The sequence below is a fragment of the Leifsonia sp. NPDC080035 genome (assembly GCF_040050925.1).
Lineage (GTDB): Bacteria > Actinomycetota > Actinomycetes > Actinomycetales > Microbacteriaceae > Leifsonia.
In genome coordinates this window covers 2,352,122-2,808,415 of record NZ_CP157390.1, presented here as the reverse complement: position 1 = coordinate 2,808,415, position 456,294 = coordinate 2,352,122, and the positions used below count along the sequence as shown (strand labels likewise).

General features: G+C 70.9%; 409 protein-coding genes, 4 tRNA genes, 1 other RNA gene, 2 pseudogenes and 1 riboswitch. Of the genes and pseudogenes, 170 read left to right on the top strand and 246 right to left on the bottom strand.

The window, feature by feature from the left end; all coding sequences use genetic code 11:
• Window positions 1-22 precede the first annotated feature (22 nt).
• On the bottom strand, window positions 23-535 hold the full coding sequence (locus tag AAME72_RS13580; RefSeq protein WP_348787086.1) for a hypothetical protein: 513 nt from the start codon (window positions 533-535) through the stop codon (window positions 23-25).
• 160 nt (window positions 536-695) lie between these two features.
• Between AAME72_RS13580 and AAME72_RS13575 the strand changes: the two genes are divergently transcribed.
• The 15 genes from AAME72_RS13575 (at window position 696) to AAME72_RS13505 (ending at window position 16,586) form a co-directional block, all read left to right on the top strand.
• Window positions 696-1,658 carry a helix-turn-helix domain-containing protein gene (locus tag AAME72_RS13575; RefSeq protein ID WP_348790135.1) on the top strand — a complete coding sequence of 321 codons (963 nt, stop codon included), beginning with the start codon at window positions 696-698 and terminating at the stop codon, window positions 1,656-1,658.
• 232 nt (window positions 1,659-1,890) lie between these two features.
• Window positions 1,891-3,057 (top strand): alcohol dehydrogenase catalytic domain-containing protein, encoded by a 1,167-nt coding sequence (locus AAME72_RS13570; protein ID WP_348787085.1) that lies wholly within the window; start codon window positions 1,891-1,893, stop codon window positions 3,055-3,057.
• A complete protein-coding gene (locus AAME72_RS13565; protein WP_348787084.1) occupies window positions 3,054-3,779 on the top strand; it encodes an SDR family oxidoreductase in 726 nt (241 codons plus the stop codon). The genes AAME72_RS13570 and AAME72_RS13565 overlap by 4 nt, the downstream gene beginning before the upstream one ends.
• A 27-nt stretch (window positions 3,780-3,806) precedes the next feature.
• Entirely contained in the window at window positions 3,807-4,595 is a 789-nt protein-coding gene (locus AAME72_RS13560) for a MoaF C-terminal domain-containing protein (RefSeq protein WP_348787083.1), read from the top strand.
• Between the two features lie 13 nt (window positions 4,596-4,608).
• Window positions 4,609-4,998 carry a nuclear transport factor 2 family protein gene (locus AAME72_RS13555; RefSeq protein WP_348787082.1) on the top strand — a complete coding sequence of 130 codons (390 nt, stop codon included), beginning with the start codon at window positions 4,609-4,611 and terminating at the stop codon, window positions 4,996-4,998.
• Between the two features lie 133 nt (window positions 4,999-5,131).
• The gene (locus AAME72_RS13550; RefSeq protein ID WP_348787081.1) at window positions 5,132-6,319 is read left to right on the top strand and encodes an ABC transporter substrate-binding protein; all 1,188 of its coding nucleotides are present in this window, start codon (window positions 5,132-5,134) and stop codon (window positions 6,317-6,319) included.
• 91 nt (window positions 6,320-6,410) lie between these two features.
• Window positions 6,411-7,271, top strand: a complete 861-nt coding sequence (locus tag AAME72_RS13545; protein ID WP_348787080.1) for a branched-chain amino acid ABC transporter permease — start codon at window positions 6,411-6,413, stop codon at window positions 7,269-7,271.
• A complete protein-coding gene (locus AAME72_RS13540; protein ID WP_348787079.1) occupies window positions 7,258-9,018 on the top strand; it encodes an ATP-binding cassette domain-containing protein in 1,761 nt (586 codons plus the stop codon). Before AAME72_RS13545 ends, AAME72_RS13540 begins: the two co-directional genes overlap by 14 nt.
• On the top strand, window positions 9,015-9,707 hold the full coding sequence (locus AAME72_RS13535) for an ATP-binding cassette domain-containing protein (RefSeq protein WP_348787078.1): 693 nt from the start codon (window positions 9,015-9,017) through the stop codon (window positions 9,705-9,707). The genes AAME72_RS13540 and AAME72_RS13535 overlap by 4 nt, the downstream gene beginning before the upstream one ends.
• A gap of 33 nt (window positions 9,708-9,740) precedes the next feature.
• A complete protein-coding gene (locus AAME72_RS13530) occupies window positions 9,741-10,466 on the top strand; it encodes an SDR family oxidoreductase (RefSeq protein WP_348787077.1) in 726 nt (241 codons plus the stop codon).
• Between the two features lie 25 nt (window positions 10,467-10,491).
• On the top strand, window positions 10,492-11,271 hold the full coding sequence (locus AAME72_RS13525; RefSeq protein WP_348787076.1) for an SDR family oxidoreductase: 780 nt from the start codon (window positions 10,492-10,494) through the stop codon (window positions 11,269-11,271).
• Window positions 11,272-11,404: 133 nt separating this feature from the next.
• Window positions 11,405-13,384, top strand: coding sequence for a primary-amine oxidase (locus tag AAME72_RS13520; protein WP_348787075.1), 1,980 nt, complete (start codon window positions 11,405-11,407; stop codon window positions 13,382-13,384).
• A gap of 49 nt (window positions 13,385-13,433) precedes the next feature.
• Entirely contained in the window at window positions 13,434-14,258 is an 825-nt protein-coding gene (locus tag AAME72_RS13515) for a molybdenum cofactor biosynthesis F family protein (RefSeq protein WP_348787074.1), read from the top strand.
• Window positions 14,259-14,260: 2 nt separating this feature from the next.
• On the top strand, window positions 14,261-15,913 hold the full coding sequence (locus tag AAME72_RS13510; protein WP_348787073.1) for an amidohydrolase: 1,653 nt from the start codon (window positions 14,261-14,263) through the stop codon (window positions 15,911-15,913).
• Between the two features lie 79 nt (window positions 15,914-15,992).
• Window positions 15,993-16,586, top strand: a complete 594-nt coding sequence (locus tag AAME72_RS13505) for a TetR/AcrR family transcriptional regulator (RefSeq protein ID WP_348787072.1) — start codon at window positions 15,993-15,995, stop codon at window positions 16,584-16,586.
• Window positions 16,587-16,686: 100 nt separating this feature from the next.
• On the opposite strand, the gene AAME72_RS13500 is transcribed toward AAME72_RS13505, so the two are convergent.
• On the bottom strand, window positions 16,687-17,586 hold the full coding sequence (locus AAME72_RS13500; RefSeq protein WP_348787071.1) for an MBL fold metallo-hydrolase: 900 nt from the start codon (window positions 17,584-17,586) through the stop codon (window positions 16,687-16,689).
• 72 nt (window positions 17,587-17,658) lie between these two features.
• Entirely contained in the window at window positions 17,659-18,657 is a 999-nt protein-coding gene (locus AAME72_RS13495) for a methyltransferase dimerization domain-containing protein (protein WP_348787070.1), read from the bottom strand.
• A 150-nt stretch (window positions 18,658-18,807) separates the two neighbouring features.
• Between AAME72_RS13495 and AAME72_RS13490 the strand changes: the two genes are divergently transcribed.
• A complete protein-coding gene (locus tag AAME72_RS13490; protein ID WP_348787069.1) occupies window positions 18,808-19,563 on the top strand; it encodes an alpha/beta fold hydrolase in 756 nt (251 codons plus the stop codon).
• Window positions 19,564-19,659: 96 nt separating this feature from the next.
• Here the strand turns inward: AAME72_RS13490 and AAME72_RS13485 are convergent, their stop codons facing one another.
• Window positions 19,660-20,628, bottom strand: a complete 969-nt coding sequence (locus AAME72_RS13485) for an aldo/keto reductase (protein ID WP_348787068.1) — start codon at window positions 20,626-20,628, stop codon at window positions 19,660-19,662.
• 96 nt (window positions 20,629-20,724) lie between these two features.
• On the opposite strand from AAME72_RS13485, the gene AAME72_RS13480 reads away from it, so the two are divergent.
• Window positions 20,725-21,516, top strand: coding sequence for an SDR family oxidoreductase (locus tag AAME72_RS13480; RefSeq protein WP_348787067.1), 792 nt, complete (start codon window positions 20,725-20,727; stop codon window positions 21,514-21,516).
• Between the two features lie 138 nt (window positions 21,517-21,654).
• On the opposite strand, the gene AAME72_RS13475 is transcribed toward AAME72_RS13480, so the two are convergent.
• Window positions 21,655-23,118, bottom strand: a complete 1,464-nt coding sequence (locus AAME72_RS13475; RefSeq protein WP_348787066.1) for an amidohydrolase family protein — start codon at window positions 23,116-23,118, stop codon at window positions 21,655-21,657.
• A 109-nt stretch (window positions 23,119-23,227) separates the two neighbouring features.
• Here AAME72_RS13475 and AAME72_RS13470 point away from each other — a divergent pair, with 109 nt between their 5' ends.
• Genes AAME72_RS13470 through AAME72_RS13450 form a run of 5 tightly spaced genes read left to right on the top strand, consistent with a single transcriptional unit; the run spans window position 23,228 to window position 28,574 of the window.
• Entirely contained in the window at window positions 23,228-24,349 is a 1,122-nt protein-coding gene (locus tag AAME72_RS13470; protein WP_348787065.1) for a zinc-binding dehydrogenase, read from the top strand.
• 29 nt (window positions 24,350-24,378) lie between these two features.
• Complete coding sequence (locus AAME72_RS13465; protein WP_348787064.1) at window positions 24,379-25,341, top strand: aldo/keto reductase; 963 nt, start codon at window positions 24,379-24,381, stop codon at window positions 25,339-25,341.
• A gap of 28 nt (window positions 25,342-25,369) precedes the next feature.
• The gene (locus AAME72_RS13460; RefSeq protein WP_348787063.1) at window positions 25,370-26,350 is read left to right on the top strand and encodes an alpha/beta hydrolase; all 981 of its coding nucleotides are present in this window, start codon (window positions 25,370-25,372) and stop codon (window positions 26,348-26,350) included.
• Window positions 26,347-27,363 (top strand): alpha/beta hydrolase, encoded by a 1,017-nt coding sequence (locus AAME72_RS13455; RefSeq protein ID WP_348787062.1) that lies wholly within the window; start codon window positions 26,347-26,349, stop codon window positions 27,361-27,363. Before AAME72_RS13460 ends, AAME72_RS13455 begins: the two co-directional genes overlap by 4 nt.
• Window positions 27,360-28,574, top strand: coding sequence for a multidrug effflux MFS transporter (locus AAME72_RS13450; protein WP_348787061.1), 1,215 nt, complete (start codon window positions 27,360-27,362; stop codon window positions 28,572-28,574). Before AAME72_RS13455 ends, AAME72_RS13450 begins: the two co-directional genes overlap by 4 nt.
• A 75-nt stretch (window positions 28,575-28,649) precedes the next feature.
• Here AAME72_RS13450 and gap read toward each other — a convergent pair whose 3' ends face one another.
• The 3 genes from gap to AAME72_RS13435 form a co-directional block, all read right to left on the bottom strand.
• Window positions 28,650-29,645 (bottom strand): type I glyceraldehyde-3-phosphate dehydrogenase, encoded by a 996-nt coding sequence (gene gap / locus AAME72_RS13445; RefSeq protein ID WP_348787060.1) that lies wholly within the window; start codon window positions 29,643-29,645, stop codon window positions 28,650-28,652.
• A gap of 105 nt (window positions 29,646-29,750) precedes the next feature.
• Entirely contained in the window at window positions 29,751-30,707 is a 957-nt protein-coding gene (locus tag AAME72_RS13440; RefSeq protein WP_348787059.1) for a helix-turn-helix domain-containing protein, read from the bottom strand.
• A gap of 55 nt (window positions 30,708-30,762) precedes the next feature.
• Window positions 30,763-32,235: an FAD-dependent oxidoreductase gene (locus AAME72_RS13435; RefSeq protein ID WP_348787058.1), complete on the bottom strand. Its 1,473-nt coding sequence runs from the start codon at window positions 32,233-32,235 to the stop codon at window positions 30,763-30,765.
• A gap of 201 nt (window positions 32,236-32,436) precedes the next feature.
• On the opposite strand from AAME72_RS13435, the gene AAME72_RS13430 reads away from it, so the two are divergent.
• Window positions 32,437-33,876, top strand: a complete 1,440-nt coding sequence (locus AAME72_RS13430; RefSeq protein ID WP_348787057.1) for an aldehyde dehydrogenase family protein — start codon at window positions 32,437-32,439, stop codon at window positions 33,874-33,876.
• A gap of 112 nt (window positions 33,877-33,988) precedes the next feature.
• Here AAME72_RS13430 and AAME72_RS13425 read toward each other — a convergent pair whose 3' ends face one another.
• The 5 genes from AAME72_RS13425 to AAME72_RS13405 form a co-directional block, all read right to left on the bottom strand.
• Window positions 33,989-36,313 (bottom strand): arylsulfatase, encoded by a 2,325-nt coding sequence (locus tag AAME72_RS13425; protein WP_348787056.1) that lies wholly within the window; start codon window positions 36,311-36,313, stop codon window positions 33,989-33,991.
• Window positions 36,283-37,113, bottom strand: coding sequence for an ATP-binding cassette domain-containing protein (locus tag AAME72_RS13420; RefSeq protein ID WP_348787055.1), 831 nt, complete (start codon window positions 37,111-37,113; stop codon window positions 36,283-36,285). The genes AAME72_RS13425 and AAME72_RS13420 overlap by 31 nt, the downstream gene beginning before the upstream one ends.
• Complete coding sequence (locus AAME72_RS13415) at window positions 37,110-38,933, bottom strand: dipeptide/oligopeptide/nickel ABC transporter permease/ATP-binding protein (RefSeq protein ID WP_348787054.1); 1,824 nt, start codon at window positions 38,931-38,933, stop codon at window positions 37,110-37,112. The genes AAME72_RS13420 and AAME72_RS13415 overlap by 4 nt, the downstream gene beginning before the upstream one ends.
• Window positions 38,930-39,871, bottom strand: coding sequence for an ABC transporter permease (locus tag AAME72_RS13410; RefSeq protein WP_348787053.1), 942 nt, complete (start codon window positions 39,869-39,871; stop codon window positions 38,930-38,932). Before AAME72_RS13410 ends, AAME72_RS13415 begins: the two co-directional genes overlap by 4 nt.
• Window positions 39,872-39,958: 87 nt before the next feature.
• Window positions 39,959-41,479, bottom strand: coding sequence for an ABC transporter substrate-binding protein (locus tag AAME72_RS13405; protein WP_348787052.1), 1,521 nt, complete (start codon window positions 41,477-41,479; stop codon window positions 39,959-39,961).
• A gap of 311 nt (window positions 41,480-41,790) precedes the next feature.
• Here AAME72_RS13405 and hpaH point away from each other — a divergent pair, with 311 nt between their 5' ends.
• From hpaH to AAME72_RS13370, 7 genes are all read left to right on the top strand, one after another.
• Window positions 41,791-42,576: a 2-oxo-hept-4-ene-1,7-dioate hydratase gene (gene hpaH, locus AAME72_RS13400; protein ID WP_348787051.1), complete on the top strand. Its 786-nt coding sequence runs from the start codon at window positions 41,791-41,793 to the stop codon at window positions 42,574-42,576.
• Window positions 42,561-43,373 carry an aldolase/citrate lyase family protein gene (locus tag AAME72_RS13395; protein WP_348787050.1) on the top strand — a complete coding sequence of 271 codons (813 nt, stop codon included), beginning with the start codon at window positions 42,561-42,563 and terminating at the stop codon, window positions 43,371-43,373. The genes hpaH and AAME72_RS13395 overlap by 16 nt, the downstream gene beginning before the upstream one ends.
• Before the next feature lie 331 nt (window positions 43,374-43,704).
• Complete coding sequence (locus tag AAME72_RS13390) at window positions 43,705-45,138, top strand: fumarylacetoacetate hydrolase family protein (RefSeq protein ID WP_348787049.1); 1,434 nt, start codon at window positions 43,705-43,707, stop codon at window positions 45,136-45,138.
• Entirely contained in the window at window positions 45,120-45,812 is a 693-nt protein-coding gene (locus AAME72_RS13385) for a GntR family transcriptional regulator (RefSeq protein WP_348787048.1), read from the top strand. The genes AAME72_RS13390 and AAME72_RS13385 overlap by 19 nt, the downstream gene beginning before the upstream one ends.
• A gap of 26 nt (window positions 45,813-45,838) precedes the next feature.
• Window positions 45,839-47,386, top strand: coding sequence for a 5-carboxymethyl-2-hydroxymuconate semialdehyde dehydrogenase (hpaE, locus tag AAME72_RS13380; protein ID WP_348787047.1), 1,548 nt, complete (start codon window positions 45,839-45,841; stop codon window positions 47,384-47,386).
• A gap of 64 nt (window positions 47,387-47,450) precedes the next feature.
• Entirely contained in the window at window positions 47,451-48,584 is a 1,134-nt protein-coding gene (gene hpaD, locus AAME72_RS13375) for a 3,4-dihydroxyphenylacetate 2,3-dioxygenase (protein WP_348787046.1), read from the top strand.
• A 96-nt stretch (window positions 48,585-48,680) separates the two neighbouring features.
• Window positions 48,681-49,811, top strand: coding sequence for a hypothetical protein (locus tag AAME72_RS13370; protein WP_348787045.1), 1,131 nt, complete (start codon window positions 48,681-48,683; stop codon window positions 49,809-49,811).
• Between the two features lie 89 nt (window positions 49,812-49,900).
• On the opposite strand, the gene AAME72_RS13365 is transcribed toward AAME72_RS13370, so the two are convergent.
• Both AAME72_RS13365 and AAME72_RS13360 read right to left on the bottom strand, forming a co-directional pair.
• Window positions 49,901-50,443 (bottom strand): cysteine hydrolase family protein, encoded by a 543-nt coding sequence (locus tag AAME72_RS13365; RefSeq protein WP_348787044.1) that lies wholly within the window; start codon window positions 50,441-50,443, stop codon window positions 49,901-49,903.
• Between the two features lie 58 nt (window positions 50,444-50,501).
• Window positions 50,502-51,755 (bottom strand): APC family permease, encoded by a 1,254-nt coding sequence (locus AAME72_RS13360; protein ID WP_348787043.1) that lies wholly within the window; start codon window positions 51,753-51,755, stop codon window positions 50,502-50,504.
• A gap of 58 nt (window positions 51,756-51,813) precedes the next feature.
• Here AAME72_RS13360 and AAME72_RS13355 point away from each other — a divergent pair, with 58 nt between their 5' ends.
• The 9 genes from AAME72_RS13355 (at window position 51,814) to AAME72_RS13315 (ending at window position 61,912) form a co-directional block, all read left to right on the top strand.
• Window positions 51,814-52,191, top strand: a complete 378-nt coding sequence (locus AAME72_RS13355; RefSeq protein ID WP_348787042.1) for a (deoxy)nucleoside triphosphate pyrophosphohydrolase — start codon at window positions 51,814-51,816, stop codon at window positions 52,189-52,191.
• A gap of 130 nt (window positions 52,192-52,321) precedes the next feature.
• The gene (locus AAME72_RS13350; RefSeq protein ID WP_348787041.1) at window positions 52,322-53,716 is read left to right on the top strand and encodes a cytosine permease; all 1,395 of its coding nucleotides are present in this window, start codon (window positions 52,322-52,324) and stop codon (window positions 53,714-53,716) included.
• 48 nt (window positions 53,717-53,764) lie between these two features.
• Window positions 53,765-55,318 (top strand): hydantoinase/oxoprolinase family protein, encoded by a 1,554-nt coding sequence (locus AAME72_RS13345; RefSeq protein ID WP_348787040.1) that lies wholly within the window; start codon window positions 53,765-53,767, stop codon window positions 55,316-55,318.
• Window positions 55,315-56,409: a DUF917 domain-containing protein gene (locus AAME72_RS13340; RefSeq protein WP_348787039.1), complete on the top strand. Its 1,095-nt coding sequence runs from the start codon at window positions 55,315-55,317 to the stop codon at window positions 56,407-56,409. Before AAME72_RS13345 ends, AAME72_RS13340 begins: the two co-directional genes overlap by 4 nt.
• Window positions 56,406-57,524, top strand: coding sequence for a DUF917 domain-containing protein (locus AAME72_RS13335; protein WP_348787038.1), 1,119 nt, complete (start codon window positions 56,406-56,408; stop codon window positions 57,522-57,524). The genes AAME72_RS13340 and AAME72_RS13335 overlap by 4 nt, the downstream gene beginning before the upstream one ends.
• A gap of 18 nt (window positions 57,525-57,542) precedes the next feature.
• On the top strand, window positions 57,543-58,571 hold the full coding sequence (locus AAME72_RS13330; RefSeq protein ID WP_348787037.1) for a DUF917 family protein: 1,029 nt from the start codon (window positions 57,543-57,545) through the stop codon (window positions 58,569-58,571).
• Window positions 58,568-60,097, top strand: a complete 1,530-nt coding sequence (locus AAME72_RS13325; RefSeq protein WP_348787036.1) for a helix-turn-helix domain-containing protein — start codon at window positions 58,568-58,570, stop codon at window positions 60,095-60,097. Before AAME72_RS13330 ends, AAME72_RS13325 begins: the two co-directional genes overlap by 4 nt.
• Window positions 60,097-61,125 carry an alcohol dehydrogenase catalytic domain-containing protein gene (locus tag AAME72_RS13320; RefSeq protein WP_348787035.1) on the top strand — a complete coding sequence of 343 codons (1,029 nt, stop codon included), beginning with the start codon at window positions 60,097-60,099 and terminating at the stop codon, window positions 61,123-61,125. The genes AAME72_RS13325 and AAME72_RS13320 overlap by 1 nt, the downstream gene beginning before the upstream one ends.
• Before the next feature lie 184 nt (window positions 61,126-61,309).
• Entirely contained in the window at window positions 61,310-61,912 is a 603-nt protein-coding gene (locus tag AAME72_RS13315; protein ID WP_348787034.1) for a cyanamide hydratase, read from the top strand.
• Window positions 61,913-61,931: 19 nt separating this feature from the next.
• On the opposite strand, the gene AAME72_RS13310 is transcribed toward AAME72_RS13315, so the two are convergent.
• Window positions 61,932-64,421 carry a tetratricopeptide repeat protein gene (locus tag AAME72_RS13310; protein WP_348787033.1) on the bottom strand — a complete coding sequence of 830 codons (2,490 nt, stop codon included), beginning with the start codon at window positions 64,419-64,421 and terminating at the stop codon, window positions 61,932-61,934.
• 79 nt (window positions 64,422-64,500) lie between these two features.
• Between AAME72_RS13310 and AAME72_RS13305 the strand changes: the two genes are divergently transcribed.
• Window positions 64,501-65,370: a 3-methyladenine DNA glycosylase gene (locus AAME72_RS13305; RefSeq protein WP_348787032.1), complete on the top strand. Its 870-nt coding sequence runs from the start codon at window positions 64,501-64,503 to the stop codon at window positions 65,368-65,370.
• Here the strand turns inward: AAME72_RS13305 and AAME72_RS13300 are convergent.
• On the bottom strand, window positions 65,367-67,928 hold the full coding sequence (locus AAME72_RS13300; protein ID WP_348787031.1) for a transglycosylase domain-containing protein: 2,562 nt from the start codon (window positions 67,926-67,928) through the stop codon (window positions 65,367-65,369). The genes AAME72_RS13305 and AAME72_RS13300 overlap by 4 nt on opposite strands.
• Before the next feature lie 256 nt (window positions 67,929-68,184).
• Here AAME72_RS13300 and AAME72_RS13295 point away from each other — a divergent pair, with 256 nt between their 5' ends.
• Window positions 68,185-69,276, top strand: a complete 1,092-nt coding sequence (locus AAME72_RS13295; protein ID WP_348787030.1) for a type I restriction endonuclease — start codon at window positions 68,185-68,187, stop codon at window positions 69,274-69,276.
• 67 nt (window positions 69,277-69,343) lie between these two features.
• Here the strand turns inward: AAME72_RS13295 and AAME72_RS13290 are convergent, their stop codons facing one another.
• Window positions 69,344-71,884, bottom strand: a complete 2,541-nt coding sequence (locus AAME72_RS13290; RefSeq protein WP_348787029.1) for an ATP-dependent Clp protease ATP-binding subunit — start codon at window positions 71,882-71,884, stop codon at window positions 69,344-69,346.
• Window positions 71,885-72,097: 213 nt separating this feature from the next.
• On the opposite strand from AAME72_RS13290, the gene AAME72_RS13285 reads away from it, so the two are divergent.
• Together AAME72_RS13285 and AAME72_RS13280 are read left to right on the top strand one after the other, a co-directional pair.
• Window positions 72,098-72,928 carry an SDR family oxidoreductase gene (locus AAME72_RS13285; RefSeq protein ID WP_348787028.1) on the top strand — a complete coding sequence of 277 codons (831 nt, stop codon included), beginning with the start codon at window positions 72,098-72,100 and terminating at the stop codon, window positions 72,926-72,928.
• Window positions 72,925-74,628, top strand: coding sequence for an AMP-binding protein (locus tag AAME72_RS13280; RefSeq protein ID WP_348787027.1), 1,704 nt, complete (start codon window positions 72,925-72,927; stop codon window positions 74,626-74,628). Before AAME72_RS13285 ends, AAME72_RS13280 begins: the two co-directional genes overlap by 4 nt.
• A 58-nt stretch (window positions 74,629-74,686) precedes the next feature.
• Here the strand turns inward: AAME72_RS13280 and AAME72_RS13275 are convergent, their stop codons facing one another.
• Genes AAME72_RS13275 through AAME72_RS13265 form a run of 3 tightly spaced genes read right to left on the bottom strand, consistent with a single transcriptional unit; the run spans window position 74,687 to window position 80,684 of the window.
• Entirely contained in the window at window positions 74,687-76,387 is a 1,701-nt protein-coding gene (locus AAME72_RS13275) for an MDR family MFS transporter (protein WP_348787026.1), read from the bottom strand.
• Window positions 76,388-76,444: 57 nt separating this feature from the next.
• Complete coding sequence (locus AAME72_RS13270) at window positions 76,445-77,047, bottom strand: helix-turn-helix domain-containing protein (RefSeq protein WP_348787025.1); 603 nt, start codon at window positions 77,045-77,047, stop codon at window positions 76,445-76,447.
• 52 nt (window positions 77,048-77,099) lie between these two features.
• Entirely contained in the window at window positions 77,100-80,684 is a 3,585-nt protein-coding gene (locus AAME72_RS13265; protein ID WP_348787024.1) for an LPXTG cell wall anchor domain-containing protein, read from the bottom strand.
• Window positions 80,685-80,797: 113 nt separating this feature from the next.
• On the opposite strand from AAME72_RS13265, the gene AAME72_RS13260 reads away from it, so the two are divergent.
• Genes AAME72_RS13260 through AAME72_RS13245 form a run of 4 tightly spaced genes read left to right on the top strand, consistent with a single transcriptional unit; the run spans window position 80,798 to window position 84,351 of the window.
• The gene (locus AAME72_RS13260; protein WP_348787023.1) at window positions 80,798-81,478 is read left to right on the top strand and encodes an alpha/beta hydrolase; all 681 of its coding nucleotides are present in this window, start codon (window positions 80,798-80,800) and stop codon (window positions 81,476-81,478) included.
• Window positions 81,475-82,548, top strand: coding sequence for an FAD-dependent oxidoreductase (locus AAME72_RS13255; RefSeq protein ID WP_348787022.1), 1,074 nt, complete (start codon window positions 81,475-81,477; stop codon window positions 82,546-82,548). Before AAME72_RS13260 ends, AAME72_RS13255 begins: the two co-directional genes overlap by 4 nt.
• A gap of 8 nt (window positions 82,549-82,556) precedes the next feature.
• The gene (locus tag AAME72_RS13250; protein WP_348787021.1) at window positions 82,557-83,318 is read left to right on the top strand and encodes a VTT domain-containing protein; all 762 of its coding nucleotides are present in this window, start codon (window positions 82,557-82,559) and stop codon (window positions 83,316-83,318) included.
• Window positions 83,251-84,351 carry a crosslink repair DNA glycosylase YcaQ family protein gene (locus tag AAME72_RS13245; protein WP_348787020.1) on the top strand — a complete coding sequence of 367 codons (1,101 nt, stop codon included), beginning with the start codon at window positions 83,251-83,253 and terminating at the stop codon, window positions 84,349-84,351. Before AAME72_RS13250 ends, AAME72_RS13245 begins: the two co-directional genes overlap by 68 nt.
• 11 nt (window positions 84,352-84,362) lie before the next feature.
• On the opposite strand, the gene AAME72_RS13240 is transcribed toward AAME72_RS13245, so the two are convergent.
• The gene (locus AAME72_RS13240; protein WP_348787019.1) at window positions 84,363-85,133 is read right to left on the bottom strand and encodes an SDR family NAD(P)-dependent oxidoreductase; all 771 of its coding nucleotides are present in this window, start codon (window positions 85,131-85,133) and stop codon (window positions 84,363-84,365) included.
• Between the two features lie 101 nt (window positions 85,134-85,234).
• Here AAME72_RS13240 and AAME72_RS13235 point away from each other — a divergent pair, with 101 nt between their 5' ends.
• Together AAME72_RS13235 and AAME72_RS13230 are read left to right on the top strand one after the other, a co-directional pair.
• Complete coding sequence (locus AAME72_RS13235) at window positions 85,235-86,074, top strand: helix-turn-helix transcriptional regulator (protein ID WP_348787018.1); 840 nt, start codon at window positions 85,235-85,237, stop codon at window positions 86,072-86,074.
• 12 nt (window positions 86,075-86,086) lie between these two features.
• Window positions 86,087-86,983, top strand: a complete 897-nt coding sequence (locus AAME72_RS13230) for a hypothetical protein (protein WP_348787017.1) — start codon at window positions 86,087-86,089, stop codon at window positions 86,981-86,983.
• Window positions 86,984-87,001: 18 nt separating this feature from the next.
• Here the strand turns inward: AAME72_RS13230 and AAME72_RS13225 are convergent, their stop codons facing one another.
• Window positions 87,002-88,603: a SulP family inorganic anion transporter gene (locus AAME72_RS13225; protein ID WP_348787016.1), complete on the bottom strand. Its 1,602-nt coding sequence runs from the start codon at window positions 88,601-88,603 to the stop codon at window positions 87,002-87,004.
• Window positions 88,604-88,606: 3 nt separating this feature from the next.
• Window positions 88,607-90,946 carry an arylsulfatase gene (locus tag AAME72_RS13220; protein ID WP_348787015.1) on the bottom strand — a complete coding sequence of 780 codons (2,340 nt, stop codon included), beginning with the start codon at window positions 90,944-90,946 and terminating at the stop codon, window positions 88,607-88,609.
• Window positions 90,947-91,146: 200 nt separating this feature from the next.
• On the opposite strand from AAME72_RS13220, the pseudogene AAME72_RS13215 reads away from it, so the two are divergent.
• The 4 genes and pseudogenes from AAME72_RS13215 to AAME72_RS13200 form a co-directional block, all read left to right on the top strand.
• Window positions 91,147-91,524 (top strand): annotated as a pseudogene (locus tag AAME72_RS13215) (SHOCT domain-containing protein); the annotation flags it as partial.
• Window positions 91,525-91,645: 121 nt separating this feature from the next.
• Window positions 91,646-93,370, top strand: a complete 1,725-nt coding sequence (locus AAME72_RS13210) for a SulP family inorganic anion transporter (RefSeq protein ID WP_348787014.1) — start codon at window positions 91,646-91,648, stop codon at window positions 93,368-93,370.
• Complete coding sequence (locus AAME72_RS13205; protein WP_348787013.1) at window positions 93,363-94,568, top strand: AI-2E family transporter; 1,206 nt, start codon at window positions 93,363-93,365, stop codon at window positions 94,566-94,568. The genes AAME72_RS13210 and AAME72_RS13205 overlap by 8 nt, the downstream gene beginning before the upstream one ends.
• A 6-nt stretch (window positions 94,569-94,574) precedes the next feature.
• The gene (locus tag AAME72_RS13200; RefSeq protein ID WP_348787012.1) at window positions 94,575-95,246 is read left to right on the top strand and encodes a GAP family protein; all 672 of its coding nucleotides are present in this window, start codon (window positions 94,575-94,577) and stop codon (window positions 95,244-95,246) included.
• A 144-nt stretch (window positions 95,247-95,390) separates the two neighbouring features.
• On the opposite strand, the gene AAME72_RS13195 is transcribed toward AAME72_RS13200, so the two are convergent.
• The 4 genes from AAME72_RS13195 to AAME72_RS13180 all read right to left on the bottom strand — a co-directional run bounded on the left by AAME72_RS13195 (window position 95,391) and on the right by AAME72_RS13180 (window position 99,393).
• Window positions 95,391-95,930: a hypothetical protein gene (locus AAME72_RS13195; protein WP_348787011.1), complete on the bottom strand. Its 540-nt coding sequence runs from the start codon at window positions 95,928-95,930 to the stop codon at window positions 95,391-95,393.
• A complete protein-coding gene (locus tag AAME72_RS13190; RefSeq protein WP_348787010.1) occupies window positions 95,927-97,012 on the bottom strand; it encodes an ATP-binding protein in 1,086 nt (361 codons plus the stop codon). Before AAME72_RS13190 ends, AAME72_RS13195 begins: the two co-directional genes overlap by 4 nt.
• Window positions 97,009-98,829 (bottom strand): glycoside hydrolase family 15 protein, encoded by a 1,821-nt coding sequence (locus tag AAME72_RS13185; protein WP_348787009.1) that lies wholly within the window; start codon window positions 98,827-98,829, stop codon window positions 97,009-97,011. Before AAME72_RS13185 ends, AAME72_RS13190 begins: the two co-directional genes overlap by 4 nt.
• Window positions 98,830-99,051: 222 nt before the next feature.
• A complete protein-coding gene (locus tag AAME72_RS13180; protein WP_348787008.1) occupies window positions 99,052-99,393 on the bottom strand; it encodes a hypothetical protein in 342 nt (113 codons plus the stop codon).
• A 62-nt stretch (window positions 99,394-99,455) separates the two neighbouring features.
• On the opposite strand from AAME72_RS13180, the gene AAME72_RS13175 reads away from it, so the two are divergent.
• A complete protein-coding gene (locus tag AAME72_RS13175) occupies window positions 99,456-100,817 on the top strand; it encodes a DUF2252 domain-containing protein (protein ID WP_348787007.1) in 1,362 nt (453 codons plus the stop codon).
• A 41-nt stretch (window positions 100,818-100,858) separates the two neighbouring features.
• Here AAME72_RS13175 and AAME72_RS13170 read toward each other — a convergent pair whose 3' ends face one another.
• From AAME72_RS13170 to AAME72_RS13160, 3 genes are all read right to left on the bottom strand, one after another.
• Window positions 100,859-102,238 carry an FAD-binding oxidoreductase gene (locus AAME72_RS13170; RefSeq protein ID WP_348787006.1) on the bottom strand — a complete coding sequence of 460 codons (1,380 nt, stop codon included), beginning with the start codon at window positions 102,236-102,238 and terminating at the stop codon, window positions 100,859-100,861.
• Between the two features lie 116 nt (window positions 102,239-102,354).
• Complete coding sequence (locus AAME72_RS13165) at window positions 102,355-103,146, bottom strand: alpha/beta fold hydrolase (RefSeq protein WP_348787005.1); 792 nt, start codon at window positions 103,144-103,146, stop codon at window positions 102,355-102,357.
• Window positions 103,143-103,766, bottom strand: a complete 624-nt coding sequence (locus AAME72_RS13160; protein WP_348787004.1) for an XRE family transcriptional regulator — start codon at window positions 103,764-103,766, stop codon at window positions 103,143-103,145. Before AAME72_RS13160 ends, AAME72_RS13165 begins: the two co-directional genes overlap by 4 nt.
• 66 nt (window positions 103,767-103,832) lie before the next feature.
• Between AAME72_RS13160 and AAME72_RS13155 the strand changes: the two genes are divergently transcribed.
• Window positions 103,833-104,741: an NAD(P)/FAD-dependent oxidoreductase gene (locus tag AAME72_RS13155; RefSeq protein WP_348787003.1), complete on the top strand. Its 909-nt coding sequence runs from the start codon at window positions 103,833-103,835 to the stop codon at window positions 104,739-104,741.
• A gap of 16 nt (window positions 104,742-104,757) precedes the next feature.
• Here AAME72_RS13155 and AAME72_RS13150 read toward each other — a convergent pair whose 3' ends face one another.
• Window positions 104,758-105,564: an ATP-binding cassette domain-containing protein gene (locus tag AAME72_RS13150; RefSeq protein ID WP_348787002.1), complete on the bottom strand. Its 807-nt coding sequence runs from the start codon at window positions 105,562-105,564 to the stop codon at window positions 104,758-104,760.
• Between the two features lie 7 nt (window positions 105,565-105,571).
• A complete protein-coding gene (locus AAME72_RS13145) occupies window positions 105,572-106,246 on the bottom strand; it encodes an FCD domain-containing protein (RefSeq protein WP_348787001.1) in 675 nt (224 codons plus the stop codon).
• Between the two features lie 182 nt (window positions 106,247-106,428).
• Between AAME72_RS13145 and AAME72_RS13140 the strand changes: the two genes are divergently transcribed.
• The 4 genes and pseudogenes from AAME72_RS13140 to AAME72_RS13125 all read left to right on the top strand — a co-directional run bounded on the left by AAME72_RS13140 (window position 106,429) and on the right by AAME72_RS13125 (window position 112,679).
• Window positions 106,429-107,868, top strand: a complete 1,440-nt coding sequence (locus tag AAME72_RS13140) for a 2-isopropylmalate synthase (RefSeq protein WP_348787000.1) — start codon at window positions 106,429-106,431, stop codon at window positions 107,866-107,868.
• Between the two features lie 85 nt (window positions 107,869-107,953).
• Window positions 107,954-109,249 carry an AAA family ATPase gene (locus AAME72_RS13135; protein ID WP_348786999.1) on the top strand — a complete coding sequence of 432 codons (1,296 nt, stop codon included), beginning with the start codon at window positions 107,954-107,956 and terminating at the stop codon, window positions 109,247-109,249.
• A 42-nt stretch (window positions 109,250-109,291) separates the two neighbouring features.
• A pseudogene (locus tag AAME72_RS13130) lies at window positions 109,292-110,026 on the top strand (NAD(P)-binding domain-containing protein); the annotation flags it as partial.
• Window positions 110,027-110,102: 76 nt separating this feature from the next.
• Entirely contained in the window at window positions 110,103-112,679 is a 2,577-nt protein-coding gene (locus AAME72_RS13125; RefSeq protein ID WP_348786998.1) for a DUF4062 domain-containing protein, read from the top strand.
• Here AAME72_RS13125 and AAME72_RS13120 read toward each other — a convergent pair.
• The 4 genes from AAME72_RS13120 to AAME72_RS13105 all read right to left on the bottom strand — a co-directional run bounded on the left by AAME72_RS13120 (window position 112,676) and on the right by AAME72_RS13105 (window position 116,181).
• Window positions 112,676-112,873 carry a hypothetical protein gene (locus AAME72_RS13120; protein WP_348786997.1) on the bottom strand — a complete coding sequence of 66 codons (198 nt, stop codon included), beginning with the start codon at window positions 112,871-112,873 and terminating at the stop codon, window positions 112,676-112,678. The genes AAME72_RS13125 and AAME72_RS13120 overlap by 4 nt on opposite strands.
• Window positions 112,874-112,986: 113 nt before the next feature.
• Window positions 112,987-114,858, bottom strand: coding sequence for an alkyl sulfatase dimerization domain-containing protein (locus AAME72_RS13115; protein ID WP_348786996.1), 1,872 nt, complete (start codon window positions 114,856-114,858; stop codon window positions 112,987-112,989).
• A 98-nt stretch (window positions 114,859-114,956) separates the two neighbouring features.
• Window positions 114,957-115,568 (bottom strand): GNAT family N-acetyltransferase, encoded by a 612-nt coding sequence (locus AAME72_RS13110; protein ID WP_348786995.1) that lies wholly within the window; start codon window positions 115,566-115,568, stop codon window positions 114,957-114,959.
• Window positions 115,569-115,599: 31 nt separating this feature from the next.
• Window positions 115,600-116,181: a YdeI/OmpD-associated family protein gene (locus tag AAME72_RS13105; RefSeq protein WP_348786994.1), complete on the bottom strand. Its 582-nt coding sequence runs from the start codon at window positions 116,179-116,181 to the stop codon at window positions 115,600-115,602.
• Between the two features lie 153 nt (window positions 116,182-116,334).
• Between AAME72_RS13105 and AAME72_RS13100 the strand changes: the two genes are divergently transcribed.
• Entirely contained in the window at window positions 116,335-117,024 is a 690-nt protein-coding gene (locus AAME72_RS13100; protein ID WP_348786993.1) for an SDR family oxidoreductase, read from the top strand.
• A gap of 44 nt (window positions 117,025-117,068) precedes the next feature.
• Complete coding sequence (locus AAME72_RS13095) at window positions 117,069-117,923, top strand: SDR family NAD(P)-dependent oxidoreductase (protein WP_348786992.1); 855 nt, start codon at window positions 117,069-117,071, stop codon at window positions 117,921-117,923.
• Between the two features lie 9 nt (window positions 117,924-117,932).
• Here the strand turns inward: AAME72_RS13095 and AAME72_RS13090 are convergent, their stop codons facing one another.
• From AAME72_RS13090 to AAME72_RS13055, 8 genes are all read right to left on the bottom strand, one after another.
• Window positions 117,933-120,683, bottom strand: a complete 2,751-nt coding sequence (locus tag AAME72_RS13090; RefSeq protein WP_348786991.1) for an FAD-binding and (Fe-S)-binding domain-containing protein — start codon at window positions 120,681-120,683, stop codon at window positions 117,933-117,935.
• Entirely contained in the window at window positions 120,680-121,366 is a 687-nt protein-coding gene (locus AAME72_RS13085; protein ID WP_348786990.1) for a PIG-L deacetylase family protein, read from the bottom strand. The genes AAME72_RS13090 and AAME72_RS13085 overlap by 4 nt, the downstream gene beginning before the upstream one ends.
• A gap of 42 nt (window positions 121,367-121,408) precedes the next feature.
• Window positions 121,409-122,341 carry a carbohydrate ABC transporter permease gene (locus tag AAME72_RS13080; RefSeq protein WP_348786989.1) on the bottom strand — a complete coding sequence of 311 codons (933 nt, stop codon included), beginning with the start codon at window positions 122,339-122,341 and terminating at the stop codon, window positions 121,409-121,411.
• A complete protein-coding gene (locus AAME72_RS13075) occupies window positions 122,341-123,303 on the bottom strand; it encodes a sugar ABC transporter permease (RefSeq protein ID WP_348786988.1) in 963 nt (320 codons plus the stop codon). The genes AAME72_RS13080 and AAME72_RS13075 overlap by 1 nt, the downstream gene beginning before the upstream one ends.
• An 80-nt stretch (window positions 123,304-123,383) precedes the next feature.
• Window positions 123,384-124,685, bottom strand: a complete 1,302-nt coding sequence (locus tag AAME72_RS13070) for an extracellular solute-binding protein (RefSeq protein WP_348786987.1) — start codon at window positions 124,683-124,685, stop codon at window positions 123,384-123,386.
• A 31-nt stretch (window positions 124,686-124,716) separates the two neighbouring features.
• A complete protein-coding gene (locus tag AAME72_RS13065) occupies window positions 124,717-125,691 on the bottom strand; it encodes a GNAT family N-acetyltransferase (RefSeq protein ID WP_348786986.1) in 975 nt (324 codons plus the stop codon).
• A 125-nt stretch (window positions 125,692-125,816) separates the two neighbouring features.
• Window positions 125,817-127,013, bottom strand: coding sequence for a DUF1343 domain-containing protein (locus AAME72_RS13060; protein ID WP_348786985.1), 1,197 nt, complete (start codon window positions 127,011-127,013; stop codon window positions 125,817-125,819).
• 59 nt (window positions 127,014-127,072) lie between these two features.
• A complete protein-coding gene (locus tag AAME72_RS13055) occupies window positions 127,073-127,942 on the bottom strand; it encodes a MurR/RpiR family transcriptional regulator (protein WP_348786984.1) in 870 nt (289 codons plus the stop codon).
• Between the two features lie 156 nt (window positions 127,943-128,098).
• Between AAME72_RS13055 and AAME72_RS13050 the strand changes: the two genes are divergently transcribed.
• Genes AAME72_RS13050 through AAME72_RS13040 form a run of 3 tightly spaced genes read left to right on the top strand, consistent with a single transcriptional unit; the run spans window position 128,099 to window position 130,587 of the window.
• Complete coding sequence (locus AAME72_RS13050; RefSeq protein WP_348786983.1) at window positions 128,099-129,013, top strand: BadF/BadG/BcrA/BcrD ATPase family protein; 915 nt, start codon at window positions 128,099-128,101, stop codon at window positions 129,011-129,013.
• Window positions 129,006-129,947 carry an N-acetylmuramic acid 6-phosphate etherase gene (gene murQ / locus AAME72_RS13045; protein WP_348786982.1) on the top strand — a complete coding sequence of 314 codons (942 nt, stop codon included), beginning with the start codon at window positions 129,006-129,008 and terminating at the stop codon, window positions 129,945-129,947. Before AAME72_RS13050 ends, murQ begins: the two co-directional genes overlap by 8 nt.
• Window positions 129,948-129,951: 4 nt before the next feature.
• Window positions 129,952-130,587: a GNAT family N-acetyltransferase gene (locus AAME72_RS13040; RefSeq protein ID WP_348786981.1), complete on the top strand. Its 636-nt coding sequence runs from the start codon at window positions 129,952-129,954 to the stop codon at window positions 130,585-130,587.
• Between the two features lie 13 nt (window positions 130,588-130,600).
• Here AAME72_RS13040 and AAME72_RS13035 read toward each other — a convergent pair whose 3' ends face one another.
• Complete coding sequence (locus tag AAME72_RS13035) at window positions 130,601-132,283, bottom strand: AarF/UbiB family protein (protein WP_348786980.1); 1,683 nt, start codon at window positions 132,281-132,283, stop codon at window positions 130,601-130,603.
• Window positions 132,284-132,288: 5 nt separating this feature from the next.
• Complete coding sequence (locus AAME72_RS13030) at window positions 132,289-132,834, bottom strand: PadR family transcriptional regulator (protein WP_348786979.1); 546 nt, start codon at window positions 132,832-132,834, stop codon at window positions 132,289-132,291.
• Between the two features lie 262 nt (window positions 132,835-133,096).
• On the opposite strand from AAME72_RS13030, the gene AAME72_RS13025 reads away from it, so the two are divergent.
• Window positions 133,097-135,982: an alkaline phosphatase family protein gene (locus AAME72_RS13025; RefSeq protein ID WP_348786978.1), complete on the top strand. Its 2,886-nt coding sequence runs from the start codon at window positions 133,097-133,099 to the stop codon at window positions 135,980-135,982.
• A 61-nt stretch (window positions 135,983-136,043) separates the two neighbouring features.
• Here the strand turns inward: AAME72_RS13025 and AAME72_RS13020 are convergent, their stop codons facing one another.
• The 8 genes from AAME72_RS13020 to AAME72_RS12985 all read right to left on the bottom strand — a co-directional run bounded on the left by AAME72_RS13020 (window position 136,044) and on the right by AAME72_RS12985 (window position 145,914).
• A complete protein-coding gene (locus tag AAME72_RS13020) occupies window positions 136,044-137,957 on the bottom strand; it encodes an arabinofuranosidase catalytic domain-containing protein (protein WP_348786977.1) in 1,914 nt (637 codons plus the stop codon).
• A 167-nt stretch (window positions 137,958-138,124) separates the two neighbouring features.
• A complete protein-coding gene (locus AAME72_RS13015; protein ID WP_348786976.1) occupies window positions 138,125-139,204 on the bottom strand; it encodes a LacI family DNA-binding transcriptional regulator in 1,080 nt (359 codons plus the stop codon).
• Between the two features lie 58 nt (window positions 139,205-139,262).
• Window positions 139,263-141,104 carry a sugar-binding domain-containing protein gene (locus tag AAME72_RS13010; protein WP_348786975.1) on the bottom strand — a complete coding sequence of 614 codons (1,842 nt, stop codon included), beginning with the start codon at window positions 141,102-141,104 and terminating at the stop codon, window positions 139,263-139,265.
• Entirely contained in the window at window positions 141,105-142,442 is a 1,338-nt protein-coding gene (locus AAME72_RS13005; protein WP_348786974.1) for a family 1 glycosylhydrolase, read from the bottom strand.
• Window positions 142,439-143,311, bottom strand: a complete 873-nt coding sequence (locus AAME72_RS13000; RefSeq protein ID WP_348786973.1) for a carbohydrate ABC transporter permease — start codon at window positions 143,309-143,311, stop codon at window positions 142,439-142,441. The genes AAME72_RS13005 and AAME72_RS13000 overlap by 4 nt, the downstream gene beginning before the upstream one ends.
• On the bottom strand, window positions 143,301-144,245 hold the full coding sequence (locus AAME72_RS12995; protein ID WP_348786972.1) for a sugar ABC transporter permease: 945 nt from the start codon (window positions 144,243-144,245) through the stop codon (window positions 143,301-143,303). The genes AAME72_RS13000 and AAME72_RS12995 overlap by 11 nt, the downstream gene beginning before the upstream one ends.
• Window positions 144,242-145,498 carry an ABC transporter substrate-binding protein gene (locus AAME72_RS12990; RefSeq protein ID WP_348786971.1) on the bottom strand — a complete coding sequence of 419 codons (1,257 nt, stop codon included), beginning with the start codon at window positions 145,496-145,498 and terminating at the stop codon, window positions 144,242-144,244. Before AAME72_RS12990 ends, AAME72_RS12995 begins: the two co-directional genes overlap by 4 nt.
• A gap of 134 nt (window positions 145,499-145,632) precedes the next feature.
• Window positions 145,633-145,914, bottom strand: a complete 282-nt coding sequence (locus AAME72_RS12985; protein WP_348786970.1) for a MerR family transcriptional regulator — start codon at window positions 145,912-145,914, stop codon at window positions 145,633-145,635.
• Window positions 145,915-146,038: 124 nt separating this feature from the next.
• On the opposite strand from AAME72_RS12985, the gene AAME72_RS12980 reads away from it, so the two are divergent.
• The 3 genes from AAME72_RS12980 (at window position 146,039) to AAME72_RS12970 (ending at window position 147,203) form a co-directional block, all read left to right on the top strand.
• On the top strand, window positions 146,039-146,509 hold the full coding sequence (locus tag AAME72_RS12980; RefSeq protein WP_348786969.1) for an Hsp20/alpha crystallin family protein: 471 nt from the start codon (window positions 146,039-146,041) through the stop codon (window positions 146,507-146,509).
• Window positions 146,510-146,654: 145 nt separating this feature from the next.
• Window positions 146,655-146,873: a hypothetical protein gene (locus AAME72_RS12975; protein WP_348786968.1), complete on the top strand. Its 219-nt coding sequence runs from the start codon at window positions 146,655-146,657 to the stop codon at window positions 146,871-146,873.
• Between the two features lie 60 nt (window positions 146,874-146,933).
• Window positions 146,934-147,203, top strand: a complete 270-nt coding sequence (locus tag AAME72_RS12970; RefSeq protein ID WP_348786967.1) for a hypothetical protein — start codon at window positions 146,934-146,936, stop codon at window positions 147,201-147,203.
• 13 nt (window positions 147,204-147,216) lie between these two features.
• On the opposite strand, the gene AAME72_RS12965 is transcribed toward AAME72_RS12970, so the two are convergent.
• The gene (locus tag AAME72_RS12965) at window positions 147,217-147,711 is read right to left on the bottom strand and encodes a peptidoglycan-binding protein (RefSeq protein WP_348786966.1); all 495 of its coding nucleotides are present in this window, start codon (window positions 147,709-147,711) and stop codon (window positions 147,217-147,219) included.
• A gap of 134 nt (window positions 147,712-147,845) precedes the next feature.
• The gene (locus tag AAME72_RS12960; protein ID WP_348786965.1) at window positions 147,846-148,550 is read right to left on the bottom strand and encodes a TetR/AcrR family transcriptional regulator; all 705 of its coding nucleotides are present in this window, start codon (window positions 148,548-148,550) and stop codon (window positions 147,846-147,848) included.
• A 112-nt stretch (window positions 148,551-148,662) separates the two neighbouring features.
• Here AAME72_RS12960 and AAME72_RS12955 point away from each other — a divergent pair, with 112 nt between their 5' ends.
• The 4 genes from AAME72_RS12955 (at window position 148,663) to AAME72_RS12940 (ending at window position 151,861) form a co-directional block, all read left to right on the top strand.
• A complete protein-coding gene (locus AAME72_RS12955) occupies window positions 148,663-149,382 on the top strand; it encodes a DUF4386 domain-containing protein (protein WP_348786964.1) in 720 nt (239 codons plus the stop codon).
• Window positions 149,383-149,611: 229 nt separating this feature from the next.
• Entirely contained in the window at window positions 149,612-150,334 is a 723-nt protein-coding gene (locus AAME72_RS12950; RefSeq protein WP_348786963.1) for a hypothetical protein, read from the top strand.
• Between the two features lie 10 nt (window positions 150,335-150,344).
• On the top strand, window positions 150,345-151,049 hold the full coding sequence (locus tag AAME72_RS12945; RefSeq protein WP_348786962.1) for a hypothetical protein: 705 nt from the start codon (window positions 150,345-150,347) through the stop codon (window positions 151,047-151,049).
• A gap of 341 nt (window positions 151,050-151,390) precedes the next feature.
• Window positions 151,391-151,861, top strand: coding sequence for a hypothetical protein (locus AAME72_RS12940; protein ID WP_348786961.1), 471 nt, complete (start codon window positions 151,391-151,393; stop codon window positions 151,859-151,861).
• Window positions 151,862-152,445: 584 nt separating this feature from the next.
• On the opposite strand, the gene AAME72_RS12935 is transcribed toward AAME72_RS12940, so the two are convergent.
• The 3 genes from AAME72_RS12935 to AAME72_RS12925 all read right to left on the bottom strand — a co-directional run bounded on the left by AAME72_RS12935 (window position 152,446) and on the right by AAME72_RS12925 (window position 156,690).
• A tRNA-Pro gene (locus AAME72_RS12935) sits at window positions 152,446-152,519 on the bottom strand.
• Window positions 152,520-152,758: 239 nt separating this feature from the next.
• On the bottom strand, window positions 152,759-154,351 hold the full coding sequence (locus AAME72_RS12930; RefSeq protein ID WP_348786960.1) for a chitinase: 1,593 nt from the start codon (window positions 154,349-154,351) through the stop codon (window positions 152,759-152,761).
• Window positions 154,351-156,690, bottom strand: a complete 2,340-nt coding sequence (locus AAME72_RS12925) for a glycosyltransferase family 2 protein (RefSeq protein WP_348786959.1) — start codon at window positions 156,688-156,690, stop codon at window positions 154,351-154,353. Before AAME72_RS12925 ends, AAME72_RS12930 begins: the two co-directional genes overlap by 1 nt.
• Window positions 156,691-157,161: 471 nt before the next feature.
• Between AAME72_RS12925 and AAME72_RS12920 the strand changes: the two genes are divergently transcribed.
• Window positions 157,162-158,340: an adenosylhomocysteinase gene (locus tag AAME72_RS12920; RefSeq protein WP_348786958.1), complete on the top strand. Its 1,179-nt coding sequence runs from the start codon at window positions 157,162-157,164 to the stop codon at window positions 158,338-158,340.
• A 123-nt stretch (window positions 158,341-158,463) separates the two neighbouring features.
• On the opposite strand, the gene der is transcribed toward AAME72_RS12920, so the two are convergent.
• From der to AAME72_RS12885, 7 genes are all read right to left on the bottom strand, one after another.
• Window positions 158,464-159,969, bottom strand: a complete 1,506-nt coding sequence (der, locus tag AAME72_RS12915; protein ID WP_348786957.1) for a ribosome biogenesis GTPase Der — start codon at window positions 159,967-159,969, stop codon at window positions 158,464-158,466.
• A complete protein-coding gene (cmk, locus tag AAME72_RS12910) occupies window positions 159,962-160,630 on the bottom strand; it encodes a (d)CMP kinase (RefSeq protein ID WP_348786956.1) in 669 nt (222 codons plus the stop codon). The genes der and cmk overlap by 8 nt, the downstream gene beginning before the upstream one ends.
• On the bottom strand, window positions 160,627-161,715 hold the full coding sequence (locus AAME72_RS12905; RefSeq protein WP_348786955.1) for a prephenate dehydrogenase: 1,089 nt from the start codon (window positions 161,713-161,715) through the stop codon (window positions 160,627-160,629). Before AAME72_RS12905 ends, cmk begins: the two co-directional genes overlap by 4 nt.
• A 186-nt stretch (window positions 161,716-161,901) precedes the next feature.
• Window positions 161,902-162,768, bottom strand: a complete 867-nt coding sequence (locus AAME72_RS12900; protein WP_348786954.1) for a pseudouridine synthase — start codon at window positions 162,766-162,768, stop codon at window positions 161,902-161,904.
• The gene (locus AAME72_RS12895) at window positions 162,758-163,390 is read right to left on the bottom strand and encodes an SMC-Scp complex subunit ScpB (RefSeq protein WP_348786953.1); all 633 of its coding nucleotides are present in this window, start codon (window positions 163,388-163,390) and stop codon (window positions 162,758-162,760) included. The genes AAME72_RS12900 and AAME72_RS12895 overlap by 11 nt, the downstream gene beginning before the upstream one ends.
• Complete coding sequence (locus AAME72_RS12890; RefSeq protein ID WP_348786952.1) at window positions 163,380-164,213, bottom strand: ScpA family protein; 834 nt, start codon at window positions 164,211-164,213, stop codon at window positions 163,380-163,382. Before AAME72_RS12890 ends, AAME72_RS12895 begins: the two co-directional genes overlap by 11 nt.
• A 70-nt stretch (window positions 164,214-164,283) precedes the next feature.
• Window positions 164,284-165,183, bottom strand: a complete 900-nt coding sequence (locus tag AAME72_RS12885) for a ParA family protein (protein ID WP_348786951.1) — start codon at window positions 165,181-165,183, stop codon at window positions 164,284-164,286.
• A gap of 125 nt (window positions 165,184-165,308) precedes the next feature.
• Here AAME72_RS12885 and AAME72_RS12880 point away from each other — a divergent pair, with 125 nt between their 5' ends.
• Window positions 165,309-165,824 (top strand): GNAT family N-acetyltransferase, encoded by a 516-nt coding sequence (locus AAME72_RS12880; RefSeq protein WP_348786950.1) that lies wholly within the window; start codon window positions 165,309-165,311, stop codon window positions 165,822-165,824.
• 65 nt (window positions 165,825-165,889) lie between these two features.
• On the opposite strand, the gene xerD is transcribed toward AAME72_RS12880, so the two are convergent.
• The 8 genes from xerD to tyrS form a co-directional block, all read right to left on the bottom strand.
• Window positions 165,890-166,795, bottom strand: coding sequence for a site-specific tyrosine recombinase XerD (gene xerD / locus AAME72_RS12875; RefSeq protein ID WP_348786949.1), 906 nt, complete (start codon window positions 166,793-166,795; stop codon window positions 165,890-165,892).
• The gene (locus AAME72_RS12870; RefSeq protein ID WP_348786948.1) at window positions 166,792-167,433 is read right to left on the bottom strand and encodes an NUDIX hydrolase; all 642 of its coding nucleotides are present in this window, start codon (window positions 167,431-167,433) and stop codon (window positions 166,792-166,794) included. The genes xerD and AAME72_RS12870 overlap by 4 nt, the downstream gene beginning before the upstream one ends.
• A 3-nt stretch (window positions 167,434-167,436) precedes the next feature.
• The gene (locus AAME72_RS12865; protein ID WP_348790134.1) at window positions 167,437-169,140 is read right to left on the bottom strand and encodes a CTP synthase; all 1,704 of its coding nucleotides are present in this window, start codon (window positions 169,138-169,140) and stop codon (window positions 167,437-167,439) included.
• 78 nt (window positions 169,141-169,218) lie between these two features.
• Entirely contained in the window at window positions 169,219-170,943 is a 1,725-nt protein-coding gene (gene recN / locus AAME72_RS12860; protein ID WP_348786947.1) for a DNA repair protein RecN, read from the bottom strand.
• On the bottom strand, window positions 170,936-171,862 hold the full coding sequence (locus tag AAME72_RS12855) for an NAD kinase (protein WP_348786946.1): 927 nt from the start codon (window positions 171,860-171,862) through the stop codon (window positions 170,936-170,938). The genes recN and AAME72_RS12855 overlap by 8 nt, the downstream gene beginning before the upstream one ends.
• Window positions 171,863-171,971: 109 nt before the next feature.
• A complete protein-coding gene (locus tag AAME72_RS12850; protein ID WP_348786945.1) occupies window positions 171,972-172,763 on the bottom strand; it encodes a TlyA family RNA methyltransferase in 792 nt (263 codons plus the stop codon).
• Entirely contained in the window at window positions 172,756-172,953 is a 198-nt protein-coding gene (locus tag AAME72_RS12845) for a hypothetical protein (RefSeq protein WP_348786944.1), read from the bottom strand. The genes AAME72_RS12850 and AAME72_RS12845 overlap by 8 nt, the downstream gene beginning before the upstream one ends.
• 10 nt (window positions 172,954-172,963) lie before the next feature.
• Complete coding sequence (tyrS, locus tag AAME72_RS12840) at window positions 172,964-174,280, bottom strand: tyrosine--tRNA ligase (RefSeq protein ID WP_348786943.1); 1,317 nt, start codon at window positions 174,278-174,280, stop codon at window positions 172,964-172,966.
• A 138-nt stretch (window positions 174,281-174,418) separates the two neighbouring features.
• Here tyrS and AAME72_RS12835 point away from each other — a divergent pair, with 138 nt between their 5' ends.
• Together AAME72_RS12835 and AAME72_RS12830 are read left to right on the top strand one after the other, a co-directional pair.
• On the top strand, window positions 174,419-175,060 hold the full coding sequence (locus tag AAME72_RS12835) for a DNA-binding protein (protein ID WP_348786942.1): 642 nt from the start codon (window positions 174,419-174,421) through the stop codon (window positions 175,058-175,060).
• Window positions 175,057-175,656: a hypothetical protein gene (locus tag AAME72_RS12830; RefSeq protein WP_348786941.1), complete on the top strand. Its 600-nt coding sequence runs from the start codon at window positions 175,057-175,059 to the stop codon at window positions 175,654-175,656. The genes AAME72_RS12835 and AAME72_RS12830 overlap by 4 nt, the downstream gene beginning before the upstream one ends.
• Before the next feature lie 51 nt (window positions 175,657-175,707).
• On the opposite strand, the gene AAME72_RS12825 is transcribed toward AAME72_RS12830, so the two are convergent.
• From AAME72_RS12825 to infC, 16 genes are all read right to left on the bottom strand, one after another.
• A complete protein-coding gene (locus AAME72_RS12825) occupies window positions 175,708-176,235 on the bottom strand; it encodes an A24 family peptidase (protein WP_348786940.1) in 528 nt (175 codons plus the stop codon).
• Window positions 176,236-176,447: 212 nt separating this feature from the next.
• Window positions 176,448-177,077: a DNA-3-methyladenine glycosylase gene (locus AAME72_RS12820; RefSeq protein ID WP_348786939.1), complete on the bottom strand. Its 630-nt coding sequence runs from the start codon at window positions 177,075-177,077 to the stop codon at window positions 176,448-176,450.
• A 16-nt stretch (window positions 177,078-177,093) separates the two neighbouring features.
• Entirely contained in the window at window positions 177,094-178,545 is a 1,452-nt protein-coding gene (gene argH / locus AAME72_RS12815; protein ID WP_348786938.1) for an argininosuccinate lyase, read from the bottom strand.
• Complete coding sequence (gene argF / locus AAME72_RS12810; RefSeq protein ID WP_348786937.1) at window positions 178,542-179,495, bottom strand: ornithine carbamoyltransferase; 954 nt, start codon at window positions 179,493-179,495, stop codon at window positions 178,542-178,544. Before argF ends, argH begins: the two co-directional genes overlap by 4 nt.
• A 27-nt stretch (window positions 179,496-179,522) precedes the next feature.
• Window positions 179,523-180,743 (bottom strand): acetylornithine transaminase, encoded by a 1,221-nt coding sequence (locus tag AAME72_RS12805; RefSeq protein ID WP_348786936.1) that lies wholly within the window; start codon window positions 180,741-180,743, stop codon window positions 179,523-179,525.
• Window positions 180,740-181,690: an acetylglutamate kinase gene (gene argB, locus AAME72_RS12800; protein WP_348790133.1), complete on the bottom strand. Its 951-nt coding sequence runs from the start codon at window positions 181,688-181,690 to the stop codon at window positions 180,740-180,742. Before argB ends, AAME72_RS12805 begins: the two co-directional genes overlap by 4 nt.
• Before the next feature lie 13 nt (window positions 181,691-181,703).
• Window positions 181,704-182,858 (bottom strand): bifunctional glutamate N-acetyltransferase/amino-acid acetyltransferase ArgJ, encoded by a 1,155-nt coding sequence (gene argJ, locus AAME72_RS12795; protein ID WP_348786935.1) that lies wholly within the window; start codon window positions 182,856-182,858, stop codon window positions 181,704-181,706.
• Window positions 182,855-183,898 carry an N-acetyl-gamma-glutamyl-phosphate reductase gene (argC, locus tag AAME72_RS12790; protein WP_348786934.1) on the bottom strand — a complete coding sequence of 348 codons (1,044 nt, stop codon included), beginning with the start codon at window positions 183,896-183,898 and terminating at the stop codon, window positions 182,855-182,857. The genes argJ and argC overlap by 4 nt, the downstream gene beginning before the upstream one ends.
• 285 nt (window positions 183,899-184,183) lie before the next feature.
• Window positions 184,184-186,727, bottom strand: a complete 2,544-nt coding sequence (gene pheT, locus AAME72_RS12785) for a phenylalanine--tRNA ligase subunit beta (RefSeq protein WP_348786933.1) — start codon at window positions 186,725-186,727, stop codon at window positions 184,184-184,186.
• On the bottom strand, window positions 186,727-187,767 hold the full coding sequence (gene pheS / locus AAME72_RS12780; RefSeq protein WP_348786932.1) for a phenylalanine--tRNA ligase subunit alpha: 1,041 nt from the start codon (window positions 187,765-187,767) through the stop codon (window positions 186,727-186,729). The genes pheT and pheS overlap by 1 nt, the downstream gene beginning before the upstream one ends.
• An 11-nt stretch (window positions 187,768-187,778) precedes the next feature.
• Window positions 187,779-188,840, bottom strand: coding sequence for an SRPBCC domain-containing protein (locus AAME72_RS12775; RefSeq protein WP_348786931.1), 1,062 nt, complete (start codon window positions 188,838-188,840; stop codon window positions 187,779-187,781).
• A complete protein-coding gene (locus tag AAME72_RS12770) occupies window positions 188,837-189,196 on the bottom strand; it encodes a metalloregulator ArsR/SmtB family transcription factor (protein ID WP_348786930.1) in 360 nt (119 codons plus the stop codon). Before AAME72_RS12770 ends, AAME72_RS12775 begins: the two co-directional genes overlap by 4 nt.
• Before the next feature lie 40 nt (window positions 189,197-189,236).
• The gene (locus tag AAME72_RS12765; RefSeq protein WP_348786929.1) at window positions 189,237-190,055 is read right to left on the bottom strand and encodes an RNA methyltransferase; all 819 of its coding nucleotides are present in this window, start codon (window positions 190,053-190,055) and stop codon (window positions 189,237-189,239) included.
• 627 nt (window positions 190,056-190,682) lie between these two features.
• Window positions 190,683-191,072 carry a 50S ribosomal protein L20 gene (gene rplT, locus AAME72_RS12760; protein ID WP_348786928.1) on the bottom strand — a complete coding sequence of 130 codons (390 nt, stop codon included), beginning with the start codon at window positions 191,070-191,072 and terminating at the stop codon, window positions 190,683-190,685.
• Window positions 191,073-191,101: 29 nt separating this feature from the next.
• A complete protein-coding gene (gene rpmI / locus AAME72_RS12755) occupies window positions 191,102-191,296 on the bottom strand; it encodes a 50S ribosomal protein L35 (protein WP_314147165.1) in 195 nt (64 codons plus the stop codon).
• Window positions 191,296-191,976 carry a translation initiation factor IF-3 gene (gene infC / locus AAME72_RS12750; protein ID WP_348790132.1) on the bottom strand — a complete coding sequence of 227 codons (681 nt, stop codon included), beginning with the start codon at window positions 191,974-191,976 and terminating at the stop codon, window positions 191,296-191,298. Before infC ends, rpmI begins: the two co-directional genes overlap by 1 nt.
• 262 nt (window positions 191,977-192,238) lie before the next feature.
• Here infC and AAME72_RS12745 point away from each other — a divergent pair, with 262 nt between their 5' ends.
• Genes AAME72_RS12745 through AAME72_RS12735 form a run of 3 tightly spaced genes read left to right on the top strand, consistent with a single transcriptional unit; the run spans window position 192,239 to window position 194,784 of the window.
• Window positions 192,239-192,592 carry a DUF1844 domain-containing protein gene (locus AAME72_RS12745; protein ID WP_348786927.1) on the top strand — a complete coding sequence of 118 codons (354 nt, stop codon included), beginning with the start codon at window positions 192,239-192,241 and terminating at the stop codon, window positions 192,590-192,592.
• Complete coding sequence (locus tag AAME72_RS12740) at window positions 192,592-192,924, top strand: MmcQ/YjbR family DNA-binding protein (protein ID WP_348786926.1); 333 nt, start codon at window positions 192,592-192,594, stop codon at window positions 192,922-192,924. Before AAME72_RS12745 ends, AAME72_RS12740 begins: the two co-directional genes overlap by 1 nt.
• A 36-nt stretch (window positions 192,925-192,960) precedes the next feature.
• Entirely contained in the window at window positions 192,961-194,784 is a 1,824-nt protein-coding gene (locus tag AAME72_RS12735; protein WP_348786925.1) for a gamma-glutamyltransferase, read from the top strand.
• A 9-nt stretch (window positions 194,785-194,793) separates the two neighbouring features.
• On the opposite strand, the gene AAME72_RS12730 is transcribed toward AAME72_RS12735, so the two are convergent.
• Window positions 194,794-196,173 (bottom strand): aminotransferase class V-fold PLP-dependent enzyme, encoded by a 1,380-nt coding sequence (locus AAME72_RS12730; protein ID WP_348786924.1) that lies wholly within the window; start codon window positions 196,171-196,173, stop codon window positions 194,794-194,796.
• Window positions 196,174-196,219: 46 nt separating this feature from the next.
• On the bottom strand, window positions 196,220-197,647 hold the full coding sequence (locus tag AAME72_RS12725) for an amidase (RefSeq protein WP_348786923.1): 1,428 nt from the start codon (window positions 197,645-197,647) through the stop codon (window positions 196,220-196,222).
• Between the two features lie 121 nt (window positions 197,648-197,768).
• Between AAME72_RS12725 and AAME72_RS12720 the strand changes: the two genes are divergently transcribed.
• The 3 genes from AAME72_RS12720 to AAME72_RS12710 are packed head-to-tail and all read left to right on the top strand — an operon-like array spanning window position 197,769 to window position 199,809.
• Complete coding sequence (locus tag AAME72_RS12720; protein ID WP_348786922.1) at window positions 197,769-198,131, top strand: GntR family transcriptional regulator; 363 nt, start codon at window positions 197,769-197,771, stop codon at window positions 198,129-198,131.
• Window positions 198,128-199,045, top strand: a complete 918-nt coding sequence (locus AAME72_RS12715; protein WP_348786921.1) for an ABC transporter ATP-binding protein — start codon at window positions 198,128-198,130, stop codon at window positions 199,043-199,045. The genes AAME72_RS12720 and AAME72_RS12715 overlap by 4 nt, the downstream gene beginning before the upstream one ends.
• Window positions 199,042-199,809 carry a hypothetical protein gene (locus tag AAME72_RS12710; RefSeq protein ID WP_348786920.1) on the top strand — a complete coding sequence of 256 codons (768 nt, stop codon included), beginning with the start codon at window positions 199,042-199,044 and terminating at the stop codon, window positions 199,807-199,809. Before AAME72_RS12715 ends, AAME72_RS12710 begins: the two co-directional genes overlap by 4 nt.
• A gap of 165 nt (window positions 199,810-199,974) precedes the next feature.
• Here the strand turns inward: AAME72_RS12710 and AAME72_RS12705 are convergent, their stop codons facing one another.
• Complete coding sequence (locus AAME72_RS12705) at window positions 199,975-200,391, bottom strand: VOC family protein (protein WP_348786919.1); 417 nt, start codon at window positions 200,389-200,391, stop codon at window positions 199,975-199,977.
• Window positions 200,392-200,424: 33 nt separating this feature from the next.
• Here AAME72_RS12705 and AAME72_RS12700 point away from each other — a divergent pair, with 33 nt between their 5' ends.
• Complete coding sequence (locus AAME72_RS12700; protein WP_348786918.1) at window positions 200,425-200,760, top strand: multidrug efflux SMR transporter; 336 nt, start codon at window positions 200,425-200,427, stop codon at window positions 200,758-200,760.
• A 48-nt stretch (window positions 200,761-200,808) separates the two neighbouring features.
• On the opposite strand, the gene AAME72_RS12695 is transcribed toward AAME72_RS12700, so the two are convergent.
• From AAME72_RS12695 to AAME72_RS12675, 5 genes are read right to left on the bottom strand one after another with little or no spacing between them, the layout of a single operon-like run.
• Window positions 200,809-201,027: a hypothetical protein gene (locus tag AAME72_RS12695; RefSeq protein ID WP_348786917.1), complete on the bottom strand. Its 219-nt coding sequence runs from the start codon at window positions 201,025-201,027 to the stop codon at window positions 200,809-200,811.
• Between the two features lies 1 nt (window position 201,028).
• A complete protein-coding gene (locus AAME72_RS12690) occupies window positions 201,029-201,583 on the bottom strand; it encodes a DUF2781 domain-containing protein (RefSeq protein ID WP_348786916.1) in 555 nt (184 codons plus the stop codon).
• A gap of 44 nt (window positions 201,584-201,627) precedes the next feature.
• Window positions 201,628-202,206 (bottom strand): N-acetyltransferase family protein, encoded by a 579-nt coding sequence (locus AAME72_RS12685; RefSeq protein ID WP_348786915.1) that lies wholly within the window; start codon window positions 202,204-202,206, stop codon window positions 201,628-201,630.
• Window positions 202,207-202,240: 34 nt separating this feature from the next.
• A complete protein-coding gene (locus AAME72_RS12680) occupies window positions 202,241-202,933 on the bottom strand; it encodes a uracil-DNA glycosylase (protein WP_348786914.1) in 693 nt (230 codons plus the stop codon).
• A 5-nt stretch (window positions 202,934-202,938) separates the two neighbouring features.
• Window positions 202,939-203,460 carry a phosphoribosyltransferase gene (locus AAME72_RS12675; RefSeq protein WP_348786913.1) on the bottom strand — a complete coding sequence of 174 codons (522 nt, stop codon included), beginning with the start codon at window positions 203,458-203,460 and terminating at the stop codon, window positions 202,939-202,941.
• Window positions 203,461-203,502: 42 nt separating this feature from the next.
• Here AAME72_RS12675 and AAME72_RS12670 point away from each other — a divergent pair, with 42 nt between their 5' ends.
• The gene (locus tag AAME72_RS12670; protein ID WP_348786912.1) at window positions 203,503-204,963 is read left to right on the top strand and encodes an MFS transporter; all 1,461 of its coding nucleotides are present in this window, start codon (window positions 203,503-203,505) and stop codon (window positions 204,961-204,963) included.
• Between the two features lie 14 nt (window positions 204,964-204,977).
• A complete protein-coding gene (locus tag AAME72_RS12665) occupies window positions 204,978-205,769 on the top strand; it encodes a nucleotidyltransferase domain-containing protein (RefSeq protein WP_348786911.1) in 792 nt (263 codons plus the stop codon).
• A gap of 93 nt (window positions 205,770-205,862) precedes the next feature.
• On the opposite strand, the gene AAME72_RS12660 is transcribed toward AAME72_RS12665, so the two are convergent.
• Both AAME72_RS12660 and AAME72_RS12655 read right to left on the bottom strand, forming a co-directional pair.
• Window positions 205,863-206,339, bottom strand: coding sequence for a hypothetical protein (locus tag AAME72_RS12660; protein WP_348786910.1), 477 nt, complete (start codon window positions 206,337-206,339; stop codon window positions 205,863-205,865).
• A 159-nt stretch (window positions 206,340-206,498) separates the two neighbouring features.
• Entirely contained in the window at window positions 206,499-207,821 is a 1,323-nt protein-coding gene (locus AAME72_RS12655) for a bifunctional o-acetylhomoserine/o-acetylserine sulfhydrylase (protein ID WP_348786909.1), read from the bottom strand.
• Between the two features lie 100 nt (window positions 207,822-207,921).
• On the opposite strand from AAME72_RS12655, the gene AAME72_RS12650 reads away from it, so the two are divergent.
• The 7 genes from AAME72_RS12650 (at window position 207,922) to AAME72_RS12620 (ending at window position 215,077) form a co-directional block, all read left to right on the top strand.
• Window positions 207,922-208,698 (top strand): SDR family oxidoreductase, encoded by a 777-nt coding sequence (locus AAME72_RS12650; RefSeq protein ID WP_348786908.1) that lies wholly within the window; start codon window positions 207,922-207,924, stop codon window positions 208,696-208,698.
• A gap of 3 nt (window positions 208,699-208,701) precedes the next feature.
• Window positions 208,702-209,394 (top strand): ion channel, encoded by a 693-nt coding sequence (locus AAME72_RS12645; protein WP_348786907.1) that lies wholly within the window; start codon window positions 208,702-208,704, stop codon window positions 209,392-209,394.
• 57 nt (window positions 209,395-209,451) lie between these two features.
• Entirely contained in the window at window positions 209,452-210,657 is a 1,206-nt protein-coding gene (locus AAME72_RS12640; RefSeq protein WP_348786906.1) for a homoserine O-acetyltransferase, read from the top strand.
• A 14-nt stretch (window positions 210,658-210,671) separates the two neighbouring features.
• Window positions 210,672-211,838, top strand: coding sequence for an ATP-binding protein (locus AAME72_RS12635; RefSeq protein ID WP_348786905.1), 1,167 nt, complete (start codon window positions 210,672-210,674; stop codon window positions 211,836-211,838).
• The gene (locus AAME72_RS12630) at window positions 211,835-213,031 is read left to right on the top strand and encodes a hypothetical protein (protein WP_348786904.1); all 1,197 of its coding nucleotides are present in this window, start codon (window positions 211,835-211,837) and stop codon (window positions 213,029-213,031) included. Before AAME72_RS12635 ends, AAME72_RS12630 begins: the two co-directional genes overlap by 4 nt.
• Before the next feature lie 34 nt (window positions 213,032-213,065).
• The gene (locus tag AAME72_RS12625; protein WP_314149100.1) at window positions 213,066-213,719 is read left to right on the top strand and encodes a response regulator transcription factor; all 654 of its coding nucleotides are present in this window, start codon (window positions 213,066-213,068) and stop codon (window positions 213,717-213,719) included.
• Window positions 213,720-213,796: 77 nt separating this feature from the next.
• Window positions 213,797-215,077 carry an MFS transporter gene (locus AAME72_RS12620; protein WP_348786903.1) on the top strand — a complete coding sequence of 427 codons (1,281 nt, stop codon included), beginning with the start codon at window positions 213,797-213,799 and terminating at the stop codon, window positions 215,075-215,077.
• Between the two features lie 10 nt (window positions 215,078-215,087).
• Here the strand turns inward: AAME72_RS12620 and AAME72_RS12615 are convergent, their stop codons facing one another.
• Entirely contained in the window at window positions 215,088-215,657 is a 570-nt protein-coding gene (locus AAME72_RS12615) for a TetR family transcriptional regulator (protein WP_348786902.1), read from the bottom strand.
• A gap of 115 nt (window positions 215,658-215,772) precedes the next feature.
• Here AAME72_RS12615 and AAME72_RS12610 point away from each other — a divergent pair, with 115 nt between their 5' ends.
• Entirely contained in the window at window positions 215,773-217,020 is a 1,248-nt protein-coding gene (locus tag AAME72_RS12610) for an amidohydrolase family protein (protein ID WP_348786901.1), read from the top strand.
• A 45-nt stretch (window positions 217,021-217,065) separates the two neighbouring features.
• Here the strand turns inward: AAME72_RS12610 and AAME72_RS12605 are convergent, their stop codons facing one another.
• The 4 genes from AAME72_RS12605 to AAME72_RS12590 are packed head-to-tail and all read right to left on the bottom strand — an operon-like array spanning window position 217,066 to window position 219,866.
• Window positions 217,066-217,263 (bottom strand): hypothetical protein, encoded by a 198-nt coding sequence (locus AAME72_RS12605; RefSeq protein WP_348786900.1) that lies wholly within the window; start codon window positions 217,261-217,263, stop codon window positions 217,066-217,068.
• Between the two features lie 2 nt (window positions 217,264-217,265).
• The gene (locus AAME72_RS12600) at window positions 217,266-217,574 is read right to left on the bottom strand and encodes a thiamine-binding protein (protein ID WP_348786899.1); all 309 of its coding nucleotides are present in this window, start codon (window positions 217,572-217,574) and stop codon (window positions 217,266-217,268) included.
• Between the two features lie 54 nt (window positions 217,575-217,628).
• Window positions 217,629-218,972, bottom strand: coding sequence for a hypothetical protein (locus AAME72_RS12595; RefSeq protein ID WP_348786898.1), 1,344 nt, complete (start codon window positions 218,970-218,972; stop codon window positions 217,629-217,631).
• Window positions 218,973-219,014: 42 nt separating this feature from the next.
• Window positions 219,015-219,866 (bottom strand): ADP/ATP-dependent (S)-NAD(P)H-hydrate dehydratase, encoded by an 852-nt coding sequence (locus tag AAME72_RS12590; RefSeq protein ID WP_348786897.1) that lies wholly within the window; start codon window positions 219,864-219,866, stop codon window positions 219,015-219,017.
• 33 nt (window positions 219,867-219,899) lie between these two features.
• Here AAME72_RS12590 and AAME72_RS12585 point away from each other — a divergent pair, with 33 nt between their 5' ends.
• Window positions 219,900-220,517, top strand: a complete 618-nt coding sequence (locus AAME72_RS12585) for an HAD family phosphatase (RefSeq protein WP_348786896.1) — start codon at window positions 219,900-219,902, stop codon at window positions 220,515-220,517.
• 8 nt (window positions 220,518-220,525) lie between these two features.
• Window positions 220,526-221,608 carry an NADH:flavin oxidoreductase/NADH oxidase gene (locus AAME72_RS12580; RefSeq protein WP_348786895.1) on the top strand — a complete coding sequence of 361 codons (1,083 nt, stop codon included), beginning with the start codon at window positions 220,526-220,528 and terminating at the stop codon, window positions 221,606-221,608.
• Between the two features lie 17 nt (window positions 221,609-221,625).
• Here the strand turns inward: AAME72_RS12580 and AAME72_RS12575 are convergent, their stop codons facing one another.
• From AAME72_RS12575 to AAME72_RS12550, 6 genes are all read right to left on the bottom strand, one after another.
• On the bottom strand, window positions 221,626-222,003 hold the full coding sequence (locus AAME72_RS12575; RefSeq protein WP_348786894.1) for a VOC family protein: 378 nt from the start codon (window positions 222,001-222,003) through the stop codon (window positions 221,626-221,628).
• A gap of 112 nt (window positions 222,004-222,115) precedes the next feature.
• A complete protein-coding gene (locus AAME72_RS12570) occupies window positions 222,116-223,153 on the bottom strand; it encodes a hemolysin family protein (RefSeq protein ID WP_348786893.1) in 1,038 nt (345 codons plus the stop codon).
• The gene (locus tag AAME72_RS12565) at window positions 223,146-224,441 is read right to left on the bottom strand and encodes a hemolysin family protein (protein ID WP_348790131.1); all 1,296 of its coding nucleotides are present in this window, start codon (window positions 224,439-224,441) and stop codon (window positions 223,146-223,148) included. The genes AAME72_RS12570 and AAME72_RS12565 overlap by 8 nt, the downstream gene beginning before the upstream one ends.
• 216 nt (window positions 224,442-224,657) lie before the next feature.
• Window positions 224,658-225,323 carry a DUF305 domain-containing protein gene (locus AAME72_RS12560; protein ID WP_348786892.1) on the bottom strand — a complete coding sequence of 222 codons (666 nt, stop codon included), beginning with the start codon at window positions 225,321-225,323 and terminating at the stop codon, window positions 224,658-224,660.
• A gap of 2 nt (window positions 225,324-225,325) precedes the next feature.
• Window positions 225,326-225,958, bottom strand: a complete 633-nt coding sequence (locus AAME72_RS12555) for a DUF3105 domain-containing protein (protein WP_348786891.1) — start codon at window positions 225,956-225,958, stop codon at window positions 225,326-225,328.
• Window positions 225,959-226,064: 106 nt separating this feature from the next.
• The gene (locus tag AAME72_RS12550) at window positions 226,065-227,504 is read right to left on the bottom strand and encodes a GuaB1 family IMP dehydrogenase-related protein (protein WP_348786890.1); all 1,440 of its coding nucleotides are present in this window, start codon (window positions 227,502-227,504) and stop codon (window positions 226,065-226,067) included.
• A gap of 134 nt (window positions 227,505-227,638) precedes the next feature.
• On the opposite strand from AAME72_RS12550, the gene AAME72_RS12545 reads away from it, so the two are divergent.
• Window positions 227,639-231,514 carry a multifunctional oxoglutarate decarboxylase/oxoglutarate dehydrogenase thiamine pyrophosphate-binding subunit/dihydrolipoyllysine-residue succinyltransferase subunit gene (locus tag AAME72_RS12545; protein WP_348786889.1) on the top strand — a complete coding sequence of 1,292 codons (3,876 nt, stop codon included), beginning with the start codon at window positions 227,639-227,641 and terminating at the stop codon, window positions 231,512-231,514.
• 68 nt (window positions 231,515-231,582) lie between these two features.
• Here AAME72_RS12545 and AAME72_RS12540 read toward each other — a convergent pair whose 3' ends face one another.
• Window positions 231,583-232,683, bottom strand: coding sequence for an epoxide hydrolase family protein (locus tag AAME72_RS12540; protein ID WP_348786888.1), 1,101 nt, complete (start codon window positions 232,681-232,683; stop codon window positions 231,583-231,585).
• A 67-nt stretch (window positions 232,684-232,750) separates the two neighbouring features.
• Between AAME72_RS12540 and AAME72_RS12535 the strand changes: the two genes are divergently transcribed.
• The gene (locus AAME72_RS12535) at window positions 232,751-233,533 is read left to right on the top strand and encodes a VOC family protein (protein ID WP_348786887.1); all 783 of its coding nucleotides are present in this window, start codon (window positions 232,751-232,753) and stop codon (window positions 233,531-233,533) included.
• Between the two features lie 32 nt (window positions 233,534-233,565).
• Here the strand turns inward: AAME72_RS12535 and AAME72_RS12530 are convergent, their stop codons facing one another.
• Window positions 233,566-233,811, bottom strand: coding sequence for a zf-HC2 domain-containing protein (locus tag AAME72_RS12530; protein WP_348786886.1), 246 nt, complete (start codon window positions 233,809-233,811; stop codon window positions 233,566-233,568).
• Window positions 233,808-234,419 carry a sigma-70 family RNA polymerase sigma factor gene (locus AAME72_RS12525; RefSeq protein WP_348790130.1) on the bottom strand — a complete coding sequence of 204 codons (612 nt, stop codon included), beginning with the start codon at window positions 234,417-234,419 and terminating at the stop codon, window positions 233,808-233,810. The genes AAME72_RS12530 and AAME72_RS12525 overlap by 4 nt, the downstream gene beginning before the upstream one ends.
• 139 nt (window positions 234,420-234,558) lie before the next feature.
• On the opposite strand from AAME72_RS12525, the gene aroA reads away from it, so the two are divergent.
• From aroA to bcp, 3 genes are read left to right on the top strand one after another with little or no spacing between them, the layout of a single operon-like run.
• Window positions 234,559-235,926 (top strand): 3-phosphoshikimate 1-carboxyvinyltransferase, encoded by a 1,368-nt coding sequence (aroA, locus tag AAME72_RS12520; protein WP_348786885.1) that lies wholly within the window; start codon window positions 234,559-234,561, stop codon window positions 235,924-235,926.
• The gene (rsgA, locus tag AAME72_RS12515) at window positions 235,923-236,981 is read left to right on the top strand and encodes a ribosome small subunit-dependent GTPase A (RefSeq protein ID WP_348786884.1); all 1,059 of its coding nucleotides are present in this window, start codon (window positions 235,923-235,925) and stop codon (window positions 236,979-236,981) included. Before aroA ends, rsgA begins: the two co-directional genes overlap by 4 nt.
• A 34-nt stretch (window positions 236,982-237,015) precedes the next feature.
• Window positions 237,016-237,489 carry a thioredoxin-dependent thiol peroxidase gene (gene bcp / locus AAME72_RS12510; protein WP_348786883.1) on the top strand — a complete coding sequence of 158 codons (474 nt, stop codon included), beginning with the start codon at window positions 237,016-237,018 and terminating at the stop codon, window positions 237,487-237,489.
• 85 nt (window positions 237,490-237,574) lie between these two features.
• Here the strand turns inward: bcp and AAME72_RS12505 are convergent, their stop codons facing one another.
• The 7 genes from AAME72_RS12505 to AAME72_RS12475 form a co-directional block, all read right to left on the bottom strand.
• Window positions 237,575-238,339 (bottom strand): ABC transporter ATP-binding protein, encoded by a 765-nt coding sequence (locus tag AAME72_RS12505; protein WP_348786882.1) that lies wholly within the window; start codon window positions 238,337-238,339, stop codon window positions 237,575-237,577.
• On the bottom strand, window positions 238,336-239,124 hold the full coding sequence (locus AAME72_RS12500; protein ID WP_348786881.1) for an ABC transporter ATP-binding protein: 789 nt from the start codon (window positions 239,122-239,124) through the stop codon (window positions 238,336-238,338). The genes AAME72_RS12505 and AAME72_RS12500 overlap by 4 nt, the downstream gene beginning before the upstream one ends.
• Window positions 239,121-239,993, bottom strand: a complete 873-nt coding sequence (locus AAME72_RS12495; protein ID WP_348786880.1) for an ABC transporter permease — start codon at window positions 239,991-239,993, stop codon at window positions 239,121-239,123. The genes AAME72_RS12500 and AAME72_RS12495 overlap by 4 nt, the downstream gene beginning before the upstream one ends.
• Before the next feature lie 8 nt (window positions 239,994-240,001).
• Window positions 240,002-240,964, bottom strand: a complete 963-nt coding sequence (locus AAME72_RS12490; RefSeq protein ID WP_348786879.1) for an ABC transporter permease — start codon at window positions 240,962-240,964, stop codon at window positions 240,002-240,004.
• Between the two features lie 93 nt (window positions 240,965-241,057).
• On the bottom strand, window positions 241,058-242,557 hold the full coding sequence (locus AAME72_RS12485) for an ABC transporter substrate-binding protein (protein WP_348786878.1): 1,500 nt from the start codon (window positions 242,555-242,557) through the stop codon (window positions 241,058-241,060).
• 86 nt (window positions 242,558-242,643) lie between these two features.
• Window positions 242,644-243,399, bottom strand: a complete 756-nt coding sequence (locus AAME72_RS12480) for a DUF1684 domain-containing protein (RefSeq protein WP_348786877.1) — start codon at window positions 243,397-243,399, stop codon at window positions 242,644-242,646.
• Between the two features lie 30 nt (window positions 243,400-243,429).
• Window positions 243,430-243,861 (bottom strand): hypothetical protein, encoded by a 432-nt coding sequence (locus tag AAME72_RS12475; RefSeq protein ID WP_348786876.1) that lies wholly within the window; start codon window positions 243,859-243,861, stop codon window positions 243,430-243,432.
• Window positions 243,862-244,086: 225 nt separating this feature from the next.
• Between AAME72_RS12475 and AAME72_RS12470 the strand changes: the two genes are divergently transcribed.
• Window positions 244,087-244,335 carry a WhiB family transcriptional regulator gene (locus AAME72_RS12470; protein WP_018190103.1) on the top strand — a complete coding sequence of 83 codons (249 nt, stop codon included), beginning with the start codon at window positions 244,087-244,089 and terminating at the stop codon, window positions 244,333-244,335.
• A 137-nt stretch (window positions 244,336-244,472) separates the two neighbouring features.
• Here AAME72_RS12470 and AAME72_RS12465 read toward each other — a convergent pair whose 3' ends face one another.
• From AAME72_RS12465 to AAME72_RS12445, 5 genes are read right to left on the bottom strand one after another with little or no spacing between them, the layout of a single operon-like run.
• Window positions 244,473-245,249 carry an ATP-binding cassette domain-containing protein gene (locus AAME72_RS12465; RefSeq protein WP_348786875.1) on the bottom strand — a complete coding sequence of 259 codons (777 nt, stop codon included), beginning with the start codon at window positions 245,247-245,249 and terminating at the stop codon, window positions 244,473-244,475.
• Window positions 245,246-246,040 (bottom strand): ABC transporter ATP-binding protein, encoded by a 795-nt coding sequence (locus tag AAME72_RS12460; RefSeq protein WP_348786874.1) that lies wholly within the window; start codon window positions 246,038-246,040, stop codon window positions 245,246-245,248. Before AAME72_RS12460 ends, AAME72_RS12465 begins: the two co-directional genes overlap by 4 nt.
• Window positions 246,037-246,927, bottom strand: coding sequence for an ABC transporter permease (locus AAME72_RS12455; RefSeq protein ID WP_348786873.1), 891 nt, complete (start codon window positions 246,925-246,927; stop codon window positions 246,037-246,039). Before AAME72_RS12455 ends, AAME72_RS12460 begins: the two co-directional genes overlap by 4 nt.
• Window positions 246,924-248,000: an ABC transporter permease gene (locus tag AAME72_RS12450; RefSeq protein WP_348786872.1), complete on the bottom strand. Its 1,077-nt coding sequence runs from the start codon at window positions 247,998-248,000 to the stop codon at window positions 246,924-246,926. The genes AAME72_RS12455 and AAME72_RS12450 overlap by 4 nt, the downstream gene beginning before the upstream one ends.
• Window positions 247,984-249,549: an ABC transporter substrate-binding protein gene (locus AAME72_RS12445; RefSeq protein ID WP_348786871.1), complete on the bottom strand. Its 1,566-nt coding sequence runs from the start codon at window positions 249,547-249,549 to the stop codon at window positions 247,984-247,986. The genes AAME72_RS12450 and AAME72_RS12445 overlap by 17 nt, the downstream gene beginning before the upstream one ends.
• Before the next feature lie 176 nt (window positions 249,550-249,725).
• Between AAME72_RS12445 and AAME72_RS12440 the strand changes: the two genes are divergently transcribed.
• Window positions 249,726-250,289 (top strand): Lrp/AsnC family transcriptional regulator, encoded by a 564-nt coding sequence (locus AAME72_RS12440; RefSeq protein WP_348786870.1) that lies wholly within the window; start codon window positions 249,726-249,728, stop codon window positions 250,287-250,289.
• Window positions 250,290-250,338: 49 nt separating this feature from the next.
• Here AAME72_RS12440 and AAME72_RS12435 read toward each other — a convergent pair whose 3' ends face one another.
• Together AAME72_RS12435 and AAME72_RS12430 are read right to left on the bottom strand one after the other, a co-directional pair.
• Window positions 250,339-250,716: a hypothetical protein gene (locus AAME72_RS12435; protein ID WP_348786869.1), complete on the bottom strand. Its 378-nt coding sequence runs from the start codon at window positions 250,714-250,716 to the stop codon at window positions 250,339-250,341.
• A 116-nt stretch (window positions 250,717-250,832) separates the two neighbouring features.
• Window positions 250,833-252,326 (bottom strand): histidine kinase N-terminal domain-containing protein, encoded by a 1,494-nt coding sequence (locus AAME72_RS12430; protein ID WP_348786868.1) that lies wholly within the window; start codon window positions 252,324-252,326, stop codon window positions 250,833-250,835.
• Between the two features lie 119 nt (window positions 252,327-252,445).
• On the opposite strand from AAME72_RS12430, the gene AAME72_RS12425 reads away from it, so the two are divergent.
• Complete coding sequence (locus AAME72_RS12425; RefSeq protein WP_348786867.1) at window positions 252,446-252,913, top strand: Rv3235 family protein; 468 nt, start codon at window positions 252,446-252,448, stop codon at window positions 252,911-252,913.
• On the opposite strand, the gene AAME72_RS12420 is transcribed toward AAME72_RS12425, so the two are convergent.
• The 7 genes from AAME72_RS12420 to mtrA all read right to left on the bottom strand — a co-directional run bounded on the left by AAME72_RS12420 (window position 252,900) and on the right by mtrA (window position 262,379).
• Window positions 252,900-253,343, bottom strand: coding sequence for a DUF2871 domain-containing protein (locus AAME72_RS12420; RefSeq protein ID WP_348786866.1), 444 nt, complete (start codon window positions 253,341-253,343; stop codon window positions 252,900-252,902). The genes AAME72_RS12425 and AAME72_RS12420 overlap by 14 nt on opposite strands.
• 113 nt (window positions 253,344-253,456) lie before the next feature.
• Window positions 253,457-256,258: a preprotein translocase subunit SecA gene (gene secA / locus AAME72_RS12415; RefSeq protein ID WP_348786865.1), complete on the bottom strand. Its 2,802-nt coding sequence runs from the start codon at window positions 256,256-256,258 to the stop codon at window positions 253,457-253,459.
• A 239-nt stretch (window positions 256,259-256,497) separates the two neighbouring features.
• Window positions 256,498-257,199 carry a ribosome-associated translation inhibitor RaiA gene (gene raiA, locus AAME72_RS12410; RefSeq protein ID WP_348786864.1) on the bottom strand — a complete coding sequence of 234 codons (702 nt, stop codon included), beginning with the start codon at window positions 257,197-257,199 and terminating at the stop codon, window positions 256,498-256,500.
• 149 nt (window positions 257,200-257,348) lie between these two features.
• The gene (locus tag AAME72_RS12405; protein WP_348786863.1) at window positions 257,349-258,080 is read right to left on the bottom strand and encodes a phosphoribosyltransferase family protein; all 732 of its coding nucleotides are present in this window, start codon (window positions 258,078-258,080) and stop codon (window positions 257,349-257,351) included.
• A gap of 219 nt (window positions 258,081-258,299) precedes the next feature.
• The gene (locus tag AAME72_RS12400) at window positions 258,300-260,009 is read right to left on the bottom strand and encodes an LpqB family beta-propeller domain-containing protein (protein WP_348786862.1); all 1,710 of its coding nucleotides are present in this window, start codon (window positions 260,007-260,009) and stop codon (window positions 258,300-258,302) included.
• Entirely contained in the window at window positions 260,006-261,679 is a 1,674-nt protein-coding gene (gene mtrB, locus AAME72_RS12395; protein ID WP_348786861.1) for an MtrAB system histidine kinase MtrB, read from the bottom strand. Before mtrB ends, AAME72_RS12400 begins: the two co-directional genes overlap by 4 nt.
• 16 nt (window positions 261,680-261,695) lie before the next feature.
• Entirely contained in the window at window positions 261,696-262,379 is a 684-nt protein-coding gene (mtrA, locus tag AAME72_RS12390; protein ID WP_348786860.1) for an MtrAB system response regulator MtrA, read from the bottom strand.
• Window positions 262,380-262,563: 184 nt separating this feature from the next.
• Between mtrA and AAME72_RS12385 the strand changes: the two genes are divergently transcribed.
• The 5 genes from AAME72_RS12385 to AAME72_RS12365 are packed head-to-tail and all read left to right on the top strand — an operon-like array spanning window position 262,564 to window position 268,170.
• On the top strand, window positions 262,564-263,925 hold the full coding sequence (locus AAME72_RS12385; RefSeq protein WP_348786859.1) for a hypothetical protein: 1,362 nt from the start codon (window positions 262,564-262,566) through the stop codon (window positions 263,923-263,925).
• Window positions 263,926-263,930: 5 nt separating this feature from the next.
• Window positions 263,931-264,569, top strand: a complete 639-nt coding sequence (locus AAME72_RS12380) for a DUF4129 domain-containing protein (RefSeq protein WP_348786858.1) — start codon at window positions 263,931-263,933, stop codon at window positions 264,567-264,569.
• Window positions 264,566-265,828 carry a DUF4350 domain-containing protein gene (locus AAME72_RS12375; protein ID WP_348786857.1) on the top strand — a complete coding sequence of 421 codons (1,263 nt, stop codon included), beginning with the start codon at window positions 264,566-264,568 and terminating at the stop codon, window positions 265,826-265,828. Before AAME72_RS12380 ends, AAME72_RS12375 begins: the two co-directional genes overlap by 4 nt.
• Window positions 265,825-266,829, top strand: coding sequence for a MoxR family ATPase (locus AAME72_RS12370; RefSeq protein WP_348786856.1), 1,005 nt, complete (start codon window positions 265,825-265,827; stop codon window positions 266,827-266,829). The genes AAME72_RS12375 and AAME72_RS12370 overlap by 4 nt, the downstream gene beginning before the upstream one ends.
• A gap of 9 nt (window positions 266,830-266,838) precedes the next feature.
• Window positions 266,839-268,170, top strand: coding sequence for a DUF58 domain-containing protein (locus tag AAME72_RS12365; protein WP_348786855.1), 1,332 nt, complete (start codon window positions 266,839-266,841; stop codon window positions 268,168-268,170).
• 111 nt (window positions 268,171-268,281) lie between these two features.
• On the opposite strand, the gene AAME72_RS12360 is transcribed toward AAME72_RS12365, so the two are convergent.
• Window positions 268,282-269,277 carry a stage II sporulation protein M gene (locus AAME72_RS12360; RefSeq protein WP_348786854.1) on the bottom strand — a complete coding sequence of 332 codons (996 nt, stop codon included), beginning with the start codon at window positions 269,275-269,277 and terminating at the stop codon, window positions 268,282-268,284.
• Between the two features lie 17 nt (window positions 269,278-269,294).
• Here AAME72_RS12360 and AAME72_RS12355 point away from each other — a divergent pair, with 17 nt between their 5' ends.
• The gene (locus tag AAME72_RS12355) at window positions 269,295-270,152 is read left to right on the top strand and encodes an RDD family protein (protein WP_348786853.1); all 858 of its coding nucleotides are present in this window, start codon (window positions 269,295-269,297) and stop codon (window positions 270,150-270,152) included.
• Between the two features lie 41 nt (window positions 270,153-270,193).
• Window positions 270,194-271,105 carry a cyclase family protein gene (locus AAME72_RS12350; protein WP_348786852.1) on the top strand — a complete coding sequence of 304 codons (912 nt, stop codon included), beginning with the start codon at window positions 270,194-270,196 and terminating at the stop codon, window positions 271,103-271,105.
• Window positions 271,106-271,219: 114 nt separating this feature from the next.
• Here the strand turns inward: AAME72_RS12350 and AAME72_RS12345 are convergent, their stop codons facing one another.
• From AAME72_RS12345 to AAME72_RS12330, 4 genes are read right to left on the bottom strand one after another with little or no spacing between them, the layout of a single operon-like run.
• Window positions 271,220-271,771, bottom strand: coding sequence for a GNAT family N-acetyltransferase (locus tag AAME72_RS12345; protein WP_348786851.1), 552 nt, complete (start codon window positions 271,769-271,771; stop codon window positions 271,220-271,222).
• Entirely contained in the window at window positions 271,771-273,252 is a 1,482-nt protein-coding gene (gene ahcY, locus AAME72_RS12340) for an adenosylhomocysteinase (RefSeq protein ID WP_348786850.1), read from the bottom strand. The genes AAME72_RS12345 and ahcY overlap by 1 nt, the downstream gene beginning before the upstream one ends.
• Window positions 273,253-273,288: 36 nt before the next feature.
• Entirely contained in the window at window positions 273,289-274,728 is a 1,440-nt protein-coding gene (locus tag AAME72_RS12335) for a phosphomannomutase/phosphoglucomutase (RefSeq protein ID WP_348786849.1), read from the bottom strand.
• A gap of 11 nt (window positions 274,729-274,739) precedes the next feature.
• Entirely contained in the window at window positions 274,740-274,952 is a 213-nt protein-coding gene (locus tag AAME72_RS12330) for a DUF3499 family protein (protein WP_348786848.1), read from the bottom strand.
• A 44-nt stretch (window positions 274,953-274,996) separates the two neighbouring features.
• Here AAME72_RS12330 and AAME72_RS12325 point away from each other — a divergent pair, with 44 nt between their 5' ends.
• A complete protein-coding gene (locus tag AAME72_RS12325; RefSeq protein ID WP_348786847.1) occupies window positions 274,997-275,440 on the top strand; it encodes a metallopeptidase family protein in 444 nt (147 codons plus the stop codon).
• A gap of 30 nt (window positions 275,441-275,470) precedes the next feature.
• Here the strand turns inward: AAME72_RS12325 and AAME72_RS12320 are convergent, their stop codons facing one another.
• The 5 genes from AAME72_RS12320 to AAME72_RS12300 form a co-directional block, all read right to left on the bottom strand.
• A complete protein-coding gene (locus tag AAME72_RS12320) occupies window positions 275,471-276,901 on the bottom strand; it encodes a DUF5719 family protein (protein ID WP_348786846.1) in 1,431 nt (476 codons plus the stop codon).
• Window positions 276,894-280,175, bottom strand: a complete 3,282-nt coding sequence (locus tag AAME72_RS12315; protein ID WP_348786845.1) for a glycosyltransferase — start codon at window positions 280,173-280,175, stop codon at window positions 276,894-276,896. The genes AAME72_RS12320 and AAME72_RS12315 overlap by 8 nt, the downstream gene beginning before the upstream one ends.
• Before the next feature lie 71 nt (window positions 280,176-280,246).
• Entirely contained in the window at window positions 280,247-280,576 is a 330-nt protein-coding gene (locus tag AAME72_RS12310) for a WhiB family transcriptional regulator (protein ID WP_348786844.1), read from the bottom strand.
• Between the two features lie 184 nt (window positions 280,577-280,760).
• Window positions 280,761-281,723 (bottom strand): UDP-glucose 4-epimerase GalE, encoded by a 963-nt coding sequence (gene galE, locus AAME72_RS12305; protein WP_348786843.1) that lies wholly within the window; start codon window positions 281,721-281,723, stop codon window positions 280,761-280,763.
• Between the two features lie 75 nt (window positions 281,724-281,798).
• Entirely contained in the window at window positions 281,799-282,977 is a 1,179-nt protein-coding gene (locus AAME72_RS12300; RefSeq protein WP_348786842.1) for an acyl-CoA dehydrogenase family protein, read from the bottom strand.
• 113 nt (window positions 282,978-283,090) lie between these two features.
• Here AAME72_RS12300 and manA point away from each other — a divergent pair, with 113 nt between their 5' ends.
• Genes manA through AAME72_RS12285 form a run of 3 tightly spaced genes read left to right on the top strand, consistent with a single transcriptional unit; the run spans window position 283,091 to window position 286,886 of the window.
• A complete protein-coding gene (gene manA / locus AAME72_RS12295) occupies window positions 283,091-284,242 on the top strand; it encodes a mannose-6-phosphate isomerase, class I (protein WP_348786841.1) in 1,152 nt (383 codons plus the stop codon).
• 15 nt (window positions 284,243-284,257) lie between these two features.
• Window positions 284,258-285,586, top strand: a complete 1,329-nt coding sequence (locus tag AAME72_RS12290; RefSeq protein ID WP_348786840.1) for an O-antigen ligase family protein — start codon at window positions 284,258-284,260, stop codon at window positions 285,584-285,586.
• Between the two features lie 10 nt (window positions 285,587-285,596).
• On the top strand, window positions 285,597-286,886 hold the full coding sequence (locus AAME72_RS12285) for an exopolysaccharide production protein (RefSeq protein ID WP_348786839.1): 1,290 nt from the start codon (window positions 285,597-285,599) through the stop codon (window positions 286,884-286,886).
• Here AAME72_RS12285 and AAME72_RS12280 read toward each other — a convergent pair.
• Window positions 286,828-288,024: a hypothetical protein gene (locus AAME72_RS12280; protein WP_348786838.1), complete on the bottom strand. Its 1,197-nt coding sequence runs from the start codon at window positions 288,022-288,024 to the stop codon at window positions 286,828-286,830. The genes AAME72_RS12285 and AAME72_RS12280 overlap by 59 nt on opposite strands.
• A gap of 209 nt (window positions 288,025-288,233) precedes the next feature.
• On the opposite strand from AAME72_RS12280, the gene AAME72_RS12275 reads away from it, so the two are divergent.
• Window positions 288,234-289,118: a glycosyltransferase gene (locus AAME72_RS12275; RefSeq protein ID WP_348786837.1), complete on the top strand. Its 885-nt coding sequence runs from the start codon at window positions 288,234-288,236 to the stop codon at window positions 289,116-289,118.
• Between the two features lie 18 nt (window positions 289,119-289,136).
• Here the strand turns inward: AAME72_RS12275 and AAME72_RS12270 are convergent, their stop codons facing one another.
• From AAME72_RS12270 to AAME72_RS12255, 4 genes are read right to left on the bottom strand one after another with little or no spacing between them, the layout of a single operon-like run.
• Window positions 289,137-290,108 (bottom strand): glycosyltransferase family 2 protein, encoded by a 972-nt coding sequence (locus tag AAME72_RS12270; RefSeq protein WP_348786836.1) that lies wholly within the window; start codon window positions 290,106-290,108, stop codon window positions 289,137-289,139.
• A complete protein-coding gene (galE, locus tag AAME72_RS12265) occupies window positions 290,101-291,081 on the bottom strand; it encodes a UDP-glucose 4-epimerase GalE (RefSeq protein ID WP_348786835.1) in 981 nt (326 codons plus the stop codon). The genes AAME72_RS12270 and galE (AAME72_RS12265) overlap by 8 nt, the downstream gene beginning before the upstream one ends.
• 46 nt (window positions 291,082-291,127) lie before the next feature.
• On the bottom strand, window positions 291,128-291,541 hold the full coding sequence (locus AAME72_RS12260; RefSeq protein ID WP_348786834.1) for a DUF2304 domain-containing protein: 414 nt from the start codon (window positions 291,539-291,541) through the stop codon (window positions 291,128-291,130).
• Window positions 291,542-291,552: 11 nt separating this feature from the next.
• Window positions 291,553-292,197 carry a glycosyltransferase family 2 protein gene (locus tag AAME72_RS12255; RefSeq protein ID WP_348786833.1) on the bottom strand — a complete coding sequence of 215 codons (645 nt, stop codon included), beginning with the start codon at window positions 292,195-292,197 and terminating at the stop codon, window positions 291,553-291,555.
• Between the two features lie 268 nt (window positions 292,198-292,465).
• Here AAME72_RS12255 and AAME72_RS12250 point away from each other — a divergent pair, with 268 nt between their 5' ends.
• From AAME72_RS12250 to AAME72_RS12230, 5 genes are read left to right on the top strand one after another with little or no spacing between them, the layout of a single operon-like run.
• The gene (locus AAME72_RS12250) at window positions 292,466-293,029 is read left to right on the top strand and encodes an acyltransferase (RefSeq protein ID WP_348786832.1); all 564 of its coding nucleotides are present in this window, start codon (window positions 292,466-292,468) and stop codon (window positions 293,027-293,029) included.
• The gene (locus AAME72_RS12245) at window positions 293,026-294,123 is read left to right on the top strand and encodes a DegT/DnrJ/EryC1/StrS family aminotransferase (RefSeq protein ID WP_348786831.1); all 1,098 of its coding nucleotides are present in this window, start codon (window positions 293,026-293,028) and stop codon (window positions 294,121-294,123) included. The genes AAME72_RS12250 and AAME72_RS12245 overlap by 4 nt, the downstream gene beginning before the upstream one ends.
• On the top strand, window positions 294,123-295,115 hold the full coding sequence (locus tag AAME72_RS12240; protein WP_348786830.1) for a Gfo/Idh/MocA family oxidoreductase: 993 nt from the start codon (window positions 294,123-294,125) through the stop codon (window positions 295,113-295,115). Before AAME72_RS12245 ends, AAME72_RS12240 begins: the two co-directional genes overlap by 1 nt.
• Window positions 295,112-296,287: a glycosyltransferase family 4 protein gene (locus AAME72_RS12235; RefSeq protein WP_348786829.1), complete on the top strand. Its 1,176-nt coding sequence runs from the start codon at window positions 295,112-295,114 to the stop codon at window positions 296,285-296,287. The genes AAME72_RS12240 and AAME72_RS12235 overlap by 4 nt, the downstream gene beginning before the upstream one ends.
• 57 nt (window positions 296,288-296,344) lie before the next feature.
• Entirely contained in the window at window positions 296,345-297,001 is a 657-nt protein-coding gene (locus tag AAME72_RS12230) for a hypothetical protein (protein ID WP_348786828.1), read from the top strand.
• On the opposite strand, the gene wecB is transcribed toward AAME72_RS12230, so the two are convergent.
• Window positions 296,998-298,056 carry a UDP-N-acetylglucosamine 2-epimerase (non-hydrolyzing) gene (gene wecB, locus AAME72_RS12225; RefSeq protein WP_348786827.1) on the bottom strand — a complete coding sequence of 353 codons (1,059 nt, stop codon included), beginning with the start codon at window positions 298,054-298,056 and terminating at the stop codon, window positions 296,998-297,000. The two genes, AAME72_RS12230 and wecB, sit on opposite strands and share 4 nt — an antisense overlap.
• Before the next feature lie 81 nt (window positions 298,057-298,137).
• On the opposite strand from wecB, the gene AAME72_RS12220 reads away from it, so the two are divergent.
• Window positions 298,138-299,430 carry a nucleotide sugar dehydrogenase gene (locus tag AAME72_RS12220; protein ID WP_348786826.1) on the top strand — a complete coding sequence of 431 codons (1,293 nt, stop codon included), beginning with the start codon at window positions 298,138-298,140 and terminating at the stop codon, window positions 299,428-299,430.
• Here the strand turns inward: AAME72_RS12220 and AAME72_RS12215 are convergent.
• The gene (locus AAME72_RS12215; RefSeq protein WP_348786825.1) at window positions 299,403-301,055 is read right to left on the bottom strand and encodes a DUF2142 domain-containing protein; all 1,653 of its coding nucleotides are present in this window, start codon (window positions 301,053-301,055) and stop codon (window positions 299,403-299,405) included. The two genes, AAME72_RS12220 and AAME72_RS12215, sit on opposite strands and share 28 nt — an antisense overlap.
• A 74-nt stretch (window positions 301,056-301,129) precedes the next feature.
• On the opposite strand from AAME72_RS12215, the gene AAME72_RS12210 reads away from it, so the two are divergent.
• Window positions 301,130-302,227: a glycosyltransferase family 4 protein gene (locus AAME72_RS12210; protein ID WP_348786824.1), complete on the top strand. Its 1,098-nt coding sequence runs from the start codon at window positions 301,130-301,132 to the stop codon at window positions 302,225-302,227.
• 3 nt (window positions 302,228-302,230) lie between these two features.
• Here the strand turns inward: AAME72_RS12210 and AAME72_RS12205 are convergent, their stop codons facing one another.
• On the bottom strand, window positions 302,231-303,628 hold the full coding sequence (locus AAME72_RS12205; RefSeq protein ID WP_348786823.1) for a hypothetical protein: 1,398 nt from the start codon (window positions 303,626-303,628) through the stop codon (window positions 302,231-302,233).
• Window positions 303,629-303,633: 5 nt separating this feature from the next.
• Complete coding sequence (locus tag AAME72_RS12200) at window positions 303,634-306,120, bottom strand: glycosyltransferase (protein WP_348786822.1); 2,487 nt, start codon at window positions 306,118-306,120, stop codon at window positions 303,634-303,636.
• Window positions 306,121-306,240: 120 nt separating this feature from the next.
• On the opposite strand from AAME72_RS12200, the gene AAME72_RS12195 reads away from it, so the two are divergent.
• Window positions 306,241-307,641 (top strand): glycosyltransferase, encoded by a 1,401-nt coding sequence (locus AAME72_RS12195; RefSeq protein ID WP_348786821.1) that lies wholly within the window; start codon window positions 306,241-306,243, stop codon window positions 307,639-307,641.
• Here the strand turns inward: AAME72_RS12195 and AAME72_RS12190 are convergent.
• On the bottom strand, window positions 307,638-308,558 hold the full coding sequence (locus AAME72_RS12190) for a glycosyltransferase family 2 protein (RefSeq protein WP_348790129.1): 921 nt from the start codon (window positions 308,556-308,558) through the stop codon (window positions 307,638-307,640). The two genes, AAME72_RS12195 and AAME72_RS12190, sit on opposite strands and share 4 nt — an antisense overlap.
• A gap of 28 nt (window positions 308,559-308,586) precedes the next feature.
• Here AAME72_RS12190 and AAME72_RS12185 point away from each other — a divergent pair, with 28 nt between their 5' ends.
• Window positions 308,587-309,423, top strand: coding sequence for an ABC transporter permease (locus AAME72_RS12185; RefSeq protein ID WP_348786820.1), 837 nt, complete (start codon window positions 308,587-308,589; stop codon window positions 309,421-309,423).
• Complete coding sequence (locus AAME72_RS12180; RefSeq protein ID WP_348786819.1) at window positions 309,420-310,151, top strand: ABC transporter ATP-binding protein; 732 nt, start codon at window positions 309,420-309,422, stop codon at window positions 310,149-310,151. Before AAME72_RS12185 ends, AAME72_RS12180 begins: the two co-directional genes overlap by 4 nt.
• A 25-nt stretch (window positions 310,152-310,176) precedes the next feature.
• Here AAME72_RS12180 and AAME72_RS12175 read toward each other — a convergent pair whose 3' ends face one another.
• The 5 genes from AAME72_RS12175 to AAME72_RS12155 all read right to left on the bottom strand — a co-directional run bounded on the left by AAME72_RS12175 (window position 310,177) and on the right by AAME72_RS12155 (window position 315,887).
• Window positions 310,177-311,532 carry a phospholipid carrier-dependent glycosyltransferase gene (locus AAME72_RS12175; protein WP_348786818.1) on the bottom strand — a complete coding sequence of 452 codons (1,356 nt, stop codon included), beginning with the start codon at window positions 311,530-311,532 and terminating at the stop codon, window positions 310,177-310,179.
• Window positions 311,529-312,392, bottom strand: a complete 864-nt coding sequence (gene rfbA, locus AAME72_RS12170; RefSeq protein ID WP_348786817.1) for a glucose-1-phosphate thymidylyltransferase RfbA — start codon at window positions 312,390-312,392, stop codon at window positions 311,529-311,531. The genes AAME72_RS12175 and rfbA overlap by 4 nt, the downstream gene beginning before the upstream one ends.
• Before the next feature lie 15 nt (window positions 312,393-312,407).
• Entirely contained in the window at window positions 312,408-313,013 is a 606-nt protein-coding gene (gene rfbC / locus AAME72_RS12165; protein ID WP_348786816.1) for a dTDP-4-dehydrorhamnose 3,5-epimerase, read from the bottom strand.
• A 38-nt stretch (window positions 313,014-313,051) separates the two neighbouring features.
• Window positions 313,052-313,960 (bottom strand): class I SAM-dependent methyltransferase, encoded by a 909-nt coding sequence (locus tag AAME72_RS12160; RefSeq protein WP_348786815.1) that lies wholly within the window; start codon window positions 313,958-313,960, stop codon window positions 313,052-313,054.
• A gap of 67 nt (window positions 313,961-314,027) precedes the next feature.
• Window positions 314,028-315,887 carry a cell wall-binding repeat-containing protein gene (locus tag AAME72_RS12155; RefSeq protein WP_348786814.1) on the bottom strand — a complete coding sequence of 620 codons (1,860 nt, stop codon included), beginning with the start codon at window positions 315,885-315,887 and terminating at the stop codon, window positions 314,028-314,030.
• A gap of 94 nt (window positions 315,888-315,981) precedes the next feature.
• Here AAME72_RS12155 and rfbB point away from each other — a divergent pair, with 94 nt between their 5' ends.
• From rfbB to AAME72_RS12140, 3 genes are read left to right on the top strand one after another with little or no spacing between them, the layout of a single operon-like run.
• Window positions 315,982-316,971: a dTDP-glucose 4,6-dehydratase gene (gene rfbB / locus AAME72_RS12150; RefSeq protein WP_348786813.1), complete on the top strand. Its 990-nt coding sequence runs from the start codon at window positions 315,982-315,984 to the stop codon at window positions 316,969-316,971.
• A 13-nt stretch (window positions 316,972-316,984) separates the two neighbouring features.
• A complete protein-coding gene (gene rfbD, locus AAME72_RS12145; protein ID WP_348790128.1) occupies window positions 316,985-317,866 on the top strand; it encodes a dTDP-4-dehydrorhamnose reductase in 882 nt (293 codons plus the stop codon).
• On the top strand, window positions 317,838-318,983 hold the full coding sequence (locus tag AAME72_RS12140; protein ID WP_348786812.1) for a glycosyltransferase family 1 protein: 1,146 nt from the start codon (window positions 317,838-317,840) through the stop codon (window positions 318,981-318,983). Before rfbD ends, AAME72_RS12140 begins: the two co-directional genes overlap by 29 nt.
• Before the next feature lie 18 nt (window positions 318,984-319,001).
• On the opposite strand, the gene AAME72_RS12135 is transcribed toward AAME72_RS12140, so the two are convergent.
• The 4 genes from AAME72_RS12135 to AAME72_RS12120 form a co-directional block, all read right to left on the bottom strand.
• Complete coding sequence (locus AAME72_RS12135) at window positions 319,002-320,222, bottom strand: acyltransferase (protein WP_348786811.1); 1,221 nt, start codon at window positions 320,220-320,222, stop codon at window positions 319,002-319,004.
• 110 nt (window positions 320,223-320,332) lie between these two features.
• The gene (locus tag AAME72_RS12130) at window positions 320,333-321,682 is read right to left on the bottom strand and encodes an LCP family protein (protein ID WP_348786810.1); all 1,350 of its coding nucleotides are present in this window, start codon (window positions 321,680-321,682) and stop codon (window positions 320,333-320,335) included.
• Complete coding sequence (purE, locus tag AAME72_RS12125; RefSeq protein WP_348786809.1) at window positions 321,679-322,182, bottom strand: 5-(carboxyamino)imidazole ribonucleotide mutase; 504 nt, start codon at window positions 322,180-322,182, stop codon at window positions 321,679-321,681. The genes AAME72_RS12130 and purE overlap by 4 nt, the downstream gene beginning before the upstream one ends.
• Before the next feature lie 70 nt (window positions 322,183-322,252).
• A complete protein-coding gene (locus tag AAME72_RS12120) occupies window positions 322,253-323,392 on the bottom strand; it encodes a 5-(carboxyamino)imidazole ribonucleotide synthase (protein ID WP_348786808.1) in 1,140 nt (379 codons plus the stop codon).
• Between the two features lie 124 nt (window positions 323,393-323,516).
• Between AAME72_RS12120 and AAME72_RS12115 the strand changes: the two genes are divergently transcribed.
• Complete coding sequence (locus AAME72_RS12115) at window positions 323,517-324,059, top strand: GtrA family protein (protein ID WP_348786807.1); 543 nt, start codon at window positions 323,517-323,519, stop codon at window positions 324,057-324,059.
• Here the strand turns inward: AAME72_RS12115 and AAME72_RS12110 are convergent.
• Together AAME72_RS12110 and AAME72_RS12105 are read right to left on the bottom strand one after the other, a co-directional pair.
• On the bottom strand, window positions 324,021-324,569 hold the full coding sequence (locus tag AAME72_RS12110) for a PH domain-containing protein (protein ID WP_348786806.1): 549 nt from the start codon (window positions 324,567-324,569) through the stop codon (window positions 324,021-324,023). The genes AAME72_RS12115 and AAME72_RS12110 overlap by 39 nt on opposite strands.
• A gap of 8 nt (window positions 324,570-324,577) precedes the next feature.
• The gene (locus AAME72_RS12105; RefSeq protein WP_348786805.1) at window positions 324,578-325,339 is read right to left on the bottom strand and encodes a biotin--[acetyl-CoA-carboxylase] ligase; all 762 of its coding nucleotides are present in this window, start codon (window positions 325,337-325,339) and stop codon (window positions 324,578-324,580) included.
• A 103-nt stretch (window positions 325,340-325,442) separates the two neighbouring features.
• Between AAME72_RS12105 and AAME72_RS12100 the strand changes: the two genes are divergently transcribed.
• From AAME72_RS12100 to AAME72_RS12090, 3 genes are all read left to right on the top strand, one after another.
• Entirely contained in the window at window positions 325,443-327,047 is a 1,605-nt protein-coding gene (locus AAME72_RS12100) for an acyl-CoA carboxylase subunit beta (RefSeq protein ID WP_348790127.1), read from the top strand.
• Entirely contained in the window at window positions 327,044-327,271 is a 228-nt protein-coding gene (locus AAME72_RS12095; protein WP_348786804.1) for an acyl-CoA carboxylase epsilon subunit, read from the top strand. Before AAME72_RS12100 ends, AAME72_RS12095 begins: the two co-directional genes overlap by 4 nt.
• Before the next feature lie 500 nt (window positions 327,272-327,771).
• On the top strand, window positions 327,772-328,482 hold the full coding sequence (locus tag AAME72_RS12090; protein ID WP_348786803.1) for a hypothetical protein: 711 nt from the start codon (window positions 327,772-327,774) through the stop codon (window positions 328,480-328,482).
• Between the two features lie 135 nt (window positions 328,483-328,617).
• On the opposite strand, the gene AAME72_RS12085 is transcribed toward AAME72_RS12090, so the two are convergent.
• Genes AAME72_RS12085 through AAME72_RS12070 form a run of 4 tightly spaced genes read right to left on the bottom strand, consistent with a single transcriptional unit; the run spans window position 328,618 to window position 332,876 of the window.
• Window positions 328,618-329,640 carry a hypothetical protein gene (locus tag AAME72_RS12085; protein ID WP_348786802.1) on the bottom strand — a complete coding sequence of 341 codons (1,023 nt, stop codon included), beginning with the start codon at window positions 329,638-329,640 and terminating at the stop codon, window positions 328,618-328,620.
• Window positions 329,637-330,911, bottom strand: coding sequence for an ATP-binding protein (locus AAME72_RS12080; protein ID WP_348786801.1), 1,275 nt, complete (start codon window positions 330,909-330,911; stop codon window positions 329,637-329,639). Before AAME72_RS12080 ends, AAME72_RS12085 begins: the two co-directional genes overlap by 4 nt.
• Entirely contained in the window at window positions 330,898-331,557 is a 660-nt protein-coding gene (locus AAME72_RS12075) for a response regulator transcription factor (RefSeq protein WP_348790126.1), read from the bottom strand. Before AAME72_RS12075 ends, AAME72_RS12080 begins: the two co-directional genes overlap by 14 nt.
• A gap of 38 nt (window positions 331,558-331,595) precedes the next feature.
• Window positions 331,596-332,876 carry a TRAM domain-containing protein gene (locus AAME72_RS12070; RefSeq protein WP_348786800.1) on the bottom strand — a complete coding sequence of 427 codons (1,281 nt, stop codon included), beginning with the start codon at window positions 332,874-332,876 and terminating at the stop codon, window positions 331,596-331,598.
• A 24-nt stretch (window positions 332,877-332,900) separates the two neighbouring features.
• On the opposite strand from AAME72_RS12070, the gene AAME72_RS12065 reads away from it, so the two are divergent.
• Both AAME72_RS12065 and AAME72_RS12060 read left to right on the top strand, forming a co-directional pair.
• A complete protein-coding gene (locus AAME72_RS12065) occupies window positions 332,901-333,536 on the top strand; it encodes a Maf family nucleotide pyrophosphatase (protein ID WP_348790125.1) in 636 nt (211 codons plus the stop codon).
• 79 nt (window positions 333,537-333,615) lie between these two features.
• Window positions 333,616-335,376 (top strand): biotin carboxylase N-terminal domain-containing protein, encoded by a 1,761-nt coding sequence (locus AAME72_RS12060; protein WP_348786799.1) that lies wholly within the window; start codon window positions 333,616-333,618, stop codon window positions 335,374-335,376.
• A 71-nt stretch (window positions 335,377-335,447) separates the two neighbouring features.
• Here the strand turns inward: AAME72_RS12060 and AAME72_RS12055 are convergent, their stop codons facing one another.
• The 3 genes from AAME72_RS12055 to AAME72_RS12045 all read right to left on the bottom strand — a co-directional run bounded on the left by AAME72_RS12055 (window position 335,448) and on the right by AAME72_RS12045 (window position 339,778).
• A complete protein-coding gene (locus AAME72_RS12055; RefSeq protein WP_348786798.1) occupies window positions 335,448-336,287 on the bottom strand; it encodes a hypothetical protein in 840 nt (279 codons plus the stop codon).
• Between the two features lie 171 nt (window positions 336,288-336,458).
• Window positions 336,459-338,327, bottom strand: a complete 1,869-nt coding sequence (locus AAME72_RS12050; protein ID WP_348786797.1) for a cation:proton antiporter — start codon at window positions 338,325-338,327, stop codon at window positions 336,459-336,461.
• A 14-nt stretch (window positions 338,328-338,341) separates the two neighbouring features.
• Window positions 338,342-339,778 carry an NAD(P)H-quinone dehydrogenase gene (locus tag AAME72_RS12045; RefSeq protein WP_348786796.1) on the bottom strand — a complete coding sequence of 479 codons (1,437 nt, stop codon included), beginning with the start codon at window positions 339,776-339,778 and terminating at the stop codon, window positions 338,342-338,344.
• 83 nt (window positions 339,779-339,861) lie between these two features.
• Here AAME72_RS12045 and AAME72_RS12040 point away from each other — a divergent pair, with 83 nt between their 5' ends.
• Complete coding sequence (locus tag AAME72_RS12040) at window positions 339,862-340,695, top strand: purine-nucleoside phosphorylase (protein WP_348786795.1); 834 nt, start codon at window positions 339,862-339,864, stop codon at window positions 340,693-340,695.
• Window positions 340,692-342,389 carry a phospho-sugar mutase gene (locus tag AAME72_RS12035; protein ID WP_348786794.1) on the top strand — a complete coding sequence of 566 codons (1,698 nt, stop codon included), beginning with the start codon at window positions 340,692-340,694 and terminating at the stop codon, window positions 342,387-342,389. Before AAME72_RS12040 ends, AAME72_RS12035 begins: the two co-directional genes overlap by 4 nt.
• 26 nt (window positions 342,390-342,415) lie before the next feature.
• Here AAME72_RS12035 and AAME72_RS12030 read toward each other — a convergent pair whose 3' ends face one another.
• Window positions 342,416-343,618 carry an MFS transporter gene (locus AAME72_RS12030; RefSeq protein WP_348786793.1) on the bottom strand — a complete coding sequence of 401 codons (1,203 nt, stop codon included), beginning with the start codon at window positions 343,616-343,618 and terminating at the stop codon, window positions 342,416-342,418.
• Window positions 343,619-343,705: 87 nt separating this feature from the next.
• Between AAME72_RS12030 and AAME72_RS12025 the strand changes: the two genes are divergently transcribed.
• Window positions 343,706-344,020, top strand: a complete 315-nt coding sequence (locus AAME72_RS12025) for a helix-turn-helix transcriptional regulator (RefSeq protein WP_348786792.1) — start codon at window positions 343,706-343,708, stop codon at window positions 344,018-344,020.
• 29 nt (window positions 344,021-344,049) lie between these two features.
• Here AAME72_RS12025 and AAME72_RS12020 read toward each other — a convergent pair whose 3' ends face one another.
• From AAME72_RS12020 to AAME72_RS11970, 11 genes are all read right to left on the bottom strand, one after another.
• The gene (locus AAME72_RS12020; RefSeq protein WP_314146945.1) at window positions 344,050-344,322 is read right to left on the bottom strand and encodes a PTS sugar transporter subunit IIB; all 273 of its coding nucleotides are present in this window, start codon (window positions 344,320-344,322) and stop codon (window positions 344,050-344,052) included.
• Complete coding sequence (locus AAME72_RS12015; RefSeq protein ID WP_348786791.1) at window positions 344,319-344,780, bottom strand: PTS sugar transporter subunit IIA; 462 nt, start codon at window positions 344,778-344,780, stop codon at window positions 344,319-344,321. Before AAME72_RS12015 ends, AAME72_RS12020 begins: the two co-directional genes overlap by 4 nt.
• Window positions 344,781-344,804: 24 nt before the next feature.
• Window positions 344,805-345,926, bottom strand: a complete 1,122-nt coding sequence (locus AAME72_RS12010) for an adenosine deaminase (protein ID WP_348786790.1) — start codon at window positions 345,924-345,926, stop codon at window positions 344,805-344,807.
• Between the two features lie 55 nt (window positions 345,927-345,981).
• Window positions 345,982-347,286 carry a thymidine phosphorylase gene (locus tag AAME72_RS12005; protein ID WP_348786789.1) on the bottom strand — a complete coding sequence of 435 codons (1,305 nt, stop codon included), beginning with the start codon at window positions 347,284-347,286 and terminating at the stop codon, window positions 345,982-345,984.
• Window positions 347,287-347,300: 14 nt separating this feature from the next.
• Complete coding sequence (locus tag AAME72_RS12000) at window positions 347,301-347,738, bottom strand: cytidine deaminase (RefSeq protein ID WP_348786788.1); 438 nt, start codon at window positions 347,736-347,738, stop codon at window positions 347,301-347,303.
• Entirely contained in the window at window positions 347,735-349,024 is a 1,290-nt protein-coding gene (locus AAME72_RS11995; protein ID WP_348786787.1) for an ABC transporter permease, read from the bottom strand. Before AAME72_RS11995 ends, AAME72_RS12000 begins: the two co-directional genes overlap by 4 nt.
• Window positions 349,021-350,313, bottom strand: coding sequence for an ABC transporter permease (locus tag AAME72_RS11990; protein WP_348786786.1), 1,293 nt, complete (start codon window positions 350,311-350,313; stop codon window positions 349,021-349,023). Before AAME72_RS11990 ends, AAME72_RS11995 begins: the two co-directional genes overlap by 4 nt.
• Window positions 350,310-351,830, bottom strand: coding sequence for an ABC transporter ATP-binding protein (locus AAME72_RS11985; protein ID WP_348786785.1), 1,521 nt, complete (start codon window positions 351,828-351,830; stop codon window positions 350,310-350,312). The genes AAME72_RS11990 and AAME72_RS11985 overlap by 4 nt, the downstream gene beginning before the upstream one ends.
• Window positions 351,831-352,039: 209 nt before the next feature.
• Window positions 352,040-353,122 carry a BMP family ABC transporter substrate-binding protein gene (locus AAME72_RS11980; protein ID WP_348786784.1) on the bottom strand — a complete coding sequence of 361 codons (1,083 nt, stop codon included), beginning with the start codon at window positions 353,120-353,122 and terminating at the stop codon, window positions 352,040-352,042.
• 199 nt (window positions 353,123-353,321) lie between these two features.
• Window positions 353,322-354,452, bottom strand: a complete 1,131-nt coding sequence (locus AAME72_RS11975) for a magnesium and cobalt transport protein CorA (protein ID WP_348786783.1) — start codon at window positions 354,450-354,452, stop codon at window positions 353,322-353,324.
• Window positions 354,453-354,499: 47 nt separating this feature from the next.
• A complete protein-coding gene (locus AAME72_RS11970) occupies window positions 354,500-355,654 on the bottom strand; it encodes a glycosyltransferase family 1 protein (RefSeq protein WP_348786782.1) in 1,155 nt (384 codons plus the stop codon).
• Between the two features lie 74 nt (window positions 355,655-355,728).
• On the opposite strand from AAME72_RS11970, the gene AAME72_RS11965 reads away from it, so the two are divergent.
• A complete protein-coding gene (locus AAME72_RS11965; RefSeq protein ID WP_348786781.1) occupies window positions 355,729-356,853 on the top strand; it encodes a sugar phosphate nucleotidyltransferase in 1,125 nt (374 codons plus the stop codon).
• A gap of 8 nt (window positions 356,854-356,861) precedes the next feature.
• Here the strand turns inward: AAME72_RS11965 and AAME72_RS11960 are convergent, their stop codons facing one another.
• Complete coding sequence (locus AAME72_RS11960) at window positions 356,862-357,086, bottom strand: hypothetical protein (RefSeq protein WP_348786780.1); 225 nt, start codon at window positions 357,084-357,086, stop codon at window positions 356,862-356,864.
• Window positions 357,087-357,257: 171 nt separating this feature from the next.
• Between AAME72_RS11960 and sdhC the strand changes: the two genes are divergently transcribed.
• Genes sdhC through AAME72_RS11940 form a run of 4 tightly spaced genes read left to right on the top strand, consistent with a single transcriptional unit; the run spans window position 357,258 to window position 360,711 of the window.
• Window positions 357,258-357,674: a succinate dehydrogenase, cytochrome b556 subunit gene (gene sdhC, locus AAME72_RS11955; protein WP_348786779.1), complete on the top strand. Its 417-nt coding sequence runs from the start codon at window positions 357,258-357,260 to the stop codon at window positions 357,672-357,674.
• Window position 357,675: 1 nt separating this feature from the next.
• Entirely contained in the window at window positions 357,676-358,119 is a 444-nt protein-coding gene (locus AAME72_RS11950; protein WP_348786778.1) for a succinate dehydrogenase hydrophobic membrane anchor subunit, read from the top strand.
• A gap of 25 nt (window positions 358,120-358,144) precedes the next feature.
• The gene (gene sdhA, locus AAME72_RS11945) at window positions 358,145-359,950 is read left to right on the top strand and encodes a succinate dehydrogenase flavoprotein subunit (RefSeq protein WP_348786777.1); all 1,806 of its coding nucleotides are present in this window, start codon (window positions 358,145-358,147) and stop codon (window positions 359,948-359,950) included.
• Window positions 359,950-360,711, top strand: a complete 762-nt coding sequence (locus AAME72_RS11940; RefSeq protein ID WP_314146929.1) for a succinate dehydrogenase iron-sulfur subunit — start codon at window positions 359,950-359,952, stop codon at window positions 360,709-360,711. The genes sdhA and AAME72_RS11940 overlap by 1 nt, the downstream gene beginning before the upstream one ends.
• Window positions 360,712-360,780: 69 nt before the next feature.
• Here the strand turns inward: AAME72_RS11940 and AAME72_RS11935 are convergent, their stop codons facing one another.
• Window positions 360,781-361,785 (bottom strand): NAD-dependent epimerase/dehydratase family protein, encoded by a 1,005-nt coding sequence (locus tag AAME72_RS11935; protein ID WP_348786776.1) that lies wholly within the window; start codon window positions 361,783-361,785, stop codon window positions 360,781-360,783.
• A gap of 268 nt (window positions 361,786-362,053) precedes the next feature.
• On the opposite strand from AAME72_RS11935, the gene AAME72_RS11930 reads away from it, so the two are divergent.
• The 8 genes from AAME72_RS11930 to AAME72_RS11895 all read left to right on the top strand — a co-directional run bounded on the left by AAME72_RS11930 (window position 362,054) and on the right by AAME72_RS11895 (window position 369,514).
• Entirely contained in the window at window positions 362,054-364,102 is a 2,049-nt protein-coding gene (locus tag AAME72_RS11930) for a hypothetical protein (RefSeq protein WP_348786775.1), read from the top strand.
• Window positions 364,103-364,222: 120 nt separating this feature from the next.
• A complete protein-coding gene (locus tag AAME72_RS11925) occupies window positions 364,223-364,606 on the top strand; it encodes a hypothetical protein (RefSeq protein WP_348786774.1) in 384 nt (127 codons plus the stop codon).
• A 35-nt stretch (window positions 364,607-364,641) separates the two neighbouring features.
• Window positions 364,642-364,959 (top strand): DUF4190 domain-containing protein, encoded by a 318-nt coding sequence (locus AAME72_RS11920; RefSeq protein ID WP_348786773.1) that lies wholly within the window; start codon window positions 364,642-364,644, stop codon window positions 364,957-364,959.
• Window positions 364,960-365,043: 84 nt separating this feature from the next.
• Window positions 365,044-366,279, top strand: a complete 1,236-nt coding sequence (locus tag AAME72_RS11915; protein WP_348786772.1) for a YihY/virulence factor BrkB family protein — start codon at window positions 365,044-365,046, stop codon at window positions 366,277-366,279.
• Window positions 366,280-366,288: 9 nt separating this feature from the next.
• On the top strand, window positions 366,289-367,125 hold the full coding sequence (locus tag AAME72_RS11910; RefSeq protein ID WP_348786771.1) for an exodeoxyribonuclease III: 837 nt from the start codon (window positions 366,289-366,291) through the stop codon (window positions 367,123-367,125).
• A gap of 39 nt (window positions 367,126-367,164) precedes the next feature.
• Window positions 367,165-368,175, top strand: coding sequence for a tryptophan--tRNA ligase (trpS, locus tag AAME72_RS11905; RefSeq protein WP_348786770.1), 1,011 nt, complete (start codon window positions 367,165-367,167; stop codon window positions 368,173-368,175).
• A complete protein-coding gene (locus tag AAME72_RS11900) occupies window positions 368,175-368,783 on the top strand; it encodes a GNAT family protein (protein WP_348786769.1) in 609 nt (202 codons plus the stop codon). Before trpS ends, AAME72_RS11900 begins: the two co-directional genes overlap by 1 nt.
• On the top strand, window positions 368,780-369,514 hold the full coding sequence (locus AAME72_RS11895) for an HAD family hydrolase (protein ID WP_348786768.1): 735 nt from the start codon (window positions 368,780-368,782) through the stop codon (window positions 369,512-369,514). The genes AAME72_RS11900 and AAME72_RS11895 overlap by 4 nt, the downstream gene beginning before the upstream one ends.
• Before the next feature lie 10 nt (window positions 369,515-369,524).
• On the opposite strand, the gene AAME72_RS11890 is transcribed toward AAME72_RS11895, so the two are convergent.
• The 4 genes from AAME72_RS11890 to AAME72_RS11875 all read right to left on the bottom strand — a co-directional run bounded on the left by AAME72_RS11890 (window position 369,525) and on the right by AAME72_RS11875 (window position 375,177).
• Window positions 369,525-370,802 carry an LCP family protein gene (locus AAME72_RS11890; protein ID WP_348786767.1) on the bottom strand — a complete coding sequence of 426 codons (1,278 nt, stop codon included), beginning with the start codon at window positions 370,800-370,802 and terminating at the stop codon, window positions 369,525-369,527.
• Window positions 370,803-370,935: 133 nt separating this feature from the next.
• Complete coding sequence (gene glpK / locus AAME72_RS11885) at window positions 370,936-372,456, bottom strand: glycerol kinase GlpK (RefSeq protein ID WP_348786766.1); 1,521 nt, start codon at window positions 372,454-372,456, stop codon at window positions 370,936-370,938.
• A 72-nt stretch (window positions 372,457-372,528) separates the two neighbouring features.
• A complete protein-coding gene (locus AAME72_RS11880; protein WP_348786765.1) occupies window positions 372,529-373,305 on the bottom strand; it encodes an MIP/aquaporin family protein in 777 nt (258 codons plus the stop codon).
• Between the two features lie 132 nt (window positions 373,306-373,437).
• Window positions 373,438-375,177: a glycerol-3-phosphate dehydrogenase/oxidase gene (locus tag AAME72_RS11875; RefSeq protein WP_348786764.1), complete on the bottom strand. Its 1,740-nt coding sequence runs from the start codon at window positions 375,175-375,177 to the stop codon at window positions 373,438-373,440.
• Between the two features lie 142 nt (window positions 375,178-375,319).
• Between AAME72_RS11875 and AAME72_RS11870 the strand changes: the two genes are divergently transcribed.
• The 5 genes from AAME72_RS11870 (at window position 375,320) to ribH (ending at window position 380,106) form a co-directional block, all read left to right on the top strand.
• On the top strand, window positions 375,320-376,315 hold the full coding sequence (locus AAME72_RS11870; RefSeq protein WP_348786763.1) for a sugar-binding domain-containing protein: 996 nt from the start codon (window positions 375,320-375,322) through the stop codon (window positions 376,313-376,315).
• 92 nt (window positions 376,316-376,407) lie between these two features.
• Window positions 376,408-376,560, top strand: a riboswitch (FMN riboswitch).
• An 83-nt stretch (window positions 376,561-376,643) separates the two neighbouring features.
• A complete protein-coding gene (ribD, locus tag AAME72_RS11865) occupies window positions 376,644-377,705 on the top strand; it encodes a bifunctional diaminohydroxyphosphoribosylaminopyrimidine deaminase/5-amino-6-(5-phosphoribosylamino)uracil reductase RibD (RefSeq protein ID WP_348786762.1) in 1,062 nt (353 codons plus the stop codon).
• Window positions 377,706-377,708: 3 nt separating this feature from the next.
• On the top strand, window positions 377,709-378,338 hold the full coding sequence (locus AAME72_RS11860) for a riboflavin synthase (protein ID WP_348786761.1): 630 nt from the start codon (window positions 377,709-377,711) through the stop codon (window positions 378,336-378,338).
• Complete coding sequence (gene ribA, locus AAME72_RS11855; RefSeq protein WP_348786760.1) at window positions 378,335-379,633, top strand: GTP cyclohydrolase II; 1,299 nt, start codon at window positions 378,335-378,337, stop codon at window positions 379,631-379,633. The genes AAME72_RS11860 and ribA overlap by 4 nt, the downstream gene beginning before the upstream one ends.
• Complete coding sequence (ribH, locus tag AAME72_RS11850; protein WP_348786759.1) at window positions 379,630-380,106, top strand: 6,7-dimethyl-8-ribityllumazine synthase; 477 nt, start codon at window positions 379,630-379,632, stop codon at window positions 380,104-380,106. The genes ribA and ribH overlap by 4 nt, the downstream gene beginning before the upstream one ends.
• Window positions 380,107-380,127: 21 nt before the next feature.
• Here the strand turns inward: ribH and AAME72_RS11845 are convergent, their stop codons facing one another.
• From AAME72_RS11845 to AAME72_RS11835, 3 genes are all read right to left on the bottom strand, one after another.
• Window positions 380,128-380,553, bottom strand: a complete 426-nt coding sequence (locus AAME72_RS11845) for a VOC family protein (RefSeq protein WP_348786758.1) — start codon at window positions 380,551-380,553, stop codon at window positions 380,128-380,130.
• Between the two features lie 63 nt (window positions 380,554-380,616).
• Window positions 380,617-381,237, bottom strand: coding sequence for a dihydrofolate reductase family protein (locus tag AAME72_RS11840; protein ID WP_348786757.1), 621 nt, complete (start codon window positions 381,235-381,237; stop codon window positions 380,617-380,619).
• 134 nt (window positions 381,238-381,371) lie between these two features.
• Complete coding sequence (locus tag AAME72_RS11835) at window positions 381,372-381,800, bottom strand: DUF2269 family protein (RefSeq protein WP_348786756.1); 429 nt, start codon at window positions 381,798-381,800, stop codon at window positions 381,372-381,374.
• A 167-nt stretch (window positions 381,801-381,967) separates the two neighbouring features.
• Between AAME72_RS11835 and AAME72_RS11830 the strand changes: the two genes are divergently transcribed.
• On the top strand, window positions 381,968-383,365 hold the full coding sequence (locus AAME72_RS11830; protein ID WP_348786755.1) for an MFS transporter: 1,398 nt from the start codon (window positions 381,968-381,970) through the stop codon (window positions 383,363-383,365).
• Window positions 383,366-383,396: 31 nt separating this feature from the next.
• Here the strand turns inward: AAME72_RS11830 and AAME72_RS11825 are convergent, their stop codons facing one another.
• The 3 genes from AAME72_RS11825 to AAME72_RS11815 are packed head-to-tail and all read right to left on the bottom strand — an operon-like array spanning window position 383,397 to window position 386,007.
• Window positions 383,397-384,227, bottom strand: a complete 831-nt coding sequence (locus AAME72_RS11825) for an ABC transporter permease (RefSeq protein WP_348786754.1) — start codon at window positions 384,225-384,227, stop codon at window positions 383,397-383,399.
• Window positions 384,224-385,084 (bottom strand): ABC transporter permease, encoded by an 861-nt coding sequence (locus tag AAME72_RS11820; protein ID WP_348786753.1) that lies wholly within the window; start codon window positions 385,082-385,084, stop codon window positions 384,224-384,226. The genes AAME72_RS11825 and AAME72_RS11820 overlap by 4 nt, the downstream gene beginning before the upstream one ends.
• On the bottom strand, window positions 385,081-386,007 hold the full coding sequence (locus tag AAME72_RS11815; protein WP_348786752.1) for an ATP-binding cassette domain-containing protein: 927 nt from the start codon (window positions 386,005-386,007) through the stop codon (window positions 385,081-385,083). The genes AAME72_RS11820 and AAME72_RS11815 overlap by 4 nt, the downstream gene beginning before the upstream one ends.
• Window positions 386,008-386,132: 125 nt before the next feature.
• Here AAME72_RS11815 and AAME72_RS11810 point away from each other — a divergent pair, with 125 nt between their 5' ends.
• The gene (locus AAME72_RS11810; RefSeq protein ID WP_348786751.1) at window positions 386,133-388,094 is read left to right on the top strand and encodes an ABC transporter ATP-binding protein; all 1,962 of its coding nucleotides are present in this window, start codon (window positions 386,133-386,135) and stop codon (window positions 388,092-388,094) included.
• A gap of 197 nt (window positions 388,095-388,291) precedes the next feature.
• Here the strand turns inward: AAME72_RS11810 and AAME72_RS11805 are convergent, their stop codons facing one another.
• Window positions 388,292-390,124, bottom strand: a complete 1,833-nt coding sequence (locus tag AAME72_RS11805; protein WP_348786750.1) for a phosphoenolpyruvate carboxykinase (GTP) — start codon at window positions 390,122-390,124, stop codon at window positions 388,292-388,294.
• Between the two features lie 115 nt (window positions 390,125-390,239).
• Here AAME72_RS11805 and AAME72_RS11800 point away from each other — a divergent pair, with 115 nt between their 5' ends.
• Complete coding sequence (locus AAME72_RS11800) at window positions 390,240-391,673, top strand: helix-turn-helix domain-containing protein (RefSeq protein ID WP_348786749.1); 1,434 nt, start codon at window positions 390,240-390,242, stop codon at window positions 391,671-391,673.
• Between the two features lie 91 nt (window positions 391,674-391,764).
• On the opposite strand, the gene AAME72_RS11795 is transcribed toward AAME72_RS11800, so the two are convergent.
• The 15 genes from AAME72_RS11795 to topA all read right to left on the bottom strand — a co-directional run bounded on the left by AAME72_RS11795 (window position 391,765) and on the right by topA (window position 409,061).
• Entirely contained in the window at window positions 391,765-392,526 is a 762-nt protein-coding gene (locus tag AAME72_RS11795; protein ID WP_348786748.1) for a 3-hydroxyacyl-CoA dehydrogenase, read from the bottom strand.
• A gap of 32 nt (window positions 392,527-392,558) precedes the next feature.
• Window positions 392,559-393,749, bottom strand: coding sequence for a thiolase family protein (locus AAME72_RS11790; protein ID WP_348786747.1), 1,191 nt, complete (start codon window positions 393,747-393,749; stop codon window positions 392,559-392,561).
• Window position 393,750: 1 nt separating this feature from the next.
• Window positions 393,751-395,214 carry an NAD-dependent succinate-semialdehyde dehydrogenase gene (locus tag AAME72_RS11785; RefSeq protein ID WP_348790124.1) on the bottom strand — a complete coding sequence of 488 codons (1,464 nt, stop codon included), beginning with the start codon at window positions 395,212-395,214 and terminating at the stop codon, window positions 393,751-393,753.
• Between the two features lie 5 nt (window positions 395,215-395,219).
• Window positions 395,220-395,693 (bottom strand): Lrp/AsnC family transcriptional regulator, encoded by a 474-nt coding sequence (locus tag AAME72_RS11780; protein WP_348786746.1) that lies wholly within the window; start codon window positions 395,691-395,693, stop codon window positions 395,220-395,222.
• 49 nt (window positions 395,694-395,742) lie between these two features.
• On the bottom strand, window positions 395,743-396,468 hold the full coding sequence (locus AAME72_RS11775) for an alpha/beta hydrolase (protein WP_348786745.1): 726 nt from the start codon (window positions 396,466-396,468) through the stop codon (window positions 395,743-395,745).
• 27 nt (window positions 396,469-396,495) lie between these two features.
• The gene (locus tag AAME72_RS11770; protein ID WP_348786744.1) at window positions 396,496-397,272 is read right to left on the bottom strand and encodes a thiamine pyrophosphate-dependent enzyme; all 777 of its coding nucleotides are present in this window, start codon (window positions 397,270-397,272) and stop codon (window positions 396,496-396,498) included.
• Between the two features lie 69 nt (window positions 397,273-397,341).
• Complete coding sequence (locus AAME72_RS11765; protein ID WP_348786743.1) at window positions 397,342-399,555, bottom strand: MMPL family transporter; 2,214 nt, start codon at window positions 399,553-399,555, stop codon at window positions 397,342-397,344.
• 96 nt (window positions 399,556-399,651) lie between these two features.
• Entirely contained in the window at window positions 399,652-400,233 is a 582-nt protein-coding gene (locus tag AAME72_RS11760; RefSeq protein ID WP_348786742.1) for an isochorismatase family protein, read from the bottom strand.
• A 13-nt stretch (window positions 400,234-400,246) separates the two neighbouring features.
• Entirely contained in the window at window positions 400,247-401,821 is a 1,575-nt protein-coding gene (gene dacB / locus AAME72_RS11755) for a D-alanyl-D-alanine carboxypeptidase/D-alanyl-D-alanine-endopeptidase (protein ID WP_348786741.1), read from the bottom strand.
• Window positions 401,822-401,907: 86 nt separating this feature from the next.
• A tRNA-Thr gene (locus AAME72_RS11750) sits at window positions 401,908-401,980 on the bottom strand.
• 81 nt (window positions 401,981-402,061) lie between these two features.
• Window positions 402,062-402,748, bottom strand: coding sequence for a TetR family transcriptional regulator (locus tag AAME72_RS11745; protein WP_348786740.1), 687 nt, complete (start codon window positions 402,746-402,748; stop codon window positions 402,062-402,064).
• A gap of 66 nt (window positions 402,749-402,814) precedes the next feature.
• Complete coding sequence (locus AAME72_RS11740; protein ID WP_348786739.1) at window positions 402,815-404,356, bottom strand: alpha/beta hydrolase; 1,542 nt, start codon at window positions 404,354-404,356, stop codon at window positions 402,815-402,817.
• Window positions 404,353-405,546: a DNA polymerase III subunit delta' gene (locus tag AAME72_RS11735; protein ID WP_348786738.1), complete on the bottom strand. Its 1,194-nt coding sequence runs from the start codon at window positions 405,544-405,546 to the stop codon at window positions 404,353-404,355. The genes AAME72_RS11740 and AAME72_RS11735 overlap by 4 nt, the downstream gene beginning before the upstream one ends.
• 57 nt (window positions 405,547-405,603) lie before the next feature.
• The gene (gene tmk / locus AAME72_RS11730; protein WP_348790123.1) at window positions 405,604-406,206 is read right to left on the bottom strand and encodes a dTMP kinase; all 603 of its coding nucleotides are present in this window, start codon (window positions 406,204-406,206) and stop codon (window positions 405,604-405,606) included.
• 77 nt (window positions 406,207-406,283) lie between these two features.
• A complete protein-coding gene (gene topA, locus AAME72_RS11725; protein ID WP_348786737.1) occupies window positions 406,284-409,061 on the bottom strand; it encodes a type I DNA topoisomerase in 2,778 nt (925 codons plus the stop codon).
• 241 nt (window positions 409,062-409,302) lie between these two features.
• Between topA and AAME72_RS11720 the strand changes: the two genes are divergently transcribed.
• A complete protein-coding gene (locus AAME72_RS11720) occupies window positions 409,303-409,551 on the top strand; it encodes a hypothetical protein (protein ID WP_348786736.1) in 249 nt (82 codons plus the stop codon).
• Between the two features lie 29 nt (window positions 409,552-409,580).
• On the opposite strand, the gene AAME72_RS11715 is transcribed toward AAME72_RS11720, so the two are convergent.
• From AAME72_RS11715 to AAME72_RS11695, 5 genes are all read right to left on the bottom strand, one after another.
• Window positions 409,581-409,943, bottom strand: a complete 363-nt coding sequence (locus AAME72_RS11715) for an Rv3654c family TadE-like protein (RefSeq protein WP_348786735.1) — start codon at window positions 409,941-409,943, stop codon at window positions 409,581-409,583.
• The gene (locus AAME72_RS11710; RefSeq protein WP_348786734.1) at window positions 409,940-410,293 is read right to left on the bottom strand and encodes a TadE family type IV pilus minor pilin; all 354 of its coding nucleotides are present in this window, start codon (window positions 410,291-410,293) and stop codon (window positions 409,940-409,942) included. The genes AAME72_RS11715 and AAME72_RS11710 overlap by 4 nt, the downstream gene beginning before the upstream one ends.
• A 5-nt stretch (window positions 410,294-410,298) precedes the next feature.
• Window positions 410,299-410,478, bottom strand: a complete 180-nt coding sequence (locus AAME72_RS11705) for a DUF4244 domain-containing protein (RefSeq protein ID WP_348786733.1) — start codon at window positions 410,476-410,478, stop codon at window positions 410,299-410,301.
• A gap of 96 nt (window positions 410,479-410,574) precedes the next feature.
• Window positions 410,575-411,552: a type II secretion system F family protein gene (locus tag AAME72_RS11700; protein WP_348786732.1), complete on the bottom strand. Its 978-nt coding sequence runs from the start codon at window positions 411,550-411,552 to the stop codon at window positions 410,575-410,577.
• Complete coding sequence (locus AAME72_RS11695; protein ID WP_348786731.1) at window positions 411,545-412,570, bottom strand: TadA family conjugal transfer-associated ATPase; 1,026 nt, start codon at window positions 412,568-412,570, stop codon at window positions 411,545-411,547. Before AAME72_RS11695 ends, AAME72_RS11700 begins: the two co-directional genes overlap by 8 nt.
• Before the next feature lie 339 nt (window positions 412,571-412,909).
• Between AAME72_RS11695 and acs the strand changes: the two genes are divergently transcribed.
• Window positions 412,910-414,859, top strand: a complete 1,950-nt coding sequence (gene acs, locus AAME72_RS11690) for an acetate--CoA ligase (RefSeq protein ID WP_348786730.1) — start codon at window positions 412,910-412,912, stop codon at window positions 414,857-414,859.
• A gap of 66 nt (window positions 414,860-414,925) precedes the next feature.
• Here acs and AAME72_RS11685 read toward each other — a convergent pair whose 3' ends face one another.
• The gene (locus AAME72_RS11685; RefSeq protein WP_348786729.1) at window positions 414,926-415,396 is read right to left on the bottom strand and encodes a RidA family protein; all 471 of its coding nucleotides are present in this window, start codon (window positions 415,394-415,396) and stop codon (window positions 414,926-414,928) included.
• Window positions 415,396-415,530 carry a hypothetical protein gene (locus AAME72_RS11680; RefSeq protein ID WP_314149783.1) on the bottom strand — a complete coding sequence of 45 codons (135 nt, stop codon included), beginning with the start codon at window positions 415,528-415,530 and terminating at the stop codon, window positions 415,396-415,398. The genes AAME72_RS11685 and AAME72_RS11680 overlap by 1 nt, the downstream gene beginning before the upstream one ends.
• Window positions 415,531-415,646: 116 nt before the next feature.
• On the opposite strand from AAME72_RS11680, the gene AAME72_RS11675 reads away from it, so the two are divergent.
• From AAME72_RS11675 to AAME72_RS11665, 3 genes are all read left to right on the top strand, one after another.
• A complete protein-coding gene (locus AAME72_RS11675) occupies window positions 415,647-418,181 on the top strand; it encodes a transglycosylase domain-containing protein (RefSeq protein WP_348786728.1) in 2,535 nt (844 codons plus the stop codon).
• Window positions 418,178-419,161 (top strand): metallophosphoesterase, encoded by a 984-nt coding sequence (locus AAME72_RS11670; protein WP_348786727.1) that lies wholly within the window; start codon window positions 418,178-418,180, stop codon window positions 419,159-419,161. Before AAME72_RS11675 ends, AAME72_RS11670 begins: the two co-directional genes overlap by 4 nt.
• A gap of 60 nt (window positions 419,162-419,221) precedes the next feature.
• Window positions 419,222-419,295 (top strand) — tRNA-Pro (locus tag AAME72_RS11665).
• Window positions 419,296-419,513: 218 nt separating this feature from the next.
• Here the strand turns inward: AAME72_RS11665 and AAME72_RS11660 are convergent.
• The 4 genes from AAME72_RS11660 to AAME72_RS11645 form a co-directional block, all read right to left on the bottom strand.
• The gene (locus tag AAME72_RS11660) at window positions 419,514-420,338 is read right to left on the bottom strand and encodes a carbohydrate ABC transporter permease (RefSeq protein ID WP_348786726.1); all 825 of its coding nucleotides are present in this window, start codon (window positions 420,336-420,338) and stop codon (window positions 419,514-419,516) included.
• Window positions 420,335-421,309: a sugar ABC transporter permease gene (locus AAME72_RS11655; protein WP_348786725.1), complete on the bottom strand. Its 975-nt coding sequence runs from the start codon at window positions 421,307-421,309 to the stop codon at window positions 420,335-420,337. Before AAME72_RS11655 ends, AAME72_RS11660 begins: the two co-directional genes overlap by 4 nt.
• Complete coding sequence (locus AAME72_RS11650) at window positions 421,306-422,670, bottom strand: extracellular solute-binding protein (protein ID WP_348786724.1); 1,365 nt, start codon at window positions 422,668-422,670, stop codon at window positions 421,306-421,308. Before AAME72_RS11650 ends, AAME72_RS11655 begins: the two co-directional genes overlap by 4 nt.
• Before the next feature lie 65 nt (window positions 422,671-422,735).
• Window positions 422,736-423,701, bottom strand: a complete 966-nt coding sequence (locus AAME72_RS11645) for a carbohydrate kinase family protein (RefSeq protein ID WP_348786723.1) — start codon at window positions 423,699-423,701, stop codon at window positions 422,736-422,738.
• Between the two features lie 206 nt (window positions 423,702-423,907).
• Between AAME72_RS11645 and AAME72_RS11640 the strand changes: the two genes are divergently transcribed.
• Together AAME72_RS11640 and AAME72_RS11635 are read left to right on the top strand one after the other, a co-directional pair.
• Window positions 423,908-424,684 (top strand): DeoR/GlpR family DNA-binding transcription regulator, encoded by a 777-nt coding sequence (locus AAME72_RS11640; protein WP_348786722.1) that lies wholly within the window; start codon window positions 423,908-423,910, stop codon window positions 424,682-424,684.
• Entirely contained in the window at window positions 424,681-426,039 is a 1,359-nt protein-coding gene (locus AAME72_RS11635) for a 6-phospho-beta-glucosidase (protein ID WP_348786721.1), read from the top strand. The genes AAME72_RS11640 and AAME72_RS11635 overlap by 4 nt, the downstream gene beginning before the upstream one ends.
• A gap of 77 nt (window positions 426,040-426,116) precedes the next feature.
• Here AAME72_RS11635 and msuE read toward each other — a convergent pair whose 3' ends face one another.
• The 4 genes from msuE to AAME72_RS11615 form a co-directional block, all read right to left on the bottom strand.
• Window positions 426,117-426,710: an FMN reductase gene (gene msuE / locus AAME72_RS11630; protein ID WP_348786720.1), complete on the bottom strand. Its 594-nt coding sequence runs from the start codon at window positions 426,708-426,710 to the stop codon at window positions 426,117-426,119.
• Between the two features lie 89 nt (window positions 426,711-426,799).
• A complete protein-coding gene (locus tag AAME72_RS11625; RefSeq protein ID WP_348786719.1) occupies window positions 426,800-427,813 on the bottom strand; it encodes an LLM class flavin-dependent oxidoreductase in 1,014 nt (337 codons plus the stop codon).
• A gap of 61 nt (window positions 427,814-427,874) precedes the next feature.
• Window positions 427,875-428,435 carry an LPXTG cell wall anchor domain-containing protein gene (locus AAME72_RS11620; protein ID WP_348786718.1) on the bottom strand — a complete coding sequence of 187 codons (561 nt, stop codon included), beginning with the start codon at window positions 428,433-428,435 and terminating at the stop codon, window positions 427,875-427,877.
• A gap of 48 nt (window positions 428,436-428,483) precedes the next feature.
• Window positions 428,484-430,346, bottom strand: a complete 1,863-nt coding sequence (locus AAME72_RS11615) for a DUF4012 domain-containing protein (protein ID WP_348786717.1) — start codon at window positions 430,344-430,346, stop codon at window positions 428,484-428,486.
• Window positions 430,347-430,462: 116 nt separating this feature from the next.
• Between AAME72_RS11615 and AAME72_RS11610 the strand changes: the two genes are divergently transcribed.
• Together AAME72_RS11610 and AAME72_RS11605 are read left to right on the top strand one after the other, a co-directional pair.
• Window positions 430,463-431,128 (top strand): thymidine kinase, encoded by a 666-nt coding sequence (locus AAME72_RS11610; RefSeq protein ID WP_348786716.1) that lies wholly within the window; start codon window positions 430,463-430,465, stop codon window positions 431,126-431,128.
• Between the two features lie 52 nt (window positions 431,129-431,180).
• Window positions 431,181-432,488, top strand: coding sequence for a UDP-glucose/GDP-mannose dehydrogenase family protein (locus AAME72_RS11605; RefSeq protein ID WP_348786715.1), 1,308 nt, complete (start codon window positions 431,181-431,183; stop codon window positions 432,486-432,488).
• A 102-nt stretch (window positions 432,489-432,590) separates the two neighbouring features.
• Here the strand turns inward: AAME72_RS11605 and AAME72_RS11600 are convergent, their stop codons facing one another.
• The 3 genes from AAME72_RS11600 to AAME72_RS11590 are packed head-to-tail and all read right to left on the bottom strand — an operon-like array spanning window position 432,591 to window position 435,666.
• Window positions 432,591-433,268, bottom strand: a complete 678-nt coding sequence (locus AAME72_RS11600) for a response regulator (protein WP_348786714.1) — start codon at window positions 433,266-433,268, stop codon at window positions 432,591-432,593.
• Complete coding sequence (locus AAME72_RS11595; RefSeq protein ID WP_348786713.1) at window positions 433,265-434,479, bottom strand: hypothetical protein; 1,215 nt, start codon at window positions 434,477-434,479, stop codon at window positions 433,265-433,267. The genes AAME72_RS11600 and AAME72_RS11595 overlap by 4 nt, the downstream gene beginning before the upstream one ends.
• On the bottom strand, window positions 434,476-435,666 hold the full coding sequence (locus tag AAME72_RS11590; RefSeq protein WP_348786712.1) for an ATP-binding protein: 1,191 nt from the start codon (window positions 435,664-435,666) through the stop codon (window positions 434,476-434,478). The genes AAME72_RS11595 and AAME72_RS11590 overlap by 4 nt, the downstream gene beginning before the upstream one ends.
• 186 nt (window positions 435,667-435,852) lie before the next feature.
• Between AAME72_RS11590 and AAME72_RS11585 the strand changes: the two genes are divergently transcribed.
• Window positions 435,853-436,965, top strand: a complete 1,113-nt coding sequence (locus AAME72_RS11585; RefSeq protein WP_348786711.1) for an Rv2578c family radical SAM protein — start codon at window positions 435,853-435,855, stop codon at window positions 436,963-436,965.
• Window positions 436,966-437,060: 95 nt separating this feature from the next.
• On the opposite strand, the gene AAME72_RS11580 is transcribed toward AAME72_RS11585, so the two are convergent.
• The 3 genes from AAME72_RS11580 to AAME72_RS11570 form a co-directional block, all read right to left on the bottom strand.
• Window positions 437,061-438,686 carry an ABC-F family ATP-binding cassette domain-containing protein gene (locus AAME72_RS11580; RefSeq protein ID WP_348786710.1) on the bottom strand — a complete coding sequence of 542 codons (1,626 nt, stop codon included), beginning with the start codon at window positions 438,684-438,686 and terminating at the stop codon, window positions 437,061-437,063.
• A gap of 202 nt (window positions 438,687-438,888) precedes the next feature.
• Window positions 438,889-440,364 (bottom strand): malate:quinone oxidoreductase, encoded by a 1,476-nt coding sequence (locus AAME72_RS11575; protein ID WP_348786709.1) that lies wholly within the window; start codon window positions 440,362-440,364, stop codon window positions 438,889-438,891.
• A gap of 74 nt (window positions 440,365-440,438) precedes the next feature.
• Window positions 440,439-440,858, bottom strand: a complete 420-nt coding sequence (locus AAME72_RS11570; protein WP_348786708.1) for a hypothetical protein — start codon at window positions 440,856-440,858, stop codon at window positions 440,439-440,441.
• Between the two features lie 81 nt (window positions 440,859-440,939).
• Here AAME72_RS11570 and AAME72_RS11565 point away from each other — a divergent pair, with 81 nt between their 5' ends.
• Window positions 440,940-441,572, top strand: coding sequence for a MerR family transcriptional regulator (locus tag AAME72_RS11565; RefSeq protein ID WP_348786707.1), 633 nt, complete (start codon window positions 440,940-440,942; stop codon window positions 441,570-441,572).
• 15 nt (window positions 441,573-441,587) lie between these two features.
• On the opposite strand, the gene AAME72_RS11560 is transcribed toward AAME72_RS11565, so the two are convergent.
• From AAME72_RS11560 to ffs, 11 genes are all read right to left on the bottom strand, one after another.
• Window positions 441,588-442,658, bottom strand: a complete 1,071-nt coding sequence (locus AAME72_RS11560) for an aspartate-semialdehyde dehydrogenase (RefSeq protein ID WP_348786706.1) — start codon at window positions 442,656-442,658, stop codon at window positions 441,588-441,590.
• 60 nt (window positions 442,659-442,718) lie between these two features.
• Window positions 442,719-444,005, bottom strand: a complete 1,287-nt coding sequence (locus tag AAME72_RS11555) for an aspartate kinase (protein ID WP_348786705.1) — start codon at window positions 444,003-444,005, stop codon at window positions 442,719-442,721.
• A gap of 99 nt (window positions 444,006-444,104) precedes the next feature.
• Window positions 444,105-444,701 (bottom strand): recombination mediator RecR, encoded by a 597-nt coding sequence (gene recR, locus AAME72_RS11550; RefSeq protein ID WP_115695927.1) that lies wholly within the window; start codon window positions 444,699-444,701, stop codon window positions 444,105-444,107.
• A 3-nt stretch (window positions 444,702-444,704) separates the two neighbouring features.
• On the bottom strand, window positions 444,705-447,167 hold the full coding sequence (locus AAME72_RS11545) for a DNA polymerase III subunit gamma and tau (protein ID WP_348786704.1): 2,463 nt from the start codon (window positions 447,165-447,167) through the stop codon (window positions 444,705-444,707).
• A 57-nt stretch (window positions 447,168-447,224) separates the two neighbouring features.
• Window positions 447,225-448,472, bottom strand: coding sequence for an acyl-CoA thioesterase/BAAT N-terminal domain-containing protein (locus AAME72_RS11540; RefSeq protein WP_348786703.1), 1,248 nt, complete (start codon window positions 448,470-448,472; stop codon window positions 447,225-447,227).
• Entirely contained in the window at window positions 448,469-449,773 is a 1,305-nt protein-coding gene (locus AAME72_RS11535; RefSeq protein WP_348786702.1) for an acyl-CoA thioesterase/BAAT N-terminal domain-containing protein, read from the bottom strand. Before AAME72_RS11535 ends, AAME72_RS11540 begins: the two co-directional genes overlap by 4 nt.
• Window positions 449,770-451,134 carry an acyl-CoA thioesterase/BAAT N-terminal domain-containing protein gene (locus tag AAME72_RS11530; RefSeq protein ID WP_348786701.1) on the bottom strand — a complete coding sequence of 455 codons (1,365 nt, stop codon included), beginning with the start codon at window positions 451,132-451,134 and terminating at the stop codon, window positions 449,770-449,772. The genes AAME72_RS11535 and AAME72_RS11530 overlap by 4 nt, the downstream gene beginning before the upstream one ends.
• A gap of 28 nt (window positions 451,135-451,162) precedes the next feature.
• Complete coding sequence (locus AAME72_RS11525) at window positions 451,163-452,356, bottom strand: acetate kinase (protein ID WP_348786700.1); 1,194 nt, start codon at window positions 452,354-452,356, stop codon at window positions 451,163-451,165.
• The gene (gene pta / locus AAME72_RS11520; RefSeq protein WP_348786699.1) at window positions 452,353-454,500 is read right to left on the bottom strand and encodes a phosphate acetyltransferase; all 2,148 of its coding nucleotides are present in this window, start codon (window positions 454,498-454,500) and stop codon (window positions 452,353-452,355) included. Before pta ends, AAME72_RS11525 begins: the two co-directional genes overlap by 4 nt.
• A 3-nt stretch (window positions 454,501-454,503) precedes the next feature.
• Window positions 454,504-455,889, bottom strand: a complete 1,386-nt coding sequence (locus AAME72_RS11515) for a DUF1254 domain-containing protein (RefSeq protein ID WP_348786698.1) — start codon at window positions 455,887-455,889, stop codon at window positions 454,504-454,506.
• 95 nt (window positions 455,890-455,984) lie between these two features.
• Window positions 455,985-456,081: signal recognition particle sRNA small type (gene ffs, locus AAME72_RS11510), an RNA gene on the bottom strand.
• Window positions 456,082-456,181: 100 nt separating this feature from the next.
• Here ffs and AAME72_RS11505 point away from each other — a divergent pair.
• Window positions 456,182-456,269: transfer RNA gene (locus AAME72_RS11505), tRNA-Ser, on the top strand.
• The last annotated feature ends 25 nt before the right edge of the window (window positions 456,270-456,294 follow it).

Here is a 456,294-nt window from a genome sequence, read left to right as displayed (position 1 = left end):
GCACTGCGGTGATGCGGGTCGGTCACGCGACGCCCAGCAGCATCCACACGGTCATCGCCGCCATCGCCCCGGCGGACACGATCGGGAGAAGGGAGCGGCGGAGGCCGGACGCACGGGAGTCGGCGGCGGCGCAGAACAGGCAGGCGACAGCGAGCACGGCGACTGCGAGCGCGATGGCGGACTCGACCCAGCCGGCGCCACCGTGGGCATGCCCGGCCGGAGCGACGCCGGCGGAGGCGGCAGCGCTGCCTGCGGCCGACGCGGCGTGCAGTGCGTGCAGCACCATCATCAGCGCCATGCCGGCGGGCTCGACCGCGCGGTGGGACGCGCCGCGGGCACGCCCGCGCGCGGCGACGACGGCGGCCGCCGCGAACAGCAGCACCGCCCAGAGCGGCGCCGGGACGCGCGTGCCGCCGGGCGCGACCATGTCGGCCGTGGCGGCGAGCGACAGCAGCGGCAGCACAACGGACCGGGCCGTCCGTGCCCGAGCCGTCGCCCGCGCGACGGCGGCGGGATGCGGTGCTGCGACGGTCATCCCCCGACGCTACGGTCCGGCCTCCCGGCCAGGTTGGAGAGGCGGGCACAGCCGTTGTCGGACCGCGCACACCGGCGGGCGGAGCCGGGTGATACGATCTGTATCACGGATCGTATACAACGTCGTCCCCGGTCCCGAGTGAGGTGCATCCGTGCTCAGCATGTCCCCCCAGCAGCAGGTCCGCGGCAACGACCGCGTGACCACCAATATCGCCCGCACGTTCAGCGAGTTCCGCACCGCGGTCTCGGAGTCCTTCGTGCCGCTTCACGTCACCAGCGAACGTCCCGATCCGTTCTGGGGCCGCATCCGGTCGGCATCGGCGGACGAGGTGCACGTCTCCGAGGTGAGCGCGTCGGAGCACGTCGTCGAGCGCACGCCCGAGCTGATCGCCCGCGCCGACCGGCACTACTTCAAGCTGAGCCTGATGCTCTCCGGCACCGGCATCCTCATTCAGGACAACAGGGAGGCGCTGCTGCAGCCGGGCGACCTCGCCGTGTACGACACGCACCGGCCGTACTCGCTCGTCTTCGACGACGACTTCCGGACGATGGTCGTGATGTTCCCGAAGCACCTCATCGACCTGCCACCGGACGTGGTCTCGCAGCTGACCGCGGTGCGGATGAACGGGCGGCAGGGCGTCGGCGGGATCATCGTGCCGTTCCTCGCCCAGCTCGTCGGCAACCTCGACCAGCTCTCCGGCCCCACCGGCGCGCGGCTCGCGCACAGCGCCCTCGACCTGGTGACCACGATGTTCGCCAACGAACTCGATGTGACCCGGGGACCGGTCGACCCGCACCACCAGTTGATGCAGCGCATCCGCGCCTACATCGACGCGAACCTCGCCTCCACCGACCTGGGCCCCGGCCAGATCGCCGCCGCTCACTTCATCTCCACAAGGCACCTGCACGGGCTGTTCCGCGAGCAGGGCACGACCGTGTCGTCGTGGATCCGCTCGCGCCGCCTGGAGCGCTGCCGCCGCGACCTGCTGAACCCGCTCTACGGCGACCGCCCGGTCGCGGCCATCGCCGCACGCTGGGGCTTCGTGGACGCCGCCCACTTCAGCCGCGTCTTCAAGGCCGCCTACGCCGAGTCGCCCTCCGAGCTGCGCTCCGCCGGCCGCTGACGCGCCCCCACATCCCGCGCTCCCGAGCCATCGCTTCCGGAGTTGTTCCCGCCTGCGCGCGGCGTGTCGCGTGAAGAACTCCGGAAGCGACGGCGAGGGTCGCGCGGCTTGCGCGGGAGGGCAGGGCGCTTGTCGGTGCGTGTAGCGATCGGGCAGTGCCATTGAGGGCGGCCGGGCGCGCGCTGAGGATGGAGGCGCCCGCGCGACGTCGCCCGGGCGGAACGGAGACGCGATGGGCACCGACACGTACGCCACCGCAACGCACAGGCCCGCCGCAGACGGCCTCCCACTCCCCTCGACCAGCCGTCAGGTGGTCTTTCCGGAGCGCGGCGCCATCGAGACCGCGACCATCGCGCTGCCGTCGCCCGGCGAGGACGACCTGGTGCTGCGCGTCGCGCTCGTGGGGATCTGCGCCACCGACCTGCACCTGCTCGCCGGGCACATCGGGGACCCGTTCCCGCTCGTCCCCGGCCACGAGTTCGTGGGCGAGGTCGCGGCGATCGGCGCGGCAACGTCGGAGCGCCGCGGCCTGAGTGCCGGGGACCACGTCGCCGTCGAGATGCTACTGCCGTGCGGCACGTGTGCGCGCTGCCGCGAGGGCCGGTACAACCTCTGCGAGGCGGATGACATGGCAACCGGCCTCGCCCGCGGCCGGCAGCTCGGTGTCAACATCCCGCGCACGGTGCAGCCCGGACTCTGGGGCGGCTATGCGCAGCACCTCTGGGTGCCGAGGGAGGCCATCGTGCACCGGCTGCCCGACGAACTGCCCTGGCGGCGCGCCGTGCTCGTCGAGCCGCTCGCGGTCGCCTGCCGGGCGCTCGCCCGGGCGCGCCTGCAGCCCGGCGAGAGCGTCGTCGTGATCGGACCGGGGCCGGTCGGCATCCTCGCGGCGGCCGCCGCCCGATCGGCGGGAGCGGGGCGCGTCGTGGTCGCCGGCACCCGGGAGAGCAGGCTGCGCCTCGCGGAGCGGTTCGGCGCCGACGCGACCGTCAGCGCCCGCGGCGACGACCCGGAGGCGGCGGTGCGGGATGCGCTCGGCGGGTCACTCGCGGACGTCGTGATCGAGATCGCGGGCGCGACGGCGGCGCAGCAGCAGGCGGTGCGGCTGGTGCGGCGCGGCGGCCGCGTGGTTCTCGCCGGGGCATGTGGCGCCGGCGCACCGGTGACCTTCCTGGCCGACGAGGAGCTGCTGACCCGCGAGATCGACGTGCTGCCCTCCTTCCTCTCCGCCGGCGGCTTCGAGCCGGCGATCCGGCTGCTGGAGCGCGGCGACCATCCGTTCGAGGAGCTCGTCACGCACACCGTGGGGCTGGACGGCGTCGCCGACGCCTATGCGCTCATCGAGAGCCGCGCGGACGACGTGCTGAAGGCCGTCGTCGACCCGTGGGCGGCGGCATGAGCGCCGGCCGCTTCGAGGGCAGGGTGGCCGCTGTCACCGGGACGACCAGCGGCATCGGACGCGGGATCGCCTCCCGGCTTGCCGCCGAGGGCGCCCTGGTCTTCGGGCTGGATCTGGAGCCGGGCGGCATCGGCGAGCACATCCGCTGCGACGTCGCGGACGCGGCCTCTCTCGCCCGGGCGGCGCACGACCTGCTGGCGCTCACCGGCGGCCGCGTCGACCACGTCGTCGCCAACGCGGGCATCCGCGGCGCGGACACCCCGGCCGAGGACCTCGCCGTCGCCGACTTCGACGCCGTGATCGCGGTGAACCTGCGCGGCGTGTTCCTCACCCTCCAGGCGTTCGCTCCGGCGATGCTCGCGGCGGGCGCCGGCAGCATGGTCGCCGTCGCGTCGATGTCCGGCAACCGCGTCGTCAACGTGCCGCAGCGCACGGTCGCGTACAACACGGCCAAGGCGGGTGTGACGGCGCTCGCGCGCACGCTCGCCGTCGAATGGGGCGGCCGCGGCGTCCGCGTGAACACCGTCTCGCCCGGCTATGTGGCGACCCCGTTCCTGGAGGCCGACACGTCGCTGCACCCGCAGTGGCTGCCGCAGACCGTGCCCGGTCGCTTCGCCTCGATCGAGGAGATCGCGGCGGGAGCGCTGTACCTGCTCTCGGACGAGGCCGGCTACTGCCATGGAACGGACCTGCTCATCGACGGCGGCTACTCACTGCGCTGAGCCGAAGCACCGAACGAAAGGAACGAGATGACCGACATCAGCACCGACCAGGCGACGGACCCCGCCGTCGACGAGTGGCGCACCTACGACGAGTTCGCCGCGGGGATCGACACCTACCGCCTCCCGAACACCGACCTCGACGGCACACGCCTCGCGCTGACGCTCGACGACGGCTCCACCATGCGACTCGCCTTCGACGGGCAGGAGGTGGAGGTGGACGGCGTCCGCGACCCGTACGACGCCGTCGCCGTGCGCGACGACGTCGTGTTCGTGAACCTGCCGCTCACCAGCCGCGAGCGCGAGGCCGTCACGATCGTCTACTCGACGACCAGCCACCGTGCGCTCGTCACCTTCTCGCGCATCGACGAGGAGGAGGTCGAGGGCGAGCCGCGGGTGAAGCAGGAGTTCCACGCCGCGGTGACCGACGGCGGCGAGCCGACCGGCGAGATCCCCGCGCCTTCCCGGGACCTGATCGGCAAGCGCAACATCTACCGCTACAGCCCGCAGCACCTCTACGAGCACGTGTACGTCTCCAGCCAGCGTTACGCCTGGCAGTGCCTGGAGGGCGTGCAGCGCGGCCACGGCGACATGGATCTGTCGACGGTCTGGAAGTTCCAGAACGGCCTGTACCTGTTCTGCTTCCGGGAGTTCCGCATCGCGGTCGCGAGCGTCTGGCTGCACGACCTCGGCTACGACCTGCGCACGACAGGGATCTTCCTCGGGCTGAACGGTGCGGGCGAGTCCGAGCACTCCCGCGCCGGCGGGCACATCTATCCCCTGGGTTCGGTGGCCTACCCCGATGCCCAGCCGGTCTGAGAGGAGCAACGCCATGCCGAGCAATTACGAGATCATCCGGGACCACTACGCGGCGAGCGACCGCGGCGACCTGGAGGGGATGCTGGCCCCGCTCGCGCCGGACGCGCGATGGACGGAGATGGCCGGCTTCCCGTACGCGGGCACGTACCTCGGTCCCGACGAGGTGCGCCGCGGGGTGTTCGAGCGCATCGCCGCGGAGTGGGACGGCTACACGGCCGCCATCACCGAGCTGATCGACGGCGGAGACACGATCGTCGGCCTCGGCACCTACAGCGGCACCAACCGCGACACCGGGCGCTCCTTCGAGGCGCGGGTCGCGCACGTCTGGCGGCTGGAGGACGGCCGCGTGCTGGCGTTCGAGCAGTTCACCGACACCGCCCGCGTCGCCGACGCGCTCCCGTAGGCGGCGCGGCGAGCGCGCGGGGACAACAAGGGTGCGGCGACAGTCAACATCCGGCGACGGTCGCGGACCTACCGTCGGATCACCGATGCCACGACGCAGTGGTCGTGGCGTTACCCGAGAGGCAGGGAAGCGCATGAGGAAACACGTGTTCTACGCCGCCGCGGCGCTCGCGGCATCCGCAGCACTCGTGCTGAGCGGCTGTTCCGGCGGGGGCGGCGGCGACGGCAAATCGCCCATCGTCGTCGGCTCCGTCAACACCAAGAGCGGCGCCGCGACGTTCCCGGAGGCGTCCCTCGCCGCCGCGGCCGTCTTCGCCGACCAGAACGCCAAGGGCGGCATCAACGGTCACAAGATCGACTACAAGGCCCTCGACGACAAGGGCGACCCGGCGACCGCGTCCGCGAACGCCCGCGAGCTGGTCGGCAGCGACGAGGCCGTCGCCATGGTCGGCTCCGCGAGCCTGATCGAGTGCGAGATCAACGCCAAGTACTACGAGCAGCAGAAGATCCTCTCGATGCCGGGCGTCGGCGTCGACACGGGATGCTTCGACAGCGCCAACATCTCCCCTGCGAACGTCGGCCCGTTCAACGATATGACCCTGACCCTGTACTGGGGCTCGGAGGTCGCCAAGCTCGACAACATCTGCGTGCTCCTGGAGATCGCCGGCAGCACCCGCCCGGCGTACCAGAAGGCCATCGACAACTGGACGGAGATCACCGGCAAGAAGCCGCTCTACGTCGACGACACCGTCCCCTACGGCGCCAGCGACTACACGCCCTACATCGTCAAGGCGAAGGACGCCGGTTGCAAGGCCCTCGCGATCAACCCGGTGGAGCCGGACGCCATCGCGCAGGTCAAGGCCGCCAACGCGCAGGGCTGGAAGGACGTCACCTGGCTGTACCTGACCAGCGTCTACTCCGACAACTTCGCCAAGGCGGTCAGCGACTCCGGCGCCGGGATCTACGTGCCCGCCGAGTTCTACCCGTTCACCGACGCGTCCAGCGACATCAACAAGGACTGGCGCGACCTGATGACGAAGAACGACATCCCGCTGACCTCGTTCTCGCAGGGCGGCTACCTCGCCGCGAAGTACTTCATCCAGGTGGCCGAGGGCATCAAGGGCGACATCACCCGGGAGTCGGTCACGAAGGCGCTGCACGAGATGACGTCGATCTCGAACCCGATGGTCGGCACGCCCTACGAGTTCGGCACGGCGAAGAAGCACGACGGCAACACCGCAGGCTGGCCGATCAAGCTCATGAGCGGCACGAACAAATGGGAGCTCAACGGGGACGACTGGATCACCATCCCCAAGAAGTAGACCCACCCGAGACGGGATGCGCGGTCCGCGGAAGCTGCTGCCGCGCACCGCGCATCCTCACCTCCTCCAGAACCCAGGAAAGGAGCCGCCCATGCTGCAGGGCGCTCTCGCCGGCCTCGCCGCCGGCGGTCTGTACGCCGTGCTCGCGGTGTGCCTCACCCTGATGAGCCGTCTGGTGCGCGTCGTGAACTTCGCGCAGGCGGCCACCGGGATGTTCGGCGGCTTCGTCGCCGTGTGGCTGGTCAGCCATGCGGGCTGGCCGATCTGGCTGGGCTCGATCGCCGGCGTGCTGCTCGGCGGCGCGCTGAGCGCGCTGATCGGCCTGATCATCGCGACCTGGCTCGCCGAGGCGGACACGACCACCCGGTCGGCCGTCACCGTCGGGCCGCTGCTGCTGCTCATCTCGCTGTCGTTCATCCTGTTCGGCAACAAGCCGCAGCCGTTCAGCCCGATCATCGCCGGCCCCGCGTTCTCGGTCGGCGGCGTCGTCATCGCGCAGGTGACGGTCGCGACGGTGACCCTCGCCGTCGTCGTCGCCGTCGCGTGCAAGATCGTGCTCGCCCGCACCTCCGTCGGCACCAAGCTGCGGGCGCTCTCGGAGCGGCCGACGACGGCGGAGCTGATCGGCATCCCGTCGAAGCCGCTGAGCGTCACGGTCTGGGCGGTCACCGGACTCATCTCCGCGCTGGTGATCATCATCGTCGCGCCCTCGCAGTCGAACGACGCGACGAGCCTGTCGATGCTCATCGTGCCGGCGTCCGCCGCCGCCCTGCTCGGCGCGTTCCGCCGGCTCGACCTCGCGGTCGTCGGCGGACTGGTGCTCGGCCTCCTGAGCGGACTGGTCGCGCAGATCGACCAGGTGTCGTTCATCCGCAACTTCCTGCCGTTCCTCTTCATCGTCGGATTCCTGCTGTGGATGCAGCGCAAGGAGGTGTGGGATGCGGCGCGCTAGCTCCTCCCCCGCGTTCAGGATCGCCCTCCCCTTCGTGGTCGGCGCCGTCGCCCTCGGCGTCGGCTACCTGCTGAGCGTCGGGCTGTCCGGGTACTTCGTCTTCCTCGCCGTCAGCGCGGTGGTCGCCGCCATCGCGATCCTGGGCCTCGGCATCGTGACCGGCAGCGCCGGGATGATCGCGCTCTGCCAGCTGACCTTCGCCGCCGTCGGCGCGTGGATCGTCTCGTTGCTGAACGTGCTGAACGCACCCGGCGGGTTCATCCTCTGGCTCGTCCTCGGCGGGATCGCCGCCGGTGTCGTCGGCGTGCTCGTCGGCCTGCCGGCGCTCCGGCTGCGCGGCGTGAACCTCGCGGTGGTGACACTCGGCTTCGCCGCGGCGGCCGACGTGACGCTGGTGCAGATCCAGTTCCCCGGGTCCACCGACGGCATCCCGGTGCTCCGGCCGGACGCGTTCAGCGACGACCGCTCCTACTTCTTCTTCAGCGTGCTGGTGCTCGTGGTGTGCGGCATCACCGTCTACTTCCTGCAGGGTGGCCGCTGGGGGTCGAGCTGGAAGTCGGTGGCGTTCTCCGAGCGCGGCACGGCGTCGGTCGGCGCCAGCGTGCGCGGTGCGAAGCTGACCGCGTTCGCCGTCAGCGCCACGCTCGCCGGTATCAGCGGCGGCCTGATCGCCGGGCAGGTGGGCCTGCCGTTCGCGAGCTCGTTCACACCCATCCAGTCGCTCGCGCTGTACGTGCTCGCCATCATGTCGGGCGCGTACCTGATCGACATGGCGGTCTTCGGCGGCATCCTCTGGGTCGCCGTTCCGGAGCTGCTGAAGCGCTGGGGAATCCCGCAGGACTGGGGCTTCGTGATCTTCGGCGTTCTGGGCGTGCAGGCGCTCGCGAGCGGCTCGAACCTCGGCCAGAGCATCCGGAACGCCTGGTGGAAGCGCCAGGCCCGGCTGACGCCGCCCCGGCCGATCGTGCCGCTGGAGGCGGTGGACGGTGAGGGCGTCGCCACGACCGCGCCCGTCGCCTCGGAGGCGCCCGGTGAGCGAGCCCCCGTGCTGGTCGTCGAGGACCTCGGCGTCGCATTCGGCCAGGTGAAGGCGCTGGATGGCGTCAGCCTGGTCGTGCCCGAGCGCACGATCGTGGGCCTGATCGGGCCGAACGGTGCGGGCAAGTCGACGTTCACGGACGCGGTCACCGGCTTCCTGCCCCAGCACACCGGACGCATCAGCTTGGACGGCCGCCCGCTCGACGGCCTCTCCCCGACCAAACGGGCGCGGCTGGGCCTGCGTCGTACCTTCCAGCAGGACCGGGTGCCCCCGACGCTCACGGTGGAGGCGTACGTGCGCTTCGTCGCCCGCCGCCGGCTCACCGCCGACGAGATCGAGGACGCCCTCGCCTTCTTCGGCTGCCCGCCCGCGCGTACGCGGATGCAGAGCGTCGACGTCGGCACCCGGCGGCTCGTGGAGGTGGCGGCCAACGTGCTCTCGCGGCCGCGCATCCTCATCCTCGACGAGCCGGCCGCCGGCCTCTCGCACGAGGAGCACGTCGAGCTCGGCGCGCGCCTGCTGCATGCGCCCGCGCGGTTCGGGATGTCCATCGTGCTCATCGAGCACGACCTCGACCTCGTCCGCTCGGTCTGCGGCGAGATCACCGTGCTCGACTTCGGCCAGGTGCTCGCCAGCGGCCCGCAGGACACGGTGCTCGCCGACCCGGCCGTGATGAAGGCGTACATGGGTGAAACGGAGATGCTGTGAACGCGCTCGTCCTGGATTCCGTCACCGTCAGCCGCGGAGCCGGCCCGGTCATCAGCGACGTGAGCCTGTCCGTCCAGCCCGGGCGGATCACCGCGCTGGTCGGGCCGAACGGCGCGGGCAAGACCAGCCTGCTCGAGTCGGTCTCGGGGATCATCTCCCCGAGCGGAGGCACGATCAGCGTCGACGGCGCCTCGCTCGCCAAGCTGTCGCGGGTGCAGCGCGCCCGCCGCGGCATCGTGCACATCGAGCAGGGCCGCGCGGTGTTCCCGTCGCTGACCGTCGCCGAGAACATCCGGCTCACCGCGGGCAGCGCGGAGGGGGTGGATGCCGCGCTCGCGCGCTTCCCGGAGCTCGAGAAGCGCCGCACCAGCGGGGCCGGGCTGCTCTCCGGCGGCGAGCAGCAGATGGTGGTGCTCGCACGCGCCTTCGCGTCGCAGCCCCGCTTCCTGCTGATCGACGAGATGTCGCTCGGCCTCGCGCCGGTGGTGTTCATGCGCCTGCTGCCGATGATCCAGCAGTTCGCGGAGTCCGGGGTGGGCGTTCTGCTGGTGGAGCAGTTCACGCACCTGGCGCTGTCGGTGGCGACGGACGCGCTGGTCGTCTCCTCCGGCCGGGTCACCTACGAAGGGGCCGCGTCCGAGCTGGCCGCCTCCCCCGAGATCCTGCACGCCGCCTACCTCGGCTCCTGAGCCGCCCCGCCATCGATCCGAAAAGGGGAACGCATGGACCTGCACCTCGACGGGCGCCGCATCCTGGTGACGGGAGTGGCGTCGGGGATCGGCGCGGCGTGCGCCTGGGCGTTCGCAGACGAGGGCGCCCTGGTCGCCGGGCTCGACCGCGCGGCCGGACCGGGCGTCACGCACCCGGCCGACCTGACCGACGAGGACGCCGTCGCCTCCGCCATCGATGCGGCGGCGGCCGGGCTCGGCGGCGGGCTGGATGCGGTGGTCGCCTGCGCGGGCGTCTCCGGCCCGTTCGGCCGCAGCATCGAGGACATCTCGCTGACGGAATGGAACGCAGTGCTCGCGGTCAACGCGACCGGCGCCTTCCTCACGGTCAAGCACGCGCTGCGTCACCTGCGCGGCTCCGACTCCCCCGCGATCGTGCTGCTCGCCTCCGACTCGAGCTTCGTCGCGGCTCCCGGGATGGTGCCGTACAACGCGTCCAAGGGGGCGGTGCTCCAGCTGACGCGCGCCCTGTCGGTCGACCTGGAGCCGGACCGGGTGCGCGTGAACTGCATCTGCCCCTCCATCGTCGACACCCCGATGGCGCGCGGCGACCTCGGCGTCTCCGAAGGCGGGTTCGGCGACGCGCCCTTCCCGGTGCAGACCGCCGACGAGGTCGCCCGGCACGCGCTCTACCTCGCGTCGCCGGCGTCGCGTCCCGTCAACGGCCACGCCCTCGTCTCCGACTTCGGCTACCTGGCCCGGTCGTCGTTCCCGGCCTGAACCCGGCTCTCCCGAAAGGATCCCCATGGACTCCCCCGTCGTCGTCATCTCCGGTGGCGGCACCGGCATCGGCGCCGCGACCGCACGCCGCTTCGCCGCCGAGGGCGCGCGCGTCGTGCTGCTCGGTCGCCGGCGCGAGCCGCTGGAGGCCGTTGCAGCCGAGACGGGCGGCCTCGCCCTACCCTGCGATACGGCCGACCGCGGCCAGACCGAGGCGGTGTTCGCGCGCGTCCTGGACGAGCTCGGGCGGGTGGATGCGCTGGTCGCCAACGCGGGCGGCCACGGTACCGGCACCGTCGCCGACACGAGCGACGAGGAGTGGGACCTCTCGTTCCGCACCAACGTGTCCACCGCGTTCGTGCTGGCGAGGGCCGCGCTGCCCGCGCTCGCGGCCTCCGGCGGCAGCATCGTCGTGGTGTCCTCGCTCGCCGGGCTGTTCGCCGGCCCCGGGGTCGCCGGTTACACGGTCGGCAAGCATGCACTGCTCGGCTTGACCAGGAGTCTCGCCCGCGACTACGGCCGCTCCGGCGTGCGGGTCAACGCGGTCTGCCCCGGCTGGGTGCGCACGCCGATGGCGGACGAGGAGATGGACGACTTCGCCCGCCAGGCCGGCATCGGCGGCCGCGAGGAGGGCTACGCGATCGTGACGAAGGACGTGCCGCTCGGGCGCGCAGCCGAGCCGGAGGAGATCGCTTCCGTCATCCGCTTCCTCGCCTCCCGCGATGCCTCCTACGTCACCGGCAGCACGCTCGTGGTCGACGGTGGCGCGCACATCGTGGACCTGCCGACGATCGCGGTCGGCTGAGGCACGTCGGGAGGCCGGAAGCGGGGCGCACGCTGCGGGGCGCGCGCTGCGGGTCAAGGGGTTCGCGCGGGCGGTCAACCCGGCGCAGGGCGCGCACGGGGATACTGAACGAAATCGAGAATCAAGGATCACCATGCACTCCCACAGCAGCAGCACCGTCTCCGCACCGACCGCCGTCGTGCATCCCCTCGACTCCCTGACCGCGGAGGAGATCGCGGCCGGCCGTGCCGTGCTCGCTGCGGCGGGCCTGATCGGCGCGGCGAGCCGGTTCCCGAACGTGCTCCCGGTCGAACCGTCGAAGGAGGCCGTCGCCGCCTTCCGGCCGGGTGATGCGATCGAGCGCCGCATCCTGTTCGTGATCCTGGACACCGCGACCGGCGAATCGGCGGAAGCGATCGTCTCCGTGACCACGAACGAGGTCATCGACTACCGGGCGCTCGGCACAGCGGAGACGCCGTACGGCCAGCCGCAGTACCTGCTCGAGGAGTACGAGCGCGCCGAGCAGATCGCGAAGGCGTCGCCGGAGTGGCAGGCGGCCATGACCCGCCGCGGTCTCGCCGACCGCATGGAGCTGGCCTTCTGCGCCCCGCTCGCCCCGGGCTTCTTCAACCGGGTGGACGAGGTCGGCCGCCGCGCCATCCGCAGCCTCACCTTCCTGCGCTCCACTCCCGAGGACTCCCCGTGGTCGCACCCGGTCGAGGGCCTCATCGTGCACATCGACCTGACCCGCGGGGAGGTCATCCGCGTCGAGGACGAGGGCGACGTCCCCGTCCCCGAACTGGACGGCAACTACGACGCGGCGACCATCGGGGCGGCCCGCACCAGCCTCAAGCCCATCGAGATCACCCAGCCGGAGGGTCCGAGCTTCCGCGTGGACGGGCAGGCCGTCGAGTGGGAGAACTGGTCGTTCCGGGTCGGCTTCAACGCGCGCGAGGGCCTGGTGCTGCACGAGGTCGGCTTCCGCGACGGCGACGAGGTGCGCCCGGTGCTCTCCCGCGCCTCCGTCCCGGAGATGGTGGTGCCCTACGGCGACATCACCCCGACCCGGTTCTGGATCAGCTACTTCGACGCCGGCGAGTACCTGCTCGGCAAGAACGCGAATCCGCTCGCGCTCGGCTGCGACTGCCTCGGCGTCATCCACTACTTCGACGGCGTCGTGGCGGACGACCACGGAAACCCGGTCACCATCCCGCAGGTCGTGTGCATGCACGAGGAGGACTACGGCATCCTCTGGAAGCACACGGACCTGCTCGGCAAGGCCGAGGTGCGCCGCTCCCGCCGGCTCGTCGTCTCCTACTTCTCGACCATCGGCAACTACGACTACGGCTTCTTCTGGTACTTCTACCTGGACGGCACGATCCAGGTGGAGGCGAAGGCGACCGGCATCGTGTTCGCCGGCGCCGGAATCCCCGGCAGCAGCGACCCGCACGCCACCGAGATCGCGCCCGGCCTCTTCGCCCCGGTGCACCAGCACTTGTTCTGCGCCCGGCTGGACGTGGCGATCGACGGCGACCGCAACTCGCTCGCCGAAGTGGATGTGACCGGCATCCCGATGGGACCGGAGAACCCCTACGGCAACGCGTTCACCTGGACCACCACACCGATCACCCGCGAGTCGGAGTCCGGGCGCCTGGCCAACCCGGCGACCTCCCGGGTGTGGGAGGTCACCAGCTCGTCCCGGCGCAACGCCGTCGGCAAGCCCACCGCGTTCCACCTGATCCCGCAGCCCGGCGCGACCCTGATGGCGCAGCCGGAGTCCACGGTGTTCGGCCGGGCGACGTTCGCCACCAAGCACCTGTGGGCGACGCAGTACGACCCCGCCGAGCGGTTCCCGGCCGGCGACTACCCGAACGCGCACGCCGGAGGAGGTGGCCTGCCGGCCTGGACGGCGGCCGACCGGTCCCTGGTCGAGGAGGACATCGTGCTCTGGCACGTGTTCGGCCCGACCCACATCCCGCGGCCGGAGGACTGGCCGATCATGCCGGTCGACTACTCCGGGTTCCTGTTCAAGCCGTACGGCTTCCTCGACCGCAACCCCGCACTCGACCTGCCGGACGGCGCGGCGGACTCCGCCTGCTGCGGCGGCGGGGACGACTGCACCTGCGACCACTGAGCGTCTCTCCACTCCCCTCGACACCGACCGACACCGACGAAGGAGTCCCATGTCCATCCAGCTCTCCGACACCTCCACCTGGCTTCCCCTCGACGGACTCGCGCCGGGCTTCGACGCCAACAAGGCTCCCGTGACGCCCGATCTCGACGGCCGCACCGTGACGGTGGTCGACGACCGCGGCACACGCATCGTGCACCGCTTCGGCGCGGACCGGGTGGACTGGGAGTACCTGCCGGGCGCCGGCGACCCCATCCCCGGCAGCTCGGGATCGGACGCCTACGAGGCGTTCCGCGTCGACGACGGCCTGTACTTCGCCCAGTTCCACCACGAGCACAAGCCGGATGAGGCGGTCTCGCTCGTGATCGACCTGACGAACGGCCGTGCGCTCTCCGTTATCCAGGCGATCGGCGGGGACTTTCCCGGCAACACGGCCGTCAAGCAGCTGTTCGTGCCCTCCCGGATCGAGGGCATCGAGCCGTCCGGCGCCGAGCCTGCGCCGACCGTGTCGCTGATCGGCCGCAGGGTGATGTGGGTCTACTCGTCGCAGCACGCCTACGAGCACGTCTACCTCAGCCCGAACTGGTACACCTGGCAGTGCCTCGCGGGACCCGAGAAGGGGTTGGCGGACACCGACGAGAACTCGGTGTGGCAGGTGCGTCCCGGCATCTACGTGTTCGCGTGGCGCGAGAAGGTCATCCCGTGCGCGTCGGTCACGATCGCCGACCACCGCGACCAGCGCAGCATCCGCTCGCACGGCGTCCTGTTCGGCTTGGACGAGAGCGGCGAGGTGCCGACGCACTTCACCTTCGGCGCCTACGGGCGGTTGCTCTCCAACACGGTCCACCCGGCCGCGTACGACCCGGCGGAGGCCTGAGCGTGGGCGGCGCGGCCGACCTGATCGTCACCGGGCGCATCTACACCGTCGACCGGAATCGGCCCTGGGCCGAGGCCATGGCGGTGCAGGGCGGTCGCATCCTCGCCGTCGGGACCGTCGACAGCCTCGCCGCCTTCCGCGGTCCCGACACCGAGAGCATCGACCTCGGCGACGCGTTCGTCATGCCGGGACTTGTGGACGTGCACAACCACCATTCGCACGCCGGCCGCGCCGAGCTGTACGAGCTCACCTTCTCGAACACCGCCTCGCTCGACGAGGTGCTCGAGGCGGTGCGCGCCTATGCCGACACCCGCGCCGCCGGCGAGTGGATCATCGGCAGCAGCTGGGGCACCGGCCTGCTCGACGAGCTGAGCCACGCGTCCGCGCGCCGGGCGCTGGATGAGGCGGCGGGCGGCCGCCCCGTGCTGCTGACCGACGACAGCCACCACAACCGCTGGGCGTCGAGCCGCGCGCTCGAGCTCGCGGGGATCGACGCTTCGACTCCCGACCCCGACCGCGGCGTCATCGTGCGCGACACGGAGACCGGCGAGCCGAGCGGCGTGCTGCTCGAGGCCGCCGGGCTCCTCGTCGAGGAGGTGGCGGGGCCGGCCGTCGCACTGAGCGCAGAGCAGCAGCAGAAGTCGTCGCTGAGGGCGATCGAGATCGTGCACTCGTACGGGATCACCGCGTTCCAGGACGCCGCCATCTCGCTCGACCAGATGCGCGCGCTCAAGGCGCTCGACGACCGGGGCGAGTTGGATGCGTGGGTCGTGTCCTCGATGACCGTCAACGACCAGATCTTCGGGTACGCGGAGCTGGGCGACGCGCTCATCCAGCACCGCGAGGAGCTGACCGGCGAGCACCACCGTCCCGACTTCATCAAGATCTTCCTGGACGGCACTCCCCCGGCGCACTCGGGCGCGTTCCTCGAGCCGTATCTGCCCGCGGAGGGCTACGGCCCGCACTTCCACGGTGAGACGACGATGCCGGCCGACGAGCTGCTCGGCTGGCTTCGGCGCACCGCCGCGCAGGGCATCTCCGCGAAGATCCACTGCTCCGGCGACGCTGCCGTGCGCATGGTGCTGGATGCGGTGCAGGCCGTGCGGGCAGACGGCCACACCGAGCCGCTCTACCAGGTGGCGCACGGCCAGTTCATCGCGGAGGAGGACCTGCCGCGGTTCGCGCAGCTGGGGGTGGCGGCGGACATCTCGCCGTTCCTGTGGTTCCCGGGTGTGATCGCCGACGCGCTGAGCACCGTGCGACCGGCGGAGGAGGTGGCCGGTCTGCAGCCGAACCGGTCGCTGATCGACTCCGGGGCGCTGGTCGCCGGCGGCTCGGACTGGCCGGTGAGCGAGACGCCGAACGCGTGGGAGGGCATCCAGGGCCTCGTCACCCGCGCCGACCCGAGCGGGCAGCGGCCCGGGGTGCTCGGCCCGGAGCAGGCGATCACGCTTCCGGAGGCGATCGAGGTCTTCACGATCAACGGGGCGACGGCGATGGGCCTCGGCTCGGTGACCGGTTCGCTTGCGCCTGGCAAGTCGGCGGACTTCGTGGTGCTGGACCGCGACCCGTTCGACATCCCCGTCACCGAGCTGGTGTCGCTGCGGGCAGACCGGACGTACTTCGCCGGCCGGCCGGTGTACTCCCGCGGGTGACGGCCCTCCGCGGGCGCTGCGGGTCTTTCCCCTACACTTGTGGAGACTCCCGGGTCGGCCGGGTGTCGAGGGGAGGACCATGCCCAAGGTGATCGACCACGACCAGCGGCGCTCGGACATCATCGACGTGACGTGGGGTCTGATCGTGAAGGGCGGTCTCGAGGCCGCGACGATGCGCGAGATCGCCGCGGAGGCGGGCTTCGCCAACGGCGCACTCAAGCACTACTTCCCCGGCAAGGACGAGATCATCCAGGGCACGTACGAGCGCGCGCTCGGCATGGTGAGCTCGAGCGTCGACCAGTCCGTCGACGGCAAGACGGGACTCGACGCGCTGCGCGCCATCCTGTACGCGACCGCGCCCCTGACCCCGGAGTCGATCACGGCCGGCCGCGTGCTGATGAGCTTCTGGGAGCGCGCGCTCTCGAACGAGGAGCTGCACGAGTCGTACCGGAAGCACCTGGTCGCGTGGCGTTCGGGACTCGCCACCTACATCGCGCAGGCCCGCGCGGCGGGTGAGATCGTCACGGACACCCCGGACGAGCAGCTGGTGGACGAGATCGTCGTCGTGAACGCCGGGGCCAACATCATGTCCCTGCTCGCGCCCGACCTCTCCACGCCCGAGCTGCTGACGGCCCAGCTCGACGCCTTCTTCGACCGCATCACGCGCCGCTAGCCGCCTTTCGCACGGGGTCCCGCCCGGCGCGGACGCCGCCGAGGGGCACGTTGTTGTCGCTTTCGGGGCGGAAAGGTGACAACGACGTGCCCCTCGGCACCTAGATCGCGAGGTACGCGCGGTGCTGGGCGGTCTGGCGCAGGGCTGAGAGCAGCGTGAAGCCGGAGAGGGCGTCCCAGCCGCCGGTCCAGGTGAGCGTCGCCGCCGTCTCCCACACAGTGCCGCCGGGATGCGCGGCGACCTCCCGCGTCCGGCGACGATGGTGTTCGGCGAGGGCGAAGCAGCGCTCGCCCACCCCGGTGAACGGGTCCTCGTGGCCGGGCAGGGCGAGGAGCGTCCCGTCGTCGAGCGCGGCCACGCGGTCGAGCGCGGCGAGGTAGTCGGCGATCGGGTCGTCGGCGGTCGGGCCGCCGAGGCCGAGGCCGGAGTTCACGGTCGGGAGGACGTGGTCGCCGGTGAGCAGCAGCCCGGCATCCTCGACGTGCAGGCACAGGTGTCCCGGGGTGTGGCCGGGCGTCCAGAGCGCGCGCACCCGGCGGCCGGGCACGGCCAGCAGCTCGCCGTCCGCCACGGTGCGATCGGGAGTGACGGGAGCGGGGCCCGCCGGAACGACGGCCACCGCCAGCAGTTCCGGCCGGCGCTCGGCGGGCACGCCCCAGGCGTCCAGGTCGGGCGCGGGGATGCCGTCGGCGAGCATCCGCAGCGCCGCGGCCTCGCGCTCGTGCAGCAGGACGGGCGCGTCCGTCTCGGCGCGCAACGCGGCGGCGGCGCCCGCGTGGTCTGCGTGCAGGTGCGTGACGACGATGGAGGCGACGCGCGCGCCGCGCAGGGCGCTGCGGAGCGCATCCCGCGCGTCGTCGGTCGGCGAGCCGGGGTCGACGACGTGCACGGCGCCGTCCGCGTCGTCGAGCAGGTAGGCGTTGCTGAACGGGAGGCCGCCGCCGGGCATCGGGACGTGCACGCGGTGCACGCCGGGGGCTACGGTGTCGATGGCGGCCATCCCCTCACGCTAGCGGACCCCGATCGGCCGGGCCCCGCGAGTCAGGCCCACCGGCGGTTCGGGGCGCGCGGGTCAGACCGCGCGCGCCACAAGGATGCGCGGGCTGCCCGGGAGGGCGACGGTCCCCTCCGCGCGCCAGCCGGCGTCGGCGAGCCACTCGCGCACGAAGGACTCCGGGTACACAACGGTGCCGTCGATGTTGTAGTACTCGCCCGCGTGCAGGGCGTCGATCTTGCGCTGCTGCGGGTCGTCGTCGAGGAAGAAGTCGAGCACCAGGAGCGTCGCGCCGTCGGCCGCGGCGTCGCGCGCGTTGCGGAAGATCGCGCGGTTCTGCGCTTCGTCGAAACGGTGGATGACGTGGTTCACCAGCACGAGATCGTGCGAGCCGCCCGGCTCCGCGGTCGCGGTCTCGGCGCCCTCGACACTCGTGCGGTCGGCGAAGCCGGCCTCCGCGACGGCCTGGCGCACCGGCTCCACCGACTGCGGGTCGAACACGAACCGGACGTTCAGCTCCGGGTTCGCCGTCATGCCCTCGACCGCGAAGGCCGGGCTCAGACCGCCGAGGTCCAGCGCGTCACGGTACGGGGTGAAGTCGAAGTGGCGGGCGAGCATCGCCGCGTGCAGCTCGTTGTAGCGCATGACGCCGGCCAGGAAGTCACCCCAGCCCGCCTCGTCCAGCTCCAGCGTCCCCGGCTCGTCGGAGTCGACGGTCTTGTCGTAGCCGAGCCACTGCGTGTAGCTGGTGGCGCCGAGGAAGGCGAGGAACGGGCCGAGGTCGAGCTCGGCGCGGTCGCCGGTGAGGTAAGCGGCGGCGTCGGCGGTCAGCTCGTAGCGGCCGTCGGTGCGGGTCAGCAGCCCCTGCGCGGCCATGCTGTCGGCGAGGATGCGCGCCTGGCGCTCCGGGACGCCAGTGGCGGCGGAGACCGCGGCCGCATCCAGCGGACCGTCGGCGAGGGCGGAGAACAGCCCGACGCGGCTCGCCGCGAACAGCTGCTTGGCCCCCATGAAGCCGATCGCGATGTCGACGATGGCCTCCGGGGTGGTGGCGGCGGGGGTACGGGTTGTGGTCACTTCGCAGCTCTTTCTGTCGGTGTCCGGCACGAATGGGGACGACTCTATCCATTTCCCGGTTTATTTTCTACTATCATAGAAAAACCCGGCCGGGGCGGTCGATGCAGAGCCGCCCGCCTCGGCGGGGATCCACCGAGCGAATGGACCGCGATGCCCACCCCCACCCTTGCGACCCACTCCACGCGCGCCGAGGTCGGCGTCTCCGCGCTGCCGCCGGTCGTGCTGCTGCACGGCTTCGCCGCCAGCGCCGACGAGGACTTCGGCACGACGGGATGGCCGGCGTCGTTCACCGCTGCCGGCCGCGACGTGCACCTGCTCGACCTGCCCGGCCACGGCGACTCCCCCGCGGTCTCCGGCGACGCGGCGCGCACGGGCGCGGTCGTGGCGGCGATCGTGGACGCGATCGACCTCATCCTCGACGGCGCCGACGCCGACCGGGTGGACGTCGTCGGCTACTCGCTCGGCGCGCGTCTGGCCTGGGAGCTGCCGGCTACCGGTCGCGTCCGCCGGCTGGTGCTCGGCGGCCTGAGCCCGTTCGAGCCGTTCGCGGCCGTGGACGTGGCGGCCGTCCGGCGGGCCGCCTCCGGAGAGACCGCCGCCGACGAGGCCGCCGCCGACCCGATGATCGGGATGATGGCGGGGATGGTGTCCGCGCCCGGCCGTGACACCGCATCCCTGCTCGCCATGATGGAAGGTCTCGGCGCCGAGCCGTTCCAGCCCGATTCACCGGCGCCTGAGGTGCCGACGCTTCTCGCGGCGGGCGTCGACGACGGCATGGCGGCCGGCCTCGACGCTCTTGCGGCCCGCATCCCCGACGCCGAGTTCCTCCGCGTTCCCGGCGACCACCGCGGAGCCCTCGACTCCCCCGAGTTCCGCGCCGCCGCCATCGCCTTCCTCGCCCGCTGACCCCCGCCCGCGAAACCGCCGAGTACGAAGAATCTCTCCGTACTCGACGGTTTCGGGGCGATTATCTGCGTACTCGAGGGCTGGCGACGGGTGGGGTCACGGGGTCCAGGTGCCGTCGGGGTTGATGGTTCGGTCCAGCCAGAGGTCGGCGGTCTGGGCGCGGATCGCCTCGGCGCCGACGCGGTCGAGCAGCGCGAGCGCGCCCAGGTTGTCCTCCAGCTGCGCGAGCCGGCTGACGCCGAACAGTACATTGGCGGTCGCGGGATGCGACAGCGCGAACGCAAGCCCGAGCTGCGTCGGGGTCGCGTCGACGGAGGCGGCGATCCGCTCCACCTCGGGATAGGCGGCGACGATCGCCTCGCGGATGCCGCCCACATCCGCGCCGATCTTCCGCGACGGGGTGAGCCTGCCGGCGAGGATGCCGCCCTCGAACACGTCCGAGGCCTGCAGCGCCAGCCTGCCGCTGTCGAAGAGCTCGCCGTAGTACGACCCTTCCGCCATCGTCCGGCGTACGAGCCCGTACTTCAGCTGGGCGAAGGTCGGCGGCGTCAGCCCCTCCGCGTCGGCGAAGTCGAGCGCGGCCCACACGTCGCCGATCGCCCAATTGTTGACACCCCAGGAGGCGAACCTGCCCTTCCCGATCTCCGCGGCGACGTCGGTGACGATGCGCTGCACGTCCACCTCGCCGAAGTAGTCGCCGACGACGACCAGATCGGCGCTCTCCACGCCGATCCTCTCGAGCGAGACGTCCATCTGGTCGGCGAACGACTGCGCCGGGTACTCCCAGAGCCAGAGCTTGCCGCACAGCAGGTAGTCCTCCCGCCGCAGTCCCGCCGTCCGCACCGCCTCACCGAACAGGATGTCCGTGCGGGCGTTCTCGGCGTGCGGGCCCATGTTGTAGTACGCGACGTCGAAGAAGGCGGCGCCGACCTCGGCCGCGCGCCGCACCAGCGCGACAGCGCCCTCCGGCGTCATCCGGTCCCAGGAGTTCCAGGAGCCGAGGGCGAAGACCGGGACCTCGGGACCGCCGGGCCCGAGGGTTCTGGTGGGGACGAGTGCGGACACGGTGCCTCCTTGCAACGGTGGATGCGTTTTTTCTACGCTTGTATAATATAACCGGCGTCGCGACGGTGCGGCGCGTTCGAGCAGAGAGGGTCCACCGTGACCGACAGCACCAGCACCCCGCCCACGACAGCGACTGCGACGGCCACCGGCCGCGCACCGGGCGACCGCGTCGTCCTGGTCACCGGCGGCGCGGGCGGCATCGGCCGCGCGATCGCCGAGGCCTTCCTCGCGGTCGGCGACCGCGTGATCGTGGCGGACGTCGATGCCGACGCGGCGGCGGGCACCGCCTCCGCCCTCGGCGCATCGGCCGTGGCCGTCGACATCACCGACCCTGTCGCGGTCGCGGCCGCGGTCGAACAGATTGTGGCGGACCACGGGCGGATCGACGTGCTCGTCAACAACGCGGGCATCCTCTCGGTGCACGGGATGCTGACGGAACTGCGCCCGGAGGACTACGAGCGGATCGTGCGGGTGAACATCCTCGGCACCTTCACCGTGACGCAGGCCGTCGCGCGCCGGATGACCGCGGACGGCGTGCACGGCTCCATCGTGAACATCTCGTCCATCGGCGGCCGCCAGCCCACCCCGGGCATGGGCGCCTACGAGTCGAGCAAGGCCGCCGTCGACTCCCTCACCCGCTGGGCCGCGATCGAGCTGGCCGGCGCGGGCATCCGCGTGAACGCCGTCGCGCCCGGCCCGGTGCTGACGCCGATGCTGCGCGCGGGGATGCCGGAGGGCTCGCCGGCGCGCGAGGCGTGGGCGTCGCGCATCCCGCTCGGGCGGCTCGCCGAGGTGGACGATGTGGCCCCCGCTGTGGTGTTCCTCGCGGGCGCCCACCACATCACCGGCGTGAGCCTGGCCGTCGACGGCGGCCAGCTGCTCGCCTGATCGGGACTCCTCCCGCTCCGGCGCGCCGGCGCGACCGTCGGAGAGGGAGGACCTTCGGGGCGGAGACGCCCCGGAGACGGGAAAGGGAGGACATCGGCGCGCGATCCACGCGGATGTCCTCCCTTATCGACGTCCGAGTCAGACCGCGACGCCCACCCGCTCGAACACCACATCCCCGTCCACCACGGTCAGGTCCACCCCGACGCCCGGCAGCTCCACCGGCGCGAGCGTCAGGGGGTCCGCCTCCAGCACGCAGAGGTCGGCCGCCTTCCGCGGCTCGAGCGAGCCCTTCCACGGCTCCGCGCCGTCCTGCTTCGCCGGCACCGTCGTGTAAGCCCGCAGCAGGCCGCGCATCCGCTCGGCCTCGCCGCCCGGCTCGGGTGCGCCGAGCCACGCGTCCGCGTCCGCGATTCCCTGACGCCAGTCCGGCGCGAGGATGGGCGCGTCCGAACTGAGCGAGAGGTCCACCCCGGCCGCGCGGGCGGCCGCGAGCGGCCAGGCAGCGGCCGCCACCTCCTCGCCCAGCACGCCGGCGAGCCACGGAGCCGTCTTCACGGCGATGCCGGGCTGCACGTTCAACCCCATCCCGAGCGCGGCCATCCGCTGCAGGGCCTGCGGGGTCACCAGGTCGCCGTGGATGATGTAGTGCCGCAGCTCCATCCGGCTCTCGGCCAGCGCCGCCTCCACCGCGTCCACGACGCTGTCGATCGTGCGGTCGCCCGTGGCGTGCACACCGACCTGCAGGCCGAGCCGATTGGCCTCCCCGATCATGCCGGCGAGTGCCGCCGTCTGTTCGTCGAGGTCGAGCCCGTCGATGAGCAGCCCGCCGTGAGCGCCGTCCGGGTAGCGGTGCCTGGTCCAGGCCTGGTGCATCGGCGGGATGCCGTCCGCGAAGATCTTGATGCCCGCCACGCGCAGCCAGGTGGGCCGGTCGGTCTCCCTGCGCAGGTCGCGGACCCCGTCCACCACGTCGCGCAGCGCGCTCGGCCCGTCGAGCACGCCGAACAGTGCGAGCACGTTCACGCGCGCGGTGAGCGCCCGCTCGGCCTCCAGCTCCACATAGGCGTCGAAGACGTCCTGGCCGAAGCATCCCGTCGCTCCCGTGTTCTCGCCCGGCCCCAGGCCCGGCTCGGTGTAGCTCGTGATGCCGAGGGAGGCGATGAGCTCGCCCGCGCGCAGGATCGCCGCCCGGCGCTCCGCGTGCGAGGTCAGCAGCGGCGCCGAGTGGGAGGTGTCGTGCGGGTCGCCGTGGGCCGCAGCGCCGTCGCCGTCGCCGTCGCCGTCGGCGAGAGGCTGCGGCGCCTGCTCGCCCGCAGCTGCGTCGTCGCCGCCGCCGCCGAAGACGGTGCGGGGCCACATCGCCCCGAGCCAGGTCGCGTGCAGGTGCGAGTCGTTGACGCCGGGGATCACGGCGCGGCCATCGAGGTCGACGACGCGCGTGCGCCGGCCGATCGTGGCCTCCACCTGCGCATCGCTGCCGACCTTGAGGATGCGGCCGTGCCGCACCGCGATCGCCTGGGCGGTGGTGTCGTCCCCGTCGAGGGTGTGGACGACGCCGCCGCGCAGGACGAGGTCGGCGCTGGGATCGGGTGCTGTCTGCACGGGGTCCTCCTGTTCTCCGGTCGACCTCGCTATTTTGGTCAACGTATGTAGAATAACCCACGGCGACGCTTTCGCACCCCGCGAGCCGCCCCGACGATCTGGAGTCTCGATGACGATTCCCAGCACCATCCCCGTCTCCACGCGCGCCGCCGTGCTCACCGAGCACGGACGGCCCCTGGAACTGCAGGAGCTCCCGCTCCCCACCGAGATCGAGCCGGGCGCGGCGCTGGTCCGCATCGCCTGCACCACGCTGTGCGGCACCGACATCGAGATCTGGTCGGGGAAGATGACGTTCCCCGGGATGCTGCCGATGGTCCTCGGCCACGAGATGGTGGGCGAGGTGGTCGCCGTGGGCGACGGCACCGCGGACGCGCTGGGCCGCCCGCTCTCCCCCGGCGACCGCATCGGCTGGTCGGAGTCCACCTGCGGCGAGTGCTACGGCTGCACCGTGCTGCGCGAGCCCGTGCACTGCTCGAAGCGCGGCTACGGCTTCCTGCAGCGCTCGGACGTGCCTCCCTACGCCACGGCCGGGCTCGCCGACTATGCGTACGTGACGCCGGGAGCCGCGAAGCTGCTGCTGCCCGCCGAGGTCAAGGACAGCTGGGCGTCGATGGCCGGATGCGCGGCCAAGACCGTGCTCCGCGCCTTCCAGCGCGCCGGCGGCGTCCGCCCCGGATCGCGGGTGGTCGTGCAGGGCTCCGGTGCCCTGGGCATCTTCGCCACCGCGGTCGCCCACCTCTCCGGCGCGGGCGCCGTGATCACCGTCGGCGCCCCCGCCGACCGGCTCGCGATGGCGCAGCGCTTCGGCGCAGACGCGGTCGTGGACATCGCCGGCGGTTCCGAGCAGACCGTGCGGCGCGTGCTCGACCTCACCGAGGGGCACGGAGCCGACCTCGTGCTCGACTTCGCCGGAGCGCCGAGCGTCGGCCCCGAGGCACTCGCCATGGCGGCCCAGCGCGGCACCGTCGTCATCGTCGGCTCGACGGGGCCGGCCGGGGACACCGTGGCGCTCAGCACGATCATGGGCAAGGAGCTGACGGTGGTCGGCTCGCTCAACGGCGACATCTCCGACTACTACCGCGCGATCGAGTTCTTCCGCGACTTCGCCGGACGGATGCCGTGGGACGAGCTGTTCAGCCCACCCGTCGGCCTCGCCGAAGCCTCGGAGAAGGTCGTGACCATGGCCTCCCTCGGTGAGATCAAGGCCGTCATCGACCCGCGCATCGGCTGAGGCTGCGCGTCCGCGCAGGAAGGAACGACATGACCACCCGCATCCCCGCCCGCCCGCTCGGCTCCTCCGGCATCCAGACCAGCGTCCTGGCGCTCGGCTCCTGGCACACCTACGACCGGATGGACTTCGCCGACGCCGTCGAGATGGTCGCGTACGCGGTCGAGCACGGCATCACCCTGTTCGACGTCGGCGTCTACGGCTTCCGCGGCATGCAGCCGCCGGTCTTCACCGACGTGCTGTTCTCCGCGATCGTCCGCGCCGCCGGCATCGACCGTTCCGACTACCTGCTCTCGGAGAAACTGTGGCTCGAGGGCTACGGCGACGGCGGCTTCCGTCCGCAGCTGGAGCACGCGCTCTTCCGCGTCGGCTCCGAGTACGCGGACCTCGTCATCCTCGGCGACCTGCGTCGGGACGACCTCGACCTGCGTGACCTCGTCCTCGACCTGGCGGGTCTCGCCGAGGCCGGGCTCATCCGCACCTGGGGCGTCAACAACTGGTCGGCGGCGAACATCGAGGCACTGCTCGACATCGCAGAGGCCGAGGGCGTGCCCGGACCGCAGGTGGCGCAGCTCAAGTACAGCGTCGCCCGGCGCTCCATCCCGGACGGCGCCCCGTTCGCCCGGCTCTGGGAGCGCGGCCTCGTCATGCAGGCCTCCGACGTGATGGAGGGCGGCATCCTCGCCGGGAACGTCCAGCCCGGCCGCGAGGTCGGCCGCGACCCCGGCTCGATCCGGGAGCGGATCGTCGCCGACGTGCCCGCGTTCGCCGCCGTCGCCGAGGAGTTCGGGACGACCCCCGCACAACTCGCGGTCGCGTTCAGCCTCACCCACCCCGCGACCGCGACCACCCTGTTCGGCGCGAGCCGCCTGGAGCAGGTGCGCAGCAACCTCGATGCGGTCGCGCTGGTCGACCGCATCGGAGCCGAGACCATCCGCGACCGCGTCGCACCGTTCTGGGCCGACAAGGACGTCGTCGACCCCGCCGGCCCGTGACGTCATCCCACCGTCAGAAGGAGCGACCATGATCCCCGTCCCGTTCGACCCCGAGATCGCGCCTGTGCTGGAGGCGATGGCCGCCGACCCGCAGCCGCCGCTCAGCCGGGAGACCCTGCCGCAGAGCCGCGAGGGCGCCGCCACGTTCTTCCCGAGCGCCGCCGAAGTCATCGGTGACCTCGCGATCGACGCCGAGGACCGCGTCATCCCCGGCCCGGCCGGCGCGCCCGACCTGGAGGTGACCATCCTCACCCCGCGCGGCCACAGCCTGGACGCGCCTGCGCTTCCGGTGCTCTACAACATCCACGGCGGCGGCATGATCGTCGGCCACCGCAGTTGGGAGACCGCGCGGCTCGTCGAGCTGGTCGCCGAGCTCGGAGTGATCGCCGTGAACGTCGAGTACCGGCTCGCGCCGGAGAACCCCTACCCCGCCGGCGTCGAGGACTGCTACGCGGGCCTGGTCTGGCTGGCGGAGAACGCGACGTCGATCGGAGCCGACCCTGAGCGCATCGTGGTGATGGGCGGCAGCGCGGGCGGTGGCTTCTCCGCGGCCGTCGCGCTGCTCGCCCGTGACCGCGGCGGCCCCGCCATCGCCGGTCAGCTGCTGCTGTGCCCGATGATCGACAACACCAACTCGACCGTCTCCAGCCACCAGTACGCGGGACTCGGGACGTGGACCAGGGAGGCGAACCTGCTCGCGTGGGAGTGCGTGCTCGGCGAGGAGCTCGCATTCAGCTCGGACGCGCCCGCGTACGCGGCGCCGTCACGCGCGACCGACCTGTCCGGGCTGCCGCACGCCTACATCGAGGTCGGTGCCGCGGAGCCGTTCCGTGACGAGGACATCGAGTTCGCCTCCCGGATCTGGGCGGTCGGCGGCGAGGCCGAGCTGCACGTCTGGTCGGGCGGCTTCCACGGCTTCGACATGTACGCACCGGCGAGCGAGGTGACGCGCGCCGCCCTGGCGGCACGGTTCTCGTGGTTGCGCCGCGTCCTCCGGTTGAACCCGTGACCGACACGACCCCGCGGCCGGTGCCGTACGACCGCGAGCTGGAGCCAGGGCTCGCGGCGTTCCTCGACCTCGTCGAGCGCATCCCGCTGCGCGAGCACACCATCCTGGAGAACCGGGCGCACTTCGCGACGATCATCCCGCCGATCCGGGACCAGGTCGCCGGGCTCCCCGTCAGCTGGGAGGATCGGGTGATCCCCGGCCCGGCCGGCGCTCCGGACGTGGCCGTGACGATCATCCGGCCGACCGGGGCGCGACCGGGCGGCGACGCCGACGCCGGTGCTCCGGGCGTCCTCAGCATCCACGGCGGCGGACAGGTGCTCGGCACCCGGTTCTTCGGCACCGGCGAACTGATCGAATTCGCGGTGCGCTACGGGATGGTCGGTGTGGCGGTCGAGTACCGGCTGTTCCCCGAGGCGGTGGCCGACGGCGTCCCCGGCACCGCCTCCGGCGAGGACTGCTACGCAGCGCTGGTGTGGTTCGCCGAGCACGTGGCAGAGCTCGGCGTCGACCCCGCGCGCATCCTGGTCTCCGGGGCGAGCGCGGGCGGCGGCCTCTCGGCCTCGGTCGCGCTGATGGCACGGGACCGCGGCGGTCCCCGCCTCGCCGGGCAGCTGCTCAACACCCCGATGCTCGACGACCGCAACGAGACCGTCTCCAGTCGTCAGTACGACGGTTTCGGCGCATGGGATCGCAACAACAACGACACCGCCTGGGACGCCATCCTGGGAAGCGTGCGCGGCAGCGACGCGGTCTCGCCGTACGCCGCGCCGGCTCGCGCCGCCGACCTTTCGGGGCTGCCTCCCGCCTACATCGAGGTGGGCTCCGCCGAGGTGTTCCGCGACGAATCCGTCGACTACGCGACGCGGATCTGGGCGACGGGAGGCGAGGCGGAGCTGCACGTGTGGAGCGGCGCGTACCACGGCTTCTCCGGCTTCTCGCCGGACGCGATCGTCTCCCGGGCGGCGCTCGACGCGCGCGACAGCTGGGTGCGGCGCGTGCTCCGGCTGCCGTGAGCGTCGCCGCGGCGACGCCGCTGATGAGCGTGCGGCGCAGCATCCTGGTGCTCGGGCTGCTGGAGGCGTTCGGCCCGCTGTCGATGGATCTCTACCTTCCGCAGCTGCCCCAGCTGGCGTCGTCGCTGGGCACGAGCGACGCGCTGGCGCAGGCGACGATGTCGGTCTGCATGGTCGGCCTCGGCGTCGGGCAGCTCGTGGCCGGTCCGCTCTCTGACCGCTTCGGGCGCCGACGGCCGCTGCTGGTCGGCGTCTCGCTGTTCACCCTGTTCTCGCTCGCTTGCGTGCTGGCGCCGACCATCCAGGTTCTCCTCGTCGCCCGGCTGCTGCAGGGGCTCGCCGGGTCCGCAGGACTCGTCATCACCATGGCCGTCGCCCGCGACATGTACAGTGGCGCCGACCTGTCCCGGATGCTCAGCCTGCTCGCGCTGGTGAGCGCGTCCGCGCCGATCGTCGCGCCGGTGGCCGGCGGGGCGCTCGCACTGGTGCTCGACTGGCGCGGGATATTCGCAATGCTCACCGGGATCGGCGCGGCGCTGTTCGTGCTCGCCTTCACCGGGCTGCGTGAGACGCTGCCGCTGCCGGATCGGCACCGCGGCGGGATGCGCACCATCGGCGTCCACCTGCGCTCGCTCGCGCGCGACCCGCTCTTCGTGCTCGTGCTGCTGGCGGCAGCGGCGGGAGGCGCCGCGTTCTTCGCCTACCTGTCCATGTCCAGCTTCGTGCTGCAGGACCAGTTCGGCCTGAGCCCGCAGGCGTTCAGCCTGTTCTTCGCGGTCAACGCACTGGCGAACCTGCTGGGCGCGCAGCTCAGCCGGGTGCTGGTGCGCAGGCTCGGACCCGCGCGGATGTATCTCGCCGGTCAGCTCGCGACCTGCTTCGCGGCGGCGCTGCTGCCGGACTCCGTGCTGCTCGGCTGGGGCTTGCCCGGCATCCTGGCGACGCTGCCGCTGTTCCTGTTCTCGGCGGGCGTCGGCGGCCCGAACGGCACGACGCTCGCGCTCGGCGCGCACGCCGCCCGGGCCGGGACGGCGGCCGCGCTGCTCGGCACGGTGACGTTCACCGTCGGCCCGCTGGTCGGTCCGCTCGCTGCGCTCGGCGGCGCCTCCGCCCACGCCATGGCCGTCACGATCGCGGCCGCCTCGGCCGCGGCCGCCCTCGTCGCCGCCCTCGCCTACCTCCGCGCCCGCGCCCTCGGTCCCTCCACATAGCAACCGCCGAGTACGCAGATTCTCTGCGTACTCGGCGGTTTTCGGGCGACCTTCTTCGTACTCGCGGGTCGGCGGTTACTCGGCCAGGAGGGCGAGGGTGTCGACGACGCGGTTGGAGAAGCCCCACTCGTTGTCGTACCAGGCGACGACCTTGACGTGCTTGCCGTCGACGCGGGTCAGCGCGGAGTCGAAGATCGAGCTGGCCGGATTGCCGGTGATGTCGGAGGACACCAGCGCGTCCTCGGAGTACTCGAGCACGCCCGCGAGCTTCCCCTCGGCGGCGGCGCGGTACGCGGCCAGCACGTCCTCGCGGGTCACCTCACGGGAGACGGTCGTGTTCAGCTCGACGATCGAACCGACGGGGACGGGCACGCGGATGGAGTCGCCGGAGAGCTTGCCGTCGAGGTTCGGCAGCACCAGGCCGATCGCCTTCGCGGCGCCGGTCGTGGTCGGAACGATGTTGACCGCGGCGGCACGCGCACGGCGCGGGTCGCGGTGCGGGCCGTCCTGCAGGTTCTGCTCCTGCGTGTAGGCGTGCACGGTGGTCATGAATCCGTGCTCGATGCCGGCCAGCTCGTCCAGCACGGCGGCCAGCGGCGCGAGCGCATTGGTGGTGCAGGACGCGTTGGAGACGATGGTGTGCACGGCGGGGTCGTACGCGTCGGTGTTGACGCCGTAGGCCAGGGTGACGTCGGCGCCGTCGGCGGGCGCGCTCACGAGCACCTTCTTCGCGCCGGCCTCGATGTGAGCGCGGGCGGCGGTCGCCGAGGTGAACCGGCCGGTGGACTCGAGAACGATGTCAACGCCGAGCTCGGCCCAGGGCAGCTGCGCGGGCTCGCGCTCGGCCAGGACCTTGATGCGGCGGCCGTCGACGACGAGCTCGTCGCCCTCGGCGGAGACAGGCCGGCCGAGGCGTCCGGCGGTGGAGTCGAAGGCGAGGAGCTTGGCCAGGGCGGCCGGCTCGGTGAGGTCGTTCACGGCGACGACCTCGAGGGTGGTGTCGCGCTCGAGCAGGGCGCGGAGCACGTTGCGTCCGATGCGGCCGAATCCGTTGATGGCGATGCGGGTCATGGGGGTGGTGGTCCTTTCGTTCCCCCTCAGCGTCTCTCCGCGCGTCTCGGCACGACAGCGGCAGGAACGACACGGTTCGAAAGCATCACGCCACGCAGTCCACGGTCACTCGGGGTCGCCCGCGAACGTCCTGCGGTACTCGCTCGGCGTCGTCCCGAGGATGCGCTGGAAGTGCAGCCGCAGGTTCGCCCCGGTGCCGAGACCGGCGTCCGCGGCGATCTGCTCGACGCTGCGCTCGGAGCGCTCCAGGAGCTCCCTGGCGAGGTCGATCCGCGCGCGCATCACCCACTGCATCGGCGTGTAGCCGGTGTCCTCGACGAACCGGCGGGAGAAGGTCCTCGGCGACACCGCCGCGCGACGGGCGAGCACCTCCAGGGTCAGCGGTTCGCCCAGCCGGTGCAGCGCCCACTCCCGCACCTCGGCGAACCGTTCGCCGAGCGGCTCCGGCACGCTGCGCGGAACATACTGCGCCTGGCCGCCGCTGCGGTAGGGTGCGGCGACGAGCCGGCGGGCCGCGTGGTTGGCCGCGGCGATGCCGAGGTCGCCGCGCAGGATGTGCAGGCACAGGTCGATGCCGCTCGCCGCGCCCGCGGAGGTGAGCACGTCGCCCTCGTCGACGAACAGCACGTTCTCGTCGACCCGGATCAGCGGGTGCTTCGCGGCGAGGGCCCTGGTGTAATGCCAGTGCGTCGTCGCCCGCTTGCCGTCGAGAAGGCCGGTCGCGGCGAGGGCGAACGCGCCCGTCGAGATCGCGGCGAGCCGGGCGCCGCGCTCGTGGGCGGCGAGCAGCGCATCCACCACCTCCGCCGGCGGGTCCTCGCGGTCGGGGTGGCGGTAGCCGGGAATGAAGACGATCTCGGCCCATTCGAGCGCCTCGAGGCCGGACGCCACGTGGTACGACAGGCCGTCGCCTCCGGTGACGAGCCCCGGCGCCGCGCCGCAGACCCGCACCTCGTACGGCATGCTCGCGCGCGTGGTGAACACCTGCGCCGGGATGCCGACATCGAGCGGCTTCGCGCCCTCCAGCACGAGGACGGCGACGCGGTGGAGACGCTCGGGCACCCCACAACGCTACTGCGTCCGCCGCCGGACCGGCGGACGGTAGGCGCCGCGCGCGTCAGGCGTCGGCGAGGATGAAACGCGCAGCCTGCTCGCCGATGATGACGCTCGGCGCGTTCGTGTTGCCGGTGGTCACCGTCGGCATCACCGACGCGTCCGCCACGCGGAGCCCGTCGACGCCGTGCACCCGCAGCCGCGGTGAGACCACCGCGTCCTCGCCGACGCCCATCGCGCAGGTGCCGACCTGGTGGTGGTACGTGATCGCGGTGCGGCGCACGTAGTCCTCCAGCCCCTCGTCGCCGATCTCGGGCCCGGGATGCACCTCGCTCGCGCCCCACGCGGCGAGCGCCGGCCGGGCGCCGATGCTGCGGCACTGGCGCACGGAGGCGACGAGGGAGGCGACGTCGTCCGGGTGGCCGAGCGCGTCCAGGTCGATGAGCAGCGGGTCGCGCGGTCCCGGGCCGGAGAGTCGCACGCTTCCCCGCGCCTTCGGCGAGACGATTCCCGCCATCAGCGAGAACCCGTCCGCCGGTCCCGTCATGCCGTCCTGGTACATCGGGACGGAGAAGTGGATGGGCTGGGTGTCCGGCACCGCGAGCTCCGGCTCGCTCTTCCAGAACAGGTGCGACTGCGTCACCGAGACGCCCTCGCGCGGCGGGCCGACCGGACGCTCGGTGCCGAAGATGACCGGCGAGAGCAGGTGGTCGTGCAGGTTGCGGCCGACGCCCGGCAGGTCGGCGACCGGCTCGATGCCGAGCTCGCGCAGCTCGTCCGCCGGGCCGATTCCGCTGCGCAACAGGATGCGCGGGGAGTCGATCGCGCCCGCGGACAGCACGACCTCATCCGCCCGCAGCTGCTGCAGCACGCCGTCCTGCTCGAACTCGACGCCGACGACCCGCGGTCCTCCGTCGACACCGCGTTCGATCAGCAGTCGGTGCACCCAGCATCCCGTCCGCACGTCCACCCGGTCGCGCACCGGCTTCAGGTACGCCATGTAGGTGTTCCAGCGCCTGCCGTCGCGCAGCGTGATCTGCTGCTGCGACACGCCGTCGAGGTGGTCGCCGTTGTAGTCGGGGTTCCGCTCCAGTCCCTCCTGAACGGCCGCCTCGATGATGGACTCCTGGATGGGGTCGAGCGGGTAGTCGTCGGTGACCGACAGCATCCCCTCCGCCTCCTCGAACAGCGCGCGCACGTCGTCCCAGGCCCAGCCGTCGTTGCCGCGCTCGGCCCAGCCGTCGTAGTCCGCCGGTGCGCAGCGCACCCAGATCATGGCGTTCAGCGCGTGCGAGCCGCCGAGCACCTTGCCGCGCGGCAGGTGCAGCCGGCGCCCGGCCGCGTGCTCCTGCGGCACGGTGAAGTAGTCCCAGTCGTCCGGACTGTGCCAGAGCTCGCCCATCCGCGACGGGTCGTGGATGGCCGGGTTGCGGTCCTCGCCGCCCGCCTCCAGCACGGTCACCGTGTGCCCAGCGTCGGCAAGCCTCCTGGCCACGACGCTTCCGGCAGAGCCGGCGCCGATCACGATGACGTCCATGGGGGTCCTCCTCGTCGAGAGCTGTGGTCACCTGCGAGGCTGGCACGGCCCGGAGCCCGCGCGGAACGCTCGCGCGCGCGACGTTCCCGCATCGTCAACGGCCATGCCCTGCCGGTCAAGACAGCCCGAGCCGCCGCTTTGGACACTGGTCACGTCCCACCCAACGGTCCCGCAGACCACAGGCAAGCGAAGGAGCACCCCGTGGCCACCAAGTTGTTCATCGACGGCGAGTGGGCGGAGGCGTCGGGCGGCGCCATCGCCACCATCGACCCCGCCACCGAGCAGGTCATCGAGGAGGTCGGCACCGCGACCGCCGCGGATGTGGACGCCGCCGTCGCGGCCGCCCGCGCCGCCCTCGGCCGGGCCGACTGGCCCGGGCTGCTCCCCGTCCAGCGCGCCGCGCTGCTGTTCCGGCTCGCCGACCTCATCGAGAAGCACGCGGACGAGCTGGCCGCGCTGGAGACCCGCGACCAGGGCCAGCCGATCGGCATCTCGCGCATGGTCAGTGTCGGCGGCGCCGCGGAGCATTTCCGCTACTACGCCGGCTGGGTCACCAAGATCCAGGGCACCGTGAACCCCGTCTCCTTCCCCGACACGCTGCACTACACGCGCCGGGAGCCGGTGGGCGTCAACGCCCTGATCACCCCGTGGAACTTCCCGCTGATGATCCTCGCCTGGAAGCTCGCCCCTGCGCTCGCGACCGGCAACACCGTGATCATCAAGCCGAGCGAGGTCACCCCGCTCACCAGCATCCGGCTCGTCGAGCTGTGCCGCGAGGCGGGCATCCCGGACGGCGTCGTGAACCTGGTGACCGGCGACGGCTCGACCGGCGCGCTGCTGGCGGGGCACATGGATGTGGACCACCTCTCGTACACCGGCTCCACCGCGGTCGGCAAGATCATCACACACGCGGCCGCCGACTCCAACCTCAAGCGGCTCACCCTCGAGCTGGGCGGCAAGGCGCCGTCGATCATCGCGGCGGACGCGGACATCGACGCCGCCGTCGCCGGGAACATCCAGGGCAGCATCCTGAACTCCGGTCAGGTCTGCGCGGCCTACACCCGGTTCTACGTGGACAAGAAGCGCGAGGCGGAGTTCGTCGACAAGCTCGCGGGCGGCGTCTCCGGCCTGCGCCTCGGCAACGGCCTCGAGGAGGGCACCGACCTCGGCCCGCTCGTCTCGGCCAAGCACCTCGGTCACGTGGAGCGGCTGGTAGAGGCGGGCCGCCGGCAGGGTGCGGAGGTCGTCACCGGCGGCGCACGCGCCGACCGCGACGGCTACTTCTTCACCCCGACCGTGTTCGCCGGCGTGACCGACGAGATGACGATCATGCACGACGAGATCTTCGGCCCTGTGCTCTCGATCACCTCGTACGAGGACACGGACGAGCTGGATGCGATCATCGCCCGGGCCAACGACACCGAGTACGGCCTGGCGGCGACGGTGTGGACGAAGGACATCGCGACCTCTCAGCGGCTCGCGAACGGCATCCGGGCCGGCGCGGTGTTCGTGAACATGCCCTCCATCCCCGACATGGCGGCGCCCTGGGGCGGCTACAAGGCGAGCGGCTGGGGCCGCGAGATGGGCCCGTGGGCGATCGACGCCTACACCGAGACGAAGTCGGTCTGGCTGCACTACTGACCCGCCGCGCAGCGGGCACCGAGGGGCACGTTGTCGTCACTTTTCGGGCGGAAAAGTGACAACGACGTGCCCCTCGGCGGTTGGCGGGGCGGGGCCGGGCGGTGCGGCGCGGCTACTCGTAGATGCGGGCGACGGCCTGCTCGACGGGGATGATGACCTCGGGGTTCTCGGGAGCGCGGTCGCCCGGCAGGTAGCGCACCCAGCGCAGCGTCCCGGTGAAGGGGTCGGAGCGGCGCTTCTCGTAGCGCTCCCAGTCCACGGGTCCGCCGCGGTCGAGGCCGACGCTGATGCCGGTGAAGGGCGCCATCCCGAGCAGCTGGAGCAGCGGGTCCATGGCGAACAGCATCTCCCCGTCGATGGATGCGGTGATCCGCCAGCGCAGGCCGGGCTCCGCGGCGAAGCGCAGCAGCACCTCTGCCTCGCCTCGGCCGCCGACGGCCGGCCCACCGAGCGGCGCCGACGCCCGGTGCATCCGCCCGTACTCGTTGTATGCCAGTTCGAGCATGTCCGCCCGCACCGAGAGCGCGTATCCGCCGCCCTGGTCACCGTGGGCCAGTAGCACGCCCTCCCCGCTGCCGAGATCGGCGCGCACCAGCACGTCGAAACTGCGCAGCTTCGTCAGCTTCGCCGACCGGAAGCGCTCCAGCGTCGCCGTGACCGGATACAGCGTCACGGGACGCTCCAGCTCCAGCTCCGTCGACGGCCGGTGCGTGAACAGCGAGCCGTCGTCGTCCAGCGGGAACACCGTGTTCCACCACGCCGCCCGGTGCCACTGCGCCGCGAGCTCCGCGACGACGTCGGGATGCACGGCCGCCAGGTCGCGCACCTCCGTCGGGTCCTCGCAGGTGTCGTAGAGCCGCCACTCCGTGTCGTCGTACGCGTCGCCCCAGCGGTGCTGCGTCACGATCTTCCAGCGGCCGCGGGAGAACGCGCGGTTGCCCGCGAACTCCGAATACTGCTCCGTGCGGGCCGCCGGTGCGCGCGGCGAGCGCAGCACGTCGTCGAAGGGCACACCGTCCACCTCGTGCGGGGATGCGGCGCGCGGCACCCCGGCCAGCGCGAGCACCGTCTGTCCGAGATCGGTCACGTAGGCGTACTGCGGGCGGATGCCGTCGTCGCCCTCCGCGCGCGGAAGCCCGGCGGGCCACGACACCACGAGCGGCACGCGGATCCCGCCTTCGTAGGTCGCGCCCTTGTAGAGCCGGAACGGCGTGTTCGAGACGCGCGCCCAGCCCGCCGGGTAGTGCGCGTGCACCCGCGGGCCGCCGATCAGCGACGGGTCGCGGTCCACGTCCCGCTCCCAGTCGGCAGGAAGGCCCGCGAGCTGCACGAACTGGCTGAAGTAGCTGCGGGTGCCCTCCGGGCCGCCCTCGCCGGTGCCGCCGTTGTCGGAGGCGACCACGACGATCGTGTTCTCGTACTCCCCCAGCTCGCGCAGTTCGTCCAGCAGCCGGGCGAGGTTCTGGTCGACGTTGTCGACCGCGGCCGCGAAGACCTCCATGTAGCGCGCGAAGAGGTCGCGCTGCTCCTCGGTGAGCGACGCCCACGACACGTCGCCCGGCGCCGCCTCGGTGCCGGCCGGGAACAGGCCGTCGCGCACCTGGCGGGCGAACCTCTCCGAGCGGATGTGGTCCCAGCCGCTCTCGTACGCACCGCGGTAGGCGTCGATGTCCTCCGGCTTCGCCTGGATCGGACCGTGCACCGCCTGATGCGCGAAGTACAGGAAGAACGGCTTGTCCGGGTCGTTCGCGCGCAGCGCCCTGACCATCCCGATCGCGCGGTCGGTGAGGTCGTCGGTGAGGTAGTAGCCGTCCGGGTACTCGTCCACGATCATCGGCGAGTTGTCGGAGACCAGCCGGTGCGGGTGGAACAGCGTCGTGAAACCGTCCATCGAGCCGAAGTAGCGGTCGAAGCCGCGCTGCAGCGGCCATGAGCTCTTGTCGGCCCCGTCGTGGATCTTCGACTCGGTGGTCAGATGCCACTTGCCGACCATGAAGGTGGCGTAGCCGGACTCGCGGAACGACTGCGCGATCGTCGGTACGTCCTCCGCGATCTCCATCACATAGCCGGGGAAGCCGGGATCCGCGTGCACCACCGACGCGAAGCCGGCCCGGTGCGGGTTCAGGCCGGTCAGCAGCGCCGCACGTGCGGGCGAGCACACCGGCGTCGAATGGTAGTTCGTGAACCGGTAGCCGGTCTCCGCCAGCTCCTGCACGGCGGGGGTGCGGATCTCGCTGCCGAACGGCGACAGGTCGCTGAAGCCCAGGTCGTCCAGCAGCACGACGACCACGTTCGGCGCGCCCTCCCGCGCGCGCACCCGCGGCGGCCACGACGGCACCGACGCGCTCGCGACCTCGGCGACGACGCCGGCGAAGCCCTCGTACCCTCGGCTCGGCGGCGCGTCCGTCACGCCGCCTGCTCCCGCAGCTTCAGCCACGCCGCGCGACGCTCGGCCTGCTTGACCGGGTCCGCGATCGGCGAGGCCGTCAGCAGCCGCCGGGAGTATGGATGCTGCGGGTCGCGCGTGATCTGCTCGCCGTCCCCGGTCTCCACGATCTCGCCGCGGTACATCACCGCGACGCGGTGGCAGATGCGGCGGACGACGCCGAGGTCGTGCGAGACGAACAGGTAGGAGACCCCGGTGTCGCGCTGCAGGTCGATGAACAGGTCGATGATCGTCGCCTGCGTGGTCAGGTCGAGAGCGCTGACCGGCTCGTCGCAGACGATCAGCCGGGGTTTGCGCACCAGGGCGCGGGCGATCGCGATGCGCTGGCGCTGGCCGCCGGAGAACTCCTTGGGGTACCGGTCGAGCACGTTCGCGGGAAGCTTGACCCTCTCGAGCATCTCGGCGACGGACGCCCTGGCCTGCCTGCGCCCGGTCCCCGCCGTGGTGAGCGGCTCTGCGAGGATATCGCCGATGGTCATCGCGGGGTTCAGCGACCCGTACGGGTCCTGGAAGACGACCTGGATGCTGGAGGCGAGCTCCCGCCGCTTCGCGCCCTTCAGCCGGGTGATGTCGCAGCCGTCGAACGTGATCGTGCCGCTGGTGACCGGCACCAGCCCGAGGATCGCCTTGCCGAGCGTCGACTTGCCGGAGCCGGACTCGCCGACGAGCCCGACGCACTCCCCCGCCCCGACCTCGATCGACACCTCCTTCAGCGCGCGGAACGAGCCACGGCGCTGGCCGTAGTCGACCACCACGTTCTCGGCGGTCAGCAGAGGGGTGGATGCGGTCATGCCAGCACCGCCTTCCTGGTCTCGGTGTCCTGTCCTCCCACGAGCGTCGCGTCGAGCTCGCTGCGGCTCTCCGCGCCGTCGAGGGATGCGGCGATCAGTTCGCGGGTGTAGTCGCTGGTCGGGTTCGCGAAGATGCTGTCGACGTCGCCGATCTCGACGATCTCGCCGGCGCGCATCACCACGACGCGGTCGCAGATGTCGGCGACGACGCCGAAGTTGTGGGTGACGATGACGAGCGCCATCCTGTACTCCTGCTGCAGCTCGCGCAGCAGCTCCAGCACCTCCGCCTGCACCGTCACGTCGAGCGCCGTCGTCGGCTCGTCGGCGACGAGCACGGAGGGCTTCCCCGCGATCGCCCCGGCGATCAGGACGCGCTGGGCCATTCCTCCGGAGACCTGGTGCGGGTAGGACTTCAGCACGCGCGGCGGGTCGACGATGCCGACCTTCTCCAGCATCTCGAGCGCACGCTTCCTGGCGTCCGCGCGGGACAGCTTGTGGACCGAGCGCAGCGGCTCCATCAGCTGGTACCCGATCGTGTACGACGGGTCGAGGTTTGACATCGGCTCCTGAGGGACGTATCCCACCTCGTCGCCGAGCAGCTTCTGCCGATCGCGGTGGCCGAGCCGGGTGACGTCGCGCCCGCCGATCCAGATCGCGTCGGCTGTGCAGGCGCCGCCCGCCGGCAGCAGGTCCAGGATGCTGAACACCGTCTGCGACTTGCCGGAGCCGGACTCGCCGACGATGCCGAGCACCTCGCCGGGTGCGACGTCGAGTGTGATGCCGTGCACCACCTCCGTCTCGCCCCCGTCCGCGGCCGCGTAGTTCACGCGCAGGTTCTCGATCCGCACCGCGGAGTCGGACGCGCGGTGCGCCACCGCACCCGTGGAGCTCGTCACCGTCGCGGGCTCCGCGCCCGGGGAACGGCCGCGGCGCTTGCGACGGTGCACCGGCGTCTTCACGCTGACGACATCGGCGAGCGTCGAGCCGAGCACCGCCAGGGCCGCGATCGTGATGCCGAGCGCGAGCGACGGCCAGAGCAGCAGCAGCGGGCTGGTCAGCATGGTGCGGAAGCCCTCGTTCATCATCGCGCCCCAGCCGGGCGTGCGCGCGCCGCCGATGCCGAGGAACTGGAGCCCGGCCTGCATGCCCATCGCCATGCCCGCGGTGAGCGCAGTTTGGATGATGACCGGGGCGTAGACCGCCTTGACGATGTGCCGGGCCATGATGCGCGCGTTGCCGAGGCCGGAGACGCGCGCAGCGTCCACATACGGCTCGTTGCGCACAGCCAGCACGGTGGAGCGGGTGAGGCGGAAGTAGCCCGGCGCCATGAACACACCGAGGGTGGCCATCAGCACCGTGAAGTCGTTGCGGGTGCCCGCGGCGACGATGAGCAGGATGATCATGCCGGGCACAGCCTGCAGCGCATCGCTCACCCAGGTGGCGCCGCGGTCGAACGTGCGACCGTAGTATCCGGCGGCGAGGCCGGCGGGCACGCCGACGATCATGGCGACGACGATGGTGACGAACGCGCCCCACAACGTGGACTGCGTCCCCCAGATCAACCGGCTGAGCACATCCCGGCCCGCGCTGTCCCCGCCGAGGGGATGCGCGGCGCTCGGCGGCGCCTTGGTCAGGGCGAGGTCGACGAAGTTCGGGTCGTGCGGCGACAGCAGCGGCGCGAAGACCGCCACGAGCAGCACCAGGGCGAGGACGCCGAACGAGATGGCACCGGCCGGCCGCTTCAGGAAGCGGACGAATGTGGAGCCGCGCCGCGGCGCGAGCGCCGCCTTCGGGTCGATGATGACTTCAGTCGCCGTCATTGCACACGCGCCTTCGGGTTGATCCAGCCGAGCACCACATCCAGGACGAAGTTGACGACCACCACGAAGATGACCGTGATGACGGTGATGCCGAGCAGGATGGGGATGTCACCGTTCTGGGAGGAGCCCGAGGTGAGGGCGCCGATCCCCGGCAGGGAGAAGATCTGCTCCACCACGATCGCCCCGCCGAGGAGGCCGACGAACATCAGGGCGAGCACGGTGAGGGAGGCGGGAGCGGCGTTCCGGACCAGGTGCACGACGACGCGCGGCTGGGAGAGCCCGCGGCTGCGCAGCGTGCGCACGTAGTCCTGGTTGTTCGCGGAGATGATCGCGTTGCGCAGCTGCTCGGCGATCATCACGATCGCGCCGAGCGAGAGCGCGATCGCCGGGAGCGTGATCGAACGCATCCAGCCCTCCACGCTGACCTGGGGCTGCACGTAGCCGACCGCGGGGAACCACTTGAGGTTCACCGCGAACCAGATGACCAGCACCAGGCTGACCCAGAACCCGGGCAGCGCGAAGAGGATGACCGACGCGGCCTTGATGATCTTGTCCAGCACGCTGCCGGGGCGGAGACCAGCGAGGATGCCGAAGATCGCCCCGAAGACCGCCGACAGCAGCGTCGCCGCGGTGACGACCGAGAGCGTCACCGGGAGCTTGATCGCGATCTGCGCGTTCACCGGCTGGAAGTTGCGCCACGAGTCGCCGAAGTCGCCGAGGATCGCGTGGCTTCCCCAGTCCCAGAACTGCACGAGGAGCGGCCGGTCGGTGCCGATCTTGGCCGCGAGCGCAGCCTGCTGGGCCGGCGTCGCCGAGCTGCCGAGCAGGCCGGCGGTCGGGTCTCCGATGGCCGCGTGGGCGAGGAAGAACGTGCCGATGGAGACGGCCACCAAGAGGATGACGCCCGAGACGAGCCTCTTGATCGTGAATCTGATCATGTGCGGGGTTTCCTGCCGGTCGGGTGGATGGGCGGGGCGGGTGGAGGGGGCGGGCCGTGCCGGCTGCGCGGCCCGCCCCCGGCCGACCTACTTGGCTGCGATCTGGCGCAGCGTGGGGAACATCATCCCGACCACCGGCGTGACCTGGATGGTGGAGGCGGAGGTGTAGCTGTTGTTGGCCTGGTACCAGACCGAGAACCACGCCTTCTGCGTCACCAGTTTGTTGAGAGCCTCGATCTGGGCGTTCTGCTCGCTCGGGTCCGCTGCGAGGACCTTCTGGACGGCGGCCTGGACGTCCGGGAACTGGTCGACCTCCGGAGTGGGGTTGTACCACTGCGGCAGGTTGATCATGCGCTGGACCGTCGCGACCGGGTTGGCGTCCATCGACAGGAAGGCGACGAACATCGGGTAGGTCGGTGCGTTCTTCTGGTAGTCCATGTACTGCATGTCGTCCCAGGTGACCGTGATTCCCAGCTGCTTGAAGGTCTGGTCGACCACCGGCTGCCAGACCTGGAAGACCTGCGACATCGGCATGTGCAGCTCGAACCCGTCCGCGTAGCCGGCTTCGGCGAGCAGCGACTTCGCCTTGGACATGCTGTAGGCGTACATCGAGTTCAGCGACTCCACATTGCCGGGCAGACCCGCCGGGAACACCTGGTTCGAGACTTTGCCCGCCCCGCTGCCGACCGACTTCAGGATGTTCGCGCCGTCGAACGCGTAGTTGAGCGCCTGGCGAACCTTCTCGTCGCCGAGCGGCTTGAACTTCGTGCCGGCGCGGTCGGTGAACTGCAGGCCGACCCAGCCGGAGACCTTGGCGGCGACGTTCCAGCCGTTCTCCTTGGCCTGCTTGAGGGCGGTGTCGTCGGCGTAGTTCACGTTGATCTGCCCGGAGAGCATCGCGTTGTCACGCGCGGTCGCGTCCTGGATCGGGTAGATCGCCAGCGGGTCGAACGGGAACTCCTTCGCGTCCCAGTGCTTCTTCACCTTGGCGAAGTGGTACTCGGAGCCGGCGACGGAGGTGGAGTCGAGCGTGTACGGGCCGGAGCCGACCGGCTCCTTGGCCAGCGTCCCCGCCGCGATCGCCTTCGGGGCCATCATGTAGCTGCGTCCGATGCCCATGAAGTAGAGCAGCGTGTCGTCGCGCTCCTTCAGATCGATCTCGACGGTCTTGTCGTCGACTGCGACGAACTTGTCGACGCTCGCGTACGCCTCTCCGCTGCGCGCGCCCTGCTTCAGGTACTCCAGGCTCTTGACAGCGGCGGCCGCGTCGAACATCTCGCCGTCGGAGAACGTCACGCCGGTGCGCAGGTCGAAGGTGACCTTCTTGTAGTCGTCGGAGACCTTCCAGGAGGTCGCGAGAGCCGGGACCGGCTTGCCGTCTCCGTCGACGGCGATCAGCGGGTCGTAGACGGCGGACAGGTAGGGGCCGTCGAAGCCGACATCGGCCAGCGACGGGTCCCAGCTGGTGACGTCGGCGAAGTTGCCGATGTTCAGCGGGCCGCCGGCCGCACCGGTCGTGCTCGTGGTGTCGCTTCCCCCGGAGCCGCAGGCGCTCAGCGCCAGCGCGGTCGCGGAGGCCAGTGCCACCGCGATCAGTGCTTTCTTCATGGTGTCTTCTCTCGGTTCGCAAGGCAGGGTGTGGAACTCGAAACAGCGACAGGTGGAGCGACCGCCGACCGTGATCGGCCGACACTCCGCTGTGCCGTGGCGGTAATTCTACAGTTGTTGACAAGAAAGGCAACTAGTGGAGAAAAACGACAGGAGAAGCCTGACACGGCGGGGTGGCGGACACGAAATCCATGCATTCCCGTCGCCATTCCGCGCACGGCCGTGGCCAGGATGTACGGGATGTACGGGATGATATACGATCCACACGGGGCATCAACGCCCCTCCTCCGACGTCGAAGGGAGCCCTCACGGTGCTCGACACCACGACCATCCAGGCCATCGCGGACGAGCTCGCGACCGCCGAGCGGGACCGGACCACCGTCCCGCTGCTGACCGCCCGCCACCCGGAGATGACGGTGGAGGACTCCTACGCCGTGCAGCGCGTGTGGGTGGAGCGCGGCCTCGCCGCCGGGCGCAGGCTCGTGGGCCGCAAGATCGGGCTCACCTCCAAGGTGATGCAGCAGGCGACCGGCATCACCGAGCCGGACTACGGCGCGATCTTCGCCGACATGGTCTACGAGACCGGTTCGGTCATCCCGTTCGACCAGTACTCGAACGTGCGCATCGAGGTCGAGCTCGCGTTCGTGCTCGCGTCGCCCCTGGAGGGACCGGACGTCACCCTGTTCGATGTGCTGAGCGCGACGGAGTACGTGGTGCCGGCGCTGGAGATCCTCTCCTCCCGCATCCAGATGCAGGGCCGGACCATCGTCGACACCATCTCCGACAACGCGGCGATGGGCGGGATGGTCGTCGGCGGGCGTCCCGTCGCAGTGGACGCGGTCGACCTGCGCTGGGTGGGCGCCCTGCTCTACCGCAACGAGACGATCGAGGAGTCCGGCGTCGCCGCGGCGGTGCTCGACCACCCCGCCAGGGGCGTCGCCTGGCTCGCGAACAAGCTCGCCCAGCACGGCACCCGGCTGGACGCGGGAGACATCGTCCTCGCCGGATCGTTCACCCGCCCGATGTGGGTGGAGCGCGGCGACACCGTCCACGCCGACTACGGAACCCTGGGAGCCGTCACATGCCGATTCACCTGACCCCGACTCCGACCTTCGCCGACCGCCTGCGCGCGGCCGACCGCGCCCTGTTCGGGATGTGGTCGTGCGCGGGAAGTCCGCTGGTGGCCGAGATCTGCGCGGGCAGTGGCCTGGACATCGTCCTCATCGACGGCGAGCACTCCCCCATCGGGCTGGAGTCGATCCTCGCCCAGCTGCAGGCGGTCGCCGCCTACCCGGCGGTGCCGCTGGTGCGCGCGCCCATCGGCGACCCCGTCATCCTCAAACAGCTGCTCGACCTCGGTGCGCAGAACCTGCTGGTACCGATGGTCGACGGCGTCTCGCAGGCGGAGGCGATGGTGCGCGCCGTGCGCTATCCCCCGCTCGGCGTGCGCGGCGTCGGCAGCGCGCTCGCGCGCTCGTCGCGGTGGAGCCGTATCCCCGACTACCTGGCGCGGGCCCACGAGCTGGTGTCGCTGACCGTTCAGATCGAGACCACCGAGGGACTCGCCGCCGCGGCGGACATCGCGGCGGTGGACGGCGTGGACGCCATCCTCGTCGGCCCGGCCGACCTCGCCGCCTCGATGGGCCTGCTCGGCCAGCAGAACCACCCGGACGTTGTGGCCGCGGTCGAGGACGTCATCCGCGCGGGCCGCGCGGCCGGAACCCCGGTCGGCGTCAACGCCTTCGATCCCGCCACCGCCGACCGCTACGTCGCAGCCGGCGCGGCCTACGTGCTCGTCGGCAGCGACGTCACCCTGCTCGCCCGCGCGTCGGAGGGCCTCGCCACCCGCTTCATCGGCGACGACCCCGCCGCCCCGGCGCCGGCCTCCTACTGATGCGCCTCTCATCCGCGCCGCTTGCTGGCAATTCCGGAGTTCCCGGCCCCGTGGACGCGGATCTCCGGATTTCCGGTCGATTCGGTCCGTCCCAGCGCCGACTCTCCGGAGTTGCGGGCAACTCCGGAGACCCTGCACGCCGGGTGCCCGATTCGTCCGGAGCTCCGGTGTTTCGGGTCGCTCCGGCCGAGTTCTCCGGAGTTGCGGAGGCCCCCGCACGAATCGGTCGGCCCAGCATCCCCGCCATCCCGGCGTCCTTGCCCGCCCTCTCCAGATCGTATACAATCTCGAATACGTTCCATCCATCCCCGACGACGAGGAGCATCCACCCGTGAGCGCCATCAGCCTCCCCGGCAAGATCATCGCGGTGCACCTGAACTACCGCTCCCGGGCCGCTCAGCGGGGCCGCACCCCGGCGCAGCCCTCGTACTTCCTGAAGCCCGCATCCTCGGTCGCCGCCACCGGCGAGAAGCTGGAGCGCCCCGCCGGCACCGAGCTGCTCGCCTATGAGGGCGAGATCGCGCTCATCATCGGCCGGCCGACCCGCCGCGTCTCCCCCGAGGAGGGCTGGGCCGCCGTCTCCGGCGTCACGGCCGCGAACGACTTCGGCGTGTACGACCTCCGCGCCGCGGACAAGGGCTCGAACGTCCGCTCGAAGGGCGGCGATGGCTTCACACCGCTCGGGCCCGACGTCATCCCCGCCGCCTCGGTCGACCCGGACGCGCTGCGCGTGCGCACCTGGGTGAACGGCGAGCTGGTGCAGGAGGGCACGACCGACGACCTCCTCTTCCCGTTCGGCCGCCTGGTCGCCGACCTCTCCCAGCTGATGACGCTGGAGCCGGGCGACGTCATCCTCACCGGCACACCGGCCGGCTCGTCCGTCACGCAGCCCGGCGACACCGTCGAGGTGGAGGTGGATGCGCCCAGCGCGCCCGGAGCGCCGACTTCCGGCCGTCTCGTCACCCGCATCACCGAGGGCACGGTGCCTTTCGGCGACTTCGGCACGAAGCCGAGCGTCGACGACCACCAGCGCTCGGAGGCGTGGGGCACGCCCGCACAACCGGGCTTCGTGCTCACCGATGAGCTGCGCGCGAAGCTGTCCAGCGTCGCCACCGCCACCCTCAGCTCCCAGCTGCGCAAGCGCGGCCTCGACAACGTCTCGATCGACGGCCTCGCCTCCACCCGGCCGAGCACCCGCGTCGTCGGCACCGCCAAGACGCTCCGCTACCTGCCGAACCGCGAGGACCTCTTCGCCTCGCACGGCGGCGGCTACAACGCCCAGAAGCGCGCCTTCGACGCGGTCGGCCCCGGCGAGGTGCTCGTGATCGAGGCCCGCGGCGAGCGCGGCAGCGGCACCGTCGGCGACGTCCTCGCCCTGCGGGCGCAGGTCAACGGCGCCGCCGGTATCGTCACCGACGGCGGCGTGCGCGACCTCGCGGTCGTCGCCGCCCTCGACATCCCGACCTACCACGCCGGCCCGCACCCCGCGGTGCTCGGACGCAGGCACGTGCCGTGGGATGCGGACATCGCCATCGCGTGCGGCGGCGCGACCGTGCTCCCCGGCGACGTGATCGTCGGCGACGCGGACGGCCTGCTGGTCATCCCGCCCGCCCTGGTCGAGGAGGTCGTCGCCGACGCGATCGAGCAGGAGCGCGAAGAGGAGTTCATCGCCGAGATGGTGGCGGTCGGCGAGCGCATCGAGGGCCTGTTCCCGATGAACGCCGCGTGGAAGGAGAGGTACCGCGTATGGCTGACGCAGCGCTGAAGACCGCCGCTCCGAGCAAGTCGCAGCTGGCGTACGACTTCATCCGCGCCCGCATCGACGACGGCCGCTACGTCTCGGGCTTCCGGCTCGTGCTGGGCCAGATCGCCGGCGAGCTGGACATCAGCGTCGTGCCCGTGCGCGAGGCGATCCGGCGGCTCGAGGCCGAGGGACTCGTCACGTTCGAGAAGAACGTCGGAGCCCAGGTCGCCCTGCTGCAGGACGCCGAGTACACCTACACGATGGAGACGCTCGCGCTCGTCGAGGGGGCGGCGACCCAGCTCTCCGCTCCCCTCCTGAACGGCGACCACCTGCACCGGGCGCGCATGGTCAACCGCGAGATGATCGCGTGCCTCGACGATTTCATCCCGCACCGCTTCACGCAGCTCAATCAGGAGTTCCACTCCGTCCTCTTCGAGGAGTGCCCGAACCCGCACATCCTTGACCTCGTGCACCGCGGCTGGAACCGCCTGACCGTGCTGCGCGACTCCACCTTCAGTTTCGTGCCCGGGCGCGCCCGCGAGTCGGTCGATGAGCACGAGCAGATCCTCCGGCTCATCGAGTCCGGGGCGGACGCCCTGGAGATCGAGCTCGCCGCCCGCCGCCACCGGCTGGCGACCTTGGACGCCCTGCACAGCTACCAGCTGGAGCACGAGCACACGCAGCAGCAGCACTGACCGACAGCAACGACAGGAGGCCGCGCATGGCGCAGCACCACATCCCGGAGAACCTTCCGAGCACGATCCAGCACTTCATCGACGGGGAGTTCGTCGACAGCGTCTCGGGGAAGACCTTCGACGTCCTCGACCCGGTGTCGAACGAGACCTACGTGCAGGCCGCCGCAGGCCAGAAGGAGGACATCGACCTCGCCGTCGCCGCGGCGAAGCGCGCGTTCGAGTCCGGCCCCTGGCCGCGGATGAAGCCGCGGGAGCGCGCCCGCGTGCTGAACCGCATCGCCGACGCCGTGGAGGCGCAGGACGCCCGGCTGGCGGAGCTGGAGACGTTCGACACCGGCCTGCCGATCACGCAGGCCCTCGGCCAGGCGCAGCGCGCCGCCGAGAACTTCCGGTTCTTCGCCGACCTCATCGTCGCCCAGGCCGACGACGCCTACAAGGTGCCCGGCAGCCAGCTCAACTACGTCAACCGCAAGCCGATCGGCGTCGCCGGCCTCATCACGCCGTGGAACACGCCGTTCATGCTGGAGAGCTGGAAGCTCGCCCCGGCGCTCGCCACCGGCAACACCGTCGTGCTGAAGCCGGCCGAGTTCACGCCACTGTCGGCGAGCCTGTGGGCGAAGATCTTCCGCGATGCCGGCGTGCCAGACGGCGTCTTCAACCTGGTCAACGGCCTCGGCGAGGAGGCGGGTGACGCGCTCGTCAAGCACCCGGACGTCCCGCTCATCTCCTTCACGGGTGAGAGCCGCACCGGGCAGATCATCTTCGCGAACGCGGCCCCGTACCTGAAGGGCCTCTCGATGGAGCTGGGCGGCAAGTCCCCCGCCGTCGTGTTCGCCGACGCCGACCTCGACGCCGCGATCGACTCGACCCTCTTCGGCGTCTTCTCGCTGAACGGCGAGCGCTGCACCGCCGGCTCCCGCATCCTCGTCGAGCGCGCCGTGTACGAGGAGTTCTGCGAGCGCTACGCCGCCCGCGCGAAGAACATCGTGGTCGGCGATCCGCATGACCCGAAGACCGAGGTGGGCGCGCTCGTGCACCCCGAGCACCACGAGAAGGTGATGAGCTACGTCGAGATCGGCAAGCAGGAGGGCCGTCTGCTCGCCGGCGGCGGCCGTCCGGCCGGCCTGGAGCACGGCAACTACGTCGCGCCGACGGTCTTCGCCGACGTGAAGCCGGACGCCCGCATCTTCCAGGAGGAGATCTTCGGCCCGGTCGTCGCGATCACCCCGTTCGACTCCGACGAGGAGGCGCTGGAGCTCGCCAACGGTGTCCGCTACGGCCTGGCCGCCTACATCTGGACCAGCAACCTGGAGCGCGCGCACACCTTCGCCCAGAACGTGGAGGCGGGGATGGTGTGGCTGAACTCGCACAACGTCCGCGACCTGCGCACCCCGTTCGGCGGCGTGAAGGCGTCGGGCCTCGGGCACGAGGGCGGCTACCGCTCCATCGACTTCTACACCGACCAGCAGGCCGTGCACATCACGCTCGGCGCGGTGCACACCGCCCGCTTCGGCGCGACGGAGCACACGCCGGAGCAGGCCGCCGAGGCGGCCGAAGACGCCGGCGACGCCTGAGCGCGACGCGCACGACACGAACGACATGAACCACCACCACTCGACGAAGAGGAAACACAGCACCATGACCATCACCCCCGACTCCCCGGAGCCCACCGTGACCGGCAGCGACCCGGTCCCGGCGCCGGCGGACCGCATCCCCACCCCGAAGGCCACCCCGCCGGACGTCGTCCGCTGCGCCTACATGGAGCTCGTCGTCACGGACCTCGAGGCCAGCCGCAACTTCTACGTGAACGTGCTGGACCTGGTGGTCACCGAAGAGGACGAGGACGCCGTCTACCTGCGCAGCTTCGAGGAGTTCATCCACCACAACCTCGTGCTGCGGAAGGGCCCGGTGGCCGCGGTCGCCGCGTTCGCCTACCGTGTGCGCACCCCGGAGGACCTGGACCGCGCCGTCGCGTTCTACACCGAGCTCGGCTGCCGCGTCGAGCGTCGCGCCGAGGGCTACACGAAGGGCGTCGGCGACTCCGTCCGCGTCGAGGACCCGCTGGGCTTCCCGTACGAGTTCTTCTACGACGTGCAGCACGTCGAGCGCCTCGCCTGGCGTTACGACCTCTACACGCCGGGCGCGCTCGTCCGCCTCGACCACTTCAACCAGGTGACCCCGGACGTCCCGCGCGCCGTGAAGTACATGGAGGACCTCGGCTTCCGCGTCACCGAGGACATCCAGGACGCGGAGGGCACCACGTACGCCGCCTGGATGCGCCGCAAGCCCACCGTGCACGACACCGCGATGACCGGCGGCGACGGCCCGCGCATGCACCACGTCGCGTTCGCCACGCACGAGAAGCACAACATCATCGCGATCTGCGACAAGCTCGGCGCGCTGCGCATGAGCGACGTCATCGAGCGCGGCCCCGGCCGGCACGGCGTATCGAACGCGTTCTACCTGTACCTGCGCGACCCCGACGGCCACCGTGTCGAGATCTACACGCAGGACTACTACACCGGCGACCCGGACAACCCCGTCGTCACCTGGGACGTGCACGACAACCAGCGCCGCGACTGGTGGGGAAACCCGGTCGTGCCGTCCTGGTACACGGACGCCTCGCTCGTGCTCGACCTGGACGGCAACCCCAAGCCGCTTCAGGCTCGCACCGACGACTCCGAGATGGAGGTCACCATCGGCGCCGACGGCTTCTCGTACACCCGCAAGGGCGACGAGGAGAAGGGCTTCAAGCTCGGCGCGCAGGTCTAGCCGCCTCCGCGGCGCCGAACGGGGCTCCCGGATTTTCCGGGGCCCCGTTCGGCGTCCACGGTCCTACCCTGGGTGCGTTCGAGATCGGAGCACACCATGGGATGGAGCATCAAGAACCTCACGACCACCACCGCGGGAGCGCGCGAGGCCGTCTACCAGCCGACGGCGTGGCTGTTCGCGCAGTTCACCCGGCACGTCGTCTTCCAAGGCTTCGACAGCACCAACGGCGATGACGGCCAGCTGTACGAGCTGTACTGCAGCCAGAGCGACGACTGGCACGTGAAGAACTTGGTCTCGGAGGCGGGAGGCGCCGCCGCCGCGACCAACGCGAACGGCTACATCTGGGCGCACCAGGGCTCGCAGCACGTCGTCTATCAGGGCAGGCAGTTCGACGGTCACGTGCACGAGCTCTGGTACACGAGCGACGACGGCTGGAACGCGAACGACCTCACGAACGCCGCGCACGCCCCGCTCGCGATCGGCCAGCCGTCCGGTTACGAGACGTACTACGACGGCACCCAGCGCGTCGTCTACCAGGGCAGGGACCTGCACGTCCACGAGCTGAGCAACTCCGGCGACGGCTGGCACCACCTGGACCTGACGGCCGCGGCCGGAGCGCCGAACGCCGACCCGCTCTCGGCTCCGGTGGGCTACTCGTTCGAGGATCAGCGGACCGCCCATGTCATCGTGCACACGTCGGCGGAGCTGCAGCCAGGGCACATCATCGAGTACTGGGCCGACGCTTCCGGCTGGCACTGGGGCGACCTGACCGCGGCGACCGGGGCGCCGGGCGTGTCCGAGTGCGAGACGATCCACGGCTACGTGTTCCGCGGCGAGGGGACGCAGCACGTCGACTACGTCGGCACGGACGGGCACGTCCACGAGCTGTGGTGGAGCACCGCCGGCTGGCACCACAACGACCTGACCGCCGCTGCGTCCGCGACGACTCCCGCGTCCCAGGGCTCGAGTCCCGCCTGCTACGCCTTCGAGTCCGGCCTCTTCCAGCCGGTCGCCACCCAACATGTGTTCTACGCGGGCACGGACTCGCACATCCACGAGCTGTGGTGGAGCGCAGGCGCGTGGCACGTGAACGACATCGCGGCCAGGGTGGGCGCCCCGGCGGTGGTCGGTGATGCCGCCGCGTTCGTGGAGGTGGACGACGGCACGCAGAACGTCTTCTACCTGAGCGACGCCCACGAGATCATCGAGCTGCGCTGGCGGCCCTAGGCGCACCCCTCCCGTCGCGTCAGCCGCCGAGGGCACGTTGTTGTCGCTTGCGGGCCGCGAAAGCGACAACGACGTGCCCCTCGGCGGGCTCAGAGGGCGACGGTGGCGGCGGGAGCGACCGCGAACTCCTGGTCGGGATAGCGCAGGCCGGCGAAGTAGCGGTTGGTGTGCGCGACGATCTGCTCGCCGCTGATGGCGACGCCGTCCCACTCGGTGTCGACCGTCGTGTGCGCGTCCCCGACCAGCACGACGTCGTAGCCGCGCACCGCGGCGCTCTGCGTGGTCGTGTGGATGCAGTAGTCGCTCTGCGCGCCGGCGACCACCAGGCGCGTCGCATCCAGACGCTCGAGCACCTCGTCCAGCTCGGTGTCGGCGAAGGCGTCGCGGTAGGCCTTGCGAACGCGCGGCTCGCCGTCGGCCGGGACCAGGGCGTCAACCAGGTGCCAGTCTTCGCTGCGGTACGGCATGCCCTCCTCCTCGTGCTGCACCCAGACGACCGGCGCGCCCTCGGCGCGAGCGCGCTGGACGAGCGCGGCCGTGCGCTCGACGACCCCGTCGGCGTCGAAGCATCCCGGCAGCACCCCCTTCTGCAGGTCGATCACGAGCAGGACGGAGGACGAGGATGCGGTCACGCCCTCATCCTCTCAGACCCGCGCCCCGGGGCCGAGGCAGCGGCATCCGGTCGCCGGGTCATCCCGCCCTGCGTTCCACGGCGAGCCGGACGGCGCGCACGGCGAAGCCGACCACGACGACGGCGACCCCGACGAGGACACCGACGAGCGGGAGGGTGACGGCGAGGACGGCGCACCCGGCCATCCCGGCGATCTGCAACCATCGCGGGTAGCGGCGCGCCTCGCCGCGCTGCCGGAGCGCCGCCGCGTTCGCCACGAAGTAGTAGAGCAGCACGCCGAACGATGAGAAGGCGATCGCCCCGCGGAGGTCGACCAGCAGCACGAGCACGATCACGACGGCACCGAGCACCAGTTCCGCCCGCCTCGGCACCCGCCAGCGGGGATGCACGACGGCGAGCGCGCGGGGCAGGTCGCCCTCCCTGGCCATCGCCAGGGTCGTGCGGCCGATCCCCGCGACCAGGGCCAGCAGGGCGCCGAGGGAGGCCGTGGCCGCCCCGACGCGCACGACCGGAGCCGCCCATCCCCAGCCCGCCGCCGCCACCGTGTCGGCCAGCGGGGCCGCCGATCCCGCGGTCCCCGCGGCGCCGAGCACCAGCAGCACGGTCACCGCGACGACCCCGTACACGACCACGGTGATCCCGAGGGCCAGCGTCACGGCACGCGGAATGGTGCGCCCCGGCTCGCGCACCTCCTCCCCCATCGTGGCGATCCGGGCGTACCCCGCGAACGCGAAGAACAGCAGGCCGGCCGACTGCAGGATCCCGTACACGCCGCCGGCGCCGAGCGCGGCCGGCGACCCGAGTCCGGTCTTCGGCGCGGCGCCCCCGGCGATCGCGACCAGCGCCAGCACGGCGAGGGACACCACGACGAGGATGCGCGTCAGCTGGGCCGTGCGGGTGACACCGAACGCGTTCACGGCGACCAGGGCCGCCACGGCGATGGCCGCCACCGGCCGCTCCCAGCCGGGCGGGGCGGCGTATGCGGCGAACGTGAGCGCCATCGCCGCGCAGCTCGCGGTCTTGCCGACGACGAAGCTCCAGCCGGCCGCGAAGCCCCACCAGTCGCCGAGCTCCGCGCGGCCGTACGCGTAGGTCCCTCCCGAGGTCGGGTGCACCGCCGCGAGCTGCGCCGACGCGGTCGCGTTGCAGAACGCCACGCCCGCTGCGAGCAGCAGACCGATCAGCAGCCCGCCTCCGGCGGCGTGCGCCGCCGGCGCGAACGCGGAGAACACCCCGGCCCCGATCATGGACCCGAGTCCGATGAACACGGCGTCGCCGAGGCCGAGACGGCGCTGCAGGGAGGGCTGGGTCACAGGCAGATCGTAGCGGCGCCGGGCGAACGCCTCCCGACCCGCACGGCACAATGGAGGCGTGAGTCGCATCCACGTCGTCGCCGCCGTCATCGAGCACGACGGTCGCCTGCTCGCCTGCCGCAGGGCCCCGCACAAGGACGCGGCGGGACGCTGGGAGTTCCCTGGCGGGAAGGTGGAGGCCGGGGAGAGCCCGGAGGAGGCGCTCGCGCGCGAGATCGGCGAGGAGCTCGGCGCGCGCATCCACGTCGGCGAGCTGCTGGACCGCACCGCGACCGGCCGGGTCGACCTCGCCTGCTACGCCGCCGCGCTGGATGGGCCCCTCCCCACGGGCAGCACCGACCACGACGCCCTGCGCTGGCTGCTGCCGGCCGAGCTCGCCGGGCTGGACTGGGCGGACGCGGACCGGCCGGTCGTCGCGCTCCTGACCGCTGGCTGACCGCACGCGAAGGCCTGGATGTGTGCACTCCGCACACTGAACCATGCGATTCGTGCACAACGCACATTCCTCGACCGGAGGCGGCGAACTACCGTGTTCGCAACCCTCCCACTCGTCGATAGGACCCCTCATGGCACGTACAGCACATGCCGACGACTTCGCCCTCAGCCGCGTCACCCCGGACGCGCGCAAGCCCTGGTTCGGGATCGCCGTGCAGCGATTCGGTCAGGTCTCGGCCCTCTCGCAGTTCCTCCTCGGCGCGACCCTCGGCTACAGCATGAGCTTCGGCCAGGCCGCACTCGCCCTGCTCCTCGGCTCGATCATCCTCGAGGTCATCATGTGCATCGTCGGCATCATCGGGCAGAAGGAGGGCCTGAACACCGCCCTCCTGGCCCGCTGGACCGGCTTCGGCGAGATCGGCGCCTCGCTCGTGGGCCTCGCGATCGGCATCAGCCTGATCGGCTGGTTCGGCATCCAGTCGGCCATCTCGGCGGAGTCGCTCGACGCGCTGATGCCCGGCGTCATGCCGATCTGGGTGTGGAGCCTGCTGTTCGGGCTCGCGGTCACCGCTATCGTCGCGTACGGCTTCGTCGGGATGCAGTGGCTGGCGAACATCACCGTGCCGCTGTTCCTCATCCTGGTCGGGTGGTCGGTGATCAGCGAGCTGAGCAAGCACTCGCTCGGCGACTTGCTCACCTCCCCCGCGCCCGGTCCGACGATGACCGTCTGGCAGGGCACCGGCATCGTCGCCGGCGGCCTGATCGTCGGCGCGATCATCACCGCCGACATGACACGGTTCAACCGTTCGAAGGCGGACGTCGTCAAGCAGACCGTCGTCGGCGTGACCCTCGGCGAGTTCGTGATCGGCCTGGCCGGCGTGCTGCTGGCCCACGCGGCCGCCAGCGGCAACATCGTGGCGATCGTCACGTCCTCCATCGGCTTCGTCGGCCTGATCATCGTCATCACCGGCACCCTGAAGATCAACGACTGGAACCTGTACTCGTCGACCCTGGGCCTTGTGAACTTCATCTCGACCGCGTTCTCGAAGAATCTGCACCGGGTCACCACCACGATCGTCCTCGGCGTCGTCGGCTCGGTGCTTGCCGCCGCGGGCATCCTGGCGCAGTTCACCGGATTCCTCACCGTCCTCGGCGTCGCCTTCCCGCCGATCGCCGGCATCATCGTCGCCGAGTACTTCTTCGTGCGGCGCTGGCGCGGCGACCTGGAGGCGACCCGCGCCTCCGGCCGGCTGCCCGAGTACGCGCCGCGGATCGTCCCGGCGACCATCGTCATCTGGCTGGTGTCGTCGCTGGTCGGCTACTTCGTCACCTGGGGCATCCCGGCGATCTCCTCGCTCATCCTCTCGATCGTGCTCTACACGATCGCAGGGCGCCTGGGCTGGGTGCGCGGCGTCGGCCGTGCCCGCACCCTGCAGCCGGCGAGCGCGGCCGACCCGGCGACGGAGACCGGCACCGGCGGCACCACCGGCACCACAGGCAGCGCAGAGGCGATCCCCTCCAACTGATCCACCCGCACCACCCGCACCACCCGCACCGGAAGAAAGCGAAGCGACATGCATATCGGCATCGACGTCGGCGGCACGAACACCGACGCAGTGCTCATGGACGGCAGGCAGACCCTCGCCGGCGTCAAGAACTCGACAAGCCCGGATGTCACCAGCGGCATCGTGAACGCCATCGAGGCGCTCCGGGCGGCCAGGGACTTCGACGGCGCCGAGATCGACGCGGTGATGATCGGCACAACGCACTTCATCAACGCGCTGGTCGAGGCCAAGCGCCTGGCCCCCACGGCCGCGCTCCGGCTCGGTCTCCCGGCGACGAAGGCGCTCCCGCCCCTCGTCGACTGGCCGGGCGCGCTCAAGGACGCCATCGGCGCCCGCAGCTATCTGGCCCACGGCGGCTACGAGTTCGACGGCCGGCCGATCTCTCCGATCGACAAGGCGGAGCTGAAGGGGCTCGCCGCGGACATGGCCGCGAACGGCGTGCGCTCGGTCGCGATCTCCTCGGTGTTCTCGCCCGTGAACCACGACGTCGAGACCGAGGCGGCGGCCATCATCGCCGACGAGCTGGGCGAAAACGTCGCGATCTCGCTCTCCCACGAGATCGGGCGGATCGGCCTGCTCGAGCGGGAGAACGCGACGATCATCAACGCCGCGCTGCGTGAGCTCGCCTCCGAGATCGTCGACGGCCTCACGTCGGCGGTGCGCGCGCAGGGCATCGACGCGCCGATCTTCCTCAGCCAGAACGACGGCACCCTGATGGACGAGGACTACGTGCGCCTCTACCCGGTGGCGACCTTCGCCTCCGGACCCACCAACTCCATGCGCGGCGCCGCCCTCACCAGCGGCCTCGACACCTGCGCCGTCGTGGACATCGGCGGCACCACCGCCGACATCGGCCTGCTCATCAACGGCTTCCCCCGCGAGACCGCCAACGAGGTCAAGGTGGCAGGCGTCCGCACGAACTTCCGGATGCCGGACGTGCTCTCCATCGGCATCGGCGGCGGCTCGATCGTGAACGAGCAGACCGCGGAGGTCGGGCCCGAGTCCGTCGGCTATCGGCTCACCGAGGAGGCGCTCGTCTTCGGCGGCTCCACGCTCACCGCAACGGACATCGCCGTCGCGGCCGGCCGCGCGAGCATCGGCGACCCCGCAAAGGTGGCGCACCTCGATCCCGCGTTCGTGCAGCGCGTGCTGAACCGGATCGCCGAGCGCGTCGCCGAGGCCGTGGACAGGATGCGCACCTCGCCCGACCCGATCCCCGTGGTCGCGGTCGGCGGCGGCTCCATCCTGCTGCCCGACGAGCTCCCCCTGTTCGGCACGGTGCACCGTCCGGAGAACTACGCGGTGGCCAACGCGATCGGCGCATCCATCGCGCAGGTCGGCGGCGAGATCGACAAGGTCTACGCCGTCGAGCCCGGCCGCCGTGACGACGCCATCGCCGCCGTTCGGGCGGAGGCGGTGGACAAGGCGATCGCGGCCGGGGCCTCCCCCTCCTCGGTCGCGATCGTCGACTTCGACGAGGTGCCCATCCCCTACCTGCCCGGCAACGCGACGCGCATCCGTGTGAAGGCCGTCGGCGACCTGGACATGGGGGTGCGGGTATGAGCTGGACGCTGACCGCCGATCGCATCGACGACCTCGCCCGCGGCGCAGCGGTGCTCGGCACCGGAGGCGGCGGTGACCCGTACATCGGCTCGCTGCTCGCCCGGCAGGCGCTCGCGGTGCACGGTCCCGTCACGGTGGTCGGCCTCGACGAGGTGCCGGACGACGCGCTCGTGCTCACCGTCGCGATGATGGGTGCCCCGACGGTGATGGTGGAGAAGCTGCCCAGCCTCGACGAGGTCATCGCGCCCGTGAACGCCCTCGGCACCTACCTCGGCCGCCCGGTGACGCACGTCGCCTGCGCCGAGGTCGGCGGCGTGAACTCCACCATCCCCGTCGCCGCCGCGGCCGCCCTCGGGCTGCCGCTGATCGACGCGGACGGGATGGGACGCGCCTTCCCCGAGCTGCAGATGGTGCTGCCCACCCTGTACGGCGTCACCGCCTCCCCGCTCGCGTTCAGCGACGAGAAGGGCAACGTGGGCGTGCTGCAGACCGTGGACAACCACTGGACGGAGCGGATCGCCCGCGTCGCGTGCGTCGAGATGGGCTGCTCCATCATGATCTCCGGCTTCCCGATGCCGGGGCCCGTCGCCCGGGAGGCGCTCGTGCCCGGTTCGCTGCAGCACTGCGTGGACATCGGCTCCGGCATCGCCCGCGCGCGGGCGGAGAAGACGGACCCGGTCTCCGCGACCGTGGCGCTTCTGGACGGCCGCGAGTTCTTCGGCGGCAAAGTCGTCGACGTCGAGCGCGGGACGACTGCCGGCTTCGCGCGCGGACGCGCCAGGATCGAGGGCGACGCAGGCACACTGACGCTGTCGTTCCAGAACGAGCACCTGATCGCCCGCACCGACGACGAGGTCTTCGTCACGACGCCGGACCTCATCATCGTGCTCGACGCCGAGAGCGGCGAGCCGATCACGACGGAGGGTCTGCGCTACGGCCAGCGGGTCCGCGTCGTCGCGGCGCCGAGCGACCCGCGCTGGCACCAGGAGGCCGCGCTCGCGATGGTCGGTCCCGGCTACTTCGGCTACGACGTGCCGTCGCACCGCTTCGATGGCACGCCGGAGGGCGCGCTCGCGGGGGCGGTCGCATGAGCTGGACGCTGACCGCCGCCGACCTGCCCGACCTCGCCCGCGGCGCCACGCTGCTCGGCACCGGGGGCGGCGGGGACCCGTACATCGGCCAGATGCTCGTCGAGCAGGTGCTCGGAGACCGCGGCATCACCATCCTCGATCCCGACGAGCTCGCCGACGACCTGTTCGTCATCCCGACCGCCCAGATGGGCGCGCCCACCGTCATGGTCGAGAAGATCCCGGCCGGCACCGAGCCGACGCTCGCGCTGCGGACGCTGGAGCAGCACCTCGGCCGTCGCGCCGACGCCACCATGCCCATCGAGTGCGGCGGCATCAACTCGATGATCCCGCTCATCGTCGCCGCAGAGACCGGCCTCCCTGTCGTGGACGCGGACGGCATGGGACGCGCGTTCCCCGAGCTCTCGATGGAGACGTTCGCCGTGTACGGCGTGCACGGCTCGCCGCTGGCGCTGGCCGGCGAGCGCGGCGAGACCGTGCTGATCGACACCGGCGACGACGACCGGCAGATGGAGTGGCTCGCGCGCGGCGTGACCATCCGGCTCGGCGGCGTCGGGCACATCGCCGAGTACGCGACGACGGGGGCTGACGTGCGCCGCACGGCCGTTCCCCGCACGATCTCGATGGCGCTCGCCCTGGGACGCGCCATCCGAGAGGCCAGGGAGGGGCACCGCTCCCCGTTCGATGCGATCGCGCAGACCCTGTCGACGACCCTCTACTCCGAGGTGCGCGAGCTCTTCGCGGGCAAGGTCGTCGACGTGGAGCGGCGCACGACGGACGGCTTCGCGAAGGGCCGTGCGACGGTCTCCTCCCTGGACCAGGACGGCTCGGAGCTGCAGCTGCACTTCCAGAACGAGAACCTGGTGGCGCGCCGCGACGGCGAGGTCGTCGCGATCGTCCCTGACCTGATCTGCGTGACCGACATCGAGTCGGGCGAGCCGATCACGACCGAGGGGCTGCGCTACGGCCAGCGGGTGCGTGTGCTGGGCATCTCCACGCCGGAGATGATGCGGACGCCGGAGGCGCTCGCCGCGTTCGGCCCCGGCGCGTTCGGACTGGACGAGCCGTTCGTGCCCGTCGAGTCCCGCGACCTCCTCGCTCAGCACCGCACGGCCTGACGCACCTACCCTGGTTGCATGGACATCCTCGGGCGCGAGCGCCTCGCCGCGCTCGGGAGGGGCTTCTCGCTGCTCGGCTCCGGCGGGGGCGGCGGCACCACCATGCTCGAGCTGATGGTCGCCGACGCCCCGATCTGGCCGCTCCCGCTGCACGCGGTCGCCGACCTCGACCCGGCGACGCCGTGCGTCGCGGCGGCCTTCGCCGGCTCGACCTACCTGCTGGCGGAGCGTATCCCCGCGGCCGACGTGTTCGGCCCGCTGGTGGAGGCGGCCGAGCGCTGGACCGGCGGGACGGCGGCGGCCGTCTGCGCGCTCGAAGGGGCAGGGCTGAACGGCCTGACCCCGCTCCTGCTGGCGGGCTCGCACGCCCTCGTGGACGCGGACTTCATGGGCCGCGCACTGCCCCGCCTCGACCAGCTCTCCCTGCTGGTGGACGCGGTTCCCGGCGTGATCGCCGTCTGCGACACCGGACGCGGAGTCGCCGTGATCGACTCCGCCCGCCCCTCCGATGTGGAGGCGCTGGTCCGCTCCTCCATCGTTCAGGCGGGAGGGGCGGGCGCCGTCCTCATCGCCGGGTTCACCGTGGGCGACCTGCTGGAGCACGCGGTGACCGGGACCTACTCGCGCGCGCTCGGCCTCGGGGAGGCCGCCGGCGACCCCGCCCTCGCCCTCGGCGACCTCGCGGCGGCGCTCGGCGGCCGGCTGCTCGGCGCAGGGCGCGTGACCGCGATCGATCCGGCTCCGGACGACCCGTTCGCCAGCGCCGTGGAGCTGACGGGCGACGACGGCGCGGTGCTCCGGGTCGTCGCGCGCTCGGAGCTGCTGGCGTTCGTCCGCGACGGCGAGACGGTCGCCGCCTCGCCGGAGATCATCGTCGCTCTGGACACGATCTCCCGCGACATCCTGCAGGCGGACGCGATCACGCTCGCGCGGCACGTCGCCGTCATCGCGCTGCCGGCGCCGGGCTGGTGGCTGGAGGCGCCGGAGCGCCTGCGGCACGTGACCCCGGCGGCCTTCGGCCTCTCCGGGCTGGAGGTGGGCGCGTGAGCCCGCAGCTCGACCTCGGCGCGCTGCTCGCGCATCCCGCGAACGGCGGACTGCGCGCCGTCGCCGGTCCCGGCGGCACCGCCGCGTGGCGCGACATGGTCGTCGCCGCGGACGAGTCGGCGCTCCCCGCCGACGGCGACGGCGCCCTCGCCGTGCTCACCTCGGCCCCGCCGCCCGCGTCGTGGCAGCAGGACGCGCTCCTCCGTCGCGTGCGCGACCGCGGCTTCCGCGCGCTCGCGCTGCCCGGTGCGGAAGTGTTCGGCGGCGGCAGCCGCATCCTCGCCGCCCGGCTCGGCATCGACCTGCTCGCGGCCGACGACCCGATCGCGCTGGCGCGCGCGGGCTGGGAGCTGCTGGAGGCGAGGGATGCGCTCACGCTCGGCTATGTGCGCCGCGTCGCGCAGTCCATCGAGTACCCGGCGGACAACCTCGCCGACCTGCTGCGCCACCTCTCCGCCAGCGTCGGCCACGGTGTCGCGCTGATCGACGCGGAGGGCGTGCTACTGCAGGCGGGCGGCCGACTTCCCGAGGACGTGCACGCGGCCATCGACTTCGGGCCCTGGCTCGACACGGTCTCCGTCGACGCGGGCGCCGCTGCCTCCGTCCACGTCGACTCCCCGAGCCGCGCGGGCCTCCGGCTCGCGGTGTTCGGCCACGGGCTCGGGCCGCAGCAGCTGAGCGCCCTGGCCGTGGCCGCAGAGGTGGCGATGCCCGCCGTGGCCGCGCGCATCCTCATCGACGAGGTCGCCGACGTGAACGACGCCGCCGTCGCCTCCGGCCTGCTCCGCGACTTCCTGGAGGAGCGCGACAGCAGGGACACCGAGCTCGAGCAGCGGATGCTGGAGCGCGGCTGGCGGACGGCCGGCTACCACCTCGGCTTCCGCATCGTCGGCCGCGGCCGCGTCGACACCCTGCAACTGCTCCGGCTCGTCACGCGCGAGCTCGCCGCGCTACCGGTCGACTCGCACGCCGCGACGAGCGGACGCGGCGTCACCGGCTGGATCTCGTTCTCCGCGCCTCCGTCGCCCGGCCGGGTGGAGGAGGCGGTCGCCGCCGTCCGCGCCCTGCACACCGCCGCCCGTCGGGTCTTCAACGTCGCGACGGGGGTCGGGACGCTCGAGAGCGGCTCCGCCGGGCTGATCGCGACGATCGACGGCGCGGCCGACGCTGCCCGCATCGCGGCGAGCCGCTCGGCGACCGGCTGGTTCGTGCGGATCGACGCGCTCGGCCTGGAGCAGCTCCTGCTGTCCTGGACGGAGAGCGACACCTTCGTTCCCGCCGCCGAGTCGCTGCTGGCTCCGCTGGTCGCACGCGGCCCGGAGCTCATGGAGACGCTCACCGCCTACCTCGACCACGAGTCCGGCATCGCCGCGACGGCCGACGCGCTCGGCCTGCACCGCAACACCGTCTCCGCCCGGGTCGCTCGTGCGCAGGAGCTGCTCGGCCTCGACCTCGCCGATTCCGAGACCCGTCTCGCCGTCCACCTCGCCTGCCGCGCCCTGCGCCCCCGACCGAACGGAGCCTGATGAGAGCCCTCCTCTACGAGCGATTCGGCGGACCCGTGTCCGTCGCCGACGTGCCGGAGCCGGAGCTGCCGGAGGGCGGCGCGCTCGTGCGGGTCGCCACCTCCGGACTCTGCCGCAGCGACCGGCACGCCTGGGCGGGGCACGACGACACCGTGCACCTGCCGCACGTCCCCGGCCACGAGTTCGCCGGGACAGTCGCCGCGGTGGGGGCGGGCGTCACCCGCTGGCGCGTCGGCGACCGGGTGACGGCGCCGTTCGTGAACGGCTGCGGGCGTTGCGAGTGGTGCCTGTCCGGGCGCGCGCAGGTGTGCCCGGACCAGACCCAGCCCGGCTTCACGCACTGGGGTTCTCACGCCGAGCTCGTCGCGGTCCGCGCGGCCGACCTCAACCTGGTCGCGGTGCCGGACGAGGTCGGGGACGACGCCGCCGCGTCGCTCGGCTGCCGGTTCGCCACCGCGTACCGGGCGGTGACCGCGCGGGCGCGCATCCAGCCGGGCGAGTGGATGGCCGTGTACGGCGCTGGCGGCGTCGGCCTCAGTGCGATCACGATCGCGCGCGCGCTCGGCGCGCGGCCGATCGCGGTGGACCCGTCGGCCGCCGCCCGTGAGCTGGCCACACGACTCGGGGCCGAGCACGCCGTGGAGGCGGGAGCTGATGCACCGGACGCGATCGCCGCGCTGACCGGCGGCGGCGCGCACGTGTCGATCGACGCGGTCGGCTCGGCGGAGACCGCCACCGCCTCCGTGCTCTCGCTGCGCCGGCTCGGCAGGCACGTGCAGATCGGCCTGCTGGCGGGCGACGCCATGCCGGTCCTCCCCCTCGACCGCGCGATCGCCTGGGAGCTGGACCTGCTCGGCAGCCACGGCATGGCCGCCGCCGACTATCCCGCCATGCTGGCCATGGTCGCCTCCGGCGCGGTGCGCCCGCAGGACCTGCTCGCGGCTCCGGTCGGGCTGGCACAGGCCGCCGTGCTGCTGCCAGCCGCCCCGCCCGCGGGCGTCACCGTCCTGCACCCCGACCTCGACTGACCTCCCTCCACCCGCCGCGTCGGTAAGGGAGGACTTCCCGCTCGTGCTCGCCTCGGATGTCCTCCGTTCCCCGCACCACCCCGGCGTGGCGCGCCCGGCCTCCTCCCTTTCCGACGCCCCACTTCGTCCGGATTTCGCGGGCGTCCGGCCGGATCTGTGCGGCGCGGGACGCCAGGATGGAGCCATGCTGACCGACATCCCCGTCCCCGACACCGCCGCCGCCCGCGCGGCCCGCGACATCGCCGCCGAGTACCACACCCCGTCGCTCCTGAACCACGTGCACCGCTCCTGGCTGTGGGCAGAGGGATTCGCGATCATCGAGGGGATGCACGGCATCGACCACGAGCTCCTCTACGTCTCGGCGCTGCTCCACGACATCGGCATCGTGCCCGCATTCGACAACGTCGCCCTCGCCTACGAGGACGCGGGCGGACACGTCGCGAAGGCGCTCACCGCGGGGGCCGGCTGGCCGCCGGAGCGCCGCATCCGTGCCCACGAGGTCGTCGTGCGGCACAACTGGCCGGAGGTGGACCCGGCGTTCGACCCCGAGGGCCACCTGCTCGAGGTGGCGACCGCGCTCGACATCTCGGGGGTGCGCCCGGACGCACTGCCGCTCGACTTCCGGCGCGAGGTCATCGCCGCCTACCCGCGGCTGGAGCTCGCCGCCGAGTTCACGGCGTGCGTCACCGACCAGGCCGCGCGCAAGCCGGACACCGCTGCGCGGCGGATCGTCGACCGCGGCGTCGCGCGCAAGCTGGCCGAGAACCCGCTGGAAGCGCTCGGCTGACCGACCTCGTATCCTCGAACTACGCGGATTTCCAGTCCGAGAACACTGCCGCCTCTTCGAGCAGCACGCCAGGCACGATGTTCGCACGGAATACTTCTTCTGCCCTCTCGCCGAGAGCCTCCTTGACCTCAACAAACTCTCGCCTCGCGTCGTCGCTTCGGCCAAGTTGGCTCAGAGCGATGCCCAGACGCAACCTTTCGCTTGGTTCCGGGCGCCGTTGGACTACTTGACGAAGCAACGCCTCAGCATCTTCGAAGTCGCCGGAATTGTCGTAAACCGCGGCGAGTGTAGACATAATGTTCAGCGCTTCATCGCCTTCAAGTGTTTCGAGCGCTCGTCGGTAGCAAGATGCAGCTTGGGCCCATTCCTTTAGCGCGAAGTGGGCAGAGCCTCGAAACTCATAAGTCTTAGATGGGTCGCCGGAGATTCGGTCCATTTGATCTAGGTCCTGAAGTAGCCCGCTCGGGTCGTGCAAGGCCTCTCGCGTTTGTGCCCGATGGTAGTAGGCCATGTAGTTGTCGGGGTCACGAGCAATCGATGCGTCGAAGTCCAGACGAGCGTCCTCGATCCGTCCCTCGCTCAGTAGTAGGCATCCGCGGCTGATCAGCAACCTGGGGTGCTCTGGCCGCAAGAGGAGGGCGGAGCTGAAGTCGGCAAGACTTCCTTCTACATCGCCTCCTTCGCGCCTAAGCGTCGCGCGATTCGCGAGCGCTGCAAACTGATAATCCGACGGAGCATCAGCAACAACAGACAGGGCCGCGAGGGCCGCCTCCATGTCCCCACTCGCTGCCAGGCAGGCGGCGCGATCGAGAGCCAGGAGCGCCGCTTCGCCACCAAGCGCCTCCGCACTCTCGATGTCTGAAAGTGCACTGCCGAACCGCTTTAGCGCGAAGTAGACGCGGCTACGGAGTTCATAGAGTCGAGCTTCGAAGGGATTCTCGCGTAAGGCTGATTCGGATATCACCAACGCCTCGTCGGCGTTTTTCAGCTGGAGCAATGTTCGGATCCACAGTTCGAACGCATGCACATCCGACGGGTCCTTTTCCGTGAGTTCTCGAAACTCGATCTCGCTGCGCTCAGCCGAGCCGAGTAGTCCGAGTACTCGGGCACAATGCGCTTTGACGTCGCGATTGTTAGGCTCGATGGCGAGGGCCGATTCAAAGTCCCCGCGCGCTTCATCAAGCTTGCCACGTGTCTCACGAAGCAAACCGCGAAGCATGTAGTTTCGTCGGGACCCGCCGGCCGAAATTGACCGACTGAACAATTCGTCGGCCGCGTCTAGTTCCCGACGACCGCGAACCGCGATTCCCCACGTTTCTAGGACCCAGGGCAATCTCACTGCGTGGGACAGCGCGCACTCAAAGTCTGCGGTGGATTCATCCACCTGGCCCCGCCGCGATCGTGCTAGGCCGCGATAGACCAACGCTTCAACGTTGTCGGGATCGTGTTGGAGCACCAGAGAGAAGTCCTCGATAGCGGTATCAAGATCGTTCTCGTGCAGTCGCCTGCGTGCGGTGTTCGCAACCGCCTCCACTGCAATACGTTGGCCCTCGTCTAGCACAATCGTGCGAAGAAGGTCAGGTAGCTCGTGATGTCCGGTCGAATCGTCACCGCCGCTCAGAACGCGCCCACGGCTCAGGCGAGTGTCTGAATCATTGGGATCCAACGCCAATGCCCGATCGAATGCCTGTATCGCCTCGGCTCGCGCCCCGGACGCGTTGAGCGCACTTCCGAGCAGCCTGAGTATCGTGGGCTCAACAGGCAGTCGGTCGCCAAGAGACCGCAAGTCATCCAATGCACCCGTTGCATCGTCTTCCTTCATGCGGAGCTCGGCCCGAGCTACCCGGTTCCACACAGATGCTGGGTCAAGCGCGAGCGCTCGCTCAATGTCAGCAACGGCGCGCGTTCTAGAGCCAAGCGCCTCGTGAAGTTGAGAACGGAACGCGTAAACCCATGGCCATGACTCTACGGCCTTGGCGATGTCATTCGCCGCATGTAATGCGGCGTGGAAATCACCGGAAGCACGTAGCTCTATCGCTTTGCGCACTTGGCCAATCAGGCTCCGCGCGGCGCGCGCTCGAAGATCACGCCCTACCCATTGATATTCGGCAGTCCCAACCGTGGCAGTGGCGAACGCCACGACCATCACGAAGGCAATCGCTACCTTGCCCATAGTCAGTTCAAGAAGGTTGACCGCTGGTCCGAAGATAACGACTGCAGCCATGAGTAGACACACCATCAGCGCGAACACGAGCCAGGTGAATCCAACCGTCCAGCGACCGATGGGGTCCAGGCGGGTCGCGTCGGAAAACGCATTAGCCGTCCGCTGAATATCTCGATCGGTGACCAAGCGCCCGTCACGCTCGGCGCTGATAAGGTCAGCGGTCAACGAATCGGACTGCGCGATCGCCCTGTCACGCTGAGAACGCAACCGCACTGACGAGAAGCCGACCAAGAACACGATCGTCGTAAGCCCAGCTGCGAAGGCGCTCAGCAAGTTCCCAACCATTATTGAATTGTCCCAAAGGTCCGAATCGCCCGCGAGCACCCATTGGAGGCACCCTGACCGACCTCGTATCCTCGACAGGGTGATCCTGCTTCCCCCCGCTGAGTGGCGCGCCCGCGAGGCCGCGCACGCCGAGCGCGCCGACGCCCTGACCGCCGGTCACCGCGCCCGCGCCGCGCGGGGCGAGAAACACCCGGTGGAGGATTTCCTCTTCACCTACTACTCGTACTCCCCCGGCGTCCTGCGCCGCTGGCATCCCGGCCCGGGCGTGGAGCTGGCCGAGGCGGCCGGCGAGCCGCGCGCATCCTGGCGCTGGTACGCGCAGGGCGAGACGCCCGACGGCCTCGTGGTCGATCGCGTCGGGATGGAGCGCGAGAAGGCGCCGATGCTGGGTGTCGTCGAGCGCATCCTGCGTTCGACCGCATCCCGCCCCGGCCAGTTCGGCTGCTTCGGGCTGCACGAGTGGGCGATGGTCTACCGGCAGGACGAGCACCGCCATCCCGTTCCGCTGCGCCTCGGCCAGTCGGGGACGGACGCCGTCGTCGAGTCGCACGAGCTGCGCTGCACCCACATCGACGCGTTCCGGTTCTTCACACCGGATGCCGTGCCGCGCAACCGCTTCGCGCCGACCCGCGAGACGCAGCCGGAGCTGGAGCAGCCGGGCTGCCTGCACGCGGGGATGGATGTGTACAAGTGGGCGATGAAGCTCGGCCCGCTGGTGCCGGGCGAGCTGCTGCTTGACGCGTTCGAGCTGGCGCGCGACATCCGGCTTCTCGACATGCAGGCCTCGCCCTACGACATGCGGCCGTGGGGCGCGGACCCGGTGCGGATCGAGACGCCCGAGGGCAAGGCGGAGTACGTCCGCCGCCAGCGCGGCTTCGCCGACCGCGCGAACGCGCTTCGGGCGCGCATCCTCACCGCCTGGCTCGGGACCGAGACGGCCCGGGTCTAGCCGTTCCCGCCGCCGGTGCCGGTGCCGCCGGTGCCGCCGGTACCGGTGCCCCCACCCCCGGTGCCGCCGCCGCTACCGGTTCCGCCGCTGCCGTCCGTCTTTCCGGGCGACGGTGTGGAGCTCGGCGTCGGCGGTCCGGTGGGCGGCGCCGTCGACCCCGTCTGCTGCCCGGAGCTGACCTGGATGGTCACCGTCGCTCCCGGGTCGACGTCCGATCCCGCCGAGGGGTCCGTGCCCGCGACCGTGCCCGCCGGCTGGTCGCTGGCGACCGGGGTCGAATCGACCTGGACGGTCAGCCCCAGGCCCTCCAGCAGCTTCTGCGCCTCGGCGGGCGACTTGCCGGCGACGTCGGGGACGGTCACCTGGCTGCCGTACAGCATCGAGTTGTCCGGCTCGGGGAAGTCGTCCCCGCCGTAGAGCTGGTCGAGGGCCGCCTGGATCGGCTCGACGATCGAGAACTTGACGTCGCCGCCGCCGATCCCGTCGAAGTCGAGGCTGCGCAGCGGCGTGTCCCCGGAGACGTTGCCGACCCAGGTCGCCTGCGCGACCTTGGTGGTCGAGGTGATCAGCCAGTTCTGCAGGGAGTCGTCGGTCGTGCCGGTCTTGCCCATGATGGGCGTGCCGTCCCAGGGGTTCGCGCTGGTCGCGGTGCCGTCCTTCATCACGCCCTGGAGCGCGTAGCTGACGCCCGCGGCGATGTTCTTCGGCATCCCCTGCGTGCAGGTGCTCGCGCTCACCTTGTGCGGGGAGCCGTCCGCGTTCAGCACCTTGTCGATCGCGACCGGCGTGCACACCTGGCCGCCGTTCGCGATGCCGGCGTACGCCGTCGCCATGGTCAGCGGCGCGATGTTGTTCGTGCCGAGAATCATCGACGGGTACGAATTCAGCGTCCCTCCGGTCTTCGCCGTGTGCACGCCGAGCGACTTGGCCGCGTTCAGGATGCTGCACAGGTCGGTCTGCGTCGCCATCATCGCGAACGCGGTGTTCACCGATTCGGCGGTCGCGCTCATCACCGACAGCCTGCTCGCGGAGCCCTCGTCGTTCGACACCGGCCAGTCCGGCCCGGACACGTCTCCGCAGGTGCTGTGGAAGTCCGACATCGGGAAGGTGTGCTGGGAGGCGTCGACGGACTCGTACAGGCTGTGGCCGCCCTCCAGCCAGCCGGCGAGGTCGAACGCCTTGAACGTGGATCCCGTCTGGAAGCCCTCGGAGCCACCGTACGCCTCGTCGGTGTTGTAGTTCACCGCGGTCGCACCGTCGACCGGTTGGTCGGTGTTGTTGAAGGACTTGTTCTGGACCATCGTCACGATTCGTCCCGTCCCGAGCTCCACCGAGACGTTGGACGCTCCCAGGTCGATGTCCGGACGGGAGGCGGGGATGTGCTTGCTGAGCGACTGCTGCGCCACGGCCTGCAGGTCGAGGTTCAGCGTCGTGTAGATCTTGAGGCCGCCGCGGTTCAGCGTCCCCCAGCGCTCGTCGCTGGTCGTGCCGTAGGCCGAGTCGTTCAGGATCACGTCGCGCACGTAGTCGCAGAAGAAGGCCGCGTTGTACTTCGCGGCGGTCGTGCAGCCCGAGGTGGTCGGCGTGATCACCGGCTGGATGGGCGTCTTCTTCGCCGCGTCCCGGTCTGCTGCCGTGATCTTACGGTTCACGTACATCCGGTCGAGCACGTAGTCGCGTCGTTCCTTGGTGAGCTTGTAGCCGTTCGCGGCGCCGTTGTCCGCGTTCTTCGGCTCGTCGATGCGCAGGTTCGCGGGGTTGTTCACGATCGCGACGAGCGTCGCCGCCTGCGGCAGCGTCAGGTTCTTGGCCGAGGTGTTGAAGTAATACTGCGCCGCCGCCTGGATGCCGTAGGTCTGGCCGCCGAAGCCGACGACGTTCAGGTACCCCATCAGGATCTGCTGCTTGCTGTACTTCTTCTCCAGCCCGACCGCGTACCGCATCTCCTGCACCTTGCGCTGCAGGGTCACGCCGGCCGCGTCGTCGTAGCAGGCCTGCACCTTCTTCTGGTCGGTGAGCGCCTCGCACTTCTCGACCTCGACGTTCTTGACGTACTGCTGCGTGATCGAGGACCCGCCCTGCACGTCGCCGCCGATCACGGTCGAGAGCGCACCGCGCACGGTGCCGAACACGTCGACGGCACCCTCGCTGTAGTAGCGGGGATCCTCGGCGGCGATCACCGCGTCCTTGACGTTCTGGGAGACGTCGTTCCAGCTCACGTCCTGCCGGTTCTGCGCGTAGAACTGCGCGATCGGCACATCCTTACCGCCCTGCTTCGCGTACACCGTCGAGTTCTGCGCGAACTGCTGGATGTTCAGGTTCGACGGCAGCTGGTTGAAGTCGCTGATGCCCGCCGCGGCGGCCACCCCGGCTCCCAGGAAACCCGGAAGGAAGAACAGCGACATGAGCACCGCTGCGACGACGGCGAGCCCGAGGAACTGCAGGATCGCCTGGTTGCGGGTGCGCGGAGTGCGCAGCTCGAACCGCTTCAGCGGCGCGATCCTCTCATCGAGGGCCTGAAGGCGCGGGGAGTTGGGGAATCTGTCCTGAGGGGGCACGGCCTCCACGGTCCCAGCCGTTTCTGGGTACCAGGTTGGCGAATGGCGAGAGCTTGTTTGGAGCCTTTCAGGGACGGGCGGCCCGTGGTACGCGACGGCCATTTGGGTTGAGAGGTCGCGACATGCCGCGGCGAGGCCGTCGAGACGGCGTGTCGCGTCCCCTCGCTGTCCCCAGTTCGAGTGTGTTCCCGCCGCGGTAAACGATTCAAGGGATACGGGTCGGTATTCTCTGAGAGCACGCGTAGAAAGGCAGAGAATGGATTTCGCAGAAGTGCTCGCGGCGATGGCGCAAAAGGTGAGAAACCAGCGAGACGCGATTCACACCGAAGAGGCAACAAAGAACGCATTCGTGATGCCGTTCATCTCGACGGTCCTCGGTTACGACGTCTTCAACCCTCTCGAAGTGGTGCCCGAGTTCACTGCGGACGTTGGCATCAAGAAGGGCGAGAAGATCGACTACGCGATCATGCGCGATGGCGAGGTCCAGATGCTGATCGAATGCAAGAAGTCCAACGAAGCGCTGACGATCGAGAACGCCTCGCAGCTCTACCGCTATTTCGCAGTGACGAATGCCCGAGTGGCCATCCTCACGAACGGTGAAACCTACCAGTTCTACACGGACCTCGACGCACCGAACCGCATGGACGACAAGCCGTTCCTCGTGCTCGACCTGCTCGACATCGACGACACGCTCATTCCAGAGCTCAGAAAGCTGACGAAGGATGCGTTCGACCTCGATTCCATCATCAACGCCGCCGGTGAGCTCAAGTACATCGGCCAGATCAAGAGGTCGCTCGGCGCGCAGTTCCGCGAGCCTGACGACGAATGGGTGCGGTTCTTCACGAGCCGCGTGTACGAAGGCTCCATCACCCAGCGGGTTCGTGATCAGTTCACGCCCTTGGTCGCCAAGGCCACGAAGCAGTTCCTCAATGATCAGGTCAACGAACGGCTGAAGACGGCGCTCGGCAGTTCCAACTACGCCACCGTCGACGCCGCTCCGCAGGAAGCTGTCTCGAGTCATGGACCGGCTCAAGACGACATTCACGGGGACACCGAGATCGAGACGACGCTCGAAGAACTCGAGGGGTATCAGATCGTGAAGGCCATCGCATGTAGCGAGGTCAAGCCCCAGCGGATCGCGCAGCGCGATTCCAAGTCATACTTCGCCGTCCTCCTCGACGACAACAACAGAAAGCCGATCGCACGACTGCATTTCAATTCGAAGACGAAGAAGTACATCGGTCTCTTCGACGTCGAAAAGAACGAAACGCGTTACGAACTCGGCTCGCTCGACGAAATCTACAAGTACGCCGACGATATCCGCGCCGCCGTCCGCCGATACGCCTAGCGACCGCCGGACGCGACAGAGGCGCCGCCCCCTCTCGGGGACGACGCCTCTTTCGTGTTGATGCGGGTCACGCCGCGGTGGCGAGAACCTCCTGGGGACGGACGATGAGCGCACCGTCGGCCGCGTCGACCACGATCGTGCCGCCCTCGCTCACGGAGCCGGCGACCAGCAGGTCGGCGACGCGGTCGTCCACCTCGCGCTGGATGACCCTGCGCAGCGGGCGGGCGCCGTACTCCGGCTCGTAGCCCGCGTCGGCGATCCACTGGATGGCCGCGTCGGTGGCCTCGAAGCGGATGCCGCGGGCCGCCAGGCGGGCCGAGGTCGCGTTCAGCAGCAGGCGGACGATCGAGCGCAGCTGCACCGCGTCCAGCTTCCGGAACAGCACGATCTCGTCGATGCGGTTCAGGAACTCCGGCCGCATGGCCTCGCGGAGCTTGCCCATCACCCGGTTGCGGATGTCCTCGTCGGACGAGAAGCCGTCCGACCCCGCCGCGACGAAGCCGAGGGCCCCGCTGCGGGAGGCGAGGAACTCCGAGCCGAGGTTGGAGGTCATGATGACGACCGCGTTGCGGAAGTCGACCGTGCGGCCCTGGCCGTCGGTGAGGCGGCCGTCGTCCAGCACCTGCAGGAGCAGGTTGAACACGTCCGGGTGCGCCTTCTCGATCTCGTCGAACAGGATCACCGAGTACGGGTTGCGGCGCACGCGCTCGGTCAGCTGGCCCGCCTCGTCGTAGCCGACGTACCCGGGAGGGGCGCCGACCAGGCGGGCGACCGTGTGCCGCTCGCCGAACTCGCTCATGTCGAAGCGGATCATCGAGCGTTCGTCGCCGAACAACGACGCCGCCAGCGACTTGGCCAGCTCCGTCTTTCCCACGCCCGTCGGGCCGAGGAACAGGAACGAACCGACGGGGCGGCGCTCGTCGCCGAGCCCGGTGCGGCTGCGGCGAACGGCCTTGGCGACCGCGGTCACCGCGTCGTCCTGGCCGATCACGCGCTCGTGCAGCTCCGACTCCAGCGCGGCGAGACGCTCACGGTCGGCCTCGCCGATGCGCGAGACGGGGATGCCGGTGGCACGCGACACGATGGCCGCGATCTCCGCCTCGTCCACGATCGCTTCGGGGTGCGGAGCGCTGCCGACGCTGTCGATCGCGCGCTGCACCTCCTCGATCTCGTCGCGCAGGCGCGAAGCCTCCTCGTAGTGCTCCGCGGCGACGGCCGAGTTCTTCTCGGACTCGAGGGTCGCCAGCTTCTGCATGAGCTCGGAGGCGTCGACGCGCTTGCCGAGCGAGAGGCGCAGCCTGGCGCCGGCCTGGTCGATCAGGTCGATCGCCTTGTCCGGCAGGAACCGGTCGGAGATGTAGCGGTCGGACAGCTCCACCGCGGCGCGGACCGCCTCCGGCGTGTAGGTGACGCCGTGGTGCTCCTCGTACGCGTCGCGCAGCCCGTCCAGGATGAGCACCGCGTCCTCGACGCTCGGCTCGCCCACCTGCACCGGCTGGAAGCGGCGCTCCAGCGCCGGGTCCTTCTCGATGCGGCGGTACTCCTTGAGCGTGGTCGCGCCGACCAGGTGCAGGTCGCCGCGGGCCAGGCGGGGCTTCAGGATGTTGCCCGCGTCCATCCCGCCGGACTCGCCGGACCCTCCGGCGCCGACAACGGTGTGCAGCTCGTCGATGAACACGATCAGCTCGTCCTTGCCGTCGCTGATCTCGTCCATGAGCGTGGTGAGCCGCTCCTCGAAGTCGCCGCGGTACCGGGTACCGGCGACCATCCCGGCCAGGTCGAGCGCGACGACCGTCTTGTCGCGCAGCTGCTCCGGCACGTCGCCGGCGACGATCGCGCGGGCGAGGCCCTCGACGATCGCTGTCTTGCCGACGCCGGCCTCGCCGACCAGCACGGGGTTGTTCTTCGTCCGGCGGGAGAGGATCTCGACGGTCTGCTCGATCTCGTCGAGCCGGCCGATGACCGGGTCCAGCTTGCCCTCGCGCGCGAGCGCGGTCAGGTCGGTGCCGAACTTGTCGAGCATCGGGGTCGTGGAGTCGCCGCCCTCGGTGGCCGGCCCGGCGTCGCCGGCGTCCACCGTCGCTCCCTGGCGCATGGCGCTGGTGAGCGCGTCCGCGGTGACGCCCGCGGCCTGCAGCACCTGGCCGGCGGGGGCGTCCTGCCCGATCACGAGCGCGAAGAAGAGGTGCTCGGGGTCGATGTAGGTGCTGCCGGAGGCGCGGGCTACCTGGTAGGCGTGGAAGAGCGCGCGCTGCGCGGACGCGGTGATGGAGGCGCCGTCGGCGTCGATCGGGTCACCGGTGGCGGGCAGGCGGCGCTCGGCCGCTGCGGCCACGCGCTCGGGGTCGACACCGATGCGTCGCATCGCGTCGGCCGCCGGCTCCTGACGAGCCATGACGCGCAGGATGTGCAGCGAATCCAGCTCGCGGTGGCCGTGCTCGAGCGCGAAGCGCCCGGCGTCGGCGAGCAGCTCCTGCGCGCGCCGGCTGAGGAAGCGGCTGATGTCGATGGAGCGCGCGGCGCGCGCACGCTCGCCCGCGAGATAGCGCGCGAGGAACTCGTCGAACGAGTTGTCGCCGCCGCTCTCGGGAGAGAAGTTCTCAGGCACGTTGTCTCCTGTTTCTAAAGTTGAGTGGTGTGCACTCAAGTTCAACGCATCGGTGGGAGCGGTATTCCCGCCGCCGCGGAGACATTTCGGAATCGACCGGAGGCGCCCTCCGCTGAAGGTCTACACTGTCGCTTGGCCATCGAGCAGAACACGGGAGCGACGACGAACGAGAGACCCCATCCCCCGGTCCACCAGCCGAGAAGGCGTGCCATCGTGACCGGAGGCTCCCGCGGCATCGGCCGCCGCATCGCCGAACTGCTCGCGGGAGACGGGATGGACGTGGTCCTCACCTATCGTCGCGAGGCCGAGTCCGCGGACGCCGTTGTCGAGGGCATCCGGCGCCAGGGCGGCTCGGCGCGCGCCCACCGCCTGGAGCTGGAGAGCGAAGCGGACATCGATCGGCTGTTCGAGGACGAGTTCGGAGACGGCGAACGGCTGGACGTCCTGGTCGCCAGTGCCGCCGCCTCCGCCTTCCGCCCGCTCGCCGAGCTCAGCACGCGCAACCTCGAACGCTCCTGGGCGACCAACGTGCGCTCCTTCGTGCTGCTCGCCCAGCGCGCGGCGCAGCGCATGCCCGCCGGCGGCCGCATCGTCGCCGTGACCAGCTACGGCAGCCACCGCGCGTTCCCGCTGTACGGGGCGATCGGATCCGACAAGGCGGCCGTCGAGTCGTGGGTGCGGCACCTCGCCGGCGAGCTCGGACCGGCCGGCATCACGGTGAACGCCGTCAACGGCGGCCTGATCGACACCGACTCCCTGCACCACTTCTACGGCCAGGGCGGCGTGCCCGGCCTCGATGTGATGATCCCGCGCATCCCGATGGCGCGGCTCGGCACGCCGGACGACATGGCGGAGGCCGTGCGTTTCCTCGCCTCCCCCGGTGCCGGGTACATCACCGGGCACACCCTCGTCGTCGACGGCGGCATGACCGTCGTCGCGCCCCCGTTCCGGTCCGAGCTCGGCCGGGACGACCCCACCCGATCCGGAACGGAGTCGACGCCCGAAGGACGCCAGCACACCGCTCCTCCACAAGGAGAGAGATGACCGACACCACCTCCACGACACGGCAGGGCACCCCCGCCACGAACACCGAGTACGACCCGTCCGCCCTGCGCGCGGTGTTCGAGCAGCACTTCACGTACGCGTCCGCCGTGGAGCGCAACACCCACCGCTACGCCGCGCGCACCGCCCTGACCGACCCGCCGACCGGGCGCAGCTGGACCTATGCCGAGCTCGGCACGGTCACCGGCAGTCTGGTGGCCGGGCTGGCCGAGCACGGCGTGGGCGTCGGCGACATCGTGGCGTACCAGCTGATGAACACGCCCGAGTTCGCCTTCCTGTACGTGGCCGCGCAGGGCCTGCGCGCCGTGAGCTCGCCGATGAACTTCCGGCTGGCCCCCGGCGAGACGGCGCACATCCTCGACGACGCGCGCCCCGCCGTCTTCGTCTACGACACCGCGGCGGGCGAGAGCGTGGCGACGGCGCTGGAGCTTGCGGAGCACCGCCCTGCGGTGATCGCCGGCGTCGGCGACGGACCGCTGCTGGACGGGACGATCCGGTTCGACGACCTGCTGGTCGACGGCGCCCCGACGTTCCGCGCGCCGGAGGGCGCCAGCGTGTGGGACGAGACCTCGCGCCTCTACACCAGCGGCACGACGGGGATGCCGAAGGCCGTCCCGCTGACGAGCCTCAACGAGGTGCTCACCGCGCACGACGTGATCATGCACTTCCCGCTGGCCCCGACCGACAAGACGATGAACATGTCGCCGTGGTTCCACCGCGGCGGCAACTACTGCGCCGGACCGAACACCGCGTTCTACGTTGGCGCCGAGGTGGTCACCCTGCCGCGGTTCGATGCGGGCGTCGTGCTCGACAGCATCCAGGAGCAGCGGCTCACCTACGTGATCGGCGCCCCGACGAACCTGGAACGGCTCGCCGACGCGCAGGAGGCGGAGCCGAGGGACTTGTCGTCACTGCACGGCATCGTGACGATGGGGGCGCCGCTCGATCGCGCCGCGGCGCTGCGCTATCAGAGCGTCCTCACCCCGCGGATCGCGAACGGGTACGGCACCACCGAGGCGTTCTGGAACACCTACCTGCGCCCGGAGGACCTGCCGGACGCCGCCGGCGCGGCCGGTCGCGCCTGCCTCGACGACGACGTGGCCGTGGTGAAGGTCTACGGCGGCGACGACATCGCCGCTCCGGACGACCTGGCGGCGAAGGACGGGCACGAGATCGGCGAGGTGATCATGCGCTCGGTCAAGAGCGGATACGCCTATGTGCACAACCCCGAGGAGGAGGCGCGCAAGTTCCGGGACGGCTGGATCTACCCGGGCGACCTCGCCAGCTGGGACGAGAACGAGATCGTCACGATCATCGGCCGCAAGGACGACATGATCATCTCCGGCGGCGAGAACGTGCACCCGGTCCAGGTGGAGGAGGTGCTCGCCGCGCATCCGGACGTCGCCGACAGCATCGTCGTCGGGCTGCCCGACGACGAGTGGGGCGAGGTCGTGGTGGCCTACGTGCAGCCGAGGTCGGGCCGGCTCGCCGACGCGCAGGCGGCCGCCGCTGCCCTGGAGGCGCACTGCAAGGCGAGCGTCGCGCTCGCCGACTACAAGCGTCCCCGCCGGTACGCGTTCGTGGACGAGCTGCCGTACACCGCGACCGGGAAGAAGCAGCACTTCGTGCTCAAGGAGCGCTCGAGGGCCGACGCCGCAGCCGGGCTGTTCGTCACGCCCTGACCCGGCGGTGGATCGCCGGGCGGGAGGCGGGGTGTCGCCCGCCTCCCGCCCGGGGCCCTCAGCGGCCGACCGGATCCGGTTCGCGGATCCCGTCGCCGTCGAGCTCTCCGGCGTCGTCCGCCTCCGGCCCCGCTTCCGGCCCCGCCTCTGCGGTGCGCGGCGCCTTCCCGCGCTGCTCCGCCTCCAGCCGCTCGGCCTCCTCGCCGCCGATCGCCTCGCCGCGGGCCACGAGACCGGCCTGGTCCGAGAGCGGGATCTGCTTGAGGAAGAGCGCCAGCAGGAACGCGACGCCGATGAACGGCAGCAGGTACCAGAACACGGGCGCGAGGGCGTTCGCGTAGGCGTCGACGACGCCGGTGTGGATCGCCTCCGGCAGTTTGTTGAGCACCTCCGGGCTGATGCTCGAGGTGGCCCCCGCCGCGTCGGAGGCGGACGCACCCGCCTTCGTGAACACGTCGGTGAGGTTGTCGGTGAGGCGCGTCGTGAACAGCGTGCCGAACACGGCGGTGCCGAGCGCGGCGCCGACCTCGCGGAAGTAGTTGTTCGTGGAGGTGGCGGTGCCGAGCTGGCTCGCGGGCACCGCGTTCTGGACCACCAGGACGACCACCTGCATGATCAGGCCGAGGCCGGCGCCGAACACGAACAGGTAGACGCAGATCAGCCAGATCGGCGTGGAGGCGGCGAGCGTGGTCATGCAGACCATCGCGACGCCGGTGATGATCGTGCCGAGGATCGGGAACAGCTTGTACTTCCCGGTCTTCGTGATCGCGATCCCGGAGGCGATGGAGGTGCCGAGGAGGCCGACCATCATCGGGATCATCAGGAGGCCGGAGGCCGCGGCGGAGGTGCCGGACGACATCTGCAGGAAGGTCGGGACGAAGCCGATGGCCGCGAACATCCCGATGCCGAGCGCGAGGCCGATCGCGGTCGCGTTGATGAAGATCGGGTTCCTGAACAAGGACAGCGGGATGATCGGGTCCTTCGCCCTGGCCTCGGCGATCACGAAGGCGACCGCGGCGGCGAGCAGCCCGATTCCCCAGCCCCAGGTGGCCATGGAGCCCCAGCCGTACGCCTTGTCTCCGCCGAAGTCGGTGAAGAAGATCAGGCAGGTGGTGGCGATGGAGAGGAACGCGATCCCGAGGATGTCGATCGGCTGCGTCGCCTTCTTGTTCGGCAGCCGGAGCGCGAGCACGGCGATGACGAGGGCGATGATCCCGACCGGGATGTTGATGTAGAACGCCCACTGCCAGGTGAGGTGGTCGACGAAGAAGCCGCCGAGGAGCGGCCCGGCGACCGCCGAGAGCCCGAAGATCGCGCCGAGCGGGCCGAGGTACTTGCCGCGCTCGTTGGCGGGGACGATGTCGGCGATGATCGCCTGCGACAGGATCATCAGGCCGCCACCGCCGAGGCCCTGCATGGCACGGAAGACGACGAACGTCCAGAAGTCGCCGGCGAACGCGCAGCCGATGGAGGCGGCGGTGAAGACGGCGATCGCGATGATGAACAGCCAGCGCCGGCCGAGCACGTCGCCGAGCTTGCCGTAGACCGGCATGACGATGGTGGTGGCCAGGATGTAGGCGGTGGTGATCCACACCTGGTGGGAGACGCCGCCGAGGTCGCCGACGATGGTGGGCATGGCGGTCGAGACGACCGTCTGGTCGAGGCTGGAGAGCAGCATCCCGGCGATCAGGGCGCTGAAGATGATCCAGATGCGGCGCTTGGTGAGCAGCATCGGGGCCGGCGCTGTGGCGGTGGTCATGGGGTCCGTTCGGTGTCGTGGGCGGGTGGGATGCGGTGCGTCGGGTCGGTCGTCAGGTCAGCGGAAGAGCTCGCGGACCACCCCGACGCGGCGGCGGACGATGTCCGGCAGCTCGTCGGTCGTCTCGGCGCGGAAGAACTCCTCGGCGGCGGCGCGGAGGATGGCGCCGGTGAGCTGGACGGCGGCGGCGGCGCGGAGGTCCCCGGCCGGGAGGCCCTCGCGACGCTCGACGAGACCGATGTCGTCGCGCTCGCTCTCGCCCGCGAGGGAGAGCATGTGGCCGATGAGTTTGGGCTCCCGCTCGAAGGCGCGCACGATCTGGGCGACGTCGTCCGCCGTGATGCCGCCGAACGACCAGCGCTCCAGGTGCAGCTCGATCAGGTCGTCGACGAGGTGCGCGGTGCCCCGCGGACCGGCGGCGGCGAAACGCTCCCCCGCTCCGGACTCGTCGCGGTCGACCGGGACGCCGATCACCGCGTTCTCCTTCGACGCGAAGTAGTTGAAGAAGGTGCGCCGGGAGACCCCGGCCTCCTCGGCCAGCTCGTCGATCGTGAACCCGGTGAGGCCGTGCTCGATGGTGAGCCGCCGGGCGGCGTCCGTGAGCGCCTTGGCCGTCTCGGCCTTGCGGCGCTCCCGGATGGAGTTTGCACTATCGGTCACGAAGTGCAATCTTGCACTTCATTGCTGAGAGTGCAATGTGAGTGGTCGGGCGTCAGCGCGCCCCCGGACGCCTCCGCCTCCTGGTCAGCAGCACGATCGCACCGGAGATGATCAGCAGTCCGGCGACCGCGATCGCGGCGATCGAGATGGTGGAGCCGGTGCCGGCCAGCGGGCTCGACCCCTCCCCGGAGGGCCCGGGCGGAGGCGGGACCGGCGTGGGGGTCGGCGTCGGGGTCGGCGGTCCGGGCACGACGGTGTCCACGGAGGCGGAGGCCGGCGGCGATGTCACGGTCTGCTGGCCCGGAGCCGACGCGGACGCGGTCGCCGTGTTGGCGATGGGCTCCCCCGTGAGGTCGGCCGCGACCACGACGTAGCTCGCCGTGCAGGTCACGCTCGCCCCCGGCGCGAGGGAGGTCGTCTCGGGCGGGCAGGCCGGCGTCGGCGCCGTCCCCGCACCCGTGAAGATGGTCTCCGCCACGGTGGGCGCCCCGAGCGTCACGTTGCCGACATTCGTCACGACGTACGAGTACGTGACGGTCTGGCCGGCCTCGGTGACCTGCGTCACGTCCGCCGTCTTGACCAGAGTGACCGCCGGTGCGGGCTCGGCGGGCACGACCGCATCCGACTCGTTCGACGGCACCGCGACATCGTCGCGTGTCGTCCCCGTCGCGATAGCGGTGTTCGTCACCCGGCCCGCATCGATGTCGGCCTGGGTCAGCGTGTATGTCGCCGTGCACGTCACCTGGTCGCCGGGCTGGAGCACCGTTCCGGGGCAGGTCGCCGTGCTCATCGTTCCGGTGCCGGAGAACGCCGTCTCCTGGATGCTGACCCCGCCGACGGGGACGTTGCCGGTGTTGGTCACGACGAAGCTGTAGGTGAGGAGCTGGCCGGCCACGAACTGTGCGGGGCCGTTCGGGGAGACGGACTTGACGAGGGAGAGGTTCGCAACGGCGCCGAGCGGCGTCGTGGTCCCCGCGGGAGGCGACTCCACCGTGCTCTCGTCCGATGCGGTCCCGCTCGCCACGGCGCTGTTCACGACCTCACCGGCGTCGATGTCGGCGCCCGTGACGGCGTAGGTGGCGGTGGCACGCGCCTGCTGTCCGGGTTCGAGCACGCCGTCCGCTCCCGGCCAGACGAAGGTCAGCGGTCCGAGCCCCGCGAGGCTGTCGGTGATCCGGACGCCCGTGAGCGTGGTGTTCCCGGTGTTCGTCACCGCGAACAGGTAGACGACGGGGTCGCCCGGCCGCGTCGGGTTCTGCACGCCGGAGGCGTCCGCCGTCTTCGTCAGCGCGATCGCCGGAGCCCTCGTGATCGGCGTGGAGGTGTCGGCCGGCTCCGACGGGGTCTCCGCGCCTGCCGGGGTGGTCCCGGTGGCGAACGCGGTGTTCAGCACCCCTCCGGCGTCGATGTCCGCCTGGGTGATCGCGTAGGTCGCCGTCGCCGTCGCCGTGTCCCCCGGCGCGAGGACGCCCGCCGCGCCCGGCCACGTGTAGACCGGCGGCGAGAGCCCGGGCAGCCGGTCGGTCAGGACGACGCCGTGCAGGGTGAGGTTGCCGTCGTTCGTGATCGTGAAGTCGAAGATGATCGGGTCGCCCACGGCGGGCGGCGTCGAGAACGACGGCGTCGCCGCCTTCGTGATGCTCAGGTGCGGACCGGGCGTCAGCGGCGTGTCCGTGCTCTGCGGACCCGCGGTCACGTCCGTTCCGCCCGCGGTCGATCCCGTCGCGGTGGCGGTGTTGGTGACGTGCCCCGCGTCGATCTCGGTCTGGGTCACCGCGTGCGTCCCCGTCGCCACGACCGACTCGCCCGGGGCGAGCGTTCCTGCGACTCCCGGCCAGGTCAGCGTGATGTCGCCGCCGAGCAGGGTGTCGTCGACGCCGACGCCCTCCAGGGTGACGTTGCCAGTGTTCGTGACCGTGATCGTATATGCGACCGGATCGCCGACCGCGGCCGGAGCGCTGACACCGGACGCGTCGGCGGTCTTCACCAGGTTGAGCGCCGGGGCCTCGCTCCCCGAGATGACGGCGGAGGAGGTGTCGGTGACCGCGGGGCCGGACGGCGGCGTTCCGCTCGCGAGGGCGGCGTTCGTGACGCTGCCCACATCCACGTCGGCCTGGACGATCGTGTAGGTGGCCGTGCACGTCGTCGCCGCGCCGACGGCCAGCGTGGTCGTCGGGCAGGTGATCGTCGGCGGCGTTCCGGCGCCGCTGAACGACGTCTCGGTCACATCCACCGCGGTGAGCGGCACGTTGCCGGTGTTCGTCACGTCGAACGAGTAGGTGACGAGGCGGCCGACGGTGTACTGGGCCGGGTCGGTGACGTCCGTCGACTTGATGAGCGAGATCCCGGGCAGATCGGGCTGGGTGAACACCACGGTGCTGTCGCCCGGCTCGAGGAGTCCGTCGATCGGGCCGATGTTGTCCGGGCCGTTGGTGAAGGTGCCGGGCGTGGCGGAGGTGACCGGCACGGTGAACGTGCACGACGCCAGCCCCGCGGTCAGGTTCCCGGTGCCCGAGATCGTGGTGCCGTCGATGGTCGGCACACCGGCGGGGCAGTCCGTGCTGGCGGGACCCGAGAAGGCGAGTCCCGCTGGGAGCGTGTCGGTGAACGACCAACCGTTCTTCGCCGAGAGTTCGTCCGTGTTCGTGATGGTGAACGTCAGCGTCGTGCTCTGCCCGGCCTGCAGCGTTGACGGCGAGAACACCTTGTCGAGCTGCGGGGTCGCATCCACGATCGTCGGGTCGTCGAAGCCGGAGTCATTGCCGCGGTACGAGCCGGCGGCGTTGTAGAGCTGGATGCCGAGCGAGGTGACGCCCGAGGGCATCCGGAATCCCGCCGAGTTCAGACGGGCGATGTGGTACGTGTGACCCGCCGTCGTGATGACGCGCGCGTTCGCGTCCGTGCACGGGTTCAGGCCGGTCGCCAGCGGCGTGACCGTGCCGCCGCCCGTGCCGGGGGCCGGTCCGGAGCCGGTCTGGTTCTGGATCAGGTTGAAGGTGAGGCTCGGATCCTGCCTGTTCAGCGTCGGCCCCTCCGACACGCAGTTCGCCGCGCCGTAGATCGCACTGATCAGATAGAAGTGCCCGGGGATGATCCCCGCCGTGATCGGCTGCGCCGTCTGCACCTGGACACCGGGCCCGGGATTCGACCCGCCATTGGTGTACGCCGACAGGATCTGGTTCGTCTGCGCGGTGGCGAGCGCCTCGCCGCGGTAGAGGCCGATCGCCGTGCCCATGCCCTGCAGGAACGACCACGCCGTCGCGTCGCATCCAGAATCGACAGTGGTGACCGTCGCGTTGCGCGGGGTGCTCGAGCGCAGGATCCAGCCGTTGCACTGGTTGCCCGTGGGCGCCCAGTTCGGGCTCGTCACGTAGGTCGAGTTGTTCGCGGCCGGCCCGCCGGTGTACTGGCCGATGCGGATGCCGTTCGTCGCCGTCTGGTTCTGGAAGTTCTCGAAGAAGACGTCGGTCGCACCGGCCTGTGGGACTCCGGGGCTTCCCGGCACGCCGAGTGCCGGAGAGCCGACGGCGGCTCCGACGGCGAGCAGCGCGACTACGATCGCGGCCGTCCTTCCCAGCAGGGAACGCGCGCCGCGCGAGCGGCGTGGCGAGTCGAGCTTCCCCGTGCTGCGACTCATGGTCCGGCCTAGCTGAGACTGCCCCTCATGGTGATCTCCCCTCCGCGGCACAGGGTAGACCCGGCCGTCCGGCCCGGGCAAGACCCTCGGTGGTCCGGTGTAGCCTCGCGGGCATGGAGATCGTGCTCGTCCCCGGATACTGGCTCACCGCGAACGTCTGGCAGGGGGTGGTGCCTGCGCTGGAAGCGGCGGGGCACCACGCGCATCCGGTGACGCGCACCGGCGCCGACGTGCCGGAGCAGGTCGCGTCGATCGTCGCTGCGGTCGACGCCATCGGCGACCCGGCGACCTGCGACGTGGTGCTCGTCGGCCACTCCGCGGGCGGCCCGCTCGCGGACGCCGTGCTCGACGCGCGGCCGGACCGGGTGTCGCGGATCGTCTTCGTCGACTCCGCGCCGCTCTCCCCCGGCGACGTCGTCCCGTCGGGCCTGACGCCCGTCGACGGTGTCGTTCCGCTTCCCGAGTGGGACGATTTCGAGGACGCGGACCTCATGGACCTGACCGAGGAGCAGCGCGAGGCGATGCGCCGCGACGCCGTGCCCGAACCGGGCGATGTGGTCACCGGCGCGATCGAGCTGACCGACGAGCGCCGGCGGGCGGTGCCGGCCACCGTCGTCGCGTGCGAGTTCACCGGGGCCGACCTGAAGCGCTGGGTCGCGGCGGGAGAGGACTTCTGCAGGGAGCTCGGCACGCTGTCCGACTGGGAGGTCGTGGAGCTGCCGACCGGGCACTGGCCGATGCTGACCCGCCCGGCCGAGCTCGGCGCGATCCTCGCCGAGGCGGCCTCGCGGTGAGCCGCGCGCGCGTCGTCGTCATCGGCAGCGGCGTCGCGGGCGCGGCGACGGCGTTCGCGCTGGCGCGCCGGGGCGCGGAGGTCACGATCGTGGATGCCGGGCTCCCCGGGCGCGCGACGGATGCGGGAGCGGGGATCATCCAGCCGTGGAGCACGCGCTCCGGAGGCGACTTCTACGAGTTGTACGCGGCGAGCGCCGACTACTACCCCGAGCTGATCGAGCGGCTGGCCGAAGTGGGCGTCGCCGACATCGGGTTCCGCCGCTCCGGCGCGCTCGTCGTCAACCGCGACGAGAGCGTCGTCGACGACGTGCAGGCCAGGGTCGAGGCTCGGCGCGCGGGCGCGGCGACCATGGGCACGGTCGAGCGGATCGACGCGGCCGCGGCACGGGAGCTGTTCCCGCCGCTCGCGGACGGGTTCCACGCTCTGCACATCGCCGGGGGCGCCCGGGTGGACGGGCGGGCCCTGCGCGCGGGGCTTCTCGCGGGTGCGCACGCTCACGGCGCGCAGAGCGTCGATGGGCGCGTGCTGCTCGGAGCGGACGGCGTCCCGCGGGTCGAGGAGCGCGAGCTCCCGGCGGATGCGGTGGTCGTCGCCGCAGGCGCGTGGAGCAACGCGGTGCTCGAGCGGCTCGGCGAGCGCATCCCCGTCGAACCGCAGCGCGGCCAGCTCACCCACCTGCGGGTGGAGGCGGACACGCGGGACTGGCCGTCCGTGCACCCCGTCGCCTCGAACTACCTCGTCTGCTTCGACGACTCCCGGGTCGTCGTCGGCGCGACCAGGGAGACCGGTTCCGGGTTCGACCCGCGGGTGACGGCCGAGGGCCAGCTCAGGGTGCTGGAGGACGCGCTCGAGGTGGCGCCCGGCCTCGCCGATGCGACCGTGATAGAGACCAGGGTGGGCCTCCGCCCGCTCCCGGAGGACGACCTGCCGACGGTGGGGCCGCTCGCGGGGCACCAGGGTGTGTGGGTCAACGCGGGCTTCGGGGCCGGCGGTCTGACGATGGGTCCGCTCGTCGGCGACCTGCTCGCCGAGCGGATCTTGGACGTTTCTGGGACGCCGTCGGTTTGACTGGCGTCATGCCGACGACCGCCAGCATGGCAACCACCAGCATCCTCCACACCGGCCCACTCCACACCGGCCTGCTCGACCCGCAGGGCCTCATCCAGGCAGCCGGGCCGTGGGCGCTGCTCGGGATCTGCGCCATCGTGTTCGCGGAGACCGGGCTGCTGCTCGGCTTCTTCCTGCCCGGGGACACGCTGCTCTTCTTCGCGGGCGTGCTCACGCTCACCGGCACGATCGGTCAGCCGCTGTGGCTCGGCATCACCGCGGTCGCGGTCGCCGCGATCGCGGGAGGCGAGGTCGGCTACCTGATCGGTCGGACGACCGGACCGGCGGTCTTCGACCGGCGCGAGTCCGGCCTGTTCAGCCGGGCGAGCGTCGCTCGGACGCAGGGCTTCTTCGACAGGTACGGCTCGGCGGCGGTCGTCGTCGCGCGCTTCGTCCCCGTCGTGCGGACGTTCGCACCGGTGGCGGCGGGCGTCGGCCGGATGCGCTGGGGCCTGTTCAGCCTCTTCAACGTGATCGGCGCCGCGGTCTGGGCCGCGGCGGTCGTCCTCATCGGCTACGGCCTCGGCCACATCCCCGGGGTCGCCGACTTCGTGTCCCGCTACCTGGACCTGGTGCTGATCGGGATCGTCGTGCTCTCGGTCGGGCCGGTGCTCGTCCGCGTCCTGCTGCTGCGACGTCGGCGGCGGGCGCTAGCTTTGGCGCATGACGATGACGCTGCAGAGGGACGAGGCGCGACGGATCGCGATCCGGGCGCAGCGGCTCGACGCTGACCGGCTCGATGCTGACCGGCCGCAGGCGCTGGTCCCGCTGGTCGAGCAGCTGACGTTCGTCCAGCTCGACCCGACGGCGGCGATCGCGCCGAGCGCCGACCTCATCGCCTACACCCGGCTCGGCTCCGCATACCGGCCGGAGCACCTGCAGCGTGCGACCGAGCAGGACCGCCTGCTGTACGAGGTGAAGGCGATGGACGACCCGCTGACGCCCCCGTTCGCGATGGTGCGGGCGGCATCCGACCTGCCGTTGCACCTCGAGCGGATGTCGCACTGGCCGGACTCCGTGCCTGCGTGGGCGCAGTGGCTGCAGGCGAACGACGCCTTCCGCGGCGACGTGCTCGCCCGGCTGCGCGCCGAGGGCCCGCTGCTGTCGAAGGACATCCCGGACACGGCGAGCGTGCCGTGGGTCTCGACCGGCTGGACGCACAACCAGAACGTCACGCGGCTGCTGGAGCTGCTGCAGGGGCGCGGCGAGGTGGCGGTCGCCGGGCGGATCGGCAGGCAGCGCACCTGGGACGTTGCCGAGCGGGTGTACCCTGCCGGGCTCGAGGCCGTGCCGGAGGCGGAGGCGAAGCGGCTGCGCGACCAGCGGCGGCTGCGCGCGCTCGGCATCGCCCGGCCGGTGCAGGTCGGCGACGCCGGGGAACCCGCCCGCGTCGAGGGCAGCGACCTCGAATGGCGGGTGGACCCGGACGCCGTCGGCGCCGCTTTCGCCGGGCGGACGGCGTTGCTCTCTCCCTTCGACCGGCTCATCCACGACCGGGTGCGTACGCAGGAGCTGTTCGGCTTCGAGTACCTGCTGGAGATGTACAAGCCGGCGGCGAAGCGGCGCTGGGGCTACTTCGCGCTGCCGATCCTGCACGGCGACCGGCTGATCGGGAAGCTCGACGCCGCCGCAGACCGGAAGGCCGGGCTGCTGCGGGTGAACGCGGTGCACGAGGACGAGCCGTTCGCCGCGGCCGAGCGCGACGCGGTGGATGCGGAGATCGCCGCACTCGCCGCGTGGCTCGGCCTCGACGTCGCCCGCTGACCGCCCCCGGGTTACGCGACCTTGCCGTGCGGGTCGGACGCGTTCAGCACCGAGACGACCTGGTCGTAGTCGCCGCGCGCCTCGCCGTAGCGCAGGAACTTCACGCGCTCCACCTGCAGCTCCTTCGCGTCCGGCTTGGTCTCGATGAGCTGGACGACATCGGCGACGAACTCGTCGAGCGGCATCGCGAACTCGCTGGACTCCTGTCCCGGCAGCAGCGAGGTGCGCACCGCGGGCGGCACCAGCTCCAGGATCGACACGCTCGTATCCTGCAGCTGCAGCCGGATGCTCTCGCTGAGCATGTGGATGGCCGCCTTGCTCGCGTTGTAGCTCGGGGTGGCTGCGAGCGGCGTGAACGCCAGGCCGGAGGAGACGGTGACGATGGTCGCGTCCGGCCGGGTGCGGAGGTGCTCGATGAACGCGCCGATGAGACGGATCGGGCCGAGGACGTTGGTGGTGACGATCGACTCCGCCGACGCGAGGAAGCCCTCCGGCGTGTGCCAGTCCTCCACGCGCATGATGCCGGCCATCGCCACGAGCACGTTCAGGTCGGGGTGGGCGGCGAGCACAGCGGCGCTCGCGTCGCGGATGCTGTCCGCGTCCGCGGTGTCGATGCGCACGGTGTGGATTCCCGGGTGCTCGGCGGCGATGCGCTCCAGCAGTTCCGTGCGCCGGCCGCCGACGATGACGGTGTTGCCGCGCTCGTGCAGGGCGACGGCGAGGGCGAGCCCGATGCCGCTGGTGGCTCCGGGGATGAAGATGGTGTTCCCTGTGATGTTCATGGCTCCACTGTGCGGGCCTCGCGCGACGGGAGGCAGTGGAGCGCTCATCGGGGGATCCGCGATCCCTGGTTCCGGCGCCGCCGCGCGCGCATGATGGAGGGATGGACCGCGCAGCACTCGCCGACTTCCTCCGCCGCCACCGCGAGGCGTTGCGGCCAGACGACGTCGGCCTGCCGGCGGGTCCCCGCCGCCGCGCCCCGGGCCTCCGCCGCGAGGAGGTCGCGATGCTCGCGGCCATGTCGGCCGACTACTACACGCGCCTGGAGCAGCAGCGCGGACCGCAGCCGAGCGACCAGATGCTCACCTCGCTCGCCCGCGCCCTGCGGCTCTCCGCCGACGAGCGCGACTATCTGTTCCGCCTCGCCGGTCACAACACGCCGGACCGGTTCGGCGGCGGGTCGCACGTGCCCCCGGCGCTGCAACGGGTGCTCGACCGGCTGGACGACACTCCCGCGCTGGTCCTCTCCGCACTCGGTGAGACGCTGGTGCAGAACCGCATGGCCGTCGCCCTGCTCGGCGACCGCTCCGGCTACACCGGGCTCGAGCGCAGCGAGTACTACCGCTGGTTCGCGCACCCCGAGTCGGCCCGGGCCATGTACCCGGAGGACGACAGGGACCGGCAGAGCCGTGCGCAGGTCGCGTCCCTGCGCGACGCGTACGGTGCGCTCGGGCCGCGGTCGCGCGCCGGCGAGCTGGTGCGCGCGCTGCTCGCCGAGAGCCCGGAGTTCGCAGCGCTCTGGGAGCGGCACGAGGTTGCGCGCCGGTTCGAGGACCACAAGACGCTGCTGCATCCCGAGCTCGGCGCCATCGAACTCGACTGCCAGGCGCTGTTCACCGAGGACCAGTCGCTCTGCCTGCTCGTGCTCACCGCGCCGCCGCGCAGCGAGGCGGCCGAGAAGCTCGCGCTGCTGAACGTGGTGGGCACGCAGTCCTTCGCGTAGTACTCTGCCCGCGTGGACACGACAACGTGGCTCCTCGACGGCGACCCGGCGATCCGCTGGCAGACGCGCCGTGACCTGCTGGACGACCCGGACGGCGCCGCCGCCGACCGGGCCCTCGTCGAGACCGAGGGCTGGGGCGCACGCCTGCTCGGCCTCCAGCGCGGCGACGGCACCTGGGGCCACGGCGTGTGGACGCAACGGGACTGGCTCGGCGTCGACGACGCGATGCTGCTGCTCGCGCTGCTCGGCGCGCAGGGTCCGCGCACCCGCGCCGCCGTCGACCGGGTCGTGGCGGGCGTGGACTGGGGTGCGGACTGGTGGAACCATCCCTTCTTCGACGGCGAGGTGGAGCCGTGCATCAACGGCCGCGTCCTCGTCGCCGGCGCGGCGTTCGGGCATCCAAGCGCGCTCATCGTGGAACGGCTGATCGACGAGCAGCAGGACGACGGCGGCTGGAACTGCTACGCGCAGACGCGGGCCGATCCCGGCTCGTTCCACAGCACGATCTGCGCGCTGGAGGGGCTGACCGGCTACCGGGATGCGGGCGGCCCGTTCGCCGTCGCCGACGCAATCGAGCGCGGTCACGCCTATCTGCTCGAGCGGGGCCTCCTGCGCCGGAAGCGCGACGGCATGGTCATCGACCCCTCCTGGACGTCCGCCGCCTTCCCGCCGTACTGGCACTACGACGTGTTGCGGGGACTCGACCACCTGCGCGCGGCGGGCGTCGCCCCCGACGACCGGCTCACCGAGGTGCTCGACGCCGTGGAGGCGGCGCGCGGTGAGGACGGCCGGTGGCGCATGGACCGCGTCCACCCTGGCGAGGTGCTGGTCGCGATGGAGGAGCAGGGCGAGCCCAGCCGCTGGAACACGCTGCGGGCGCTGCGCGTGCTGCGCTGGGCCGGTCGCTGACCGCGGCCGGCGCCGCGCTCACTCCACCCGGCCGCCGGCCTCCAGCGACCGGAACCACGGCGTACGGGCGGCGACCGCGCGGGCGGCGGAGGGCAGGCCGCGCACGCGGAGCCGCACGTCCCGGCCGGCGAGCTCCCTGTCCAGATCGCGCAGCGCGAGGATGACCGTGATCGAGATGTCCTGCAGCGTCGAACAGTCGAGGGTCAGCTCGGTGAGCGGCGCGGTCGCCCGCGCCGCGTCCGCCGCATCCAGCACCGACTGCTCGGTCGCGAGGACGTTCGCCGTGTAGAGCGGGCCGAGCAGCACGACGGTCATCCTGCCGTCCGCCGCCTCCTCCGCCCGCACCCGCGGCCTGTTCAGCGCGCTCAGCACGAGGATCAGCGTGAACAGCACCCCGACACCGACAGCGGCGAGGAGGCCCGCGGTCAGCCCGATCACCGTGGTGAGCATCGCGATGGCGAAGTCACGCCTGCTGATCCGCCAGAGCAGCACGAGGTCCTTCACGTCCACCAGGCCGAAGACGGCGACGAAGACGAGCGCCGCGAGCGTCGCCTGCGGGAGCAGGCTGATGACGGGCCCGAGGAACAGGCCGATCAGCAGGGCCAGCACGACGGTCACCAGCGACGCGAGCTGCGAGCGCGCACCCGCGGCCTTGTTCACCGCGCTCTGGGAGAAGCCGCCCGCGGCCGGAAGCGTCTGGAACCAGCCGCCGACCACGTTCGCCGCCGCCGTGGCGAACAGCTCGCGGTTGCTGTCGATGCGCGGGTCGTCGAGCTCGCGGATGCCGCGGGCGACGGCCGCCGACTCCAGGAAGGCCATCACCGCGATCGCCAGCGCCCCCGGAATCAGCTGGAAGACGTGCTGCAGCGACGGCAGCGTCGGCAGCGGGAAGGCCTGCCCGACGGGAGTGATCAGCTCGACCCCCGCATCCCGCAGCCCGCCGAAGGCGACGAGCAGGATGCCTGCGGCGACGACGACGAGGGGCCCCGGCACCCGCGGCAGGAAGCGCTTGAACAGGAACAGTGCGGCCACGGACACGAGCGAGAGGATTGCCGTGACCGGGTTGGCCTGCGGCACGGCGGCGATCACCGCGTTGATGCTGTGGATGAACCCGCCACCGGTGGGCGCGCTCGTCTCCCCGAGCAGCTTGGGCAGCTGGCCGACGGCGACGGTCGCGCCGACGCCGATCTGGATGCCGAGCAGCGTCGGCTTGTTGATGATCTCCACGAGCGAGCCGAGCCGCATCAGCCGCGCGAGCAGCAGGGCGGCGCCGACCAGCAGGGTGAGGGTCACCAGGTCGCGCGGGATCTGGTCCGAGTTCGCGACGACGCCCGCCGAGACGAACGTCGTCGCCGTCAAGGTGGCGATGGTGGACGTGGTGGACACGCTCATCGCCCGCGAGCCGCCGAGCAGCGCATACACCGCCATCGGCACGATCGCCGTATAGAGGCCGGCCTCCACCGGCAGGTTCGCGATGGTGGCGTAGGCCATCGCCTGCGGGACCACCACGGCGCCGGCGGAGAGGCCCGCCAGGACGTCCCTGCCGATCCACGCGCGCCGGTACCCCGCCAGCGTGGGCAGGAGCCACGACGGGCGGGGCGCCGGCGGCGCGGACGTCACCTCCTAGTCCCTGGCCATCGCGGCCGCGAGGTGCGCCTCCACATCCACGTAGGCGTCGTCGGCGATGTCGAAGACGACCTTCACGATCTCGCCCCCGGTGTACTCGAACCGGGAGCCCTCGTACTGCTTCGAGACGGCGTCGCCGGCGTCGTAACCGATGCACAGGCCCTCGCCGCAGAGCGAGAAGTGGCCGAGCACCGTCCGGATCTCCTGCTCGGCGACCTTCTGATCGTCGATGTAGAGCTCCAGCGGCCCGATCGCCTCGCGATACTCCCCCGTCTTCTCCTTGGTGAAGGAGACGCCGAGCACGTGTTTGCCGGGACCGGGAACGGGCGCCGAGATCACGTTCTCCGGCGGGATGCCGAGGAAGTTGTAGACGTAGGTCACCTGGCCGTCCTTCACGAAGAGCGCGTGACCCCCGAACCGCGACCCGTGCGCGAAAATGACGCCTTCGGTATCGGCGGTCGTCTCCACCTCCGCGAGCACCTTGTAGGAGACGCCGTGCGTGTTCGCGGCGGAGCGCTCCGGGACTTCGGTGGTGCCGGGGTAGTACGTGTACTGCCCGCTCGCGGGAACCGGGATCTTGAACTCCATGCTGATGAAGGTGTCGAAGTCCTTCGGGTTGCCGAGGATCTGCAGGTCGTTGAGCGGCAGGACGTCGTTGCGCTTCGCCTCCTCGAGCCACAGCGCCTTCAACTCCTCCACCTTGTCGGGATGCTCGGCGGCCAGATCGTCGGCCTCCGACCGGTCCACGTCGGTGTGGAAGAGCTGCCAGGTGTCGTGGTCGAAGCCACTCATCCCGCTCGTGGGACCGTGCTCCGCGACGGCCTTCCATCCCTCGTGCCAGATGCCGCGGCTGCCCAGCATCTCGTAGTACTGCGTCTTCTTCTCGGTCGGCCCGTCGCCGGCGAACGAGTACTGCATGGAGACGCCGTCGAGCGGGCGCTGCTGCACGCCGCCGTAGGTCTCCGGCAGGCTCACCCCGCACACGTCGAGGATGGTCGCGACGATATCCGTCGAGTGGTGGTACTGGTTGCGCACCTCTCCCCGCGCGGCGATCCCCTTCGGCCAGGAGATCACGAGCGGGTCGCAGACGCCGCCCTGGTACGTGTAGCGCTTGAACATCCGGTACGGGGTCGAGAACGCGGTCGCCCACCCCGTCGGGTAGTGGTTGTATGTGTTCGGCGAGCCGAGCTCATCCTTCATCGACAGATTCTGCGCGAGGTCGTCCGGATAGCCGCCGAACACCTTGCCCTCGTTGACCGACCCGTTCGGGCTGCCCTCACCGGATGCGCCGTTGTCGGCGCAGTAGATGATGAGCGTGTTCTCCAGCTGGCCCGACTCCGCCAGGTAGTCGATGATCCGGCCCACCTGAGCGTCGGTGTACTCGGAGAACCCGGCGTAGACCTCGGCCATGCGCGAGAACAGCGCCTTCTCGTCGTCGTTCAGCGTGTCCCACGGGCGCACCTCGTCGGTCGGGGTGAACGTCCCCGGCGGCATCGGGTTGATGTCGGTGAGCTCCGTGCCCTCCGGCAGGATGCCCTTCTCGATCATCCGCGGGAGCACCCACTCCCGGTAGGCCTCGTAGCCGTCGTCGAAGACGCCCTTGTACTTGTCGATGTACTCCTGCGGCGCGTGGTGCGGCGCGTGGTTGGCCCCGGGGCAGAACCACAGGTACCAGGGCTTGTCCGGCTCGGTCTGCTTGACGTCGCGGAGCATCTTCAGCGCTTGATCGGCGAGGTCCTTGGACAGGTGGTAGCCGTCCTCCGGCAGGTACGGCTGCTCGATGTAGTGGTTGTCCTCCGCCAGCGACGGGTACCAGTTGTTGGTCTCGCCGCCGATGAAGCCGTAGAACCGGTCGAAGCCCTGCGCGAGCGGCCAGTTCTTCTTGGACGCCCCCGCCGTCCACTCGTCGATCGGCACGTTGTGGTTCTTGCCCACCCAGAACGTGGCCCAGCCGGCGTCGCGCAGCAGGTTCGCCATCGTTGCGTTGCTCGCCGGGATGTGCGAGTTGTAGCCGGGGAAGCCGGTGGAGGACTCCGAGATCGTCGCGAACCCGTTCGAGTGGTGGTTGCGGCCGGTCAGCAGCGTGGAACGCGTCGGCGAGCAGAGCGCCGTGGTGTGCCACTGGGTGTAGGTGAGGCCCTGCGCCGCCAGCCGCTCCATCGTCGGCATCTGGATGCGCCCGCCGTACGGCGACCACGCCGCCTGGCCGGTGTCGTCGTACAGCACAAGGAGGACGTTCGGCGCGCCCTCGGGTGGTTCCGGCGGCAGGAAGGCGTCCCAATCCGACACCGAATCCCGTACGTCGAGTTCGATCTTCCCCTGGAATTCTCTGGCCACAGCGCCGTCCCTCCGCTCGCGGATACGAATGTGCGGCCACCGTAACGGGGCGGCTGCTCGCGCGTCTAGCCCGGGCAGCCGCGGCCGTCACCGCGGCGGCTCGCTCTCGCCGAAACAGCCCTCTAGACGCACTTCGCGCGGCGGCGCTACTCTCAGCGCACACCCAGGCTCGGACCGAGCCGGGAGGAGGGGTAACACACATGGACTGGAACAACTTCTGGAACATCATCTGGCTCTTCTTCTGGAGCTTCGCGTTCATCGCCTACCTGTTCGCACTGTTCGCGATCATCAGCGACCTGTTCCGCGACCACAAGCTGAACGGCTGGTGGAAGGCGCTGTGGATCATCTTCCTGATCTTCGTGCCGTTCCTCACCGCGCTGGTCTACCTGATCGCACGCGGACCGGGGATGGCGGAGCGCAGCCAGAAGGAAGCCCGTCAGGTGCAGCAGGCGACCGACCAGTACATCAGGGAAGTCGCCTCCTCGAGCCCTGCGGACGAAATCGCCAAGGCGAAGGCACTGCTCGACGCCGGGACGATCACGCCGGAGGAGTTCGCCCACCTGAAGAGCGTCGCGCTCGGCCGTCAGGCCACCGCCGCCGGCGCCCACGCCGCACCGGCCGCTCCCGCACCGGGGGCCGCGCCCGCCGCACCCACCACACCGCCGCCGGCCGCGCCGACGGTCTGACCACCCGGGTCCGGTGACCGACGTGACCGACCCGACCGCCGCGGCGCCGGAGTCCACGAGGACTCCGGCGCCGCGACCTTCCCGCCTCCGCCCGCTGGCGGGGCTGACCCCGCGGAACGCGTTCCGCGAGGTCCTCGCCGGCGTGACCCTGCTCGCGATCGCCGTGCCGCTGAACATCGGCTACGCGCAGATCGCCGGCCTCCCCGCGACGGCCGGTCTCTACGCGCTGATCGTGCCGGCGGTGCTCTACGCGCTGACCGTCTCCTCGCGCCAGCTCGTCGCGTCCCCGGACGCTGCCGCGGCCGCGCTGGTCGCATCCTCGCTCGGCGGGCTCGCCGTCGCGGGACACCAGGACTACATAACGCTCGCCCTCGCGCAAGCGCTGATCTGCGGCGTGATGTTCCTCGCCTGCTCGTTCTTCAAGCTCGGGTTCCTGGCGAACTTCCTGTCCAAGCCGATCCTCGTCGGCTTCGTCGGCGGCCTCGCGCTCGACATCCTGGTCTCGCAGGCGGCGAAGATGCTCGGCGTGAAGATCGACTCGGGTGGCGAGTTCATCGAGAAGCTGACCGGGCTCGTCACCGGACTGCCCGGTCTCAACGTGTGGTCGGTGCTCATCTCGGCCGGCGCGCTCATTGTCCTGCTCGTCGGGCGCAGGATCGCCGCCGCCGTGCCGTGGGCGCTCATCGTGCTCATCGTCGGGACGATCGTCGTCGTCCTGTCCTCCGCCGAGAAGGCGGGGGTGTCCGTGCTCGGAAAGGTGGAGGCGGGACCGCCGACGCTCACCTGGCCGGTGATCGAATGGAGCCAGTGGGCGGCGCTCGTTCCCTCCGCCATCGCCCTCACCGTTGTGACGATGGGCGAGGGCCTGCTGGTCTCGCGGTCGTACGGCGAGAAGCGGGGATACCCGACGCGGCCCAACCGCGACCTGTTCGCCTTCGGCGTCGCGAACCTCGGCGCCGGCGTCTCGGGCGGTTTCACGGTCGGTTCGTCCACCTCGCGCACGGCCGCGATGGACCAGGCCGGCTCCCGCACGCAGCTGCCCAGCCTGATCACGGCGCTCGGGACGCTGCTGCTGCTGATCTTCGGCACGGCGCTGCTCGAGCACATCCCCTCCCCCGCGATCGGCGCGATCGTCGCCGTCGCCGTGGTGCCGCTGCTCGGCATCCCCGACTTCGTCCGGCTCTGGCGCCTCGACCGCTTCGAGTTCGTGATCGGCGCCGTCTGCTTCCTCGGGGCCCTGCTGATCGGCCCGATCGCAGGCATCCTGATCGCGTTCGTGCTCGCCGTCGTCAACGTGACCCGTCGCGCCGCGAATCCGCCCATCGACACGCTCGCCGCAGACGGCGACCCGGAGCACTCGCTGCTCGCCGCCGCGCCCGTCGGCGAGCCGACCGTGCCCGGGGTCGTCGTCGTCCGCCTGGCCGCGCCGCTGTTCTTCGCCAACTCCACGGTGTTCGAGCAGGCCGTCGAACGTGCCGCGCGGGAGGCGGGAGCCCGTCACGTCGTCCTCGACATGGAGGCGGTGACCGACGTCGACGTGACCGGCGCCGAATCGTGGGAGGCCGTCCAGGCCTCGCTCTCCGGCCGCGGCACCGACCTCGCGCTCAGCCGCGTGCGCCCGGGCATCCGCGACCGACTCGAGCACCTCGGGCTGCTGCACGGGGTGCGCTTCTTCGACACGAACAGGGAGGCCATCATGGCGCTCCGGACCGACGCCGCGGGGGAACCCCGTGGCTGAGCGGGGCTGGTGGCCCTTCCACCGTCGTCCCCGGGCGCCAGAGGCGCCGCCGCCTGAGGGGCCGGACCCCGACCAGCAGGCGGCAGAGGCGTCCGGACGCGCGGTGCGGATCCTGCTCGGGCTCGCCGCGGGCACGGTCGTCGCGGTCGGGATGCACGCGATCGGCAACATCCTCGCGCCCTCCCTCCTCGCGCTGGTGCTCACGATCTGCGCGCAGCCGGTGCGCGTCTGGCTCACCCGGCACGGGACGCCGGCCGGAATCGCGACCGGGGCGGTCGCCCTCACGACGTTCGCACTGCTCGCCGCGTTCGCCGGGCTGCTGATCGTCGCGCTCGCACAGTTCGTTGCGATGCTGCCCCAGTACAAGGACCAGCTCGATCAGTTCGGCGACCAGTTCGCGGCGTGGCTGCACAGCATCGGCGTCAGCCAGCAGGAGGTGCAGTCTGTCGCCTCCGGCTTCGACCCCACCAAACTGGTGAACTTCTTCACCGGGCTGCTCGGCGGCGCCTTCGGCTTCGTCGCGTTCGGTGTGATCGTGCTGACCATGCTCATCCTGATGCCGGCGGACGCGGCCTACACCCCGACGCTCCTGCGGCAGCTGCAGCCGACCAAGCCCAACCTCGTCTACGCGATGGGCGGCTTCGCGCACAGCGTCCGCCGGTACATGGTGGTCACCACGCTGCTCGGCATCGTTCAGGGTGTGATCAACGGTCTCGCACTGTGGGTGCTGGGGGTGCCGGCCGCCCTGCTGTGGGCGATCCTCGCGTTCCTCTGCTCGTTCATCCCGAACGTCGGCTACTTCATCGCCCTGGTGCCACCGCTCGTGTTCGGCTACCTGACCGGCGGCTGGGGCACGGTGATCGCGATCATCGTCATCTACGGGATCATCAACGCCGTCGTGCAGTCCATCGTGCAGCCGAAGGTGGTCGGCAACGCGGTGTCGCTGAGCCAGACGCTCACCTTCTTCTCCGTGCTGTTCTGGGCGGTCGTGCTCGGGCCGATCGGCGCCATCCTCGCCGTTCCCCTCACGCTGCTCGCCCGCGCCGTGCTCGTCGACTCCGACCCGCGCGCGCGGATCTGGCGGGCGGCGATCGGCGACTTGCAGGAGACGCGGGAACTGATGAAAGAGGAGACCGCCGCCGCGAAGGCGCAGCGGCTGGAGACGAAGACGCAGAAGCAGGCCGGACGGAAGGGATAGACAAGCATGGGGAGTGCGATCGGGGAAACGCTGCCCTTGGCGCTCGGGATCGCGATCAGCCCGGTGCCGATCATCGCGGCGATCCTGATGCTGCTGTCGCCACGGGCGCGCGGGACGAGCGTCGGGTTCCTGCTCGGCTGGCTGGTCGGCATCATCGTGGCGGTGGTGGTCTTCACACTGCTCTCGGGGCTGCTGCCGGAGAACGACCCTGACGCGTCCAAGCCGATCGCGGGCACGATCAAGATCGTGCTCGGCGCGCTCCTCCTCCTGCTTGCCCTGCGGCAGTGGCGGAGCCGGCCGCGACCGGGCGAGGCGGAGAAGCTGCCGAAATGGATGGACGCGATCGACTCGATGACCGCGGGGCGCGGCTTCGTGCTCGCGTTCATCCTGGCCGCGGTCAACCCCAAGAACCTGCTGCTCGCGGCCGGCGCCGGAGTCGCGATCGGCACCGCCGGCCTCTCGGCCGGCGCCGCGACCGTCGTCATCGTGGTGTTCGTGGTGATCGCGGCCTGCTCGGTCGCGATCCCCGTGATCGGCTACCTGCTCGCGGCCGACCGGATGCGCGGGCCCCTCGACTCCCTGCGCCGCTGGCTCGTCCACAACAACGCGGCGGTCATGGCGGTGCTGCTCCTGGTGTTCGGCGTCGTCCTGATCGGCAAGGGCATCGCGAGCTTCTGAGCCCCTGCGCCGCCTCTGCCGCCGATCCTCGAGGTGTCCTGACGACGATTTGCGCCAAATCGCGGCCTTGAGCGCGGCAGAACCACGATTTGGGGCAAATCGTTGCAGATGCAGACGATCGGTGTGCGCCGCGCAGCGAGCGGCTCAGTGCTGCAGCGACGTCTTCAGCAGGATCACGACAACGCCGAACAGGCCGGTGATCACCGCCCCCGCGAGGCAGACCGCGACCGGTCGGCCTCGGACCAGGAAGACGAGGTAGCCGAGCAGCGCCAGCATCAGGACGGTCAGCCAGAGCGCCAGGGTGACGCCGAGGTTCACGGGCAGCACGTGCAGCGCCGCCAGCAGCAGCGGGACGCTCGGCACGATGGCCGCCTCCAGCATCCCGCTGGACTCGCGGAGGGCGTGCCGCAGCGAGTCGCGCATCCTGTCGCCGAGCCGGTCCGCGTCGCCGTGGAAGCCCAGCGCCGTCGAGTAGACGTGGGCGAGCCAGAACACGACGATGCTCACCACGCTGAAGACGAGCACCTGCACCGCCGACTCGTGGTCCTCGTTCTCGATCGAGGCGGCGGCGACCACGCTGGCATAGACGATCGTGCCGTAGATGGCGGCCGGCGTCCCCCAGTGCCGCCAGAACGCCCGGTGCAGCCGGACCTGCTGGCCCTCGCTGCCCCCGCCGGGGCTCATGCCATCGCCTCCACCGACAGGTCGCTGCCGCCCTCCACGGTCAGCCGGCGTCCGACGCGCACCAGCTGCGGCTCCTCCGAGAACGCTCCCGCGAACAGCGCCTCGCCCTTGCGGAATGCGGGTGACTGCTCCAGCAGGTGCTGTGGGACGAACCCGAACACGTTCCCGATCTCGACGAGGTCGCGCGGCGAGTTCATGCGCATCAGCCCGAGGTTGTCGCACTGGGAGAGCACGTTCGGGTGGATCTTGGTCGGCCGCTGCGTGGAGAGGAACAGCCAGAGCCCGAACTTGCGGCCCTCCGCCGCGATCTGGATGAGCTGCTCGGTCAGCTGCGCCTCCACGCTGTTGCGGGGAGACGGCGGGCAGAAGTTGTGCGCCTCGTCGATGACGATGAGGATCGGGTTCCTGTCCATCCGCCGATCCCACAGGTGCTCCAGAACGCACAGCGCCGCGGCCTGCGGTTCGGCGGGATGGGCGAAGCCGCCGACGTCGAGCACCGTGACCCGCGGGCGCTCGTCGATGGTGTCGACCGCCGAGGCGCCGCCGAACGCCCAGAGCGGCCAGTCCAGGATCTCCAGGTTGTCGATGCGCATTCCGAGCCGCCTCCGCGCCGGGTCGTCCGACGCCATCAGGCCGTCCAGGAACCGGCCGCGTTCGTAGTGCTCCGGCGCCTTGTCCAGGTGCAGCAGGGCGTTGTACTCCTCCTCGTCGGCGATCGGATCCAGCCGGCCGACCGCCGCCTGCGAGCGCACGCTCAGGTCGACGTAGCGCGTGTGCAGCTGCGGTTCCTCGCGGGTGCTCGAGTGGAACACCCGGATGTCCAGGCCGCCGAACCGCTCGCGCAGCTCAGGCTCCACCTCGTCGCGGACGCGGTGGAGCCGTGCGAAGTCCGCGTTCGGGTCGATCACCGCGACCGGGAGCGTCGTCTCCAGCAGCAGCTGCTCCAGCACCACACCGAGCGCGTACGTCTTGCCCGACCCGCTCTGCCCGCACCAGAAGGTGTGCCTGTTGAAGCGCGAGCCGTCGATGACGGCGGGGCGGTCGGGCGCGTCGGCGCTGGTTCCGATGGTCAGCGGGATCATCGTGCTCCTCGGGAGGTGAGGGCCGCGTCCAGGGCGATCGCCGCCCGGATCAGGGCCAGGTGGGTGAACGCCTGCGGGAAGTTGCCGAGCTGGAGGCCGCTCTGGTCGATCTCCTCGGAGTAGAGGCCGACGTGATTGCCGTAGGTGAGCATCTTCTCGAAGGCGTACTGCGCCTCGTCGAGCCTGCCCGCGTCGGTGAGCGCACTCACGTAGAAGAAGGAGCAGAGCGAGAAGGTGCCCTCCGCCCCCGGCAGGCCGTCGGGCGACGCCGAGGGGTTGTAGCGGTAGACCAGGCTGTCGGCGACGAGCTCCTCGCCGATGGCGTCGAGCGTCGAGAGCCACATCGGGTCGTTCGGCGAGATCATCCCCACCAGCGGCATCAGCAGGGTGATCGCGTCCACGACGTCGGTGCCGGGATACTGGGTGAACGCCTTGCGCTCGGGGTTCCAGCACTGGGTGAAGACCTGCTCGTAGATCGCGTCCCTGGCGGCGATCCAGCGTTCCAGCGGGGCGGGGCGGCCGCGCTTCCTGGCCAGCGAGATCGCCCGGTCGAACGCGACCCAGCACATGATCCGGCCGTAGGTGAAGTCCTTCCGGCCGCCGCGCGTCTCCCAGACGCCCTCGTCGGGCTGGTCCCAGTTGTCGGCGAGCCAGTCGAGGATGCCAACGAGCTTCGTCCAGCCGGGGTGCCCGATCGCGCGGAACCCGTCCGCGGTGAACAGCGCATCGATCGCCTCGCCGTAGATGTCGAGCTGCAGCTGGTCCGCCGCCCCGTTGCCGATCCGCACCGGACGCGAGCCCGCATAGCCCTCGAAGTCGTCCAGGGTCAGCTCCTCGAGGTCGGAGGAACCGTCGATCCGGTACATGATCTTCAGCGGGCCGGATGCGTCGCCCACCTGCTCGGCGACCCGGTCGGCCACCCACAGCGAGAAGGAGATCGCCTCCTCCTCGTAGCCGAGCGCGATCAGCGAGTAGACGGAGAAGGATGCGTCGCGGATCCACGTGTACCGGTAGTCCCAGTTCCGCACGCCGCCGAGCTGCTCGGGGAGCGCGGCCGTTGGCGCAGCCACCAGCGCGCCGGACGGTGCATATTGCAACAGCTTGAGGACCATCGCCGAGCGTTCGACGGACGCGCGCCAGCGCCCCGAGTAGCTGCTCCGGGAGAGCCAGTCCCGCCAGAAGGCGACGGTCTCCCGGAAGCGCCGGTTGCCACGGTTGCGACCGAGATCCCGCGGCTCGCCGCGCGGCGCCGTCTCGAAGGCGAACAGCCGCAGGTCGCCTTCCTGCAGCCGGAACTCGGTGTCGACGTCGGTACCGTCGAGCGCATCAGGGCCGACGCCGTGCAGCGCAGCGGTCAGCGTCCCGTCGCGGAAGAGGACGCCGTGCTCGGAGGCGGTCGCGGTGTGCTCGCTGCGGCCGTAGTCGAACCGGGGCCGGCACTCCAGGCGGAACCGCAGCGTCCCGCGCACCACCCGCACCCCGCGCATGATCACCCGGTTCTGCGTCGCCACCTTCGGCTCGTCGGCGATCGGCATGAAGTCGATCACCTCGCCGACGCCCTCCGACGACATGAACCGCGTGATCAGCACGGCGGTCTGCGGGAAGTACATCTGCTTGATCCGCACGCCGTCGCCGAGCGCGTGGATGCGGAAGTAGCCGCCCTTCTCACGGTCCAGCAGCGCCGCGAACAGCGAAGGCGAATCGAACCGGGGCGCGCAGAACCAGTCGATGGCGCCGTCGGTGGCGACCAGGGCGACCGACTGCAGGTCGCCGATGATGCCGTGATCGGCGATGTCCGGGAAGGGTGCGTCGGCCACGGGAACCTCCTCCGCGCGCCACGTCCGGGCCGCGATAGCCGGATGCTAACGCCGCGCTCCGACGCCGCACCAGCCCCGTCCTCCGCCCACCCCCGCTCGCCGACGCTCGCCGCCGGCTCGCCACGCGAAGGCTGCCGAGCACAGGGAAAGTGTCGCGGTTTCGGCGGAATCGCAGCACTTTCCCTGTGCTCGGCGGCCGGGCGACGCCTGTGCGGGGCGGCGTCAGGCGGCGGGGCGGAGGCTCTCCGGCATGGGGAACGGGAGCGTGAAGAAGACCTGCGGGATGCCGACGGCGCCGAAGTCGTCCTTCTTCGCCACGATGCGCGTCGGCGACACCTCCGCCAGCCGCACCCGCAGCCAGCTGCCGTCCTCCATCCTCAGCTCGAAGATGCCGGCGAGGTAGCCGATCCCCGTCTCCTCCAGCAGCTCCTCCGCCGCCAGCCAGTCCACAGGTCCGCTCAGGTCGCGTCCGAGCAGGTCGACGGGGACGAACAGCTCGCCCTCCTGCCGCATCCAGCCCAGGCGCTCGCCGTCGCCGCGGCGGTGTTCGATCCAGTCGTCCATCGGCCCCTACCCTAGCCGCCCGGGCGGGAGCTACCATGAGCGCGCTGCGCAGGAGGTGGGACATGACCACGATCGCGACCCCGCTCACCGAGGCCGAGCTCTACGAGGCGGGACGAGCGGCACGCGGCGACGTGCCGCGCTCCGCGCAGGCCGAGTACACGCCGCCGCCGGGCCGGGATCCGCTGGGCATCCTGCGCACGCAGCACGAATCGCGGCTGCCGTGGCTCGTCCAGCTGCGAGTGGAGCGGATGGGCGCCGACCCGTTCGCGTTCTACCGCGGGACGGCGGCGATCCAGTCCGCGGACCTGCACGCCGGCGTCGACTCCGGCGCGGAGGTGATCATCTGCGGCGACGCCCACCTCGGCAACTTCGGCGTCTACCGCTCGCCCGAGCGCGCGATGGTGTTCGACATCAACGACTTCGACGAGGCGTTCATCGGACCCTGGGAGTGGGACGTCAAGCGCCTGCTCGCGAGCGTCGTCCTCGCCGGACGGTCGCTCGGGATGGGCGGGGCGCAGCTGCGGACGATCGTGCTCGACGCGTCCGCGATGTACCGCAACGCCCTCCGCAACGCCCTGCGACTCCCGCTGTACGGCCGCTACTTCACCCCCACCGACATGAACAACAGGCAGGTGCTGTCGCCGGACTCCGAGCGGATGGTCAAGCGCACGCTCAAGCAGTCGGAGAAGCGGACGAGCGAGCGCGTCGCCGCGCGCACTCTGGAGGAGGGCGGGGACGGCCGGATGCGCTTCGTGGAGCAGCCGCCGGTGCTCACCCGCCTGGAGCCGGATATCCGCGCCCTCATCGACGGCGTCTTCGAGGACTACCGCGCCAGCGTCCCGTCCAACCTCGCGCTCATGCTGTCGCAGTACACCGTGCTCGACGTCGCCCGCCGCGTCGTCGGGGTCGGCAGCGTCGGCACCCGGTGCTTCATCATCGCCCTCGGCGACCCGACCGGGGACGTGCTCATCCTGCAGTTGAAGGAGGCCGGCGCCTCGGTGGTGCAGGAGTTCGGGCAGGTCTCCCCCGCGCTCGGTTACCTGGACCCTGTGCTGTTCGATCGGCACCAGGGCTACCGGGTGGTCGGCTGCCAGCGGATCCTGCAGGCGGTCTCGGATCCGTTCCTCGGCTATCTGAACGTGGAGGACTACGGCTTCTACATGCGCATCTTCCGCAACCGCAACGCGTCGTTCGAGATCGGGGAGATGAACGCCGCGCAGTTCACGGATTACGCCCAGGCGTGCGCGATCGTGCTCGGCCGCGCGCACGCCCGCTCTCCCAAGGCGGCGTTCGCGGCCGGGTACATCGGGACGGGCGGAGCGTTCGTGCGCGCGGCGGCGGAGTGGGCGCACGCCTACGCCGACCAGGCGGAGGCGGACTACGAGCTGTTCGTGGACGCGGCGCGGCAGGGCTTCTTCGCCTGACGCGCTGACCCGATGGACCCGACGGGGCGCCGGACGCCGCCTCACGCCAGCTGGTGCGCGGTGCGGATCACCCCCTGGGGGTCGTACGCCGCCTTGACCGCACGAAGCCGTTCGAGGACGTCCGGCGCCCACAGCCGGGACGCCGGCACGACGGTCTCGCGGAAGTTGGCGTAGTCGCGTTCGGCCGCCCAGGGCGCGAGCGCGCCGCGCACCGCCTCCACGGCTCCCGCGACCGCCGGGGCGAGCGCGGGGTCAGGCACGATGCCCACCGCGTAGACCAGGAACCGGCCGGGCAGGTGGTCGACCGCGCCGCCTCCCGGGGCCGGACGGCCCGCGGCACCGCCGAGGTTGCGCAGGTCGACGGCCAGCAGCGGCGTCTGCGCCTCGGGCCCTGCGACCGCCAGCAGCGCCGCGATCGCGTCCTCCGGCAGATCGTCGATGATCATCCCGTCGCCGGCCGCGGGCACCGGCATCGGCGGGTCCATGTTGATGGCCCCGAGGGCCGCCGCCGGCATGGGAGCGAACGTGTCCAGCTCCGGGCCGAGGACGCGCAGGTCCGCGAGCAGAGCCACGGCCTCCTCCTCCGGCAGGTCGATCGCCCCGTTGACGCCCACGAACGCCCGGCCGCGCAGCGGCTCGGGAACGTCCGGCAGCGGCGGGACGCGCAGCAGCCGGACGCAGGTGGTCGCGGCCTCGGTGATGTCGCGTGTCCAGCGCTCGTAGGCGCGCACGACCTCGCCGGCGCGCTCGATCGGGAAGAGCAGCATCCCGGCGTAGATGGTCGCGAGCGGGAGCACCCGCAGGGTGATCGCGGTCACGACGGCCGTGGTGCCGCCGCCACCGCGGAGCGCCCAGAACAGCTCGGGCTCCTGCTCCGCGGTCACGTGCCGCTGCACGCCGTCCGCGGTGACGACGTCGAGCGCGATCACAGAGGTGCAGCCGAGCCCGTGCTCGCGCGCGAGCCAGCTGTACCCGCCGCCGAGCAGGTAGCCGGAGATGCCGACATCGGGCGAGGACCCCGCGAGCGCGGCGAGGGAGTGCGGCGCGAGCGCGGAGGTGACGTCGCCCCAGACGGCACCGGCGCCCGCGCGGACGACGCGGGCGTCCGCATCCACCTCGACGCCGCGCAGCGCCGACGTGTTCAGCAGCAGGCATCCGGCGAGGTCGCCGAGTGGTGCGGCCAAGTGCCCGGTGCCCTGCGGCACCAGCGTGCGCCCGGTCTCCCGGGCGAAGTCGAGCGCGGCCGCCACGTCGTCGGGGCCGGCCGGGACGACGACGAGGTCAGGATGCTGGTCGTGCGCGAGGTTCCAGGCTTGGCGGACGGTGTCCCAGCCGGGGTCGGCGGGTGTGACGACGGAGCCGGCGACGCGACCGGCGAGGTCTCGGAAGTCGTCCGAGACGTCGGTCTCGGTGAGAGACATGGTGGTGCTCCTGTTCGGGTTTCGGGTATCTGGTGACCGTCGCCGCGGCACCCCGCGGCGACGGCACCAAGGATGCTCCTGCCCGTCGCCGCGGCACCACCCCCAATTCCCTGCCGTCAGTCCCGCCGCTGCCCCTCCGGCAGGAGGAAGTCGCGCACCGCGTCGAGCACGGCGGGCGTGTCCAGGTGCAGGCCGTGGCGGGCGTCCAGCTCCAGGAAGCGGGCGTGCGGGATGCCGTCGGCGAGCATCCTGGCGTGCGGCACCGGGGTGAGCGCGTCGCGGCTGCCGTGGATGACGAGCGTCTCGGCGCGGATGCCGGCGAGCGCGTCCCTGGCGTCGTGGTCGCGGCTCGCCGCGAAGTGGCCCCGGAGCGCCGGGCGGGAGGCGACGCGGCCGAAGAACCCGTCGACCACGTCGGGATGAGCGTCGGCCCAGCCGTCGTCGAAGAACAGGGGTCGCATCCTGGCGCGGTCGCCGCTCAGCAGGTCGGCGATGGCGGCCGGGTCGCGCCGAGCACCGGAGCCGCCGGCGCGATCGCTCGCGGTGGTGGCGATGAGCACCAGGCGGCGCACCCTGCCCGGGTCGTCCGCGGCAAGCCATTGAGCGACACGGCCGCCCATCGAGTGCCCGACGACGTGCGCCGCTGCGACGCCCGCCGCATCCAGCACCGCCACGGCGTCGGCGGCGAACGATCGCGTCGAGTAGAGCCCGGCGTCGCCTTCCTCACTCGCGCCGATGCCGCGGTGGTCGAACGCGATGACCCGGAAGTCGCGTGCCAGGGCGTCGGCGAACGGTCCCCAGCCGTGCATCCCGGTCGCCTGGCCGGCGATCAGCAGCACCGGGACGCCGCTGCCGTGCTCCTCGAACGCGATCCGCACGCCGTCGTCCGCGATGGCGAACGTCGTCACGAGCGGTCACCGGCGCCGTCGCCCGGGCGCGAAGGGCGAGCCCGCAGGTGCACGCGCTCGCCCTGCTTGCCGAACAGGCTCAGGAACTCGACCGCGTCCTCGCCGGCCCGCTCGAACCAGTGCGGCACGCGGGTGTCGAACTCGGCCGCCTCGCCCGGCCCGAGCTCGATGTCGTGCTCGCCGAGCACGAGGCGCAGGCGGCCGTTCAGCACGTAGAGCCACTCGTAGCCCTCGTGCGTCCTGGGGTCGGGGATACCGGGGGCGGGACGACCGCCGGGGATGACGGTCTTGAACGCCTGGATACCGCCGGTCCTGCGGGTGAGCGGCACCACGGTGCGGTCGCCGTGCCGCACCGGCCGCAGGTGCACGCGGGGGTCGCCGGTCTGCGGCGCATCCACCAGCTCGTCCAGGGTCACGCCGTGCGCGCGGGCGAGCGGCAGCAGCAGCTCGAGGGTGGGACGCCGGGCGCCGGACTCCAGCCGCGAGAGCGTGCTGACCGAGATGCCGGTGGTCGCGGCGAGCTCGGCGAGGGTCAGGTCGCGACGGGTGCGGAGCGCGCGCAGCCGGTCGCCGACCGCGCCGAGCGCGCGGTCGAGCTCGCGGTCGGTCTCGTCGGTCATGCCCACATTTTGCCACTTCGGCAACGAAACTTGCCAATTCATCCGGCCGCCGCCGAGTGTGGAGGCATGGACGACTTCGATGTGATCGTGATCGGCGGCGGCGCGGCCGGACTCAGCGCCGGCCTGATGCTCGCCCGCGCCAGGGTGTCGGTGCTGGTGGTGGATGCGGGGGCCCCGCGCAACGCGCGCGCCGGCGAGGTGCACGGGCTGTTCGGCCGCGACGGCACGCCCCCGGCCGAACTCCTGGCGCGCGGTCGCGCGGAGGTCATCGGCTACGGCGGCGGCATCCTCGACAGCACCGTGACCGACGCGCGTCCGGACCGCGACGGGTTCGTCGTGACCGTGGACGGCTCGCGGAGGCTGAGCGCACGCCGGCTCATCGTCACGACCGGCCTCGTGGACGAGATCCCCGACATCCCCGGCCTGAGGGAGCGCTGGGGCGCGGAGGTCGTGCACTGCCCGTTCTGCCACGGCTGGGAGGTGCGCGACACCGCGATCGGCGTGCTGGCCCTGAGCGGGCGTGCGATGCACCAGGCGCTGCTGTTCCACCAGTGGAGCCCGGACGTCACCCTGTTCGCGAACGACCAGCCGGGCCTCGCGGAGGAGGCGGCCGAGCGCGGCATCCCCGTGGTGGAGGGCGCTGTGGAGGCGGTCGAACTGCGGGAGGGCCGCGTGGCCGGCCTCCGACTCGCTGGCGGCGAGGTGCATCCCGTCGAGACGGTCGTGATCGGCCCGCGCTCGCGGATCGTCGCACCCTTCCTCTCCGGCCTGGGACTCGCGCCCGTCGAGCATCCCGCCGGCATCGGCGAGCATCTGCCGACGGACCAGCAGGGCCGCACGAGCGTCCCCGGCGTCTGGGCCGCCGGCAATGTGACCGACCCGTCCGCACAGGTCGGGATGGCTGCGGCGGCGGCCGCGCTGGTTGCCGCCCAGCTCGCGATGGAGTTCGCGCTGGAGAAGGTGCCGCAGCGCTAGCGGGCCCGGGACGCGGCTAGCCGCCGAGCCCGGCCCGCTCGCGCACCGCGCGGGCGCTCCAGCGGCCGTCCGCGCGCTCGACGCGGATCGGGTGCTCGAAGGCGCGCGTCACGCTCTCGGTCGTGATCGCCTCGGCGATCGGACCGACGGCGACGATGCGGCCGTGCGAGATGAGCAGCGCGTGCGTCGTCGTCTCCGGCAGCTCCTCGAGGTGGTGGGTGACCAGCACGGAGGCGAGGTCCGGAGCGGTGTGCGAGAGGCCGTCGATCGTCTCCAGCAGCTGCTCCCGCGCGGCGACGTCGAGGCCGGTGGTCGGCTCGTCGAGCAGCAGGAGCCGGGGTTCGGAGATCAGCGCGCGGGCGATCAGGCTGCGGCCGCGCTCGCCCTGCGACAGGGTCGGCCAGCGTGCCTGGCTGCGCTCGTCCAGGCCGACGGTGTGGATGAGCTCCCGCGCGCGAGCCAGCTGCTCCGACGTCGGCTCCCAGCGCATCGGCCGCTCAAGCGTGCCGGTGATCCCGGTGAGCACCACCTCGGTGACGGTGAGGGGCGAGCGCACCGGATGCCGCGGGTTCACGTGCCCGATGTGCCGCCGCAGCTCCTGCAGCTCGACGCGGCCGAGGCGCCGGCCGAGCACATCCACGGTCCCGCTGGTGGGGAACGTCAGCGCCCCGCAGAACCCGAGCACCGTCGACTTGCCCGCACCGTTCGGGCCGAGCAGCGCCCAGTGCTCGCCGGCGCGCACGGTCAGGTCGATCCCGTCGAGGATCTGGTTGCCGTCGCGCCGGAAGGTGACGTCGCGGAGTTCGAGGACGGTGTCGGTCATGGGGCTCCTAGCTCAGCCGGCTCTTCAGGGAGGCGAGGTGGCCGCGACTCGCGCGCGCCGCCGCATCCGGATCCTGGCGGGCGATGGCGTCCACCAGCGCGGCGTGCGCGTCGTGGTCGGCCGACTCGTCCGGCACCGGGCGGATGCGCAGCATCTGCACCATCGCCTCGCGCGAGCGTGGCACGAACCCGTCGAACAGCTCGCGCAGGATGTCGTTGTGGGCCGCATCGACGACGGCCCGGTGGAAGGCGGTGTCCGCGTCCACGTGCGCCTCGATCGTCGCCGCAGGCTCGCCGCGGGTCTGCAGGGCGCGGCGCAGCGCGCGCAGCTCCGCGGGGGTGCGGCGCTCGGCGGCCAGCGCCGCCGCCTCCGACTCGATCGCGGTGCGCGCCTCGATCACCGACACGATGCCGGCCCGCCGGAGCACCGCGTCCCAGTCCTCCGGCACGTCGAGGGCGGTGACGAAGACGCCGGCGCCCTGGCGGGACTGCAGCATCCCTCGCCCGGCGAGCTGCCGGATCGCCTCGCGGACCGTCGACCGGCCGACGCCCAGCTGCGGTGCGAGCGTCGTCTCGCCGGGGAGCTTCTCGCCGAGCGCCCATTCGCCCGCGCGGATGCGTGCGAGCAGCGCGTCGGCCGCCTGGTCGGCGAGAGGGGCGCGGAGGACGGGCACGTCTGCCATCCTATGCCGCCTAGCCCAACACTTGTCTACTTGTCTGAGGAGTGCTACGGTCGCAGCATGCACTTCGGACGCCTCCTCCTTCCCCGCCGCGGCGGGGTCTGACCGGCGCCCCGCCGCGGAGTCCGCGGGTTCCCTCGTCGCGCCGGTCGACCGACCGCACGCACGACACGAAGGAGAACCCCATGACCACCACGCCCGCCGGCGAGGCGCTCGAGCTGCCCGGGACGCCCGCCTGGAACCGCCAGCGCCCGTCCGGGATGCCCTCCCACCGCTACCGGGACGTGCACAGCCGCGTCGACATCCCCGTCGTCGACCGCCGCTGGCCCTCCGCACGCATCACCACCGCGCCGCTCTGGGTGCCCGTCGACCTGCGCGACGGGAACCAGGCGCTCGCCGAGCCGATGGACCCGGCGCGCAAGCGCCGGTTCTTCGAGCTGATGGTCCGGATGGGCTACACCGAGATCGAGGTCGGCTACCCGAGCGCCTCCCGCACGGACTACGACTTCGTGCGCCTGCTCGCCGAGGAGCGGCTGGCCCCGGAGGACGTGACGATCGTGGTGTTCACCCCGGCCAGGCGCGACCTGATCGAGCGCACCGTGGAGTCGGTGCGGGGCCTGCGCAACCCGGTCGTCATCCACCTGTACACGGCGACCGCTCCCGTCTGGCGGGACGTCGTGCTCGGCAAGCAGCGGCGGGAGCTGCTCGACCTCATCCTGGCGGGTGCGTCGGACGTGCTCCGGCTGGCGGGCGACCGGCCGGACACCCGTTTCGAGTTCTCGCCCGAGGTGTTCAACCTCACCGAACCGGATTTCGCGCTGGAGGTCTGCGACGCGGTGACCGGGTTGTGGCAGGCGTCCCCGGACCGGCCGGTCATCCTCAACCTGCCCGCGACGGTCGAGGTGGCGACGCCGAATGTGTACGCGGACCAGATTGAGTGGATGCACCGCAACCTGGCGAGGCGCGACTCCGTCATCCTCTCGGTGCACCCGCACAACGACAGGGGCACCGGCATCGCCTGCGCCGAGCTGGCCGTGCTCGCGGGTGCGCAGCGCGTGGAGGGCTGCATCTTCGGCAACGGCGAGCGCACCGGCAACGTCGACCTGGCGACGCTGGCGCTGAACCTGCACGCGCAGGGCGTGGATCCGATGATCGACTTCTCGCGCATCGACGAGGTGCGGGCGGTGGTCGAGGACTGCACGCGCATCCCGCTGCATCCCCGGCATCCGTACGTCGGCGAGCTCGTGCACACGGCGTTCAGCGGCACCCACCAGGACGCGATCAGGAAGGGCTTCGCCGAGCACCGGGCCCGCGCGGCGGCGGCCGGCGTCGCCGAGGCGGACCTCGACTGGCGGGTGCCCTACCTGCCGATCGACCCGGCGGACCTGGGTCGCAGCTACGAGGCGGTGATCCGGGTGAACTCGCAGTCGGGCAAGGGCGGCATCGCGCACCTGCTGGAGGAGCACGGGATCACGCTCTCGCGCGACGAGCAGGTCGCCTTCGCCCGGGTCGTTCAGGAGCACACCGACCGCACGGGCGCCGAGGTCACGGGAACGCAGCTGGTGGAGCTGTACCGCGCGCACACGGCGCAGGCGGGGCAGGCGGCCGCCCTGGCAATCCCCTGAGCGGGACTCGAAGTCGTCGGCGAAAGGGTCTACCGTGCGGAGTCGGTCTGCGAGCTCCCCCGCTCGCCGGCCCGGAAGGAGTCCCGTGGCCCTCAACCTGCCCCTGCCACCGCACCTGAGCGCGCGCTTCGGCACCGACGCGACCGGCGAACTCGTCGTCGACGGTGCGCGCGAGGAGTTCGCCGAGGCGAGCACGGACCACCTGCGTGAGGCGGTGCTGCGCCGCGTCGGCGAGATCGCCGCGTCGGTCGGGCGCCCGGTGCAGCTGATGGTCTCGGACGAGGAGGGCGACTGGCTGCTCGTCGTGCATCCGGACGGCTCCATCGGCGACGAGGAGGCGCTGCCCGAGGGCGCCGCGGCCGAGTCCGCGACCGAGGGCGCCTCCGTCGCGGACGCTGCCGACGACGCCACTGCGTCGGAGAGCCGGCACGCGCCGGTCACCCTGCTCCCCCGTCCCGCGCCCGAGCGCGAGTCGTTCCTCTACGTGGAGAACCCGCGCCCGGACCGGGCGAAGCAGGGCGTCCGCGGCGCGCTCGCCCGCGCGGGCATCCCGCTCGCACCGTCCGCCGCCGAGCTGCGCGAGCGCGCCGAGCTGGATGCGGTGAGCAGGCACTGGGCCGGCCCGCGGACCATCGCGATCGTCAACGGCAAGGGCGGCGCGAACAAGACGCCGACGACCGCGCTGCTGGCGGCCGTGTTCGCGCGCAACGGCGGCTCCGGCGTTCTGGCCTGGGACAACAACGAGACCCGCGGCACGCTCGGCTGGCGGACGGAGCAGGACGCGCACGACGCGACCGTGCAGTCCCTGCTGCCCGCGACCGAGAGCCTGCTCTCCGCCGGCGCCCGCACCGCCGACATCGGTCACTTCGTGCACCACCAGAACGCCGACAAGTACGACGTGCTGCGCTCCAACCCGACCATGCTGGCGACCGAGCAGCGCATCTCGTCGGCGGACTTCGACCGCCTGCACGAGGTGGCGACCAAGTTCTACCGGCTGGTGATCATCGACAGCGGCAACGACGAGTCCGCCGAGCGCTGGCTGCGGATGATCGACCACACCGACCAACTGGTGATCGCCACGACGGCGCTCGGCGAGCACGCGGAGGCCGGTGCGCTGCTGCTGGAGGCGCTGATGCAGCGCGACGCGCAGTCCGCACGGCTGGCGCGGGATGCGGTGGTGATCGTCTCGCAGTCCGAGCGCACCGGCCCCGCCTCCGACGTGCGCAGGGTGGCCGCAGGATTCGAGCCGCTCGCGCGGCGTGCGGTGACCATCCCGTTCGACCCGGAGATGCACGGCGGCCGGCTCTCGTTCGAGACGCTCGCGCCGAAGACGCGCCGCGCGTGGCTGCACGCCGCCGCCGCCGTCGCCGAAGGACTCTGAGCCTCCCGTTCTCCACAGCCCCGCCGTCGAGTACGCAGATACTCGCGCCGAAGCCGTCGAGTACGGAGAGGATCCTCGTACTCGACGGTGTGCGGGAATCCGGGCGCGGAGGATGAGGTTGGGGCAAGCATGACAACGATCGGTTTCATCGGTTCCGGACACATCGGCTCCCAGCTCGCGCGCCTCGCGGTCGCGCGCGGCTACGACGTGGTGATGAGCAACTCGCGCGGACCGGAGACGCTCTCCGCCCTGGTCGCCGAGCTCGGCGACCACGCGACGGCGGGAACGCCCGCGGAGGCGGCATCGGCCGCCGACATCGTGGTGGTGACGACTCCGCTCGCGGCGGAGGCGACCCTTCCGGCCGCCGAGCTGGCGGGCAAGATCGTGATCGACACGAACAACTACTACCCGCAGCGCGACGGGAACATCCCGGAGCTGGACGACGAGTCGACCACGGTCGCCGAGCGCCTCCAGGCCGTGCTGCCGGAGAGCCACGTCGTGAAGGCCTTCAACCACATCGGCGCGGCTGCGCTGACCGCCGAGGGTGCGCCGGCCGGGACCCCCGGCCGCCGGGCGCTCTCCGTCGCGGGGGACGACGCCGACGCGCGGGCCAGGGTCGCCGCACTGGTCGACGAGTTCGGCTTCGATGTCGTGGACCTGGGCGAGCTGGCCGAGGGCTGGCGCGTGCAGCGCGACACCCCGGCATACGTCGTGCGCCTGGACGCGGTCGGCCTCCGCGAGGCCACCGCCGCGGCCAAGCGCTACCGCGACATGTGAGCCGGGGCCGCCGTGGGCCAGGCGCTGCGGAACTGAGTCTGTACATTTGCATAGGGACGTCACACAATGACATAACATGAGCACCACTCATGTAATCAGGACACCCGATCAGCGATTACGGATCTTCGTCTCCTCCACGCTCCAGGAGCTGGCGGCCGAGCGCCGCGCCGCCCAGACCGCCATCGAGCGGCTCCACCTCGCCCCGGTGATGTTCGAGCTCGGCGCCCGCCCGCATCCCCCGCGCGAGCTCTACCGCGCCTATCTGCAGCAGTCCGACGTGTTCCTCGGCCTGTACTGGGAGCGCTACGGCTGGGTCGCGCCCGAGGAGACCGTCTCCGGGCTCGAGGACGAGTACAACCTGTGCCCGGACGACCTCCCGCGCCTGCTCTACGTCAAATCCCCCGCCGCGCACCGTGAGCCGCGGCTGAGCGAGCTGCTCGACCGCATCCGCAACGACGACCGCGCCGCCTACAAGTATTTCGAGACGCCGCGCGAGCTGGCGCGCCTGGTGGAGTCCGACCTGGCCATCCTGCTCGCCGAGCGCTTCGACCAGAGCCGCACCTCCCCCATCCCCGTGCAGAAGGGTGCGGAGGCGGCGGCGGACCCGGTCCGCCTGCCGACGCCGCTCACCGGCTTGGTCGGCAGGGAGGCGGACGTGGCCGAGCTCACCAGGATGCTGCGCACCGGAACCCGGCTCGTCACGCTGGTCGGTCCCGGCGGCATCGGCAAGAGCCGACTGGCCATCGCTGCGGCACGCGAGGCCGCACGCGACTACGAGGACGGCTCGGTGTTCGTCGACCTCTCCGCCGTCCACGACCCGGCGCGCGTGCCGAGCCGCATCGCCCAGGCCCTCGGCGTGCGTGACACCGGCGACGCCCCGATCATGGAGAACCTGACCACGGCGCTGGCCGGGCGCAGCATCCTGCTTGTGCTCGACAACTTCGAGCAGGTGCTGGAGGCCGCCCCCGCGCTCACCGCGCTGCTTGCCGCCTCGCCCGAGGTCGCCATCCTGGTCACCAGCAGGGCGCTGCTGCGCGTCAGCGCGGAGCAGAGCTACGAGGTGGGGCCGCTCGCCGACCGCCAGGCCGTCGACCTGTTCGTGGAGCGGGCGCACGCCGTCAAACCGGACTTCGAGATCACGGACGACAACGCCGACGCGGTGGCCGGGGTGTGCGACGCGGTGGACGGCGTCCCGCTCGCCATCGAGCTGGCCGCTGCGCGGGTCCGCGTGCTCCCGCCCGCCGAGCTGCTCGACCGGCTGGACCGCCGGCTCTCGGTCCTGATCGGCGGCTCCCGCGACCTCCCGGAGCGCCAGCAGACCATCCGTCGCACGATCGAGTGGAGCACGCAGCTGCTCGACGACGACCAGCGCCGCCTGCTCGCCCGCCTCGGCGTGTTCGAGGGCGGCTTCACGCTGGAGGCCGCCGAGTACATCGGCGGGGCGGACGCCGACGTGCTCTCCGGCCTCGCCGCGCTCGTCGACAGCAGCCTCGTCGGCCAGCACGGCGGGGACGACCGGCCGCGCTTCTCGATGCAGGCGATCGTGCGCGAGTACGCGCGGGAGCAGTTGGCCGCGAGCGGAGAACAGCCGGCCGTCCGCGACGCCCACGCCCGCTACTTCCTGGAGCTCGGCGACGCCGCGCGGCAGGACCTCAAGGGCCGCGGCCAGCGCGAGTGGATGCAGCGCCTCGGCGACGAGCGCGACAACCTGCGCGCGGCGGAGCGCTTCCTGCTCGACGGCCACGACTGGGACCGTGCGGCCGGCCTCGCCTTCAGCCTCTACCTCTACTGGTGGGTGACCGGCCTGCTGGGCGAGGTGCGCACCTGGATGGACGAGGCGCTCGCCTCCCAGGACCCGCTCGCCGAGCACACCCGCGCGATCGCGCTGTACTTCAGCCGGACCATCATGTTCTGGAAGGACCCGGACGGCAGCGTCGCCGCCGACCTGACCGAGAGCGCCGACCTGTTCCGCCGCACCGGCGACCCCGACGGCGAGGGACTCGCCCGCATCTCGCTCGCGCTCGCCCTGCTCGCCGGGGAGAAGCCGGACACCGACCGCGCCCGCGAGGTGATGGAGACGGCGCTGGAGCTGTTCCGCAGCGTGTCGAGCGTGTGGGGCGAGTCGATGGCACTGGTGCTGCTCGGCCGCGTCGCGCTGCGGCAGGGCCGGCTCGACGAGGCGCAGGACCACTTCGCCGCGAGCCTCGCGCTCACCCAGCGGGCCGGCGACCGGGTCGGCGAGCGGATCGCGAGCTACCACCGCGGCTGGACCGAGCTGATGCGCGGCGACATCACCGCCGCCCGGGCGGACTTCGCGCTGAGCGTCACCGTCTCGGCGGCGGTCGGGCACGTCGAGGGCATCGCCTACGGGCTGGAGGGGATGGTCGCGGTCGCCGCGCTCTCGGGCGACGTCGAGCGTGCCGGCCGGCTGGCGGGCGCGGCCAGGGCGCTCCGCGAGCGCAGCGGACTGCACAACGGCCCGACGTTCACCTTCCACCAGCGCTACCTGGACGACCTGCTCGCCGGACCCGACGGCGCAGCGGTGACGGCGGCCACGGCCGCCGGGCGCGAACTGACCGTGGAGCAGGCGGTCGCCGAGGCGCTCGCCGAGGGCCGGGGCGAACCCGAGGAGCCGCGGGACGAGCCCGGCTAGGGGCGCTCCTCCGCCACCGCTGGTCCGCTCAGCAGCACCGCCCCGACGACGGCGACGAGCAGCGCGATCGCGGCGACTACCGCATCCACCACCGCGAGCCCCAGCTGGCCCGGCGGACTGGTCACGTACAGCGCGACCGCTGCCACGGCCACGAACCCCGAGAGCGCAACGGCTCCCCACCACGTGTGCTTCATGCGTCTCCCTCCCCCGAAGGATCACGCGCCCGCGACGGACGCTCGCAGGCCCAGTGTCCTGCGGGAGCCGCCGCCTGGCTAGTCCCGTTCTGGACGCAGGCCGCCGACGGCGCTCAGGGCAGCACGATGTCGAAGCCCGGGTCGCCCGGGTCGAGCACGCCGGTCAGGCGGTCGAGCACGCCGAGGTCGCCGTCCACGGTCAGGCCGTCCGAGGCGGTATCGCCGCCGACGAGGGTCAGCAGCCGCGGCCTGCTCAGGGTGAGGTGCAGCTGGGCGTCGTCGCGCGGCTCCCGCTCGACGTACACGAGGACGCCGTTGTGCAGCGTCAGACGGAAGCTGCGGCCGATGTCGGTGAGCGTGATGTCGATCGCCAGGTCGAGCTCCCACGCCTTCGGGCCGTCGACGGTGATCGCGACGGCGTCGAAGAGCTGCTCCGGCGAGAGCTGCGCGAGGATGGCCGGCGCGTGCGCCGTTGTCGGCGTCCCGAAGTTGCCCTCCCGCAGTTCGGTGGCTCCCGACAGGAAGAAGTTCCGCCAGGTCCCGTTCTCGGCGCCGTAGCCGAGCTGCTCGAAGGTGTCGGCGAGCAGCGACGTCGCGGCTTCGGCGGTCGGGTCGGCGAACACGGCGTGGTCGAGCAGCGTCGCGGCCCAGCGGAAGTCGCCCGCCTCGTACGCCTCGCGGGCAAGCTCCACCACCCGATCGACGCCGCCGATGGCAGCCACGTACCGGGTCGCCAGCTGCTGCGGCGGGTGCGGCCACAGCCGGGCCGGGTTGCCGTCGAACCAGCCCATGTAGCGCTGATAGATCGCCTTCACGTTGTGGGACACCGACCCGTAGTAGCCGCGCGTGCTCCACTCGGCCTCGAGCGCGGGCGGCATCGGGAAGTCCTCCGCGATCTCCGCGCCGGTGAGGCCCTTGTTCAGCATCCGCAGCGTCTGGTCGTGCAGGTAGGCGTAGAGGTCGCGCTGCACGCCGAGGAAGTGGACGACGCGGTCCGCACCCCAGGTCGGCCAGTGGTGCGAGGCGAACAGCACGTCCGACTCACCGCCGAAGCGCTCGATCGCCTCGGTGAGGTACTGCGACCAGACGTGCGGGTCGCGCACCAGCGCCCCGCGCAGGGTGAGCAGGTTGTGCAGGTTGTGGGTCGCGTTCTCGGCCATGCACAGCGCCCGGTAGCGCGGCAGGTGGAAGTGCATCTCCGCCGGGGCCTCGGTGCCGGGGGCCAGCTGGAACACCACCTCCAATCCGTCGAAGATGTGTGTCTCGCCGGTGGCCCGCACGTCGAGGGTCGGGACCAGAATGCCCGGGCTGCCGGTCGAGGTCGTCTGGCCGAGGCCCGCGCCCACCTGCCCGGACGCTCCGCGCGCGAGCGCGGCGCCGTACATGTACCCCGCACGACGGCCCATGGCGATGCCCGCGTAGACATTCTCGGAGATCGCGTGCTCGAGGAAGCCGACCGGCGCGACGATCTGCACCCGGCCGGCGTGCACATCCTCGGGGTCGACGATGCCGAGCACCCCGCCGAAGTGGTCGATGTGGCTGTGCGTGAAGATCACGGCGACGATCGGCCGCTCGCCGCGATGCGCCCGGTACAGGCCCAGCGCCGCGGCCGCGGTCTCCTGCGAGATCAGCGGATCGACGACCACGACGCCGCCGTCCGTCTCGATGAACGTCATCACCGAGAGGTCGAGCCCTCTCGCCTGGTAGATGCCCTCCACCACCTCGAACAGGCCGTGCTTCGCCACCAGCTTCGACTGGCGCCAGAGGCTCGGGTTCACCGTCGCGGGGGCGTCCCCGTTCACGAAGTCGTAGCCGGAGGCGTCCCACACGACGGAACCGTCCGCCGCCCGGATGACCGGGTCGTCGAGCGTGCCGAGGAAGCCCCGCTCGGCATTCTCGAAGTCCTGCGCGTCCGCGAACGGCAGGGTGCCGGCGAGCGCGCGGTTCGCCGACTCGATCGTGGCCTCTGGCGGGTTCTGCTTCACGGGGGTCTCCTTCGCCGATGCTTCTGCCGCAGAGACTCCCGCGTCACGGCACCGGGCGTCTAGTCCCCGTTCGGCGTCTCGGCCGGCGCCGCGTGGGCTCAGACCGGGCGCGGATCCCGCCACATCGTGGTCACCACGGCTCCGTCCAGCACCGACAGGAAGCCGCCGACCGGGCGGAAGCCTGCCCGCTCGTATCTGTGGTCGTTGCCGGGGTTCGTCGACTCCAGGTACGTCGGCGTCCCCTCGGCGTCGAACCGTGCGAGGGTGTCGGCGAGCAGGCGCTGACCGATCCCACGGCCGCGGTGCGCGGGATGTGTGGCGAGCAGACTCAGGTACATGTGCGGCGGGTCGTCCGGGTGGGACTCCTCGAACAGGGTCCACAGCCGCTGGTAGGCATCGAACCGCTCCGGTGGGAGCGCGTCCGCCATCAGGGCGTCCACCTCGTGTTCCTGGTCGTCGCTCAGCTCGGGCACGCCGGGCGGCAGCCAGACGGCGACGGTGGCGGCCTCGCCGTCGGGGCCGTCCTGCAGGAACACCGACCCGTGCGGGACGGCGCCGGCGACGAAGAAGCGCCAGAACGCCTCCAGGTGGTCCGTGCCGCCGTCCGCGGCGGTGAGCGCGGGGCCCCAGACCGGGTCGTCGCGGAAGGCGAGGGCGATGGTGGTCGTCACCGCGTCGACGTCGTCGGGCCCCGCGATCCGTGTCTGCATAGGGGAACTGTAGCGTCGGGCCGCGGCCGCGTCATTGCGGGTACGGGGTCTCGCCGCGTTCCAGCATCCCGACCAGCTTCGCGATCCGGTTCGCCCTGCTGGTGGGGCTCGGCGCCGTGTGGACGCGGTGCAGCACCGCGAACCGGTTCTGCCCGTTCAGCCGGCCGAACAGCTCGGCGGCCGCCGGTGCGGCAGTGAGCGCCGCCGCGAGGTCGTCCGGCACCTCGATCGTCGCCGGACCCGCATACGCGCGCTCCCAGCGACCGTCGCCCTTCGCCCGCTCGATTTCGGCGTGACCGCGCTCGCGCATCCTCCCGGCCTCGATCAGCTCCGCGACCAGCCCGATGTTCCGCTTCGACCAGATCGACGTGCGCCGGCGCGGGGTGTAGCGCTGCAGGAAGGTGGTGTCGTCGCGGCTCTTCCGCTGGCCGTCGATCCAGCCGGAGCAGAGCGCCTCGTCGAGCGCCTCGGCGTAGGTGAGCGAGGTCGGGTCGGTGACGCCCTTCTTGGCGAGCACGAGCCAGACGCCGTCCGACTCCTCCTCGTTAACGTCGAGCCAGGCGCGCCACGCTGCGACGTCGGGCAGGATCAGCGGATCGGGTTCGGCGGCCATGCAGCCGATGCTAGGGGATGCGTCCGACACCTCCACCTCCGGCATCTCCGCCACCCCACATTTGGCACAAATCGTGGTCGCGGCCGCGCCCGAGCCCACATGTGGCGCAAATGTCGCGAGGGCACGGCGGGCCGGCCGCGTAGGCTCGAACGCATGACCACGAGCTCCGCCGCCCGCCCGACCGCCCTCGTCACCGGCGCGTCGCGCGGCATCGGCCGGGCGATCGCCGAGGAGCTCGGCCGCAGCCACCACGTGCTCGTCGGCGGACGGGATGCGGATGCGGTCGCCGAGGTCGTCGCTCAGCTGCCGTCCGCCGAGCCGTTCGTGGCCGAACTGACCGGCGGCCATCTGCCCGCGCTGCCCGAGCGCCTGGATGTGCTCGTCCACTCCGCCGGCGTCGAAGACGGCGACACGGTGGAGGAGACGTCGCTCGACACCTGGCGGCGCGTCTTCGAGGTGAACGTGTTCGCGGTCGCCGAGCTGACCCGCCTCGCCCTCCCGGCGCTGCGCCGCGCGGAGGGCCTGGTCGTCGTCATCAACAGCGGTTCCGGCCTCACCAGCGGCGCGGGCAGCGCCGTGTACTCCGGCTCCAAGTTCGCCGCCCGCGCGCTCACCGACGCGCTGCGGGAGGAGGAGCGGGGCCGCGTCCGCGTGAGCAGCATCCACCCGGGCCGGGTCGACACCGACATGCAGCGCGCGCTCCAGGCCAAGGAGGGCCACCCGTATGACGCCGACTACACGATCACCCCGGAGATGGTCGCCGCGACCGTGCGCATCGCCGTCGACCTGCCCCCGACCGGCACCGTGGAGTCGCTGAGCGTCCGGCCGGTGCGCCGGCGCTGAACCCGGGCCATCCCGGGACGCCCTCCCGGTGCGAGACTGGCACCATGACCGCACCCGTCCTCCTCATCACCGGCACCTCCACCGGGATCGGCCTCGCCACCGCCGTCGCCGCGGCCCGCGCCGGCTTCCGCGTCGTCGCGACGATGCGCGACCTCGGCAAGGCCGACCCGTTGCGCGCGGCCGCAGGCGACGCAGGAGTCGACCTCGACATCCAGCCCCTCGACGTCACGGATCCCGCCTCGATCGCCGCCTGCTTCGACCACATCCGCTCGGCCCACGGCCGGTTGGATGCGCTGCTCAACAACGCGGGCGCGGGCCACGTCGGCACGATCGAGCTGGAGACGCTCGACGCGGTCCGCGCCGTGATGGAGGTCAACTTCTTCGGAGTGGTGGCCGTCACCAAGGCCGCCCTCCCGCTGCTCCGCGAGAGCCGGGGCCGCGTCGTCACCGTCTCCAGTGTCGGCGGCGTCGTCGGCCAGCCGTTCAACGAGGCCTACTGCGCGGCGAAGTTCGCGGTGGAGGGCTTCCTCGAGTCGCTGACGCCGGTCGCCGCCACGCTCGGCGTCCGGGTGACCGTCGTCGAGCCCGGCGCCGTCACGACCGAGTTCGTCGCCAACGTCGGCCTGGAGGAGGAGCCGGCCGCGTTCGAGACGCCGTACGGGCCCGCACTCCGCGCCTATCTCGAGCGGACGCGTTCCGCGTTCGACCCCTCCGCCGCGCAGTCGCCCGATGGCGTCGCCGAGGTCATCGTCGGCGTGCTCACCGACGATGAGCCGCCCGCGCGCATCCAGACCTCCGAGGCCGCGGTGCGCTTCGCCGGGGTGAAGCTCTCCGACCTGGACGGCTCGCACGTGCAGCACGTGACGGCCCACTGGGTGCGCGAACCGGCCGCCTCCTGATCGCCGTGCTCAGCGGGTCGCGCGTTCCAGCTGCTGCAGGATGTGCTCGTACGGGCGGCCCGTCGCGCGGGTCAGGCCGAGTTCGCAGGTGCGGTTGAGCGAGGCGTAGAGGTCGTGCTCCCCGCTCGTCACCTCAGCGGCCTCGCGCGCGGTCGCGGAGGCCGTGAGCTCGGGATGCAGCAGGCCGCGATCCCCCGCGAAGCCGCAGCAGCTCCAGTCGAGCGGGACCTCCACCTGTTCCGCGACCGCCTCGGCGAGCGCCCGCAGGTCCGCGTCGAGGCCGAGCTGGGCGGACGAGCAGGTGGGATGCAGCATCAGCGAGCCCGCCCTCTCGGTGACCGTCAGCGCGGGAAGCAGCCGCTCGCGTGCGAAGGCGACGGAATCGACCACCCGGATGCCGGCGTCGCCGAGCGCGAGGATGAGTCCCTCCGTGCAGCTGCTCGCGTCGCACACGACCGGCAGCGCGCCGCCGTCCGTGGCGGCCATCAGGTCCTCGCGCAGCCGCCCGGACATCCGCTCGTAGCCCGCCAGGTGGCCCTTGGACTTCCACGGCGTCCCGCAGCACATCCCGCCGATGCCGTCCGGCACCCGCACCCGGACGCCGGCCCGTTCGCAGAGGGCGAGGAACGCCTCCGACACGTCCGGACCGCCGGCGTCCCCGCTGCCGAACATGGTGTTGACGCACGCGGGCAGGTACACGGCGACGGCGTCCGGCGCGCGTACCGGGCGCCGGATGCGTCCACCCCGCGGCAGGTCGGCGGAGTAGGCGGGCACCTGCTCGGCGCCGAGCACCGCCCTGGCGGCAGAGGTCAGCGCACCCACCGCGGGCGCGGGAAGCGCCCCGGCCACGGTGAGCGCGCCGGAGACGGCCTGCGTCGCCGGGCCCCAGACGCGGGACGCCGCCGACCAGCCAGCGTCCGGGATGCCGTGCGCCTGCTCCGCGCGGATGCCGCGCACCAGGTCGCCGGTGTTGATGCCGACCGGGCAGGTGGTGGCGCACATCCCGTCCACCGCGCAGGTCTGCACACCCTGATACGCGTAGTCGGCGCGCAGCCGCGCCAGCAGTTCGGCGTCTCCCCGCGCTTCCGCCTGCGCCATCTCGCGCAGCAGCACGATCCGCTGCCGCGGCGTGAGGGTCAGGTCGCGCGACGGGCAGACGGGCTCGCAGTAGCCGCACTCGACGCAGCGATCCACGATCGGCGACACCGCGGCGGTCGCCTTCAAATCGTGCAGGTGCGCCCGGGCGTCGTCGGTGATCACGACGCCGGGATTCAGGATGCCGTGCGGGTCGAACAGCGCCTTCACCTCGCGCATCACCGCGTACAGCTCCGGCCCGTACTGGCGCTCCACGAACGGCGCCATCACCCGGCCGGTGCCGTGCTCGGCTTTGAGCGCGCCGCCCAGATCGAGCACGAGGTCGACGATCTCCTCCGTGATGCGCGCGTAGCGCTCCACCGCTTCCGGCCCGTCGAAGCGCTCGGTGAGCATGAAGTGCAGGTTGCCGTCCTTGGCGTGTCCGAAGATCACGGCGTCGGTCTGGCCGTAGCGCTCGAAGAGCGCGGTCAGCCGTTCGCAGGCCTCGGCGAGGTGCTCGACGGGGACGGCGACGTCCTCCAGGAGCGCCGTCGTGCCCGCGGGCCGGGCGCCGGCGACCGAAGTGTAGAGGCCCTTGCGGATGTGCCACAGCGCGCTGCGGCGGCCGGGCTCGCGGCTGAGGGCGTCGGGGAAGCCCAGCGCGGCGAGCGCCGCGACGGACCGGTCGACGGCGGTCAGCAGCGCCGCATCGTCCTGCTCCTGCAGTTCGATCAGAAGGGCGGCGTGGCCGTCGACCGCGAGCGCTGCGACGTCCGGTGTGCACTCCGGCAGGCCCTGCGCAACGCGGAGGGCCGTCGCATCCATCAGCTCCACGGCGGCGAACCCGGCCGCGGCGAGAACGGGAGCGGCGGCGGCGGCCTCCGCGAGCGTCCCGAACACCAGCAGCCCGGTCGCGACCGCCGGACGCAGCGGGAGCGTGCGCAGCGTCGCCTCGGCGACGAAGCCGAGCGTGCCCTCGCTGCCGATCAGGAGGTGGCTCAGCAAGTCGACGGGGCTGTCGAAGTCGAGGAAGGCGTTGACCGCGTACCCCATCGTGTTCTTCCGCGCGAACAGGCGTCGCACCGTCCGCACCGAGGCGTCGTCCGAGCGGACCCGGTCGCGCAGCCGGAGCAGGCCGGCGTGCAGCCGCGGCTCCGCCGCCGCCAGGGCCGCGTCGGCATCCGCGGACGCCGTGTCCAAAACCGTCCCGCTCGGCAGAACGACGGTCAGCGACTCGAGGGTGCGGTACGCGTTGTGGTCGACGCCGCAGGTCATCCCGCTCGAGTTGTTGGCGAGCACCCCTCCGAGGGTGCAGGCGACCTCGCTCGCCGGGTCCGGCCCGAGCATCCGGCCGTGCCTGGCCAGCGCCGCGTTCACCTGGCGGACGGTCGCGCCGGGACCGACGCGCACCCGCTCACCGCCGTCCAGCACCCGGATGCGGCGGAAGTGCCGCCGGGTGTCCAGCAGGATGTCGTCGGTCACGCCCTGGCCGCTCAGGCTGGTCCCTCCCGAGCGGAAGGTCACCGCGCGCCCGGCCTCCCGCGCGGCCGCGAACTCCGCCGCGACCTCGCGCGCGTCCGCAGGGGCGAGCACGTCCCGCGGCACCAGGTGGTAATGGGACGCGTCGCGGGCGACGGCGTGCCGCCGGGTGTCCGCGGACGGCGCCTGCGCCGCCGCCCGGCTCACGGGCCCGCGAGCTCGAACTTCGAGCTGCCGCCGCGCGCGAACCCGCACGCCCGATCGACGCCCGCCAGGCAGCCGCGCGCCGACATCATCGCCGTGTAGTAGTCGATGTACCGGAAGCCGTAGGTCTCGCCCCTGGCGAACGCCTGACCCTGGATCGCCGCCGACCAGCGCTGGAAGGCCTCCTCCGGGATCGGCACGTACACGTCCGGGTCGAAGCCCTCCGCGTCCTCCCAGTTGTCGGCGTGCAGGAAGGTGGCGACGCCGTGCCGGCCGAGCGGGCTGTCCACCGGCAGCGACGCCAGGAACCGCGCCCGCTCGGCGAGGATCGCGGCGTGCTCGTGGTCGCGGTGGATGCTCTTCGTCCAGTGCGTGATGATCGTGTCCGGCTTCTCGGTGCGGATGATGTCGGCGATCTGGTCCGCCGCCTCGTCGTCCGCGGGCAGGAACCCGTCCGAGTAGTCCAGCACCCGGAACTCCGCGCCGATGCCCGCTGCGAACTCCTCGCCCTCGCGCACCTTCTGCACCCGGTACTCGTCCGGGGACAGCCGCGGGTGGCCGCGCTCGCCGTACGTGCACGCCAGGATGATCGTCCGCGCACCCTCCAGCGCCAGCTTCGCCAGCGTCGGACCGGCCGTCAGGTCCATGTCTCCGATGTGCCCACCGATGGCCAGCACTGTCCTCATGCGATCCTCTTTCGTCTCTCTCGTGTCGTTGTCGTATCGGGTTCACTTCATGCCGGAGAGCACGACGCCACGGACGTAGTACTTCTGCAGGAAGAGGAACAGGATCAGCACCGGAAGGGTGCTGATGACGATGCCCGCCATCACGATGGGCATCGTCCGATTGGGGTCGATGAAGCTCTGCAGCAGCTGGATGCCGACGGGGAGCGTCATCAGGTCGGGGTTGGTGGAGGCCATCAGCGAGGTCCAGATGTACTCGTTCCACTGCCCCACGAAGGTGATCAGCCCGAGCGTGATCGCCACCGGCTTCGCCTGCGGCAGCACGACGCTCCAGAACAGGCGCCACTCCCCCGCTCCGTCGATCCTCGCTGCCTCCAGCATCTCGTTCGGCACGCCCACCATGAACTGGCGCATCAGGAAGATCCCGAACCCGCTGACCAGGAACGGCAGCATCAGCGAGACGATGTTCGTCGTCATCCCGCCGTCGCCGCCCTGGCCGAGGATGTTGTTGCCGCCGACCAGCGGCCAGTTCAGCATGATCAGGAAGTCCGGGATCAGCAGCAGGAACGGCGGCAGCATCATCGTCGCGAGGATGAACCGGAAGATCACGTCCCGGCCGCGGAAGCGCAGCTTCGCGAGGGCGTATCCGGCCATCGCCGAGGTGATCAGCACGGACGCGGTGACGGCGACCGTGACGATGACGCTGGTCGTGAACAGCTTGCCGAGCTGCAGCTCCTCGAACGCGGCGCCGTAGTTGCTCCAGGTGAAGTCCTGCGGCAGGAAGTGGTACGGCAGGATGCCGTACTCGCCGGAGCCCTTGAACGAGCTGGACACCATGTCGAAGAACGGCAGCGCCATCGCGACACCGCCCGCGGCGACGACGACGTAAGAGAACCAGGGGGTGCGGACGCGCTTGTTGCGGCGGCCGGTGCGCGGCAGGCCCTGCCGGCTCGGGGTCCGGCTCGTCAGTGTGCTCATCAGTCGTCGTCTCCCGCTCGTCGGCTGACCCAGAGCTGGATCAGGGTGATGATGAAGATGATCAGGAACAGCACCATCGCCATCGCGCTCGCCGTGCCCCAGGCGCCGAACTTGAACGCCTGCTGGTACATCTCGAAGGCCGCGACGTTCGTGGAGTTGACGGGTCCGCCGTCCTTGGTCATCACGATGATGAGCGCGAAGGACTGCAGGCCGGCGATGCACTGCGTGATGAAGACGAAGACCAGGGAGGGGCGCAGCAGCGGCAGCGTCACTCCCCAGAACGTCGTCCAGCTGTTCGCGCCGTCGAGCTCGGCCGCCTCGTAGACGCTGCGGTCGATCGCCTTGATGCCGGCGGTCAGGATGAGCACCGCCGCGCCGATGGATGCCCACGCCTGCACCACGGCGACCGACGGCAGCGCGATCTTGGGATCGGACAGGAAGCCGATCGAGTTGACGTGAAGCGCGTTCAGCAGGCCGTTGATGAGCCCGGAGGGCTGGTACATCATCTTCCACACGTTGCCGATGGCCACGACCGTGGCGACGACGGGGAGGAAGTAGAGGAAGCGCCAGAACCCCTGGAACTTCAGCCGCTCGATGCACTGGGCGACGATCAGCGAGCCGCCGACCGCGAGGATCACCGACAGCGCCGCGAAGACCAGCGTGTTCACCAGGATCGGCGAGACGAACGTGCTGTTGAAGTTGAGGATGTCCCCGTAGTTCTTCACGCCGATGAAGTGGATCTGCGTGAGGTCGTACCCTCCCCACTGCGAGAGCGAGAGGAAGATCGCGAAGAACGACGGCAGGATCAGGAAGATCGTGAAGAAGATCAGCGACGGCGCCAGGAACAGATAACCCGCACGTCCCTCCCTCCTGAACCTCCTGCTCTTCGTCCTGGCGTGCGGCCGGGCCGCCTGGAGCTCTCTCGCCGCCTCACGGGTGGCGCTCGCGACTGTGCCTGTCATCGGTCTGTGCCTGTCATCTGTGTCTCCGCGGTGCGGGAGGGGTGGTGGGGGGACCACCCCTCCCGCAGTTCGTGTCCGGCTTACTTACGGTTGATCTCGGCGACCAGGTCGTCGAACGTCGTGCCGACCGGCGCGTTGTTCACGAGGATCTGGTCGAGCGCGTTGTGCAGCGAGGTCTTCGCCTTGTACGCGTTGGCCGCGTTCGACTCCGCCATCGCGTAGCCGGCCGCCTCGTAGATGGGCTTCAGGTTCGGGTCGTCGGCCTGCAGCTTCGGGCCGAGGGCGTCGGCGTCGGCCTTGCGCGGCGGGATGAGCCCGTTGCTCGCCAGGAAGTCGCCCATCTCGGTGACGCCCTCGGAGTTCTTGTTCGAGTTCAGCCAGGTGAGGAACTGCCAGGCCTGCTCCTTGTGCTTGCTTCCCGCGTTCACTCCCGTGAAGAACGCGTAGGCGAGCGAGCCCTGGTCGCCCTTCTCCGGGCCGGGCACCGGTGCGGTGCCGACGTCGGAGTACTTGTCCTTCATCTGCGCCTTCAGGCTGCCGATCCACCAGCTGGCCTGGATGGCCATGGCGACCTGGTTCGCCGGGAACGCCTTGGTCGGCATGATCGACGTGGTGGTCGCGCCCTTCTTCGCCAGGGTGGATTCGAGCTCCATCACCGACTTCGCCTTGGAGTCGAGCGCCGAGTCGCCGTTCGCCTTCAGGAACTTCCCGCCCGCCGCGTCCAGCAGCGACAGGAACGGGTGGGCCGTCTGGTTGTCGCCGTCCTGGATGAGCGAGATGCCCTGCACCTGGTAGTTGCCGGAGGAGTCCTTCTTGGTCGTCTTCTCTGCGATCTCCTTGAGCTCGGCCCAGTCGGCGGGCGGGGCGTCGTAGCCGGCGTCGGCCAGGATCTTCTTGTTGTAGTAGAGGACGTAGGTGTTGAACTCCGTCGGGTACCCGAACACCTGGCCGTTGCCGCCGGTGACCGCCGCGGCCGCTGCCGAGCTGTAGGTGCTCTTGATATCCTTCGCCACATCCGCCGGCGGCTTGTCGAGCACGTTGTTGGCGGCGAGCTGCCCGCCCCAGAGGGCGTATGAGCTCAGGATGTCGGCGCCGCGGCCGCCGGTCTGGCGGACGTTCAGGGTGGTGAGCAGGTCGTCGAACTTGACCGTCTGCTGCTTCACCTGGATGTCGGGGTGCGACGAGTTCCATTCGTCGATGAGCTTGCTGATGCCGCCCTTCATGGGCTCGTCGCCGTAGTGGCTGAGGAACGTCAGCGTGACCTTCCCGTTGTCGTCGCCGCTCGAGCTGCCGCTGCAGGCGCTCATGACGAGGGCGGTCGCGGCGGCGACGGCCGCGGCCGCGACCAGCCGCCGGCGTCGTCCGGACAGAACTGTTCTCATGATCTTCCTCTCGGTGGGGTCGCCGGGCCGCTCAGGCGGCGAGCGGCGCGTGCAGGATCGTGAAGGTGCGGGTGACGCTGAAGCCGGTCTTGAGGTACAGGTGACCGGCGGCCGAGGTCTCCTCGGTCCACAGGAACCAGGCGCTGTGGGCGCCGAGCGCGCGCATGCGCTCCAGGGTGAGGTGCAGCAGGATCTCGCCGAGGCCCGTGCCACGGCTCTCCGGCAGGACCCCGAACGGGCCGAAGCGTTCGAGCACGTTCTCGTACGTGCCGTGCATCGCCCAGCCGAGCATGCGCCCCTGCGGGTCGCGGACCGTGACGATCCGCTCCAGCGACTGACCGCCGAGCACGCCCTCGCGGATACCACGCGCCCAGTCCGGGTTGAACCGGCTGCCCGCGATGTCGATCAGCTCGGGCAGGTCGTCGCCGGTCGGCGACCCGAACCGCCAGCCCTGCGCGGCCAGCTCGTCGGCCCGCTCGCGGACGCGCTCGGGCATCGCGTAGTCGTTCAGCGTCCTGTCCATGGCCACCGACTCGTACTGGGTCGTGAAGCCGAGGGAGGCGAGCAGCCGGGCCGCATCGGGGTAGCGCTCGGCGTCGAGACCGGGCAGGAAGTAGTTCGGCGTGTACGACGAGAAGTACGCGGTGCGCGCCCCCTGCTCGGCCAGCCAGTCCATCGTCGACCGCAGCAGCCGCGTCCCGACTCCTCCGCGCCGGGCCTCCGGCACGACGAAGAAGAACGGGATCCAGCCGGATTCCGGCTCGAGGTCCGCGCCGTCGGCCGCGATCAGGCGGCGGACGCCGTAGGCGGCGCCGACGAGCCGGCCGTCCTGCTCGGCGACGAACAGGCCGCCCGCGTCGAAGTTCCGATCGAGCAGGAACATGTCGCGGAAGCGCAGCGGCGTGATGCCGTCGGCCGGTGCCGACCGGGTCCAGGCCTCGGCGATGCGGGGGCCGTCTCCGGTGCGGAACGTGCGGATCGTCGTGTCGGTGGTGGTCTGAAGCATGTCTCTCCTCGCGCTCACTTCACTGTGGGGCTCGACGTCGGTGCGATCGAAATTACCTTCATGGGCTCGATCATGTCAAGCATTTTCAGCCAAGAAAAGTTCTATGGCAATCATTTACGCGACCGTCACACGGCCGAAACACGTGGGTACAGCAGGACGTCGTCGCCGTACACGTCCGCGACGGCGCTCGGGGCGCCGACGAGCTCGCTCGCGGGACGGCCGGCCTCGACCGTGCGCCGCAGCTCGTCCGAGCCCCAGAGCAGGTCGATGGCGTGCCTGCGGTCGGGGCCGTCGAGCCGCTCCCCCGGCGGCAGGAACCGGAAGTCGTCCGGGTAGAGCTCGGCGATCGCATCCATCACCGCCAGGCCCGTCGCCACCGGCCGGAACGCCCGGCGGTCCGTGACGTGCAGCTGGATGCCGCGCACGGTCGTGCCCGCGTACTTGTGGAACGTCGGCGCGAACCACACCTCGCGGAAGAGCACCCCCGGGAGCTCGCGCTCGCGCATCCGGGCCGCGAGCCGGCCGTCGATGTACGGGGCGCCGAGCGTCTCGAAAGGCCGCGTCGTCCCCCTGCCCTCGCTCACGGTGGTGCCCTCGAACAGGCCGGTGCCGCAGAACGCGAACGCCGTGTCCAGCGTCGGCATGTTCGGCGACGGCGGCACCCAGGGAAGCCCGGTCGCGTCGATGTCGGCCGCCGGCTCCCAGCCCTCCATCCTCACGACCTCGAGCTCGACGCTCAGACCGCGCGCGGCGAGGTCCCTCGTCGCGAAGAGGCGCGCCAGCTCACCGGCGGTCAGACCGTGGCGCTGGCGGATGTCGCTGCGGCCGACGAAGCTCGAGAACGACGCCGTGTCGAGGCCCGGCCCCTCCAGGACCGCGCCGCCGAGCGGGTCGGGGCGGTCGAGCACGACGAACCGTACGCCCACCCTGGCCGCGCTCTCCATGGCGTCGAACATGCTCCAGATGTACGTGTAGTAGCGCACACCCAGGTCCTGCATGTCGAACACGACCGCGGAGACGCCGGACTCGGCGAACACGCGATCCAGCGCGTCGCCGGACCTCAGGTAGGTCTCCACGATCGGCAGATCGGTGCGCGCGTCGTGCGTCTCGGCCTCGGTCTCGCCGGCCTGCACCGAGCCGTTCAGCCCGTGCTCCGGACCGAACAGCACCGTGACCGGCGCGCCCGCAGCGACCAGCGCCTCCGACGTTCTGCCGAGATCAGGCAGTGTCCCGGTGAAGTTGGTCAGCAGGCCGATCGGCCCGTCGCCGAGCAGGCGGATGTCATCGACGGCGCGCTCGGCGCCCGTCCTGGTGCGGGTCATGCTCCTCCTTGGGTCGCGCGCCGCCGGACCCGCGCGGACGGCACAGGGCAGGGCAGCGCTCAGCTGTCGTCGCGGAGTTCCTTGACGATCTCGTACGTGCTCTTGAGCGCCTGGACGGTGCGGTCGTAGCGGCCGCGGGCAACGCCGACGAAGAGGTAGTCGACGATGGTGAGCTGCGCGATCCTGCTGGCCATGGCGCCCGAGCGGAACGTCGTCTCCCGCACCGCGGTGCGCAGGACGCCGTCCGCCAGCTCGGCGAGCGGCGAGTCCGGGACATTGGTGATCGCGGCGGTGTACGCGCCGTTGCGTGCGGCGGCGCTCAGGAATGCGAGCGTCTCCCGTGTACGGCCGTTGTGCGAGAACCCGATGGCGACGTCGCCCGGCTCGACCAGCGCGGCCGAGACGAGGGCATCGTGCGCGTCGTGGAAGGCGAGCGCGATGTGGCCGATGCGCAGCAGTTTGTGCGCGAGGTCCTGGGCGCCCGCGTTGCTGGCCCCGACACCGAACAGCAGCACCCGCTTGGCCCGCTCCAGCTTGCGGATCACCCGCTGGAGCACCTCCATGTTGAGGCTGTCCGCTGTCTCCCGGATGCCGAGGATCTCGCTGCCCGCGATTTTGGCGACCATCTCGCCCAGCGTGTCGGAGGGGCTGATGTCGGCCCCGTAGACGCTGTCGCCGCTGCCGCCGAACTCGGCGGACTCCTTGGCCAGCTCCGCCGCGAGCTGCAGCTTGAGCTGCGGGTAGCCGGTGAAGCCGAGCGCTCGGCAGAAGCGCACGATCGACGCCTCCGAGGTGTCGCACGCTCGCGCGAGCTCGCTGATGGTGTTCTCCATCACGATCTGCGGCCGCTCCAGGATGACGTCGGCGACCCGGCGCATCGTGGGCGGGAACGAGTCGACGTGAGACTGGATGCTGGTCTGAATACTCACGCTCAGAACACTAGTGACGTTGTCGCTCAGTGCCACGCGACCTCCTTCCTGCGGCGTCGTCGTGTCACGCTACTGGGACGCGCCGATTTCTGTCAATCATTTACTTACATTGTCTGCGTGATGTAACTTGTCTTCATCCTGAACACGGAGGATCCAGTGACCCCTGAGCCCGGACCGCGCACCGTCGCCGTCGACCTCGGCAAGACGACGTGCCGCGTGCGCGTCGGCGAGCCGGGCGCCGCACCGACCCGCTCGGGCCCCGGCGCACCGGGCCTCGCGTCCGACCTGCGCGCCGACGCCGCGTTCGCGGCCATCGCGTCCCTGCTCGCCACCGACGCGCGTGACGGCGCATCCGCGACGGCCATCGGGATCGGTGCCGCAGGTGTCGAAGCCGCCCCGGACGCCGCACGACGGCTCGCCGAGCGCGTGGCGGAGCGCTGGAACGCCGGGACCGTCGTGGCCTCCGATGTGCTCACCGCGCACCTCGGCGCGTTCGCCGGAGCCGCGGGGACGGTGCTCATCGCGGGCACCGGCGCCGTGGCCGTCGGCGTCGGCCCGGACGGCGACCGACGGCGCGCGGACGGCTGGGGCCCGTGGCTGGGCGACGAGGGCAGCGGACGCTGGATCGGGCAGCAGGGCCTCGTCGCCGCGCTGCGTGCCGGCGACGGCCGCGGCGCGCAGACGATCCTCGCCGAGGACGCCGCCGCCCTGGCCGGCGGCCTGGCCGCGTTGCCCGGATTCGTCGGCGGAGACGACGCCGCCCGTCGGCTCGCCTCCTTCGCCCCGACGGTTCTGCGCCGCAGCGCCGAGGGCGACCCCGTCGCCGCGCACATCGTCGCCGAGGCGACGCGACTCCTCGCCGCGACCGCATCCGCGGTGTCTCCCGCGGGCGGCGACGTCGCCGTGGTCGGCGGCCTCGCGGACGACCACGACTTCCTGCACGCACTCGAGGCCGCGCTGCGGGAGGCGGGTCTCGCCCCGCGCCGGCCGCTCGGCTCCGCCATCGACGGCGCGGCGATCCTCGCCCGCCGCCACGACCTGCCCCACGAAAGGTATGCCATCCGTGTCTAGACCGATCGACCTCACCGGACGCCTTCGCGACGATCTGCACCGCGAGCTGGATGCGCTGACCACCGAGACCGTCGCCGCCGACCTCGGCGACCTCGACACCTACGACACCGGCCGGCTCGTCTCGCTGATGAACGACAACGACAGCGAGGTGCCGGCGGCGGTCCGTCGGGTGCTGCCCGCCGTCGCCGCCGCCATCGACGACATCGCCGAGAGGATGCGGGCCGGCGGCCGGCTGATCTACGTGGGGGCGGGGACGGCCGGCCGCCTGGGCATCGTCGACGCGAGCGAGTGCCCGCCCACCTTCGACATCGACCCGTCCCGGGTGGTGGGCATCATCGCCGGCGGCGACACCGCCATCCGCACCGCGGTGGAGGACGCCGAGGACGACGACGAGGCCGGAGCGCAGGCGATGGCCGGCATCGCGGTGACCGAGCTGGACTCCGTCGTCGGGCTCTCCGCCTCCGGACGCACGCCGTACGTCTCGGGCGCCCTCGCTGCGGCGCGGGCCGCCGGCGCACTCACCGTCGCCGTCGCCTGCAACAGCGGCTCCGTCATCGGCCGAGGCGCCGATCACGCGATCGAGGTCGTCGTCGGCCCGGAGTTCATCGCCGGGTCGACCCGCCTCAAGGCGGGCACCGCGCAGAAGCTGGTCGTGAACATGATCTCGACCGTCACGATGGTCCGCCTCGGGAAGACCTACGGGAACATCATGGTCGATCTGCGGGCGACCAACGAGAAGCTGCGGGCCCGTGCCGAGCGCATCGTGATGCTGATCGCCGGCTGCAGCGCCGAGGAGGCGGGAGCGGCGCTGGAGGGCGCGGGCGGCTCGGTGCAGACGGCCGTGCTCATGCTGCTGCGCGGACTCGACGCCGCGGACGCGGGCGCGGTGGTCGCCGCAAGCGGCAGCCTGCGGGCGGCGCTGGCGCGGGCGTAGCGGCGTGGGCTCCGCCGCTCCGGGAGGCGACCGCTGGGAGGTGCGCGGCTACGCAGCGGAGGACGAGGCCGCCCTGCGCAGGGTCTGCCTGCTGACCGGAGATGCCGGCGGGGATGCGACCGGCCTCTACGCCGACGACGACCTGCTCGCGGACATCTTCCTGCTGCCGTACCTGGCGTTCGAGCCCGAGCTCGCGAGCGTCCTGACGCGCGACGGCCGACCCGTCGGCTACCTCGTCGCGACGGCCGACAGCGTGGGGTTCGCCGAGCGCTACCGCCGCGACTGGCTCCCCGGCTTCGCCCTGCGGCATCCCCGCCCCGCGAGGATCGTGTCGTTCGAAGACCGCATCCTGGACCTCGGTCACTCCCCCGAGCACTCCATCGGCGACGACCACGTGCTCTTCCCGGCGCACCTGCACATCGACCTGCTCCCGGAGGCGCAGGGCCGCGGCTGGGGCCGGCTGCTCGTTCGCAGACTGCTCGCAGCACTGCGCTCGGCCGGGGTGCCGGGCGTCCAGCTGGGCGTCGGCGAACGCAACGTCGGCGCTCGGGCGTTCTACCGGCGCCTCGGCTTCGCGCCACTCCCGTCCGCCCCGCAGAACGCGCTCCGCCTCGGACTCCCGACCGACGCCGTCGTCTGATCGCGGAACACGCTCAGCCGCGCCGACCGCCCGCGAGCGTGTAGAGGAGCGGGACGACGGAGGCCGCCATCAGCACCGTGCCGAACACGACATCCTCGGCGCGCACGATCGCGCCGGCGATCAGCAGCGCTCCGAACAGCACCGCCCCGATCAGCCGGCGGGTCCCCCGCTCCAGCCGGGCGATGCGGCGTTCCAGGCGCGGGCTGGAGACGGCGATGTCGCCGTCCTGGACCCGGGTGACGAGCTCGTCCACCCGCTTCGGCAGCCGCCACGCGATCCCGGCGATCTCCAGCGCCTGCTTTCCGACGTCCTGCAGCAGGTCGCCGCGCTCCTCGCGCAGCAGCTGCGCCGCGTACGGCTCCACCGAGTCCCAGAGGTTGAAGCCGGGATCGAGCGCGCTGCACACGCCGGAGGTCAGGGACATCGCCCGCACGATCAGCAGGAAGTCCTCCGGCAGCTGGAACGGCAGCGACCGCACGACGTCGCCGAACTGCGCGGCGAAGGCCCGGAACTCGCGCGGGTCCACCTCGCGCAGCTCGGCGAACCCCATCCCGCCGAAGCGCGCGAACAGGTGCGTCATCGCCCGCTCCAGCTCCGAGGTGTCGGCCGAGGGCAGCAGCACGCCGACGTCGAGCATCGCGTTCACGAGGCCCTTGCCATCCCGCGCGGCCGCCGCGATCAGCAGCGTGCGCAGGCCGCCGCGGAGGCCGGAGGGCACCTCCCCCATCATCCCGAAGTCGATGAAGGTGAGCCTCCACGGATGCCCTGCCGCGTCGCCCTCGATCGGAGTGACGAAGATGTTGCCGGGGTGCGGGTCGGCGTGGAAGTAGCCGTTCGAGAACAGCTGGTCGAACATCACCGCAGCGAACACCGGAGCGACCTCGGCCGGGTCGATGCCCGCCGCCCGCAGCGCCGTCGCGTCGGTCACCTTGATCGCCGTGACGTCCTGCAGCGTCAGGACGCGCCGCGTCGTCCGCTCCCACACCACCTCCGGCACGGCGACGCGCTCGTCGGCGGCGAAGTCCGCGGCGAACCGCTCGGCGTTCGCGCCCTCGTGCAGGTAGTCGATCTCCTGCAGGCTCGTCTGCGCGAACTCCTCCACCAGCGCGGGCATGTCCACGCGGTCGGCGACCAGGCGGACCCGGCTGAGCCAGCCGCCCACCTTGCGGAGCGCGGCGAGGTCGACATCCACGATCGCGTCGATGCCAGGCCGCTGCACTTTGACGACCACCGCCTCCAGCCCGGTCTCGGCGGCCTCGGCCGGCGCGAGCCGTGCGCGGTGCGCCTGGCCGAGGGAGGCGGCGGCGACCGGCGTCTCGTCCACGGCCGCGAAGGCGCGCTCGAGAGGCACGCCCAGCTCCGCCTCGGCCAGCGCCCGGATCGCGGCGAACGGCACCGGAGGCACCTCGTCCTGCAGCCCCTCGAGCTCCGCCGTGATCTCCGGCGGCAGCACGTCCAGCCGCGACGACATGAACTGCCCCACCTTGATCATCAGGCCGCCGAGCTCGACCGCGAGCGCGTGGAAGCGCTGGGCGAACCGCCGCATCCGCTCCGACCGGCCGCGCGCGGCCAGCCGGGCGAGCCCGATTCGGGGCAGGAACAGCTCGAACCACCATGCGACGGTCAGCTGCCACCCCGCGAAGCGCAGGATGCGTCGGTAGCGCGCGCGGGTGCCGGCCGCGTCGGGCGACGCCACCCGCTTCAGTCCTGCGCGAGGATCGAGTAGAGCCGGCGCCTGGCCTCTTCGAGCACCGCTGTCGCCTGCGTGACCTGCTCCGGCGTCCCGGTGCGGCGCACCTGCGCGACCGCCTGCGCGAGCTCGATCCCGGCCTTCGGCAGCGGACCGAAGCCGCTGCCGTCCGTCGCGCCGCCCGTGGACTCCCACGGCGCGGGCCCGGCTTCCTCCGCCTCGGCGCGGCCCGCCTCGGTCAACGCATAGGTCTTGCGCCCGTTCGCCTCCTCGGCCGTGATCAGGCCCTCGTCGGCGAGCAGCTGCAGCGTCGGATAGACGGAGCCGGCGCTCGGCTTCCAGCTGCCGCCGCTGCGGTCCTCGATCTCGCGGATGATCTGGTAGCCGTGCATGGGCTTCTCGGCGAGCAGCACGAGCACGGCGGCGCGCACATCGCCGCGGCCCATCCGGCCCCCGACGCGCTTCTCGAAGGTGGAGCGCAGCTGGTCGAAGGCCTGCCAGATGCTCTCGGGTGCTGGGCCGGGCCCGAAGCCGCCGGCGGAGAATGTGCTGGCCATGATGTCCTCCTAGGAGTTCTCGACGATACTCGACGATATATCGCCGAGCGTGCCTCGGCTAGTGCCCACAGGATGTCGGAAGGTGGCCTTCAGAAACCCGTCGCGCAACCTTTCTGAAGCGGTTCTCAGAGGACACGCCCAGAAATCCCCAAGGTAAGCGCCCGTTCATGAACCATTTGGTTGACCCCCTCTCGGGGGTCACGCCAGGGTCGGGAATGCGGCCCCGACCGGCCGCAGTCACCGACCTCGAAAGGTACGTGAAATGCACGGCAAGACCCCCCGGCGCTCACCATCGGGCAAGCGCTTCCTCTCCTCCTTCTCCCCCGGCCGGCGCCTCATCGCCATCGGCGCCGGGTGCGCGCTCGCCCTGGTCGGCGGCGGCATCGCCACCGCCTCCACCCTCGCGTTCGACGACCACCAGGTGGGCAGTCAGTACGCTGGCGGGGAGCAGATCTCCTCCGACCAGATGATCAAGCCGATCGGCGACCGCCTGATGACGCCGTTCGGCAAGCTGATGGCCTCCGTCGTCAGCCCGGACGGCCGTTTCGTCGTCGGGACCAGCACCGACCGCTCGGTCGACCTGCAGGTGTTCGACCTCAGCACCTACCGCCCGGTCGCCGCGGCGGGCACGCTCGCGCCCGCCGCCTTCGCGACGGCCGCGGCGAACGCCGGGTTCGCGAACATGTCGTACCTGAAGATCGCGGACGGCACGGTCGGCCAGGAGGGCCCCGTCTTCTCACCGGACGGGAAGTACCTCTACGCCCCGGTCGCGACCGGTATCGTCCGCTACCCCTTCAACACCGACGGCTCCCTCGGCGCCGGGACGACGATCGGCATCCCGAACACGGCCGCGGGTCTCGAGGCGCTGACCGCCGGGATGACCTTCTCCCCCGACGGCTCGACGCTCTATGCGGCGGCCAACGGGCAGAACATCGTCGTGGCGATCGACCCGGCGTCCGGCACGATCACGCACACCTTCCCGGTCGGCATCGCGCCGCGCCAGCTGAAGTTCGTCGGCGGCAGACTGTACGTCTCGAACGAGGGCGGTCGTCAGGCCGCCGCGGGCGACGCCACGATGGGCTCGTACGGCACGCAGGTGCCGGCCGACACCTACCTCGGAACGTCCACCACCGGCACGGTGAGCGTCATCGACCCGGCGAAGCCGTCCGCGCCGGTCTCGTCCATCCCCGTGCAGCTACACCCGACCGCCGAGTTCGTCGACGGCACGACGCTGTACGTCGCCAACACGAACAGCGACACGGTCTCCGTGATCGACACCAAGCGCGGCTCGGTCGTGCAGACCATCGCCACGCAGCCGTGGTCGTCGTCGAAGACCGGCTACCAGCCGACCGCCATCGCGAAACAGGGCGACCACCTGCTCGTCTCGCTCGGCCGCGCGAACGCGATCGCGGTGTACCGCGTCGACGCAAAGGACCCGCGCGACCCGGCGAGCTTCATCGGCCTCCTGCCGACCGACTACTACCCGGAGAACGTCGCGACGGTCGGCGACTCGATCGTCGTCACCAACACGCGCGGCATCGACGCGCGCGGTCCCGCCCTGACGTTCAACAAGGGCCAGGGCACGACGCCGGCGACCGGCCATGGCACGCACTCCACGACCGCGTCGCTGACCCGCTTCACGCTGCCGAGCGACAAGCAGATCCAGAAGGACACCGCGACCGTGTTCGCGCAGAACGGCTGGACCGCCGACTCGGTCAAGCCGGCGCAGGGCGATCAGGGCGAGAACGGGCATCTCGTCGCCATCCCGAACCGGATCGGCGAGCCATCGGCGATCAAGCACGTGTTCCTGCTCGTGAAGGAGAACCGCAGCTACGACCAGCTGTACGGGGACATGAAGCAGGGCAACGGCGACGCGTCGCTCGCCCAGTTCGGCCAGAAGATCACGCCGAACCAGCACGCGCTCGCGACCCAGTTCGGCCTCTACGACAACACGTACGACATCGGCACCAACTCGGCGGAGGGCCACAACTGGCTCATGCAGGGCGACAACCCCGCGTACACCGAGACCAGCGCCGGCGAGTACACGCGCTCGTACGACACCGAGGAGGACGTGCTGGGCCACCAGCGCTCCGGCTTCCTGTGGACGTCCATCCAGTCCGCGGGCAAGACCGCCAAGAACTTCGGCGAGTTCGAGTACGGAGAGGGCAAGCCGGCCGGCGCGACCTGGCAGCAGTACTACTGCGCGGCGCAGGGCACGATGGCGGGCGGCGACCCGGCGCAGTTGTTCACCCCGTCGCTGCAGCTGCACGCGAGCTCGGCCATCCCGTCGCTGAACGCGATCACCGATCCGAACGCCGCCCCGTTCGACCTCGCGGTGCCGGACATCTACCGGTACTCGACCTGGAAGCAGGATTTCGAGAAGAACGGCCCCGCCAACTTCAACATGGTGTGGCTCTCGAGCGACCACACCGGCGGCACCGCCGACCCGGAGGCGCAGGTCGCCGACAACGACCTCGCCGTCGGGAAGATCGTGGACGAGATCTCGCACTCGCGCTACTGGAAGGACTCGGCGATCTTCGTCGCGGAGGACGACACCCAGGACGGCGCCGACCACGTCGACGGCCACCGCTCGCCCATCCAGGTGATCAGCCCGTACGCGGTCCACGGCACGACCGTGAGCACGTACTACTCGCAGATCAGCCTGGTGCGCACGATCGAGCAGATCCTCGGCGCGCAGCCGCTGAACCAGAAGGTCGCCGCCGCGACGCCGATGGTGGACGCGTTCACGAACACGCCGAACCTCGCCCCCTACACCGCGGTGCGCAACCAGGTGCCGCTCACGGAGGGCGTCGTGACGGAGCCGTCCTGCGGTTACGACACGCTGGGGCTCACCGGTGATGCGGCGAAGAAGGTGAACGACCAGGCGGCGGCCGCCGCGGCCGTTCCCGCGGCGGAGAAGCCCGTCGCGGCCGAGTGGCAGAAGTGGGCGGGCAAGCAGCACTTCACCGGCACCGCCGGCCACCCCGCCATCCCGGACTACGACAACCCGGAGCTGATGAACCGCTGGACCTGGTACCAGACGCAGCACTGGACGAAGCCGTACCCGGGCGACGCGAAGATCTACGGCCCGGACGACGTCCCCGGCATCCCGGCGGGCTCGACCGACCACGACGACGACGGGCAGTGAGCCCGGAGCGTCTGCACTGAGCGCAGCGGGCCCGGAGGTCGTCCTCCGGGCCCGCTGCCGCTCAGTTCAGGGTGAACGTCTGCGCCGGCGCGCCGTTGCAGTCCCAGATCCGCAGAGCCGTGCCATCGGCCGTCGCCCCGTTGGGGGCGTCCAGGCAATAGCCGGATGCGGGGTTCAGGATCGCGCCGTTCGCCTGCGGCACCCAATGCTGGCCGCCGACGCCGTTGCAGTCGTGCAGCTGCACCCCCGCGCCCATGGTCGTGACGTTGTCGATCACGTCGAGGCAGCGTCCGATCGTCCGCACGCTCTGGTCGCCGGGTACGTACGTCCACTGCTGATCGCGAGCCTCGGCGTTCCCGCCGGGCGCGCCCGTGACCACGTTCTGGCACGACCAGAGCTGCACACGCTGGTTGTTGACGTTCAGGTCGTTGCCCGCCACATCGACGCACTTCGCTGCCGCGCCGGCGACGGGGTGCAGGATCGGCGTGGTCACCTGGAACTTCTGCGCCGGCGCTCCGTTGCAGGTCCAGATCCGCAGCGGCGTCCCGTTTGCCGTGTTGCCGTTCGGGGCGTCGAGGCAGAGGCCCGAGGCGGGGTTCTTGATGGAGCCGTCCGCTTGTGGGATCCACTGCTGGCCGGGCACGCCGTTGCAGTCGTAGAGTTCGACGCCCGTTCCGAGGGTCGTCACGTTGCCGTCGACGTCGAGGCATCGGCCCAGCGTGTTGAGGGTGCCGTCGCCGAACCCGCTGCCCGTCCAGCGCTGGTCCGCCGCGAGCGTCTTGCAGTCCCAGAGCTGGACGACGGCGAGGTTGCCGCCGGTGTCGTCGCCGGAGACGTCGACGCACTTGCCGCCCGGCCCGACGATCTGCCTACCGGGGCCGCCGCCGGTGCTGACGCCGTCGTAGTGCTGCGCCACGATGTTCGCCTGGACCGCGTTCTCCGCCGCGTCGGTGGCGTAGCCGCTGGTCATCACGCCCTCGAAGAACGACTGCGTTCCGCGGTTGGAGTTGTCTCCACCGGCACCGAGGCCGATCGAACCCTCCAGCTTCATCGGCTTCCAGGTGCTGCCGAACCGGTCGGTGCCGTCAGGAAGCGCCCCGTTGTACCAGGTGGAGAGCCCTCCGGACTGGGAGTTCCCGCCCTTCAGCGCGAAGGTGTCGACGCCGTTGTTCTTCAGCACCGCGGTGACGAACTTGGAGGCGTTGCCCTGATTCGGCGTCCAGACGAACGTCTTGCCCTGGAAGACCCCCTCCTCGAGGTCCGCCTGCACCCAGGGGCCGTGTCCGGTCGCGCCCACAGCGCCGAGCGTCGACAGGTTGAGAGTGTCCATGTGACCGGCACCGGTGTCGACCGTGTCGGTCTCCACATTGCCGAAGTCGGAGCAGCACGCGCTGTTCACGTTCGTGCCGCTCGCCACCTCGTACATCGATTCCGGGCTGGCCCCGCGTGCGGTGCCGACGGTCACCTTGCTGGAGCGGCGGTAAGCGACGCCCGGCGGCAGGTAGAGGCCGTATGCCTTCGCGCCGCCGACGGTGATCGGAAGGGCGGCGGCGTCGGCGGGCGCATTGGCCGCGCCCTGTTCGCCTGCGGGAGCGGGCGTCAGGTCGTTGTGGTTCGCCGACTGGTCGTACAGGACGGGGATGACGCAGCTCGTCCCAGCGCAGAACGCGTCCTGCGCCGCCGCATCGGCGTAGCCGCCTGCGCCGAGCACTCCGATGTTCCTCGTGGCCCCGTCCGAGGCGCGCTTCACCTGATAGAGCGGGCCGTTGTAGGAGGCGTAGAGGGCTCGCGCCGGGCTATAGGCGGCGACGCACGGGGTGCCCGCGGACGCGTAGATGTCACAGGGACCGTCGGTCGCCGCCTCCGCGGGAGCCGGTCCCGCCAGCGGCGCGACGATGAGTGCGAGCACGAGGGCGATGAGGCCGACGACGGCCGCGAGGCCGCGGCGATGCAGCGGTGGGGATTGGATGTGCACGTGGTGTCCTTCCGTTCGAGCGTCATTGCATCGGGACGGGTGCTCAATCGTTACAGCATGCCAGAAGTTGCGAGTGTTCTCTCCGTGCTTTATCGATTGAGCATCCCCGTCAGCACAGACCATAGAGGACGGAAGGGCTCCAAGGGAAGGGCCGCCGCGCATTCCCCTCAGACGGGCAGGACGCCGGCCTCCGAGGCGGTCGAGTCCAGCGGGAGGCACCCGCAGGACTGGCGGAGCACGAGCTGCACGTCGACGACATGCCGCTGCCAGCCGCCGTCCTCGCCCTCCATCAGCTGGAACAGCCGCGCCGTGGCAAGCCTTGCCATCTGCTCCGCCGGGACACGGATGGTGGTCAGGCTCGGGGTGGTCACCCTGGCGAGCCCGAAGTCGTCGAACCCGGCGATCGCGATGTCGCCCGGCACCGAGACCGAGGCCGCCCGCAGTGTCGTCAGCGCGCCGAAGGCCATGTCGTCATTGGCCGCGACCAGCCCGTCGATGCCGTCGATCCTGGCGCCGAGCGCCGCGATCGCGGCCGAGCCGGACTCCTCGCTGAGGTCGCCCTCCACGATCACCGCGTCCGCCTCGATCCCGTGCGCGCGCACCGCGTCGAGAAAACCGTCCCTGCGATCGACGCCGGTCTGGTGGTCGAGCGTTCCGGAGATGTGCAGCAGCCGCGTTCGGCCGTGCTCCGTGATGAGGTGCTCGGTGATCGTCCGGGACGCCGACCGGTCGTCGACCCCGACCGCGACCGCCGACGGGAGGTAGGGGAAGCTGCCGATCATCACCACGGGCAGCCCGCTGTCGATGAGCCGCTCGACGGTGGGGTCGTCGATCGCGGCGCTGGTGAGGATCGCGCCGTCGGCGCTGTGGGAGCGCATCACGCGCTCGTAGGCGGCGAGCCCGTGCTCGTTGTCCGGGTTGGTGGACACCAGCAGCTGCACGTCGTGCTCGTTCGCGACCGAGGACGTCCCCTCGAGGACGTGCATGAAGTAGCTGTGCCCGAACACGTGCGTCGCCGTCGTCGGCACGATCAGGGCGATCGTGCCGGCGTGCTGGTTGCGCAGGGCCCGCGCGGCGGAGCTGGGGACGTAGCCGAGCTCCGCGGCTGCGGCCTGGACGGCCTTGCGCGTCTCGACGCCGATGCGGTGGTTGCCGGCGAGGGCCATCGAGACGGCGGAGGGGGTCACCCCGACCTTGTCGGCGATGTCGCGGAGGGTGACGCGCCGCACCCGTCCCCGATCTGACATGCGCCGACTCCCCTTCCGCCCGGGCGATCCCGGGTGATCCTTACCGTAGCTCATCCCCTCAGTCGCGGTCCGCGCCCTGCGGCCCACGCACGATCGCGCGGATCACCGGCACGGGCAGCTTCGGCCTCCTCTCCTCGGTGAGCAGCCCGTTCGTCTCCTGCATCGTGTCGGTGAGCTGCGTGTAGCACGTGCCGGCGAGCACCGCGCTGCCGCGCAGGGCGTCGTAGAGGGCGCCGAGGCGCTCCTCGAACTGCGCAGCCGTGCTCGCCGTCGAGTAGCCCCAGCTGTCCGCCGGCGCCTCGGACCGGCCGGCGTGGAACTCGATGCCGCCGAACTCGGTGAGCATCAGCGGGGCGTCGGAGCGCAGCGTGTCCGTGAGCACCATCCGGCGCCCGGCGGGACCGGTGCCCGCGCGCAGCGCGTCGGCCGCAGCCCGGTCGCGGTAGCGCGCGCGGACGGCCTCCGCGTCGTGATCGTAGTCGTGCACCGACAGGATGTCGGACTCGAGATGCTCCCAGCCGTCGTTGGAGATGACCGGCCTGGTCGGGTCGACCGCCCTGGTCAGCTCCACGAGGGAACGGGCGAACGCCTGCTGCGCGGGCGCAACGGCGACATCCTGGATGCCCCAGCTCTCGTTCATCGGGACCCAGGTGACGATGCAGGGATGCGACCGGTCGCGTTCCAGTGCCGCGAGCCACTCCCGGCTGAGCCGCTCCACCGCCGTGGCCGAGAACCGGTAGGTCGCCGGCGCCTCGCCCCAGAGCATCAGACCGAGCCGATCGGCCCAGTACAGGAAGCGGGGGTCCTCGATCTTCTGGTGCACCCGCGCGGAGTCGAAGCCGAGCGCCAGGATCAGCTCCACCTCCTCCCGCAGCGCGGCCTCACTCGGTGCGGCGAGATGCGACTGCGGCCAGTACCCCTGGCTGAGCACGGAGCGCAGCACGCGTGGGAACCCGTTGAGCACGAAGGCGCCGTCGCGCACCCCCGTCGTACGGAGGCCGAGATAGCTCGCGACGCTGTCGGCCGGCGCGCCCTCGTGTTCCACCGTGACGATGGCGTCGACGAGCTGCGGCGACTCCGGCGACCAGAGCAGCCTCTCCCGGTCCTGCCCGTTCAGCAGCCGGGGCACCACGACGCTCCCGGCGTGGCGCTGGGTGGTCACGACCGCCGAGGCCTCGCCGATCGTCTCCTCGCCGAGGAGCAGGCGGATGCGGCAGCGCGTTCCCGACGCCGGCGGCCTGCTCAGGGAGATCTCGTACGAGACCGCCCCGCGCTCGATCTCGGCCGTGAAGTGCACGCCTTCGACGTGCTGCTCCGGCGTTGCCTCCAGCCAGACCGGCTGCCAGATCCCAGTCGTCCGGCGATACCAGATGACGTGCGCGTCCTCCTGCCAGTCCTGTTTTCCGCGCGGCTGCTCGACGTCCGCCGCACGGTCCTCCGCGCGGACGGCGACATGCACGGGCTCTCCGGGGACGACCGCGTCCGTGATGTCGAAGCCGAACGGCACGTGGCCGCCCTCGTGCTCGCCGACGAGCCGGCCGCCGACCCAGACCCGCGCGCGGTAGTCGACGGCGCCGAAGCGCAGGTGCAGCCGCGGGCGCTCCTCGGACAGCCCGGCCTCCCGCACGGTCTCCCAGGGGATCTCGCGCTGATACCAGACCACGTCGTGGAAACGGTCGTCGGCGACGCCGGACGCCGCGCTCTCCGGAGGGAACGGCACCGTGATGGCGCCGGGCAGCCGGTGCTCCGGCCGGTACCAGCCCTCGCGCTCACCGACCTCCAGGTCGTCGTGCGCGAAGCCCCACGTCCCGTCGAGCTCCGCCCAGTGGATGCGCAGCAGCTGCGGCCGGGGCCGCGCGACGTCGAGACCGCTCGCCCGTGGCAGGGTGCGCTCGCTCATCTAGACCTCCCCCGTCGTCGGGGTCGGAACCGTGCTCGCGTCGCGCGGGAAGGCTCCCGCAGCCGCGGTCGCGGTGCGGCTGAGGGATCCGTCCGGCTCCTCGGTCAGCTCGATCAGTCCCATTCTTCGGAAGAAGGGGGTCAGGCCGCGCCCGGTGTCGGCGAACGTCTCCGCCGTCGCGTCGCTGGATGTCTCCGGATCGAGCACGAACTCCTCCACGTTCCTGCCGCCCGACGCGAACGACCAGTCCACGAAGTCGAGCAGCGGCCACCAGGTGAGGCCGCGCACGTCCATCCCGTCGGCGTGCAGCCGGCGGACCGTCGCGGTGGCGGCATCCACCCAGTCCCGGCGGACCTGCTCCGGACCTTCGATGCTCGTCTCGGTGACCAGCATCGGCATCCCGTAGCGCTCCCCCCAGGCGCGGAGCACGGCGTCGAGGCCCTCCGCCCAGCGGTTCGCCGTCACCTGCCGCACGGTGCCGCCGGCACGCTCCAGGATGCGCGGGGTGAGATCCGGGTAGTAGTTGACCCCCATCAGGTCCACCTCGGCGGCGCCGGCGGTCAGCCCCGCGAGCTGCTCGGCGGGCGCCCCGTGCTCGAGCAGCCAGCCGTGCTGCGGATGCCGTTCGTCCACGCGCCCGAGCACGAGGTCGGTGGGCAGCGTCGCGAGCGAGCGCAGCAGCTCGACCTCCGCGGCGAGCGCGTCGTCGGTCGTCTCGTAGATCGTCGACGCCTCCACGTGCACGATCACCGCGTCCGGGTTCGCTCTGCGCGCGGCGGCGATCGAGCGCTGGACGCCGTCGGCGATGCCGAGCACCACCGCCGTCCAGCCCGTCCACCCGGTGAGCGCCGGCGGCCAGACGCCGCGCAGGCCGCAGAAGGAGGCCGTCGTCAGCGGTTCGTTGAGCGGGGTGATGTGGTCGACCAGTCCGCGATAGCGTTCGGCGAAGGCGGCGGTGAACTCCTCCAGAGCCTGCGGGAAACCCGGGTCGACGAAGGAGCCGGGCAGCCAGGTCGGCGTTCCGTAGTGCACGAGATCGGCGATCACGGTGAGGCCCAGCTCCTGCACGGCGTATCCGATGCGCTCGTCGAGCCTGCTCCAGTCGAAGCGGCCGGGCGCCACGTGCACGAGCGGCCAGCTGACGCCGTAGCGCAGGCCGGTCGCGCCCAGCGCGGCCGCCGTCTGGATGTCCTCGCGCCAGTGCGCGTCGTGCGCGGTGAGCTCGAACTCGTTCAGCGGTCCCATGGTCGAGCCCGGCGCCGGGTAGACGCAGGTGTCCTCGATGCCGATCAGCCAGCGCAGGCGGTCGTGGGGGAATCCGTCGATGTGTCTGGTCACTTGAGTCCTGTCGTTGCGACGCCCGCGACGAAGTATCGCTGGGCGAGGAAGAACGCGATCGCGATGGGCAGGAGCGAGATCACCGCTCCGGCCATCAGCACCGCATGGTCGGTCACGTGCTGGCCGCCGAACAAGGCGAGCCCCGCGGGAAGCGTCCGCATCTCCGGGGTGCTCGTGACCACGAGCGGCCAGAGCAGGTCGTTCCAGAGAGCGGTGAAGTTGAGGACGGCCACCGTCGCGATCGCCGGTTTGGCCAGCGGCAGGATGATCTTCCAGTAGATGCGGAAGTGCCCGGCGCCGTCGATGCGGGCCGCCTCGTCCAGCTCCCGTGGGATCGAGACGAAGAACTGCCGGAAGAGGAAGATTCCGAACGCGCTGGTCGCCCGCGGGATGATCAGGCCCTGGTAGGTGTTCAGCCACTGCAGGTGGAACAGCTCGACGAAGACCGGGATGAGGGTCACCTGGAACGGCACCATCAGCGTGACCAGCACGAGCCAGAACGCGAGCGTTCTGCCGCGGAAGTCGATCCGGGCGAGCGCGTACGCGCACATCGAGTCGAACAGCAGCGTGAGCACCGTCGTGATGCCGGCGAACACGATCGTGTTGAACACCAGCAGAAGGAACGGCAGCTGCTCCCAGATCCCCTGATAGCCGTGCAGCGTCCACTCGGTCGGGAGGAGGCTCGCGGGGTTGCCGAACAGATCGCGCTCCGTGCGGAACGACGTCGACAGCATCCAGATGAACGGCACGAGGGCGAAGACGAGCCCGACGCCGACGAAGACCCATTTGGAGACCGTCGTGGCGGTGGACGCGCCCTCCCGTCGGGCGGCGGCCCGGCGCGTTGGCCGGCGGAGTGCGTCAGTCGACATCGTTGTACCTGAAGATTCTGAGTTGGAGGGCGGAGATCACGACGATCACCAGGAACAGCACCCAGGAGATGGCCGCCGCGTATCCGGTGTGGAAGTTCACGAATCCTTCGCGGAACAGCAGCGTGACCAGGGTGTCGGTGGAGAACAGCGGTCCTCCCCCGGTCATCACGTAGACCAGGTCGAAGAGCTGGAACGACTGGATGGTCATGATGAGCGTGCCGAACAGCAGCGTCGGCCGCAGCGCCGGCAGCGTGACGTAGCGCAGCAGCGCCCACGATCCGGCTCCGTCGAGACGCGCGGCCTCGTAGCGCTCGCCGGGGATGCCCTTGAGCCCCGCGATGAGGATGATCATGACGAAGCCGGCGTTCTTCCAGATGTTCACGAAGATGATCGTCGGCAGCGCCAGCTGCGGCGACTGCAGGAACCCGACGTTGCCGAGGCCGAGCGCCGAGGTGATCGCGCCGACGACACCGAGCTCGGGGTCGAGCAGGAACCGCCAGACCAGGCCGATGGAGGTCAGCGACACCACCGTCGGGAAGAAGAAGGCGGACCGGATCATCCGGGTGCCGAGGCCGTCCTTGGCGAGCGCGAGGGCGAGCGCCAGGCCGAGCACGACGATGCCGGCGACCGAGACCACGGTGATCAGCACCGTGTGCAGCAGCGCGCCCCAGAACTGCGGGTTCTGCGCGAGCGCGATGTAGTTGCCGAGGCCGACGAACGGCTGCACGTCGGCGCCGATCGTCCAGTCGTGGAGGCTGTACCAGAACGAGACGAGGATCGGCCAGAGGACGAACACCCCGAGGATGAGGAAGCTGGGGGCGAGGAACAGGAGTGCAGGGGTGAGCCGGAAGCGACGGCGGCGGCCGCGCTCCTGGCGCTGGACCCCGGTCCGGGAGCCGCCGTGCGGCTCCCGGACCTTCGTCAGTACGGTCATTTGGCGGAGCAGCCCGTGAGCTCGTCGATCTTCTTCGTCGCCGTGTCGGCGCCGTCGTTCAGCGAGGTGCCGCGGGTGAGGCTGCCGATCATGGGGACGTAGGCGTCCGAGTCGACCTGCGTGGCGTTGGGCACCTGGGGCAGGTAGAGCCGGGAGGTCGGCGCCTGCGACGAGAACACCGAGACCACCGGGTCGGCCTTCAGCTCGGGGTCGTCCGTCAGATCGGTCCGCAGGGACGGGAAGCCGGTGGAGAGCGAGAACTTCTTCTGCGCGGTCTTCCCTGTCCAGTAGGCGAGGAACTGCTGCGCCTCCTGCGGGTGCTTCGTCTTGGCCGAGATGGCCAGCGGCGCGGTCGAGCCGAGGGTGACGGGCTTGCCGTCGACGTCCACCGGCACGGTCACGATGCCGAGATCGATGCCCGCCTTCTTGTAGCCGGGCGCGGCCCACGGGCCGTTGATCTCCATCGCGGCCTTGCCCGCGGAGAACAGGGCGTCGGCCTCGGCGCCGGTGAGACCGACGGGCGAGATCTTGTCCTTGCTGACCAGGTCCACCCACGGCTGGAGGCTGTCCCGGCCGGCGCTGGTGGAGAGGACGCTGCAGTTCTTCTGGTCCACGATGTCGCCGCCGGAGAGCCACTGCAGCACCGGCCACATCTGGATGGTGTTGTTGTCGGCGAGGACCAGACCGTAGGTGCCGTTCTTGGTCAGCTTCTTCGCCGCGTCCTGCAGCTCGGCGACGGTCTTCGGCGGTGTCACCCCGGCCGCGGTGAACAGCTTCTTGTTGTAGTAGAGGCTGAGCGTCGCGAAGTTCGCGGGCACCGCGTAGAGCTTCTTGTCGTAGGTGAACTCGTCGACGAGGGCCGGAGCGAACTCGCTGCTGTTGATCTTCGCGTCCCCGTCGCCGGTGAGGGTGATCGGCAGCACCGACTTCGTCTTGACGTACTGCGCGATCACGTTCGGATCGGACGACGGGGCCGCGATGTCCGGCCCCTGCCCGGTCATCCACGCGGAGGGCAGCTTCTGCTGGATGGTGTCCCACGGCTCGGCCGACATGGTCACCGTGATGTGCTTCTGCGAGGCGTTGAAGTCCTTGACGATCTGCTCGTAGCCGGGGGCGTCGCCGCCGGTGAAGCCGGTCCAGACGGTCAGTTCGACCGGGCCGCTCGACGATGTGCCTCCACCCGAGCAACCGGTGGCGACGAGGCCGACCGCAGCCACGACGGCGACGGCGGCGAGCTGTTTCTTGAAATGCATGGGGACTCTCCCTTGAGCGATGACAGACGATGTTCGGATGCGATGCTTCATCGTTAAAGCAGATACTAAGCGCGAACGCGATCGGAACGCAATCGCGCGCGCCGCCCCCGTTCGCGCTACGCCCGAGACCCGGGCTATTCCGTCTCGTCGATCCGGCGACGCAGCGCGTCGTTCTCGTGCTGCAGGCGCAGCACGTGGCCGACGCCGGCGAGGTTGACGCCGTCCTCCTGCAGGCGGGCGACCTCCTGGATCGTCGCGATGTCGTCGTCGGAGTACCTGCGCGTGCCGCCGTCCGTGCGCGACGGGGTCACCAGACCCTTCTCCTCGTACAGCCGCAGCGTCGCCGGGGCGAGCCCCGCCAGCTCCGCGGCGACGGCGATGCTGTAGACGGGGGTGGCTCCGGAGCGTCGATCCATGCTGAAAAGTGTGCGGGACCGACTTGCATCCTGTCAACGTTGGGTGTACATAATCTGTAGTACGCGATGCAGATTATCTGCAGACGCATCCATCATTCGACAGGAAGGAAGTTCAGATATGGCCATGTCGTTCGATCCTTTCAGCCAGCTGGATCGCATCGCACAGAGCATCTTCGACACCAGCAACCAGCCGCGCACCATGCCGATCGACCTGATCCGGGATGGCGACCGCTACATCCTGAACGCCGACCTCCCGGGCGTCGACCCGGGATCGATCGACGTCGACGTGGACGGCCACCTGCTGACCATCCGCGCGCACCGTTCCGCGGGCGAGCGGGATGAGCGGCGCTGGCTCGTGCAGGAACGCCCGCACGGCAGCTACCTCCGGCAGTTCACGATCGGCAACGATGTCGACGCGGACGGCATCGACGCGACCTACGACGGCGGCGTGCTGAGTGTGGTCATCCCGATCGCCGAGCGGGCCAAGCCGCGCAAGATCGCGGTCGGCTCGGCGGCCGACGCGTCGCACCGGGTCGACGCGTCGCACCGCGTCGGCTCCGCGCCGGACTCGTCGCAGAAGTCCGTCACCGCCTGACCGACGCACCCACCACGGCTCCCGTGGCAGGCCGGACCGCATGATGCGGGCGGCAGCACTGCCGACGAGCCGATCGCGGCCGCCGCCAGGGCCCGGCGGCGGCCGCCGCACGTTCCTCCTCCGATCGACCCCTGACCCCACCGAGATGACAAGCTTCAGCCTTCGCCCCTCCCTCAGCACCCCCGCACGCGCCGGCATCGCCGACCGGCTCCGCCCGCACCTGCCGATGCTGCGCCTCGGTGCAGCGCTCCTCGCCTCGGGCACCGGCCTTGCGGTGCTGTTCCTCGCCTGCGGCGCGCTGCTCCTGGAGGCGGCGAGTCCGGCCATCACCACCGTCGTGGACGCCCTCGACCTGACACTCTGACCGGTAGCGACCGCCAGATCCGGGAGCGCCGTCGATTCGAACATATGTTCTAATGAAAGTGTGACGCGCCCCAAGCCCATCCGCTACGACAGGGACACCTGGCTGGTGATGCGCGACGACGCCGTCCTCCCGAAGGCGGTCATCCGCCGCTACACCGACAAACGCGGGCGCGACCAGTACCTCGTGATCCGCTGGGACCTCGACCCCGGCCAGCGCCGGCTGATGTCGGTCTGCGAGTCCCTGGAGCGCGCAGACGAGCTCGTGCTGTGGGACAACAACGCGGTGCGCGGCTACTGGGACGGCCCGCCGAACCCGCATCCCGGCGGCTGAGCGGCCCAGTGCGTCACGAGACGACGTACTGCAGCCCGACGGCACTCTCCAGCGTCGCGCCGGCGGCGTGCAGCGGGACACCCCAGGTCTGGTCGCCGACCACACCGTCCACCGCCACGTGCGCCCAGCGCTGGAACGCCTCGACGGCCGCACGGGTGTGCGGCCCGAAGATGCCGTCCACTCCCTGCGGCGTGACGCCGCCCCACTGGTCGGCGCCGTTGGTGAGGACGGTCTGGAGGCTCGACACGACCGGTCCGCGCGACCCTTCGCTCAGCACGGGCATCGGCCCACCGTCGGGCAGAGCGGCCCAGGTGTGCGGCCCGACGATCCCGTCCGGCGTCAGGCCGGCACCCTGCTGGAACGCGACGACGGCCGCGCGCGTCCGTGGCCCGAAGATCCCGTCGACGACGATGTCCGGGTCGGGCGTGCGCCGCAGCGCCCGCTGCACCCGCTTGACGACGTCTCCGTGGTCGCCCTGCTGGACGGTCGGCTGCCCAGGATTCGACATGATGGTCCCCTCTCTCCACCCCGAAACGCGTACGCGTGCGCGCACGCCCGCAGTGTCGCAGACCGCACGCTTCGCGGCAATACGCGCGGGTCACACCACTCACGTTCCGCGACGGTCACGCGTGACGGCCCGCGTTACGCGCCCGAGCCGCCGACCCACTCCGGTCGCAGCCGCTGGACGCCGTCCAGGATGAGGTCGAGACCGGTCTCGAACTCGGCGTCGTAGTCGTACCCGGCGGTCGCGAGCTCGGCGACCACCTCGATCAGGTACGGGAACCGTGCGGCGAGCTCGGCGAGCTCGGCGGGCTGCTGCTCGAGCTTCTGCTGGGCGACCTCCCCCGACTCCTCCGCGGTGTCGAACGGGAGGGTCTGCTGCTGCAGCGCGAAGCCGTAGACGTAGGCGTCCAGCACCGACGTCACGTGGACGGTGTTCCGGAAGGAGAAACCGGCCCGGCGCAGGCACCCCATCATCGCGTTGTGCTGCGCGAGGTTGGCGGGGCCCGGCCGCATCCTGGTCTCCATCAGGCCGACGGCCCAGGGATGGCGGCGCAGGGTCTCGCGCAGGGAGACGGCCCGCGCGCGCATCGCGGGGCGCCACTGCGCGGGATCGCCGGAGGCGTCGGGCGGCTCGACCTCGGCCCAGACGAGGTCGACGATCCCGTCGATCAGCTCATCCTTGTTGGCGACGTGCTTGTAGAGGGCCATCGGGACGACGCCGAGCTCGGTCGAGAGGAGCCGCATGGTGAGGCCGGCGCTGCCCTCGCGGTCGGCGATGGTCAGCGCGGAGCGCAGCACCAGGTCGCGCGAGAGCCGCTGCCGGTCGGGCTTCGATGTGGACATGCGCCTCCCTCGCTCGCGGAATCGGTCGTCGGCTCTTGACCGAGTGTATGCCGTACACCTATGCTCAGGCCAAAGGTGTACGTCGTACACCTTCCGACTCGAAGGACCCGTCATGGACACCGCCCTCCTCTCCCCCGCCGCCGCCACGGCGCACCCGCGCGAGCGCCGGCTCGCCCGCATCGCCGGCGCGCTGTTCCTCGTCACGTTCGTCTCCGCGATCGCCGGAGCGCAGCTCTACGGCGTGGCGCTGACGGACCCGCGCTTTGTCCTCGGGGGCGCCTCGGACACCGGGCCGCTGCTCGGCGCGCTGTGCGAGCTGATCCTGATCGCCGCGAACATCGGCACGGCCCTGGCGCTGTACCCGGTGCTGCGCCGGCGCTTCCCGGCCCTCTCGCTGGGCTACGTCGCGGCGCGCCTGGTGGAGTGCGGTTTCATCGCGGTCGGCATCCTCAGCGTCCTGACGGTGGTGTCGCTGCAGCGCTCCGGCACGGACGACTCGTCGGTCGCGGTCACGGCGGGGGCGTTCGTTGCCCTGCACGACTGGACGTTCCTGCTCGGCCCCGGCTTCGTGGTCGGCCTCGGCAACGGCCTCCTGCTCGGCTGGATGATGTTCCGCTCCCGCCTCGTCCCGCGCTGGATGGCGCTGTGCGGAGTGATCGGCGGCCCGCTGGTCTCCCTCTCGGGAATCGCGGTGCTGTTCGGCGCCTACGGCCAGGCCTCCCCCGTCTCGGCCGTGCTCACGCTGCCGGAGATCGTGTGGGAGGCGTCGCTCGGGGTATGGCTGCTGGTGAAGGGCTTCCGGGCGGGGGCGGTGCCCGCGAGGATGCCGTAGAACGACGGGCGTGACCACACGGCCATCCATTGCCGCCACCTGAGCACGGGAGCGATCCCTTCGTGGCGGCGGCTGGCGCGTGGGGACTCGAGAAGGCCGCGACGGTCGCGAGACGTCTCGCACCCGCGGCTCCGAGGACGTGGGAACCGGAGAGGGCTTGCCGGACATCCCTTGTAGAGACCTCCTCCTGGAGGTCTCTATTCGTTGCGTAGTGGGAGGGATTACAGGTATGAAATCACTGAAGATCCGAGCGGGGGTGCTCGTGATCGCGGTCATCGGATTGCTTGGGATTGGGGTTGCGCCCAGCGGGGCCGCAACAGCCGGCGTGGCGGGCGACCAGCCCTCTCAACCATTGCCCCCCATCACGCTCACCGAACAGCAAGAGGCCAGCATCACCGCCGAACTTGACAAGTTCGGGGTCGCGCCCGCGACACGGGATGAGCTTCTGGACAAGTTGACCGAAGGTGGCGGTTGGGACAACATGACCGATGCCGCCCCTGCCTCCGTCGACATCGAAACGATCGATGGGATCAGCTACACCATCAGTCGATTTGAGGACGGGTCGTTCATTGCGGCCGGCATCGAACAACCCGCGCCAGCCGATCCCAAGGCCCGCGCCATCCAGAATTGCTCCTCATCCGGGACGAGCGCTGGAGTGTCCTACCGAACCAATTGCACCATCATCGTCACCAACGGTGCCACGTCCGGTCAATTCAAGGCGAGCTACTCCCTGTGGTCGAGCGGAACCAGCATCTACAACGTCGGCAACGGCACCGTCAACACCGATATCGGTGTGGCCACCGCTGGCGGATTCTCGTCCTCCACAGCGCCCGGAACGTCCCGGTGGACGCAGTTCAACTGGACCACCGTGATCGACGGCTGGTACCAGGCGTCCCGTTATGTCCGTTTGAGCGTCACGACCAGTGGCGCTTCTTCTTCCGCCAACTACTAAGGAGCTGATCATGAACCACTCACGTCGACGGGTCGCGGCTGCGGCGCTGGCCGCCGCCCTCGCAGTGCTGGCTCCGTTCGCAGGCGCTTCAGCCGCGGTCGCCACATCAGCGACTGTCACTCTCTCCGAGGAGGACTTGGCGTATTTTCATGAAACGGCCGACCGATTCGGCGTCGATGCCGCCACCCAGGAAGCACTGCTCACCAAGGTCGAGGCGGGTATTCCGTTGGATTCATCCACTGGCGCCTCACCCGTGTCAGTGGTGACGGCAGACGTTGACGGCTTCCACCGCACCGTCGAGACGTTCGCGGATGGCTCGATCATCGGGACCGACCTGGAAATCCCCGTCGAGCTGCCAGAAGGAGTGAGCGCACGAGGCGTCAGCGGATGCGTCCTCGGAACCAGCGCCGGCGTCAGTTACGGACAAGACTGCTGGATCTACAGCTCCTCGCTGACGATGGGCGCGTCGTTCTATTCGAGTTACTCCCGCTGGTCCGGTGGTTCTAGCGTGTGGAACTGGCATTCCCCCGCAATCAACATCGTCGGCGGTTCCGTCACCTCGCAGTCATGGGTCCACACCCCTGGTGGGACCACGAGCTCCATTCAACTGCAGTGGAATTCCCAGACCGGCGGCGTATTCACCTCCAACACCTGGTTGCGCTTCAACGTCTCATCGACGGGCGGCGTTTCACAGACCCGCGGTGGGGCTTGGTGAATCCCATAGCGTGAACCCATGATTCACTTCGTTATCGTTCTGACCGTCCTCGCGGTCGGCGGGATCATCCTCGCCGGAGCCGTGTGGGGGATCATCTATCTCAGCCGACGGAAGTAGCCCAGCGGCATCCGGTGCGGCATCGCGCCTACGGCCTCCGATCGCACTCGCATGGTCGGAGGCCGCAGGCATCGACGTCGCGGGCGCAACTGTCCGCCTCGTCGGGGCGTTATCCATCGCGAGAATCGCGGCCGGAGCCCACCCGGCTGATCGAACGCCGTCCACCAAAGATACCCAAAACGTGGGATATCGAATCCCTCCCCGCGGCTGTTAGCGTCGATCCGGTGGATTTGAGCCCCGAGACCTGTACCGCCATCGCCGCCGCCGTGCCCGCGCTTCTCATCGCGATCCTGTTCGAGCGGGTGCGCAAGATGAAGCACCCGTTTCTGTCCCCGGAGACCCGCAGAGAGGAACTCCTCTTGAGCGTCCTCCGCAGTTTCGGTGTCCTCGTGGTCGCCCTCGTCGCGATCATTGTCGAGGGCGTCGCGGTGGTAACTGCAGGCAACGGTTTGTCCGGCGGCGCTGGATTCGTCGAGTTCGTCGCGTTCCTCGCCTTGCTCATCTTCGTGGCATCTAGGTGGGCCTTCGCGAGTCGGGGATTCGCAGACCTGGGTTCGCTGGTCAGAGGATCCAAGTGGTACCGCGCTGCCGCCCAACGCCTCCTGGACTGGTCGCGCACTCCCGAGCTCGTGAAGCGCGGACTACGCGAGGATCTCGACACCCAGGTTCCTAGCGAAGCTCCGGAAGGAGACTGAGAATCGCGAGTTCTCGTGACCTGCGTCAGTAAGGCTGAAGTCCTGAACAACCTGAGGCATGGCCAGCCAGATCGCGAGAACGACGGGAGACGCGATCAGCCATGCGGTGGCGAAGAAGTGGGGCCCAGACTACCTCATCGCACGTCATGGACTGCATCGTCCGCATGATCGTAGTCCTCTCCTCGTACCCCGTCCTCATCGTTGGCGCCGCCTCAGCGAGGCGTTCGTAGCCACGTCGGAGCCGTTCCCGGTCAAGCGCTTGAACACCTTCTCGACGTCCGGTCGCGCCGGGGGCGGAGGCGGGTTCTCGTCGCTCATGGTTGCGCCTTTGATGCCAAGTCGGTCAGAGACAGCAACCAACGACGATTCCATGCAGGGAGGCAGCTCGCCGTGGACGCTTCTCCACGCCCGTCACCAGGCTGCGCCCCACCGCTCCCCCAGACGCCGGCCCTTCGCTGCGCTCGGGGCGGCGCCCGGGGCCCCTCGCGGCGGGGACCCCGATAGACAGCAGCGAGTTCTGTCAACAGATAAGGCCGGTCATGCTCGCTGAGCGAGCGTGACCGGCCTTATCTGTTGACAGAACGTCGGGCTGACAGGATTTGAACCTGCGACCCCTTGACCCCCAGTCAAGTGCGCTACCAAACTGCGCCACAGCCCGTTGCTGCCCCGCCCAGGCGTGAGAGCACCAAGCAAGGCAACTCCCCTATCCTAGCGTGTCGGCGGGACCGGTCGTGACCAACCCGAAAGTCACTGGGGGTCCCGCCGACACAGCGCCGCGGGCGCCGCTCCCGACGAGCGCGCCCACACGCGGCGGCCTGGACTCTCCGCCCCGCAGCGGGTGTCCAGGTGTGGTCGGCGACGAGGTGCGCGGGGAGGCTGCACCCCGCCGCCGAGCTTCTACTGGCCGGTCGAACCGCCCAGGATCTGATCGATCTCGTCCTGCGTCAGCGGGGTCCACGGGGACGAGTCGGGGTTGGACGAAGCGGCCTCAGGGCTGTCGCCCTGCGTCCACCACTTCGCCTCGAACGGGACGCCGTCGAACAGCACGCGCTTGCCCTTGTCGTAGGCGGTCGTGCCGGTCCAGTTCGGGTAGGTCTCCGGCGGGACGGTCGGCTGCGGGATGGGCGTCTCGCCCGGCAGCACCGGGCCGACGAGCTCCCACGGCGTCTCCCACTGGTTCAGGACGGGGTTGTCGGGCACGTCGCCCTTCGTCCACCACTTCGCCTGGTACACGTTGTGGTGCCAGGTGACCTTCGTGCCCTTCAGGTACGAGTTGGTCGCGGTCCAGATCGAGTACGGCGAGTGGGCCGGGTCGTCCTTGGTGGTGGTCGTGGTCGGCTCCGGGGTGGTGACGGCGCCCTCACCGAGGGCGATCCGGCCATCGAAGCCCTTCGCCAGCACACCCGCGAAGGTCTGCTTGCCCTGGTTCACGCCGCTGCACGCGTCCGAGACGACGGTCGTGTCCACATAGTTGGAGCCGCAGGTCTTGTCACGGTTCGCCGACCACATCGACATCCTGCCGATGCCGGTGGAGACGGCCCAGGCGTTCAGCGTCTTCGCGTCGGCGAGCGAGAACACCTGATCCTCGTCGTCGTTCTGGCCGATCATCGGGGTCGCGCCGATCTTCGCCCACAGGCTCGGGTCGCTCTGGTGCAGCTTGGCCCGGTCGTAGAGCACGCCCAGCTGCTTCTGCGCCGCGGTCAGCGCGGACTCGGCGGTCTGCGCCATCGACTTCTTGGCATCCTTGGCGGAGCCGAAGTCCATGGTCATCACGTTCACGCCGGCGATGTCCACCTTCGCCTTCAGCATGGCGGCGATCGCGTTCGTGCCGTCCTCGGTCATCCCGGTCGGCGAGACGGGCAGCGTCAGCCACACGGCGAGGCTCTTGCCCGCCGCGCGGCGCTCCTGCTGCAGCTCGGCGACGGCGGTCGCGCGCCGGGCGGCGGCGTCCGCATCCACCAGTCCGTCGCCCTCGAGGTCGAGGTCGATGGTGCCGATCTTGTAGCGGTCGACGACCGACGCGTACGCCTTCTTCAGGGCGGAGGCGTCGGTGCAGCCGACGGCCAGCTCCTCGTTCGCCTGCCCGCCGAACGACACCGCGACGGTGCCGCCCTGCTGCTGCAGACGCGCGATGCGCCGGTCCAGGTCGAGGGGTCCGCGCGCCTGATCCAGCGTGTATGCGCCGCCCCACGACGGCGTGCACGGGTCGGACTTGTCGGAGACGACGAACGACAGGATGGCGTCCTTCGTCGTGGTGCCGCCCAGGTTCTCGAACGCGAACTTGGGGGTGGCGGTCACATCCACGTACGCGGCGAACCACGGCTTCACGTCCACCGCGGCCCTGGCGCTCCACCACTGCAGGCCGACGACGCCGGCGGCGACCACGACGATCGCGACCAGGGCAGCACCGATCACCCGCAGCGGGGAGAGGCGGCGGCCGGAGCCGGACTCGGGCGCCTGGAGGCGCTCGGTGTCATCCTTCTTCGCCATCACGCGGCCTGCTTCTCGCCGTCACCGACGGGAACGTCGCCGACGGGCACGTCGGCGGGCGCGCCGCCGATCCGGACGTCGCCGCGCTCCACGTGCGGGACCTCGCCACCGGCGTGACCGTGGTACAGCACGGAGCGCCAGTCGATGGATGCGGTCACGGCGGCGGGCTCGGACGCGGCGCGCGTGCGCGACTTGTCCACGTACAGCGGCTTGGTGAGGCCCAGCCAGATGTCCACGATCGTGTTGCCGATGCCGATGTAGGAGACGATCGCCCAGATCGCGAGCGTGGCGTTGAAGGCGGCGAACGCGGCGTTGCCCCAGTTCTGCGCGTTGAGGTCGCGCCAGAGCGTGAACAGCGAGAACCCGACGATCGCGAGCGGGGCGATCACGTACAGCAGCGGCGACGCGGTGCGGTTCTTCACCTTCGGCGTACGCGCGAACGGGATCTTCTTGCCGGTCAGCGACTGCTGGATGGACTTCAGCACGCCCGCCAGATTCACCGGCAGCAGGATCAGGTTGAAGCCGTAGATCCGCAGGATGTCGGTGGCCTTGTAGCCGGAGTAGCGGAGGTCGCTGGCCTGGCTGATGAAGTACGGGAGCGCGGCGAGCAGCACCATGGGGCTGAGCAGCCGGCCGTCGTACGGGTAGGCCAGCAGGAAGATCAGGCCGAAGCTCGCCCAGCAGATCGAGGCCATGTAGTTCACGCGCAGCAGCAGCTCGATGCGGGAGACGTGCTCGCCGCGGCGCTTGCGCTCGCGCACCTGACGCCACAGCTTCGGCAGGATCAGCAGGCCGCCGTTCGCCCAGCGGCGGCGCTGCACGATCAGCGAGCCGAAGTCCGGCGGGGTCGCCGAGTAGCTGAGCCGCTCGGGGTAGTTCACGAGCGTCCAGCCGTGGGTGCCGAGGTCGATGCTCGACTCGGTGTCCTCGATGACCGTGCGGTCCTGGATGTAGCGGCGCACCTCGAACCCGCCGACCCACTCGGTCTCGACGATGTCCTCCAGGGCACGCTTGCGGATGACCGCGTTCGCGCCCACCCAGAAGGTGGCTCCGTAGTAGCTCTTGCCCTGGTGCAGGATGTGCTGGATGTCCGTGGTCGCACCGGCCAGGCGCTCGATGCGGGTGCCGGCGCCGCGGAACGACGAGTACGGCGTCTGCGTCACGGCGACGCGGGCGTTGTCCGGCTGCTGCAGGAAGTACGTCAGGCGAAGGCAGTACTCGCGGAGCAGGATCGAGTCGGCGTCGAGGGTCAGCAGGAAGTCGCTGTCCGGGATCTCGATGTCGCCCGGGCGGCGGGAGCCGGCGGCGATCGGCGTGAGGATCGGGCCCTCCGGCGTCTCCTCGGCGCGGTACACCCCGCCCATCAGGCCGATGTACGCGTTCAGGTTCATCGCCTTGTTCGCCTCGTGCGACAGGGATGCCCACTGCTTGCGCTCGAAGATCGCGAGCTCGGCATCGAACGTCCACGCCAGGCGGCGGTACAGCTGCGCGACGCGGTCGGTGGAGAGCGCAGCGCCCTCCGCGACGGCGGCGGCGACCGCCTCGCCGGTCAGGGCCAGGTCGTCGCCGAGGCCCCGCAGCACCTGGTCGGCGAAGAAGACGTCCACGTGGTCGTCGAGACCGTGGGCCTCCGCCTGGGCGTAGAGCCACTCGGCCGCCCAGCGGTAGTGCTCGGCGAGCTCGAGGGAGTCGGCCTCGGCCGCGAACGCGCGGTCGTCGCCCAGCTCGAAGCGCAGCAGCGCGTCGGTGAAGCGGAACCGCGGCTCCGACAGCTGCTCGGTGATGTCAGCGGCGAGGGCGCGGGTGGCCTCCAGCCGCTCCGCGACGGCCGGGTCGGTCGGGTTCGGGTTGTCGTCGACCAGCAGCACGACCCGCATGGACGGGAACTCCTGCAGCGCGGCGGAGAGCAGCGTCATCCGCACGACCTCGGGCTCCTCCGCGTAGGAGGGCACGAGCACGGTGATCGACGGCTGGTGCTCGGCGAAGTGCCGGTCCAGCTCGGCGCGCGGGACGCGGACGTGCTTCTGGAAGCGCTGCAGGGCGCCCTGGCGGGCGACCAGGTACATCAGCGCGGAGAACGTCAGGAAGGTGACGACCACGGTGTAGCCGATGGCCTCCATCGTGAACCGGAAGTCCTGCGTGCCGAGCACGAGGAACTGGCGGATGATCGTGGTCACGACGTAGATCGCCCAGAACACGATGGTCGCGACGATGGCGACGCGGCTCCAGGTGATCTTGCGGTCCGACGGCCTCGGGTGGACCGTCGGCAGCGGCTCGGTGCGGCGCTCGGCGCCCCACTGGCGCTTTCGGGCAGGCGTGTAGGAAGGTGTAGAACTCATTTTCGGGTATGCGTCCTCGATGACGAGAGCCCGCATCTTCGGGTAATGCGGTCGGGTAGCTCTCTTATGTCCACAATAATGAGGACAAGCCGGGGTACAAATACCCCCGTTGTGGTCGCCCCTCCTTTGGGGGCGGCACCGACGCGATCCCGCTGGCCCAGCGGCGTGTCGCGCTTGACACGCGCCGTCGCCCGCATTCATGCATACGCATGGATGAGGACACCGCCGCAGGCGATCCTAGTGCGGGCCGGGCCGCGCGTCCACGACAGTGTCGTACCGCCCGAACCTCAGGCACGCTGCGGCGGCGGATAGACTGCCCGCATGGTGTGCTCGATCACCGCGTCGGCGCGTCGCCTCCCGCTCTACGGGAGCGACGAATCGCGCCGCGAGATGCATCCCTGACGCCTCACTCGTTCCCCTCCCCACCGCCGCGACCGCAGACGCGCGCGGCCCGAACGATTGAGAGCACCCGTGACGACACCATCCACCACTCGGCGCGTCCCGCACCCCGAGACCGCCTGGGCCGCCAGGCACATGCCCCTGCTCGCCGACACCTTCGACGAGGTCGGCCACGTCTTCGCCGGACTCCGGCTCGGCCTCACCATCCACATCGAACCGAAGACGGCGGTGCTCTGCGAGTACCTGGCGCGCGCCGGGGCCGACGTCGTGATCACGGGCAACCTCGGCACGACGCAGGAGGCGACGGCCGCGGCCCTTCGCGACGCGGGGGTGGATGTGCTCGGCTCCCGCGCCGACACCGCGGCCGAGCGGGACGCCCACCTCGACGAGATCCTCCGGCGCGAGCCCGACCTGGTCCTGGACAACGGCGGCGACCTCGTGTTGAGGCTCCTCTCGGGCGCGCCTCGGTCGCCTCGCTTCCGCGGCGCAACGGAGGAGACCACGACGGGAGGCCTGCGGATCCGGGCGGCGGCGTCCGCACCGGACTTCCCGGTGATCGTCATCAACGACAGCCGGCTGAAGCTGCTGGTCGAGAACGAGTTCGGCGTCGGCCAGAGCATCGTGCAGGGCTTCATGAACGCGACGAATCTCATGCTCCCCGGTTCCCGGGTCGGCGTCGTCGGCTACGGGCCGTGCGGCAAGGGCGTCGCCGACACCCTCCGCCAGCTCGGCGCGACGGTGTCGGTGGCGGACCTCGACCCGTTCCGCCGGCTGGATGCGGTCATGCGCGGCCATCGCGTGCAGGACCTGCACGGCCTGCTCGCCGGCAACGACATCGTGTTCCTCGCCACCGGCGCGCGCGGTGTCGTGGACGAGGCGGGGATCGCCGCGCTGCGCGACGGGGCGATGATCGCCGGCGTCGGGCACGAGGGTCAGGAACTCGACCATGCGGCCCTCGCCCGCGCGACCAGCGAGGCGGTGTCGCTGTCGCCGGAGTCCGGAGACTACGACGCACGGGTGCTGCACCGGCTGCACGACGGCCGCGAGATCGTGGTGCTGCACGCGACCAGGATGATCAACCTGACGGCCGCGGGCGGCAACCCCATCCAGGCGATGGACCTCGGCCTCGCCCTCCAGGCGCGAAGCCTCGCCGCGATCGCGGCCGGCGACGCGCGCTTCACGGGCGCGGAGCCGGTTCCTGCCGCCATCGACCGCGCCCTCGCCGAGGCCCTGGTCGCCCTCCTCGCCTGACCCGGCCCTCGCGCAGGCCGCCGAGCACAGGGGAAAGGTCGCGAATCGAGCGGATTCGCGACCTTTTTCCTGTGCTCGGCGGCTCGGCGGGCAGGCGGCGGGGGCGAGGCCGGGACCGGGGCGCTAGCGCTTGCGCTTCTCGCGGACGCGCATGTTGAGCACGATCGGGGTGCCCTCGAAGCCGTACACCTCGCGCAGCCGGCGGATGATGTAGCGCCGGTAGCCCGGGTCCAGGAACCCGGTGGTGAACACCACGAATGTCGGCGGCCGGCTGGAGGCCTGCGTGCCGAACAGGATGCGCGGCTGCTTGCCGCCGCGCACCGGGTGCGGGTGCGCCGCGGTGAGTTCGGCCAGGAACGCGTTGAACTTACCGGTGGGGATGCGGGTGTCCCACGACTCGAGCGCCAGCTCCAGCGCGGGCACCAGCTTCTCCAGGTGACGGCCGGTGCGCGCCGAGATGTTGACGCGCGGCGCCCACGACACGTGCGCCAGGTCCTGCTCGATCTCGCGCTCCAGGTAGCGGCGGCGCTCGTCGTCCAGCAGGTCCCACTTGTTGAAGGCCAGCACGAGCGCGCGGCCCGACTCGAGCACGAGGTCGATGATGCGCACGTCCTGCTCGCTGATCGGCTCGCTCACGTCGAGCACGACGACCGCGACCTCCGCCTTCTCCAGCGCCGTGGAGGTGCGCAGCGACGCGTAGAAGTCCGCGCCCTGCTGCAGGTGCACACGTCGGCGGATGCCGGCGGTGTCGACGAAGCGCCACACCTTGCCGCCCAGCTCGACCTGCTCGTCCACGGGGTCGCGGGTGGTGCCGGCGAGCTCGTTGACCACAACGCGCTCCTCCCCCGCCGCCTTGTTCAGCAGCGAGGACTTGCCGACGTTCGGCCGCCCGACGATCGCGACACGGCGCGGACCGCCGACCTCCTGCTTGGCGACAGCGGAGACCTCCGGCAGCACCTTCAGGATCTCGTCGAGCAGGTCGGCGACGCCGCGGCCGTGCAGGGCGGAGACGGGATGCGGCTCGCCGAGCCCCAGCGACCACAGCTCGGTCGCGTACGGCTCCTGGCGGGCGTCGTCCACCTTGTTGGCGGCGAGGAACACCGGCTTCCTGGTCTTGCGCAGCAGCCGGACGACGTGCTCGTCGGTCGAGGTCGCGCCGACGGTCGCATCCACGACGAAGAGGACGGCGTCGGCCAGGTCGATGGCGACCTCGGCCTGCGCGGCGACGGACGCGTCGATCCCGCGGGCGTCCGGCTCCCAGCCGCCGGTGTCGACCACCGTGAACCGGCGGCCGTTCCACTCGGCCTGGTACGAGACGCGGTCACGGGTGACACCGGGAGTGTCCTCCACGACGGCCTCGCGGCGGCCGAGGATGCGGTTGACGAGCGCGGACTTGCCGACGTTCGGCCGGCCCACGATCGCGAGCACCGGGAGTGCGGGCAGGTAGGTGATGGCGTCGACGTCCTCACCGGCGACGCCGAGGATGTCGAGGTCGGCCTCGTCGAGCTCGTACTCCTCCAGCCCGCTGCGCAGGGCGTTCGCGCGCTGGACGGCGAGATCCTCGTCGAGGGACGCGAGGCGTTCGACGAGGTCGTCGGAGCCCTGGGGCTCGTTTTCGATGTCAGACATGAGTCTCTTTCTGCACGACGGCGACGACCGCGTCGACGGTCTGCTCGAAGTCGAGATCGGTGGAGTCGACGGTGGTCACACCGTCTGCGGCGTTCATGAAGTCCACGACCCGGGAGTCGGCCGCATCGCGCCGCCGGAGGGCCTCGCCGACGTGAGCGGCGGAATGCCCGGTCAGCTCGGCGGAACGTCTGGCCATTCTAACCTCTTCGTCGGCGGTGAGCAGGATGCGCACGGGCGCATCCGGGCAGACGACGGTCGTGATGTCCCTGCCCTCCACCACGATGCCCTCCCGATCGCTGCGGGCCACGATGTCGCGGAACAGCCGCGTGAGGAAGGAACGGACCTCAGGAACCCGCGCGATCGCCGACACCACGGCGGTCACCTCCGGCTCCCGGATCGCGTCGGTGACGTCGTGGTCGCCAACGAACACGTGGTAGGTGTCCGGGTCGGTGCCGATCCGGTAGTCGAAGTCGGGCAGCGCATCCACCACGGCCGCGGAGTCCGTCGGGTCGATGCGCCGCTGCATCACGTACCAGCTGAGCGCGCGGTACGCGGCCCCGGTGTCGAGGTACGCCCAGCCGAGCCTTCGGGCCGCCGCCTTGCTGACGGAGGACTTCCCGCTTCCAGCGGGGCCGTCCATGGCGAGCACGAGTTCGGTCATCCGGCGATCCTCCAGCCACGATCGGTCAGGTCGTTCACGGTGCGGCCGAGCACCTCGGGCAGCACCGCGATCTCGGCGAGGCCGAACGCGGCCCCGGGCGAGTGCTCCAGCCTCAGGTCTTCGAGGTTCACGTCCAGCTCGCCGAGCTCCGCGAGCAGCCGCGCGAGCTCGCCCGGCCGGTCGTCCACCATCACGACGAGGCTCGCGTAGCGCTTGTCCTGGCCGTGCTTGCCGGGCAGCCGGGCGACGCCGGTGTTGCCCCCGGCGATCTCCTCGGCGATCGCGCGGCGGGCGCCCGCCGCGTCCACGTCGCCGAGCGCCGCGAGCACGCGGTCCAGGTCGTCGCGGTAGGCGCGCAGGATCTCCACGATCGCCGGAGCGTTCGCGCCGAGGATCTGCACCCACAGCTCCGGCTCGCTCGCCGCGATCCGCGTCACATCGCGCACGCCCTGCCCGGCGAGGCCGAGCGCCGCGTCGGTGGAGTCTGTGAGCCGCTTGGCCATCAGCGACGAGATGATCTGCGGAGCGTGCGAGACGAGCGCGACGGCGGCGTCGTGGTCGGGCGCCGCCATCTCCACCGGGGTCGCGCCGAGGTCGAGGATGAGCGCCTCCACCAGGTTCACGGCCGCGCGGGCGTTCTCCGGCCGCGCGGCGACCACCCATGGGCGCCCGACGAACAGGTCTGCGCGCGCGGCGCTGGGACCGCCGCGCTCGCGGCCGGCGAGCGGGTGCGAGCCGACGTACCGCGCGAGGTCCACTCCGGCGTCCTCCAGCTCCGCGAGCGGAGCGACCTTGACGCTGGCGACGTCCGTGACCACGGCGGCGGGATGCGCGGCCAGCTCGTCGGCGACCACGCGGGAGACGAGGTCCGGCGGCACCGCGACCACGATCAGCACCGGCTCGATGGCACCGTCGTCCGGCCGTCCGGCCCCGTAGTCCGCGGCGAGCCGCAGGTGGGAGGGCGAGGAGTCGGCGAGCAGCACATCCACGCCGCGGGCACGCAGCCCGAGGCCGACGGAGGCGCCCAGCAGCCCGGTCCCCACGACGCGGACGGGTCCGGCGAGCCGGGAGGCGGAATCAGTCACCCGTCCACTTTAGCCAGCGGCCGGGCGGCGTCCGTCACGGGGCGTCAGGCGTGGGCGGACGGCGAGCACCGAGGTGGGCGCGTCGGAACTCGTGGCGCCGGGAGGGTGCGCTCCGATTCGTCACGAATACGAGCCGTTCGTGACGAGTCCCGCGCGTTCGTGACGAATCGCCGCCGGCCTCGCGCGTCAGCGCCGGTCGCCCTGGCGGCGATCCCCGCGCGGCTTCGCGGGCCTCCGCGCCGCGCCCGCGGGCTTCCCGCCGGGCGCCGGCTTCCCCGCCGCCGCCTGCGGTCGCTCCCCGCCCTCGCGGGAGATCGTCAGCAGTTTGCCGAGCTCATCCTTGGTCAGCTCGCGCATCCGCCCCACCTGCAGCGTGCCGAGGTGCAGCGGCCCGAACTGACGGCGCACCAGCTCGATGACGGGATGCCCAACCTCGGCCATCATCCGCCGCACGATCCGGTTGCGGCCGGAGTGCAGCGTCAGCTCCACCATGCTGTCGCCGCCGCCCTGGCTCACCTGCATGAGCCGCGCCTTGTCCGCCGCGATCGGCCCGTCCTCCAGCTCGACGCCCTTCGTCAGCCGGGCGATGGTCTGCGGCGTCACCGTGCCGCGCACGCGGGCGATGTACGTCTTCGTCACGCCGAAGCTGGGGTGCGCGAGCACGTGCGCGAGCTCGCCGTCGTTGGTGAGGATGAGCAGCCCCGAGGTCTCCTGGTCCAGCCGGCCGACGTTGAACAGCCGCTCGGGGTAGTCGGCGGTGAACCGGGACAGGTCCGGCCTGCCCTGCTCGTCGCGCATGGAGCTGACGACCCCGACGGGCTTGTTGAGCATCACGTAGCGACGGCTCGAGTCCAGCTGCACCGCCGTCCCGTCCACCGCGACCCGGTCGTGCTCCGGGTCGACCCGGCGGCCGAGCTCCGTGACGACCTCGCCGTTGACGGTCACCCGTCCGGCCACGATCATCTCCTCGGAGACCCGGCGGGAGGCGACCCCCGCCGCCGCCATCACTTTCTGCAGCCGCTCCCCCTGCTGCTTCTCGCCGTCAGCGGACATCGTCGAACCCGTCCGCTCCGTCGGCGAGCAGCGGCGAGATCTTGGGCAGCTCGTCCACGGAGTTGATGCCGAGCTGGGTGAGCAGCAGGTCCGTCGTTCCGTAGTTGATGGCGCCGGTCTCGCTGTCGGTGAAGAGCTCGGTGATGAGGCCGCGGCCGAGCAGCGTGCGCACGACCGAATCCACGTTGACCGCGCGGATGGAGGCGATCGCGCCGCGGCTGATCGGCTGCTTGTACGCGATCACGGCCAGCGTCTCCAGCGCGGCCTGCGACAGCCTCGTCGGGTTCTGCTGCAGCACGTATCCGGAGACGACCTCGTCGAACTCGGGGCGGACGTAGATCCGCCAGCCGCCGCCCACCTCGCGCAGCTCGAAGCCGCGGCGAACGCCGGGGACGCCGGGCGTCCCGTCGTCGCCCGCGGGGCCGGGCGTCCCGTCGTAGTCGGCGACCAGCGCATCCACCGCCTGACGCACGCGCTTCACCGGCGCCCCCACCGCCGTCGCCAGGGTCACCAGGCTCATCGGCTCGTCCGCGACCATCAGGATCGCCTCGAGCGCGCGCTCGATGCGCGCATCGTCGACCGCGACGGGCTGCATCTCGGTCTCGGTGCCGTCAACCGTCATAGTCCGCTCCCAGGTTCGACAGGTTCTCCTCCGACCAGTGCTCCGCCGTCCAGCGCAGCGTCAGCTCGCCGAGCGGCTCCAGCTGCTCGAACGCGATCGCCGCGTGCCGGTACAGCTCGAGCACCGCGAGGAAGCGCGCGATCACCACGCCCTTCTGCTCGGCACCGGCCACGAGCTGCCGGAACGACAGCGGCTCGCCGCTGCGCAGCATCCCGACCACGACCGCCGCCTGCTCGCGGATGCTGACCAGCGGCGCGTGCAGGTGGTCGAGTCCGACCACGGGGATCTCCCGCGGGGTCAGCGCGAGGGTGGCGATCGCGGCGAAGTCGTCGAGGCCGAGGGTCCAGACCAGTTCCGGCGTGCGCTGCCGGTACTTGTCCTCCAGCCGCACGGTGCGCGCGTGCCGGGCGTTCTCGGCGTCGAGCCGCTCGGCGAACCAGGCGGACGCCTGCTTGAACGCGCGGTATTGCAGCAGCCGGGCGAAGAGCAGGTCGCGCGCCTCCAGCAGCGCGACGTCCTCGGCGTCCACGAGCTCGCCCTGCGGCAGCAGCCCGGCGACCTTCAGGTCGAGCAGGGTGGCGGCCACGAGCAGGAACTCGCTGGCCTCGTCCAGGCTGTCCTCGGCGTCCAGCTGCCGCAGGTAGGCGATGAACTCGTCCGTGACGCGGCTCAGCGAGATCTCGGTGATGTCGAGCTCGTGCTTGGTGATCAGCGAGAGCAGCAGGTCGAACGGCCCCTCGAACGGGCCGACGGCCACCCGGAACCCCGCCTCCGCCTCCACCTGCTCCTGCGCCTCCACGGCATCCTGCTCGCCGAGGGGCACGTCGCTGTCGCTTTCGGCGCCCGAAAGCGACAACGACGTGCCCTTCGACGTCACGGGATCGGCGTGGTCGTCAGGCGACGGCGCCACGGAAGATCAGTTCCCTCGCCAGCTGGCGGTACGCCTCGGCGGCGGCGTGCTCCGGCGCGAACTGCGTGATCGGGGTGGCAGCCACCGAGGCATCCGGGAACTTGACCGTGCGGGAGATCACCGTCTCCAGCACGCGGTCGCCGAACGCGTCGACGACGCGCTCCAGCACCTCACGCGAGTGCAGCGTCCGCGAGTCGTACATGGTCGCCAGGATGCCGTCGAGCTCGATCGCGGGGTTCAGCCGCTCGCGCACCTTGTCGATGGTCTCGATCAGCAGCGCGACGCCGCGCAGCGCGAAGTACTCGCACTCGAGCGGGATCAGCACGCCGTGCGACGCCGTCAGCGCGTTCACGGTCAGGATGCCGAGCGAGGGCTGGCAGTCGATCAGGATCACGTCGTACTCGCCCGCCACCTTGCGGAGCACGCTCGCGAGGATCTGCTCGCGCGCGACCTCGTTGACGAGGTGCACCTCGGCCGCGGACAGGTCGATGTTCGCCGGGATGATGTCGAGCCCCGGCACCGACGTGCTCTGGATCGCCTCGTGGATGTCCGCATTGCGGTTCAGCAGCAGGTCGTAGATCGTGGTGACGTCGTGGGTCTGCGCGCCGAGTCCGGCGGAGAGCGCACCCTGCGGGTCGAAGTCGATGGCGAGAACCCTGCGGCCGTAGCCGGCGAGCGTCGCACCCAGGTTGATGCTCGTGGTGGTCTTGCCGACGCCGCCCTTCTGGTTGCAGAGGGCGACGATCTTCGCCGGACCGTGCTGCGTCAGCGTCGCGGGCTCGGGGAACGCGCGCAGCGGACGCCCGGTGGGTCCGAGCTTGGCGGCGAGGGATGCGTCATCCATGCCCGGCAGCTCGGTCCTGACCTCGTCGTTGCGCGTCACCAAAGGTGTTCCTCGTCTCCTCGTCCGGTGGCCTCGTTCAAAGGCACAGTCTATCCGCGGGTTCCCCCGTTCGCGGGGCGGCCCCGCGGCGGGTTGTCTGGCGTACTCTGAGTTCCGTGCCGCCGATGCCACCCGAACTGACGACGCCGCGCCTGCGTCTGCGCCTGAGGGACGGCCGCGACGCGGAGTGGAACAGGGAGCTGCTGGCCGAGGACCCGGCGGCACCCGAGCGCTCCCTGGAGGAGGAGCGGGCGCGACTGGATGCGCAGCACCAGGCGGCGGAGCAGGCGGGCTTCGGCCTCTACACGATCGAGCTCGCCGAGACCGGTGAGGCACTCGGCTACTGCGGCCTGATCGTCGGCCGCGCGAGCGCCCGGCAGCCCGAGCTCGCCTACGAGCTGATGCGCCGCCACGTCGGCAACGGCTACGCGAGCGAGGCGGCCGCCGCCGTCGTCGATGCCGCGTTCACCGCCGGCTTCCCTGTGCTCTGGGCGACCGTCGCGTCCTGGAACGCCCCGTCGTTCGGCGTCCTCCGCAAGCTCGGCTTCGGCCCGACGCGCCGGGCCGGCTACGACGGCGGGTCCGTCTTCGTCTGGCTGCGCCGCCGCGCCCCGCGCCCCCGGCACCGAACCCTCCCCTAGCGCTTCGTCACGAATCCCGCCCGTTCGTCACGAATCCCGGCCGTTCGTCGTGAGTCGCGGCGTGGTCAACGGGCCCGCGGGTGCGCTGACGTGTACACGTCGCGCAGCGTGTCCGCCGTGACGAGGGTGTAGATCTGCGTCGTCGCCACCGACGAGTGGCCCAGTAGCTCCTGCACCACCCGGACGTCCGCGCCGCCCGCCAGCAGATGCGTCGCGAACGAGTGCCGGAGCGTGTGCGGCGAGACCTCGATGCCGAGGTTCGCCCGCTCCGCGGCCGCACGGATGATCAGCCAGACGTTCTGTCGCGACAGCCGCGCGCCGCGCATCCCGAGGAACAGCGCCGGCGTGGCGCGGCCGCGCGAGGACAGCAGCGGCCGGGCGCGCACGAGGTAGGACGACACCGCCGCCTGGGCGTAGCTGCCGAGCGGCACGATGCGCTGCTTCGAACCCTTGCCGGTGAGCCGGACGACGTCGGTGTCGATGACGTCGTCGACGTTCAGGCCGACCGCCTCGCTCACGCGGGCGCCCGTCGCGTACATCAGCTCGAGCAGCGCCTTGTCGCGCAGGTGCGCCGGTTCGTCGCCGTCGGTGGCGGCGAGCAGCGACGACACCTGGTCGACGCTGATCGCCTTCGGCAGCCGGCTCGGCAGCTTGGGCGGGCGGATGTCGCGGGCCACATCCACGGTCACCCTGCCCTCGTCGAGCAGGAAGCGGTGGAACCCGCGGACCGTCGAGAGCATCCGCGCGAGCGAGGATGCGGTGAGCGGCGACTCCGGCCGGGAGCCCAGGTGCAGCAGGTACGCCGACACCGTCGCCGGGGTGACGACGCGCAGGTCGTCCGCCCCCTCGGCGGCGAGCCAGTCCGCGTAGACCGCGAGGTCGCGCCGGTACGCGGCGACCGTGTTCGCCGAGAGGCCGCGCTCGATCGCCACGTGCCTCAGGTAGGCGTCCACGTCCGCCGCGACGGTCATCCCGCGGTGCTCTGCCTGTTCAGCTTGGGGTGGCTCGGCCACGGCTCGTCGGCCTCGCCCAGCGTGCTCCAGCCGGCCGCCCGTGCGGCGACCGCGCCGAGCACGGCGATGCTGAGCGGCGCGTTGTGCAGCCGCCTGCCCAGCACGCCCGCCACCGCCTCCTCCAGCGGCACCCAGGAGACCTCGATGTCGGCCTCCTCCGCCTCGCGGGCGAACGCCTCACCGGTGGGACGCACGGAGCGCGCCAGGTAGATCCGGATCGCCTCGTCGTTTCCGCCGGGGCTCGTGAACACGTCCGCGAGCACGTTCCAGGTGTCCGCCTGCAGGTCCGCCTCCTCGGCGAGCTCGCGCTTCGCCGCCGCCAGCGGGTCCTCGCCGGTGATGTCGAGCAGGCCGGCCGGGATCTCCCAGTCGCGGTGCCGGACGGGATGCCGGTACTGCCGGATCAGCAGCACGCGGCCCTCGTCGTCCAGCGCCAGGACCGCCACGGCACCGGTGTGGTCGACATACTCCCGGGTGATCTCGTCGCCGTTGTAGCGGAACCGGTCGCGACGCACGTCCCAGATCGCGCCGTGGAACACCGCCTCGCTGTCGACGATCTCCGGCTCGAACGGCTCGTCGGCGAGTGCCTGCGCCATGCCCTACGCCTCCGCTGCGACTTCGAAGAGCAGGCTTGCCTTCTGTCGCTCCAGTGCCGCGCCGACCAGGCCGGCGAACAGCGGGTGCGCACGGTTGGGCCGCGACCGCAGCTCGGGGTGCGCCTGCGTGCCGACGTAGAACGGGTGGACGTCCCGCGGCAGCTCGACGTACTCCACGAGGTGCCCGTCCGGGGAGGTCCCGGAGAACCACAGGCCGGCGTCCGCGATCTGCTCGCGGTAGTTGTTGTTCACCTCGTAGCGGTGGCGGTGGCGCTCGCTGGCCTCGCTCGCGCCGTACAGCTCGGCGACGATCGAGCCCTCGGCGAGGGCCGCCGGGTACAGGCCGAGGCGCATGGTGCCGCCCAGGTCGCCGCCGGCGATGATCTCCACCTGCTCCGCCATCGTCGCGATCACCGGGAACTCGGTGTCGGGGTCGAACTCCGACGAGGACGCCCCGGCGAGGTCGGCCTTGTTGCGCGCGTACTCGATGACCATGCACTGCAGGCCGAGGCACAGGCCGAGCGCGGGGATGCCGTTCTCGCGGGCGAAGCGCAGCGCGCCGAGCTTGCCCTCGATGCCGCGCACTCCGAAGCCGCCGGGTACGCAGATGGCGTCGACCTCGGCGAGCTGCGCGGCCGCGCCCTCGGGGCTCTGGCACTCGTCGGACGGAATCCACTTCAGCTTCACCTTGGTGCGGTGGGCGAAACCACCCGCGCGCAGCGCCTCGGTGACCGAGAGGTAGGCATCCGGCAGGTCGATGTACTTGCCGACCAGGCCGATGGTGACCTCGTGCTTGGGGTCGTGCACCGCCTCCAGCAGGCGCGCCCAGCCGTCCCAGTCGACGTCCGCGGCCTTGTCGAGGCCGAGCTGGTCGATGATGTAGGCGTCGAGGCCCTGGTCGTGCAGCATCGTCGGGATGTCGTAGATGCTCGGGACGTCGACGGCGTTGACCACGGCGGCCTCGTCCACGTCGCACATGAGCGCGATCTTGCGCTTGTTCGACTCGGAGACCGGGCGATCGCTGCGCAGCACGAGCGCGTCCGGCTGGATGCCGATGGAGCGGAGGGCCGCGACGGAGTGCTGGGTCGGCTTGGTCTTCTGCTCGCCGGACGCGTTCATGAACGGGACGAGCGAGACGTGCACGAAGAAGCAGTTCTTGCGGCCGAGTTCGTGGCGCACCTGGCGGGCGGACTCGATGAACGGCTGCGACTCGATGTCGCCGACGGTGCCGCCGATCTCGGTGATGATGACGTCGGGCGCGGGCTCGCCGTCCGGACCCGGCTGGGCCTGGAGGCGCATCCTGCGCTTGATCTCGTCGGTGATGTGCGGGATGACCTGCACGGTGTCGCCGAGGTATTCGCCGCGGCGCTCCTTGGCGATCACGTTCGAGTAGATCTGGCCGGTGGTGACGTTCGCGGACTGGCCGAGGTTGATGTCGAGGAAGCGCTCGTAGTGCCCGATGTCCAGGTCGGTCTCCGCGCCGTCGTCGGTCACGAAGACCTCGCCGTGCTGGAACGGGTTCATCGTCCCCGGATCCACGTTGAGGTAGGGGTCGAGTTTCTGCATGACGACGCGCAGTCCGCGCGCCGTCAGAAGGTTGCCGAGGGAAGCGGCCGTGAGACCCTTCCCCAACGAAGAAACGACACCACCAGTGACGAAGATGTGCTTGGTAATGCCGTTTGAAATGACCGCGTCTGAATTATCCACCACGGGCTTGCAGCTTATCACGGGCACGGGGTCGCTCCGCGCCGGCCACGCGCGCTCGACCGGCCGCGGCTGCCGCGATCAGCGCGTCGCGGCGGCCATCTCGACGAGCTCGCGGGCGTGTGCAAGGCCGCTGTCGGAGTCGGGCAGGCCGGAGAGGAGGCGCGCCATCTCGGCGATGCGCTCGTCGCCGTCGAGACGGCGGACGCTGGACTCCGTGACCGCGCCGTCGTTGCCCTTCACCACTGTGAGGTGGTTCGTCGCGAACGCGGCGACCTGGGCGAGGTGGGTGACCACGATCACCTGGGCGCTCTCGGCCAGGCGCGCGAGCCTGCGACCGATCTCGATGGCCGATGCACCCCCGACGCCGGCGTCGATCTCGTCGAAGATGAAGGTCGGCACCGGGTCCGTTCCCGCGATGACGACCTCGATCGCCAGCATCACCCGCGAGAGCTCGCCGCCGGAGGCGCCCTTGCCGAGCGGCCGGGGTTCGGCGCCGGGATGCGGGCGGAGCAGGATGGCGACCTGGTCGCGTCCGCTCGCCGTGTACTCGTCGCGTTCGGTCACCTCGACGACGATCCGCGCATCGGGCATGGCGAGCGCGGCGAGCTCGTCGGAGACGGCGTCGGCGAGGCGCGCGGCCGCCTCCCGGCGACGGGCGCCGAGGTCGGCGGCCAGCTCGGCCACGAGGGCCTCGTCCGCCTCGACCTCGCGGGCGAGCTCCTGGATGCGGTCGGCGTCGCCGTCGAGCTCGAGCAGCCGCAGGCTCCCGGTCTCCAGTGTCGCGATCACGTCCTCGAGGGTGGGGCCGTACTTGCGCACCAGCGTGGCGAGCTCGGCACGGCGCTCCTGCACGATCTCCAGCTCCCGTGCGCCGTCGGTGTCGAGCGTGGCGAGGTAAGTGGAGAGCTGGGCCGCGATGTCGGAGACGAGGTAGTTGGCGTTGGCGACGGCCTCCGCGAGGGGCGTCAGCTCGGCGTCGTGCGGGGCGACGCGCTCCAGCTGGCGGCGCGCGTTGTCGAGCAGGCCGAGCGCGTCGGCGCCCTCGGACTCCTCCGCCGAGAGCAGCTCGCGCGCACCGGCGGCGGCGAGCCGCAGCTCTTCCAGGTTCGTGAGACGCTCGGCGCGTTCTGCGAGCTCGGTCTCCTCGCCCGCCTGCGGTGCGACGGTCTCGATCTCCGCCATGGCCACGCGCAGGTCCTCCGCCTCGCGGGCCCGTCGCTCCTGATCGGAGACGAGCTCGTCCAGTTCGGCCCGGTTGTCGCGCCAGCGGTGGTAGACCTGCGCGTATGTTTCGACGGACGCGGCGAAGTCGGGGCCGGCGAAGCGGTCGAGCGCCTCGCGCTGCGCCACGGCCGACCGCAACCGGATCTGATCGGACTGGCCGTGCACGACCACGAGCTGACCGCCGAGCTCTGTGAGGACGCTCACGGGGGCGCTGCGGCCGCCGACGACGGCGCGCGAGCGGCCCTCGGCCGACACGGAGCGGGTGAGCACCAGCTCCGCCTCGCCGCCGCCGAGCTCGTCGACGTCGCCGCCCGCATCGCGCACGCGCTCCACGACGTCGCCGTTCTGCGGAACACGCCAGCGACCCTCCACCCAGGCCTGCGGGCTGCCGAGCCGGACGGCGCCGGTGTCGGCGCGCTCTCCGAGCAGCAGGCCGAGCGCCGAGACCACCATCGTCTTGCCCGCGCCGGTCTCGCCGGTGATCGCGGTGAAGCCGGGTCCGAGCGGCAGCGCAGCGTCCGCGATGACGCCCAGGTCTCTGATCGAGATCTCCTCGATGCCTCCACGCACGTCAGTCACGGCCCGCCGGCCCCCTCCACCCCGTCACGGGCAGATCGAACTTGTGCACGAGCCGGTCGGTGAACGCACCGGTGTGCAGCCGCGCGAGCCGCACCGGGATCGGCGACCGACGCACCACGACGCGCGCCCCCCGCGGCAGGTCGAAGGCACGACGGCCGTCGCACCAGAGGATGCCCTCCCCGCCCGCGCGGTCGAGGAGCTCGACCGCGAGCGAGGAGTCGGCGTCGACGACGAGCGGGCGGGAGAACAGCGCGTGCGCGCTGAGCGGTACCAGCAGCAGTGCGGCGACGCCCGGCCACACGACCGGTCCGCCCGCCGAGAACGAGTACGCCGTCGACCCCGTCGGCGTGGACATCACGACGCCGTCGCAGCCGAAGCTCGACATCGGACGCCCGTCGACCTCGATGACGACCTCGAGCATCCGCTCCCGGCTCGCCTTCTCCACCGTCGCCTCATTGAGAGCCCAGCTCTCGTAGACGACCTCCTTGCCGACCTTCACACGCGCGGAGAGCGTCATGCGCTCCTCCACCTCGTAGTCCTTGGAGAGCCCGCGGGCCACCGCGATCTCGAGGTCGTCGCGCTCGCTCTCGGCGAGGAAGCCGACGTGCCCCAGATTCACGCCGAGCAGCGGGGCCGTGCAGCCGCGGACCAGCTCGGCCGCGCGCAGGATGGTGCCGTCGCCCCCGAGCACGATGACGAGCTCCAGCTCGTTGGGCTGCACCTCGTCGCCCAGCACGGCGACCGCGTCGAGGTCCGGCTCCGCCGTGAGCAGGTCGCGACGCTCGTCCTCGCTCAGCACAGGGACGACGCCCGCGTCGATGAGCTGACGGCACACGCGCACTCCCGCGAGCAGGGAGTCCTGACGGCCGGTGTGCGCGACGACGAGGATGTACCGCGGCGCTGCACCCGTTTCCGTCACGTTGCCTCCCTTTTGCTCCGTCTTCCCATTCTGTCGGAGATTCCGCCGCTGCTGGGCGGATCGCTCGCGTCTGGGGAAAATTCACATCCCGGACACCCTCCGTGGAGGACTATCCGGCGACCTCCTGGATGCGGTCGAGCCACTCCGTCGGATTGCTGCCGCCGGCGCTCAACCAGACCAGGAACTCCCGGTTGCCGTGCGAGCCGGCGATCGGCGACGGGATCAGGCCGCCGGTGCCGAGACCGGTGTCGAAGGCCGCCCAGAGCACCCCGCCGACCGCGTCAGCGCGCAGGCCGGCGTCGCGCACGATGCCCTCCCGGATGCCGCCGCGGCCCACCTCGAACTGCGGCTTGATCAGCAGCACGAAGTCGGCGTCCTCGGCGGCGGTCGCCCGGAGGGCGGGCAGCACCTGGCCGAGCGAGATGAAGGACAGGTCGGCCACCACGAGATCGGGACGCACGGGCGAGCCGGTCAGGCCGGCGAGCAGCTCGGGCGTGAGCGAGCGGACGTTGACGCCCTCGTACGACTCCAGCCGCGCCTCCCCCGCCAGTGCGGGTGCGAGCTGGCCGTGCCCGACGTCCACGGCGATCACGCGGCCGGCGCCGCGCTCGAGCAGCACCTGGCTGAAGCCGCCCGTCGACGCCCCTGCGTCGAGGGCGACGCGGTCGGCGACGGGGATGTCGAAGGCGTCGAGCGCGGCGATCAGCTTGTGCGCGCCCCGGCTCACGTAGTGGTCGGCGCCCGCGACCTCGATGACCGCGTCCTCCGCGACCTTCGCCGACGCGCGCACGACCGGACGGCCGTCGACCGTCACGAGTCCCTCCGCGATCAGCGTCGCCGCGTGCGACCGCGAGCGTGCGAGCCCGCGCGCCGCGAGCGCGACGTCGAGCCGCTCAGGCATGCCGCGGCGTGTCCGCGCCCTCGAGGCGCGCGGAGAGCTCGGCGTGCAGCTGCGCGTACGCCTCGGCGCGCGCGGCCAGCGGCTGCTCCTCGATCACCTCGAGACGCGGCAGCAGGCCCTCGTCAACGCCCCCGGCGCGCTCGGCGCCCTCGGCGCGCTCCTCGCCGACGGCATCCTCGTCGCGATCCATGCCGGCCACCCTACTCGACGAACACGCCGGCGAGGGTCTTCTTCCCGCGCCGCAGCACGACCATGCCGCCGGGCAGCAGCGCGTCGCCGACCGCGGACTCGCCGTCCTCGACCTTCGCGTTGTTCACGTACACGCCGCCCTGGCTCACGGCCCGGCGTGCCTCGCTCAGGCTCTTGGTCAGGCCGGTGTCCACCAGCGCCTGGGCGATGGTCGTCGACGCGGCCGTCGTCGTGTTCGGGAGCTCGCGCAGCGCGGCCTCCAGCGTCGCCTTGTCCTGGCCGGCCAGGTCGCCCTGCCCGAAGAGGGCCTCGGATGCGGCGATGACCGCCTCCGTCGCCTCCGCACCGTGGACGAGCGCTGTCACGTCGTACGCCAGCCGGCGCTGCGCTTCGCGCTTGAACGGCTCCTCCTTCACCTTCCGCTCGTACTCGCCGATCTCGTCGCGGGTGAGGAAGGTGAAGACCTTCAGCCGGTCGACGACGTCGGAGTCGTCGGTGTTGAGCCAGAACTGGTAGAAGGCGTACGGGCTCGTGAGCGCCGCGTCGATCCAGATCGCGTTGCCCTCGCTCTTGCCGAACTTGGTGCCGTCGCTGTTGGTGATCAGCGGCGTTCCGATGGCGTGCACGTGCACGCCCTCGACCTTGCGGATGAGCTCGGTGCCGCTGGTCAGGTTGCCCCACTGGTCGCTGCCGCCGCTCTGCAGCACGCAGCCGTACTGCCGGTACAGCTCGAGGAAGTCGAGACCCTGCAGGATCTGGTAGCTGAACTCGGTGTACGAGATGCCCTCGTCGGAGTTCAGGCGCGCCGAGACGGCGTCCTTCTTCAGCATCGTGCCGACGCGGAAGTGCTTGCCGATCTCGCGGAGGAAGTCGATGGCGGACAGCGGTGCCGTCCAGTCGAGGTTGTTGACCAGGCGCGCGGCGTTCTCGCCCTCGAACGACAGGTAGGTGGACACCTGCTCCTGCAGCGACCGCACCCATCCCGCCACGGTCTCGCGGGTGTTCAGCGTGCGTTCGGCCGTGGGGCGCGGGTCGCCGATGAGCCCGGTGGAACCGCCGACGAGGCCGAGCGGCTTGTGACCGGCGAGCTGGAGGCGACGCATCGTCAGCAGCTGCACCAGGTGACCGAGGTGCAGGCTCGCCGCGGTCGGGTCGAAGCCGCAGTAATACGTGATCGGGTCCCCGGCCAGGAGCTGCTTGAGCTCGGCCTCATCCGTGGAGACGTGGATGAGCCCGCGCCACTTCAGCTCATCCCAGACGTCCTCGAAAGACGGGTCGTTGGTCTGCGCAGTGAGACGCTGTTCGTTGGAGACGGCCGATTCAGACACCCCCACAGAGTATCAGCGGGGTTCCGCGCCCCCGGGACCGAAGGTCAGGCCCGACAGCCTGATTGGCATTGCATCAGGCCTGCACGCCTGATAACATGCAGATCAGGTTTGGAGTCCTGATAGCGAGAGGTGGCGAACATGTACGTGATCACCGCGGACCAGGTCGGAAGCCGCACTCGGCCCGACATCGTCGGCGCCGTCCAATCGGCGCTCGGCGAGCGCTTCGGCGACCACCTGGCGCTGCCGGTCGACCGGAACGCCGGGGACGAGCTGCAGGCCCTCACCGGGCACGCCGCGACGGCCCTCGACATCGTCCTCGATCTCACCAGGAGCGGCGAGTGGAGCGTGGGGCTAGGGATCGGAACGGTGCGCCTCCCCCTGCCCCGGAACACCAGGGAGGCCACGGGGGACGCGTTCGTCGCCGCCCGCTCCGCCGTCACGCGCGCCAAGCGCAGCGCCACCCGGTTCGCGAGCGAGAGCGTCGCCGAGCCCCGATCCGCCGAGGACGTGGAAGCGCTGCTCGGCCTCCTGCTCACCATCCGCTCCACGCGCAGCGCCGCCGGCTGGGAGCTCTACGACCTGGTCACCTCCGGGCTCACCCAGGCCGAGGCCGGAGCGCGCCTCGGCATCACCCCGCAGTCGGCCAGCGACCGGGCACGGGCCGCCGGCCTGCGCGCCGAGCTGGCGGCCCGCCCGGCCCTGACTAGGCTGTTGGAGAGCGCCGACGCCGCCCAGGCCGCCGGCGACGAGGATGCCGACCGACCCACGGAGGACGGATGACCGTGCTGCCCCTTCCCTCGATCTTCGCGGAGATCGCGCCGTTCGCCATCTGGGGAGTCACGCTCATCCTGACGATCGCCTCGGTCTGCTGCATCGTGGCGACGCTGCGCAGCCCGCGCCGTCCGTTGGTCTACGTCGCCGTCGCCCTGCTCGCTCTCGCGTTCGTGCTCGCGGCGATTCCGCAGCATCCGGCTCCGCTGGTCTACCGCCTCCTCATCGGCATCGTCGCCCTCACCCTCAGTGTCCTCGGCGGCGGCCCCGCCGCCCAGCTGGTGCTGGCCCTCGCCACGAGGAGCACCACGGTGCCCGGGTCTCACGGCGGGATCGTCGTGCACGACCGGGTGAGCGGCGTCGAGGCCACCCGGGAGGTGCTGCGCGGCGGGACGACGATCGGCTACCTCGAGCGGTTCGCGACCACGGGCGCCATCATGGCGGGCTTCCCTGAGGCACTCGGCGTGCTGATCGCGATCAAGGGCGTCGGCCGCTTCACCGAACTCGAGGCCGCTGAGGCCAGGGAGCGGTTCATCATCGGCACCCTGGTGAGCATCGTCTGGGCGTGCGTCTGCGCCGGTCTCTTCCGCTTCGCGGCGAGCTGAGCGGCGGCCCGAGCGGCCCGTGAGCGGCGGCCCGAGGGATGGCCGAGCCGCTCAGCCCGAATCGAGGATCGGCACCCGCAGGACAGGTGCGGCCACGATCGCGAGCCACGCGCCCGCCAGCATCCATGGCCCGAACGGGATGCCGCTGTCGCCCGTCGCGCGCCGCGCCCCCAGCAGCAGCATCGCGTAGCCGCCGCCGAGCACGAACGCGGCGACGGCGCCGACCACGAGGGGTGTCCAGCCGAGATAGCCGAGGAAGAGCCCGAGAACACCCGCGAGCTTCACATCCCCGAACCCCATGCCTCCCGGGCCCGCCAGCACCAGGTACAGCACGAACATCCCGACGGCGCCCGCCCCCGCGACGGCCAGCCGGGCCGGAGCGCCGGCGAGTACGGCGGAAGCGGACAGGCCGACCGCCCCGACGAGGAACGCAGGGACGACGATCGCGTTCGGCAGGACGTGCCGGCGCAGGTCGGCCCGTGCCAGCCGGACACTGGCGACGGCAAGGTACGCGAACGTCAGGACGGCGACGACGGCACCCGCCTGAACGGTGGACGACGCTCCCCCGATCGACTCCATGCGGCTCGCTCCTCTCGGTCGAGAGTCGACGGTAACGCCGTGGACATCCCGCCCACGGCCCGATCCGAGATCTGTGGAGAGCGTCCGCCGTACACAGCGCGTCGGGGAGGGAGGATCCTCAGCGCACCTCGCCGCGGAATGCGGGAAAGGGAGGACCCCGACCGCCGAATCGGCGGGGATGTCCTCCCTTCCCGCGGCGGTCCGGCGAGGACTCAGTCGTGGGACTTCGGGTGCCGCTTGTACGGCGAGACCGTCGGGTCCCCCGGCAGCCAGTAGCGCCAGGGGAACGCCCCGCCGCCGCCCGGGCCGGACACGCCGGTGCGCGGCCCCGTCGCGTACTCGGCCTGGACCGCGGGGAGCAGCAGCTCGAAGGGAGCGGCGAAGAGGTCGGCGCCATCGTCGGCGAGGCTCAGCCCGGCGGCGACCACCAGCCGCGCGGGACCGCGCGCGAGGTCCCGGTGCGGGATCGCCCGGCCGGTCACGCCCGCGCGCCGGTGCGCGGCGAGCTCCTCCCCCTCGACCACCTCGCCCGCGCGCAGCAGCACCGCGGACGCCTCGCCCTCCGGCGAGCAGACCACGTTGGCGCACACGTGCATGCCGTAGGTGAAGTACGCGTAGAGGTGACCGGGCTCGCCGTACATCACCGCGTTGCGCTTGGTGCGCCCCCGGAACGCGTGCGAACCGGGGTCGAGGCCGTCGCCGATGTACGCCTCCACCTCGGTGATGCGCACGGCGACGGCGCCCTCGGGAGACTCGTGCCGGAGCACCGCCCCGAGCAGCCTCGGGGCGACCTCGATCGACGACGCCAGGAAGGCGTCGCGCTCGGGGCGGTAGAGCGTCACGTCGGATCCGGGGTCGTCAGACGAGGTCCCGGCGCGCGGCGGCGAACCCGCCCGCGACCGCCCGCACCCGCTCGGTGAGCGCCGCGAGCTGCTCCTGCACGCGCTCGGGCGCCGTCCCACCGGCCCCGGCACGGCTCGCCACCGAGCCCTCGACGGTGAGCACACTGCGCACCTCCGGCGTCAGCAGCGGGTCGATCGCGGCGAGCTGCTCGTCCGAGACCTCGTGCAGCTCCAGCCCGTTGTCCTCGGCGAAGCGCACCAGGCTGCCCGTGATCTCGTGGGCGTTGCGGAACGGGACGTGCTGCTTCACCAGCCACTCGGCGACGTCCGTCGCGAGCGAGAAGCCCTGCGGGGCGAGCTCGGCCATCCGGTCGGTGTGGAAGCGCAGGGTGGCGACCATCCCGGTGAACGCGGGGAGCAGGACCTCCAGCGTCCGGACCGAGTCGAACACCGGCTCCTTGTCCTCCTGCAGGTCGCGGTTGTACGCGAGGGGCAGGCCCTTCAGCGTCGTGAGGAGGCCGGTGAGGTTGCCGATCAGGCGGCCGGACTTGCCGCGGGCGAGCTCCGCGATGTCCGGGTTCTTCTTCTGCGGCATGATCGAGGACCCCGTGGAGTAGGAGTCGTCGAGCGTGACGAAGCCGAACTCGCGGGTGTTCCAGAGGATGATCTCCTCGGCGAAGCGCGACAGGTCGACGCCGATCTGAGCGGTGACGAACGCGAACTCCGCGACGACGTCGCGGGCGGCCGTCCCGTCGATCGAGTTCTCCGAGCTGGCGGCGAAGCCGAGCTCGCGGGCGACGAGCAGGGGGTCGAGCCCGAGCGTGGAGCCGGCGAGCGCTCCCGCACCGTACGGCGAGACATCGGCACGTCGATCCCAGTCCACCAGCCGCTCCAGGTCGCGAACGAGCGGCCAGCAGTGTGCGAGCAGGTGGTGCGCCAGCAGCACCGGCTGCGCGTGCTGCAGGTGGGTGCGCCCCGGCAGGATGGCGGCGGGATGCGCGTCCGCCTGCGCCGCGATCGCGTCCACCAGCGCGATGAGCTGCTCGGCGATCACGCCGGAGTGGTCGCGCAGGTACATCCGCACCAGGGTCGCGATCTGGTCGTTGCGGGACCGGCCGGCGCGCAGCTTGCCGCCGAGCTCCGCGCCCGCACGCTCGATGAGGCCGCGCTCCAGCGCGCCGTGCACGTCCTCATCCGTCTCGGCCGCGACGAACACGCCGGAGGCCACATCGTCGTCGAGGCGGTCGAGTGCGTCGAGCATCCCCGCCAGTTCCTCGTCGGTCAGGTAGCCGGCGGAGGCGAGCGCCTTCGCGTGGGCGCGCGAGCCCGCGATGTCGTAGGCGGCGAGCGCCCAGTCGAAGTGCGTGGACCTGCTCAGCAGGGCGAGCTCCGGCGACGGGCCGCCGGCGAACCGCGCTCCCCAGAGCTTGCCCTCGTCCGTCTTGCCGACGCCGTTCTCCGCGCTCATGCCGCGCTCCCCTCGTTCGAGACGGTCTCGTTCTTCGCCAGCAGCCACGCCAGCACGGCCTTCTGGGCGTGCAGCCGGTTCTCCGCCTCGTCCCAGATCACCGACTGCGGACCGTCCAGCACCTCGGCGGTGACCTCCAGCCCGCGGTAGGCCGGCAGGCAGTGCAGGAAGACGGCGTCCGGCTTCGCGAGGCCCATGAGCGCGGCATCCACGGTGTAGCCGCCGAAGACGGCCACGCGCTCGGCCTTCTCGTCCTCCTTGCCCATCGACACCCAGGTGTCGGTGATCATCACGTCCGCACCGCGTGCGGCCTCCGCCGCGTCCTCCGTGATCAGCACCGAGCCGCCGGTCGCCGCGGCGACGGCCTCGGCGTCCGCGACGATCTGCGGGTCGGGGCGGTACCCGGCCGGCGCGGCGACGCGCACGTGCATCCCGGCGGTGACGCCGCCGAGCAGGTACGAGTGCGCCATGTTGCTCGCGCCGTCGCCGAAGAAGCTCAGCGTCAGCCCCTCCGTGCCGCCCTTGTGCTCGCGCACCGTGAGCAGGTCGGCGAGGATCTGGCACGGGTGGAACTCGTCCGTCAGCGCGTTCACCACCGGCACGCCCGCGTACTCCGCCATCGTCTCCAGGTCGGCCTGGGCGAACGTCCGCCAGACGATCGCCGCGACCTGGCGGCCGATGATGCGGGCGACGTCCGGTACGGACTCGCGGGTGCCGATCTGCGCCTTCGTTCCGTCGACGAGGAACGGCGAGCCCTGCAGCTCGGCGACACCGACCGAGAACGAGGTCTGCGTGCGCAACGTCGGCTTGTCCATGATCAGCGCCACGGTCTGCGGACCCTGCAGCGGGCTGAGTGCGAAGCGGTCGCGCTTGAGCCGCGCCGCGAGGTCGAGGACCTCGGCCTGCTCGGCGGGATTCAGGTCGTCATCGCGGAGGAAGTGCCTGGTCATGGGGGCCTTTCGAATGGAAGCGGGAGGTCAGAGGGCGGCGAGGGCGCGGCCGAATCGCTCGCGGAACTCCGCAAGCTCCGCGTCGCCGACGATGAGCGGCGGCGCGAGCCGGATGCTGGACTCGTTGGGGGCGTTGATGATCAGCCCCTCGGCGAGCGCCGCGTCCGAGAGCCGGTGCGCCTCGCCGTCGGTGAGGCCGATGCCGAGCAGCAGGCCGGCACCGCGGATGTCACCGATCAGCGGGGAGTCGAAGGAGCGGACGATCGCGCGCAGCTCCTCGCCACGGCGTGCAGCATTCTCGACGAGCCCGGCGCGCTCGATCTCGGCGAGCACGGCGTTGCCGGCGGCGGTGGCCAGCGGGTTGCCGCCGAACGTCGAGCCGTGCTGGCCCTGGGTGAAGAGGTCGGACGCCCAGCCGAACGTCACGAGGGCGCCGATCGGCACGCCACCGGCGATGCCCTTCGCGACCGTGACCGCATCCGGCTGGATGCCCTCGTGCTGGTACGCGAACCAGCGTCCCGTCCGGCCGACGCCGGTCTGGATCTCGTCGATGATGAGCAGCGCACCGTGCTGTTCGGTGAGCTCGCGCGCCCGGCGGAGGAAGCCGGCGGGCAGGTCGAGCACGCCGGCCTCGCCCTTGATCGGCTCGATGAACAGGGCGGCGACCCGATCGTCGATCGCCGCCTCCAGGGCCGCGATCGTGGAGTCGATGTGCTCGACCCCGCCGGGGAGCGGCTCGAACGCCTCCCGCATCGGCGGCTTTCCGGTGAGGGCGAGCGACCCCATGGTCCGGCCGTGGAACGCGTTGTGCAGGGCGAGCACGCGGGTGCGCTTGCCGGTCTTGCCGCGATTCAGTCTGGCGAGCTTGAACGCGGCCTCGTTCGCCTCGGCGCCGGAGTTGCCGAACAGGATCCGACCCTTCTCCCCCGCGCCGGTGATCGCGCGCAGGCGCTCGGCGAGCTCGAGCTGGGGAGCGGTGGAGAAGTAGTTGGAGACGTGGGCGAGGGTCGCGACCTGCGCGCTCACCGCATCCACCAGGGCGGGATGGGCGTGCCCGAGCGAGTTGACGGCGATGCCGGCGAGGAAGTCGAGGTACTCGTTCCCGTCGACATCCCACACCCGGCAGCCCTCGCCGCGGGCGAGCATGAGCTTCGGGGTCGCCAGCGTGCGCATCATCGCCTCGCCGAAGCGCGGCTTCCATTCGCCGCCGGTGTTCCGCGTGTTCTCGATGTTCGATTGCGCGCTCATGCCCGCGCCACCTCCGTTCCGATCCCCGACTGTGTGAAGACTTCGAGCAGGATCGAGTGCGGCACACGGCCGTCGATGATCGCCGCCTTCGGCACGCCGCCGTCGACGGCGTCCAGGCATGCGGACATCTTCGGGATCATCCCGGACTCGAGGCTCGGCAGCAGCTCGCGCAGTTCCTCCGCCGCGATCTTCGAGAGCAGCGAGTCGCGGTTCGGCCAGTCGCTGTAGAGCCCGGCGACGTCGGTCAGGATGACCAGCTTCGCCGCGCCGAGGGCCACGGCGAGCGCTGCGGCGGCCGCGTCCGCGTTCACGTTGAGCGTCTGCCCCGGCTCGTCGAGATCGGGTGCGATCGAGGAGACCACGGGGATGCGGCCCGCGTCGATCTGCGCGAGGACGGCCTCGGGGCTCACCCCGACGACGTCGCCGACGAGGCCGAGGTCCACCTCGACACCGTCGACGACGGCTCCGCGCTTCCGGCCCTGGAAGAGGCCGGCGTCCTCGCCGGACAGCCCGGCCGCGAGCGGGCCGTGCTTGTTGATGCTGCCGACGATGTCCCGGTTGATCTGGCCGGTCAGCACCATCCGGACGACATCCATCGCCTCGGGGGTGGTGACCCGGTAGCCGCCGCGGAACTCGCTTTCGATGCCGAGCCGGTCGAGCATCGCCGAGATCTGCGGTCCGCCGCCGTGCACGACGACGGGACGCAGCCCCGCATACCGCAGGTACACCATGTCCTCCGCGAACGTGCGCTGCAGCTCCTCGCTGACCATGGCGTTGCCGCCGAACTTGACGACGATGATGCGGTCGTGGAAGGTCTTCAGCCACGGCAGCGACTCGATCAGCGTCGCGGCCTTGGCGGCGGCGGAGTCGCGCTCCGTCTCCTCGGTCTCGTCGGTCTCGGAGGCGGAGGCGGGAGCGGGAGCCGGCTGCCGGGTGGGCGGATTCATCTCGTGCGTCATCTCAGCTGGAGTAGGCACTGTTCTCGTGCACGTAGTCGTGGGTGAGGTCGTTGGTGAGGATGGCGGCGGTCGCATCCCCCGCGTGCAGGTCGATGAGCACGTGGACGGCGCGCGGCGTCAGGTCGACGAGGTCGCGCGGCTGGTCGGGCTCGCCCGCGGTGCAGACCTGGACGCCGTTGATCGCGACGTCGATGCCGTACGGGTCGAACTCCGCGTCGGTCGTGCCGACGGCGGCGAGCACCCGGCCCCAGTTGGGGTCGTTGCCGAAGATCGCGGCCTTGAACAGGTTCGAGCGGGCCACCGCGCGCCCGACGACAACCGCGTCGTCTTCGCTGTGCGCGTTCACGACCTCGATCGTCACGTCGTGCGATGCGCCCTCGGCGTCCTCCTGCAGCTGCTTGGCGAGGCTGCGGCAGACCTCCGTCAGCGCGAGGGTGAACTCGTCGAGGCCCGGGGTGACGCCGCTGGCGCCGGAGCCGAGCAGGGCGACAGTGTCGTTGGTCGACATGCAGCCGTCGGAGTCGACGCGGTCGAAGGTGACCCTGGTCGCGGCCCGCAGCGCCGTGTCCAGCTGCGCGGAGTCGAGCACGGCGTCGGTGGTGATGACCACGAGCATCGTGGCGAGGCCGGGGGCCAGCATCCCTGCACCCTTCGCCATGCCGCCGATCGTCCAGCCCGCCCCGGAGCGATGCTCCGCCTGCTTCGGGCGGGTGTCGGTCGTCATGATCGCCTCGGCCGCACCGAGACCCGCGTCCGACGCGAGAGCGCCCGCGGCCGCGGTGACGCCGGAGGTCAGCTTGCCGAGATCGAGCTGGTCGCCGATCAGGCCGGTGGAGCAGACGAGCACGTCGCCCGCGGAGACGCCGAGCGCCTCGCCGACGGCTTCGGCCGTGGCGTGCGTCGTCTGGAAGCCCTGCGCTCCGGTGTAGCAGTTGGCGCCGCCGGAGTTGAGGACGATCGCCGAGACGACGCCGTCGGCGATGACCTGCTCGCTCCAGAGCACCGGGTTGGCCTTGCAGCGGTTGGTCGTGAAGACGGCGGCAGCGGCGGTCAGCGGGCCGCGGTTCTGCACGAGCGCAAGATCGCGCTTCCCGCTCGTCTTCAGGCCGGCGACGACGCCGGCAGCGGCGAATCCCTTGGCGGCGGTGACGCTCACGGTGCGACTCCATTCACGGAAAGGCCCGCGGTCTCGTCCAGACCCAGGGCGATGTTGGTGGACTGGATGGCGGCGCCCGCCGTCCCCTTGTAGAGGTTGTCGATCGCGAGGACGGTCACGACCCGCCCCGCCGCCGCGTCGAGCGCGACGCCTATCAGGACGGTGTTCGCGCCGAGCACGTCCGCGGAGCGCGGGACGACACCGGCGGGCAGCACCTGCACGAATGGCTCCCCCGCGTACGCCTCCTCCCAGACCGCCTGCACCTGTTCCGCCGTCACTCCCGGCTTCACGCGTGCGGTGGAGGTGGCGAGGATGCCGCGCGACATCGGCACGAGGACCGGCGTGAACGACAGCGTCGGAGCCTCCGCCCCGACCTTGCGCAGGTTCTGCTGGATCTCCGGGATGTGCCGGTGCGTCCCGCCGACGGCGTACGGGTTCGCCGACCCGAGGATCTCGCTCGCGAGGTACATGGTCTTCAACGACTTTCCCGCGCCGGACGGGCCGACGGCGAGCACCGCGACGATGTCCTGCTCGTCCACGATGCCGGCGTGGATGCCCGGGGCGAGCGCGAGCGAGACTGCGCTGGCGTTGCATCCCGGCGCGGCGATCCTCCTCGCGCCCACCAGCTGCTCGCGCTGCTTGTCATCGCCGACGAGCAGCTCCGGGACGCCGTACGCCCACGAGCCGTGGTGCTCGCCGCCGTAGAAGGCGGCCCAGTCGGCGGGGTCCTCGAGGCGGTGGTCGGCGCCGCAGTCGACGACGAGCGTGTCCTCGGGCAGCTGCGCGGCGATCGCGCCGGACGCGCCGTGCGGGAGCGCCAGGAAGACGACGTCGTGTCCGGCGAGGTTCTCCGGCGTGCTCTCGACGAGCGTGAGGTGCGCCAGCGAGCGCAGGTGCGGCTGGTGCGCGATGAGGGGATGCCCCGCGTTCTGGTGCGCGGTGACGGTGCGGACCTCGAAGTCGGGATGATCGGCGAGGATGCGCAGAAGCTCCCCGCCCGCGTACCCGGAGGCGCCGGCGACGGCTACCGAGAAAGTCATGCTTGTTCCTTGATGTGTGGGCGACAGGGGACCGGCGACGGCGGCGCCCACGTCCGGCCCACGAGGGGTCGCCCGAGCGCCGCCTAGATTCGGCGGTCGCGCAGGCGTCGGCGCAGAACGGTGCGGCCGACGATAAGCATGCAGCAACCCTACCGCCCCGCGGCGGTCCCCCGCCAAATCCGCGGACTCCGGGCGCCGCCGAGCACAGGAAAAGGGCTGCGAATCAGCGTGATTCGCAGCCCTTCTCCTGTGCTCGGCGGCCCCGGGATGCGGGCGTGGCCGAGGCTATTCGCGGATGGCGGCGCCGAAGCGGTCGGCGGCGATGGCAGCGCCGGCGAGCTTGGCCTCGCTCGCCTCGGCGGCGGTCAGCGTGCGGTCGTCGGCGCGGAAGCGCAACGCGAACGTCAGGCTCTTGTGCGCCGCGGGGATGCCGGCGCCACGGTAGTCGTCGACCAAGCGGATGTCCTCGAGGAGCGGACCGGCGCCCTCACGGATCGCCCGCAGCACGTCTCCCGCGTGCGTCTCCTCCGGCACGACGAGGGACAGGTCCTGCGTCGCGGCCGGGAACCCGGCGATCGTGCCCGCGATGATGTCGGACGGCGCGACCGCGATGAGCGCATCCAGGTCGAGCTCGAACACCGCGACGACCCGCGGCAGGTCCAGCTCCTCCGCCAGCGCGGGGAGCAGTTCGCCGGCGTAGCCGACGACCGTGCGCGCACCGTCGCCGCCGAGGGCGACGAGCTGAGCAGTCCTACCCGGGTGCAGGGCCTGGTGGCGGCTCTGCACGAACTCCACCTCCAACCCGACGGCGGCGGCGGTCTGGCGGACCATCGTCAGCGCGTCCGCGAGGCCCGCGGCCACCGGGGCCTGCCCCGGCTCCTTGAGCACGGCGTTGCCCACGACCAGGCCGGCGAGATACCGCGGCTGCGCGGGGATGCCCGCGTTCAGCCCGGCGAGCACGTCGTCACTCGGGAGCACGGCTCCCGGCGGCAGCGTCTCGCTGCCGAGGGCGGCACCCGACGGGCGGAACACCGTGCCGATCTCGTAGACGTTCAGGTCGACGAGGCCGCGCGCCAGGTTGCGCTTGGCGATCTCCAGCAGACCGGGCAGCAGCGAGGTGCGGAGGTACGGCGCGGTCGCATCCAGCGCGTTCGCGAGCCGGACGGCGGGGACACTGCCCTCCTCCGGCGAGCCGAACAGGTCGTTCTCGTGCTCGCTCACGAACGGGAACGCGAGCACCTCGGTCGAGCCGTTGTCCGCGAGCATCTGCGCGACGGCGCGGCGCAGCTTCTGCTCACGGCTCAGGCCGCTACCGGGAGGCGCGACGGGCAGCACCGACGGGATGCGGTCGAAGCCGACGATGCGGGCGACTTCCTCCGCGAGGTCCGACTTGTCGGTCAGGTCAGGGCGCCAGCTCGGCGGGACGACGAGCAGGGCGCCGTCGCCGTCGGTGACCGTGCCGCCGATCTCGGCGAGCGCACCGCGCACCTCGTCGTCGGTGAAGTCGACGCCGACCAGGCCCTGGATGTACCCGTCCGGCAGCCGGATGGCCTCTGCCTGTTCCGCGGCGTCGTGCAGCGAGCCGAGCTCGTCGGCATGACCGCCGGCCAGCTGCTCCAGCAGCTGGACGACGCGCGCGGCCGCGGCGACGGCGACGCGCGGGTCGACGCCGCGCTCGAAACGCTTCGACGCCTCGCTCGGCAGCTTGTGCCTGCGAGCGGTGCGCGCGATCGACACCGGGTCGAAGTTCGCGGCCTCGATGAGCACGTTGCGGGTCTGCGCGCTGATCTCGGTCGACGCACCTCCCATCACCCCGGCGAGTCCGATCGCGCCGGACTCGTCGGTGATCAGCAGGTCCTCGACGTGCAGCGCGCGGGTCTGGTCGTCCAGCGTCACGAGGGTCTCGCCCTCGTGCGCGCGGCGGACCACGATCCCGCCGGTCAGCGCGTCCAGGTCGTAGCCGTGGATCGGCTGGCCGAGCTCCAGCATCACGTAGTTGGTGATGTCGACGACGAGCGAGATCGAGCGGATGCCGGCGAGCTTGAGCCGGGACACCATCCACGGCGGCGTCGGGCGCGTGCCGTCGACGTCCCGGACGACGCGGGTGACGAACACGCTGGCCCCGACCCGGTCACGGATCGGCGCGCGGTCGTCGATCGTGACGCTGAAGCCGTGGGCGTGCGCGCCGGCGGCGTGCACGGTGACGGCGTCGGCCGGGTCGCGGAACGCGGCGCCGGTGGCGTGCGAGTACTCGCGGGCGATGCCGCGGATCGAGAACGCGTAGCCGCGGTCCGGCGTCACGTTCACCTCGACGGCCGTGTCGTCCAGCCCCAGCAGCGCGATCGCGTCCGTGCCGACCTCCGGGTCGAGCCCGAGCGTGGTCAGGCGCAGGATGCCCTCGTGGTCGTCACCGAGGCCGAGCTCGCGAGCGGAGGCGATCATGCCGTCGGACACGTGCCCGTAGGTCTTGCGCGCGGCGATCGGGAACGGACCGGGCAGCACAGCTCCGGGCAGGGTGACGACGACCTTGTCCCCGCGCAGGAAGTTGCGGGCGCCGCAGACGATTCCGCGCACGTCCGGACCGCCGTCGGCGGCCTTCTGTCCCTCCGGCGCGACCCGCACCTGACACCAGCGGATGGTCTTGCCGTTGGTCTGCGGCTCCTCCTCGAACTCCAGCACCTGGCCGACCACGACCGGGCCGGAGATCTCGAACGTGTGGACGTCCTCCTCCTCGAGACCGACGGAGACGAGGGCGGCGTGCACCTCCTCGGCGGTGGTGCCGGGCTCGAGGTCGACGTACTCGCCGAGCCAACTCAGGGGGACGCGCATCAGACCACCATTCCGAACTGCTGGGAGAACCGGACATCGCCCTCGGCCATGTCACGCATGTCTTTGACGTCGTTGCGGAACATCAGCGCCCGGTCGACGCCCATCCCGAACGCGAACCCGGAGTAGACGTCCGGGTCGATGCCCGCGGAGCGGAGCACGTTCGGGTTCACCATGCCGCAGCCGCCCCACTCGATCCAGCGGGCGCCGCCCTTGAAGGTCGGGTGCCAGAGGTCGAGCTCGGCGCTCGGCTCGGTGAACGGGAAGTAGTTGGGGCGCAGGCGCACGCGGGCGCCCTCGCCGAACAGGGTCTTCGCGAAGTGGTCCAGGGTGCCGCGCAGGTGCGCCATCGTGAGGCCCTTGTCCACGGCGATGCCCTCGGTCTGGTGGAACACCGGCAGGTGGGTCGCGTCGAACTCGTCGGTGCGGAACACCCGTCCGGGGGCGATGCGGTAGACCGGCAGCTCGTCGCCGAGGAGCGCGCGCAACTGCACCGGAGAGGTGTGGGTGCGCAGCACGAGGTGCGAGTTCGTCGGCTCGACGAAGAACGTGTCCTGCATGGCGCGCGCCGGGTGGTCCTCGTCGAAGTTCAGCGCGTCGAAGTTGTACCACTCGCTCTCGAGCTCCGGGCCCTCTGCGACCTGCCAGCCCATCCCGACGAAGATGTCGGCGATGCGCTCCTGCAGGAGGCTGATGGGGTGCCGGGCTCCGGGCGTCCAGCGGCTGGGCAGAGCGGTGACGTCGATCGTCTCCGCGGCCAGCTGCGCCGCCTCTTCCGCCGCCGCGATGTCGGCCTCCTTGGCCGCGAACGCCTGGGCCACCCGGCCGCGCGCGCCGCCGACGAGCTTGCCGGCAGCGGCCTTCTGGTCTCCGGGAAGCGAGCGGATGCTCGCGTTCAGCCGTGCGAGCGGGGAGCCCTCCGCGGTGTGCTCGTGACGGACGGCCTTCAGGGCCGCCGAGTCGCCCGCGGCGTCGATGGCGGCCAGTGCCGCCGCGACCGCCGCCTCGACCGAGCTTTCGGTGATTTCGGTGGATTCTGACACGGTTCCTCAGTCTAGTCGGCGTGGGTGGGCGGCAGGCCCTCGCTGTACGCGAGGTACGCGGCCTCCCACAGGCGGTCGGGCTCGGGAACGGTCAGGCCGGAGAGCAGCAGGGTCAGCTGATCCAGCAGGGTGTGCCATCCCGCCGCGAAGTCAGGCGCCGAGCGCAGCCGCCCGGCGCCGAACACACTTTCGATCGGGTCTTGGACCAGCGTCAGGAGCGTTCCGCCCTCGTCGTCGTCGAGCCGGATGGACACCGCGGCGTCGCCCCAGGAGAACCGCAGGTGCCGCTCGGGTTCGAGCGCCAGCACCTTCAGGTCGTGGACTCCGCCCTCGATGTTCGCATCGCCCAGCCGCATCACGTCGCCCAGACGCACCCTGCGCTCGCGCACCGGGTCGTCCGGCCACTCGACCACCGGCCACAGCCAGCGGCCGACGCGGTCGGGCAGCGTGAGCGCATCCCACACCTCTCCCGGGCGGGCGTCGAGCAGCCGCTGGATGCGCACGCCGCTGCGCTCGCCCTCTCGCTGCATCGAACCGGCGACCAGCACGGCCTCGCGGCTGCGGTACTCCCCCAGCGCCGCGTCGAAGGCGGCGGGGTCGGCCGCTCCACCGGCGTACCCGTCGGTCTCCTCGGGGCTCGGCTCGGCGCCCAGCGCGCGGGCGAGGTGGGTCAGCACGTCCTGCCAGCCCGCCCCGTAGACGGACGCGGTGACGGCCTGCACCCTGCGGTGCGTGAGGGTCAGCAGCACGTGGCCCTCGCCCGCGTCGGCGAGGGTCGCCTCCAGCTCGGTCTCGGCCTCGGTCTCACCGGCTCCGCTGAAGAGCCAGCTGATCAGGATGCGACGCTGCGGTTCGCACGCGAGCACGCGGCCGGTGACGACCGCATCCACGTCGGGGCCGCCCATTTCCAGCCGGAAGCCGCCGTCCGTCTCGGTGTACCGGCCGATCCAGCGCTCCAAGCGGCGAGGCTCGGTGAGGGCGGACCACAGCTCGGCGCGGGTCGCCGGGTACTCGCGTTCGACGGTCACGACGCGCCGGGCGCCGTCGAGAGCGATCTCTCCCCAGAGGCTCACGATGCCACCTTCTTCCCGGCACTCGCCGCGTCGCGCGTCGCGCGGCGGCCGCGCACGAGCTCGGTACCCAGCGCGTCCAGCCGCTGCTCCCAGAACGTCCCGAGGCCGTCGAACCACGCCGCGGCCGCGGAGAGAGCGTCTGCGTCCAGCGCGTAGACGCGTGACGGGCCGTCCACCCTCGACGCGACCAGACCCACCTCACGCAGCACGCGCAGGTGCCGGGATGCGGCGGGCTGGGAGATGCCGAACTCGGCGGCGGCGAGTCCGGCCAGCTCCCCCGCCGTGCACTCGCGCTCCGCGAGCGCTTCCACGAATCGCCGGCGGACCGGGTCCCCGACTGCCTCCAAAGCGTCCATGCGGGCAAACATATCAGCGCAGGGTTATATAAACAACTCTTTATGTTGTCGGGTGCGAGACCGAGCGCTGAGCGAAGGCGGATTCATAGAGGCAGACCGACGCGGCGGTCGCGAGGTTCATGGACTCTGCGCGGCCGTAGATCGGGACGGTGACGACACGATCCACCAGCTCGAGCCGGTCGTCGTCGAGGCCGTGCGCCTCATTGCCGAAGACCCACGCCGTCGGCCGCGCCAGCAGGCCCTCCTGGCGCGCGGTCAGCAGGTCCTCGCCCTTGATGTCCGCGGCGAGCACCTCGAGCCCGGCCGCGTGCGCGCGACCGATCACGTCGGCGAGGTCGGCCCCGACCGCGACGGGGACGTGGAACAGCGAGCCCGTGGTGGATCGCACGACCTTCGGGTTGTAGAGGTCGACCGTCCGGCCGCTCAGGATGACCGCGTCGGCGCCCGCGGAATCGGCGGCGCGGATGATGGTGCCCGCGTTGCCGGGATCCCGCACCTCCTCGAGCACGGCGACCAGCTTCGGACCGTCCGCGAAGATGTCCTTGATCGAGGTCGGGAACTGCCGGCACACCGAGACGAAGCCCTGTGGGGTGACGGTGTCGGCCATCGCCTCCAGCACGTGCTCTGTGACGAACTCGACGTCCACACCGGCCTCGACGGCCGTCTGCGCGATGTCCTGGTAGCGCTCGAGGGCGGTCGGCGTCGCGTACAGCTCCACCACCAGCTCGGGACGGAACATCAGCGCTTCGGCGACGGCCTGCGGCCCCTCGAGGAGGAACAGCCCGGTCTCGGCGCGGGCGGAGCGCTTGGCGAGCTTCGCAACGGCGCGGACGCGCGGGGAGCGCGGGTTGTCAAGCATGGCATCAGCATATCGGCGGGGTGCTCGCCGAACGCGGATGATCCTTTCGACGTCGTGCTGCGTGTTAACGGGCAGAGCGAAGGAGCGTGAGCATGAGGACACCGATCCGAGCAGCACTGATCGCGGGAGCCGCCGTGGTGGGCCTGAGCGTAGGGACGGCCGGCGCGATGGCCGCGACCGCCGAGCGCCCGGGAGATGACGGTCCGCGCGTCGTCCAGCAGGGGGTGGGGTCGCCTCCAGCGGTTCGTCCGGTCCCCGCGTCCACGCCGGCGCCGGTGCCGGTTTCGGTGCCGGGCACGGACGGCCACGGGGGTCAGGGGGGTCAGGGGGCCGACGATCCCACCGGCCGTGACACCGGCGACGATCACAGGCGCCACGGGGCCGACGATCCCGCCGCCCATGACTCCGGCGACGATCACAGGCGCCACGACGGTCGCGGCGCCGACGACTGAGGACGGCAACTCCGGAGGTTCTGAGCAACACGCCGACGAATGTTCTGCTACTCCGGACAGTGCGGCGGATGCGTCGGAATCTCCGGATGTACCTGCACGCCGGCCGAACCCGGACACGACGAAGCGGCCCGGACGACACGAGGTCGTCCGGGCCGCTTCGCAGAACGGCGGTGCCTTACGCGGCGGCAGCCTTCGGGGCCGACGTGTCGGCCGGGAGGGCCTTCTTCGCGGTCTCGACGAGCGCGGCGAAGGTCGCGGGCTCGTTCACGGCCAGCTCGGCCAGGATGCGACGGTCCACCTCGACGCCCGCCAGGCCCAGGCCCTGGATGAAGCGGTTGTAGGTGAGGCCGTTGGCACGGCTCGCGGCGTTGATGCGCTGGATCCACAGACGACGGAAGTCGCCCTTGCGCTGGCGGCGGTCACGGTAGGAGTAGACCAGCGAGTGGGTGACCTGCTCCTTGGCCTTGCGGTAGAGACGCGAACGCTGGCCGCGGTAACCCTCGGCGCGCTCGAGGATGACCCGACGCTTCTTGTGGGCGTTGACCGCCCTCTTCACTCTTGCCATTACTCAAACTTCCTTACGTGTGCGGGTCTCTACTTGCCGAGCATCCGGCGGATGACCTTGGCGTCCACCTCGGGGACGACCTGGTCCTGGTTCAGCCGGCGGGTGCGGCGGCTGGACTTCAGCTCCAGGTTGTGGCGCATGCCGGCCTGCTGCTTCATGACCTTGCCGCTGCCGGTGACCTTGAAGCGCTTCTTGGCGCCGGAGTGGGACTTCTGCTTGGGCATTACTTCTCCTCGTTCGTCGCCTGGGCGGGCGAACTCGTGTCGGACTGAGCAGCGTCGGCTGTCTCAGCAACCGCGTCCTGGTCGCGCCCCTGGGCGCGTGCCTTGGAAGCGGCACGTTGTGCGTTGGCCTCGGCCTTCGCCTCGGACTTGTTCTTCAGCGGGCTGATGATCATCACCATGTTGCGGCCGTCGATGGTCGGGTTGGACTCGACCTGGCCGAGCTCGGCGACGTCCTCAGCGAAGCGCTGCAGCAGGCGGACGCCCTGCTCCGGACGGGACTGCTCACGACCCCGGAAGAGGATCATGGCCTTCACCTTGTCGCCGGCCTTCAGGAAGCCTTCTGCCCGCTTGCGCTTGGTCTCGTAGTCGTGCTTGTCGATCTTGAGGCGGAACCGGACCTCTTTGAGGATGGTGTTCGCCTGGTTGCGCCTGGCCTCCTTGGCCTTCTGCGCAGCCTCGTACTTGAACTTGCCGTAGTCCATGATCTTGGCGACGGGCGGCTTGGAGTTCGGCGCGACCTCGACGAGGTCCAGATCCGCCTCCTGCGCGAGTCGGAGTGCGACCTCGATCTTGACGACACCGACCTGCTCTCCGCTGGGGCCGACGAGTCGAACTTCGGGGACGCGGATACGGTCATTCGTACGGGGTTCGCTGATGTTTGTCTCCTCTGATCGAGCGATGCTTCGCGAGCCACGGGCCGTCGGATGACGGCGCCGGCGAAAGAGAGGATTCCACGCACCAGCGCAGCCCTGCCCCTGATTTCCGAAGAACTCAGGCCGCAGGCCTGGTACAAACACCCTGACTACCCCTGTGCTTTCACACAGTGGCGGAGTGCAACAACCCGGTAACCTAGTGAAGCGGTCAAGCGCGGGTGGGAGGAATCTCCACTTTCGTGCCCGGACGGATGCCCGGGAGCCCGAACGATTCTAACAGAGGAATGCAGTGAGCGACACATCCCACCAGGACGAGGCACTGTCGGAGGCCACGCGCGACATCGCGGAGGTGCCGGCGGTCGAGGTCATCACCACGACGGCGGTGCACCTGATGAGCGCCGCGGCGGTCAAATGCGGCCTCGCCGACGACCCGGAGCACCAGACGGACCTCGACGAGGCGCGCAAGCTGATCGACGCCCTGGCCGGCCTCGTGACCGCCTCGGCGGCGCACCTCGGCGACCAGCACGCCCGGAGTCTGCGCGACGGGCTCCGCTCCCTGCAGCTCGCCTTCCGCGAGGCGTCCCCCATCCCCGACGAGATCGGCAAGGGGCCGGGCGAGAAGTACACCGGCCCGGTCAGCTGATGGATGCCGCCGCCGTGCGCGCCCTCGCCCTCGGGCTACCCGAGACCGAGGTGTATGACCACGGCGGCCTGCCGGCGTTCCGCGTCCGCGGCACCCGGTTCGCGACGATGCTCGACGCGGAGGCGTCCACCGTCAATCTCATGCTCGGCGAGATCGGCATCCGCGAGGCGACGGCCGCGTGGCCGGAGCACTGCTCCGAGCAGTGGTTCGCCGGCCGGCTCTCCTCCGCTCGCGTCGACTTCGGGACCATCGAGCCGGGGCTGATGCGCGAGCTGGTCACCGACGCCTGGCGCAACCGCGCGCCCGCGACCCTGCGGCGCCTGCTCGACTAGTCGGCGGACGTGGCGTCGCAGGAGCAGACTGGCGGCATGACCTTCACCCCCCCGTCGACGTTCACGACCCGTCCGACCCTCGAGGGGACGTTCGGGATGTCCGCGTCGACGCACTGGCTCGCGACCGGATCCGCGCAGGCCGTTCTGGAGCGCGGCGGGAACGCTTTCGACGCCGCAGTGGCCGCCGGCTTCGTGCTGCACATCGTCGAACCGCACCTGAACGGCCCCGGCGGAGACCTGGTCGGGATCTTCACCACGGCGGATGACAAGCACCCGACCGTGTTGGTCGGTCAGGGACCGGCCCCGCTCGGGGCGACGCCCGAGCACTTCCGGGGCGAGGGGCTGGAGCTGGTCCCCGGCTCCGGTGCACTCGCCGCGGCCGTGCCGGGCGCCGTCGACGCCTGGCTGCTGCTGCTGAGGGACCACGGCACGTGGGAGCTCGCCGACGTGCTCGCCTTCGCGATCGGGTACGCCGAGCACGGCCATCCCGTCCTGCCGCGCGTGTGCGCGACGATCGCTGCCGTCTCCGCGCTGTTCACCGAGCACTGGCCGTCGTCGGCGGAGCTGTGGATGCCGGGAGGGCGCGCTCCGGAGGCCGGTGAGCTGATCGTGAACCCGGCGTACGCGCGGGTTCTGCGCGGCCTGATCGCCGCGGGCGACGGCGCGACGGGCAGGGAGGGGCGCATCGAGGCCGCGCGCACCGAGTGGGCGACCGGGAGGGTCGCACGCGAGGTGGCGGCGTTCGTACGGACGGCGCACCGCCACTCCCCCGGCACCGACCACGCCGGCGTGATCGCCGAAGCGGACTTCGCCGCCTTCCGCGCGAGCTACGAACCGGCGACGACGATGGAGTTCCGCGGGCACACGATCGCGAAGACCGGCGCCTGGGGCCAGGGGCCAGCGCTGCTGGCGACGCTCGCGATCCTCGACGGCTTCGACGTCGACCGGCTGGATCCGTCCACCGAGCTCGGCGCCCACACGATCCTGGAGGCGCAGAAGCTCGCCTACGCGGACCGCGACGCGTATTTCGGCGACGCCGAGGTGGAGCTGGAGCGGCTGCTGTCCCCGGAGTACGCGGCCGAGCGCCGGGCGCTGATCGGCGACCACGCCTCCGCGGAGTTCCGGCCGGGGCACCTCCCCGGCGTCCGGCCGTTCCTTCCGCCATTGCGCACGGAGTACACGCCGGCCACCGGCCCCGCCGATCGGTCCGCCGGGAGCGCCGGGAGCGCCGGCAGCGTCGGCGAGCCGACCGTCTCGCGCACGGGCGCGCTGCGCGGCAACACCTGCCACATCGACGTCGTCGACCGCTGGGGCAACCTCGTCTCTGTCACCCCGTCCGGCGGCTGGCTGCAGTCGTCCCCGACCATCCCCTCGCTCGGCTTCTGCCTGGGGACGCGCCTGCAGATGACCTGGCTGGAGCCGGGTTCCGCCGCCACGCTGACCCCGGGCAAGCGGCCGCGCACCACGCTGACGCCGACCATCGTCCTGCGCGACGGCGAGCCGGTCGTCGCGCTCGGTTCGCCCGGAGGCGACCAGCAGGATCAGTGGCAGCTGCTCTACCTGCTGCGCACGATCGTCGGCGGCTACACCGCGCAGCAGGCGATCGACGCGCCGGCGCTGCACACCACCTCCGTCGCCGGCTCGTTCTGGCCGCGCATCTGGGAGCCGGCGGGAGCGGTCGTCGAGGACCGGCTCGGGGACGACGTGATCGCGGGCCTGGAGTCGCGCGGGCACGTGGTCACCCGCGCGGGCGACTGGTCGCTCGGGAGGCTGTCGTCGGTGGCGCGGGATCCGCGGACCGGCGTGCTCTCGGCTGCCGCGAACCCGCGCGGGGCGCAGGGCTACGCCGCCGGACGCTGAGGGCCCACCTCAGCCGAGGGAGTCGACCGCCGCTCGCACCGCCGCCACCGTGCGGGCCGCCTCCTCGGTGTCCGTCAGCCAGTTGCTCACCGAGAACCGCAGCACGGCCCGGCCGTGCCAGGTCGACGGGGACGCCAGCGCAGCGCCGCCGTCGCGCAGCGCCGCTCCGACCGCGCGCGTGCGCTCGTCGTCGCCGAAGGTCGCGCACACCTGCGTGTAGACGACCTCGTTCAGCACCATCGCGCCGGGGATGTCGCGGAGGCCGTCCGCGATCGCGATCGCCGCGTCCGCCATCCCCTGCACGAGGTCGGCGACCCCCGCGCGTCCCAGCTGGGCCAGCGCCGCATAGACGGGCACGCCGCGCGCCCGTCGGCTCAGCTCGGGCACGCGGTCCCCGGGGTCGGCGATATCCGCCGACGACGCGAGGTAGGCCGCGTGCTGCGCGAACGAGGCGTGCAGCGCATCGGGATGCGCGACGACGGCGATGCCGGAGTCGTACGGGACGTTGAGGGTCTTGTGCGCGTCCGTCGCCCACGAATCCGCCCCCGCCATCCCCTCGGTCAGCCGCCGGAGAGCCGGCGCCGCGGCCGCCCACAGCCCGAACGCGCCGTCGACGTGGACCCAGGCGCCCGCTTCGTGCGCGACCGCGACGGCGTCGGCCAGCGGATCGAAGGCGCCCGAGTGGATGTTGCCCGCCTGCAGGCAGACCACCGCCGGGCCCTCCGCCTCGGCGAGCGCGGCGCGCAGCGCATCCGCGCGCATCCTGCCGTCGTCGTCGACCGCGATCAGCCGTGCGGCACCGAGGCCGGCGATCACGCCCGCGCTGTCGACGGATCCATGCCGCTCCTCCCCCGCCAGGAACCGCACGCGTGGCGCGCCGGCGAGCCCATCGGCTCGCGCATCCCAGCCCGCGCGACGCAGCACATCGTCCCGGCCGCAGACCAGCCCGACCAGGTTGGCTACCGTCGCGCCGGTGACGAAGCCGACCTCGGCGGTCGCGGGGAGTCCGAGCAGGTCGAGCATCCACGCGCCGGCGATCTCCTCCGCCGCGACGACGCCCGGGGTCACGGAACGCAGCGCCGAGTTCTGGTCCCAGGCCGACACCAGCCAGTCGGCGCCGAGCGAGACGGGTTGCGCACCGCCGATCACCCAGCCGTGGAAGCGCGGCGAGTGCATCCGCATGAGCCCGGGCTCGACGGCGTCCGCCATCCGCCGGAGCACCTCGGCCGGCTCCGGCCCGCGGTCGGGCAGTTCGCGCCCGAGCGCATCCTTCACGGCCTCGATGTCCGCCGACGGCGGGATGCTGCCGTCGCGGACCCCGTCGAGCCAGCGCTCGGCCAGCCCAGCGGCCTCGCCGAGCACGGGACGGAAGGCCTCCCGATCGCTCACACGGGCATGCTAGCGGGCCGCGCCGCCCCTGGCATCACCGGACGCGTCACCAGACGGGCGGGCGGCGCAGGTCCCAGCGGACGCGGCGCTCGAGCTGCGCCGCCAGTGACAGCAGTGTCCGCTCGCCGCCGGGCCGGCCGATGAGCTGGACGCCCATCGGGAGGCCGTCCGCGGTCTGCGCGATCGGCAGCACGATCGCGGGCAGACCCGTGACGTTCAGCATCGAGGTGAACGGCGTGTACTGCACCTGCTGCTCGAAGTTGTGCTCGCCGTCCTCCTGGTCGTACCAGCCGACCGGCCGCGGGGTCATCGCGAGAGCGGGGGTGAGCACGGCGTCGAAGGACGCCAGCTGCCGGATGAAGGAGCGCTCGTACGCGGTGAGCGCGGCGAGCGCATCCCCGAGCTCGCGCGCTCCGATCTCGCGGCCGCGCGCGATCAGCCACGAGGTCAGCGGCTCGACGAGTTCGAGCGCGTCGCCCTCGACGGGGATGCGCGCCGCGCCCGCCTGCCAGAGGATCCGGAACGCGGGCGCGTAGGTCTCGTCCGGTGTGAGCGCCGTCTCCTCCATCCCGTGTCCCATCGCTGTGAACGCCTCGACCGCGGCATCCAGCGCCGCCCGCGCCTCCGGGGCGATCACGATCTCGTACGCGTCGTCCCACGCCGAGGTCGTCATGACGCCGAGCTGGAAGCGCCCCTCTCCGCGCACCGCCGTGCCGAGGAAGGGACCGTCGTCGTCGTAGGGCGCGCGAAGCGTGTAGTGGTGGTCGATGCGGCCGCCGACGCGGGCGATCATGCCGTCGAGGAGCAGGGCGGCGTCGGCGGTGGTGCGGGCGAGCGGCCCGTCGACGACGAGGCCGCCGAGAGACGCGATCCCGCTGCCGGCCGGGACGAGCCCCCGCGACGGCTTCAGCCCGACCAGACCGCAGGCCGCGGCGGGGATGCGCACCGAGCCGCCGCCGTCGGAGCCGGGCGCGAAGGGCAGCATCCCGCTCGCGACGGCGACCGCTGCTCCCCCGCTGGACCCGCCGGACCCGAGCTCCTGGTTCCACGGGTTGCGGGCGGGCGGGGCGGCCAGCGACTCCGTGTAGGCGGGCAGGCCGAACTCCGGCGCGTTGGTCTTGCCGAGGCTCACGGCACCGGCGGCGTCGAGCGTCTCGACGATCTCGTCGGACGCGTCCGGCACGAACCCGGTCATCGCGCGCGAGCCGAATCCCGTCGGGACGCCGGCGCGCATCCACAGGTCCTTGTCGCCCGACGGCAGACCCCAGAGCGTCGCCGTGCGCGGCACCGTCGCGGCGACCTCGTCCGCCCGCTCGAGCGCGCGTTCCGGGGTCACGGTGACGAAGGCGCCGAGCTGCGGGTTCAGCCGCTCGATGCGCTCCAGGTAGTGCGAGGCCAGCTCGCGGGGTGAGACGCGTCCGCTCTGCAGTTCCTGCCAGAGGGCGAGCGCGGTGAGCTCGTGGAGGTCCGCCATACCGCCAGGCTATCGCCGCCGCTGCGCCGGCGCGGACGGGCACTGAGCGGTCGACGGCTCTTGACAAAGTGCGACCAGCCTGGTTGGTTAGTTACATGAGTAATGAACCCACGAGGCTTGGATGATCGACGAAGGCAAACCGATCTTCGTCCAGATCGCCGAGCAGATCGAGAACGACATCATCGACGGGGTCTACCCCGCCGAGGGCCAGGTGCCGTCCACGAACGAGTTCGCGGCGTTCTACCGCATCAACCCGGCGACGGCCGGCAAAGGCGTCAATCTTCTCGTCGACGACGGGATCCTCTACAAGAAACGAGGCATCGGAATGTTCGTCTCCGACGGCGCACGCGAGCGACTGGTCGCCAAGCGGCGCGAGGCGTTCCGCGACGAGTACCTCAAGCCCCTGCTCGCCGAAGCGGCGAAGCTCGGGATCGACCCCGACCAACTGACCCAGATGATCCACACGGAAGGAGTGAGCGCATGAGCGCCGCCCCCGCCCCCACCTCCATCGCACCCGCGGTGCAGGTCACGGGCCTGACCAAGCGGTTCGGATCGTTCACCGCGATCGACGACGTCACCGTCACCATCAAGCCGGGACGCATCCACGGCCTGCTCGGCCGCAACGGCGCGGGCAAGACCACGCTGATGCAGCTGATCACCGGCCAGGACTTCCCGTCCGGCGGCGACATCCGCGTCTTCGGCGAGAAGCCCACCGAGAACGCGCGGGTCCTCCAGAACATCTGCTTCATCAAGGAGAGCCAGCGCTACCCGGAGGACTTCCAGCCCAAGCACGTCTTCCGCAGCGCGCCCTGGTTCTTCGAGAACTGGGATGCGGAGTTCGCCGAGCAGCTCATCGACGACTTCCGGGTGCCGCTGAACCGGCGCATGAAGAAGCTGTCGCGCGGCCAGCTCTCCGCGGTCGGCGTGATCGTCGGGCTGGCGTCCCGCGCCCCGCTCACCTTCTTCGACGAGCCGTACCTCGGGCTGGACGCCGTCGCGCGCCAGCTGTTCTACGACCGGCTGCTGGAGGACTTCGCCGAGCACCCGCGCACGGTCGTCCTCTCCACGCACCTGATCGACGAGGTCGCGAACCTGCTGGAGCACGTGATCGTGATCGACCAGGGCCGCATCCTCATCGACGACGACGCCGAGGAGCTGCGCACGTCCGCCACCACCGTGGTGGGGCCGCGCGGAGCCGTCGACGCGTTCGTCGCCCACCGCGACGTGCTGCACAGGGAGGGGATCGGCGGCCTCGCCTCCGTGACCGTCTCCGGCCTCGGCCCGTCCGGCCGCGCCGAGGCGGCCGCGGCCGGGCTCGAGCTCGCACCGGTCTCGCTGCAGCAGCTCATCGTCCGCAAGACCAACGTCCGAGAGACAGAATTCGAGCAGAGCGCATGACGACCGCATCCCCCACCCTCATCGCCGAACCCGCCGGCGCCCAGCGCGTCTGGCGCGTGGTCAGACTGAACCTCGTCAACAAGTACACGACCATCTGGGTGCCGATCTCGATCATGGCGTTCATCTGGCTGGTGAACTGGCTGATCTGGTGGATCATCTGGGGCGCGACCGAACCGGCCGATCGGGCCGACGCCATGGACGGCACCCAGTGGAGCGGTGGCGGGTTCTACATCTTCGTGTACATGCTGGTGGTCGGCATCCAGGTGATCACCGCGACCTTCCCGTTCGCCCTCGGCTACAGCGTGACCCGCAGGGACTTCTCGCTCGGCTCCGGGCTCACCTTCCTGCTGCTCTCCGCGGGCTACGCCATCGGCTTCGCGGCGCTCTCGGTCGTCGAGGAGTGGACGAACGGCTGGGGGCTCGGCGGCCACCTGTTCACGTCGGTGTACTTCGCCGGCGAGAACTTCTTCGGGCGGCTGTTCATCGTGTTCGCCGGGATGCTGTTATTCTTCCTCGTCGGCTCCTTCTCCGCCTCCCTCTACATGCGCTGGCGGATGAACGGCATCCTCGTGGCGGGCGCCGCGCTCGTGCTGCTGATCGTGGGGGCCGTCGCGCTCATCACCTTCACCGGCGGCTGGCCGGCGGTCGGCGAGTGGTTCGCGTCGAGCGGCCCGGTCGGAGTGGCCGCGTGGCTGCTGCTCCCGGGGGTGCTTGCGGGGCTGGCCGGCTACGCGGTGCTCGGACGGGCGACGCCGCGCAACTGAACAGCGGGCCGACGACGGCCGGCATGGACGTGGCCGGGGGCGCTCCGCTCCCGGCCACGATTGGTCATCGGCCTCACTCGGCCGGCGCGGTCCCCGCCCCGTCCGACGATGTCGTGCCCTCAGGCTAGGCCGCGGCGACACCTCCGGGCGGGATCCGCAGCGAACTCATAGGGGCGCTTCATCCAGCTCCTGGAACACCGTCACCTGGAGTTCACCGGGTGCCTGGAGCCGCGCGTTGAGAGAGTTCCACGGGGTGACGGTGGGAGGCGCGATCAGCTCGGCTCCCGCATCCACCAGCCGCGCGGTGACGGACCTGCTGTCGCCCACCTCGAATGCGAGCCGGATGCGCGGGGCGACCGGGCGGCCGACCTCCACCTCGTCGATCATCGCTTTCTGCTGCGGGTTCGCGATCTCGAGCGTCGCCCGGCCTGCGTCGAGGATCGCCACCCTCGCCCCGCCGTCGCCGGAGTAGCTCTCCTGCTCCGGCATCCCGAGCGCGTCGCGGAAGAACGCTAGCGCCTCGTCGTAGTCCTCCGCCTCCACCACGATGCGCAGCTGGCGCACCCGTGCCGTGTCGTCCATCCCCTGTTTCCTTCCGCTCGCTAGCGTTGTGCTGTGGTGGGCTACCTGTTCCTCGCCGTCGCCATCGCGACCGAGGTCGTCGCGACCACGTTCCTCAAGTTCACCTCGGGCGAGAACCCGAAGTGGTGGGCCTTCGTCATCGTCGTCGTCGGCTATCTGGCGTCGTTCTTCGCGCTGTCGCAGTCGCTCTCCCGCGGGGTGCCGCTCGGCGTCGCCTACGCGATCTGGTCGGCGGTCGGCGTCGCCGTGATCGCCGTCATCTCCTGGATCTTCTTCAAGGAGTCGCTCACCTGGGTCCAGATCCTGGGGCTGGTGCTGCTGATCGGCGGCGTCGGGCTGCTGGAGCTCGGCGGCCGGCACCCGGCCTGAGTCCGGCGCACCGGCGCACCGGCGCACCGGAACGCGCCGCAGCAGGCGTCAGGCCGAGCCGACGAACGCGGCGACGGCGTCGTCGATCGTCAGCGCCGGCGACGGGTGCTCGTACACGGCCCCGAAGCCGGAGGGGACGTACTCGTCTCCCTGCTTCACGATCTCGCCGAGCTTGCGTCCCCGCCCCGGTTCCTCCTCGAACGAGTGGTCGTAGACCGAGAAGACGTCGCCGTCCTCGTACACGGTCAGATCCTCGAGCAGCGGCATGTCAGAACCTCCTGGTGAAGGGCATGGGCTTTCGCATCCGGATGAGCAGGAGCAACGGCACCAGCACATACGGCCCGTTGTAGAGCAGGAAGACCAGCGGGTTCGGGGTGCGCTCCCCCACCGGTCCGAAGAACTCGACGCCGAAGATCGGGATGGCCGTCAGGCTGATGATCATGGTGGCGTAGATCACCGAGAACAGCTGGATCCAGTTGAAGCCCTTCGCCAGGCACACGATCAGCAGGATGTAGAACGGCAGGTAGACGAACGCGCTCGTGCCGGTGATGAACCGCAGCCAGAGCGGCTCGTGCATGTACAGCGGGTCGTACTGCGACGAGTACGTGTAGTTCCACTGGGCGAGGATGTTCGTCGTCGTCGCGGTCTGCGGGATGCCGAGCGTGGGGATGGCGTCGCTGATGATGCAGGTGAGGCTGAACAGCGAGAACATCACGATGAAGAAGATGTCGATCGGGCGCTTGCGCAGCGGCAGGTTCGCCGCGCGCCCGGCCGCCGTCGGTGCATCGGCGACCCGGCCCTCCTTGGAAGTCACGGTGGTCACGGAGCGAGCCTAGACCCGCCCCGCCGCCGATCGCGGCTGCGACGCTACTTGAGCGACTTCTGCATCAGCACCGTGCCGAGCCAGCGCTCGAACTTGTAGCCGACGCGGCCCATCCTGCCGATCTCGGTGAAGCCGAAGTTCTCGTGCATCTTGATCGACGCCTCCGCGCCCTTGTCGGCGATGACCGCGATCATCTCCTTGAGCCCCGCGGCCTTCGACCGGTCGATCAGCTCTTGCATCAGCACCGGGCCGAGGCCCTTCCCCGTGGAGGCGGCGCCGAGGTAGATCGAGTTCTCGACGGTGAACCGGTAGGCCTTCTTCTGCTTCCACGGCGAGACGAGCGCGTAGCCGAGGATCTGTCCGCTCGGCGAGACGGCGACGATGAACGGCATCCCGAGCTTGTGCAGGTAGGCGAACTTGCTCTTCCACTCGCGCAGGGTCATCGCGTCCTCGTCGAAGGTCACGGTGCTGTTGGCGACGTAGTGGTTGTAGATCTCGCGGATGTCGGGCAGATCCTGCAGCGTGGCATCCCGGATGCTGTACTCGAACGCGGCCTCCTCCGGCGCCTGCTTGCGCAGGTGGCGCGGCAGGACGCGGCGCGTCTCGTATTCCTCTTCCAGCACGGCACAAGCCTACGTCGCCCGTGTTGCGACGGCGTTACGGAGCCAGCGACCAGTCGACCGGTTCCTGGCCGGTCTGCTGCAGCATGGCGTTCGCCCGCGAGAACGGCCGGGAGCCGAAGAACCCGCGCGAGGCCGACAACGGACTCGGATGCGCGGACTCGATCACCGGGTTGCCGCCGAGCAGCGGCTTCAGAGTGGAGGCGTCGCGGCCCCAGAGGATGGACACGAAGGGACGGTCGCGCGCGACGAGCGCGCGGATGGCGTGCTCGGTGATCGGCTCCCAGCCCTTGCCGCGATGCGACGCCGGCGCGCCGGGCTGCACGGTGAGCACCCTGTTCAGCAGCATGACGCCGTGGTCCGACCAGGCGCTCAGGTCGCCGTGCGGCGGCGGGACGTGCCCGAGGTCGTCGCGCAGCTCTCGGTAGATGTTCTGCAGGCTCCTCGGCAGCGGCCGCACATCCCGTTCGACGGCGAACGAGAGGCCGATCGGATGGCCCGGGGTCGGATACGGGTCCTGGCCGACGATGAGCACCCGGACGTCGGCGAGCGGCGCCCGGAACGCCCGCAGCACGTTCGGTCCCGCCGGCAGGTACGGCCGACCTGCGGCGACCTCGGCGCGCAGGAAGTCGCCCATCCCGGCGATCCGGTCGGCGACGGGTGCGAGCGCATCCGCCCATCCCGGGTCCATCGACCCGTCGGCGGAGAGCTCGGCCAGGGACTTCGGCACGGCGTTCAGCGGGACGTCGCCGTCACCGGCGGCAGCGCCGACCAGGGGAAGGTGATCCAGCGGTCGGTGCGGCGCCAGACGAAGTCCGGCTCGAGCACGGTGCGCGGCTTCGAGTAGAGGCACACGGTGCGCACGTCGGCGCCGGATGCACCGATCAGGTCGACCACCATCGCGAGAGTCCGGCCGGAGTCGGAGACGTCGTCGACGAGGAGCACGCGCTTGGCCTGCAAGGCGGCCGCGTCGAGCATCGGCGGGAGCACGACCGGCTCCGGGAGGCGGGTGTCGACGCCGGTGTAGAACTCGACATTCAGCGCCCCGCACGCCTTGATCCCGAGCGCGTAGGAGATGGCGCCGGCCAGCAGCAGGCCACCGCGGGCGATGGCGACGACCATGTCGGGTTCGAACCCGGACTCGACCACCTCTCCCGCGAGATGACGGGCCGCATCGCCGAACTCGAGCCAGCCCAGGACCTCCCGCTCCGTCTCCGCGAGAACGCCTGAACCTGAATCGTCGATTTCGCTGGCCACGCATCTACCGTACAAGGGCGTGGCTGGTGTTAGCATCCGCGCATGACTTCGAAAGAGGCGGTCGCCCAGCGCCGGACGACGACAGCCATCGGCGCGACGGCCGCACTCATCGGGTGGTTGGCCCTCGTCGAGCTGACCAGCGGGATCCTGCAGGGCTACTACGTGCCGCTGATCTCGGACATCGTGAAGCACCTGGGCATCCACGACGCGGACTACAACTGGTTCGAGGCCGCTCAGCTGCTGCTCTCCGCACTGGTCGTGCCCGTGCTCGCCAAGCTCGGCGACATGTTCGGCCACAAGCGCATCCTGCTTCTCGCCACGCTGCTCACCGCGCTGTCGACGTGGGCGCTCGCGTTCTCGCAGGACTTCACGACGTACCTCGTCGCGTTCGCGCTGCAGGGCTTCTACGTGGTCTGGCTGCCGCTGGAGGTGGCGCTCATCTTCGACCGCGGCCGCCGCACCGGCACCGCCGCCTCCCGCACCCGCCGCGCCGCCGGTCTGCTCGTCGTCGCGCTCGAGTTCGGCGCGATCCTCGGGGCGGTGGGCGCCGGGATGCTGTTCACCGCGTTCGCGGAGAATGTGGCGCTCACGCTGATGGTGCCGGCGGTGGCCGTGACGCTCGTCTTCTTCGCGATCCTGTTCGGGGTGCCCGAGTCGGAGCCGGTGCCCGGCCGCCGCCTGGACGGCATCGGCTTCATCCTGCTCACCTTCGGGCTGCTGCTGATCACCTCGGGGCTGACGTTCCTGCGCATCAACGGCGTCGGCACCTGGTGGGTGTGGGCGCTGATCGTGCTGGGCGTGCTGGCGTTCATCCCGTTCGCCCGCTGGGAGCTGCGGCAGGAGGATCCCGCGATCGACCTGCGGGTGCTGCGCAAGCCGAACATGTGGCCGGTGCAGCTGACCGCCGGCCTCGTCGGCATCAGCCTGCTCGGCGCACAGGCGCCGCTCAGCACCTACGCCGGGACCGACCCGGTCAACGGCTACGGCCTCGGCCTCTCGGCCGGGCAGCGCAGCATCCTGATCGGCGCCTACCTGATCTCGATGATCGTCGGGGCGGTGCTGTTCCCGCTGGTGTCGTCGTGGCTGAACCCGCGGGTCACGCTGATCGGCGCGTCCTTCCTGGTGGCGATCGGCTACCTGCTGTTCCTGCCGTTCCACCTGGACACCTGGCAGGTCTTCACCAACATGGCCATCGCGGGCATCGGCTCCGGCGCCCTCGTCGGCGCGCTGCCGGCCGCGGCGGCGGCCGCAGCACCGCGCGGGCAGACCGGCGTCGCGACCGCGATGACGAACACGACCAAGACCATCGGCGGCTCCTTCGCCTCGGCGGTCTTCGGCGTCGTGCTGCTGACCGGCGCCGCGACGGTCACCGCCACGGCGGCGAGCCTGTTCGGCTACATGCTGGTCTGGACGATCTGCGGACTCGGAGCCCTCGTCGCCGCGGTGCTCCTCTTCTTCGTGCCGAAGCTGGCATTCGCGGACGCGGAGGTGCCCGCGATCTGACGGAAGGGGATCCCATGGATGCACAGCTGCCGAAGGCGGTGGACGACGCGCTCACGCGCTTCCTCCTCGAGCAGAGACGCCTCGCCCCCGGGCTGGTGAGCCGTGCGATCGTGACGGGTTCCGCCGTCGCCGGGGACTGGCACCACGGCGTCAGCGACATCGATGTGGTGTTCGTCGTCACCCGCGACCCGAAGGACGACCTGGAGGCGCTCGCGGGTCTGCACGCCGCGTCCGACCCGCACATCGACGGCGTCTACCTGACGGAGTCGGAGATCGCGCGCGGCCCGGACGCGGTCCAGACGGCGCCGCAGGTGGTGGAGGGCGTGCTCGTCTCGGCGCTGGAGGGCGGCCAGCTCAGCTGGGTCACCTGGCGGGAGCTGGAGGACGGCGTGCAGGGCGTGGTCGACGGCGGCGACGTCATCTGGTCCCCCACCGCCGACCGGCACCCGGACGTCGCGGAGGGCGTGGTGACGTTCTCGCGCGAGAACCTCATCGAGTACTGGGGGCCGCTCGGCGACGGCGCGGAGGCGGAGATCGCCGACCGCCCCGACGACGGCCCTGTGCGATCGGAGACGGTGCGCTGGCTGGCCCTGGGGCCCATCCGGCTGGTCGCCACGCTGGAGACCGGCCGCATCCTCTCGAAGACGGCGGCGGCCCGGTTCGCCCAGGAGCGCTGGCCGGAGCACGCCGACCTCCTCGACCGCGTGGTCCGCGACCGCGCCGGCGACCGCCAGACCTTCACCGCCGGCGACGCCCGTGAGGCCATCGCCCTCCTCCGCGCCTGCGTCGCGGAGGCGCGGGCGTAGGCCGCCTCGGCCCGCGCCCCCGGCCGAGCGGTCGCGACACGCCGCCTCCGCGCGCCCAAGGCGGCGTGTCGCGACCGTTGGCGGCGCCGGAGGTTACGGCAGGAAGGTAGGTCGCAGCCACACGGACGTGATCCCCGTCTCGTCCGTCCCGATCACGGTGTCCGTCGCCACGCGCGTCGCCACGGCGTCGCGGCGCCCGTTGGTCACGTTGCACCACCCGGACTCGGGGTCGTACTGCGTCCACCACACGTCGCTCTCGTCCTTCTGGAGGCTGAACCCCACACCGGGCACGATTCCCTCCGGGTCGATCATGACGACGCCGTCGACCACGTCGACGGGAGCGCCGGGAACAGTGAGCCAGGCCTGCCACGGCGAGTAGCCCCAGGCGTAGAGGATGATTCCCTGCGGCAAGCCGACCTCCACGGAGAGCGTTTCGGCCACCAGGGTGCCGACTTCGAAGCGCCGCCGCCGAAGGTCTGCAAGGTCGGACGGCTCGAAGTCGAAGGCGAGGTCGCCCTCCCGGTAGACGACCCGGCCTTGCAGGGGACTGCTGAGACTTTCGGCGTACATCGCTGCTTCTCCTCCGATCAGCTCTGGCTCGGACCCAGCGAGGTGTCGCCACCCGGGGCGGGCGGGCGGTCCGTCGGTCGAGACTATCGCCGACGGGACCGCAACGCGGAAGGCCCGGCGAGCACTCGCTCGCCGGGCCTCCCGAGACCGCAGGACGCGTCAGGCGCGCGCGGCCTCCACGACGGAGCGGGCCGCGGCGAGGCCCGCGGTGAGGTCGGCCTTCAGGTCGTCGATGTTCTCGAGGCCGACCGACAGGCGCACCAGGCCCGGCGTGACGCCGGCGGTGAGCTGCTGCTCCGGGGTCAGCTGGGAGTGGGTGGTGGACGCGGGGTGGATGACAAGGCTGCGCACGTCGCCGATGTTGGCGAGGTGGCTGAACAGCGAGAGGTTGTCGACCAGCGCGCGGCCGGCGTCGACGCCGCCCTTCAGCTCGAACGACAGCACGGCGCCGACGCCCTTCGGCGCGTACTTGTTGGCGGTGGCGTACCACGGGCTCGTGGGCAGGCCCGAGTAGTTCACCGTCGCGACGTCCGGGTGGTTCTCGAGGAACTCCGCAATGTCCTGCGCGTTCTGGGTGTGGCGCTCCACGCGGAGCGAGAGGGTCTCGATGCCCTGGATGAGCTGCCAGGCGCTCGCCGGGGCGATGGCCGCGCCGAGGTCGCGGAGCAGCTGCACGCGCGCCTTGATGATGTAGGCGAGCGCGTCGCCGACCGCGTCCGTGTAGACGGCGCCGTGGTACGAGGGGTCAGGCTGGGTGAGGCCGGGGAAGCGCTCCGGGTTCTTCGACCACTCGAACTTTCCGCCGTCCACGACCACGCCGCCGATCACGGTGCCGTGTCCGCCGAGGAACTTGGTGGCCGAGTGCACGATGATGTCGGCACCGTGCTCCAGCGGGCGGATGAGGTACGGGGTCGCGATCGTGTTGTCCACGATCAGCGGGACGCCGGCCTCGTGCGCGACGTCGGCGACGAGCGCGATGTCGAGCACGTTGATCTTCGGGTTGCCGATGGTCTCCGCGAAGAACAGCTTGGTGTTCGGGCGGACCGCGCGGCGCCACTCCTCGGCGTCGTCCTGGTTCTCGACGAACGTGGTCTCGATGCCGAGCTTGGCGAGCGTGTACTTGAAGAGGTTGTAGGTGCCGCCGTAGATCGAGCTGGAGGAGACGATGTGGTCGCCCGCCTGCGCGATGTTCAGGATGGCGAAGGTCGACGCGGCCTGGCCCGAGGCGACGAGGAGGGCTCCGGTGCCGCCCTCGAGCGCGGCGACGCGCTCCTCCACCACGGCCTGCGTCGGGTTCTGGATGCGGGTGTAGATGTTCCCGAACTCGGCGAGCGCGAACAGGTTCTTCGCGTGCTCCGCGTTGTTGAAGACGTAGGACGTCGTCTGGTAGATCGGGGTCGCACGGGCGTTGGTCACCGGGTCCGGCGCGGCGCCGCTGTGGATCTGCTTGGTCTCGAACTGCCAGTCGGCGGCGTCGGTCATGGCACTACTCCTCGTTCTCGGGTGGTTCCTAGCAGGCTAGACGGCGTGCTCCACCGGGGCAACGCACCCGAAACATGCCGTAACCCGTGAGAATGGGCAGATGAGCAACAGACGAGTGGTCGTGACGGGAGCGAGTTCGGGCATCGGCGAGGCGACGGTCCGCCTGTTCCGCGAGAAGGGCTGGGACGTCGTTGGCGTCGCCCGCCGCGAGGACCGCCTCCGTGCGCTCGCGGAGGAGACCGGCGCTGACGTGTTCGTCGCCGACCTCACCAAGCAGGACGAGGTGGACGCGCTCCGCGACCACCTGGCCGCGACCGGCGGCATCCACGCGCTCGTCAACAACGCCGGCGGGGCGCACGGGCTCGACTCGGTCGAGGCCTCCAGCATCGACGACTGGGTGTGGATGTACGAGATCAACGTCATCGCCACCAAGCGCGTGATCAGCGCGCTGCTGCCGCTGCTGCGCGACGGCGCCAGGGCCAGCGGCCACGCGGACATCGTCACCGTGACCTCCATCGCCGGCCACACCGCGTACGTCGGCGGCGGCGGATACAACGCGGCCAAGTTCGCGGAGCACGCGCTCACCGAGGTGCTCCGGCTGGAGCTGAACGGCGAGCCCATCCGCGTGATCGAGGTCGCGCCGGGGATGGTCGCGACCGAGGAGTTCTCGCTGGTGCGCTTCGACGGCGACAAGGCGAGGCGCGACGCGGTCTACGAGGATGTGCCGGAGCCGCTCGTCGCCGAGGACGTCGCTGAGACGATCGTGCACGCCCTCACGCTCCCCCGGCACGTGGATCTCGACCTCATCGTGGTGAAGCCGGTCGCCCAGGCCGCATCCCACCGCTTCCACAAGGGCCCGCTCACGGTCAAGAATTAGCGTGTGAGCGACGACGCGAAGCGCAAACGCTGGGAGCAGGCGACCGCCTGGCCCGGCATCGGCGCGAGCGTCGTCTTCCTCATCGCCTACTCCTGGACGATCCTGCAGCCAGGGATGCCGCACGCGGTGTACCTCGCGCTGATCGGCGTCCTCGGCCTGATCTGGGTGCTCTTCCTGCTCGACTACACCGTCCGGCTCGTCTACGCGGAGGACAAACGGCGATTCGTGCGGCGCAACGCCGTGGACCTGCTGTCCGTGCTGCTGCCGCTCGCCCGGCCCTTCCGCCTGCTCGGCGACCTCGGCCGGGTGCCGCTGCTGCGCGGGAACACGGCATCGCACCTGCGACGCAGGGTCCTCATCGTCGCCGGCTCGTTCGTCCTGATGTTCGTCTACGTCATCTCGCTCGCCGTGTACCAGGTGGAGCGCTACGCGCACGGCTCGAACATCCGCTCGTTCGGCGACGCCCTCTGGTGGGCCTGCGTCACGATGGCGACGGTCGGCTACGGCGACTACTACCCGGTGACCGTCACCGGGAGGCTGCTCGCCGTCGTGCTGATGATCGGCGGCATCGCGATCGTCGGCACCTCCAGCGCCACCATCGTCAGCTACCTCAACGAGCGCACCCAGCACCTCCGCCAGCGCCACCAGCACGAGACGGGACAGCAGCGGGCCGACGAGGGCTCCGACGACGGCTGACCGGGGCCCGGCGTAACACGTCAGCGTGCTCTGTGCCGCTCCGCAAGAATGGGACGCATGGAGTGGCAGACGTCGGCCGACACGGCCCCCTCGAGTTTCATCACCGAGGAGCAGGCGCGTTCGCTGCTCGGAAAGCCGCACGCCAGCGGGGCGTGGAAGGAGTCCGACCCGGTCGGCGGCCGGCGGTTCGCCGGCATCGGCGAGTTCCGCTTCGAGAGCGGGGAGACGCTCCCGTTCGTGCGGGTCGCCTACGAGACCTGGGGCGAGCTGAGCCCGGAGCGCGACAACGCCGTGCTGGTGCTGCACGCGCTCACCGGCGACAGCCACGCGGTCGGCGCCCCCGGTCCCGGTCACCCTACGGCGGGCTGGTGGCAGGGAATCATCGGGCCGGGCAAGGCCATCGACACCGACCGCTGGTTCGTCGTCGTGCCCAACATGCTCGGCGGCTGCCAGGGCACCACGGGACCCGCCTCCATCGCCCCGGACGGCGCCGAGTGGGGGCCGCGCTTCCCGTTCACGACCATCCGCGACCAGGTGAACGCGCAGGCCGCCTTCGCCGAGACGATCGGGATCGGCCGCTGGGCCGCCGTGATCGGCGGCTCGATGGGCGGGATGCAGGCGCTGGAGTGGGCCGTCAGCTTCCCCGAGCGGGTCGAGCGGCTCGCCGTCCTCGCCGCTCCGCCGTTCTCGACCGCGGACCAGATCGCCCTCAACTCGGTGCAGATCGAGGCGGTGCGCACCGACCCGCTGTTCCACGGCGGCTACTACTACGACGAGAAGGACGGCGAAGGCCCGCACCGCGGGCTCGCCCTCGCCCGGCGGATGGCGCTGCTGAACTATCGCAGCCCGTCCGAGCTGAACGCGCGGTTCGAACGCGCGTGGCAGAGCGGTATCAGCCCGCTCGGCGGCGGCGGCCGCTTCGCGGTGGAGTCCTACCTCGACTTCCACGGCAACAAGTTCACCCGCCGGTTCGACGCCAACAGCTACCTCACCCTGGTCGAGGCGATGAACTCGCACGACGTCGGCCGGGGACGCGGCGGACTCGCCGCTGCGCTGTCCCTGGTCACCGCGCGGACGCTCGTGCTCGGCATCGACAGCGACCGGCTCTTCCCCGTGGAGGGACAGGAACTCATCGCCTCCCATCTGCGGGACACGATCGACGGTAGGATTCCCGTGGTGATCCGTTCCGACTTCGGCCACGACGGATTCCTGATCGAGGACGACGCCGTCAGCGCCCACCTGAGGCGGCTGCTCGCGGAGTGAGGGAACGGAGGGGCATGTCGCGCATCCAGAAGGAGCGTGATCGGCTCCTCGCCACCACCGCGCGGACGGTCGGACTCACCGCCACGGTGACCGCGCTGCTGTGCCTGAGCGTGCCGGGCACCCTGCCGCTCCCCCTGTACTTCGCCTCCCTCGTCCTGCTGGTCTGCATGGGCTACGCCCAGTTCCAGCTCCCGGCCCTGCTGCGGATGCGGCTGTGGCTCTGGGTGATCGTGGTCGCCGGCGTCGCGCTGATCCTCATCCATCTGCTCCCGCAGCACGCCCTGGCTCCCTCGGCGGTGAGTGCGGTCGGCGTCATCGCCGCGGCGGCCATCCCCAGCGTGAGCGTGCTCGGCAGCACCTCTCGGGCGAGCATCGCGCAGCTGGTCGTCGCCGCCGTCGCGACCGTGCTCGCCACGGTCTCGACGCTGATGGTCACCGGCTCGCGGATGACCGAGGCCCTGGTCTTCGTCGTCGCCGGCTGGGTGGCGCTCACCGCGACCGGCATCTGGCTCTCGCGCACCGTGCCGCGGACGCTGAAGCGCATCTCCACCATGAGCAGGGCGTACCGCGTCGAGCGGCAGGCGAGCGAGACGGAGGCCAGGCGCAGACAGGGCGCGCGGCTGCTCCACGACACGGTCCTGGCGACGCTGACCCTGCTCGCGCACTCGGGCGTCGGCGTCAGCGTCGGGGCGCTGCGGGAGCAGGCGGCCGAGGATGCCGCGCTGCTGCGCCAGCTGCGCCTCGGCTTCACGCCGGACCCGAGCCGGTCCGGCGACTACCGGCTGAAGCCCGTGGAGGAGTCGACGCTCGGGAACACGCTCGAGTCGGTCAAGCAGCGGTTCCGCCGGATGGGCCTCGAGGTCAACTGGCACGGCTCCGGCCAGGTGCTGCTGCCGAGCGACATCCTCGACGCGTTCCTGCTCGCCCTCGCCGAGTGTCTGGAGAACGTGCGCAGGCACTCCGGCGTGAACGAGGCGCACGTGACGATCACCGACGACGAGACCACGGTGCGTGCGATGGTCACCGACTCCGGTGTCGGGTTCGACGTCGCGAGCATCCAGGAGGGCAGACTCGGCTTCACGGAGTCGATCGTGGCCCGGCTGCGCGACGTCGGCGGCAACGCCCGTCTGTTCTCGTCCCCCGGCAGCGGGACGACCGTGGTGCTGGAGGTGCCGAAGTGAGCAGGGTCGACGAGCGCACCATCCCGCACCGGCAGCTCGGGCGCTCCGGCTCCGGCGGCCAGGAGCGGGATGTGCTGAGTCGCGCGCGCCTCGACCTCGGCTTCAACGTCGCCTCCGTCGCGCTCATCGCCTTCCTGTTCGTCGTCGCGGCGCTGACGATCGGCTACGACCCGCAGCCGGCGCTGACCGGCGCGGCGTGGGGCCTGCTGATCGCGACCCTGGTGGTCGCGCTGGTGCTACGGTTCCGGCTCCCCGACGTGCTGCCGACGTGGGTGTTCGCCGGCGCTCTCGTCGTCTGGGCGATCGTGGTTGCGCTGGATGTGCTCGGCACGACCGGCGCGGGCACGTGGCTGCCGCTCACCGCCGCGGCCGCGGTCGGACCTGCCCTGCTGCTCTGCGCTCCCGTCCGCCCGGCGCGGGACATCGTGCTGGCGACGATCGTGCTCGGCGCGGCCGTGGCGACCGTGCTGGTCATCCGCTCGCTGCCGGACATGCAGATGCTCGGACCCGGCTTCGCGACCATCGCGGTCGCCGTCGCGCCCCCGCTCGTCGGGGTGCAGATCGTGCGCTCGCTCAGCACCCTCGTTCAGCTGGAGCTCGACCTGGTGCAGGTGCAGAGCACCGTCTCCTCCCCGGGCTACGCGGTGGGCATGATGGCGTCCGAGGAGCTGGCTCGCCTCGACCTCGCCGCCGAGCGACTGCTCGACGGTGTCGCCACCGGCCGCACCGCACTGCCCCTGGACGAGGAGACGGCGGGCACCGCGGCGAGCATCGCCACCGAGCTGCGCCTCCACCTGATCCAGGGCCGCAAGGAGACCTGGCTGTACCACGCGGTGACCGAGTCTGCGCTGCTCGGCCCCGCGGTCACGCTGAGCGACCCGGACGGCCTCGCCGCCGGCCTCAGCCGCGAGCAGCGCGACGGCCTGCTCACCGCGGTGTGGCTGCTCATCAGCGACCCGGTGCGCACCGGGGCGGGCCAGTCGCGCAGCCTCGATCTCGACATCGGGCGGGTCGAGGGGCCCGGAACGACCATGTCGATTGTGATCACTGCCACCGGTGTGCCGCGAAACGGGGTAGACCCTGCGGCGTGGCAAGCTATCCGTAAGGTGGGCCGCCACGTCGAGTCCTTCTCCGGCTCGACGCTCCGGCTCGAGATCACCACCGTGAGCGACACCACCGCCGAGCTGAGCTGACCCAGACGGCGCCCACAGGAAGAAAGGCTTGCTCGTGAGCGAGGCTCCCCCCATCAGAATCGCGATCGTCGACGATCACAAGATGCTGCTCGGCGCCCTCACCGAATGGATCCGCAATGCCGCGGACGACATCCGGATGGTCGCGGCGGTAGCCACCTGGCCCGAACTGCTCACCCACCCGGAGTTCCCGGTGGACGTCGTGCTGCTCGACCTCGACCTCAAGGACAACATCCCGGTCTCCCTCAAACTGTCGACGCTGAAGACGACGGGCGTGCGCACCGTGCTGATGAGCACGTACTCGGAGCCCGCCGTCGTGCGTGAGGCGCTCGCGGCCGGGGCGATGGGCTACCTCGTCAAGAGCGAGGACGCGGAGATGATCGTCGAGGCGATCCGCGCGGCCAGCAAGGGCGAGTCGTTCATCTCGGCCGAGCTCGACCTGGCGCTGAACGCGGGCGAGGTCGGCGGGGCGCCGAAGCTGAGCGCGCAGGAGCGCCGGGTGATGGCACTGTACGGGGCAGGCGAGCCGGTGAAGGCGGTGGCCTTCCAGCTCGGCATCTCCGACGAGACGGCCAAGAGCTACCTCAAGCGCATCCGTGAGAAGTACCGCGTGGCCGGCTACGACGTCGGCACCAAGGTCGCCCTGCGCAAGCGCGCGATCCAGGACGGCATCCTGCTCCAGAACGACTGACGCCCGGCACCACCCGCCGCCGCCCCCGGGCGTGCGGGTCGACGGTCGATCGAAACGATTCGATATATGCTTGGCGGGTGAACCCCGTCATCGCCGGGCCGACGCAGTTGTCGTCGGCCCGTATTCGTCTTGCCCTGCTCGCCCTCGCGCTCGGGGGCTTCGGCATCGGCTCCACCGAATTCGTCGCGATGGGGCTCCTCCCGAACATCGCCCACGACCTGCTCCCGCAGGTCTACGCGCAGTCGCCGGACGCGGCGAACGCGCAGGCCGGCTGGATCATCTCGGCCTACGCGCTCGGCGTCGTCGTCGGCGCGCCCACCATCGCCGCCCTTGCCGCCCGCTGGCCGCGCAAGAAGCTGCTGCTGTGGCTGCTCGTCGCCTTCACGGTCGGCACCATCGCCTCCGCGCTCGCGCCGACCTTCGGCCTGGTGCTCGTGGCCCGCTTCCTCTCCGCGCTTCCGCACGGCGCGTACTTCGGCATCGCCTCGCTCGTCGCCGCCTCCCTGATGGGGCCGGGCAAGCGCGGCCAGGGCGTCGCGTTCGTGCTCTCGGGGCTCACGATCGCCAACGTGATCGGAGTCCCGTTCATCACCTGGGTCGGCCAGGCCCACGGCTGGCGGATCGCCTACCTGGTGGTGGCGGCGATCTTCGCGGCCACCTTCGCCGCCGTCGCCCTCCTCGTCCCGTGGCAGGCGGGCAACCCGCTGGCCACGATGCGCAACGAGCTGAGGGCGTTCGGCCGGCTGCAGGTGTGGCTGGCGCTGCTGATCGGCGCCATCGGCTTCGGCGGGTTCTTCGCCGTCTACACCTATATCGCGCCGATGGTCACCTCCGTCACCGGGCTGCCCGCGTCGACCGTGCCGCTGGTGCTCATCCTCGTGGGCATCGGCATGACCGTCGGCAACATCCTCGGCGGCCGCATGGCCGACCGCAGCGTGCCGCGCTCGATGATGCTCTTCTTCGTCGTTCTGCTCGTGGGCCTCGCCGCGCTGTTCCTCACCGCGTGGAGCATCGTCGGCCTCCTGATCTCGGTCTTCGTGATCGCGGGCGCATCCTCCGCGCTGTCGCCGACCATCCAGACCCGTCTGATGGATGTCGCGCACGACAGCCAGTCGATCGCCGCCGCCCTCAACCACTCCGCGCTGAACATCGCGAACGCGGCCGGCGCCTTCCTCGGCGGGCTGACCGTGGCCGCCGGTTTCGGCTACCTCTCGCCCGTCGCGGTCGGCGCGGTCCTCTGCGTGGCGGGGATCGCGCTGGCGCTGGTGTCGTTCGGGATCGACCGCTCCCGCGTCCGCCGCGGCGTCGACACCGGCGTGGTGCACGCGCAGCACGCGGACCCGGTCCCGATCGACTGAGACCCGGCGCTCACACGCTCCAGCCGCGGCGCAGGTTGGCGAAGATCACGGCGAGCGCCTCGCCGGGCGACTCCTCGCGCGCGGCGATGTCAGGGCTCTCGAGGACGAAGCGCGCGAGCGCCCGCAGGTCGATGCGCCCGCGATCGCTCCATTCCTCCGCCAGGACCGCGGTGAGGGCGTCCTCGCAGTCGGTCCAGTTCTTGCGCACGTAGGCGCGCAGCGCCGGCGTTCCGAAGATGAGGTCGAGGAGCCGTTCCGTGTGCTCGTCCTCGGCATCGAACGGCAACCGGGAGGCCATGAACTCCTGGACGGCCGCAAGCGGATCCGTGCCTCCTGGCCGTTCGCGGACCGCCCGGATGAGGGCGTCCTGGCGGTCCTCCTCCTGCGGGAAGACCAGCGCGACCTTCCCCTCCGGGTAGTAGGTGAAGAGCGTGGTGAGTGCCACGTTCGCCTCGTCCGCGATCTCTGCAACGGTCACGTCGTCGAAGCCGCGCTCGAGAAACAGCCGGAGGGCCGCCTCGTGCAGTGCGAGGCGCGTCTGCGCGCGTTTGCGCTCCCTGAGTCCCGTTCCTGCGGCCATACCCCGAGTCTAGAGACTTTCTCGGATCCTATCCATTTTCGGAGTGATACTTTTTCTGTAGTGACTACAGAATTCTGTTATGGTCGATCCGATCCCACGGAGGAAGGAACCCGATATGAGCACGACCGCCATCATCAACGCCCGCATCTTCGACGGCGAGGGCACCATCGACGCCACGACGGCGGTGATCGAGGGGGGCCGGATCCGCTCCCTCGGACGTGCCGCACCGCGCGACGCCGAGATCGTGGACGCACGCGGGGGCACGCTGCTCCCGGGGCTCATCGACGCGCACGTGCACACCTCGGAGGACGGCCTCCGCACCGCACTCGCCTTCGGCGTCACCACGGAGCTCGAGATGCAGGGGATGTTCACCCGGGGCAACCGCGGGCAGGTGAGCAAGGACGACACGCTCGCCGACGTGCGCTCGGCCGGTTTCGGGATCACCCCGCCCGGCGGCCACCCGAGCGAACTGATGGACGACGACGGGGAGTCCGACGAGGCGCCGTGGGACGACGCCGATGCGGCGCACGGCGGCGACCCGTGGGCGGACATCGTGATGCCGTTCTCCACGACCCCGGAGGAGGCGGCCGCCTTCGTCCCGCTCCTGCAAGCATCGGGATCGGACTACATCAAGTTCATGATCGACGACGGCACGGTCGAGGGCGCCCCCGGCCTCCCGATGCTCGACGACGCGACGATCGCCGCCGGGGTCGCCGAGGCGCACCGGCGCGGCCTGCTCACCGTCGCGCACACCCTGACGCTGGATGCCACGTCCTCCGCCGTCTCGGCCGGCATCGACGGCCTCGCGCACCTCTTCATGGACCGGCCGCACACCGCGGAGGTCATCGACGCCGTCGCCGCGTCCGGCGCGTTCGTCGTGCCGTGCGTGGTGCTCGACGCGTCGATGATGGGCATCCCCGCGACCGCCCTCGCCGCCGACCCGCGCGTGCGCTCCCGGCTGGACGACGCGTGGCTCGCCACGCTCGAGGGCAGCTACGACCGCTACCCGCAGGGACGCCTCGACGACGTGCTGGCGTCGGTGCGCGGGCTGCACGAGGCGGGTGTCGACATCCTCGTCGGCACGGACGCATCCTTCCCCGCGCCGGCCTTCGGCGGCCTGGCGCACGGCGCGAGCGTCCACCACGAGCTGCAGCTGCTCGTTCGTGCCGGACTCACCCCTGCAGAGGCTCTGCGCGCCGCGACCGCGACCCCGGCCAGGCGGTTCGGGCTCGCCGACCGCGGCCGGATCGCCGAAGGGCTTCGCGCCGACCTGCTCCTCGTCGACGGCGACCCCACGACGCGGATCTCGGACACGTTGGAGATCCGGCAGGTGTGGCGACGAGGGACGCCGCTCCTCCCCTGACCGCGTCCGCCGCCGCACGGCCACCGAGGGCCGCTGCGGCGGCGCTCAGCGCGCGGCGTCGGCGAAGAACTCCGCGACGTCGACGTCCTCGGCCGTGTCCTGCGGCGCGAACGCCGTGCGCACGGCCCCGACCACCGCGACGATGACCGCGCCGAGCGCCGCACCGCCCACGAGCACGCAGGCGAGCACGAGCAGCGGCAGCCACCACGGAAGCGCGACGAGCCCGAGATACAGCCAGTCCATCGCTAGGCGCCCTGCTCCAGCGCGGCCTCGAGCCGCTCGACCTTGCCGTCGATCTCCCCGCTGTAGCCGGGGCGGATGTCGGCCTTCAGCACGAGGGACACCCGGGTGCCGTACGCGCCCACCGCCTCGGTGGCGCGCCGGACGACGTCCATGACCTCATCCCACTCGCCCTCGATCTCGGTGAACATCGAGGACGTGCGGTTGGGCAGCCCCGACTCCCGCACGATCCGGACGGCCGCCGCGACGGCGTCGTGCACCGAGGCGTCCGGCCCTTCGCCGCCACTGGGGGCGACCGAGAATGCGACGAGCATGTGACCCTCCTTCGTCCGTCCCAGTCTAGGAGCCGCTCGCGGGTTCGTCCCTGGTCAGTCCACGGCTTCGCGGACGGGAACGGGATGCGCGTCCGGCGCCGCGCGGAACGGCCACGCGTGCGCGGGCAGCAGGTCGCCCGCCGCCTCGTCCGCGTGCCGCTTGCGCCAGAGCGCGCCGATGCACCAGCCGAGGATGAGGAAGTAGCTGAGGTTGCGCAGCGTCAGCACGGCGACCATGACCGGCACCGGTGTCCCGAGCAGTCCGTCGTACAAGTAGGGATAGATCACCTGCGTGAGCGCGGCCGTCACCAGCACCAGCACCGCCGGCGTCTTGAATCCGCGGCCCTGGTAGACCAGGCCGATGATGACGGGCGCGGCGAGCCAGGTGATGTACTGCGGGGACCCCACCTTGTTGAAGGCGATGAACGCGGTGACCAGCGCAAGCGACAGCTCCGGCAGGATGCGGGTGTACGGCGTCCCCCTGTGCAGCGAGCGGATGCCGATCAGCGCGACCGTCACCGCGGTGACCGCCAGCAGCGGGTTCATCAGCGCGCCGGCCAGGATGGTGCCGTCGCCGGTGACCTGGAACGTCAGCAGCGTCGTGTCGTAGTAGACGACGGAACCCGGCACCTGGAAGGCGGCCTGCCACATCCAGAACGTCGCGACCGGGGCCTCGATCTGGATACCGCGGCCGGTCTGCATCGTGATGAAGCTGAGCACGTGCAGGCCGGCGCCGAAGATCAGCGGGACGGCCACGATGATCGCGCTCGTGACGGCGCCCACCGCGACGATCCGCCAGCGGCTGCGAAGTGCGATGACGGCGGCGACGAGGATGGCCGCCGGCCACACCTTGATCCAGGTGGCCACGGTCAGGACGACGACCGCCGCCTTCTCGTGCAGGGTCAGCCAGAGCAGACCGACGATCGCGAGCGAGGCGGACACCGAGTCCAGGCGCCCGACCGCGATCGGCCCGAGCAGCAGCAGGAACCCCAGCCACCACCACGCGGCGATGATCCGGCGCGGCTCCCTTCCGACGATCAGCACGGCGAACGCCGCGGCGTTCAGCAGCGTGACCATCGTCAGCCAGCCGCCGACGTAGTTGTCGGCGCCGAACAGCAGCGGGAGCATGATCGGCACCAGCGCGCCGAACGGGTACACCCAGTCGGAGTCGACGCCGACGATCTGCTTGCCGATCGCGGCGAGCTCCGCCCACGGCTTGTAGACGAACATCACGTCGCCGAGCCCCTTGCCCTGGTGCAGCGCGAGCGCGGCGAGCAGCAGATGGACGAGCAGGAACCCGATCCACAGGCTGAGCGGGCTCGCGGCCAGGCGGCGCATCGTCCCGGGGACGGCGTCGGGTGTCGCCGGTGCGGGCACCGGCGCGGCTTCCATCCCCATAGCGCCTCATCCTAGGGGATGCGGTTGTCCGCTCTGACGGCCCTAGGCGCCCAGCACCCTGCGGATCACCGAAGGCAGCGCCTCGGCGATGTCGAGGGCGACGATCGGGCCGCCGGCCGACGCCGACTCCCCCGCCCGGCCGTGCAGCCAGGCCGCCGTTGCGGCCAGTGCCGCGAGCGCCGCGTGGCCGTGCTCGCGCACCGCGTCGGCGTGCGTCGCCACCAGCGCGCCGAGAACCCCGCCGAGCACGTCGCCGCTGCCCGCTGTGGCCAGCCAGGCGGGGCCGGCGCTGACGGTGCGGTGCGCGCCATCCGGCGTGACGATGTGGGTCGTGTGGCCCTTCAGGAGCACCGTGACCCCGAGCGCAGCCGCGGCCCGTGCCGCCCACGCGGCGGGGTCGGCGCGCACCTCGTCCGCCGTCACGGCGTCCGAGTCGTCGTCGGCCGCGGCGGCGAGGACGCCCGCGAGCTCGCGGTAGTGCGGCGTGATGACAACGGGGCCGGCAGCCCTGCCGACCAGATCGAGAGCCCCGGCGTCGACCACGACGGGCGTTCCGTCGCCGAGCGCCACCGCCAGCCGTCCGGCATCGTCCGCGGGACGCGAGGACGCGTCCATCCCGGACCCGATCAGCCAGGCCTGCACCCGCCCCGGCGCCGAGACCACCTCGGGCCGGCGCCGCAGCACGTGCTCGGTGGGACGGTCGGCGCCGAGATAGCGCACCATCCCGACACCGGTCCGCGCCGCCGCCTCCACGCCCAGCACCGCCGCGCCCGGGTACATCGCCGACCCTGTCACGACGCCGAGCACGCCACGGGAGTACTTGTCGTCGCCCTCCTGCGGCACCGCGATCCACTCGCGCGCGTCCCGTTCCTCCCAGCTGCGTCCCTCGCTCACCTGCACCTCCACCCCTCACGATAGGTTGGTGTGGTGAGCATCGCCATCCCCGGTCGCGTGATCGTCTTCGACTACGGAGAGGTCATCTCCGTGACGCCGACGGAGGCGGACCGCGCGGCGCTCGTCGAGCTGGCCGGCGGCGACTCCGAGGTGTTCTGGCCGGCCTACTGGCGGCACAGGAACGCGCTCGATCAGGGCACGATGAGCATCCAGCAGTACTGGCGCGGCATCGAGGGCGAGCTGGGCGAGCAGTGGGCGGACGCGCGCATCCACCAGCTCTGGCTCGCCGACTTCCGCAGCTGGCTCACCATCGACCACGACACCCTTCAGGTGCTGCTTGACCTGAAGGCGGGCGGCACCCGGCTCGCGCTGCTCTCGAACGCGGGACGCGACTTCGGCTCGTACTTCCGGCACGGGACGCTGGGCGACCTGTTCGAGCAGGTCTTCGTCAGCGGCGAGCTCGGCACGATCAAGCCGAGTGCGGAGATCTTCCGACACGTCCTCGCCGAGCTCGGCACGACCGCGGAGCAGACGGTCTTCGTCGACAACAAGGAGGAGAACGTCCGCGGCGCCGAGGCGCTCGGGATCGCCGGCCACGTCTACACGAACGCCGCCGACCTCCGGGCATATCTCGAGGCCCTGGCGGCTTAGTGGTTAACATGGCTTCACTATTCGACCCGTTCACGCTGCGCGGCGTCACCGCCCGCAACCGGATCTGGACCTCGCCCATGTGCCAGTACTCGGTGCTCGACCACTCGGGGATCCCGCAGACCTGGCACCTCGTCCACCTCGGTTCGTTCGCGACCGGCGGCAGCGGCATCGTCTTCACGGAGGCGACCGCGGTGAGCCCCGAGGCGCGCATCTCGCCGCGAGACACCGGGATCTGGACGGACGAGCAGGCAGAGGCCTGGCGTCCGATCGCGGAGTTCATCGAGTCGCAGGGCGCCGTCGCCGGCATCCAGCTCGCCCACGCGGGACGCAAGGCCTCCAGCTGGCCGGCGTGGGGCTTCGAGGACCGGCACGGCAGCGTCCCAGAGGCCGAGGGCGGCTGGCGGGCGGTCGCGCCGTCGGCGATCGCGTTCGGCGACTTCGATGTTCCCGCCGAGCTCGACCTGGACGGCATCGACCAGATCGTCGCCGACTTCCGCGCCGCGGCGCGTCGTTCGGTGGACGCGGGATTCCGCATCCTCGAGATCCACGCGGCGCACGGCTATCTGCTCCACCAGTTCCTCTCCCCGATCGCCAACCGGCGTGAGGACGAGTACGGCGGGTCGCTCGAGAACCGCGCCCGCCTGCTGCTGCGCATCGTCGCTGCCGTGCGCGAGGAGGTGGGCGACGGCGTGCCCGTCTTCGTCCGGTTCTCCGGCAGCGACTGGACGCCCGGCGGGTGGGACGAGCAGCAGACCGCCACCGTGGCCGGCTGGGCGCAGGAGGCGGGAGCCGACTTCTTCGACATCTCCTCCGGCGGCATCCAGACCGGCATCCGCATCCCGCTGCAGCCCGGCTACCAGGTGCCGTTCGCCGAGCACGTGCGCAGCTCCGCCGAGGTGGATGTGAGCGCCGTCGGCCTCATCACCACGCCGCAGCAGGCCGCAGACATCGTCGAGAACGGCAGCGCGGACGCGGTGATGCTGGCGCGCGAACTCCTGCGCGACCCGCACTTCCCGCTGCGGGCCGCGCACGAGCTCGGCGTGCGGATCGACTACTGGCCGCCGCAGTACCTCCGCGCCGTCTGGCGCTGAGGCGGCGCCGCGAGCGGTCAGGCCGGCTGGGTCAGGCAGAGGTAATTGCCCTCGCTGTCCTGGAACCAGGCCGACCGGCCCTCGCTGTCGGTGGCGATGCCGTTCTCGGTCTTGAGGCCGGGGAAGTCGTAGTCGGCGAACACGACTCCTCTCCCCCGCAGGTGCTCCATGGCCGCCTCGATGTCGTCCACCAGCCAGCACATCGCGGTGTTCTGCGCCGTTCCGGCGTTCGCCGTCTCGTACACGTAGATCTTCGACTCGCTGCCCGTGCGGTAGCGGACACCCTGCTCACTCGTCGTCTCCGGCTCGAGCTCGAGCTTGTCGCGGTACCACGCAGTGGCACGCGCCAGGTCCGAAGCAGGAAGGACGGAGTACGTCACGCATGACTCCAACATGAGAATTCCTCCTCTTCATCTCCGGGCGGCATGCTACTCGCGCCCTCGACGAGCGGGGATGCTGGACGTGTCGTTCTAGGCGGCCGCGGCGGGCCTGCCCGGGCGGCACGACTCAGCTGCGTCGCGTCGCGTCCTGCACCTCGCCCACCAGCTCCTCGATGATGTCCTCGAGGAAGAGCACGCCGGCCGTCGAGCCCTCGACGTCGACAACGCGGGCGAGGTGGCTGCCAGAGCGCCGCATCGTGGCGAGTGCATCCTCGAGGTCCGCGTCGACGAACACCGTGACGAGCCGGCGGATGCGCTTGGCGGGAACCGGCAGCTCGAACCCGGTCTCCTCCAGGTCGAGCACGTCCTTCAGATGCAGGTAGCCGGTCGGCTCCCCGTCCCCGTCGGGCACGACGTACCGCGAGAAGCCGTGCTTGGCGACCGCCTTCTCCACGTCGGACGGGGTCGGCGCCAGCGGCAGCGAGACCAGGGTCTCCGGCAGCACCATCACGTCCCGCACCTTCTTCTCGGTGAACTCGAACGCGGCCGTGAGCGCGCCGGTGCTGTCGGTCAGCACACCCTCCCGCGTCGACTGGCTGACGATGGTCGCGACCTCGTCCAGCGTGAAGGTGCTCGCGGCCTCGTCCTTCGGCTCCACCCGGAACAGCCGCAGCACGGCGTTCGCGGACGCGTTCAGCGCCACGATGATCGGGCGCACCGCGCGGCCGATCGCCACCAGCGGGGGCGCGAGCAGCAGGGCTGCGCGGTCCGGCATCGAGAACGAGATGTTCTTCGGCACCATCTCGCCGAAGACGACGTGCAGGAACGACACCAGCACGAGCGTGACGACGAAGGCGATCGTCCCGATGACCTCTTCCGGCCAGCCCGTCGCATGCAGCGGCACCTCCAGCAGGTGGTGGATGGCCGGTTCCGACACGTTCAGGATCAGCAGCGAGCACACGGTGATGCCGAGCTGGGTCGTCGCGAGCATCAGCGTCGCGTGCTCCATCGCGTAGAGCGCGGTCTTCGCGCTGCGCTTGCCGCGCTCGGCGAGCGGCTCGATCTGCGAGCGGCGCGCGGAGATGACGGCGAACTCGGCGCCGACGAAGAAGGCGTTGACGGCAAGGAGCACGACCAGCCACGCGATTCCGGCCCAGTCACTCATGGGCCACCCCCTCCGGGTCCGGGGTGAACCGGATGCGGTCGACCCTCCGGCCGTCGAGGCGCTCGACCCGGAGCGTGCCGCCGTCGATGGCCACCTCGTCGCCCACCTTCGGCAGGCGGCCGAGCTCGTTCATGACGAATCCGGCGACGGTCTCGTACGGCCCCTCCTCCGGCACGGTGACGGCGGCCTGCTCGAGCAGCTCGTCGGGTCGGAGGATGCCGGGGAACGTGATCGACCCGCGGCCGCGCACCACTCCCGCCCTCGTCCGGTCGTGCTCGTCCGCGACCTCGCCGACGATCTCCTCGACCAGGTCCTCCAGTGTGGCGATGCCCGAGGTTCCGCCGTACTCGTCGACCACCACGGCCATCTGGTAGCCGCGGCCGCGCAGCTCGCCGATGAGCGTGTCGAGGCTCATCGTCTCCGGGACGCGCAGCGCCTCGGTCTGCAGGGCCGAAACGGGGACCCGTCCACGGCGCTCGCGCGGCACGGCGACGGCCTGCTTCACGTGCACGAAGCCGACGACGTCGTCCACATCCTCGTCCACGACGGGGAACCGGGAGTAGCCGGTCGTGCGGGCGAGCCCGATCACGGCGTCCGCGGGGTCGGTGCGCTTGACCGCCTCCACCCGGGGACGCGGTGTCATCACGTCGGACGCGGTGCGGGTGGAGAACGCGAGTGTGCGGCTCAGCAGGGTCGCCGTGTCCTCCTCCAGCACGCCGGCGCTCGCGGAGCGGCGGACGAGCGAGGACAGCTCCTCGGCGGTGCGGGCACCGGAGAGCTCCTCCTTCGGCTCGATGCCGAGCAGCCGGAGGAAGCCGTTCGCCGTGCCGTTGAGCACGGCGATGAACGGCCGGAAGACGGCCGTGAACACCGTCTGGAACGGGATGACGAGCTTCGCCGTCGCGATGGGCAGGGCGAGCGCGAAGTTCTTCGGCACGAGCTCGCCCAGGATCATCGAGAGGAGCGTCGCCACGGCGATCGCGACCACGGTGGCGATCGGCGCGACGGCGCCCTCCGGCAGGCCGGTCGCGGTCAGCGGCCCACGCAGCAGCGAACTGATCGCCGGTTCCATCGTGTAACCGGTGAGCAGGGTCGTCAGGGTGATGCCGAGCTGCGCGCTCGACAGGTGCGTCGAGGTGATCTTCAGCGCGGCGATCGTCATGGTCAGCCGCGATTCGCCCCGCTCGCGACGGGCCTCGAGATCGCCCCGGTCGAGGTTGACCAGTGCGAACTCGCTCGCGACGAACAGACCGGTGCCGACCGTCAGCAGGAGACCGACGGCCAGCATGATCCACTCAGCGGCCACGGGAATCACCCCGCCCCGGAGTCAGCCGTTCGTGCGGGCGCGGATCGAATGGGCGCGAATCGAATGGGCGCGGTGCGGACAGATGTCGTGAAGGAGGGTCGTCCATTTCGCAAGGAGTATAGCGGCGCGCACTGGGAAGCGGCCCGGTCAGCGCGCCGGATTCCCAGCTATCCCGTGGCTGGAACGACACGTCGGCTTCTAGGACCGCTCGGCGAGCATTCCCCGCATGAGGGTGATCTCCGACTCCTGGCTCTTCACGACCGCGTCGGCGAAGGTCCGGACGGAGGGGTTCTCGCTGCGGGCGAGCACCGCCTCCGCCATCTCGACGGCACCCTCGTGGTGGGCGATCATCAGCGTGAGGAACCGCCGCTCGGCGTCGACGCCGGTCGCCGCGCGCAGTTGCGCGATCTGGGCGGGCGTCGCGAGGCCCGGCATCGGGTCCCCCGGGCGGTGGCCTGCGCCCGATGCGCCGTGCGAGTGGCCGCCGCCCGCCGCGGCGCCGACGGTGGCCGGGCGCGTCATCCAGGTCATCTCCGGCTCCGACCCCGCCTGCGGCAGCTTCCACTGCACCAGCCAGCCGAAGAGCTGACCGGCCTGCTGAGCCTGCGTGGTCGCGATGTCGTATGCCAGCGTGCGGGTCGCGGCGTCTGCCGTCCGATCGCGGACGATCATCGCGAGCTCGACCCCCTGCTGGTGGTGCACCTGCATGTCCCTGGCGAAGCCGGCCTCCGCACTCGTCTCCGACGGCGTCTGCGCCGAGGCGACGCTGAGCCGGCCGGCGGAGAAGGCCAGCGCCCCGGTCACGAGGACGACCACGACGCCGACGACGATCAACGGCCACGGCCGCCGGGAGTCCGCGGCCACCCTCAGGAGACCTTGCCGGGCGCGTCGAGGCCGCCGACGCACGCGGCGCCCGGCTCCGGCGTGTCCGGGCCCTGCCAGTACTTCTGGATGAACTGCTTCACCCGCGGGTCGTCGGCCTTCTCCACCGTCAGCTGGTGGTTCCACGCGCTGAGCACGATGGGAGCGGGCAGACCCTCGTACGGCGACAGGACGCTGTAGGTGTCCGGGAGGTCGGCCTTCAGCGTGTCGACGGCGCCCGTGTCGAGCCCAGGCCGGTAGGTGACCCAGACGGCGCCGTGCTCGAGGGAGTGCACCGCATTCTCCTTGGGGACCTCGCGGTCATATACGCCGCAGTTCAGCCAGACCGGGTTGTGCTCGCCACCGGCGGGCGGGTTCTGCGCGTAGTCGACGGTCCCCTGCACATGGTTGCCGCCGGTGTAGTCGAAGCTCTTCACCCCCGCGATGGAGTCGACGGGCTTCGGCGCCGTGATGATGACGGTCGCGATCAGGGCGATCACGGCGACGCCTCCCGCGATCGCCGAGACGATCGCGATGCGGCGGTTGCGCTTGCGCCTCGCCTGCTCCTTGCGGAAGGCTTCGAGCTTGGCGGCGCGGGCCTCGGCCTGCCGTTGCTTGCGGTTGGGGGTCTGGCTCACGTCGGGCCTCCTGGGTAACGGGTGTCTCCAGAGCCAACCCGACCTGAGCCGCGCCTCATCCGGGAACCGGGCGCTCCCAGGCGCTTAACAGCCGATCGATAAGCGGTTACCAGCTGACCGGGAGCGCCTTGCCCTCCTCGTATCCCGCCGCAGACTGGATGCCGACCAGCGCCCGCTCGTGGAACTCCGGCAGCGTGCGCGCCCCGGCGTAGGTGAACGAGCTGCGCACACCGGTCGTGATCATGTCGAGCAGGTCCTCCACAGAGGGCCGCAGCGGGTCGAGGTAGATCCGCGACGAGGAGATGCCCTCGGCGAAGAGCGTCTTGCGGGCCAGCTCGTACGCGTCCAGCCGCTCGAAGCGGCCCTTCACCGCCTTGGTGGACGCCATCCCCCAGCTCTCCTTGTAGAGCGCGCCGTTCTCGTCCCGGTCGAGAGCGCCCGGCGCCTCGATCGTGCCGGCGAACCACGACCCGATCATCACGGAGGCGCCGCCCGCGGCGAGCGCGAGGGCGACGTCCCTCGGGTAGCGCACGCCACCGTCGGCCCAGACGTGCGCGCCGAGCTCGCGCGCGGTCGCGCTCGTCTCGAGCACGGCCGAGAACTGCGGCCGCCCGACCGCGGTCATCATGCGGGTGGTGCACATCGCGCCCGGGCCGACGCCCACCTTGAGGATGTCGGCACCTGCGGCGACGAGGTCGCGCACGGCCTGCTCCGTGACGACGTTGCCCGCCACGATCGGCAGGCCGAGGCCGAGCCCCTTGACGGTGTGGATGGCCCGGCGCATCCCGTCCTGGTCGCCGTGCGCCGTGTCGATCACGAGCACGTCCACGCCTGCCGCGGCGAGCGCCTTCGCCTTGCCCGCGACATCCCCGTTGATGCCGACGGCGGCGGCCACCCTCAGGCGTCCGTTCGCGTCCAGTGCGGGCTGGTAGATCGTGGAGCGCAGGGCGCTCTTCCTGCTCAGCGTCCCGACGACGCGCCCGTGGTCGAGCACAGGGGCGAACTCGAGCCCGGCGGCGTCCATCGCCGCGAACGCCGCACGGCCGTCCGCGAGGTCCTCCGCGTCGAGGGAGGTGAGGGCGCCGTGCAGCAGGTCGCCGATCCTGGCGTCGGGGAGGGCAGAGCCGAGCTGCGAGGTCGCCAGGCAGCCGAGGTACGCGCCGTCGGCGTCGTGCACGACCACGCCGTGTCCCTCCACCGCCGGCACCCGGCGCAGCACGTCGGCGACGGTCTCATCGGGGACCGCCTGGTACGGGGTGTCGAAGGCGACCGGCTGGGCCTTCACCCAGCGGATCGCCTCGTCCAGGTCCTGCAGGTGCATGTCCTGCGGCAGGACGCCGAGGCCGCCGCGGCGCGCCAGGGTCGCGGCGAGTCGTTTGCCGGTGACCGAGTTCATGTTGGCCGAGACGATCGGGATGGTCGCGCCGGTGCCGTCGTTCGGCGCGAGTGAGACGTCCAGACGGCTCGTCACGTTCGATCGGGACGGCACGAGGAACACGTCGGAGTAGGTCAGATCGTGGCGGGGCGACGTTCCATAGAACTGCATGAGAATAACGGTATCGCTCCCCGCTGAACGGCCGCACCGGGCCGCCGATGGGATTAGGCTTGATGCTCGGATGGTGACGGGCGGTCGAATCCGCCCGAACGTAACAAATCAACGGAGAGAGTGGGCGAAAGGCTGTGTCGAGCCAATTGACCGGTGTTGGGACCGACGACGGATCGTCGGGCGAATTCGGAGCCAATGAGTGGCTCGTGGACGAGCTGTACGAACAGTTCGTCCAGGACAAGAACTCGGTCGACAAGTCCTGGTGGCCGATCCTCGAGAACTACCACCCGGTGAAGGAGGGTCAGGCCTCGATCCCCTCGCCGGACGAGACCCCCGCCCCCACCCCGGCGGAGCCCACCGCCCCGACTCCGAGCGAGCCGACCGTGCCCGCTCCCGCGGAGCCGACGACACCGGCACCCGCGCCCTCCCCCGAGCCGGCACCCGCCCCAGCCCCCGGCGCGCCCGAGCCGCCCGCCGGGCCCGGCGCCGCGGTGAACGAGCCGAAGCCGGTGACCACGCCCATCCCGATCATCGGCGCCCAGCCCGTGGCGCGGACCACCTCCGTCGCCCCGAAGCCGCAGCCGGTCCCCGCCGACGCGCCGGTCACCTCGCCCACCGCGGTGGCCGAGCAGGCGGAGGAGGACAAGGTCACGCCGCTGCGCGGGATGTCCAAGACCCTCGCCACGAACATGGACGCCTCGCTCACGGTCCCGACCGCGACCAGCGTGCGCACCATCCCGGCGAAGCTGATGATCGACAACCGCATCGTCATCAACAACCACCTCAAGCGCGCCCGCGGCGGCAAGGTCTCCTTCACCCACCTGATCGGCTGGGCGCTCATCCAGGCGCTCAAGGAGTTCCCGAGCCAGAACGTCTACTACGACGAGGTGGACGGCAAGCCGTCCGTCGTCGCACCCGCGCACATCAACCTCGGCATCGCCATCGACCTGCCGAAGCCGGACGGCACCCGCGCGCTCCTCGTCCCGAGCATCAAGCGCGCCGACACCATGGCCTTCGGCGAGTACCTCGCCGCCTACGAGGAGCTGGTCTCGAAGGCGCGCAGCAACAAGCTCACCGCTGGCGACTTCGCCGGCACCACGATCTCGCTGACGAACCCCGGTGGCATCGGCACCGTGCACTCGGTCCCGCGCCTGATGAAGGGGCAGGGCGCGATCATCGGCGCCGGCGCCCTCGAGTACCCGGCCGAGTTCCAGGGCTCCAGCGAGAAGACGCTCGCGGGCCTCGCCATCGGCAAGACCATCACGCTCACCAGCACGTACGACCACCGTGTCATCCAGGGCGCCGGGTCCGGCGAGTTCCTGAAGATCGTGCACGAGCTGCTCATCGGCAAGCGCGACTTCTACGAGGGCATCTTCGCGGAGCTCCGCATCCCGTACATGCCGATCCACTGGAACCCGGACATCTCGGTGGACCTGGCGAGCGCCGTCGACAAGACCGCCCGCGTCCAGGAGCTCATCAACTCCTACCGCGTCCGCGGCCACCTGATGGCCGACATCGACCCGCTCGAGTACGTCCAGCGCACCCACCCCGACCTCGAGATCGAGACCCACGGACTGACCTTCTGGGACCTCGACCGCGAGTTCGTCACCGGCGGGTTCGGCAGCCAGGGCAAGCGCACGATGAAGCTGCGCGACATCCTCGGAGTGCTCCGCGACTCGTACTGCCGCACGGTCGGCATCGAGTACATGCACATCCAGGACCCGGGCCAGCGCAAGTGGTTCCAGGACAAGCTGGAGCGCCCGTATGAGAAGCCGACCCACGACGAGCAGCTGCGCATCCTCGGCAAGCTCAACGAGGCCGAGGCGTTCGAGACGTTCCTGCAGACCAAGTACGTCGGCCAGAAGCGGTTCAGCCTGGAGGGCGGCGAGTCCACCATCGCGCTGCTGGACACGATCCTGCAGGGTGCAGCGGAGGCCGGCCTCGACGAGGCGGCGATCGGCATGGCGCACCGCGGCCGGCTGAACGTGCTGACCAACATCGCGGGCAAGACCTATGGTCAGATCTTCCGCGAGTTCGAGGGCACCCAGGACCCGCGCACGGTCCAGGGCTCCGGCGACGTGAAGTACCACCTCGGAACCGAGGGCACCTTCAAGGGCGCCGCCGGCGAGGAGATCCCGGTCTACCTCGCTGCGAACCCCTCGCACCTGGAGGCGGTGGACGGCGTGCTCGAGGGCATCGTCCGCGCCAAGCAGGACCGCCGTCCCGCCGGCACGTTCCTGACGCTGCCGATCCTCATCCACGGCGACGCCGCGATGGCGGGCCAGGGCATCGTCGTCGAGCAGATGCAGATGTCGCAGCTGCGGGCGTACCGCACCGGCGGCACCATCCACGTGAACATCAACAACCAGGTCGGCTTCACCACGCCTCCCGGCGAGGGCCGCACCTCGGTGTACTCGACGGACGTGGCGAAGACCATCCAGGCGCCGATCTTCCACGTGAACGGCGACGACCCGGAGGCGGTGGTGCGCGTGGCGCAGCTCGCCTTCGAGTACCGCCAGGAGTTCAAGCGCGACGTCGTCATCGACCTCGTCTGCTACCGCCGCCGCGGCCACAACGAGGGCGACGACCCGTCGATGACGCAGCCGCTGATGTACAACCTCATCGAGGCGAAGCGCTCCGTCCGCCGCCTGTACACCGAGGCCCTGGTCGGCCGCGGCGACATCACCGAGGAGGAGTACGAGGCCGCGCACCGCGACTTCCAGGACCGGCTGGAGCGCGCGTTCATGGAGACGCACGCTGCCCAGACCAACTCCACGCCGGTGATCACGCAGGGCGACGCGAGCGGCGACCTCGAGCAGCCCGCCGCGCAGAGCGACGACAACGTCGGCGAGCCGGAGACGACCGCCGTCAGCGAGCAGGTCATCCACCTGATCGGCGACGCGTTCAACAACCCGCCCGCCGGGTTCACGGTGCACCCGAAGCTGCAGCAGCTGCTGAACAAGCGCGGCGAGATGAGCCGCAACGGCGGCATCGACTGGGGCTTCGGCGAGCTGCTCGCGCTCGGCTCCGTGCTGCTGGAGGGCACGCCCGTCCGCCTCGCAGGACAGGATGCGCGCCGCGGCACGTTCGTGCAGCGCCACGCGGTCCTGCACGACCGCGCGAACGGCCAGGAGTGGCTGCCGCTGGCGAACCTCAGCGACAACCAGGCGAAGTTCTGGATCTACGACTCGCTGCTGAGCGAGTACGCGGCCATGGGCTTCGAGTACGGCTACTCGGTCGAGCGTCCGGACGCCCTGGTGCTGTGGGAGGCGCAGTTCGGCGACTTCGCCAACGGCGCCCAGATCATCATCGACGAGTTCATCTCCTCGGCGGAGCAGAAGTGGGGCCAGCGTTCGTCGCTCGTCCTGCTGCTCCCGCACGGCTACGAGGGCCAGGGGCCCGACCACTCGAGCGCACGCATCGAGCGGTACCTGCAGCTGTGCGCCGAGAACAACATGACCGTCGCGCGGCCGTCCACCCCGGCGTCGTACTTCCACCTGCTCCGCCGTCAGGCGTACGCCCGCCCGCGTCGTCCGCTGGTCGTCTTCACCCCGAAGGCGATGCTGCGCCTGCGCGGCGCGTCCAGCGACGTCGCCGACTTCACCTCGGGCCGGTTCGAGCCGGTGATCGACGACGCGCGGATCAGCGACAAGTCGTCGGTGAAGCGGGTGCTGCTGATGGCGGGCAAGCTGTACTACGACCTGCTGAATGAGCTCGAGAAGAACCCCAACCCCGAGATCGCGCTGGTGCGGGTGGAGCAGTTCTACCCGCTGCCCGCCGAGGAGCTGAAGGCCGTCGTCGACTCCTACCCCAACGCCGAGCTGGTGTGGGTGCAGGACGAGCCGGAGAACCAGGGCGCCTGGCCGTACATGATCCTGGAGACCTCGAAGCTCGGCCCGCGCCCGCTCGGTGTCGTCTCCCGTCCGCCGTCGGCGTCGCCGGCCGCGGGCTCGGCGAAGCGCCACGCGAAGGAGCAGTCGCTGCTCATCCAGCGCGCGCTGACGCTGTAAGAGGCTCCGCGTACGACGAAGCCCGGTCCTCGGACCGTGGCTTCGTCGTGTCGGGCGCGACGGGGCTGTCAGGCGCGGGCGGCGAGGACGTCGTGGAAGGAGCGGATGGCCGCGGCGGTCGCCTCGGGCTGCTCGAAGCCGGCGAAGTGGCCGCCGGCGGGGGCGACGACGAACTGGCGCAGGTCGGTCGTCGCGCGCTCGGCGAGCGACCGCGGAAAGCCGCGGAAGCCGGGCTCCCGCGCCAGGTAGACGCCTACGGGCGCCGCGATCGGCGGGCGCGACGGGTTCGTGCCCCAGTCGTAGTACTGCTGGAAGGAGGTGCCGATGCTGTCGGTCGCCCAGTACAGGGTCGCGATCGTGTACAGAATCCCGGAGTCGACGATGCGCTCGAAGCCGCCGTCCACCCAGTCGTGCCACTTGTCGCCGAGCCACGCGAGCAGGCCGGCGGGCGAGTCCGCGAGCGCAGCGGCGATCGTGTCCGGCCGCGTGAGCATCATCTCGCTGTAGCCGCCGTCGCCCTCGTCGTACGCGGCGAGCGCCTCCAGGAACCGGCGCTCGTCCTCGTCCGCCGGCGTCTCGTCGGCGGGGAACGGCGGGCTGAGCAACTGGATGCCGATGACGCTCTCGGGGTGCTCGACGCCGAGCCACGTCGAGGACCCGCCGCCGATGTCCCCGCCGAAGCTCGCGTAGCGCGGGAACCCGAGCGCCTCGGTCATCAGCCCGTGCAGCGCCTCCGCGATCCTCGGACGGGTCAGCGGCGGCTCCGGCAGCTCGGAGAACACGAACCCGGGCAGCGACGGGATCACCACGTCGAAGCGATCGCTCAGCAGTGCGGCGAGCGGCAGGTACTCGACGAACGCGCTCGGCCAGCCGTGCAGCAGCAGGAGCGGCGTGTGCGGTCCCTCCCCCGTTCCCCGCACCCGCGCGAAGTGGATACGGCTCCCGCCGACCTCCGCGATGCCCTGCTCGACCTCTCCCAGCCTGGCCTCTTCCGCCCGCCAGTCGAAGGCGAGCCAGCCCTCCACCAGCGCGCGCAGCCGTTCACCGCCGAGTCCGCCCTCCCAGCCGGGCCGGTGCGGTGACGACAGGTAGCGGGTGCGGCTCAGCCTCTCCCGCAGGTCGCCGAGGACGTCGTCGGGCACATGGATGCGGAACTCCTCGATCGTCATGCCGCCACGCTAGCGTGCACCGCCGACGGCTCTTCTGCACGCACGCGTGTCAGCGTAGGTTGTGGCCATGACCGTCATCACCTCCCACCGCCTCGGCGAGCCCTGCTGGGTCGACTACGCCGCGTCCGATCTCCCGCGCGCGCAGGAGTTCTACTCCGCACTGTTCGGGTGGAACGCCGACGTCTCCGGCGAGGAGTACGGCGGCTACGTCACCTTCTCGCGCGACGGTCACCTGGTGGCCGGCCTCGGCGCCGCGATGGAGGGCCAGCAGCCGAACGCGTGGCTGACGTACCTGCTGGTCGAGGACGCGGCGTCGGCCGAGCGCGACGCTCTCGCGGCGGGCGCACAGGCCCTCGCCCCGACCATGACGGTGGGCGACCAGGGCCGGCTCGCCGTCGTCGCCGACCCCGGCGGCGCCGTGGTCGGTCTCTGGGAACCGCTGCAGCATCGCGGCTCCGAGCTCGTCGCCGAGGTGGGCGGTCTCGCCTGGCACGAGCTGTACGCCCTGGATTTCCGTGCCCAGGTGGACTTCTACACGAGGGTGTTCGGCTGGCGGACGCAGGTGCTCGGCGACACCGCCGACTTCCGCTACTCCACGTTCGGCGACCCCGACTCCCCCGCCGGCGGCGTGTTCGACGCGCGCGGGATGCTGCCGGAGGGCGTCCCGTCGCACTGGGTCGTGTACTTCGGCGTGCAGGACGCGGCGGCGGCCTCCCAGCGCGTTGTCGAGCTGGGCGGTACCGTCGTGCGCGACCCCTGGGACAGCGAGTTCGGCCGCTTCGCCCAGGTCACCGACCCTCTCGGCGGCCTGTTCTTCCTGCACGAGGTGGGCAGCGGCAGCGCCGCCTGACGGTCACGCGCGAGTGTTCGTGGAGGCTGTGCCTAGTGGGCGGTCGCCTGGAACGACCGGATGCGCACCAGGACCTCGGCACGCAGCGTCTCGGGCGCCGTCTCCTTGCACGCGCGCTGTACGACCTCGGTCAGCACGACGTTCAGGTGCGCCTCGCTGGAGCAGCCGTCGCAGTTCTGGAGGTGCTCGCGGATGTCCGCGGCGTCCTCGTTGCATAGCTCGTTGCGCAGGTACTCCTCGAGTTCGGCCTTCGCCTTCTCGCAACCGCAGTCGGTCATCGTTGTCTCCTGGGGGTCTGCACGGCCTGGTCCCCCTGAACGGCAGAGAGACCGCGCTCGTGCGCATAGTCGGTCAGAAGCTCCCGCAGCATCCGGCGGCCGCGGTGCAGGCGGCTCATCACGGTCCCGATCGGGGTCTTCATGATGTCGGCGATCTCCTGGTAGGAGAATCCCTCGACATCGGCGAGGTAGACGGCCAGCCGGAAGTCCTCCGGGATGGCCTGCAGCGCGTCCTTGACGGCACTGTCGGGCAGGTGGTCGATCGCCTCCGCCTCGGCCGAGCGGCTGGAGGACGCGGAGATCGACTCCGCCCCGCCCAGCTGCCAGTCCTCGAGCTCGTCGATCGTCCCCTGGTACGGCTCGCGCTGCTTCTTGCGATAGGTGTTGATGAACGTGTTCGTGAGGATGCGGTAGAGCCAGGCCTTGAGGTTCGTGCCCTGCTGGAACTGCCGGAAGGCGGCATACGCCTTGACGTAGGTCTCCTGGACCAGGTCTTGCGCGTCCGACGGGTTCCGCGTCATGCGCAGGGCCGCCGCGTACAGCTGGTCCATGAACGGCAGCGCCTGCTCTTCGAACAGGCCGCCCAGATCCTCGGTTTCGGTGGTCATCACCGGCCAGTCTAGTTGCGGCAGGCCGGAGCGCTCCTGCGAGGATGCGGCGGTCGTGACGGGTGCGTCGAGGAGGGCGGTCGCAGAGGCCACGGGCTCGTCCTTCCTTCGTTCGCGATCACGGATAACCTTGACAACAATGCTGATCTCGAAATATTCCGCTCCCGACTTCGATCCGTACGGCGACAACCGCACGGATGAGCCGAACACGCTCTGGCCGGCGCCCGTCGCGGACGGCCCGGTACGGGCCGCGGTCTCCCTTCCCGGATCGAAGTCGCTCACCGCGCGCGAGCTCGTCCTCTCCGCCCTCGCGGACGGCCCGTCACTGCTCCGCGCTCCCCTGCACTCCCGCGACACCGAGAACATGGTGGAGGCGCTGCGCGCGCTCGGGGTGAGCATCCAGGAGCGTCCCGGAGCGAGCGAGTTCGGCTCCGACCTCCTCGTGACTCCTGCGGAGGAGCTGCTCGGCAGCACGACCATCGAGTGCGGCCAGGCGGGCACCGTCATGCGGTTCGTCCCTCCCATCGCCGGGCTCGCGCTCGGCCCGACCATGTTCGACGCCGATGACTCGGCGCGCGGACGCCCCATGGGCGCGATCATCGCGGCGCTGAAGGCCCTCGGGGTGGACGTGAACGACGACGGCCGCGGATCCCTCCCCTTCACCGTGCACGGCACCGGAACGGTCGCCGGAGGGGCGATCTCGATCGACGCCTCCAGTTCCAGCCAGTTCGTGAGCGCGCTGCTGCTCTCGGCGAGCCGGTTCGAGGACGGCCTCGACCTCACGCACGAGGGCTCGCGACTGCCGAGCCTCCCGCACATCGAGATGACCATCGCCGCGCTCGCGGACCGCGGGGTCGCCGTCGAGTCCCCCGAGGTCGGGCGCTGGGTCGTGAAGCCGGGGACCATCGCCGCGCGTGAGGTGGACATCGAGCCCGACCTCTCCAACGCCGCTCCGTTCCTGGCGGCGGCCGTCGTCACCGGCGGCTCCGTGACCGTCACCGGCTGGCCGGCCGCGACCACCCAGGTCGGCGCCGACCTCGCCGACCTGCTCCCGCTGTTCGGTGCGACGGTCGAGCGGGACGGCGACCGGCTCACGGTCACCGGGCCGGAGCGCATCCGGGCCGTGCAGCTCGACCTGACCACCGGTGGCGAGCTCGCCCCCGCCCTCGTCGCCATCGCCGCGCTCGCGGACGGCCCGAGCGAGATCACCGGGATCGGCCACATCCGCCACCACGAGACCGACCGGCTCGCCGCCCTCGCCGCCGAGATCAACCGGCTCGGCGGAGCGGTGACCGAGCTCGAGGACGGCCTGCGCATCGAGCCGCGACCGCTCAGCGGCGGCGTCTGGCGCAGCTACGAGGACCACCGGATGGCCACCGCCGGGGCCATCGTCGGGCTCGTCGTCCCCGGCGTGGAGATCGAGAACGTCGCGACGACCGCGAAGACGCTCCCCCAGTTCACCGCGCTGTGGACGCGGATGCTGCACGAAGGCGCCGACCCAGCGTGACGGACGGCACGGGCTCGTGGTGGGCGGACGACGATGAGGACGACGAGTTCGACCTCTACGACGAGTCGACGATCCGCTCGCGCCCGAACCCCAAGGGCAACCGTCCTCGCACGAAGACCCGGCCGGAGCACGCCGACGCGGAGATCGCGCGCGTGCTCGGCGTCGACCGCGGCCGCTACACCGTGCTGCTCGACGAGGACACGGCGGACGAGCGCCAGGTGATCGCCGCGCGCGCGAGCGAGCTGCGACGCAACCCGATCGTGACCGGCGACCGCGTCGCCGTGGTCGGCGACACGACCGGTGAGGAGGGGACGCTGGGGAGGATCGTGCGGGTCGAGCCGCGCAGCACCCTCCTGCGCCGGAGCGCGGACGACACCGACGAGGTGGAGCGCGTGATCGTCGCCAACGCCGACCAGATGCTCATCGTGGTCGCGGCCGCCAACCCTGAACCGCGGACGCGTCTCGTCGACCGCTACCTCGTTGCCGCCTACGACGCCGGAATCGAGCCGATGCTGTGCGTCACCAAGATCGACCTCGCCGATCCCGCACCGTTCCTGAAGAACTTCGCCGGACTGGACCTGCCGGTGTTCACGAGCCGGGAGGACCGCATCCCCGTCGACGAGATCACGGCCGCGCTCGTCGGCCACGACACCGTCGTCGTCGGGCACTCCGGCGTCGGCAAGTCGACGCTCGTCAACGAGCTCGTGCCGGGCGCGGGCCGGGCGACGGGCCACGTCAACGAGGTGACGGGACGCGGCAGGCACACGTCGTCGTCCACCGTCTCGCTGCGGGTCGAGAACGGCGAGGGGCACGGCTGGGTCATCGACACTCCTGGCGTCCGCTCGTTCGGGCTGGGCCACGTCGACACGGCGAGCATCCTGAAGTCGTTCACCGACCTCGCCGAGATCGCGGAGGACTGCCCGCGCGGCTGCACCCACCTCCCGGACGCCCCCGACTGCGCGATCATCGAAGCGGTTGAAGAGGGGCGCCTGGGCGAGACCGGCCGCGCCCGCCTGGATTCGCTGCAGCGGCTCCTCGCGACGTTCGCCGGCTGAGCGCGCCGGCGCCTCCACGAGGCAGAATGGACGCATGACCGATGTGCGACTGGAAGCCGGCCAGCAGGCCCCCGCGTTCACCCTGACCGACCAGGACGGCAAGACCGTCTCCCTCGCCGACTACGCGGGGCAGAACGTCATCGTGTACTTCTACCCCGCCGCGATGACCCCGGGCTGCACCAAGGAGGCGTGCGACTTCCGCGACAACCTCAACTCGCTTGCCTCCAGCGGGTACCAGGTGATCGGCATCTCCAAGGACGCGCCGCCCAAGAACAAGCAGTTCCAGGAGCAGGAGAGCCTGAACTTCCCGCTGCTGTCCGACGAGGACCTCGCGGTGCACAACGCCTACGGCGCGTACGGCGAGAAGAAGCTCTACGGCAAGCTCGTCGAGGGCGTCATCCGCTCGACGTTCGTGGTGGACCCGGACGGCAGCATCCGCCTGCCCCTCTACAACGTGAAGGCGACCGGCCACGTCGCGTCGCTGCGGAAAAAGCTCGGGCTCGACTAGGCGACGCTTCCCGCGCACACATTTGGCACAAATGTCGGTTACGGTCGCGCCGTAGCCGACATTTGTGCCAAATGTACCCCCGGGATCAGGCGGGGAGCCGGGGGACGGAGGCCAGCAGACGCTGCGTGTAGGGATCGGCCGGCGCGCCGAGCACCTCGCGCGTCGGCCCCTGCTCCACCACGCGGCCGGAGCGCAGCACCACCGTGTCCTGGCAGAGCGTCGCGACCACGCTGAGATCGTGCGAGACCATCACGACCGTCATGCCCTCGCTGCGGGCGAGCTCGCCGAGGAGCTCGATGATCTGGATGCGCGTCGTCACATCCAGCGCGCTCACCGGCTCGTCGGCGAGCAGCACGCGCGGCCGCGACACGATGGCGCGCGCGATCGCGATGCGCTGACGCTGCCCGCCGGAGAACTCGTGCGGGAACCGTCCCGCCGCGTCCTCGGGCAGGGCCACCGCGCGGAGGGCCGCCGCGACCCTGGACGCGGCGTCCTGCCCGGAGGCGATCCGCAGCGACGCGAGCGGCTCGCCCACGATCCGGCCGACGCTCTGGCGCGGGTCGAGCGACGAGTAGGGGTCCTGGAAGACCGTCTGCACGCTGCGCCGGAACGCCCGCATGGTGGCGCGATCCCGCCGGTCCAGCGGAGCGCCGTCGAACAGCACGGCACCGCTGGTCGGGTCGGCAAGGCCGAGCAGCAGCGAGAGCACGGTCGTCTTGCCCGCGCCGGACTCGCCGACCAGGCCGACGCTGCGGCCCGGCTCGACGGAGAACGACACGCCCTCCAGAGCCGGTGCGGCGGCACGGCGGTACCGGAAACCGGCGTCGCGGAGTTCCAGGATGGCGCTCACGTCGCCTCCAGAGCGGCGTCGAGCTCGCGGGCGCTCCGCACGAGGTCGACCGTGTACGGGTCGGCGGGGCTGCTCAGGATGCGCCGGATGCTGCCCTCCTCGACCACACGCCCGTCGCGCAGCACGAGCGCCCGGTCGGTCATCCGGGAGACGACGGCGAGGTCGTGGCTGACGAACAGCAGGGCCATCCCGCGCTCGGCTACGAGGGCGTCCAGGAGCGCCAGGATGTCCGCCTGCACCGTCACGTCGAGGGCGGTCGTCGGCTCGTCGGCGATCAGCAGCTGCGGGCGGCAGGCCAGGGCGGCCGCGATGGCCACGCGCTGACGCTGGCCGCCGGAGATCTCGTGCGGGTACGCGCGGGCGATCCTCGCCGGATCGGGCAGCCGCACCTCGGCCAGCGCATCCAGCACCGCCGAACGGAGCGCGCTCCCCCGGAGGCCCAGGTGGCGGCGCAGCGGCTCCGCCACCTGATCCCCGAGCCGCATCAGCGGATCGAGCGCGGTCAGCGGCTCCTGGAACACCATCGACACCGTGCGACCGCGCAGCGGGACCAGAGCCCGCTCCTTCGAGCCGATCACCTGGACGCCGGCGAGCTCGACGCTGCCGCCGGCGCTCAAGCCCTCTGGCAGCAGCCCGGTGATCGCGAACGAGGTCAGCGACTTGCCGGAGCCGGACTCGCCGATGAGGCTGAGCCGCTCCCCTGCGTCCAGGCCGAACGACACGTCCCGAACGAGGGCGGAGCCGTCCTTGGCGGTGACGGTGAGTCCCGAGACGTCGAGGATCATCGCGACCTCCTTCTGGTCGGGTCGGCGACGTCGCGGAGACCGTCGGCGACGAGGTTCACGCCGATGACCAGCACCACCAGCGCGATGCCGGGTGCGATCGCCCCCACGGGTGCGACGGCGACGGTACCCTGCGCCTCCTGCAGCAGCCGGCCCCACGACGCGTTCGGCGGCGGAGCACCGAGACCGAGGTAGGACAGGCTCGCCTCGGCGAGCACGGCGACGCCGAACTGCAGCGCGAGGTTGACCCCGAGCGTCGGCCAGATGTTCGGGAGGATGTGCCTGGCCACCACTCCCGGCCACGACGTCCCCGAGGTGCGCGCAGCCGTGACGTACTGCTGCGCAAGCACGCGCTTGGCGAGCACCCGCGTCAGCCGGGCGACGACCGCGGACATCGCGAGTCCGATCGCCAGGATGGCGGTGCCGAGGGATGCGCCCTGCGCGGCGACGATGAGCATCGCCAGCAGCAGCGTCGGGAACGCGATGAGGATGTCCAGCACGGCGGAGATGGTGTCGTCGAGCCAGCGGGTCGCGAACGCGGCGAGCATTCCGATCGTGATGCCGACGATCGCCCCGATCACGACGGCCCCGAGGCCGACGGCGAGCGCGATCCGTGCGCCGATCATCAGCTGCGTGGTCAGGTCGCGGCCGAGCTTGTCCGTCCCGAGCCAGTGGTCGCCGCCCGGAGGCTGCAGCCGGCCGCCGGAGGTGTCGCCCTGCGCGTACGGCAGCCAGAAGAACGAGATCGCGGCGACCAGCACGACCAGCCCGACGAGCGTCAGGCCGATGCCGAGCGTCACGGACCGACGCGCCCGGCGCTTCGCCCGCTCCCGCGGGTCGCCGGCAGCGCCCTGCGCCGCAGCCTGATCCACGACCGCGCTCATCGGTTCCCCGAAATGCTGTGCCGCAGGCGCGGGTCGATGAGCCGCTGCACGATGTCGGCGACGAAGCCGACGATCAGCACCAGCAGCGTGGAGACGAACAGGATGCCCTGGATGTTCGGGTAGTCGTGCTGCTCGATCGCGCGCAGCAGCATGCTGCCGAGCCCGGGCAGGGTGAAGACGCTCTCGACGACGACCGCGCCGAGGAACGTCGTGGCGAGCTCGATGCCGAGCACAGAGATGACCGGAACGGCGCCGTTGCGCAGCCCGTGCCGCCACATCGCCCGGCCGAAGCCGGAGCCGAGCGCTCGGGCGTTACGCAGGTAGTCGCTCCCGATCACGTCGAGCGTCGCGCTGCGCACGTAGCGTGAGATGGAGGCGCTCATCACGATGGCGATCGTGATGATCGGCAGCGCGAGCGACTCCAGCGCCGCCGCCGGGTCGGCCCAGTCGTCGCGGGGAAAGCCGCCGGAGGGGAACCAGCGCAGGTTCACCGAGAAGACGCTCACCAGCAGGATGCCGACCCAGAACACCGGGACGGCGATGCCCAGCTGCGAGAACGCGGAGAGGGCGAGGCCGTACCAGCGGTCGGCCTTCCACGCGGCGACGAACCCGATCGGCAGCGCGAGCACGACCGCGAGCACGAACGACAGCAGCGTCAGCGGGATGGTGACGGCGAGCCGCGACGCGATCTCCGGGCCGACCGGGAGCGACGTGATGAACGACTGGCCGAGGTCGAGCGTCAGCAGTGAGCCGAACCAGCTCAGGAACTGCTGCGGGAGCGGCAGATCACTGCCGACCTGCTCCTGCGCGGCCTTGATCTGCTCTGGCGTCGCGCTGGCCGAGAGGAGCGCGTTCGCCGGATCGCCGGGCAGCACACGGAGCAGGAAGAACAGCACCACCATGGCGAGCAGCAGCGACACCACGAGGAACGCGGTGCGACGCAGGAGGTAGATGGCCATGATCCGTCAAGCTTAAACAGGGGGACAGCGCGGATGCTCGCAGGGGCGGAGGGCGCCACCTGCGAGCATCCACAGTGGAGAGGCTTCGAGAAGCTACTTCTTCACGATGTCGTAGGCGAAGAACTGCGAGTTCAGGCCGTTGACCGGGTAGCCGCTGACGTCGCTCGACGCGACGACGATCTGCGGGTAGAGATACAGCCAGGCGCTGGCCGCGTCCTTCGCGATCTGCTCGTTCACGAGCTTCAGCTTCGCGGTCTGCTCGGCCGTGGTCGGTGCCTGCTCGGCCTCGTTCACCCAGGCGGTCACCTGCGGGTTGTCGTAGCCCCAGTAGAAGTCCGGGTTGCCGTACCAGACGACGTCGCGGTCGTTGACGTGCTCCTGCAGCGTCGCCGTGAAGTCGTGGTTCTTGAAGACCTTGGTGTACCACTCGTCGGCCGAGATGGAGTTGATGTTCACTGTGATGCCGACCTTGGCGAGCTCGCTCTTCAGGAACTCCGCAACGGCGGGGTGCGGGTCGTAGGTCGGGGTGTCGAGCGTGAACGTGAAGCCGTTCGGCAGCCCGGCCGCGGCCAGCTCCTTCTTCGCGAGCGTCACGTCGTAGGGATTGACCTTCGTGAGGTCCTCGTACCAGGGGTCGCTCGGCGGAACCATCGAGCCGATCAGCGTGCCGTACTTGCCCCAGATGGAGCTCAGCAGCTTCTTGGTGTCGATGGCCGAGTACACGGCCTTGCGCACCTCTGCCTTGTCGAACGGCGCGACCTTGTCATTGAAGGCGAGCAGCTCCTTCGTCGTGGACTTGCCGTTGCTGATCGTGTAGTCCTTATTGCCCTCGAACTGCGTGAGCGAGTCCGGGCTCTGGATGCTCGTGACCAGGTCGACCTGGTTGGTCAGCAGGGCGTTGGAGAGGGCGCTGGCGTCGGTGAAGTAGTCGTAGACGACCTCCTTGTTCTTCGCCTTGTCGCCCCAGTAGTCGCTCGAGCGCTCGAGGCTGAGCGAGCTGCCCCGCTTCCAGGTGCCGAGGGTGTACGGGCCGGTGCCGTCCTCCGCGGTCTTGTAGTTCGTGGTGCCGGGGCCATAGATCCAGACGTAGCTGAGGTTGTACGGAAGCGAGATGGACCGCGACTTCAGCGAGATCACGACGGTCTTCTCGTCCGGGGTGTCGATCTTCGAAATGACCGCGAGCTGCGACTTGCGCGCCGACTGCGAGTCGTCAGCGAGCACGCGCTCGATGCTGGACTTGACGGATGCGCTGGTCAGCGGCTTGCCGGAGTGGAACTTCACGCCGTCGCGCAGGGTGAAGGTGTACGTGAGGCCGTCGGCGCTCGTGGTGTACTTCGTGGCGAGCAGCGGCTGGATCTCGCCGGCGTCGGTGAGCTTGAACAGCCCCTCGTAGACGTTGCCGTTGAGCGCCTCGGTGACGCCCTGACCGCCGCCGGCGGTGTTGTCGAGGTTCACCGGCTCGTAGAGGGAACCGATCGCGATCGACGCGTCGGCGCCCTTCGACGACGAGGAGGATGCGCCGGCGCAGCCCGCGAGGGCCAGTGCCGAGGCGAGGCCGATCGCGAGCGTGGCGAGCAGGGGGGTCTTTCTCAAGGGAGTTCTCCTGTGCTGGGGGAAGGTGCTAGGGGAAGGTGCTGGGGGTGCTGCGGGAGGGTGCTCTGGAGCGTGCGTTCGAGACGTCAGTGCGCGGCGCCGTCGCGGAACACGACGCGCTTCTCCCCGGCGGTCACCGGGACGGGGAAGCGGTTGTTCCGCGGCGGCAGCGGACAGTTGTACTGGTCCGAGAACCCGCACGGGGGCACGAAGGCGCGGTTGAAGTCGAGGACGGCGCGGTCGCCGTCGCGGGTCACGAACAGGAAGCGTCCGGACGCGTAGGTGCCGTCGTCGCCGTCCGCACCGTTGGTCGGGTCGCCGAAGACGAGCAGCAGCGTGCCGTCGTCGTCGAAGGCGCTCAGGGAGTAGTCGACGCCGTCGCGGGTGAAGGTGATGTCACCCGGCACGACGAGGTCGCGGGTCAGGCCGTTGTCCCTGATGTGCTCGAACGGGATGGTGCGCTCGCCCTCGACCGGGGTGAACGTCGCCTCGATCACCCAGGACGGGTCGAACGGGAACACGTCGATCGTCTCGAACGCGCGGATCGCCGGCGACGCCGCGTCCCAGAGCCGGATGCCGCGCTCCGGCGCCCCGGTGTCCAGGTTGCGCCGCGTGAGCCCGGTGGCCGTGACCGTCGCGGGATGCCCGGCCAGCGCGTCCTCCACGGTCGTCTCGTCGCCGTCGGGCAGCCAGCGCGTCTCGATGAGCGCGAGGTTCCCGGTCGGGGCGGCGACGGACGCGAGACGCGCGGCGTGCCAGGCCTCGTGCCCGGCACGGGCGGTCTCGATGGTGGAGGGGGACGCGAGGGGCGGGGCGGAGAGATCAGTCACGATGTCGGCCATAACGCTTACGAGTCTCGGCTTGTTCCCGCCTCACTGCGATTCGTTTGACTCCGTGTTGCGACTCGTGGCGCGCACGACCGACGGCGTCAGGGCGAGGACGCCCGCGACGACGGCGGGGACGAGCAGCGCCCAGCCCAGATCCGGCCGGGCGAAGATTCCCTGGAAGCTGCCGACGGCGACCGCGAGCATCAGGATCTGGATGGTCACGGTCGACGCACGCGCCCAGCCGCGCAGCCGCAGGATGCCGACCAGAGTCAGGATGACCCAGGCGGCGGCGAGGACGACCAGCACGACGATCGCGACCGCGGTCGTGTACGACTCCGGCGTCTCGGTGAGCAGCTCGACGAGGAGCCACACGGCCGCGCCGGCGACGAGGGCGGACTCGAGGCCGAGGATCACGGCGAGGACGATCAGCAGGGCGGGCCGGTGCGCGGGGGGACGGGTCGGCGAGGGGTCGGGCACTATATCATCCTGATGTTTCCGGCTCGTGTTCACAGCGTTATCCCATACAAAACTATTGATTCGGATTAAGCGCTATGGGAGCATATCAACGGTCGAGTTAGTGCTCACAGGGTTGTGGGCAGGTCTCATTCCCCATGGATCTGAAGAACCCTGTAACCCGGCTGCTTACCTGCATTCTAGGCCCATCAGGCCAGGAGACACCCAGCAAACAAGGAGCATATCTTCATGGATTGGCGCGACAAAGCCGCCTGCCTGACCGCGGACCCCGAGCTCTTCTTCCCGGTCGGCAACACGGGCCCCGCGGTCGACCAGATCGACAAGGCCAAGGCGGTCTGCGCGCGCTGCACGGTGACCGAGATCTGCCTGCAGTACGCCCTCGAGACCGGCCAGGACTCGGGCGTCTGGGGCGGCCTCTCCGAGGACGAGCGCCGCGCGCTCAAGCGTCGCGCCGCTCGCGCCCGCCGCGCCTCCTGATCCACGCACCCCGCAACACACGCATCACCCGAAACACCCCGCAGCACCCCCGCCGAGGCGGCGCTCTCACGAACACCTAGCAGACGTCATCCGTCCGTGAAGCGCCCCTCGGCGTTCTGCTGCCCTCCGGCGCCGCGTCAACCCGGCAGGTTGCCGAGGCCGTCCACCTTCGGGATGGCCGACAGCAGACGCTGCGTGTACTCCGCCTGCGGCTCGTCCCAGACCCGGGCGACGGGACCGGTCTCGACGATCCGGCCCGCCTGCATCACCGCGACGTCGTCCGCGATCTCGCGCACGATCGAGAGGTCGTGGCTGATGAACAGCAGCGCGGCGCCGGTCTCCAGCACGAGCCTGCGCATCATCCCGGCGACGCTCGCCTGAAGAGAGGCGTCGAGGGAGGCGATCGGCTCGTCGCCGATGAGGAGCTCCGGTCCGGTCGCGATCGCACGTGCGATCGCGATGCGCTGCCGCTGGCCGCCGGAGAACGCGTGCGGGTGCTTCGCGGCCGCCGACGCATCCAGCTCCACGGCCTCCAGAAGCGAGGACACCGTCCACGCCGAGCGGTCCGGGTTGATCCGCAGACCGTCCTCGAGCTGGCTCGCGATGGTGCGGCGCGGGTTGAGGGACGCGTACGGGTTCTGGAAGACCATCTGGATGCGCAGCTGCTCGCGGTCCCTTCGTCGCAGTCCGAGCCGGCGCACGGGCGCACCCGCGAACCGCACGCTTCCGGAGGCCACCGGCTCCAGCCCGCAGACGGTGCGCGCGATGGTGGACTTGCCGCAGCCGGACTCGCCGACCAGGCCGAGCACCTGGCCGTTGCCGAGTCGGAGGCTCACGCCGTCCACCGCCGTCATCCTGCCGCGGCCCGGCAGCTTGTAGGTGACGACGAGGTCGTCGATCTCCAGCAGGCTCATCCGTCCTCCCTGTCCGCCGTCGGAAGCGCGTCGATCAGCGCGCGCGTGTAGGGATCGGCCGGCGCGGTGATCACCTGGTGGCGGTCGCCGTGCTCGACGATGGCCCCGTGCCGCATCACGGCGATGCTGTCCGCGAGCGCGGACATGACGCCGAGGTCGTGGGTGACGAGCAGGACAGCGAGGTCGAGTTCGTCGCACAGCGAGCGGAGCAGCCGGAGGATGCCCGCCTGCACCGTGACGTCCAGCGCGGTGGTCGGCTCGTCCGCGATCAGGACGTCCGGCCCGCACACGATCGCGATGGCGATCGCGATCCGCTGCAGCTGGCCGCCGGAGAACTGGTGCGGGTACTTCCGCAGCGCGCCGTCCGGGTCGGGGACGCGGACCACCTCGAGCGTCTCCCTGGCTCTCGCCACGGCATCCCGCTTGGAGAGTCCGCGGTGCCGACGCAGGTGGTCGGTCAGCTGACGCTCGATGGTGAGCATGGGGTGCAGGCTCGCCGTCGGGTCCTGGAACACCATGGCGATGCGCGATCCGCGCAGCGCGTTCAGCTCGCGAGCGCGCAGGTCGAGCACGTTGCGCCCGTCGTACTCGATGCGGCCGGCGGCGCGGCCGCCCGCGGGGAGCAGTCCCAGCGCGGCGAGACCGGTCATGGTCTTGCCGGAGCCGGACTCCCCCGCCAGACCGGTGATGCGGCCGGCCGGCACATCGAGGTCGATCCCGGTGATGATCTGTCGCGCGCGCTGGCCGGTGCCCATCGTCACCGTCAGGTCGCGGATCGTGAGCCCGCTCACAGCGCCCTCCCCTGGATGCCCTCGGCCGTGCGCGGATCGAGCGAGTCGCGCAGCGCGTCGCCGAGGAAGTTGAAGGCCAGCACGACGCTGAGGATCGCGAGGCCCGGGAAGACGGCGATCCACCACGACGAGAAGTTCAGCACGCCGGAGGAGACCATCGCGCCCCAGTCCGGGGTCGGCGGCACCGCGCCGAGGCCCAGGAACGACAGGCCGGAGAGCAGCAGGATGGCCGTGCCCACATCCAGCGTCGCCAGCACGAAGACCGGCGCGATGATGTTCGGCAGGATGTCCTTGGACAGCGACGTGACCGCGTTGTTCCCCAGCAGACGGCCGGCGATCACGTACTCGCTGTTCCTGGCGCCGAGCACGAGCGAGCGTGTGACGCGCGCGTAGGCCGGCCAGGAGACGATCAGCATCGCGATCACGGCGTTGGTGAGGCTCGGGCCGAGGGAGGCGGCGATCACCATCGCGAGGATGATCGTCGGGAACGCGAACACGAGGTCCGCGATCCGCATGATCACCTCGTCCACCGCCTTGCCGAGATATCCCGCGAGAGCACCGAGCACGGTCCCGATCACCAGCGACGCCGCGACCAGCAGCAGCGCGAGCAGGATGGAGACGCGCGAACCCGCGATCACCCGGGAGAGCACATCCCTGCCGACCTCGTCGGTGCCGAACCAGTTGACGGCGTTGGGAGCGAGCAGCTTGGTGAAGTCCTGCGCCAGCGGGTCGTACGGGGCGATCCACGGCGCGAAGACCGCGATCACGAGCCAGACGGCGATGATCACCGTCCCGACCACCGCGAGCGGCGTGCGGAGCGTCCGCGGCAGCGCGAGCCGGCGGCGGAAGGGGGCGCGCAACCCCTTGGTCAACACGTCCTGCGTCATGCCGCCCTCACCCGGGGATCGATGAGGCCGTACGCCACGTCGACGACGAGGTTCAGGCCGATGTAGACGCAGCCGACGACCAGGCCCACGCCCATGATCGCGGGCAGGTCGAGCTTCGTCGCCGCCGAGTAGGCGTACTCCCCCAGCCCGTGCCAGGAGTAGATCTTCTCCACAAGCACCGTGCCGGAGAGCAGCGAGCCGAACGCGAGACCGACGACCGTGATGATCGGCACCAGCGCTCCGCGAAGCACGTAGCCGAACACCACGGTGCGGCCAGGCAGCCCCTTCGCCCGCGCCGCGCGAACGTAGTCGAGGTCGAGGACCTCGAGCACCGCGGACCGCGCGAACCGGGTGAGCAGGCCGATCGTGTAGAGGGCGAGCACCGACGCAGGGAGCACCAGGTGCGACACGGCATCGCCGAACGTCACCAGGTCGCCGGCGAACAGCGAGTCCAGCGTGTACAGCCCCGTCACGTGCGGCGGCGGCACGGCGGTCGGCGACAGCCTGCCGGAGCCGGGGAACAGGTGCAGCTGGTAGAAGAACACGAAGTAGACGATCAGCGCGAGCCAGAACGCCGGCATCGAGACGCCGATCAGGCTGACGACGCGGATGAGCTGGTCCCAGAACGTCCGACGCTTCAGCGCGGCAACGATGCCGAGCCCGATGCCGAGGATGATCGAGATCACGATCGCGCTGACCGCCAGCTCGATGGTGGCGGGGAATGCGCGCGCCAGGTCGTCGGTGACCGGGTTGCGGGTCTGCGTCGAGGTGCCGAGGTTCCCCTGCAGCAGGTGGCCGAGATAGGTGAGGTACTGGACCGGCAGTGGCTGGTCGAGGCCCTGGTCCTGGCGGAACTTCGCCACGATCGCGGGGTCGCCCGCGGCCTGCTCGCCGAGCGCCGCCTGCACCGGGTCGGCGGGGACCAGGTTGGTCAGCGTGAACGTGACCAGGGTGACGCCGAACAACAGGAGGACGGTGATTCCGAGCCGGAGACCGAGGTAGCGCGCCAGCGGGTGGACACCCGCCGGCGCGCTGCGCTCGGTTCGCTCGGCCGTGCTACTTGGTGCTCGCAAAGTCGATCGTCCACAGCGGGTTGAGCGACACGGACGACACCGACTTCGCCGTCACCACATTCTGCGCGGGCTGGAGCAGCGGGATGAACGGACCGGAGTCGTTCTGCGCCTTCTGCATGGCCTGGTAGGCCGCCGCGCGGGCGTCGCCGGTCGCGGCCTGGGCCTTCGCCGCGAGGTCGCTCACGGTCGCGTCCGCGCCCTTCGCCCAGCCGGCGCGGAGGCCGACGAGCTCGCCCGGGGTGAATGCGAGGTTGTTCGAGGGGTCCGGGAAGTCCGGTCCCCAGTACCAGAGGCCGACCGACTCCTTGCCGTTGCGGTAGGCGTCGAGCTCGGTCGCGACCGGGGCAGGGGCGAGCTGCACCGTGATGCCGACGGTCTTCAGCTGAGCCTGGATGGACTCGGCCACCGCCTGCAGCGACAGGCCCTGCACGGTGATGTCGTTGGGGAAGTTCAGCTTCACGCTCTGGCCGCTGTAGCCGGACTTCGCCAGGGCGGCCTTCGCCGCGGACAGGTCGAACTGGTTGCCGTCGTCCGCCTTCAGCGCGCCGACGAAGATCGACGGGATGACACCGCCCGGGCGCTCCGAGCCCTTGCCTGCGAGGTCCAGGATCTTGTCGTAGTCGATCCCCTTCTTGACCGCGGTCATGAAGTCGGGGTTGCTGGTGAACGGGTCGACCGCCTTGTCCTGGTTCAGGAGCAGGAAGATCGTGTACCGCGACGGAGCCGAGATGACGTTCACCTTCGAGCTGTCGAGGGCGGCGACCTGGTCGGGGTTCAGGTCGAGCGCGATCTGCGAGTCGCCCGCCTCCACGTTCAGCTTCTGCGTCGGACCCTGCACGTTGCGGAGCACGACGCGGCTGTATGCGGGAGCATCGCCGGTGTACTTGGGGTTCTTCGTCAGCACCACCTGGGAGGCCGCGTCGAACGACTCGAGGACGTAGGGCCCGGACCCGGCGGAGGTCTTGTTGAGGAACGACTCGGCCTTGTCGGAGTCGGAGTCCGACCCGCCGTTCTCCTCGACGACCTTCTTGTTCACCACGCCGAGCGCGGGGTTCGGCAGGATGTACGGCAGCGCCGGGTTGGGCGTGGCCGAGGTCAGCGTGAGGGTGGTGTCCGAGGTCTTGGCGACGGTGATGCCGTCGAGCAGGAACGAGGGGTTGCCCTTGATGCCCTGCACCCGCTTGAGGGAGAACAGCGCGTCGTCGGCGGTGATCTTCGACCCGTCCGAGAAGACGCCGCCGTCCTTCATCGTCAAGGTCATGACCTTGTTGTCCGACGACATCGTGTAGCTGGCGAGGCCGTCGACCGGCTTCGAGACATCGGAGCCGTCGAAGGTGAGCAGCGTCTGGTAGAGGGCGTGCGCGACGATGCCGCCGGTGGTCTCGTACTCGCGGTTCGGGTCGGCCGTCTTCAGGTCGAACGAGGCGTCGACCACGATCGACTTCCCGGCGGAGGAGGAGCTGGAGGAGGTGCCGGAGCAGGCGCTCAGCACGAGCGCGCTGGCCACGGCGAGGCCGACGACGGCCGCGCGACGCAGGGAGTGGGACACGGGTGACCCCTTTGGTCTCGGTTGGAAGGTTAGGTGTGAAAGTACTGGGTCGCGGAACGGAGTGTCAACTCACGACCAATTCAGCGGAACAAAATGTAGCCACCTCCCCGCTGCGCGGCATATTATCTCCAAACAGTGGGGATGAATCGACCCCGGTTGGACGAATGTGAGGGCGCATGGAACTCGACGAGACGCATCTGAAGATGCTCGAACTCCTGCGCGAGGACGGCCGGATCTCCATCGCCGCCCTCGCCGAGCAGCTGGGGATCTCCCGTTCCAACGCCTATGCGCGCTACGAAGCGCTCGTCTCCGACGGTGTGATCCGCGGGATCCACGCCGACATCGACCCGCAGGCGGTCGGTCTCAGCGTGGCGGCGCTGGTCTTCGTGACGCTGCGGCAGAGCCAGTGGGCCGACTTCCGAGCCCGCGTGGAGACGCTGCCCGAACTGGAGTACTTCACGGTGATGACCGGCGAGCACGACGCGATGCTGCTGGTGCGCGCGAGCGGGGTGTCAGCCATCCACAATCTCGTCGCGACCCGGCTTGCGCAGTGGCCGTCGATCAAGGCCACCGTCACCGTCTTCCTGATGGACGAGTACTCGGCGCAGGTCTCGCTGCGCCTGCCGGAGCCGGTGTCGGACACCCTGCAGGCCTCCGGCGAGCGGATGGGGATGACGCGCTTCGTGCGCACCAGCGATCAGCGCGCCGAGCGCCTGCACGCGGAACGGAAACGCCGCTGACCGGGTCCTTTTCCCGGGATGCAGGCGCGCGGCGCGCAGCTCGCCGCGCTCAGCCGACCTCGCGGCAGACCGAGATGTGCTCCGCGCCGTCCGGCGTCGCGTAGCGCTCGGTGAGGACGAGGCGCCCCGTCTCGTCGATGCTCACCTGCGAGACCGCCGAGCCCTGCGCGGTGCTCCCGTCCACTCCGCGGTGCACGAACGAGATGTGCAGCTCGTCGTCCTCGCGGCGGCCCACGAACCGGCCGACGGTCACCGTGTCGCCGGTGTAGTCGCCCCACAGCACACCGTCCGCCTCGCGGTACAGGAACCGGGTGGGCGCGGCGGCATCCACGGCGCTCGAGGTCGACGAGATCATGTCGAACGACTTGCCATCGAGGGCGATCGAGGGACGGCGGACGTTCTGGTGGGATGCATCGGCAGTGGTCACGGCCGACCATTCTTCCGGCACCCCACCGGTGCCTGTCAACACGGCGACGATTCGTCCGCCGCGACGATTCGCCGCAGCCGGCCCGCTGGACATTCCGCTCGGAAGCGACGCGTTCGTCAGGCCTTCGTCAGATAGCGCAGCGGCACCTCGATGGTGACCTCGGTGCCCTGTCCCATCATCGTGTGCCAGTCGATCGCGCCGCCCAGCTCGCCCTGGATGAGGGTGCGCACGATCTGCGTGCCGAGCCCGCTTCCGACCTTGCCCTCGGGCAGGCCGGAGCCGTTGTCGACGACCTTGACGGTGAGCGAGTCGGACGACCGGTGCGCGATGATCTCGACCTGGCCCTCGCGCCCCGCCAGGCCGTGCTCCACCGCGTTGGTCACGAGCTCGGTGAGCGCGAGCGCGAGCGGCGTCGCGTACTCGCTCGGCAGCGACCCGAAGGTGCCGGACTTCTTGGGATGCACCGTGGTCGTGTGGCTCGCGGCGACCTCGGCGACGAGCAGCAGCACGCGATCGAACACGTCGTCGAAGTCGACGATCTGCGCGAGGCCCGTCGAGAGGGTGTCGTGGACGACGGCGATCGCGGCGACGCGGCGCATGGCCTGGCTGAGCGCCTCGCGCGCCTCCTCGGAGTGCGTCCGCCTCGCCTGGATGCGCAGCAGCGAGGCGACCGTCTGGAGGTTGTTCTTCACCCGGTGGTGGATCTCGCGGATGGTCGCATCCTTGGTGATCAGCTCGCGCTCCTGGTGGCGCTGCTCGGACACGTCGCGGCAGAGGACGATGGCGCCGACCCGCTCGCCCCGGTTGCGGATCGGGATGGCGCGGAGCGACACCGTCACCCCGCGCGCCTCGATGTCGGTCCGCCACGGCGCCCGGCCGGTCACGACCAGCGGCAGCGACTCGTCGACGGTGATGGTGCCGGCGAGCAGACCCGTCGTGACGGTGGCGAGCGACTCGCCCTCGAGCTCACCGGTGAAGCCCATCCTGTTGAAGGCGCTCAGGGCGTTTGGGCTCGCGAAGGTGGTGGTGCCGTCCACGTCCAGCCGGATGAGGCCGTCGGCGGCGCGAGGGGCACCCCTGCGCGGCGCGGCGGGCGCGCCGAGGTCGGGGAAGTCGCCGGTCGCGATCATGTTGAACAGGTCGTTCGCGCAGTCGTTGAAGGTGAGCTCCTGGCGGCTCGGGGTGCGCGCCTCGCTGAGATTGGTGTGCCGGGTGATCACGGCGACGGGCTCGTCCGCGGTGTCGGGCGAGTGCACCGTCAGCCGGCGGATGACCGGGACGGCGCGCACGCGGGTCGGCGTCTCCTCGTACCAGTCGGGCGCCGAGGTGTCGATGATCTCCTTGGTGCGGTAGGCGTCCGTGACCTGCTGGCGCCACTCCGGCTTGATCCGCTGGCCGACGAAGTCGCGGTAGAAGAGCGTCGCGGCACTCGACGGGCGCGCGTGCGCCACGGCGACGAAGTCGTCATCGGTCGTCGGAACCCACAGCACGATGTCCGCGAACGCAAGGTCGGCGAGCAGCTGCCAGTCGCCGACGAGACCGTGGAGCCATTCGACATCGTCCTCGGAGGAGCGTCCCTGGGCATGAACGAGATCACTGAGCGTCGACACCCCTCAAGTGTAGGCGGACGCCGATCCACACCCGCGTTCGGGCTCTGGTCACGGCGGCGGGGGCGCTGGTTGAGTGAGGCTCGCCGCGCCGGGGACGCGCGAGGTCTGGAGGAGGGGTCATGCAAAGCAGCATCGGCATCGAGAGGGATGCGGACGTCGGCGTGGCGGAACCGGCCGACGGCGCCGACGACGCCGACCAGGTCACGACGCCCGCCCTGTCCCTCGTGCCGACGACGGAGGCCGTTCTCGACCGCGATCCCGGCCTGCTGTGCGCCAACCTGGCGCTCTGCGTGGTCGAGATCATCGCCGGCGCGCGATCGCTCGACCACATCGCACGCTGGATCAGCGACGCCGTGTTCGTCCAGTTGATGCGGCGGACGGTCATCGCCGGCCGCGCGCGCCGTGCGACGGGCGCGCGGGCGATGCGTCCCCGGGTGCGCATCGGCGTCCCGCACCTCTGCACGCTCGACGAGGCGACGGTCGAGGCGGTCGTGGTCGTCCACGAGCGTGCACGTTCCCGGGCGATCGCGATGCGGCTCGAGCGTCACCGCTCCCGCTGGCGCGCGACCGCGATCACGGTGCTGTGATGGCGGTGTTCGCCCGCGACCCCAGGCCGAAGATCCGCCGGCCCAGCGACGTCATCAGGAGCGCGAGCGCGATCGTGAGCAGGATGTGGCCCATCCCCGCGATGCCGGCGATCGCCGATGAGCTCTGCTCCCCCAGCACCGTCAGCGAGCCGTGCACCACCATCATCGCGGTGGTGAGCAGAAGGCCGGCGTTGTACGTCCAGAAGAACCAGTGGAAGAGCGGGCCACGCGCGATCGCGAAGATCCGGTCGAGCACGAGCACGATCAGGAACACCACGAAGCCGAGGACGAGCAGATGGGTGTGCACGACGCTCAGCTGGGTGGCGACGCCGTCGGCCGCGTCGTTGGCCTTCGTGAACTCCCGGTAGAACAGTCCGGAGGCGATGCCGAGGGCGAGATAGACGGAGGCGGCGACGAACGAGAGCTTCATGGTTCCAGCCTCGCGTGCCGCGGTCGTGCCGGCATCGTCCGAAAGTTCGAACCGTGCGGAAACGCCGGTGCGGCGGCCCCGCCGGGGCCGCCGCACCGTTCACTCCTGCGTCGTCAGCGCTTCTTCGCCTGCGCCCGACGCTCGGCCCGGTTGACCGGGGCCTCGTCGCCCTGCACACGCTGGCCGAACGCGCCGCGCTGGGTCGCCCCCTGCGCGGGCGCCTCGGCGGCCGGCGCCGACTGCTGCTGCTGGCGCTGGGCGCGCGCGGTGGCGGCCTGCTCGATCTGGCCGCGCTGGTTGCGCACCTCGACCTCGCCCTGCTCGCCGGGAGCCGAGTAGCTGAGACGAGGCTCGTTCTCGGCGGGGGTGAGGCCCTTGGCCGCGACAGCCGGGGACTCGACCTCGCCGGGAGCCTGGTTGACCTCCACCTCCAGGTTGAACAGGAAGCCGATGGTCTCCTCGCGGATCGCGCCCATCATCTGCTGGAACATCGCGTAGCCCTCGCGCTGGTACTCCACCAGGGGATCGCGCTGGGCCATCGCGCGCAGGCCGATGCCGTCCTTCAGGTAGTCCATCTCGTAGAGGTGGTCGCGCCAGCGGCGGTCGATCACGGAGAGCACGACGCGGCGCTCCAGCTCGCGCATCGCGGGCGAGCCCAGGGACTCCTCGCGCTTCTGGTAGGCGATCTTGGCGTCCGAGAGGATCTCGCGGCGCATGAAGTCCCGGTTGATCCGGCCCTTGTTGCCCGCCTCCTGGATGACCTCGTCGATGGAGACGCCGACCGGGTACAGGGTCTTCAGCTCGGCCCAGAGCGCGTCGAAGTCCCAGTCGTCCCCGCTGCCCTCGCCGGTGTGCTGGTCGAGGATGTCGTCGACGACGTCGGTGAGGAACTTCTGCACACGCTCGTGCAGGTCGTCACCCTCGAGGATGTGCCGGCGGTCGCTGTAGATCGCCTCGCGCTGGCGGTTGAGGACGTCGTCGTACTTGAGGACGTTCTTGCGGATCTCGGCGTTGCGCGCCTCGACCTGCGACTGCGCGCTGCGGATGGCGCGACTGACGACCTTCGACTCGATCGCCATGTCGTCCGGGACGCTCGTCCTGCCCATCAGGCTCTCGGCGGCGCCCGCGTTGAACAGGCGCATCAGGTCGTCCGTGAGCGAGAGGTAGAACCGGCTCTCGCCCGGGTCGCCCTGACGTCCGGAACGACCGCGCAGCTGGTTGTCGATCCGTCGGGACTCGTGGCGCTCGGTGCCGAGCACGTAGAGACCTCCGGCCTCGATCACCTTCGCGGCCTCCTCGTCCACCTTCGCCTTCACGTCGGCGAAGACGCCGTCCCAGGCGGCCTCGTACTCCTCCGGCGTCTCGACCGGAGAGAGTCCGCGGGCGTTCATCTCGGCGACGGCGAGGAACTCGGCGTTGCCGCCGAGCATGATGTCCGTTCCACGTCCCGCCATGTTGGTCGCGACGGTGACGGAGCCCAGGCGTCCGGCCTGGGCGACGATCGCGGCCTCGCGCGCGTGGTTCTTCGCGTTCAGCACCTCGTGGCGCACGCCCTTCTTGGCGAGCAGCCGCGAGAGGTATTCGCTCTTCTCGACGCTGGTGGTGCCGACGAGGACAGGCTGGCCCTTCTCGTGCCGAGCGACGATGTCCTCGACCACCTGATCGAACTTCGCCTTCTCGTTCTTGTAGACCAGGTCAGACTGGTCCTTGCGCTGCATCGGCTTGTTCGTCGGGATCGGGACGACGCCGAGCTTGTAGGTGCTCATGAACTCGGCGGCCTCGGTCTCGGCGGTACCGGTCATGCCGGAGAGCTTCTTGTAGAGGCGGAAGTAGTTCTGCAGCGTGACGGTGGCGAGGGTCTGGTTCTCGGCCTTGACCTCCACGCCCTCCTTGGCCTCGATGGCCTGGTGGATGCCCTCGTTGTAGCGGCGGCCGACCAGGATGCGACCGGTGTGCTCGTCGACGATCAGCACCTCGCCGTTCATCACGACATAGTCCTTGTCGCGCTTGAAGAGGGCGTTCGCCTTGATGGCGTTGTTGAGGAACGAGATCAGGGGGGTGTTCGCCGACTCGTACAGGTTCTCGATGCCGAGGTAGTCCTCGACCTTCTCGATGCCGGGCTCCAGCACGCCGACGGTGCGCTTCTTCTCGTCGACCTCGTAGTCGACCTCGGGGGTGAGCCGCTTGGCGAGCGACGCGAACTCGTTGAACCAGCGGTTCGCCTCACCGGAGGACGGCCCGGAGATGATGAGCGGGGTGCGGGCCTCGTCGATCAGGATCGAGTCCACCTCGTCCACGATGGCGAAGTAGTGTCCGCGCTGCACCATGTCGCTGGCCTGCCAGGCCATGTTGTCACGCAGGTAGTCGAAGCCGAACTCGTTGTTCGTGCCGTAGGTGATGTCCGCTGCGTACTGTTCGCGGCGCTCCTCCGGGGTCTGGCCGGAGAGGATGACGCCGGTGCTCATCCCGAGCGCGCGGAAGACGCGGCCCATGAGCTCCGACTGGTAGCTGGCGAGATAGTCGTTGACCGTGACGATGTGGACGCCGCGGCTGGTGATCGCGTTCAGGTACGCGGCCGTCGTGGCGACGAGGGTCTTGCCCTCACCGGTCTTCATCTCGGCGATGTTGCCGAGGTGAAGCGCGGCGCCGCCCATGATCTGCACGTCGAAGTGACGCATGCCGAGCGTCCGCTTGGACGCCTCGCGGACCGCTGCGAACGCCTCCGGCAGCAGGTCGTCGAGCGACTCCCCGTTGCTGTAGCGCTCGCGCAGCTCGACGGTCTCGTGCATGAGCTCTTCGTCGGTGAGCGCGCTGAAGTCGTCCTCGAGGGCGTTGACGGCTCGCGCGTAAGCCTCCAGACGACGGAGGGTGCGCCCCTCCCCGACACGGAGAACCTTTTCAAGAACTGAGGCCACTGATGCACTCCACTTTTGCTCGGTCGGGCCGATGATGCCCGCGCCCCGGCGGGCGCACGACGACGGCAGACTCCGCCGACGATAGGGACATCGTACTTGCTCAGCCGCAGAGCGGGTCCAGCGGAAGCTGAAAGGCCGCTCCGAGGCCGCCGCACGCGCGGGCAGAAGGACGCCGCCAAAAAGGACGCCGATGGTGTGCGCCGCCCGGGCGCACACCATCGGCGCGTGTTCTGCGTCTCTCAGCCGAGCTTGCGCTCCGCCGTCGCCACCTCCTGCAGCTCCTCGGCCTCGTCGTCCAGCGCGATCACGCCGTAGTCCCAGCCCTTGCGGCGGTAGACGACGCTCGGTCGCTTGGTCTCCTGGTCCACGAACAGGTAGAAGTCGTGCCCGACGAGCTCCATGTAGTAGAGCGCGTCGTCCACCGTCATCGGGACGCTGGCGAACACCTTGTGGCGGATCACGACCGGGCAGTACTCCTCGTCCGCCTCCACCGCCTCCGCCTGCTCGTCGGAGACCACGGGTGTGCTCCCGGTGCGGACCTGGTCGAGCACCGACACGGGCGCCGCTGCGAGGCCGACCGCGCTGAAGCCGTCCGTGCTCGCCTCGCGCAGGGACGTCGGGCGATGCTGCCCGCGATGCACCTTGCGCCTGTCCTTGGCTCTCCGGACACGCTCGAGAAGCTTCCCGAGCGCGATGTCGAACGCGGCGTACTTGTCGGTCCCCGTCGCCTCGGACCGTACGACGGCCCTCGGTCCGACGAGCGTCAACTCGACCCGGTCGTCGCCGTTCTGGGATCCGAGCTTCTCGTTGTGGCGGCTGACCTTGATCTCGAAGGAGATGGCCCGCTCCGCCAGATGCGCGACCTTGTCCGACTTCTCGGTCGCGTATTCACGGAAGCGATCAGTGATTCCCAGGTTGCGTCCGACGATGTTGATGTCCATGGAGACCTCCCTGATCGGGCGTGACGTCCGCCCGGATCACGAAGGGCGGATCGCTCGCGCCTTTTCGACTACCGTAGTGCTCCCCCTCCGGATACGGAACCGGAAAACAGGCGGCATTCCCGGTGACTCCGCTGGGTGTTCCCTGAGCATCAGCCCGAACGCAGCGGGGTGCGCGCGATCGCCGCCGCTCCGGCCACCGTGCCGCCCGCGCTGCGGATCGCTTTGGCCGCTTCGAGTAGGGTCGCGCCCGTGGTGACGATGTCGTCGACCAGCAGGCACGCGCGGCCGCGCAGGCGCGGGCTCGCGACCATGCTGGCCTCGCGGTTGGCCGCGCGTGCCGCCCCGCTCATCCCAGCCTGGTCGGCCGTCTGCCTGGTCAGCCGCAGCGCGTGCCACAGCGGCGGGACGAGGATCCGCGAGCGGGCGAGCACCAGGCCGGTCGGATGGTACCCACGCGTGCGCCATGCCTGCCGGGTCGACGGGATGAGCACCGGGAGCAGTGCCGAGCCCCGGGCCGATGGCCGCGGATCCGCAGTCTCCGCGGTCGCCGCCGTCGCCGCGGTGACCGCGGCGTGCTCCCGCTGCGCGGCCACGACCGCGGGTCGCAGCGCAGCGGCGAGGGCCGGCGCGGCGTCGGTGCGCCCCCTCTCCTTGTAGGCCAGGAGCACCGCGCGGGCGACGCCCTCATAGTCCAGAGCCGCCCACACCCCGAGCGAGCCGAGCTCGGTCCGGCTCGGGTGCGCCTCGAGGGCCAGGGAGCAGCGGTCGCACACGGCGCGGTCGGGTGCCGCGCAACCGGCGCAGCGGACGGGGAGCAGGATCGCTGCCGCATCGAGCAGTGCGTCGTGGACGGCCGGCGGGAGGAGATTCGTCGTTGTCATGGGACGAGCATCGCGGCACGCGATCACCGCCGTCCGCGGCTCCTGCGGATCTGTGGAGAAGGCTTCACCAGATGACTCTTGTGGATGAGTTCGGGCTCGCCGGTAACTCCGGACGTTCCGCGCGACTCGCCGTTCACAGGTCCGGAGTCACGGACATCGCCCCGCAATCCGCCCGAAAGCTCCGGAGTTGAGAACGGGAGACGCGCGCCCGCGCACGCCCTACGGCTGCCCCATCTGGACGGCGACCGCGCCCACCTTGTCGGTCTGCGTCTGCCAGCCGGTGCCGGTCGGTGCCTGCAGGGTGCCGTCGGCCGCCAGGACGAGATAGCGCGAAAGGCCGCCCGCCCCGACGATGACCCGGCCGGCCGCCGGACCGGCCGTGCTCGTCATCGTGCCGCCGATGGTCTGCTCCGCGATGCTGGTCGCGTCCCCGTTGGTGGAGCTGAGCACGGCCACCTTGAGGTCGCTCGTCCAGGTGACCGAGACCGGCGTGCCGTCGCCCAGTCCGAGCTCGACCGGCTGGGTCAGCTCGGTCGGCACTCCTCCGCTGCCGCGCAGGACGCCGGCCGCGACGAGGGTCGGACCCGAGGCCGTCGTGAGAAGGGCGACCACCCGCGAGCCGTCCCTGGAGACGGCGAGCGAGGTGATCGCGGTCGCGCCGGGCCAGTCCGCCTTCACCGGGTGGAGGCCGCCGGACGAGGACGAGACGAGCAGTCCACCGGGAGCCGAGCCCTGCACCGACCACAGCCAGCCGTCGTTGTCGATCGCGGGGGCGATGAGGCCGCGGCGGGAGTCGACCCGGATGGGATCCCCGGACTTCTTGACCAGGTAGGCGGCGCCGCCCTTCGCGAGCACGGCGGCCTCGTCGCGGGCGGCGTTCACCGAGACGGCCGTCGGTGCGAGTGCGACGACCTTGTCGCTCAGCCCGCTGAGATCGGTGATCGACGACCCCGACGACAGGCCGAAGCTCGTGCCCCGGTAGACGATCGGGTGCGAATCGACCGGAGGATCCTGGATCGGCGCGGACCCGTCGTTCAGCGGCGGGATCTGCTGCACGTTGCCCTCGATCGAGAGCTGCACCGAGCTCGCCAGCGAGCCGAGGCTCTGCTCGAGCTGGAGCTGCATGCGCTGCAGCTGCAGCTGGTCGGCCTGGCCGGCCTCCGAACTGAGGTCGGCGTGCGCGACGCCTCCGGACGTCGTGACCGACGGCACGGCGAGCTGCGTGCCCTGCGGGAACGCGCTGACCACGGCCCCGTTCAGCCACTTCGCCGGACCGGCGAGCACGGCACTGACGACCCGCGTCGCCGCCGCGGCCACCCGGGCAGGGAACCAGCGCGCGTCCGGAACCAGGTATCCGTAGCCGGGGCTGAAGAAGTAGAGGTTCTGCTGCGAATACACCGCGCGGAACGTCGGGTCGTCGATGACGACCCCGTTCGGCGCCACGGCGATCCGCCACTGCCCGTCCTCCTTCGTCAGCTCGTAGCTGAGGCTGACGGGTGCGGTGCTGGTGACCGGGTGGTACGCGCCGACGCTGTCGACGTTGGCGAGCGGGTTGACTCGCACGCTCCACTGGTTCGCCTGATGGTCGTACACGCGGTTCCTGCCGTCGTCGACCGTGACCGACTCGTCCGGCTTCCAGGACGACGCCATGGACGTCGTGAGGTACTCGCGGGCGATCTCGAAGTTGTTCTTCGGACTGGACGCCGCGTCGATGAAGCCCTGCACGATGCGCTGCGGCGTCGCGCCGTCCTCGGGCGGCGACGGGTTGAAGTCGAGGTCGAGCGGATCGTTCACCTGGGTGACGGCGCGCCCCTCCTGCACCGGCCCGGAGTCGGGGATGCTCGCGCACGCGGCGAGGGCGAGCGCCAGCCCGGCGGCGAGCGCCGCGGCGGCCAGTCGGGCGCGCGAGCGGGGACGGCGGTGGTTCATGCGTGCGCCTCCTTCCCCGGCAGCGCTCTCTCGCGAGCGCCGTCGTCGACCGCGGCGGCCGGATCCGGCTCGGCCCTCGGCACCCAGCCGGCGTCGATCGGGGGCAGCGGCAGCGGGGACGCGGAGATCTCCTTGCCGTGGATGCGCGGCAGCGTCAGTCGGAACGACGAGCCCTGTCCCGGCATCGACCACACCTGCAGCCAGCCGGAGTGCAGGGTGGCGTCCTCCAGTGAGATCGCGAGCCCGAGTCCGGTGCCGCCGAGCGTGCGCTTGCGGCTGGGATCGGCGCGCCAGAAGCGGTCGAAGACGTGGTTGACGTCCTGCTGGCTCATCCCGATGCCGTAGTCGCGGACCGTGAGCGCCACCGCCGTCTCGTTGCTGTCGACCGTGACGACCACGGGCTTGCCCTCGCCGTGCTCGATCGCGTTGCCGACGAGGTTGCGCACGATGCGGCGGATGCGCCGCGGGTCCATCCCGACGTCGAAGTAGCCGCCGGGGGCGTCCAACCGCAGCTGGATGCCGTTCTGTTCCGCGAGGGTGCGCAGCTCGTCCACCACGTCTTCCGCGAGCCGGACGAGGTTGGTCGGCTCCGGTTCGAGCGCGACCGATCCGGCGTCGTAGCGGCTGATCTCGAGCAGGTCCGAGAGCAGCCGGTCGAAGCGCTCGATCTGGGTGTGCAGGAGCTCGGCGGTGCGTTCCGTCGCCGGCGGGAACGAGTCCCGCTGGTCGTAGATCACGTCTCCGGCGAGGCGGATGGTGGTCAACGGGGTGCGCAGCTCGTGCGAGACATCGGACACGAATCGCTGCTGCAGCTGCGACAGCGTCGCGAGCTGGTTGATCTGGTTCTGCAGGCTGTCGGCCATCCCGTTGAACGATCGGGCGAGGGAGGCGAACACGTCCTCCCCGCGCTCCGGGATGCGCACGGCGAGGTCGCCCGCCGCGAGCCGCTCGCTCGTGCGGGCCGCGACCCGGATGGGCTCCACCACGAAACGGACGATCACCCAGGTGATCGCCCCGATCAGGACGATGAGCGCGAGGCCTGCGAGGAGCAGCGTGTTCTGGACGAAGAAGAGGGTGTTCTCGGAGTCGCGCAGGTTGTAGCCGATGTACAGCTCGTAGCGTCCGTACGACGGGAGGGTCAGCTGGGTGCCGACGACGATGCCGGGGTCGGTCGCGCCGCCCCCTGCCGGGAGTGCGACCGACTGGAAGAACTGCTTCGTCCCGCCCTTCTGCACCTTCTCCCGCAGGGCGGGCGAGATCACCGGGTTGAGTGCCGGGCTGCCCCGGTCCGGCGGTGCGAGCACGCCGGTATCCTGACCGGGGACGCGGTAGGCGGCGACCAGGCGGCTGGAGGTCGACGACTGCACGGTCTGCAGAGCGGTGTTCAGCAGGTTCTTGCCGCTGTCGGAGGCGGAGAGGTCGGAGGCGTTGAGCGTTGACTGCGCCGCCGTCGTCGCCCTGCTGGAGTCTCGGAGCGCCTCGTCGAGGCGGGACTGGTAGAGGTCGTTGCTGATCGAGAGCGCCATGTAGATACCCGTCACCAGGATCGCGACGCCGGTCAGCAGAAGCGTGATGGCCACCGTCCGCAGCTGCAGCGACCGCCTCCAGAGGCGCGCGAGACGGGACGGCACCAGCCGCCACCACTCCCTATCCGGCCATCGGAAGCGCATGCCGACGTCCCCGTTGCTACGTCGCCGCGCCGGCGCGGTAGCCGACCCCGCGCACGGTCATGACGATCTTCGGGTTGTCCGGGTCCTGCTCCACCTTGGCGCGCAGCCGCTGCACGTGCACGTTCACGAGGCGGGTGTCCGCCTTGTAGTGGTAGCCCCAGACCTGCTCGAGCAGCATCTCCCTGGTGAAGACCTGCTGCGGCTTCGACGCGAGGGCGAGGAGGAGGTCGAACTCGAGCGGGGTGAGCGCGATACGCGTGTCGCCGCGGCGCACCTCGTGTCCGGCGACGTCGACCACGAGGTCGCCGACGCGCAGCTGCTCCGCCGCGGGCGCGGTGGGCGCGGGCCGCAGCCGGGTGCGGATGCGCGCCACCAGCTCCTTCGGGTTGAACGGCTTGACCATGTAGTCGTCCGCGCCGGACTCCAGGCCCTTGACGACGTCGGCGGTGTCGGACTTGGCCGTGAGCATGATGACGGGCGTGCCGGATTCAGCGCGGATCCGGCTGCAGACCTCGATGCCGTCGATGCCGGGGAGCATCAGGTCGAGCAGCACGAGGTCGGGCTTGCTGGCGCGGAAGGTGTCAAGCGCCTCGGAGCCGTCCTCGCAGAAGACGGGGTCGAATCCCTCGGTGCGCAGCACGATGCCGATCATCTCGGCGAGGGCGGTGTCGTCGTCGACCACCAGGATGCGACTAGTCATGTGCGAGTTTCCTTGAACCCCTCTCGGGCGGCGCGCGCCGCGGCTGCAACGGCACAAGCGTAGTCGAGTCGTCTGCGCGAGCCTTGAATGCCCGCCCGACGTGCCCTGTGGGCGGGGCATCGCCGGAACGACGGATGTGCCAGCATGGGATCAGCGCACCACACGGGGGATGAGAGGCACGTACGTGAGCGACGACCAGACCTGGCGGGCGCCGGGCTCGAACGAGAACGACGCGGGCGCCGGCGCAGTCGGCGGGCAGCGCCCGGACGCGCAGCCTCCCGTCCCGCCCCTCCCCCGGTACGGCGAGTACGCGCCGCAGACGCCCCCCGCTGCTCCGCAGTACGGCGGGTACCCGCAGGGCGGCTACCAGCAGCCCGGTTACCCGCAGGGCGGGTACCAGCAGCCCGGCTATCCGCCGCCCGGCTACGGCTGGCAGCAGCCGAACGCGACCCCCGGCGCCCAGCCCGGCTGGGCCCCGCCGCCGAAGCCCGGGCTCATCCCGCTGCGTCCGCTCGCCTTCGGCACCCTGATCGGCGCGCCGTTCCAGGCGCTGCGCCGGAACCCCCGGATCACCGTGGGCGCCGCGCTGCTGCTGCAGGGCGTCCCGACGATCGTCGTGTCGGTGCTGATCACCGCCGGCGTCGCGTTCCTCTTCCAGCGCATCGCCAACGCAGAGGCGGGAGAGCAGGATGCCATCACCGCGGGCGCGATCGGCGGCTCGATCGTGCTCGGCGTGCTGTCCATCGTCATCTCCACGGTGTTCTCCGCGGTCCTTCAGGGCGTGATCGTGAGCGAGGTCGCCCGAGAGACCCTCGGCGACAAGCTCACCTTCCGGGCGCTCTGGCGCTTCGTCCGCGGACGCGTCGGGACCCTGATCGGCTACACATTCCTGTTCGCGCTCGCCTGGCTCCTCGCCATCGCGCTCGTCGTCGGCGTCGTCGTCGCCCTCGCCGCGCTCGGCGGACCGGCCGGCGTCGTCGGAGCGGTTCTCGCCGGGTTCGTCGGCGGGCTCGGCCTCATCGCCGTCGCCGTGTGGATCAACACGAAGCTCGCGATCGTGCCCAGCGCCATCGTGATCGAACGGCTCCCGCTGGGGGCGGCGATCGTCCGCGCGTGGCGGCTGACGAACCGCAACTTCTGGCGCACCTTCGGCGTCATCGCGCTGATCTGGCTCATCGTCTACGCGGTCACCCAGATCATCACGGTGCCGTTCTCGTTCGTCGGCGGGATGCTCGGCGGCATCTTCGCGCCCACGTCGCTGAGCACGCAGGACCCGTCGAGCTTCTCGGCCGTCGTGGCCGGCCAGCTGGGCATCACTCTCGTCTCGAGCATCGTCGGCGCGATCATCGGCGCCATCGGCAGCGTCGTGCAGACCGCCGCCGTCGCGCTCATCTACATCGACCTGCGGATGCGCAAGGAGGGTCTCGACCTCGAGCTCGTGCGCTTCGTCGAGGCGCGCCAGACGGGCCAGGACCTCCCCGATCCGTTCACGCAGCCCGCCCCGGCGGCACCGGCCGCGCCCAGCACGCCCTGGCCGGGCGCCTGAGCGCCGTGCGCCTCGACATCCCGGTCGACCCCAGCTCGCCGGACGCCCAGGAGTGGATCCGCACCGAGCTGACCAAGCCGGAGTACCAGACCGCGAAGCCGACCTGGTTCGACCTCGCCTCGAAGGCGGTGCTGGACTGGATCCAGTCCCTCTTCTCCGGCCCGACCGGTGACGCCGGCCCGGTTCTGCTGGCCGTCGTCGTCGCGCTCGTCGCCGCGCTCATCGTCGTCGCGTTCGTTGTCTTCGGGCGACCGCGCGCCAACCGCCGCTCGGCGGACGCGCGACGGCCGGTGCTCGGATCCGACGACACCCGCACCGCAGCCGAGCTGCGCGCCTCAGCGGCGGCCGCGGCACGCGCCGCCGACTGGGTGACGGCGATCGAGGAGCAGTTCCGCGCGATCGCGGTCGGCCTCGACGAGCGCACGCTCGTGCGCGTCACCCCTGGCACCACCGCGACGGAGTTCGCCGTGCGGGCCGCCGCCGTCGCGCCGCAGGAAGGCGAGCAGCTGCGGACGGCGGCGATGGCCTTCGACGACGTCCGCTACCTCGACCGGCCCGGCACCGAGTCCCGCTACCAGCTCCTGGTCGCCCTGGATGCGCGGCTGCAGCAGGTCCGCCCGGCGCAGCAGGCGGTGCCCGCGTGACGACGACACGCACGGCACAGGCGACACCGACGCGCCCCGACGTCGCGGTCGCGGTCTCGCCGACGGTGCGGCAGACGTCGCGCCGCGCCGTCCCCTGGATCGTGCTCGGCGCCATCGCCGTGCTCGTCGCGCTGGGCGGCATCCTGCTCTCCGGTCGCGGGAACGCCGGCGGCACGGCCCTGGACGCGGGGAACGCCGCACCCGTGGGCGGGAAGGCGCTCGCCCAGGTGCTCGGCCAGCACGGCGTCACGGTCCACTCCGCCGGCTCGCTCGACGAGGTGCGCGACGTCGCGGGCGACGACACCACCGTGCTCGTCTACGACCCCTCGGGCAACCTCCCGTCCGACGGGTACGACCAGCTCAGCTCCGTCGCGAACACGCTTGTCGTCGTCGAGCCGGACTTCCAGGCGCTGCAGACGCTGGCCCCCGGCGTCCGCGCCGCCGGAGCGCCCGGCGGCGTCGTCGACGCAGGATGCGGCGTCTCCGCAGCACAGCGTGCCGAACGCATCGACCCGCGCGCCACCGCGAACACGAAGGATGCCGTCTCGCCCGGCTCCTTCCGCGCCCAGGACGACGCGGCGTCGTGCTTCGTCGACGATCACGGCGGCGCCTCCCTGGTCCGCACAGGCTTCGACGGCCGCACGGTCTACCTGGTCGGCTCGGCCGCCCTCTTCACGAACGAGGGCATCGAGCGCGAGGGGAATGCCGCGCTCGGCCTGAACCTGCTCGGCGGCCACCGCACGCTGGTCTGGTACCTCCCCGGTCTGCTGGACCGGCCGGTCACCGGGCCGCCGGACCTCGCCGCGCTCACGCCGGGATGGGTGACTCCGGTCGTCCTGCTCCTGCTGCTCGTGTTCGTCGCGGCCGCAGTGTGGCGGGGGCGACGGTTCGGGCCGCTCGTCGTGGAGAGCCTCCCGGTCGTCGTCCGAGCGGGCGAGACCAGGGAGGGGCGCGCGCGGCTCTACCAGCGCTCGTCGGCGCGGCTGCGCGCGGTCGACGCCCTCCGCATCGGTGCGATCGGGCGGCTCGCCGGGCTCGCCGGGCTCTCCCGCGCGAGCACGGCCGACGACGTGATCGACGCGGTGGCCGCCCTCACCGGGCGCGACCGTGGACGGGTCCGCGGGCTCCTCATCGACGACATCCCGCGCACCGACGCCGACCTCATGACGCTCTCGGATGCCCTGGCGGAGCTCGAACGGGCAACCGCCGCAGCCGTCTCCCCCGGACACCCGGGGCCGACCGGAAGAATGGAAGCATGACCGACCTCACCACCGGATCCCCCACCGCGTCCGCGGCGCCCGCGGCCGATGCCGCGAGCCTGCGCCAAGCGCTCGCGCGTGTGCGCGGCGAAGTCGGCAAGGCCGTCGTCGGCCAGGACGGCGCGGTCACCGGGCTCATCATCGCCCTGCTCGCGCGCGGCCACGTGCTGCTGGAGGGCGTGCCCGGCGTCGCCAAGACCCTGCTGGTGCGTTCACTCAGCGAGGCGCTCAGCCTCGACACCAAGCGCATCCAGTTCACGCCGGACCTGATGCCGGGCGACGTGACCGGCTCGCTCGTCTACGACGCCCAGACGGGCGGCTTCGTCTTCCGCGAGGGCCCGGTGTTCACGAACATCCTGCTCGCCGACGAGATCAACAGGACGCCGCCGAAGACGCAGTCCGCCCTGCTCGAGGCGATGGAGGAGCGTCAGGTCAGCGTGGACGGGGTGAGCCGGCGGCTGCCGGATCCGTTCATCGTCGCGGCGACGCAGAACCCGATCGAGTACGAGGGAACGTACGCGCTCCCGGAGGCGCAGCTGGACCGGTTCCTGCTGAAGCTGACCCTCGACGTCCCCGAGCGCGACAGCGAGGTGGAGGTGCTCCGCAGGCACGCCGCCGGATTCAATCCGCGCGACCTCGGCGCTGCCGGAGTGACGCCGGTGCTGAGCGCGGAGCAGCTGCACGCTGCGCGCGCGTCGGCGGCCTCGGTCGGCGCCAACGGCGACGTGCTCGCCTACATCGTCGACCTGGCGCGCGCGACGCGGCAGAGCCCGTCGGTGCGGCTCGGTGTGAGCCCGCGCGGCACCACCGCGCTGCTCGCGGCGGCGAAGGCGTGGGCGTGGCTGTCCGGGTACGATTCCATCACGCCCGACCACGTGCAGGCGATGCTGCTGCCGGTGTGGCGGCACCGCATCCAGCTGCGGCCGGAGGCGGAGCTCGAGGGGGTCGGCGCCGACGCGATCCTGCGCTCCATCGTGCAGCAGGTCCAGGTCCCGATCTAGGCCGCGCGCATGACCGTTTCCGGACGTTTCGTCGCCCTCCTGGCGCTGGGCGTCGTCCCGATCGCCCTGCTCGGCGGCGAGGAGGCGGCGGCCTACGCCGCGCTCGGCGGCTGGGTGCTGCTCTGCCTGCTGCTCGGGGCGCTCGACCTCGTGCTGGCGGGATCGCCGCGCGCGCTGGCGATCGGGCGCGAGCTCCCCGCCCGCGTGCGGCTGGGGGCGGACGCGGTCTCCGAGCTGTACCTGACGAACACCGGTCGCCGCGCGATCCGCGGCACCGTGCGTGACGGCTGGGAGCCCTCGGCAGCGGCCGAGCCCACGCGCGCCGCGATCTCGATCCCGTCCGGCGAGCGCCGGCGCATGACGGCGACGCTTCGCCCGTGGCGGCGCGGAGAGCGCAGGGTCACCGAGGTGACCGTGCGCTCCTGGGGTCCGCTGCACCTCTGGGCACGTCAGGCGACGCTCGCGGCGCCGGGGCGCATCCGCGTGCTGCCGCCGTTCACCTCCCGCAAGCACCTGCCCTCCCGGCTCGCCCGGCTGCGCGAGCTCGACGGCACGACGAGCGTGATGCTGCGCGGGCAGGGCACCGAGTTCGACTCGCTGCGCGAGTATGTGCGCGGCGACGACGTCCGCTCGATCGACTGGCGAGCCACTGCACGACGGCACGACCCCACCGGTGGGCGCGGTTCGCGGGTGATGGTGCGCACCTGGCGGCCCGAGCGGGATCGCCGGGTGGTGATCGTGATCGACACCGCGCGGACCTCCGCCGCCCGCGTCGCCGACGAGCCGCGCATCGACACGGCGTTCGAGGGCGCGCTGCTGCTGGCCGCCCTCGCGACCCGCGCGGGCGACCGCGTCGACCTGATCGCCTACGACAGGATGTCGCGCGGCCGCGTTCAGGGCGCGAGCGGTCCCGAGTTGCTCTCGCGGATGGTCGACACCATGGCGGGGATCGAGCCGGCACTGATCGAGATGGACTGGTCGGCCGCGCCCGCGCAGGTGTCGGCGGTCACCAGCCAGCGCTCGCTGGTCGTGCTGCTGACCTCGATCGAGGCGCCCGGCGCATCCCGCGGGCTGCTCTCGGTGCTCCCGCAGCTGACGAAGAAGCACCTGGTCGTGGTGGCGAGCGTCACCGATCCGGAGAGCCTCGCCGCTGCCGGGCTCCGCCGCGATCGCGAGGAGGTGTACCGCGCGGCCGCCGCCGAGCGCGCGCTGCTGGATGTGAGCCGGGTCACCGCCGCCGTGCAGCGGCTCGGCGGCGACGTCGTCACCGGCTCGCCCGAGGAGCTGCCGCCGGCGCTCGCCGACCGCTACCTCGCGCTCAAGGCCGCCGGCCGCCTGTAGCGGCCCGCCGCGACGCCCTTCGCCCGCCGAAGGGCACGTTGTTGTCGCTTTTCGCGCCGAAAAGCGACGACAACGTGCCCCTCGCCGGTCGGCGAGTGTGCGGATGCGGAGTCAGCCGGCGACGATGCGGCGACTGCCCGCCTCGTACTCGGTGAGGTCGCCGGTCTCGCCGGCGCGGACCGCGCGGCGGCCGAGCACCAGCATGTAGGCGAGGAAGGCCGCGAGCGCGAGCGCGCCGATCCCGATCTTCGCCCAGACCGGAAGCGACGACGGCGTCACGAACCCCTCGATGAGGCCGGAGACGAACAGGGTGATCGCGCAGCCCACCGCCACCGTGAAGAGCGCGCGGCCGTCCTCGGCGAGCGCCTGCCCGCGCGTCCTGGCGCCCGGCGCGATCCACGCCCAGAAGATGCGCAGGCCCGCCGCCGCGGCGACGAACACGCTCGTGAGCTCCAGCAGCCCGTGCGGAAGGATGTACGCGAACATCACGTCGCCGTGCCCGTAGGCGAACATCACGCCGGCGGCGGTTCCGACGCCGATCGCGTTCTGCAGCAGCACGTACGGCACCCACACCCCGGTGATGCCGAACGCGATGCACTGGGCGGCGATCCAGGCGTTGTTCGTCCAGACCTGCCCGGCGAAGGACGCAGCGGGGTTGTTCGAGTAGTAGTCGATGAACGAGTGCTCGACATACTGCTTGAGGTCGGCGTCGCTGCCCAGGTTCCGGAGCACATCCGGGTTGCCGGTGATCCACACGGCGTAGAGCGTCGCGACGATCACCGTCGCGACGGCCACGGCGAGCACGATCCAGCGGATGCGGTACAGCGCGGCGGGCAGCTGCAGCACGAAGAACCGCGGGATCTGGGAGAACAGGTTCGCGCCGGCGCCGGTGAACCGGAGCCGCGCGGAGGCAAGCGTGAGCGACAGCCGGTCGCCCACCGCGGTGGAGCCGGCACTCGTCTGGATGGCCGAGAGGTCGGCCGCCCCCGACTGGTAGAGGTCGATCAACTCGTCGGCGTCCCTGCCGTCGAGGCGACGCTGTTTCGCCAGCTGGGCCAGCCTGTCCCAGTCGGCCCTGTGCGCGTCCGAATATGCGTCGAGATCCATCTGCTTGAATGATAGCCATGACCGAGAGCGTGGAGGGGTCGGCCGTCCCGCGTCCGCGCGACGCGGCGGCCGAGCGCGAGCTGGTGACCGGCGAGGCCGTGACGCTGGATGTGAAGCCGGCGAGCTACATCCTGCGCGCCGCGGGCACCATCATCGACTGGCTGCTGTCCCTCCTCGTCATGCTCGGGTGCATCCTGCTCGTCCTCGCCACCGGCGGCGGACTCGACGAGGCGCTCGTGCGCGCGCTGATCATCCTGATCCTGGTGTTCGGGATGGTGATCCTGCCGACGACCGTCGAGCTGGTCTTCCGCGGCAAGTCGCTGGGCAGGCTTGCGGTGGGCGCGCGTATCGTGCGCGACGACGGCGGCGCGATCGGCTTCCGGCACGCGTTCATCCGGGCACTGGTCGGCGTGCTCGAGATCTTCATGACCATGGGCGGGATCGCGGCGCTGACCGGCCTGCTCAACGCGCGGTCGAAGCGGCTGGGCGACCTGCTCGCGGGGACGTACAGCCAGCTCGAGCGCGTGCCGAAGGCGCAGCCCCTGCCGCTCTACCTCGCCCCGCACCTCGCAGGGTGGGCGGCCACGGCCGACGTCGCCCGGCTCCCGGACCGGCTCTCGCGCCGGATCGCCCAGTTCGTGCGTCAGGCTCCGCAGCTCACGCCCGCCGCCCGTCTCGGCCTCAGCACCGAGCTGGCCAGGGAGGCGTCACCCTACGTGTCGCCGCTGCCCCCCGTCGACGCCGAGACCTTCCTCGTCGCCGTCGCCGTGCTGCGTCGGCAGCGCGACGCGGCCGGCCTCGCGATCGAGCGCGAGCGGCTGCAGCGGCTGACGCCGGTCCTCGACGGACTCCCCCACGCCTTCCCCGACCGCTGAGCACCACCCGGCGCCGAACAGAACCGAACAGAGGAGACCGCATGCCCGAGTACCGCGCGCACTTCGACGCCGCCGTCGCCTTCGTGAACGGGGGCGGGCTGACCGCCGAGGGCTTCCGTCTCGACGTCCCGGCGGCCGACATCTCGGAGGACGAGCTGGCGCGGCTGTTCGTCGGCCACCTCGGGCTCGCGCTGGTCGGCTCGGTGGAGCTGCGGGGCGTGCGGATCGTCGAGGAGCAGCACCGCGGCAGCCGCGGGACGGCTCCGGCGGACACCGCACCCGACTCCGGGCGCGCGGGCCGCGTGATCGACCTGAGCCACCGCATCCGCGCCGGCCTGGTCACCTACCCGGGCCTGCCCGCTCCCGTGATCGAACCCCACCTGACCCGAGAGGATTCGCGGTCGCGGTATGCGCCGGGCACCGAGTTCGCGATGGACATCATCACGATGATCGGGAACACGGGCACCTACCTCGACAGCCCGTACCACCGCTACGCCGACGGCGGCGACCTGGCGTCGCTCGACCTGGCGACCCTGGTGGGGCTGCCCGCCGAGGTCTTCCACCTCACGGACGCGTCGGAGCGCGGTATCCCCGCCACCGCGTTCTACGACCGCGAGCTCGCGGGGAGCGCCGTGCTGCTGCACACCGGCTGGGACAGCCGGTTCGGCACACCGGCCTACGCGACCGGCGCACCGTACCTCACCGAGGACGCCGCCCGGCACCTGGTCCATCAGGGCGTCGCCCTGGTGGGCATCGACTCCCTCAACATCGACGACACCGAGGGCGCGGGCGACCGGCCGGCGCACTCGCTGCTGCTGGCGGCGGGCGTCCACGTCGTCGAGCACCTGACCCGGCTCGGCGACCTGCCCGCGCGCGGCGCGCGCTTCACCGCCGCACCGCCCGCCGTCGAGGGCTTCGGCACGTTCCCGGTGCGCGCGTTCGCGGAGGTGTGACGCGCCCTCGCAGGCCCCGCGCCATCCGTTCCGGAGTTCTTCCCGCTCCCGCACGGTGTGTTGCGGGAAGAACTCAGGAAGCGATGGCGAGCGACCGGGACGAGCAGGAGAGCCTCAGTCGTGCAGGATGCGCTGGAACAGGACGTGGTCCTGCCAGCGCCCGGCGATCTTGAGGTACGCGGGCGCGACGCCGATGCGCTCGAAGCCCGCGCGGGTGAGCACGGACTGGGAGGCGTGATTGGCGAGCAGGGTGGCCGCCTGCAGCCGGTGCAGCCCGTAGTCGTCGCGCGCCGCGTCCACGAGCGCCGAGAGCGCGACGGAGGCGAGTCCCCGCCCGGTGTGGTCGCGGTCCAGCCAGTAGCCGACCATCGCGCTCTGGAACGCTCCGCGCACCAGGTTGCTGAGGTCCATCCCGCCGGCGATCTCGTTCCCGTCGGCGATGACGAGCGGGAGCGCGACGTCCAGGCCGCGCAGCGCGAGCAGCTCGCGGGTGCGCGCCAGCTGGCCTTCCTCTGTGAAGAACTCCTCCGGGCGGGTCGGATCCCACGGCGCCAGGTGGCCGCGGTTGCGGGCGTACGCGGCCGCGAGCGCGGCGGCGTCGTCCTCGCGCCGGACGCGGAGGACGAGACCGCCGGGCAGCTCCCGGTCGGCGAATTCGAGCACCATCAGTACCGGTAGTGGTCGACCTTGTACGGGCCGTCCACCGGCACGCCGATGTAGGCGGCCTGCTCGTCGGTCAAGGTCGTCAGCTCGACGCCGAGGGACGCAAGATGCAGGCGCGCCACCTTCTCGTCGAGGTGCTTCGGCAGCACGTACACGCCGATCGGGTAGTTCTCGGTCGAGACGTACAGCTCCAGCTGGGCGAGCACCTGGTTGGCGAACGAGTTGCTCATCACGAAGCTCGGGTGCCCGGTGGCGTTGCCGAGGTTCATCAGCCGGCCCTCGGAGAGCACGAGCACGCTGCGACCGTTCGGCAGGCGCCACTCGTGGACCTGCGGCTTGATCTCGATCTTCTCGGCGCCGGGGAGCGCCTCCAGCGAGGCCATGTCGATCTCGTTGTCGAAGTGGCCAACGTTGGCGACCACCGCGAGGTGCTTGAGGCTCAGGATGTGGTCCAAGGTGACGACGTTGACGTTGCCCGTTCCGGTGATGAGGATGTCGACCTGATCGGCGACCGACTCCAACCGCGCCACCTGATAGCCGTCCATCGCCGCCTGCAGCGCGTTGATCGGGTCGATCTCGCTGACGATGACGCGTGCGCCCTGGCCGCGCAGCGCTTCCGCCGCACCCTTGCCCACGTCGCCGTAGCCCGCGACGAACGCGACCTTGCCGCCGATCAGGACGTCGGTGGCGCGGTTCAGGCCGTCCGGGAGCGAGTGCCGGATGCCGTACTTGTTGTCGAACTTGCTCTTGGTCACCGAGTCGTTGACGTTGATGGCCGGGAACAGCAGCTCGCCGTGCTTCGCCAGCTCGTAGAGCCGGTGCACGCCCGTGGTGGTCTCCTCCGTGACGCCGAGGATGCCGTCGGCGATCCGGGTCCAGCGGTCGGGGGATGCGGCGAGCGAGCGGCGGAGCGCTGCGAGGATGACGCGGTACTCGTGGCTGTCGCCCTCCGCGTCCTCCGGCACGACGCCGGCGAGCTCGAACTCGCGGCCCTTGTGGACGAGCAGGGTGGCGTCGCCGCCGTCGTCGAGGATCAGGTTCGGGCCGATCCAGTCGGCCCCGGCCTCGGCGGCCTCGGCCGACCAGTCGAAGATCTGCTGGGTGCACCACCAGTACTCCTCCAGCGTCTCGCCCTTCCAGGCGAAGACCGGGACGCCCGCCGGCGACTCCGGGGTGCCGTCCGGGCCGACCGCGATGGCGGCGGCGGCCTCGTCCTGGGTGGAGAAGATGTTGCAGCTGGCCCAGCGCACCTGCGCGCCGAGGGCGACCAGCGTCTCGATCAGGACCGCCGTCTGCACGGTCATGTGCAGCGAGCCGGCGATCCGCGCGCCGGCGAGCGGCTTCGACTCGCCGAACTCCTCACGCAGTGACATCAGGCCCGGCATCTCGTTCTCGGCGAGCCGGATCTGGTGGCGACCCGCTGCGGCCAGCGAGAGATCGGCGACCTTGAACGGCAGGGACGTTTCAGTGACGGAGGATGGCATGCGCCCATTGTCGCATGCGCGGTCCGACGTGTTTCCTCAGGCGCGGATGAGCGCGAGCACCTCGTCGCGGATCGCCCGCATGGTCGCGGCGTCCGCCGCCTCCACGTTGAGGCGCAGCAGCGGCTCGGTGTTCGAGGGACGCACCGAGAACCACCAGAACGGCTCGCTCTCGGCGGTCAGGCCGGTCACCGTCAGGCCGTCCAGCTCGTCGAACTCGGCGCGACCGGTGAAGGCCTCGACGACGCGCGCGTACGCGGCGGGAACGTCCTCGATCGTCGAGTTGATCTCGCCGGACTGCACATACGGGCTGTACGCGGCGGCGAGCGCGGAGAGCGGGCCGTCCTGTGCGCCGAACTCGGCGAGCAGGTGCATCGCGGCCAGCATCCCGTTGTCGGCGCTCCAGAAGTCGCGGAAGTAGTAGTGCGCGGAGTGCTCGCCGCCGAAGACGGCGCCGGTCTCCCGCATCGCCGCCTTGATCAGCGAGTGGCCGACGCGCGTGCGGTACGGCGTGGCGCCCGCTGCCTCGATCGTCTCGGGGACGATGTTCGAGGTGATGAGGTTGTGGATGACGACGATCTCGGAGTCGGGGTCCTCCGCGCGCGCCCGGTCGATCTCGCGCAGCGCGACGATGGCGGCGACGGCCGAGGGCGAGACGGCGGCTCCGGTCTCGTCGACGACGAAGCAGCGGTCGGCGTCGCCGTCGAAGGCGAGCCCGAGGTCGGCGCCGTGCTCGACGACGGCGGCCTGCAGGTCGACGAGGTTCGCGGGCTCCAGCGGGTTGGCCTCGTGGTTCGGGAACGTCCCGTCCAGCTCGAAGTACATGGGCACGATCTCGATCGGCAGCGCCGGCAGACCCGCCGCCTGCCCGAGCACGGCGGGAACGGTCAGCCCGCCCATCCCGTTGCCCGCGTCGACGACGACCGTGATCGGACGGATGCCGCTGAGGTCGACCAGGCCGCGCAGGTAGGCCGCGTAGTCCGGCAGCACATCCTGTTCGCGGTAGCCGCCAGGGTTCTCCACCGAGGGGATGCCGTCGGCGATGTACACCGCAGCCCGGTCGCGGATGGCCGCCAGGCCCGTGTCGAGGCTCAGCCCCTGGGCGCCCGCCCTGGACAGCTTGATGCCGTTGTATGTCGCCGGGTTGTGGCTCGCCGTGAACATCGCTCCCGCGGCGTTCAGGGCGCCGGACGCGTAGTACGACTCGTCGGTGGAGCAGAGCCCGATCGACACGACGTCGCCACCGCGCGCCTGCACGCCGCGCGCGAATGCGGCCGCGAACCCGGGAGAGGAGTCGCGCATGTCGTGGCCGACGACGACGTCCTGCCCCGCTGCGCCGATCTCGTCGACGAACGCGGCTCCGACGGCCGCGACGACCTCCTCGGTCAGCCCGCTGCCGACGAGCCCGCGCACGTCGTAGGTCTTCACGACGCGGTCGAGGGCGGCTCGGATGTCGTCGATCGAATCGGAACTGCTCATGGCGGCGATCCTTACCTGAGTTCGCCGAAGACCTCGTGCCGGACGATCTGCCAGCCCTGCGGCGCGGAGAGCCGCTCGGCGTGGATCGCGCACAGGTCGTAGGCGTGCGGTTCGTGGGACAGGCTCAGCGGGCCGAGGACGGCCATCGAGTCCGCGTAGACGTAGGTGAGCGTCGCCACGGCGTCGCGCGGACACGCGACACGGGAACACGGACGGCTCAACATCGTGCTCAGATTACCGGAGCGTCCCGGCGACGTAGGATTGCGACATGCCAAGGAACCGCCGCACCGGCAGCACTCCCCCGGCCACCAGCCGCTGGCGGAGCCGCCACGGCCGCGGCGCACGCGGGCCGGTGACGGGACCGCACCTGCCGATGCTGCAGAACCGGATCGATTTCTTCGACATGACCGTCGCATCCACCGCCGACTACCTGAAGGGCGTCTGGCCGGAGGAGCTGGCCGGCGTCCACTTCGAGGTCGCGGCGACCCCCGTCGGCAACTCGGGCACCGACGGCGTCGACCGCTGGTACGTCGACCACGCGCGGCGGCGGATCGTCCTCTACCGGGTGCCGATCCAGCGCCTCACCAAGCTGCACCGCGACGACGAGCTGCACCGCAGGATGTACATCGAGGGATGCGTCTTCCGCGCCGTCGCCGAGCTGCTCGGCAAGGACCCGTGGGACCTCGCCCCCGACCGCTTCCGGCACTTCTGAGCGACGCCGGGATCGGACGGCGGCGATGCGTCAGCGCGGGTAGACGTCGATCGGAGCGGCCAGCGGTCCCGGCGGTTCGAGGGCGAAGCTGCTGGAGAGCCCGTCGCCCGCGAAGCTGACGCTCGCGATGAGCCCCTTCGCGCCCTCGACCGTGTAGGTGCCGGGCTTGACGGCGTGCTTGGCCCCGCCCTCGGCGGGAACTGTCACGGTGAACGGCGCGCCCGACTCCGGCGTGACCGTGACGGGCACATCCTTCTCCCCCGCGTTCGCGAAGTGCAGCACCGGCGACGGGCCGGTCGGGACGGCCACCAGCTGCTTGTCGCTCACCGTGGGCGAGGAGGCGAACCAGGCGAAGTCCCGCGCCTTGCTGCCGATCACGGAGGTGCGCACCGACGCGACGACGGGCACCGACGAGTTGACGGTGACGGTGTAGCTGCCGTCCTTCAGGTTGCCGAGCGGGATCTCGGCGACGTTGCCCGCTTTCACGGTCTGCGCGTACGAGTTGCCCGCCGCGGTGCCGTTCTCGCCGACCGCGCCGATGGTCACCTGCGCGTCCTCGGCGCCGGGGACGAGGATGCGGACGGCGGGGAAGTCGACTCCGACGCTCTCCGCCGACTGGCCGGCGGTGACGGCCGCGAGGGTCGCGATCGTCACGCCGGCGATCCGCTGGACGCGGGACGGCGACCCGGTCGCACCCGCCTGCTCCACCCCGCGCGGCTGGATGCCCTGCTCGAAGCTCTGCTGGATGGTCGCGACGACCTGGCCGCCGGTGGTCTGCACGTGCACGACGGGGGCGACGGCCGCGGGGGCGAGGCCCGCGAGTGGGACGACCTTCTGCGCGCCTGCGGGCACGGTGATGCCGGTGCCTCCCGGCGCGTCGGCCAGCCCCGACTCCGTGTAGACGGTGAGCGAGACCGTCGCGTCGACGGAGGTCGGGTTGGAGAGCAGCACGAGGCTCGTCTGGCCGAGCGAGGTGGATCCGGCGGAGAGCCAGCTGTCGGCCGAAGGCTCGGAGCACGCCGCGGCCGCGAGGCCGGCGAGGTCCTCCGAGACCGCATCCTGCACCTGGGCGCCGGCGAACAGCGGCGGCTCCTCCGCGCCCTGCGGCGTGGAGACGGTCAGCGCGGTCGGCGCCTGGTCGGAGGAGCCGGTGTCGGCGTCCGGCTGCAGGCCGCGTGTGCGCACCTCCGGCCCGTCGGTGCCGTACGCGACCGTCGGAGATCCGAGCGCGGCGGGGCGCGACGCCTGGCCCGCGTCGGCGGCGAGCGCCAGGACGGGGCCGGGACAGACCCGCTGCTGGTCGGCGGGCACGGGATGCACGGTCGACGCCGGCACATCCACGGCGACCGACGGCAGCGGCAGCAGGCTGGCGCCGGCGACGGCGACCACGGCCACGCCGATCCCGATCACGCCGCCGAGGGCGCGGACACCGATCTTCGCGAGCGCACGCTTGTCAGCCACGGTCGCCTCCTTCGGTCCGTCGGGGTCGGATGATGGTCTCCTCGAGGCCCTCCTCGAGCGTGGTGGGAGCGCCGGCGGAGACGCTCGCGGGCTGCCGTTCCCGGTCGGCGTCCGGCTCCGGCTCGACGTCGGGCTCCGGGTCCTGGACGGGAACGCGTTCGACCGTGACGTCGGCCTCCCGTTCCGGCTCCGGCGACGGCTGCGGTTCGGACTCCGGCTGCGGTTCGGACTCCGGCTCCGGCTCGGGCGACGGCTCGGGCTCCGGCTCCGGCTCCCGCTCCACCTCCGACGCGTCCTCCTCCTCGGCGGATTCGACGGCCGCCTCGATGTCGGGCTCCGCCTCCCACTCGTCGAGGCTCTCCTCCGCGATCGTCGTCTCGGACTCGGCCGACGGCGGGTCCGGCTGGTCGTCCGGCTCCACCGCGCGCTCGTCGCGGCCGCGCTTCGGACGACGCCCGGTCAGCTCGGAGACGCGGTCCGCCGACCTGCTGGTGGGGATCGCGAGGAGCAGCGTGACGCCGATCACGACGCCCTGCACGAGCAGCACGAGCACGCGCCAGAACCCGCCGGCTCCCGCGGGGATCTGCGCGGCGGCCGGAACGCTCGTCGTCCCGCGGTCGAACGCCCACAGCCGGCCGGTCGCGGTGTCGCCGACCGAGGTGAGCAGCGGGTTCGCATCCAGCGCCACCGCCGCGCGGGTGCCGGTCGCATCCGCGGCCGTGGTGTCCGTGCTGCCGATCGCGGTCGCGGAGGGGGTGAGCAGGACGAAGTCGACGCCGAGCTCGCTCAGCTGATCCTTGGCGTCGTAGCCGCTGCGCGAGGAGAGATTTCCTGCGAGCAGGGCGAGCTGCTTCTGGTCCTGTGTCAGCGCGCGCTCGGTCGAGCTCAGCGTCGTCTGCTCGTCCAGCGTCTGGCCGTTGCCGCGGACGATGTCCGCGCGGATGCCGCCGTCCGGCTGGGGCGTGATCCGGAGCGTCCCCGTGCGTGGCTGCGTCGACGCCTTCGCCGTGACGACGGCGGGCATCGTCCGGCCGTCGCTCGCGGTCACGACGGCGTGCGGCGTGTATGCCACGATCGCCGACGGCAGAGCGACGATCGCGAGCGTGACGATGGCCACCCACGCCGGCGCGATGGCGCCGCGGCCGAGCGCGGAGAGGGCCAGCACGGCGGCACCGGTTAGGCCGAGCCAGTACAGGCTGACGGCGCTTCCCGGCCAGATCGGCACCACGACCGAGCCGGAGACGGCGATCTCGAGCTGGAGCGCGGCGACGGCGGTGAGGAACCCGGCGAGCGCGACCACGAGGGCGACGATCGCCCGCACGGTGCCGCGCAGGAAGAGGGCCAGGATCGCCAGCACCCCGAGCGGCGCGAGCAGGATCGGGACGATGATGTTCGGCGCGGCCTGCGGCAGGAACAGGTCGGAGGCGAGGACGTGCCAGCCGCCCAGCGTCCCGTCGGGCAGGCCGAGGGCGAGCTGCCATGCGGGGGCGTGCCTGGCGTCCAGGGCGACGCCGGGGTCGGCGAAGACGGACAGCCACGCTCCGCGGCGCGCCTGCTCGATGACCAGCGGCGCGAACAGCACGAGCGCGGGCAGCGGGATGAAGACGATCCGGGCAGCGCGCTTGCCTGCGAACACGATCGCGGCGATCCACGCGACAACGAGGGCGGGGATCAGCACGGGCGCGCACGCGGCCGTCGCCGCGGCGAGCAGAGCGGTCGTCGCACTGGCGGCCCAGGAACGCCGGGCGGCCAGTCCCGCGAAGAACAGCCACGGCAGCAGGATGTGCGCGAGGACGGCCGACGGCCGTCCTCCCTGCATCGCGATCAGCAGCGTCGGCGCGAACGCGTAGGCGAGGGCGCCGAAGGCCCGCAGCGTCCCCTTCGCCGTCAACCGCGCCGCGGCGAGCCACGCGCCGAGCGCGGCCAGCGGCAGTGCGAGCAGGTAGAGGCCGAGCAGCGCGAGCGACGGCTGCCAGAAGGTCAACGTGCCGAGAACGGCGAGCACCGCGGAGAATGGGTCCGCCGCGCCGACGAAACCGAGGCTGAGGTCGCGCCACCCGTAGCCGAGGTTCGACCAGAGCTCGCCGACGGACGCGTTCAGCGGCAGCAGACCGCCGCCGGCGACGGTGCCGGAGCCGACCAACGGGTAGAAGATCGCGACGCCGACGACGAGTGCGGCGAGCACGGTCCAGCCGCCGCCGGTGCCGAAGAAGTCCAGCTCCTGCCGCTCGCCCTGCTGGCCGACCAGCGCGGCCTCGCGCTTGAGCGCCCGCGAGCGCCGCACCTCGGCGAAGGGGATGCGCAACGGCGCGATCGCCGCCCAGCCCACCGACCTGGCCGCGGCGAGTCTGCGCCGGGCGTTGGAGACGGCGAGTCCGGAGAACGCGACGCGGAACGCCGCCGCCAGCTCGCCTCCGATCGACCCCGGCTCCTTGCGCAGCAGCCGCAGCAGCGACCGGAGGATCGCGAGCGGCACCAGCGTGAGCCAGTGCAGCGGCACGGCCCAGCCCGGCGCGTACGCCATCCTCCTGTGCAGCTGGGCGCGACGGCGCTCGCCTGCGAGGCGTCGGCGCACCGACCAGCGGCGGGACAGGTTCGGGCCTGCGAGACCGTCGCCGTGCACGGCGACGCGCGCCTGAGCGACGAGGGTGACGCGGAAGCCCGCCAGGCGCGCCCTGGTGCAGAAGTCGAGTCCGTCGTCCACGGTGGGGAGAGCGGGATCGAAGCCGTCCAGCTTCTCCCAGAGCGACTGGCGCACGAGCATCCCCGCGGAGGACACGGCGAGGACGTCGCTCAGGCCGTCGTGCTGCGCCTGGTCGAGCTCGTTCTCGACCAGCGGCACAGACGCGCCGAACGGGGTCATCGCCTCGCCGAACTCGCGGATGAACGCCGGGTCCTCCGCGTCCACCAGCTTCGGGCCCACGACGGCGACGGACGGCGAGACCTCGAGGGCCGCCAGCAGTGCCTCGAGCGCCCCCGGCTCCGGAGCGGTGTCGTGGGCGAGCAGCCAGAGCAGCTCATCGGCGGACGAGGCGGGCGGGAGCACGCGGACGGCGGCGCCGATCGCCGCTCCGAACGGCAGTTTCTCGGGGATGCTGAGCAGCTGGGTCGGCTGAGCCTCGGAGAGCAGGCGCGCAGCGTCGTCGGAGCTCGCACAGTCGACGGCGATCACGGCATCCGGGGTGCGGGTCTGCGCCGCGATCGCGTCGAGAGTGCGCTCCAGGCGGGGGCCGCCGCTGTGGGCGACGATGATGGCGGTGACTCTCGGATACATCGGGAGTCAGCCTAAGTTGGGGTCGCGCCGATCCCGGTATCGGTTCGGGCGCGGCGCGGATTCGGCTCGCGTCAGCCGGCGCGCTTGCGGAGCTTGCGGCGCTCGCGCTCGGAGAGGCCGCCCCAGATCCCGAACCGCTCGTCGTTGGCGAGCGCGTATTCGAGGCACTGGGACCTCACCTCGCAGGAACCGCAGATCCGCTTGGCGTCGCGCGTGGAGCCGCCCTTCTCGGGGAAGAACGCCTCCGGATCCGTCTGCGCGCACAGGGCGTCGGTCTGCCAGGACAGCGGGTTGTCGTCCTCGACATCCTCCGCGTTGGTCCTGACACCCGGAACCCCGAGTCGCACCGGATCGATGAACCAGTCGTCGGGTACCCCAGAGCGATATTCAGGAACTGTCATATCGGTCTCCCCACCCATGCATTGCTCGCGCATGTGTTGCGCTTCGCAATAATTACACCGTTGTCATTCGCGACAGTCAAGTCGCGAATCGTAAAGCCTTAAGCCCTGGTCGAGAGTTCACGACGCGCCGGGCTTCGACAACGATCGCGACACGCGCGGGCTTTCTACCCCCATCGAGTGACGCTCAGGACGCCGCCTGGCGTGCTTCCCAGGCGCTGCGCACCATCTCGTCGAGGGAGTGACGCATCTTCCAGTCGAGATCGCGCGCGGCGAGCTCTCCCGAGGCCACGATCCTCGCCGGATCGCCCGCCCGTCGAGGCCCCACTTCTGGGGTGAAGGCGATTCCGGTCACCGTCGCGACGGTCGACATGATCTCGCCGACGCTGACGCCGTCGCCGCTGCCGAGGTTGTAGACGGGCTCGATCGGCTCGCCGGCGTCCAGCCGCTTGGCCGCGGCGACGTGCGACACCGCGAGGTCGGCGACATGGATGTAGTCGCGCACGCAGGTGCCGTCCGGCGTCGGGTAGTCGTCGCCGTTGATGCGCGGGGTGCGGCCGGCGACGAGCGCGTCGAAGACGAGCGGGAAGAGGTTGTGCGGGCTGGTGTCCCGCAACGCGGGGTCGCCGGAGCCGACGACGTTGAAGTAGCGCAGGGACGTGTGCCGGAGCCCGGCGGCGACGCCCTGGTCGCGGAGCAGCCACTCCCCGATCAGCTTGGACTCGCCGTACGGCGACTCCGGGTTCTTCGGCGTCGCCTCGGTGACGATGTCGACATCGGGCGTCCCGTACACCGCGGCGGAGGAGGAGAAGACGACCGCGTCGACGCCCGCCTCCTGCATCGCGCCGAGCAGCACCGCGGTGGCGGTGACGTTCTGCTCGTAGGTGTGCAGCGGTCGCTGCACGGAGACGCCCGCGTACTTGAAGCCGGCCACGTGGACGACGCCGCTGATCTCGTTCTCGGCGAAGATCCGCTCCAGCAGCGCACCGTCGAGGATGGTGCCGCGGTAGAACGGCACATCGGAGGGGACGAACTCCTCATGCCCGCTGGAGAGGTCGTCGACCACGACGACGCCGATGCCCTCCTCGCGGAACGCCCGCACAACGTGCGAGCCGATGTAGCCTGCGCCTCCGGTCACCAACCACGCCACGGAACGTCCTCCTGCTCTGCTCAGCCGACAGGGGCCACCCTATCGGTCGGAGCAGTGCGGCCAGGACGACGGCGCTCAGACGAAGGCGGCCTCGCCGGTGATCGCCCGGCCGACGATGAGCGTGTTCATCTCGCGCGTGCCCTCGTAGGAGTACAGCGCCTCGGCGTCGGCGAAGAAGCGGGCGACGTCGTACTCGAGGACGATGCCGTTGCCGCCCAGGACCTCGCGACAGCGCGCCACCGTCTCGCGCATCCTGACGGTGGCGAACGCCTTGGCCAGCGCCGAGTGCTCGTCGCGCTGGATGCCGTCGTCGAGCATCTGCGAGACGCGGGTGCAGAGCGCGATGGACGCGGTGATGTCGCCGATGGACTTCACGAGGTGGTCCTGCACGAGCTGGTGCTTCGCGATCGGCTTGCCGAACTGCACGCGCTCCTTCGAGTACTTCAGCGCGGCCTCGTACGCCCCGATCGCGACGCCGACCGCCGCCCACGCGACCTCGGCGCGGGTGAGCCGGAGCACGGCCGCGGTGTCGCGGAAGCTGTTCGCGTTCTGCAGCCGCAGCGACTCCGGCACCCGCACGTCCTCGAGCACGATGTCGGCGTTCTGCACCATCCGGAGGGACTGCTTGCCCTCGATCTTCGTCGCCGTGTACCCGGGGGTGCCGGTCGGGACGATGAAGCCCTTCACCTGGCCGTCCTCGGCGCTCTTGGCCCAGATGATCGTGATGTCGCTGAAGGTGGCGTTGCCGATCCAGCGCTTGGACCCGTTCAGGATCCAGTCGTCGCCGTCGCGCGTCGCGACGGTCTGCAGGCCCTGTGCGGAGTCGGATCCGGACGTCGGCTCTGTCAGGCCGAACGCGCCGATCACCTCGCCGCTGGTCAGCTTCGGCAGCCACTCGTCGCGCTGCTCCTGCGATCCGCACACGCCGATCGCGCCGAGCGCCAGACCGTTCTGGACGCCCACGTACGTGCTCACCGACGCGTCGACGCGGGCGAGCTCCAACGCCACCCAGCCGCGGAACACCGCCGAGTTCTCGAACGGCGCCGTCTCGGGGAAACCGAGCCCGATGGCTCCGTTGCGGTGCAGCACCTCGACGATGTGGTGCGGGAACTCCGCCTTCTCCCAGTACTCGTTGACGATGGGCTTGATCTCGGTCTCCAGCGCGCCGCGAAGGGTGACGAGGAAGTCCTTCTCACGCTCGGTGAGGAGGTCCTCGAAGCCGTAGAAGTCACTGGCGAGGGATTCGAAGGACATGTGTGCTCCATTGCGTCCGGTCGGCTTTCGGGCAGCGACAGCCTACGAAGCCGCGCCGGACCGGGCAAAGCCGTTGGTACTTTGGTCTAACGAATCGGAAGGGACGACGACGGATGTTTGTGCGCATCGGCAACACCCCGCGGGACTACGCCTGGGGGTCGACCACGGCGATCGCCGGTCTCCTCGGCACGCGACCGAGCGGCGGACCGGAGGCGGAGCTGTGGCTCGGAGCGCATCCCGGGTCGCCCTCGCGCATCCTCGACCCCGCCCAGGCGGACGGCGCGACGGACCTTGCGTCCTGGCCGGTCACCGCGGGCAGGCTGCCGTACCTGCTCAAGGTGCTCGCGGCCGACGGCCCACTCTCGCTGCAGGCCCACCCGTCCCCCGAGCAGGCCCGAGCAGGCTTCGACCGCGAGAACGCGGCGGGCCTGGCTGCGGACTCGCCCGAGCGCAACTACAAGGACCCGTTCCACAAGCCGGAGCTGATCTTCGCACTGTCCGACCCCTTCGACGCGCTCTGCGGCTTCCGCGACCCCGCCCTCAGCCGGGTCGCGCTGGAGGAGCTCGGCGACGCTCCCGCGATCAGGACGTTCGCGGCCACCCTCGACGGGGAGCCGGGCGCGGTGCTGCGCCGGGCGACCGAGTGGCTGCTCGGCGGATCCCCCGAGGTCGGCGAGCTGGTGACCGCCGTCGTCCAGGCCGCAGCCGACCGCGAAGGTCAGACGGCGGACACCGTGCGGATGCTGTCCGCTGCGTTTCCCGGCGACCCCGGCATCGTGCTCGCGCTGCTGCTCAACCGGGTCGCCCTCTCGCCGGGGCAGGTGCTCTACCTGCCGGCGGGGAACATCCACGCGTACCTGCGCGGCCTCGGGATCGAGCTGATGGCCGCGTCCGACAACGTGCTGCGCGGCGGCCTCACCCCGAAGCGGATCGACGTGCCGGAGCTCGTGAGCGTGCTCGACTTCTCCCCCATCGCCGCGACGCCTCTGCCGCCCGAGCGGCCGGCCCCCGGCGTGGAGGAGTTCCGGCCGGACGTCCCCGACTTCGCGCTCGACCACATCGAGGTCGGCGGCGACGTGGCGAGCGCCGAGGTGAGCCTGACCGGGACGGCGATCGCGCTCTGCACGGCCGGGGCGGTCGAGCTGACCGGCGCAGCGGGAGCGGTGCACCTCGACCGCGGGGACGCCGTCGTCGTCGCGGACGAGAGCCGCCTCACCGTCGGCGGAGGGGCCGGGACCCTCTTCCTCGCCATGCCGAACCGGTGAGCTATTCTTCGCAGAGTGAGTAGACCGTCCGTGCTGAGCGCCACCGTCGACGCCGCGCGCCGGTCGTCCGGCACCGGAGTGTCGGTGTTCGCGTCCCTCCTGCTGTTCACCCTGTTCGCCGGCGACTTCTGGCGCAACCTGATCAGCTGGCCGGGGTACTTCATCCTCGCCGGCCTGCTGGCGGCGGGGAGCATCGTCCTCCTCGTCCGAATGCGTCCCGCGTTCTCGTGGCGGAAGGCGCCGAAAACGCTGCTCCTCTTCCTTCTGCTCGCGATCGTCTCGATCGCGTGGTCGGCGTACCCGGGGGCGAGCGCGCTCGGCGTCCTCGCGACCCTGGCGACGACGGCCGGGGCGGTCTTCCTCGCCCTGTGCCTCGGCTGGGCGGGCCTGCTCACGGCGCTCGGCAACGCGTTCCGCTGGATCCTCGGGCTCTCACTGCTGTTCGAGTTCATCGTCGCGGTCTTCGTCCGCCATCCGGTCCTGCCGCTCACGCCCGCGCAGCCGGTTCCCCCCGGCCACCTCCCGCAGGCCTTCTACTGGAGCCGCGGCCTGCTTTTCCACGGCGGACAGATCCAGGGCATCGTCGGCAACAGCAACCTGCTGGCGATGATCGCGCTGCTCGCCCTCATCGTCTTCGGAATCCAGCTCGCCGACCGCACCGTCCGGCGCGGCTCGGCTATCGCGTGGCTGGTCGTCGCCGTTCTCACCCTCGCCCTCACCCGCTCGTCGACGGTGATCGTCGCCGGGCTCGTCACCGCCGTCGTGCTCGGCTTCGCCCTCTGGACGCGTCGAGCAGGGCCCGAGCGCCGCACGCCGGTCTACCTCACCGCCGGGGCGCTGCTCGTGGTAGTCGTCGTGCTCGGCTCGGTGTTCGCCTCCCGCATCCCCGCCCTGCTTGGCAAGAGCGAGGACCTCACCGGACGCCTGGACATCTGGGACAAGGTGATCGGCCTCGCGCAGCAGCGGCCCGCGTTCGGCTGGGGCTGGGTGAGCTACTGGGCGCCCTGGACCGCACCGTTCAAGAACCTCGCCGAGCGCGGCGGCGTCGTCTACCTGCAGGCGCACAACGCCTGGCTCGACGTGTGGCTGCAGCTCGGCATCCTCGGCCTGGTCGTCTTCATCCTGCTGGTGCTGTCCACCCTCTGGCGGTCGTGGTTCACCGCGGTCGACCGGCCGCGAGCGGCAGTGGTCGACGACATCCCCTACACGGCGCTGACGCTCCTTCCGCTGCTCGTGATCGCCGCCCTCATCGCCCAGAGCTTCGCCGAGAGTCGCATCCTCATCGAGGCGGGATGGACGCTGCTCGTCGTGCTCTCCGTCAAGACCAAGCGATCCGCGCCGTAGGATTCTGTGCATGGCAGAAGCCCGCAGAACCCTGGTGCCGCCCGCGGTCACCGAGTTCCTCGGGTCCGCCCGGTTCAACTCGGCACTCGCCCTGGCGACGGTGGGCGTCGGCTTCTCCACCCACGCGATCCGCGCGGTCATCGGCTGGCCGGGCCTGATCGGCGCTCTCACCATGCTCGCGGTCCTCGCGGCCTTCTCGTTCATCGCCCAGCGCCGGATGATCGAGTGGCACGGTCTGCTGCCGATCTCCGCGCTGCTGTTCGTCGGCTGGTGTGCGCTGTCCCTGATCTGGAGCCAGTACCAGTGGGCGACGCTCGCCGGCGTCATCTACCAGCTGCTGTTCGCGTTCCTCGCGGTGTACATCGCGCTGGTGCGCGACGCCATCCAGATCGTCCGGGTGGTCGGGGACGCACTGCGCTTCCTGCTCACCCTCTCCCTGGCGCTGGAGGTGCTGAGCGGGCTCCTGCTCGACATGCCGATCCGCTTCCTCGGCATCCAGGGCAACATCGCCCTCGGCGGCCCGATCCAGGGCATCTTCGGCAGCCGCAACGCATTGAGCATCGTCGCGCTGATCGCGTTCGTGACGTTCCTGATCGAGCTGAGGACACGGTCCATCCGGCCGCCGCTCGCCATCGCGTCGATCGCCCTCGCGGCGCTCTGCGTGCTGCTCGCGCACTCGCCGGTGATCGCCGCGGTCTCGGTCGTCGTGGGGCTCGCGACGCTGGCGCTGTTCCTGGTGCGCAAGGTGCCGGCGAGCCGGCGCACGTACGTGCAGTGGGGCCTCGCCGTCCTGACGGTCGCCGCGCTGGTCGCCGCCTACATCTACCGCACCCGCGTGATCGACCTGCTGAACGCCCGCGCCGACTTCCAGGTGCGCTACCGGCTCTGGATCCAGATCTGGGAGCTGATCCCCGTGCAGCAGTCGGTCGGCTGGGGCTGGGTGGGCGCCTGGCCGACGGATCTGTACCCGTTCACGGCGATCCAGGCCACGACGGGCGTGTATCACTCGGACGGACTCAACGCCTACCTCGACGTGTACCTGCAGGTCGGGATCATCGGGCTGCTCCTGTTCGTGGCCCTGATCGCCCTGGCGTTCAGCCGCTCCTGGCTGCTGGCCTCGAACCGGCGCAGCGTCGTCTACGCCTGGGCGCCGTTGGTGCTCGTAGCGCTGCTCGTCACGAGCGTGTTCGAGTCCTCGATCCTCATCGAGTCGGGCTGGATGCTGCTGGTGATCTGCACGGTCAAGGCGTCTCAGGGGATGAGCTGGCGGCTCCGGCTGCCGCGACGCGCCGAGGCGTGACGCGCGCCCTGCCGACGAGGTGGACGACGAGACCGACCGCGGGCCCGCTCGCGAGCGCGAGGGCCGTGCGCTCCGGCAGCGGCAGCGGGATGAAGAGGACCGCGAGCGAGACGAGCGACGCGACCACCCAGCCGCCGGCGTAGAGGCCGTGCTGGTCACGGGCGAGCACCGCGGACCCGGAGATGCACAGGGCGCCGATCAGGCCGGACGACGCGACGAGCGCGGTGAGCACACCGCCGCCGATCGCGAACTCGTCCCCGAAGATCCAGTGCAGCACCGGCTCGCCCCAGAGCCAGGTGCCGAGGCACAGCACCGCCACCACTCCGGCGAGGCCGAGCAGCAGCACGGTCATGGTGCGGCCCGCCTGCTCCGGAAGGTGCGAGAAGCGGCTCACCAGGTAGCTGGAGAGCGCCATCAGCGGCACGAGCACCGGGGCACGGGTCAGCGTGACCGCGAGGACGAGGGACCCCAGCTGGTCGTGGTTCTCCGGTCCGGCGAAGAACGAGAGGACGAGGGGGAAGCCGTTGATGAGGACGGCCGTCGCGCTGGCGGCCACCATCGTCCGTGCCGTGTTCGCCGTGAGTCTGCCGTACCCCACGCTGACGCGGCCGTTCCGCGCCAGACGGCTCCGCCCCGCCGCCGCCACGATGAGCAGCGCGAGCGGGAAGGGCAGGATCACCGCGACGGCGAGGACCGTGACGTCGTGCGTGAACGCCAGCGCGATCAGCACGAGCGTGACGCGCAGCACGCCGTCGAGGGCGACGATCGCGGCCAGGTGCCGCCACATCCCCGCGCCGGCCATGACGCCGGAGGCGGCGGCGACCAGCCCGTTCAGCGCGGCGCCGACGGCGACGATCCAGGACAGCCCGGCGTTGCCCGAGCCCAGGCTCGGCGCCGCCCAGAGGGGCGCCAGGACCATGATCGCCACCCCGACCACGAGCGACACACCCGCGGCGAAGAGCCACAGCGAGGTGCGTCCCTTCGGCTCCTCCGCCGCCCGGTGCTCGTGCGCGACGACCCGCGTCGCCTCCTGCTGCAGACCGAACAGGATGCCAACAACGAGGAACAGCGCGGACCAGAACACCGAGAAGAGTCCGTACCCCGCCGCGCCCGCCTCCACGAACACCCGCCACGTCACGACATAGCCCGCGACACCCGAGACGACCGTCGCTGAGAGAATCAGAGGGACCGACCTGCGGTCAGACGCCCGTACGGTATCTTCGGATTCGGGAAGAGGTTCGTTGAGGGGTTCGAACGCGGTTATGGGGGTGTCTCCCTAGACGGTTGAAACGAGGACGCAGCCACGACTCGCAGCAGCCCAACCCTACGACGAAAGTCTGGACGTTAGTGACGATCGACATCATGATGCCCTTCTACGGGGATCCTGTGCTTTTCCGCAGGGCCGTGGAGAGCGTCCTGGCGCAGACCGATCCGGATTGGCGCCTGGTGGTCGTCGACGACGTGTACCCCGATCCCGCGCCCGGCGAGTGGCTGCGCAGCATCGACGACGACCGCATCGAGTACCTCCGCAACGACGCCAACCTCGGCGTCTCCGGGAACTTCGCGAAGTGCCTCGCGCTGGTGACCAGCGACCACTTCGTGCTCATGGGGTGCGACGACCTGCTGGAGCCCGGGTACGTCGGCCGGATGAGCAGCGCCATCGCCGAGCACCCGACCGCGTCGTACTTCCAGCCCGGTGTCACCGTGGTGAACGGCGCCGGCGAGAAGGCGAGCCCGCTGCCGGACACGGTCAAGCGGCTCTCGCGCCCGCGCAGCTCCGGAACGATCATCCTCTCCGGGGAGAAGCTGGCGAGCAGCCTGCTGCGCGGCAACTGGACGTACTTCCCGTCGATCTGCTGGAACACGGAGGTCGTGCGTCCGTACGGGTTCGCCGACGGCTTCGAGGTGGTCCTCGACCTCGCCCTCCAGCTGGAGATCATCCGCGGCGGCGGCTCGCTCGTCGTGCTCCCGGACCGGCTGTTCCGCTACCGCCGGCACGCGGGGAGCGTGTCGTCGTGGTCCGCGGAGGACGGATCGCGCTTCGCCGAGGAGCGCGCGTTCTTCGCGAGCGCGCGGACGATGATGGACGACGCCGGCTGGCACCACGCCGGGCGGGTCGCCCGCATGCACCTGTCGTCACGGCTGAACGCCGCCTCCAAGCTGCCGGGCGCGCTGCGCAGGCGCAACACGGCGGACGTGCGCTCGCTCACCCGGCACATCGTCGGTCGCTGACCGCGCCCGTCGGCCGCCTCAGACCGGCTGCACGAGGTCGCGGAGCACGTCGCGCATGCCGCCGCCGTAGCGTGCATAGCGCCCGCTCGCGAGCTCGCGCAGCACGGGCGGCACGCGCAGCAGGCGCGCGGCGGGATAGCCGGAGCGCACGCGTTCGTGCCGGAGCTTGGCCGCGAGCTCTGCCCGACGGGCGGTGTCGCCCGGATGCTCCCGCTCGAAGCGGTCGAACAGGTCCTGCGCCCTGGCCAGGAGCCGGGCGTTCCTGGCCGTGCGCGGCGCGCGCAGCCTGCCCAGTGCGGACTCCGCGGTCAGCCGGCTCGCCCCGATCTGGTTGCGGCCGTGGATGCGGTAGTCCGTCAGCGTCCGCCTGCTCACCCGCAGGCCGCCGAGCAGCGCGGCCTGCATGGCGAGCCACTCGTCGTGCACCCACGACTCCGGGAACGGCATCGCCGCCTCGGCGAGGCTCCTGCGCAGGGCAACCGTCGCTCCGGTGACGATGTTGCGGCGCAGCAGCACCTTCTCGCCGTCGCCGCGCTCCTCGGCACCGAGCTCCCTCTCCCCCACGCCGAGCGTCCCGAACAGGGTGTCGCCGGTCGGCTCCCCTGCGCCGTCGACGATCCGCGCGTCGGTGTGCACGAGCAGGGCTCCGTGCTCCGCGAGCACGCCGACCAGCGCCTCGACCTTGCCCGGTGCCCAGACGTCGTCCTGGTCGCACAGCAGCACGATGTCGCCGGTGGTCGCCCGGACGGCCTTCTCGAAGTTGCCGGTGACGCCGAGCGGCTCCTCGTTGTGCAGGATGATGACCCGCGTGCCCGCCGGGGCGTTCGCACGGAACTCCTCGAGAAGCGCCCTGGTCCGGTCGGTGGACGCGTCGTCAGACAGGACGATCTCGTCGACGGGCCTGGTCTGCTCCCGGACGCTCCGCAGCTGCTCGGCCAGGTGCTCCTGTCCGTTGTGCGTGCAGAGCGCGACCGAGACGCGCTCAGGCATGTCCGCCGGCGACCAGCAGCTCGTGCGACCGCCACGCCGAGGTGACGATCTCGCGCAGGCCGTGCTCCGCCACCCAGCCGAGCTCGTCCCTCGCCAGCGACGGGTCGGCGACGACGACGGCGGGGTCGCCCTCGCGCCGGGCGGCGATCCTCGGCTCGATCCGGACGCCAGAGGCCTGCTCGATCGCCTCGACCATCTCGCGGACCGAGCTGCCGACGCCGGTGCCGATGTTGTAGGCGCGGTTGCCGCGGATGCGTCCCTCCACGACGGCGCCGAGCGCGGCCAGGTGGGCGGAGGCGAGGTCGGCGACGTGGATGTAGTCGCGCACGCACGTGCCGTCGGGGGTGGGATAGTCCGCCCCGAAGATCACCGGCGACTCGCCGGCGTCGAGCTTCTCGAAGACCATCGGCACGAGATTCAGCACGGCCGTGTCGCCGAGCTCCGGCGATCCGGCTCCCGCGACGTTGAAGTAGCGCAGGCTCGCCGAGTGGAACGGCCGCGACGCCGCGACCGCCGCCAGCATCTGCTCGCCGACGAGCTTGGTGTGGCCGTACGGGTTGATGGGCAGCGCCGGCGCCGACTCGGGGATGCTCTCGCCTTCGGAGAGGCCGTAGACCGCCGCGGACGACGAGAACACCATCGCCTCCACTCCCGCCGCCTCCATCGCGAGCAGGAGGTTCGCCATGCCGCCGACGTTCTGCTGGTAGTACCAGGCCGGACGCTGCACGGACTCGTTCACGCGCTTGCGCCCCGCGAAGTGGATGACCGCATCCACTCCGGCGAGCGCATCGGAGACGACGCCGATGGAGGCGGGCTCGGAGAGCTCCGAGCGCACGATCGGGACACCGGGGATGCGGCGCTCGTCGCCGGTCCGCAGGTCGTCGACGACGACCACCTCGTCGCCGCGCTCGCGGAGCTGACGCACGACATGGCTGCCGATGTACCCGGCCCCGCCGGTGACCAGGACTCTCATGCCGACAGTCTAGAAGAGGGCGTCCGGTGGATCCCTGAGGCGCAGGTCAGCCGGCGGAATCCGTCCGCGGCTCCTCCTCGGCGTCGACCGTCTTCCTCGGCACGGCGTCGAGCGACTCGGGGTCGGGCGCGCGCATGATCGCGAGCTGCCGCGCGAGCTGAGTGATCTCCTGCTCGGTCTTGCGGTGCCGGCGCTGCATGAGCAGCGAGTTCCCGATGAACACGACGAAGAGCGCATAGAGGAGGAGGTCCGTTCCTCTGCCGACCCCGACCAGTCGCGCGACGGCGGTGACGGACGAGGGGAAGATGACCGCGACCACGAGCAGCAGCAGCAGCGCCACCATCACCAGGCGCCGGATGGCGAGATGGCGCGCACCGCGACCGGGGAGCATCAGGAACACCGCGAACGCGGCGAAGACGATGATGAGCAGGATCTTGATGACGAGCTGGCCGGTGTCCATGAGGATCTCGATTACTTGAGGAAGAGGTCGGAAAGGATGTTGACGGAGTTCCACACCGACTGGCCCTTGGAGCGCGAGTAGTCGGTGTAGAGCACGTGCACGGGCGCCTCTGCCCAGCGCAGCTTGTTCCGCCCGATCTCGGCGACGATCTCCGAGGCGTGCGCCATCCGGTTCTGCATGATCTGGATCGACTCCGCCGCGTGCCGGTTCAGCGCGCGCAGGCCGTTGTGGGCGTCGGTCAGCTGAACCCCGCTGCTCATCCGCTCGAACACGACGCCGGCGCGTAGCACGACCTTCTTGAGCGGGGAGAGCGTGGTCCGGTCGTCGAGGAACCGCGAGCCGACGACGATGTCCAGTGGTGCCGAGTCCAGCATCCCCACCATCGTCAGCGCGTCCTCGACGCGGTGCTGGCCGTCGGAGTCGAAGGTGACGAAGAAGTCGGCCTCCGGGTCCTGGAGTGCGTAGTCCAGCCCGGTCCGGATCGCGGCACCCTGCCCCAGGTTGATCGGGTGCTGCACGACGACGGCGCCGCCGGCGCGCGCCTCGGCCGCGGAGTCGTCTGTGCTGCCGTCGTCGACGCAGACGATCTTCGGGAAGACGGTGCGCGCCTCCTCCATGACGGAGCGGACGACGGTGGCTTCGTTGTAGAGCGGCACGACAAGCCAGGTACGCTGCTCGACGGGGATGGAAATGGTCGGCTCCTCGTGGATGTGCGGTCCGAGACCGCGATGGGCGGGACCATTTTAGCTTGCGCGCCCGGATGCGCCTGGGAGCGCACGGGCACCCGAGCGGCGATTCTGCGCCGTTCCATAGCCCGCGGGCCCGCGATGCCCTGCGCCTCCGTGATAGTTTCGGTAGGAACTTCTTGCAGCCTCCGTTCGAAAGAGGACCCCCGCCTTGGTATTCGTCGCCCCCGGAGCAGACGTGTCGCCGGAAGCCACGATCGGCGACGATTCGAAGATCTGGCATCTCGCGCAGGTCCGCGAGTCCGCCGTGATCGGCTCGGAGTGCATCGTCGGTCGCGGTGCGTACATCGGAACCGGTGTGCGCATCGGAGACCGCTGCAAGATCCAGAACCACGCCCTGGTGTACGAGCCTGCGGTGCTGGAGGACGGCGTCTTCGTCGGCCCGGCCGTCGTCTTCACCAACGACACCCACCCGCGCGCCGTGACTCCGGACGGCCGTCTGAAGTCCGCCGACGAGTGGGAGGCGGTGGGTGTGACGGTGCGCCACGGTGCGTCCATCGGGGCGCGCGCCGTGTGCGTCGCGCCCGTGACGATCGGCCGGTGGGCTCTCGTCGCCGCCGGCTCCGTCGTCGTCAAGGACGTCCCCGATTTCGCGCTCGTCGCCGGAGTGCCCGCCCGCCGCATCGGCTGGGTCGGCAGGGCCGGCGTCCAGCTGGTGGCGGACGCGGACGGCTGGCGCTGCCCAGAGACCGGCACCCGCTACACCGAGGCCGACGGAACTCTCAGAGAGGTTGAAGCATGACCACCGACACCACGTTCATCCCGGCCGCGCGCCCCATCGTCGGGGATGCCGAGCGTGCCGCGGTCGACGCCGTCCTCGCCTCCGGGATGCTCGCGCAGGGCTCCGAGGTCGCGGCCTTCGAGCAGGAGTTCGGCGACGCCCTCGTCGGCGGCCGCCGCAGCGTCGCCGTCAACTCCGGCACGTCCGGCCTGCACCTCGGCCTGCTCGCCGCGGGTATCGGCCCCGGCGACGAGGTCGTCGTGCCGTCGTTCACGTTCGCCGCGACCGCCAACTCCGTCGCGCTGACCGGCGCCACCCCGGTCTTCGCCGACATCGACCCCGCCACCTTCACGCTGGACCCCGCCGCCGTGGAGGCCGTGCTCACCGAGCGCACCGCCGGGATCATGCCCGTGCACCTCTACGGCCAGCCGGCCGACATGGACGGCCTCGGCGCGCTCGCGCAGAGCCGCGGTCTCGCGATCTTCGAGGATGCGGCACAGGCGCACGGCGCGACGCTGCACGGGGCGCCGGTCGGCACGTTCGGCACATTCGGCGTCTTCAGCCTCTACCCCACCAAGAACATGACCTCCGGCGAGGGCGGCATGGTCTCCACCGACGACGACGAGGTGCACCGCCGCCTGCGCCTGCTGCGCAACCAGGGCATGGAGCGGCAGTACCACAACGAGCTGGTCGGCTTCAACGCGCGCATGACGGACATCCACGCCGCCATCGGCCGCGTCCAGCTCACCAAGCTCCCGGAGTGGACGCGACAGCGCCAGCAGAACGCCGCCGTGCTCGACGCCCGCCTGCGCGGCGTCGTGACGCCGGCCGTCCGCGAGGACGCCACCCACGTCTACCACCAGTACACGATCCGCGTCCCCGAGGACCGCGACGGCTTCTCGGCCGCGCTGCGCGAGGAGTACGGGATCGGATCCGGCGTCTACTACCCGGTGCCGAACCACCGGCTGCCGTCGTTCGCGCGCACCGAGGACCTGCCGGAGACGGAGCGCGCCGCCGCCGAGGTGCTCTCGCTACCCGTCCACCCGTCTCTCACGGACGAGGACCTCGACCGCATCGTGACCGCCGTCAACGCGCTCGCGGGAGCGGGTGCCTGATGGCCGAGCTGAGGGTCGGCCTGGTCGGCGTCGGGATGATGGGGCGTCACCACGCCCGCGTGATCCAGGAGACCGAGGGCGTCGTGCTCGCCGGTGTCGCCGATGAGGCGGGCGATCCCCGCCGCGTCGCGGGCGACGCGCCGCTGCACCGCTCCGTGAGCGAGCTGATCGCCTCCGGCATCGACGCCGCGGTCGTCGCCGTGCCGACGCAGGCGCACGAGGCGATCGCGCTGGAGCTGGCGGATGCCGGTGTCCACGCGCTGATCGAGAAGCCGATCACGGCGGACACCGAGTCGGGCACGCGCGTCGTCGAGGCGTTCGAGAAGGCCGGACTCGTCGGGGCCGTCGGTCACATCGAGCGCTACAACCCGGCCCTGCAGAGCCTCCGCCAGCGGATCGACGCCGGCGAGCTCGGCGACGTGTACCAGATCGCGACCCGCCGCCAGGGCCCCTTCCCCGCTCGCATCGCGGACGTCGGCGTCGTCAAGGACCTCGCCACCCACGACATCGACGCGACCGCCTGGCTCGTGCAGAGCCGGTACGCGACCGTCTTCGCCCACACCAGCTCGCGCAGCGGGCGGGCGCACGAGGACATGGTCTCCGCGGCGGCGCAGCTGGAGAACGGGATCATCACCAACCACCTCGTCAACTGGCTCTCTCCGATGAAGGAGCGCGTCACCGTCGTCACGGGCGAGCGCGGCGCGTTCGTCGCCGACACCGTGAGCGCAGACCTGACCTTCTTCGAGAACGGCACGTTCTCGATGGAGTGGGAGTCCGTGATGGCCTTCCGCGGCGTCTCCGAGGGCACGGTCACCCGCTACGCGCTGAACAAGCGCGAGCCGCTTCGTGTGGAGCACGAGGCGTTCCGTGACGCCATCCTGGGCGTGCGGTCCGACATCGTGACCATGCGCGAGGGCCTGGAGAACGTCCGGGTGGCCGAGGCGCTGCTCCGCTCGGCGGAACTCGCCGGGTCCGTCAAGGTGGAGCGGTGACCCGACGACCTCGAGTCCTTCTCGCCACGCGGCTGTACGCACCGGAGGTCGCCGCGGCTGCTTTCCGGCTCCGCGCGCTCGCGCGCGGTCTCGCGGGTGAGAACGCCGAGGTGCGTGTCGTCACCACCAGACCCCCACGCTCCGCGCCGCCCGCGCCGCGCGACGCCGGCGTCAGCGTCTCCCGCTTCCCGGTCCTCCGTGACAGGGGCGGCAACGTGCGCGGCTACATCCAGTACCTCAGCTTCGACATCCCGCTGTTCTTCCGGCTGCTGTTCTCGCGGGCCGACCTCGTCATCTCCGAGCCGCCGCCCACCACCGGCGTGGTCGTGGCCGTCACCTCGTGGCTGCACCGCCGCCCCTTCGTCCACTACGCAGCGGACATCTGGACCGACGGCGTCATCGCGCTGGGTGCGCCCCGGTTCGTCGTTGCGGTGATGCGCGCGCTGGAGCGGTTCACTCTGCGACGGGCCGCCCTCGTCCTCTCGGTCTCGGACGGCGTCGCCGAGCGGGCGACGGAGTTCGGGGTCGACCCTGACAGGATCGCCACGGTCGGCAACGGCGTCGACACCGACACGTTCCGTCGCGACGGTGAATCGGAGCGGGATGCACGGCCGACGTTCGTCTACACCGGCTCCATGTCGGAGTGGCAGACGCCGGCGATCTTCGTGCGCGCGCTCCCCCGCGTCCTGGAGGAGTTCCCCGACGCCCGCATCGTCTTCTTCGGCCAGGGCGTCGAGGAGGAGGCGACCCGCGAACTCGCTCAGCAGCTCGTCGGCGACGCCGCGTACTTCGGGGGCGTCGTCCCCCCGGCGGAGGCTGCCCGCTGGCTGCGCGGCGCGACCGCGGCGCTCGCCAGCATCACTCCCGGCATCGGCTACGACTTCGCCAAACCCACCAAGATCTACGCGGCCGCGGCCTGCGGTGCTCCCGTCGTCTTCGCGGGTGTCGGCGCCGGCGCGGAGCTGGTCGCCGAGAACGGACTCGGCTGGCGGGCAGGCTACGACCCCGCCGCAGTGGCGGAGGCGATGCTCGCCGCCGCGCGCGACGAGGCGTCCGGCGTGCGCGACGCGCGCGCGGAGGAACGCAGCAGGTGGGTGGACGAGAACGCGTCCCTCTCCGCGATCGGCCGCCTGGGCGGCCGGGCCGCTCTCGGCGCCATCCGGGGCGCCTGACACGACCCGAGAACGGGGCGTGGCCGGCCCGAAGGCACAACACGTATGATGTGCCGCATGAGCGGATCGCGGACGGCAGGACGGAACGCGACGGCCGCTGCCGCCCTCATCGCGACTGCCGCGCTGCTGACGGGTTGCGCGACGACGACCGCGGTCGCGGCCGGCACCACCGCAGAACCGAGCGCCGCCTCCCCCACCGCGGTCCCGACCGCGCCGGCCGAGCGGGCCTGGGTGGGCACCCCGTCCGCCACTCTCGAGGCCGCTGAGCGCGTCGTCAGCGCGGCGACGCTGGGGCACGACGACGTCTTCGCCGGGACGGCGTACGCGCACGACTATTCGGTTCTGACCGTCTACGCCACCGACCTGGATGCGCCCGCCGTGGCCGGTCTGACGGCCGCTCTCCGCGGTCGGCCGGCTGCGTCCCAGGTGCGCTTCGAGAAGGTGCGGCATTCGCAGGCAGACCTGCTCGCCGCCGTCGCGTCCATCCACCTGGACGCCATCGCCGGCTTCCGGTCGGTCGGTCCCGACGCCGTCACCAACCGCCTGACTCTGGGGCGCGATGACACGGCAGGGGAAGGACCCGCGGTCGGCACGACGGTCCCGCTGTCTCAGCTGACCGGCGGTCCGGCCGGCGGTGCCGGCGAGATCCTGGTCGACGTCGTGCGTGAGCAGGGCGAGTTCACGGCCGCCCCCGCCCCCGCGGTCGGCCGCTAGGCGCTGCGGGCGCTGAGCGCCTCGAGGACCCGCTCCGCGGCGTGGCCGTCGCCGTACGGCTGCGCGTCGGTGGGCTCAGGGGCCGGGCGCTCGACGACGGCACGGAGGACGGAGAGGTCCGCGTCGACGAGGACGTTCCAGCCGAGCTCGACCGTCTCCACCCACTCCGTCTCGCTGCGCACCGTCGTGCACGGCACCCGAAGCAGGAACGCCTCCTTCTGCAGGCCGCCGGAGTCGGTCACGACGCCGGCGCTGCGCGAGACCGCCGACACCAGCTGCGGGTAGGCGAGCGGCTCCCGCACCACGATCGAGCCGGTCTCGAGCCGGACGCCGCCGGCCTCGGCCGCCGCGCGCAGGCGGGGGTGCGCGAGCAGCATCACGGGCTTGCCCAGCGCGGCGAGCTGCTCGACGATCGCACCGAGGCGCGCAGGGTCGTCCGTGTTGTCCGGGCGGTGCAGCGTCGCGACGTAGTACTCGCCGTCGCCGTGCTCCGGGAAGGGGCCGGGTGCGCCCTGCTGGGCGTCGCGGACGCGGTAGAGCACGTCCGTCATCACGTCGCCGACCAGAACGCTGCGGGCGGCGAGGCCCTCGGTCGCGAGGTGGTCCATGGCCACCTGCGTCGGCGCGAGCAGGAGGTCGGCCGCGTGGTCGGTGAGCACCCGGTTGTGCTCCTCCGGCATCCGCCGGTTGAACGACCGCAGTCCGGCCTCCAGGTGGGCCAGCGGGATGTGCAGCTTCACCGCGGCGACGGCCGCGGCGAGCGTCGAGTTGGTGTCGCCGTAGACGAGCACCCAGTCGGGGCGGAAGCGTTCCAGCTCCGGCTCGATCGCGGCGAGCATCGCGCCGGTCTGCGCGCCGTGGTTCCCGGACCCGATCGCCAGGTTCACGTCGGGCTCCGGGATGCCGAGATCGCGGAAGAACACGTCCGACATCAGCTCGTCGTAGTGCTGACCGGTGTGGATGACGATGTGCTCGGCGTGCCCGTCGAACGCCGCGGCGATCGGGGCGAGCTTGACGAACTGGGGGCGGGCTCCGACGACACTGAGTACGCGCATCCACCCAGCTTAGGCGCAACGGGGCCGGCGGTCGCCCGGGCACGGAGAGCGGCGCCGCGGACCACGTAGAATCGATCCATCATGAGAATCTCCGTCGTCGCCCTCGGAAAGATCGGGCTGCCGCTCGCCGTCCAGTACGCATCGAAGGGACACGACGTCGTCGGCGTCGATGTCAACCCGTCGGTCGTCGCCTCCGTCAACGCGGGCACCGCCCCGTTCCCCGGCGAGACCGGCCTCGACGAGAAGCTGGCGGAGGTCGTCTCGGCCGGCCGCCTGCGCGCGACCACCGACTACGCGGAGGCGATCCCGGAGGCGGAGGCCGTCGTCATCGTCGTCCCGCTCTTCGTCGACGAGGAGGCCCGTCCCGACTGGACGTGGATGGACGCCGCGACGACCTCGGTCGGTGAGAACCTGCGCCCCGGCACCCTGGTCTCCTACGAGACCACCCTCCCGGTCGGCACGACCCGCACCCGCTGGGCGCCGCGGCTCGAGGAGCTCTCCGGCCTGACCGAGGGCACCGACTTCCACGTCGCCTTCTCCCCCGAGCGCGTGCTCTCCGGCCGGATCTTCGCGGACCTGCGCCGCTACCCGAAGCTGATCGGCGGTCTCAGCGAGGCCGGCGCCGCCCGCGCGACGGCTTTCTACGAGGCCGTCCTCGACTTCGACGAGCGCACAGACCTGGAGCGCCCGAACGGCGTCTGGGACCTGGGCTCGGCGGAGGCGGCCGAGTTCGCAAAGCTCGCCGAGACCACCTACCGCGACGTCAACATCGCCCTCGCCAACCAGTTCGCGCGCTTCGCGGAGCGCTCGGGCATCGACGTGTACCAGGTCATCGAGGCGTCGAACTCGCAACCGTACAGCCACATCCACCGGCCCGGGATCGCGGTCGGCGGCCACTGCATCCCCGTCTACCCGCGCCTCTACCTGTGGAACGACCCTGAGGCGACCGTCGTGCGCACCGCGCGCGAGGCCAACGCCCTGATGCCGTCGCACGCCGTCGACCTGCTGGAGGAGGCGCTGGGCGGCCTGCAGGGCGCCCGTGTCGTCGTGCTCGGCGCCGCCTACCGCGGCGGCGTCAAGGAGACCGCGTTCTCGGGCGTCTTCCCCACGGTCTCCGAACTGACCGACCGCGGCGCCGTGCCCGTCGTGCACGACCCGCTCTACACCGACGAGGAGCTCGAGAAGCTCGGCTTCACGCCGTACCACCTCGGGGAGCAGGCCGACGCGGTCGTAATCCAGGCCGACCACGCCGAGTACCGTACGATCGGCGCCGCCGAGATCCCCGGCGTGCGCGCCGTGGTCGACGGCCGCCGGATCAGCTCCGAGGACGCGTGGGGCGGGGTCCCCTACCGCGTCATCGGAACGGCGGTCTGACCCGGCCTCTCCGGCTCGACGGCCGGGACGTCCGATCCGGGCGTCCCGGCCGTTTCCGCGTTCTCGGGCGTCAGCTCGAGGTCGTCGGCCTCCGGCGCCCGCCCACTCGTCGAGGCGGGGCCGGTCGTCTCCGGCGGCAGCTCGGGACCTGCGACGGGCTCCGGCGTCCGCGTGTACAGCAGCGCGATCGCGACGGCGCCCGCGAAGGTGACCGTGCCGAACGCCCACAGCAGCATCGGCGAGAACGGGCCGAGCCACCACTGCTGCACGTAGTGGTTGAGGTTCGGGTCGGTGACCTGCAGGCCGGAGATGTACCGGCGGATGTTCGTGTGCAGGGCGACCGCGTTGGCCACCGTGAGGGCGGCGGCGACGGAGATCGTCTGGAAGCGGGAGAAGACCAGCGGCCTGCGCTCGGTCTGCAGCAGCATGAAGCCGACGAACATGATCAGCAGCGGCAGGACGTAGCGCGGCTGCACCTCCTGCCCGACCAGCGCCTTGCCCTGATACAGCACCCAGCTCGGGACAGCCACCAGGGCGAGACCGACGACGAGCACGCCCCAGAGCTTCCGCTTCCCGAACGAGACGGCGCCGGCGAACAGCGCGGCCCCGAGGACCCCGATGGCGAACACCCACACGACGGCGGGCATCGGGGTGTCGATCCAGCCGAGACCCCACGTCCCCAGCGCCCCGGCGTACAGGTTGGGGAGCTGGACGATGTTGTTCCAGATCAGGTCGAGGGGCGGCAGGGAGCTCGCCTGGTGCCCGCCGACGAGGCCCGTCGTCGACGCCGTGGACTTCGAGCCGAGGTAGAAGAGGATGCCGAGCACGACGATGACGGCCGGGGCGATGCACTTCAGGGCGAACTCGCGAGTGCGCCGGAACTCGAAGATCGTCACCGCCACCGCGGCGACGGCGACGTAGGCCGCCGAATCCGGTCGCGCACCGGCTCCCATCAGGGCGCCGACGGCGGCCAGCGCGCCCAGTCCCCACATCCGCCGCCCCCTGGTCTCGAAGAAGCCGAGGAGGGCCAGCCAGAGCGTGCCGCCGGACAGGATCGCCCACGAACTGGGGTTGTTCGAGGCGATCAGGAACATCCCGAGCGGAACGACCGTCGCTGACCACATCCAGAGCATCGTCGTCCGCCTGATGCGTGGGAGCAACCAGAACAGCAGCGTCCCGAGCCCGGCGAAGAGGAGGACGTTGAACGCCCGCATCACCATGGCGGAGCGGCCGACGTCCTCGCTGGCGAACACGCCCGTCACCGTGTAGTAGATGGGCGGGTACGCGCCGGCGTAGTTCCAGCGCTTCGTCGCCACCGGGGCGGCCTCGCTGCTCTCGCCGGCGATCCGGCACTGCGTGTACGTCCCGCCTCCGCGGCCGCAGGTGATCTTCACGATCGCCGCAGGCACCGCGCGCTGGATCGGCTGGCCGGGGACGTCGGCGCAGAGGCCGGCCCGCTCGCCCAGACCGCAGTAGCTACTGGCCAGGTGGAAGTCGTCGTCGGGGCTGGTGCCGAGGGGCGACGACACCGCCCAGGAGGCGAGAGCCAGGAAGATCAGGATGGGGACCAGGAAGATCGCCCGGAAGCGTCGGCGTGCGGGGCGAACGGGTTGAGCGGAGGACACCACGGAAGTCTACCGATGCCCCGCTGGGCGCCCGACCCGGGCGCTGCGCATGGCCGCTGCCGTAGGATGAACCGATGCCAAGAAGAGTCGCCGTCGTCACGACCTGGTTCCCCTCCGACGAGCGCCCGACGGAGGCGCCGTTCAACCTGGACCACAGCCGCGCGATCGCGCGCAGCGCCGATGTCTCCGTGATCCACCTGCGCCTCGGCGGCAGCGGGAGCATCCGCACCGAGGACTACGCCGGCTTCCGCGTGACCCGCATCCCGCTCTCGCCACGGCACCCCCTGCGCGCGCTGCGAGGATTGCGGATCCTGCTGCTGCGTGCGCGCCGCGCGGACATCGTCCAGACGATGGCGTTCTCCTCCATCCTCGCCGTCGCCCTGATCCGGCCCTGGCTGCGCCGCCCGTGGGCGCACATCGAGCACTGGAACGGCGTCTCCCGGCCGGAGTCCGTCGGCAGGCTCTGGCACACGTTCCGCTGGCTCCGCCGGCTGATCGGCCTCACCGACTTCGTCGGCGGCGTGACGGGCGAGCTGACGCGGTGCCTGGAGCACTTCGCGAAGGGGAAGCCCTCCGAGGTCGTACCGTGCGTGGTGGAGAATCCGGAGCCGATCCCGGCCGCCCGCCCCGACGGCCTGCACCTCGTGGCCCTGGGCGGCCTCATCCCCCGCAAGAACCCCCTGCTCGCCGTGGACGTCGTCGCCGCGTTGCGCGAGCGTCACCCGGAGGTGACGATGCGCTGGGTGGGTGACGGCCCGCAGCGCGCGGAGGTCGCTGCACGGATCGCCGACCTCGGACTCGGCGACGTGTTCACGCTGGTGGGCAACGTGCCGCCCGAGCGGCGGTTCCGCGAGTTCGCCCCGGCGTCGATCTACTTCCTGCCGACGACCCAGGAGAACTTCTTCACCTCCGCCGCGGAAGCGCTCTCCGCCGGTGTGCCGGTCGTCGCGGCGCGCGTCGGCGGCTTCACCGATTTCGCCGACGAGTCCAACTCGGTCCTCATCGGGCGCGACGAAATGCGCGTCGAGCCCTTCGTGACGGCCATCGAGACGGCCGCTGAGCGGTTCGCAGGCGTCGCCCCGGCGACGATCGCCGAGCCGATCCGCGCCCGATTCGGGATGGACGCGCTGGCCGAGCAGTTCGACCGCATCCACACGTCCCTGCTCGCCTGAGCGTCAGCCCGCCGGTAGAAGGAACGACAACCCCCAGCAGGCGATGCCGACGACCGCGACGACGGTTCCGATCCAGGGCTTGCGCCGGTACAGCAGCCCCGCGCAGAGCAGGTAGAACGGGATGAGCGGGATGCCGTACCGGGCGGGCAGCGCGAAGTAGTAGCCCGCCGTGACGATGGTCAGGACGGCCAGGGCGGGGCCGATCAGCAACGCGATCGCGAACGACGAGACCGCGATCGACTCCCCGATCGAGCCGCGGCGTTCGACGGCGGCGGCGCCGAGCACCCCGCTCACGATGACCCAGGTCAGCACACTCGCGAGCACGAGGCCGACCGGGCCGAGCATCTGGCCGTCGACCGCGCCGTTGGCGGGGCCGGCGAAGAACTTGAACATCTCGGAGACCAGCTCCGCGACGCCGAAGTGGGTCGCGGTGCCCTGGTCGGCGCTCGGGCCGACCCGGATCGCGGTGCGGACCGCCAGCCAGAGCACCTCCAACAGTAGCGGGACGACCGCGATCACGACGCCGGCCAGGAACCGTCGGTCCTTCAGCCACGCCAGAAGCCGAGCACCGAAGCCGATGCCGCGGGCGCCGAAGGCCGACCAGCCGGCACGCAGCAGCAGGAACACCACCGCGACGGCGACCGCGCCGTAGTTCTGCACCTTGATGAGGGTGGCGACGGTGGCCAGCACCGCGAGCACGAGCAGACCGAAACGCTTCCCGTCCTCGAAGCGCAGGATGCCCCAGAGCATCGCCGCGCCCGCGAGCAGCGCCGGGGCGTCGGTGGAGACGTAGGTGTTCGACCACATCGCCGGCAGCGAGCCCACCATGAGCATCCCGAGCCCGAACGAGAGCAGCGGGCCGACCTTAAGCCTGCGCAGGCTGAGGTAGAGCAGCACGGCGGCGGCGGCCAGCCAGATCCATCCGGTCAGCCTGCCCGCGTCGGTCAGATCGTGGACGCCGAGCCACTGGAACGGTTGCGCGAGCACCCAGGTCACCGCGAAGTAGATCGGGGTGTAGATGTCGGCGGAGTTCGTCCCTGCGGTCGGGAACGCGGAATCGGGCGAGCTGTCCGCCGTGCGGCACAGGGTTGCGGGGTACTGGCCGATGAGCCGGACGCCGCGGCAGGCGAGCGACTCGCGTGCGTAGTCGCCGGTGTGCTCCCCGCCACGCACGATCCCCTGCGAGGGGACCTTGGCAAGGTAGTCGATGTAGACGTACTCGTCGATCGGCGAGATCGCCCGGTGCTCGCCCACCTGCACGATGCCGACGAGCAGGCTCGCGATCACCAGCAGCGCGCCGAAGACCCAGTCGATCCGCGCGCCTCGCCGCCGGACTCCGCTCTCCGGCGCCGCGGCGGGCGCCTCCGTCGGCTCGGCCGCTCGCGCCTCGGTCTGCTCCACCGGGCCTACTTCGAGCGCCGGAGGCGGTTCTTGACCTTGCGCACGACGACCTGCGGGCCGCCGTTGCGCAGGTAGTGGACGACCAGTTCCGCGTCGTGGCGGATGCCGTGCTTCTTCCGGCGCGGCGGCTTCGAGGACGGGACGAAGCCGGCCTGGAAGGTGCCGTCCGCCACGAGGTCCGCGGCGTGGTGCGGCGCACGGACGAAGTCGACGAGCGGCTGCAGCACCGAGTCCCACGTGTAGGACTCGCGCACCCGCCTGAGGTTCTTGACCGCCTTGCGCCGGAAGGCGTCGTCGTAGAGGACCCGCTCCAGGGCGGCGGCCAACGCGTCGACGTCATCGGCCGGAACCGCGACGCCGAGCGTCTCCGCACGCACCAGGTCGGCGAAGTGGTCGCCCTCGGTGACCACCATGGGCAGCTCGGCCCACAGGTAGTCGAGGATGCGCGTCCGGAACGAGAACGTGGTCTCGATGTGCGCGTGGTGCGTGCTCACGCCCGCGTCCGCCTCGAGCAGGTAGTTCTGGCGGTCGGCGAAGTCGACCCAGCTGTCGTTGAAGACGACCACCGAGTCGAGCACGCCGAGCTCCGCGGCGAGCGCGCGCGACTCGGCGACGATCGCCATCTCCGGCACGCCGGGGTGCGGGTGCTTGACGCCCTGGAAGAACAGCCGAGTCTGCGGGCGGGTCTCCGCCAGCCGGGCGACCGCCCTGATCAGGGTCTGCGGGTCGAACCAGTTGTAGAGGCCGCCGCTCCAGATGAGAATCTTCTCCTCCTCGCCGAACCCGTCCCGCACGCCGCGGAGCACCGGCTTGACGTGCTTCGGCGGCTGGCTGGAGAGACCGAACGGGACGACGGCGAGCAGACCGTCGAGGTCGGGGTCGCCCTCGTACGTGGCCGGGTTGACACGGCCGAGGCCGGCGAGCTGGCCGAGGTAGAAGTGCTTCTGGCGCTCGGAGGCGCACAGGAAGAAGTCGGCGCGTGCGAGCTGCTCGTTCAGGACCTCGGTCGCGTCGGCGACCTGACGCTTCCACTGCGCCTCCGGCAGCTGCCGCGCCTGCTCGAGCTGCTCCAGGTGCATCGGGTCGTAGATATCGGCGACGATGATCTTGGACGAGCTGCTGATCGACTCGAACAGCGCCATCGCGAGGCCCTGGAACACGATGACGTCCGCCCACTCCTCGAGCGGCTTCATCGCGCGGTCGTCTCCCGGGCGCACGTGGACGAGGTCGAACGGCGCCGTCACGTCGCCGACCCCGGCGAGCGAGACGAGGGTGACCGAGTGCTCCGCGCTCAGCGCCTCCGCGATGTTCCAGGCGCGGATCGCCGGCCCGGCCAGCTGCTGACCGACCGGATCGCCGGTGATGACGAGCACCTTCGTGCCGGTGGGGCCGTCGAGGACGTCGAACGTCTCCACGAGCGACTCGTAGCCCTCGAGATAACGGTCCGTCGTGAACGAGGGCGCGTCGGTCTGGCCGAAGAGCCGCCACACCTGCGCATCCGAGACGACGCGGGTCGACTGGATGCGCTCGCGCGCCTCCCGCAGCTGCGGCAGGTGCTCCACGAACTGGTCGATGGCGTACAGGCTGGAGAGGGCCACCTTCGGAACAGACGCGTTCGGGGCGGCGTCGTCGTCGGACGCGCGCAGATCGAACGCCGTGGTGTCCACCTGGCCCTTCTCGACGCCTCGGCGGACGCTGAGGGCCATGCTCGCCTGCAGGGTCGTGCCGAGCGCCTCGTCGCCGAGGTTCTTGAACTGGGTGTACAGGGCGTTGCGTTCGAGGAGGTAGTCCTCCTTGTATGCGCCGAAACCGCCCATCGAGGCGTGGTGCTTGTGGAAGGCGACCGATGCCGGCTCGTAGACGTAGCGCCAGCCGGCGAGGTTGAGCCGCCAGCCGAGGTCGACGTCCTCGAAGAACATGAAGTAGGACTTGTCGAAGCCGCCGAGCGCGTCGTAGACGTCGCGGCGGACGAACATCGCCGACCCGGTGCCGAAGAGCACGTCGTGCGCCCTGCCGTCGTCGGCGGGGGCCGGCTGCGCGGTCAGCGGCTTGTAGCCCATCCCGAACCAGGTGAGGGCGGCGCCGATGTAGTCGACGTTCTCGCCCTCCCAGTCCAGCACCTTGCTCGCGACCGCGCCGATGCGCGCGTTCTCGCCGAAGCGGGTGACCGCCGCGCGCACCCACGCCGCGTCCGGCCTGGCGTCATTGTTGAGGAACGCGACGAACTCGCCGGAGGACCGGGAGACGCCGAGGTTGCAGCCGCCGGCGAACCCGAGGTTCTCCTTCGACGGCACGACGAGCACGTCGTCGCCCGCCTCCGCCTGCAGCCGCTCGAGGCTGTCGTCTCCTGAGCCGTTCTCGACGACGACGAGTTCCAGCCGGTCGGACGGCCAGTCCAGCTCGCGGAGGTGACGCAGCGCTTGCAGCGTGTCGTCCGTACCGCGGAAGTTGACCAGCACGACCGAGACGACACCGGGTTTCGAGGCTGACATTGCATCCTTTTCGGTAGCGGGCAATCCCGCCGATTCTAGCAAAGCCGGAAGAGTGGGCCCCTGGCGCGGCGTGCTACTGTCCGAAGGCGTCGGAACACGAGGAATAACGGGTATCGGGGAATGGCAACGGAAGACGAGCGCGGCACGACCAAGGTCTTGGTGATCACACCGGATTCGCTGGGCAAGCGGATGGCGGGACCGGCGATCCGGGCATGGGAGATGGCGACAGTGCTCTCCGACGTCGCCGACGTCCGGCTGGTGTCCACCGTTGCCGCCGACCTCGAGTCGACGCGTTTCCCCGTCGGATTCGCCGACGAGGCGACGCTGCGCGGTCACGTCGCCTGGGCCGACGTCGTCGTCTTCCAGGGCCACGTGCTCTCGAGCTTCCCGTGGATCAAGCGCGCCCCGGTGATCATCGTCGCCGACATCTACGACCCGATGCACCTCGAGCAGCTCGAGCAGACCGTCGGGATGCCGGAGGACGACCGGCTCCGGGCGATCCTGGAGACCGCGGAGGTCCTGAACGACCAGATCGAGCGCGCCGACTTCATGATGTGCGCGTCGGAGAAGCAGCGGGACTTCTGGCTCGGCCAGCTCGCCGCCGTCTACCGCGTGAACCCGTTCACCTACGGCGACGACCCGAGCCTTCGGCGCCTGCTCTCCGTGGTGCCGTTCGGCATCCAGGACCAGCCGCCCGTGCAGCGAACGCACGGCATCAAGGGCGTCGTTCCCGGCATCGCCGAGACGGACAAGGTCATCCTCTGGGGCGGCGGGATCTACAACTGGTTCGACCCCATCACGCTCATCGAGGCCGTCGAGCTGCTGAGCGCGCGCCACGACGACGTCCGGCTGTTCTTCCTCGGCGCCGGACATCCCAACCGGCACGTCCCCAAGATGGAGATGGTGACGAAGGCGCGCGACCTCGCCGACGCGAAGGGCCTCGCCGGCACCTCGGTCTTCTTCCATGACGACTGGGTGCCGTACAACGAGCGCGCCGACTTCCTGCTGGACGCCGACCTCGGCGCGAGCACCCACTTCGAGCACCTGGAGACCGCGTTCAGCTTCCGCACGCGCATCCTGGACTACCTCTGGGCCTCGCTGCCGATCGTCACGACCGACGGCGACACCTTCGCCGGTCTCGTGCGCGAGCACGGCCTCGGCAGGGTCGTCCCGCCGGTGGATGCGGCGGCCCTCGCCGACGCGCTCGAGTCCGTTCTCTACGACGAGGCGGAGTCCGCGGCGATCACGGAACGCGTCCGCGAGTTCGCCGAGACCATGCGCTGGAGGAAGGTCCTGGCGCCGCTCGTGGAGTTCGTGAAGGATCCGCACCCGGCCCCCGACTCCCCGCTCACCCTGCTCACCCCGCGCACGCGCATCATCGCGGATCTGCAGACCCGCATCCGCGGCATGGAGTCGAGCACCTCCTGGCGGGTCACGCTCCCGATCCGCCTGGTCAAGGACGTGATCTCCCCCTCGGCCGGCCGCAGTCGCCGTCGCCGGGGCGCCGGGGGCACGCGCTAGCTGTCGGCCTTGCGCTGCGCGACCCACGAGCGCGCGGCGAGGCCGACGCCGAGGGTCAGCCTCACGGGCGCGAGCAGCACGCCGCTGTACTTCTTGTGCAGGAAGCGCCGGGCGCTCTCGTGGTGCGCGGCGACCATCGCCGCCTGGTTGGTACGCGTCGAGTGCGCACCGGAGTGCACGACCGACACGTCCGGCTGATACACGTTCCGGTAGCCGGCGAGGCCGAGCCGGTAGCCGAGGTCGACGTCCTCGAAGTACATGAAGAACTCCTCGTCGAACCCGCCGACGGCCTCGAACGCGCTGCGGCGGACCAGCACGCAGGAACCCGAGAGCCAGCCGGCGTCGCGGCGGCCGCCCGACTCGGTGGAGCGTTTGTAGCGGCGCGTCCACGGGTTGTCCGGCCACAGGTTGGCGAAGAGCGCGTGACCGACGCCGCTGCGGATGGAGGGCACGTCCCTGGCGGACGGGTAGACCTCGCCCTCGGCCGTGAGCACAGCGGGTCCGACGCTGCCGATGTCCGGCGCCTCCGCACCGGTACGGATCAGGGTGTCGACGACACCGGGTGCGAGGACGACGTCGGGGTTGCTGATCAGCACCCAGTCGATCTCGACGGGGAGCGTCGCGATCGCCCTGTTGATCGCGCCGCCGTAGCCGTGGTTGGCGTCCAGCGGGACGTAGCGCGCACCGGCGGCCCTGACGATCGTCTCGACCGGCGAATCCGGCGCGGGCGCGTTGTCCGCGACCACCACGTCGACCCCCGCGGCGATGTCCTCCGCGAGCCCGGAGAGGAAGCCAGGCAGCACGCCCTCCGAGCCGTAGCTGACCGTCACGACGGCCGCGCGGGGTCGGGCGTCGCGGGCTGGCTCGGTCATGATCCGTTCAATCCTAGTTGTATGCTGGAGTGTCTTGTGGCCGATAGGCCAGCACCCGCACGAACGAGGATCGATGAGCTACATCAAAGAAGTCCTCGGCGCCCGAGAACTCCTATCGAACCTCGTGCTCCGAGAGGTCAGGGGCCAGTACAAGCGTACGATTTTCGGCCGGCTCTGGTCCCTGGTCAGCCCCCTCGCCTCGATGCTGGTCTACACGTTCGTGTTCTCGTTCGTGTTCCGCGTCGCACCGCCGAAGGGCGACCCGAGCGGTCTCGACTTCTACGCGCTCTGGCTGCTCTGCGGCCTGCTGCCGTGGACGTTCTTCTCCACGGCGGTCTCGACGGGGATGGGCTCGCTCGTCGCCAACGCGGGGCTGATCACGAAGGTCTACTTCCCGCGTCTCGTGCTCCCGGTCTCGACCGTGTTCTCGGTCGCGTACAACTGGCTCTTCGAGATGGCCATCCTGATCATCGCCCTGCTCGTCGTCGGCGGCTTCGTGTGGCCGTGGCTGCCGCTCGTCGTGCTCGCGATGCTCGTGCTGGCGGTGTTCGCCACCGGCGTCGCGCTGCTGCTCTCGATCGCGAACGTCTACTTCCGGGACACCCAGTACCTGCTGACGATCGTCCTGCAGTTCTGGATGTACATGACCCCGATCGTCTACCCGATCAAGCTGGTGGCCGATCAGTCGGAGAAGATCGGCGGCCTGCTCGGCACCCCGATCACCGTCCTCGACATCTACGAGCTGAACCCGATGCTCCACTTCGTCGGGGTGTTCCGGTCCCTGCTCTACGACAACACCTGGCCGACGGTGCCCGATACCGTCGCGTGCCTCGTGTGGGCCATCCTCGCCCTCGCGATCGGCGGCTGGGTGTTCGCCCGCAAGGAGAAGAGATTGGCTGAACTGCTGTGACCGATATCGCGGTGGAAGTCGCCGACGTCAGCAAGAAGTTCCGGCTGTACCACGAGCGCAATCAGAGCCTGAAGTCCGCCATCGCGCGGCGCCGGGTGTCGGTGCACGAGGACTTCTGGGCACTGAAGGACGTGTCGTTCGAGGTGCCGACGGGTTCCACGTTCGGCCTGATCGGGAGCAACGGCTCCGGCAAGTCCACCCTGCTCAAGTGCCTTGCGAAGATCTACTACCCCGAGAAGGGCTCCATCCGCGCCAACGGCTCGCTCGCGGCGATGCTGGAGGTCGGTTCCGGCTTCCACCCGGAGCTCTCGGGCCGCGAGAACATCTACCTGAACGGCTCCATCCTCGGCATGGGCCGCAAGGAGGTCGACCGCAAGTTCGACGAGATCGTCGCCTTCTCGGGTGTGCAGCACTTCATCGACCAGCCGGTGAAGAACTACTCCTCCGGCATGTACGTGCGCCTCGGCTTCTCGGTCGCGATCAGCGTCGAGCCGGAGATCCTCGTCGTGGACGAGGTGCTCGCGGTCGGCGACGCGGAGTTCCAGAAGCGCTGCCAGCTCAAGTTCCAGGACTTCCACGCGCAGGGCAGGACGGTCATCCTCGTGAGCCACTCGCTCGCGACGGTCGAGGAGATGTGCGACCACGCCGCCTGGCTCGACAAGGGCGTGCTGCGCACGGTCGGCGACGTGGAGACGACCGTCGAGGCGTACCAGGCGTCCCTGCACTAGACGTCGCCGCCGCAGGCCCGCCCGGTCAGCGGTGCAGGATGGCGTAGACGACGATCACGACGCAGCAGAACGCGCCGTAGCCGATCAGGAGCCACGTCGCCAGCCGATTGCGGACGATGAGTGCCAGTGCGGTCATGAACGCCGGGATCAACGCGATGCCGTAGCGCGGCGGCACAGGGTAGACGCCGCCGAGCGCGACGCTCATGGCCAGTGCCAGAAGCGGTGCGAAGACCACGAGCGAGACGGCCGTCGCGATCCCGAACGCCTTGGTCGCGATGGAGCGCGTCGCCATAAACAGCGCACCGACGACACCGGCGATCGGCAGCCACTGCATCGGCAGCTGAACGATCGCGGGCAGCCGCCAGCCCGGGTTCCAGCCTGCGAACAGGAGCGGACCGGGGTCGACGAACACCGTCGCCATGGTGAGCAGCCAGCGCACGCCGATCGGTCCCGCCGACTCGACGCCCTGGCCGATGGCCGGCCCGACGGCGATCAGGGCGCGCACGCCGATCCAGAGCACCTGCGCCGCGACGGCTGCGACCGCACTGACGACCGCGATCAGGATGAGCCGCCGCCGGTGGTCGCGTCCCAGCGGCTCCGTACCCCGCCGCCAGAGGGCGTACATCAGCAGGATGAGCACGGCCAGCCCGACCCCGAGCAGCGTGGTGACCTTCGTCAATGCGCAGACCACCGCGATCGGCACCAGCCACCAGCCCCCGCCTTTCCCGTCGATCGCGCGGAAGGCGATGAGCAGCGCCGCGGCCCCCGCGAGGAGCACGGGAGCGTCGGTGGAGATGTAGGTGGACGACCAGTAGGTGGACGGCGACGCGATCACGATCAGCCCGACGCCGAGGGTCACGAGCTTCGGGACGCCGAAGCGCCGGAGCAGGAGGTAGAGGACGAGCACGCCGCCGGACAGCCAGAACAGGCCGCTCAGCCGCGCCGCGGTGAGAAAGTCGATGCCGGTGACGGCATGGATGGCCTCGCCGATCGCCCAGGTGACCGCGAAGTAGGTGGGCGGGTAGATGTCCGCGCTGGTCTTCGCGCCCTGCGGGTAGCGCGACAGGTCGGAGTAGTCGCTGCCGCACGGGTCTCCCCTGCGGCCGTACGCATCGCCGAAGCACGACATCTGCTCGAGCGCGCCCTTCCCGAGGGTCTCGCCGCGGTGGACGATGCCCTGCGACGGGATCTTGAGCGTGTAGTCGTAATAGACCCACTCGTCCAGCGGCGAGAGCGCCTGGGTGTGCCGCACCGTCACGACGCCCGTCACCAGCAGGGAGGCAAGGACCAGGACGATCGGGACCCAGTTGAGCAGCGTCCACGCCCGGAACCGGCGGCCGCGGTGAAGCGGCGGTGCGATCCCGGGCGTGGTGGCGGTCATGCCTCGAGGAGCCTCTTCAGGTACCGGCCGTAGCCGCTCTTGATGAGCGGCTTCGCCAGCTCGCCCAGCTGTTCATCCGAGATCCAGCCCGCGCGCCAGGCGATCTCCTCGACGCAGCCGATCTTGAAGCCCTGGCGGTCTTCGATGACCCGCACGTATTCGGACGCCTGCATCATCGACTCGAACGTCCCGGTGTCCAGCCACGCGGTGCCCCGGTCGAGCACCTGCACCTGCAGCTTGCCAGCCTCCAGGTAGCGCTCGTTGACCGTCGAGATCTCGAGCTCACCGCGCGCGCTCGGCGTGATGCTCTTCGCGATCCGCACGATGTCGTTGTCGTAGAAGTAGAGCCCTGGGACGGCGAAGTTGCTCTTCGGGGTCGCCGGCTTCTCCTCGATCGAGAGTGCCCGGAAGTCGTCGTCGAACTCGACGACACCGTAGGCGGTCGGGTCGCTGACCTGGTAAGCGAAGATGAGGGCGCCGTCGATGTCGTTGTGCGCACGGAGCGCCGAGCCGAGCCCGCTGCCGTGGAAGATGTTGTCCCCGAGCACCAGTGCGACGGACTCGTCGCCGATGAACTCCTCGCCGATGATGAACGCCTGGGCGAGACCGTCCGGAGAGGGCTGGACGGCGTACTCGATCCGGATGCCGAGGTGCGAGCCGTCACCGAACAGCGCACGGAACTGGTCGTTGTACTCCGGCGTCGTGATGATGAGGACTTCGTTGATGCCGGCCATCATCAGCGTGGACAGGGGGTAGTAGACCATCGGCTTGTCGTAGATCGGCATGAGCTGCTTGGAGATGCCCTTGGTGATGGGCCACAGCCGCGTGCCGGATCCGCCGGCGAGGATGATTCCGCGCATGGTGTCGAGTGTTCCTTACTTGTCGTCGAGCGACGCGTAGAACGCGCGCGCCGCGTCCCAGGTCGGCAGCAGTCCGCTCTCGGCGGCGTCGGCGAGGCTCGGCGCCTCGGTGTCCTTCGGCGAGAGCAGCAGCTCGTCCGCCGGGACGGGGAACTCGAGCGCGATCTGCGGGTCGAGCGGGTTGATCCCGTGCTCGCGGGTGGGGTTGTAGACGTCGGTGACGAGGTAGCTCACCGTCGCGTCGTCGGTCAGCGCCACGAAGCAGTGCCCGAGGCCCTCGGCGACGTAGATCGCCCGGCGGTCGGTGTCGTCCAGCAGCACCGAGTCCCACTTCCCGAACGTCGGCGAGCCGACGCGGATGTCGATCACGAAGTCGAGCACGGCGCCGCGCGGCGCCATCACGTACTTGGCCTGGCTCGGCGGGATGTCCGCGAAGTGGATGCCGCGGACCGACCCGCGTCGGGACACCGAGGTGTTCCCCTGCTTGAGGTCCAAGGAGTGGCCGACAGCCTCCTCCAGCCGGTCGAACCGGTAGAACTCGAAGAAGAGTCCGCGGTCGTCGGCGTGCTGGACCGGGGTGATCTCGTAGGCGTCGGGGATGCTCAGCTCGCGAATCTGCACTCCGGGAGTCTAGCAAGGGGCCGCTGCGGAGCTCCCGGTCACGACGAGCGCCGAAGACTGGAGCTCACCCAGCGCACCGGGCGGGTCAGGCGCCAGCTGCTGCTTGCGTGCACGGCGTCCAGCTGATTGACGAGACCCTGACGGTCGGCCGCGAGCCGCTCCGACTCGGCGCGGGCCGCGTCCAGGTCGGAGCGCAGTCGCGAGGTCTCCTCGCGCAGGGCCGCCGCCTCGCTCTCGAGATCGACGTAGCGGCGGATGTCGCCGCCGAGTGCCTCGTAGGTCGCGCGCACCCGCTCCGGCTGCTGCCCTGCCGCAGCGAAGAAGGCGCGCATCCCCTCCGGCAGGTCCGCGCCGACGCCGAGGACGCCGAGACCGTGCTCGTGCTCGAAGGCGAACGAGGGGAACTGCGCGGACACCTCCGCCCAGAACTTCCACACCCCGAACGTCTCCTGCCGCTCGGTGATGTCGTGGAAGAGCACCACGGCCCGGTCGGACAGCTTCGGCCGGTAGAGCTCGAAGTCCTCCCGCACGTCGTCGTAGCCGTGGCGGCCGTCGATGTGCAGCAGGTCGATGCTGCCGTCCTCGAAGTCGGAGACGCGGTCGGAGAAGTAGCCGCGATGCATCGTCCCGATGTCGCGGTAGTCGGCCTCGGTCGTGGCCGCGACGTACGCGAAGACCTCCTCGCCGTAGCGGCCGGCGTGCTCCTCGCCCTCCCAGGTGTCGAGGGCGTGCACGCGGGTCGGCAGTCCCAGCCGCCTCACCGCCTCGCAGAAGACGAAGTAGGAGTACCCCCAGTGCGTGCCGAGCTCCACGATCGAGCGCGGCCGCGTCTGCTCCACGATCCAGAAGGCGAACGGCGCGTGCTCCACCCAGGCGGACAGCGGGCGATGCGCCGGCTGCCAGTAGGAGGCGTCGTTCAGCCAGGCGGGCTGGGGGTGCTCAGGCAAATCGGTCTCCGCATCCTCGTTGACGATCGTGTTCAGGCAAGGATAGCCGCGGGCCGATCCTCCCCCGCTACGGGCAGACCGCGAGATCGCCGACCGTCGTCCCGAGGGCGCCGGTGCCGCCAAGCAGCCGGATGGACGCGGAGCGCAGCGCGAGGTTCGCCGCCCCGGGGAGCACGCAGCCGACGCGGACCACCAGCAGCGGCGCGCCGGCCTTGCCCGCGTACGCGGCTCCCGCGAGCGCGTCGGGGAAGGTGCTGCCGGAGGCGAGGAGCGTCGTCCCCGTCGCGGACGGGAAGGCGTCCTTCGAGACGGCGAGGCTGGTCTGGTACCGGTCAGCGCCGCTGACGCGGAGAACGGAGAAGCCGGCCGACTTCAGTCCCGCCTCGAACGAGGCGGAGACCACGCCGGTGCCGCCCGCGATCTTCACGGTGGTGACCTTGAGCGCGCGCAGCGTCGCCAGCGTCCCCGAGTCCGGCGTCGCCCCGTTGACGAGGATGACCGGTCGCTTGGCGGCGCCGGCCGAGAGCGCGTCCGGGAAGTCGAGCGACGAGGCCACGTACGCGATCGGCGCCGTCGGGAACGCCCGCGCGGCGATGACCCGGGAGGTGCCCTCGCGGTTGGTGTCGGAGAGGCGCTCGACCGGCGTCCCGCCGTTGACCGCCGCCAGCTGCTTGACGACGTTGTCGTTCGCGACGCCGACACCTCCGGCGACGATGATCCGCGCCGGCTTCAGCCGGGTGAGCTCCGTCAGGATGTTGGCCGGCACGGACGTCGTGGTGGTCAGCAGCAGCGGGCCTCCCATCGCGGCCGCCGCCGGCGCAGCGGCGAGCGCGTCGGGGAAGGTGAGCCCGTTGGCGATGAAGGCGACGGGGATGCCGGTGCCCGGCGTGGGATACGCGGCCTGCGAGATGGCGATCGCGGTCGCGAAGCGCTCCGAGCCGGAGATGCGGCTCGTCAGCGCCGGGCTGCCCGCCGTCGACGATCCGTACCAGGAGTTCAGCATCATCCAGAAGTTCCGGATGCCGTATTCGGAGCAGCCGTCGCCCTCACCGGGGTAGTTCGCGAGGGATGCGGCGTTCGGCGTGTACGGCGTGTAGTAGTAGAGCGCCGCGGTCGCCTTGTTCTGGATGACCACCTGCTTCTTGCCGCACGACGCGTTGGTGCTGCTGTAGAGGATGCCGGACATGGCGCGCACCGGGTACCAGTTGAAGGAGCTGCTGACGCCGTAGCGCTTGAACTGCCAGGCCGCTCCGTACACCTGGTTGAACAGGCCGGTCGATCCCGTGCTGCTGTCGCAGCCGGTCGAGTCCGGGCAGTTCCAGCCGGTCGCGAAGTCGTACATCCGCTGCGTCGGAGCGCTCGAGGTGACGAGTCCCTGCTCCTTCTGCATCATGACGAGCAGGACGACCGGGTTGATGCCGCAGGCCACCGCGACCTTCGAGACGATGCTCGCGGCGTTCTCGGGGACACCGGGGGACGTGTACGCCCCGCACTGCGCGTTCGCCGGCTTGGTCGTCGTCGCGACGGTGTAGGTCTTCAGGCAGGCGGGACCGGTCGTCGCCTTGCAGGTCGCGACCTTCCCGTTCAGGAAGTTCTGGATCGTCGTCTGGCTCCAGGCGGAGCCGTTGAAGAACACCGCATCGCTGACGAGGTTGCCCGCCACGAACTTCGACGGGTCGGCGTCCGACGCCGCGAGGCTGTGCAGCCCTCCCGCCAGAGCCGCGGCCGTGTTCGCGTTCTCCTGCTCGGGCGTCGCCACCCGGCCCTCGGTGGCCTTGGCGACCGACGCGTAGTAGGCCGCGGCCCGATCGCCGTCGTCGGCGACGGCAGCGGGGGCGACCGCAACCAGGCCGCCGGCGACCGCCGTGATCGAGACGAGAACGGTCGTGAGCGCGCGCCCCCAGCGCGACTTTCCCCTGAGTCCCATTCGGGCAGCCTATCGGGACGCCACGGGTGTTCCGCAATCGGCCCTGTAGAATCGCCCGGGATCATTCCGACACCACAAGGCAGGCCATACCTCCATGAAGATTCTCGTCACCGGTGGCGCCGGGTTCATCGGCTCCAACTTCGTCCGTCGCACGCTCCAGGACGCCTACCCCGGCCTGGAAGGCGCCGAGGTCGTCGTGCTGGACGCGCTGACCTACTCCGGCAACCTGGCGAACCTCGCGCCCGTCGCCGACTCGCCGCGCTACACCTTCGTCAAGGGCGACATCCGCGACGGCGGCCTGCTGGACGAGCTGTTCCCGTCGATCGACGCCGTCGTCCACTTCGCCGCGGAGTCGCACGTCGACCGCTCGGTGCGCGACGCATCCATCTTCGTGGAGACCAACGTGCTCGGCACGCAGCAGCTGCTGGATGCGGCGCTGCGCAACAAGGTCGAGCGCTTCGTCCACGTCTCCACCGACGAGGTCTACGGCTCCATCGCCGAGGGCTCGTGGGCCGAGGACCGGCCGCTCGAGCCGAACTCGCCGTACTCCGCGTCGAAGGCCGGCAGCGACCTGCTCGCCCGCAGCTACTTCCGCACCCACGGCCTCAACCTCTCGATCACGCGCTGCTCGAACAACTACGGCCCGTACCACTTCCCCGAGAAGGTCATCCCGCTGTTCGTCACGAACCTGATCGACGACAAGCACGTCCCGCTCTACGGCGAGGGCAACAACATCCGCGACTGGCTGCACGTCGACGACCACACCCGCGGCATCGCGATGGTGCTCGTGAACGGCCGCGCCGGCGAGATCTACAACATCGGCGGCGGCACCGAGCTGACCAACAAGGAGCTCACCCAGCTGCTGCTGGATGCGACGGGCAAGGATTGGTCGTACGTCGACCGCGTCGCCGACCGCCTCGGCCACGACCTGCGCTACTCGGTCGACATCTCGAAGATCCAGTCGGAGCTCGGCTACGAGCCGCTCGTGCCGTTCCAGCAGGGCCTCGCCGACGTCGTCCAGTGGTACCGCGACAACCGCGACTGGTGGGAGCCGCTGAAGGCCCGCGCCGCGCTCGACAACTGAGCGCGTGCAGAGCATGAAGCGCATCCTCATCGCCGGCGCCGCCGGGATGCTCGGCCAGGACCTGCAGAAGGCCCTGGCCGGCCACGAGGTCACGGCCCTGCGCCGCGCCGACCTGGACGTGACCGACCGGGACGCGGTCCTCGCCGCCGCCCCCGGCCACGACGTCGTGATCAACGCGTCCGCCTACACGAAGGTGGACGACGCGGAGACCCACGAGGACGAGGCCTACGCGATCAACGCACTCGGCACGGAGAACCTCGCGATCGCCGCCGCGGCGAACGGTGCACGCTTCGTGACCGTGTCGACCGACTACGTCTTCGACGGCCACGCGACCGAACCGTACGCGGAAGACACGCCCCGCGACCCGATCAACGCCTACGGCCGCACCAAGGCCGCCGGCGAGGAGCTCGCGCTCGCCGCGCATCCCGACGGCGCGTTCGTCGTCCGCACCGCCTGGCTGTACGGGGCGGGCGGACCGAACTTCGCCCGCACGATGGTCAGGCTGGCGCAGAGCCACGAGACCGTCAGCGTCGTCGCAGACCAGGTGGGACAGCCGACGTGGACCGGCGACCTCGCCCGGCAGATCGTGGCGCTGCTGGAGGCGGACGCCCCCGCCGGCGTCTACCACGGCACCAACTCCGGCCGTGCGAGCTGGTTCGAGTTCGCGAAGGCGATCTTCAGCGTCGCCGGATTGGACCCTGATAGGGTCACACCGACCGACAGCGCCACGTTCGTACGGCCGGCGCCACGGCCCTCGTTCTCGGTACTCGGACACGAGGGATGGGCGAAGGCCGGCCTCGCGCCCATGCGGTCCTGGGAGGACGCGCTCGCGGACGCGGCGCGCCATGGAGTGCTGGAGCTGGAGAATGACGACACTCACGGTGGTGGTCGATGAACTGATCGGTGACGCTCCCGGCGGCACGCGCCGCTACACGGAGGAGCTCACCCGTCAGCTGATCGCGACCGCCCCCGCGGGCTGCGACGTGCAGGCGATCGTCTCGAACGTCTCCGACGAGCAGCTCGAGGAGGTGCGCCGCCTGCTGCCCGGCGTCGCGGACGTCGTGCGCCTGCCGCTCGGCCGGCGCGAGCTCACGGTCGCCTGGCAGTCGGGCATCCCCGTCGGCGGCATCCGCGGGATGGTGCACGCGCCGAGCCTTCTCGCCCCGCTGCGCAAGCACGACAAGGCCGAGGGCGACCAGACCACGGTGACGATCCACGACACGCTCGCCTGGACCCACCCCGAAGCGCTCGGCACCGCGGGCGCGATGTGGACGAAGGCGATGGCCAAGCGCGCGAGGAAGCACGCCGACGCGATCGTCGTCCCTTCCCACGCCGTCGCGGACCGCCTCGCCGACGTGATGGATCTCGGCGACCGCGTGCGCGTCATCGGCGGCGCGCCCGCTGCCACGCTGCGCCTCCCCGCGGATGCGGACGAGCGCGCCGAGCGCCTCGGCCTCCCCGAGACGTACGCGTTCACCCTCGGCTCCATCTCGCCGCGGAAGGGCGTCGCTCCGCTGATCCGCGCCGTCGCGCGGCCGGAGGCGCACGGCATCCCCCTGCTCGTCGCGGGTCCCGACCGGTACGGCGACGGGACGGCGACCGGCGTCGCGGCCGCTGCGGGCCTGCCTGAGGACCGCGTGCGCACGCTCGGGCACCTCGACGACGCCGACCTGGCCGTCGCGCTCGACCGGGCGACCCTCTTCGTCTACCCGAGCGTCGCCGAGGGCTTCGGCCTTCCGGTCGTGGAGGCGTTCAAGTTCGGCCTCCCGGTCATCCACTCGGACGACCCGGCGCTGGTCGAGGTCGCCGCGGGGGCGAGCCTGATCGTGGAGCGGCCGTCGTCTCCGGAGGACGAGGACGGTTACACGGCGCGCCTTGCGGCCGCCATCGGCCGGGTGCTGGACGACGGGGAGCTGCGTTCGCGCCTCGGCGTGCTCGCGTCCGACCGTGCGCGCGCCTTCAGCTGGCGCGACTCGGCCGAGCGCGTCTGGCAGCTGCACGCCGACCTCTGACGCGGCCTGCCGAAGGGGTTAGCGGGAGGCGCTGTCCGCGGTGTCGCGGTCTCGAACGGCTCGCGCGTCCCGCTCGGCGGTGTCCTCGCGGCCGAACCAGCTGCTGTACCGGCGCGACGCCCACTGGCCGACCGACTTCGACCAGCCGTGGCTGCGCTGCTCCACCAGCCAGGTGAAGCCCATCGCCACGAGCACGGCGAGCGGGATGGCGAACAGCAGCGGGACATACCAGGTCTGGCCCGCGAACAGGTATGTGCTGAAGATGATGATCGGAACGTGCACGAGGTACAGGCTGAACGAGATGCGGCCCGCGAACTGCAGCGGCGCTGACTCGAACGCGGCCCGCAGCGGCTTCCAGCCGAGCGCCGCGACCACCAGGCCCGCGGCGGCGAGCGGGACGAGGCCCTTGAAGACCGCGACGAGCTCGATCATCCCGGAGACGCTCGGGCCGACCAGCCACGGCCCGATCAGCAGCATCGCACTGCCGATGGTGAGCGCGGCCCAGAGCGGATGCCGCCACCAGTGCGTGTTGATGCGGTCGGCGACGTTGCGCACCGCGTCCATCCGGACCGCGATCACCGCGCCGACGAAGAACGCGGGCAGGTACTCGAGCTCCGCGGAGCCGGCGCGAGCGCCGAGCCACGTGATCGCGCACGCGGCGACCAGTCCGGCGAGCCACCACTTGCGCACCGCGATGGCGGCGATCGCGAAGACCGGGAGCAGCAGGGAGAACACGAGCTCCCAGCGCAGGGACCAGAGCGGGTTGTTGATCTGCCCGTCGCCGCCGAGGAGGTCGATGGCCTTGACGATGTACTCCCACGAGAAGTTCGGCGTCGAGGAGCTGCTCAGCCAGGTGTCCTTCGCCTGGGTGGAGACCTGCGGGATGGCCGCCACCCACACGGCGGCGAGGAGCACGGACGCGGCGACGGGGACCATGAGGCGCACGACGCGGCGCGGGAAGTAGGCGACCCAGTCGAAGCCGCGCTTGCGCACCGCGGGGAGCGTCACGACGAGCCCGGAGAGCACGAAGAAGACGATGACCGACTCGACACCGGCCGAGAACAGCTTGAGCGGGGTGTAGCTGATCCACCACATCGGGGACCCCAGCGGAGCGTTTCCTCCGCCCGGGGCGCCCGGGAAGTCGGGGTTCGTGTAGAGAGCGTGGTGGAACACCACGACGACGGCCGCGAGTCCGCGCAGGCCGTCGAGCGCGGTCAGCCTGCCGCTCCCTTTGGTCACCGAATTCTCTGCCACGCTTCCACCTGTACCCGTCATAGGCGGGCGACGGTACCCATCGACCCTGGGCAGTCCCTGTGACCCGTTCAGGGGTCAGCTGGACGCGGCGGGGCCTACGAGCGGGGTTTCGCGGGGGCGACCGCGGTGCGCACCAGGTCGCGGATCTTCGTGTAGTCCGGGTCCTCGGGATCGATGGCGGGCGGGACGAGCTCCAGCTTGTCGACGGGTGCCTTCCGGGTCTTCATCCCCAGGTCGACGAAGTAGCCGAGCATCGACTGCGGGATGTCCGTCTTCATCACCTGCGCGCCCGCCTTGGCGATGCCCTCGAACTTCGAAACGACGTTCACCGGGTTCACCTGCTTGAGGATGGCGTCCTGCAGCTGGCGCTGCCTGACCATCCTGTCGTAGTCGCTCGTGCCGTGCCGTGCCCGCGCGTACCACTGCGCGTGGTAGCCGTCCATGTGGTGCGTGCCGGGTTCGATCCACTCGACGACGCCGTTGAGGTTCTCGTCGCCGCCGATCGGCACGCGCTCCTTCACCGTGATGTCGACCCCGCCCAGGGCGTCGATCAGGTCGGCGAAGCCCTGCATGTCGATCAGCACGTAGTACTGGATGGTGAGCCCGGTCGCGCCCTCGAGCGCATCCCGCATCGCCTCGATGCCGGGCTCGCTCCCCTTCTTCTTCGCGTCCGGGTACAGGTCCGACTTGTACGTCTCGACCTCGGTGTAGATGGAGTTGAGCTGGCAGACGTCCACGTCGCAGCGGTCGTCGTAGCCGTAACCGTCCGGGTAGAGCGCGTGCAGCGGCGAGGACGACGGGAACGGGACGGGGTCGAGATTGCGCGGCAGACCGATCGTCACCGCCTTGCCGGTGGTGGCGTCGATGCTGACGATCGACATGGAGTCGGGTCGCAGCCCCTCCCGGTCGGGACCGGCGTCGCCGCCGAGCAGCATGATGTTGTAGCGGCCGTTCACGGGCGGCTCCGACGGGCCCGCCCCGAAGATGTCGCCGAGCGCGCCGCGCGCCGAGCCGGCGACGACGGAGCCGTAGCCCGCGGTCCCGGCGAGACCCACGAGGACCAGCACCGCGAACGCGGCGATCCAGCCGCGCGCGTTCGGGCGGGCGCGCACCAGGCGCACCAGGCGCAGGGTGTCCAGCGTGAGCACCACCCAGAGCACCGCGTAGAGGATGAGCGCGACCTGGACCGCGGTGAGGCTCCCCGCCTGGGTCGCGAGCGTGTACGCCGTCGACGGGGCGACGAGCGCGACGATCAGGCCGAGAAGCGCGAGCAGCCACAACAGCAGGGTCGCGAGGATGCCCACCCGGCCGAGCCGCCGGTCGCCCGCGACGAGCTGGACGGACCCCGGCAGCAGGATGTTCATCGCCACGAGCCACCAGCCGCGCTTGGTCATCAGGTGCGGGGAACTGGCGTCCGGGTTGCGGAGCGGTGTCGCGGTGGTCATAGCCGGGATTTGAGCGCAGCGTTCTTCTCTTCGACGCTCGCCTCCAGCTCGGCGGCGAACCGCTCGAGGGCAGCGGACAGTTCGGGGTCGGACGTGGCGAGGATCTTGACGGCGAGGAGGCCCGCGTTCCGCGCCCCGCCGATGGACACGGTCGCCACCGGCACGCCGGCGGGCATCTGCACGATGGAGAGCAGGGAGTCCAGCCCGTCGAGGCGGGAGAGGGGAACGGGGACGCCGACGACCGGGAGCGTCGTCACGGCGGCGAGCATCCCGGGCAGGTGCGCGGCTCCGCCGGCGCCGGCGATGATGACACGGACGCCGCGCGAGGCCGCGACCTTCCCGAACTCGATCATCTTCTCGGGGGTGCGGTGCGCGGAGACGACCTCCACCTCGTGTTCGACACCGAACTCGGTGAGCAGCCGGGACGCCTCCTGCATCACCGACCAGTCCGAGTCGGAGCCCATCACGACGGACACCAGGGGCTGGGAGGGGGTGGGCATGGTGATCATGCTAAAGGCGGGCGGATGCGCCGCCCGGTAAGGCACGCGGCCCGTCGCCGCGCGGCCTTGGTCAGCCCTCGAAGAAGGCGGCCGCCGCTCTCGCCCGGTACACGACGTCGTCCAGGTCGTCTCCGCCGACCGTCACGTGACCGACCTTCCTCCCCGGCCGCGGCGCCTTGCCGTAGCCGTGGAACTTGGCCTCGGGGTGCGCGGCGAGCGCCGCGGGGTAGCGGTCCTGCAGCGTCCCCTCCGCGGGGCCGCCGAGGATGTTCACCATCACCGACCACTCCTCCCGGGGCGCCGTCGCACCGAGCGGCAGGTCGAGCACGGCGCGCAGGTGCTGCTCGAACTGGCTCGTCACCGCGCCCTCGATCGACCAGTGGCCGCTGTTGTGCGGGCGCATCGCGAGCTCGTTGACGAGGACCCGGCCGTCCGTGGTCTCGAACAGCTCGACAGCGAGCACGCCGGTGACGCCGAGCCCGTCCGCGACCGCACGAGCGATCTCGGCGGCGGTCTGGGCCACCTTGCCCTGGGAACCCGGAGCCGGCGCGATCACCTCGGCGCAGACGCCGTTGCGCTGCATCGTCTCCACCACCGGCCAGGCGGCGACCTCGCCGGACGGCCGCCGCGCGACCAGCTGGGCGAGCTCCCGCCGGAACGGCACCAGCTCCTCGACGAGCAGCGCGCCGCCGCGGCCGTCCTCGGCGAGCGCCAGGAACCAGTCGTCCGCGCCGTTCGCGTCGGTGACGACGCGGACGCCCTTGCCGTCGTATCCGCCGCGCGCGGTCTTCACGACGGCCCGGCCGCCGTGGTCGTTCAGGAACGCGGCGAGCTCGTCGGCCGACTCGACGGCCGCCCAGTCGGGCACCGGCAGGCCGAGCTCGGAGAGCTTCGCCCGCATCGCCAGCTTGTCCTGGGCGTACAGGAGCGCGTCGGGACCGGGATGCACAGGGACGCCGCGGGAGACGAGCTCGCGCAGGATCGCCGGCGGCACGTGCTCGTGGTCGAAGGTGACGACGTCCACGGTCTCGGCGAAGGCGAGCACGGTGTCCAGGTCGCGGTAGTCGCCGACGCCGGTCGCGGCGAGGTCGGCGCTCATGCCCTCGGCCTCTTCGAGGACGCTGATCTCGATGCCGAGCTCGACCGCCGGGGGGATCATCATCCTGGCCAGCTGACCGCCGCCGATCACTCCCACTCTGTTCCTAGCCATCGCTCCTACGTCTCCTCGATACTCTTCATACGGTGCGCGGACAACTCCCAGACACGGGGCCCGCTGCTCGCGTAGTGTGACGAACGCACGCACTCCCTATCTTCCCGCATCATCAGGCTGGAGCATGACGACACAGAAGACCGGCCCTCTGCGCAGGGCGCCCATCCTCCCGCAGCTGATCAAGTTCGGTGCGGTCGGTGCGATGGGGTTCATCGTGAACCTCGTCGTCTTCAACGTGATGCTGCTGATCGTCTTCCGCGGGGTGCCGCACGCGACCATCTACTCGACAGTGATCGCGACCCTCGTCGCGATCGCGGCGAACTGGGTGGGCAACCGGTTCTGGGCGTTCTCCGGGCAGCGCCAGCAGAACGCGACCCGCGAGGGCCTGGAGTTCTTCGTCGTCAGCCTCGCCGGAATGGGCATCCCGCTGCTGTGCGTGTGGGTCTCGCACTACCTGCTCGCGCTGACCTCTCCGTTGGCCGACAACATCTCCGCCAACGGCGTCGGGCTCGTGCTCGGGATGCTGTTCCGGTTCGGGTTCTACCGCTGGTGGGTCTTCTCCCCCACTCGGGCGAATAAGCGCGCGCGCAGCACGAACGCGGAGCCCGCGACCGTCACCGCGCCGACGCTAGCGGGATCCCCAGACGGTGGTCTCGTCCGAGACTGACTCGGACTGCTGCCTGCGCAGCGCGACGACCGTCTGGGCGTGCTCCATCAGCTCGCTGAGCGCGCGCTGCACCTGATCGGCCTTCGGCACGTCCTTGAGCACGACGGGGTGATCCAGTCCGGAGTTGATGCGCACATCGCCCGAGCGGAAGATGCTCTGCAGCCAGGTGCGCCGCACGGCGACGTCGTAGCCGCGGCTGTGCAGGAGCTCCTGCCGCACGCGCACGAAGAACCCGTGCCGGATGATGAGCCGGCGGGTCGTGATCGTGTACCGGCGGCTCAGCCAGGCGGCGAGCGGGAGCAGGAAGAGCAGGAGCAGCACCGCGGCCGCCGCCGCCCACAGCAGCACGATCTCCCACACCTCGTCGAGCCTGCCGGCGAAGTACCCGGCGGCGCCGCTCGCGGCGATCAGCGCCAGGCTCGGCCAGAACAGCGCCCTGGCGTTCGGTCGCAGGCGCGCGATCACCCGCTCCGGAGGCTGGGCGGGGCTTCCGTCCGGCGTGCTGCTCATGCTTCCCATTAATACCGCAGGTGCGTCACGTCGCCGGCCGCGACCGCGGTGCGGCCCGCATCCGACTCGACGACGAGTCGCCCGGATGCATCGATGTCGACCGCGGTGCCCAGCAGGACGTCGCCGCCGGGCAGCTCGACCCGCACCGACCGGCCGAGGGTGTGGCACGCCGCCGCCACCGAATCGCGGAGAGCGCTGCGGCCGGGGTCGCCACCGGCGGCGGTGAACTCGCGGTAGAGCACGGTCAGCTCGGTCAAGTAGGCGGCGAGCACCGCATCCTGGTCGGGCTCGGCGGCGCCGGAGAGCAGCAGAGAGGTCGAGGTCTCGGTCGGCAGCTCGTCGGCGGCGAGGGTGAGGTTCACGCCGGAGCCGACGACCACCCCGGACATCCCCGGCAGCAGCTCGCAGAGGATGCCGCACACCTTCGATCCGTCGATCAGGACATCGTTCGGCCACTTGAGCTCCACCTCGCGGGGCACGAAGCCGGAGAGGGCGCGGCTCATGGCGAGGCCGGCGAGCAGCGGGAACCAGCCGAACGCCTCGGGCGGAAGCCCCACCGGCTTCAGCAGCACCGAGATCGCGAGCGCCTTGCCCGGTGGGCTGACCCACACCCGGCCGAGGCGGCCGCGGCCACCGGTCTGGTTGTCGGTCAGGACGACCGAGAGATCGGGGAGATCGCCCGCGCGGCGCTGCATCACGTCATTGGTGGAGGAGGCCTCCTCGAGCACCTCGATGACCGGGACGACGGCGCGGCTGCGACGGTAGCTCATTGCTCCAGTCTGCCAGTGTGCGCCCGCGGATTTGTAGGGAATCCTCAACGGCATGGCCCATCCACTGGCCGGTAGAGTGAACGGCGTGACCGACACAGAAGGACTGGATTCCCCCGTGACCTGGCAGACCCCCGACCTCTCCACGACCGCCGGCAAGCTCGCCGACCTGAAGGAGCGCTTCCACGAGGCCGTGACCGCCAGCGGGCAGGCCGCGATCGAGAAGCAGCACGCCAAGGGCAAGCTCACCGCCCGCGAGCGCATCGACCTGCTCCTCGACGCCGGGTCCTTCGTCGAGTTCGACGAGTTCGTCCGGCACCGCACGCACGCGTTCGGCATGGAGTCGAAGCGCCCGTACGGCGACGCGGTCGTCACGGGCGTCGGCACCATCCACGGCCGCAACGTCGCGGTCTTCAGCCAGGACTTCACGATCTTCGGCGGCTCTCTCGGCGAGGTCGCCGGCGAGAAGATCATCAAGGTCATGGACCACGCGATCAAGACCGGCGTGCCGATGATCGGCATCCTCGACTCCGGCGGTGCGCGCATCCAGGAGGGTGTCGTCGCGCTCGGCAAGTACGGCGAGATCTTCCGCCGCAACACGGCGGCGTCCGGCGTCATCCCGCAGATCTCGATCGTGATGGGGCCGGCCGCCGGCGGCGCGGTCTACTCCCCCGCGCTCACCGACTTCGTGATCATGGTGGACAAGTCCAGCCACATGTTCGTCACCGGGCCCGACGTCATCAAGACCGTCACCGGCGAGGATGTCGGCTTCGAGGAGCTCGGCGGTGCGCTCACCCACAACAAGGTGTCCGGCGTCTCGCACTACCTCGCCAGCGACGAGGAGGACGCGCTCGACTACGCGCGGACCCTGCTGAGCTACCTTCCTCAGAACAACCTCGCCGAGCTGCCGCAGTTCGAGTCCGAGCCGGAGCTGGAGATCACGGACGCCGACCAGCGGTTGAACACGGTCATCCCGGACTCCCCGAACCAGCCGTACGACGTGAAGACGATCATCGAGGGCATCGTCGACGACGGCGAGTTCCTCGAGGTGCAGCCGCTGTTCGCGCCGAACATCGTGATCGGCTTCGCCCGCGTGGAGGGCCGGTCGGTCGGCATCGTCGCGAACCAGCCGAGCTCGATGGCCGGAACCCTGAACATCGACGCCGGCGAGAAGGCGTCCCGGTTCGTCCGGTTCTGCGATGCGTTCGGCATCCCGATCCTCACGCTCGTCGATGTGCCCGGCTACCTGCCCGGCACCGACCAGGAGTGGACCGGCGTCATCCGCCGCGGCGCCAAGCTGCTCTACGCGTACGCGGAGGCCACCGTCCCGCTGGTCACGATCATCACGCGCAAGGCGTACGGCGGCGCGTACATCGTGATGGGCTCCAAGCAGCTCGGCGCGGACATCAACCTCGCGTGGCCGACCGCCGAGATCGCGGTCATGGGCGGCCAGGGCGCCGTCAACATCCTCTACCGCGGCGAGATCAAGCGCGCGGAGGAGGCGGGCGAGGACGTCGCCGCCGTGCGCGCCCGGCTCGCCAGCGAGTACACCTACAACGTGGCGAGCCCGTTCCTCGCGGCCGAGCGCGGCGAGCTGGACGGCGTGATCGAGCCCGCCGCCTCCCGCGTCTCCGTCATCAAGGCGCTGCGGGCGCTCCGCACCAAGCGCGCGTCGATGCCGCCGAAGAAGCACGGGAACATCCCGCTGTGAGCGAGGCCCTCGACCCGTCGCAGATCCGGTTCGTCACGCGCGGCGTGACCCCGGAGGAGATCGCCGCGGTCACCGCTGTGCTCACGGCCGCCGCTGCCGAGCAGGCTGCGGCCGCCAGGGACGCCCGCCCGCAGGTCGGTCCGGACGCGTGGGAGCGCAGCCGCCGTCAGCTGCGCACGCCGATCCATCCCGGCCCCGGGATGTGGCGCTCGTTCTCGGGTTGACCCCTGCTCTGTACCCCGGTCCGGGCGTCCCCCACTGTGGGGACACGCGGGATTCCGCGCGCCGGTGTACGCGGTAGACCGGGCGGTGTCCCCCTGGTGTCCTCCAAAATGACGACTATGTATTTACTTGGAGTGCCAGCAATATGGTTATTGCTAGGTGTCTCTCCTCGTGAGTCACACCGCCAATCACTCGCCGACTAGGGTAAGCGGGCGAGTGCTTTGGGGGCGAGTCAGGGCGATATTCGGGTTGTCGCCCTGACTCGGGGTTTGAAAAGGGGCCGACAATTCGGGTGTCGGCCCCTTTCTCCTTTTAAGTGGTTGTGATTCGTGTCCGCGAACTCCGGCCGCGCTGCCATGCCCCAATCGCCTCCGCCCAGAGTGATATTTAGCATGCAAGCATTGTGCTTCATGGCGAGCTCCGGCACGTTTGGCTCATGATGCGTTGGATTCGGCGGGGTCTGGAAAGTCCGAGTCGACCGCGTGCGTCGAATGCACGGCCCGTGCTTCTCCCTCTCGCCGGGTCGCTGGCCGCCCTGACGACAGGAGTCGCACTGTATCTCGTCGTGCTCTACGCGGCGTTGAAGGACCAATGCCGCTCCACTCCCTCCCCACCCGGTGTGTTCGTCTCCGAAGCCCCTGACGCCGTGCGGGTGACGCTGAACGGATGGCCCCTCGGGACGACGTGCGACTGGGCTCTCGCGGCGGACGGACGAGAGAGCCTGCCGTCGGGTTCGATCCCTATGACGCTCTTCATCTACACACTGATCGCCGCAGGAGTCGTTGGGACCGTTGTATTCGGCGTCATGCTACGGCGCAGGTGGGGGGTCCGGGGCTGGCGCGCGACGGGCGTCACCGCCTGCCTCGCACTCATTTCCCTGACGTTCCCCCTCGCCGTCTACTTCTCCTCCCCAGGATTCTTCACTGCGAGACACCTGCTGTCCGGGAGCCCGGCGAGCTTGTGCGTGACGTGGTTCGATTCCGCAGTCGGCGACGCGGAAGATCCGGCTGATGTGCAGATCGACGGCTCAGTCGGGCCACCCCTCGTCGTCACCTGCAGCTACATCAACACCGCAAGCCAGCTGCATGAACGCACAGTGAGCGGCTGGACGTGGCCTCTCGCCACGACCGCTGTCGTCCTCCTCGGCGTCTCGGCCGGCTCGTACGCCCTCGCCTCGCGGATCCTTCGGCGCTCGGAGACGAGGACCGACTGATCGAGGTGAAGTGCCGTCAGCCGAATTCTCGATTTGACGGCTGGACAGCCGCGGTTCATTCGTCACGAACGGCCGACATTCGTGACGACCGGCGACCATTCGTGACGAATGCCGCCAGGGCTCGGACGCGCCGGCTCAGCCGATGGGGCGCGGGATCTCGAGCCAGAGGTCGACCTCGTCGTCGTCCGACTCCGCGCCGAGGGCGTTCGCCGCGCCGTCGTCCGACATCCGCAGGCCGACGACCGTCACGGCCGTCTTCGACGAGCGCGGGACGGTGCGGACGATCAGCTTGTCCGTCGTGGTGCCGCGGATCGCGTCCGCCAGCCGGCGGAGCACCGTGTCGAGGCCGCGCTGGTCGAGGTCGTCGATGCCGCCCTCGTCGAGGAGCGACACAACGACGCCGCGCCGGCGGGCATCCATCACCTCGTGGCGGACGTCGTCGTTCAGCAGCCGGCGGCCGCGGATCTCGTCGCGGATGGCGCCCTCGAGGTACCGGCACTCCCTGCGCTCGGCCTCCGTGAGGTCGCCGCCGCGCCGGACGATCTCCGCCAGCATCGGCGCAGCAACGCGGTAGGTCTGGCGCAGGCGCAGCTGGCGCTCCATGACGTGCGCCTCCTGCGCCGCCTGCCACTCCGTCGCCTCACGCTCGGCCCGCGCGAACTGCAGCGCATCGCGGCCGGCCTTCGCGAGCGAGTTCGAGATGACGACGGCGACGCCCACCCACACCACCGAGCCGATCACGCCCAGCCCGGCGAGAGCGCCGAAGCCCGCCCACACCACGGTCTGCACGGCGAGGAAGACGACCCCGGCCCACGCCACGAACTGCTGGCGTCGCACGGCGCAGATCGTCATCAGCGTGCCGACCGCCGCGACGTACCAGGTGGCGTAGCCGTTGTCCCTCACCGCGTCCAGCTGGCTGGTGACGAGGATGGGGATCACCACGCAGACCGCGAGGTCGAAGGCGGCGAGCCAGAGCGGCATCCTGGTCGGGCTGGTCGGCCACAGGCTCATCACCGTCGCGACGCCGTACAGGACCATCGCCACGATCGCCGGTGCCGGGCTGTCCGGCGTGGACAGCGAGGAGAGCGCGAGGAACAGGTGGTACGCCGAGAACAGCGCTCCGAGGCCCAGGAAGAGGAGCCGGTTGAGGGTGATCATCCCGCGCGCTCCTGCTCCCGCTCGGACACCGCCTGGCGCTCCGCCGCCGGCCACGCGATCGTCACCGTCGTCCCCTCGCCGGGCGCCGACCGCACGATCGCTCGGCCGCCCACCTTCGCCAGCCGCTCGCGGATGCTCACACGCAGTCCGAGCCGCTCGGCGGGGACGTCCTCCGCCGTGAATCCGCGACCGTCGTCCTCCACCACGATCCGGACGGTGGAGCCGTCGGCACCGCCGCGGATCGACAGCGACCGGCGCACCTCCGGGCCGCCCGCGTGCTGCGTGCTGTTCACCATCGCCTGCACGGCGGCCGAGTACACGGCCTCGGCGACGTTCACCGGCAGGCTCTCCAGCTCGGTGTCGCGGGAGTCCACCTCGAACGGCGACGAGAAGGCGTTCGCGGCGGTGAGCAGGCGGTCCGAGAGCCGCTCCAGACCGACCTGCGACTGATCCTCCGGGCCCGACGCCTCCGCGGCGTGCAGGTGCCCGATCGCATCGGCGGCCATGCGGGCGGCGAGCTCCTTCGCCTCCGGCGTCCTGGCGCTCGCGGCCGAGAGCAGCGTGGTCAGCACGCTGTCGTGCACGATCGCGTCGACCTGCACGCGCTCGACCTCGGTCGCGTGCTGCCGCACGGCGTTGCCGTACTTCGCCAGCGCCTGGCTCTGCGCGACATCCACCGCCGTCGACGCCTGCCGCATCATCGCGATGATGGCCAGGATGACGCCGCCGAGGATGATCGCGTACACGGCGTCGAGTCCGGCCAGTTCGGCACCGACGCCGCCGCCCGCCGGCAACGCCCGGACGATGCCGTAGGCGACCGGTGTGATGAACGTGTACGCGATCGCCAGCCACAGCGGGTAGGCGACGGCGGCGAACGCGGTGAACACGGAGCAGAGGAACCAGACCCACGGCTTGTCCGCCGTGAAGGCGCCGGGGTCGGCGACCAGCAGCGGCCAGGTGACGATCGCGATGAGGTAGACGACGGCGAGGATACCCATCGCCGTCTTCACGTAACGCTGGAAGACCGCGAGCACGACCGTCACGGCGAGGCCGCCGAAGACGGCGACGAACATGACGAGGCCCCAGGGCGCGACGAGCGCGTGCAGCTGCCCGATCGCAGTGGGGATGGTCTGCAGCCCGAAGACCAGGCCGAACGCCGACACGGTGCGGTCGGCGATGCGCTCGATGCGTGCGCGGCTGAGCGGGTTGCGCGGCTTGGCCCCCTCGACCGGGGCGCCCGGTACGGTCCGAGGCGCGCTAGGAGCGCTCATTGCCCGTTTCGGGATCGAGCCCGGGCAGGATTCCGTCCTCGACCGCGCGGCGCAACAGATCCACCTTCGTCGGCGCCGGCCGGCCGACCTCGACGTACTTCACGCGGATCCTGTCGAGGTACTCGCGAGCGGTCGAGTTGGCGATCCCGAGCTGGGCGGCGACCGCCTTCAGCGGGAGGCCGGACGCGTAGAGGTGCAGGACGTCGCGCTCGCGACGCCCGAGCTGGGCCTTGGCGAAGTCGCTGTCCGCGTCGATCGCGGTCGCCCACTCCAGGTTGTTGAGCACGTCGCCGCGTGCGACCGTCTCGATCGCGTTCATCACCGTCGTGGTCGGCGAGGACTTCGGGATGACGCCGGCTGCGCCAGCGGCGAGCGCCTCCCGGACGCTCGCGACCCGATCGGCGATGCTGTGCACCAGCACAGCGGCGCCGGTCGCCTGGGCCCGTTTGACGTTGTCCGTCACCTTCGAACCGTCGCCGAGCGAGAGGTCGAGAACGACGACGTCGCACTCCTGCGAGCCGAGCTGGGCGACGAACTCGTCCACCGTCGCGGCCGCGACGACGACCTCGTAGCCGGCGTCCTGACAGGCCGCCTTGAGCCCGAGACGCACGGATTCATGATCGTCGACGATTGACACCCGCACCATGCTGACCATCGTAGTGGGGCGCGCGAGCTCCGCGTCGGTCACGGCGTCAGCGTGGCGACGGCTTCGACGTGGTGCGTGTTCGGGAAGAGGTCGAACGCGCGCAGCGTCCGCAGCGGGTAGCCGTGGTCGCGGAAGAAGGCCAGGTCCCTGGCCAGCGCGACGGGATCGCAGGCGACGTAGACGATCTGGGCCGGGCGCATCGCGGCCACCGCCTCCACGACGGCACGCCCGGCGCCGGAGCGCGGCGGGTCGAGGACGACCGTCGCCGCGCGCAGGCGCGCACGCTCGGCCGCGGTCGCCTCCACCGCGAGCCCGGAGACGAAGTGCTCGACGCGGGCGGTGACGGCTGCTGCGCCGATCCACTCGGCGAGGTTCTCCGCCGCATCGTCGGTGGCGCGCTCGTCCGACTCCACCGAGGTGATCCGCAGGGTGGAGCCGAACCGGTCCCCGAGTGCGGCGGCGAGCAGCCCGACGCCGCCGTAGAGGTCGAGGTTGGCGGCGCGCGGGTCGAAGAGCGCCTCGTCGACCGCCTCCTGCACCGCCGCCGTCAGCGTGGCGGCGGCGCCCCGGTGCACCTGCCAGAAGCCGCGGGCGTCCAGCCGGAACTCGCGCTCGCCCACCCGCTCCCGGATGGGGACGGGACGGTGCCGCGGCCGGATGACGCGCCTTCCCTTCTTCACCGGCGGGTCGTTGACGAGCACGTGCGCGGTGCCGAGCCCCGTCGCGACGACGTCCACCGACTCCGCGCCGGGGAAGCTCTGGCCGAACGGAGTCGACTCGTTCACGAGCTCCGTAGCCAACGGCAGCTCCGAGACCGGGACGACGGTGTGCGAGCGTGCGGCGAAGGGACCGATGCGGCCGTCGGCCCCGACCTGCAGCCGCACGCGGGTGCGCCATCCGGTGCCGTTTTCCGTCTCACCGTCGACGGGTTCGACGGCGACGGGGCCGAGCGCCTCCAGCTCGTCGGCGCCGAGCTTCGCCGTGCGCTGCAGCGCGTCGACGATCACGCGGCGCTTGAGCTCGCGCTGGTGGTCGAGCCGGATGTGGCCGAACTCGGCGCCCCCGGCGCGGCGTCCCGGCTCCCGGTCGACGGCGGCAGCCGGCCAGACGTGATCCTGACGCTCGGGCGCCGCCTCCAGGACCTCGACCGTCTCGCCGCGCCAGAACCGGTCGTGCGTGCGATCGGCGATGCGGGCCCGCACGCGCTCGCCCGGCATCGTGTCCGGGACGAAGACGACCCTGCCCTCGTGACGGGCGACGAAGACGCCGCCGTGCGCGACGTTGGTAATGTCGAGGTCGACCTCATCCTTCTGGGGCATCCATCGAGCATCCCACAGGTGACCATGCGCCTCTACCTCGCCTCCACCTCCCCCGCGCGGCTCGCGCTGCTGCGCGCCGCAGGCATCGAACCGGTCGTCGTGCCGTCCCACGTCGACGAGCCCGCCGCCGTCGCCGCGGCCGAGGCGGAGCACGGCCCGCTCTCGGCCGAGAGGATGGTGCAGCTGCTCGCGCGGTTGAAGGCGGAGGCCGTGCGCGGAACGCTGGACGGCGAGCCGATCGACGGCCTCATCCTCGGCGGCGACTCCGCCTTCGCGATCGACGGGCACATCCACGGCAAGCCGCACCTGCCCGAGGTCGCCAGGGAGCGCTGGATCGCCCAGCGCGGCCGGACGGGGATGCTGCACTCGGGCCACTGGCTGATCGACCACAGGGAGGGGCGCGAGAACGGCGCCGTCGGCGCGACCGCCGTCGCCGCCGTGACGTTCGCGGACGTGACCGATGCGGAGATCGACGCCTACGTGGCGAGCGGCGAGCCGCTGGAGGTGGCGGGCGCGTTCACCGTAGACAGCCTCGGCGGCCCCTTCATCACCCGCGTCGACGGCGACCCGAGCACGGTGGTGGGCCTCTCGCTCTCCACCCTGCGCGGCCTCGTCCGGGAGCTCGGCGTGGAGTGGACGTCGCTCTGGAATCGGTTGTAGAACGCGCGACAAGCGCATCGCGCATTTTTGTGGGCATCGTCCAAAAGTTGGGGTGCGCTGCGGCATAGGCTAGAGAACTGTGCCAGCTATCACCAAGGTTCTCATCGCCAACCGAGGCGAGATCGCCGTCCGCGTCATCCGTGCTGCGAAGGACAGCGGCATCGGGTCCGTCGCGGTCTACGCCGACCAGGACCGTGACGCCGTCCACGTGAGGCTCGCCGACGAGGCCTACGCGCTGGAGGGAACCACCTCGGCTGAGACGTACCTCGTCATCGACAAGCTGCTGTCCATCGCGCGCCGCTCCGGCGCGGACGCGGTGCACCCCGGTTACGGCTTCCTCGCCGAGAACGCGGACTTCGCCCGCGCCGTCATCGCGGCCGGCCTGATCTGGATCGGCCCGTCGCCCGAGGCCATCGAGCGCCTCGGCGACAAGGTCTCCGCACGCCACGTGGCCGAGAAGGTCGGCGCCCCGCTCGCGCCGGGCACCCTGAACCCGGTCGCCGACGCGTCCGAGGTGCTGGAGTTCGTCGACCAGTACGGCCTCCCGGTTGCCATCAAGGCGGCGTTCGGCGGCGGCGGTCGCGGCCTCAAGGTCGCCCGCACCCGCGACGAGGTCGCGGAGCTGTTCGATTCGGCCACCCGCGAGGCGATCGCGGCGTTCGGCCGTGGCGAGTGCTTCGTGGAGAAGTACCTCGACCAGCCGCGCCACGTCGAGACGCAGTGCCTGGCGGACGCGTACGGCAACGTCGTCGTCGTGTCCACCCGCGACTGCTCGCTGCAGCGCCGGCACCAGAAGCTCGTCGAGGAGGCGCCGGCGCCGTTCCTCACCCCAGAGCAGACCGAGAAGCTGTACAGCGCGTCCAAGGCCATCCTCAAGGAGGTCGGCTACCAGGGCGCCGGCACCTGCGAGTTCCTGATCGGCAAGGACGGCACCGTCTCGTTCCTGGAGGTGAACACCCGCCTGCAGGTCGAGCACCCGGTCTCCGAGGAGGTCACCGGTATCGACCTGGTCCGCGAGCAGTTCCGTCTCGCCGAGGGCGGCGAGCTCGACTACGACGACCCGGCTCCGCGCGGCCACTCCTTCGAGTTCCGCATCAACGGCGAGGACGCCGGCCGCAACTTCATCCCCTCCCCCGGACCGGTGCACGTCTTCAAGGCGCCCGGTGGCCCCGGCGTCCGCGTCGACAGCGGAATCCAGGCGGGCGACGTCATCAGCGGCGCGTTCGACTCGATGCTCGCCAAGCTGATCGTGACCGGCGCCAGCCGAGAGGAGGCGCTGGAGCGCTCCCGCCGCGCTCTCGACGAGTTCGAGGTGGCCGGCCTGCCGACCGTTCTCCCGTTCCACCGCGCGATCGTGCGCGACCCCGCCTTCGCACCGCAGGACGGCGAGCCGTTCTCGATCTACACGCGCTGGATCGAGACCGAGTGGGCCGGCGGCATCGAGCCGTGGTCCGGCGAGCTGGGCGACGCGTCCCCCGCCGAGCGCCGCAGCAACGTCGTGGTCGAGGTCGAGGGAAAGCGCATCGAGGTCTCGCTGCCCGCACGTCTGCTGACCGGTGGAGCGCCGGAGGCCGCCGCCCCCGCCCCGCGCCGCCGCGGCGGTGCGCACGCGGTGGACACCGCGACCGGCGACTCCCTCACCGCGCCGATGCAGGCGACCGTCGTCAAGGTCGCGGTCGCCGACGGCGACGAGGTGGTCAAGGGCGACCTCGTCCTGGTGCTCGAGGCAATGAAGATGGAGCAGCCGCTCACCGCCCACAAGGACGGCACGATCTCCGGCATCAACGCCGCGGTCGGCGAGACCGTCTCCTCCGGTCACCTCCTCCTCACCATCGTCTGACCCCCGCGATCTCGCTTCCGTAAGGGAGGAGTTCCCGGCCCTCGTGGCTCGGAACTCCTCCCTTTCCCGCATCACACAGCGCGTCGCGTGCCCATCTCCTCCCTTTCCAGCACGGCCTCGATTGTCGCGACGACGCCATCCGCGTCCTCGAGGACATGGGCCGCGGGGAAGCGGAGTCGTCGTCCGCCTGTGAGGGCCATCCCGAGGTCGCGCAGCCGATCCCGTTCGAAGGCCTGCCGGTCGGAGTGGTACCGGAAGCCGTCAACTTCGACGAAGAGCACTCCGTCGACCCGGGCATCGACTCTTCCCACCCCCGCGACCGCGACCTGCTGTTCCACGAGATGCCCACGGCGCATCAGCCGTTGACGCAGGATCGACTCCACTCCCGAATCGGATCCAGGGCGGGCTCGGGCGGCCAGATCCCGAGCGCGAGCCGGTTCCTCTCGGAAGATGGCTCGGAGGCGCCGGGGAGTCGCCAGTCCCGCGGAGATCCCGGTGTCCAGGACGGCCACTGCCGTCTCCTCGTCCGCGCAGCGGGCCACGGCGCGCAGACAATCCGCGAGGGAGACTCTCCAGATCTCGTCGTGCTCGGCATCGCCCCAGTGCCGCACCTGGTCGGCCTCCAGGACGCTCCTCCCGGAGTGCGTCGGCACCAGAAGATGCGTCCGGGAGTCCATCCCGCCCCACAGCCCGTAGCTCCGCGCTGCCGAGACACACGTCAGCCGGGCTCCCGCGCGTAGGGCCGAGAGCACCGGGAGCGGGGCGTCCGGTGCGGCGTACCGCCCTTTCCTCACCCGGATGACTGTTCCGGAGCGAACCGCGGCGGTGAGCTCGCGCTCGGTTGCTCCGGCCGTCCGCAGTTGCTCCGCGGATGCGGCGCCCAACCGCGTCAGTTCGTCGTACCAGGTCATCCACCGATGGTCGCGGACGGGAGGACCAGACGGCGTAGACGGCCGGCATCTGTGGATAACGGGCTGTCGGCAACGGAGGATGCGACGAGCGACACGCCGAGCGAACGCGGGGAAGGGAGGAGATGCCGGCTCGGGCCGACCCCGATGCCCTCCGATACCGACGCGGAGGCGTCAGCCGGTGGCCTCGGTGGGGTCGCCCTTGAGGTCGATGCTGATCTCGTCGGCGTCGAGGTTGCTGAGGGCGCCGGCGAGGACGTCGGCGCTGAAGGTGCCGTCGTCCCTGGCGTCCAGGAGCGCGGAGCGCTGCGCCCGGATGCGCCTCAGGCGCGCCGACTTGTGCTCGTTGAACGCCTCGGGCGTCCGCTCGGTCGTGGCCGGGGACGGCACCTCCTTTCCCGCCTCATAGAGGAGCTCCATCAGCCGGCGGCGCTCGTCCCGCTCGGCTTGCGGGTCGGCGGCGGCCGGCTTCACGATGCGCAGCGCCAGCCCCAGCGTGCCGCCCTGCAGCAGCAGCGATCCGGCGGCGACGAGGAACGCGATCAGCACGAGAACGTTCCGCCCTGGCGTGTGACCGGGGAGGCTCTGCGCGGCGGCCACCGTGACGGCGCCGCGCATCCCGGCCCAGACCACGATCGCGCCCTCGCGCCAGCCGAGCGGCGCGCCGGTGAAGTAGTCGATGTCGGCGAGCAGTCGGCGCAGCCGGGTCCCGAACCGGGAGAGGTTCTCCACGGTGAACATGCGACGACGGCGGCGGTGCACGACGCGGGCGCGCCAGCCCTTCGGTGGATGCTCCGGGCGCGCGCCGGCCATGGTGCCGGGATGCTGCGCGTCGAAGGGGGTCATCATCCCGGCAGGCTCGCCCGGGGCCGCACCCTCGCCGGTACCGTCATGCCCGTCCGCGGAGGTCGTCGGCGCGCCCGGCAGCGCCGGCCGCTCCCCCCGCGCGATCGCGGCGCCCTGCTCGAGCATCCGCTTGGTCGCCTCCGGGTCGTCAAGCCGCTCCTGCAGTCTCGTGAGCGTCGGCCGCATCCGCTCCCTGCGCCGGTTGCGCCGCGCCAGCAGCGCGAGCAGCGGTGCGACGAACGCGGCGCGCACCAGGATGGTCAGCACCAGCGCGGCGGCCGCGATGCCGAGCGCGGGCAGCACACCCGCGTGGTCGTTCTCCACCTTCTGGACGATCCCGAACAGCTCCAGGCCCATCGTGAGGAAGATCAGTCCCTCCAGCACCAGCTCCACCGTGCGCCAGTTCTGCGCGTCCGAGAGCCGGTGCTCCGGCGAGAGCACCCGTGGCGCCCTGCTGCCCGTGATCAGGCCGGCGACGACCGCCGCGACCAGGCCGGATGCGCCGAGCGCCTCGGCGGGGATGGAGGCGAGGAACGGCACCGTGAACGAGATCACCGTGTTGACCGTCGCATCCTTCACCCGGGCGCGCACGACGAGATTGAGTCTGCCGACGACCGCGCCGAACACCACGGCGACCAGCACCGACCAGATGAACGACAGCGTGACGGCGCCGACGGTGAAGGTCGCGACCGCGGCGGCGGCCACGGCGGCGCGCAGCAGCACGAGGGCGGTCGCGTCGTTGAGCAGGCTCTCACCCTCCAGGATCGCGACGACGCGCGGAGAGACCCCCGCGCGTTTGACGATGCCGGTCGCCACCGCGTCCGTCGGGCTCACGATCGCGCCGAGCGCGATCCCCCAGCCCAGACCCAGCCCCGGGATCACCCATGAGAAGAACAGGCCGAGCAGCACGGAGCTGACGATCACGAGCAGCACCGAGAGCCCGCCGATCGCGCCGAACTCGCGTCGGAAGTTCATCGACGGCATCGAGACCGACGCCGAGTAGAGCAGCGGGGGCAGCACCCCGGCGATGATCCACTCCGGCTGCAGCACCACCGCGGGCACGAACGGCAGGAAGCTGACAAGGATGCCGACCACCACCAGGATGAGCGGCGAGGCGACCCCGAACCGCGGGCCGAACGTCGTGGCAGCCGCGATGGTCAGCACGGCGAGGACGCCGATGACCAGGAGCTCCTCCATCCCCCGACCCCGTCCTAGAGAACGATGTGCATCGCGCGGGCCGCGTCCGAGATGGAGCCGGAGAGCGACGGGTAGACCGTGAACGCGCGCGCCACCTGGTCGACCGTGAGGCGGTGCTCGACCGCCAGCGCGAGGGGGAAGATCAGCTCGGACGCACGCGGCGCCACGATCACCCCGCCGATCACCGTGCCCGATCCAGTGCGGGCGAACAGCTTCACGAACCCGTCGCGGATCCCGAGCATCTTCGCGCGCGGGTTGGACTTCAGCGGCAGCTTGTAGATGTCGCCCTGAGCGATGCCATCCTCGATCTGCTTCTGGTTCCAGCCGACCGTCGCGATCTCCGGCTGGGTGAAGATGTTGGAGGTCACGTTGCGCAGCTCGATCGGGTTCACCGCGTCGCCCATCGCGTGGAAGACGGCGGTGCGGCCCTGCATCGAGGCGACGGAGGCCAGCGGCAGCATGTCGGAGCAGTCCCCGGCCGCGTAGATGTTCGGGATGGACGTGCGCGCCACCCGGTTCACCCGGATGTGCCCGGACGGCGTGAGCTGCACGCCCGCCTCCTCCAGGCCGATGCCCGCGGTGTTCGGGATGGAGCCGACGGCCATCAGACAGTGCGTGCCCTCGACGGTCCTGCCGTCGGTGAGGGTCGCGACGACGCCGTTCTCGGTCCGCTTCACCGACTCGGCGCGCGACTTCGAGAGCACCTGCATGCCGTTGCGCTTGAAGACGTTTTCGATCACGCGCGCGGCGTCCGCGTCCTCGCCGGGGAGCACCTGGTCGCGGGAGGAGATCAGCGTCACCTTGGAGCCGAGCGCGGTGTACGCGGAGGCGAACTCGGCGCCGGTCACGCCGGAGCCGACCACGATGAGGTGCTCCGGCACCGAGCCGAGGTCGTAGAGCTGCGTCCAGGTGAGGATGCGCTCCCCGTCGGGCTCCGCGGACGAAAGGATGCGCGGGCTTGCGCCGACGGCGATGACGATGGTGTCCGCCTCGACCCGGTCGAAGTCGGTCCCCGTGTCGCCCTTCGCCGTGGAGACGATGATCGCGCTGGAACCGTCCAGACGGCCCTCGCCGGTGACGATGCGCACGCCGGAGCGGACGAGTTCTGCGCGCATGTCCTCGGACTGCTGCCGGGCGAGGCCCATCAGCCGCTTGTTCACGGCGGCGAGGTTGACGGCGATCTCGGGACGCACCGGCTTGCCGTGCTCGCTGCGCGAGAAGAACTGCACGCCCAGGTCGGCCGCCTCGGCGATCGAGTTCGTGGCCTCGGCGGTGGCGATGAGGCTCTTCGAGGGGACGACGTCGGTGATGACGGCCGAGCCTCCCACGCCGGAACGCTCGATCAGGGTGACGTCGGCGCCCAGCTGGGCGCCGGCGATCGCCGCCTCGTAGCCGCCGGGTCCGCCGCCGAGGACGGCGATCCGCTGCTTCCGCTCGAATTCATAGGCCATGCCATCCATTCTTCCGTATGCCGTGCACCGATGCGCGAGCCGCCGTCCGTGTACCGGCCGAACTCGCTCAGTAGAGTTGCCTCATGCTCGAAACCACTCTGAACCCGCTCGACGACCCGGCCACCGACCCGTTCGAGGTGGCGCGGGAGGCGGCGGCGCAGCTGGCGGAGAAGACCGGCGTGCCCACTCATGACATCGCGCTCACCCTCGGCAGCGGCTGGGGCAAGGCGGCCGACCTCATCGGCGAGACCGTCGCCACCGTTCCCGCGACCGAGATCCTCGGCTTCAGCAAGCCCGCCCTGGAGGGTCACGTCGGCACCCTGCGCTCCATCCGCCTTCCGAACGGCAAGCACGCCCTCGTCATCGGCGCACGCACGCACTACTACGAGGGTCACGGGGTCCGTCGCGTCGTGCACAGCGTCCGCACCGCCGCGGCCGCCGGCGCGAAGACGATGATCCTCACCAACGGCGCGGGAGGCATCAAGGAGCACTGGACGCCGGGCACGCCCGTCCTGATCAGCGACCACATCAACCTCACCGCCGACTCGCCGCTGGAGGGCGCCACCTTCATCGACCTCACCGACCTCTACTCCTCGCGTCTGCGCGCGGTCGCGAAGGCCATCGACCCGAGCCTCGACGAGGGCGTCTACACCCAGTTCCGCGGCCCGCACTACGAGACCCCGGCCGAGGTGCAGATGGCGAAGGCCATCGGCGGTCACATCGTCGGGATGTCGACGGCCCTGGAGGCGATCGCCGCGCGTCAGGCCGGGATGGAGATCCTCGGGATGTCGCTGATCACGAACCTCGCGGCCGGCATCCAGAAGACGCCGCTCAGCCACCAGGAGGTCATCGACGCCGGACGCGAGGCGGAGCCGGTGATCAGCGCCCTCCTCGCCCAGATCGTGGAGGCGCTGTGAGCGACACCGCCCGCCTCATCGCCGATGCCCGCGCCTGGCTCGCCCAGGATCCCGACCCGGAGACCCGCCAGGAGCTCGACGACCTCATCGCCGCCGCCGAGGCCGGCTCGGCGGAGGCCGTCGCCGACCTGCACTCGCGCTTCGACACGCGCCTCGCCTTCGGCACCGCCGGCCTTCGCGGGGAGGTCGCCGCAGGGCCCAACCGGATGAACCGGGTGCTGGTCGCCCAGGCCGCCGCCGGGTTCGCCCGCTGGCTGCTGGAGCACGCCGAGCGCGGCACGCCATCGGTCGTGATCGGCTACGACGGCCGGAAGAACTCCGACGTGTTCGCACGGGACACCGCCGAGCTGATGGCGGGAGCCGGCGTGCGCGCCATCCTGCTGCCGCGGCTGCTGCCGACGCCGGTGCTCGCGTTCGCGGTCCGCCACCTCGACGTCAGCGCCGGGGTGATGGTCACCGCCAGCCACAACCCGCCGAACGACAACGGCTACAAGGTGTACCTCGGCGGCACGGACAACGGCTCCCAGATCGTGTCCCCGACGGACGCCGAGATCGCCGCGCACATCCTCGAGGTCGCCGCGGGCAGCGTCGCCGACCTGCCGCGGTCGGAGCAGTACGAGGTCGCTTCGGAGGACGTCGAGCGGGCCTACATCGAGGCCACCGCCGCCGTGGCGACGACGACGGCACCGCGTGACGCCGTCTCCTTCGCCTACACCGCGATGCACGGTGTCGGCTGGCGCACCGCCCAGGCCGTGTTCCGGGCGGCGGGCTTCGCGGAGCCGACCGTCGTGACCGCCCAGCGCGACCCCGACCCCGCCTTCCCGACGGTCGCCTTCCCGAACCCGGAAGAGCCGGGCGCGATGGATCTCGCGTTCGCCACCGCACGGGAGGCGGGCGTCGATCTCGTGATCGCCAACGACCCGGACGCCGATCGGCTCGCCGTCGCCATCCCCGACGCCTCGTCCGCCGACGGCTACCGCCGGCTGAGCGGAAACGAGGTCGGCGCGCTGCTCGGCTGGCGCGCGGCCGAGCTGGCCTCGGCCGCCGCGGGCGACTCCGCTCCGTTCGGGGTGCTCGCCTGCTCGATCGTGTCCTCCCCGGCGCTGGCGGCCGTCGCCGCGGCCTACCACCTGGACTTCGCCGACACGCTGACCGGATTCAAGTGGGTCTCGCGCGCGCCCGGCCTGATCTACGGCTACGAGGAGGCGCTCGGCTACCTGGTGAACCCGGGGACGGTCCGCGACAAGGACGGCATCTCGGCCGCGATCGCGCTCCTGGACCTGGTCAGCACGCTCGCCGCCGATGGCACGACGTTCGGGGATCGGCTCGACGCGTTCGCCGAGCGGTTCGGCTTTTTCGCGAGCGACCAGATCTCGATCCGCGTGACGGACCTGTCCCGCATCGGCGAGATCATGTCCGCCCTGCGCTCGAACCCGCCGGCGAGACTCGGCGAGGTGGCCGTGGAGCGCATCGACGACCTGAGCGACGGCTTCGAGGGCCTGCCGCCGAGCGACGTGCTGCGGATCCGCCTCGCGGACGGCTCGCGCGTCATGGTGCGGCCGTCCGGCACGGAGCCGAAGCTGAAGATCTACATCGACGCGTCCAGCGACGAGGGCAGCGTCGCCGAGCGCCGCGCCACCGCGACCGCCCGCGTCGCCGCCCTCGCGGACGCCATGCGCAGCCTCACCCGCTGATCCGACCGCCGAGCACAGGAAAGAGGTCAGCTTTCCGCGCGATTCGCGACCTTTTCCCTGTGCTCGGCCGCCGCGGCCTGGGCTCGTCGCGGGGCGCGCGCGGCGTAGCCGAGGACGAACGCGGCCAGCGCGGCCGCCGTCACGATCGCGCCCGCGAAGGGCACGGCGACGGCCCCGCCGGCGGCGAGGGCGAGCGTTCCGATCGGCGGCGCGATCGCGATCCCGACGTACATCGCGGTGGAGTACCAGGACAGCGCGAGCGCCGAACTCTCCGGGTCCACGTTCACCAGCCGGTGCTGCACCGGGATGGCGATCGCGAACGCCGCGACGCCCCAGATCGCGAACACCACGATGGATGCGGCGAACGACGCCTCCGCGAACGGCAGTGCGAGCAGGGCGAGCGACTGCACCGCGAGCGCGGTCACCGCGACGCGGCGGTTGCCGAACCGGTCCGTGAACGGGCCCGCCACGGCGTTCCCCGCGACCCCGGCCACGCCGTAGGCGAGAAGCAGCACCGCCAGCAGCGTTCCCGATCCCCCGGTGGATGCGCGGGTGACGGCCGCGGAGAAGATGTAGACGATGTTGAAACCGGCGACCATCAGCAGCGTCGTGGCGAGCGGCGCCACGACGCGCAGGTCGGCGAGCGGCGCGAGCCGGCGGCGCAGCGAGACCGCGGCCGTCGTCGGGACGCCGGTGACCACGAGCGGGATGGCGGCGACGAGCAGCACGCCGATCGCGACGATGCACCACATCGCGAAGCGCCAGCCGGCGAGGCCCCCGAGCGCCGTCCCCAGCGGGGAGCCGACAGCGGTCGCGAGGGTGAAGCCGGCCCCGACCAGCGCGAGCGCACGGCCGCGCTTCTCCGGCGCGGCGAGGGAGGCGGCGGCCGCGGTCGCGGTGGGCACGAGCGCGGCGCCGCCGATGCCCGCGAGCGACCGCCCGGCGATGAAGACCCCGAGGTTCGGGGCGAGCGCGGCGACCGCCGTTCCCGCGGCGAACACCCCGAGCCCCACCGCCATCAGCGCCGCCCGCGGCATTCGCGGCAGCAGGATGGACACGGCGGGAGCGGCGACCGCGACGAGCAGGGAGTAGATCGTGATCGAGTAGCTCACCGCGGTCGCGGTGGAGCCGAGTCCCTCCGCCACCTGCGGCAGCAGGCCCGCGATGACGAAGGCGTTGGTGCCGACCACGAACATCGCGGCGGCGAGCACCGAGAGCTTCAGGGTCACTCCGCGGTATGATTGTTCGACGAGTGTCATACCGTTACGGTACGACTATTGTTCGATGACTGTCAAACTATTTTTCGAGGCGCCCGCATGTCCGACTACCCCAGCCCTCCGATCGAGGATGTCGAGCTGGTGGATGTGCTCCGCGCGGTCGCCGATCCCATCCGCCTGCAGATCGTGCGCGCCCTGGCGGACGGGCGACCCCACCCGAAGGCGATGACCGAGTGGGGCGTCGACGTCCAGAAGTCCACCATGGCGCACCACTTCAAGACGCTCCGCGAGGCCGGCGTCACACGCACCATCGTCACCGGGCGCACGCACGAGATCCAGCTGCGCCGCGAGGAGCTCGACGCCCGCTTCCCCGGCCTCATCGACGCCCTGATCGCCCGAGACGGGATCGCCTGAGACGGGATCGCCGGCGTCACCCGACCGCTCTAGCCCAGCGCCTCGTCCAGCTTCTGCTCGAGCTCGTCGAGGTCGAAGTAGTTCTGCACGACGATCACGTCGGCGTTCGTCTTGCCGATCCGGTCCACAAGCTCGGGCGACGTCAGGATGATCTGCGCGTCGGCGGCCGCGGTCGCGATCGAGGCGGCGTCCGCCGCGGTCACGTCGGCGTCCAGGCCCAGCCGGTCGAGCACCCGCTCGGCGTTCACCTTGAGGATGCCGGAGGTGCCGACCCCGACGCCGCAGATGGCGACGATCTTCACCGCGCCGCCTCCTCCTCTGTGAGGGTCAGGATGCGCTGGACCTCCTCGACACCGGTCGCCGCCGCGAGGGCGGGGATCGACTCGGGGTCGTTGAAGACGTTCGCGAGTTCCGCCACGCTCGTCACGTGCGCCTCCGGCGTCGTGACCGCGAGGCCGAGGACGACCGAGACCGGGTCGTTGTGCGGGTGGCCGAACACCACCGGCTCGTCGAGGATCACCACCGACAGCCCGTCCCGGTTCACGTCGGGCCCCGGTCGCGCGTGCGCGAGTGCGAGACCCGGCGCGATCACGATGTACGCGCCGAACTCCTCGATCACCTGGATCATCCGGGCCGAATAGCCCTGCTCCGTCGCGCCGGAACGCGCGAGCGCCTCACCGGCCAGCTCCACCGCCTGACGCCAGTCGGCGGCGTGGGCCCCGACGGTCACGGCGGAAGCGGGCAACGGTGGCAGTGGCATGAAACCAGCGTATCGCCCGAGGGCTCAGGAACCCTCGAAACCTGCTGTGATGATCTCCGCGAGCTCCTCACGTTCCTCCACCGGCAGGAAGGAGCCGGCGGCGGCGTTCAGCTGGAAGATCTCGAGGTCGGTGCGGTCGTAGGCGAACGCGTCCGCCAGGATGCTGAGCTCCCTGGTGAGCGTCGTCCCGCTCATCAGGCGGTTGTCCGTGTTCACGGTGACCCGGAAGCCGAGCTGGTAGAGCAGGTCGAACGGGTGGTCGAGGATGTCGTTCCCCCACGCCGCGATCGCCCCGGTCTGCAGGTTCGAGGTCGGGCTGGTCTCCAGGGCGATCTCGCGGTCCTTCACCCACTGCGAGAGCGTGCCGAGCGTCACGTAGGTGTTCTCGTCGTCCTGGCGCTCCACGGTGATGTCCTCGGCGAGGCGCACGCCGTGGCCGAGGCGCAGGGCACGCCCGTCGAGCAGGGCGCTGCGGATGCTGTCCAGGCCGTCCGCCTCGCCGGCGTGCACGGTCGTCGGGAAGAACTGCGACGCGAGGTAGTCGAACGCGGCGCGGTGGTTCGACGGCGGGAAGCCCGCCTCGGGGCCGGCGATGTCGAAGCCGACCACGCCGTTGTCGCGGTGACGGACGGCGAGCTCGGCGATCTCGAGGCCGCGGTCGTTGTGGCGCATGGCCGTGACCAGCTGCCCGACGCGGATGCGCTTGCCGGTCTCGCGGACGTCCAGGATGCCCTGCTCGATGCCGTCCTGCACCGCCTCGACGGTCTCGTCCAGGCTGAGTCCGCGGGACAGGTGCTGCTCGGGCGCCCAGCGGATCTCGCCGTAGACGACGCCGTCGGCGCCGAGGTCCTGCACGAACTCGCGGGCGACGCGGGAGAGTCCCTCTCGGGTCTGCATCACCGCGGTGGTGAGGTCGAAGGTCTTCAGGTACTCCACGAGCGAGCCGGAGTTCGACTTCTCGCCGAACCAGGCGGCGAGCGAGGGGGCGTCGCTCGCGGGCAGCTCGAGGCCGATCTCGTCGGAGAGCTCCAGCACGGTCGACGGGCGCAGGCCGCCGTCCAGGTGGTCGTGCAGCGAGACCTTGGGGAGCGCACCGATGTCCGTCCCGTCCGCCAGCGTGTAGGTACCGTTCTCGTTCGCGCTCATGTCCTTCAATCTACCGGTGGTCTCGTTGCCTCGGCCAAGCGCCGTGTGCGGGTTGTCAGGAGATGCGGTCGGCGATGAGCGGGGTGCGCTCGAAGGGGGTGCCGGCGGGGGCGATGCGGTACGCGCCCTCCAGTGCCTCGAGCGCGCGCTCGAAGCGGGCGGGCTCGTCGGCCGACAGCGTGAACAGCGGCTGGCCCTTCCGGACGGTGTCGCCCGGCTTCGCGTGCAGGTCGACGCCCGCCGCGTGCTGCACCGGGTCCTGCTTGCGGGCGCGGCCCGCGCCGAGCCGCCAGGCCGCGATACCGAACGGCAGCGCCTGCTGCTCGACGAGCACGCCGTCCTCCTCAGCGACCACCGTGTGCGTCTCCGCGGCGACCGGCAGCGGCGCATCGGGGTCGCCGCCCTGGGCGCGCACGGTCTCGCGCCACTTGTCCATGGCGCGGCCGTCCTTCAGCGCGGCCTCGACGTCGGCGTCCGGGCGGCCGGCGAGAGCGAGCATCTCCCTCGCCAGCGCCACCGTCAGCTCGACGATGTCGGCGGGACCGCCGCCGGCGAGCACCTCGACGGACTCGCGCACCTCGTTCGCGTTGCCGATGGCGAGGCCGAGCGGCACGTTCATGTCGGTGAGCAGCGCGGACGTCGCGACGCCCGCGTCCTTACCGAGCTCGACCATCGTGCGGGCGAGCTCGCGCGAGGCCGCGATGTCCTTGAGGAACGCTCCGGACCCGAACTTCACGTCGAGCACCAGGGCGCCGGTGCCCTCGGCGATCTTCTTGGACATGATCGAGGAGGCGATCAGGGGGATGGCCTCGACCGTCCCGGTGATGTCGCGCAGCGCGTAGAGCTTGCCGTCGGCCGGCGCGAGGCCGGAGCCCGCGGCGCAGATGACGCCGCCGGGGCCGCGCAGCTGCTCGAACATCTCCTCGTTGCTGAGGTTCGCCCGCCAGCCGGGGATGCTCTCCAGCTTGTCCAGCGTGCCGCCGGTGTGGCCGAGGCCGCGGCCCGAGAGCTGCGGCACCGCGACGCCGAACGAGGCGACGAGCGGCATCAGCGGCAGCGTGATCTTGTCGCCGACGCCGCCGGTGGAGTGCTTGTCGGCGGTCGGCTTCCCCAGCCCGCTGAAGTCCATCCGCTCGCCCGAGGCGATCATGGCGAGCGTGAGGTCCCTGATCTCGCGCCTGCTCATCCCGTTCAGGAAGATCGCCATCGTCATCGCGGACATCTGCTCGTCCGCCACGTAGCCGCGCGTGTACGCGTCCACCAGCCAGTCGATTTCGGCGGTGGTCAGCTCGCCGCGGTCGCGCTTGGTCCTGATCAGGTCGACGGCGTCGAACGCCTCGACCGTTCCTGCGGTCGTCACGGATGTGTTCCTGTTCAGTCGTTCTCGTGCTCGGCCGCGTAGGCGGCGAGCTGGCGCGGCCCGAACGCGTCGGGCAGCACCTGGTCGATGGTCCGGATTCCGGAGACGGTCTCCAGCAGCATCCCCTCGGCGGAGTGCTCGTACAGCAGCTGGCGGCAGCGTCCGCACGGCATCAGCGTCGCCCCGTCGCCGTCGACGCACGTGAACGCGACGAGGTGTCCCCCACCGGTCATGGCGAGGGAGGAGACGAGACCGCACTCGGCGCACAGCGTCACGCCGTAGCTGGCGTTCTCGACGTTGCACCCGCTGACGATGCGGCCGTCGTCGACGAGCGCCGCCGCTCCGACCGGGAACTTCGAGTACGGGACGTACGCGTGCGACATCGCCTCGTTGGCGGCGGCGCGCAGCGCATCCCAGTCGATGGGCTCCGGTGCCGGGTTCGCGGTCGTCATGATTTGATGTACGGCTTTCCGTCGGCCGCCGGCGCACGGGAGAGCCCGACGAGGCCCGCGACGGCGAAGATCGTGATCACGTAGGGCAGCATCAGCATGAACTCGCTCGGAACCGGCGAGCCCATGATGCTGAGCACGTTCTGCAGGTTCGACGCGAAGCCGAACAGGAGCGCGGCGAGCGTGGCGCGGATCGGGTCCCAGCGACCGAAGATGACCGCGGCGAGGGCGATGAAGCCCTGACCGGCCGTCATCTCCTTCGAGAAGGCGCCGACCGAGCCGAGCGTGAAGTACGCGCCACCGAGGCCGGCGACGGCTCCCGCCAGCGACACGTTCCAGAACCGGGTGCCGTTGACGTTGATGCCGACGGTGTCCGCGGCCTCCGGGTGCTCGCCGACCGACCGCAGACGCAGGCCCCAGCGGGTCTTGAACAGACCGAACCAGACCAGGAAGATCGCGATGTACATCAGGTACTCGATGATCGTCTGGTCGAAGAGCACCTTCCCGATCACCGGGATGTCGCTGAGGATCGGGATCGGCCAGTTCGGCAGCCGCGGCGGGTGGTTGAGCCTGGACGGGTCGGCCGCGAGCACTTGGGAGTACAGGAAGCTCGTCAGACCGGTGACGAGCACGTTCAGCACGACGCCGACGATCACCTGGTCGACCAGGTACTTGATCGAGAACGCGGCGAGCACGAACGACACCAGCACGCCGGCGATCATCGCGGCGAGCAGTCCGACGACCCAGCTGCCGGTGAGCGTCGCGGTCATCGCCGAGACGAACGCGCCGGCGAGCAGCTGCCCCTCGATGGCCACGTTGACGACGCCGCCGCGCTCGGAGATGACGCCGCCGAGGGCGCCGAAGACGAGCGGGACGGAGAGCGTGATCGTGCCGAGCAGCAGTCCGGTGACCGGCACCGGCAGCTGACCGGACCCGGCCCAGGCGAGGAACCCGAACATGAAGATCAGGGCGAAGAGCACGACCATCCAGATCGGCGTCTTGCGCGCCCTCCAGGAGAACCAGGCGCTGACAGCGGTCAGCACCGCGAGCAGGACGGTGACGACGATCGTCGTCGCGAACGCGTCGACGGTGAGGTTCGCCAGCTTGATCGCGTCGCCGGCCTCGGAGAACCGGAACGTCGCGTCGCCGTGACGCGGGAACGCGAAGAAGAGGATCAGGCTGAGCAGGACGAAGATGCCGAAGGCGATCGGAGCCTTCCAGGACCGGATCTCGGCCTTCTCGAGGACGATCGGCGAGGAGTCGGGAACGACGGGGGCCGCGGTGCTCACTTGGCCTCCACCTCCTTCGTGACGACGGGACGCGGTCTCCGGGGCGCGCTCCCCGGCGTCGGCAGGCGGAAGATCGCCCGCACCAGCGGCGGCGCGGCGACGAAGAGGACGATCAGCGACTGCATGACGAGCACGATGTCGATCGGGATGTCGTTGGCCGCCTGGATGGTGAAGCCACCCGCCTTCAGCGCACCGAAGAGCAGACCGGCGATGAAGACGCCCCACGGCCGCGACCGACCGAGCAGGGCGACCGTGATCGCGTCGAAGCCGATGCCCGCATCCACACCGGAGCTGATGCCCTGCGGGAAGACGCCGAGCGCCTGGCTGGCTCCGGCGATGCCGACGAGGCCACCGGCGATGAGCATGGCGTAGACGTAGATGTTCTTCACGTTGATGCCGGCGACCCGGGCCGCGTTCGGGTTCTCGCCGACGGCGCGGAACCGGAATCCGAGGCTCGAGCGGTTGATCAGCCACCACACCAGCACCGTCGCGCCGACCACGACCACGAACGCCCAGGTCACGTTGTACTGGTCGCCGAACAGCGGAGGGAACACCGCGTTCGGGTGGATGGCCGGGGCCTTCGGGTTGTTCGATCCCGGCGCCTGGAGCAGGCCCTGGGTGCGCAGCATGTAGGCGACGAGATAGAACGCGATGTAGTTGAGCATGATCGTGACGATCACCTCGTGCGCTCCTGTCCTGGCCTTCAGCACACCGACGATGCCCGCCCAGATCGCACCGCCCGCGATGCCGGCGACGACCGCGAGCACGAGGTGGATGACCGGCGGCAGGTTCCACGAGAAGCCGACCCATGCCGACGCGGCCGCCGCGATGAGGATCTGTCCCTGACCACCGATGTTGAACAGGCCGACGCGGAAGGCGAGGGCGACACCGAGACCGCTGACGATCAGCGGGGTGGCGAAGCTGAGCGTCTCCGTCAGCGGACGGATACCCGCGGCGAACGTGGGGCGGCGGAAGTTGTAGATGGCGCCCTGGAACATCGACACGTAGGCGTTGGACACGGACGTCCAGATCGCCGAGAAGGTGTCACCGGGGCGGGCGAAGAAGTATCCCGCCGCCTTCTGAACGCCGGGATCCGTGATCGCGATCAGGATGGCCCCCACGACGAGCGCGAGCACGACGGCGAGGATCGAGATGACCACCGGGCCGCCCATGATGTCGCGGATCGCCTTGTTCCAGCGGTCGTCGTTCTCCGGCTTGCCGGCCGGCGACGCGGGCTGCGTCGGCTGCGCCGGCGCGGCGGGCGCTCCGGCGGTCGGGGTCCCGGTCATGCTGCTGCTCCTGCCTGCTCCGGCGACTCGCCGGCCATCATGAGGCCGAGAACGTCACGCGAGGTGTCGCCCGGCACGATTCCTACGATCCCCCCGCGATACATCACGGCGATGCGGTCGGCCAGCGCGGCCACCTCGTCGAGCTCGGTCGAGACCACGATGACGGGGACGCCCGCGTCCCGCGTCTCGACGATGCGCTTGTGGACGAACTCGATCGAGCCGACGTCGAGCCCGCGCGTCGGCTGCGCCGCCACGAACAGGCGCAGGTCTCGGCTGAGCTCGCGGGCGAGCACCACCTTCTGCGCGTTGCCGCCGGAGAGCCTGCCGACCTTCTGGTCGATGGACTGGGTGCGCACGTCGAACTCGCGCACCTTCTCCTCGGCGAAGTCCTTGAGGTAGGAGAACTGGATGTTGCCGCCCTTGACGAACGGCTCCCCCGTCGAGCGGTCGAGCATCAGGTTCTCCTGGATGCTGAACTCGCCGACGAGGCCGTCCTCGTTGCGGTCCTCGGGCACGAAGCCGACGCCGGCGTCGAGCACCTTGCGCGGGCTGCGGCCCTGGATCTCCTTGCCGTCGAGCAGGATCCTGCCCTCCACGCGCGGCTGCAGGCCGAGGATCGCCTCGGTCAGCTCGGTCTGGCCGTTGCCCTGCACGCCGGCGATCGCGAGGATCTCCCCCGCGCGGACCTCGAAGCTCACCTTGTTGACCACCAGCTGGCCGATCGGGTCGATGACCGAGAGGTCGTCCACGACGAGCGCCGGCTCGCCGGGCTGCGCGGGCGCCTTCTCGACGGTGAGCGAGACGGCGCGGCCGACCATCATCGACGCCATCTCGGCATTGGTGGCGGTGGGCTCCGTCTCGCCGATCACCTTGCCGAGCCGGATGACGGTGATGCGGTCTGCGACCTCGCGGACCTCGCGCAGCTTGTGCGTGATGAAGACGATGGCGGTGCCCTGCTCCTTGAGCTGGCGCATGATCGCCATCAGCTCGTCGGTCTCCTGCGGCGTCAGCACCGCGGTGGGCTCGTCGAAGACGAGCACCTTCGCGTTCTGGGACAGCGCCTTGATGATCTCCACGCGCTGCTGGACGCCGACCGGCAGGTCCTCGACGACGGCGTCCGGGTCGACGTCGAAGCCGAACCGCGCGGAGATCTCGCGCACCTTCGCGCGGGCCGCGGCCAGGTCGAGGCGTCCGCCGAACTTCGTCTGCTCGTGGCCGAGCATGACGTTCTCGGCGACGGTGAAGACGGGGATGAGCATGAAGTGCTGGTGCACCATCCCGATGCCCGCCTTCATGGCGTCACCGGGGCCGGCGAAGTGCTGGACCTCGTCGTCCAGGAGGATCTCGCCCTCGTCGGCCTGGTACAGGCCGTACAGGACATTCATCAGAGTCGACTTGCCTGCGCCGTTCTCGCCGAGCAGGCAGTGGATCTCGCCGGGTTCGACCGTCAGGTCGATGTGGTCGTTCGCGACCAGGGCACCGAACCGTTTGGTGATGCCGCGGAGTTCGAGCTTCATTCGGGTGGGTTCCTTCTCTACTCGCCCGGGGTGAGCACAGAGACGTTGTGTGATCGCACGCGAAACGGCGGGGTGGCCTCGATGCGCACCCTCACATTACCTTCCTGCGCATATGTCAGTGTGTGCTCAAACGAGCGGCCCGGACAAGGGGCGACGTGCGACGGGGAGGCCAGCGTCCGCTGACCTCCCCGTCGAGTGCTGTCGTGTCGTTACTGCTTCGGCGACGACGGCGAGGTGACCTTGATCGAGCCGTCGATGATGCCGGCCTTGATCTTGTCCAGCTCGCCCTGCAGGCCCTTGTCCACCTTCGACTCGAAGTTGTGGAACGGGGCGATGCCGACGCCGTCGTTCTTCAGCGTGCCGACGTACGGCGTGCTGTCGAACTTGCCCTTGGCGGCCTGGGTGACCACGTCGTTGGTCGCCGGCTTCATGCCCTTCATCACCGAGGTGAGGAGCAGGTCCTTGACGCTGGGGTCGGACTGGTAGACGTCGGCGTCGACACCGATCATCGCGATCGGCTTGCCGGAGTCCTTGATCGCCTGCGCGGCCGACTGGTAGATCGGGCCGCCGACCGGCATGATGACGTCGGCGTTCTGGTCGATGATGCCCTGAGCCGTGTTCTTCGCGGTCTCGTTGGCGTCGAAGCCGCCGGTGAAGGAGCCCTTCTGGGTGTCGACGTTCCAGCCGACGACCTTCACGGACTTGCCCTTCTGGTCGTTGAAGTACTTCACGCCGTCCGCGAAGCCGTCCATGAAGATGGTGACGGTCGGGATCTGCATGCCGCCGAAGGTGCCGACGGTGTTGGTCTTCGAGTAGCTCGCCGCGGCGTAGCCCGCGAGGAACGCGGCCTGCGCGGTGTCGAAGATGATCGGCTTGACGTTGTCGGCCTTGATCTCGTTGTCGTCGATGATCGCGAAGTTGACGTCCGGGTTAGCCTTCGCGGCCTTCTCGGTCGCGTCCTTCAGCAGGAAGCCGACGGTGACGACCAGCTTGCAGTTCTGGTCGATCATGCTCTGGACGTTCGGAGCGAAGTCGTTCTCGCTCTTCGACTCGGCCTTCTTGTAGTCGACGCCGAGGGACTTCGCCGCCTCCTGCAGGCCCTCGTAGCCGAGCTGGTTGAACGAGTGGTCGTCGAAACCGCCGGAGTCGGAGACCATGCAGGGAAGGAAGTCGCTCTTCGCGGCTCCCGTGGTCGAGCTGTCCGACGGGGCAGCCGAGCACGCGGCGAGCAGCGACACGACGCCGACCGCCGCCAGACCGACGAGGCCGGCCTTACGGGCTGTGATTCTCAAGGTTGTCCTCCAAGATGCGTGACCGCGCGCAGGGACGCGGGCCAGGGTATGCAATGCACGTTACCGAATGTGACGAACCGCACCGTTCCAAAATCCGGCTTCTTCATGCAAGCGTTACAAACGCGCGCGTGGTTGGCACCTGCTCATTTGAGCACGGCAGAACGGTCCGCCCCAGCGTGGGGGACGGACCGTTCCGCACCTACAGCCAGCCACGCTTCTTGAAGATCGCGTACAGGAGGCTGCTGAGCCCGAGCATCGCCACCACGGCGAGCGGATAGCCGAGCGGCCACTGCAGCTCCGGCATGTGCGTGAAGTTCATGCCGTAGATGCCCGCGATGAGGGAGGGCGCGAAGAGGATCGCCGCCCAGGACGAGATCTTCTTGACCTCCTCCCCCTGCCGGTGCGTCGAATGCGCCAGACGCGTCATCTCCTCGTTCTGGCGCTCGGCGACCAGCGTCGAGTTCACCGTGAGGATGTCGCGCAGCAGGTAGCGGAAGCCGTCGACACGCTCGTTCACCTGCGTGAGGTGGTCGGCGACGTCGCGCAGGCGGCGCTCCAGCTCCTCGGTGACGCCGTACTTCGCGGAGCCGCGCTCCAGCGCGACCATCACGGAGGAGAGGGGATGCGTCGCCCGCTGGAAGTCGATGACCTCCCGCGACAGCTCGTAGATGCGCCGGGAGACCAGCGCATCCCCGCCGAACACCTGCGTCTCGATCTCGTCGATGTCGTTGGCGAGACCGGCGACGACCGGGCTGTACGCATCAACCACCGCGTCGATGATCGCGTAGAGGATGGCCTGCGGCCCGAGCGCGAGCAGCTCCCGCTCCCCCTCCATGCGCTGCCGCACGGTGGAGAGGTCGGGCGACTCGCTGTGCCGGACTGTGATCACGAAGTTCGGGCCGACGAAGAGGTGCAGCTCGCCGAAGTCGACCTCCTCCGGCACGTCCAGGTAGTTCGCCGCCTTGAGCACCACGAAGAGGACGGTGTCGTACCGCTCCAGCTTGGGCCGCTGGTGGGCGACGATCGCGTCCTCGACGGCCAGCGGGTGGAGGCTGAACTCCTCCGCCAGCGACATGAGCTCCTTCTCGCTCGGCCGGTACAGCCCGATCCACGCGACGCCGCCAGGCGTCGCGTCGAGGGCGCGGTAGGTCTCGGCCAGGGTGCGCGGGGACGCGACACGGACACCGTCGGCGTACACGGCACTGTCGACCATGCTGGACCGGCGGGCTGCAGGCTCGATGACGGCCTGCGGAGCGGTACTGGGAGGATCGACCCGCCGCGATCGGGACACGAAGGGCATCGGAATGCCGCGTCGGTTCAGGTTCGCCATCGTTCACCTCCAGGTGCTCGTTGAAGACGGCCCGGAGAAGGGGCCACCTAACTGTACGCGCGCTGTCTGCCCGCGGGCTGGACGTCGGCGGAGGCGTCCAGGATGACCCGCTCGTAGTGCCCGATCAGCTCGCCGCAGAGCGCGTCCCAGCCGCGGCCGAGCACCGCCCGGCGTCCGGCCTCGCCCATCCTCATCCGCAGCGGCGTGTCCTGCGCGAGCATCGCGACGGCGGCCCGCAGCGCGCGGTCGTCCGCGGGCGGATAGAGGAGACCGTCCGTGCCGTGCTCGACCAGGTCGACAGGGCCGCCGGCACGCGGCGCGACCACCGGCAGACCGGAAGCGTGCGCTTCCTGGACCGTCTGGCCGAACGTCTCCTCCGACCCGGTGTGGACGAAGACGTCGAGCGCGGCGTATGCCGTGGCGAGCTCCGCTCCTCCGAGCCGCCCGAGCCAGGTCACGTGCATCCCGCGCAGCTCGCGCTCGGCCGCGGGACGGGCGGGACCGTCCCCGACGATGGCGACCGAGACGCCCGGCAGCCCGCGCAGCGCGCGCAGCCGCTCCACCTGCTTCTCGGGTGCCACCCGCCCCACGTAGCCGACGACGACCTCGCCGTCCGGCGAGAGCCGCTCGCGCAGCGCGACCGCCTCCGGCGAGCGCCGGTTGTTGGGGTGGTAGCGGTCGAGGTCGACGCCGCGGCCCCAGCGGGCGACGCGACGGACCCCGGCCTGGCGCAGGTCGAACTCGGAGGCGGACGACGGCGCCAGGGTGAGGTCGGCGCCGTCGTGCACCCAGCGCACGTACTTCCAGGCGATGGCCGAGGTCATCCCGAGCCCGTTCCGTCTGGCGAACCCGGCGACGTCGGTCTGGTAGATCGCGACGGACGGCACGCCCAGCCGGTTGGCGGCGGCGATCGCCTGCGCACCGAGGAGGAAGGGGGATGCCGCGTGCAGCACGTCGGGCGCGAACCGCGCGAGGATGCGCTGGACCTGGGGGCTCGGCAGGCCGACCGGGAACTGCCGGTAGGCGATCGACGGCACCTGGTGGATGCGGAAGCCGGCGTACTCCCCCGGGGCCCCCGCGTCCGGGCAGATGACGATGGCCTCGTGCCCGGCGGCGGCCAGGTTGTCCAGCACCCGCAGGACGCTGTTCGTGACTCCGTTGACGGTGGGGAGGAAGCTCTCGCTGACGACGGCGATCCGCATGGGGCGAGTCTGCGCGCCCGCGGTGTCCCGGCCGTGAACGCCCGGTGTCCAGCAGCGCTCGGTATCCTTTCGCCATGACGACACCTCGCGGCACGATCGAGCGGTTCTACAGTGTCATCCCGGCCGGCGGGATCGGCTCACGCCTCTGGCCGCTGTCGCGGGCGGACGCGCCGAAGTTCCTTCACGATCTCACCGGCTCGGGGAACACCCTGCTGCGGGACACGTGGGAGCGCCTGGCGCCGATCAGCGGCGAGCAGCGGATCATGGTGGTCACCGGCCGCGCGCACCGCGCCGCCGTGGAGGCCCAGCTCCCGTCGCTGGCCGACCCGAACGTCGTCCTGGAGTCCGAGCCGCGCGACTCCACCGCCGCGATCGGCCTCGCCGCGGCCATCCTGGAGCGCCGGGAGCCCGGCGTCATCATCGGCTCGTTCGCCGCCGACCACGTGATCAGGAACCACCGGCTGTTCACCGCCGCCGTGCGGGAGGCGGTCGCCGCCGCCGACGCCGGCTTCATCACGACCATCGGGATCAAGCCGACGGAGCCGGCGGTCGGCTTCGGCTACATCCACTGCGCGGGGCCGCTCGAACTGTCGGGGGCGCCGAGCGCGCTCGCGGTCGGGTCGTTCGTGGAGAAGCCGGACCTGGCGACGGCGGAGGGCTACGTCGCGGACGGCTCCTACCTCTGGAACGCGGGCATGTTCATCGCCCGGGCCGACCGGCTGCTCGAGGAGATCGCCCGCACCAAGCCCGCGCTGCACAAGGGTCTCATCGAGCTCGCGGCCGCCTGGGACGACCCGGCGACACGCGGTCCCGCCGTCGACAGGATCTGGCCGCGGCTCGAGAAGATCGCCATCGACTACGCGGTGGCGGAGCCGGCTGCCGCCGCCGGCCGGCTCGCCGTCATCCCGGGCTACTTCGACTGGGACGACGTCGGAGACTTCGCCTCGCTCGCCAAGCTGAACTCGGGCGGCCGGAAGTCGGATCTCGCCATCCTCGGCGAGGACGCGCGCGTGCTCGCCGACTCCTCCAGCGGCATCGTGGTGAGTCAGAGCAAGCGGGTGATCAGCCTGATCGGCGTGCGCGACATCGTCGTCGTCGACACCCCGGACGCGCTGCTGGTGACCACGAGCGAGAACGCCCAGCGGGTGAAGGCCGTCGTCGACGCCCTCAAGCTCACCGGCTCCACCGACGTGCTCTGACGCGGGCGTCAATCGACGGCGGAGGGGCCGTTCTGCACGTCGCGCGCGATGCGGCTGATCTCGGCGTCGTCGAGCTGGATGCCCGCGTCCGTCAGGCGCTGGCGGAGCAGCCGCTCGCTGTCCTCCTGGGGCCGCAGCTGCATGTCGGCGCGCAGCTGCTCGACGATCCCGGCGACCTTGACGTCGACGCCGGCCTCGGTGCTCCCGTCCATCACGGGCTCGTCCTGTGTCATGCCGCAGAACGTACGCCGAGGCCGCCCGCGGTCAACCGGCGCGCGGGTCGAGTTATCTCGACGTCGAGATAACCAAGGTCACCCTAAGAAGCGTCGGTCGCCCCCGCGGCATAGACTTGGCAACGCGCTTCACGCGCCTTCCGTCAGCGATCCAACCAGGGAGGGTTGTTCGTGCCAGACCAAGCGGCAGGGACCCTGCAGCCGACCAAGACCCGGCCGGGCGGCACACTGTACCGCGGCCGTGAAGGAATGTGGTCCTGGGTGCTGCACCGCATCACCGGGGTCGCCATCTTCTTCTTCCTTCTCGTCCACATCCTCGACACCTCGCTCATCCGGGTCAGCCCGGAGGCGTACAACGCGGTGATCGGGACCTACAAGAACCCGATCATGGGGTTCGGCGAGATGGCGCTCGTGGCGGCGATCATCTTCCACGCCTTCAACGGCATCCGGATCATCCTCATCGACTTCTGGAGCAAGGGCGTCAAGTACCAGAAGGTCATGTTCTGGATCGTCATCGTGCTCTGGGTGGTGCTGATGGCCGGCTTCGTGCCGACGCAGCTCATCCACATCTTCTCGGAGGTGAACTGACGTGACGACGATTCAAGCGCCGCGCACGCCGGCCCGCCCGGCCCGCAAGGGGAACAACTGGGAGAAGTGGGGCTGGATCTACATGCGCGCCTCCGGCGTGCTGCTGGTCATCCTCATCTTCGGCCACCTGCTGATCAACCTCGTCCTCGGCGACGGTGTCAAGCAGATCGACTTCGCCTTCGTCGCCGGCAAGTACGCGACGCCGTTCTGGCAGGTCTGGGACCTGCTGATGCTCTGGCTCGCGCTCATCCACGGCGGCAACGGCATGCGCACGCTGGTGAACGACTACGCGTACAACCGGACGGTCAACCGCATCCTCAAGTGGGTCATCGCGGCAGCGGTGGTCGTGCTGATCGTGCTCGGCACGCTCGTGATCTTCACGTTCGACCCGTGCCCCGCCGGCGCCGCGGCGGCCGACCTCCCCTCGTTCTGCCCGGCCAAGTGAAGCGATTGACGGAAAACAAGAACCTGTGACTACGACTGAAACCACCGAATCGACCGTCATCGACGGCGTCCACTACCACGAGTTCGACATCGTCATCGTCGGCGCAGGCGGCGCCGGGATGCGCGCGGCCATCGAGGCCGGACCGCACGCCAAGACCGCGGTGATCTCGAAGCTCTACCCCACCCGCTCCCACACCGGCGCGGCGCAGGGCGGCATGGCCGCGGCGCTCGCCAACGTGGAGGAGGACAGCTGGGAGTGGCACACCTTCGACACCGTCAAGGGCGGCGACTACCTGGTCGACCAGGACGCGGCGGAGATCCTCGCGAAGGAGGCCATCGACGCGGTCATCGACCTCGAGAACATGGGCCTGCCGTTCAACCGGACGCCAGAGGGCAAGATCGACCAGCGCCGGTTCGGCGGTCACACCCGTGACCACGGCAAGGCGCCCGTCCGCCGCGCGTGCTACGCGGCCGACCGCACCGGCCACATGATCCTGCAGACGCTGTTCCAGAACTGCGTCAAGCTCGGCATCAACTTCTTCAACGAGTTCTACGTGCTCGACGTGATCATGAACGAGGTCGACGGTGTCGACCAGCCCGCGGGCGTCGTCGCGTACGAGCTGGCCACCGGCGAGCTGCACGTCTTCCATTCGAAGGCGATCATCTTCGCGACCGGCGGCTTCGGCAAGATCTTCAAGACCACCTCCAACGCCCACACCCTCACCGGCGACGGCGTCGGCATCATCTGGCGCAAGAAGCTCCCGCTCGAGGACATGGAGTTCTTCCAGTTCCACCCGACCGGCCTCGCCGGGCTCGGCATCCTCCTCACCGAGGGCGCGCGAGGCGAGGGCGCGATCCTGCGCAACGCCTCCGGCGAGCGGTTCATGGAGCGCTACGCTCCCACCATCAAGGACCTGGCTCCCCGCGACATCGTCGCCCGCTGCATGGTCCAGGAGGTGGCCGAGGGACGCGGTGCCGGCCCGCACAAGGACTACGTGCTGCTCGACTGCACGCACCTGGGCGCCGAGGTCCTGGAGACCAAGCTCCCGGACATCACCGAGTTCGCCCGCACCTACCTCGGCGTCGACCCCGTCGTCGAGCCGGTCCCGGTCATGCCGACCGCGCACTACGCGATGGGCGGCATCCCGACCAACAACAACGCCGAGGTGCTGCGCGACAACACCACGGTCGTCCCCGGCCTGTACGCCGCGGGCGAGTGCGCCTGCGTCTCGGTGCACGGCTCCAACCGCCTCGGCACCAACTCGCTGCTGGACATCAACGTCTTCGGCAAGCGCGCCGGCAACAATGCGGTCGAGTATGTGAAGACCGCGACGGCCGTCCCGCTCCCGGAGGACCCGGCCGCGTTCGTCCGCGGGATGATCGAGGGCCTGCGCTCCGGCACCGGCACCGAGCGGATCGCCGCGATCCGCAAGGAGCTGCAGGACGAGATGGACAAGAACGCGCAGGTGTTCCGCACCGACGAGTCGCTGGAGCAGGTGACCGGCACCATCCACCGCCTCCGCGAGCGCTACAAGAACGTCGTCGTCCAGGACAAGGGCAAGCGCTTCAACACCGACCTCCTCGAGGCCGTCGAGCTGGGCTTCCTGCTCGACCTCGCCGAGGTCGTGGTGTTCTCGGCCCGCAACCGCAAGGAGTCCCGCGGCGGGCACATGCGCGACGACTACCCGAAGCGCGACGACGAGAACTACATGAAGCACACGATGGCCTACCTGACCGGCGACCCGCACTCCGCCGACGCGGCGGACCACATCACGCTCGACTGGAAGCCGGTCGTCGTGACGCGCTACGAGCCTATGGAGAGGAAGTACTGATGTCGACCGCCGTACTGGAGACTCCACCTGCGCCCGAGGCGCCGGTCCAGTCGTTCACCGTCACGCTGATCATCCGCCGGTTCGACCCGGACGTGGACACCGAGCCGCGCTGGCAGGACTTCGACGTCGAGATGTTCCCGACCGACCGCATCCTCGATGCGCTGCACAAGATCAAGTGGGAGCAGGACGGCTCGCTCACGTTCCGCCGCTCGTGCGCCCACGGCATCTGCGGCTCGGACGCCATGCGCATCAACGGCCGCAACCGCCTCGCCTGCAAGACGCTGATCAAGGACCTGGACATCTCCAAGCCGATCTACGTCGAGGCCATCAAGGGCCTGCCGCTGGAGAAGGACCTGATCGTCGACATGGAGCCGTTCTTCGCGAGCTACCGCGAGGTGCAGCCGTTCCTCGTCGCGAACAGCAAGCCCGAGAAGGGCAAGGAGCGCATCCAGTCGGTCGCCGACCGCGCCCGCTTCGACGACACCACCAAGTGCATCCTGTGCGCCGCGTGCACCTCGTCCTGCCCGGTGTTCTGGACCGACGGCCAGTACTTCGGCCCGGCCGCGATCGTGAACGCGCACCGCTTCATCTTCGACTCGCGCGACGACAACGCGCAGGTCCGCCTCGACATCCTGAACGACAAGGAGGGCGTCTGGCGCTGCCGCACGACCTTCAACTGCACCGACGCGTGCCCCCGCGGCATCCAGGTGACGCAGGCGATCGCCGAGGTCAAGCAGGCGATCATGCGCGGCAAGCCCTGAGCCTCCCGCTCTGACGACACGCCCCTCGGCCCGCCGGCCGGGGGGCGTGGTCGTCTCCGGGCTCGTCGCTCAGCGCCGGGCCAGGTAGGCGTCCTCCGCGGCGTAGTCGAAGTCCGTGTCGCCCGCCTTCTGGGCCCAGGGGGCGTCGAGACCGAAGGCGACGACGGAGTCGATCGTCGGCCCGATCAGCTCGGCGTATGTCCCGGCCGGGCGGTACCCGATCGCCTCCGCGGCGCGCAGGTCGAGGGTGATCCCCGGGACGACATCCCAGGGATGCCAGCCGGGGGCGTCGCCGGGGACGAGCACCTCCTCCCATTCGTGCTCGAGGCGGTTGGCTACGGCACGCGCGATGTCCCGCCCGGTCGGGACGTCGGGGTCGGCGATGTTGAGCACCCGGCGCCCGGGGCTCTCACCGACGACCTGTACGAGCGCGGCGGCATTGGCCGCCGCCGTCGGATGGTCGAAGCCGCGTCCGTCGTGCGCGAGGAGCACGGCGCGACGGCCGTCGAGCACCCGGCGCACGAAGTGCCACTCGCGCGGGAGGGCGGCGCCCTCGCCGTGCACCTTGGACGCCCGGAGCACGCTCACCGGGTGCCCGGACTCGAGCAGGACGCGCTCGGCCGCCACCTTGTTCCTGCCGTAGCCGTCCCTGCTCCGGTAACGACCGTCCCAGGCAGGTTCGAGCGTCGCCGTGTCCTCGGTGACGGGGCCGCCGAAGTCCGGGCGTTCCGTCGAGTTGATGTGCCGGCCGTCCGCGTCGACGTAGACGGCCTTGCTGGAGAACATGGCGACCGACCCGATGCCGGGCAGGTGCGGGAGGAGCGAACGCGCATCGTCGGCGGTGAAGCAGTACGCGTCGACGAGTAGGTCCGCGCCGCCGCGGAGCACGTCGGCGAGCGCGGCCGCGTCTCGCCGGTCCGAACTCACGAACCGCGCGCCGGCCTCGTCGAGCGCGTCGGGAACGTGACCGGGATCGCGCCCGGTGACGACGACGCTCCAGCCCGCCCGAGCGAGACGGAGGGCGCTCGCGCGACCGAGCAGCCCTGTTCCTCCGAGGACGATGGCGTGCGGCATCCGGTCAGGGTAGCGGATCGGGCCATGGAACGCGTTGTTGTCTCCGCACGGAAACGGTGGCGCCGCGACACGGATATCCTCACGGGAGCGCCCCGGGCCAATGCGCCAGACGGCACGATTGTGATATCCCAGATCCGCATTCGACGTAGCCCGCGACCGGCTGGTCACGCTCGCGTACGGCTCGACATCGTCATACTGACGCCCGGTTTTCCTCGACCGCGACGCGCCGGCGTACCCTGACGGCACGTCACCGGAAAGGAACTCCGCCATGGTCAAGCGCTGGGTCGCCGCCCTGTGCACGGTCGCCACCGCGCTTGTGCTCGCCCTGGCGGTGCCGGTGAGCGCCGACGCAGCGCCGCCGTCTTACGTCGTCGGGCGCAAGATCACGATGCCATCGTCGGGAAGCGGGGTGGCGATCGATCCCGCGCGCGGTCTGATCTACGTGGCGACGAGAACGCTGAACACGGTCCTCGTCTACGACGAGGCGACGCTCTCGCTCGTGCGGACGATCACCGTTCCGAACGAACCGTATGCGATTGCCGCCGGGCCGACCGGTGTGGTCTATGTGAGTCAGTACACCGGTACCGGTGTCTCCGGATCGGTCGCGGTCATCCCGGCGGGCGGTGCGGCCGTGAGCACGAGCCTCCCGGTGGGGACCTCGCCCGTCGGCGTGACGGTCTCGCACGATGGCACCCGGCTCTGGGTCGCGAATTCCGGATCCCTGAGCGTCTTCGATCTCGCAGATCCGTCCGCACCGGCACCGCTCCCAGCCGTCCCGCTGCCCGGCCGAGCGGAGACGGTGACCGAATCGGCGGACGGCTCCCTGCTCTATCTGGGTAGCAACGCTTCTTCGGTCTACGTCATCGACACGGCAGCGGCAACCCTCGCCGCGACCTGGACAGGCCTCGGTGCCGCGCACCAGGTCACGCTGACGACCGATGGGTCGCACGCCGTGGTGTCGGACCAGACGCGGACGACCGCGTCGGTGTTCTCCACGGCGACGAACACGCAGACCCGCACCATTCCGATCGCGAACAGCTATTACCAGTCCCAGGATCCGGCCGCGGGTGCCACATTCATAACGCTGCCCTTCGGCACCGGCGGGGGCGCCGTGGCCATCGTCGACTCGCGCTCCGCGTCGCTGACCCAGACGCTGCCCGGCGTCACCGCGGCCTACTGGATCGCCACAGACCCCGTGACCCATCGCTCCTTCGCGACATCCATCGCGGCCTACACGCTCACCGAGATCGTTCCCGTACCACCCACCATCACCCAGAACCCGACCAGCCAGACCGTCTTCGACGGACAGCCTGCCACCTTCTCCGCACAGGCCACCGGAGGCGCGGCGCCGCTCTCCGTGCAATGGGAGTCGAGCACGAGCAGCGCGGGACCGTGGTCGCCGATCGACGGAGCGACGTCGGCCACATACACGATCCCCTCTGCACAGCTGAGCCAGAACTCCACCTTCTTCCGAGCCGTGTTCACCGACGCGGCCGGTTCGACCGCGACGACGACCTCCGCCGATCTCGTGGTCCTCCCGGTCGCTCCGACCGTCGTGACGGATCCCGCCGACACCACGGTCGGCATCGGAGAGACCGCGACGTTCACGGCGAGCGCGTCCGGCTCGCAGCCGCTGAGCGTGCAGTGGCAAGTCAGCGCCGACGGCACGACGTTCACGGACATCGCCGGAGCGAACACCGACTCCTACAGCCTCACCGCCGCCCAGGCAGACGACGGCATGCAGTACCGGGCCGTGTTCAGCAACCAGGCCGGCTCGGCGACGACGGCGGCGGCGACACTCACGGTGACCGTCCCGGCGCCCCCGATCGTGACCGAGGATCCAACCGACCAGTCCGTCACCGAGGGCGATGAAGCCTCCTTCACCGCGGGAGCAACAGGTGAGGCCGCACCACTGACCGTGCAGTGGGAGGTCAGCATCGACGACGGTGCCACGTGGGCACCGATCGACGGCGCCACCGCGGCGACCTACACGATTCCGGCCACGGCGCTCGGCCAGAACGGCAGCCAGTACCGCGCCGTCTTCACCGACGCTCTCGACCGCACCGTCACCACCGCGGCAGCGAAACTGACCGTCGCCGCCGTCGTGGTTCCGCCCGCGCCTCCTGCTCCCCCTGCACCCCCCGCACCGCCCGTGCCTCCCGCTCCCCCCGTGCCCCCCGCTCCCCCGGCGACGCCGACCGACCTCGCCGGCACCGGGAGCAGCCTGCCGACAGCGCTGCTCGCGCTCACCGGGGCTCTCGCCCTCGCCGGCGCCGCGCTGGTCGTCGCCGCGAGGCGCCGTCCGCTCAGGCGCTAGCCGCGCATCCCGCTGGGCCAGCGGTATGGACGCGGTCGCTGTACCCCGATAGAGTGTCATGCCGGGCCCGCCGTCGCGCCCACCCCCAACTCACCCGACTCTCGCCCGAAGGACTCCGCCATGCCCTCCGCCCACGACTTCTTCATCCTCGGCGACCACGACGCAGGGCGGCACCTCGTCGCCTCAGCGCTGCAGGCGCAGGGCTTCACCGTCACGGCCACCCCGACCGGCGGGCTGCTGGCGAAGCGCGGCAGCGCCGCCTCCACCTTCTGGCTCGGCGCCTTCGCCGGCAAGAACTTCCAGGTGTCCTTCCTCGTCGACTTCATGGTCGACACGGAGGGCCGCCTGGTCGCCCGCCTGAACCGCAACATGGCCTCAGGCGCACTCAAGGGCGGCGCCATCGGCGCCGCCAAGACCGACACCGCGTTCCAGGAGACCGCGAACGCCATCGCCGCCACCCTTCATCCCGCGGGTGTGCTGGCGGGCAGCGTGCCGCAGAACTGAACCCGACCCGTTTCCCGATCGGAGAACACCTCACCATGTCCGACCAGACGCCCGCCTCGTACCCGCCCGCGCCGCCGGCCGGCTACACCCCGTACCCCGCCCAGAAGTCGGGCACGAACGTGCTCGCCATCATCGCGCTGGTTGGAGCCTTCGTGTTCCCGCTCGCCGGCGTGATCTGCGGCCACATCGCCCTCAGCCAGATCAAGCGCTCCGGCGAGTCCGGCCGCGGCCTCGCGCTCGCCGGCCTCATCGTCGGCTACATCTACATCGCGTTCATCATCCTCATGGTGATCCTCGCGATCGTGTTCAGTGCCGTGGCCGCCTCCGCCGGCTACTCGTCGTACTCGTACTGATCCACCCGGCCGCGCGCCGCCCTCCGCGGCGCGCGGCCCGCTTAACCTCTCTTGCGCAGGCATCCCGCTCGCTATCCTTGCGGGGTGGCGAGGAACACTCGGAAGCCGGCTGAGCCGGACGAGGCGCTCCAGCGCGCCGAGGGGACGGTGCAGCCCGAGACGGAGGAGACGCTGAAGGAGCGCTTCCTCGACGCCGCCGAGCCGCTGCGCGAGCGCCTCGAGAAGCCGGTGGCCCGCGCCTCGCGACTGGCCAAGTGGGTGCAGAGCCTGCGGCCGTACCGCGTGTACATCAACTACTCGCATTCCGACGGAAACCTGCGGGCGGCCGGGATGGGCTTCCAGTCGCTGTTCGCGATCTTCGCGGCGATCTGGCTGGGCTTCTCCGCCGCGAGCATCTGGCTGAGCGGCAACCCCGACATCTTCGATGCGCTGGTCACCCTCATCAACAAGTCCGTCCCCGGCCTCATCCAGACCGGCTCGACGCCCGGCGTCATCAACGAGGAGCAGCTGGAGCAGGCGACCGGCTTCGGCTGGTACGGCATCATCGCGGCGATCGGCCTGCTCTGGACCGCGATCGGCTGGCTGTACTACACACGCCAGGCCGTCCGCGCGGTCTTCGGCCTCAGCCGGGACACCACGAACTATGTGCTGCAGAAGATCCGCGACCTCTTCCTCTCGCTGGCCTTCGGGGTCGTGCTCGTGTTCTCCGCCCTGCTCACGATCGCGAGCACCCAGGCGCTGACCTTCCTGCTCACCCTCGTCGGCCTGAGCCCCGACTCGTTCTGGGCGGGCGTCATCACCCGGTTCTCCGCCCTCCTGGTGTCGCTGCTGCTCAACATCTTCACGCTCGGTGCCATGTTCCGCGTGATGGCGAGGGTGGCCATCCCGTGGCGCAACCTCTTCTTCGGTGTGCTGCTCGGCGCGGCGGTGCTCGCAGGCCTGAGCGCGCTCGGCGGTCTGCTGCTCGGCAGCGCGACCAAGAACCCGCTGCTGGCCAGCTTCGCCGTGTTCGTCGGTCTGCTGCTCTGGTTCAATCTGGTCTCCCGGGTGATCCTGCTCTCGGCGTCCTGGATCGCGGTCGGGATGTTCGACCGCGGTCTCTCGCCGCGGATGATCACTCCGGAGCAGGCGGCGGCCGAGCGCGCCGCCGCCGAGTACAAGGCGCGCGTGCTGGTGGCGCGAGCGGAGCTCGACGACGCGAAGAACGAGCTGCGCCGGGCCCGCCTGCTCGGCCGGTTCCCGGCCCAGCGTCGTGTCGAGAAGGCGGAGCACCGGCTCAACGATCTGCTCGACGAAGGGAGCGTCGGCCGTCCCCGGTAGGCTTGATCCATGCCAAGCAAACCCCTGCGCATCGCGACGGTGAACGTCAACGGCATCCGTGCCGCCTTCCGCAAGGGGATGGGCTCCTGGCTGGACACGCGCGACGTCGACATCCTCGCCCTGCAGGAGGTGCGCGCGTCCACCGAGGACCTCCAGTCGCTGCTCGGCGACGACTGGGACATCGTGCACGACCCGGCGAGCGCCAAGGGGCGCGCCGGCGTGGCGATCGCCAGCCGGCACCGCGCGGCCATCCACCGCGTCGAGCTCGGCCCCACCGAGTTCGACAGCGCCGGGCGCTGGCTCGAGGCCGACTACGAGGTGGCCGGGAAGGTCGTCACGGTCGTGAGCACCTACGTGCACTCGGGCGAGGCGGAGACCGACAAGCAGGTCGAGAAGTACAAGTTCCTCGACGCGATGGAGGCCAGGCTGCCGGAGCTGCAGAAGCACAGCGAGCTCGCCGTCGTCCTCGGCGATCTCAATGTCGGGCACCGCACGCTGGACATCCGCAACTGGAAGGGCAACGTCAAGCGTGCCGGCTTCCTCCCGGAGGAGCGCGCATACTTCGACCGCATCCTCGGCGCGGAGGACGACGCTGCGTACAACGCGGGCGCCGGCCTCGGCTGGGTGGACGTCGGCCGCAAGTGGGCGGGCGAGGTCGACGGCCCGTACACCTGGTGGTCGTGGCGCGGTAAGGCGTTCGACAACGACTCCGGCTGGCGGATCGACTACCAGCTGGCCACTCCCGCCCTCGCGGCGACGGTGAAGCACTACGCGGTGGACCGTGCGTCCGCCTACGACGAGCGATGGTCCGACCACACCCCCGTGGTCGTCGACTACGCGCTCTGAGTAGACCATCCGCACATCCACCGAACCGAAGGCACGAACATGACATCCCTCCCCCGTCTCTATTCCGGAATGCAGCCCTCCGCGGAGTCGCTGCACCTCGGCAACTACGTCGGCGCCCTGCTGCAGTGGAAGCAGCTGCAGACGACGCACGACGCGTTCTTCTCCGTCGTCGACCTGCACGCGATCACCGTCGCGCAGGACCCGGAGGAGCTGCGCCAGAAGACCCGGCGCACGGCGGCCCAGTACATCGCGGCCGGCATCGACCCGTCCGCGTCGACGCTCTACGTGCAGTCGCACGTGCCGGCACACGCGCAGCTCGCCTGGGTGCTGAACACCATCACCGGCTTCGGCGAGGCGTCGCGGATGACACAGTTCAAGGACAAGTCGGCCAAGCAGGGGGCAGAGGCGACCTCGGTCGGCCTGTTCGCGTATCCCGTGCTGATGGCGGCGGACATCCTGCTCTACGACACGGAGGTCGTGCCGGTCGGCGACGACCAGCGCCAGCACGTCGAGCTCACCCGCGACCTCGCCGAGCGGTTCAACAGCCGGTTCGGCGAGACCTTCGTGGTGCCGCAGGCGATGATCCTCAAGGACGGCGCCCGCATCTACGACCTGCAGAACCCGCAGTCGAAGATGTCGAAGTCGGCCGACTCCGGCGCCGGCATCATCTGGGTGCTCGACGAGCCGGACGCGACGCGCAAGAAGATCATGCGCGCGGTGACCGACACCGACGGCGTCGTCTCCTATGACCGCGAGGGCAAGCCCGGCATCTCGAACCTGCTGAGCATCTACTCGGCGCTCTCGGGGCGCCCGATCGAGTCGATCGAGGTCGAGTACGACGGCAAGGGCTACGGAGACTTCAAGAAGGGTCTCGTGGAGGTCGTGGTCGACACCCTCAGCCCCGTCCGCGAGCGCACGCTGGAGCTGCTGGCCGACCCCGCCGAGCTCGACCGCATCCTAGACGGCAACGCCGAGCGCGCGAGCGCCGTGGCCGAGGTCACCCTCGCCAAGGCCTACGAGGCCATCGGTCTGCTGCGGCGGGCGCGCTGATGGGCGTCGTCGAGCTGGCCGGGGAGCGGGTCCGGCTCGACGCGCCCGGTCTCGCCGATGTGGACCGCATCGCGGTGCTCTGCCAGGACCCGGAGATCGCCGGGTGGACAACCGTCCCCGTCCCGTACGGACGGGAGGACGCACACGGCTTCGTGACCGGCATGGTCGCGGACGGCTGGGTGAGCGGGCGCAGCTGCACGTGGGCGATCCGTGCCGATGGCCCCGGGGTCGCGGGTGAGACGCTCGTCGGCATGATCGGCCTGCACGGCATCGAGGAACGACAGGCGGAGATCGGCTTCTGGCTGGCCCCCGAGGCGCGCGGTCGCGGCGTGATGTCGGAGGCGGTCTCCCTCGTGCTCGACTTCGGGTTCGCGCCAGCGCCCGGCGGCCTCGGCCTCCAGCGCGTCGAGTGGTTCGCGTTCGAGGGCAACGCCGCGAGCGCCGCCGTCGCGCGCCGCGCCGGATTCCACTGGGAGGGCAGGCGCCGCCTCGGCGGCGTGCAGCGCGGCGTGCGCCGCGACGACTGGCAGGCGGGCCTCCTCGCCGAGGATCCGCGCATCCCCGTCGAGGGCTGGCCGGAGGAGACGTTCCGGCAGTCGCGGCCGTGACCGCGCCCGCGGTCGTGCTCTTCGACCTGGACGACACCCTCTTCGCGCACCGGGCCGCCGTCGCGGCGGGCATCCAACGGTACGCAGCGATGCTCGGCGCGCCGTACGGACGGCTGGAGGCGCGCGAACTGGTCGCGCTCTGGCACGACCTGGAGGAGCAGCACTACCACTCCTACCTCGCCGGGCGCCTCGACTTCGAGGGCCAGCGTCAGGCCAGGGCGCGCGACTTCGCCGCGCGGCACGGTGTTGCGCTCTCGGACGAGGACGCGAGCGCCTGGTTCGCCCGCTACTTCGAGCACTACGTGGCCGCGTGGTCGTTGCACGACGACGCCCTGCCGTGCCTGGACGAGCTCGCCCGGCGCATCCCCGGCGTCCGCTTCGGCCTGATCACGAACGGCGACCTGGCCTTCCAGCGCCGCAAGGTGGAGTCCGTCGGCCTGGACGCGCGCATCCAGCGGCTGATCGCCTCCGGCGAGGTCGGGGTCGCCAAGCCGGACCCGGCGATCTTCCTGGCCGCGTGCGCGGAGTTCGGCATCGAGCCGCGACAGGCCGCCTACATCGGCGACCGCCTGCGCACGGACGCGATCGGCGCTGCCCGTGCCGGACTGACCGGCGTCTGGCTGGACCGCACCGGCGCCGTCCCGTCCGCGGAGGATGCGGCGGACGCCTGCAGCGCGGGCGTGCGGACGATCCAGGGCCTCGACGCGCTGCCCGCCCTGCTCGCCTCCTGAGCCGGGCGACTCAGTTGCCCTTGGTGCAGGTCTGCTGGTCGGCGGTCTGACCGGTCACATCGGTCGGCAGGCTGACCGCTGTCGGGGTCGGTGTCGAGGTCGGGGATGTGGACGCCGCTGAGGTCGGAGTCGGTGTGGGCGTCGCTGTCGGGCCTGCGGTCGCCGTCGGGCTCGCGGTCGACGTCGCGCTCGGCGCCGCCTCGGTGCCCGATCCGGTCGTCCCGGTGAGCACGACCGGGGTATCCGTCGTGAGCGCGCGCTTCAGCGCATCCACTCCCGTCGGCTCCGGCACGACGCGGTTCGGGTCATCCGGATCGGTCATGGTCGGGTACTGCACGAAGACGAAGTCGCGCAGCGGGACGCTCTTCAACGCCAGCCCGATGGACACCAGGGTCGTCGGCGAGGAGAGCGTGTCGGAGAGCTGGATGTTGGAGGTGGCGGCCTTCGCCAGCGAGTACAGCGTGAGCGGGTTGCCGAGCACACCGGCGCTTGTGGCCTTGCGCAGCAACGCGGAGAGGAACAGCTGCTGGTTGCTGATCCGGCCGAGGTCGCTGCCGTCCCCGACGCCGTGCCGGCTGCGGACGAACGCGAGCGCGTCCGATCCAACGAGGGTCTGGTCCCCCGCCGTGAGGTCGAGGCCGACGTAGGGGTCGACGAGCGGCGTCGCCAGGCAGACGGTGACGCCGCCGACCGCGTTCGACATGGCCGTGACCCCGTCGAAGCTGATCTCGGCCGCGTACGGGATGGTGAGCCCGGTCAGCGCCTCCGCGGTGAGGACCACGCAGGAGAGCCCGCCGGTCGACAGCGTCGTGTTGAACTGCGCGCTCGACTGGGCGGACGTCGATCCGTTCGTGGTCGGGCACGACGGCACCGGCACCATGAGGTCACGCGGGATGCTGATGACCGACGCGTGCTTGTGGTCGGCAGAGAGATGCAGCACCATCGTCACGTCGTTGTTGCCCGCCCCCGAGCTGCCCGCGAGCTCGTCGGCGGTCGAGAACTGGCCGCCCTGCCCGGTGCGGGTGTCCGTGCCGGCGAGCAGGATGTTCACCTCGCCCGACTCCGCCCCCACGGCCGGCGGCGTCACCGACTTCCCGGACGCCGACACCAGATGGATGGACGGCTTCAGCGACTGCAACGTGTCGCCGACGGCATACGCGGCGACGGCCCCGGCCGACACCGTGAGCACCGCCAGCGTCCCGGCCAGCAGGCGCGCCAGCGGGCCGCGCGCACGCCGCTCGGGAAGCCGGCCGTGCCGCACGGAGACGGCGGTCGCAGAGTGTCTCATCCCCGCCACGGTATCCAGCGCACCTGCGCGGCGGCTTTCCGCAGCATGAGGGAATCGAGAGGTATGCGTCCCCGACGCACGAACGAGCGCCGCCCGGCGGATGCCGGACGGCGCTCGTCGTCGTTCCCGTGTGTCAGGCGTTCGTCACGTCGTCGTCGACCCAGTCGAACGTCTTGGTGACGGCCTTCTTCCAGAGGCGCAGCTGGCGCTCGCGCTCGGCGTCGTCCATGTTCGGCGTCCAGCGGCGGTCCTCCTGCCAGTTCTTGCGCAGGTCGTCCAGGTTCTCCCAGAATCCCGTCGCGAGACCGGCGGCGTAGGCCGCGCCGAGGGCGGTCGTCTCCGCGACGACCGGTCGCACGACCGGGACGCCGAGGATGTCCGCCTGGAACTGCATGAGGGTGTTGTTGGCGATCATGCCGCCGTCCACCTTCAGCTCGGTGAGGTCGACGCCGGAGTCGGCGTTGACCGCATCCAGCACCTCGCGGGTCTGGAAGGCGGTCGCCTCGAGCACGGCCCGGGCGATGTGGCCCTTGTTCACGTAACGCGTGAGACCCACCAGGGCGCCGCGCGCGTCCGAACGCCAGTACGGCGCGAACAGGCCGGAGAACGCGGGCACGAAGTACGCGCCGCCGTTGTCCTCGACCGTCTTCGCCAGGTCCTCGATCTCGGGGGCGCTGGAGATGATGCCGAGGTTGTCGCGCAGCCACTGCACCAGCGAACCGGTGACGGCGATCGAGCCCTCCAGGGCGTAGTGCGGCTTCTCGTCGCCCAGCTTGTAGCCGAGCGTGGTCAGCAGGCCGTTCTTGGAGTGGACGATCTCCTCACCCGTGTTGAAGATGAGGAAGTTGCCGGTGCCGTAGGTGTTCTTGGACTCGCCCGTGTCGAACGCGGCCTGGCCGAAGGTCGCGGCCTGCTGGTCGCCGAGGATGCCCGCGACGGGCACCTCGCGGAGCAGGCTGGACGACTCGACCGTGCCGTAGACCTCGGAGGAGCTCTTGATCTCCGGAAGCATCGACCGCGGGACGCCGAACGCCTCGAGGATATCGTCGCGCCACGTGAGCGTCTCCAGGTCCATGAACATGGTCCGGGAGGCGTTGGTCACGTCGGTCGCGTGCACACCGCCGTCGGGTCCGCCGGTGAGGTTCCAGAGCACCCACGCGTCGGTGTTGCCGAAGAGCAGGTCGCCCGCCTCGGCACGCTCGCGGGCGCCCTCGACGTTCTCCAGGATCCAGGTGATCTTGGTGCCGGAGAAGTAGGTCGCCAGCGGCAGGCCGACGATCTGCTTGAACCGCTCGACGCCGCCGTCGGCCGCCAGGCGGTCGACGATCGGCTGGGTGCGGGTGTCCTGCCAGACGATCGCGTTGTAGACCGGCTCGCCCGTGTTCTTGTCCCAGACCACCGCGGTCTCGCGCTGGTTGGTGATGCCGACGGCCGCGATGTCGTGGCGGGTGAGGTCGGCCTTGGAGAGCGCCTGCCCGATGACCTCGCGGGTGTTGTTCCAGATCTCGACCGGGTTGTGCTCGACCCAGCCCGCCTTCGGGAAGATCTGCTCGTGCTCGAGCTGTCCGGTCGAGACGATCGACCCGGACTTGTCGAAGATGATCGCCCGGGTGCTCGTGGTTCCCTGGTCGATGGCGACGACGTAGTCGGCCATAGGTGACTCCTTTGTTCTTTGGGGTGGGACTGGAGAGAGCCGGCCGGGAGACCCGGCCGGCTCTCCGTGGTGTTACTTGAGGACGGGGAGGAGGATCAGCGCGAGCCAACCGGCGAGGAGACCACCGATGATCGGCCCGACGACCGGGACCCACGAGTACGACCAGTCGCTCGTCCCCTTGCCGCGGATGGGCAGGAAGGCGTGCGCGATGCGCGGACCGAGGTCACGGGCAGGGTTGATGGCGTACCCGGTCGGGCCACCGAGGCTCGCACCGATCGCGATCACGAGGAGGGCGACGGGCAGGGCGCCGAGGGCGGCGAGGCCGGCTGCGGTACCGGGCTGGTGGCCGAAGGCGATCACGACGAAGACCAGCACGAAGGTGCCGATGATCTCCGTGACCAGGTTCCACGCGTAGGTGCGGATGGCCGGACCGGTCGAGAAGACGCCGAGCTTGTTCGCCGGGTCCGGCTCCTCGTCGAAGTGCTTCTTGTACGCCAGCCACGTGAGGACGGCGCCGATGATGGCGCCGATCAGCTGGGCGAGGATGTACAGCACGACCGTGATGAAGTTCACGGGCACGAGCGTGTGGGCATCCGCGTTACCGAACGTTGCCTTGCCGTTGGCGACCAGGCCGAGCGTCACTGCCGGGTTGAGGTGCGCGCCCGAGGCGTACGAGACGATGACACCCGAGAAGACCGCGAGGCCCCAGCCGATGTTCACCATCAGGAACCCGCCGTTGAAACCCTTGTTCTTGATGAGGGCGACGTTCGCGACGACACCGGTACCGAGGAGCACCAGCATGGCCGTTCCCACCAACTCAGACAGGAAATCTACACCGATATTGTCCACGTTGACCTTCCAGTTGTTCAGTTGACCCGCACCCTGTTGTGCGTCGAGGTATGGTCCTCGTCAGAGTGGGCACTTGAACGGTATTGCTGTCAGGTCCACCCGGGCAAGGACCGTGCTATGCACGTTCGTGCATTATCGTGAGCGCACGGCCTCGCTCCCGTCCCCCGACTCCAGCTGCACCCGGTGGGCGTCGGCGAGTTCCGCTTGGAACGCATCTTCCTCCTCGGTGCGCCGATTTGGCGACCATCCGAGCGCGTTTGCCGCGATTTCGCCGATCTCGCGCACCAGCGGGCCTGTGATCGAACCGGTGAACGCGAGGCTCGTGCGACGCAGGAAGACGTCGGAGAGGTGCACGACGTGCTCCGTGCGGATGAGGTGGTCGACCTCGGCACGCGAGTACGAAGGGGCCGCCGCCAGCGGCTCGTCCTGGCCGTCCCAGCCCGCGATCGCATCGATGACGAACGTGGCCTTGGTGCCGTAGCGCTTCAGGAGCACGCCCGCGCGCTCCGCGCCGACGTCGGCGCCGTAGCGCGCGATCCAGTCGCGCTCGGCCGATGGCGTCGCGGGGAAGCCGGCGCCGCCGCCGATGGGGAGGCCGAGCGTGGAGACGGTGCGCTCGACGCCGATGGCGGCCAGCGTCTCGTTCGCCAGGTGCTCGCTGAGCGCCCGGAACGTTGTCCACTTGCCGCCGACAAGGCTCAGCACCGTGGTGTCGCCGAGGCCGGCGATGGTGCCGGGGACGATCCGGTAGTCGCGGGAGACGAAGCCGGGAGCGGTGTCGTCGTGGTGCGGCAGCGGGCGGACGCCGGAGAAGGTGTAGACGATCTGCTCACGAGTGACCGGGATCGTTGGGAAAACGTGCGAGACGAGTTCGATGAAGTAGTCGATCTCGTCCTCGGTGCACACGGCGGGCACGGACATGTCGGCCTCGAGGTCGGTCGTGCCGACCATGACGCGGCCCTTGAGCGGGTAGATGAGCACGATGCGGCCGTCGTTGTTCTCGAAGAACATCTCGCGGCCCTGGCACGCCTCCAGCAGCCGCGGGTTGTCGAGGACGATGTGCGAGCCCTTCGTGCCGCCCATGAAGCGGGTGGACTGGCCGAGCGCGGCGTTGGTGAGGTCCGTCCACGGGCCGGACGCGTTGACGACGACGTCCGCGGTGATCGTGAACTCCTCGCCCGTCTCGCGGTCGCGCACGAGCACGCCGCCGTCCTTGGTCCCGACGGCCTCGAGGTAGTTCGCGGCGCGGGCGTGCGGACCGGCGGCGAGGCCGTCCGCGAGCACGTCGAGGGCGAGACGCTCGGGGTCGTGCACCGAGGCGTCGAAGTAGGTGGCCGTGTACTTGAGGCCGGGGTTCAGCTCGGGCAGGGTCTCCAGCGACTTCCGGCGGCCGTGGAAGCTGTGCCGCGGCACCGAGCCACCGTCGCGCGAGAAGGAGTCGTAGATGGTCAGGCCGGTCTTGATGAGGAAGGCCCCGCGCTCCCTGGGCTTGCCCTGCTTGTGGGTGAGGAAGCGCAGCGGCGCGGCCAGGATGCCGGAGAAGGTGGAGAAGATCGGGATGGTCGTCTGCAGCGGCTTCACGTAGTGCGGCGCGATCTTCAGCAGGCCGTTGCGCTCGGTCACCGACTCCTTGACCAGGCGGAACTCACCGTTCTCGAGGTAGCGGATGCCGCCGTGGATCATGTGGCTGGAGGCCGCGGAGGCGCCCGACACGAAGTCGTTGCGCTCCACCAGCACCACGTCGACGCCCTGGAGTGCCAGGTCGCGGAAGGTGCCGAGTCCATTGATGCCGCCGCCCACGATCAGCACCTTCGCGGTGGGCCGCTCGCGCAGGCGCTGAATCTCGACGCGGGATGCCGACTTCGTCGTCACGGGTACTCCTCGAAAGAAAATCGCTGGTTGCTCCGGGTTCGGGTGCAGCTATAGTCAACGGTGCCGGCACAACTTCTATCAAGCCGGATGCACATACGTGCAACAGCCCGATCCCATCCCGGCCAGGAAGGCGGTCCCCCGAATGTCCGCGCCCGACACCCAGCACCTGCCCGACAAGGTCCGCGACGCCCTCAAGGCGGGTCACCTCTACTACATGCAGGACCTGACGATGGACGCGATCGCGCACGAGATGCACACCTCGCGATCCAGCGTCTCCCGGCTCCTCTCCTATGCGCGCGCGTCCGGCCTGGTGACCATCCAGATCGCCGAGCCGCACGAAGGGGCGACGCGCATCCAGCAGGAGATCCACGACCGGCACGGCGTCGCGGCGCACATCGTCCCGATGCCGAGCGCGATCAGCGACGTCGACCGGCTGGAGCGCGTCGCCATCTCCGCTGCACGGATTCTCGACCGGTTCGTGGACTCGAACATGACGGTCGGGGTGGCGTGGGGCTCGACGATGAGCGCCCTGAGCAGGCACCTCATCCCGAAGGACCTGCACAACGTGGAGTTCGTTCAGCTGAACGGCGCGGGCAACACGTATACGACCGGCGTGCTCTACGCGTCGGAGATCCTGCGCCGGTTCGGCGACACCTACACCGGCACGATCCAGGAGTTCCCGGTGCCCGCCCTCTTCGACGACCCGCAGACGAAGGTGGCCATGTGGCGCGAGCGGAGCACCCGGCGCATCCTCGACATCCAAGAGCGGATGGACGTCGCCCTGTTCGGTCTCGGCTCGCCGTTCTCCGAGGTGCGCTCGCACGTGTACGCGGGCGGCTACCTGGACGCGGCCGACTACGCGTCGCTGGACGAGTCCGGTGTGGTGGGCGATGTGGCGACCGTGTTCTTCCGGGAGGACGGCAGCCACCACGGCATCCCGCTCAACGAGCGTGCGAGCGGCCCGGACATCGACCTCATCAAGCGGGTCCCGCGGCGGGTCTGCATCGTCTCGGGCCCGTCCAAGGTGCACAGCCTCCGCGGCGCGCTGGCCGCCGGCCTCATCACCGACCTGATCGTCGACGAGGGGACCGCGCGCGCCCTGGTCGAGCACGCCGACGCCACGGACCTCGCCGCCTGAGCGCCCTCAGCGCTCCTCGTCCGCCCCTCGGCGTCACAGAACGGTGGGAATAGGACGGGGACGAGGGCGTTGATCTAGACTCGACAACAGAAAACGTGCTCCGGGGTCGGTGAGAATCCGAACCGGCGGTGACAGTCCGCGAGCGGGATGCGCACAGCATCCTGTTGAGCCGGTGGAATTCCGGCACCGACGGTAATGCGTCAGGCGAAAGCCGCGACGCTCAGTCCGGATGGGAGGCGCACGTCGGCGGCCGCTGTGGCGGTCGCCGCCAAGCGAGCCCGCTTGCACCCCGGAACACGTCCCGTACGAAGAGACAGGACGGCACCGGATGAGCACGGCGTGGGACTCCGCGATGCGCACCGCGCTCCGGCTGGCCGAAGGCGGCCCGGCCGGAGGCGTGAACCCCCGGGTCGGCTGCGTGCTCCTGGATGCGGACGGCGAGGTCATCGCCGAAGGCTTCCACCGCGGCGTCGGCACGCCGCACGCCGAGGTCGACGCCCTGAGCCGGCTGCCCGAGGGCGGCGCCCGCGGCGCGACCGCCGTTGTCACCCTCGAGCCGTGCAACCACTGGGGTCACACCGGCCCGTGCTCCGAGGCCCTGATCGAGGCCGGAGTCGCGCGGGTGGTCTACGGGGTCGACGACCCCGGGCACCACTCGGGCGGCGGCGCGGAGCGGCTGCGCGAGGCCGGCGTCGAGGTGACCGGTGGGGTCCTCGCCGACGACATCGAGACCTTCCTCGGCGACTGGCTGACCGTCGCACGGCTCGGCCGTCCCTACATCGTGCTGAAGTGGGCGAGCAGCCTGGACGGCCGGACGGCGGCGGCCGACGGCACCAGCAAGTGGATCACCGGCGCAGCCGCACGGCAGCGCGTGCACGAGCAGCGCGAGGCGTCCGACGCGATCGTCGTCGGCACCGGCACGGTGCTCGCCGACGACCCCAGTCTCACCGCCCGCGGCGACGCCGGCGAGCTGCTCGGCACCCAGCCGACACCGGTGGTCGTCGGCACCCGCGCCATCCCGAACGACGCTGCGGTGTTCCGGCACCCGAACCCGGTCGTCTTCGAGGGCACCCACGACATCGAGGACGTGGTCGCCGACCTGCACCAGCGCGGCTTCCGGCGCGTCTACGTTGAGGGCGGCCCCACCCTGGCGAGCGCGTTCGTCGCCGCCGGACTCGTCGACGAGTATGCGATCTACCTGGCGCCGACCCTGCTCGGCGGCCCGCACCTGGCCCTCGGCTCGATCGACGTCGAGACCATCGGCGAGCAGCGGAGGCTGCGCATCCTCGATGTCGAGCGCCTCGGCGGCGACCTCTACCTGCGCGCCGTGCCCGTCCCGCCCGCTCCGCGCATCCCCGCGGACCGCACCCCCTCAGCACAGGAAGGCTGACACGTGTTCACTGGAATCATCGAAGAGCTGGGCGAGATCACCGCCGTCGAACGTGTCGCGGACGCCGCGAGGATCACCGTCCGCGGACCGCTCGCCGTCAGCGACGCCGCGCACGGCGACTCCATCTCGGTGAGCGGGGTGTGCCTGACCGTCATCGGTCAGGACGCGGAGAGCTTCACGGCCGACGTGATGGCGGAGACGCTCGCGATGAGCACCCTCGACGACGTGCAGCCGGGCCGCCGCGTGAACCTCGAGCGCGCCGCCCAGGTCGGCGACCGGCTCGGCGGACACATCGTGCAGGGACACATCGACGGCACCGCGACCGTGCTGTCCGTTACGGACGGCAGCGCCTGGCGCGTCGTCCGCCTCAGCCTCGACCCGGAGCACGCGCCGCTCGTGGCGCGCAAGGGCTCCATCGCGATCGACGGCGTGTCCCTCACCGTGAGCGCGGTGGGCGGCGGCCGCGAGGACGGCTGGTTCGAGGTGTCCCTCATCCCCGAGACCCTGACCGCGACGACCCTGGGCGACCGCGTGCCCGGCGACCGCGTGAACATCGAGACCGACATCCTGGCCCGGCACGTCGAGCGGATGCTCGCGCTCGAACCGGCGCTGACAGAACGGAGTGCGTCATGACCCTCGCCACCATCCCGGAGGCCCTCGAGGAACTGCGGGCGGGCCGGCCCGTCATCGTGGTCGACAACGAGAGCCGCGAGAACGAGGGCGACGTCGTCCTCGCCGCGGAGCTCGCAAGCCAGGAGTGGATCGCCTGGACGGTCAAGCACTCCTCCGGCTTCATCTGCGCGCCGATGACGGACGAGATCGCCGACCGCCTGGAGCTGCCGGTGATGGTCGTCGCCAATGAGGATTCCCGCGGCACCAACTACACGATCAGCGTCGATGCGGCGGACCGGCTCTCCACGGGCATCAGCGCCGCCGACCGCGCGCACACCCTGCGCGTGCTGGCGAACCTGGACTCGACGCCGTCCAGTCTGCACCGGCCCGGCCACATCCTCCCGCTGCGGGCGGTGGAGGGCGGCGTGCGCGAGCGCGACGGCCACACCGAGGCGGCGGTCGACCTGCTGAAGCTGGCCGGGATGACGCCGGTCGGCGCCATCGCGGAGATCGTCGCGGACGATGGCGAGATGATGCGCCTGCCCGGGCTGCTCGAGCTCGGCGAGCGCGAGGGCGTGCTGGTGATCACGATCGAGGCGCTCATCGCGTACCTCCAGGAGTTCCACTGCGATCAGCAGCTGGAGTCGCCGACGCCGATCCCGGAGTCGTCGCGGGTGATCTTCGAGGTCGAGACGACCGTCCCGACCGTCAACGGCAGCTTCCGGATGCGCGCCTACCGCGACCGGATGACCGGCGCCGATCACGTCGCGATCGTCTCCGGCGCCCCGAGCGCCGAGGGCACCCTGGTGCGCGTGCACTCGGAGTGCCTGACCGGCGAGGCGTTCGGCTCGCTGAAGTGCGAGTGCGGTCCGCAGCTCGACTCGGCGCTGGCGACCATCCAGCGCGAGGGCGGCGTCGTCGTCTACCTGCGCGGCCACGAGGGTCGCGGCATCGGCCTGATCAACAAGCTGCGCGCGTACAAGCTGCAGGAGGACGGCCTGGACACGCTGGACGCGAACCTCGCGCTCGGCCTGCCGATCGACGCCCGCGACTACGGTGCGGCGACGGCGATCTTGCAGGACCTCGGCATCCACTCGGTGCGCCTGCTCACGAACAACCCGGAGAAGGTGCGCCAGCTGGAGGAGCACGGGATCGAGGTCGAGGAGCGGGTGCCGCTCGTCGTCGGCGTCGGTGCCTTCAACGAGGGCTACCTGGAGACCAAGCGGGACCGCATGGGTCACGCGATCGGAGACATCGACCAGACGGTCGGGATCGACCAGTCGGCCGGAGTGGCCGCGGAGAGGACAGGACGATGAGCGGAGCGGGCGCGCCCGACACCCAGGAGCGGATCGACGGGAGCGGCCTGAACGTCGTCATCGTCGCGGGGACCTGGCACGAGGAGATCACGAACGGGCTGATCGCGGGGTCGACCCGCACGCTGGAGGAGTCCGGTGCGTCGTTCTCGCTCGTCCGTGTGCCGGGCAGTTTCGAGCTCCCCGTCGTCAGCAAGGCGGCGCTCGAGGCGGGCGCGGATGCGGTGGTGGCGCTCGGCGTCATCATCCGCGGCGGCACGCCGCACTTCGAGTACGTCTCCTCGGCCGCGACGGACGGTCTGACGCGCGTGGCCCTCGACACCGGCAAGCCGGTCGGCTTCGGCGTTCTGACGCTGGACGACGAGGCCCAGGGCATCGACCGGGCCGGCCTGCCCGGCTCGAAGGAGGACAAGGGCGCGGAGGCCGCGCACGCGGCTCTCGCCACCGCAGTCGCGCTTCGCGCGCTGCGCGGCTGAGCCTGCCGTCCGCCGCGGCGACTAGCCGCGCCAGGGCATGTGCTGCAGAGTCCACGTGTTGCCGTCGGGGTCGCTGAACCCCGCATACAGCACGCCGCCGCCCCTGTCGACGACGGGATCCACTTCGACGCCGCGTGCGACCAGTGCGGCGCGCGCGGCGTCGATGTCCGCGACGACGAGGTGCAGACCGCGCACCGAACCGGGCGCGGCACCGCCGTCGGCGAGCCCGCTCGCCATCGTCACCGAGCAGTACGAGCCCGGCGGGGTGAGCTGCACGATGCGGACACCCTCCACCGGGGTCACGTCGACATCCACGGTGAAGCCGACGCGGTCCCGGTAGAACGCCTTCGCCTCCTCGATGTCGGTCACCGGCAGCATCACGAGCTCCAGCATCATCGCGCCCGGCCGTACCGGGGCGACCGGGTTCTGCACCTCGTGTGCGCTCATCGAGCGCCCTCCTTCCCGACCTCGAGGGTCGTCTCGAGTGTGTTGAGTCCGCCCCCACCCCGCTCACAGCACGTCGTATGTGATGTGGGTGGCGGTCGAGGTGACGAGCACGTCGCGCTGTGCGAGCTCGACCCGCGCCCCGGCGCGGAACAGCGGCGTCCCTGCGCCCAGGATGAGCGGCGACAGGTGCAGGATGAACGTGTCGACGAGCCCCGCGGCGAGCGCGGAGCCGACGATCGCTCCCCCGCCCATGATGACGACGTCCTTCAGGACGCCGGTTCCGGCCGCCTCGACGGTGGCGCGCTCGCGCGCCTGTGACACCGCATCCTCGAGTCCGGTGGTGACGAACGTCCAGTCGAGGCCGGTGAGGCGGATGGTCTCCGGCCGCGCACGGGTGACGACGAAGAACGGCGGCTTGCCGACCTCCGTGGCGCCGTAGCCCAGCTCGTCGCTCCAGCCGTCCGGCGCGTCGATGACGTCGAAGAGGTCGCGGCCCATCACGACGACGCCGGAGCGCTCCGTCGCGCCGGCGAGGATTCCCCGGTCGTCGGGATCGTCGGAGAACACCCAGTTGTGCAGCGGCATGCCGCCGGTGCCGAGGCCGTTGCCAGGACCGGCGTCCGGGCCGGTGACGAAGCCGTCGAGGGACGCCGTGATGTCGGCGATGATGCGTGGTTGCTCCATTGTTCAATCCCCTATTTGTTCAACGATCTTGTTGATTAAAGAGTAAGCGCGGGGACGCACGCCGTCAAGAGCAGCGGATGAACGACGAAGCCGCCCGGCACAGGCCGGGCGGCTTCGCGCGTTCGTGGTCTCGACTACGGCTTCCAGACCATCAGGACGACGACCACCACCAGGAGCAGGCTGGCGACGCCGGAGCCGGCGGCGATCGCCGGGTACTTCGACGCCTCCCCTGCGCGGATCGACTCGGCCGCGCGGCGCATGGTCGGCACGACGAGGAACAGGGTCAGCGCCAGGGCGATCGCGTAGAGGATGATCGACCAGAGGATCCACGGAGTCGTGATGCTCAGGTCGTACTTCTTGTCCGCCAGGCCCATCACACCGAAGCCGAAGAGGACCACGAGCAGGGAGAGCAGCGAGATGAGGTTTGTGGACTTCGCCAGCACCTCCACCTGGCCGGCGTTCCCCGCGCGGACCGCGCGCATGGCGGTCATCGGGAGGATCGCCATGGGGCCGACGATGAACACGGCCGAGACGACGTGCAGCACTGCGAAGAGCGTTTCCATGCCACCAGCCTAGCGAGGCCGCGATTTCGGCCGCCCGCCCGGTCGACGTAGGGTGGATGCGCGCCACAAGCGCCCACAGACCCCTCTCGTCCCTCCGCGCGACGCCCGACCGACGCCCCACGCCTGCGGACCGCATCAGTCATCCACGTCACCGGAAGTCCCACCCCATGTCTACGACGGCCTCCGTCACCCCTCCCGCCGCGCCCGCCAACACGCGCGGCCGTGTCATCCTCGCCAGCCTCATCGGCACGTCCATCGAGTTCTACGACTTCTACGTCTACGCGACCGCGGCCGTGCTGGTCTTCCCCTCGCTCTTCTTCACGAGCGAGGACCCGACGACGGCGCTCCTCTCCTCGTTCGCCGTCTTCGGCGTCGCGTTCATCGCGCGGCCGGTCGGCTCCATCCTCTTCGGCCACTTCGGCGATCGCATCGGCCGCAAAGGCACCCTGGTCGGATCCCTGCTCACCATGGGCATCGCGACGGTGCTCATCGGCTGCCTGCCCACGGCGCAGGTGCCCGGCTGGGAGTTCTGGGCGCCGTTCCTGCTCGTCGTCATGCGCTTCTGCCAGGGCCTCGGACTCGGCGGCGAGTGGAGCGGTGCGGCGCTGCTGGCCACCGAGAACGCCCCCGCGGGCAAGCGCGCGATCTACGGGACGTTCCCGCAGCTGGGCGCGCCGATCGGCTTCATCGTCGCCAACGTGCTGTTCCTCATCCTCAACATCTCGATGACGGCGGAGCAGTTCGCCGCGTGGGGATGGCGCATCCCGTTCCTGCTGAGCGCGGTGCTCGTGATCGTCGGTCTGTACGTGCGGCTCAAGCTGGTGGAGACCCCGGCGTTCCAAAAGGTCGTCGACACCGGCGAGGTCGCCAAGCTGCCGCTGGCGCGGGTGTTCCGCACCAGCTGGTGGCAGATCGTGCTCGGCACGTTCATCATGCTCGCCACCTACGTGCTCTTCTACCTGATGACAGCGTTCACGCTGACCTACGGCACGGCCGCCTCGAACCAGGACACCGCGCGCGCGGCCGCCGAGAAGGCCGGCAAGACGTTCGACCCCGGCTCCTTCGTCGCCGGACTCGGCTACTCGCGCAACGACTTCCTGATCATGCTGATCGTCGGCGTGGTGTTCTTCGGCATCTTCACGCTCGTGGCCGGCCCGCTCGCCGAGCGCTTCGGCCGCCGGCGGACGCTGATCTGGGTCACGCTCGGGATCATCGTGTTCGGTCTGCTGTTCGTCCCGCTCTTCGCCGGGGGCACCGTCGGCACGATGGCGCTGCTGATCGTCGGTTTCACGCTGATGGGGCTCACGTTCGGCCCGATGGGTGCCGAGCTGCCAGAGCTCTTCCCGACGAACGTCCGCTACACGGGCTCCGCGATCGCGTACAACCTGTCCAGCGTGCTCGGCGCTGCCGTCGCTCCGACGATCGCGGTGTGGCTGTGGACCATCGGCAAGGGCAGCACGGTCTGGGTCGGCGTCTATCTGTCGCTCGCCGGCGTGCTCACGCTGATCGCGCTGCTGCTCTCCAAGGAGACGAAGGACGTCGAGTTCACCGACAACGTGAGCTGACACTCCTCCGCCGCCGTCCCCGAGGGGCGCGTCAGTCGAGGAAGAGGGCGCGCAGGCGCCGGGTGGTCAGGATGAGCCCGAGCGTGACCATCACCGCGAAGTAGAGCACGTGCCACAGCATCCCGAGGTCGACGTCGCCGGTGGTGAGGCCGCGGACGAGCTCGACGCCGTGCCAGAGCGGCAGGGCCTTGATGACGACCTGAATCCAGTCCGGGTAGACCGTGATCGGGTAGAACGTGGCCGAGAGCAGGAACATCGGCAGCAGGATGAAGTTGACCCAGTCCATCTGCTGGAACGTCTTCATGTAGCTGGTGATGCCCATGCCGAAGCTCGCGAAGCCGAACGCGATCAGCAGCACCGCCGGCAGCGCGAGCAGCGCCCACCACGACAGGTTGAGCCCGAGCGCCTGCATCACGAGCATGAAGCCGAGCGCGTAGAGGGCGCCGCGGGCCAGCGCGAGCAGGATCTCGCCGAGCGCGACATCCAGCGGCCCGAGCGAGGTCGACAGCATCCCCTCGTACAGCTTGGCGAAGTGCATCTTGAAGAAGACGTTCCAGGTGGAGTCGTACACCGCTCCGTTCATCGCGGCCGTCGCGAGCAGGGCCGGGGCGATGAAGGCCGCGTACGGCACCTGCTGGCCACTCGCCGTCGTGACGTCGCCGACGAGCCTGCCGAAGCCGATCCCGAGCGAGAGCAGGTAGAAGATCGGCTCGAAGAAGCCCGAGACGATCACGAGCCAGTTCGTGCTGCGCGTCGCCGACCAGCCGCGCTGCATCACCGAGCGCGCGTTTCCCGCGTAGAGGGCGCGCAGGGGGCGGGACCGCGACACCTGCGCGGTCAGCTGCTCATCCGTGGCGGTCACTTGTTCAGCCTCCTGGCCGCGATCCGGCGCGCCCACAGCCAGAAGACGACGAACAGCGCCGCGAGGTACACGACGTGTACGAGCGTCAGCCAGAGCGGCTCGGCGGCGCCGTAGGCGAAGACGCGGGAGAGCTCCGTGGCGTGCCAGAGCGGCGAGATCCAGCCGATCCACTGCAGGTAGACCGGCATGGTGGCCAGCGGGAAGAAGGTGCCGGAGAACAGCGTCATCGGCAGCAGCACGAAGCGCATCAGCATGGCGATCTGGCCGGTGTCCTGCTCGAGGGTCGCGACGTACGCCATGACCGGCGCGCCGAACGCGAGGCCGCCGAGCGTGGCGACCAGGATGCTCAGCCAGCCCAGCGGCCCCGGCACGGCCCCGAACAGCAGCATGAACAGGTAGTAGACGATGCTGGTGCCGAGCAGCCGCGCCACGACGGAGATGACGACGCCGTCGATGATCTGCCCCGGCGCGATCGGGGCCGCGTTGATCCCGAAGAACGTGGGGTTCCACTTGAACCCGAGCATGATCGGGTAGGTGAACTCCTCGCTCGCGACGGTCACGGCCGCCGTGCAGAGCAGGGCGGGCGCGACGAACGCGAGGTAGCTGACGCCGTCCACCGCGGCGGGTCCCAGGTTCGCGCTGACCAGGCTGCCGAGGCCGACACCCATCGCGAACAGGTAGAGCAGCGGGTTGCCGAACCCGGTCACCAGCAGCGTCTGCAGGTACGACCGCATCACCCGGAAGCGGTGCTCCGCCACGTACCAGGCGCCGAACCGCCGGGGCCGGACGGCCGCGGCAAGCGCCGCCCGCGCGTCCCCGGCCGCCCCCGGTGCGCCCGCGTCGGTCGCCGCGCTCATTCGATCAGGCTCCGTCCGGTGAGCCGGAGGAACACGTCCTCCAGGCTGGAGCGTCGCACGAGGCTGGTCAAGGGGTGCAGGCCGCGCTCGGTGATGCGGGCGAGCTCCGCCTCCCCGTCATCGCTGTAGACGAGGATGCGGTCGGGAAGCACCTCGACGCGGTCGCCGATGCCGTCGAGGCGCTCGGCCACCTCCGCGTTCTTCTCCGAGCCGAACCGCACCTCCAGCACCTCGCGCGTGGAGTACTCGCGGATGAGCGCTGCCGGAGACCCCTCCGCCATGATCGTGCCCTTGTCGACCACCACAAGCCGGTCGCAGAGCTGCTCGGCCTCGTCCATGTAGTGCGTGGTGAGCACGAGCGTCGTGCCCTGCTCCTTGAGCCGGAACAGCCGGTCCCAGAGGATGTGCCGCGCCTGCGGGTCGAGGCCCGTCGTCGGCTCGTCGAGCAGCAGGATGCGCGGGTCGTTGATCAGCGCGCGGGCGATGGTCAGACGCCGTTTCATGCCGCCCGAAAGGTCGTCGACCTTGGCCTTCGCCTTGTCCTCCAGCTGGGCGAACGCGAGCAGCTCGTCCGCCCGCTTGCGCACCCGCGCCGCAGGCAGGCCGAAGTAGCGGCCGTAGACCACGAGGTTCTCGCGCACGCGAAGCTCGGTGTCGAGGTTGTCCGCCTGCGGCACCACGCCGAGCTGCGAGCGGATCTCCGGCCCGTAGCGGTCCGGGTCGAGGCCGAGGATGCTGAGGTCGCCGGAGGTGCGCGTCGAGACCGCGCCGATCATCCGCATCGTGGTCGACTTGCCCGCGCCGTTCGGACCGAGCAGCCCGAACGACTCCCCCGCCTCGACCTCGAAGCTGATTCCGTCGACAGCAGGGAAGTCCTTGTACTTCTTGACGAGCTGGGAGGCGGTGATGACGGACGTCGGCATAGTTCAGCACTGTAGCCGCGACGACCGACAGCCGGTACGCGAGGGTGTCAGCAAACAGGCAGCGCACAGGAAGTACGGTCGAGGTAGCACCTCGCGCATCCCGCGACACTGGCGAAACGGAACCCATGAGCACCGACACCACCTCAGCCCCTCGACGCCGCTCCCCCTTCTCCCGGCGCGGCGAGCAGCCCGGCCCCCGCGCCCGGTTCTCGCAACTCCTCCCCTACCTGTTCGAGCACCGCGGCGTGCTCGCGTTCGTTGTCGTGCTGAGCATCCTGGGCGCCGCCGCCAGCCTGGCCCAGCCGCTGCTGGTCAGCCAGGTCATCGACCTGGTCGGCAAGCAGCAGCCGCTCGGCGGCCTGGTCTGGGCGCTGGTCGCGCTCGTGGTCGTCTCCGGCCTGATCTCCGGCTACCAGCACTACCTGCTGCAGCGCACCGGCGAGGGCGTCGTGCTGTCGTCGCGGCGCAAGCTCGTCGGCAGGATGCTGCGCCTGCCGATCAGCGAGTTCGACACCCGCCGCACCGGCGACCTCGTCTCCCGTGTCGGCTCGGACACGACGCTGCTGCGCGCGGTGCTCACCCAGGGCCTCGTCGAGGCGATCGGCGGGGCGCTGACGTTCGTCGGCGCGCTGATCGCGATGCTCATCATCGACCCGGTGCTGCTCGGTCTGACGGTGCTGGTGGTGGCCGTCTCGATCGTCGTCGTCACGGCGCTCTCCGGCCGGATCCGTGTCGCCAGCCAGAAGGCGCAGACCAAGGTCGGCGACCTCGCCGCCGCGGTCGAGCGCGCCATCAGCTCGGTGCGGACCATCCGCGCCGCCGGCGCCACCGAGCGCGAGATCGCGGCCGTCGACGAGGATGCGACCGGCGCCTGGAGGATGGGCATCCAGGTCGCGAAGATCTCGGCGCTGGTCGTCCCGGTCGCGGGGATCGCGATGCAGGTCTCGTTCCTCGTGGTCCTCGGCGTCGGCGGCTTCCGGGTCGCCAGCGGGGACATCACCGTGGCGAACCTGGTGGCGTTCATCCTGTTCCTGTTCATGATGATCCTCCCGCTCGGCCAGGCGTTCGGCGCGATCGCCGCCGTCAACTCGGCGCTCGGCGCGCTCGGCCGCATCCAGGAGATCCTCGACCTGCCCACCGAGGACCAGCACGACCGCGAGATCGCGCCGCTCGGCATGACGGTCGGCCCGGCGAACGCCGGGCTCGCCCCGGACGCGCCGGCGATCGAGTTCGCCGACGTTCACTTCTCCTACCCGTCGTCGGCGAAGGTCGAGGAGCCGTCGGAGGCGTCGGCCGCGCCCGCCGACTCCGGCGCGATCGCCCTCGGCGCGCTCGGTGGCGCCGACGTCGTCGCCGAGGCCGAGGCGGCCGCCGGGATCGGCACCGACCCGGCCACCGGTCGGCACGGCGGCGTTCTCCACGGCGTGAGCTTCACGGTGCCGCGCGGCAAGCGCACCGCCCTGGTCGGCCCGTCCGGCGCCGGCAAGTCGACCATCCTCGCGCTGATCGAGCGCTTCTACGACCCGCAGGCGGGCGAGGTGCGCTTCGGCGGGATGGACGTGCGCCGGCTCGACCGGGTCGCGCTGCGCGCGCAGATCGGGTACGTGGAGCAGGACGCGCCGGTGCTCGCCGGGTCGCTCCGCGACAACCTCACGCTCGCCGCTCCCGACGCCACCGACGCCGAGTGCATCGACGTGCTGCACGCGGTCAACCTCACCGAGGTGCTGGAGCGCGACGAGCTCGGGCTCGGCGCACCCGTCGGCGAGGACGGGATCATGCTCTCCGGAGGCGAACGCCAGCGCCTCGCCATCGCGCGGGCGCTCCTGGCCGCGCCGCCGGTGCTGCTGCTCGACGAGTCGACGTCCAGCCTCGACGGCCGCAACGAGCAGCTGATGCGCGAGGCGATCGACGCGGTGGCCGAGGATCGCACCATGCTCGTGATCGCGCACCGGCTGTCCACCGTGGTCGACAGCGACCAGATCGTGGTGCTCGACCACGGCCGGGTCATCGGCGTCGGCACGCACTCCGAGCTGGTCGCCTCCACGCCGCTCTACCGCGACCTCGCGAAGCACCAGCTGCTCGTCTGAGGCGGTCGCTCGGACGGCGGGTGCGACGAGCGGTCGCGACACGCCGTCTCGCGGCAGCGCGCGCGGCGTGTCGCGGCCGGTCGGCACGCGACGGCCGGTTGCACGTCTCGCTCACCGCGCGACGAGGCGGCGAGGGATGCCCCGGAAACGCCGCAGCCGGACACGGGATTCCGTGTCCGGCTGCGGTCCGTCCGCGGTCAGGCGCGGAGGTGGTACCGGAGCGACGCGAGCTCGGCGCGCAGTGCGGCCGGGACGCGGGCTCCGAAGCGGTCGAAGAACTCCTCGGTCAGGTCGCACTCGGCGAGCCAGCTCTCCGGGTCGACCTCGAACAGCGCCTCCAGGTCCTCCGCGGGGAGCTCGATGCCGTCCAGGTCGAGCTGCTCGGGGACGGGCAGACGGCCGATCGGCGTCTCCACGGCGTCCGCGCTGCCCTCGACGCGGCGCGCGATCCACTCGATCACGCGCGCGTTCTCGCTGAAGCCCGGCCACAGGAACCGGCCGTCGTCGCCCTTGCGGAACCAGTTCACCTGGAAGATCGCGGGCGCGTCCGACCCGAGCTTCTCGCCGATCCGGAGCCAGTGGCCCCAGTAGTCGGCCATGTTGTAACCGCAGAACGGCAGCATCGCGAACGGGTCGCGGCGCAGCTCGCCGACGGTGCCCTCCGCCGCGGCGGTCTTCTCCGACGAGATCGTGGCGCCGATGTAGACGCCGTGCTTCCAGTCCCTGGCCTGTGCGACCAGCGGGACGTTCGTCGCGCGGCGGCCGCCGAACAGGATCGCGTCGATCGGCACCCCGTCGAACGCATCCCAGTCGTCCGCGATCGCCGGGCACTGCGCGGCAGAGACCGTGAAGCGCGAGTTGGGATGCGCGGCGGGTCGGCCGCTCGCCGGCGTCCAGTCCTCGCCCTTCCAGTCGATGAGGTGCGCGGGTGGCTCCTCGGTCAGGCCCTCCCACCACACGTCGCCGTCGTCGCGCAGCGCCACGTTGGTGAAGATGGTGTTGCCCCAGAGGGTCTCCACCGCCGTCGCGTTGGTCAGCTCGCCCGTGCCGGGGGCGACGCCGAAGAACCCCGCCTCCGGGTTGATCGCGCGCAGCCTGCCGTCCGGACCCTGCCGCAGCCAGGCGATGTCGTCTCCGATGGTCTCGACCGTCCAGCCCGGGATGCTCGGCTTCAGCATCGCGAGGTTGGTCTTGCCGCACGCCGACGGGAACGCCGCCGCGAAGTGGAACACCCGGCCCTCGGGCGAGGTCACCTTGACGATCAGCATGTGCTCGGCCAGCCAGCCCTCGTCGCGCGCCATCACCGAGGCGATCCGCAGCGCGAAGCACTTCTTGGCGAGGATGGCGTTCCCGCCGTATCCCGAGCCGTACGACCAGATCTCGCGGGTCTCCGGGAACTGCACGATGTACTTGGTCTCGTTGCACGGCCAGGCGACGTCCTCGTGGCGCACGCCGCCGGCGTCGATGAGCGGGGCACCGACGCTGTGCACGGTGGGAACCCACGGCGCACCGGCCTCGATGAGGTCGAGAACGGTGCTCGTGACGCGGGTCATCATCCCCATGCTCACGGCGACGTAGGCCGAGTCGGTGATCTCGATGCCGACCTGCGAGAGCGGCCCGCCGACCGGTCCCATCGAGAACGGCACGACGTACATCGTGCGGCCGCGCATGCTGCCGGCGAAGACCTCGCGCAGCTCGGCGCGCATCCCCTCCGGCTCGCGCCAGTTGTTGGTGGGCCCGGCGTCCGCCTCGTCCACCGAGCAGATGAACGTGCGGTCCTCGACCCGGGCGACGTCGCCGGGATCGGTGCGGGCCAGGAAGCTGTTCGGGCGCCACTCCGGGTTGAGCCGGATGAGCTTGCCTTCGGCGACGAGTTGCTTGGTGAGACGGTCGGCCTCACCGAGGGAGCCGTCGCACCAGACGATCTCGTCGGGCTGGGTGAGGGCTGCGATGTCGTCCACCCAGGCGTGCAGGGAGTCGAGCCCGGAGGGCCCGTCGAGCTCGGTGAGCGGAAGCTCGGCGATGGTCATTCCGTCTGTCCTCTCGGTTGAAAGATCGGCTGTACATCCAGCATCCGCGAGGAATCCGCGCTCGGAACCCGATTCGGTGTCGAAAGAATCGCGATTCTTTAGCTATCGTGAAGGGATGGACGCTGACGTCGCCACCCTTGGCCACCGGATCCGGCATTTCCGCACCAGCCGCGGGATGACCCTCGACGAGCTGGGCGCCGCGACCGGCGTCGCCCCGAGCCAGCTCTCCCTGATCGAGAACGGCAAGCGCGAGCCACGGGTCACCCTGCTGTCGGGCATCGCCGCCGCGCTCGGCGTGCAGCTGGCCGACCTGCTCTCCGCGGAGCCGCCGGACGAGCGCGCGGCCCTGGAGATCGAGCTCGCCCGGGCGCAGCGCGGCACCCTGTACGGGTCGCTCGGCCTGCCTGCGGTCAAGCCGACGAAGGGCACCCCGACCGAGACGCTGGAGGCGCTGGTCGGCCTGCACCGGGAGCTCGCACGCCGAGCGTCCGAGGCGATCGCGACGCCGGAGGAGGCGCGCAGGGCGAACACAGAGCTCCGGGAGCGGATGCGCGGCAAGGACAACTACATCGCCGAGATCGAGGACCTCGCCGAGGAGCGGGTGAAGGCGTCGGGCCACGTGCGCGGCGCGCTCACCCACCGCGAGGTGAGCGTGATGGCCGAGCAGCTGGGCTTCGAACTGATCTACGCGGACGACCTCCCGCACTCCACGCGCTCCATCACCGACCTGGAGAACGGCCGCATCTACCTGCCGCCGGCGTCCATCCCCGGCGGCCACGGCCTGCGGTCGATGGCACTGCAGGCGATGGCGCATCGGCTGCTCGGGCACGAGCGACCCGCGAGCTACGCCGACTTCCTCCGGCAACGGCTGGAGATCAACTACTTCGCGGCGTGCTGCCTGATGCCGCAGCGGGCGGCGGTCGCCTTCCTCGAGCAGGCGAAGAAGGACAAGGACCTCGCGGTCGAGGACTTCCGCGACGCGTTCGGGGTGACCCATGAGGCCGCGGCGCTGCGGCTGACCAACCTGGCGACCCGGCATCTCGACATGCCGCTGCACTTCCTGCGCGTCGGCGACGACGGCGCGCTCTACAAGGGCTACGAGAACGACGGACTGCCGCTGCCGACCGACGTCACCGGCTCGATCGAGGGCCAGGTCGTCTGCCGCAAGTGGGGCGCGCGCACCGCGTTCACGCACACCAACCGCACGACGGAGATGTACCAGTACACCGACACGCCCGCCGGCACGTACTGGTGCGCGACGCAGGTCGGCTCCACGGCGGAGGGCGGCTTCTCGATCAGCGTCGGGGTGCCGTTCGACCAGGCGAAGTGGTTCCGCGGCCGGGAGACGACGGTGCGCACCGAATCCCGCTGCCCGGACGAGTCGTGCTGCAAGCGGCCGGCGTCCGACCTCTCCAGCCGCTGGGCGGGCAAGGCGTGGCCGAGCGCGCGGCTGCACGCGCACATCCTCTCGCCCCTGCCCTCCGGCTCGTTCCCCGGGGTCGACGATTCGGACGTCTACACGTTCCTCGAGTCCCACTCCGCCCTGTAGCCCCGAGTCCCAACCGAAAACCGCCGAGTACGAAGATTCTCTCCGTACTCGGCGGTTTTCGTGCGATTCTCTGCGTACTCGGCGGTTGCGGTTACTTGGGCTGCATGCGGATGGCGCCGTCGAGGCGGATGGTTTCGCCGTTGAGCATCGGGTTGTCGACGATGTGGCGGACGAGCGCCGCGTACTCGGTCGGGCGGCCGAGACGCGCGGGATGCGGAACCTGCGCCGCAAGGGAGTCCTGCGCCGCCTGCGGGAGCCCCGCCATCATCGGCGTCTCGAAGATGCCGGGGGCGATCGTCACCACCCGGATCAGGCTGCGCGCGAACTCGCGGGCGAGCGGCAGCGTCATCGCGGCGACACCACCCTTCGACGCCGAGTAGGCCGGCTGCCCGATCTGGCCGTCGAAGGCGGCCACGGAGGCGGTGTTGACGATCACGCCGCGCTCCTCCCCCACCGGCTCCGTCTCGACCATCGCCGCGGCGGCCAGCCGGACCACGTTGAACGTGCCGATCAGGTTGACGCGGACCACGCGCTCGAAGCTCTCCAGCGGCAGCACGCCGTCGCGGCCGAGCACCTTCTGCGCCGTCGCGATGCCCGCGCAGTTGACGACGACCCGGAGCGGACCGAGCTCGCCCGCGGCGGTCACCGCGGCCTGCACCTGGTCCTCGTCCGTCACGTCGGCGGCGACGAACCGGGCGTGCGGGCCGAGCGCGGTGGCCGCCTTCTCGCCCTCCGAGGTCGGCAGGTCGAGCAGCACGACCCGTGCGCCCGCGTCGGTCAGCGCGTGGGCGGTGGCGTTCCCGAGGCCGCTCGCGCCTCCGGTGACGATGGCAGAGCATCCGTCGATCTGCATGGGTGTCCTTCCGTTCGGGGAGTGGATGCGCGTCAGCGCAGGATCTCGATGAGCGTCGCGTTGGCGGTGCCGCCGCCCTCGCACATCGTCTGCAGCCCGAAGCGGCCTCCGGTCGCCTCCAGCTCCGAGACGAGCGTAGCGAGCAGCCGGGTTCCGGACGAGCCGAGCGCGTGGCCCAGCGCGATGGCGCCGCCGCGCGGGTTCAGCCTCGCGGGGTCGGCGTCGAACTCGCGCCGCCACAGCAGTGGCACGGGAGCGAACGCCTCGTTCACCTCGAAGGCGTCGATCTCGTCGATCCGGACGCCGCTGCGGTCGAGCAGCTTCCTGGTCGCGGGCAGAATGCCCGTCAGCATGAACAGGGGGTCGCTGCCGGCCACCGCGAACGAGTGGAAGCGCGCCCGCGGCGTCACCCCGAGGCGCGCCGCCGCCTCCGCGCTCATGATCAGGGCGGCCGAGGCGCCGTCCGTCAGCGGGGAGGAGTTTCCGGGCGTGATGCGCCACTCCAGCTGCGGGAACCGCGCCGCCAGGGCGTCGGTGCGGAACGAGGGCGCCAGCGCGGCGAGCTTCTCCGCGGTCGTCCCCGGCCGGATCGTCTCGTCGGCGCTCACGCTGCCGCTGTCGGGCGTCGGCACCGGCATCAGCTCAGCGTCGAAGGCGCCGCTCGCAGCGGCCTCCGCAGCGCGCTGGTGCGACAGCGCCGCGAAGTCGTCGAGCTCCGCGCGCGAGAATCCCCAGCGGTCGGCGATCAGCTCGGCCGCGACGCCCTGATTGACGAGCCCGTCTGGATAGCGCTGGTGCAGCAGCTCCCCGCCGAGGGATGCGCCCCCGACGTTGGATCCCATCGGCGCCCGGCTCATCGACTCGACGCCGCAGGCGATGACGACGTCGTACGCGCCGGCGATCACGCCCTGCGCGGCGAACGCCGCCGCCTGCTGGCTGGAGCCGCACTGCCGGTCGATCGTGACGGCGGGCACGCTCTCCGGGAACCCGGCGCTGAGCACCGCCGTCCGCGTGATGTTGCCCGCCTGCTCGCCCGCCTGGGTGACGCAGCCGCCGATCACGTCGTCCACGACGGCGGGGTCGACCCCGGTGCGGTGCAGCAGCTCCTCGAGCACCCCGGCGAGCAGGTCGGCGGGATGGATGTCGGAGAGCTCACCACCCGGCTTGCCGCGCCCGGACGGCGTGCGGACGACGTCGACGATGACGGCTTCGGTCGCTGCCATCTCAGGCTCCGAACGGGTCGGGCGTCAGGGTGTACTTCGTGCTGAGGTACTCGTGGATGCCCTCGAAGCCGCCCTCCCGGCCGAGGCCGGACTGCTTCACGCCGCCGAACGGTGCCGCGGCGTTGGACACCACGCCGACGTTCAGCCCCATCATCCCCGTCTGCAGCCGCTCGATCATCCGCTGACCGCGCGCCAGGTCCCTCGTGAACACGTACGAGACCAGGCCATACTCGGTGTCGTTGGCGATCCTGACCGCCTCGTCCTCGTCGCCGAACCGCACGATCGAGAGCACAGGGCCGAAGATCTCCTGCCGCAGGATCTCGCTGCCCGCGCGCACATCCGTCACCACGGTCGGCTCGAAGAACGTGCCGGCGCCCTCGACCCGGGACCCGCCGGTGAGCACGGAGGCGCCGCGGGACACCGCATCCTGCAGCAGCTCCGCCGCCTTGTCCACGGCGTCCGCGTTGATGAGCGGTCCGATCGTCACCCCGTCCTCGGTGCCGCGACCGACCCGCAGGCCGTTCACCCGCTCGGTGACGCGGCGAGCGAACTCGTCCGCGACCGCCTCGTGCACGATGAACCGGTTGGCGGCGGTGCAGGCCTCGCCGATGTTGCGGAACTTCGCCAGCATCGCGCCGTCGACCGCTTTGTCCAGGTCCGCATCCTCGAACACCACGAACGGGGCGTTGCCGCCCAGCTCCATGGACGTGCGCAGCACGTTCTCGGACGCCTGCTGCAGCAGCCGCCTGCCCACCTCGGTCGAGCCCGTGAACGACAGCTTGCGCAGCCGCGCGTCGGCGATGATCGGCGCGGAGACCTTCCCCGAGGTGGATGTCGTGAGCACGTTGAGCACCCCGGCCGGCAGCCCTGCGTCCTCCATGAGCTTGGCGAAGTACAGCGTGGTCAGCGGCGTCAGCTCGGCCGGCTTGATGACGACGGTGCAGCCGGCCGCGAGGGCCGGGGCGATCTTGCGGGTCGCCATTGCCAGCGGGAAGTTCCACGGCGTGATCAGGAAGCACGGACCCACCGGATGCTGCGAGACGATCATCCGCCCCGTCCCCTCCGGATTCGTCGCGTACCGGCCGGAGATGCGCACCGCCTCCTCCGAGAACCAGCGCAGGAACTCGCCGCCGTAGGTCACCTCGCCGCTGGCCTCGGCCAGCGGCTTGCCCATCTCCAGCGTCATCAGCAGCGCGAACTCGTCCCGCCGCTCCTGCAGCAGATCGAACGCCCGCCGCAGGATCTCGCCCCGCGTCCGCGGCGGCGTCGCCGCCCACGCCTCCTGCGCCGCCACCGCCGCATCCAGCGCCCGGATCCCGTCCTCCGGGGACGCGTCCGCGATCTCACGGATGGCGTCGCCGGTCGCCGGGTCGTAGACGGTGAGCGTTCCCGCCGATCCCGTCACCCACTCCCCGCCGATGTACAGGCGGTCGGGGACGCGCTCGAGCAGGGCCTTCTCATCCATCGCCATCAGTCATTCCTCTCGTCCTCCACCGCGGAGCGCACCAGCGGCACCGAGCGGTGGTCGATCTTGGTCTCCAGCGCAATCACGGTCGACGTCCTGGTGATGCCCGGACCGCTCAGGATGTCGTCGATCACCCGTTGCAGGTCGGCGTTCGAGCGCGCGACCGCGCGGATCATCAGGTCGCCCGAGCCGGTGACAGTGTGCACCTCCAGCACCTCGGGGATGTCCCGCAGATGCTCGACCGGGGTGGAGTCGCCCTGCGCGATCGACGCGGTCACGAACGCCGTGACCGGGTAGCCGAGCCGCTCGCTGTCGATGGTCGGGGCGAAGTCCTTCACCACGCCGCTGCGCTGAAGCCGGTCGAGCCTGGCCTGGACGGTGCCCCTGGCGACACCGAGCCGCCGGGAGGCCTCGAACACGCCGAGCCGTGGCTCGGTGGTCAGCAGCTCGATGAGCTCGGCGTCCAGCCTGTCGATCATCCGGCCTCCTTCGGTCCCCGCACATCGTACGACCACTCCATGTGGCCGCCTACAGGCTGACCGAAGCTCCCAGGAACGGGAGCGCAGCCTGCTTGAAACCACGCGCGGAGAGCGTCGTGATGTGGTTGCGGCGCGGGAGCACGACGAGCTCAGCGCCGAGCAGGGCCGCGGCGTCGTCCACCCCTTCCGCCACCGGGTCCGCTTCGCCCACGACGAGCAGGGTGGGCACGGTGGAGGCGAGCGGAAGCGGGTGGGCGGCCATCCCCTCCGCGCACGCGGCGAGCGCCTCCCTGTCCACCCCGGGCGCCTCCCGCAGCGAGGCGAGCAGCGGCGCCAGAGGCGACTCAGGCGGCAGTGTGTCGACCCCGTCGAGGATGGCGCGCCGCACGTCGGCGACGCCCCACCGGCCGAACTGCTCGACGGTGCCGACGCCGCCGACCACGACCCGCCGCACGCGCTCCGGCGCTAGCCCCACCAGGGCGAGCGCGACCCAGCTGCCCATCGAGTAGCCGATCACATCGACGCCGCCGACCCCCTGCTCGTCGAGGACCGCGAGCAGGTCCCGCGCCAGCAGCTCCGGCGAGTAGGCGGACGCCTCGTGCGGCTTCTCGGACGCGCCGTGGCCGCGCAGGTCCGGCACCAGGGCGCCGCGCCCCGCTGCGGCGAGAGCCGCGACCCAGCCGGTCGCCTCCCAGGTCAGCGCGCCGGTGGTGGCGAAGCCGTGGACGAGGAGCACCGGGTCCTGACCCGGGTGACGGTCGACGTGGATGCGCATTGCCCCATCATCCCCCGGGCGCCGGTTTCAGGCCGTGGCGAGACGGCCGCGCACCTGCTCCGCGAGGGCGTCCGCCGTGTCGGCGACCTGGGCGAAGAACGCATCGTCGACGGTGCCGCTCTCGCGCAGCCTGCGCTCGCAGAGCAGCAGCGGGTCGCGCGCCGGCCAGGCGTCGCGACCGGGCAGGACCGCATCGATGAGCATCGGGCCGATCCCGGCGCGCACCTGCTCCAGCGCGTCCGCCGTCGCCTGGTGCACGGCGGTCACGTCGGCTCCGTCGACGAGGAGGACGGGCATCCCGGCGCCCTCGCCGCGGCCGGAGGTGGAGAGGAAGACGATCGGGAGCGCCGCCGCGCGCGCCGTGCGCACCGCCTCCCGGATCTCGGTGGCGGATCCCGCGCCCGCACCGAGCCCGACCAGGGCGCAGCCGCCGGTGCGGTCGAGCTTGGCGCCGAGCGCCCAGCCGGCGGCGTGGGCGACCGGGCCGCGGAGTCCGGACCCGCCGGTCCCCGTGCGGCGTGGCGCGAGCGCCTCCGCCGCGTCGCCACCGAGGGCGACCGCGACGCCCAGCTCGTCGTCGGCAGGAAACGCCGCGTCACGGGCGGCGTCGAGGGCCGCCGTCGCGCCCACCTGCACCGCCTCGCGCCCGCGGATGCCGGTGTAGTGCGGGAGGACGCCGCGGCCGCGCAGGGCCACCGCCTCCCGGTCCAGGCGACGGACGGCGGCCATGGTCCGGTAGAGCCGTCGCAGCAGCGCGGCTTCGGCGGCGCGCTCCGAGACCTGCTCGAGGATCGTGGAGGTCATGCCTGCAACTCTCGCGGACGGCGCGACACCCGGGCAACGCGAGCCCCAGGAACCGCGCAGATTGTCCAGTCAGACCACGGTGTCAGCCGCCGTGCTGTGCACTCTGTCCTCCCGCCAGAGCCGGGACGGCCACCAGATCGCCCTCCCGATGTCGTAAGACAGGGCGGGCACCAGCAGCGAACGCACGAGCACCGTGTCCAGCAGCACTCCGAACGCGACGATGAAGGCGATCTGGACCAGGAAGAGGATCGGGATGACCGCGAGCGCCGCGAACGTCGCGGCGAGCACGATCCCCGCCGAGGTGATGACGCTCCCGGTGACCCCGAGCCCGCGCAGGATCCCGGGACGCGTCCCGATCCGCAGCGACTCCTCGCGCACGCGGGTCATCAGGAAGATGTTGTAGTCGACGCCGAGCGCCACCAGGAACACGAAGCCGAACAGCGGCACCGCCGCGTCCGCGCCGGGGAAACCGAACACGTGGTTGAACACCAGCGCCGAGACCCCGAGCGCCGCGGCGTAGGAGAGTACAACGCTGCCGATCAGCAGCACCGGGGCGAGGATCGAGCGCAGCAGCAGCATCAGGATGAGCAGGATGACGCCGAGCACGATCGGGATGATCTTCGCGAGGTCGCTCTGCGCGGTGACATTCGTGTCCAGCGCGATGGCGGTCACGCCTCCGACGAGCACGCTGGAGTCGGTCGACGGCAGCGTCTCGCGCAGCTCCCGGACGACCTGCTCCGCTTGCGCGGAGTCCGGCTCGGAGTCGAGCGTCGCCTGGATGAGCACCCGTCCGTCCTTCACGATCGGCTCGGGCGCGGGGGCTGCGCCCGGCCGGCCGCCCTCTCCTGGCTGCGTGCTCTGCGGCCGCACGTTGCCCGCGTAGATCGTTGCGGAGGCGATGCCGTCCGTCTTCTCGGTCGCGGTGAGGACCGCGTCCGCGTCGGACTCCCGCGCGACGATCAGCACGGGCGACCCGGAGCCGGCGTCGAAGTGCTCGGCGAGCACCTTCTGGCCGTCGGCCGCGTCCGACTGCGAGAGCACCAGATCCGTCTGCTCGACGCCGTTCGCCTTCAGCTGGGTGAGTCCGAGGGCGCAGGCCGCGAGGAGGAGGCAGGAGACGATCCAGGTGACCCGCGGGCGGCGCGCGATGAGCATCCCGACACGGCGCCAGATCCCGCGGATGCCGGCGAGCCCCGGCACCTGCTCGCCGCCGGCGTGCCGGTGCTCGTGGCCGTGCTCCGCGTACTTCGGCCGGAACGGCCAGAACACCGCGCGCCCGAACACGGCGAGCAGCGTCGGGAGCAGCGTGAGCGCGGAGAGCAGAGAGAACACGATCCCGATCGCCGCGATCGGCCCCAGGCTCTTGTTCGAGTTGAGGTCGGAGAAGAGCAGGCACAGCAGGGCGATGATGACGGTGACCCCGGAGGCGAGGATGGGCTCGAACGCCGCCTTCCACGCCCGCAGGATCGCCGTCCACCGCGACGCGTTCTGCTCCAGCGCCTCCCGGTAGCGGGCGACGAGGAGCAGCGAGTAGTCGGTCGCTGCGCCGATGACGAGGATGGAGAGGATGCCTTGGCTCTGGCCGCTCAGCTTGATCCATCCCCAGAGCGCGAAGAAGTAGACGACGAGAATCGCCGCGCACAGCGCGAAGACCGACGTCAGCAGCACCAGGAACGGCAGCAGCAGGGCGCGATAGACCAACAGCAGGATGACGAACACGGCTGCGACAGCGACGAGCAGCAGGATGCCGTCGATGCCGCCGAACGCGCTCACCAGGTCGGCGGTGAGGCCGGCGGGCCCGGTCACCCAGCCCTGGGCCCCGTCGGGCAGCTCGTCCTTCAGTACGCCACGGAGGTCGGCCACCACCGTCTTGACCTCGTCCGAGTCGGCGATGGGCACGATGAACTCGATGGCCTTCCCGTCCTCGGACGGGATGGGACCGGCGACGCTCGTCGCCTGTCCCGACTCGGGCTTCTGCACACCGTCGACCTCGCCGAGCCTCTCGCCGAGCTGCGCGTACCGTGCGAGGTCGCTGGCCGGGATCTTCGCGTCGGCCTGCACGACCACGATCGCGGGGATGGCGTTGGAGTCGGTGAACCGCTTCTGCCAGTCCTGCACCGTCGTCGACTCGGCGCTGGCGGGCAGGAAGGCCGCCTGGTCGTTGCTCGAGACGCCGGAGAGCTTCCCGAAGGTGGGACCGCCGAAGCCGGCGAGCACCAGCCACACCAGGATGAGGAGGACGGGCACCACGACCCGCAACCAGCGTGTGGACGTGCTCGACATCTCGCCTCCGTGATTTAGCTAGCCAAGTTAGTAATCAGCCTAGCGTCTATCTCCGAAGGCCGCCAGCGGAGCACGGCGCAGGACGGGGAAACCCGGTCAGACCTCCTCGACCAGTTCCGCGCCGGCATGCGCGAGCTCCGCCAGCGCCGCCGACGACGACTCCGGGGCGACCCCGGCGACCAGCGGGGTGAGGATGCGCACCCGCTGGCCGTGCGCGATGGCGTCGAGCGCCGAGGCGCGCACGCAGTAGTCGGTCGCGATGCCGGCGAGGTCCACGGTGTCGATCCCGTGCTCGTCGAGCAGGTTGTGGACGGTCGATCCAGCGTCCGTCCGTCCCTCGAAGACGGAGTAGGCCGGCACTCCCTGCCCCTTCCGCACGTGGTAGCCGACCGCCCGGGTGTCGAGGTCGGGGTGGTACTCGGCGCCGCGCGTCCCGGCGACGCAGTGCACCGGCCAGGTGGAGACGAAGTCCGGCGCGGCGTCCGTCGCGAAGTGGCCGCCGTTGTCGTTGTCGCCGTCGTGCCAGTCGCGGCTGGCGAGCACGATCGTGTAGTCCGAAGCGTGCTCGGCGAGGTAGCGGCTGATGCCGGCCGCGACCGCCGCACCTCCCTCGACGCCGAGGGCACCGCCCTCCGTGAAGTCGTTCTGCACGTCGATGATGAAGAGCGCCTTGCCCATCTCGCCTCCTGCGTCAGCTGTTGGAGAGGTTGTCGCCGCACCGGTAGAAGCCGGTGACCAGCGCGTCGATCGCCTGCTTGGCATTGTCGCTCACCGGGCCGAGCGCGTACACCGCGAAGGTGAGCTGGGTGCCGTCCGCCGCGTCGACGATGCCGGCGAGCGTGTAGCCGTTGTCGATCCAGCCGGTCTTGGCGTGCACCGCACCGCGGGCGGCCGCGCTGTCGCCGGTGAACCGGTTGTAGCCGGGGCCGAGCGTTCCGGACTGCCCGGAGACCGGGAGGCCGTCGTAGACGACGCCCAACCCGTTCTGCCGGTTCAGCACCTTGATGAAGAGCTGGGTCAGATACGACGGCGGGACGGCGTTGTCGGCGCTGAGGCCGGAGCCGTCGGCGATGTGGATCCCCGTCGTGTCGATCCCGTACGTCTTCAGCCCCGCGAGCACACCCGCGTTCTCGGCGTCGAACGTGTTGCCCGCTCCGGTCTTGATCGCGACGAGCCTGGCCAGCTCCTCCATGATCGTGTTGTCGGAGTACTTCATCGCCTGCTCGATGAGCGTCGTCACCGGCTGCGACTGCACGACGGCCAGCTGCTTCGCTCCCGCCGGTGCCGCTCCCGCACTGACCGGGACGTTCGTGCCGAGGTACTGCTGGAAGTACTGCACGGCCCGTGCTACCGGGTCGGTGCTGCGCGGCGACTCGACCGCACCGGGGTCGTCGCGGTCGCCGTCGACCATCAGCGAGGTCATGTACGGCGTCGAGCCCTCGACGACGCGCTCCTCGTGCTCGTCCCAGCTGGGCTGCCAGACCGGGCCTCCGAACAGCGAGGTGTCGACGACGATCGACGTCACCGGCTGCCCGCCGAGAGCCTGCCTGGTCTGCGCGGCGAGGTCCTGGATGGAGGGAGCGCCCGTGTAGAACGCTCCCTGTCCGCCGGGGAGGCGCGAGAGCGTGACGTCGCCGCCGCCGATGATCACGACCTGACCGGGGGCGCTCCCCGCGACCACGGTGGTGGAGACGCGGTAGTCCGGTCCGAGCGTCGCGAGAGCGGCGGCCGAGGTGAGGGTCTTCAGCACGGACGCGGTCGGACCGGCCGTGGTGCCATTGCGGTCGAAGAGCGCCTGCCCGGTCTTGGCGTTCACGACCTGCGCCTCGAGGTTGCCGAGCCGGCCGTCCTGGGCGAGGGAGGCGACGGAGCACGTCCGGATGCGGCTGGCCGCCGGCTGGGCGGCCGGGACCGGCCGCGCGGGGTCTGCGGTCGGGGTCGGCGTGGCCTTCGGTGTCGGCGTGCGCGTGGCGGAGGCCGTCGCGGTCGGCGTGGAGGCCGCGACAGCGGAGGACCCGCCGACGGTCGCGCCGAGCGCGACGCTCCCGGTGCCGAGGATGACGAACGCCGCGGCGGCGCCGCCGGCGATCCATGCCTTCGGGTGCTTCCTGATCGCGGTCAGGATCCCCGAGACCGCACCGGAGGCCGCGGAGCGGATGCCGCCATCGCCGGGGTTCGTCTCTGCGGCCCGCCGTCCCGTGCGGGACGTGGGCGAAGTGGGGGGATTCGAGACATGCGAGTCGTCGGTAGAGTCCGATTCGTGCATCCGAGCATGGTACCCGGCGTACCTGGACACCGCCAGGCGAGAACGACGAAGGCCCGCGCAGTGCGCGGGCCTTCGTCGTTCTTCGGAGCCGCCCAAGGGAATCGAACCCTTGACCTTCTCATTACGAGTGAGATGCTCTGCCGACTGAGCTAGGGCGGCGTGGCCGCGGCTGACGCCCGGACACAATCAGATAGCTTACCCGATCCGTGCCGGTGGTCTCGACCACCCCACGGTGCGGTGTCAGTGAACGTGCGCGCCGAGCGCCTGCAGCTGCTCGAACGAGGCGCGCAGGCGGTCGCTCAGCGGTTCGACGCCGCCGTGATCGGCCCAGCACGACCACGCGTGCCGCATCCCCGCGAAGGCGACGTAGGTGACCAGGCGGGCGCGCTGATGCAGCGCCTCCTGATCAGCGGCGAGCTCGGGATCGTCGTGGGCCAGCCGCCGCTGGACGACCGCGCTCAGCGCGTCCTCGAAGGTGTGCATGCTCGCCATCCGCTGCGCGAACAGCTCGGGGTTGTCCTTCAGGAGCGCGCGGCGGAGCACGTGCAACTCCTGGGCGCTGGCCGTCTTCTCGCCAGGCAGGACCGGGTCGCCGAGGTCGCCGGTGTCGATCGCGGCGATGAGCAGGGTGCTCATCCCGTCGAGGATGGGCTCCTCCGGGCCCGCCTGGATGAACCGCTCGATGCTCTCCTCGTCCGGCAGCTCGGGGAGCTCCCCGATGATCGCCGTCTCCTTCGACGGGAAGTAGTTGAAGAAGGTCCGAGGCGACACGTTGGCGGCGTGACTGATCTCATCCACCGTCACCCGATCGAAGCCGCGTTCGCTCGCCAGCTCGAGAGCGGCGAGCTGGATGGCGCGACGGGTCGCGATGCGCTTGCGTTCGCGGAGGCCGAGCTCCGCGACGCCGTCGGGGACGGGAGAGGTCACGACCACGATTATTTCACCCGCTGCAAAATTGCACCACTCACCCGAGCGTGGGTCGGCACACCGGGGTCAGCAGGTCTTGCCGTCGGCGGGGAGCTTCCCGTCCACGAGGAACGCGTCGACGGTATCGTTCACGCACGAGTTCGACTTGTTGTATGCCGTGTGGCCCTCGCCCTTGTACGTGAGCAGGTGGCCGTTCTCGAGCTCCGACGCCAGGTTCTTCGCCCACACGTACGGTGTCGCCGGGTCGTTGGTCGTGCCGACGACGAGGATCGGCGCGGATCCCTTCGCGGCGATCGGCCCGCGCTCCACGGTCGAGGTGTACGGCCAGTTCGCGCAGCCGATGTCGCCGTACGCCATGTACGGGCCGATGATCGGCGCCGCGGCTGCCAGGTCCTTCGCCTGTGCGCGCATGGTCGCGGGATCGGCGTCGTAGCGGTAGTCGAGGCAATTGATCGCCATGAACGCCTCTGTCGAGTTGTCGCTGTAGGTGCCGTCGCTGTTGCGGCTGTTGTAGCCGTCGGCGAGCGTGAACGCGGCGGACGCGTTGCCCTTCATCACCTGAGCGAACATGCTGCTCAGGTACGACCATGCGGTCGCGTCGTAGAGCGGGTAGATGATCGCCGTCACCAGCGTGTTCGCGCCGAGCTCGCGGCCGTCGCTGTTGCGGATCGGGCTCTGCTCGACCGAGGCCAACAGCTGCGAGATGGTCTTCATCCCGTCATCGACGGTGCCGGAGAACGGACAGTCCTTCTGGGCGAGGCAATCCTTCAGGTAGGCGCGCAGCGCGCTCTCGAAGCCCTCGGCCTGCACCTTCGTCACGTCGAAGTTGCTCGCCGCAGGGTCCAGCGCGCCGTCGAGGACGAGTCGACCGGTCTTGCCGGGGAAGAGGTCGGCGTACACGGCGCCGAGATACGTGCCGTACGAGTAGCCGAGGTAGTTCAGCTTCGTGTCGCCGAGCACGGCGCGCAGCAGGTCCAGATCCCGGGCGGCGCTGACGGTGTCCACGTGCTCGAGAAGTGAACCGGTCTTCGCCGAGCAGGCGTCGCCGAAGTCCTTCGCCACCGTGGTGTTCTCCGAGATCCACTGGTCGGAGCCGCGCACGCCGGGCGTGATGCCGTACAGGTAGTCGTCCATCTGAGCGGCGTCGTAGCACTTCACCGCGGTCGAGTGGCCGACCCCGCGCGGGTCGAAGCCGACGACGTCGAAGTGGGACTGGAGGGCGTCGTCGGTCGCGTAGTCGACGGAGTCCTTCACGAAGTCGTAGCCGGACCCTCCGGGACCGCCCGGGTTGACCAGCAGCGACCCCTGCTTGGTCCCCTTCGCGGTCTGGCGGATGAGCGCCAGCTCGATCTCGCCGGCGCCGGGGTTCTTCCAGTCGAGCGGAGCCTTCGCCGTCGCGCACTGCTTGCCGCTTGCGCAGCCGGTCCAGGTGAGCCGCTGCTGGTAGAACGGCTTGAGATCGGCGGCGACGTTCTCGGCGGCGGGGGTGGACGTGTTCGACGTTGTCGGCGGCAGGAACCAGGTGACGCAGCCGGTCAGCGTGAGGGCGATCACCGCCGCGATGGCGACGAACGCGGTGCGCGCGGCACGGCGCGGTCTGCTGGTCACAGGTCGGTCCCCTTTCGTGCGGCGGAACCGCGAAGAATGGTGATGAGCATGGCCTCGAGGGCGAGCGCCGGGGCGACGTTCCCGTCGATCCGCTGCCGGGCGGTCTGCACCGCATCCATCGCGGCGAGCGTAGCGGCAGGAGTCGAGTGAGCGCTGAGAGCCTGCAGCCGCGGCAGCAGCTCGGTGTTGACGAGATCGCTGCTGCTGCCGAGCTGCAGCATCATCACGTCGCGGTACAGCGATTGCAGGTCCGTGAGGATGCGGTCGATGCCGTCGCGGAGGCTGCGCGTCGCGCGCCGCTTCTGATCCTCCTCGAGCTGCCGCAGCTGGGTGCGGAGCGCGGGAGGGATGGTGCCGCCCGGCTCGACGCCGAGCGAGCGCAGGGCGTGCTCGCGTTCCTCGGCGTCGCGCTCCTCGGTGATCGCCTTGGCGTCGGCCCCCGCCACTTCGAGCAGCGTGGCCGCCGCGAGCACGGCGTCGGAGACCGAGCGGATGCCGAGGGCGAGCTCGAGCGTCTGATCGCGCCGCCTGCGCGCCTCCTCGTTCGTGGCGAGACGGTGCGCCATCCCGATGTGGCTCTGCGCGTGACGCGCCGCGCGCTCGGCGGTCTCCGCATCCACGCCGTCCCGGCGCTGGATGAGCCGGGCAACATCGGCGACACCTGGCACCTTCAGCCGCACGGTCCGCACCCGCGAGCGGATCGTGGGCAGCAGGTCCGCGTCGCTCGGCGCGCACAGGATCCACACGGTGCGCTCCGGCGGCTCCTCGAGCGCCTTCAGCAGCACGTTGGAGGTGCGCTCGGTCATCCGGTCGGCGTCCTCGATGATCATCACGCGATAGCGGGACACCGACGGCGCGAACTGGGAGCTGGCGACGAGCGTGCGCACCTCGTCGATCGAGATGATGACGCGCTCGGTGCTGAGCACGGCGAGGTCGGGGTGGGTCCGCGCCTCCACCTGCCGCTGCGTCGCGCGGTCGCCGTCGGGGTCGCCGGGGCTCAGGAGCGCCGTGGCGAAGGCGTACGCCAGGTTCGAGCGGCCGGAGCCGGGTGGACCGGTGATGAGCCAGGAGTGCGTCATCCCGCGGGCGGCCTGTGCTGCGGTCGTGCCGGGAGCGTTCGCCCCTGCCGCCGCGGCGCGCACGACGGCGATCGCGTCATCCTGACCCGTCAGCTCGTCCCACACCGCCATGTGTTCAAGGCTAGCGGCCGCTTCGGACACCGACGCCGAGGCCTGTGCCACCGCGGCTCAGACCCGGCCGGCGAGGCGTCGGCGGATCTCCGCCGCGATCTCGTCCACCGGCCGCGAGGCGTCGATCACGAGGAACCGGTCCGGCTCCGCCTCGGCGAGCGCCAGGTAGGCGGCACGGACGCGCGCGTGGAACTCGGAACGCTCCGCCTCCAGACGGTCGTAGCGCGTCCGGGAGGTGTCGAGTCGTGCGCGGGCGGACGTCTCGTCCAGGTCCAGCAGGATCGTGAGGTCGGGGAGAAGACCCTCGGTCGCCCACAGCGACAGCTCGCGCACCTCGTCGCCGCCGAGCACGCGTCCGGCGCCTTGATAGGCGACGGACGAGTCGATATAGCGATCCTGCAGCACGACGTCACCGCGCTCCAGCGCGGGACGCACCAGTGTCGCGACGTGGTGCGCGCGGTCGGCGGCGTACAGGAGGGCCTCGGCGCGCGGAGCGATGTCACCGCGATGGTGGAGCACGATCTCGCGGATCTCGACGCCGGCCGCGGTACCGCCCGGCTCGCGTGTGCGCACGACGGTTCGCCCCTGTGCGGTGAGCCACTCCTCCAGGAGGGCGGCCTGGGTGGACTTGCCGACCCCGTCGCCGCCCTCGAGGGTGATGAAGACGCCCGGGCGGACCGGCGTTCCTCCGCGGGTGGGATCGGCCGCGCCGTCGCCCGCCTGCTCGGGGACGACGCTCACTCGGCTGCCGGCTTCTTCGCCGCCGGCTTCTTCGCGGCGGGCTTCTTGGCCGCCGTCGTCTTCTTCGCGGCCGTCGTCTTCGCGGCCGCGGCCTTCGTCGTCGTGCGCTTCGCGGTCTTCTTCGCCGGACCCTTGGCGCGCTTGTCCGCCAGCAACTGCACTGCGCGGTCGAAGTCGACCTCGTCCACGGTCTCGCCCCGCGGGATCGTGGCGTTGGTCTCGCCGTCGGTCACGTACGGGCCGAACCGGCCGTCCTTGACCTTGATCGGCTTGCCGCTGACCGGATCCGCGTCGAACTCCTTCAGCGCACTGGATGCGCGGCGGTTGCCGTACTTGGGCTGCGCGAACAGCTCGAGCGCTCCCGCGAGGTCGATGGTGAAGATGTCGTCCTCGCTGGTCAGCGACCGCGTGTCCGTGCCCTTCTTCAGGTAGGGCCCGTAGCGGCCGTTCTGCGCCTGGATCTCCTCGCCGCTCTCCGGGTCGGCGCCGACCACGCGCGGCAGGTCGAGCAGCTGGAGCGCGGTGCCGAGATCGATCGTGGCGAGGTCCATGGACTTGAACAGCGACGCGGTCCGGGGCTTCGGAGCGGAGGCCTTCTTCACCGGCTTCTTGGCCTCGACGACCTCCCCCGTGTTCGGGTCGGCCTTCGGCTCCTCCTCGGGGTCGGCCTCCGTGACGTACGGGCCGAAGCGGCCGTCCTTCGCCAGCACGAGCTTGCCGTTCTCGGGGTTGCTTCCGAGCACCCTGTCGGTCTGGACGGGCGCGTCGATCAGCTCGTGCGCCTTGGCCGGGGTCAGCTCGTCGGGCGCGAGTTCCGGCGGGATGTTGACCCGTCGCGGCTGCGCGTCCTCGGCGGCACCGGCCTCCTGGACCTCGAGGTACGGGCCGTACTTGCCGATGCGCAGGGTCACGCCATCGTCGATCGCGATCGAGTTGATGCTGCGCGCGTCGATCTCGCCGAGGTTGTCGATCACGCGACGCAGACCCTTGTGCTTGTCGCTGCCGAAGTAGAAGCTGTTCAGCCAGTCGACGCGCTCCGCCTCGCCATCGGCGATCCGGTCGAGGTCGTCCTCCATCTCGGCCGTGAAGTCGTACTGCACCAGGTCGGCGAAGTAGTCCTCCAGCAGCCGGACGACCGAGAACGCGACCCAGCTCGGGACGAGCGACTGGCCGCGCTGCGTGACGTAGCCGCGGTCGATGATCGTCGAGATGATGCTCGCGAATGTGGAGGGTCGCCCGATCCCGAGCTCCTCCAGCGTCTTCACGAGGCTCGCCTCGGTGTAGCGCGGCGGCGGGGTGGTCTCGTGACCGTCCGCCGCGACGTCGGCGACGCCGAGCGACTGCCCCGGCGTCAGCGGCGGGAGCTTGGCCTCGGCCGCGTCGGAGCTGTTGCGCTCCTCGTCCTTGCCCTCTTCGTACGCGTTGAGGAATCCGCGGAAGGTGATGACGGTGCCGCTGGCGGTGAACTCGGCGACGGTGCCGTCGAGCGGGCCCTCTGTGACGGAGGCCTCGACGGTGACGGATGCCGTCTGTCCCTTGGCGTCGGCCATCTGGGAGGCGACCGTGCGCTTCCAGATGAGGTCGTAGAGGCGGAGCTCTGGCCCGCGCAGCGACTTCTCCAGCTCGGACGGCGTGCGGAAGACCTCGCCGGAGGGACGGATCGCCTCGTGTGCCTCCTGCGCGTTCTTGCTCTTGGACGCGTAGACCCGCGGCTTGTCCGGGACGGTCTCGGCCCCGTACAGCTTGGCGGCCTGAGCGCGGGCGGCGTTCGTCGCCTGCTGCGACAGCGACGCCGAGTCCGTACGCATATAGGTGATGTACCCGTTCTCGTACAGGGTCTGCGCGACGCTCATCGTCTGCCGGGCGGAGAAGCGGAGCTTGCGCGCCGCCTCCTGCTGGAGGGTGGACGTGGTGAACGGCGCGGCGGGCCGGCGCGAGTAGGGCTTCGAGTCGACCTTGGAGACGACGACGACGGTGCTCGGCAGGCGGACGGCGTCGGCGAGCGCGTTCGCGGCGGCCTCATCGAGGGTGCGTGCCGCGGAGGTCAGGCGACCGTGGTCGTCGAAGTCGCGACCGGTGGCGACCCGGTCTCCATCGATGCGCGCGAGCCGGCCCTCGAACTCCGTGGCGTCCTCCGGGGCGAACCGGGCGGTCAGACCCCAGTAGCTCGCCGGGACGAAGGCGAGGCGCTCGCGCTCGCGGTCGACGACGAGGCGCGTCGCCGCGGACTGGACGCGGCCGGCGGAGAGGCCGGGGCCGACCTTGCGCCAGAGCACCGGCGAGACCTCGTAGCCGTACAGTCGGTCGAGGATGCGCCTTGTCTCCTGGGCGTCGACGAGCGCGGTGTCGATCTCGCGCGTGTTGTCGCGTGCCTTCTCGATCGCCTCGCGGGTGATCTCGTGGAACACCATCCGCTTGACCGGGACCTTCGGCTTCAGCACCTCGACCAGGTGCCACGCGATGGCCTCGCCCTCGCGGTCCTCATCGGTTGCGAGCAGGAGTTCGTCCGCGTTCTTGAGTGCCCGCTTGAGGTCGGCGACGGTCTTGCGCTTCTGGTCCGAGACCACGTAGTACGGCTCGAACTCGTTGTCGACGTCGACGGAGAACTTGCCGAGCGAGCCCTTCTTCAGCTCCGGCGGCAGGTTCTTCGGCTCGATGAGGTCGCGGATGTGCCCGACCGAGGCCATGACCTCGTATCCGTCGCCCAGGTATTGCGCGATGGACTTCACCTTGTTCGGAGACTCGACGATGACGAGTTTCTTCGTGGCGGACACCTGACTCCTCTTATATACGCACTGTGTCGCTGTGTCGCTCTGTCGCCGCGAGACGGCGATTCCTAGCGCGCTCCCCCGAGCGCCGCGCGACGGGCGGCGAGCGTGGGCCTCGTGGCCCGACAGGCAAACCATACACACCCGAACCGGTTGTGTGCCTAATCGCCTGATTCCGTTCGCCGTGGGCGCACCCGGCCGAACGGGGGCACTGTTGCACCGTGGAGGGCGCGAGGATGATGGGGCTATGGCAACGACATCAATGACGACGTACACCGCCAAACTCATCGACGGACCGCTCGAGGGCAAGACCATCGCGACCTCCTTCCTGGACTCCGGGGACCTCCGGCCGCGACTGGAGATCCCCGGTATGTCCGGCGGCAAGCGCTACCTCTACGTGCGTGCCTCCGGTGCGGAGATCGAGTACGGCATGGGCGACGGCGGCGGCTCCCCGAGCGCGGTGGCCTACCGCTACGTGGAGACGTTGTTCGACTGAGTGCGCCCTGAAGGTGGCCGGCGGGGGCGTCACGGGCTGCCGGGAGGTCCTGCGCGGGCCGATGCACGCGCCGGAACGCCCAGGTAGCCGACGGACACGGTCACCGTGACCACCACGCCCTCGACGTCGCAGGACTCGGTGCGAGCGCCGTTGGCCTCGGCGACGGCGCCTACGATCGCGCACGGGTCGCCCGGCACCCGGCCGACGGCCGTATCCGCGGCCGCGAGCACCGCCAGGTCCGCCGCCGCGGACGCACGACGCTGCGCGACGACCGCGCCGCCGACTGCGAGCGTTCCCGCGGTGAGGCTCACGGTCGCGCCGATGACGGCCACCGCGAGCACGGCGCCCGAGCCCCGTTCCGCCGCGCAGGCGTTCCGGCCGATCGGTTTCATCCCTCCGCCTCCTCGTCCATCGCGCACGCGCGCGCCGTCACGCTGATCCCCAGCCCGCCCAGCCCCGTCACGCCACTCGGGGCCGTGAGTCGCACACACACGAGCCGACCGTCGTTCTCCACCTCTCTGACGGCTCCGGCCCCTCCGGCCGTCGGTTCGTCACCCCGCCCGAGCTCCCGAGCCGCCTGCGCGGCCGCTCCGACGAGCTGCGCCTGCTGCGCTCCCGCCTGAACGGCCGCCACGCACAACGCCAGGCAGAGGAGGACCGCGGGGAGCGCGGCGGCGAACTCGGCCGTCACGCTCCCGCGCTCGCTCGCCGCACCAACGCCACGCTCGTCGTTCGCGTGCACGATCGTCAGCCGTCGACGCTGAGCGCCCGGCGCACGAGATCGCCGAGGATGCCACGCACCTCGTCGCCGCGCAGCAGTACGAGCAGCACCCCCGCGAAGCCCACCGCCGCCATGGTCGTCACCGCGTACTCCGCCGTGGTCGCTCCGCGTTCCTCCAGCCAGAGCCGCTGCATCCATCCGTTCATCCGTCCCTCTCCTCTCCGCCGACCGCCGGCGTGTGTTGTTCGATCCTCCGGCGCGCGGCGTCCCGCTGATCGGCGTCCGACGAATCTGTGGAACGTTCATCCCAGACCGCCGACGGTGGAGGAGAGCAGCCCGAGCACCACGGGCGCCACCCCGAGCAGTAGGAACGCCGGAAGGACGCACACTCCGAGCGGGAGGAGCAGCCGTACAGCGAGCGCGGAGGCGGCGGCCCGTCCGGACGCGCGTGCGGAGCGACGCTCCTGCCGCGCGGAGGCGAGAAGCAGTTCCACCGCGGGAGCACCCGCCCGCTCCGAGATCCTGAGCACGCGCTCGAGGGATGCGGGATCCGAGGTGCGCAGGCCCGTGCGGACGAGGGCGCGGTCGACGAGGGCACGCGCGTCGGCGACCGAACCGCCCCCGGCGAGGGCGATCGCCATGAGCTCATGGTCCGTACCGGCGACCGCGCCGGCCCCGCGCGCGATTGCCCGGGACACCATGCGGCGCGTCCAGAACCGCCCTGCGACCATGAGCGAGGCTCCCCCGACGACGAGGGTCCAGCCGACCGCCGAGCCGAAGAGGGTGCCGACGACGTCGATGCCCATCCCCACCGCCATGAGCAGCCCGACGACGGGCATCCACCCCGTGAGCCGGGCGGTGGAACGCGGGCCGGAGAGCGACGCGTCGATATCGCGCGCCGTCTCGGCCCGGTCACGCAGGGCCTCCGCCACACCCCGCAGCGCGGGCGCGAGCGCGGCCCCGGCCTCCTCCGCCACCGTCCAGGCCGCGGCGAGCACGCGCAGGCCGTCGTCCGCGGCCCGGGCTGCGGCGGCCGCGAGCGCGTCCCCCGCCACGATTCCGCCGGCGATGTCGGCCGCCGCGCGGCGCAGCTGCAGATGACCGGACTCCTCACCGACGTAGGCCCACGCAGAGACCGGCGATACCCCGGCGTCGAGGAGCACCGCCAGGGCCTCGACCGTCTCCGCGAGCTCGTCGGCGTCGACAGCCCGCGCCGCGCGCGCACGGCGCCGCACCCCCGTCCCCGTCCGCGCCGGCGGTCGTCTTCCGTGCTCAGCCACGGGACACCACCTCCAGCCGCCCGCCCGCGCCGACGACGAGCCGCCCGAAACCCCCGACCCGCCGCAGACCCTCCTCGCGTTCGACGTGGATCACGAGCCCGATCGCGCTGACCGCCTGCCGGGCGAGCGCGGTCTCGTTCAGCCCGGCGAGCGCCCCGAGCGCCTCCAGGCGAGCCGGAACGTCCGCGATGGAGTTGGCGTGCAGTGTGCCCGCTCCCCCGTCGTGCCCGGTGTTCAACGCGGCGAGCAGGTCGCGGATCTCCTCGCCGCGGCACTCGCCGAGCACCAGACGGTCCGGTCGCATCCGGAGCGCTTCCCGGACGAGCACGCGCAGCGTCACGCCGCCCGCTCCCTCGAGGTTCGGCTGCCGCGCCTGCAATCCGACGACGTGCGGATGCGGGATGCGCAGTTCCGCCACGTCCTCGATGACGACGATGCGTTCGACCGGCGGTGCGTGCGCCAGCATGGCGGCCAGCAGCGTGGTCTTCCCCGCTCCGCCCGCGCCCGTGATGAGGACGTTCGTGCGCGCAGCGACCGCGCGCGCGATCACCTCCCGCTCGGCGGCGCGCAGTGAGCCGCTCGCGACCAGGTCGTCGAGGAGCAGCACCTCCTGTGACGGGATGCGGATGCTCAGCAGCGTGCCTCCCGTCGAGATCGGCGGGAGTACCGCGTGCACCCGGATGCCGTCGAGCAGCCGCACATCGACGAACGGCGTCGCCTCGTCGATGTGCCGGCCGCCCTTGGCGATGAGTCGCACCGCGAGCGCACGCGCCATCGCCTCGTCGGCGTGCCAGCCCGGTTCACGGCGGAGTCCGTGCGGTCCGCCGTCCGACCAGAGCTCGCCGTCACCGGTCACGAAGAGGTCGGTGATATCGCCGCGCATCAGGTAGGGGGCGAGCGGACCGAAGACCGCCCAGAGGCCGCGCTCCGGCCCGGCCCGCCGGTCAATCGGGAGATCCGGACCAGGCGGTGAGAGCGCGTCCGGATGGTGAGCGACCGAGGCGTGATGACTGTGCATGACGCCGACGCTACGAGCCGGCGGCGGCCCGGTTCATGACCGCCGCCGGATCTGTGGATCGGCTTGCCCGGGTCCGGCGCTGTGCAGGAGCACGGCTCGACGACCGGTTAAAAAAGGGGGGCCGCACCTATTGGGGGGAACAGGTGCGGCCACTGCGGCGCAGGATTGGGGGGAATCGATTGCGCCGCACGCACGAATTAACATTCGGCCGCGGACCAGTTTACGCGTATTCAATGCAAACGCAAGTCTGCTCGGAGCCGGTCACAGTCAGGTTGTAGAGTCAGGCATTGTCGCGCCACGACTCGTCCATCGCATCGCAAAGGAGCGAACAGACTCCCTATGAGCAACACAATCGACAACCTGCTTCACGAGGCCCGCCGCTTCGCGCCGAGCGAGGAGTTCGCCGCCAGCGCGGTGGCCACCGCAGAGCTCGCCGAACGAGCGGCGGAGGACCGCCTCGGGTTCTGGGCGGACCAGGCCCGCGAACTGCTGCACTGGAACACCCCCTTCACCCGCACCCTCGACTGGTCGAACCCGCCGTTCGCGAAGTGGTTCGACGACGGCGAGCTCAACGTCGCCTACAACTGCCTCGACCGGCACGTGCTCGCCGGCAACGGCGACCGCGTCGCGATCCACTGGGAGGGCGAGCCGGGCGACACCCGCACCCTCACCTACGCGGAGCTCACGGCGGAGGTCAAGAAGGCGGCGAACCTGCTGACCAGCCTCGGCATCCAGGCAGGAGACCGCGTCGCCATCTACCTCCCGATGATCCCGGAAGCGGTCATCGCGATGCTCGCCGTCGCGCGCATCGGCGCCGTGCACTCCGTGGTCTTCGGCGGCTTCAGCGCCGAGAGCCTCCGCTCGCGCATCGACGACGCCGAGGCGAAGCTCGTGATCACGGCGGACGGCGGCTGGCGCAAGGGTCGGGTCTTCCCGCTGAAGGATGCGGTCGACGCGGCCCTGCAGGGCGGCGACAGCACGGTCGAGCACGTCCTCGTCGTCAAGCGGGGCGAGAACGAGGTGGCGTGGACCGAGGGTCGCGACCTGTGGTGGCAGGACGAGATCGCACTGGTCGACTCCGACCACGTCGCCAAGGCCTTCCCTGCCGAGAACCCGCTGTTCATCCTGTACACCTCGGGCACCACCGGGAAGCCGAAGGGCATCCTGCACACCTCCGGCGGCTACCTGACGCAGGCCGCGTACACGCACAAGAACGTCTTCGACCTGCACCCGGAGTCGGACGTCTACTGGTGCAGCGCCGACGTCGGCTGGATCACCGGCCACACCTACGTCGTCTACGGGCCGCTCGCCAACGGCGCGACCCAGGTGATGTACGAGGGCACCCCGGAGACGCCGCATCCCGGCCGCTGGTGGGAGATCATCGAGAAGTACAAGGTCTCGATCTTCTACACGGCGCCGACCGCCATCCGCTCGTTCATGAAGCTCGGGCGGCAGCACCCGCAGCAGTTCGACCTCTCCAGCCTGCGCGTGCTCGGCTCCGTCGGTGAGCCGATCAACCCCGAGGCATGGATGTGGTACCGCGAGGTCATCGGCGGCAACCGCACCCCGATCGTCGACACGTGGTGGCAGACCGAGACCGGCGCGATCATGGTGTCCGCGCTCCCCGGGATCACGACTCTGAAGCCGGGAAGCGCGCAGGTGCCGCTGCCCGGGATCTCGATCGACATCCTGGACGAGGCCGGCGAGCCGGTCGGCAAGGACCAGGGCGGCCTCCTCGTCGTCACGGAGCCCTGGCCGAGCATGCTGCGCGGCATCTGGGGCGACCCCGAGCGCTTCAAGGAGACCTACTGGTCGAAGTTCGGCGACAAGTACTTCGCCGGGGACGGCGCACGGTACGACAAGGACGGCGAGATCTGGCTGATGGGCCGCGTGGACGACGTGATGAACGTCTCCGGCCACCGCCTGTCGACCGCGGAGATCGAGTCGGCGCTCGTCGCGAACCCGATGGTGGCCGAGGCCGCCGTCGTCGGCGCCGCGGACGAGACCACGGGCCAGGCGGTGGTGGCGTTCGTCATCATCAAGCAGTCCCACCTCGAGGAGGCGGGAGCCGAGGACGCGGCGCAGGTCCTGCGCAAGCACGTCTCCGAGCAGATCGGCGCGATCGCGCGGCCGCGCGACATCTACATCGTGACCGAGCTGCCGAAGACCCGCTCGGGCAAGATCATGCGCCGGCTGCTGAAGGATGTGGCGGAGGGCCGCGAGGTCGGCGACACCACCACGCTGGCGGACACGGCCGTGATGAGCTCCATTCAGAGCAAGCTCTCCTAGCCTCGACAACAGGAAAAGCGTCGCGAATCGATCCGATTCGCGACGCTTTTCCTGTGCTCGGCGGCCCTAGTCGAAGGCGACGATGAGCTCGACCTCGACGGGGGCGTCGAGCGGGAGGACGGCGACTCCGACGGCCGAGCGCGCGTGCACCCCGGCGTCGCCGAAGATCTCACCGAGGACCTCGGACGCGCCGTTGATCACGCCCGGCTGGCCGGTGAACGACGGGTCGGAGGACACGAATCCGACGACCTTCACCACGCGGGTGACCCGGTCGAGGGAGCCGATGACGCTCTTCACGGCGGCGAGCGCGTTGAGCGCGCAGGTGCGGGCGTAGTCCTTGGCGTCGTCCGGCGGCACCAGGCCGTGGCCGTCGCCGACCTTCCCGGTCGCCGGAAGCGCTCCGGAGACCATCGGCAGCTGCCCGGAGGTGTAGACGTGGTTCCCGTCCACGACGGCCGGCGTGTACGCGGCGACGGGCGGAACGACGTCCGGCAGATCGATCCCGAGCTCGGCGAGACGCGCCTCGATGCCGGCCATCAGGCGTCCTCTCCGTCCAGCAGCGGACGCTTCAGGTACGCGACCAGGCCGCCCTCCGGACCGGTCACCACCTGCACCAGCTCCCAGCCGTCCGAACCCCAGTTGTTCAGGATGGCTGCGGTGTTGTGGATCATGAGAGGAGTCGTAAGGTATTCCCAGCGTGGCATGGCGCTCTTTCCATTCGGGGGGTTTATCAGGTTCATCGCCTACTCTGAATCCTATGTCTGCGAAAAAACCACAGGCTAGAGGTGTGCTCGGTGCGGTCGGCGCGTTCGTCGGCATGAGTGCTGTGGCCGGTCTTCTGGTCACCGCCGCCGTCACCCCCGCCATCGCAGTGACAGGGATGGCCGCCAACAACAGCATCGGCGTGTTCGAGGGCCTCCCCGAATACCTCGAGATCGGTCAGCTCGCGCAGCCGACCACCATCTACGCCTCCAACGGTTACCCGCTCGCGACCTTCTACTCGCAGAACCGCCTCCCGGTGGGCTTCGACAAGATGTCGCAGGCGGTCAAGGATGCGGCCGTCGCCGGTGAGGACCCGCGCTTCTATTCGCACGGCGGCGTCGACATCCAGGGCACCGTCCGCGGCGTCCTCTCGACCGTCTCCGGCGGCGGCGTCCAGGGCGGTTCCTCGATCACCCAGCAGTACGTGAAGAACGTGCTGCTGCAGAAGTGCGAGGCCATGCCGCAGAAGACCAAGGCCGAGAAGGCGACCTACCAGGAGTGCGTCGTCGACTCCACCGGCGTCTCCCCCGACCGCAAGGTCAAGGAGATGAAGTACGCGATCGGCCTGGAGAAGAAGTACTCCAAGGACGAGATCCTCCAGGGCTACCTGAACATCGCCGGGTTCGGCGGCTCCGTGTACGGCATCGAGGCCGCCGCGAAGTACTACTACAACACGACCGCGGCGGCGCTGACGCCGGCGCAGGCCGCGAGCCTGGTCGCCATCGTCAACGAGCCGACCAGCCTGAAGCTCGACGACCCGGAGTCGAAGTCCAACGGCAAGGCCAACGGCTACGCCAAGAACAAAGAGCGTCGCGACTACATCCTCGACAAGATGTACCAGTACAAGAAGCTCACCAAGGCGCAGCACGACCTGGCGATCAAGACGCCGATCCAGCCGAAGATTACTCCGTCCACCCGCGGCTGCCAGACCGCAGGCGGCGCCGCCTACTTCTGCGACTACGTGCAGAAGATCTTCCTGCAGGACCCCGCGTTCGGCAAGGACAGGGACACCCGCACCGCGAACCTGAACCGCGGCGGCTACAAGATCTACACGACGCTCGACGTCGACCTGCAGAAGGTCGCGGAGGACACGCTCAACGACTGGATGCCGAAGGACTATTCGCAGACCGTCGGCGGTGCGCTCGTCGGCGTCCAGCCCGGCACCGGACGCGTGCTCTACATGGCCCAGAACAAGGACTACTCGCAGGACCCCGAGGTCGTGGCTACCGACCCTGTGCGCTACACGAGCGTTAACTTCAACACGGACAGCGAGTACGGCGGCTCCAGCGGCTTCCAGCCCGGCTCCACCTACAAGGTGTTCACGCTCGCCGAGTGGCTCAAGCAGGGTCACTCGCTGTACGAGACGGTGAACGCGCGGGTCCAGACATACGGCGGATCCAACTGGCCGTTCACCAACTCGTGCACCGATTCGGGCGGTGGGCCGTGGAAGCCGACGAATGACGACTTCAGCAATCCCGGCACCATGAATGCGCTCGCTGCCACCCAGGGCTCGGTCAACACCGCGTTCGTCGGCATGGCCAAGCAGCTGGACCTCTGCAACATCAAGAAGGACGCCGAGGCGTTCGGCGTCCACTCCGCGGTGCCGGGCAAGGAGCTCGGCTCCACCGCGGCGAGCATCCTCGGCACCAACGAGATCGCACCGCTCACGATGGCCACCGCCTTCGCGGGCATCGCCAACAAGGGCACGGTGTGCACCCCGATCGCGATCGACAAGATCGTCGACGGCCAGGGCAAGGCCGTCGCTGCGCCAGCCTCGAAGTGCAGCCAGGCCGTGGATGAGAAGGTCGCCGCTGCGATGGCCTACGCACTCAAGCGCGTGGTGACCGGCGGAACGGCCTCTGGCATCAACGACACGAACCACGACATGCTCGGCAAGACCGGAACCTCCGATGACGCCCTGCACGTCTGGCTGGTCGCCGCGACGACCAAGGTCGCGGGCGCCTACTGGGCGGGAAACATCGAGGGCTCCACCTCGATGCGAGAGATCAGCCCCGCCCACGGTTACACGGTCGCCACCGCCCGTAATCGCGTGCAGGAGTCCATGATGTCTGCAGCGGCCTCCAAGTACGGCGGCGACCCGTTCCCGGAGGTGGACGGCGACCTCATGCGCGGCGTCCAGGTCACGGTCCCCGACGTCTCCGGCAAGGCGCCGGCCGAGGCGAAGTCGATCCTCACCGGCCTCGGTTTCGACGTGCAGGATGGCCCCCAGGTCGACTCGGCGCAGCCGGCGGGCACGGTCGCGACGACCGATCCTGGCGCGGGCTCGTCGATCGGCAAGGGCAGCGTGATCACCCTGAACATCAGTAACGGCTCGCAGGTCGTGGTGCCGGACGTGGTCGGCAAGAAGCTGTCCGACGCCCGGGCGACGCTCAGCGCTGCCGGGTTCGGTGTGAAGGTCGCCGGAGGCAACGCGCCCGACGCCATCGTCGAGTCGATGAACCCCGGTGCGAACACTCCGGCGAAGAAGGGCACGCAGATCACCCTGACCGTCAAGAAGAGCGCGCCGGCGACAACGACACCGCAGCCGGGCGGCCAGTGACGCGCGGGTCCGGCCTCCGCCCGGTGGGCGTCGCCCTGGCGACGCTCGCCGGGGCGGGCGCGGCCGCCTTCGCGTACGGGTCGCTCATCGAGCGGCGCGCCTTCACGCTGCGCGAGGTCTCCGTCCCCGTCCTCCCGGCAGGGTCGCAGCCCATCCGCGTGCTGCATCTGTCGGACCTGCACATGGCGCCGTGGCAGAGCGACAAGCAGGCGTGGGTGCGGTCGTTGGCGCGGCTGCAGCCGGATCTCGTCGTCGACACCGGCGACAACCTCAGCCACGAGAACGGCATCGAGGGGATCCGGGCGGCCCTGGATGCGTTCCGCGGCGTCCCCGGCGTGTTCGTCCACGGGTCGAACGACTACTTCGGGCCTCAGCTGAAGAACCCGCTCAAGTACTTCGTCGGTCCGTCGAAGAGGAGCTCCTCTTCGGCCCCGCGACTGGACGATGCCGCGCTGACCGCGTACCTGCGCGACCTCGGCTGGCTGGACCTGAACAACGCGGCGGGGGCGCTCGACATCCGCGGCACCCACCTCGAGCTCTTCGGCGTCAACGACCCGCACATCCGCTACGACCGCGTCGAGGCGATCCCGGGCGCACTGGACGAGCTGCGCGAGAACGACCCGTACGCGGACGACGCGACCTGGCTGGACGACACGCCACGTCCCGAGCGCCCCACCGTGACCATCGGCGTCGTGCACGCTCCTTATCGCCGCGTGCTGGACGCGTTCGTCACGTATGGCGCCGAGATGATCTTCGCCGGCCACACCCACGGCGGTCAGGTCTGCGTGCCCGGTTTCGGCGCGCTGGTGACGAACTGCGACATCCCGCGGTCGCAGGTGAAGGGGCTCAGCATCTGGCGCCACGCGTTCCGGTCCGCCTACCTGAACGTCTCCGCTGGACTCGGCACGTCCATCTACGCGCCGGTGCGTTTCGCCTGCCGCCCGGAGGCGACCCTCGTCACGCTGACCGCGTCCGAGTGACCCGGGTGGTCACGAGCACCCCCGAAGCTCGTGTATTCTTATGGAGGCCTTCGGGCCAACCGGGGTGTGGCGCAGCTTGGTAGCGCGCTTCGTTCGGGACGAAGAGGCCGCAGGTTCAAATCCTGTCACCCCGACGCCGATTCACGACAGACGAAAGGCCCGGCTCGCTCAGCGAGCCGGGCCTTTCGTCTGTCGTGAATCGGCTCGCTGGCGACTATTGGGCCCCTGCTCGCGAGGGGCCCCGGGCGCCGCCGCGAGCGCAGCGAGCAGCGGCGTCTGGGGGAGCGCGCAGGGCGCACCCCGACGCAACGCGAGGTGCTCCGGGAAGCTGCCCCCACTCCGCGCCCCTCCCCTACTTCGCCGAGATCCCCCCGAGCATCCCCGAGATGAAGCGCTTCTGCAGCACGAAGTAGAGCACGACGATCGGGATGGCCACGATGATGCCTGCGGCGCTCAGCAGCGAGTAGTCGGTGAGGTGCTCGCCCTTGAAGAACGCGAGCCCGAGCGGGGCCGTCCGGCGCTCCTCGCTCGTGATGAGCACGAGGGGCATCAGGAACTCGTTCCACGTCCACATCGCGACGAGCACGCACATCGTCATGATCGGCGCGAGCGACGGCGGCACGATCACCTGCCAGAGCACCCGGATGTCGCGGGCGCCGTCGATGCGGGCCGCCTCGATGATCTCGCCGGGGAAGGAGCGGAATTGGTTGCGCATCCAGAAGATCGCGAAGGCCAGCGACTGGGCCGTCTGCGGAAGGATCAGGCTCTGGTACGTGTCGGTGAGCCCGACGCTCCGGAGATTGAAGTACAGCGGGATGATGAACGCCTCGGCGGGCAGCATCAGGCCGGCCAGCATGACGAAGAAGATGATCCCGGAGCCGGGGAAGTCGAGCCGGGCGAACGCGAAGCCGGCGAGAACCGCGAGGAGGGTGGTGAGCACGACGACGCCGAGCGTCACCACGACGCTCGAGAACATGTAGGTGCCGAAGTGGCCCTCGGACCACGCGGCGGTGAAGTTGCCGAGGTCGATCTTCGTCGGAAGCGCGAGGCCGCCCTCGTTCTCCGACGGCGGCGTCACCGCCGAGAACAGCACGCCGATCAGGGGAACGATGGCGAAGAGCGCGAACACGGTGAGGACGACGTAGTCGACGATCTTCTCGCGTCTGGTCAGTCTCATTGCACGTCCTTCGGCTGGATGCGGCTGATGAGGGCGGTGACGATCATGATGACGACGGTCAGCGCGATCGCCACGGCCGCCGCCGAGCCGACCTGCCCGGTGTTGAACGCGCGGTTGTACGCTTCGAACGCCGGGACCGTCGTCGAGGTGCCGGGGCCTCCCCCGGTCGTCACGTAGACGAGGTCGAAGGTCTTCAGTGCGGAGACGACCGTGAGCGTGAGCGCCACCGCGATCTGACCGCGCAGCGCAGGCAGTGTGATGGAGAAGAACTCGCGCACCGCCCCGGCTCCGTCCAGGCGCGCCGCCTCGAACAGCTCCGGCTGGATGTTTCCGACGCCGGAGAGGAACAGCACGAGGCACAGGCCGATGTTCAGCCAGGTGCCGACGAAGCCGATCGCGGGGAGGGCGAAGCTGTAGTCGCCGAGCCACACCCGGGTGAGCGCGTCGAGGCCGAGCAGCCGCAGGGTCTGGTTGACCAGGCCGTCCTGCGAGTAGATCGAGACCCAGATGGTCGCCACGACGACGGAGGCGATGACCTGCGGGAGGAACAGCACGGTGCGGTAGACGCTCATCCCGCGCAGCCGGTTGGCCCGCGAGATCAGCGCGGTGAGGAACAGCGCGAGCAGGATCGGCACCGCCGCGTAGAACACCATCAGCACCAGCGCGTGCCCGAACGCCCCGCGCAGCTCGGTGTCCGTGAAGACCGACACGTAGTTCGCGAAGCCGGCCCAGGTCGCGGGCGAGAGCCCGTCCCAGTTGTAGAACGAGTACTGGATCGTCTGGATGAACGGCCAGCCCAGGAAGATCGCGAAGACGACGAAGGCCGGCAGCACGTAGAGGTAGGCCTTCAGGCTGCGCCTGCGGCGGCGCCCGCCGCGCCCGCCGCGACCGGCGCGGCCGGGGCGCGTGGCCCCGGCCGCCCGGGTGGCGGCCGGGGCCGCCTGCTCGTTCGGATGAGCGGTCACGGTCATCCGTTGCTCTTCGTGAACGCCGCGTAGTCGTCCTGCAGCTTCTGGCCGAACTGCTCGGGCGTCGCCTTCTCGGCGATCAGGTCCTGCGCGGCGGCGGTCAGGGTGTCGTAGAAGGTCGGCGTCGCGTAGTCGAGGTACGGCGTGATGCCGTTGCTCTTCGAGATCGTCATGTAGTTCGCCGTGATGTCACCGGTGACGGTGCCCGTCGCCGGGGTGGCGTCGCTCGGGACGACCGTCGGCAGGTTGCCCGTCTTCACCAGCACCTCGGAGGCGTTCTTGTCGGTGATGAAGTCGATGTAGGCCGCCGCCGCGTTGGCGTTCTTGGTCTTCGAGGTCATCGCCCAGGCCAGGCCCTCTCCGCCCATCGTGACCGGGGTGTCGGACCCGGCGGGCTTCAGGGCGGTGAACCCGATGTCCTTGGACGCGGCCGCATCCGCCAGCGTCGCCAGGTACCAGGTGCCGGTGATGAGGAAGGCGGCGCCACCCTTGCCGAAGGACGCGACCGCGGCATCCCGCGAGACGCCGTTGGCGCCAGGGGTGATGTATCCGGACTTCTGCCAGCCCTGCACGACGCTCGCGGCTTTCACCTCGTCGTCGCCGGTCCAGGAGCCGCTGGTGCCCTTGACCAGGTCGTTGACCTTCTGCGAGCCGGCGAGCGCCGAGAGCGCGAAGCCGTACAGGTGGATGCCGGGGCTCTTCTCCACATCGCCGTAGCTGAGCGGGAGGGCGCCCGCCGCCTTCACCTTCGCCATGTCGGCGGTGAGCTCGTCGAGCGTGGTCGGAGGCTCGCTGATGCCCGCCTTCTGCAGCACGGCGCGGTTGTAGTAGAGGCCGACGAGCTCGCCCGTCTGGGAGACGCCGTACAGCTTGTCGCCCTGCCAGGTCTTGCCGTCGGAGGAGAACGAGTTCAGCTTCAGGAGGCTGGAGGGGTAGTAGTCGGTCCACTTGTAGAGGTCGGCGTAGTCATCGACCGGGCGCAGCAGGCCTGCCTTCACGAAGGCGCCCATGTCCGGGTAGCCCTGGTTCGCCTGCACCACGTCCGGCGGGTTGTCACCGGAGAGTGCGAGCTTGAGGGTGGTCTTGAGGTCGGAGAACGACCGCGAGACCCGCTTGATGGTGACGTTCGGGTACTTCTTCTCGAACGCGGCGTTGAGCTGCTTCTGCGCGTCGTCGATGCCGCCGTCGGTGTTCTGGTCCCACACGGTGAGGGTGATCTTCCCCGACCCGATGTCCTTCGACACCGGTCCGAGGCTCTGGGACGCGGCGGGAGCGGAGCCGCCGGGGGCGCAGGCGGTGAGTCCGAGCGCGATCGCCGTGAGGGCGCCGGCGAGCAGCGTCGCGGTGCTGGTGCGTTTCTTCATGGGATGTCCGTTCGGTCGGGGACGATGGGGTCCGATTCGTGCAGGGTTCGGTGCGGAGTGGCGCGTCAGTGCGCCGGTTCGGGTGTGCGGTCGAGGAACGACCAGTCCCCGGAGGGCTTGTGGCGTTCGACGAAGTCGGTGAGGTCGCGCGGCCGGGGCGCGCTGGCGGCGCCGCCGAGGCCGGTGACCGAGATGGTGGCGCTGAGCGAGGCGAAGCGCAACCGGGTACGCAGGTCCCAGTCGCGTCCGGCGGAGGCCATGAAGGTGGCGACGAAGACGTCGCCCGCGCCGGTCGGGTCGACGACCGGCACCGGCACCGCGTCCACCTCCACGATCTCGCCGCGGGCGGAGTCCACGGCGACGACGCCGCGCGGACCGCGCGTGACGACCGCGAGCGGGACGCGCTCGGCGAGGGCCTTCGCGGCGAGGATCGGGTCGTCGGTGCGGGTGTAGCGCATCGCCTCCACGTGGTTGGGGACGAACACGTCGACCTCGGCGAGCCGGTCGAGCACGTCGGCCGACCACTCGCCGGTGTGGTCCCAGCCCACGCCGCCGACGATCGTCGTGCCCGCCGCGCGCAGCCGCGCCACCCACTCCGGCAGCTCGCGCGCGATCCCGACGTTGGTCGCGCCGATCGGGCCGAGCGTCTCCGGCACCTCCTGGTGGCCCAGGTCCTCCTGGTAGGTGATGAAGGAGCGGTCCTCGGGGGTCGTGAGCGAGACCGTGACGGGGCTCTGGTGTCCGGGCACGCGCTCCAGCAGCTGGGTGCCGAGTCCTGGCTCCGCATCCAGCATCCGGTGCAGGTGCTCGCCGAGCGGGTCGTCGCCCAGCCGGGAGAGCAGCAGCGTGGATGCTCCGGCCCGTGCCGCCGCCACCGCGCGGTTCGCCACCCCGCCCGCGGTGATGGTGAACGCATCGGCGTACACTTCGGCGCCCACCTCGGGGACGTCGACACCGGCGAAGACGACATCGCAGAAGATGTCGCCGGCGAACAGGAGCTCGGCTCCTTCGTGCAGCGGTCGTACGATCACGGGCTCTCCTCTTCATCGCGGATCCGTGGCCGAATGCTCGAGTTTGCGTGAGTATCCGGGGAAACCGCCGATATTCCGCAAGCCTGAGCGCTCAGTGTTTCGATCACACTACCCGCGTGACACAGTTTTGTTAAGTTTGATTGTTTGAACATGGTTGTCTGCATAAGTTTGCGCGAGTTTGCTCATCTGTGGGTAGAGTGTCAGCCATGATCCTCCGCGAGCGGCAGAACCGCATCATGACCGCGCTGCGCACCGACGGTGCCGCATCGGTGCGCGACCTCGCGGCCGCCCTCGCGGTCAGCGAGTCGACGATCCGACGCGACCTGGAGATCCTCGACCGCAACGGCGAGCTCACCCGCACCTACGGCGGCGCCGTCCTCACCCCCGGCGCGACCGTGGAGGACCACGGCGCCACGGCGGAAGAGGGCGCGTTCGACGACGCGCGCGACGTCGACCTCAAGTGGCGGATGGCCACCGCGGCCGCCGCGATGGTGACCGACGGCAGCGTCATCATCCTCGACATCGGCACCACCACTCCCCTGGTCGCACGCCTGCTGCGCGGCCGCGACATCACCGTCATCACCTCGAACCTCGCCGTCTTCGACGAGCTCCGCGATGACGAGGCGGTGCGGCTCGTGCTGCTGGGCGGCGTCGTGCGCCGCAACTACCGCACGCTGGTCGGTTCGCTGGCGGAGCTCGCGCTCAGCCAGGTCAGCGCGGACATCGTCTTCCTGTCCTGCACCGGCGTGCGATCCAACGGCCACGTCGTCGACAACATGGCCGTGGAGGCGCCTATCAAGCAGTCGATGATCGCCGCCTCCGACCGCGTCGTGCTGCTGGCGTCGGAGGCGAAGTTCCCCGGGAGCGGCGCCCTCCGGCTCTGCTCCCTCACCGACGTCGACGCGCTGGTCACCACCTCCGGTGCGCCGGACGAAACGCTCGCACTGTGCCGGAACGCCGGCGGAGAGGTCACGGTCGTATGAAGCTCTGCATCCTCGGAGGCGGCGGATTCCGCACGCCATACGTCTACCAGGCGCTGCTGCGCGACACCGGCTCCCCACGCGTGGACGAGGTGGCCCTCTACGACGTCGACGAGGGCCGGCTGCACACCATGCTGGCGATCCTCACCGAGCTCGCCGCCGGGTTCCCGGACGCGCCGAGGCTCGTCCCGACGACGGACCTCCGTCGTGCCGTGGAGGGCAGCGACTTCGTGTTCGCGGCCCTGCGCGTCGGCGGTCTGGAGGGCCGGCGCTGCGACGAGCACGTTGCGCTCGACCTGAACGTGCTGGGCCAGGAGACGACCGGCCCCGGCGGTCTGGCGTACGCCATCCGCACCGTCCCCGTGATGGTGGAGGCGGCGAAGGCGATCAAGGAACTCGCCCCCGGCGCCTACGTGATGAACTTCACCAACCCCGCCGGCATCATCACCGAGGCGATGCAGACGGTGCTCGGCGATCGCGTGCTCGGCATCTGCGACACCCCCTCCGGCCTCGGCCGGCGCGTGGCCGGGCTGCTCGGCCTCGACCACGAGCGCGTGCAGATGGACTACGTCGGCCTCAACCACCTGGGCTGGATGCGGCGGGTCCTCTACGACGGACGCGACATCCTGCCCGAACTGATGGCGGACGACGTCCTGCTCGGCGCGCTCGAGGAGGGTCACGTGTTCGGCGCGGACTGGATCCGCACCCTGGGCTCCGTTCCGAACGAGTACCTGTACTACTACTACTTCAACCGGGACGCGGTGCGCGCCATCCTCGACTCCGGCAAGACCAGGGGCGACTTCCTCGCCGACTCGCAGGGCGACTTCTACGCGCGCGCGGCATCGGCGGGCGGTGGCGTCGCGGACCTCTGGCGCACGACGGTCGAGCGCAGGAGCGCGTCGTACATGGCCGAGGCCAAGGGCGGAACGCAGGACGAGCCGACCCACGTGAAGGAGCGCGACACCGACCCGGCCCACCAGGGCTACGCGGGCGTCGCCCTCGGCGTGATGGCGGCGATCAGCCGCAACGAGCGCCACACGATGATCCTCAACGTGCGCAACGGCGGCACCATCCACGGGCTGCCCGACGACGCGGTCGTCGAGGTGCCCACGCTGGTGGATGCGAACGGGGTGCACCCGCTCACCACCGCGCAGCCCGACCTGCACCAGATCGGCCTGATGTCGCAGGTGAAGGCGGTCGAGCGGCACACCATCGCTGCGGCCCTCACCGGGTCGAAGCGTGAGGCGGTCGCCGCGTTCGCGCTGCATCCCCTCGTCGACAGCGTCACGGTCGCGCGCTCTCTGGTCAGCGGCTACATCGACCGCATCCCCGAGGTGGCGGCGGTCCTGACCAAGTAGGCGTCGAGGGGACGCGACACGCCGTCACGCGCACGAGCACGCGGCGTGTCGCGTCCCCTCGACCGCCCGGATGCGCGTCAGAAGGCGTCGGGGCGGGCGAAGTCCGCGCCGGCGTACCGCGCCTCCGGGTCGATGTGGGCGCGGACGAGCGGCAGCGTGCGCGAGACCGCGGTGTCGATGCGCTCGCGCAGGTCGTCCGAGGCGATCGCGTAGTCCCGGAAGTCGGACTCGCTCGCGTAGATGCCGAGCGGCAGCGTGAGCGACTGGAAGAAGCCGAAGAGCGGCCGCATCTGGTGCTCGACCAGCAGCGCGTGGCGGTCGCTGCCGCCGGTGGCCGTCAGGACGATCGGCTTGTCGACAAGGGCGTACTGGCCGATGTGGTCGAAGAAGAGCTTGAACAGACCCGTGTAGGTCGCGCGGTAGGCCGGCGATCCGACGACGATGATGTCCGCCGCCTCCACCGCCTCCAGGGCCGAGACGACGCGCGGGCTCAGGTGGCTCCGGTAGGGGCCGGCGCCCAGCTCCCCGAGCAGCGGCGCGAGCTCGATCGTCGTCGCCGTGCCGCCGGTCGCCTCCGCGAACTCGCGGGTGACGGCGTCGACGAGGACGGTCGTGCGCGAGGGGGCAGTCGGGCTGCCGCTCACGCCGACGACCTGGGGTGCGTGTGCCATGCGGGTACCGCCTTTGCGGGGAGGGGTCGTGAACCCGAGCTACGCTACGCCCGCGTGCCGCCGAGCGCCGCTCCGCGCGTCACGGACCGTCATGGAGCGGGGTACAGCCCCGCGACGATCTCCAGCGAGCGGATGCGGCCCTCCACGGTGGCGGCGCCGGAGGAGACCATCAGCTCGTCGGCCTCGGTGGAGGCGAGCAGCGCGTCCAACCGTGCCTTCACCTCGTCGGGGGTCCCGATCGCCTGGCGCGCGTTGCGGGAGGCGATGAACTCCTCCTCCATCGGACTGAACTCGTGGGCGAGTGCCTCCTCGACGCTCACCGGCTCGGGCTTCAGCCCGCGGCGCATCCGCAGGAAGGACAGCTGGCCGGGCAGAGACTGGGCACGCACGACCTCGGGGTCGTCGTCCGAGACGACGTTCACCGCGATCATCGTGTGCGGCTCGCTCAGGATGTCGCTCGCCTCGAAACGCGACCGGTACAGCTCGAGCGCCGCCTCCGTGTTCTCGCCCGCGAAGTGGTGGGCGAAGGCGAACGGCAGGCCGAGCGCGGCCGCCACCTGCGCGCTGTACCCGCTGGAGCCGAGCAGCCAGATCTGCGGCGCGTCGCCGAGGCCGGGGACGGCGGTGATGCCGTGCAGCGGGTTGGCGTCGCTCATCCCGCCGTAGAAGAAGCCGAAGAGGTCGAGCAGCTGCTGCGGGAAGTCGTCGACGCCGAGCCCCTCGGCGGAACGGCGCAGCGCCATCGCGGTGGCGCCGTCCGTGCCCGGGGCGCGGCCGATCCCGAGGTCGATGCGGTCGCCGTAGAGGGCGCGCAGGGTTCCGAACTGCTCTGCCACCACCAGGGGTGCGTGGTTCGGCAGCATCACGCCGCCGGAGCCGACGCGGATGCGTTCCGTCGCGGCGGCGACGCCGGCGATGAGGACGGCGGGCGCGCTGGAGGCGATGGCGGGCATCCCGTGGTGCTCCGCCACCCAGAACCGCCCGTAGCCGAGCCGCTCCGCCGCCTGGGCGAGCCGCACCGTTCCGGCGACGGCGTCGCTGTTGCTGCCGCCCGCCGGGCGGTTGGCGAGATCGAGGACGTTGAGGGGGATGCTGGTGGTCACGAAGAGAGGGAACCGTCGCCGGGCGGCGACGATTCCCTCGGGACCGTTCGAGTTCTGTTGGTCAGGACTCGCGGACCTTGCGCATCCAGGCCGCCAGCGCCACCGCGATGCCGCCGAGCACCAGCAGGCCGCCGCCGATCCAGGCCGCCCAGCCGGCGATCACCGAGCCGGTGTCGGGAAGGCTGGACCCTGGGTCGTTCACGGAGGTGATCGGCTGGTTCGCCGAGGCGACCGTCACCGAGGAGACGCAGGTGTGATCGCTGGACTCGCCGTGTCCCGCGACCGTGTAGACGCCGGTCGCGTCGGCGGGCAGTGTCACCTTGAGCACGTCGCTGCCGTCGGCGTTGGAGTGCTTGCTGAAGTGCACGGTGCTGGTGGTCGCCTTGAGGACCGCGAGCTTGACGCTCGCACCGTCCTCTCCGGTCGCCGTCCAGTCGACCAGCTCGGAGTCGGCCCAGGTGCCGGGCTGGCAGATGAGCGTGGCCGTGCTCCCAGCCTGAACCACCGCGGCGTCGAACGTGCACGGTGAGCCCTGTGTGTAGTCGGCCGCGTTGGCCGCCGCCGGTGCGGCCAGCAGCAGCATCCCGGCAACGGCCGCGACCGCGAGTGTCTTCTTGAACATCGGCCTGCCTTCTCTCTTCCGGCTACGCGTCGGTTTAATGATTAATTCTCATTTTACGAGGGAATCGCATACATGAGCAATGCTCGTAATGGTGGTTCGCGCCCCCACATCGGGGGTCACGCCCGCCCCCGGCGGCAGCGGCGTCGTGGCGACGGTCAGGCCCGGCGAGAGCTGGCGGGCATTGACGAATTGCACCGTGACCGTCTTGGACTCCCCCGGCTTCAGCTGCACGGAGACGACCGCGACCGGCCGCGCGCGGTCGGTGCCGGAGACGACCCGCACGGGGTCGGAACCGAGACGGGTTCCGGCCAGCAGACCGCCCGCCGGCCCGTAGACGACCACGCGCGTGAGGATCTCGCCGGGCGGGACGCCGTAGGTGCCGCCGCCCGTGACGTAGGTCGGCAGACTCGTCCCGGCGTTCGCCGGCGCGTGGTTGGTCAGGGTCACCCGCACCAGCGATGTCGGACGGAAGTCGAAGCGGCACACCTCCGCGCCCGCGGACACGGAGGCGTGCAGGTAGTAGTCCATCTTCGAGCCGGTCGCATCGTTGAGGTAGACGCCGAGGGCGGCCGTCTGCGGGGTGGAGACGGGCAGGGCGCCGGCGAGGGTCGTCGAGGCCAGCACATCCTGCTCGTCGGCGTGCGCGCTCCAGATCCTCAGCCGATCGGACGATCCGGCCGAGGAGAACGCGGAGAGCAGCTTCTCGCCGTCCACGTGGCCGGCCGCCAGCTTGCCGAAGATCGCGGCGGCGGCCGAGGAGAAGAACGCATCCTGCTGCGAGCTCGCCGGATAGCGCGCGTAGACCTCGCTCAGCAGCAGCGGGACGGCGTTGGCCGAGGTGATGGTGTCACCGGAGGGCAGGGCGACCGGGCCCGTGGCCTTCAGGAGCGCACTCAGCACGACCGGATCCATCGTGATCACCGCGTCGACCGTGCCGCCGTGGGCCTTCTCCCACATGGCGGCGATCGTCGTGGCCGCGAGCGGGAAGTCGGGCGTGTAGTTGGCGTCCTGGAGGAATCGGCCGACCAGCGGGCCGTAGATCCCGATGGTCGCATCGGGGATGTCGGAGACCTCCGACGGCCACGGGCCGATCGACGTGCCGGCCTGCTGCGCCTCCAGGGTGACCGCTCCATGGTCGGCGCGGATGAGCGCGACCGAGCCGATCAGGCCGCCCGTCGCGCGGAGTTCTGCGGGATTCTGCGCGACCACCAGGATGTTCCGCACCCCCGCCTGCCCGAGCATCCCTGGCAGCAGCCGCGTGCTGTTGCCGATCGCGTCGATCGAGGGCGACGCCTGCCCGAACAGCCCGTTCAGCCGGCTCACCGCGTCGCCGACGGGCTGGATGAGGGACGCAGTGGAGACGCCGGCGGCGCTCCCCGCCGCGGCGTGGAACGCGGCCTGCGCCTTGGTGACCACCGGCCGCGCGGCGACCAGCGGCGCGAGATCGATGCGCCCGCCGGCGGGCTTGAGAGAACGCGGGTCCACCTGTCCGGAGACCGAGACGAGGGGCGCGACCACCTCGCGGGCGACCGAATCCGTCGCGCTCGCGACGACGCGCACCGCGGCCAGGTTCGGGCCGACCAGCGGGATCCCCTCGCCCAGCCGCCAGATCGGGTCGCCGGTGAGGGAGGCCGCCTGTGCCGCGTGCTTCGAGAGCTCGCCCGCGGCGGACCTCGCGGCGGTGACGTCCCCGGACCGGATCGCCGCGACGACGGCGCTCGCGGAGGGCTGAGCCGCCTCCAGCTGCTGGCGTGCAAGGAGGGCGCGGATGCCGATCCAGCCGACGAAGGCGGCGAGCAGCACGGCCAGGACCACGATGACGGCGATGAGCACGGGACGGCGTCTGCGCCGCACCGGTTCGTACTCCGCCGCCCGAGGCGGCGCCTGCTCGCGCGAGAGACCGATCGCCATACCGTCAAATGTAACAAATCCTCATTTTTTGGCACGCCCCCCAAACGGGACGCGCCGCGCCGCGCTGGGCGCGCCATCCAGAGAGCGCGTTCACCTGCGCCCTCTAGGATCGTTGCGTGGCAAAACTGTATTTCCGCTACGGCGCGATGAACAGCGGCAAGAGCACCGCCATGCTCCAGGCGGCCTACAACTACGAGGAGCGCGGTCACCGCGTCCTGCTCGCCAAGCCGTCGATCGACACCAAGGGCGACATGGGCATCCTGTCGCGGCTCGGGGTGACCCGCGAGGTCGACTTCCTGATCGCGCCGGAGACGGACGCGTACGGCAAGTTCCAGCAGCACCGCGAACGGACGATCAAGCGCTACGACAGAGACGTCAGCGCACTGCTCGTCGACGAGGCGCAGTTCCTCACCGAGGCGCAGATCGACGACCTGCTCCGCATCGCGCTGCTCGAGGACATCCCGGTGCTCGCCTATGGGATCCGCACCGACTTCCAGACCGTCGCCTTCCCCGGCAGCCGTCGGCTGCTGGAGGTCGCGCACAGCCTGGAGGAGCTGAAGACCATCTGCCGCTGCGGGCGCAAGGCGATCTTCAACGCGCGCAAGGTCGGCGGCGTCTTCGTCTTCGACGGCGACCAGGTCGCCATCGACGGCGCGGAGGTGAGCTACGAGGCGCTGTGCGGATCCTGCTACCTGCAGGAGAGCAACGGCGTGCTCAACAACGGCCGCTGGCCGCTGGAGGCGACCGCGTACGCCAGCGAACCGGACGCCGACTTCACCTGAACGCCCCCGTGATCCCTTCACCCGAGCCCCGCGGGGCTGGAGAGCGAGAGTCATGAGAATCTCCGTGATCGGCTGTGGCTACCTCGGCGCCGTGCACGCGGCGGCGATGGCGGACCTCGGCCACACCGTGGTCGGCGTCGACGTCGACGAAGCCAAGGTCGCCTCGCTCTCCGCGGCGCGGGCCCCGTTCTTCGAGCCCGGGCTTCCCGAGGTTCTCGCATCGGCGACGGCGAGCGGCCGGCTGCGGTTCACCACCGATTTCTCCGCCGTGGAGGATGCGGACGTGCACTTCGTCGCCGTCGGCACGCCCCAGTCCGCGGAGGGCGACGCCGCCGACATGCGGTTCGTGGACGCCGCGTTCGGCTCCCTGCTCGAGCGCGTGAAGCCCGGTGACGTCATCGTCGGCAAGAGCACCGTCCCCGTGGGCACCGCCGCGCGGCTGGCGCGGCTCGTCGCCGAGCGGGCGCCCGAGGTGACGCTCGCCTGGAACCCCGAGTTCCTGCGCGAGGGCTTCGCCGTGAAGGACACCGTCAGCCCTGACCGCCTCGTCTACGGCGTCCCCGGGGGCGAGGCGGGCGAGCGCGCCGCTCGCATCCTGGACGGCGTCTACGAGCGCGCGGTGGCGGCGGGAACGCCGGTGATCGTCACGGACTACGCGACCGCCGAGCTGGTCAAGGTCGCCGCCAACGCGTTCCTCGCCACCAAGATCTCGTTCATCAACGCCATGGCGGAGATCGCGGAGGCGACCGGAGCGGACGTGACGCAGCTCGCGGACGCCATCGGGCACGACGCCCGGATCGGCAGGCGGTTCCTGAACGCCGGAGTCGGCTTCGGCGGCGGCTGCCTGCCCAAGGACATCCGGGCCTTCAGCGCCCGGGCCAGGGAGCTCGGGCGCGGCGACGCGGTGCGCTTCCTCGACGAGGTCGACCAGATCAACCTGCGCCGCCGCGCGCGCGTCGTGGAGCTGGTGCGCGAGCAGGCCGGCGGGCTCGCCGGAGTGCGCGTCGGCGTGCTGGGGCTGGCGTTCAAGCCGCACTCCGACGATGTGCGGGACTCCCCTGCGCTCGACATCGCGATGCGCCTCGCCGACGAGGGCGCGATCGTGACGGCGACCGACCCGCAGGCGATCGAGAACGCGCGCCGCCGCGCACCGAAGGTGGCCTACGCGACGTCACCGGAGGAGGCCGTCGCCGGCGCCGACGTCGTCGTGCTGATCACCGAGTGGCCCGAGTTCGTCGGCCTCGACCCGGAGGTCATCGGCCGGCTCGTGACCCGGCGGAGCATCATCGACGGCCGCAACGCCCTCGACCCCGCCGCCTGGCGGGCCGCCGGCTGGGAGTACCACGGCCTCGGCCGCTGACGACGCCCTCGAGCGCCCGCGCGCGTGAACATTTGCGCCACATGTAGGAAGCCCCGCGCCGGAAGCCGACATTTGTGACAAAGGTGCGGGCCCGGCGCCGCGTCAGGTGAGGTAACCGTCCTCGGCGGCGCGGCGGATCAGGTCCGCGCGCGAGCTGGTGGGGCGCCCGGCCTTCCCGTATTTCTCGCGCACCCGGCGCAGGTACGTCTTCGCCGTCTCGTACTGCACGCTCATCGCCTGCGCGACCTCGGTCGTCGTGCGGCCGTCGGCGTAGAGGATGAGCGCCTGACGCTCGCCGTCGCTGAGCTTCGGACGCGCCGTGTCCGGGACGAGCGGACGCGGGCGCCACGCCTCCGGCTGCTCCGGAGCCGCGGAGCCGTCGCGGCCCATCGCCGCGAGCGCGACGGCGATCAGGTCCGAGGTCGGCTCCGTCTTCGTCACATAGGCGACGGCGCCCGCGGCGAGCGCCGCATCCCTGTCCTCGGGCGTGTCGACGGCGCTCAGCACTACGACCTTCGCCCCGGCCGCGCGGCAGGTGCGGACGCGGGCTCCGATCGAGACGGACTCGCGCAGCTGCAGGTCCATGATCACGAGGTCGGTGGGGAAGGCGTCGCTGTGGACGAGTTCGAGCCAGCTGCTCGCGCGCAGCACGAGGTCGAACTCGGGCGCGTTCGTCTCGATCCAGCTCGCGAGGCCGTCCAGGAGGATCTCGTGGTCGTCCAGGATGGCGAGGCGGATCGGCGGCGCCGAGTGTGCGGGGGGTGCGGGGGTGCTGCTCATCGTCTCCTTCCCTCAGGGTACGCGAAGCGGACGGTCAGGATGCGTTCATCCGCGCGCATGGCGGCCTCCATCGAGACCGAGCGCAGCGCGCTCAGGAACGGGAGGAGCTCCTGCCGCAGCCGGCGCCGGGAGAGGCCGACCCGCGCGGTCAGCACGAACACGGGATGCTGCGGCTCGGCGACCTCGACCCGCACGCTCGCGGGATCCAGTCCCGGCAGGGCGACGACGGTCGCCACGATCGCACCGACGATCGCCCGCTGCTCCTCGGTCAGCACGCGGTCGAGCCGGTCGGGGTCGCTGACCCGCTCCGCCGCCTCCGGCGCCGCGGGATCGAGACCGCGTCGGGCCAGGGCGAGCGCCAGCGTCTCCGACAGCCAGGTCCGTTCGACGGATGCGACGGCGGAGCGGCGGAGCTCACCGGCGATGCGCAACGCCGTGGCGCGATCCGCCTCCCCGATGCGGCCGGTGGCGAGCAGTTCCGAGAGGAAGGGGGCCGCCTCCGCGTTCAGTGCGGTCGCGCGTTCCTGCGCGATCATCCGCTCCGCCGCCTGCCGCAGCTCCCCATCCAGCCTGGCCTGCCCGCTGCGCGCCTGCTCCCGCCAGCGCAGCGTCTCGCCCGTCATGGTCCACGCGTAGCCTGCTCCCCCGCACGCGAGCGCGAGCACCGGCGTCGCGGCGACCGTGGCATAGACGATCGGGCTGGTGGCGATCGCGAGGGACGACGCCTGCAAGGCGGCGAGGGTCCCGAGCACGATCGCGCCGATCACCGCGACGACGAGCACTTCCGCGATGGGCCGGTAGAGCGGCATGGCGATCAGGAACAGCGCGACCGCGACCTGCCCCCAGTCGTCCTGGATGCGCTCGTTCCTGCCCCACACCGCCGAATCGAACAGGCACGCGGCCGCGAGCGCGAAGCCGACGATGGCGAGGTGGGACCACCTCCCGATCGGCGCGAGTCCGGGATGGGTCCGGATGATCGCGACGACGGTGACGAGCACGAGCAGGGCGATCGCGACGACCGCCAGCAGCGGGCTGCGCAACTGATCGCGATGCCAGACCGTGGACGCGATGGCGTAGCCGACGGCGACGAGGCCGATCAGCGGGACGAGCAGCCACGCCGACTGGACGCCGAGCGGATCGAGGCGCTGCGGCGTCCGCTCGGTCGGCAGGGAGCGCACCCGCACGATCGTGTCGGCGACCACCCGGCTCACGCCGCCGCCTCCTCGACCGGCACGGTCAGGATGACCGTCGTGCCGACCTGCTCGCTGGAGTAGATGGTCACCGACCCGCCGACGCGGGAGATCCGCTCGTGCACCGACTGGCGAAGGCCCAGACGGTCGGATCCCGCAGCGGTAGGAGCGAATCCCGCGCCGGAGTCGACGACCATCACGGAGACCGCCCCGGCGTCGGCGGAGAACGCAACCTCGGCCGCGGCGCTCCCGGAGTGCCGGAGCACGTTGACCAGGCACTGCCGCACCGCGAGGCCGAGCGCCCGGAGGGCGTCGTCCCCGAGGCGTGCGACGGCGTCGCGGTCGCCGGACACCTCGACAGCGAGGCCCTCGTCCCTCGCGTCCTCGATCGCCCTGCGCAGTTCGCTCCCGTACCAGGGGTCCGCCTCGGCGGCCGGCTCGTCGCCGTCCGCGCCGGGGAGGGCGCCGAGACGCTTCAGGTCGGCGTCGATGCGGGCCGCGAGCCGCGTCGGCAGGTCGCCCGCCGGAGTGGCCGCGACCGCGAGCAGCTCGCTCAGGACGGTGTCGTGGACGTCGGCGACAGAGCCGGCGAGCAGCTCCCTGCGCAGGTCGACGAGCCGAGCATCCCGCACCGCACGGTGGATGGCCGACTGGCTCCGCGCCCGCGACCCCCTGGTCAGCCCGTCGAAGGCGAGGATCCCCACCAGGAGCAGGTACGCGCCGAGGGAGATCGCGTCGGGCCGGAACGGGCGTCCCGCGGTCGCGGCCCCGAGCAGGACGGCGGCCTCGGCCAGCGCGAACCCGAGCGTCGCCCACAGGATGCCCGCGAGCGCGCCGGTGCCGGTGCCGCCGACGAGCGTCATCGCGACGACGGGCAGTGCGACGACGAAAAGGTTGGTGTCCGGGTAGGCGGGGTTGCCCGCGAACAGCGCGACGACGTAGAAGTAGGTGCACACCGCGCCGACGAGCAGATAGGCGACCGTCAGCCCGACGGTGCGCCCCTTCGCCAGCAGGATCAGCAGGATCGTCATGGGGGCGAGCACGAGGAGGGTGACCCACCAGCTCACCGCGTTCCGGGTGCCGACACTGGAGACGCCGACGTTCACCACCGCTGCGCCGAGGCAGACGAGACCGGCCCAGCGCGCGGCCGTCGCGAGTGCCCGCGAGTTGGCGGCGCGCGAGAGGTGACTGGGGAGTCCGAGGGACACGCGTCTCCCTTCGGCGCGAGAGGTCGGGGGGCCGGAGGACCCGGCGGGATCCGCGTGGCAACGGTCCCAGAGGGGATTATGGCAGCGATTGCCCGGGGTGTGTACCCCGGACATGCCGCGAATCTGTACCCCTCGCAGCGGGGCGTCGCACTTGATCTGCGTTCGAACATATGTTCGAATGGGTCCATGAGATGGAGCGGGCAGGAACTGACGTCGGAGGCGCCGTCCACGCTGCCCGGGCTCGCCCGGCTGAACAACCTCGTCCGGTCGGTGCGCACGCCCGAGTTCGCGAACATCACCTTCCACGAGGTGCTGGCGAAATCGGCACTGAACCGCATCCCCGGCGGAGGCGGTCCGATGCCGTTCGGCTGGACGATCAACCCGTACCGTGGATGCTCCCACGCGTGCGTCTACTGCTTCGCGCGGCCGACGCACAGCTACCTCGACCTCGACCAGGGCACGGACTTCGACCAGGAGATCATCGTCAAGGTCAACGTCGCCGAGGTGCTGCGTCGCGAACTGGCCAAGCCGAGCTGGGGCCATCACCCGGTCGCGCTCGGCACCAACACCGACCCCTATCAGCGCGCGGAGGGCCGGTACGCCCTGATGCCGGGGATCATCGACGCACTCGCGGAATCGGGCACGCCGTTCAGCATCCTGACCAAGGGCTCGCTGCTCCGCCGCGACCTCGACCGACTGGCCGACGCCGCTCGGTACGTCCCGGTGGACCTCGCCATGTCGATCGCGGTCTACGACGATGAGCTCCAGCAGACCGTCGAACCGGGCACGCCGAGCACCAAGGCGCGCCTGGCGACGGTGACGGCGGTGCGCGAGCACGGTCTCGACTGCGCGGTGTTCCTGATGCCGATCCTCCCCTACCTCACCGACACCCGCGCCCACCTCGACGACGCCCTGCGCCAGGCCAAGGCGGCCGGTGCCACCAGCGTGCTCTACACGGCCCTGCACCTGAAGCCCGGTGTCAAGGAGTGGTACTACCTGTGGCTCGGGCGCGAGCATCCGGAGCTGCTGCCGAAGTACCGCAGCATGTACGGCCGCGGCACCTACGCGCCGAAGGAGTACCGCAGCTGGCTCGCGGCTCGCATCAAGCCGCTCATCCGCGCGCACGGCCTCGAACGCGGCCAGGAAGACCCGCTCACCGGCGGCGTCCGCTCCTCGGCGCTCGGGATGCTGCGCGACACCGATGGCGAGCGCCGCACCATCGCCCAGGCGGCCGCGGACGCCGAGGTCCCCGACGCCGCGGCCCTCGTCACGCTCGGGGTGCAGCCGACCCTGTTCTGAGCGGACCTGCGGCACCCGCGGAGGCACCGACAGAGGACGCGACACGCCGCGTCGCGCGTGCAGCCGCGGCGTGTCGCGTCTCTGACGGCCGACTCTTACGACCCCACGGGGGTCAGCGCGACCTCGGCGCCCGTCCACCGGGAGCGCAGCCAGCGGTCGTGGCTGGCGACCACCACGGCGCCCGGGTAGCCGCCGAGCGCCTCCTCCAGCTCGGTCGCGAGCGTGAGGGAGAGGTGGTTCGTCGGCTCGTCGAGCAGGAACAGGTGCGGCGGCCGCGCCAGGATCAGCGCGAGCGCGAGCCGGCGCTGCTGGCCGACCGAAAGGGCCCCGACCGGACGGTCCAGGTCGCGCAGCGCGATCAGACCGAGCCCACGCAGCGGCACCGCCTCCGCCCGCCGCTCCCCCAGTGCGGCCTCGTAGACGAGGCGCGGCGAGAGCGAGGGATCCGGGAAGCGCACGTCCTGCTCCAGCAGGGCGGTGCGGAGCCCGCGACGCCGCTGCAGCGCGCCGGCGACGGGTTCGATGCGCCCTGCCAGCACGCCGAGCAGCGTCGACTTGCCCGCGCCGTTCGACCCGGTCACGAGGATGCGCGAGTCCGGCCCGACCGCGAACTCGGCGACCTCCAACCGGCCGGGGACCCGGACGTCCTCCGCGGTCAGTAGCGCGCCCGCGTCCTCCCCGAGGGCCTGGAAGCCCGAGGGGATGCCGGAGAAGGACAGCGGCGCGGGCGGCTTGCGCACCTGGTTCTCGCGCAGGTCGTCCAGCCGGCCGGAGGCGTTCTTGATCCGGCGGCTGATCTGCCGGTCGAGCGTGTTGCCCTTGTACGACTTCGTGAACTTGTCGTTGTCGCGCACCTTGCCCGACCACGCGATCGACCGCGCGGTGACGTCCACCGCGTGCTCCAGCGCGTTCAGCTCCTCCTGCTCGTCGGAGTACTGCTTCTCCCAGCGGGCGCGCTCGGCGGCCTTCGCCTCCAGGTAGTCGCTGTAGCCGCCTCCGAACACGGTGGTCCCCGTGCGGGCGGGGTCAAGGTCGAGCAGACCAGTCGCGACCGCGTCCAGGAAGGCCCGGTCGTGACTGGCGAACAGCACCGGCCCCGACCAGCCGACGAGCTGACGTTCCAGGAACGCCGCTGCCGCGTCGTCCAGGTGGTTCGTCGGCTCGTCGAGGAGCAGCGCGTCCGGTCGCCCGAGCAGCAGCGCCGCCAGCGCGAACCGGCTGCGCTGACCGCCGGAGACCTCGCCGACGCGCCGGGCCAGCGGGATGCCGCCGACGCCGAGGCCGTCGAGGAGCTCGTCGCGCCGGGCGTCGATGCTCCAGATCTCGGCGCGTTCCGCCGCGGCCAGGGCCGCGTCGTAGCGAGCGGCCGCAGCCGGATCGTCTCCGACGAGCGCGGCCGCCGCCGCCTCGAGCTCGCGCTCGATGTCGCGGACCTCGGAGAGCGCGTCCTCGATCAGGGTCCCGAGCGTCTCCTCGGGGCGGAAGCGAACCTCCTGCCAGAGGAAGCCGACGCGCGCCGGCCTGCTGATGACGCCGGCATCCGGGATCTCGGCGCCGGCGAGCACCCGCAGGAGCGTGGACTTGCCGACCCCGTTCTCGCCGATGAGACCCGTCCGCGCGCCGGGCGCGACGGTCAGCGAGACGTCGGTGAGGACGCGCCGGTCGCCGTAGCCGTGCGAGACGCCGTCGGCGCGCAGTGGAGTGAGTGTGAGCGTTGGCATGGGAAAACCGCCTTTCGGGCGCTCCTGGTGGAGCCGGTTCCCGCCGGGCGATCCCCGTGTGGAGTAGGCGCGGAAGCGCACACGCGCGGTGACCTGAAGGGTCGCTCACTCCATCGACGGCGCCTCGGGCGCGGGACGAGAGGAGGTTCTCACTTCATAGCGCTGACGACCATAACAGGCCGACCGCGCCGTTGTCCAGCCGCTACTGCGTGAGGTTCAGCACCTCCGCCGTGCGCTTCAGCACCTTCTTCGCCTCCGACGGCCGGTCGTTCAGCGTCGTCCCGACGGTCGGGATGAGCTGCGTGATGGTCGGCAGCCAGCCGTCGTAGTGCTCGGGGAAGCAGCGCTTCAGGAGGTCGATCATGATCGGGACGGCGGTGGATGCGCCCGGCGAGGCGCCGAGCAGACCGGCGATGCTGCCGTCCTCCGCCGCGACCACCTCGGTGCCGAACTGGAGCACGCCGCCCTTCTTGGCGTCCTTCTTCATCACCTGCACGCGCTGGCCGGCGGTGATGAGCTCCCAGTCCTCCTGCTTGGCGGTGGGCATGAACTCGCGCAGCGCCTTCATCTTCGTGGCGCGGCTGGCGAACACCTCGCCGATCAGGTACTTCATCAGGTCCATGTTGTCGCGGGCGACGGCGAGCATCGGGCCGATGTTGCCGGCACGGACGGAACCGGGGAGGTCCCACCAGGTACCGGTCTTCAGGAACTTGGGGCTGAAGCCGGCGTACGGGCCGAACAGCAGGGACGTCTCACCGTCCACGACGCGGGTGTCGAGGTGCGGGACCGACATCGGCGGAGCGCCGACCGCGGCCTTGCCGTACACCTTGGCCTGGTGCTGGGCGACGATCTTCGGGTTCTGCGTGCGCAGGAACTGGCCGGAGATCGGGAAGCCGCCGAAGCCCTTGATCTCGGGGATGCCCGACTTCTGCAGCAGGTGCAGCGCGCCGCCGCCTGCACCGACGAACACGAACCGCGCCACCGCCTCATGCGGGGTGTGGCCGACCTCGTGCCGGACCTTGATGCGCCAGAGGCCGTCCTTCGTGCGCTTGATGCTGCGGACGCGGTGGTTCAGCGCGAGCTCCGCGCCGTTCGCGACGAGGTTGTCGACCAGTGCGCGGGTGAGCGCGCCGAAGTCCACGTCCGTCCCCTCCAGTTGGCGGGTCGCGGCGATGCGCTGCTTGGCGTTGCGCTTCTTGGTGAGCAGCGGCGTCCACTCGCCGATCGTGGCCGGGTCCTCGGAGTACTCCATCCCGGCGAACAGCGGCTGGTCCTTGAGCGCCTCGTAGCGGCGGCGCAGGTAGCGGACGTTGTCCCGGCCGCGCACGAACGTCATGTGCGGCGTCGAGTTGATGAAGGTGTTCGGCGCCGGGAGGTCGCCGGCGGCGACCAGGCTCGCCCAGAACTGGCGGCTCAGCTGGAACTGCTCGTTGATGCTGATCGCCTTGGCCGGGTCCACCGACCCGTCCGGCGCCTCGGGCATGTAGTTCAGCTCGCAGAGGGCGGCATGACCGGTTCCGGCGTTGTTCCACGGGTTCGAGCTCTCCTGGGCGACCTCGCCGAGGGACTCGTAGATGCGGATGCTCCAGTCGGGCTGCACGCGCTGGATCAGGGCCCCCAGCGTCGCGCTCATGATGCCGCCGCCGATCAGGACGACGTCGATGGGAGAATTGCTCACCCGTCAATCCTACGGTGCCACGCCGGTCGGCCCTTCTCCCGCGGCGAAAACTGTCTCGACGTCGAGACAACCCTTCACAGTGCGGAGGCGCCGGCGACGATCAGGGCCACGCCCGCGACGATCATGCTCGCGAGCAGCACGGCGAATCCCGCCCAGACCAGCGCGATCGCGCGGTTGGGCTTCTGCGGATCGCGGCCGATCGCCGAGAAGAAGAAGCCGGCGGGGATGAGGATGGCCGTCGCGAGCACACCGATGGCCGAGGCGTGGGCCCAGCCCGTGATGCGCGCGGCGTCCATCAGCACGAGCACCACGAGTCCGAGGATGACGAGCACGCCGGCATGCGCGTGCCCGGCACGGAAGAAGCTCTTCTGCAACGCGTTCGCGCCCTGTTTTCCCGTCACTACCCGGAGCATGAAGGTGCCGCCGTAGGCGATGCCGATGACCGTGAGCAGGACGGCGCCGGCGGTGATCGCGCTGGCCGGTTGGAGCAGCATGGTTCCTCCTTGGATAGTCGAACTATCCAAAGATTAGATAGTGATACTATCCAAGTCAAGCGATCGCGACGGGAGGAACGGGTGCGGATCTCCGAGCTGGCCGAACGCGGCGGCGTGCCGCTGCCCACGGTCAAGTACTACCTGCGCGAGGGGATGCTGCCGCCCGGCGAGAGCGTCAGCGCGACGCGGGCAGACTACGGCGAGGAGCATGTGCGCCGGCTCGCGCTCATCCGCGCACTCACCGACGCGGCCGGCCTCCCTCTGCAACGCGTGAAGACGATCCTCGGTCTGATCGACTCACCGACGCGATCGCTGTTCGAGGCGCTCGGCGGTGCCGTCGCCGCCCTGCCGCCCTATCCGGACGACAGCCGGCAGACGCCGACCGACGGAGCAGAGTATCCGCGCGCCCGTGCCGCACTCGAGGCGCTCGGCCAGGTCTACGATCCCCGGTTCGCGGCGGTCGCCCAGCTCGAGCGTGCGCTCGCCGGTGTCGAGGCGGCGGGCATCCCGATGACGGCCGACCGCCTGCAGACCTACGGCCGGCACATCCGCGCGATGGCCGAGTACGACCTCGCCAAGATGCCCGCGGACGGCAGAGCGGAGCAGCTCGGCTATGCGGTGCTCGGCACCGCGCTATACGAACCGGTCATCGCCGCGCTGCGGCGCCTGGCGCACCAGGACATCGCGGCGCGACTGCTCGAACCCGACGCCTAGAGCGCCGCGTCGACCTCAGGCCTCGACGCGGCTGCTCAGGCGCTTCGCGACGAGCTCGGCGATCTGCACCGCGTTCAATGCCGCGCCCTTGCGCAGGTTGTCGTTGCTGATGAACAGCGCGAGACCGCGGCCCGCCGGGGCGCCCTCGTCCGCACGGATGCGGCCGACGAAGCTCGGGTCCTGGCCCGCCGCCTCCAGCGGGGTCGGGACGTCGGTCAGCCGGACGCCCGGGGCGTCCGCGAGCAGCTCGGTGGCGCGCTCGGGGCTGATCGGCTCGGCGAACTCCGCGTTGATCGAGAGCGAGTGGCCGGTGAAGACGGGGACGCGCACGCAGGTGCCGCTGACCAGCAGGTCGGGCAGACCGAGGATCTTGCGGCTCTCGTTGCGGAGCTTCTTCTCTTCGTCCGTCTCGTTCGCGCCATCCTCGACGACCGACCCGGCGAGCGGGATGACGTCGAACGCGATGGGACGCACGTACTTGACCGGGTCGGGCATGGCGACGGCCGAGCCGTCGTGCACGAGCTGGAGCAGGTTGTCGTCGGCGACGGCCGTGCGCACCTGGCCGGCGAGCTCCTCGGCGCCGGCGAGGCCGGAGCCGGAGACCGCCTGGTAGGTGCTGACGATGAGGCGCTGCAGGCCTGCCTCGTCGTTCAGGACCTTGAGCACGGGCATGGCCGCCATCGTGGTGCAGTTCGGGTTGGCGATGATGCCCTTGCGCGCATCGGCGATGGCCTCGGGGTTCACCTCGGAGACGACGAGCGGGACGTCCGGGTCCATCCGCCAGCCGCTCGAGTTGTCGATGACGATGGCGCCGGCCTCGGCGAACCGGGGGGCCTCGGCCTTGGAGCCGGTCGCGCCCGCCGAGAACAGGGCGATGTCGATGCCCGAGACGTCGGCGCTGGCGACGTCCTCGACCACGATGTCCTCGCCGCGGAACGGCAGCGTGGTGCCGGCCGAGCGGGACGACGCGAAGAAGCGGATGCTCTTCACCGGGAAGTCGCGCTCCTCCAGCAGGCGGCGCATCACGCTCCCCACCTGTCCGGTCGCGCCGACGACGGCGATGTTCAGTCCGGTGGTCTCGCTCATTTTGGCCCCTTCGGGTCGGTGTTTTGTGAAGTCGAACGGTGGGCGGTCGGCCCGAATTCCCTATCGGCCGGTTCCGGCGTAGACGACGGCCTTCTCGTCGCCATCCAGGCCGAACGCGGTGTGGACGACGCGGGCCGCCTCGGCCACGGTGTCGGCGCGAGTGACCACGGAGATGCGGATCTCGCTGGTAGAGATCATCTCGATGTTGATGCCGGCGTCGAACAGCGCCTCGAAGAGCTTGGCCGAGACGCCGGTGTTGGTGCGCATCCCGGCGCCCACCAGGGCGAGCTTGCCGATCTGGTCGTCGTACTGCAGGGAGTCATAGCCGACCTCGTCGCGCTCGGCGGTCAGGGCGGTGAGCACGCGCTGTCCCTCCGACTTCGGCAGCGTGAACGAGATGTCGGTGAGACTGGTCGCCGCCGCCGACACGTTCTGCACGATCATGTCGACGTTGGCGTTCGCCTTCGCGACGATCTTGAAGATCTGCGCGGCCTTGCCCGGCACGTCGGGCACGCCGACGACCGTGATCTTGGCCTCGCTCAGGTCGGTGGCCACTCCGGAGATGATGGGCTCTTCCACGTTTCCATCCTTCTTCGCGGCCTTCGCCGCGGCTGCTTCGTTGAGGACGTACGTGCCCTCCCTGTTCGAGAACGAGGAGCGCACGTGCAGGGTCACATTGTGGCGGCGGGCGTACTCCACCGCACGGATGTGCAGGACCTTCGCGCCGGCGGCGGCCAGCTCCAGCATCTCCTCGCTGGTGATCCTGTCGATCTTGCGCGCGAGCGGGACCTGCCGGGGGTCGGAGGTGAAGACGCCGTCCACGTCGGTGTAGATCTCGCAGACCTCGGCACCGAGCGCCGCGGCGAGGGCGACGGCGGTGGTGTCGGAGCCGCCACGTCCGAGCGTCGTGATGTCGCGGGACTCGCGGCTGAAGCCCTGGAAGCCGGCGACGATCGCGATGGCGCCCTCTTCCAGCGCATCCTTCAGCCGGCCAGGCGTGACGTCGACGATGCGCGCGGAGCCGTGCACCGCGTCCGTGATCATGCCGGCCTGGCTGCCGGTGAACGAGCGGGCGTCGTAGCCCATGCTCTTGATCGCCATGGCGAGCAGCGCCATCGAGATCCGCTCCCCCGCCGTCAGCAGCATGTCCAGCTCGCGCGGGGCGGGGATCGGGGTGACCTCGTGCGCGAGATCGATCAGCTCATCGGTGGTGTCGCCCATGGCCGAGACGGCCACGACGACCTCGTTGCCGGCCTTGCGGGTCTCGACGATCCGCTTAGCGACACGCTTGATGCTCTCAGCGTCCGCGACGGACGAGCCGCCGAATTTCTGCACGATCAAAGCCACGTAGTACTCCAGAAGTCACGGGAGAGACCATTCTACCGGCCGCGGATATGCCGCTTCCGCTATGTGACGCGCCCGCCTCTTCGACGCGGAAGGGCCGGGTCAGGAGACCTGGCGGCGACCCTCGAAGGCGCGGCCGAGGGTGACCTCGTCGGCGTACTCGAGGTCACCGCCGACCGGGAGGCCGGAGGCGAGCCGGGTGACCCGGATGTCGAGCGTCGTGAGCAGGCGGCTGAGGTAGGTGGCGGTCGCCTCGCCCTCGAGGTTCGGGTCGGTGGCGATGATGACCTCCTGGACCGTGCCGTCCGCGAGCCGCTGCATGAGCTGGCGGATGCGCAGGTCGTCCGGGCCGACGCCGTCGATCGGGCTGATCGCACCGCCGAGCACGTGGTACAGCCCGCGGAACTCGCGGGTGCGCTCGATGGCGACGACGTCCTTCGCCTCCTCCACAACGCAGATCAACGCGGGATTGCGGCGCGGGTCGCGGCAGATGGAGCACGTCGCCTCTTCCGAGACGTTGCCGCAGATCTCGCAGAAGCGGACCTTGTCGCGCACCTCGAGCAGCACCTCGGCCAGCCGGGTGACGTCGAACGTCTCCGTCTGCAGGATGTGGAAGGCGATCCGCTGCGCCGACTTCGGCCCGATCCCGGGGAGGCGGCCGAGTTCGTCGATCAGCTCCTGGACGATTCCCTCGTACACGCGCTACCTCATCCCCGGGTTCTGCGGAGCGGGCTGCTCCTCGAGGAAGGTCGCGCCGAGGATCTCGCGGACGACCGCCTCGCCGTAGCGCTGCGGCGCCTGGAACGTGGGCGTGCGTGCGCCGGCGGCGGGCGCGCTGCGCCCGGCAGCGGCACGCTCTGGAGCGGCGGCGCGGGCGGGGGTCGCCGGTGCGGCGGCCGCGACGTCGCGCGCGGGACGGCCGACGGATGGGTCCGCCGGCGCCGAGGCGGCCCAGCCGCCGGCCGGCTCGTCGGGAATCGGCGGCTCGTCCGGGAGCGGCGGCTCGAAGGGCGGCTCCGTCTCCTCCGGCGGGACGTCGTCGAACGGCGGCTCGTCGGCGGGCGGGGCGGCCTGCTCGCGCTCCAGCGTCGCGACGGGCGCACCGGCGGGACGTGCGGTCGCGGCCTGCGGGGCGGGCTGGGCCGCGGCCTGCTCGAGGACGGCGCCGCCCGGGATGCTGACGGTCGCCCACTCGGTGACGTTCCCGCCCGCGGCGGTCGGGGCTTCCGAGGACGGAGCGCTGCCGGCCGCGGACGCGGACCGGCTCTGCGGAGCGGACGACACCTGCGGAGCGGACGACGCCTGCGGGGTGGACGGCGCGGAGGCCGGACGAGCGGGAGCCGTGGCAGCGGTCGCTGGGGCGGGAGCCGCATCCGCTCCCGGCCACGGGTCGGCCGCCGGCGCGGCGGGAGCTCCGCCGGAGGGACGGGACGGCGACGACGGGCCGCCGTCGGCGCGCGCGATGAACTTCACGCGGATGCCGAGAATCTCGACGATCGCCTGACGCAGGTACTCGCTGACGCCCTGGCTGCCCGGCGCCTGCGGCTGCCGGAAGCTCTGAACGTCGTTGTCGCTGGGGAACGAGAGGGTCAGCACGTCACCGGAGAGCGAGCGCACCTGCGCGGTGAAGACGACCATCCACGCGCTCCGCTTGGCGCGCTGCACGGCGTCCAGGATCTGCGGCCAGGCGTCCTTGACCTGCTGGGTGGTGACGGTTCCGACGGGCGCGGCAGGGGCGGGAGCCGCCGGGACCTCAGGGGCGGAAGCCGACGGAGTCTCGGCCTCGGCCGGCGCTGGGGCGGCGGCCTCCGGTCCCTCGGCGGCCCGCGGTGCGGGCGCGGCGGGGGCCTCTGCGGTCGCGGCGGCCTCCGGCGTCGCGACCGACGCTGCCGCCTCGCGCACGCGAGCCGGCGCGGTCGGCGCGGCAGCAGGCGCAGCGGACGCGATGGGCGCTGGGACCGCAGGCGCTGCCGCAACCGGCTCCGGGCCACCCGCGTCGCTCACGCCCACCCGGCGCTCCAGGCGCTCGACGCGGGCGAGCGCGCCGCGCTGGCTGTCGTCGCTGGAGGGCACGAGGACGCGCGCGATCATCAGTTCCAGGTGCAGGCGCGGCGAGGTGGCGCCGGTCATCTCGGTGAGCGCGTCGTTGACGATGTCGGCCGCGCGGCTCAGCTCGGCCGCGCCGAACTTCATGGCCTGCACGCCCATCCGGTCGAGTTCGTCCTGGGGCACGCCGCGCAGCACGGCGGCCGCGCCCTCGACACTCGTCGCGGCGACCACGATGAGGTCGCGCAGCCGCTCGAGCAGGTCCTCGACGAAGCGCCGCGGGTCCTGACCGGTCTGGATGACGCGGTCGACCGCGCCGAACGCGCCCGCCGCATCCCGTGCCGCGATCGCGTCGATGACCTCGTCGAGCAGGGCGGCGTGGGTGTAGCCGAGAAGCGCGACCGCTCGCTCGTACTCGATAGTGCTGCCCTCGGAGCCGGCCATGAGCTGGTCGAGCAGGGAGAGGGTGTCGCGCGGCGAGCCGCCGCCGGCGCGGACGACCAGGGGCAGCACCCCCGGTGCCACCGTCATCCCCTCGCTGTCGCACAGGCTCTGCACGTACTCGAGCATCTGGGCGGGCGGGACCAGCCGGAACGGGTAGTGGTGGGTGCGGGAGCGGATGGTGCCGATGACCTTCTCGGGCTCCGTCGTCGCGAAGATGAACTTCACGTGCTCCGGCGGCTCCTCGACGATCTTCAGCAGCGCGTTGAAGCCCTGCGGCGTGACCATGTGGGCCTCGTCGAGGATGAAGATCTTGTAGCGGTCGCGGGCAGGGGCGAAGATCGCGCGCTCGCGGATGTCGCGGGCGTCGTCGACGCCGTTGTGGCTCGCCGCGTCGATCTCCACGACGTCGAGCGAGCCGCCGCCGTCACGGCTCAGCTCGATGCAGCTCGAGCACTTCCCGCACGGGGTGTCCGTCGGGCCCTCCGCGCAGTTGAGGCAGCGGGCGAGGATGCGGGCGGACGTCGTCTTGCCGCAGCCGCGCGGGCCGGAGAAGAGGTAGGCGTGGTTCACCCTGTTGGTGCGCAGCGCCGTCATCAACGGCTCCGTCACCTGGGACTGGCCGATCATCTCGGCGAAGGTGTCGGGCCGATAGCGGCGATAGAGAGCGGTTACCACTCACACATGCTACTTGTCGCGACCGACATTCTGCTGGCCGCCCGCGGCCTCCACCGCTCAGCGCCCCGGCACGGTCGACGGGGCCGTCAGGGCGGCCGCGATGGCCGCCCAGACCGCCTCCCTGGCGTGCTCGGTCGGCGCGGCGGCCGGCGGGTCCGGCAGCGACAGCGGCGTGTACGGCGGCAGGTAGAAGAGGTGGGTCGCATCGGGGGCCCGCACGTACGCGTCACCCTCCCTCGCGGGGCGCTCACGGGCCGCCGCCGCCATCCACGCGCAGCCGTTCCCGAGCACCTCGTCCCTTCCTGCGCAGCCGAGGACGACCGGGCCGGGGATGCGCCGCAGGTCGAGCACGGCGGCCGCCGTGACATCGTGCGTGCCCGTGACGCACGGCACCCACGCGCCGCCGACGGTCACCGCGGGGCTGGGCACCGGCGACGGGCAGATCAGGCCGGTGGTGCCTCCCGGCGCGATCGCCCCGTAGATCGTGCCCGCGTACTCGCTCGCGGCCCAGAGCGCGAGGGGCGCCCCGCGCGAGGTGCCGAACGCGAAGATGCGCTGGTCGTCAACGCCCGGCTGCGAGCGCAGCCAGCTCACCGCGGCGAGGACGCGCTCGCCAGGCAGGCTGCGCAGCGGATCCAGCTGCCCGGCGGAGCCGTAGGTCGAGATCGCGAGCGCCGGGTAGCCCATCGCCGAGAGGGTGGCCGCGGCGAGCACGCCGGTCGGCGCCCCCGGGTCGGTGCCGTCGAACACGAGGACGCCCGGCCGGACACCGCTCGCCGTCGTGATCGGCTGGAAGTAGTCGCCGGTGATGCCGTCGTCGAACACCGCACGGGAGGGCGCGGCGGCGGCGAGGCCGACCCGCCGCACCTCGGTCGACGCCACCGGCCGGCCCGCGACCGTCGCCTGCAGGTCCACCGTGACCGTGGCGCCGCCCCACACCTCGTCGGAGGTCGCGGAGGCGCCGGTGGTGTCCCTGAGGGACCAGAACAGACCCATGCCGTCAGGCGCGGAGAAGGGCGCGTCGAGCGGGGCCTGCCTGGCGAGGTCCACCTCACCGTCCGCGGGGACGGCGTAGACCGCCTGCGACGTCCAGAGGTCCCCGATGCGCGCGGACGCGCGGATCGTGACCTGCTGACCGGGCGGCAGCGCGACGAGCCGGATGCCGACGGGCTCCCACACCGGGCTCGGATTCGCGCTCACCACGAACCGCGGTCCCGCCGCACCGGCGCGCGCGCCGCAGCCGGCCAGCGCGAGCCCGGCGACGGCGAGCGCGGCCGCAGCGGCGATGACCCGGCGCAGCCTCACGAGCGGATCGCCTCCTCGAGCAGTGCGGTGACCCGCGACCAGAACGCGGTGCGCGCATCCTCGGTGGCCTGGGCGGTCGCGGGAGGAAGCCCGTCCAGCCCGATCGGGAGCAGGGCCGGCGTCGCGATCTCGTGGGCCGCCCCGATCGCGTACAGCGTCTCCGCCTGGCCGCGACGGCCGCGCGCCGCCTCCCCCGCACGCTGCCAGTCGCAGGCGGACGGCAGCAGCTGATCCGCGGTCCCGCACGCGAGCAGGACCGGGCCAGGGATGCGCGCGAGCGGCAGGATCGGCGTGTCCGCGATCGTGCGGTCGGGGCTCGCGCACGGCACCGGGCGGCCGTGGGAGTACAGGACGGGTGTTCCCGCGGTGGACGTGCAGAGCAGGGCGGTCGGCCCGCCCGCCGCGATGGCCCCGTAGACCTCGCCGGGTTCCTCCGCGGCGAACCACAGCGCGAGCGGCGCGGCACGGCCCGTGCCGTACACGACGATCCGCCCCGGATCCACGCCGGGCCGGGCGGCGAGCCACGCGCGCGCCGCGTCGAACGCGTCGACCGAGAGCGCGGCCGACCCCGGGATCTGGCCCTCCGGCCCGAAGGCGGGCAGCACGAACACCGGGAAGCCCAGCTCGGCGATCCGGGCGGCGACGAACGACCCGGACGCGCCGCCCTCGTCGCCGTCGACGACGATGACCGCCGGACGCCGGTGCACGAGGGCGGGCAGCGGCGAGAACAGCCGGCCGACCCGGAGGGCGCCGAGCGTGCCGCCCTGTGACGCTCCGGAGGCGCCGAGCAGGTCGGCGGAGTCGATGTCCCGCTCGACGCTCTGGGCCGCGAGCGCGCTGCGGTGGACGGCCGTCGCCGCCACGCGCCTCCCCGCCTGCTCCGCGGTCAGGCGGATGGTCACCGGGTTCTGCGCCCAGGCCCGCTCGAGGTCGTGCTGGCTGAGCGACGGTCCCGTCATGCTCCAGAGCGGGGCGCCGCCGTCCGGCCGCACCCACGGCGCCGTGACCGCCTGCTGCGACCACAGCCGCACCGTGCCGTCCGGGGGCACGGCGTAGATCGCGCGCGAGCTCCAGGTCCCCGCCGACGTGTCGGCCTGCGCGGTCAGCACCACGTCCTCCCCCGGCCGCGCGCCGACGATCGCGATCGAGATCGGGTCGGATATGCCGTTGCCGAACCGGTCCGCGGCGATCCGCGGACCCCCGGAGGGCGCGGGCGAGCAGCCGCAGAGGACGGCGAGGCACGCGGCGAGGGCGGTCGCGGCGAGGGCGCGCCGTGCGGTCCTGGCGCTCCGGGCGCTCATGGCAGCGCCGCCCGCAGCAGCAGATGACCGACGGTGTTCCAGAAGGCGACCCGCGCCTCCTGGGTGGCCTGCGCGTCGGCACCGCGCGCGCCGGAGGCGTCCGGGAGCGCGATCGGGAGCCCCGGAGGCACGGTCACGGCGTGCGCGGCGTCCGGCTGCACGAGCAGCGCGTCTCCGGCACGCGGGGTGCGCAGTGCGGCGACGGCGCGCTGCGCCTCGCAGGAGGACTCGAGCACGGCGTCCCGTCCGCCGCAGACGAGCACGACCGGCCCGTTCATGCCGGCGAGCGAGGTCGCGCGTGCCGTCGCCTCGTTCACACAGGCGACGGGAACGCCGCCCTCGTCGATCGGCGACCGCGCGCCCGGCGGCGAGCAGAGCGGCGATGCCGCCCCTCCGCCGGCGAAGACGCCGTGCAGCCGGTCGGGGAACCGGGCGGCGGCCCACAGGGCGAGCGGCTCGGCGGGCCCGGTGCCGTAGACGAAGATGTGCCTGCCGTCCACGTCCTGACGCGTGCTCAGCCACTGCAGCACCGACTCCACGGTCCCGCTGTCGATGACGCTGGAGACGTGCACGCCGTCCGGCGAGCCGAGCGGGAGGACGAACACCGACGCGCCGAAGGCGGAGAGCAGGGGCGCGGTGAACGCGGACGATGCCCCCGTCGACGGGTCGTCGAACATGAGCACGGCGGGAGAGACGGGGCGCTCCAGCGACGACGCGTCCCAGAACCGGCCGACAGGCTGCTCTTCGTGCGTCTCGCGCGGCAGCAGGCCCTCGAAGGAGCCGGCGAGGAGGTCGCGCGTGTACACGGTGTGCGGCGACTGCTCCGCCGCCAGGCCTTGCAGCTCGAAGGTGCGCTCGGCCACCAGCCGGTCGCCGTCGCTCGCCGTGAGCGTCACCGCGTTCGTGTCCCGCATCCACTGCCGGGCCAGCTGCGCGGGCGGCAGCTGGGGGCCGCGCAGCGACCAGAACAGCCCCGCCGAGTCCGGCCGCCGGAACGCCGCCAGCTGAGGGGTCGCGCTCGCCAGATCCACGACTCCGGTGGCGGGCACCGTGTAGGTCGCCGCCGAGTGCCAGGACCCGCGGGAGGTGCGCAGACGCGCCTCGATGCGCACGCGGCTCCCGGGAGCGGCGCCGACCAGCTCCAGCGGGACCGGCCAGAGCACCGAGCTGAACCGGATGAGCGGCGGTGTCACGAACCGCGGGCCGGACGTCGCGCCGGTCGCGGTGCAGCCGCTCAGTGCGAGTGCGACGGACGCGAGCGCGGCGACGAGCAGGCCGAGAGGACCGTGGGCGCGCCGCGGGGAGGCGAGCCGGGTGTGCCGTGCACCCCCGTCCGGTGTTCCGCCGCCCCGTCGCCGCATCCCACGCTCCGTCGCTCAGTCCGTCCGCTCAGCCCTCGCCGACCGCCTGCAGGCTCTGCCGGGCGATCTCCAGTTCCTCGTTCGTCGGCACCACCAGAACCGTCACCGGGGAGTCGTCGGTCGAGATGACGCGCGCGTCGTCCCTCTCCGCCTCGTTCCGGCGCGGGTCGATCCGGATGCCGAGCCCCTCCAGTCCGGCGCAGACCTCTGCGCGCAGCCACGGATTGTGCTCGCCGACGCCCGCGGTGAAGGTGAGCGCGTCGAGACCGCCGAGGATGGCGGTGTACGCCCCGATGTAGTGCTTGAGGCGGTGCACCACGACGTCGATCGCGAGCCGCGCGGACGCATCCCCGGACTCAGCCGCGCGCCGGACGTCCCGCATGTCGCCGTGACCGGCGAGGCCGAGCAGGCCGCTGCGCCGGTTGAGCAGGTCGTCCAGGTCGTCGATGCCGAGGCCGGCCCGGCGCGCGAGATGGACGAGGACGGCCGGGTCGATGTCGCCGGAGCGGGTGCCCATGACCAGGCCCTCCAGCGGCGTCATGCCCATCGAGGTGTCGACGGAGCGTCCGCCGTCGACCGCGCAGGCCGACGCCCCGTTGCCGAGGTGCAGCACGATCTGCCTGAGGTCGCCGAGCGGGCGCTCGAGCACCGCGGCGACGCGTCCCGAGACGTACTTGTGCGACGTCCCGTGGAAGCCGTACCGGCGCACCCGGTGCTTCTCGGCCAGCGCGGCGTCGATCGCGTAGGTGTACGCGGCGGGGTCGAGCGTCTGGTGGAACGCGGTGTCGAAGACCGCGACGTGCGGCACATCGGGGAACGCCTTCTTCGCCGCGCGGATCCCCTGCAGGTTCGCCGGGTTGTGCAGGGGAGCTAGGTCGGAGAGGTCCTCGATGTTGATCTCCACGAGCGGCGTGACGATCGTCGGCTCGAAGAACCGCTTGCCGCCGTGCACCACGCGGTGACCGACCGCGGCGAGGGGATGCTCCGCCAGGTCGGGGCCGTCCGCCTCGAACGCCTCCAGCATCGCGCGGAACCCCGCCGTGTGGTCCGGGATGGGCAGCGTGCGCTCGCTGGACCCGTCCGGCCCGCGGTGCCGGATGTGGCCGGACGGCTCGCCGATGCGCTCGACCAGCCCACTGGCCAGGGCGTCGCCGCTGTCCGCGTCGATCAGCTGGTACTTCAGCGACGACGAGCCGCTGTTGACCACGAGGACGGCGCTCATGACAACGCCGCCTGGATCGCCGTGATCGCGACCGTGTTGACGATGTCCTCCACGGTCGCGCCGCGGGACAGGTCGTTGATCGGTTTGCGCAGGCCCTGCAGCACCGGGCCGATCGCGACGGCGCCCGCGCTGCGCTGCACCGCCTTGTAGGTGTTGTTGCCGGTGTTCAGGTCCGGGAAGATGAACACGGTCGCCCGTCCCGCCACCTGCGAACCTGGCATCTTCGCCGCCCCGACCGCCGCATCCGCAGCGGCGTCGTACTGGATGGGCCCCGCCACGGCCAGCTGCGGCGCGCGCTCGCGCACCAGGGCGGTCGCCGTGCGCACCTTGTCCACGTCCTCCCCCGAGCCGGAGTCGCCTGTCGAGTAGGACAGCATCGCCACCCGCGGCGCGATGCCGAACTGCTCGGCCGTGCGCGCGGACGACACCGCGATGTCGGCCAGCTGCTCGGCGGTCGGGTCAGGGATGACCGCGCAGTCCCCGTAGACGAGGACGCGGTCGGCGAGCGCCATCAGGAAGACGCTCGAGACGACGGAGACACCCGGAGTGGTCTTGATGATCTCGAACGCGGGACGGATGGTGTGCGCCGTGGTGTGCGCGGCACCGGAGACCATCCCGTCGGCGAGCCCCAGGTGCACCATCATCGTGCCGAAGTAGGACGAGTCGGTGACGGTGTCCGCTGCCTGGTCGAGCGTGATCCCCTTGTGCGCGCGCAGCTTCGCGTACTCGTTGGCGAACCGCAGCCGCAGCACGTCGTCGAAGGGGCTGAGCACCTCCGCGCCGGAGAGGTCGAGACCGAGCTCGATCGCGCGGGAGCGCACCTCGAACGGCTCGCCCAGGATCGTCAGCCGGGCGACGCCGCGCGCGAGCAGGGTGTGCGCCGCGCGCAGGATGCGGTCGTCCTCGCCCTCGGGGAGCACGATGTGTTTGGCGGCCGCGCGCGCCCGCTCGATGAGGTCGTACTCGAACATCAGCGGTGTGACGACCTCGTGCCGCGTGACGTCGAGCCGCGCGAGCAGCGCATCCGCATCGACGTGGCGCTCGAACAGGGCAAGGGCGGTGTCGTACTTGCGCTGGGAGTCGGCGGCGAGGCGGCCTCTGGCGTGGGTGATCCTGACCACGGTCTCGTAGGTGTCGAGCGACGTGCGCACGATCGGCAGCGGCGAGCGCAGGCCGGCCAGCAGCCGGCCGATCGGCTCGGGAAGGTCGAAGCCGCCGTTCAGGACGATGCCGGCGATGGACGGGAAGGTGCCTGATGCGTTCGCCATCAGCACGGCGAGCAGCACCTCGGTGCGGTCGCCCGGCACGACGACGACCGATCCCTCCACCAGCCGCGGCAGCACGTTGTTCATCGACATGCCCGCCACGACGACGCCGAGCGCCTCACGGGCGAGCAGGGTCTCGTCGCCGGCGAGCAGGGTCGCGTCGGTCGTCTCCATGATCGAGCGGATGCTCGGGGCGACCAGGAACGGGTCCTCGGGGACGGCCCACACCGGCGGCAGGTCCGCCTCGGCGGGGCGCACGCCGCCGACGGCGGATGCGCTCGCGACCGCGTCCCCGACGGCGTCGACGATCTCGTCCAGCCTCGCCGCGTCCGCGCGGTTCGCGACGACGGCGAGCAGTCCCGCATGCTCGGCGCGGAGCTCCACGACGGCGAGCTCGGCCAGCTGCCGCAGCTCCTCCGGCGATCGCGGGTCCGCCTGGCCGAGCCGCTCGCCGAAGCCCTGGCCGATCCGGCCGCCGAGCACCAGCAGGACGGGCGCGCCCAGGTTCGCCGCGATGCGCGCGTTGTAGCCGAGCTCGGTGGGGCTGCCGATGTCGGTGTAGTCGGAGCCGATGATGACGACGGCGTCGCTGCGCGCCTCCACGGCCCGGAACTTCCGGACGATCTCACCGAGGGCGGCGTCCGCGTCCGCGTGGACGTCCTCGTAGGTGACGCCGATCGCCTCGTCGTAGCCGATCTCGGCGGTGACCCGGCCGAGCAGCAGCTCGAGGACGTAATCGCGCTCCACCGTCGAGCGCGCGATCGGCCGGAAGACGCCGACCCGGCCGACGGAGTGGCGCAGCGCCTCCAGCACGCCGAGCGCGATGGTGGACTTGCCGGTGTGGCCCTCTGCGGAGGTGATGTAGAGCGAACGTGCCACGTCTCAGGCGACCTTCTCGATCGCCGCGAGCCGGTAGGCGCCGGTGAGCACGTCCGCGCGCGGCACGTACATGCGCAGCAGCGGACGGAACGCTCCGTCCGGCGTCGGCAGCCAGTTGGCGGCGGCCCTCTCGTCCGTTGGTCGGGTGGCGCTCATCGTGATGGTCAGTCCTCCGTCGTCGTCGTACACGATCCCCCGCGTCCTGTCCCCCAGCGAGTACCGCCCGATCGGGTTGGCGACCAGGTAGTAGTGCGGGAGGTCGTACATGGTGATCGACCAGAAGGCGTCCACCGGCGGGGTCGGCTGCAGTCGCAGGCGGTAGACGTGCTCGCCGCTGAGCGCGTCGCCGTCCGCATCCACGTAGGTCGCGACGTAGGCGGCCTCGTACGCGTGATTGCCCCACAGCCCGCCGAGCGCGGCCGCGGCGCGGTGCGCGTACCGGGTCTTCGGGTCGGCCATCCGCCACTCCGGGGAATCGATGGTGCCGATCCCGAGGAAGTCGGTGTTGTAGTCGAACGCGTGCAGGTTCACCTGCCAGCCGTCGGTCAACGGGACGCCCGTGCGCAGGCTCGCCTCCAGGGCCTCCTTGCCGACCGCGTACCCGGCCTCGAGCGCTGCCTTCACCGTGTCCGGCTGGTCGGCGATGGGGACGGGACCGGTCAGGCCGAGCTCCTCGTAGCTGGCGAGCGCCACCCGGTCGTGCTCGGCGGGCGGGAAGGCCTGCGACCACACGCGCATCCGCTCGAAGAAGGTGAGCGCCTCGCTTCCGCTCTCCGGGACGGCGGGGATGCCGTCCGCGAAGGCGTCGCGGTCGTCGGCGTCGCCGGACGGGCGCAGCAGCGGCGCGAGGGTCAGCGCGTCCTGCAGGGCGTGCACCGCGGGGAGGTCGTCCTCCCCGTCCACGGCCCAGCGGCCGACGATGGTGGCGATGCGGGTCGGGAACGGCACGACGGTGGCGGAGCCGGGCTCCCCCTCCGCCTGCGTCCATCCCGGAGGCACGAGCAGGAACTCGCCGGCCCCGTTCCCGGTGGCCCGCGTGCCGATGTACGCGAAGTTGTTCGTCCACGCGTCCACGAACTGCAGGACGTAGTAGCGCTCCCCCGCGTCAGGGACGCTCAGCAGGAGCGGGCCGGCGCCGACGTCGACCTGGGCGATGGAGTACACCGTGTCGTTGTTGATGGACACGAATGTGTCGTCGGGGCCGGCGAGGCTGCGCGCGTGACCGAACGTGTTGAACGGCGTCGACGGGATGCCGCCGACACCCTCCCGGGCGAACCGCTCGACCTGCTCCACGTCCGCGACGAGCGCGTAGCCGACGACGAACGCCTCGGACGCCAGCACCGCGAGGTGCTCCGCGGATCCGTGATCGGTGTTCCCGTGATCGGTCATCAGCACCTCGACTCGTCGGAAGGACAATTCTACAGATCGTAGAACGCGGTGTCGCTGGGCTAACTCTACGCGGGGCCGGTGTCAGCAGGCTGAACGAAAAAGACCCCCCACGCACCCGCCAGAGCCCGGTTACCCTTGCTGCGTTTCCGCCCTGGGGGAGTTGGCCTGGATGGCGCCACGTGGGGAGCCGGGAACCAGTGTAGCGGGTCCGGCTGGGAGCCCGTGTGCATCGGCAGCCCTCGGCTTCCGGTAAGATACTGTGAGCCGTCGCCCGCGAGGGGATGGCGACCAAGGAGAATTCGCCTAGTGGCCTATGGCGCACGCTTGGAAAGCGTGTTGGGTGCAAGCCCTCGGGGGTTCGAATCCCCCATTCTCCGCCATTGTTTCGAGCTGCGCCGCGGGGTG

Coding starts and splice junctions, on each gene's coding strand:
- AAME72_RS13580 (WP_348787086.1), bottom strand. CDS start 535: ATGACCGTCGCAGCACCGCATCCCGCCGCCGTCGCGCGGGCGACGGCT.
- AAME72_RS13575 (WP_348790135.1), top strand. CDS start 696: ATGTCCCCCCAGCAGCAGGTCCGCGGCAACGACCGCGTGACCACCAAT.
- AAME72_RS13570 (WP_348787085.1), top strand. CDS start 1,891: ATGGGCACCGACACGTACGCCACCGCAACGCACAGGCCCGCCGCAGAC.
- AAME72_RS13565 (WP_348787084.1), top strand. CDS start 3,054: ATGAGCGCCGGCCGCTTCGAGGGCAGGGTGGCCGCTGTCACCGGGACG.
- AAME72_RS13560 (WP_348787083.1), top strand. CDS start 3,807: ATGACCGACATCAGCACCGACCAGGCGACGGACCCCGCCGTCGACGAG.
- AAME72_RS13555 (WP_348787082.1), top strand. CDS start 4,609: ATGCCGAGCAATTACGAGATCATCCGGGACCACTACGCGGCGAGCGAC.
- AAME72_RS13550 (WP_348787081.1), top strand. CDS start 5,132: ATGAGGAAACACGTGTTCTACGCCGCCGCGGCGCTCGCGGCATCCGCA.
- AAME72_RS13545 (WP_348787080.1), top strand. CDS start 6,411: ATGCTGCAGGGCGCTCTCGCCGGCCTCGCCGCCGGCGGTCTGTACGCC.
- AAME72_RS13540 (WP_348787079.1), top strand. CDS start 7,258: ATGCGGCGCGCTAGCTCCTCCCCCGCGTTCAGGATCGCCCTCCCCTTC.
- AAME72_RS13530 (WP_348787077.1), top strand. CDS start 9,741: ATGGACCTGCACCTCGACGGGCGCCGCATCCTGGTGACGGGAGTGGCG.
- AAME72_RS13525 (WP_348787076.1), top strand. CDS start 10,492: ATGGACTCCCCCGTCGTCGTCATCTCCGGTGGCGGCACCGGCATCGGC.
- AAME72_RS13520 (WP_348787075.1), top strand. CDS start 11,405: ATGCACTCCCACAGCAGCAGCACCGTCTCCGCACCGACCGCCGTCGTG.
- AAME72_RS13515 (WP_348787074.1), top strand. CDS start 13,434: ATGTCCATCCAGCTCTCCGACACCTCCACCTGGCTTCCCCTCGACGGA.
- AAME72_RS13505 (WP_348787072.1), top strand. CDS start 15,993: ATGCCCAAGGTGATCGACCACGACCAGCGGCGCTCGGACATCATCGAC.
- AAME72_RS13500 (WP_348787071.1), bottom strand. CDS start 17,586: ATGGCCGCCATCGACACCGTAGCCCCCGGCGTGCACCGCGTGCACGTC.
- AAME72_RS13490 (WP_348787069.1), top strand. CDS start 18,808: ATGCCCACCCCCACCCTTGCGACCCACTCCACGCGCGCCGAGGTCGGC.
- AAME72_RS13470 (WP_348787065.1), top strand. CDS start 23,228: ATGACGATTCCCAGCACCATCCCCGTCTCCACGCGCGCCGCCGTGCTC.
- AAME72_RS13465 (WP_348787064.1), top strand. CDS start 24,379: ATGACCACCCGCATCCCCGCCCGCCCGCTCGGCTCCTCCGGCATCCAG.
- AAME72_RS13460 (WP_348787063.1), top strand. CDS start 25,370: ATGATCCCCGTCCCGTTCGACCCCGAGATCGCGCCTGTGCTGGAGGCG.
- gap (WP_348787060.1), bottom strand. CDS start 29,645: ATGACCCGCATCGCCATCAACGGATTCGGCCGCATCGGACGCAACGTG.
- AAME72_RS13435 (WP_348787058.1), bottom strand. CDS start 32,235: ATGGACGTCATCGTGATCGGCGCCGGCTCTGCCGGAAGCGTCGTGGCC.
- AAME72_RS13420 (WP_348787055.1), bottom strand. CDS start 37,113: ATGACCGCATCCACCCCTCTGCTGACCGCCGAGAACGTGGTGGTCGAC.
- AAME72_RS13415 (WP_348787054.1), bottom strand. CDS start 38,933: ATGACGGCGACTGAAGTCATCATCGACCCGAAGGCGGCGCTCGCGCCG.
- AAME72_RS13410 (WP_348787053.1), bottom strand. CDS start 39,871: ATGATCAGATTCACGATCAAGAGGCTCGTCTCGGGCGTCATCCTCTTG.
- AAME72_RS13405 (WP_348787052.1), bottom strand. CDS start 41,479: ATGAAGAAAGCACTGATCGCGGTGGCACTGGCCTCCGCGACCGCGCTG.
- AAME72_RS13395 (WP_348787050.1), top strand. CDS start 42,561: ATGCCGATTCACCTGACCCCGACTCCGACCTTCGCCGACCGCCTGCGC.
- AAME72_RS13385 (WP_348787048.1), top strand. CDS start 45,120: ATGGCTGACGCAGCGCTGAAGACCGCCGCTCCGAGCAAGTCGCAGCTG.
- hpaE (WP_348787047.1), top strand. CDS start 45,839: ATGGCGCAGCACCACATCCCGGAGAACCTTCCGAGCACGATCCAGCAC.
- hpaD (WP_348787046.1), top strand. CDS start 47,451: ATGACCATCACCCCCGACTCCCCGGAGCCCACCGTGACCGGCAGCGAC.
- AAME72_RS13370 (WP_348787045.1), top strand. CDS start 48,681: ATGGGATGGAGCATCAAGAACCTCACGACCACCACCGCGGGAGCGCGC.
- AAME72_RS13350 (WP_348787041.1), top strand. CDS start 52,322: ATGGCACGTACAGCACATGCCGACGACTTCGCCCTCAGCCGCGTCACC.
- AAME72_RS13345 (WP_348787040.1), top strand. CDS start 53,765: ATGCATATCGGCATCGACGTCGGCGGCACGAACACCGACGCAGTGCTC.
- AAME72_RS13340 (WP_348787039.1), top strand. CDS start 55,315: ATGAGCTGGACGCTGACCGCCGATCGCATCGACGACCTCGCCCGCGGC.
- AAME72_RS13335 (WP_348787038.1), top strand. CDS start 56,406: ATGAGCTGGACGCTGACCGCCGCCGACCTGCCCGACCTCGCCCGCGGC.
- AAME72_RS13330 (WP_348787037.1), top strand. CDS start 57,543: ATGGACATCCTCGGGCGCGAGCGCCTCGCCGCGCTCGGGAGGGGCTTC.
- AAME72_RS13320 (WP_348787035.1), top strand. CDS start 60,097: ATGAGAGCCCTCCTCTACGAGCGATTCGGCGGACCCGTGTCCGTCGCC.
- AAME72_RS13315 (WP_348787034.1), top strand. CDS start 61,310: ATGCTGACCGACATCCCCGTCCCCGACACCGCCGCCGCCCGCGCGGCC.
- AAME72_RS13310 (WP_348787033.1), bottom strand. CDS start 64,421: ATGGTTGGGAACTTGCTGAGCGCCTTCGCAGCTGGGCTTACGACGATC.
- AAME72_RS13295 (WP_348787030.1), top strand. CDS start 68,185: ATGGATTTCGCAGAAGTGCTCGCGGCGATGGCGCAAAAGGTGAGAAAC.
- AAME72_RS13280 (WP_348787027.1), top strand. CDS start 72,925: ATGACCGACACCACCTCCACGACACGGCAGGGCACCCCCGCCACGAAC.
- AAME72_RS13275 (WP_348787026.1), bottom strand. CDS start 76,387: ATGACCACCGCCACAGCGCCGGCCCCGATGCTGCTCACCAAGCGCCGC.
- AAME72_RS13265 (WP_348787024.1), bottom strand. CDS start 80,684: ATGAGTCGCAGCACGGGGAAGCTCGACTCGCCACGCCGCTCGCGCGGC.
- AAME72_RS13260 (WP_348787023.1), top strand. CDS start 80,798: ATGGAGATCGTGCTCGTCCCCGGATACTGGCTCACCGCGAACGTCTGG.
- AAME72_RS13250 (WP_348787021.1), top strand. CDS start 82,557: ATGCCGACGACCGCCAGCATGGCAACCACCAGCATCCTCCACACCGGC.
- AAME72_RS13245 (WP_348787020.1), top strand. CDS start 83,251: ATGACGATGACGCTGCAGAGGGACGAGGCGCGACGGATCGCGATCCGG.
- AAME72_RS13240 (WP_348787019.1), bottom strand. CDS start 85,133: ATGAACATCACAGGGAACACCATCTTCATCCCCGGAGCCACCAGCGGC.
- AAME72_RS13235 (WP_348787018.1), top strand. CDS start 85,235: ATGGACCGCGCAGCACTCGCCGACTTCCTCCGCCGCCACCGCGAGGCG.
- AAME72_RS13200 (WP_348787012.1), top strand. CDS start 94,575: ATGGGGAGTGCGATCGGGGAAACGCTGCCCTTGGCGCTCGGGATCGCG.
- AAME72_RS13195 (WP_348787011.1), bottom strand. CDS start 95,930: ATGAGCCCCGGCGGGGGCAGCGAGGGCCAGCAGGTCCGGCTGCACCGG.
- AAME72_RS13190 (WP_348787010.1), bottom strand. CDS start 97,012: ATGATCCCGCTGACCATCGGAACCAGCGCCGACGCGCCCGACCGCCCC.
- AAME72_RS13180 (WP_348787008.1), bottom strand. CDS start 99,393: ATGGACGACTGGATCGAACACCGCCGCGGCGACGGCGAGCGCCTGGGC.
- AAME72_RS13175 (WP_348787007.1), top strand. CDS start 99,456: ATGACCACGATCGCGACCCCGCTCACCGAGGCCGAGCTCTACGAGGCG.
- AAME72_RS13170 (WP_348787006.1), bottom strand. CDS start 102,238: ATGTCTCTCACCGAGACCGACGTCTCGGACGACTTCCGAGACCTCGCC.
- AAME72_RS13160 (WP_348787004.1), bottom strand. CDS start 103,766: ATGACCGACGAGACCGACCGCGAGCTCGACCGCGCGCTCGGCGCGGTC.
- AAME72_RS13155 (WP_348787003.1), top strand. CDS start 103,833: ATGGACGACTTCGATGTGATCGTGATCGGCGGCGGCGCGGCCGGACTC.
- AAME72_RS13150 (WP_348787002.1), bottom strand. CDS start 105,564: ATGACCGACACCGTCCTCGAACTCCGCGACGTCACCTTCCGGCGCGAC.
- AAME72_RS13145 (WP_348787001.1), bottom strand. CDS start 106,246: ATGGCAGACGTGCCCGTCCTCCGCGCCCCTCTCGCCGACCAGGCGGCC.
- AAME72_RS13140 (WP_348787000.1), top strand. CDS start 106,429: ATGACCACCACGCCCGCCGGCGAGGCGCTCGAGCTGCCCGGGACGCCC.
- AAME72_RS13125 (WP_348786998.1), top strand. CDS start 110,103: ATGAGCACCACTCATGTAATCAGGACACCCGATCAGCGATTACGGATC.
- AAME72_RS13120 (WP_348786997.1), bottom strand. CDS start 112,873: ATGAAGCACACGTGGTGGGGAGCCGTTGCGCTCTCGGGGTTCGTGGCC.
- AAME72_RS13110 (WP_348786995.1), bottom strand. CDS start 115,568: ATGCAGACACGGATCGCGGGGCCCGACGACGTCGACGCGGTGACGACC.
- AAME72_RS13105 (WP_348786994.1), bottom strand. CDS start 116,181: ATGGCCGCCGAACCCGATCCGCTGATCCTGCCCGACGTCGCAGCGTGG.
- AAME72_RS13100 (WP_348786993.1), top strand. CDS start 116,335: ATGACCACGAGCTCCGCCGCCCGCCCGACCGCCCTCGTCACCGGCGCG.
- AAME72_RS13095 (WP_348786992.1), top strand. CDS start 117,069: ATGACCGCACCCGTCCTCCTCATCACCGGCACCTCCACCGGGATCGGC.
- AAME72_RS13085 (WP_348786990.1), bottom strand. CDS start 121,366: ATGAGGACAGTGCTGGCCATCGGTGGGCACATCGGAGACATGGACCTG.
- AAME72_RS13080 (WP_348786989.1), bottom strand. CDS start 122,341: ATGAGCACACTGACGAGCCGGACCCCGAGCCGGCAGGGCCTGCCGCGC.
- AAME72_RS13075 (WP_348786988.1), bottom strand. CDS start 123,303: ATGACAGGCACAGTCGCGAGCGCCACCCGTGAGGCGGCGAGAGAGCTC.
- AAME72_RS13070 (WP_348786987.1), bottom strand. CDS start 124,685: ATGAGAACAGTTCTGTCCGGACGACGCCGGCGGCTGGTCGCGGCCGCG.
- AAME72_RS13065 (WP_348786986.1), bottom strand. CDS start 125,691: ATGCTTCAGACCACCACCGACACGACGATCCGCACGTTCCGCACCGGA.
- AAME72_RS13060 (WP_348786985.1), bottom strand. CDS start 127,013: ATGACCCGCACCAGGACGGGCGCCGAGCGCGCCGTCGATGACATCCGC.
- AAME72_RS13030 (WP_348786979.1), bottom strand. CDS start 132,834: ATGGCCAGCACATTCTCCGCCGGCGGCTTCGGGCCCGGCCCAGCACCC.
- AAME72_RS13025 (WP_348786978.1), top strand. CDS start 133,097: ATGCACGGCAAGACCCCCCGGCGCTCACCATCGGGCAAGCGCTTCCTC.
- AAME72_RS13015 (WP_348786976.1), bottom strand. CDS start 139,204: ATGTCAGATCGGGGACGGGTGCGGCGCGTCACCCTCCGCGACATCGCC.
- AAME72_RS13010 (WP_348786975.1), bottom strand. CDS start 141,104: ATGAGCGAGCGCACCCTGCCACGGGCGAGCGGTCTCGACGTCGCGCGG.
- AAME72_RS13000 (WP_348786973.1), bottom strand. CDS start 143,311: ATGTCGACTGACGCACTCCGCCGGCCAACGCGCCGGGCCGCCGCCCGA.
- AAME72_RS12995 (WP_348786972.1), bottom strand. CDS start 144,245: ATGACCGTACTGACGAAGGTCCGGGAGCCGCACGGCGGCTCCCGGACC.
- AAME72_RS12990 (WP_348786971.1), bottom strand. CDS start 145,498: ATGCATTTCAAGAAACAGCTCGCCGCCGTCGCCGTCGTGGCTGCGGTC.
- AAME72_RS12985 (WP_348786970.1), bottom strand. CDS start 145,914: ATGGATCGACGCTCCGGAGCCACCCCCGTCTACAGCATCGCCGTCGCC.
- AAME72_RS12980 (WP_348786969.1), top strand. CDS start 146,039: ATGTCGTTCGATCCTTTCAGCCAGCTGGATCGCATCGCACAGAGCATC.
- AAME72_RS12975 (WP_348786968.1), top strand. CDS start 146,655: ATGACAAGCTTCAGCCTTCGCCCCTCCCTCAGCACCCCCGCACGCGCC.
- AAME72_RS12965 (WP_348786966.1), bottom strand. CDS start 147,711: ATGTCGAATCCTGGGCAGCCGACCGTCCAGCAGGGCGACCACGGAGAC.
- AAME72_RS12960 (WP_348786965.1), bottom strand. CDS start 148,550: ATGTCCACATCGAAGCCCGACCGGCAGCGGCTCTCGCGCGACCTGGTG.
- AAME72_RS12955 (WP_348786964.1), top strand. CDS start 148,663: ATGGACACCGCCCTCCTCTCCCCCGCCGCCGCCACGGCGCACCCGCGC.
- AAME72_RS12950 (WP_348786963.1), top strand. CDS start 149,612: ATGAAATCACTGAAGATCCGAGCGGGGGTGCTCGTGATCGCGGTCATC.
- AAME72_RS12945 (WP_348786962.1), top strand. CDS start 150,345: ATGAACCACTCACGTCGACGGGTCGCGGCTGCGGCGCTGGCCGCCGCC.
- AAME72_RS12930 (WP_348786960.1), bottom strand. CDS start 154,351: ATGGCGAAGAAGGATGACACCGAGCGCCTCCAGGCGCCCGAGTCCGGC.
- AAME72_RS12925 (WP_348786959.1), bottom strand. CDS start 156,690: ATGAGTTCTACACCTTCCTACACGCCTGCCCGAAAGCGCCAGTGGGGC.
- der (WP_348786957.1), bottom strand. CDS start 159,969: ATGTCTGACATCGAAAACGAGCCCCAGGGCTCCGACGACCTCGTCGAA.
- cmk (WP_348786956.1), bottom strand. CDS start 160,630: ATGACCGAACTCGTGCTCGCCATGGACGGCCCCGCTGGAAGCGGGAAG.
- AAME72_RS12900 (WP_348786954.1), bottom strand. CDS start 162,768: ATGTCCGCTGACGGCGAGAAGCAGCAGGGGGAGCGGCTGCAGAAAGTG.
- AAME72_RS12895 (WP_348786953.1), bottom strand. CDS start 163,390: ATGACGGTTGACGGCACCGAGACCGAGATGCAGCCCGTCGCGGTCGAC.
- AAME72_RS12880 (WP_348786950.1), top strand. CDS start 165,309: ATGCCACCCGAACTGACGACGCCGCGCCTGCGTCTGCGCCTGAGGGAC.
- xerD (WP_348786949.1), bottom strand. CDS start 166,795: ATGACCGTCGCGGCGGACGTGGACGCCTACCTGAGGCACGTGGCGATC.
- AAME72_RS12870 (WP_348786948.1), bottom strand. CDS start 167,433: ATGGCGCAGGCACTCGCCGACGAGCCGTTCGAGCCGGAGATCGTCGAC.
- AAME72_RS12850 (WP_348786945.1), bottom strand. CDS start 172,763: ATGCCTGAGCGGCTCGACGTCGCGCTCGCGGCGCGCGGGCTCGCACGC.
- AAME72_RS12845 (WP_348786944.1), bottom strand. CDS start 172,953: ATGGATCGCGACGAGGATGCCGTCGGCGAGGAGCGCGCCGAGGGCGCC.
- AAME72_RS12835 (WP_348786942.1), top strand. CDS start 174,419: ATGTACGTGATCACCGCGGACCAGGTCGGAAGCCGCACTCGGCCCGAC.
- AAME72_RS12830 (WP_348786941.1), top strand. CDS start 175,057: ATGACCGTGCTGCCCCTTCCCTCGATCTTCGCGGAGATCGCGCCGTTC.
- AAME72_RS12825 (WP_348786940.1), bottom strand. CDS start 176,235: ATGGAGTCGATCGGGGGAGCGTCGTCCACCGTTCAGGCGGGTGCCGTC.
- argH (WP_348786938.1), bottom strand. CDS start 178,545: ATGAGCGCGGAGAACGGCGTCGGCAAGACGGACGAGGGCAAGCTCTGG.
- argF (WP_348786937.1), bottom strand. CDS start 179,495: ATGACCAGGCACTTCCTCCGCGATGACGACCTGAATCCCGCCGAGCAG.
- AAME72_RS12805 (WP_348786936.1), bottom strand. CDS start 180,743: ATGAGCGCGCAATCGAACATCGAGAACACGCGGAACACCGGCGGCGAA.
- argB (WP_348790133.1), bottom strand. CDS start 181,690: ATGAATCCGCCCACCCGGCAGCCGGCTCCCGCTCCCGCCTCCGCCTCC.
- argC (WP_348786934.1), bottom strand. CDS start 183,898: ATGACTTTCTCGGTAGCCGTCGCCGGCGCCTCCGGGTACGCGGGCGGG.
- pheT (WP_348786933.1), bottom strand. CDS start 186,727: ATGCGCGTCCCCCTGAGTTGGCTCGGCGAGTACGTCGACCTCGAGCCC.
- AAME72_RS12770 (WP_348786930.1), bottom strand. CDS start 189,196: ATGGACGCTTTGGAGGCAGTCGGGGACCCGGTCCGCCGGCGATTCGTG.
- AAME72_RS12765 (WP_348786929.1), bottom strand. CDS start 190,055: ATGCTTGACAACCCGCGCTCCCCGCGCGTCCGCGCCGTTGCGAAGCTC.
- rplT (WP_348786928.1), bottom strand. CDS start 191,072: ATGGCAAGAGTGAAGAGGGCGGTCAACGCCCACAAGAAGCGTCGGGTC.
- rpmI (WP_314147165.1), bottom strand. CDS start 191,296: ATGCCCAAGCAGAAGTCCCACTCCGGCGCCAAGAAGCGCTTCAAGGTC.
- AAME72_RS12740 (WP_348786926.1), top strand. CDS start 192,592: ATGGATGCCGCCGCCGTGCGCGCCCTCGCCCTCGGGCTACCCGAGACC.
- AAME72_RS12735 (WP_348786925.1), top strand. CDS start 192,961: ATGACCTTCACCCCCCCGTCGACGTTCACGACCCGTCCGACCCTCGAG.
- AAME72_RS12725 (WP_348786923.1), bottom strand. CDS start 197,647: ATGGCGGACCTCCACGAGCTCACCGCGCTCGCCCTCTGGCAGGAACTG.
- AAME72_RS12720 (WP_348786922.1), top strand. CDS start 197,769: ATGATCGACGAAGGCAAACCGATCTTCGTCCAGATCGCCGAGCAGATC.
- AAME72_RS12715 (WP_348786921.1), top strand. CDS start 198,128: ATGAGCGCCGCCCCCGCCCCCACCTCCATCGCACCCGCGGTGCAGGTC.
- AAME72_RS12710 (WP_348786920.1), top strand. CDS start 199,042: ATGACGACCGCATCCCCCACCCTCATCGCCGAACCCGCCGGCGCCCAG.
- AAME72_RS12705 (WP_348786919.1), bottom strand. CDS start 200,391: ATGGACGACACGGCACGGGTGCGCCAGCTGCGCATCGTGGTGGAGGCG.
- AAME72_RS12695 (WP_348786917.1), bottom strand. CDS start 201,027: ATGCCGCTGCTCGAGGATCTGACCGTGTACGAGGACGGCGACGTCTTC.
- AAME72_RS12670 (WP_348786912.1), top strand. CDS start 203,503: ATGACTTCGAAAGAGGCGGTCGCCCAGCGCCGGACGACGACAGCCATC.
- AAME72_RS12665 (WP_348786911.1), top strand. CDS start 204,978: ATGGATGCACAGCTGCCGAAGGCGGTGGACGACGCGCTCACGCGCTTC.
- AAME72_RS12660 (WP_348786910.1), bottom strand. CDS start 206,339: ATGTACGCCGAAAGTCTCAGCAGTCCCCTGCAAGGCCGGGTCGTCTAC.
- AAME72_RS12655 (WP_348786909.1), bottom strand. CDS start 207,821: ATGACCGACGCCGCCGACTGGCAGTTCGAGACCAAGCAGATCCACAGC.
- AAME72_RS12650 (WP_348786908.1), top strand. CDS start 207,922: ATGAGCAACAGACGAGTGGTCGTGACGGGAGCGAGTTCGGGCATCGGC.
- AAME72_RS12640 (WP_348786906.1), top strand. CDS start 209,452: ATGGAGTGGCAGACGTCGGCCGACACGGCCCCCTCGAGTTTCATCACC.
- AAME72_RS12635 (WP_348786905.1), top strand. CDS start 210,672: ATGTCGCGCATCCAGAAGGAGCGTGATCGGCTCCTCGCCACCACCGCG.
- AAME72_RS12615 (WP_348786902.1), bottom strand. CDS start 215,657: ATGGCCGCAGGAACGGGACTCAGGGAGCGCAAACGCGCGCAGACGCGC.
- AAME72_RS12610 (WP_348786901.1), top strand. CDS start 215,773: ATGAGCACGACCGCCATCATCAACGCCCGCATCTTCGACGGCGAGGGC.
- AAME72_RS12605 (WP_348786900.1), bottom strand. CDS start 217,263: ATGGACTGGCTGTATCTCGGGCTCGTCGCGCTTCCGTGGTGGCTGCCG.
- AAME72_RS12600 (WP_348786899.1), bottom strand. CDS start 217,574: ATGCTCGTCGCATTCTCGGTCGCCCCCAGTGGCGGCGAAGGGCCGGAC.
- AAME72_RS12595 (WP_348786898.1), bottom strand. CDS start 218,972: ATGGGGATGGAAGCCGCGCCGGTGCCCGCACCGGCGACACCCGACGCC.
- AAME72_RS12580 (WP_348786895.1), top strand. CDS start 220,526: ATGGCTTCACTATTCGACCCGTTCACGCTGCGCGGCGTCACCGCCCGC.
- AAME72_RS12575 (WP_348786894.1), bottom strand. CDS start 222,003: ATGTTGGAGTCATGCGTGACGTACTCCGTCCTTCCTGCTTCGGACCTG.
- AAME72_RS12570 (WP_348786893.1), bottom strand. CDS start 223,153: ATGAGTGACTGGGCCGGAATCGCGTGGCTGGTCGTGCTCCTTGCCGTC.
- AAME72_RS12565 (WP_348790131.1), bottom strand. CDS start 224,441: ATGCTGGCCGTCGGTCTCCTGCTGACGGTCGGCACCGGTCTGTTCGTC.
- AAME72_RS12550 (WP_348786890.1), bottom strand. CDS start 227,504: ATGCAGTTCTATGGAACGTCGCCCCGCCACGATCTGACCTACTCCGAC.
- AAME72_RS12540 (WP_348786888.1), bottom strand. CDS start 232,683: ATGACGATCGAGGAGTTCCGCATCCATGTGCCCGACGACGTCCTCGGC.
- AAME72_RS12535 (WP_348786887.1), top strand. CDS start 232,751: ATGACCGTCATCACCTCCCACCGCCTCGGCGAGCCCTGCTGGGTCGAC.
- AAME72_RS12530 (WP_348786886.1), bottom strand. CDS start 233,811: ATGACCGACTGCGGTTGCGAGAAGGCGAAGGCCGAACTCGAGGAGTAC.
- AAME72_RS12525 (WP_348790130.1), bottom strand. CDS start 234,419: ATGACCACCGAAACCGAGGATCTGGGCGGCCTGTTCGAAGAGCAGGCG.
- aroA (WP_348786885.1), top strand. CDS start 234,559: ATGCTGATCTCGAAATATTCCGCTCCCGACTTCGATCCGTACGGCGAC.
- bcp (WP_348786883.1), top strand. CDS start 237,016: ATGACCGATGTGCGACTGGAAGCCGGCCAGCAGGCCCCCGCGTTCACC.
- AAME72_RS12500 (WP_348786881.1), bottom strand. CDS start 239,124: ATGATCCTCGACGTCTCGGGACTCACCGTCACCGCCAAGGACGGCTCC.
- AAME72_RS12490 (WP_348786879.1), bottom strand. CDS start 240,964: ATGGCCATCTACCTCCTGCGTCGCACCGCGTTCCTCGTGGTGTCGCTG.
- AAME72_RS12480 (WP_348786877.1), bottom strand. CDS start 243,399: ATGGCCGACATCGTGACTGATCTCTCCGCCCCGCCCCTCGCGTCCCCC.
- AAME72_RS12470 (WP_018190103.1), top strand. CDS start 244,087: ATGGATTGGCGCGACAAAGCCGCCTGCCTGACCGCGGACCCCGAGCTC.
- AAME72_RS12465 (WP_348786875.1), bottom strand. CDS start 245,249: ATGAGCCTGCTGGAGATCGACGACCTCGTCGTCACCTACAAGCTGCCG.
- AAME72_RS12455 (WP_348786873.1), bottom strand. CDS start 246,927: ATGACGCAGGACGTGTTGACCAAGGGGTTGCGCGCCCCCTTCCGCCGC.
- AAME72_RS12440 (WP_348786870.1), top strand. CDS start 249,726: ATGGAACTCGACGAGACGCATCTGAAGATGCTCGAACTCCTGCGCGAG.
- AAME72_RS12425 (WP_348786867.1), top strand. CDS start 252,446: ATGCAAAGCAGCATCGGCATCGAGAGGGATGCGGACGTCGGCGTGGCG.
- AAME72_RS12420 (WP_348786866.1), bottom strand. CDS start 253,343: ATGAAGCTCTCGTTCGTCGCCGCCTCCGTCTATCTCGCCCTCGGCATC.
- raiA (WP_348786864.1), bottom strand. CDS start 257,199: ATGGACATCAACATCGTCGGACGCAACCTGGGAATCACTGATCGCTTC.
- AAME72_RS12405 (WP_348786863.1), bottom strand. CDS start 258,080: ATGACAACGACGAATCTCCTCCCGCCGGCCGTCCACGACGCACTGCTC.
- AAME72_RS12400 (WP_348786862.1), bottom strand. CDS start 260,009: ATGAACCACCGCCGTCCCCGCTCGCGCGCCCGACTGGCCGCCGCGGCG.
- mtrB (WP_348786861.1), bottom strand. CDS start 261,679: ATGCGCTTCCGATGGCCGGATAGGGAGTGGTGGCGGCTGGTGCCGTCC.
- mtrA (WP_348786860.1), bottom strand. CDS start 262,379: ATGACTAGTCGCATCCTGGTGGTCGACGACGACACCGCCCTCGCCGAG.
- AAME72_RS12370 (WP_348786856.1), top strand. CDS start 265,825: ATGACCGACCTCACCACCGGATCCCCCACCGCGTCCGCGGCGCCCGCG.
- AAME72_RS12365 (WP_348786855.1), top strand. CDS start 266,839: ATGACCGTTTCCGGACGTTTCGTCGCCCTCCTGGCGCTGGGCGTCGTC.
- AAME72_RS12360 (WP_348786854.1), bottom strand. CDS start 269,277: ATGGATCTCGACGCATATTCGGACGCGCACAGGGCCGACTGGGACAGG.
- AAME72_RS12355 (WP_348786853.1), top strand. CDS start 269,295: ATGACCGAGAGCGTGGAGGGGTCGGCCGTCCCGCGTCCGCGCGACGCG.
- AAME72_RS12350 (WP_348786852.1), top strand. CDS start 270,194: ATGCCCGAGTACCGCGCGCACTTCGACGCCGCCGTCGCCTTCGTGAAC.
- AAME72_RS12345 (WP_348786851.1), bottom strand. CDS start 271,771: ATGGTGCTCGAATTCGCCGACCGGGAGCTGCCCGGCGGTCTCGTCCTC.
- ahcY (WP_348786850.1), bottom strand. CDS start 273,252: ATGCCATCCTCCGTCACTGAAACGTCCCTGCCGTTCAAGGTCGCCGAT.
- AAME72_RS12335 (WP_348786849.1), bottom strand. CDS start 274,728: ATGAGCAGTTCCGATTCGATCGACGACATCCGAGCCGCCCTCGACCGC.
- AAME72_RS12330 (WP_348786848.1), bottom strand. CDS start 274,952: ATGTTGAGCCGTCCGTGTTCCCGTGTCGCGTGTCCGCGCGACGCCGTG.
- AAME72_RS12325 (WP_348786847.1), top strand. CDS start 274,997: ATGCCAAGGAACCGCCGCACCGGCAGCACTCCCCCGGCCACCAGCCGC.
- AAME72_RS12315 (WP_348786845.1), bottom strand. CDS start 280,175: ATGTATCCGAGAGTCACCGCCATCATCGTCGCCCACAGCGGCGGCCCC.
- AAME72_RS12310 (WP_348786844.1), bottom strand. CDS start 280,576: ATGACAGTTCCTGAATATCGCTCTGGGGTACCCGACGACTGGTTCATC.
- AAME72_RS12300 (WP_348786842.1), bottom strand. CDS start 282,977: ATGTCCTTCGAATCCCTCGCCAGTGACTTCTACGGCTTCGAGGACCTC.
- manA (WP_348786841.1), top strand. CDS start 283,091: ATGTTTGTGCGCATCGGCAACACCCCGCGGGACTACGCCTGGGGGTCG.
- AAME72_RS12285 (WP_348786839.1), top strand. CDS start 285,597: ATGGCAGAAGCCCGCAGAACCCTGGTGCCGCCCGCGGTCACCGAGTTC.
- AAME72_RS12270 (WP_348786836.1), bottom strand. CDS start 290,108: ATGCCTGAGCGCGTCTCGGTCGCGCTCTGCACGCACAACGGACAGGAG.
- galE (WP_348786835.1), bottom strand. CDS start 291,081: ATGAGAGTCCTGGTCACCGGCGGGGCCGGGTACATCGGCAGCCATGTC.
- AAME72_RS12260 (WP_348786834.1), bottom strand. CDS start 291,541: ATGGACACCGGCCAGCTCGTCATCAAGATCCTGCTCATCATCGTCTTC.
- AAME72_RS12245 (WP_348786831.1), top strand. CDS start 293,026: ATGACCACCGACACCACGTTCATCCCGGCCGCGCGCCCCATCGTCGGG.
- AAME72_RS12240 (WP_348786830.1), top strand. CDS start 294,123: ATGGCCGAGCTGAGGGTCGGCCTGGTCGGCGTCGGGATGATGGGGCGT.
- AAME72_RS12230 (WP_348786828.1), top strand. CDS start 296,345: ATGAGCGGATCGCGGACGGCAGGACGGAACGCGACGGCCGCTGCCGCC.
- wecB (WP_348786827.1), bottom strand. CDS start 298,056: ATGCGCGTACTCAGTGTCGTCGGAGCCCGCCCCCAGTTCGTCAAGCTC.
- AAME72_RS12220 (WP_348786826.1), top strand. CDS start 298,138: ATGAGAATCTCCGTCGTCGCCCTCGGAAAGATCGGGCTGCCGCTCGCC.
- AAME72_RS12210 (WP_348786824.1), top strand. CDS start 301,130: ATGCCAAGAAGAGTCGCCGTCGTCACGACCTGGTTCCCCTCCGACGAG.
- AAME72_RS12200 (WP_348786822.1), bottom strand. CDS start 306,120: ATGTCAGCCTCGAAACCCGGTGTCGTCTCGGTCGTGCTGGTCAACTTC.
- AAME72_RS12195 (WP_348786821.1), top strand. CDS start 306,241: ATGGCAACGGAAGACGAGCGCGGCACGACCAAGGTCTTGGTGATCACA.
- AAME72_RS12185 (WP_348786820.1), top strand. CDS start 308,587: ATGAGCTACATCAAAGAAGTCCTCGGCGCCCGAGAACTCCTATCGAAC.
- AAME72_RS12175 (WP_348786818.1), bottom strand. CDS start 311,532: ATGACCGCCACCACGCCCGGGATCGCACCGCCGCTTCACCGCGGCCGC.
- rfbA (WP_348786817.1), bottom strand. CDS start 312,392: ATGCGCGGAATCATCCTCGCCGGCGGATCCGGCACGCGGCTGTGGCCC.
- AAME72_RS12155 (WP_348786814.1), bottom strand. CDS start 315,887: ATGGGACTCAGGGGAAAGTCGCGCTGGGGGCGCGCGCTCACGACCGTT.
- rfbB (WP_348786813.1), top strand. CDS start 315,982: ATGAAGATTCTCGTCACCGGTGGCGCCGGGTTCATCGGCTCCAACTTC.
- rfbD (WP_348790128.1), top strand. CDS start 316,985: ATGAAGCGCATCCTCATCGCCGGCGCCGCCGGGATGCTCGGCCAGGAC.
- AAME72_RS12140 (WP_348786812.1), top strand. CDS start 317,838: ATGACGACACTCACGGTGGTGGTCGATGAACTGATCGGTGACGCTCCC.
- AAME72_RS12130 (WP_348786810.1), bottom strand. CDS start 321,682: ATGACCACCGCGACACCGCTCCGCAACCCGGACGCCAGTTCCCCGCAC.
- purE (WP_348786809.1), bottom strand. CDS start 322,182: ATGCCCACCCCCTCCCAGCCCCTGGTGTCCGTCGTGATGGGCTCCGAC.
- AAME72_RS12120 (WP_348786808.1), bottom strand. CDS start 323,392: ATGGCTAGGAACAGAGTGGGAGTGATCGGCGGCGGTCAGCTGGCCAGG.
- AAME72_RS12115 (WP_348786807.1), top strand. CDS start 323,517: ATGACGACACAGAAGACCGGCCCTCTGCGCAGGGCGCCCATCCTCCCG.
- AAME72_RS12110 (WP_348786806.1), bottom strand. CDS start 324,569: ATGAGCAGCACGCCGGACGGAAGCCCCGCCCAGCCTCCGGAGCGGGTG.
- AAME72_RS12105 (WP_348786805.1), bottom strand. CDS start 325,339: ATGAGCTACCGTCGCAGCCGCGCCGTCGTCCCGGTCATCGAGGTGCTC.
- AAME72_RS12085 (WP_348786802.1), bottom strand. CDS start 329,640: ATGATCACCCTCAACCGGCTCCTCTTCCTGGGCCTCGGAGCGCTGTTC.
- AAME72_RS12080 (WP_348786801.1), bottom strand. CDS start 330,911: ATGAGCGCTCCTAGCGCGCCTCGGACCGTACCGGGCGCCCCGGTCGAG.
- AAME72_RS12075 (WP_348790126.1), bottom strand. CDS start 331,557: ATGGTGCGGGTGTCAATCGTCGACGATCATGAATCCGTGCGTCTCGGG.
- AAME72_RS12070 (WP_348786800.1), bottom strand. CDS start 332,876: ATGCCCCAGAAGGATGAGGTCGACCTCGACATTACCAACGTCGCGCAC.
- AAME72_RS12065 (WP_348790125.1), top strand. CDS start 332,901: ATGCGCCTCTACCTCGCCTCCACCTCCCCCGCGCGGCTCGCGCTGCTG.
- AAME72_RS12055 (WP_348786798.1), bottom strand. CDS start 336,287: ATGACCTGGTACGACGAACTGACGCGGTTGGGCGCCGCATCCGCGGAG.
- AAME72_RS12050 (WP_348786797.1), bottom strand. CDS start 338,327: ATGGAGGAGCTCCTGGTCATCGGCGTCCTCGCCGTGCTGACCATCGCG.
- AAME72_RS12045 (WP_348786796.1), bottom strand. CDS start 339,778: ATGGCCTATGAATTCGAGCGGAAGCAGCGGATCGCCGTCCTCGGCGGC.
- AAME72_RS12040 (WP_348786795.1), top strand. CDS start 339,862: ATGCTCGAAACCACTCTGAACCCGCTCGACGACCCGGCCACCGACCCG.
- AAME72_RS12025 (WP_348786792.1), top strand. CDS start 343,706: ATGTCCGACTACCCCAGCCCTCCGATCGAGGATGTCGAGCTGGTGGAT.
- AAME72_RS12015 (WP_348786791.1), bottom strand. CDS start 344,780: ATGCCACTGCCACCGTTGCCCGCTTCCGCCGTGACCGTCGGGGCCCAC.
- AAME72_RS12010 (WP_348786790.1), bottom strand. CDS start 345,926: ATGAGCGCGAACGAGAACGGTACCTACACGCTGGCGGACGGGACGGAC.
- AAME72_RS12000 (WP_348786788.1), bottom strand. CDS start 347,738: ATGACGACCGCGAACCCGGCACCGGAGCCCATCGACTGGGATGCGCTG.
- AAME72_RS11990 (WP_348786786.1), bottom strand. CDS start 350,313: ATGACCGGGACCCCGACCGCCGGAGCGCCCGCCGCGCCGGCGCAGCCG.
- AAME72_RS11985 (WP_348786785.1), bottom strand. CDS start 351,830: ATGAAGCTCGAACTCCGCGGCATCACCAAACGGTTCGGTGCCCTGGTC.
- AAME72_RS11975 (WP_348786783.1), bottom strand. CDS start 354,452: ATGGCGAACCTGAACCGACGCGGCATTCCGATGCCCTTCGTGTCCCGA.
- AAME72_RS11970 (WP_348786782.1), bottom strand. CDS start 355,654: ATGCGGATCGCCGTCGTCAGCGAGAGCTTCCTCCCCACCGTCAACGGA.
- AAME72_RS11965 (WP_348786781.1), top strand. CDS start 355,729: ATGACGACACCTCGCGGCACGATCGAGCGGTTCTACAGTGTCATCCCG.
- AAME72_RS11960 (WP_348786780.1), bottom strand. CDS start 357,086: ATGACACAGGACGAGCCCGTGATGGACGGGAGCACCGAGGCCGGCGTC.
- AAME72_RS11940 (WP_314146929.1), top strand. CDS start 359,950: ATGTCGACCGCCGTACTGGAGACTCCACCTGCGCCCGAGGCGCCGGTC.
- AAME72_RS11935 (WP_348786776.1), bottom strand. CDS start 361,785: ATGCCGCACGCCATCGTCCTCGGAGGAACAGGGCTGCTCGGTCGCGCG.
- AAME72_RS11930 (WP_348786775.1), top strand. CDS start 362,054: ATGGTCAAGCGCTGGGTCGCCGCCCTGTGCACGGTCGCCACCGCGCTT.
- AAME72_RS11925 (WP_348786774.1), top strand. CDS start 364,223: ATGCCCTCCGCCCACGACTTCTTCATCCTCGGCGACCACGACGCAGGG.
- AAME72_RS11920 (WP_348786773.1), top strand. CDS start 364,642: ATGTCCGACCAGACGCCCGCCTCGTACCCGCCCGCGCCGCCGGCCGGC.
- AAME72_RS11910 (WP_348786771.1), top strand. CDS start 366,289: ATGCCAAGCAAACCCCTGCGCATCGCGACGGTGAACGTCAACGGCATC.
- trpS (WP_348786770.1), top strand. CDS start 367,165: ATGACATCCCTCCCCCGTCTCTATTCCGGAATGCAGCCCTCCGCGGAG.
- AAME72_RS11900 (WP_348786769.1), top strand. CDS start 368,175: ATGGGCGTCGTCGAGCTGGCCGGGGAGCGGGTCCGGCTCGACGCGCCC.
- AAME72_RS11890 (WP_348786767.1), bottom strand. CDS start 370,802: ATGAGACACTCTGCGACCGCCGTCTCCGTGCGGCACGGCCGGCTTCCC.
- glpK (WP_348786766.1), bottom strand. CDS start 372,456: ATGGCCGACTACGTCGTCGCCATCGACCAGGGAACCACGAGCACCCGG.
- AAME72_RS11870 (WP_348786763.1), top strand. CDS start 375,320: ATGTCCGCGCCCGACACCCAGCACCTGCCCGACAAGGTCCGCGACGCC.
- ribD (WP_348786762.1), top strand. CDS start 376,644: ATGAGCACGGCGTGGGACTCCGCGATGCGCACCGCGCTCCGGCTGGCC.
- ribA (WP_348786760.1), top strand. CDS start 378,335: ATGACCCTCGCCACCATCCCGGAGGCCCTCGAGGAACTGCGGGCGGGC.
- ribH (WP_348786759.1), top strand. CDS start 379,630: ATGAGCGGAGCGGGCGCGCCCGACACCCAGGAGCGGATCGACGGGAGC.
- AAME72_RS11845 (WP_348786758.1), bottom strand. CDS start 380,553: ATGAGCGCACACGAGGTGCAGAACCCGGTCGCCCCGGTACGGCCGGGC.
- AAME72_RS11840 (WP_348786757.1), bottom strand. CDS start 381,237: ATGGAGCAACCACGCATCATCGCCGACATCACGGCGTCCCTCGACGGC.
- AAME72_RS11835 (WP_348786756.1), bottom strand. CDS start 381,800: ATGGAAACGCTCTTCGCAGTGCTGCACGTCGTCTCGGCCGTGTTCATC.
- AAME72_RS11830 (WP_348786755.1), top strand. CDS start 381,968: ATGTCTACGACGGCCTCCGTCACCCCTCCCGCCGCGCCCGCCAACACG.
- AAME72_RS11820 (WP_348786753.1), bottom strand. CDS start 385,084: ATGAGCGCGGCGACCGACGCGGGCGCACCGGGGGCGGCCGGGGACGCG.
- AAME72_RS11815 (WP_348786752.1), bottom strand. CDS start 386,007: ATGCCGACGTCCGTCATCACCGCCTCCCAGCTCGTCAAGAAGTACAAG.
- AAME72_RS11810 (WP_348786751.1), top strand. CDS start 386,133: ATGAGCACCGACACCACCTCAGCCCCTCGACGCCGCTCCCCCTTCTCC.
- AAME72_RS11805 (WP_348786750.1), bottom strand. CDS start 390,124: ATGACCATCGCCGAGCTTCCGCTCACCGAGCTCGACGGGCCCTCCGGG.
- AAME72_RS11800 (WP_348786749.1), top strand. CDS start 390,240: ATGGACGCTGACGTCGCCACCCTTGGCCACCGGATCCGGCATTTCCGC.
- AAME72_RS11795 (WP_348786748.1), bottom strand. CDS start 392,526: ATGCAGATCGACGGATGCTCTGCCATCGTCACCGGAGGCGCGAGCGGC.
- AAME72_RS11790 (WP_348786747.1), bottom strand. CDS start 393,749: ATGGCAGCGACCGAAGCCGTCATCGTCGACGTCGTCCGCACGCCGTCC.
- AAME72_RS11785 (WP_348790124.1), bottom strand. CDS start 395,214: ATGGATGAGAAGGCCCTGCTCGAGCGCGTCCCCGACCGCCTGTACATC.
- AAME72_RS11780 (WP_348786746.1), bottom strand. CDS start 395,693: ATGATCGACAGGCTGGACGCCGAGCTCATCGAGCTGCTGACCACCGAG.
- AAME72_RS11775 (WP_348786745.1), bottom strand. CDS start 396,468: ATGCGCATCCACGTCGACCGTCACCCGGGTCAGGACCCGGTGCTCCTC.
- AAME72_RS11770 (WP_348786744.1), bottom strand. CDS start 397,272: ATGACCTCCACGATCCTCGAGCAGGTCTCGGAGCGCGCCGCCGAAGCC.
- AAME72_RS11765 (WP_348786743.1), bottom strand. CDS start 399,555: ATGTCGAGCACGTCCACACGCTGGTTGCGGGTCGTGGTGCCCGTCCTC.
- AAME72_RS11760 (WP_348786742.1), bottom strand. CDS start 400,233: ATGGGCAAGGCGCTCTTCATCATCGACGTGCAGAACGACTTCACGGAG.
- dacB (WP_348786741.1), bottom strand. CDS start 401,821: ATGCACGAATCGGACTCTACCGACGACTCGCATGTCTCGAATCCCCCC.
- AAME72_RS11735 (WP_348786738.1), bottom strand. CDS start 405,546: ATGGCGGTGTGGGACGAGCTGACGGGTCAGGATGACGCGATCGCCGTC.
- AAME72_RS11720 (WP_348786736.1), top strand. CDS start 409,303: ATGGCAACGACATCAATGACGACGTACACCGCCAAACTCATCGACGGA.
- AAME72_RS11715 (WP_348786735.1), bottom strand. CDS start 409,943: ATGAAACCGATCGGCCGGAACGCCTGCGCGGCGGAACGGGGCTCGGGC.
- AAME72_RS11705 (WP_348786733.1), bottom strand. CDS start 410,478: ATGAACGGATGGATGCAGCGGCTCTGGCTGGAGGAACGCGGAGCGACC.
- AAME72_RS11695 (WP_348786731.1), bottom strand. CDS start 412,570: ATGCACAGTCATCACGCCTCGGTCGCTCACCATCCGGACGCGCTCTCA.
- acs (WP_348786730.1), top strand. CDS start 412,910: ATGAGCAACACAATCGACAACCTGCTTCACGAGGCCCGCCGCTTCGCG.
- AAME72_RS11685 (WP_348786729.1), bottom strand. CDS start 415,396: ATGGCCGGCATCGAGGCGCGTCTCGCCGAGCTCGGGATCGATCTGCCG.
- AAME72_RS11680 (WP_314149783.1), bottom strand. CDS start 415,530: ATGATCCACAACACCGCAGCCATCCTGAACAACTGGGGTTCGGACGGC.
- AAME72_RS11660 (WP_348786726.1), bottom strand. CDS start 420,338: ATGAGACTGACCAGACGCGAGAAGATCGTCGACTACGTCGTCCTCACC.
- AAME72_RS11655 (WP_348786725.1), bottom strand. CDS start 421,309: ATGACCGTGACCGCTCATCCGAACGAGCAGGCGGCCCCGGCCGCCACC.
- AAME72_RS11650 (WP_348786724.1), bottom strand. CDS start 422,670: ATGAAGAAACGCACCAGCACCGCGACGCTGCTCGCCGGCGCCCTCACG.
- AAME72_RS11640 (WP_348786722.1), top strand. CDS start 423,908: ATGATCCTCCGCGAGCGGCAGAACCGCATCATGACCGCGCTGCGCACC.
- AAME72_RS11635 (WP_348786721.1), top strand. CDS start 424,681: ATGAAGCTCTGCATCCTCGGAGGCGGCGGATTCCGCACGCCATACGTC.
- msuE (WP_348786720.1), bottom strand. CDS start 426,710: ATGGCACACGCACCCCAGGTCGTCGGCGTGAGCGGCAGCCCGACTGCC.
- AAME72_RS11620 (WP_348786718.1), bottom strand. CDS start 428,435: ATGTTCAAGAAGACACTCGCGGTCGCGGCCGTTGCCGGGATGCTGCTG.
- AAME72_RS11615 (WP_348786717.1), bottom strand. CDS start 430,346: ATGGCGATCGGTCTCTCGCGCGAGCAGGCGCCGCCTCGGGCGGCGGAG.
- AAME72_RS11605 (WP_348786715.1), top strand. CDS start 431,181: ATGAGAATCTCCGTGATCGGCTGTGGCTACCTCGGCGCCGTGCACGCG.
- AAME72_RS11600 (WP_348786714.1), bottom strand. CDS start 433,268: ATGAGCAGCACCCCCGCACCCCCCGCACACTCGGCGCCGCCGATCCGC.
- AAME72_RS11585 (WP_348786711.1), top strand. CDS start 435,853: ATGAGATGGAGCGGGCAGGAACTGACGTCGGAGGCGCCGTCCACGCTG.
- AAME72_RS11580 (WP_348786710.1), bottom strand. CDS start 438,686: ATGCCAACGCTCACACTCACTCCACTGCGCGCCGACGGCGTCTCGCAC.
- AAME72_RS11570 (WP_348786708.1), bottom strand. CDS start 440,858: ATGCTGCTCCAACCGGCCAGCGCGATCACCGCCGGCGCCGTCCTGCTC.
- AAME72_RS11560 (WP_348786706.1), bottom strand. CDS start 442,658: ATGAGCGAGACCACCGGACTGAACATCGCCGTCGTCGGCGCGACCGGA.
- AAME72_RS11535 (WP_348786702.1), bottom strand. CDS start 449,773: ATGAGCGCCCGGAGCGCCAGGACCGCACGGCGCGCCCTCGCCGCGACC.
- AAME72_RS11530 (WP_348786701.1), bottom strand. CDS start 451,134: ATGCGGCGACGGGGCGGCGGAACACCGGACGGGGGTGCACGGCACACC.
- AAME72_RS11525 (WP_348786700.1), bottom strand. CDS start 452,356: ATGAGCGCCGTCCTCGTGGTCAACAGCGGCTCGTCGTCGCTGAAGTAC.
- AAME72_RS11515 (WP_348786698.1), bottom strand. CDS start 455,889: ATGACCGATCACGGGAACACCGATCACGGATCCGCGGAGCACCTCGCG.